Annotated in this window: 257 protein-coding genes and 1 pseudogene (2 of these 258 only partly in view); 83 read left to right on the top strand and 175 right to left on the bottom strand. The window is 42.7% G+C overall.

What is annotated here, in order from left to right; all coding sequences use genetic code 11:
• The 6 genes from thiD to AAA970_RS17320 all read right to left on the bottom strand — a co-directional run.
• Nucleotides 1-505: the 5' portion of a bifunctional hydroxymethylpyrimidine kinase/phosphomethylpyrimidine kinase gene (gene thiD / locus AAA970_RS17295; RefSeq protein ID WP_338238145.1), read on the bottom strand. Its footprint begins 299 nt before the window's first position; only the first 505 of its 804 coding nucleotides appear in the window; its start codon is at nt 503-505; its stop codon lies beyond the left edge, outside the window.
• Nucleotides 502-1,155, bottom strand: a complete 654-nt coding sequence (gene tenA / locus AAA970_RS17300) for a thiaminase II (protein ID WP_338238146.1) — start codon at nt 1,153-1,155, stop codon at nt 502-504. Before tenA ends, thiD begins: the two co-directional genes overlap by 4 nt.
• Complete coding sequence (gene thiE, locus AAA970_RS17305; protein WP_338238147.1) at nt 1,131-1,775, bottom strand: thiamine phosphate synthase; 645 nt, start codon at nt 1,773-1,775, stop codon at nt 1,131-1,133. The genes tenA and thiE overlap by 25 nt, the downstream gene beginning before the upstream one ends.
• Nucleotides 1,772-2,545: a hydroxyethylthiazole kinase gene (gene thiM / locus AAA970_RS17310; RefSeq protein ID WP_338238148.1), complete on the bottom strand. Its 774-nt coding sequence runs from the start codon at nt 2,543-2,545 to the stop codon at nt 1,772-1,774. Before thiM ends, thiE begins: the two co-directional genes overlap by 4 nt.
• Before the next feature lie 1,031 nt (nt 2,546-3,576).
• Nucleotides 3,577-5,778 carry a catalase/peroxidase HPI gene (katG, locus tag AAA970_RS17315; RefSeq protein ID WP_338238149.1) on the bottom strand — a complete coding sequence of 734 codons (2,202 nt, stop codon included), beginning with the start codon at nt 5,776-5,778 and terminating at the stop codon, nt 3,577-3,579.
• 716 nt (nt 5,779-6,494) lie between these two features.
• Complete coding sequence (locus AAA970_RS17320) at nt 6,495-7,001, bottom strand: hypothetical protein (protein WP_338238150.1); 507 nt, start codon at nt 6,999-7,001, stop codon at nt 6,495-6,497.
• Between the two features lie 332 nt (nt 7,002-7,333).
• Here AAA970_RS17320 and AAA970_RS17325 point away from each other — a divergent pair, with 332 nt between their 5' ends.
• Nucleotides 7,334-9,490: a prolyl oligopeptidase family serine peptidase gene (locus AAA970_RS17325; RefSeq protein ID WP_338238151.1), complete on the top strand. Its 2,157-nt coding sequence runs from the start codon at nt 7,334-7,336 to the stop codon at nt 9,488-9,490.
• A 691-nt stretch (nt 9,491-10,181) separates the two neighbouring features.
• Here AAA970_RS17325 and AAA970_RS17330 read toward each other — a convergent pair.
• From AAA970_RS17330 to AAA970_RS17385, 12 genes are all read right to left on the bottom strand, one after another.
• On the bottom strand, nt 10,182-11,267 hold the full coding sequence (locus AAA970_RS17330; RefSeq protein ID WP_338238152.1) for a potassium channel family protein: 1,086 nt from the start codon (nt 11,265-11,267) through the stop codon (nt 10,182-10,184).
• A gap of 697 nt (nt 11,268-11,964) precedes the next feature.
• Nucleotides 11,965-12,531 (bottom strand): hypothetical protein, encoded by a 567-nt coding sequence (locus AAA970_RS17335; protein ID WP_338238153.1) that lies wholly within the window; start codon nt 12,529-12,531, stop codon nt 11,965-11,967.
• A gap of 161 nt (nt 12,532-12,692) precedes the next feature.
• Entirely contained in the window at nt 12,693-14,129 is a 1,437-nt protein-coding gene (locus AAA970_RS17340) for an efflux transporter outer membrane subunit (RefSeq protein ID WP_060688575.1), read from the bottom strand.
• Nucleotides 14,129-17,299, bottom strand: coding sequence for an efflux RND transporter permease subunit (locus AAA970_RS17345; RefSeq protein ID WP_338238154.1), 3,171 nt, complete (start codon nt 17,297-17,299; stop codon nt 14,129-14,131). The genes AAA970_RS17340 and AAA970_RS17345 overlap by 1 nt, the downstream gene beginning before the upstream one ends.
• Nucleotides 17,300-17,307: 8 nt before the next feature.
• The gene (locus tag AAA970_RS17350) at nt 17,308-18,483 is read right to left on the bottom strand and encodes an efflux RND transporter periplasmic adaptor subunit (RefSeq protein WP_338238155.1); all 1,176 of its coding nucleotides are present in this window, start codon (nt 18,481-18,483) and stop codon (nt 17,308-17,310) included.
• Nucleotides 18,484-19,804: 1,321 nt separating this feature from the next.
• A complete protein-coding gene (locus AAA970_RS17355) occupies nt 19,805-21,346 on the bottom strand; it encodes a SulP family inorganic anion transporter (protein ID WP_338238594.1) in 1,542 nt (513 codons plus the stop codon).
• An 823-nt stretch (nt 21,347-22,169) separates the two neighbouring features.
• Nucleotides 22,170-23,540, bottom strand: coding sequence for a cytochrome-c peroxidase (locus AAA970_RS17360; protein ID WP_338238156.1), 1,371 nt, complete (start codon nt 23,538-23,540; stop codon nt 22,170-22,172).
• A 198-nt stretch (nt 23,541-23,738) separates the two neighbouring features.
• Entirely contained in the window at nt 23,739-25,574 is a 1,836-nt protein-coding gene (locus AAA970_RS17365; RefSeq protein ID WP_338238157.1) for a peptidase U32 family protein, read from the bottom strand.
• 32 nt (nt 25,575-25,606) lie between these two features.
• Nucleotides 25,607-26,389, bottom strand: coding sequence for a tRNA pseudouridine(38-40) synthase TruA (gene truA / locus AAA970_RS17370; protein WP_338238158.1), 783 nt, complete (start codon nt 26,387-26,389; stop codon nt 25,607-25,609).
• Nucleotides 26,390-26,769: 380 nt separating this feature from the next.
• Nucleotides 26,770-28,371 carry an ATP-binding protein gene (locus AAA970_RS17375; RefSeq protein WP_338238159.1) on the bottom strand — a complete coding sequence of 534 codons (1,602 nt, stop codon included), beginning with the start codon at nt 28,369-28,371 and terminating at the stop codon, nt 26,770-26,772.
• A gap of 223 nt (nt 28,372-28,594) precedes the next feature.
• A complete protein-coding gene (locus tag AAA970_RS17380) occupies nt 28,595-29,989 on the bottom strand; it encodes a S41 family peptidase (protein WP_338238160.1) in 1,395 nt (464 codons plus the stop codon).
• A gap of 260 nt (nt 29,990-30,249) precedes the next feature.
• Nucleotides 30,250-31,581 carry an ammonium transporter gene (locus AAA970_RS17385; RefSeq protein ID WP_338238161.1) on the bottom strand — a complete coding sequence of 444 codons (1,332 nt, stop codon included), beginning with the start codon at nt 31,579-31,581 and terminating at the stop codon, nt 30,250-30,252.
• 882 nt (nt 31,582-32,463) lie between these two features.
• On the opposite strand from AAA970_RS17385, the gene AAA970_RS17390 reads away from it, so the two are divergent.
• From AAA970_RS17390 to AAA970_RS17400, 3 genes are read left to right on the top strand one after another with little or no spacing between them, the layout of a single operon-like run.
• Nucleotides 32,464-32,757: an ArsR/SmtB family transcription factor gene (locus AAA970_RS17390; protein ID WP_338238162.1), complete on the top strand. Its 294-nt coding sequence runs from the start codon at nt 32,464-32,466 to the stop codon at nt 32,755-32,757.
• 47 nt (nt 32,758-32,804) lie between these two features.
• Entirely contained in the window at nt 32,805-34,049 is a 1,245-nt protein-coding gene (locus tag AAA970_RS17395; RefSeq protein ID WP_338238163.1) for a peptidogalycan biosysnthesis protein, read from the top strand.
• 5 nt (nt 34,050-34,054) lie between these two features.
• Nucleotides 34,055-35,263 carry a metallophosphoesterase gene (locus AAA970_RS17400; protein ID WP_338238164.1) on the top strand — a complete coding sequence of 403 codons (1,209 nt, stop codon included), beginning with the start codon at nt 34,055-34,057 and terminating at the stop codon, nt 35,261-35,263.
• Nucleotides 35,264-35,575: 312 nt separating this feature from the next.
• Here the strand turns inward: AAA970_RS17400 and AAA970_RS17405 are convergent, their stop codons facing one another.
• From AAA970_RS17405 to AAA970_RS17430, 6 genes are all read right to left on the bottom strand, one after another.
• Entirely contained in the window at nt 35,576-37,867 is a 2,292-nt protein-coding gene (locus AAA970_RS17405; protein ID WP_338238165.1) for a TonB-dependent receptor, read from the bottom strand.
• Nucleotides 37,868-38,598: 731 nt separating this feature from the next.
• Nucleotides 38,599-39,564, bottom strand: coding sequence for an NAD-dependent epimerase/dehydratase family protein (locus AAA970_RS17410; RefSeq protein WP_338238166.1), 966 nt, complete (start codon nt 39,562-39,564; stop codon nt 38,599-38,601).
• A 127-nt stretch (nt 39,565-39,691) separates the two neighbouring features.
• A complete protein-coding gene (locus AAA970_RS17415) occupies nt 39,692-40,828 on the bottom strand; it encodes a helix-turn-helix domain-containing protein (protein WP_338238167.1) in 1,137 nt (378 codons plus the stop codon).
• Between the two features lie 113 nt (nt 40,829-40,941).
• Nucleotides 40,942-44,337: an efflux RND transporter permease subunit gene (locus AAA970_RS17420; protein WP_338238168.1), complete on the bottom strand. Its 3,396-nt coding sequence runs from the start codon at nt 44,335-44,337 to the stop codon at nt 40,942-40,944.
• A gap of 31 nt (nt 44,338-44,368) precedes the next feature.
• Entirely contained in the window at nt 44,369-45,508 is a 1,140-nt protein-coding gene (locus AAA970_RS17425) for an efflux RND transporter periplasmic adaptor subunit (RefSeq protein WP_338238169.1), read from the bottom strand.
• 21 nt (nt 45,509-45,529) lie between these two features.
• Entirely contained in the window at nt 45,530-46,873 is a 1,344-nt protein-coding gene (locus AAA970_RS17430) for a TolC family protein (protein ID WP_338238170.1), read from the bottom strand.
• Nucleotides 46,874-47,643: 770 nt separating this feature from the next.
• On the opposite strand from AAA970_RS17430, the gene AAA970_RS17435 reads away from it, so the two are divergent.
• The 4 genes from AAA970_RS17435 to AAA970_RS17450 are packed head-to-tail and all read left to right on the top strand — an operon-like array spanning nt 47,644 to nt 57,665.
• Nucleotides 47,644-52,902 (top strand): beta strand repeat-containing protein, encoded by a 5,259-nt coding sequence (locus AAA970_RS17435; protein ID WP_338238171.1) that lies wholly within the window; start codon nt 47,644-47,646, stop codon nt 52,900-52,902.
• Nucleotides 52,903-52,904: 2 nt separating this feature from the next.
• Nucleotides 52,905-54,146, top strand: coding sequence for a hypothetical protein (locus tag AAA970_RS17440; protein WP_338238172.1), 1,242 nt, complete (start codon nt 52,905-52,907; stop codon nt 54,144-54,146).
• A 20-nt stretch (nt 54,147-54,166) separates the two neighbouring features.
• The gene (locus AAA970_RS17445; protein ID WP_338238173.1) at nt 54,167-55,219 is read left to right on the top strand and encodes a PorP/SprF family type IX secretion system membrane protein; all 1,053 of its coding nucleotides are present in this window, start codon (nt 54,167-54,169) and stop codon (nt 55,217-55,219) included.
• A 4-nt stretch (nt 55,220-55,223) separates the two neighbouring features.
• Entirely contained in the window at nt 55,224-57,665 is a 2,442-nt protein-coding gene (locus AAA970_RS17450; RefSeq protein ID WP_338238174.1) for a tetratricopeptide repeat protein, read from the top strand.
• 321 nt (nt 57,666-57,986) lie between these two features.
• Here AAA970_RS17450 and AAA970_RS17455 read toward each other — a convergent pair whose 3' ends face one another.
• The gene (locus tag AAA970_RS17455) at nt 57,987-58,163 is read right to left on the bottom strand and encodes a hypothetical protein (protein WP_338238175.1); all 177 of its coding nucleotides are present in this window, start codon (nt 58,161-58,163) and stop codon (nt 57,987-57,989) included.
• A gap of 602 nt (nt 58,164-58,765) precedes the next feature.
• Entirely contained in the window at nt 58,766-59,257 is a 492-nt protein-coding gene (locus tag AAA970_RS17460; protein WP_338238176.1) for a hypothetical protein, read from the bottom strand.
• A gap of 1,370 nt (nt 59,258-60,627) precedes the next feature.
• On the opposite strand from AAA970_RS17460, the gene AAA970_RS17465 reads away from it, so the two are divergent.
• Both AAA970_RS17465 and AAA970_RS17470 read left to right on the top strand, forming a co-directional pair.
• Complete coding sequence (locus tag AAA970_RS17465; RefSeq protein WP_338238177.1) at nt 60,628-63,783, top strand: SusC/RagA family TonB-linked outer membrane protein; 3,156 nt, start codon at nt 60,628-60,630, stop codon at nt 63,781-63,783.
• 63 nt (nt 63,784-63,846) lie between these two features.
• Nucleotides 63,847-65,478 carry a SusD/RagB family nutrient-binding outer membrane lipoprotein gene (locus AAA970_RS17470; protein ID WP_338238178.1) on the top strand — a complete coding sequence of 544 codons (1,632 nt, stop codon included), beginning with the start codon at nt 63,847-63,849 and terminating at the stop codon, nt 65,476-65,478.
• Nucleotides 65,479-66,229: 751 nt separating this feature from the next.
• On the opposite strand, the gene AAA970_RS17475 is transcribed toward AAA970_RS17470, so the two are convergent.
• On the bottom strand, nt 66,230-66,607 hold the full coding sequence (locus AAA970_RS17475; RefSeq protein WP_338238179.1) for a hypothetical protein: 378 nt from the start codon (nt 66,605-66,607) through the stop codon (nt 66,230-66,232).
• Between the two features lie 22 nt (nt 66,608-66,629).
• Nucleotides 66,630-67,814, bottom strand: coding sequence for a hypothetical protein (locus AAA970_RS17480; RefSeq protein WP_338238180.1), 1,185 nt, complete (start codon nt 67,812-67,814; stop codon nt 66,630-66,632).
• Nucleotides 67,815-68,161: 347 nt separating this feature from the next.
• Here AAA970_RS17480 and AAA970_RS17485 point away from each other — a divergent pair, with 347 nt between their 5' ends.
• From AAA970_RS17485 to AAA970_RS17540, 12 genes are all read left to right on the top strand, one after another.
• Nucleotides 68,162-71,017 carry a glycoside hydrolase family 2 protein gene (locus AAA970_RS17485; protein WP_338238181.1) on the top strand — a complete coding sequence of 952 codons (2,856 nt, stop codon included), beginning with the start codon at nt 68,162-68,164 and terminating at the stop codon, nt 71,015-71,017.
• A gap of 9 nt (nt 71,018-71,026) precedes the next feature.
• Nucleotides 71,027-72,439 carry a glycoside hydrolase family 30 protein gene (locus AAA970_RS17490; protein WP_338238182.1) on the top strand — a complete coding sequence of 471 codons (1,413 nt, stop codon included), beginning with the start codon at nt 71,027-71,029 and terminating at the stop codon, nt 72,437-72,439.
• A 203-nt stretch (nt 72,440-72,642) separates the two neighbouring features.
• The gene (locus AAA970_RS17495; RefSeq protein ID WP_338238183.1) at nt 72,643-73,695 is read left to right on the top strand and encodes an AAA family ATPase; all 1,053 of its coding nucleotides are present in this window, start codon (nt 72,643-72,645) and stop codon (nt 73,693-73,695) included.
• On the top strand, nt 73,646-74,314 hold the full coding sequence (locus tag AAA970_RS17500) for a PD-(D/E)XK nuclease domain-containing protein (protein WP_338238184.1): 669 nt from the start codon (nt 73,646-73,648) through the stop codon (nt 74,312-74,314). The genes AAA970_RS17495 and AAA970_RS17500 overlap by 50 nt, the downstream gene beginning before the upstream one ends.
• Before the next feature lie 178 nt (nt 74,315-74,492).
• A complete protein-coding gene (locus AAA970_RS17505; protein WP_338238185.1) occupies nt 74,493-75,545 on the top strand; it encodes an AAA family ATPase in 1,053 nt (350 codons plus the stop codon).
• Entirely contained in the window at nt 75,496-76,164 is a 669-nt protein-coding gene (locus AAA970_RS17510; RefSeq protein ID WP_338238186.1) for a PD-(D/E)XK nuclease domain-containing protein, read from the top strand. The genes AAA970_RS17505 and AAA970_RS17510 overlap by 50 nt, the downstream gene beginning before the upstream one ends.
• 207 nt (nt 76,165-76,371) lie before the next feature.
• Nucleotides 76,372-76,779: a hypothetical protein gene (locus AAA970_RS17515; protein ID WP_338238187.1), complete on the top strand. Its 408-nt coding sequence runs from the start codon at nt 76,372-76,374 to the stop codon at nt 76,777-76,779.
• An 811-nt stretch (nt 76,780-77,590) separates the two neighbouring features.
• Nucleotides 77,591-78,823, top strand: coding sequence for an IS256 family transposase (locus AAA970_RS17520; protein ID WP_338238188.1), 1,233 nt, complete (start codon nt 77,591-77,593; stop codon nt 78,821-78,823).
• 76 nt (nt 78,824-78,899) lie between these two features.
• Nucleotides 78,900-79,475: a hypothetical protein gene (locus AAA970_RS17525; protein ID WP_338238189.1), complete on the top strand. Its 576-nt coding sequence runs from the start codon at nt 78,900-78,902 to the stop codon at nt 79,473-79,475.
• Nucleotides 79,476-80,231: 756 nt separating this feature from the next.
• Nucleotides 80,232-80,669 carry a hypothetical protein gene (locus AAA970_RS17530; protein WP_338238190.1) on the top strand — a complete coding sequence of 146 codons (438 nt, stop codon included), beginning with the start codon at nt 80,232-80,234 and terminating at the stop codon, nt 80,667-80,669.
• A 294-nt stretch (nt 80,670-80,963) separates the two neighbouring features.
• Nucleotides 80,964-81,179, top strand: a complete 216-nt coding sequence (locus tag AAA970_RS17535; RefSeq protein ID WP_338238191.1) for a hypothetical protein — start codon at nt 80,964-80,966, stop codon at nt 81,177-81,179.
• Between the two features lie 242 nt (nt 81,180-81,421).
• Nucleotides 81,422-81,865, top strand: coding sequence for a cupin domain-containing protein (locus AAA970_RS17540; RefSeq protein WP_338238192.1), 444 nt, complete (start codon nt 81,422-81,424; stop codon nt 81,863-81,865).
• Nucleotides 81,866-82,067: 202 nt separating this feature from the next.
• Here AAA970_RS17540 and AAA970_RS17545 read toward each other — a convergent pair whose 3' ends face one another.
• A complete protein-coding gene (locus AAA970_RS17545; RefSeq protein WP_338238193.1) occupies nt 82,068-82,451 on the bottom strand; it encodes a winged helix-turn-helix transcriptional regulator in 384 nt (127 codons plus the stop codon).
• A gap of 35 nt (nt 82,452-82,486) precedes the next feature.
• On the opposite strand from AAA970_RS17545, the gene AAA970_RS17550 reads away from it, so the two are divergent.
• Nucleotides 82,487-83,026: a nuclear transport factor 2 family protein gene (locus tag AAA970_RS17550; protein WP_338238194.1), complete on the top strand. Its 540-nt coding sequence runs from the start codon at nt 82,487-82,489 to the stop codon at nt 83,024-83,026.
• A 261-nt stretch (nt 83,027-83,287) separates the two neighbouring features.
• Here the strand turns inward: AAA970_RS17550 and AAA970_RS17555 are convergent, their stop codons facing one another.
• The 15 genes from AAA970_RS17555 to AAA970_RS17625 form a co-directional block, all read right to left on the bottom strand.
• Nucleotides 83,288-84,505: an MBL fold metallo-hydrolase gene (locus AAA970_RS17555; RefSeq protein WP_338238195.1), complete on the bottom strand. Its 1,218-nt coding sequence runs from the start codon at nt 84,503-84,505 to the stop codon at nt 83,288-83,290.
• A gap of 527 nt (nt 84,506-85,032) precedes the next feature.
• Nucleotides 85,033-86,391, bottom strand: a complete 1,359-nt coding sequence (gene ltrA / locus AAA970_RS17560) for a group II intron reverse transcriptase/maturase (protein WP_338238196.1) — start codon at nt 86,389-86,391, stop codon at nt 85,033-85,035.
• 141 nt (nt 86,392-86,532) lie between these two features.
• Nucleotides 86,533-86,727 carry a hypothetical protein gene (locus AAA970_RS17565; RefSeq protein ID WP_338238197.1) on the bottom strand — a complete coding sequence of 65 codons (195 nt, stop codon included), beginning with the start codon at nt 86,725-86,727 and terminating at the stop codon, nt 86,533-86,535.
• A 318-nt stretch (nt 86,728-87,045) separates the two neighbouring features.
• Nucleotides 87,046-87,924: an MBL fold metallo-hydrolase gene (locus AAA970_RS17570; protein WP_338238198.1), complete on the bottom strand. Its 879-nt coding sequence runs from the start codon at nt 87,922-87,924 to the stop codon at nt 87,046-87,048.
• A 358-nt stretch (nt 87,925-88,282) separates the two neighbouring features.
• Nucleotides 88,283-88,621: a hypothetical protein gene (locus tag AAA970_RS17575; RefSeq protein ID WP_338238199.1), complete on the bottom strand. Its 339-nt coding sequence runs from the start codon at nt 88,619-88,621 to the stop codon at nt 88,283-88,285.
• Nucleotides 88,622-88,625: 4 nt separating this feature from the next.
• Nucleotides 88,626-89,726 (bottom strand): transposase, encoded by a 1,101-nt coding sequence (locus AAA970_RS17580; RefSeq protein ID WP_338238200.1) that lies wholly within the window; start codon nt 89,724-89,726, stop codon nt 88,626-88,628.
• A gap of 299 nt (nt 89,727-90,025) precedes the next feature.
• Entirely contained in the window at nt 90,026-90,427 is a 402-nt protein-coding gene (locus AAA970_RS17585) for a VOC family protein (protein WP_338238201.1), read from the bottom strand.
• A 747-nt stretch (nt 90,428-91,174) separates the two neighbouring features.
• On the bottom strand, nt 91,175-91,993 hold the full coding sequence (locus AAA970_RS17590; RefSeq protein WP_338238202.1) for a glycoside hydrolase family 16 protein: 819 nt from the start codon (nt 91,991-91,993) through the stop codon (nt 91,175-91,177).
• A 48-nt stretch (nt 91,994-92,041) separates the two neighbouring features.
• On the bottom strand, nt 92,042-92,329 hold the full coding sequence (locus AAA970_RS17595) for a hypothetical protein (RefSeq protein WP_338238203.1): 288 nt from the start codon (nt 92,327-92,329) through the stop codon (nt 92,042-92,044).
• On the bottom strand, nt 92,326-94,554 hold the full coding sequence (locus AAA970_RS17600) for an Ig-like domain-containing protein (protein WP_338238204.1): 2,229 nt from the start codon (nt 94,552-94,554) through the stop codon (nt 92,326-92,328). The genes AAA970_RS17595 and AAA970_RS17600 overlap by 4 nt, the downstream gene beginning before the upstream one ends.
• Nucleotides 94,554-97,682 (bottom strand): glycoside hydrolase 5 family protein, encoded by a 3,129-nt coding sequence (locus AAA970_RS17605; RefSeq protein WP_338238205.1) that lies wholly within the window; start codon nt 97,680-97,682, stop codon nt 94,554-94,556. The genes AAA970_RS17600 and AAA970_RS17605 overlap by 1 nt, the downstream gene beginning before the upstream one ends.
• Before the next feature lie 798 nt (nt 97,683-98,480).
• Nucleotides 98,481-99,407 carry a hypothetical protein gene (locus tag AAA970_RS17610; protein ID WP_338238206.1) on the bottom strand — a complete coding sequence of 309 codons (927 nt, stop codon included), beginning with the start codon at nt 99,405-99,407 and terminating at the stop codon, nt 98,481-98,483.
• Between the two features lie 432 nt (nt 99,408-99,839).
• On the bottom strand, nt 99,840-100,793 hold the full coding sequence (locus AAA970_RS17615; RefSeq protein ID WP_338238207.1) for a CorA family divalent cation transporter: 954 nt from the start codon (nt 100,791-100,793) through the stop codon (nt 99,840-99,842).
• A gap of 69 nt (nt 100,794-100,862) precedes the next feature.
• Nucleotides 100,863-101,735, bottom strand: a complete 873-nt coding sequence (locus AAA970_RS17620; RefSeq protein ID WP_338238208.1) for a carbohydrate kinase family protein — start codon at nt 101,733-101,735, stop codon at nt 100,863-100,865.
• Nucleotides 101,736-101,933: 198 nt separating this feature from the next.
• The gene (locus AAA970_RS17625; protein WP_338238209.1) at nt 101,934-102,560 is read right to left on the bottom strand and encodes a hypothetical protein; all 627 of its coding nucleotides are present in this window, start codon (nt 102,558-102,560) and stop codon (nt 101,934-101,936) included.
• Nucleotides 102,561-102,768: 208 nt separating this feature from the next.
• Between AAA970_RS17625 and AAA970_RS17630 the strand changes: the two genes are divergently transcribed.
• The 4 genes from AAA970_RS17630 (at nt 102,769) to AAA970_RS17645 (ending at nt 109,597) form a co-directional block, all read left to right on the top strand.
• Nucleotides 102,769-104,253: a TIGR00341 family protein gene (locus AAA970_RS17630; RefSeq protein ID WP_338238210.1), complete on the top strand. Its 1,485-nt coding sequence runs from the start codon at nt 102,769-102,771 to the stop codon at nt 104,251-104,253.
• An 827-nt stretch (nt 104,254-105,080) separates the two neighbouring features.
• Complete coding sequence (locus AAA970_RS17635; protein WP_338238211.1) at nt 105,081-107,285, top strand: hypothetical protein; 2,205 nt, start codon at nt 105,081-105,083, stop codon at nt 107,283-107,285.
• Between the two features lie 565 nt (nt 107,286-107,850).
• Nucleotides 107,851-108,282 (top strand): hypothetical protein, encoded by a 432-nt coding sequence (locus AAA970_RS17640; RefSeq protein ID WP_338238212.1) that lies wholly within the window; start codon nt 107,851-107,853, stop codon nt 108,280-108,282.
• 4 nt (nt 108,283-108,286) lie between these two features.
• On the top strand, nt 108,287-109,597 hold the full coding sequence (locus tag AAA970_RS17645) for a glycoside hydrolase family 30 protein (protein WP_338238213.1): 1,311 nt from the start codon (nt 108,287-108,289) through the stop codon (nt 109,595-109,597).
• A 492-nt stretch (nt 109,598-110,089) separates the two neighbouring features.
• On the opposite strand, the gene AAA970_RS17650 is transcribed toward AAA970_RS17645, so the two are convergent.
• Nucleotides 110,090-110,983: a helix-turn-helix domain-containing protein gene (locus AAA970_RS17650; protein WP_338238214.1), complete on the bottom strand. Its 894-nt coding sequence runs from the start codon at nt 110,981-110,983 to the stop codon at nt 110,090-110,092.
• An 800-nt stretch (nt 110,984-111,783) separates the two neighbouring features.
• Between AAA970_RS17650 and ttcA the strand changes: the two genes are divergently transcribed.
• Entirely contained in the window at nt 111,784-112,596 is an 813-nt protein-coding gene (gene ttcA / locus AAA970_RS17655) for a tRNA 2-thiocytidine(32) synthetase TtcA (protein ID WP_338238215.1), read from the top strand.
• Nucleotides 112,597-113,654: 1,058 nt separating this feature from the next.
• On the opposite strand, the gene AAA970_RS17660 is transcribed toward ttcA, so the two are convergent.
• Together AAA970_RS17660 and AAA970_RS17665 are read right to left on the bottom strand one after the other, a co-directional pair.
• Nucleotides 113,655-114,389, bottom strand: coding sequence for a peptide deformylase (locus tag AAA970_RS17660; RefSeq protein ID WP_338238216.1), 735 nt, complete (start codon nt 114,387-114,389; stop codon nt 113,655-113,657).
• A 594-nt stretch (nt 114,390-114,983) separates the two neighbouring features.
• Nucleotides 114,984-115,418: a hypothetical protein gene (locus AAA970_RS17665; protein ID WP_338238217.1), complete on the bottom strand. Its 435-nt coding sequence runs from the start codon at nt 115,416-115,418 to the stop codon at nt 114,984-114,986.
• A 494-nt stretch (nt 115,419-115,912) separates the two neighbouring features.
• On the opposite strand from AAA970_RS17665, the gene AAA970_RS17670 reads away from it, so the two are divergent.
• Nucleotides 115,913-117,025, top strand: coding sequence for a lactonase family protein (locus AAA970_RS17670; RefSeq protein ID WP_338238218.1), 1,113 nt, complete (start codon nt 115,913-115,915; stop codon nt 117,023-117,025).
• A 132-nt stretch (nt 117,026-117,157) separates the two neighbouring features.
• A complete protein-coding gene (locus tag AAA970_RS17675; protein WP_338238219.1) occupies nt 117,158-118,285 on the top strand; it encodes a transposase in 1,128 nt (375 codons plus the stop codon).
• A gap of 1,045 nt (nt 118,286-119,330) precedes the next feature.
• On the opposite strand, the gene AAA970_RS17680 is transcribed toward AAA970_RS17675, so the two are convergent.
• The 4 genes from AAA970_RS17680 to AAA970_RS17695 form a co-directional block, all read right to left on the bottom strand.
• Nucleotides 119,331-120,314, bottom strand: a complete 984-nt coding sequence (locus AAA970_RS17680) for a hypothetical protein (RefSeq protein WP_338238220.1) — start codon at nt 120,312-120,314, stop codon at nt 119,331-119,333.
• Nucleotides 120,315-120,778: 464 nt separating this feature from the next.
• Nucleotides 120,779-122,044, bottom strand: a complete 1,266-nt coding sequence (ltrA, locus tag AAA970_RS17685; protein WP_338236943.1) for a group II intron reverse transcriptase/maturase — start codon at nt 122,042-122,044, stop codon at nt 120,779-120,781.
• Between the two features lie 1,229 nt (nt 122,045-123,273).
• Complete coding sequence (locus AAA970_RS17690; protein ID WP_060688505.1) at nt 123,274-124,245, bottom strand: glycoside hydrolase family 130 protein; 972 nt, start codon at nt 124,243-124,245, stop codon at nt 123,274-123,276.
• A gap of 11 nt (nt 124,246-124,256) precedes the next feature.
• Nucleotides 124,257-126,152 (bottom strand): sodium:solute symporter family protein, encoded by a 1,896-nt coding sequence (locus AAA970_RS17695; protein ID WP_338238221.1) that lies wholly within the window; start codon nt 126,150-126,152, stop codon nt 124,257-124,259.
• 440 nt (nt 126,153-126,592) lie between these two features.
• Between AAA970_RS17695 and AAA970_RS17700 the strand changes: the two genes are divergently transcribed.
• A complete protein-coding gene (locus AAA970_RS17700) occupies nt 126,593-127,075 on the top strand; it encodes a TonB-dependent receptor plug domain-containing protein (protein WP_338238222.1) in 483 nt (160 codons plus the stop codon).
• Between the two features lie 303 nt (nt 127,076-127,378).
• Here the strand turns inward: AAA970_RS17700 and AAA970_RS17705 are convergent, their stop codons facing one another.
• Nucleotides 127,379-127,927: a hypothetical protein gene (locus tag AAA970_RS17705; protein ID WP_338238223.1), complete on the bottom strand. Its 549-nt coding sequence runs from the start codon at nt 127,925-127,927 to the stop codon at nt 127,379-127,381.
• 677 nt (nt 127,928-128,604) lie between these two features.
• Here AAA970_RS17705 and AAA970_RS17710 point away from each other — a divergent pair.
• From AAA970_RS17710 to AAA970_RS17720, 3 genes are all read left to right on the top strand, one after another.
• Entirely contained in the window at nt 128,605-129,027 is a 423-nt protein-coding gene (locus AAA970_RS17710) for a hypothetical protein (protein ID WP_338238224.1), read from the top strand.
• Between the two features lie 531 nt (nt 129,028-129,558).
• Nucleotides 129,559-130,680, top strand: a complete 1,122-nt coding sequence (locus AAA970_RS17715) for a DEAD/DEAH box helicase (RefSeq protein ID WP_338238225.1) — start codon at nt 129,559-129,561, stop codon at nt 130,678-130,680.
• A gap of 287 nt (nt 130,681-130,967) precedes the next feature.
• Nucleotides 130,968-131,099 carry a hypothetical protein gene (locus tag AAA970_RS17720; RefSeq protein ID WP_338238226.1) on the top strand — a complete coding sequence of 44 codons (132 nt, stop codon included), beginning with the start codon at nt 130,968-130,970 and terminating at the stop codon, nt 131,097-131,099.
• A gap of 1,110 nt (nt 131,100-132,209) precedes the next feature.
• Here AAA970_RS17720 and AAA970_RS17725 read toward each other — a convergent pair.
• The 5 genes from AAA970_RS17725 to AAA970_RS17745 all read right to left on the bottom strand — a co-directional run bounded on the left by AAA970_RS17725 (nt 132,210) and on the right by AAA970_RS17745 (nt 150,292).
• Entirely contained in the window at nt 132,210-136,139 is a 3,930-nt protein-coding gene (locus AAA970_RS17725) for an InlB B-repeat-containing protein (protein ID WP_338238227.1), read from the bottom strand.
• Nucleotides 136,140-136,241: 102 nt separating this feature from the next.
• Nucleotides 136,242-137,762 (bottom strand): RagB/SusD family nutrient uptake outer membrane protein, encoded by a 1,521-nt coding sequence (locus AAA970_RS17730; RefSeq protein WP_338238228.1) that lies wholly within the window; start codon nt 137,760-137,762, stop codon nt 136,242-136,244.
• 4 nt (nt 137,763-137,766) lie between these two features.
• Nucleotides 137,767-140,898 (bottom strand): SusC/RagA family TonB-linked outer membrane protein, encoded by a 3,132-nt coding sequence (locus tag AAA970_RS17735; RefSeq protein ID WP_338238229.1) that lies wholly within the window; start codon nt 140,896-140,898, stop codon nt 137,767-137,769.
• Nucleotides 140,899-140,961: 63 nt separating this feature from the next.
• The gene (locus tag AAA970_RS17740; RefSeq protein ID WP_338238230.1) at nt 140,962-148,392 is read right to left on the bottom strand and encodes a S8 family peptidase; all 7,431 of its coding nucleotides are present in this window, start codon (nt 148,390-148,392) and stop codon (nt 140,962-140,964) included.
• A gap of 1,741 nt (nt 148,393-150,133) precedes the next feature.
• Nucleotides 150,134-150,292: a hypothetical protein gene (locus AAA970_RS17745; RefSeq protein WP_338238231.1), complete on the bottom strand. Its 159-nt coding sequence runs from the start codon at nt 150,290-150,292 to the stop codon at nt 150,134-150,136.
• A gap of 387 nt (nt 150,293-150,679) precedes the next feature.
• On the opposite strand from AAA970_RS17745, the gene AAA970_RS17750 reads away from it, so the two are divergent.
• Entirely contained in the window at nt 150,680-152,332 is a 1,653-nt protein-coding gene (locus AAA970_RS17750) for a tetratricopeptide repeat protein (protein ID WP_338238232.1), read from the top strand.
• On the opposite strand, the gene AAA970_RS17755 is transcribed toward AAA970_RS17750, so the two are convergent.
• The 17 genes from AAA970_RS17755 to AAA970_RS17835 form a co-directional block, all read right to left on the bottom strand.
• Nucleotides 152,323-153,240 carry a helix-turn-helix transcriptional regulator gene (locus AAA970_RS17755; protein WP_338238233.1) on the bottom strand — a complete coding sequence of 306 codons (918 nt, stop codon included), beginning with the start codon at nt 153,238-153,240 and terminating at the stop codon, nt 152,323-152,325. The genes AAA970_RS17750 and AAA970_RS17755 overlap by 10 nt on opposite strands.
• 378 nt (nt 153,241-153,618) lie before the next feature.
• Nucleotides 153,619-155,091, bottom strand: coding sequence for a RagB/SusD family nutrient uptake outer membrane protein (locus AAA970_RS17760; RefSeq protein ID WP_338238234.1), 1,473 nt, complete (start codon nt 155,089-155,091; stop codon nt 153,619-153,621).
• 6 nt (nt 155,092-155,097) lie between these two features.
• Nucleotides 155,098-158,226, bottom strand: coding sequence for a SusC/RagA family TonB-linked outer membrane protein (locus tag AAA970_RS17765; RefSeq protein WP_338238235.1), 3,129 nt, complete (start codon nt 158,224-158,226; stop codon nt 155,098-155,100).
• Nucleotides 158,227-158,284: 58 nt separating this feature from the next.
• A complete protein-coding gene (locus AAA970_RS17770) occupies nt 158,285-165,598 on the bottom strand; it encodes a S8 family serine peptidase (protein ID WP_338238236.1) in 7,314 nt (2,437 codons plus the stop codon).
• 597 nt (nt 165,599-166,195) lie between these two features.
• Nucleotides 166,196-167,164 (bottom strand): helix-turn-helix transcriptional regulator, encoded by a 969-nt coding sequence (locus tag AAA970_RS17775; RefSeq protein WP_338238237.1) that lies wholly within the window; start codon nt 167,162-167,164, stop codon nt 166,196-166,198.
• A 443-nt stretch (nt 167,165-167,607) separates the two neighbouring features.
• Complete coding sequence (locus AAA970_RS17780; protein ID WP_338238238.1) at nt 167,608-168,243, bottom strand: helix-turn-helix transcriptional regulator; 636 nt, start codon at nt 168,241-168,243, stop codon at nt 167,608-167,610.
• 130 nt (nt 168,244-168,373) lie between these two features.
• On the bottom strand, nt 168,374-168,550 hold the full coding sequence (locus AAA970_RS17785) for a hypothetical protein (RefSeq protein ID WP_338238239.1): 177 nt from the start codon (nt 168,548-168,550) through the stop codon (nt 168,374-168,376).
• 220 nt (nt 168,551-168,770) lie between these two features.
• Nucleotides 168,771-169,673, bottom strand: coding sequence for a metallophosphoesterase family protein (locus AAA970_RS17790; protein WP_338238240.1), 903 nt, complete (start codon nt 169,671-169,673; stop codon nt 168,771-168,773).
• 233 nt (nt 169,674-169,906) lie between these two features.
• Complete coding sequence (locus AAA970_RS17795) at nt 169,907-171,805, bottom strand: hypothetical protein (RefSeq protein ID WP_338238241.1); 1,899 nt, start codon at nt 171,803-171,805, stop codon at nt 169,907-169,909.
• 250 nt (nt 171,806-172,055) lie between these two features.
• Nucleotides 172,056-173,627, bottom strand: a complete 1,572-nt coding sequence (locus tag AAA970_RS17800) for a RagB/SusD family nutrient uptake outer membrane protein (protein ID WP_338238242.1) — start codon at nt 173,625-173,627, stop codon at nt 172,056-172,058.
• Nucleotides 173,628-173,654: 27 nt separating this feature from the next.
• Nucleotides 173,655-176,993, bottom strand: coding sequence for a SusC/RagA family TonB-linked outer membrane protein (locus AAA970_RS17805; protein ID WP_338238243.1), 3,339 nt, complete (start codon nt 176,991-176,993; stop codon nt 173,655-173,657).
• Nucleotides 176,994-177,059: 66 nt separating this feature from the next.
• Nucleotides 177,060-178,049 (bottom strand): FecR family protein, encoded by a 990-nt coding sequence (locus AAA970_RS17810; protein WP_338238244.1) that lies wholly within the window; start codon nt 178,047-178,049, stop codon nt 177,060-177,062.
• 387 nt (nt 178,050-178,436) lie between these two features.
• Entirely contained in the window at nt 178,437-178,979 is a 543-nt protein-coding gene (locus tag AAA970_RS17815; RefSeq protein WP_338238245.1) for a sigma-70 family RNA polymerase sigma factor, read from the bottom strand.
• A gap of 429 nt (nt 178,980-179,408) precedes the next feature.
• A complete protein-coding gene (locus tag AAA970_RS17820) occupies nt 179,409-179,609 on the bottom strand; it encodes a hypothetical protein (RefSeq protein ID WP_338238246.1) in 201 nt (66 codons plus the stop codon).
• 22 nt (nt 179,610-179,631) lie between these two features.
• Entirely contained in the window at nt 179,632-179,778 is a 147-nt protein-coding gene (locus tag AAA970_RS17825; protein WP_338238247.1) for a hypothetical protein, read from the bottom strand.
• A 566-nt stretch (nt 179,779-180,344) separates the two neighbouring features.
• A complete protein-coding gene (locus tag AAA970_RS17830) occupies nt 180,345-181,868 on the bottom strand; it encodes an IS5 family transposase (RefSeq protein ID WP_338236349.1) in 1,524 nt (507 codons plus the stop codon).
• Nucleotides 181,869-182,508: 640 nt separating this feature from the next.
• Entirely contained in the window at nt 182,509-183,477 is a 969-nt protein-coding gene (locus tag AAA970_RS17835; RefSeq protein WP_338238248.1) for a helix-turn-helix transcriptional regulator, read from the bottom strand.
• Nucleotides 183,478-184,348: 871 nt separating this feature from the next.
• On the opposite strand from AAA970_RS17835, the gene AAA970_RS17840 reads away from it, so the two are divergent.
• On the top strand, nt 184,349-185,212 hold the full coding sequence (locus AAA970_RS17840; protein ID WP_338238249.1) for an alpha/beta hydrolase: 864 nt from the start codon (nt 184,349-184,351) through the stop codon (nt 185,210-185,212).
• A gap of 612 nt (nt 185,213-185,824) precedes the next feature.
• Here the strand turns inward: AAA970_RS17840 and AAA970_RS17845 are convergent.
• Nucleotides 185,825-186,952, bottom strand: a complete 1,128-nt coding sequence (locus AAA970_RS17845) for a transposase (protein WP_338238250.1) — start codon at nt 186,950-186,952, stop codon at nt 185,825-185,827.
• 899 nt (nt 186,953-187,851) lie between these two features.
• On the opposite strand from AAA970_RS17845, the gene AAA970_RS17850 reads away from it, so the two are divergent.
• The 3 genes from AAA970_RS17850 (at nt 187,852) to AAA970_RS17860 (ending at nt 191,113) form a co-directional block, all read left to right on the top strand.
• Nucleotides 187,852-189,162: an HTTM domain-containing protein gene (locus AAA970_RS17850; protein ID WP_338238251.1), complete on the top strand. Its 1,311-nt coding sequence runs from the start codon at nt 187,852-187,854 to the stop codon at nt 189,160-189,162.
• A gap of 260 nt (nt 189,163-189,422) precedes the next feature.
• Nucleotides 189,423-190,343 carry a DUF697 domain-containing protein gene (locus tag AAA970_RS17855; protein ID WP_338238252.1) on the top strand — a complete coding sequence of 307 codons (921 nt, stop codon included), beginning with the start codon at nt 189,423-189,425 and terminating at the stop codon, nt 190,341-190,343.
• Between the two features lie 248 nt (nt 190,344-190,591).
• The gene (locus AAA970_RS17860) at nt 190,592-191,113 is read left to right on the top strand and encodes a GNAT family N-acetyltransferase (protein ID WP_420916732.1); all 522 of its coding nucleotides are present in this window, start codon (nt 190,592-190,594) and stop codon (nt 191,111-191,113) included.
• 816 nt (nt 191,114-191,929) lie between these two features.
• Here AAA970_RS17860 and AAA970_RS17865 read toward each other — a convergent pair.
• From AAA970_RS17865 to pafA, 5 genes are all read right to left on the bottom strand, one after another.
• Complete coding sequence (locus AAA970_RS17865; protein WP_338238254.1) at nt 191,930-193,057, bottom strand: hypothetical protein; 1,128 nt, start codon at nt 193,055-193,057, stop codon at nt 191,930-191,932.
• A gap of 24 nt (nt 193,058-193,081) precedes the next feature.
• Entirely contained in the window at nt 193,082-194,611 is a 1,530-nt protein-coding gene (locus tag AAA970_RS17870; RefSeq protein WP_338238255.1) for a SusD/RagB family nutrient-binding outer membrane lipoprotein, read from the bottom strand.
• 30 nt (nt 194,612-194,641) lie between these two features.
• Nucleotides 194,642-197,824, bottom strand: a complete 3,183-nt coding sequence (locus tag AAA970_RS17875) for a SusC/RagA family TonB-linked outer membrane protein (RefSeq protein WP_338238256.1) — start codon at nt 197,822-197,824, stop codon at nt 194,642-194,644.
• A gap of 1,139 nt (nt 197,825-198,963) precedes the next feature.
• A complete protein-coding gene (locus tag AAA970_RS17880; RefSeq protein WP_338238257.1) occupies nt 198,964-200,817 on the bottom strand; it encodes a glycoside hydrolase family 13 protein in 1,854 nt (617 codons plus the stop codon).
• Nucleotides 200,818-201,532: 715 nt separating this feature from the next.
• The gene (gene pafA, locus AAA970_RS17885; protein ID WP_338238258.1) at nt 201,533-203,194 is read right to left on the bottom strand and encodes an alkaline phosphatase PafA; all 1,662 of its coding nucleotides are present in this window, start codon (nt 203,192-203,194) and stop codon (nt 201,533-201,535) included.
• Nucleotides 203,195-204,266: 1,072 nt separating this feature from the next.
• Here pafA and AAA970_RS17890 point away from each other — a divergent pair.
• Nucleotides 204,267-205,976 (top strand): glutamine--tRNA ligase/YqeY domain fusion protein, encoded by a 1,710-nt coding sequence (locus tag AAA970_RS17890; RefSeq protein WP_338238259.1) that lies wholly within the window; start codon nt 204,267-204,269, stop codon nt 205,974-205,976.
• 878 nt (nt 205,977-206,854) lie between these two features.
• Here the strand turns inward: AAA970_RS17890 and AAA970_RS17895 are convergent.
• Entirely contained in the window at nt 206,855-209,581 is a 2,727-nt protein-coding gene (locus AAA970_RS17895) for a BspA family leucine-rich repeat surface protein (protein ID WP_338238260.1), read from the bottom strand.
• A gap of 440 nt (nt 209,582-210,021) precedes the next feature.
• On the opposite strand from AAA970_RS17895, the gene AAA970_RS17900 reads away from it, so the two are divergent.
• From AAA970_RS17900 to AAA970_RS17910, 3 genes are all read left to right on the top strand, one after another.
• A complete protein-coding gene (locus AAA970_RS17900) occupies nt 210,022-210,861 on the top strand; it encodes a hypothetical protein (protein WP_338238261.1) in 840 nt (279 codons plus the stop codon).
• A 15-nt stretch (nt 210,862-210,876) separates the two neighbouring features.
• A complete protein-coding gene (locus AAA970_RS17905; RefSeq protein ID WP_338238262.1) occupies nt 210,877-211,707 on the top strand; it encodes a hypothetical protein in 831 nt (276 codons plus the stop codon).
• Between the two features lie 1,242 nt (nt 211,708-212,949).
• Nucleotides 212,950-214,053 (top strand): alkene reductase, encoded by a 1,104-nt coding sequence (locus AAA970_RS17910; protein WP_338238263.1) that lies wholly within the window; start codon nt 212,950-212,952, stop codon nt 214,051-214,053.
• A gap of 282 nt (nt 214,054-214,335) precedes the next feature.
• Here the strand turns inward: AAA970_RS17910 and AAA970_RS17915 are convergent, their stop codons facing one another.
• The 5 genes from AAA970_RS17915 to AAA970_RS17935 form a co-directional block, all read right to left on the bottom strand.
• Nucleotides 214,336-215,544 (bottom strand): transglutaminase-like domain-containing protein, encoded by a 1,209-nt coding sequence (locus AAA970_RS17915; protein WP_338238264.1) that lies wholly within the window; start codon nt 215,542-215,544, stop codon nt 214,336-214,338.
• Nucleotides 215,545-216,213: 669 nt separating this feature from the next.
• On the bottom strand, nt 216,214-217,443 hold the full coding sequence (locus tag AAA970_RS17920; RefSeq protein WP_338238265.1) for a PNGase F N-terminal domain-containing protein: 1,230 nt from the start codon (nt 217,441-217,443) through the stop codon (nt 216,214-216,216).
• Nucleotides 217,444-217,456: 13 nt separating this feature from the next.
• Entirely contained in the window at nt 217,457-218,203 is a 747-nt protein-coding gene (locus AAA970_RS17925; RefSeq protein ID WP_338238266.1) for a copper homeostasis protein CutC, read from the bottom strand.
• A gap of 278 nt (nt 218,204-218,481) precedes the next feature.
• Nucleotides 218,482-220,410: a SusD/RagB family nutrient-binding outer membrane lipoprotein gene (locus tag AAA970_RS17930; protein WP_338238267.1), complete on the bottom strand. Its 1,929-nt coding sequence runs from the start codon at nt 220,408-220,410 to the stop codon at nt 218,482-218,484.
• An 11-nt stretch (nt 220,411-220,421) separates the two neighbouring features.
• The gene (locus AAA970_RS17935; RefSeq protein ID WP_338238268.1) at nt 220,422-223,547 is read right to left on the bottom strand and encodes a SusC/RagA family TonB-linked outer membrane protein; all 3,126 of its coding nucleotides are present in this window, start codon (nt 223,545-223,547) and stop codon (nt 220,422-220,424) included.
• 1,212 nt (nt 223,548-224,759) lie between these two features.
• On the opposite strand from AAA970_RS17935, the gene AAA970_RS17940 reads away from it, so the two are divergent.
• From AAA970_RS17940 to AAA970_RS17950, 3 genes are all read left to right on the top strand, one after another.
• The gene (locus AAA970_RS17940) at nt 224,760-227,381 is read left to right on the top strand and encodes an AfsR/SARP family transcriptional regulator (protein ID WP_338238269.1); all 2,622 of its coding nucleotides are present in this window, start codon (nt 224,760-224,762) and stop codon (nt 227,379-227,381) included.
• A 57-nt stretch (nt 227,382-227,438) separates the two neighbouring features.
• A complete protein-coding gene (locus AAA970_RS17945) occupies nt 227,439-228,863 on the top strand; it encodes a glycoside hydrolase family 125 protein (RefSeq protein ID WP_338238270.1) in 1,425 nt (474 codons plus the stop codon).
• Nucleotides 228,864-230,210: 1,347 nt separating this feature from the next.
• Nucleotides 230,211-232,493: a family 16 glycosylhydrolase gene (locus AAA970_RS17950; RefSeq protein ID WP_338238271.1), complete on the top strand. Its 2,283-nt coding sequence runs from the start codon at nt 230,211-230,213 to the stop codon at nt 232,491-232,493.
• A gap of 312 nt (nt 232,494-232,805) precedes the next feature.
• Here the strand turns inward: AAA970_RS17950 and AAA970_RS17955 are convergent, their stop codons facing one another.
• From AAA970_RS17955 to AAA970_RS18080, 26 genes are all read right to left on the bottom strand, one after another.
• Complete coding sequence (locus AAA970_RS17955) at nt 232,806-232,991, bottom strand: hypothetical protein (protein WP_338238272.1); 186 nt, start codon at nt 232,989-232,991, stop codon at nt 232,806-232,808.
• A gap of 1,845 nt (nt 232,992-234,836) precedes the next feature.
• Nucleotides 234,837-235,541 (bottom strand): hypothetical protein, encoded by a 705-nt coding sequence (locus tag AAA970_RS17960; protein WP_338238273.1) that lies wholly within the window; start codon nt 235,539-235,541, stop codon nt 234,837-234,839.
• Nucleotides 235,538-240,847: a polymorphic toxin-type HINT domain-containing protein gene (locus AAA970_RS17965; protein WP_338238274.1), complete on the bottom strand. Its 5,310-nt coding sequence runs from the start codon at nt 240,845-240,847 to the stop codon at nt 235,538-235,540. The genes AAA970_RS17960 and AAA970_RS17965 overlap by 4 nt, the downstream gene beginning before the upstream one ends.
• Before the next feature lie 593 nt (nt 240,848-241,440).
• Complete coding sequence (locus AAA970_RS17970; protein ID WP_338238275.1) at nt 241,441-241,743, bottom strand: hypothetical protein; 303 nt, start codon at nt 241,741-241,743, stop codon at nt 241,441-241,443.
• A gap of 110 nt (nt 241,744-241,853) precedes the next feature.
• A complete protein-coding gene (locus AAA970_RS17975; RefSeq protein WP_338238276.1) occupies nt 241,854-242,777 on the bottom strand; it encodes a hypothetical protein in 924 nt (307 codons plus the stop codon).
• Between the two features lie 8 nt (nt 242,778-242,785).
• Nucleotides 242,786-245,551: a hypothetical protein gene (locus tag AAA970_RS17980; RefSeq protein ID WP_338238277.1), complete on the bottom strand. Its 2,766-nt coding sequence runs from the start codon at nt 245,549-245,551 to the stop codon at nt 242,786-242,788.
• The gene (locus tag AAA970_RS17985; RefSeq protein ID WP_338238278.1) at nt 245,548-246,417 is read right to left on the bottom strand and encodes a hypothetical protein; all 870 of its coding nucleotides are present in this window, start codon (nt 246,415-246,417) and stop codon (nt 245,548-245,550) included. The genes AAA970_RS17980 and AAA970_RS17985 overlap by 4 nt, the downstream gene beginning before the upstream one ends.
• Before the next feature lie 74 nt (nt 246,418-246,491).
• On the bottom strand, nt 246,492-247,478 hold the full coding sequence (locus tag AAA970_RS17990) for a hypothetical protein (RefSeq protein WP_338238279.1): 987 nt from the start codon (nt 247,476-247,478) through the stop codon (nt 246,492-246,494).
• Entirely contained in the window at nt 247,475-250,630 is a 3,156-nt protein-coding gene (locus AAA970_RS17995; RefSeq protein WP_338238280.1) for a zinc metalloprotease, read from the bottom strand. The genes AAA970_RS17990 and AAA970_RS17995 overlap by 4 nt, the downstream gene beginning before the upstream one ends.
• A complete protein-coding gene (locus AAA970_RS18000) occupies nt 250,606-250,812 on the bottom strand; it encodes a hypothetical protein (RefSeq protein ID WP_338238281.1) in 207 nt (68 codons plus the stop codon). Before AAA970_RS18000 ends, AAA970_RS17995 begins: the two co-directional genes overlap by 25 nt.
• Nucleotides 250,802-251,593 carry a fibronectin type III domain-containing protein gene (locus tag AAA970_RS18005; RefSeq protein WP_338238282.1) on the bottom strand — a complete coding sequence of 264 codons (792 nt, stop codon included), beginning with the start codon at nt 251,591-251,593 and terminating at the stop codon, nt 250,802-250,804. The genes AAA970_RS18000 and AAA970_RS18005 overlap by 11 nt, the downstream gene beginning before the upstream one ends.
• A gap of 425 nt (nt 251,594-252,018) precedes the next feature.
• Complete coding sequence (locus tag AAA970_RS18010; RefSeq protein WP_338238283.1) at nt 252,019-252,891, bottom strand: Imm49 family immunity protein; 873 nt, start codon at nt 252,889-252,891, stop codon at nt 252,019-252,021.
• A gap of 48 nt (nt 252,892-252,939) precedes the next feature.
• Nucleotides 252,940-258,570, bottom strand: a complete 5,631-nt coding sequence (locus tag AAA970_RS18015) for a hypothetical protein (protein WP_338238284.1) — start codon at nt 258,568-258,570, stop codon at nt 252,940-252,942.
• Nucleotides 258,571-258,602: 32 nt separating this feature from the next.
• Nucleotides 258,603-259,043, bottom strand: coding sequence for a hypothetical protein (locus AAA970_RS18020; protein WP_338238285.1), 441 nt, complete (start codon nt 259,041-259,043; stop codon nt 258,603-258,605).
• 2 nt (nt 259,044-259,045) lie between these two features.
• Entirely contained in the window at nt 259,046-259,498 is a 453-nt protein-coding gene (locus tag AAA970_RS18025; protein WP_338238286.1) for a hypothetical protein, read from the bottom strand.
• Nucleotides 259,495-261,564, bottom strand: coding sequence for a fibronectin type III domain-containing protein (locus AAA970_RS18030; RefSeq protein WP_338238287.1), 2,070 nt, complete (start codon nt 261,562-261,564; stop codon nt 259,495-259,497). The genes AAA970_RS18025 and AAA970_RS18030 overlap by 4 nt, the downstream gene beginning before the upstream one ends.
• The gene (locus AAA970_RS18035; protein WP_338238288.1) at nt 261,564-266,243 is read right to left on the bottom strand and encodes a hypothetical protein; all 4,680 of its coding nucleotides are present in this window, start codon (nt 266,241-266,243) and stop codon (nt 261,564-261,566) included. Before AAA970_RS18035 ends, AAA970_RS18030 begins: the two co-directional genes overlap by 1 nt.
• 7 nt (nt 266,244-266,250) lie before the next feature.
• Nucleotides 266,251-267,996: a hypothetical protein gene (locus tag AAA970_RS18040; protein WP_338238289.1), complete on the bottom strand. Its 1,746-nt coding sequence runs from the start codon at nt 267,994-267,996 to the stop codon at nt 266,251-266,253.
• Nucleotides 267,997-268,081: 85 nt separating this feature from the next.
• Nucleotides 268,082-269,563: an OmpA family protein gene (locus AAA970_RS18045; RefSeq protein ID WP_338238290.1), complete on the bottom strand. Its 1,482-nt coding sequence runs from the start codon at nt 269,561-269,563 to the stop codon at nt 268,082-268,084.
• Nucleotides 269,563-271,587, bottom strand: coding sequence for a hypothetical protein (locus tag AAA970_RS18050; protein ID WP_338238291.1), 2,025 nt, complete (start codon nt 271,585-271,587; stop codon nt 269,563-269,565). The genes AAA970_RS18045 and AAA970_RS18050 overlap by 1 nt, the downstream gene beginning before the upstream one ends.
• Nucleotides 271,584-277,262: an FG-GAP-like repeat-containing protein gene (locus AAA970_RS18055; RefSeq protein WP_338238292.1), complete on the bottom strand. Its 5,679-nt coding sequence runs from the start codon at nt 277,260-277,262 to the stop codon at nt 271,584-271,586. The genes AAA970_RS18050 and AAA970_RS18055 overlap by 4 nt, the downstream gene beginning before the upstream one ends.
• Nucleotides 277,263-277,266: 4 nt before the next feature.
• Nucleotides 277,267-285,996 carry a hypothetical protein gene (locus tag AAA970_RS18060; protein WP_338238293.1) on the bottom strand — a complete coding sequence of 2,910 codons (8,730 nt, stop codon included), beginning with the start codon at nt 285,994-285,996 and terminating at the stop codon, nt 277,267-277,269.
• A gap of 850 nt (nt 285,997-286,846) precedes the next feature.
• Nucleotides 286,847-288,778, bottom strand: a complete 1,932-nt coding sequence (locus AAA970_RS18065; protein WP_338238294.1) for a hypothetical protein — start codon at nt 288,776-288,778, stop codon at nt 286,847-286,849.
• Between the two features lie 1,404 nt (nt 288,779-290,182).
• A complete protein-coding gene (locus AAA970_RS18070) occupies nt 290,183-292,099 on the bottom strand; it encodes a hypothetical protein (RefSeq protein WP_338238295.1) in 1,917 nt (638 codons plus the stop codon).
• Between the two features lie 1,371 nt (nt 292,100-293,470).
• Nucleotides 293,471-295,312, bottom strand: coding sequence for a hypothetical protein (locus AAA970_RS18075; protein WP_338238296.1), 1,842 nt, complete (start codon nt 295,310-295,312; stop codon nt 293,471-293,473).
• Nucleotides 295,313-297,017: 1,705 nt separating this feature from the next.
• A complete protein-coding gene (locus tag AAA970_RS18080) occupies nt 297,018-297,740 on the bottom strand; it encodes a hypothetical protein (RefSeq protein WP_338238297.1) in 723 nt (240 codons plus the stop codon).
• 751 nt (nt 297,741-298,491) lie between these two features.
• Between AAA970_RS18080 and AAA970_RS18085 the strand changes: the two genes are divergently transcribed.
• A complete protein-coding gene (locus tag AAA970_RS18085; protein ID WP_338238298.1) occupies nt 298,492-299,862 on the top strand; it encodes an alpha-amylase in 1,371 nt (456 codons plus the stop codon).
• A 521-nt stretch (nt 299,863-300,383) separates the two neighbouring features.
• Here AAA970_RS18085 and AAA970_RS18090 read toward each other — a convergent pair.
• Nucleotides 300,384-300,614, bottom strand: coding sequence for a hypothetical protein (locus AAA970_RS18090; protein ID WP_338238299.1), 231 nt, complete (start codon nt 300,612-300,614; stop codon nt 300,384-300,386).
• Between the two features lie 580 nt (nt 300,615-301,194).
• Between AAA970_RS18090 and AAA970_RS18095 the strand changes: the two genes are divergently transcribed.
• Nucleotides 301,195-302,007, top strand: coding sequence for a cyclase family protein (locus AAA970_RS18095; protein ID WP_338238300.1), 813 nt, complete (start codon nt 301,195-301,197; stop codon nt 302,005-302,007).
• Nucleotides 302,008-302,104: 97 nt separating this feature from the next.
• Here AAA970_RS18095 and AAA970_RS18100 read toward each other — a convergent pair whose 3' ends face one another.
• From AAA970_RS18100 to AAA970_RS18140, 9 genes are all read right to left on the bottom strand, one after another.
• Complete coding sequence (locus tag AAA970_RS18100) at nt 302,105-303,823, bottom strand: glycoside hydrolase family 2 protein (RefSeq protein WP_338238301.1); 1,719 nt, start codon at nt 303,821-303,823, stop codon at nt 302,105-302,107.
• A gap of 26 nt (nt 303,824-303,849) precedes the next feature.
• On the bottom strand, nt 303,850-305,289 hold the full coding sequence (locus tag AAA970_RS18105; RefSeq protein ID WP_338238302.1) for a sulfatase family protein: 1,440 nt from the start codon (nt 305,287-305,289) through the stop codon (nt 303,850-303,852).
• Between the two features lie 3 nt (nt 305,290-305,292).
• Entirely contained in the window at nt 305,293-306,387 is a 1,095-nt protein-coding gene (locus tag AAA970_RS18110; RefSeq protein WP_338238303.1) for a glycoside hydrolase family protein, read from the bottom strand.
• Between the two features lie 21 nt (nt 306,388-306,408).
• Nucleotides 306,409-309,435, bottom strand: coding sequence for a glycoside hydrolase family 2 TIM barrel-domain containing protein (locus AAA970_RS18115; RefSeq protein ID WP_338238304.1), 3,027 nt, complete (start codon nt 309,433-309,435; stop codon nt 306,409-306,411).
• Nucleotides 309,436-310,244: 809 nt separating this feature from the next.
• Nucleotides 310,245-311,732: an arylsulfatase gene (locus AAA970_RS18120; protein ID WP_338238305.1), complete on the bottom strand. Its 1,488-nt coding sequence runs from the start codon at nt 311,730-311,732 to the stop codon at nt 310,245-310,247.
• An 83-nt stretch (nt 311,733-311,815) separates the two neighbouring features.
• A complete protein-coding gene (locus tag AAA970_RS18125) occupies nt 311,816-312,841 on the bottom strand; it encodes a helix-turn-helix domain-containing protein (RefSeq protein ID WP_338238306.1) in 1,026 nt (341 codons plus the stop codon).
• Nucleotides 312,842-312,961: 120 nt separating this feature from the next.
• Nucleotides 312,962-313,837 (bottom strand): metallophosphoesterase, encoded by an 876-nt coding sequence (locus tag AAA970_RS18130; protein WP_338238307.1) that lies wholly within the window; start codon nt 313,835-313,837, stop codon nt 312,962-312,964.
• An 868-nt stretch (nt 313,838-314,705) separates the two neighbouring features.
• Complete coding sequence (locus AAA970_RS18135) at nt 314,706-317,483, bottom strand: phosphoenolpyruvate carboxylase (RefSeq protein WP_338238308.1); 2,778 nt, start codon at nt 317,481-317,483, stop codon at nt 314,706-314,708.
• A 380-nt stretch (nt 317,484-317,863) separates the two neighbouring features.
• On the bottom strand, nt 317,864-318,388 hold the full coding sequence (locus AAA970_RS18140) for a hypothetical protein (RefSeq protein WP_338238309.1): 525 nt from the start codon (nt 318,386-318,388) through the stop codon (nt 317,864-317,866).
• 253 nt (nt 318,389-318,641) lie between these two features.
• Between AAA970_RS18140 and AAA970_RS18145 the strand changes: the two genes are divergently transcribed.
• Nucleotides 318,642-319,580 carry a S1/P1 nuclease gene (locus tag AAA970_RS18145; protein ID WP_338238310.1) on the top strand — a complete coding sequence of 313 codons (939 nt, stop codon included), beginning with the start codon at nt 318,642-318,644 and terminating at the stop codon, nt 319,578-319,580.
• A 1,511-nt stretch (nt 319,581-321,091) separates the two neighbouring features.
• Here the strand turns inward: AAA970_RS18145 and AAA970_RS18150 are convergent.
• Complete coding sequence (locus tag AAA970_RS18150) at nt 321,092-323,443, bottom strand: S9 family peptidase (RefSeq protein WP_338238311.1); 2,352 nt, start codon at nt 323,441-323,443, stop codon at nt 321,092-321,094.
• A 115-nt stretch (nt 323,444-323,558) separates the two neighbouring features.
• On the opposite strand from AAA970_RS18150, the gene AAA970_RS18155 reads away from it, so the two are divergent.
• The 4 genes from AAA970_RS18155 to AAA970_RS18170 all read left to right on the top strand — a co-directional run bounded on the left by AAA970_RS18155 (nt 323,559) and on the right by AAA970_RS18170 (nt 331,780).
• On the top strand, nt 323,559-325,172 hold the full coding sequence (locus tag AAA970_RS18155; RefSeq protein WP_338238312.1) for an AsmA family protein: 1,614 nt from the start codon (nt 323,559-323,561) through the stop codon (nt 325,170-325,172).
• 423 nt (nt 325,173-325,595) lie between these two features.
• A complete protein-coding gene (locus AAA970_RS18160; RefSeq protein ID WP_338238313.1) occupies nt 325,596-328,859 on the top strand; it encodes an amidohydrolase family protein in 3,264 nt (1,087 codons plus the stop codon).
• A 933-nt stretch (nt 328,860-329,792) separates the two neighbouring features.
• On the top strand, nt 329,793-330,770 hold the full coding sequence (locus AAA970_RS18165) for a glycosyltransferase (protein ID WP_338238314.1): 978 nt from the start codon (nt 329,793-329,795) through the stop codon (nt 330,768-330,770).
• Nucleotides 330,771-330,883: 113 nt separating this feature from the next.
• On the top strand, nt 330,884-331,780 hold the full coding sequence (locus AAA970_RS18170) for a hypothetical protein (RefSeq protein WP_338238315.1): 897 nt from the start codon (nt 330,884-330,886) through the stop codon (nt 331,778-331,780).
• Nucleotides 331,781-332,826: 1,046 nt separating this feature from the next.
• Here the strand turns inward: AAA970_RS18170 and AAA970_RS18175 are convergent.
• The 3 genes from AAA970_RS18175 to nfsB form a co-directional block, all read right to left on the bottom strand.
• Nucleotides 332,827-334,146: an SPFH domain-containing protein gene (locus tag AAA970_RS18175; RefSeq protein WP_338238316.1), complete on the bottom strand. Its 1,320-nt coding sequence runs from the start codon at nt 334,144-334,146 to the stop codon at nt 332,827-332,829.
• Nucleotides 334,147-334,562: 416 nt separating this feature from the next.
• Nucleotides 334,563-335,213 (bottom strand): YdeI/OmpD-associated family protein, encoded by a 651-nt coding sequence (locus AAA970_RS18180; RefSeq protein ID WP_338238317.1) that lies wholly within the window; start codon nt 335,211-335,213, stop codon nt 334,563-334,565.
• A gap of 38 nt (nt 335,214-335,251) precedes the next feature.
• On the bottom strand, nt 335,252-335,917 hold the full coding sequence (gene nfsB / locus AAA970_RS18185) for an oxygen-insensitive NAD(P)H nitroreductase (protein ID WP_338238318.1): 666 nt from the start codon (nt 335,915-335,917) through the stop codon (nt 335,252-335,254).
• Between the two features lie 266 nt (nt 335,918-336,183).
• Here nfsB and AAA970_RS18190 point away from each other — a divergent pair, with 266 nt between their 5' ends.
• Nucleotides 336,184-336,534 (top strand): winged helix-turn-helix transcriptional regulator, encoded by a 351-nt coding sequence (locus AAA970_RS18190; RefSeq protein ID WP_338238319.1) that lies wholly within the window; start codon nt 336,184-336,186, stop codon nt 336,532-336,534.
• Between the two features lie 635 nt (nt 336,535-337,169).
• Here AAA970_RS18190 and AAA970_RS18195 read toward each other — a convergent pair.
• From AAA970_RS18195 to AAA970_RS18250, 12 genes are all read right to left on the bottom strand, one after another.
• Nucleotides 337,170-339,347 (bottom strand): GH92 family glycosyl hydrolase, encoded by a 2,178-nt coding sequence (locus AAA970_RS18195; RefSeq protein WP_338238320.1) that lies wholly within the window; start codon nt 339,345-339,347, stop codon nt 337,170-337,172.
• Nucleotides 339,348-339,870: 523 nt separating this feature from the next.
• Nucleotides 339,871-341,808, bottom strand: coding sequence for an endonuclease (locus AAA970_RS18200; protein ID WP_338238321.1), 1,938 nt, complete (start codon nt 341,806-341,808; stop codon nt 339,871-339,873).
• A 501-nt stretch (nt 341,809-342,309) separates the two neighbouring features.
• Entirely contained in the window at nt 342,310-344,097 is a 1,788-nt protein-coding gene (locus AAA970_RS18205) for a S41 family peptidase (protein ID WP_338238322.1), read from the bottom strand.
• 720 nt (nt 344,098-344,817) lie between these two features.
• Complete coding sequence (locus AAA970_RS18210; RefSeq protein WP_338238323.1) at nt 344,818-346,089, bottom strand: hypothetical protein; 1,272 nt, start codon at nt 346,087-346,089, stop codon at nt 344,818-344,820.
• 58 nt (nt 346,090-346,147) lie between these two features.
• Nucleotides 346,148-346,522, bottom strand: a complete 375-nt coding sequence (locus AAA970_RS18215) for a hypothetical protein (protein ID WP_338238324.1) — start codon at nt 346,520-346,522, stop codon at nt 346,148-346,150.
• Between the two features lie 575 nt (nt 346,523-347,097).
• Nucleotides 347,098-349,413: an ATP-binding protein gene (locus AAA970_RS18220; protein WP_338238325.1), complete on the bottom strand. Its 2,316-nt coding sequence runs from the start codon at nt 349,411-349,413 to the stop codon at nt 347,098-347,100.
• A 2-nt stretch (nt 349,414-349,415) separates the two neighbouring features.
• On the bottom strand, nt 349,416-349,853 hold the full coding sequence (locus AAA970_RS18225) for a hypothetical protein (protein ID WP_338238326.1): 438 nt from the start codon (nt 349,851-349,853) through the stop codon (nt 349,416-349,418).
• A 512-nt stretch (nt 349,854-350,365) separates the two neighbouring features.
• The gene (locus tag AAA970_RS18230) at nt 350,366-354,304 is read right to left on the bottom strand and encodes an InlB B-repeat-containing protein (protein ID WP_338238327.1); all 3,939 of its coding nucleotides are present in this window, start codon (nt 354,302-354,304) and stop codon (nt 350,366-350,368) included.
• A 102-nt stretch (nt 354,305-354,406) separates the two neighbouring features.
• Nucleotides 354,407-355,927 carry a RagB/SusD family nutrient uptake outer membrane protein gene (locus AAA970_RS18235; RefSeq protein WP_338238328.1) on the bottom strand — a complete coding sequence of 507 codons (1,521 nt, stop codon included), beginning with the start codon at nt 355,925-355,927 and terminating at the stop codon, nt 354,407-354,409.
• 4 nt (nt 355,928-355,931) lie between these two features.
• Complete coding sequence (locus AAA970_RS18240; protein ID WP_338238329.1) at nt 355,932-359,060, bottom strand: SusC/RagA family TonB-linked outer membrane protein; 3,129 nt, start codon at nt 359,058-359,060, stop codon at nt 355,932-355,934.
• Nucleotides 359,061-359,122: 62 nt separating this feature from the next.
• Nucleotides 359,123-366,547 carry a S8 family serine peptidase gene (locus tag AAA970_RS18245; RefSeq protein ID WP_338238330.1) on the bottom strand — a complete coding sequence of 2,475 codons (7,425 nt, stop codon included), beginning with the start codon at nt 366,545-366,547 and terminating at the stop codon, nt 359,123-359,125.
• A 45-nt stretch (nt 366,548-366,592) separates the two neighbouring features.
• The gene (locus tag AAA970_RS18250; RefSeq protein WP_338238331.1) at nt 366,593-366,745 is read right to left on the bottom strand and encodes a hypothetical protein; all 153 of its coding nucleotides are present in this window, start codon (nt 366,743-366,745) and stop codon (nt 366,593-366,595) included.
• Between the two features lie 851 nt (nt 366,746-367,596).
• Here AAA970_RS18250 and AAA970_RS18255 point away from each other — a divergent pair.
• Nucleotides 367,597-369,237, top strand: a complete 1,641-nt coding sequence (locus AAA970_RS18255) for a tetratricopeptide repeat protein (RefSeq protein ID WP_338238332.1) — start codon at nt 367,597-367,599, stop codon at nt 369,235-369,237.
• 646 nt (nt 369,238-369,883) lie between these two features.
• On the opposite strand, the gene AAA970_RS18260 is transcribed toward AAA970_RS18255, so the two are convergent.
• The 3 genes from AAA970_RS18260 to AAA970_RS18270 all read right to left on the bottom strand — a co-directional run bounded on the left by AAA970_RS18260 (nt 369,884) and on the right by AAA970_RS18270 (nt 374,900).
• Nucleotides 369,884-370,666, bottom strand: coding sequence for a DUF4249 family protein (locus tag AAA970_RS18260; RefSeq protein WP_338238333.1), 783 nt, complete (start codon nt 370,664-370,666; stop codon nt 369,884-369,886).
• Between the two features lie 13 nt (nt 370,667-370,679).
• On the bottom strand, nt 370,680-373,007 hold the full coding sequence (locus tag AAA970_RS18265) for a TonB-dependent receptor (protein WP_338238334.1): 2,328 nt from the start codon (nt 373,005-373,007) through the stop codon (nt 370,680-370,682).
• A 609-nt stretch (nt 373,008-373,616) separates the two neighbouring features.
• Nucleotides 373,617-374,900, bottom strand: coding sequence for a transposase (locus AAA970_RS18270; RefSeq protein WP_338238335.1), 1,284 nt, complete (start codon nt 374,898-374,900; stop codon nt 373,617-373,619).
• Nucleotides 374,901-375,064: 164 nt separating this feature from the next.
• Between AAA970_RS18270 and AAA970_RS18275 the strand changes: the two genes are divergently transcribed.
• Nucleotides 375,065-375,568, top strand: coding sequence for a DUF1648 domain-containing protein (locus AAA970_RS18275; protein ID WP_338238336.1), 504 nt, complete (start codon nt 375,065-375,067; stop codon nt 375,566-375,568).
• A 75-nt stretch (nt 375,569-375,643) separates the two neighbouring features.
• Entirely contained in the window at nt 375,644-376,183 is a 540-nt protein-coding gene (locus AAA970_RS18280) for a YfiT family bacillithiol transferase (RefSeq protein ID WP_338238337.1), read from the top strand.
• A gap of 1,698 nt (nt 376,184-377,881) precedes the next feature.
• On the opposite strand, the gene AAA970_RS18285 is transcribed toward AAA970_RS18280, so the two are convergent.
• The 12 genes from AAA970_RS18285 to AAA970_RS18340 form a co-directional block, all read right to left on the bottom strand.
• Nucleotides 377,882-378,841, bottom strand: a complete 960-nt coding sequence (locus tag AAA970_RS18285) for a sulfatase-like hydrolase/transferase (RefSeq protein WP_338238338.1) — start codon at nt 378,839-378,841, stop codon at nt 377,882-377,884.
• Nucleotides 378,831-379,514, bottom strand: coding sequence for a sulfatase-like hydrolase/transferase (locus AAA970_RS18290; RefSeq protein WP_338238339.1), 684 nt, complete (start codon nt 379,512-379,514; stop codon nt 378,831-378,833). Before AAA970_RS18290 ends, AAA970_RS18285 begins: the two co-directional genes overlap by 11 nt.
• 348 nt (nt 379,515-379,862) lie before the next feature.
• Entirely contained in the window at nt 379,863-380,990 is a 1,128-nt protein-coding gene (locus tag AAA970_RS18295; RefSeq protein ID WP_338238340.1) for a discoidin domain-containing protein, read from the bottom strand.
• Nucleotides 380,917-381,624 carry a family 43 glycosylhydrolase gene (locus AAA970_RS18300; RefSeq protein ID WP_338238341.1) on the bottom strand — a complete coding sequence of 236 codons (708 nt, stop codon included), beginning with the start codon at nt 381,622-381,624 and terminating at the stop codon, nt 380,917-380,919. The genes AAA970_RS18295 and AAA970_RS18300 overlap by 74 nt, the downstream gene beginning before the upstream one ends.
• A gap of 1,040 nt (nt 381,625-382,664) precedes the next feature.
• Nucleotides 382,665-384,467 (bottom strand): family 43 glycosylhydrolase, encoded by a 1,803-nt coding sequence (locus AAA970_RS18305; RefSeq protein WP_338238342.1) that lies wholly within the window; start codon nt 384,465-384,467, stop codon nt 382,665-382,667.
• Nucleotides 384,468-384,469: 2 nt separating this feature from the next.
• Nucleotides 384,470-385,261, bottom strand: a complete 792-nt coding sequence (locus AAA970_RS18310; protein WP_338238343.1) for a carboxylesterase family protein — start codon at nt 385,259-385,261, stop codon at nt 384,470-384,472.
• Nucleotides 385,249-386,859 (bottom strand): glucoamylase family protein, encoded by a 1,611-nt coding sequence (locus AAA970_RS18315; protein WP_338238344.1) that lies wholly within the window; start codon nt 386,857-386,859, stop codon nt 385,249-385,251. The genes AAA970_RS18310 and AAA970_RS18315 overlap by 13 nt, the downstream gene beginning before the upstream one ends.
• Complete coding sequence (locus tag AAA970_RS18320; protein ID WP_338238345.1) at nt 386,856-388,436, bottom strand: sulfatase family protein; 1,581 nt, start codon at nt 388,434-388,436, stop codon at nt 386,856-386,858. Before AAA970_RS18320 ends, AAA970_RS18315 begins: the two co-directional genes overlap by 4 nt.
• Nucleotides 388,437-388,983: 547 nt before the next feature.
• Nucleotides 388,984-391,329: a beta-glucosidase BglX gene (gene bglX, locus AAA970_RS18325; RefSeq protein ID WP_338238346.1), complete on the bottom strand. Its 2,346-nt coding sequence runs from the start codon at nt 391,327-391,329 to the stop codon at nt 388,984-388,986.
• 283 nt (nt 391,330-391,612) lie between these two features.
• Nucleotides 391,613-393,100 carry a RagB/SusD family nutrient uptake outer membrane protein gene (locus tag AAA970_RS18330; protein ID WP_338238347.1) on the bottom strand — a complete coding sequence of 496 codons (1,488 nt, stop codon included), beginning with the start codon at nt 393,098-393,100 and terminating at the stop codon, nt 391,613-391,615.
• A 25-nt stretch (nt 393,101-393,125) separates the two neighbouring features.
• Nucleotides 393,126-396,119, bottom strand: a complete 2,994-nt coding sequence (locus AAA970_RS18335) for a SusC/RagA family TonB-linked outer membrane protein (protein ID WP_338238348.1) — start codon at nt 396,117-396,119, stop codon at nt 393,126-393,128.
• A 351-nt stretch (nt 396,120-396,470) separates the two neighbouring features.
• Entirely contained in the window at nt 396,471-398,963 is a 2,493-nt protein-coding gene (locus tag AAA970_RS18340; RefSeq protein ID WP_338238349.1) for a glycoside hydrolase family 2 TIM barrel-domain containing protein, read from the bottom strand.
• Between the two features lie 453 nt (nt 398,964-399,416).
• Here AAA970_RS18340 and AAA970_RS18345 point away from each other — a divergent pair, with 453 nt between their 5' ends.
• Entirely contained in the window at nt 399,417-402,203 is a 2,787-nt protein-coding gene (locus tag AAA970_RS18345) for a triple tyrosine motif-containing protein (protein ID WP_338238350.1), read from the top strand.
• A gap of 380 nt (nt 402,204-402,583) precedes the next feature.
• Here AAA970_RS18345 and AAA970_RS18350 read toward each other — a convergent pair whose 3' ends face one another.
• Nucleotides 402,584-403,072: a GNAT family N-acetyltransferase gene (locus tag AAA970_RS18350; RefSeq protein ID WP_338238351.1), complete on the bottom strand. Its 489-nt coding sequence runs from the start codon at nt 403,070-403,072 to the stop codon at nt 402,584-402,586.
• Between the two features lie 214 nt (nt 403,073-403,286).
• Between AAA970_RS18350 and AAA970_RS18355 the strand changes: the two genes are divergently transcribed.
• On the top strand, nt 403,287-404,171 hold the full coding sequence (locus AAA970_RS18355) for an aldose 1-epimerase family protein (RefSeq protein ID WP_338238352.1): 885 nt from the start codon (nt 403,287-403,289) through the stop codon (nt 404,169-404,171).
• A 23-nt stretch (nt 404,172-404,194) separates the two neighbouring features.
• On the opposite strand, the gene AAA970_RS18360 is transcribed toward AAA970_RS18355, so the two are convergent.
• Entirely contained in the window at nt 404,195-404,404 is a 210-nt protein-coding gene (locus AAA970_RS18360; RefSeq protein WP_338238353.1) for a hypothetical protein, read from the bottom strand.
• A 232-nt stretch (nt 404,405-404,636) separates the two neighbouring features.
• On the opposite strand from AAA970_RS18360, the gene AAA970_RS18365 reads away from it, so the two are divergent.
• On the top strand, nt 404,637-404,942 hold the full coding sequence (locus AAA970_RS18365; RefSeq protein ID WP_338238354.1) for a hypothetical protein: 306 nt from the start codon (nt 404,637-404,639) through the stop codon (nt 404,940-404,942).
• A 232-nt stretch (nt 404,943-405,174) separates the two neighbouring features.
• On the opposite strand, the gene AAA970_RS18370 is transcribed toward AAA970_RS18365, so the two are convergent.
• The 5 genes from AAA970_RS18370 to galK form a co-directional block, all read right to left on the bottom strand.
• A complete protein-coding gene (locus AAA970_RS18370; protein ID WP_338238355.1) occupies nt 405,175-406,026 on the bottom strand; it encodes a sulfurtransferase in 852 nt (283 codons plus the stop codon).
• A 907-nt stretch (nt 406,027-406,933) separates the two neighbouring features.
• Nucleotides 406,934-407,461: a hypothetical protein gene (locus AAA970_RS18375; RefSeq protein WP_338238356.1), complete on the bottom strand. Its 528-nt coding sequence runs from the start codon at nt 407,459-407,461 to the stop codon at nt 406,934-406,936.
• A gap of 291 nt (nt 407,462-407,752) precedes the next feature.
• On the bottom strand, nt 407,753-408,796 hold the full coding sequence (galE, locus tag AAA970_RS18380; protein ID WP_338238357.1) for a UDP-glucose 4-epimerase GalE: 1,044 nt from the start codon (nt 408,794-408,796) through the stop codon (nt 407,753-407,755).
• Nucleotides 408,797-408,882: 86 nt separating this feature from the next.
• Nucleotides 408,883-409,926, bottom strand: coding sequence for a UDP-glucose--hexose-1-phosphate uridylyltransferase (locus tag AAA970_RS18385; RefSeq protein ID WP_338238358.1), 1,044 nt, complete (start codon nt 409,924-409,926; stop codon nt 408,883-408,885).
• 171 nt (nt 409,927-410,097) lie between these two features.
• Nucleotides 410,098-411,261 (bottom strand): galactokinase, encoded by a 1,164-nt coding sequence (galK, locus tag AAA970_RS18390; RefSeq protein WP_338238359.1) that lies wholly within the window; start codon nt 411,259-411,261, stop codon nt 410,098-410,100.
• A 446-nt stretch (nt 411,262-411,707) separates the two neighbouring features.
• Here galK and AAA970_RS18395 point away from each other — a divergent pair, with 446 nt between their 5' ends.
• Nucleotides 411,708-412,331 carry a porin family protein gene (locus AAA970_RS18395; RefSeq protein ID WP_338238360.1) on the top strand — a complete coding sequence of 208 codons (624 nt, stop codon included), beginning with the start codon at nt 411,708-411,710 and terminating at the stop codon, nt 412,329-412,331.
• A 212-nt stretch (nt 412,332-412,543) separates the two neighbouring features.
• Here the strand turns inward: AAA970_RS18395 and AAA970_RS18400 are convergent, their stop codons facing one another.
• On the bottom strand, nt 412,544-413,377 hold the full coding sequence (locus AAA970_RS18400; RefSeq protein WP_338238361.1) for an aldo/keto reductase: 834 nt from the start codon (nt 413,375-413,377) through the stop codon (nt 412,544-412,546).
• 225 nt (nt 413,378-413,602) lie between these two features.
• Between AAA970_RS18400 and AAA970_RS18405 the strand changes: the two genes are divergently transcribed.
• The 7 genes and pseudogenes from AAA970_RS18405 (at nt 413,603) to AAA970_RS18430 (ending at nt 418,898) form a co-directional block, all read left to right on the top strand.
• Nucleotides 413,603-414,325, top strand: a complete 723-nt coding sequence (locus AAA970_RS18405; RefSeq protein ID WP_338238362.1) for a hypothetical protein — start codon at nt 413,603-413,605, stop codon at nt 414,323-414,325.
• 4 nt (nt 414,326-414,329) lie between these two features.
• Nucleotides 414,330-415,340 (top strand): FtsH protease activity modulator HflK, encoded by a 1,011-nt coding sequence (gene hflK / locus AAA970_RS18410; protein ID WP_338238363.1) that lies wholly within the window; start codon nt 414,330-414,332, stop codon nt 415,338-415,340.
• A 1-nt stretch (nt 415,341) separates the two neighbouring features.
• Nucleotides 415,342-416,277, top strand: coding sequence for a protease modulator HflC (gene hflC, locus AAA970_RS18415; protein ID WP_060688374.1), 936 nt, complete (start codon nt 415,342-415,344; stop codon nt 416,275-416,277).
• Between the two features lie 1,032 nt (nt 416,278-417,309).
• Nucleotides 417,310-417,615, top strand: a complete 306-nt coding sequence (locus tag AAA970_RS18420; protein WP_338238364.1) for a YcxB family protein — start codon at nt 417,310-417,312, stop codon at nt 417,613-417,615.
• A gap of 57 nt (nt 417,616-417,672) precedes the next feature.
• The gene (locus AAA970_RS18425) at nt 417,673-418,323 is read left to right on the top strand and encodes a SanA/YdcF family protein (RefSeq protein ID WP_338238365.1); all 651 of its coding nucleotides are present in this window, start codon (nt 417,673-417,675) and stop codon (nt 418,321-418,323) included.
• Nucleotides 418,324-418,331: 8 nt separating this feature from the next.
• Nucleotides 418,332-418,448: pseudogene (locus AAA970_RS27835) on the top strand (hypothetical protein); the annotation flags it as partial.
• Nucleotides 418,449-418,547: 99 nt separating this feature from the next.
• A complete protein-coding gene (locus AAA970_RS18430; protein WP_338238366.1) occupies nt 418,548-418,898 on the top strand; it encodes a pentapeptide repeat-containing protein in 351 nt (116 codons plus the stop codon).
• A gap of 196 nt (nt 418,899-419,094) precedes the next feature.
• Here AAA970_RS18430 and AAA970_RS18435 read toward each other — a convergent pair whose 3' ends face one another.
• The 5 genes from AAA970_RS18435 to AAA970_RS18455 all read right to left on the bottom strand — a co-directional run bounded on the left by AAA970_RS18435 (nt 419,095) and on the right by AAA970_RS18455 (nt 428,362).
• Nucleotides 419,095-419,367, bottom strand: coding sequence for a hypothetical protein (locus tag AAA970_RS18435; RefSeq protein ID WP_338238367.1), 273 nt, complete (start codon nt 419,365-419,367; stop codon nt 419,095-419,097).
• A gap of 342 nt (nt 419,368-419,709) precedes the next feature.
• On the bottom strand, nt 419,710-420,990 hold the full coding sequence (locus AAA970_RS18440; protein WP_338238368.1) for a DEAD/DEAH box helicase: 1,281 nt from the start codon (nt 420,988-420,990) through the stop codon (nt 419,710-419,712).
• A gap of 1,603 nt (nt 420,991-422,593) precedes the next feature.
• A complete protein-coding gene (locus AAA970_RS18445; RefSeq protein ID WP_338238369.1) occupies nt 422,594-424,018 on the bottom strand; it encodes an efflux transporter outer membrane subunit in 1,425 nt (474 codons plus the stop codon).
• Nucleotides 424,011-427,157, bottom strand: coding sequence for an efflux RND transporter permease subunit (locus AAA970_RS18450; protein ID WP_338238370.1), 3,147 nt, complete (start codon nt 427,155-427,157; stop codon nt 424,011-424,013). The genes AAA970_RS18445 and AAA970_RS18450 overlap by 8 nt, the downstream gene beginning before the upstream one ends.
• Entirely contained in the window at nt 427,157-428,362 is a 1,206-nt protein-coding gene (locus AAA970_RS18455) for an efflux RND transporter periplasmic adaptor subunit (protein ID WP_338238371.1), read from the bottom strand. Before AAA970_RS18455 ends, AAA970_RS18450 begins: the two co-directional genes overlap by 1 nt.
• Before the next feature lie 336 nt (nt 428,363-428,698).
• Between AAA970_RS18455 and AAA970_RS18460 the strand changes: the two genes are divergently transcribed.
• The 4 genes from AAA970_RS18460 to AAA970_RS18475 all read left to right on the top strand — a co-directional run bounded on the left by AAA970_RS18460 (nt 428,699) and on the right by AAA970_RS18475 (nt 433,343).
• Complete coding sequence (locus AAA970_RS18460) at nt 428,699-429,286, top strand: RNA polymerase sigma-70 factor (RefSeq protein ID WP_338238372.1); 588 nt, start codon at nt 428,699-428,701, stop codon at nt 429,284-429,286.
• 66 nt (nt 429,287-429,352) lie between these two features.
• Entirely contained in the window at nt 429,353-430,366 is a 1,014-nt protein-coding gene (locus AAA970_RS18465) for a FecR family protein (RefSeq protein ID WP_338238373.1), read from the top strand.
• Between the two features lie 8 nt (nt 430,367-430,374).
• Complete coding sequence (locus AAA970_RS18470) at nt 430,375-432,384, top strand: hypothetical protein (RefSeq protein ID WP_338238374.1); 2,010 nt, start codon at nt 430,375-430,377, stop codon at nt 432,382-432,384.
• Between the two features lie 389 nt (nt 432,385-432,773).
• Nucleotides 432,774-433,343 (top strand): hypothetical protein, encoded by a 570-nt coding sequence (locus AAA970_RS18475; protein WP_338238375.1) that lies wholly within the window; start codon nt 432,774-432,776, stop codon nt 433,341-433,343.
• A 393-nt stretch (nt 433,344-433,736) separates the two neighbouring features.
• On the opposite strand, the gene AAA970_RS18480 is transcribed toward AAA970_RS18475, so the two are convergent.
• Nucleotides 433,737-434,186, bottom strand: coding sequence for a PaaI family thioesterase (locus AAA970_RS18480; protein WP_338238376.1), 450 nt, complete (start codon nt 434,184-434,186; stop codon nt 433,737-433,739).
• An 84-nt stretch (nt 434,187-434,270) separates the two neighbouring features.
• Nucleotides 434,271-435,296 (bottom strand): aldose epimerase family protein, encoded by a 1,026-nt coding sequence (locus tag AAA970_RS18485; RefSeq protein ID WP_338238377.1) that lies wholly within the window; start codon nt 435,294-435,296, stop codon nt 434,271-434,273.
• A 269-nt stretch (nt 435,297-435,565) separates the two neighbouring features.
• On the opposite strand from AAA970_RS18485, the gene AAA970_RS18490 reads away from it, so the two are divergent.
• Nucleotides 435,566-436,138 (top strand): hypothetical protein, encoded by a 573-nt coding sequence (locus AAA970_RS18490; protein WP_338238378.1) that lies wholly within the window; start codon nt 435,566-435,568, stop codon nt 436,136-436,138.
• A 739-nt stretch (nt 436,139-436,877) separates the two neighbouring features.
• Here the strand turns inward: AAA970_RS18490 and tamL are convergent.
• Nucleotides 436,878-439,160 carry a translocation and assembly module lipoprotein TamL gene (gene tamL / locus AAA970_RS18495; RefSeq protein ID WP_338238379.1) on the bottom strand — a complete coding sequence of 761 codons (2,283 nt, stop codon included), beginning with the start codon at nt 439,158-439,160 and terminating at the stop codon, nt 436,878-436,880.
• Nucleotides 439,153-443,505: a translocation/assembly module TamB domain-containing protein gene (locus AAA970_RS18500; RefSeq protein ID WP_338238380.1), complete on the bottom strand. Its 4,353-nt coding sequence runs from the start codon at nt 443,503-443,505 to the stop codon at nt 439,153-439,155. Before AAA970_RS18500 ends, tamL begins: the two co-directional genes overlap by 8 nt.
• Before the next feature lie 478 nt (nt 443,506-443,983).
• Between AAA970_RS18500 and AAA970_RS18505 the strand changes: the two genes are divergently transcribed.
• The 4 genes from AAA970_RS18505 (at nt 443,984) to AAA970_RS18520 (ending at nt 452,782) form a co-directional block, all read left to right on the top strand.
• Nucleotides 443,984-444,994 carry a ParA family protein gene (locus tag AAA970_RS18505; protein ID WP_338238381.1) on the top strand — a complete coding sequence of 337 codons (1,011 nt, stop codon included), beginning with the start codon at nt 443,984-443,986 and terminating at the stop codon, nt 444,992-444,994.
• Nucleotide 444,995: 1 nt separating this feature from the next.
• The gene (locus tag AAA970_RS18510) at nt 444,996-445,931 is read left to right on the top strand and encodes a ParB N-terminal domain-containing protein (RefSeq protein ID WP_338238382.1); all 936 of its coding nucleotides are present in this window, start codon (nt 444,996-444,998) and stop codon (nt 445,929-445,931) included.
• 1,250 nt (nt 445,932-447,181) lie between these two features.
• Nucleotides 447,182-449,215 carry a replication initiation protein gene (locus AAA970_RS18515; protein WP_338238383.1) on the top strand — a complete coding sequence of 678 codons (2,034 nt, stop codon included), beginning with the start codon at nt 447,182-447,184 and terminating at the stop codon, nt 449,213-449,215.
• 63 nt (nt 449,216-449,278) lie between these two features.
• On the top strand, nt 449,279-452,782 hold the full coding sequence (locus tag AAA970_RS18520) for an SNF2-related protein (protein WP_338238384.1): 3,504 nt from the start codon (nt 449,279-449,281) through the stop codon (nt 452,780-452,782).
• 557 nt (nt 452,783-453,339) lie between these two features.
• Here the strand turns inward: AAA970_RS18520 and AAA970_RS18525 are convergent.
• Entirely contained in the window at nt 453,340-454,005 is a 666-nt protein-coding gene (locus AAA970_RS18525) for a murein L,D-transpeptidase catalytic domain family protein (RefSeq protein ID WP_338238385.1), read from the bottom strand.
• Between the two features lie 95 nt (nt 454,006-454,100).
• On the opposite strand from AAA970_RS18525, the gene AAA970_RS18530 reads away from it, so the two are divergent.
• Both AAA970_RS18530 and AAA970_RS18535 read left to right on the top strand, forming a co-directional pair.
• On the top strand, nt 454,101-454,520 hold the full coding sequence (locus AAA970_RS18530; protein WP_338238386.1) for a GNAT family N-acetyltransferase: 420 nt from the start codon (nt 454,101-454,103) through the stop codon (nt 454,518-454,520).
• 50 nt (nt 454,521-454,570) lie between these two features.
• Nucleotides 454,571-454,750 carry a hypothetical protein gene (locus AAA970_RS18535; RefSeq protein ID WP_338238387.1) on the top strand — a complete coding sequence of 60 codons (180 nt, stop codon included), beginning with the start codon at nt 454,571-454,573 and terminating at the stop codon, nt 454,748-454,750.
• A gap of 576 nt (nt 454,751-455,326) precedes the next feature.
• Here the strand turns inward: AAA970_RS18535 and AAA970_RS18540 are convergent.
• Nucleotides 455,327-455,986 carry a methyltransferase domain-containing protein gene (locus tag AAA970_RS18540; RefSeq protein WP_338238388.1) on the bottom strand — a complete coding sequence of 220 codons (660 nt, stop codon included), beginning with the start codon at nt 455,984-455,986 and terminating at the stop codon, nt 455,327-455,329.
• Nucleotides 455,987-456,148: 162 nt separating this feature from the next.
• On the opposite strand from AAA970_RS18540, the gene AAA970_RS18545 reads away from it, so the two are divergent.
• Nucleotides 456,149-456,910 carry an SdiA-regulated domain-containing protein gene (locus tag AAA970_RS18545; RefSeq protein WP_338238389.1) on the top strand — a complete coding sequence of 254 codons (762 nt, stop codon included), beginning with the start codon at nt 456,149-456,151 and terminating at the stop codon, nt 456,908-456,910.
• 26 nt (nt 456,911-456,936) lie between these two features.
• Here the strand turns inward: AAA970_RS18545 and AAA970_RS18550 are convergent, their stop codons facing one another.
• Nucleotides 456,937-457,461, bottom strand: a complete 525-nt coding sequence (locus tag AAA970_RS18550; RefSeq protein WP_338238390.1) for a DUF4251 domain-containing protein — start codon at nt 457,459-457,461, stop codon at nt 456,937-456,939.
• A 158-nt stretch (nt 457,462-457,619) separates the two neighbouring features.
• Between AAA970_RS18550 and AAA970_RS18555 the strand changes: the two genes are divergently transcribed.
• On the top strand, nt 457,620-458,153 hold the full coding sequence (locus AAA970_RS18555) for a DinB family protein (protein WP_338238391.1): 534 nt from the start codon (nt 457,620-457,622) through the stop codon (nt 458,151-458,153).
• Nucleotides 458,154-458,274: 121 nt separating this feature from the next.
• Entirely contained in the window at nt 458,275-458,448 is a 174-nt protein-coding gene (locus AAA970_RS18560; RefSeq protein ID WP_060688344.1) for a hypothetical protein, read from the top strand.
• 56 nt (nt 458,449-458,504) lie between these two features.
• Here AAA970_RS18560 and AAA970_RS18565 read toward each other — a convergent pair whose 3' ends face one another.
• The gene (locus AAA970_RS18565; RefSeq protein ID WP_338238392.1) at nt 458,505-459,368 is read right to left on the bottom strand and encodes a hypothetical protein; all 864 of its coding nucleotides are present in this window, start codon (nt 459,366-459,368) and stop codon (nt 458,505-458,507) included.
• 778 nt (nt 459,369-460,146) lie between these two features.
• On the opposite strand from AAA970_RS18565, the gene AAA970_RS18570 reads away from it, so the two are divergent.
• Nucleotides 460,147-461,112, top strand: coding sequence for a helix-turn-helix transcriptional regulator (locus AAA970_RS18570; protein WP_338238393.1), 966 nt, complete (start codon nt 460,147-460,149; stop codon nt 461,110-461,112).
• Here AAA970_RS18570 and AAA970_RS18575 read toward each other — a convergent pair whose 3' ends face one another.
• Nucleotides 461,113-461,373 carry the 3' portion of a cupin domain-containing protein gene (locus tag AAA970_RS18575; protein WP_338238394.1) on the bottom strand. 228 nt of this gene lie beyond the right edge of the window, so the window shows 261 of its 489 coding nt (coding positions 229-489); the start codon falls outside the window, past its right edge — the gene reads right to left on this strand; its stop codon occupies nt 461,113-461,115.

Consider the following 461,373-nt stretch of genomic DNA (forward strand, 5'->3'; position numbering starts at 1 on the left):
GATATTGCTGTCCAATTTCAATGGCCGTAGCCTCGAAATTTTGCTGGTCAATATCATGACCGATCAACAGGGCGGCTTCCTGAATATTTGGGGTGATTAGACTCGCTTTTGGCAAATAGTTTTTCAAACAGGCTATGGCCTCATTGGTGATGAGCTGATCTCCGGAGGTCGCTACCATCACGGGGTCCAGTACAATATTTCGCAAGCCATAGCGCTCCAATTTTTCAAAAACGGTTTTGATGACCTCACAAGAATGTAACATCCCGATTTTAATGGCGCCAAATTCAATATCACTTAAAACTGCCTCCAATTGCATTTCTAAATGCGCGATAGGAATAGCATGTATATCGCTTACTCCAACCGTATTTTGGGCTGTGGTGGCGGTAATCACACTGGCTGCATAAGCCCCGCAGGCACTGATGCTTTTAATATCCGCCTGTATGCCTGCGCCCCCGCCGGAGTCACTGCCGGCTATCGTCAGCACGCTTTTATAGGTACTTTTCATATTTTCCAGGCTTCTTTTTGGTAAGCACTATCCCAGAACATCCACTCCAATTTGGAAGCCTTTTCGAAAGCCATATCCATTCGGCGGACTACTTCTTCTGAAGCAGCAGCAGCATATCTATCGGTAATGGCGACCGCCTTGCGCACCGATTCCGCAAAAGCTTCCCCTCCATAGGTGTTGATCCAATTTTGATAAGGGTTGTCTTCTGTATTGGTCTGATGGGCTAAAATATAATCGCCAATCAACTTATAGATGGTGAAGCAAGGCAAAACTGCAGCAAGTCCCTCCTCTACTGAGCTTGTATTGACCATGCGAGCAAGATAACTTGTATACAGTTCACAGGTAGGAGAAGGTTCTTTGGTGAGCGGCTTGTCCTTGAGGAATAATTGATGTAAGGCATCTTCCACATGGATGATTCCCGTGGCGGCATCGAGGAAAAACTGGGTCTCGTCCTCTTCCGCGCATTTCACGCCTATAGTGGCCAATACCTTCTTATACTCCGATAAATACAAGGCATCCTGATTAATATAAAATAAAAAAACTTCCTCCGAGAGGGTGCCAGCCATCAGCTCCTTAATGAAAGGATGCTGTTTGATCTGCTCTAAGATATAATCAGTCTTTTTTGCTATCGTTGCGTTCCAACCTGACATATGATATTTTTTAATGCTTTTGATTCATTTTCGGGATCCCGGGATTTGGAGATGGCAGAGATTACCGCTATCCCCTGGGATCCATTGCGGATTATTTCCGTGGTATTGGTTTTATCCACCCCGCCGATGCAGACTATCGGCTTATTACTTACTTTTCGAATTTCCTTTAAACCATCAATTCTTAAAGGCGGTTCTAAATCCCTTGTTTTGGTATTGGTGCTGAATATGGGAGAAAGGCCGATGTAATCGATGTTCATGGCATTGGCATCCGCGGCTTGCTGTACATTGCTCACCGATAATCCAATAATCTTTTCCGCTCCCAACAATTTTCGCGCTTCCATAACGGGCATATCTTTTTGGCCAAGGTGAACACCATCAGCCTCCACCGCCAGGGCGATATCCAGACGGTCATTAATAATAAGCGGTACACCAAATAAGGAGCAAAGTGACTTGCAGGCTTTGGCGCGTGTCAAAAATGCCGCGGTATCCAATTGCTTTTCTCTTAACTGCACTATGGTGACGCCCCCTTTTAGTGCGGCTTCTAAAATGGATAAAAAGGTGGCATCATCCGTAATGCGATCATCGGTCACAAACATCAGGGCATAATCTACCATTCTCATGCTTTATCCTGTAGCTGAAACAGTTGGTCTAAGAAATTCATTTGAAAGCTGCCTGGCCCCAAGGATAATTCGGCTGCTGCCTGACCGGTCAGGCCCATGATCTGCATAGCAGCACAAGCCGCCATATGTGCGTCGGCTTCCACTCCCAAACATGCTCCGATGATCGCGGTGGCCGTACAGCCCATACCGGTAACTTTGGCCATCATGGGGCTGCCCTCACTCACTTCCGAGATTTGTGCTCCACTAATAATATAATCCGTCGCACCGCTAATCACAATAGTATTCGCCAATGTGTTGGACAGCTGCTGTGCTGCCGCAATAGCATCCTGTGATGCATGGGCACTATCAACCCCTTTGGTGCTATTGGCCATTTGCGCCAGGGCCATGATCTCGGAGGCATTGCCCCGAATTACTGTTGGTGTGGCCGCCTGAATAATTTTCTGAGCGGTTTCAGTTCGAAATTGAGAAGCCCCCACCCCTACCGGGTCGAAAACAATGGGTTTGCCTAAGGCTTTTGCTCTTTTGGCGGCCAACAGCATCGCATCCACCCATTTTTCACTCAAGGTACCCATATTGATTACCAAAGCAGCGGCAATAGATACCATATCCTCCACTTCTTCCAGCGCATGGGCCATTACGGGAGAAGCGCCGATGGCCAAAAGGGCGTTGGCGGTATTGTTCATGACCACGTAATTGGTAATATTATGAACTAATGGGGATTGCTCCTTGATGTTAAGGAGCGTCTTATTTAATGGATGTTTTTCACACATACTGTATCTTGTTTTGATGATGGGCAAATCCGGAGTAAAGGCTATGGAAAGGACTTAAAAATAAATTGGTCGGCGATCCTATACCATTGGCATCATTCATTAAAATCGAAAGCTCCTTTACCCATAGCTTATAAATATAGTATCGAATCTTAAATATTCCCAAAGTCGGTTGATAACCAATCAGGATAAATGGGAACAGGAATTTTTAGGGTTAAATAATGGCCGGAAAAAAGGCTATGGAATTGAGCTCCATTTGTAAACTTCCAATAAGACCGCGGGCGCAAAGCCCGCCCGGGCCAGGGATGAAGGCAGCGGCAGCGCCGGTTGTTTGAGCTCCTTTGGGGCAGGCAACGCATAAACGATAAACCTATTGCCAGCCCCAAAGAGCGAGTGCCGCCAGCCCGGTGAGCAGTTGCGAAGGCCCCAAAATACTGTACTTTTATACGAGCAAAATAAGTATAGCATTAGGGGCTAATAAACTAAAAAAAGCTGAGCCAATTAATTCACCGCAGGGCATAGTAAACCTCCTAAAGCGTTTAACCTGAATTGCCTACCTCTGATTTAAGCGACTTATTTTCAGATCAATCGGGGCGTAATTGCCAACTTATTAATAGCTCAAAATAAGGTGGACTGTCTTTCTCCTCCACCCCTTCTTTCTGGAAAAAAATCGGATTAGTAAAAATTCCGTTATTTTCCCGCCTTGCACCTGGACGAGGATTGTAGCTGGAATAATCCGGTTTAAGTCAGATTATACACTCCCAAATCCAAAATCCCAGAACAAACTCCACTTACACCTTCCACAAGAGCCTTTGATTTTTTAATAGGCCAAATGGAACACAACTTACTTTTTTCCTCCGGTATCAGCATTCTTGAAAAAACCAAATTGAGAGATAATTTCTTCCTTATACCCGCATTACAGTCCACCCATGAGGCATGCAAAATTCGGCTTGGTCGGAAATATGTTTTCAACATCATCAGCATAAAAAAACCGGAGGCTATTACCTCCGGCTTTCAAGTGTTCCCTTTATAATTTATCTATGAAGATCGAAACGATCATTTTCCATCACCTTCACCCAGGCATTGACAAAGTCCTCAATGAATTTATCCTGTGCATCATCGCAGGCATAAACTTCTGCCACTGCCCGTAATTGGGAATTGGATCCGATGGTCAGGTCCACAGCTGTGGCGGTCCATTTCTTTTCACCACTATCTCTGTCCAGCCCATCATAAAGCTGATGCCCACCTCCCTGGGGCTTCCATTCGGTTGCCATATCGAGCAGGTTGGTGAAGAAATCTGTGGTCAGCTGATCGGTTTTATCGGTTAAAACACCGTGTTTGCTTTGTCCATAATTGGCATTCAATACACGTAAACCTCCAATCAGCACGGTCATTTCTGGAGCTGAAAGGTTCAGGAAATGAGCCCGATCCACCAACATGTCCCCCGGCGATCGTTGCTCCCCTTCCCCATAATAATTTCGGAAGCCATCTGCCTTTGGCTCCAGAGGAGCAAAGGAATCCGCATCTGTCATTTCATCTGTGGCATCCGTACGACCGGGATGGAAAGGTACCTTAATGTCTTTACCTGCATTTTTGGCGGCTTGCTCTATGGCTGCTCCTCCGGCCAATACGATCAAATCGGCCATCGAGACTTTACTACCATCTGTCTGTGCACTATTAAAGGCCGCCTGGATGGTTTCCAGACTTTCCAATACCGTCTTCAAATTTTGAGGATCATTCACAGCCCAGTCTTTTTGAGGTGCCAAACGAATACGAGCACCATTGGCTCCTCCACGTTTATCTGTAATTCGATAAGGAGCAGCGGAAGACCAGGCAACATTCACCAGCTGCCCGATAGACAAGCCTGATGCGAGCACCCGCGCTTTCAGATCAGCAATGCCAGCCTCGGAAATCATGGCATAATCTGCCACTGGCACCGGATCCTGCCATATTTGGGGGCTATCCGGCAACAGACTCCCCAAACCTCTTTCATAAGGTCCCATATCCCGGTGCGTTAGTTTATACCAGGCGCGTGCAAAGGCATCAGCAAACTCCTCGGGGTTTTCGTGGAATCGTTTGGAAATTTTAGCATATGCAGGATCTTCCCTTAGCGAAAGGTCGGTGGTCAACATCATCGGTGGATGCTTCAGGTCTTTTATATGCGCATCGGGCACGGTATCAGCAGCCTCATTATTCGCAGGCTTCCATTGCCAGGCACCTCCCGGTCCCTTTTCCAATTCCCATTCGTAACCAAAAAGGATATCAAAATAATCATTATTCCATTTGGTTGGCTCATAAGTCCAGGCACCTTCCAGACCACTGGAAATAGCATGCTCGGCTTTTCCACTGTGGAACCTACTTTTCCAACCAAAGCCTTGTTCTTCCAAACTGGCCCCTTCCGGCTCAGGCCCCAAAAACTCACCATCATTGGCTGCCCCATGAGTTTTACCAAAGGTATGCCCTCCCGCAATCAACGCCACGGTCTCCTCATCATTCATGGCCATTCGGCCGAAAGTTTCCCGAATGTCAACCGCCGCCGCCACGGGATCCGGCTTACCATTGGGCCCCTCCGGGTTTACATAAATCAAGCCCATTTGTACTGCCCCAAGCGGCTCTTCCAAATTGCGCTCTCCACTGTAACGTTGATCCGCTAACCACTCTCCTTCTTTACCCCAGTATATATCCTCTTCCGGTTCCCAAATATCTTCCCGGCCACCAGCAAAGCCAAAGGTCTTAAAACCCATGGACTCCAGCGCACAATTCCCTGCCAGCACTAATAAATCCGCCCAAGACAATTGCTTGCCATATTTTTGCTTAATAGGCCAAAGTAATCGGCGAGCCTTATCCAGATTGGCATTGTCGGGCCAACTGTTTAGCGGAGCAAACCGCTGTGTTCCCGTACCTGCACCTCCACGACCATCGGCAATACGATAGGTCCCGGCGGCGTGCCAGGACATGCGGATAAATAATGGCCCATAATGCCCATAATCAGCAGGCCACCAGTCTTGGGAATCTGTCATCAGCGCATATAAATCTTTCCTAACAGACTCAATGTCCAGTTTTTTAAATTCTTCCGCATAATCAAAATCATCTCCATAGGGATTCGCTTTGGGAGGATTTTGATGCAGCATTTTCAGGTTCAATTGTTCCGGCCACCAATCGCGATTTTGTGTTCCGCCCCCTGATTTATGGGTGGGAGTACCTCCGGAGAAAGGGCATTTGCTTGGTTCAGACATTTTAAAAATTGTTTAGCTTAATAATATGTACTCCCGCCTGTAAAATTTTAATTGCAGCCGGGAACTACTCATAAGGTTTACCTATAATTTAAGACATTGATTTTCAATCCGCAAGCCCTAAAATAAATGCAAAACTGCCTTTGTAATTTCAGCGGTCATTAGAGCGGTATTTTCTCAACCAATGGCTATGAAAAATCAATATTTCAGGAGAAAGGTGGATGAAAAACTAATCAAAAAAAAGAATTTATATCACCATTTGACTAAGATGAGGTGGTTTGCGAGAGGGTTTAAGTAAAAGAGGAAAATCAGGATTGAAAAATAAAATCCCCGTATCATTGAAAAGAATAATCAACAACTCAAAAAATAAAATTAAACTGCAGTCGTAAACACTTCTGTCAGTGACCATCTATTGATTTTACCAACCACCTATTTGACAGAAGCTTAGCGTAATTCTAAAGGTGATTTTAGAGACAAAATATTTAGCGTACCATCGTAGCATAAAGTATTTTTCCGAAACCCGATTTCCCTCAGGCAAGTTTAAAAACCAAAAATCGGAAGAAGAAAATGAAATATAGTAGCCCGGTTGTCAGATTTATTTTAAAAAAAAAATGTTCTTACCGGTAAAAAATCATCCTGCCACACTTCGTAACCATCGAATTTACAGTCGGCAAAATGTTGTAAAAGCGTGTAATTCAAAAGGAGATTTTGAATTACAATTAGTCTATTTTTTCAGCAAGATCCGCATTATTCGATTTCAGGAGAATAATGCCATCCATGGCGCTACTCCCGTAAATCGCCTTCCAACGGACATGCTCATCAATCTCAATCGTATCAATATTGGAGGGCGTCAATAACTCCAGAACGGCTTTGGTTTTAGGTTTCTCCTGCCAATCCAGCATCACCATACTTCCCGGCAAAGCCAGCATAAAAACCACTCCTTGTTTTGGGGGGCGTCTTACATTTTTATTCCTTTCCAGGAACTGGCTCGTTTGTTCTCTGCCTACCCCGGCACAAGTGGGAAATGTATTTGAACAAAGGGAATCCTGCATCACCTTTAATTTGATAGCTTCCAATTGCGCTTGTTTGGTGGTCAGCTCCGTAAAGGATTTTAGCCAGGTGATATTCTCATTTTCATCAGCCAGACATGGTTTTTTAGCCAATGTCCAAAAGGAAGCAAACATGATAGCGGTCAGCAGAAGGATGGAAGATAAAAGGTTTTTCATAAGTCGGTTTTATAGGAAATAGTCATCGTTAATTTAATCACAACACCCAAAGTCAAAATTAAAGCTTCATTAAATTAGAGACTAACCTCTATCCCATTTTCATTAGAGGCTCGACAATCCCCTTTCGTAGGAAAATCTATATATATTCTGCGGCAGTGGGCCTGTTTGTCTACTACCAATTTCAATTTCCACAATACCATTTCGTTTTCCTTATGCGTATGACCAGAATATAACCATTGACAAATCATTTGCTGTTTTTCGTTTAAAAAAAGCAAATGAATTTGTTGAAAATTTTTCCTTATATTATCACATATTTTCACCTATTAACCTTTATGAAATACCAGAAATTAGGAAACTTAACCCTGGCGACAGCCTGTGCCCTTGGTGCTTGTCAGTCCCCACCGCAAAGTGAATCATTGAGCATGTTGCCTTATCCACAAACCTTCAGAGACACCTCAGTGGTTGATGACTACTTTGGGGTAAAAGTAGCCGACCCCTATCGGTGGTTGGAAGATGATACCTCCGCAGCAACTGCTGCCTGGGTAAAAGAGGAAAATGCTGTCACCGCATCATTTTTAGAGCAAATCCCCTATCGCCAACAACTGGTGGATCGCCTGACGGAATTATGGAACTACGAAAAGTATTCCTCCCCATTTAAGCGCGGAGCTTATACGTACTTCTACAAAAATGATGGATTACAGGCCCAATATGTGGTTTACCGAAGTAAAGGAGCCGAAAGCCCGGAGGTTTTCCTGGATCCCAATCAATTTTCTAAAGACGGCACCTCTTCATTAGCCGGTCTGTCCTTCAGCCCTGATGGAAGTCTGTGTGCTTACCAAATATCTGAGGGGGGGTCCGACTGGAGAAAAGTGGTGATAATGGACACCGAGAATAAGGTAATCCAAGGCGATACCCTAAGAGATGTCAAATTTTCCGGCTTAAGCTGGAAGGGCCAGGAAGGATTTTATTACAGCAGCTATGATAAGCCCAAAGAAGGTAGTGACCTTTCCGGCAAAACCCAATTTCACAAATTATACTATCATGAGCTGGGCAAAAAGCAGGCAGAGGATCAATTGATTTTTGGAGGAGAAGCAACACCAAGACGCTATATCTCCGGCCAGGTAACCGAAGACCAAAACTTCCTGATCATCAGTGCGGCCAAAAGTACCACCGGTAATGAATTATATATTCAGGATTTAAGACGACCGGGGCAAGCGATCCAAACCATTGTTGATAATTTTGATCATGAGCACCAGCTAGTCCACAACGAAGGAGAAAAACTCTTTATCACAACCACATTGGATGCCCCCAATAGCCGGGTGGTCACCACTTCCTTCAAAAATTTAGGCCCGGAAAATTGGAAGGATTTTATTCCTGAGACAGAAAATGTATTATCAGTTTCTACGGGCGCGGGTTACTTTTTTGCCGAATACTTAGCGCATGCCACCAGCAAGGTGCTGCAGTATGATTTGAAAGGAAAAGTAGTGAGAAATATTGAATTACCGGGAGTGGGTACCGCCTCCGGTTTCAGTGGCAAATTTACAGATGAAAAAGTATATTACACTTTTACTTCTTATATCGATCCAGCCACTATATTTTCTTTTGATCCGAAAGATGGCACTTCCGCTCTATATAAAAAATCAGAAGTAAAATTTAATAGTGGCGACTTTGAATCAAAGCAAATATTTTATACTTCCAAGGATGGCACCAAGGTTCCGATGATCATCACCCACAAAAAAGGGTTGCAATTAAATGGGCATAATCCAACCATTTTGTACGGTTATGGCGGATTTGGCATTAGCTTAACCCCAAGATTTTCCACTGCCATGGTCGCCTGGTTAGAACAAGGCGGCGTTTATGCCGTTCCAAACCTTAGAGGAGGAGGCGAATATGGGGAGTCCTGGCATAAAGCAGGCACCAAAATGCAAAAGCAAAATGTATTCGATGACTTTATTGCTGCAGGGGAATATTTAATTGAAAATAAATATACATCATCGGAGCGATTAGCAATTCGCGGTGGATCCAATGGTGGATTATTGGTGGGAGCTTGCATGAATCAGCGCCCGGAATTATTCAAAGTTGCGCTTCCTGCAGTAGGCGTTATGGACATGTTACGTTACCATCAGTTCACCGCAGGTGCAGGTTGGGCCTACGATTATGGCACAGCGGACGATAGTCCGGAAATGTTTGAATACCTGAAAGCATATTCTCCGCTACACTCTTTGAAGGCAGGCACTTCCTACCCGGCAACGATGGTCACCACTGCCGATCATGATGATCGCGTAGTACCGGCACATTCCTTCAAATTTGCCGCAGAGTTGCAGCATTGCCATGCAGGAGATAATCCGGTATTAATCCGCATAGAATCCAATGCAGGTCATGGTGCCGGAAAACCTACCGATATGGTAATCGCTGAATATGCAGATATTTATGCCTTTACACTTTGGAATATGGGCATTAAAAACTTAATAAGTGCCGCAAATTCCTAAGGAAAATCTAAGCTTTTGTCAAAGTGGTAATGGGTTATTTTGAATAAACAGCAAAGTATTAGTTTGAAAAATAACCTATTATCACTTTCAATCATACCAATAGGCTAAAACAAAAATAGAGCGTATTAAAAAGCCAAAAATTTGTAACAAAAATTGGTTTATTCCAGAAGCGATACCCAATTATTTTGAGAAAATAGCAGCGCTATTGTTGAGAAATTATCCAAAACCACTTCCAATAAATCGAATTTGCAGTCGGAAGATGCGGATTAAACCACGCACTTATTCAATGCCGGTTTTAGCAAGGGACGCTAAAGCAATCTCTATCCTTCCATTGAGGTTAATTTTACTGATCTCCCAAAAGCCAAAAGTTGGGTAGGCTGGTTTTGACCTCCTTTATTTGCTTGCCTGGAAAAAACTAAATATAGGCAACCATCCCCTCATTTAGGCCATCTTGCAGGTAAACAGGAATTAAAGCAAGAAAAATTCGTGGAAAATACTTTCCTATAATTTACGTGCAGGATGGAAGCTTGTTGAAGATCAGCCAGTATCCGGAAAACAAAAATCCCCTTTGCCGATAGCAAAGGGGATTTTTAATATATAATTACCTAACAATAAATATTAGCACCTATTTAATCCCTTTAGAAAAGACCAGAAATTTGAATATACCCCTGATTTTTAAGGCTTAATCCGGTTATTCAGCATCTTTCACCAACAAAGATTCGAATTCCTCCCAATGCAAGGAGTTCTCAGCAATCATAGAAATTTGACTGTTATCGGAAATGATTCGATCTCCATCCGGGCAATTACGAATGGCCTTTTCATCAACCAAACCAAACAAGCTACAATTGATCTTATGCTTTTGTTTCACCTTCAAAACCGCCATTTCTAATTTGGCCCAATCCCAGCCCACGATCTGTTTAGGCTGATAAGTTTTGGGGCTAATTCCATTTTCATTACTCAATAATTGTTCTACCAATCGCGCAGAATATGGATCCTGACACTCTTGCACCAAAGCTAAAATTTCTAAATCAGAATAGATATGAGTCGATTGGCAAGCATCAAACATCCAGGCATTCGCCGGGTCAACCAAAAGGTGCATAATGCGAATGTTCTTTCCTTCGATAAATCTATACACTAAATCTACAAGCGTCTTGGTCGCCCCGTCAGAGGATGCCGATGACATATCCCCGGGAAACACAATGACCGTTTTATTCTGAGTAATATTGGCATGCGCAAAGGTTTGCTGATCCAATACGCTTCCTTTAATAAAATGTAAAGCCGGATCTTTATGATATATTTCCGGCAATTGTTCCAGTCGATCATCCACCACACAGAGGCCCACCCCTGCTTCTACTTTTCTCAATTCCACCAACAAGCGATTAAACATCGCATCTCCCGGATAGTTGAACAATACATATCCATTTTTGATCGGGTTATTCATAAGACCTAATCTTTTTAAACTTCTATAATAATCTCTATAATCAAAAGCGGTGGAGAACAACACGCCCAAAAAGGCAATCCCCATGGTGCTGATCACCATTGAAACCACGCGTCCCCCGGTAGTTTCAGCGGGTTGATTCCCATAACCTACCGTGGTGAATGTTTGCCAGCCCTGCCAAATGGATTCCTCCCAACCGACGCCTTCATAATACTCAAAAAGGCTCACAAAAAGCACAAACAGCAATACCACCATCACTGATGTATAAACCAAACGGCCCAGAGGTGATTCATTGAATAGCCGATTGTATTGTCGAAAAAAACGAATAAAATTAAACATACCTTCTTAAGTTAAAAAAAGAGCGTATTTAAAAGCCAAAATTCATAATGAAAATTTGAAGGATTGCAGAGGCGACACCTGATTATTTTGACAGAACAGCATCACTATTGTTGAGAAATTATCCAAAATCACTTCCCATCAGTCGAGTTTTCAGTCCGATGATTCGCTATTAAAAAGCTCCAAAAGCCGGAAGAAACCAGCCCCCTATTCTTAAGCCGGATTATTCACCGATAAATTTATTGACTTAACACAATTGCGTTATGGTCAACTCATTTGGAGTGATTTCCCTGAATTTTAATAGCTTAAATTTGGGTAGCATTGCTTTCTCCTCATTCGTCTGTTTCATTGAAAAAACATCGACATAGGAAAAATTTCTTCCTTTTTCCCGCCGTACTCCAAAATTAGGATTTAGGCTTGCCTCATTCGGCTTCAATCGAAAAGGCATGCCAATACCTGCCCATTCGATTTGGAATTAGACTTTAAGAGCGTGTTTAAAAGCCAAAATTCGCAGCGAAAATTTAAAGAATTACAGAAGCGATACCCGATTATTTGAAGAGAATAGCATCGCTATTGTTGAGAAATTATCTAAAATCGCTTCCAATAATTCGAATTTGCAGCCGGATAGTGTGCTTATAAACATGCTCTTTAACATGCATAAGCGTCAGGCAGGGATGCCCGTCCTCAAATGCAAAAATTCTTAATTGAAATAATAGGCGGTACGCAACTGCTTATCCGGAACCCCAAAAATATTATTCAGATAATCCTTCTTAGGCTGTAGATCTCCTTTTTTAATATATCCTTTGGCCATAGGCATGCAAGCTCCCCAGGCGCCGGATGCCTGGCATTCTTCTACATTTTCAAAAGTAGCGATGGTGTGCTTTCCTGTCACTACTACGGTTTTTTTATATTCCTTGGATTTTGCTAATACTTCTGCAATATTCCCCTTAGTAATGGTCATCGAAAAGGCGGCTGAAGTTTTGGCTTCCTCTTCAAATTTCACAATGGGGTTGCCACTTTCAACTTTCTCTAAGGCACTAAAGTCAGCTAAAACAGCAGAAACCAATTCTAATTTAGTGGCTGGCGTTAATGGCGTAGTCGGCACTATTTCTTTATTTTCTGTAATAGCCACTTTTTCCACCGTTTCGGTTTTTACGGTCTGTTCATTGGTTGCCACCTGTTCAACAGTCGCTTGTTTTTTTTCTGTCTTCTCTGTGCCACAAGCCACCAAAGCAGCAAAGGCCAATATGTAAGTCAGTTTTTTCATATGATTGATATGGATTAAAATTGTAAAGATGCAAAACTGCACAAAAATAAACTATTTCAAGAAAATTTTTACCCTCACAAACTACTCCATATCGATATAAAAAAAAAGCTGTGTCCAGGAAAAAGACACAGCTCAAAAGGTTATTGCTTGGTGTTTGTAATCTAATTCTGTTCAGCTTCCGCCTGTTCGGCAGCTTGTTGCTCCTCAGGCGTAATCCAACCACCGCCTAAAACTTTATATAATTGGACATAACTGGAAAGCAATTGTTGCCCGGTTTCCGCATATTCCAGCTGGGCATTAAAATATTGCCGCTGCTGTTCCAAATATTCCAAATAAGAAGTAATCCCTTTGTCATAACGCTCTCTGGAAAGATATTCCGCACTTCCTGCTGCCACCACATTATCTCTACGAGCCGTAATCTCCTCTTTCAAAGTTTCAATGGTGATCAACGCATCCTCTACTTCCTGAAAGGCCTGAAGGATAGTCACTTCATAATTATAAACCGCTTCTTCCGCCTTCAACTTCTCTATTTTGGCGGCATTTTTTAACTGGCCCCATTGAAATAATGGTCCCACCAGACCGCCGCCAATGCTCCATGCGGGGCCTCCTGCGGTGAATTGAGACAGCTCGGTACTCACTCCCCCAATTACGCCGGTCAAACTAATCGCCGGAAGTCGATTGGCATTCGCCACGCCTACCTGCGCATGTTGGGCAATCACTTGCTGCTCCACGGCCAAAAGGTCAGGTCTTCTCATCAGGATCTCAGAAGGCAAACCCGGCGGAATATCCAGTTGATATTCAATATCCTGTAACTGAAGTCCAGTTTCTACTGCTCCCGGGGATTGCCCTAGCAATACACTAAGTAAGTGTTCCTGTTGGGCGATGGTTCTTTTAAAAATAGGCACTGAAGTGGCCGCAATGGCGCGTTGAATTTGCGCCTGGTTCAGATCAATTTCAGGAATGAGCCCACGATCAAACCGCTGTGTCAGTAAGTCTAATGAACTATCTCTGGATTCCAATGTAGCCGTTGCAATATTCAGCCTAGTTTTTTCCTGAAGCAATAGGAAATAATTCTGTGCCACCGAAGCAATTAACTGTAACTGAACATTTCGAAGATTATATTCATTGGCTAAATACTCTGCTTTGGCCGCCTCTGACAAGCTCCGGAATTTTCCCCAAAAGTCCAGTTCCCAGCTAGCCGTCCCAAAACCTGTCCATAGGTTAGTAGCGCCGGGTAATTTCTGTCCCTGCAGGGTATTGCCCCGGCTAAAATCGCCCTGAACACCAAATTGTGGCAACCAGTTTTTATTCTGAATTTTCACGGTAGTTTGCGCCTGCTCCAGACGCTTGATGGCAATACGCACATCATAATTATTGCGCAGGGCAGTCATAATGATGGTATCCAACTGAGGATCATTGAACATTTCCCACCAGGAAATATTCACCGCAGAGTCCAGTGCTTCTTCTTCCGAAGCAAAGCGGAAGGATTCAGGCATTGGCATCTCCGTACCATCAAAAGATTTACGGAGTTTACAGCCCATCGCGAGCCCCACCATAATGCCGAAAAATATAAATTGTTTTATCGTTTTCATCATCATCAGGATTCGGAAGTAGATGGATTATTTTGCTCAGCGTCACGTTTCTCCTCATATTTGGCCAGTTTACCAATCAGGATAAACAACATGGGGTAGAAAAATACCCCCAACAGAGTAGCGAAGGTCATCCCTCCCAACAGGGTCATTCCCATCACCTTACGGGATTCCGCTCCGGAACCGGAGGCGAAAATCAATGGCAAAATTCCCAGGATGAAGGAGAAAGCCGTCATCAGGATTGGACGGAAACGCAGTTTAGCTGACTCCATGGCCGCATCAAATAAGTTCAGTCCTTCATCAAATTTCATTTTGGCAAATTCCACAATCAGAATAGCATTTTTCGCCGCCATGGCGATCAACATCACCAGGGAAATCTGAGCAAAAACATTGTTTTCATAGGAAGGAGAAAACAAGCGTGCAGCCCACAACATGAACAAGGCACCGAAAACCGCAAAAGGTGTGCCCAGCAAAATACTCATTGGCAGCGACCAGCTTTCATACTGGGCGGCCAGAATCAGGAATACGAACAAAAGCGAAAAGGCAAACACGCCAAAAATAGAACCGGAAGCTTGTTTTTCCTGATAGGACATCCCGTTCCAGGCGACCTGCATATCACTTCCCAGCATTTCAGCGGCTACTTCTTCAATTACCTGCAGGGCCTGTGCGGAAGTATAGCCCGGCGCAGGCTGGCCTGTAATTTCTACCGATCTGAACAAATTAAAACGATAGGTAAACTCCGGACCGGTAATCTCTTTCACATTCACCAGGGTAGAAAGCGGCACATTATCGCCTTTATTATTTTTGACATAGAACATATCCAGGCCGGCTTCATTCTGACGATACTCCGGCTCAGCCTGAATATACGCTTTATATAACCTACCGAAACGGTTAAAGTCATTTACATAAGCGCCTCCGAGGAAGGCCCCGAAAGTAGAATAAACATCATTCAGACTCACCCCTGTTTTCAGAATCTTATCCGTATCGATGTCCATAAATTTCTGAGGCACCGTTGCCTGATAGGTAGTAAAAGCAGAAGAAATTTCCGGCCGGCTATTCAACGCCTGAATAAACTGACCCGATTGTTGTGCCAGGAATTCCGGCGTATTTCCTCCCCGGTCCTGCAGCATAAAGGAAAATCCGGAACCATTTCCCAGACCCGGAATGGCCGGAGGGCCAAAGGCAAATACCTGCCCCTCTATGACCTGGGTATATAAAATTCCATTCACCTGCTGCACAATTTCTTTTACCGTCCGGCTTCGTTGATCCCATGGCTTCAGATTGATAAACATAAAGCCGGCATTGGAAGACATGGAACCGGAAAGCAAGGAGAAACCGGTCGCATTGGTGACCATTTCTACCTCAGGAATCTGAGCGATCATGGCTTCCACTTTTTTGGCTACTTCATCGGAACGTTGCAAGGATGCCGCATCCGGCAACTGCATATTGATAAAGAAATAACCCATATCCTCCTCAGGAATAAATCCACCCGGAACCATTTTCCCAAAAACTCCGGCAGCACCAATCGCAATTAAAATAAAGATTACCCCTCGTTTTAATTTACGACCTACAATATGCGTGAAGGAGGAATAGGAAGCGGTCGACCGGTCAAATGCCAAATTAAATTTATCGAAGAAAAGCCCCAGCGGCCCTCCAATTTTTTCCGGTTTTTTCAGTAATACTGAACAAAGTGCCGGACTCAGGGTAAGGGCATTTACGGAAGAAAAACATACCGAAACCGCTACGGTAATGGCAAACTGCTGATACAATCTCCCCGTAATCCCCGCCATACCGGCCACCGGAATAAATACGGCTACCAATACCAGCGTAGTGGCAATTACCGGGGCGGTTACCTCAGCCATCGCCTGGGAAGTGGCCTGTTTTGCATTCATTCCCTTTTCCATATTCACCTGAACAGCCTCCACCACCACAATGGCATCATCCACCACAATACCAATGGCCAGCACCAGTCCCAGTAAAGACAATACATTGATACTAAAACCTAGCAATGGGAATAATATAAAAGCACCTACCAATGATACCGGAATGGCAATGGTTGGAATCAAAGTGGCTCTCCAGTCCTGAATGAAAATGAACACCACAAAAACCACCAGCAATAGGGCGATGATCAGGGTTTCCACAATCTCCTCAATACCTGCGGTGATCGGCAAAGTAGTATCCAGAGAAATGGTATACTCCATTGCGGTAGGGAATCGTTTCTCCAAATCACTCATAGCGGCCTTTACTTCCTCCGCCAGGGCAACGGCATTGGATCCCGGAGCCTGATAAAGGGCAATCATACCACAGGGTGCACTATTTAATCTGGTAAAGGCCGTATAGGTCTCCACCCCAAGCTCCACGCGTGCGATATCATTGATTTTTACCTCACTACCATCAGGATTGGTACGGACAACAATTTCTCCAAATTCCTCTTCGGTTTGTAAACGATCCGGCAGGCGGACGGTGTAGGTAAATTCCGTTCCGGGAGGAGCGGGCTCAGCCCCAAACTTACCCCCGGGCACAATCACGTTTTGCGCCTGAATAGCACTGGTAATCTCCGGAATGGTGATCCCCATTTTCGCTAAGCGATCCGGCTTCACCCAAATACGCATGGAATAATCCGAGGCGCCAATCACGTTCACCCGTCCGATTCCTTTAATCCGCGCCAACTCGTCCTTAATGTTGATCAGGGCATAGTTTCCAAGAAAGTTCTGATCGTATCGGTTATCCGAAGAGGTAATGGCGATTAACATCAAAATATTGGGTAGGGACTTCTCGGTCGTAACCCCATATCGCTTTACATCTTCAGGGAGTTTGGCGGTTGCGGCCGAAACCCGGTTCTGGGTGAATACCGTGTTCAAATCCGGATCCGTTCCCACATCAAAAGAAACGTCAATGGACATGGTACCATCATTGGAGTTGGTGGACTTCATATAAATCATATTGTCCACCCCATTGATTTGTTGCTCCAAAGGCGAGGCTACGGAATTTTCCACACTCAGGGCATTGGCCCCGGTATAAGTCGCTCTCACCTGAACAATAGGAGGCGTAAGGTCAGGATACTGCTCAATAGGCAATCCCTGCATCGAAACCATACCCACCACAACCGTAATAATGGCAATCACCATGGCCATGATCGGTCGTTTTACGAAGAAATTCTGATTCTCCAAATTATTCATATTGGCTCCTATTCAGCTTTAGACTTAAATTCAACTAGTTCAGGAGCGACCGTCATCCCCTCACGTACTTTTTGCAATCCTTCAAAAATAATCTGATCGCCTTCTTCTAATCCTTCAAGCAGGGTGTATAAATCTTTATAGGCAAAACCAAGTTTTACTTTCTGCTGCTTGACCTTATTGTCCTTATCCACTACATATACCATTTTCTGTCCCTGAAAATCGATGACCGATCGCTGCGGAATGACCATACTCGCTTTTTCGGATTTCATCGTGGTTTTTACCCTGGCGAATTGCCCGGGACGTAGGAACAAATCAGGATTAGGGAAAGAAGCCTGCACCAACATGGCACCGGTATTGGGATCTACCTCACGATCCAGGAAATCATATTGACCTTTATATTCAAAAGTAGAATTATCTGCCAAAATCAATTCAAATTCCACACTATCACGTTCTTCAGGAACACCCTCCTTCATCTTTTTCTTCTTAAAAAAGCGATGACGGAAAGCTTCCAGATACTCTTTTTCATCCAAAAAGAATTGTACAAGGATAGTATCTGTCCGAGACACTTTATTCAAAATTACCGGGTTTGGATCCCGACCAACATACTCCCCTACCTTGGCCTCCGTACGGCCAATAATACCCGTGATGGGGGAAGAAATTTTAGCATATCCTAAATCCAACTGGCTGATTTTCAAATTTGCTTTGGCAGCCGAAACAGCGGCGATTGCAGCATCATACTCTGCCTTGGCGGCATCATAATCTGACTGAGAAACTGCTTTTATTTTCACCAGGGGCGCCATCCGATCCAGGTCTTTTTTTGCTCTGGCCGCATTCACTTCCGCCTCTGCTACTGCAGACCTTTTCGCTGCTTCTGAAGCCTGAAAAGGCTGGGGGTCTATGGTATAAAGGAGCTTACCCTTCTTCACCAAGGTACCTTCTTTGAAATGCACCCCTTCCAGATAACCATCCACACGGGCACGAATCGGAATATCCCGGACGCCATAAAGCTGCCCCACGTGAATTTTCACATAGGGCACATGTTTATTCGTCACTTTTACGGTTTGTACTTTCTGTGTAGGCATTTGCTGGGCCTTTTTCTCCTGACAGCCCATAAGGGAAATACTAAGGAGAGAAAACAGCGCCAGGAAGGAGCAAATTGATAATTGGGTAAATTTCGTTTGCATTATCTTTTTTGAAAGTGATTGGCTGGTGAAAAACAGGTCAAAATATATCAATATCGTCTTAGATTTGGATTAAATCGCCCGAATATTACATCCTATTTAGCAGAAAAAAAAATCCTTCTTTATTGAAATATCACACTCCTGTTTACGAAAAAGGACAAATCAAAGATCATGAAAAATAAAACCTCCTTAACAATACATATCTTAACCCTCTCATTTTCAGCAGCTTTTTGGTATTGAGTGAAAATGAAAATGCCTAAGAAAAAATTAAAAGGCTGTAATTCATAGAAAAAAGCACTATTCAAATCGATCACATGACCACCTCATATTTTTTTAAGAAAAATCACGATCTATAAACATCTTATTAATGAATGGTATTGATCGGAGGCTATGAAACCAATTTTTCGGGAAAGTCGGAATCATGATGGGCACTCAAAATAAGCGCGTGCTTAAACCGCATCATCCAGGACAAATTCGAGTGATTGAAAGGGATCTTGGATAATTTACGCCTAACAGCGATGCTATTTTCCCCAAATATATCGGGTATTGCTTTTACCAAACCTATAAAAACTCTTCAACCATTGTCAAATTGACCAATCCTCAGAGGAATCAAATACAAATAACAGGCTCGTTATCCGACCGAAAATTGCATTTATGGAGACGATTGGAGTTGACCTCAAAGCCTTGGCACTGCCAAACCGCTCAATTAACCCAAATCATTCTCTGGCAGGCCCAATATAAAGTGGAACGCGGATGGCTTCACTGTTTTTTATACAACCCAAATTTTACTAAGCGTTCTTTCCCCTCCTCTGTCGCCTTCGAAGTAAAAAAATATAAAATAGGGAACTATTCCTGCATTGTCTCACCTTGCTGCTAATGGAGCATTTCAACATGCATCATTAGCTTTAAAAAGCCAAAATTTGGTTAAATCATCCGGCAAACAGGCTTAGCCCGGATTATTCCTGCTCAAATCCTCGTTTAGCTGTAAGGCGGAAAAAATGAAGGACTAGTTTCCGATTTCGAGTTTTTTTCCAACGAAACTGATGAATGAGGAGAAAGCAAGCATGCCCAAATTTAGGCTATTGTAATTCAAAGAATATAAGCTTTAAATACCTAAAATTAAACCACTTGCGCTTTATCAATAAATTTAGCGGTGAATACTTCGGGTTAGAAAACAGAATTCGACCCTCTTCCCGACAGCATATCCCAAGAATAAACAAATGAAAGGAAGAAATTATTCCCAAAAAAAAGCACTGACCATTCATTGGCCAGTGCAACAATAGGAGTTCACTTGGTAGGGCTGATTATTCATCAGCAAATATTTTTAAAGCGGTGGATTGTCCATGGCCACGCCATATTCCGGATCCTCCATCACATTAACATCAACAATAAAATTCGCCTTCTTTAATAAGGTCTGACAATCCGGAGAAAGGTGTCGCAAATGTAACTCCTTCCCTTCCCGTTGATAACGCTCTGCGATTTTATTAATCGCCTCAATTCCGGAATGGTCAGTCACTCTGGATTCCATAAAATCGATAATCACGACCTGTGGATCTGCTTTTGGATCAAATTTCTCGTTGAAGGCTTTAACCGAACCAAAAAATAAAGGGCCATAAATTTCATAATGTTTAACGCCCTTATCGTCGACATATTTACGTGCACGAATTCGTACGGCGCTTTCCCAGGCAAAAACCAAAGCAGATACAATAATCCCTGCTGCCACGGCAATGGCTAAATCAAAGATGACCGTTAAACCGGACACCAAAACCAAAACGAAGGCATCTGACTTGGGAATCTTACGGATAATTCTGAAGCTGGACCAGGCAAAAGTACCAATTACAACCATAAACATTACACCCGTGAGGGCGGCAATTGGAATCATCTCGATTAAAGAAGAACCAAACAAAATGAAGATCAACAAGAAGATGGCCGCCGACAAGCCCGAAATTCTGCTACGCCCGCCGGAATTTACATTGATCATAGACTGCCCGATCATCGCACAGCCACCCATTCCACCGAAAAAGCCAGTTACAATATTGGCCGTACCTTGTGCTACACACTCGCGATTACTGTGGCCATGGGTTTCGGTCACCTCATCCACTAATTGTAGCGTCATCAGGGATTCAATCAATCCAATGGAGGCCAGGATCAGGGCATAGGGAAAAATCACCTGCAAAGTCTCGAAATTCAACGGCACCGTAGGAATATGGAATTGCGGTAAGCCTCCGGCCACAGAGGCCATATCGCCAACCGTTTTGGTCTCCAAACCAAAACCAATCGCAATCAAAGAAACGGTCAAAATAGCCGCCAATGGCGCTGGAAAAGCCTTCGTCAATTTTGGGGTAAAGTAAATAATGGCCATCGTTAAGGCAACCAAACCTATCATAAGGTAGAGATCTGCGCCTTGCATCCAGACTGCCGCCTCTTCAGCGGTAGCCACTGTTTTAAATTGTGGTAGTTGTGCCAAAAAGATCACAATTGCCAGACCGTTTACAAAGCCTAACATCACCGGGTGGGGAATCATTCTGACAAATTTACCTAACCTCAATAAACCGGCCCCGATTTGCAAAATACCCATCAACACCACAGTGGCAAATAAATATGCTACCCCATGAGAGGCCACCAAACTCACCATCACTACTGCTAAGGCCCCGGTAGCACCGGAAATCATGCCGGGTCTTCCGCCTATAGCGCTGGTAATCAGCCCCACAATAAAGGCGGCATACAGCCCCACCAAAGGATCCACTCCCGCTACGAATGCAAAGGCAACAGCCTCAGGCACCAAGGCCAAAGCCACGGTTAAACCGGAGAGGATTTCATTTTTGTAATTTATTTTTCCATTTGCGGACTGCGCTAGGGCCGCCATTTGATCTGAAGATACCTGCAAGGATAGAACTGTTTGATTGACAAAATTTTTCAGCACGCAAAGATAAGAGAAGCTTTAACATTAGATAAGAATTAAGTCAAAATAAAACGCGCAGACAGCGATTATTGGGAAACCCCTAAAATCTTTCTCTTTTTTAGGCTAATAATTGGAAAATCTGCAAGCGATTTCATGCCCCTCATGCAAGTATTATGCGATTTCCAACAAATAAAAACAGGCAGTCAACAACCAAACAGACAAGTAGTTACGATACTTCATCATTAAAACCTCATTTATTCCCATTTTAATCTCAATACGTTTTGCATGCCAGCTGCACAATTACGAACGCTTTTCGAGCGTAATCCCAAAAATCATTTTGGTGACTTAGAGCATCTTTAATAGCCAAAATTCGTGACGGAAATTTGAAATACTGCAGAAGCGATGACCGACTATTTTAAAAGAATAGCAGCGCTAATGTTGAGAAATTATCCAAAATTGCTTCCAATAATTCGAACTTGCTTCGGATGGTGCAGTTTTTAATCCGCATTGTTCATCCTTTAATCCTCGTTTAGCTGCTAGGCGGGAAAAATGAAGGAATAGTTTCCTATTTCGAGTTTTTCCCAACGAAGCAGATGAATGAGGAGAAAGTAAACATACCCCAATTTGAGTTATTGATAATTCCAAAAAACTAACCAGAAGACACTGAAATATAGGGTTTTATAGTAACACACTGAATTTAGCGCTGAATGATTCGGGTTAATACGCTCTTACCCCTGAACGAATATTTTTTTCGCAAAAAAAAGACCCCAATTCGGGGTCTCTCAACTTAAAGGTTGTTTAAACTAAGTGGTTTACCACCGTATTCTCCATTCAATGTTCTCAGGAAGTTGGCGATCAATTTCACTTCTTCTTCGGAAGCATTTACACCAGATTGGTACTTTAACATTAGGCGGGTAGCCTCTTCCAAAGTCTCTACAGAACCATCATGCATATAAGGGGCAGTCAGCTCCACATTACGCAAAGTGGGGGTTTTGAAACGGTGGATATCTTTTTCTAAGCCAGTGGCATTCATACGACCATAATCCGGCGTAATCATCTCTCCACGGTCAGCAAAATAGTTCGCTTTTAAGCCCATCTTCTCAAAAGACTGGCCGCCCATTGCTTCTCCTACGTGACAGGTGGCGCAGTTATATTGCTTAAATAGATTATAACCTTCCACTTCTGCTGAAGTAAGTGCAGTTTTATCTCCTTTCAAATAACGATCGAACGGGCTGTTCGGCGTCGCCAAAGTTTTCTCGAATTCCGCAATCGCATCCGTAATCGTTTCGCCAGAGAAACCTTGTGGATAAACCTTCAGGAACTCCCTGGTCAATTCCACATCTTCATTCAACTTACCGGTAATTTCTTCCCAATTTGTAGATCCCATTTCAATTGGATTCATAGGAGGCCCACCAGCCTGCGCCTGTAAGTCTTCCGCTCTTCCATCCCAGAATTGCAAGTGATTGTAACGTGCATTGAAAACGGTTGGCGCATTGATATCCCCTACCTGTCCATTAATCCCTTTGGAAAATTTCAAGCGATCCACCCCACCGGTATTTAGGTCATGGCAACTTGCACAAGAAACCGTATTATCTCCTGAAAGGCGGGTGTCATGATATAATTTATTACCTAAAGCCACTTTCTCTTCATTGTAATCCTGTCGTGCCTTGATCGGCTGTACAGGCTCATTAGCAAACTCAGCAGCAGCAGTTCCATTCGCATAGAAAGTTGCTCGACTCACTTTTGCCCAATCCGCAATCACTGCCTTATCATCCGCGCTCAATGAACTCCCCCAATGCACCATTGCATATTGCGTTGGCGGCATCGTGTTATCTGCCGTGCTCTTTTCGATTTTAGCTAAATCCACCTCATTCACCTGCTGCCCTTTTTCCAGCTGATTCATCACCTCGGAAAGGTTGAAGTGATTCTGAGCATTTTCCATATCTTCCTTCACCATATTCCCGATCACCGGCAATTCTCCATAAAAAGGAAGCTCGGCATCGGAAGCATGACAATCCATACATCCACGATTATTAAAAATCGTCTTCACCTGCTTAGAGAGTTTCAATACTCCTTCAGAATCCTGACTTGCATTAACCACTGGGCATATCACCATGCCGGCGGCAACTAAACCCAATACTAGTATTTGCTTTCGCATTGTCTATTATTTAAATATTGCTGATACAAAATTACAGAATAGACAAATTGGCAAGATGAGAAAAGTCATGAACTAATTTAACGAAAATCAAATCTAAAAAACACAACACACAAACATCTAATTACCAATAACTTACACTCAGGATGTCGCTAATTAGTAAAATTTATACACTTATTCGAAATGTATATATCCACTATATTATGCTTTCTCAATTTTCATTACGCAATTTTTACAGTCAAACCTTAGGCGGAAACGATTTTCTCCCTGCTCCAGAAACAGCGGAAACTTCACCCCTTCCGGTGCTTTTGTAAAGTTTTCATGAATATGACACATCCCGATTTGATATTGTAAACAATGACGGGTAGTCATCAAACGCAGGTTTTCTTTATCCGCTCTTACCTCAAAGCCCTCTTCGATATTTTGAACGCCATGACGTTCATAAAACTGTCGCGCCAATTGATTGGTCACATTGCCATGATGATCCAATTTTTTTGAAGGAAAGGGCGTTTCATTCGGACTAAACTCCACCACTGGACGCTGGTGGGCCTGAACTCTTGCCTCCGTTAGCGCCTCCAAAAGGTCGCGACGCCAGGCGTTCACCTGACCGTTAGGTAAAAATGGAATCTCCTCAGGTAAAATTACTTGCTGAATATCGAAAATAGAATCCCCGGATTTTTTCAAGGACTTCTCCAGGTTCGCTTTGGCTCTTTGTACATTCTTGGCTGCTTCCCATTCAAATGCATGGCGGGCAGTCACTTGATACCCATAATCATCTTTCAAACATAAATTAATAGCACCATTACTAAAGGAAACCTGCAGCTCTGCTCCAATTTTTCGTTGGGTTTTATCTCCATTCAATTGCTTGGTGAATTCCTGATCGTGGTTTCGGAAAATCTCCATTCCGACTTGCAGATCATGCGTATTGGAGAGTGTCAACCAACCATCGCCCTCCACAACTTCCACTTTCATACCACCCAACTGGCCTTTTTCCGAAATAAAACACAAACCATCACCATTATGGAAAGGCAAGTCTGAGGTAATTTTCACGCGCTTCTTTCGGATTTCCGATACCTTACCCATCTTTTTCCCCATCGCTTTTGGAGTCGCCTCATTGATGATGGATTCTTGTTTACGCCCTTCGAAAAAGTAAGTGGAATATCCGCGATTAAAAGTACGCTCCGGATCCGGCTCAAAGGAAGTGCTGACTTTTCCATGGGAAAGTGGATCCAGATCACCATGCTTATCCAATACGGCATCCAGCTTTTTGCGGAAGTTCCCCACCACATTTTTCACATAGGTTTCGTCCTTGAGACGGCCTTCAATTTTCAGCGAATCCACCCCGGCCAAAACCAAGTCCTCCACATGATCGGAAAGATTCAAGTCTTTCAGGGAAAGTAAATGTTTTTGCTCTGCGATGCGCATTCCATTGGCATCCACCAAATCATAAGGCAAACGGCAAGGCTGTCCGCAAGCACCACGGTTGGCCGAACGCTTCCCGATCGCATTACTCATATAGCACTGCCCGGACAAGCAAACACACAATGCCCCTGCCACGAAGTATTCAAGCTCCACATTGGTGTTTTTGCGGATTTCCTCCATCTGCATCAGGGATAATTCCCGTGCCAAAACCACTCGTTGCAAGCCTACCTGCTCCAAAAACTGAATTTTCGAAAGCTCATAATTATGGGTTTGGGTACTGGCATGCAAAGGCAATGGTGGCAAGTCCATTTCCAACATGCCCATATCCTGAATGATCAGCGCATCGACACCAGCTTCATATAATCGCCAGGCCTGCTGTCTTGCAGCCTCCAATTCCTCATCATACAGGATGGTATTCATGGTGACAAAAATCTGCGCATGATACTGATGAGCGTATTTGACCAGCTGCTCGATATCTGCTACGCTATTCCCTACGGCGGCACGTGCCCCGAATTGATCGGCGCCAATATACACCGCATCCGCCCCATGACGGATCGCTGCTTTTCCTACTTCAATATTTTTGGCGGGTGCCAGTAATTCCACTTTTCGTCCCATGACCGCTATACCTTAAAAATCGTGCCTTTATCTTAATCAAACTGAATGGACTGCAACATCAGTCCAGAAGCTGGAGCGATATAGGAAATCGGCTGATTATCGCCTCCCTCCAACGCCTTTTCCAATTGCTCCAAAGTAATTTTCCCTTTGCCCAAAGCAAACAAAGCCCCCATCATCAGGCGAATCTGATGACGTGCAAAGCCCTTTCCTACCGCCCGAAACAAGAAGCTTTTCTCTGGAAAAAAATTCGCGGTATATACATCATTCTCCACCACTTCACTTTTTTCCACGGTACGCACAAAAACGGTATCGGCAGAAGGCTTATAACAGAACTTCTGAAAATTATGCTCCCCCTGAAAAAGTTTCGCCCCGGCTTTCATCGCTTCGATATTCAGCTCCTCCGGAACATTCACCATATAGGGAGCAGCAAAAGGATGGTTCTTGGCGCCATAAGAAAACAGATAAATGTACTCTTTCCATTTGGAGCCCTGAATCACATTGAACTTTTCATCCACCTGCTCCACGCTCAACGCCCGAATGTCCTGTGGCAAATTTTCATTCAGCACCGCTAAAAACTCCTCCTCTTCCAGCGTTTCCCATACAAAAAGTTCTACCGCGGCATGATTAGCCGACACCATCGCATCGGTTCTACCAGCAGCCAGAATTTTAAAATCATCATGCTGAAAAATATAACGCAAGGTGCGCTCCACCATGCCCTGCACCGTTTTTACCCCCGGCTGCTTTTGCCAACCATGATACCGAAAACCCAAATACTGCAATTCCAGCAGATAGTAATACCGCTTGTTTTTAAACATAGCCGCAAAAGTACGGAATCATAAATTAAGGGACAAAGGAGAGGGATAAAGAGGTGCTGAAAACGTCATTTCCGGTTAGGCAAGCACCCAGGTCCACAAATAGTAGACTTTAATTTAATAACACCTCTCGACTCGACCGGAGTCCATATGCCCGTTTTGCGAAATATTTCATCACTTCTGCCAACCCAAAAGGAAGACACTTATTTGCGAGGTGCGTAAAACCATCATTAAGCATTGCGTGTATAGCCTAAACCCAAAAGGATTGAACAGGAGAAGATTAATATCGGTGAGTTTTGTTTTTGAATTGGGATAAACCCTTACAGGATTTTGATTGGTGGGCTTATTATTTTCGATGTGTTTTTAACTCCACAACTGCAGATTCAAGAAACAGCCAATATTTCCGCCTTAAACCAATCCAGATTCCGCTCCTGCTCATTGAAATGCATGCCGATCAGGACGATCTCCCGACCATCATTTAAATAGGGTTCGTAATATCGTTTTTCATGAATCTGCTCCAGCGCTTCACCTCTTTCATCCCCTTTCGGCAGGGGCGCATTTACCTTGAATTCCACTATATAAATATGGGTAGGTGTTTCCATGACCATGTCAATGCGTCCTTTGGAGTTGGATGCTTCCGCCTGACATTTTAAGCCGAGACCAGCCAGAAAACTGAACATCACCGAGGCGTAATAACCTTCATATTTATGGAGGTTATTCTGGACATAATTATTATAGGGAATGGCCGCAAACATCGCACGCACATTACTTTCGAAACCCGACAGATCATTTTTAAATAAATTCCTCACCGCCTCAGTCCGCTTCAGGAGTCTGTTCGATTCCAGAGAGGTCAAACTGATCAAAAAAAGCATATTCAGGCTCATCCGGATCTCGCGGTTGGGCGTAGAAAGCACATAGCTTTTCCCTCCAAAGGGCTCCTGAATCACTTCTTTGATCGTGAGGTATCCTGCCTGCCACAACAAGGAAGGTAGGTTTAAATTTTTCAGGGTGAACTGTTTGAGTTCCTGAGAGGAAAGCTCAATATTTTCCAAATCGAAGGTTTCATAGCCTCCTTTCTCGAACATTTTAGTGAGAAAAGCGGGTTGACCCGAATCCCACCAATAATTATCGAAACTCGCTCTTTTTTTAAGAAATAGCATAATACCATATGGATTATAGACCTTATCTCCCAGGTAATTATATCCATTGTACCAGGCCTGCACCTCCTCCATATCTACACCATCGAAATAATCGCCAAAACAGTTATTTAACTCCTGCTGAGTAAACCCACATACAGAGGCATATTGACTGTCCAGAGTAATATCTTCAAAATTATTCGCCCCACTGAACAAGCCAACGCCGGTAAATTTGGTAATACCAGTCATAAAGCAAAAGCGGATATACTGATCCGAGGCCTTGATAGCAGAATAAAAACCACGTAAAACATCCATGGAATCCGAGGCTAAATTATCATCATTCGACAGCGTGTCTTGTATCGGTTTATCGTATTCATCGATCAGAATCACGACTTTTTGTTCATATTTCTGATGGATCTTTAGAATCAGCTCTTCAAGCGCCCCACCTAAGCTATTTTTAATTTTCAAACTAATGTTATGAAAATCAGCATTCAGGTTAAGGTTAATCCAAACCCTGTTTTCAACAGCCTCCAGTTCCTTATAATTGGCCGCACTCAAATCAATACGAATTACCGGAAATTGCTCCGACCAATCCCATTTATCATGAATATACAATCCTTCGAATAGCGCTTGCTTACCTTCGAACAAGGCTTGCATAGTGGAACATAACATCGACTTACCGAAACGACGAGGACGAGAAAGGAAATAATAACCAATACTTAGTTTGGTCATTTCGTAAATCAGTTCTGTCTTATCTATGTACAAAAAATCATCCTTAGAACTCCTAAGGGTTTCAAAAGTCTGTATGCCGATCGGTAATGCTTGTCTTTGGCTCACGTGAAATTCCATTATTTGGTAGGACGCCTAAAGATACAGATTTTTAAGGAAATCTAACTAAATTGAATGTGATGCTAAAGGTGTCAATTACCAACGGCATGAGCCAAGCGGTTCATCCCCCCAAACGCCAACAGTAGGAGTACATCCAACCCCACGTTATCGTGAAGATGGAAATAAGCTGGTCATTGAAAAATACTGCCAGCCACATTTGGAGGCCGCATACCCCTATTGGCAATCAGAGTGCCCCTTGCTCCTTCAAAAACGCAATGGCCCGATCCAGTACCGGATCCTCATCTTTCAAAAAACTATCCAAATTCTTGCGCACGACAATATCCGGTGCAATACCCACTCCTACAAATTCACGACCATCCGGATAAGTATCCTTCTTGGTGCATACTCTCGCACTTCCTCCACCAGGTAAATCAAATAGGATGGGCTGCCCCGTACTGCCAAAGGAGCGATCCCCCATAGTTGTCATATGATTTTGATTATCTGCAGAAATCAGGAAATCTTCCGCCGCCGAGGCCGTATAGTTCCCCATCAAAATAACGGTAGGCACCACTAAACGATCTGTTTTTTTGGTTTCCAGCTTCATTGGACTGCTGGGGAATTTATGAAAATAATCATCCCTGCCAGAGAAATAGGCTTGTTTCCCCCAAGCATCCAAGGTATCCTTAGCTTCTACCCATTGCCCCCAGGCCTTAAAAGCAGGAATATGCAACCTACTTTCGCTTACCGCAGAATGTAATTCCTTATCATGAGTAAAGTATCCGAGAATTTCCATCCCGATATTCGAACTTCCTCCCCCATTATACCTTAAGTCGATAATTAGCTTATTGGCTTTCCGAATTTCCGGCAAGGCATCCTTGAACAATTTCACAATCTCCGGATCCGAAAAACTATTCAAGGCGATGTATAAAACATCCGGAGAGGGCCATTTCAGCTCCAACAATCCACGATCAATAAAGTCAGGGAACACCGCCTTTTCTTCACATTCCTCATGCGTTAAGGAGAGTGAGAATTCTTCCCCATCGGGCTTCTTTAATAGTAAGTCAAATTTGGTACCGGCCGGCGCCCGAAGCAACTGTTTCATCTTCCAATTTTCCAAAATATAATCAGTAGAAGAGGCGATATAGGGTTTCACATATTGATTGGCATATTCGTCCGCGGACAGTCCATTTACTTTGAGGATCTCCGTACCAATAGGAATTTCGTCTTTCTTACTTGCGTTCACCCGATAGATGATGGCCTTCCCTTCACAGGCAGTAACAAAAAGTCGATATGGCCCGAAATTGGAAATATAAATCAGCTCATTAATTTTCTTTGGAAAATAAACATTCGTATGACCATCCTTCAGGCTAGCGCAAAATTTTTGAAGTAACCGATAATATTCATAGTCATTCTCCGTTTTTTGCACCTCCATTATCAGGGATTTGTAATCTTCCTCCCACTGATCCCGATCTATTTTATTGAGATAAACAAAATTATAATTTACCTCTTGCCAAAATTTTGACAGACCATAAATCTTGTCCGTCTTGGACAGCTGGTTAGGCATCTTTATTTGTGCCTGGAGGCGAAAATCGGGGCACACCCAAACCATCAACACTAAAAAGCAGGCTAATTTATTCATTTCGATTGATATAATTTTTTATCAACAACAAGTCATGTATAAAAATAATAAAATATAAACAAAAAAAATTACCATGCCGGTTTTAATACAAAAAAAGTGGCGAGCCCTTTAACAGAACCCGCCCGATGCAGTCATTATTTCATCTCAACTTAGCTATGAGTAACACTAAAAATTTATAATGGTCATAAGGTTAAATAATATTAGGTTAAGAGTAAGGTTAAAAGGTTAAGTATTGGATGCTCAAATTGCGTTTTGTCCTATTAATTTTCTGTTGAGACGGCTGCTAAGGTTGGTTCCATATCAAAACTGGTTTCTCCGTGGTATACTTCATCGATCCCCACATCCTCAGTCTCACGATCCACTCGGGCACCTCTTGTAATCCATTTACTAATGATAAATAATAAGGCAGATGCTGCTCCGGAGTAAAGAATCACCACCACCACGGCTTTCAGCTGTACAAGCACCTGTCCGGGATTTCCATACAACAAGCCCGCTGCTCCGTTTACTTCCGGATTCGCAAAAATCCCTGTTGCGATAGCGCCAAATATACCCACTAAACCGTGAATACCGAATACATCCAAAGTGTCATCATATCCTAACCAGGACTTCAGTTTCACTACAGACAAGAATCCGATGATACCGGACAGGGCGCCGATGACCAAGGCTGCGGTTACATCCACATATCCGGAAGCAGGAGTAATACCTACCAAGCCTGAAATTACACCAGAGGCAGAACCGATCAGGGTTGGCTTACGCTCTGAGGTAGTCCACTCAATGAATACCCAGGCCAAACCGCCGGCACATGCCGCTATATTAGTTACTAATAAAGTATTTGCAGCTACGAAATCCGCTGCCAACTGAGAACCACCGTTGAATCCAAACCAGCCAAACCATAATAAGGCTGAACCCAGAATCATCAATTTCACAGAAGAAGGTTTATGCGGATGCTTTAATTTATGCGTTTCTCTTTTTCCTAATAATAAAGACAATACCAAACCTGCAATACCGGCATTGATGTGAATCACGGTACCTCCGGCAAAATCCAACTCACCGGAATTGGACAAAAATCCGCCGCCCCAAATCCAGTGGGCTTCCGGTGCATATACCAACAATACCCAAAGGATAGAAAAAACCATCCAGGTAGAATATTTCACACGTTCAATGATGGACCCGCTCACCAAAGCGGTGGCAATGGCAGCGAAAGTGCCCTGAAACATGATGAACAACATTTTCGGGATGGTGCCTTCCAAATCAGTAATCTTAGTACCGATTAACATAAAGTTTCCTAATCCGCCGGACAAGCCATTGCCATCTCCGAAAGCGATGGAATATCCCAAAACCACCCAAGCAATAGTGGCGGTACAAAAGGCCAGATAACTCATACCAATGGTATTCAATACGGATTTTCTTTGTGCCAAACCTCCATAAAATAAGGTTAAGCCGGCTGGGGTCATCAACATCACCAATGCGGTGGCGATCAAAACCCAGGCAGTATCACCGGATGAAAGTCCGGCCGTTTCAGTGTGTGCAAAAGCAGGAATCGCGCTCCCTCCCAAAAATAGGAGCAGTAGGGTAAAAAATCTTGACTTCATTTCGAATAGGGTGTTTTTCTTACTTATTTTCTTTAGTCTGATGTAAAATTTGTGATTTAAAGATTCAAAATCAACCACCCCTATTAATTTTTACATTATTTTTAATCCAATAGGTGTTTTTCCACCCCAAAACCTAAACATTTTCATTTTTATATCGTTTACGGGACCATTTTCACCCTAAGACCATTATAAATTTCACTAAAATCGATTACGACAGTATTAATATCAACCTCCTTTACAATTTACGCAAATTTTATTTCCCTGAAGACCAAAAACCAACCCCATTAAAACAACAAGGAAAACTTGTTCGACCAATTGCAATTGGTAGAGAATATTAAATCTCCAACCTCAAATTAGCCGAAGAAAAAATGAAAGGATCCTTCAGAGGGTATTTAAAGTTTTTTTTCACCTTACAATACCTAAGGAGAAAAGCCGTAAACCAATACCCGTAATCCTTTATCGAAGGCATTAAAGAAGAGAAGAATTTCTTACAGGAATAAATGCCCATGACAAAATAGCTCATTCCGATCGGACCAAGAATAAAAAAAGCGGACCCCGGCATGCCTCAGCAGAAATATTCACCGCTTAATTAAGTAATTCGACTTAGCTGCGTATTTTCAATTCAACAAGCACATGATTACTGATTTATCATTAGCCCTATTTGAGTAAGCATGCCCCTTCCTTCCTCTGCTTCATAAGAAAAAAGCGAGATCGGGAACAGTTCCTTCTTTTTTTGCTAATGGAGCTAAAGATGGATTTGAGCAGGAATAATTGGGCTTAGGCTTCCTACTATTAAAAATTCTGCTCTGCCTCCGCTTTGATTTCCAAAAATCAGGCATTATGTTTGTAAAACATTTCGAAAGTTGTCGAATTATTAAAACTATGAAGGTTAAGCAAACCGCCAAAATTTTCAAAGCCTTGTCCAACGAAAACCGACTGGAGCTTTTTTTACAAATTGCGCAGGCAGAACAAGCCTCCTTTGAAGAACCCACTTGCGATGGTTGTTTTGTTCAGCATATTGCCGCCAAACTAAATTTGGGAGCCCCGACCATTTCCCACCATCTTAAGGAGTTGGTCAATGCAGAACTTATTCATACCGAAAAAGCAGGTAAAAATGTGGTCGCTCGAGTGAATCGGGAAACATTGCAGTTGGTTATTGCGCTATTAAAGCTTTAAAAAAATTTGGCTATACACTTCGAAGGTTGTCGAATTATCAAAACAAAATGCAAGCAGTCCTAAAATATCCCCTGGAAGAAAGCCGGTGCCTAAGCACTAAAAAGGGAGTGACGAATTTCTCCTGGCAATATTTTTCCAGTATATCACAAATTTCAGAAGACACCCTATCCATTCTTAATCCATCAGACAGTCATTATTTAAGCGCTGAATATTGGAAAGCCATGGAAAAACATGATTCCAAGTATCGCTTTCACTATCTGATATTGGAAAAACAAGGTAAGGCAGTGGCTTTTGTACCGATAGCGTGTGTGCCGGTGAAAATTTCCAAGCCCCTACCGTCCTCGGGCAAGAACTCTTATTGGAAACAGGTCGAAAGTACCTTTCTTCGATTGAATGAGACCTGTCCTGCTAAAATGCTGATCTGCGGGAACCCTCTGGCGAATGGACCGGGGCAAATCGGCATTCATCCTTATGAAGCCGCAGGGGAGTTATATCCCAGAATTGCTCAGGCAGTTCAACAACTCTTAGGCAGACATCGATTGGATGAGGCCCGTATTCAAGGAATCGTTTTCAAAGATTTTGATGCTTATACCAATGAGCAAGCAGAAACTTTGGCAGGGCAAGCTTATGAACAAGTACAGACCGACGACAATATGGTCCTGCATGTTGACGAATCCTGGCAGCTGTTTGAAGATTATCTGGCAGCGATGAAAACCAAATTTCGGACCAAAGCCAAGCGTGCCCAAAAGCTCAGCCAGGAGATTGAGTGTCGCCCCATGAGTGCTAATGAGATTGATGACCAACGGGAGCAACTGAATAAATTATTAGAGGCGGTAAAATCCCAATCGCAATTTGATGCGATTCCGATTGACCTGAAACACTATGCCGCCCTCCAGGAAAAATTCCCCAAAGACTTTTCTTTTGACGGCTACTGGCTCAATGATCAGCTCATTGGTTTCAAAACTGCAATGCACAATGGCCAGCAACTCGATGCTCATTATATCGGGATGAACTATGAATACACTCGTTCCCATGCCCTTTATCAACGGATACTATACGATTATATCCAAATGGGAATCGATAAGCGGGTTTCCACCATCAACTTTGGACGAACGGCGGAAGAAATAAAAAGTACGATTGGAGCCACGCCCCAACCGCTGAACATTTATATGCGGCATAACAATCGGCTGATTCAACAACTGATCAGGCCCTTTCTGCGGCGAATTACTCCCAACCGCTATCCGCTTCGTCAACCATTTAAAAGTGAAACTAAACTGCAATTAATAAAATGAAAAATATGATCATTCTCGTTTTCCTTCTAATATTGACCGGCTTCGATATTTATCTATACAACGGAATACGCCCCCTTTTTTCGGCTCAAGCCAGCGTATTTACAGGTCTCTATTTCCTCATTTCTGCAGCATCCGTAATTGGGCTGATCCTTTATGGGTCTACCATACAACAAGCGGCGGATCCCCCCCCCTTTATTGATCAAATTTTCGCCTTTGGGATGGTAGTGATTTTAGCCAAAGCACTGGCCATTGCCCCTTTGCTTCTTCAGGATGTATACCGAAGTGGACAATGGTTGCTAAGCTCCCTGAGTCAATTTAGCATCGATAGTTTCCCAAAGTCAAGCACATTCTTTAGCTATTGGGCTGCCGGACAATGGTCCATCATGTTTCTGGTTTTGATGTATGGAGTAGCCATAGGCAAATACGATTTTCAGGTACAGCATCACAGCCTGACTTTTGAAAATTTACCTCAAGCCTTTGATGGCTTTAAAGTCCTTCAGATTTCTGATGCGCACCTTGGAGCCTTTAAAGATCCTGCAAAAGTAGACAAGGCCATCGCACTTATTCAGGAGCAAAAAGCAGACGCCATTGTTTTTACCGGGGATATGGTGAATAATCTGGCGACAGAAGCATCTCCTTTTGTGGAGAAATTCGCTTCTCTTCAGGCCCCATACGGCAAATACACCATACTGGGCAATCATGATTATGCGGAGTATGTTCCCTGGCCTTCCGAGAAGGCTCGGCAACAGAACCTCCAACACCTCATTCAACTGGAAAAAACCATGGGCTTCCAGGTACTAATGAATGAGAGCGCAAGTATAGAAAAAGACGGTGAATCCATTAATATTGTGGGAGTGGAAAACTGGGGCATCCCTCCTTTCCCGCAATATGGTGATCTGAAGCGGGCCATGCAGGACAATGATCCTAATGACTTCAACATATTACTATCTCATGACCCCTCACACTGGGAGCAAGAAGTTTGGGGAGAAAATATCGCCCTTACGCTTAGCGGGCACACCCACGGCATGCAGTTCGGAATTAAGATAGGAAATTGGGAGTGGAGTCCGGTGAAATGGAAATACGAACGATGGGGCGGACTATATCAGAAGGCCGAACAATACCTTTACGTCAATCGCGGATTTGGTAGTCATGGTTACCCGGGACGTGTGGGAATGGCACCGGAGATTACCGTCTTGGAATTGAAAAGAGGGTAAGCACAACAATATTCCATAAGCAAATGGACATTAAACCCGGATAATTCATGCTTAAATCCTCGTTTAGCTGCAAGGCGGAAAAAGATGAAGGAATAGTTTCCTATTTCGGGTTTTTTCCAACGAAGCAGATGAATGAGGAGAAAGCAAGCTTGCCCAAATTTGGGCTATTAAAAAATCAGTCGACACGACCAAATCGCCCTAACTGTAAGTCAATTAAAGCGACCACCTGAATCTGGCGGTGAATAACTCGGGTTGAAAAAGAGGAAGCCCGATCGCTTCCTCTTTTTCATTTTCCAAAATCTTAGTCAGGCTTTAGATTTTTATTTTCAAACCTGCAAAATATGTTCTTGGCAACATCGGCCCATATACATAATCTGAATCGCGATCCATGCCGGAATCCACATCCTGCTGATAGGCATTAGTGATGTTTTTCACGCCAATGCTCCATTGTAAGGTATTACTGTTGCGGATTTTCATATCGTAGGACAACTTCACATTCATTTCCAAAAAGTCCGGCGTATGTACCAGGCGGTCTTCTGCATTATTCTCCGATTCGAAATGTGTCACATACATTCTACCGGTATAATTACCAGAAAAATCAACGGCAAAGTTTTTTATGGGGCGCACCGTCATGGCGAAAAATCCATACAAATCAGGCGTTCGCAAATACTGTCGAACCGGATCCCGATCTCCCTGCTCCTCGTCTGCCCACCAATCCTGAGCTTCATTATGGGTACTTTTTTGGAACGTCATGCCCGCCTGTAAAGTCATATAAGCATTGGCAATGGAAGGGGTAATCGAAATTCCACGTACCTGTGAGCCTTCTCCATTTCGCTTTTCTCGGACCAAAACCCCATTCTCCTCCCCAATCGGAATATTGACGAAAGTATTGGTGATTTTGGTATAAAAGGCATCAATGGTCAAATTGAAATCAAAAGTCCCCCACTCACGATCAAAATCCAATGAACCCGTAAAGCTATCAGAATATTCCGGTTTCAGATCATCGGCCAGATAGGTGACCATCGGCATGCCATTGACCAATTCTACATGCAAATCCTCATCGAAAGCTTGTGGCGCACGGAAACCCCTTGCATATCCTGCGCGAAGGCGCATACCCTCACCCATATCATACTTCACATTCACGCGAGGGACAAATACCGGCAGATCAATCAAGTTCAGTTGCTCAATACGAAAACCAGCCAATACCTTCAAACGATCATTTACCTGCCAATCTGACTGTGCATAATAGCCTACTTGGCTCACCCTCTGATCCAATACACGTTCGTAGGCCTGGGAGGTATCTCGAATATATTCATTTTTATATTCCACACCGGCAGTTAAAGCCGTACTTCCACCTAAAAATGGTTGGTTAGTCGTGTAGCGCAGACCGGTTACCAGGTTATTATTTTCCGTTTTACCATAGCCCTCCGGATCCTGACCTGCTCCGGAATAATTATCCCGCTGTGTATTTTGATTGCTCAGATAGAAGGAAAATTTATGCTGCATATCATGCGTGAACTGATCAAAAGTTAGTCCCCCGCTGAAAACATCACTCTCAAACTGCTCTGCCAGATCCGCCTCATGCGGTGGACGATCGAAATCACTCCCTCCCCGACGGCTTTCTTTTATTGCTGAACCTTCCAGGCTGATTTTAGAGTAATCGCTTGGCTTGAGAAAACCTTTGAATCCTAATGTATAATTCTTAATCTGTGGCAATTCTGAAAAACCGTCACCATCCAAATCCCATTGTTCTCGCTTTCGATGAAAGCCATACAGGGAAATCCCTCTTTTCAGATCATCACTGACCAGATTCCCACCGAAACTATAGGTTTGATCTAAACTACTTCCGCCAATCAAACCCATATTTGTCCCGATCTCGAACTCATTAAAATTAGGTTCTTTGGTAATGACATTAATGGTGCCGGCTATGGCATTTCCCCCATAGAGGGAGGAACCTCCTCCACGGATGACCTCAACGCGCTCAATCATGGTGGTGGGCATTTGCTCCAAACCGTGAATACCATTCAGCGCACTAAACACCGGACGACCATCAATCAGTACCTGTGAATAGCCTCCTTCCAAACCATTCATGCGCACCTGTGAAAAACCACAACTCTGACAATTACTTTCTACCCGGATACCAGGTTGATATTTCAGACCATCTAGAAGCGTTACCGATTGAGTGGATTCAAACATTTTTACACCCACTACTTGTACCGGAACAGCAGCCTCACGACGATTAATCGCTTCCCGATTGGCTGAAACAACCACTTGCTCCAAGCCTAATACATCTTCTTTCAGGACAATATCCAACTCCAACTGCGTTCCTGCCTGAATCTGAATTAATTGCCTGCTGGGCTTATACCCCAGGCCCCTTACCTCAATTTCTGCACTTCCCACAGGAACATGATGTAAATGAAACCGTCCTGCTATATCTGTCGCTCCACCCAGAGAAGTTCCTTTAATCGACAAGGCGATCCCAACTAAAGGCTCTCCTTTTTCATTTTTAACTACTCCATGAATATCACCAAAATCAGCAGCAACTATTAGAGAAGACACGGAAAAGCTTAACAGAAGTGTCAATATTAATTTAAGGCAACTCATTCTGATTACATTAGATTATTTAATAAAAATTTTTAGACTTATCTAAATTTTAATTCAAAGATAAAAAATACTGTCTGACAAAAACAAGCCAAACAGAATCTTTATTCTTCTAAAAATAACATTCGATTTTAAAGCGTGTAAAAAAACACACCATCCAGCTGCAAATTCGAATTATTGGAAGCGATTTTTGATAATTTCTCAACAATATCGAGGCTATTCTCTCAACTTAATCAGGTATCGCATCTGCCATAATCAAATTTCCGCCGCGAATTTTGAGATTTAAGCATGTAATTATTAACCGAAAGGTGTATGCTCAAATTCAACTTAAGCTTAAGCTGCAGGGCGAGAAAAGGAGGAATTAGGCCGTAATTCCTCCTTTTCCCAACGAGCATTTGAATAAATCGAAAGTATACTACCCCAAAAAGGGTATTTTGAAAATGAAACGACACCACTAACAGCCTAATTCCCAGTCTTTATTAAACCGAATTATTCACCGCTAAATTCATTAACTAATCATAAGTGGCTTATTTTCAACTTTTAATAAATTGTTTTCTTTGAGTAATAATAGCCCAAATTTGGGCAAGCTCGCTTTCTCCTCATTCATCTGTTTCGTTGGGAAAACTCGAAATTGGAGACTATTCCTTCACTTTTTCCGCTTTACAGCTAAAGGAGGATTTAAGCGTGAATTATCCGGCTTAAGAGTTATAATCAGGCCGCGCAAATAATTCGGATCAATATTTCCTCGCCCGGCTAAGTTCCGCCTTACGTTCCAGCAAGGAAAATATCTGTTTCGCCTCCTCTTTAAAATGTGGCTGAGAGAAAAAGGGAATTATTCTTCTCAATTTTTGACTACTGACAAAAAGGGAATTGTCATAAACGGAATGATCTTCCACATTGGGTTGTATTGGAATGAGCTCTCCATAAACCTCTTCGAAGGCCATTTGTACAAAACGGGCCACTTGAATCATCTGAAAATTTTCCTGTGCAGAAAGATTATAAATATCATTAAGAGGTTGGGGATGTTCACAAATTGCCTGTACCGTCTTCACCACATCCCCCATCCAGATAAAATCCCGAATTGCGCCTCCATTTGATTTTAGTGTAATTCGTTTATGTTCAAAGGCCATTCTGGACAAATCATTCAAAATCAAATACCATTTTGAAGAGGCAAAATCCTTCGGGCAGCCATAACTATTCGTCAACCGAATAATGGTAAAATCCATGGCTTGTGTATGATGAAATTGCAAGACAGATTGTTCCGCCTGTAAGTGACTCGTGGCGTAATCATGTTTAGGAGAAGTGGCAGAATTTTCGTCCAAAAAGCCTGAGGATCTTCCATAAACATGAAATGTGGAGAAATAAATAAAATTCCTCGGCGGGTTCATCTTCACTACTTCCAATAAATTCCGGGTACCCAAAACATTCACCTGAATGGCCTTTTGAAAATAGTGGACCTCATTTCCTTCATTCACACTCGCCGTATGTAAAATAAAATAAAAGTACCTGGCTTTCAGCGCATTGTACACTGCCTGATAATCCGCTATATCAACTAAAAGCAGTTCAAAATCCCCTTCAATAAATACCTCTCTTCTATGCTTTGCCAAAACGGTCACTTCATAACCTGCTTTAACAAAATGCTGCGTCAACCAGGAGCCCAGGTTTCCCAAACCTCCTGTAATTAATATACTTTTTCCCATCAATTCGCTATCCTTAATTTTCCAGTTCTAGGGTCTTTGCTATAACCCCGGGCAGAAAAAAAGATCTGTCAGGTGGGATAAACATGTGATATTTCAGACGAAACCGAATTATTTTATCGCCTCATACTTAAATATCCTGCATTTGATGCTTTCGGTAGTCTGAGGGCGTCTGTCCGGTATATTGCTTAAAAATGGCATTAAAGCTTGATTTTGACTTAAAACCACTATCGTGAGCCAAGGCAATCACTGTCAAATGATTATTTTTAGGATTCATCAATTGTTTTTTCACCTCTTCCAGGCGAAACTCATTGATGTAAGTATAGAAATTTTTTCCAAGGTGTTGATTCAATACTTCCGTCAATTCGGCTTTAGAAATTTCCATATTATTAGCCAACTGCTGTACGGAAAGCTCCGGATTCAAATACAATCCTTTTTCAGTCATCAACTGATCCAAACGGTGAATTAATCCTGTTGCCTTTTCAGCGGGGACCTTCAACTTTTCTTGCTTTTCTTCTACAGCCTCTTGCTCCTCTGGGGGCATTTTTAAATAATCTGCATAAATCAAAGGCTGCTTTAAGCCGAAATAGGAAAAGGAATAGGCAAAAATCACCACACCCACATCATGAATATAATGTGTAACGCTTGGTTTTAGGCTCTCCTCAGAAAACAAACGGATGAGCATCGATAAAAAGGGGGGAGTCAAATAGGAGAAGACAAACACGGAAATCACCCACTTTAACCAACCCAGGGTGAGGTAATCATTTTTATAAGAAAAGGAATCATCCAGCTGCCTGTTATGTTGAAGGAGTTGCCTGATCACCTTGGCGCCATAAAAATAAAAAGAAGCGATAAAGGAAAAAAGCACCACAAAACGTAGCCAGAGGAAACCATCCTGATCCATAAAAGTCTCCGGTCGGTAAATCGGCTCAAGGTACAGGGTATTAAAAATAAATTCGATTATTATTGGTGCAATAAAATGCCTTAAATCTCGTAGCTCCAGTTTTTGATGCGCTCGCATCATATTTTTGGAATAGAGATAAAAGAGGGGACCTATTAAAAAAGGGAAAAAGACAAACCAATTTCCGGTGGAAAATACATCCAGAACACCATTTAACCGCAAAATATCAAGCAGAACACCACTGCCGAGAAACAACAACCAGCAAGACGCCAGATAATCGCTCAGATATTTATCTTTTTTAAAAATAAAAGCCAATGCTCCCACCAAACATTGAAAACCTCCTACGTGAAGTAAAAATTCCCTCATTTCCGCAATTTTAGCGGAAGCCCCCATTAATTACAAGTCAAAGTTGAAAAATCAGGCAACAAAAAAGGGAAGGCCCTGAAATGACCCTCCCTGATATTTATCAACAATAAATTTTAATGCTTATTAAAAGCCGACTTGGCCTGATCTATCAGCAATACCATTACCGGTACGATGATCAGGGTTAAGAAAGTGGCGAAGGTAAGTCCGAAAATTACCGTCCAGGCCAAAGGTGCCCAGAAAGCAGCCGAATCTCCCCCTACATAAAAATTAAAATTATAATCCTGGAAGAACTGCACAAAGTCAATGTTCATCCCCAGGGCCATGGGCACCAAGGAAAGTACGGTAGTGATCGCCGTTAATAATACGGGAACCAAACGTGTTTTTCCGGCCTCTTCAATCGCCTGCCGAACGTGGTCAATGGTCATTTTTTGCTCTTTACCCAGGCGCAATCGCATTTCTTCCTTCTTCACATTACAGAAGTCAATCAATACAATCGCATTGTTCACCACCACCCCGGCCAGGGAAATAATCCCCATCATGGTCATCATGATCACAAAATCCATCTGGAAAATTACCTCTCCCATAAATACCCCGATAGTGGACAGCACCACGGAGGAAAGGATGATCAGCGGAGCGGTGATCTGGTTAAACTGGAATACGATAATCCCAAAAATCAATACAATGGCCAGTATAAGCGCTTCCAACAGGAAGGACATTTCCTCTGCCTGCTTTTCCTGCTCTCCCCCCAGGGCCACATGGTAACCATTGGGCACATCCAAAGTAGCAATGACTTTCAGAATTTCATTATTGACCTGCGTTGGGTTATAGCCTGGCAAGACGTTGGAAGAAATATTCAGAATACGCTGCTGGTTCTGACGGTTAATCATCCCGAAGGTAGAACTCAGCTCAAAGTCTGCTACGGCAGAAATTGGAATCTGAATGAGTTTCCCCTTATCGTTTTTCATCGAGATCATCTTATTCTTCAGGGCATCGGCATTTCCACGGTAATCCTCAGTGAAACGCACCTTGATGTCCCAGTCATCCACACGATCTTTATAACGGCCCACGATTTTACCGAAAATCGCCGAACGAATTTCATCCCCGATTTGTGCGGTAGACAGTCCGTAATAAGCGGCTTTCTCCCGGTCAATTTGCACGTCATATTCCGGCTTGGTTAATTCCAAATCGGAAGCCAGGGTCTCTACCCCTTGAATATTGGCCTTTTTGATACCGGAGATAATGTGATCGCCCACGGCCATCAATCCGTCAAACTCATAACCCGAAACCTCAATCTGAATCGGCTTTCCTACCGGAGGACCCACGCGGTTTTTATCAACCTTGATGATTACCCCGGGTTGATCAGCAATCGCATCGCGCAATTCCTTCAGAATTAATTCCGTATCTACTCCCTGCCGATCTTCATAATCCACAAAGTCAATGGTGATACGGCCTTCATGATAAGAACCCGCGCCCTTGGCTTTAATCCCCTCATTCGGATCTGAAGAACCGGAACCACAGGTGGTCACCACAGACTCAACCACATTCATATAAGGATCCAATACTTTAAAAGCCGTTTTTTCCAATTCAACCGTGGTCGCTATAGTGGAATTAATATCTGTTCCAATCGGATATTGCACCAGGACATATACCTGAGAAGGGATGTTATTCGGGAAGAATAATACATTTGGAGTGAAGGTATTGAAAAGCCCCAAAGCAGCCACTAAACCAATTACCGTACTCGCCAACAATATACCAGGACGATACCCCTTTAAGGCAAAGTGAATCGTTTTTTCATACTGCGCCTCCAGCTTCGGGATAAAATTGGTCTGAAATCGTTTCGCCATTGGTGACAGCGCATAAGTATCTAACAGCCCTAAAATCCCGAACAGCCCGACCAAATTGCCAAAAGTGTTCTTGCCCAATAACAATAATACAATACCAAAGACAATCATTCCCCCGGTAATCATAAGCACACGGCTATGATTCACCACTGTTTCTTCTTCGTCCTCCACTTTCATGAAGAAGGCAATGAAAGTAGGGTTGATCACCAACGCCACAAACAAGGAAGAACACAATACAATCGCAATGGTGATCGGCAACATGCGGAAAAATTCCCCCATAATTCCCGGCCATAAAGCCAGCGGCAGGAAGGCGGCTACCGTCGTCGCAGTAGAAGCGATAATCGGCCAGGCAATTTCTCCTGCCCCATAAATCGTTGCCTTCAGATTATTATAACCTTCTTTCCGCAGACGCACCACATTTTCCACCAGTACAATACCGTTATCCACCAGCATTCCCAGCGCCATTACAAGGCCAAACAATACCATGGTGTTGATCGTCATACCCGCCATGCGGATAATGGCAAAAGACATCAGCATGGACATTGGAATGGCCAAACCTACGAACATGGCATTTCGGGTGTTCAGGAAGAACAATAAAACCACGATTACCAGCACCATCCCCATAATGATGTTATTCTCCAAGTTACGCAGAGAATTTTTGGTATCCGTAGACTGATCACCGGTAATGGTAATTTTCAAGTCATTCGGATAAACGGAAGCCTGCATTTCTTCCACTACCTCACGTACTTCTTCCGTGGTTTCGATGATATTATAGCCGGAACGCTTAATCACATCCAAGGTCACAGTCTCCATACCGTTGATACGGGAATAAGACTCCTGATCAATAAAGCCGAAAGTGGTATGACCGATATCCCGGATATAAACGGGTTTACCGTCCACTACTTTCACCAGGATGTCGTCCATTTTAGTTGGGTCCTGAAACTCTCCAACAATACGAACTGATCGACGCAAACCGTCTTTGATAATATCCCCACCAGAAATATTCCGGTGCTCATTTCTTACTGCTTTGGCGATATCTTCAAAGGAAATGTGACGGGAGTCCATCTCAAAAGGATCAATCTCGATATGCACTTCGCGATCATCCACCCCTTTGATTTGCCCTTCCGAAATGGCCGCAAAGCGCTCCACTTCTTCTTTCAAATCCTCCGCATAGCCACGTAACTCCGTAATGGTGTAGGGCCCGGAGAAAGAAACGTTCAGTACCGGGAATTCGGCCAGATCAATCTCCTTTACCATAGGGTCCTCCGGTATATCCGTCGGCAGGAAAGAACGGGCACGGTCCACGGCATTTTTCACCCGGAAGACGGCATCATTAGGATCCACATCCATTTCAAACTCCACGGTGATAGAGGAGAAACCATCCACAGAAGCAGACGTCATTTTCTTCACGCCCTCTTCCCGCTTCAGCTCCTTTTCCAGCACACGAGAAATCAGCTGTTCCACCTCTACCGGAGAGTTCCCCGGATAAGGCGTTCCAATAAATACGGTGGGAATGCTGACCTCAGGAAAGTTTTCTTTTGGGAGTTTCTGGTACCCCAAAAAACCAAATACTGCGATAAGACCCGTCAACACATATACCGTAATGCGGTTATTCACCGCAAAGGTAGAGGCCCCGAAGGTCTTCTGAATTTTATTTTGTTGCTCCATTTTGATCTACAAAAAATAGGGAAAACCGTTATCAGGAAAGGCGTACATTATTACCATCCACCAATTTAAATTGACCTTTGGTCACCACTTGCTGACCAAACTCCAAACCTGACTTCACCCAGGTCAATCCGCCGTATTCATTCCCCACTTCAACGTAAGTTTTCGTCGCTGTCTGCTTTTCTCCTTTTCCTTCCACCAAAAACACATACCAACCCTGGTGGTCACGCATGATGGCCTCAGTAGGCACTACCATGGCTTCCTCTTTGGTAAAATCGACCAATTTTGCCTTCACCATCATGTTAGGCTTTACCTTAGCCGCCTGAGCAGCATTAAGCCTGGCCTCCACAGTAAAGGTTCTGGTGCCTTCATCAATCACATTGGACACCGCCGCGATAGGGGCCGTTAAATATTCCTTAGTATGGGGCAACTCAAACTCCATCTGTGAACCGGTCTGAATCGTTCCCAAATACTTCTCACTTAAAGCAACCCGTACCAGTTTATCATCATCGCTCACCAATCGGAACAATGGCGTATTCATGCCAATAAACTCCCCCGCATTCACGGCCAAATAATCCAGCGTACCGGTAAATGGCGCCTTCACATAAGCATAGCTTAATTGGGTCTTCAAAGTATTCAGCTTGTTCTGAAGCGATTCAAACTCTGTTTTGGATTGTAAATAATCTACCTCTGTACCAATATTCTCTTTCCACAGATCCGCTCTTTTCTCATACATCTGCTCCGCCAAAGCCAAATTAGTCTTCACTTCCTCAATCTGGTCACGGGTGGATTGGGCATCAATCTCCATGATGACCTGCCCTTTTTTCACCCGCTTACCTTCCAGAACATTAATTTTTAATAATCGACCCGCAGCCTCGGCAGACACCATCACGTTTTTACGGGATTCAATGCTGCCACGTACTTCCAGTTTATGGACGAAAGTGGCCGGTGCCGTTTGCGTTGCAGAAATCAAAACGGGATTCACCTGCTCGCCGTACTCCGGATCGACCGATTTAATCTTTGCCTGAAGCTCATTAATCTCCGTTTCCAGTTCGGTGATCTTGTCCCGGTTTTCATTAATGCTTTTTTTCCAGCTATCTACATCATCAGTCTTACAGGACACCAGTGTTCCTGCCGCTGCCAAAAGAAGGGTGTATTTATATATGTTTTTCATTGTAGTCTTGATATCAAAGGATTAATTAAGGGCGCCAATGGCTTTTTGAAGTTCAACTTTGGCAACCAGCGCACTATACAAGGCTTGGTAGTAATTGTTCTGGGCTTGTTTTAAATCTCCATCCGCCTCTATCACTTCCAAATTGGAACCGATACCACGCTGGTATTTCGCCACCGCATGACGATACACTTCCTGTGCTAATTCCATATTGTCTTTCTGGATTTCGACCGTACGAACGTTAGTCACCAATTTGTTTTGAGACTGTTTTACCTCAATGGTGATATTGTCTTTCAATGCCAACTGTTGAACCATCAACTGCTGACGCTCCAACTTCATTTTTTGGTGAGTGCGATGCTTGTATAGTCCGTCAAAAACAGGAACTGTCATTTTCAATCCAATAGCGCCCTGAGCACTCCATTTGGAAACATCAAAAGAAGAACGGAAATCTTCCCCAAAGTTGAGGTATCCATAGGAGGCAATCAAATCGATTTTTGGAAAATATCGGGAGTTATTCTCTTTGATTTCCAAATGCTTCAATCGTTCCTGCGTACTCATAATACTGTATTCAATGCGATTTTGATAGGAAAACTCATTCATCGATTCCGCCAAAACCTCTTGATAGCCCTGGCTATCCAAATCCTCAGAAAGCCGCATCTCATATTCTAAGGGGAAGCCCATTTGGAATTTCAGCATCATCCGGCTCACTTCCGTCTCCTGTTTATTCTGATTAAGCTCTACCTCGGCATTATTCAACTGCACCTTGATACGGTCCACATCCATTTTTTCCGCGAATCCATTCTGAAACATTTTATCGGTTTCTTCCAATAGTTGCGCTAATCGTTCATGATTTCGCTGAATGGCCTGTCGGGATTCTTCATTGACCAACACCAAAAAGTAAGCTTTGGTCACCAATTCCACCACGTCAATCTCGGTTTGGGTTTCCTGCTTTACAGATAGCTCCTGAAAGGTTCTGGCAGCTTTTAGCCCCACAAAAAAAGAACCGTCAAAAAGCATTTGACTTAATTGTACCGTAGAATTTCCCGAATAGGGCTGACCCATGGTAATGTGTTGCGGCCCTTCAGGCGTATTCATTACCATCACTCCCAGCTTATAATTATAATCCTGGGCGAATTGTGCATTTATCTGTGGTAATCCTGTGGCCACATACTCCTGTGTCTGTCGTCTGGCAATTTGCTGTGCCAGGTCCGCCACCGTGACGTCACGGTTGTGTTGTTTTGCATAAATAATTGCTTCCTCCAAGGTGAAGCTCACACTATCTTCCACCTCTACATCAGCGGCTTTTACGACTGAAGCAAAACATGAAATAATGCAAATTAATACTAAACCAAATCGTTTTCTAATCATTTCCTTTAAAAGGTATTTTTACGCTTAGGCATTGCCCGAAGTCGTCAAGGTTATTTTATTTTCCTAGACAAAAGAGCGTAAAAAACCGCGGATACGCGTCCTTTTACTAAATTAATATCAATAAGTACGTCCGAATAAAAAATCAGACTGATAATCGGTATTTTTTTAATATAAATGGCAATCCCCTTGGACTTAAAAAAGAAAATGTAACCCAAATAAAATTAATCCTATTTTAATGTTTTGATTACATTACAAAATATTACTGATCATTATCAATGATTTTCCTTACAATTACTTTATTGATGCATTGGCCGAAGGTAAAGTATGAACTTAAACATAGATTAGAGCCTACCGCAGCCCCATTCGCTTTACACAAAAGCGACAATTCCCTCACAATGACATAATCCAATTTAAAGCATCTAAAATCAGCGGAAATTGTTCATGGATTATGCACCAAAAAATATACGTAAAAGGCGCCTGTTGTTTTTATCCATATGACCAATTTCCCAAGGAACGCAAACATAGATTTCCCAAATTGAAACCCTTCTAATCCTTCTCTATTGACTTCCCTCCCAATTTGACTCTTAATCTCCTCTACATTTCTTCATAATCTTTCCTCCTCATATGGGATCTGAAGATTACGTTTTTCATCAATTTATTACAAAGCCAAACTACTGCCCCTCAAATTGATTGTTATATGATGAAAGTCGTGATCAAATGACGAAAACTAAAAACCATCGACAAACTCCCATAACAAACCCCAACTCAATATGCCGCAATACACTACCCTTTTCAAATATCGGGCGATAGGCGCAGTATTTTTCTTTGTTTGTTTACTATCCCCGCCTGCTCTTGCCCAAAACTCGGTAGGGATAGGAACCAACACCCCTAACCAACGCGCCATTCTTCACTTGAATGCCCCCAATGGGGATCAGGGAATCCTAATTCCTCAAATGACCACCTCCCAAAGGATGCAAGCCAATTTTTCTGACAATGAAAATGGGATGTTAGTTTATGACTTCGAAGAAGGGCAATTTTTCTTTTGGCATGGCGGTAATTGGTACCCCTTATTAAAGGAATTCAAAGCTGATGCCGGCGGTGATTTGGAAGGAATTTTCCCTAATCCGATCATAAAAAATGATGCCGTTACGAACGCTAAAATCATTGACAATGCCATTACTACTGCTAAACTTACCGATGGCGCGGTGATTAACAGCAAGTTGGCCGATGATGCGATTGACAATGCAAAAATTCAGTCCGATGCCATTGCAACAGAAAACATTCAGGATTTCGCTATTACGATCGATAAAATTACCGATGGCGCTGTGCAAACCACTAAAATTGCCGATGCCGCGATTTCCACTGCCAAGCTAAATGATCAGGCGGTCAGTTCGATCAAAATAGCAAACAATAGCATTCTCAACGAAGACATTAGTACCAGCGCAGCCATTACCGATAACAAATTGGCCACCATCAGCACCGCAGGAAAAGTCGCCAATACCGCTACTACCGCAACCTCCGCCAACACCCCTTCTGCCATTGTCAGCAGGGACACCAATGGGGACTTTATAGCCAACAACATTTCGGCCAATACTTTTTCAGGGAATTTAACAGGTGATGTAAGCGGCGATATCCTCGGAAATGCAAGCACTGCGAGTGCTTTGGAGAGTCCGGTAAATGTGAATTTCACAGGAGAGGTCAACGGTATCCTGTCCACTTTCGATGGATCCACCGACGCGATTGTTCCGGTGACCATCAACAATGACGCCATCACCAATGCTAAAATTCTGAATGATGCCATTACTACCAACAAAATTTCCGATGGTGGCGTGATGACGAGCGACATTGCAGATGTGGCCGTTACCACCATTAAAATTCAAAACGCCGCGGTTACAAATACTAAAATAGCTGGTGATGCGGTAGAATCTTCTCATATCCTGGATGGCACCATCATCGCCGGTGATATCGCCGGAAATGCCATTAACTCTGCCCACATCACTGATGGAACGGTACAGGCATCCGACATTGGCACTGGGGAAATCAATAATACCCTTATTGCGAATGACGCAGTGACCACTGCCAAAATGATCGATGGAAGTGTAACGACCGAGAAAATTGCCGATGGCACCATCATGCCCGCTGACCTGAACCCACAGGGAAACGATAAGGTTTTAGCAACTGATAACCTGGGAAATGTAAGTTGGATCGATAAGGTTTCTCTGGTGACTTTTGGTGCCGGGGACGGGCTTACTTTTGATAATGCGGCCAATACCATGAATATTTCGGCTGAGGTCTCTCAATTTCAGATCAATGGAAGTAACCGACTTCAGCTACAGCCCAATGCTATCCAAAACAATGAATTGGCCAATGATGCCGTGACCACCGCTGAAATTCTGAATGCCACCATTGAGGATGCCGATATCAGTGGCACAGCCGCCATCACCGGAACGAAAATCAATCCGGATTTCGGAGGGCAAAACATCAGCACCACAGCAGGCGTCAATGCAGCAACAGTCAACACCACCGGAACCGCCACGCTCGCCACAGTGGATATTAATAATGGAACTATCGACGGCACTACCCTTGGAGCAAGCAATCCCGCCGCCGCAACGGTAACCAATTTGATCGCTTCCGGGACCGTCGCTTTACCTAATGACGCTATTCAAACGGCGGAAATTCAGGATGCCAACATCACAGAGGCAAAATTGGACAAGGCTAACATCCCATTGAGTGGCTTTGGAAATCCTACCGCAGCCGTAAATATGGGAAGCCAAAAAATAACCAATTTGGCGGATCCTACCACCCCTCAGGATGCCGCCACCCAAAATTATGTAGATAATCAGCTGACCTCTTCCAACGCCCTGACCGACGCACATATTTTTATAGGAAATGCCGGCAACGTAAAAGCGGAACAAAGCATGAGTGGGGATGCCACCATGGCCAACAATGGCCTTGTAACCATTTCCAATAATGCGATTGGTAGTGCGGAAATTACCGATGGCAGCATTGCCGATGCAGATATTAATGCGGGCGCTGCTATTGCAGGATCCAAAATCAATCCGGATTTTGTGGGGCAAACCATCGCCACCACCGGAAATACTTCCACTAATACCCTGTCTGCTACGGGAACCGCAACATTGGCGGACGTCGACATCGCCGCCGGAGAAATAGACGGGACTACCATTGGTGCCAATAGTGCCGCCCCTGCGACTTTCACCAATTTGAGTACTACCGGTGTGGTTGACCTTGGTACCAATGCCATACAAACTGCCGAGATTCAGGACAACCAAATTACGACGGCAAAAGTAGCAGACAACAACATCACCAATGCCAAATTGGATAAAGCCAACATTCCTTTAAGTGGCTTTGGCGCAGCGGCTGCAGATGTAAGCGTAGGGAATAACAAATTAATCGATATCGCTGATCCCACTGCCACGCAGGATGCCGCCACAAAGCATTACGTCGACACTCAAATTACCAGCAGTGAAAACCTGACGGATGCTACCCTATGGATTGGAGATGGGACCAACCAACGCGCTGAACAAAGCATCAGCGGAGACGCTACTTTAGCTAATGATGGAACAATGACCATCACCGCAGATGCCATTTCTAATGTAGAGATTGCAGATGGGACCATTTTAAATGCCGATATTAATGGCTTAGCGGCCATTGCCGGAACCAAGGTCGATCCGGATTTCGGGGCCCAGCTGATTTCCACCACGGGAACCGCCAATCTGGCCACCGTAGACGTAGGCGGCGGGAATATTGACGGCACCACTATTGGCGCCACCGCCGCCGCTCCTGCCACCGTTACCAATTTAACCGCCAGCGGGACCGTAACCCTTGGAACCGATGCTATTCAGACGGCTGAAATTCAGGATGCACAGATTACCACCGCTAAGGTCGCGGATGCCAATATTACTGAGGCTAAGCTCGATAAAGCGAATATTCCCTTGAGTGGGTTCGGCGCAGCGGCGGCAGATGTGAGTATGGGCACCAACACCATTACCAATCTGGCAGACCCGACCAATGCACAGGATGCGGCCACCATGAATTTCGTCACCACTCAACTTGCATTATCCGAAGACCTGAGTAATGGTAGCATATGGATTGGGGATGCCACAGGCGATCGGGCCGAACAAACCATGGGAGGAGATGCGACCATCGCCACGGATGGTACGGTGACAATTGCCAACAATGCCATCGGTAGTGCAGAAATTACCGACGGTACGATCATCAATGATGACATTGCCAATACCACTATTACCGATGCGAAATTGGCCACCATCTCCACCGCTGGAAAAGTGGCCAACTCCGCCACCACTGCTACCGATGCCAATACCGCCAATGCCATCGTAGCAAGAGATGCGGCTGGGGATTTTGCTGCAAATGACATCACCGCGAACGCCTTCATTGGACCTATAACCGGAAATGCCTCTACCGCTACAGCCCTGGAAACCGCAAGAGACCTCAGCTTCACAGGTGATGTCACCGGATCGATCACCGGTTTTGACGGATCAGGCAACGGCACAACGGCACTGACCATAGCAGCAGGATCTATTGTTGATGCGGATATTAATGCCGCAGCCGCCATTGTGGACTCCAAATTAGCGACCATCTCCACCGCCGGAAAAGTGGCCAACTCCGCCACCACTGCTACCGATGCCAATACCGCCAATGCCATAGTAGCAAGAGATGCTGCAGGGGATTTTGCTGCAAATGACATCACCGCGAATGCCTTCATTGGACCTATTACCGGAAATGCCTCCACCGCTACAGCTTTGGAAACCGCAAGAGACCTCAGCTTCACTGGTGATGTCACAGGATCGATCACCGGTTTTGACGGCACAGGAAATGGCACAACGGCGCTGACCATAGCGGCGGGAACCATCGTGGATGCGGATATTAATGCCGCAGCCGCCATTGTGGACTCCAAATTAGCGACCATCTCCACCGCTGGAAAAGTGGCCAATTCCGCCACTTCCGCCACCGATGCCAATACCGCCAATGCCATCGTAGCAAGGGATGCGGCAGGGGATTTTGCTGCAAATGACATCACCGCGAACGCATTCATTGGGCCTATTACAGGAAATGCCTCCACCGCCACAGCCCTGGAAACCGCAAGAGACCTCAGCTTCACCGGTGATGTCACCGGATCGATCACCGGTTTTGACGGGACAGGAAACGGTACCACGGCACTGACCATAGCAGCAGGATCCATCGTGGATGCGGATATTAATGCCGCAGCCGCCATTGCAGACTCCAAATTAGCGACCATCTCCACCGCTGGGAAAGTGGCCAATTCCGCCACTACCGCTACCGACGCCAATACGGCCAATGCCATTGTAGCCAGAGATGCGGCGGGGGATTTTACTGCAAATGATATCACAGCGAACGCCTTCATTGGAACTGTTACCGGAAATGCCTCCACCGCTACAGCCCTGGAAACCGCCAGAGACCTCAGCTTCACCGGTGATGTCACCGGATCGATCACAGGTTTTGACGGGACAGGAAACGGAACAACGGCACTGACCATAGCGGCAGGATCCATCGTGGATGCGGATATTAATGCATCTGCCGCCATTGCGGACTCCAAATTAGCGACCATCTCCACCGCCGGAAAAGTGGCCAATACCGCCACCACCGCTACCGATGCCAATACGGCCAATGCCATCGTAGCCAGAGATGCGGCTGGGGACTTTACCACTGGCAAGATCACCAGCACAGGACTAAAACTAGATCCTACCAATGGCTCATTTGTCTCTCAAATTCAAAGATTTCAGGGAGCAGGTTCAGCCACTACCATTTCAGGTGGAGGATCGTTTGGAACTTTTACCATATCAGGCTTTAGTGGAAGTATCGCCACCACTGCCAATGTCATTGTTAATCCTACCTCTGGAATGGGGAACGTAATCATCACCTATTGTGGTGTTACCGGTGCCAACACAATAGAAGTCGGGGTTTATAATCTAGGTGGGTCTAATTTTGATGCTAGTACAATAACTTTTAATGTCTGCGTAATCCAGTAAGTATGAAAAATCTACTCCTACTTTCAGGGCTACTCCTCTCCCCTATCTTGCTCAGAGCCCAAACCGTCCTGCTCAATCACCCCATGGTTACGGTGGAAGAAAATGTGACCGTTCATATCATCGGAAATGTTGAGGCACAGGGAAATCTGGACTTAAATGGACAAATAGAGGTGGAAGGCAGTTGGTTGCATTCGGGCACTGCTGCTTTCAATGGACAGCTGGTGCTTTCCGGAGATTATACCGACACCGGCACAAGTCAATGGTCTGCCGATAGTCAATTAACCTTGGATGGTTCACTTCAAAACATCAGTGGTATCTCCCAAACGATGGGCATTCTAAAATTGGCAGGCGAGGGAGACAAACGCTTTGATCAAACATTGACCATTGGTCAAAACCTGATAATGGAAAACGGCTGGTTACTCGCCGACACTGTCACCCTCTTAGATGGCGCCCATATTGGTCAAGGCCATGATAACAGCTATATCATTGGCTGGCTCAGTCTAAAAGGCAATGAAAAAATCTACTATCCTATTGGTAATGAAAACAACTATACCCCCTTGATTATTAAAAATTTGGGAGGTGGTGAGCTACGCCTAGCTATTAAAGGGACATTGACTTCCAGATCCTCAGACTTTATTGCCGGAACAAACCTTCAACAACTCTCCGGCACTCATCACTGGCAGGTTTCTTGGGAAGAAGGCTCCTCCCAAAACACTTACCTCCAGTTACCTTTCTTCGATAGTGAATTTAATGAAAGTCCGGAAGATTTAAATTATTTGGTCGTGGCGGAAGCCTCCGCAAACCAAAGGGCCTTCCGCTCTCTGGGACAATCGGAACGAATAATCATTGATGGCTATGAAGGCATTGGAAGCGCATTGAGCATGTCTGACACTTTAGGCATGAGCTTATACACCTTAGGAGTCTCCACTTCATTCGAGGAACAAACTTCTTTTTTCATTCCCAATGCCCTGATTTATCAGGCTGCACTGGAAGATGACCGCCTTATCAAAATTTATTCACAAGACATCTCCGGAGATGAATTCCTTTTCCGCATTTACAATACTGCAGGAGAAATTGTACACGAAAGCTTCTCCTTTTCACAAATGTCGACTCAAGGCTGGAATGGCATTAATATCCGCAATGGAAATATGGTTCCTCCCGGAGTATACAATTATCTGATGACAGGAAGATTTAATAATGGTAAAATCATCAATCATTCAGGAAGTGTAATGGTCATTCATTAATCCCACAAACGATCAAAATTATGAATAAAATATTACACATTATTTACCTCCTATTTTTACCAGGTATTCTTTGTGCTCAAATAGGAAATTTCTCCCAATTCTATAGCACCAGCCAATTGCTGAATCCGGCCATGACCGGATTAGAAATTGACTATTACTTCGGGCTTAACTACCGCTCCCAATGGCGAGGACAAGGAGAACCCACCAACGCGCAACACTTCGCCTGTTCCCTGCCTATTTTTTTTACACAGGGCAATTTCGAGCAACATAAAGGGGGCCTGGGCCTATCCGTTTTTAACCAGCAAGCTGGCATGGATCGGGTTTATAAGTCTACCGCCATTCAGGTTAGTGCCGCTTATAATCTGAATCTGGATAAATTTTCCACCCAGATGATCTCATTTGGAATGCAAGCAGGCTGGCACCAAAACCGAATGGATTATGGCAATATCATCACCGGCAGCATGTATGACCCATTTACCGGTCAGGTAAACCCCAATGCCAGTCCCTCCATCGATATGGCGGACTTAAACAATCAGGTAAATGTCCCCCTTGTCAATCTGGGCATAATGTATTACCTCAACCCAAAAAGCACAGGGAGAAGACACCGATATAGCATGTTTGGGGGCTTTGCCGCTTCTACCCTTAACCGACCCAATGCGACGCTTTATAAAGAAACGGATGGCTACCGATTGCCCATTACCTATAAAGTACATGGAGGCATTGACCTGCGCTCCCGGGATGCCGATATGTTTTTTAGCCCCAACTTTCTGATCAGGCATGAAGATGGGTTAACCCAATATAATTTGGGAGCCTATTATACCTATCAAATTGAAAGAAATCATAGAGAGAAAACCTTCTTCCACGCCACGCTGGGCATGTGGTACCGCCTGGGAGACTCCTTCATTTTCTCCGCCGGATTTATTCGCAACGCCTTATCGGTAGCTTTTAGTTATGATCTTAATATCAATAATATTCGATACAACACTTCCGGAGGCGGTGCGGCGGAAATATCCATCGCCTATCGCATCCTTAAAGAACGAAAAGTGAAACGATTTTCCACTCCCTTAATGTAAGTTCATGAACCTTATCTCCCTACTCCTGTTTTTTTTCCTTCTAATCCCCGATAAAGGCAATTTTAAAAAAATACAAAAGGAAGCCGACAAAGCCTTTGAGGCGGGAAATTATACCCTTGCTATCCCTTTGTACCAACAACTGGCATCCGAATATCCGGAGTCCGCTTATGCCATATACCGACTCGCGCATGCTCATGATGCACTACTTCATTATCAGGAGGCCTTACCCCTATACCGGGAGCTCAAGGAAGATTTTGTGGAAGAATACCCCTTAGAAGGATTTTATTATGCGCGTTCCCTAAAATTAAATAATCGCTTAAGGGAAAGCGTCTATGCTTTTCAGGATTTTGAACACAACCTCAAAATCGAGGAATTACCCAAAGGGGATCAAAAAAAAGCCAGCATCCTTTTGGAACAGGCCCGTATTGAAAGAGGAGGTTGTTACCTGGCATTATCGGAGCGAAAGGAAGACTACCGAACCGTTATATTTTCTCGTATGGAAAATGGCATTAACAGTCCGTCCAACGATTATGCCCCTGTTCTTTTTCAAAATGGAGACACCCTGGCCATAGCCTCCAGCAGGAAAACGCCCGGCACCAAACTCAATGCGTTGGGGGAGAGCAATGAAGAAATTTACCTCTACACTTATGAAACCAATATGTGGGATGAATATGTGCCAAAGGATCGATTCAATCAATTTAATACCACAGACTCTGAGGCCCCGGGTTGTTTTAGCCCTGATGGATTAGAGTTTTATTTCGTGAGGTGTGAGGAAAAATCAGGCTGTAAAATACTCATGAGCAAAAAGGAAAATGGACAATGGCTAAAGCCCAAATTACTGGGAAAAGAGGTGAATTTCCCAAAATACAACAGCAAGCAACCGGCCTTAAGCTACAGCGGAGACACGCTCTATTTCGTCTCTGACCGGCCAAAGGGAAAGGGTGGGGATGATATTTATTATGCTATCAGAAATAAAAAAGATAAATGGGTGAGCGCGACCAATGTGGAAGCCATCAATTCGCCAGGGAGGGAAATGGCACCACATATGGTGGCTCAAACTGGAAAAATAATTTTCTCCAGTGATGGGCACCATGGCTATGGCGGGCAGGATTTATTTATTTGGGATTCGCATCACAAAGATCAAATCATCAATTTGGGCACGCCCTACAACACTCCGTATGACGAAACTTGTATGGTGACGGGTGCAGAAATGGGCTACCTTTCCTCCAATCGAAGACAAGAAAGTAGATTTGATATTTATGAAATGATGTGGTACGATTTAGACGGCGTATTAGACGATATAAGTACCATTTCGATGGAGGCCAACCGGACGATCAATTGGGATAAATTTGAAGCGTCGTACCCAAATGGAGTTGAAAAACAGTGGTTAAAAAAGAACAAAACACGACTGATGGCCGAGCTTTATTATAAGACCCCAATCCCGGTTCCTGTTGAGGAAGCCTCTGATGAATTAAAACGAATTGGGAATCGTTTGGCCATTCAGGAATTATTGGAATATCCTCAGGAGGCACAGGAGGATTGGAAAATTGAAGATAAAAATCGTTGGGAGACCCTGAACCGTGTTCAACAGGAAAAATTAAAAACATGGGCTGAAAATTCCGGAAAGGAAAATAAATCTTCCGCTCCCGCATTGGAAAAAGGAGATTCCTATGATTCATTTGAAGATAAGAGACTGCTTGCCTACTGTATTAAAAAATTTGCTTCAGGACCAGACGGGGACCATAGCTCCAATCCGGCGCCTTTGGTAAAAAACAATGCGGATAGTATATATATGCATCAGGAAATGAAGCAGGCAGACTCCCCAGTGGCCGCTACGGCCCCACCAACCGCAGGAGGGTTTCAAGCATTAAAAAAGGAATTTAATCATTCCGATAAGCATGAAAATCCATCCAATAACGCCTTTAGAGAAGTAACAAGGACTGCTTCCCCTCCGGCAACAGTTGATAACGCCTTGGCTTTTTACCGAAACTTGTCAGAAAAGGATCAATTAAGGGTGGACCGGATCATTGCGCAACGATGGGCCAACCGCATATATTTACTTCAGCCTCATTTATTAGCAGAGGATCTAAAAACCCTTCAACAATTAGAGCCGGAAGAAAAAAAGCTATTGGAGCAAAGCAAGCAGAGCTTTTGGTATATTGGTAAGGCCAGAGCGATTGAAGACTTTTACACCTTTACCAGCACGCAAAAGGAACACAACTCCAAAGACTGGAAACGATTAAGCATCCTATTCAGCCTGAAAACAGATCAGGATGGTTTTGTCCGAATGCGCTCGTCGGATTGGGAATTTTTAAAATCCCTTTCAGAGCCCGATATAGATCGCCTGAAGATATTGTCTTTACGAATCGAAGAGACTCCTTTACTTTCCTGCAACGGTATTTTAGAGCCGGTCCCCACTTTAGCTGAAGAAACGGAGGAGGAGTGATTTTAATGAATACTAGGAGCCTGTCGGATTATAATTGACTTCACAAAATTCACAAAATATTATTTTGGCCATTAATTGTGCGTGAAAGTCAAACTAGCTCTAAAGGCTATATTTCGGGAATTGGAAATATATTTTCTTCAATTGAAAATAGAGAAACCAAATAATATTTCGACTAATAGAATAAAATGGTATAAATCCGACAGGCTCCTAGATGATTTTCAGACTTATTGACTACGATACAATTTATGCCAGGAATTTTCTTGATTTTGGTTCTTTCTGATAATAATTCTAAGGCATTTCCAATAGCACCGAGAACATAATTTAGGTTTCTTGGTGGTTTGGTATTCCCAACTCCTCCGCTAAATCCGAGTAAAATATTGGTTCTCCAGCAATAGCTTGACGAACAATTATTGGAAATACTTTCCTTGCTATTTCTACATATAACTTATCAACCTCTAATAAGTCGGCTTTTGATTTATGTCCAGTTGGTTTATTCATGTGTGGGGAATTAAATGTGCGCTAACGACCCGGCTAGCAGATGTAGCTAGGCCGTGTGAGGCCTTTAGCGAAAGCCATGCGGTAAACTTTGCGAGGCTATGGCTACTCCCCATTATTAATCTCGTTTTTCTTAATGATCCTTGCAATTGGCATTTCAGGTAATTCATAAGAGTTACCTTTTTTGTATAAACAGATCTGTAATTGCAGATCCATTGTGTCGGCTATTTGATCTACTTTTTGATTAATCTTTATCGTCCTTTCATAATCGGGTATTATGCTAATAAACTCCTTTTTCAAAATACGGAATTGTTTCAGTCTTTTTCCTCGACCTGGTTAACATAGAATAAGAAATATTCAATTGAATCTATCTTATTGTAATCAGAAGTTGGTATGCCAATCCATAGGTCAAATTCTAGATTTCCGTCAACCAAAATTATTGGATCGAGAATCACTTGTACAGATGAATTTACCAGATATTTCGCCCATTTATTGCAAGACATACTGGAAGAGAGTATGCTCAAGTGAATTAGAAATATAATAGTCTTCATATTCATGCCCAAATGAAAGGTAACATTTACAGTAAAATGGGTTTTTATGTATTATCACATAATGTGTTGCCTATTATTTTTCCATTCAATATCCAAAACATGTCGTAATCTGTTGAGGCTTGATTTGCTTATAGATCTAAATGATAATTCAATGAAACCGAATCTGATGAATAAAAGCTGAGCAAATACAATCAAAAGGAAAACAGGAGAGAAGTCTTCAGCCCTATTTAGGTATTCTACGGCCAACCCCAGTATGGGCAGTAGAAGAAGTACGCTCGAAAGGACTTTAAATATCTTATGAATTTCAACTTTCACAATCCCTCTATTAGAAGAAATTTCCCCCGTCAAGACGCAGAAAGCCCCTTTCCCAATAGCAGATGATATAATTTTAAATTTATTCTCATTGACTTCCCCACGGAAAGATTTATCAGTTTTCTGGGAGGTCAAATTTTTAGAGTAATCTGTTCTTCTTTTTAGTCTGTCTAATGTTTTTTCTTGATTATCGGTCAAGACAAATTCTTTTTCTATTGTTGGAAATACTTTCATTTTTCTAAATTAAGTGCAACTAAGTGTGTATGGAGCGTAGCCAGCAGGGCGTGAAATACCCCTTATTGAACTAAATCATGTCGGCATAGCTCATCACTAAAGATACAGATCATACCGATTTTTATAAATTAATCCTTTTATATTTTTCACTTCACTTAAAAAAAGGCCGGGGAAAAAGCGGGTTTACCATCATAGCGCAGGCCATCATTGGGGTTCCAGTGTACGCAGAGACATATCGTAAAATGGTGACTCAGGCTAACATAGGAGGTAAAAGTGGAACACACCGAATTTCTGGCATTCTCTTAAAAATGTGTAAACTGCACCATCAGTGTAATCTATTTCAATAAGGCGTTTGTGCGTTTACTTTTGCCAGAAGGCATGTTGGAGTTTTTTGATTTTGTCAATTTTGCAGACCAGAATGGAAGCACCATCAATCACTTGGATAAAAAAGCGATAATACCAATGGAGTATGAGGAACTTGACCTCCAAGCCAGAGCTATTCCAATACTACCATTTCAGGTTTTTACCCTAAATAGCATAATAAGCTTATTGCTATGATACAAGGATCTAGGCCGAGACAGACCTTCTTAACTTTGACAAAGCACATGGTAGACTCAAATCTCCTCCCATTATTAATAAAGATTCGGTTACCCATATTTTAATGTAAAACTCCAAAACCAAAGGATTCATTAACCCCCACCATCACATACAGCAAAAATTGCCCGGCACTCTTCTTTCCGCTCTATTCAAATTTTATAAGATTGTTCAGGGCACAAAAAATAGATCATCATTAGGCTCATAAAAAATCAACCCAATCATTGAGGTTTTCACAAAAAACACCTCTTTAGAATGAAATATGACTCAAAAAAGGAGGTCCACCTAGTTATTTCAAAAAACCACAATTTTTTTTATAAAAAATCTACCTACAAATAATACAATAAAAACCGCTACATTAAAAAAAGATAAAGCGCAACAATGCACCAACCTGTCTCAAAAGACTCCATAGCGACATTTGCAAATGAAAACCGCAATTGTAGTATACATTTTGAACTATTTCCAACTCAAGCCGCCCAACCCCCTAATAATTCAAAATAAACTATATTTATAAAAATAATAAACTAATCTTTTCTTAATTCAAACCAAACCTTTCTTCAATTTCCAGAGAAATACAAACCTTTTCCACTACCCTGAATTATTCAATCTCAGCGCAAGCTACTTTATTTTGATTCTGCGTTTCCATTTTTTTATGAAATATTATTTCGCAAGATTTGCACTCAACCTACAAAAACAAATGACCTGAAAATGAAGATTTGAATTCCTCCTTTTGCCGGAGATTAAAATAGAATTCAACAACCATTCAATCTTTCAGGATGAGAAAACAATTACTTATGATGCTAGCCCTGATCTTTTTCGGGATCTCGGCCTATGCACAGGTAACCGTAAGCGGTACGGTTACTGAAGCCGACACTGGCGAAGCAATCCCTGGTGTGAACGTTATTATTAAAGGAACTGATCAGGGAACCATCACCGATTTTGACGGTGTATATTCTTTGGAAGCACAGGCAACCGATGTCCTGGTTTATTCTTTTATCGGCCTTGCCCCACAAGAAATTGAGGTAGGCAGCCAAACAACAATTGATGTTGCCCTTGGAGCTGATGTAAAACAATTGACGGAAGTAGTCGTGACTGCCCTGGGTATTTCCCGTGAAAAAGCGTCTTTAGGATACTCGGTGCAAGAAGTGGGCGGGTCTGACCTGGCCGTTGCACAAACTCCAAATGCCATGAGTGCACTTTCAGGTAAAGTGGCCGGTGTACAGATCTCCGGAGGTTCTACCATGGGCGGTTCTTCCCGCGTATTGATCCGTGGCGCAGCTTCCATTTCCGGTAACAACCAACCGTTATACATCGTGGACGGTGTGCCTTTGGATAATTCTGATTTCAATGACCCAAACACGGCGCGTGGTGCCGGTGGATATGATTACGGTAATATGGCACAGGACATCAACCCGGATGATATTGAGAGCATGTCCGTATTGAAAGGTCCTTCTGCTGCTGCTCTTTATGGTGCACGTGCTGCCAACGGGGTAATTTTGATTACCACTAAGAAAGGGGATAAAGACCAAAAAGGAATCGGTGTAGACTTTAAGTCTTCCGTTACTTTTGAGAAGGTGAACTGGTTAGCCAAAATGCAAAACAGCTATGGTGGTGGATCTTCTTCCAGCTTTGATGATCATGATGGGAAATATGGTGACTATGAGTTTGTTTCTTATAAAACAGATGAATCCTGGGGTCCAAAATTCAACGGACAGCAGGTAGTACACTGGGATGGCATTAATGGTGACGGTACCTTCACTACGCGCCCATGGGTAGCAACACCAAATGATATTGAAACCATGTTTGACCTGGGCGTTCAATTCCAGAATTCTGTAGCCTTAAGCGGTGCTAATGAGAAAGGCTCCTTCCGCATGGGTTATACTAATTTGACTTCCTCCGGCTATATGCCGAATTCAGAATTGGACCGTAACACCTTTAACTTCTCCGGTTCTTACAAACTAACGGACAAGTTAACGGCCAATGCGAATATGAACTACATCCGTACGACTGCTTTGGGCCGTCCGGGAACCGGGTATGACAATGGCAACATTGTACAGTCGGGTATGCAGTGGTCTCAGCGTCAGTTGGACTACAATAGGATGAGAGATTATAAAAATCCGGACGGATCACAACGTACCTGGAACCGTCAGTCGGTAGAAACTGCTGCTCCACAATATACGGATAACCCATTCTGGACGCGTCATGAAAACTACCAGAACGATGAGCGTGACCGTTATTACGGATCCATGGGCTTGAACTACGAAATTATGGAAGGCTTAAACGTTAGTGGAAAAGCCTACTATGATGGTTATACTTTCAATGTTTATGAGCGTATCGCTGTAGGATCTGCCGCTCAGTCTTACTATGGGGAAGATGTTCACCAAAACCGTGAAATTAACCTGGAGGCCATGGTTTCTTACCAGAAACAATTGAACCAGGACTGGAACCTGAGTGCTTTCGTGGGAACGAACCGTCGTGAAAATCATTACAAAATGACTTCCGCTTCTACTGTGGGTGGCTTGGTAATCCCCAATCTGTACAACCTGACCAACGGTCGTGGCTTGGTGACCTATACCAGATTCAATGAGCGCGTGGTAAACTCCGTATTCGGATCTGCTTCTTTGGGTTGGAAAAATATGGTGTATTTGGATGCGACCATGCGTAATGACTGGTCTTCTACGCTGCCGGAAGCCAATAACTCCTTCCTTTACCCATCGATCACGACTTCCTTCGTGTTCACAGAGTTGGAGCAATTGCAAAACAACAAATGGCTGAACTTCGGTAAAGTTCGTTTCGGTTGGGCACAGGTAGGTAACGACACCGATCCTTACTCTTTGGCCACTACTTATTACAATGTGGATGATACAGGAGCTGATTACGCACTCCCAAAGACTCGTCCAAATGCTAATTTGAAGCCGGAAACTACCAATTCCTGGGAATTCGGTCTGGAATTGTCCATGTTCGATAACCGGCTTACTTTAGACGCGACTTACTACGATATGTCGACTTACGATCAGATCCTGGCTGTGCCGGTTTCCGCCACCACAGGATACAACTTTGATTTGATGAATGCCGGAACGATGCGCAACTACGGTATGGAGATTGCCTTAGGAGTGGACATCATCCGCCAACAAGATTTTGACTGGCACGCGGATTTCAACTTTTCAAGAAACCGCAACCAGGTAATAGAACTGGCTGAAGGTATTGACAATTACCGTTTGGCAAACGCACCTTTCAATGCCACGGTAAATGCCTTCCCGGGTTCTACTTATGGCGCTATCATGGGTACCAACTATGTGTATGATGATAACGGCAACAAGGTTTTAGTAGAGAAAAACGGCCAGATGGTTTATGCTGCTACGGACAATCCTGAGGTATTAGGCTCCGTATTGCCAGACTTCAATATGGGTCTTCGTAACAGCTTCCGTTACAAAAACATTGATGCTTCGGTATTGATCGACATCCAAAAAGGTGGAAGCTACTTCTCTACCACCCATATGTTCGGTATGTATTCCGGTATGTTCGAGGAGACTGCCATTGTAGACGGGGTAGACATTCGTGAAAATGGAATTGTATTGGAAGGTGTTTATATGAACGATAACGGTGAATACGTTCAGAATGACCGACCAACCAGCGCCTACGCCTATGGTAAGGAACACTTTTCCGGCCCACAGGCACAGAATGTTTTCGATGCCTCTTATGTAAAATTACGTGAGGTGAGCATTGGTTACACCTTCCCGCAGGCCATCCTTGGTCCGTTCCAAAATATCCGTATCGGAGCTTATGGTCGTAACCTGGCCATCTGGGGATTAGACAACCCGAACTTCGATCCTGAAACTGCGGTAACCTCTTCCGGTAACGTACAGGGAATCGAAGGAGGAGCTTTACCTCCGACTGCAACTTTCGGATTTGATGTATCCGTGAAATTCTAAATAAAAACGGGAGCCTAAGCCGCTCCCCTTTTCAAGATTTTCAAACCATAAGAAGAATTAAATATGAAATCATATAAAAATATTGCTTTTGGTATTGGGCTGTCTGCCCTTTCGCTGATGGGATGTACCAAGAACTTTGACGAAATCAACACCGATCCGAATGAGCCGGACATGGTACCTACTTACTCTTTGTTTTACAATGGTACCCGTGTGATCATGGATGAGTCGCGTGGACAATGGTACGGGCTAAGAGGTTCTGACATTTGGATGCAGTACATTGGTCAGCGTAACTATTTGGACGAGGATCGTTACTTCTATCGGGAGTCTTCTGTGAATGGCGGTTGGAGAGAGCTTTACCTGGCCCTTAACAACCTGAACGAGGTAATCAAAATTGCGGAAGATGAAGAGCATGGTTATGACTTTGCCGAAGTGTATGGAAATGCACACAATCAGGTGCAGGCGGCTCGTATTTTCAAAGCCTATACCTTCCAGACTTTGACAGAAAATCATGGAGATATTCCTTACCAGTCTTACTCCGGTGAAAATCCGGACTTCCAGGCTTTGGGAGAACACATGTTTCCGGTATATGCCGAAAGTGCGGACATCTATGCGGACATGCTGGAAGAACTGAAAGATGCCGCAGCACAAATTGATGAAAGCAAGCCGGTATTCACTGACTTCGATTTAATTTACTTTGGCAACGCAAGCAACTGGAAAAAATTAGCCAATTCCCTACGTCTTCGTTTGGCGGTACGCGTAAAAGATTCTCAGGAATTAGGTGCTATTGCACAGCAGCACATCGCAGAACTGAAAGCCAATCCGGCAGCCCTAATCGCTGACAACAGTGAAAATGCCGCCTACCACTTTGAAGGCAATGACATCAAAGGCGCACCAGTATACAAAGCATATTACACCGGAACTCAGCGAACGGACTTCATGCTTTCCCAGCACCTGGTAGACGTTTTGAAAGGAAAAGCACAGAAGCCAAATGGGGATGATTACCAAAACCCATTCGCAGGAATTTTGGATCCTCGTTTATTTAAATTTGGTGCTCCGGGTACTACTTCTAAAATTACAGAGGCAGACATGAAAGCGGCCATCAAAGCCAATGAACACATCACTGCTGCCCCGGAAACTTATATCGGTATTCCGGTAGGTGTAGCGGATTCTGTTGGCCAGAATCTGGCACAGGTAGCTTCCCTACCAGGAACGATTCGCATGCAGGCAGACTTCGCAGAACCCATCATGTCCTATGCTGAAGTTTGTTTCTTGTTATCAGAAGTAAATGACTGGGATGATAGCTGGTATGCAAAAGGAGTCGCAGCTTCTTTGGAACAATGGCATGTTAATGCAGAAGATGCGCAAACTTATATCGATCAATTACCCGCAGCTACAGAAGCGAGCGTTTTGACACAGAAATATATCGCCTTTTATGGTCAGCCAAATGAAGCCTGGGCAGAATACCGTCGTACAGGTTTCCCAAAAACGGTTTACCTGCCTGGTGAGGTCGCATATGTGGATGACAACGGATTTGAACACACCTTCCAACCACAGGTTGTGGGTCAAACCAACATCCCATCCCGTTTCCGTTATCCATTAGATGAGTTCGATTTGAATGGAACTAACTACCTTAACGCTATCGAAAAACGTGGTGGTAATGATATGATGATCCCACATTTCTGGGCGAAAAAATAATCCCAATTACCGTTTTCTATAACGAACCGTTGACAGCCTTCCCCTTTGGGAAGGCTTTTTTTTGCTCAAGAGCAGGTTTAAAAGCCAAAATTTGAATTTGTAGCCGGATGGCGCACTTTTGAACACGCTTTAAAAGAAAAATGAATTTTAGAAGTAATCGTGCACGCTGACCAGGACCTTTCACATGGAAATGATCCAAGAACATTAGTGAAACTCCCCTGCCTTTATACCATATTAAAATCAGAGGCACGTATTTATTCCCGATATTTTTCCCATGCTCAGGAACAAGGACCTAAGCCGGATTATTGATGCTTCAATCCTCCTTAAGCTGCAAGGCGGAAAAAATGTAGGAATTTTTCCTATTTCTAGTTTTTTCCAACGAAGCAGTTGAATGAGGAGAAAGCAAGCTTGGCCAAATTTGAGCTATAAAAAAATCTACAGGAATGAATTTAATAAATTGACTACGAGTCAGTTAAATCGAATCACTAAATATAGCGGTGAATCATTCGGGCTAAATCTACGTTTAGCAGCTAGGCGGGAGAGGTAAAGGAGTAGTTTCTTCCCTCACTTTTTTCCAGGGCAGCGGATGATTGAGAAGAGAGAAAGCTTATCCAGATTGGGGCTATTAAAAAACCCATAAATTAGTCGGAACACCCTACCGGAGAGAACTTTAAGGCGACTACCTGAAGCTAATATTGAATAATTTGAATTAAAGAAATTTCATCCACAAATACCTAAAAAAAATCTCCGACTATAATTCCTCATAACTCACCAGTTGTTCGGCCAGAAATGGTGCCTCCCCCTCCCCGGCCTGATAAAACCGACCGACCTGCCAATGCACGATCATAGTTTTGTTTACATCAGATGGGGCTAACTTTTCATTTTCAAAAATAATAAGTTTCACCCCTGATTTACTTTCAAAATAGCCATAGAAATAATCGTAGTCGCCTACAAATTCTAACAGCTTGAGGGTGTCAGTATGAACTTCATTAAACTGCCAATCAGTTTTCCCCGGCCGCAAATCTGAAGCGAAAGCCTTTAACAAGGCTACCTCCTGCTGGGAAGCATTTGGGGTTTGGGGAGAAAAAGGTAAAGTGCAAATCCCCAATAGGAAGAATAAATTATACATCGATATATAAAAACAAATAATACTATAAACCAATAACTTCCAACTCAACCAACTCACAACTGAAATCGGTGCGTTGTAAGCCACTTACACGAAATAAAGCGTTAAAATAGGGACTCCCCTCAGGTAAATCCTGACAGAAAGCTTTTAACCAATTCTCATCAGTAAAATTCCGAAGGGTGGCCGTTACCCCAATATCATTATTTGAGACAAAGAATAAGGCATCCTGATCGGCGCTTAAGGCATTATAGGAGACCATCGCATATTCAACACGCCCATTTTTCCGGTGTTGGGTATTGTAAATTTTGGTGGTTGCTCCATCCTGAAATTTAAAACCATCCTTAAAGGTAGAAAAAACCTTACTCTTATTTAAAAATAAGGATTTTGATAAGTTCATGGTCTTGAACTGTCCTACAAATATCAAATTCCGATCTTTAACATCACTATAATTCAACTTGCTTTCAAACTGCAAACTATAATCGCTTCCATACTGTAGCATCCAGGAGGAAATGTTCTTTATCGCCAATGGAGCCATTTTTGACATTACCGTATAATCCGTCATTTTCATATCAACTTCAGGATGTTCCTTCAAGTGAGTTAAAAAATCCGTTGAATTATTAATATCATTATACAGCACAGCATGATACAGACTGTCTTCCAGCTTTTGATTCACCACAAAATTATCTGAAATCACCACAAGATTTTGGGCACCCGCTTCCATGAATTTTTCCCACAGAAAAGCGGGCTTGGGCGAATACAGCAAAGCAAATGAAAGTCCCCCAAAAAGAAGAAAGAGAACGAAAACCATAGCCAGATAAGGTGGCTCTTTTTTCCTTTCCTCAGTAACAACCGGCACGGGCTCCTGCCTCTTGGGCTGGGGTAATATAGTCGAAAAAGTAAGGTTATACTGTCCCTTAGGGATGATAAAATAGAGCTCAATATCTGCACGATCTTCTGCATAATAAGCGGCTAATTTTTGCCTCAATTTATAGACATAAGAACGTACGGTGCCATTACTTTTATCATCTCCGTAATTTATCCCAAATAATTCGGACCCAATCGTAAATTCCTTGAGCTGTTCCTGAGCAAGTGATTTATCGATCAAATACCTGAGTAATCGTACATATGTTGGAGAATTGACAAATAACTTGTGTTGACAAATCTCTCTGAACTCTTCTTCTATTAATTCTTGCTTGACCTCTACACTCATAAATTCAAAAATAATTGATCTTTATTATTTTCCTAAAATATATGAATGCGCAATTATTAAAATCCCCCCTTTCAATTTTACATTTTTTAACCCCAAATACACCTGGCTCAGCCACTACCACCAAAAACAATTAAAAAACAAGCAGTTAATCACGCAGGAAAAACATTAAAAACTCAAATGAAATATCTTCACAATTAACGCTAAAAATTTGTGGTAACCGCTTTAACGGTTAAATCACCGTCACGCCACCGTTTTGACACCGCAATCCTGTGATTTTTTTTGCAATTAATTAAACCTGTTATGACATATTGAACTAAAATTTTTTAAGCATTTAAACACCATTTTTCATGAAGCAGAAATTGCTGTATTGGCTTTGTCTATTTTTATATAGCGCAGTCAGCTTCGCCCAATTACCGGAGGGATATCCCGACACCCACCGGACTAAAGAAAATATCAACCTCGGATGGAAGTTCTCCAAAATGGAACAAGGTCAACAACCCGTCGCCATTGATTTTGATGACACGCAATGGGAGGCCGTAAGTCTGCCACACAACCCGGATCCAATGTCGCTCTTGCTGGACAGTGCCACCGAAGTATGGACGCAGGAAATCTTCATTCGCGACCTGAGCTGGTATCGCAAACAAATGAAAATCGATTTGGCCTCCGATGAAAAAGCCTTTTTGGTTTTTGAGGGAGTTCACAATGCGACCGAGCTATGGGTCAACGGTAAAAAAGTGGGACGCTATGCCGTCAATGGTTACATACCGCATCATTTTGACATTACCGATTTTATAAATGCCGGAGCGGTTAATACCATTGCGGTACTGGCCGACAATACTTTCAATCCCGCCATTGCGCCGGATCCTGACCAGTCGGATTACCTGAAGTGGGGAGGCATTTATCGCGATGTTTATTTAGTCAAAACCCATCAGTTACATGTGAACTTTAACTGGGAAGATTTTGAAGCAGGTGTTCACATCACCACTCCTACGGTGAAGAAAAATAACGGAACCGTTTCCATCAAAACCACCGTGGTCAATGAGGCCGACCGGCCGGCCAACTGTCGCATTGAAACCAAAATCATCAATGCGGAAGGGCTGGTTATTCAAAAACTTCAGGCAGATCAAACGATTGGCAAAGGCTTATCTCATACCTTCCGCCAGAGCACGGCCATCACGGAAGATTACCATCTGTGGTCGCCGGATCATCCTTATTTGTACCGGGTGATTTCCACCATTTATTCCGGAGATCAGCCTGTGGATTTTGTGGAAAACCGTTTTGGCTTCCGCTCCTTGGAACTTGTAGACGGGCAAGGATTCTTGCTCAACGGCGAGCCCTTCTTCATGATCGGAGTGAACCGACATCAAAGTTTTCCGCACATCGGTGATGCGGTTCCAAATTCCATGCACTATGAAGCCGCCTTACGCTATAAGGAAGCGGGCATCAACACCATCCGTTTGTCGCATTATCCGCAAGACGATTCCTTCATTGAAGCTTGCGACGAACTGGGCATTTTATTGTATGAGGAACCCTCCACCTGGCTGTTATGGCGACAAGGCGATTGGATGAATACCCTGGAGCAGTCACTCAGAGTGATGGTTCGTCATCACCGCAACCACCCTTCCATCGTCATTTGGGGAGCAGGCATCAACCACCGAGGTCCTGTTCCGCAACTCAACAGCGCAGCAAAAGAGGAAGATCCTTTCCGACTGACTGCCAGTGCTTCCAGCCCCTGGTGTGGCATTGTCAATGCAGGAGTAACGGACATCTACGCAACGATGGATTACAGAAAAACGGACTGGCCCGAGCGTGACTTCTGCATGGTGATGGAGCACGGCTACTCCCATAATGGGCTGGCGGAGCAACACCATATTTCCAGATATAAAAAACGTAAGAATAATATCGGCGCCCTGCTATGGGTGGGTGCTGACTACAACAGGCTACAACCCAAAACGGATCCGGAAAACCTGATCACCTACTACGGTCTGATGACGGGTTATCGTGTCCCTCGCCCTGCCTATTTCTGGTATCAGTCGGAAAATGTGGCACAAGCTTTCGTGCATATTGCCGATGCCTCCGTCTATAAAAATCAAAAGGTGCATGTGTACAGCAATGCCCCGAAGGTTGCCTTCTATGCCGATGGCGAACTGGTAGCCATTCAAAGTGCAGATAATGATCCGCTTCGTAATAATAATGAACACCCTTCCTTCACCTTCCGCTACATGTGGACGGATCAGCAATTGACCGCCAAGGCCCTGATACGGGAAACAGTGGTGGCGGAGCATTCCCGCCATAAGGAAGGCGCTCCCTATGCCATCAAACTGATGGTGGACTACCCGCAAATTCCTTTGATCGCCGGTGGTTCTGACCTCAAGATGATCCGTGCTGTGATAGTGGATAAAAATGGAGAAACGGTAACGGCCTCCACTGATAAAGTTCACTTTGAGGTGAAAGGTGCCGGAGAAATCGTTTATGCGGATAAGGAATATGTCGATCAAATGCAGGTACAGCACGGCGTAGCCACCATCTATCTTAAAGGAACTGGGGAAGCAGGAGAGATTGAGCTGAAAGCCACGGCTGGAAAATTGAAGGCTGGTAAATTGAAGCTACAAAGCACCGCCTTTGTAAGTGACGAGCTGGCGGGAGCGACACCGGTCTATGATTTTCCAAATCATAAAATCGACCTGCAAACGGCAGGACAGCTGGAGCAATTTGGCTGGGAAATCGTCGAAGGTGAAGAAGGGACTCCCCTAAGTTTTGAGCGCGCAGGAGCTACATTCCAGTTCTCTGCTGATCAACCGGTGAAATGGCGTAAGGGCACCTATGCCATTAAAGGAGACTTACCTTTCATGGCTTGTGACGGTTTCTATACAGAAGAAGGCACGGTAAACCTAAAAATTGAAGGATTAGCGGCAGGCACTTATGTATTGAAAACCTACCATCATTCCTTCCAGAATTTAGCTAAGTTATATCCTTTTAATATCAAAGTAGAACAGCAAGATGCCAATGGCGCCTTTGTATTCGAATCCGATGATGAAGCCGTGGGCGTTCAGGATTCTAAAAATACAGGCGAAAGAAAGCCGGCATCGGTTAGCTGCTATATTGAAAGCGATGACCAAAACCCCATCAGCATATCCTATAAAATCAATAAGGAAAATGCTCATACGTGGATAAACGGATTAGAATTTAAAAGAATTAAATAGTAACTCAATATGAACTTAAAAAACAGATTATCAGCACTTATGCTACTGCTTGGAACCAGCAGTGCATTTGCGCAACATCAGCCACAGGTACAATTATCTGCGGTGCAGCTGGAAACAGGTAAAGCGCAGCCGGTTTATGAACTTTCTCCGGAAGTGACCACTAAAAAAAGCCACTGGAACAATTACATTTATATTCAGCCGGACGTTACCTTCCAAGCCATCGAAGGAATCGGTGGCGCCTTCAATGAAATCGGTGGGGAGGCTTTACTAAGCCTGAAAAAGAAGGAGCAAAAAGCGGTCATGGAAAACCTCTTTGCCAAAGATCAGGCGGGCTTCACCTTCTGTCGTACCGCAATTGGCGCCAGTGATTTCGGTATTGATGCCTATAGTTATTCCATGACGCCGGAAGACTATGACCAGAAGCACTTCTCTATCAAAAGAGATAAAAAATATGTATTGCCTTATATCAAAAGTGCATTCGACATTAATCCGGAACTCACCCTTTTCGCCTCCCCATGGAGTCCTCCGGGCTGGATGAAAGTATCCGGAAAAATGGAAGGATTGCAAAAGGAAGGCAATGCCCTAAGAGACACACCTGCTATCTATAAGGCTTATGCCAAATACTTTGTAAAATATATTCAGGCCTATGAGAAAGAAGGCGTTCGGGTTGACCGTATCTGTATACAAAATGAAAATGACGCCGATACCAAATACCCCAGCTGTCAGTTTCCGGCAAAGGACATGGTAAAATTTGCCCATGATTACCTCGCGCCAGCCTTTAAACAAAATAAAATTGATAGTAAGATCTATGCCGGAACCTTCCGCGCCGCCAATCAAATGGATTTGATGGACTTCACCCAAAGCAAGTATTTAAAAGCAGTGGAAGGTGTGGGTATTCAGTACACGGAATCGAAGATCATTTCTGATGCACGTGCTGTCCTTCCGGGCTTAAAGATTTTCCATACCGAAGGACATTGTTATAATGGTAAAAACTCTTCAGAGCAGGCCAAGCATCGTTTGGAGGAAGTAGCTAGCTACCTAAACAGCGGGAGTACCACTTTTACTTATTGGAATATGATTCTGAATGAAACCACCAAAAGTGGCTGGGACTGGAATCAGAATTCCCTGATCAATATCAATCGTACCACCGGAGAAGTGCAATACAATCCGGATTACAATGCGATGTACATCATCAGTAAGTATATCAAGCCGGGAGATGTGCGCGTCGCTTCTGTGAACCGTGCCAATCAGCACCCGCTGATCACCGTAAAATCACCTGAGGGACAAGTGAAAGTCCTTATTCAAAACACGCATGAGCAGGAAGAAGTATTCACTTTCGTAATGGGTGATCAGGAAATTAAAGCCCAATTGCCGGCACAAGCTATCAGTGCCATTGTGATCAATCCTGCGAAGAACCTGTAGGTCTTTCTTCTTCGGAAAACCGGGGCAGTGAGGTGTAAAAACTGCCCTGCCCGAAACATAAAATGATCAAATGTCATCAGCTGCTTTTCCTGGACGTGTTCAGGAAAAGCAGCTTTTTTTGTTCTGGTAAGTGGTGGATTCATACCCGCATTCGCCACCATCAAAAAATCCTTATATTGCAGTGGGAAAACCTTAAGAGCAGCATGAAAGCATTAGCCATCGGTACTTCGGACTTTAAAGAGATCATTCAAACAGATGCCTATTATATCGATAAATCTTTGTTTATCGAAGAGTTGATGATCAGTAATAAGGCTAAAGCCATGTTATTCCCACGTCCGCGCCGATTTGGTAAAACCCTCAACATGAGCATGCTGAAGTATTTCTTTGACATTGACCATGCCGAAGAGAACCGCAAGTTGTTCAAGGGATTAGCGATTGAAAACTCTCCTGCATGGGCGCATCAAGGTAAATATCCGGTGATTTTTCTGACTTTTAAGGAATTGAAGTTGCCGACTTTTGAGCAGACAATTATTCGCTTAGAAGGAATGTTAGCCGATCTTTTGGATCAAAATTTCCCTTATTTATTAGATTTTGAAGGTCTTACACCACGAGAAAAAAAATATTTCAATAAAATTTATAATGAAGAGGCTGACGATGCATCATTACCCACTTTTTTGAAACATGCTGCCGGTGCACTAAAAAAATATCACGGCATCGCTCCTATTTTGCTGATCGACGAATACGACGCCCCTATTCATGCAGCGCACACCCACGGTTATTTACAAGGAATGCTGGATTTCATGCGTAATTTCCTGTCTGCAGGTTTTAAGGACAATGAGCATTTAACAAAAGGAGTAATCACCGGGATATTACGTGTGGCGAAGGAGAATATTTTTTCGGGCTTGAATAATATCACCACTTACTCAATTTTGGACGAGGACTTTGCGGATAAGTTCGGGATTACAGAACCGGAGGTCGATCAATTATTACTCGATGCGGGCTTGTCTGCCAACCGTGAAACGGTAAGGGATTGGTATAATGGCTATCGATTCGGGGATACGGAAAAAATTTACAATCCCTGGTCGATACTGAGTTTTGTCAATAAAAAGAGAAAATTAGTTCCCTATTGGGTCAATACTTCTTCCAATGATTTAATTAAGGAGGTTTTGCCCAAAGCGGATAAAAGTACCCAGGATATTCGATTTGATGAAAGGGGAAAAGGTCGAGGCAAAAATCAACGAGTTTACCGTTTTTGATGATTTATATGCGGGCAAGAGTAAGACGGTATTAGGCTTATTGCTTTTCAGTGGATATCTGACAGGTGAAAAACAAATTGCATTGAATACTTATCGCCTGCGGATTCCGAATCAGGAAATCGGGAGCATGTTTCAGGAAATGCTGGAAGATTATTTGGCTGATGGCACCACCCAGGCGCAAGATACCGAACTGATGCAATCACTTTTGGAACAACGCGCCAATACTTTTGCGGAAGCCTTAGGTCGATATGTAAAAACTTCCTTCAGTTATTTTGACATTGGTAATGAAGGGAATACAGAAAAAATTTATCATGCCTTTATGCTGGGAATACTGGCCCATTTAGATAAAGATTATCATATCCGCTCCAACAGAGAAGTGGGATACGGTCGTGCCGACTTGTATTTCTACCCTAAGGACAATAACAATCCAAAAGCCTGGATTCTGGAGTTTAAGAAAAAAGATGCCGATGCCAAAGGTGATCTGAAAGCTTTGGCTGAAGATGCGCTAAAGCAAATCCATAGCCGTGAATATGAGGATGAAATTCGCCAACACGGACATACTCAGATCATGCGGATTGGGATTGCCTTTAATGGGAAAGAGGTGGTTTGTGCTTTTTAGGTTATTTGTACCAAAAACTAACGGTTGAAGTTTTTCATTGCTCGGTTTGACGGGTATTCCTAGAAGCCAGCAGATGAGCAATGGCATATAGCATACAACGCTTGCCTTCCTCCGGTGGTGTGTGGATTTACCCAACCAAAAAATCCTTATATTGCAGTGGGAAAACCTTAAGAGAAGCATGAAAGCATTAGCCATCGGTACTTCGGACTTTAAAGAGATCATCCAAATAGATGCCTATTATATCGATAAATCCTTGTTTATCGAAGAGTTAATCGTGGGCAACAAAACCAAAGCCCTCTTATTTCCACGTCCCCGCCGATTTGGCAAAACCCTCAACATGAGCATGCTGAAGTATTTTTTCGACATTGATCATGCCGAAGAAAACCGCAGATTATTCAAAAATTTAGCGATTGAAAACTCTCCCGCGTGGGCGCATCAGGGGAAATATCCGGTAATTTTTCTGACTTTTAAGGAATTGAAGTGTGCTTCGATGAAGGAATTTAATAAGAAGTTTCTTAAATATTTAGCAAAGTATGTCGAAGAAAGTTTCCTTTATTTAGAAGAAACGACCGGTTTATTCCGCAGTGAAAAACGATTTTTGAAAGACTTGCTTGATCTTGAGTCGGAACAATCAGATTTAGAAGACGCCTTAAAAACTTTGGGAGGAATACTAAAAAAATATCACGGTGTTGCTCCTATCCTGCTGATTGATGAATACGACGCCCCTATTCACGCAGCGCACACCAACGGTTATTTACAAGAAATGCTGGGTTTCATGCGCAATTTCCTTTCCGCTGGTTTTAAGGACAATGAGCATTTGATCAAAGGAGTAATCACGGGGATATTGCGCGTGGCAAAAGAGAATATTTTTTCTGGCTTGAATAATATCACCACTTACTCAATTTTGGACGAGGACTTTGCGGATAAGTTCGGGATTACAGAACCGGAGGTCGATCAATTATTACTCGATGCGGGCTTGTCTGCCAACCGTGAAACGGTAAGGGATTGGTATAATGGCTATCGATTCGGGGATACGGAGAAAATTTACAACCCCTGGTCGATACTCAGTTTTGTCAATAAAAAGGGAAAATTAGTCCCTTATTGGGTCAATACTTCTTCCAATGATTTAATTAAGGAGGTTTTGCCCAAAGCGGATAAAAGTACCCAGGATATTCGATTTGATGAAAGGGGAAAAGGTCGGGGCAAAAATCAACGAGTTTACCGTTTTTGATGATTTATATGCGGGCAAGAGTAAGACGGTATTAGGCTTATTGCTTTTCAGTGGATATCTGACAGGTGAAAAACAAATTGCATTGAATACTTATCGCCTGCGGATTCCGAATCAGGAAATCGGGAGCATGTTTCAGGAAATGCTGGAAGATTATTTGGCTGATGGCACCACTCAGGCGCAAGATACCGAACTGATGCAATCGCTTTTGGAACAACGCGCCAATACTTTTGCGGAAGCCTTAAGTCGATATGTAAAAACTTCCTTCAGTTATTTTGACATTGGTAATGAAGGGAATACAGAAAAAATTTATCATGCCTTTATGCTGGGAATACTGGCACATTTAGATAAAGATTATCACATCCGCTCCAACAGAGAAGTGGGATACGGTCGTGCCGACTTGTATTTCTACCCTAAAGACAATAACAACCCAAAAGCCTGGATTCTGGAGTTTAAGAAAAAAGATGCCGATGACAAAGGTGATCTGAAAGCTTTGGCTGAAGATGCACTAAAGCAAATCCATAGCCGTGACTATGAGGCTGAAATTCGCCAACACGGACATACTCAGATCATGCGGATTGGGATTGCCTTTAAGGGGAAAGAGGTGGTTTGTGCTTTTTAAAAATTTGCTGTTTTTATAAATCATCTATAAGCTACGATCGAATGAGCCGCCATTAAAGCCAAACAGATTACCATGCCTATATATGATAAAATCATCTGCATAAATATAAAACAGGGAAGGAAAAAGATAGACGCTAATTCTGAATTAAATAAAAGGATTAACAAGCGGGAAAAAGAATCCAATAAATCTGCTAAAGACAACTAGAATATGATTTTTTTATATATTGTAATTTTTCTTAGTTTGGGGCAAGTTCATGAAATAAAGTGGAAGAATTCAGTTTATGAAATGAAAATGCCTACTAAAATTCACAAAACCGATAAATTTATCTATAAAGAAGGTGTCTACTTTGATTATTTTTTTGAGGATTCATCAAAAATAACAATTCATTTAGGTGGCATGATAGAAATACCCATTTTAAACGATGTTGAATATATTGTATTAAATGAGGAAAACAAGGAGGATTTAGTTTTTAGAAAAGGAGTTTATCTGGGAGATAAAAAAATGTATTGGGCTGAGATTAACACTAAAAATTATAATATATACTTTGAAAATGTTGATGAGCAATCAGTTAATATTTATGTCAATTCTATTTTTTCTTTTCGTAAAGTAAAATAGGTCATTAGAGAAAAGGGAGCCCATCAGGTCCAAAAGTTTTGCTTTGAACAAATAACCTTTCAGCCAGATAAAACAAATAATCCACAATATCAAAAAAGCAATTCCCTGCATACACCTGTCGGGTATTCGCAGAAGCCAGCAGATGAGCAATGGCATAGCCGATACAATGCTTGTCTTCCTCCTGCAGGGCGTTAATTTGCTGCAGGCGTTATGGCGTAATAACACTCCAATCACCCCAAAGGGGTGAAACTAATCAGCGATGGGTGGCAACCCATCGTTAGAGATCCCCCGACCAACTATAAGCCTGAAGGGCTTGAACCAGAAAAGGTTAATTTAAAAAAATTGAATGTTACGAGAGAAACGATTTTAGTTTAACCCTTTCAGGGTTTGGGTTCCCCCGGGTAATTTCCGATGGGTTTTCACCCATCGCTTTTTAGTTTAATCCCTTCGGGATAGAGGCACCAGTTTCCGAATAATCCTGCAATAAACCGATTATTAGATGGTGGTTTAATGAAAATCACTAACTTTAGAAGACAATTTCAAAAAAATCAAATGATCAGCTCCATCCATTTAACCAGTTATACTCTATTAGATTGGTGGCCCGTGTGGGAGCGATTAGGAGGTTTCATACGCATGTCCCTTTAGCTGAAGAATATTATAGTTTTCCCACTTTTGGTTTAATACAGAGGGCTCGTAAACTGCATGTCTATTCAAAGGAGATATGCCCGAAAGTGGTGTTTGAGGGTTGAAAAATAGCGGCAAAATTGGTTGATTTAAACGCCAATAAAAAACAAGCCAAAAATTTGCCACCATGAGCGAAATTAATCAAATCCCACCGATTGCGGAAGCAACTCACGATCTATTAACAGAGACGATTCGGGCAGGAGCCAAAGAAATCATACGCCTTGCGGTTGAGGCGGAGTTGGAGGAGTATTTAAAGCAATTCCGCGACCTTAAAACTGCTGATGGAAAAGCCGCAGTAGTCCGAAATGGTCATTTGCCGGAACGAGAAGTTCAGACAGGTATTGGCCCGGTAACGGTCAGAGTTCCAAAGATTCGTTCCAAAACAGGAGCCCCGGTTTCTTTCCAATCGGTTCTGGTTCCGCCATATGTTCGAAAATCGAAATCACTGGAGGCTGCGATACCCTGGCTTTATCTCAAGGGTATTTCAACGGGGGAAATGAATGATGCTTTAGAAGCGCTCTTAGGCCCCGGAGCCAGCGGTTTGTCTTCCAGCACTATTTCCCGTTTAAAAACAGAATGGGGAAAGGAATACGATGTCTGGCGAAAAGCCTCTTTAGCGGACAAGAAGTGGGCTTACATTTGGGTTGATGGAATCTACAGTGGTCTAAGGAAGGAAGATGATAAACTTTGTGCACTGGTCGTTATTGGAGTTGACAGTCAGGGAAGGAAGCATTTTTTAGCGATTGAAGATGGGGTCAGAGAGTCAAAACAAAGCTGGAAAGAGGTATTACTCGAACTGAAACACCGCGGTATGAATGCGCCTAAATTAGCGATTGGTGATGGGGCGCTGGGCTTTTGGGCAGCATTGGAAGAAGAATTCCCTAAAACAAAGGCGCAACGCTGCTGGATGCATAAAACTGGCAATGTTTTGAATTGCTTACCCAAATCGGCTCAACAAAAGGCTAAGGACAAAATCCATCAAATATGGATGGCCGAAACCAAAGAAGAAGCAGATAAAGCATTTGACTTATTCATAGATACTTATGAGGCAAAGTATCCAAAAGCTGCAATTTGTTTACAAAAAGACCGTGATGAATTGCTAAATTTTTACGACTTTCCCGCTGAACATTGGCAAAGCATCCGAACCACCAATCCGATAGAGTCCTCTTTTGGGACGATCAGACATCGTACGAAGCGATCAAAGGGTTGTCTGGATCGGGACGGAATGCTCCATATGATATTCAAACTCGGCATGTGTGCGGAGAAAAACTGGAATCGAATACGGGGCTATAAAACCATTGAAAAAGTAATCAGAGAAGTTAAATTTAAAGACGGCGAAGAGATCAAACAGGCCGCTTAACTTCGACCTCCTGAACACCACTTTTGGGCATAGCTCTATTCAAAGCAATACAAACCAAGATTTTAAGAAGAGAATTATGAAATACATTAAGTCACTGTCCTTGGTTATCATATTTTGCAATTTACCCTTTCTATCAATCAAAGCACAGCAAAAATATACCAAGTTACAAAAATTGGAAATAAATAACCCAGATTTTAAACAGATAATTAATGACATTTATAACTATAGCATTGAACATTCAATAAGTGACACTTTGTACTATGTTAAAATATTACCGATTCAGAGTTTATTTTTCGTAGGAGGGGTTAATATTACCAAAATAGATTCTTTAAATGCTTCTCAAATTATTAGAAAAAAGGCTAAAGGGTACTTTTCCTATAAAGATAAGTTTTTCCTTGTTTCAGTCTACGAAGGAGGTGAACTCTATGATGATCATTGGCTTTTTATTATGACAGGGGAAGAGAATAATATTCTTTTACCCAAGCCATCCGATCAATTTGAAATTGATGATAATCCGGTAAATAATCATTTAACTTGGTGGTACAGGTATTATATTACTGACAACAGATTTGAATTATCTTTTTCAATTGACCATCAAGGAAATGCGTATTATCATATTGATTCAATTAGTGTCCCAACGAGTTTGCATTGATTTGAGGGGAAGCCTCACTTTCACCAAATCTACCAGACGGATTAAATCAATAATTCAAAATACTCAAAAAAGATCCCCCACTGCATGGCATCTTTTTCCTTTTACCCAAGCACAGCTTTCCCCACCCACTCTACCAATAATCAAAGTATCTCTCTTTGACCAAGACAACCCTAAACTACGAATCTGAAGCCCTCGAACCACCCCAAGTGCCCAGCACATCCAAAAATTTACCGATAGACTGTTTCCGACGGGTTTTCACCCATCATTGTTTATTGACAATGGGTTACACCCACCACTATAATCTCTAATCCCTTCAGGAAAGAGGGACCACTTTCCGGAGAATCCTACAATATACCGATCAGTAGGAGGTGGATTAATGAAAATCACTATCTTTAGATTGTTAATTTCAAAACATCAAATGATCAGTTCCATTTACTTAACCGAATATATCAACAGCATTCATTATCAGAATTGAAATTATGATTTCCTTCCGGAGGATAAAGACGGTAATACTCAGTCTTCTACCAATTATTCCTAAATTAGGTCGGTGGCCAACGTGGGAAAGAACGGGAGGCTTCATACGCAAACCCCTTAAGCTGAAGAATTTAATTCTTGAATTTGCTTTGGAATTTTAGAGCCAAATCTGGAAAGTTCATTGATCTAAATTCGGGTATTATTTATACCAATGTTCTGTAGTGAGAGACCGCAACTATGATAATGAAATACCAATATGAAAACCTTAAAAAACTTTTTTAGATGAAATTACTATTTCGTATTACTCTGATAATGGGCATTGGATTTTGGGGTGTACTGTTTTCGATTCATTTCGCTACATTTTTTCTTTTAAATGGTATCGGGGATATATTTAACTACCAAAATCCTGAAATTATTTCAATGGAGGTATCCACCAATTCATCATACACAAAAATAAATTATAGTTTTTATAGTGATTCTACCATAATCAACGAAGAGTATAAAATGGTTAACGAATACTTTTATACTAATAATTTAGATACTATTATTGTAAAGCAAAATTTGGAATTTCCTGATGTAAGCTATATTGAAGGATTACCATTAAAACAACGTCAAGCCAAGATTGGCATGATAATATCTTGTATTTTCATAGTATTTTTCCTGATTTTAGGATACGCAAATGGAATAAAAAACTTATACAAAAAATACAAGAACATATGACACCCATTTTTGACCTAAAATATCCGAAAAGGGCTCTCTTCATATGATATCCACTCATATCATTTACACTTTTCCAAAAAAAGTTATATTATAGTTATGCTTAAAAATATATTGAAAATAAGTTTTTTACTTCTCGTGATTTCATGCACGCCACCAACTAAACACTCTAACAACCGGATTATAAAAGACTTATACCCAGTGTTTAAAAAATATAATTTACCTTTAAAAGGTTGGAAAATCAATACCAGGCTAGCAAATCACCCATATAATCCGGATTTCCAAAATTATGAATGGATGGAATTGGAGAGTGTCTGTGGGGATACCACTTTTGGCTTACTCCTTATTTCAATTCCTGAAAAGTCTATCTTTCTGGTAGAAGAATACGGAAAGGTGGTGAGTAATGAAAACACTTATTTTAGATTACACTGTGATGAAAACCAAGATACGCTGGAGTGTAAATACATTAAGCAAGGAAAAAAAGTAATTAACTATGTAAGAGAAGATGAATGATAGAATTGTTTAGTAAAAACAATGGAGTAATGTTCAGAGCCAACCGAATAATCTGAAAATTCTAACAAAAAAATGATTCCACTCACCTCAACATCTTTTCTTATAGCTAAACTCCTACTTCCCCACCCTCATATCCCTACACAGCCCACCACTACCACCGAAAACAACCCACTACATACCAGCGTTCCACTTCCAAAGGTCATTCCTATTAATAGGAATGGTCATGTAACAAGGAATAGATTATGGAAGCAAAACTGATTAAAAAACAGGAAGGCAGAAAGCTCAATGTTATCGGTGATCAGCAGACGATCAAACTGACCGGCAAGGATACTAACGGCCAATTTGCGCTGGTGGAACAATTTAATGTGCCCGGAGCGGGCATTCCGCTACATGTACATGAGAATGAAGATGAAGTTTTTCACGTACTCAGTGGGCAGGTGGAAATAACGATTAATGGTGAAACACAAATCATGGAAGCAGGTGACATGGTCTTTTGTCCTCGGGGGGCAGCCCATGCTTTTGTAATTGTTGGCGAGGAAAAGGCCAGGGTAATGTTAAGCATATTCCCAGCGGGATTGGAAAATATGTTTGAGGAATTAGCTCAACTACCTGAGGGCCCGCCTGACTTTGCCAAAGTAACCGAAATTTGTGGGCGATATCAAATCACATTTCTTCCTCCGGAATGAGAGCGTGTTTAAAAACACACCATCCACCAGCAAATTCAAATTTTTGAAAGCGATTGAGATAATTTCTCAACAATAGCGATGCTATTCTTTCAATATACAGGTATCGCTTCTGCACATTATTTCGCTATGAATTTGGGCTTTTAACCCGCCTTAGCCCTGAAAGAAAACTTACTGGCAAATCCAAAGCGGGTTTGATCTCGGATCACAAACCCGCTTTGATTTCGGTAATCAACGCCTGCCGATCCTGCTGTTCCCGTTCGACCAAACCTTCGGGAACATCCAGTCCCTCCTGATATTTATCCGACCAGAGGATCATATCAATAATGATGGGAATCAGGTCTTTGCCCTTTTCGGTCAGGGAATATTCCTTTTTTGTGCGAAGCTCTTCACAAACTTTGGATACCACAATCCCATTCGCCTCCAATTTTTTCAGGCGGTCAGACAGGATGTTGGTGGCAATTCCCTCTTTAGAAGCGGAGAATTCCTTGTAAAATTTCTTTCCCTGTAACAAATCACGGATGACTAAAAAGCTCCATTTATCGCCAAACAAATCAAGCAGAAAACTTATCGGACAGTCTGATCTCATATTTTTGATTTTTATTACTTGTTATTTGCAAGTAAATGATTATCTTTAATTACTTGCTTTTCGCAAGTTATACTTTTGACCTGAAAAAAAGAAATATGGAAAGCCTGAAAATCAACTACGACAAACTTCAAAAAGACCATTGGTCACCACAGGAAAAAGCGAACACCAAACTCCTTGCGGATTTTGTACAAACCCTTATGAACGATCACCGGTTTGAGGAAGTGCTGCAACGTTTTGACAACGAAAAATACCGTCAGCATAACCGGGGCATTGCAGATGGTATGCCCGCTTTAGTGGAATATGTGAAAGGATTTACCAAACGCTTTCCGGACTATACCTATGATGTTAAGCGTATCCATGCGGATGGAGACATGGTGATTTTTCACTCTCAAATCACGACCAACAAAAAAGACAGAGGGAATGAACACAAAGGCATCAATTTGACCGATACCTGGCGGGTGGAGAACAATCAGATTGTGGAACACTGGGACAGCCTGCAACCCATGAATGGCTTCATGAGGTTTTTCTTTTGGCTTACCGGTGGCAAAGTGGCCAATTCAAATGGGGTTTATTAGCTTATCGAAGCCTAATATCTAAAATTCGATTATTAGAAAAAGAGTGGCATTCTTCCTAACCCCAAAATATCGAAATGGCTTGGCGAAGGGATGAAGGCAGAGGCAGCGCCGGTTGTGGAGCTCTTTATTTGCGGGCAGGGCCATGGGCAAAACTCCCCATTGCCCGCAAATAAAAGCGACTGCCGCCAGCCCGCCGAGCGGATGCGAGGGCCCCTAAAATAATGTCAAATAATAATGATCTGTTGATCGCTTCCCCTCCCTTCACAATGTCGCTTCAGATTCCGTCCACCAGTGCTCATGAGTGGGGCCGGACATCTGAGGAAGGATGATCACTTCCCCGATACGTGGGGTGGCGAGGGGTAGATTCACCAGTTCCGCAGCGGTGGTCACGCGCTCCACAGGATCTGTCCAGCTATGTGTAGCCAAGGCGAAGGAGCCCCAGTGAATGGGGATGATAAACTTCGCCCCTACTTCTATACTAGCCTGCACCGTTTCTTCGGGCATCATGTGCACATCCCGCCAAAGTTCATTATACTGTCCACATTCCATGAGGGCCACATCAAAAGGACCGTACTTTTCTCCGATGGCTTTAAAATGACGGCCATAGCCGCCATCTCCGCTAAAATAGAGTTTGGCGTATGGATTATTGATGATCCAGGATCCCCAAAGCGTAGCAGACTGATCAGTGAGCCCCCTGCCCGACATATGGCGGGATGGAGTAAAAATAATATTCAGATTTTTAAAAGGCTGCTCCTGCCACCAATCCATTTCGGTGATTTTTTCGGCCGGAATTTCCCATCTTTTCAAATGGCTGCCCACGCCCAGAGGCACAAAGAAGTGGTCCGTTTTTGCCTTTAATTCCATGATGGATTCGTAATCTAGGTGGTCGTAATGATCATGGGAAATGATGACGGCATCAATCTTGGGCAGCTGCTCAATGGTGACGGGCATCTCCGCATTGAAGCGCTTCCGGCCCAGCATAGGGTGTGGCGAAGCATATTGTCCGAAGACGGGATCCAGCAAAATGACCATGCCCGCGGTCTCAATGATGAAAGAAGAATGCCCCAGCCAAATAATTTGCGTCAGGGAGTCCGGCAGGCTCCCGATGGTTTCCGGCGATACTTTTTCCACCTCAATATTATGATCCGGCACAACCGCAGGATCGGGCCGGAAGGTTTCCCTGATCATTTGCTGCAGACTGTGACAGTTCAGTTCCATCACAATTTCTTCCTCATTCAGGAATATACCATCCTTATAATGACCGGAATTTCTGTACAATGCCTTTTCTGCCTCACTGATCATTCCTCCGAATTGCGGACTGAAATTCATAAATGCCGTTCCTGAAATAAGCACCACCAACACCAGGGCCAATGCCGAAAGAAAAATACGTTTAATAATCACTTTCATATTGAAATAGAATTTCGGAATAAAGCGCCCCCTCCCGTGACCGGTTGTAAAGGCCGCCTGCTTTTGTTCCATCCGGATGTGGCCGTTTACCCACTAACATGATGGACTTTAATAATTTAACGATTTCATTGAAAGAAGTACCTCTAAAAGGAGAAAATGATCATGTGCTTCTCTCTGACCGCCACAAAGATCGGCGAAAAGCAGACAGGTCATATAAACATTTTCGCTGAAGGCTTATACTTTTTGGTGATGGCCTTTCACAAGTTTCTGGTGAAGCGGCCCTTAATAACCCCATAAATTCACTGTTTCTCTCTTCCCCTTGCTTAACCCTAATTATTCACCGCTAGATTTAGTGATTCATTATAAATTTCTTTAAATCAGGTTGTTATGGTTGATTTTGTCGAATTATCAATAGCTCAAATTTGGATATGCTTGCTTTCTCCTCATTCATCTGCTTCGTTGGGAAAAACTCGAAATAGGAAAAATTCCATCATTTTTCCCGCCTAGCAGCTAAACGAGGATTTTCCGAGTAGAGCGGGTTGTTACCTCCCCGCTCCCTCACAGACCCGTACGAGCGGATTTCCCGCATACGGTTCCTCCTAAATTGGTTTCGCTTTCAGAAAGCTGTGATAGATTTTTGGTTTAAGTAGTGGCCTCCATTCTGTAATTAAGCGATTGTACCGCTCCCAATTCCATGCAGGACGTCCACCTCTGCGATTTAGCCATTTATGGAGCATACGCCTGACATGGTGATAATAAGCATGCAGACTTCTGCTATTAAAGGTGATTCCATAGTAATTATAGTATCCGCGTAATTTCAAATTCAATTCATTGATGATTTCATCGAGTTTACGATGCCGGTTTGACTTTATCCAGTCTTGCATTTTAACGAGTGAAAGGTTCAGCTTTTTACTCGCTGTTTTTCTTTTCAATATCATTTTTCCGTTGCGACTTTCGCTTAGAAAATGTGTAAATCCCAGAAAATCAAAACCTCTTTCGCCTTCGCCTCTTTTGCTCTTTAGATTAATGATCTTTGTCTTGTCAGGATGTAATTCAAGATTAAATTTCTCAAATCGCTTTTGCAAAACATTCATTACCCGATCGGCGTCCGAAGCATTATCAAAACCCAATACAAAATCATCGGCATAACGGACTATAGTACTTTTTCCCTTTAATAATGGCTGTATTTGCTCGGAAAACCATTCATCCAGTACATAATGCAAATAAATATTACTCAGCAAGGGAGATACTATCCCTCCTTGAGGGGTACCCTCTGTTGGATATTGCAACTGCTCATCCTCCAGTATACCTGCTTTTAACCATTTATTTAGCGTTCTGCGTATCACGCCATCTTTGACCCGTAAGTCAAGAAATTCACGTAGTTGTGCATGATTGATGCTACCAAAGTAATTCTTTATGTCAGCATCAATGATGTAATGCAGTCCGTTAAAGCTTACTTCCCTAAACATATATTCCACAGCTTGATGTGCAGAATATCCATTCCTGAATCCGAATGAAAAGGCCTTAAATTCCTCTTCATAAATGGGGTTCAGGGTGCGGCGAACACTTTCCTGAAGTATCTTATCTTCAATGGTCGGGATGCCCAATGGGCGTTTCCCTGATTTTCCCTTGTCGATATAAACCCTGCGTATAGAAGGAGCTCGATACTTCCCCGTTTTAAATTCGGTTAATAGTGCTGGTATGCGAGTTTCAGATTCAAGATTGTAATGATACCAACATTTGCCATCCACGCCCGGACTACTATTCTTGTTCAGGCTGTGAAAACAATCTGTTAGCATATTTTCGTCTATGAACTGGCTTACATTCGTCAATGCAGTGTTCTTGTGTTTTCTTGCTCGTGCTGCTATCTCTAATTCTACTGTTGACATCTTTTTAGTTGCATCCGGTGCTTGTTTTAATGTTTCTAAATTATCGACCCAATTTAAGGCATCCCCCAAGCCGATCAGGCTCAGGTTTTCCCTTCCCTACTTACTGGCTTTCTTGGGTAAAGATTTCCCAGCTTTCAAACGGTACTATGGAGATGCTAAGACTGCCTTTGCCCATCTCATTCCCTGCGGTTTCCCTCGGTACTGATACCACTACGATATGCTCTCATCCTTAGCATCAGACATGGTGAACATATAGACCATGCTGATTTGGAAATTTTTCGGTAGGGCATTTCCATATTGACCCTTGCTTCGTGTGGAGGCAGGAGGCTCTCCCGTGTTTCCATGCGTGCCTATTGTACCTTTGACGTAAACCAAGACCCCGGTCGAATCAATGCTACTTGTCATTACTGCTACATTGATGTTGCACCAACTATGCTTAAGGTTAATGCTTCAACAATGAATTATATTTCGAGGCTAACAATACGCCTTCGGCACTCGCTGTATACGCTTCATGCTGGCATTTCTACCAACTATGCAAACTCGCTTACGGTGGCTGACCAACCTTTCCGTGCAGGATTAAATACCTGCAGGCACACTAAAAGGTGTTTCATTTTATTTATTTTTTTATACGCTTTCAAATCCCCACCTTATGGACTTGCACGGCGCAAAAGCATGAATAATCCGGCTTAACAGACAAAAGCGACCAGCAGATGCCTCGGGAAACTACTCATTAATGGCTTTGGACGACAATACATCCATTTTCAATTCCCCCGGCAATACCAGATGCACTGGCACCTGAATGTTGAATTTTTTCAATCCGGCAAGGGTACAATCGATGATTTCTTCCCGGGAATAGCGGGTGGAAAAATGAGAAAGCACCAGCTTTCCGATATTGATCTCGCTGACCATCCGAAGGACGTCTTCCAGTTGGGAGTGCTTTTCATTCCAGGACACCCCCGCCCTGTTTTTTTCCGGTCTTAGAAAAGTGCATTCGTGAAGGAGCACTTCTGAATGGTCCCATTTGGCGTAATCATCCACTGGGGTATCCCCAGAAAAGCTGATCACCTTTCTTTTCACAATTTCCGTTAATTCACCTTTTCCATGCTCCTGAGCAATTCCGGCAATCTCCGATGAAGACAAATGACCGTATTTAGCCTTCAGCTTTTCCTTCACCTCATACAATTTGTAGCTCAGGCTTTTGTGCACCCCAAGTGGCGCCTTTACATGTTCATTTCTCAGGGCCTGAATTTCATAATTTTTGGCAATGGGAACCTGTTGTTGATCTTCTATTCCAATCCATTTAACCTCCTGCACATGAGGATCAAACTGATCCAAAAAACCTTTCATGGCCGGAAAAGAACCGGAATCCTTCGGGAAATGGATAATTGGGAAATCTTCCCTGGCATTTAACTGGACAAACTGCGGCAAACCGTCCATATGGTCCCGGTCTGGATGCGTCACAAATACATATTTGATCTTCCGTGACTTCTGCATCAGACCAGCAGACAAACCATCACCGCAATCAATCAGCAGATTAAGGTCCTCCACATTTATCCAGGTGGAAAATAAAGCGGTGGAAAATATATTGATTTTATGATCCATAAGATTTAGTTCTTAACCTGAAGGATGCATGCTTAAATCCTCCTTGAGCCGCAAGGCTGGAAAAATGAAGGAATAGTACCCTATTTCGAGTTTTTTCCAAGGAAGCAGGTAAATGTGGAACAAGCAAGCTTATCCAAATTTGGGCTAATAAAAAGCAAAGCAAAACAGCTGTATTTTTTTTGACAATGAGCGCATTATAAAGGGAAAATGAATTCATCGGTGAATAATTCGAATTTGCAGCCGGATGATGGGCTTTTAAACATGCTCTTTCGTTCCGATAAAATAAATATCGTAAACCCAAAGGGAGGCCAGTAATTTTTCCCAGCCTTTATCCATTATTCCTATACGAACAGCGTGACTACTCATTCTTATCGATTCTATGATGATCAAAAATTTCTATCGCGGTTTTTAGATAGCCAAACATTCCAATTCCAAAAACCATCACCCCTATAAAAATATCTTTTGTCGCGACATCCTTTTTAAAGTAATATCCAAACAAACCGAAGGAAAGTAGAAATAAAATCTGAATACAAATGATGGCAATCAGTATTTTGCCTTTTATGGGATGCCGCCAAATCCTTTTCAAAAATTTATTTTGAACTCTGGCACTATCCTGTAGGGATGAAAAACTTACGGCTAAGCCCATGAAGATCAAGAGGGAATTCAAATTTTGCAGACTTAAATCCGGATTTTCCATACAACTAGACATTTATTGATTTGGGGCAAATTTTCCGATCATGACTCAAGAAGTGATTCAGGATATACTCGCCCCAATTTTCTATTCTGTAACCAGCTTCTGCGATGCATTCGACTCCTTTTCGAAAAACGGAAATGGATCTGTACCTTTTACCATTGGCATAAGTTTTCAGACGAACATTTTTGTACTTTTTTAACCCATGAGCTATGGATACCGAATATGCAAAAACGACAATAGCCATCATTAACCGGCATCTATCTGCTCCCTGAACATTCATTTTTTCAAGGTCAAAACCATTGGTCTTCAAATGTCTGAAACATGTCTCAATTTGCCATCGCTTCCGATAGTCCTCAGCCACTTTATATGCGTTTTTAGACAGGTTTGTCAAAAGGAAAATCACAGGTTCCTTTTCCGCATCTTCACTTTTCTTGATGACCATCCGGCAATTGTCTCCAGCTTCAAACTTCATTTTAGCGGACATCGTTTTACCTTTCACCTTACTATTGGTGACTTTTGAAATCATTTGCGCTTTCGTCATAGATTTTTCATTCCACTGAGTCTTAAAGTTGCATTCTTTTACCCGAAGCACATATTTAAAGCCGTTATCTTCAAGGTATTTGATGAATTTCTGTCCTGCATATTCACGATCAGCCAAGAGAATTTTACCTTCAAGATTGAATAACTTTGACGCCTCTTCAAGCAACTGAATTCTTTCTTCCTGATTACTGATGCCCTTCTTTTCCAGATTCATGAAATAGATCGGCACCGCTACTCCATTATACAAAATGGCCAAGGTCATGAAATGAAAAGTACGATCCCCTTGCGTCCAGCTGGTGCCATCGACCATCAAAAAATCCCCACCTTTGTGCATATGCATGGCGGATAATTGCAATAGATCACTCCATAAATTGGTGTCAGAATATTCCGTAAATATGCGGGTTAAGCGTTTGTAATGGCCAGAGGCGGAAGTACGCTGATTATCTAAAATGCTACCGATGGAATCTTTCACTTTATTAAGACAAACGGTTCCTTTTCGGATGATGCCTAAACTTAGGGCGAGTACATTTTTCCAGCAAGCTTTACCCCATTTTGGAAATTCTTGCATAAGTTTGCTGTGAAGCGAATTGAACATAGATCTTTGTTGGCGTTGGAACCCAAAGTTACTATTGTTGATTCGCTTTTTACGTTTTTAGGCAAAAATGTCTAGCTGTATGCGGATTTTCCTTAAAATGCCCAATTCCAATAATAAATGGTTGGAAAGCAAAATACAGTCCGATCAAAAGGAGAGGATACTGTAAATAGCTGATATAGTGAAAAAATGATTTCATACTCAATAATAATTTAGGTTTGATTGTTGGATTTTATTTTTGCCTTTACAAATAATATAGGATACAAAGTACATTTTCAATGTGAGGAATCCATTGCTTTACCCCCAATTCTCCATGGCGGGTTAAGCCGATTTTCTCCGCCGTAGAACAAAATGATTTGATTACCGTCTAAATCCTTCAATCTCGCCTCTCTCCATAACCAAATTTGGTCGGTAGGCTCTTCATCAAATCTAATCCCCTTCTGCTTTATTTCCGCTACCCGGGCATCAAGATCTTCACATTCAAAATATACATAAATCCCCTCTCCTTGGGGAAGTTCGTTCACCTGATGAATTGAAAAAGTAGCATTCCCAACGGGACATTCAAATCGGGCATAATGGGGCAAGGATCTGACAATCAATTTTAATCCCAATTTTTCATAAAAAGGAATGGATTGGTTTAAATCTAAGGATGGAATGGTTACTTGGTTCAGGTTCATCAGGCGGTTACATTTTTCTCAAATCAAAATACTATACGCCCTTTTGCCTCATTTTCAAACTTTAGGAATTAACCTGAATCAGGCATGCTAAGGACATGTTTAAAAACACACCATCTGAAGCAAATTCGAATTATTAGAAACGATTTAGGATAATTTCTCAACAATACCGATGGTATTTGCTCATAATAATCGGGTATCGCTTCTGCATTAATCAAATTTTCGCTACGTATTTTATCTTTTAAACACGATCTCAGGGCTTTTTCATAAAAAACTAGATCAGCCATTCAATACCTAATATTAATAATTAATCGTTTCTTTTTCATTTTTTCTTGATAAAAAACGAAACAAAAAAATCAAGGCTGTGATCAATGTCGGCGGGACAAAGATCCTGCTGACGGAATCCATCAAGGCGACATTTGCAGATGACGCGAAACTGGTAAAGTATTGCAGAAATGTCGCGGTGATGTCTTCTGGTCGCCAGCAGAAACTTTGTCTATCCGCCCATTGATCAAGGCCGGAATGTTGATGTGGAAGATTACCATAATGTCAATACTGTAGAAGATAGTAAACTAACTCATTAACAAGCGCTCAAAACAAATAGCCGCCCATTGGGAACTAGATCATTCCTATAATTTGCCTATTTGTAGTTTTATGAAAAAGCCGTGAACAAGCTCTTAAGCGGACTTCCTTAATCAGCGGTGAATAATTCGGATTAAGCCCTCCGTCATTTTAACTTTTATAAGTCTATCATTCATACTCATACACCCGCACATAATCCACCAGCATGGTTTGGGGGAATTGGGTGGTATTGGCGGGCGGTCCTACAAATGATCCTCCCACTGCAACATTTAACAAAATATAAAAGGGTTGATTATACACCCACTCGCCGCTGACATCTTCAGGGGTTATCTGGTTGTATAACACATCATCTACATAATAATTGATATAAGAAGGTCCCCATTCAATTCCGAAAATATGAAAGCCATTGTCGAAGCGATCATTGGGGATTTCATAACTTTTGGTAATGGCATTTCCTCCGGAATAACCGGGGCCGTGTACGCTTCCATGCGTAATGGTGGGCTGCTGTCCGCGGTATTCCATAACATCAATTTCCCCGCATAGTGGCCAATCCACTTCGTCGCAATTACCCCCTAACAACCAAAAGGCGGGCCAGATCCCCCTGCCCCAGGGCAACTGAATATGTGCCTCAAAACGGCCGTAAGTTTTTTCAAATTTAGCCCTTGTCACTATCCGGGAGGAGGTATAAGCAGCACCTTTGAAAGCCTCCCGGCGGGCAATGATTTTCAGCACCCCATCTTCCACGATCACATTTTCCGGCCGGTCGGTATAATACTGCAATTCATTATTTCCCCAGCCATTCTCTCCTGTACCGATGTCGAAGGTCCACAATTCGGGATCCGGACTACCGGGAGTGTCAAATTCATCAGCGATGACCAAATTGTTAAACCGGGTAACTTCCTGGGTATCATCCACAGAGCAGGCTGTGCCCATTAAAAATAATGCACAGAAAAGGGAGAGGTACAACGTATTTGGCAAATTCTTCATCACAATTTAATTTTTACCGAAAGAGAATGAGTCTCGAAGCACTCATGGTTATTTGTAGAAATAAATATTATCGATATAGGCATCCGGACTGGTCAGCAGATCTATAACAATCTGTTGAATATTGCTGCTCCCGCCCAGGCCGCTGTTTTCCAGCTCGCTAATGGGAATATCCACCTGTAACCAGCTTCCCTGCCCGATCGCAGGATCAGATACTGCATTGATATTGATAATCCCTTCAGAGAGCCCTTCCGGAGGAATATTGACCACCTTCATCAGGAAGGCGGAAGTTTCCTGGATTGGATCAGGAAACCATATATCAAAGCGGAAATGCGTCATGCCTGCGCATCAATCTGATTCTCGCCCAGTTCGATTACCTGAAAATTACCACCATCCCCCTCGACACGGGTATACCTTAGCGCAGCATTCCCCATGATCTGAACCTCCTCAAAAGCGGCAGCTCCGTAGAGGTTAAATCCTGCATTGGGTACATTAGTGTAGGCATCACTGTAGATGGAGATCACATTTTCCGCCGGCTGTGATGGCGCAGGGGCTGACATCGTTGGCGGCAAGGGACCGCTGTTATCCTGTTCCTTGTAAAAATAAATATTGTCAATATACACTTCCCCGGAACTAAGCAAATCAATCACAAATTGCTGTATATTGCTCAGGCCACCGAGACCATTGGCCTGCAAATCAGCCAGTGGAATATCGAACTGCAACCAACTTCCCTGAGTAATGGCCGGCATGGTAGTGGCGTTGATATTTATACTGCCCTCCGTCAGGCCGGTCTCCGGTATATCCACCACCTTCATCAGAAAGGCGGAATTCTCATTCACGGGATTGGGAAACCAAATGTCAAAGCGGAAATTGGTCATGCCGGCGGAAAGGGCATCAATCTGATTCCCCCCCAACTCAATGACCTGGAAATTCCCTCCATCCGTCTCGGCTTGTGTATATTTCAAACTGGCATTCCCCATCAATTGTACCTCCTCAAAAGTGGCTGCCCCATAAAGGTTGAACCCCAGGTTTGGCACATCCTGATAAGCATCACTGTAAACAGATATCACATTTTCTGCCAATTCTGTAGGGTCAGGCGCAGGGGCTACCGGGGGTATAGGCAACTCCACCATCCCCTCTTCCTGATAGAAATACATATTATCCACCAAAATGGCGGAAATGGTGGCATCGCTGACAAAGAGAATTTGTGCAAGATTCATGGTGCTGGTTAGTCCGGCAAAATCTTCCAATGGAATATCGAGCCCTGCCCATTCGCCGGTGGTCAGTGGCGGACTATTAAAGGTTATGGAACCGCTGGAATCGTCTCCTCCACCAAAAGCACCATCGGGTCCGAAATCCACCAGCTCTATACGAATGAAATCCCCTTCCTCTATGGGTTCAATCACCTGCAGGTCCACATGCAGATGTGTCATGTCCGCCGCATTGATGGTGGGTTGGGTAAATTGGGTTGCAACAAAATTCAATTGCGTATAGCGAATGATATTGTCTCCGTTAATCACCAAATCGGCTCCGCCCTGTGTGGTTTGGAAAGGTTCGAAGAAGCCGTTATAGAAATCCACCGGAACATTGGTATAAGCATCGCTAAAAACCGAAATCACCTGATCTTCCGACCGATCCGGCACCGGCGCGGGGCTAAACTCTCCGGAGGAAATCACCGTTAGCGAGCCTGCCGCTTCCACGCCCTTCAGGCTGGCAGTAATGACCGCCGTTCCTTCCCCGATCACCGATACCAGTCCGGCTTCATTCACCATGGCGACCGTGGAATCAGAAGAAGTAAAGCTGAAAAAGGCAGCGGTAGTATTGACGGTCTGATCGCCCCCATTGGGCAAATTAACCGTATAACTTAAATCGGTGATGGGGGTGGTCAGGCCGACGAAGGTACGGGTTTCCACATCCTCCCCATCCAGAATGGCCGGACGCTCCTGCGCCAGTGTGCCTAATTTTTCAAACTGCACCACATCAATCCATACGGTATAGCCATCACCATCATCAGGCCCATCGGAAAAAATGAATAAACCACTTTCCTCTGTGAGTTTACTTGCATCTGGAATGGGGATGATGTATTTGGTCCAGTTGGTGGAAAGGCGCAGGCTGGTTGTGGTAAAATATTCATTGTCTCCGAAATCATTACCAAAGCCGATTAAATCCACAGTAGCAGCCTGTGTGGCCTGTGCATAAAAGGTAAGGGCATTATATCCGCTGAGATCCCGCCCACCAGGGTCTAAAAATACGCCTCCGGCAAAAGGGCCTTCGGGATCCCCAAAATTGGGGACATCAAAACGCATGGAGCTGTTGCCAATGTTTCCCTCAAAACTTACTTGTTCATCCACCGTGAAAGCGGTCAGTTTCGACTCTCCAAAAGCGGCATATTCCAGACCGGGGCTGAAAGTATCAATAAACACCTCTGCCGTATTGGGAAAAGTAGCCGGCTGTAAGTCCTCTTCCTCCCTGACACAACCAACGGTAAAAAGCAGGCTCAGGCTAAGCACCATTAGCGAAAAACGATATTTCGAAAGCGTCTGTATTCCTCTGTTCCTGCTCATTACTTCCCGATATTAAAGTGGACATATGTTCTCAATTCCCATTCGTTTCCGTTATCAAATCCCACCGGACTGATGATGGGCGTATTGGAAGGCGGGATGCTGGCATTGGGCAAATACCTGGGTGAATTTTCATCCAAAGAACGCCAGGTAAAGCGAATGCCCAACTGTGTACTTGGCAGAATATACCAATCCTGCTTCCCCACGGAGGTTGAAATATCCGCCATCAACTGTAAGGGGAAAGTTAGGTTAAAGTCACGATGATAATCATAAGGCCCCCAATCATTCACCTTGACATGGGAATTCAGTTTCATGTTTTTATAGAGGATGCGTAAGTCTCCTCCTCCTCTTTCAATCGGCCTTGGGTCAGAACCTCGGGCCTGCCCGTTACCCCCGTACCAATTGACGATTATGCCCAGATCGGCATCCACCTTGGAGACAATACGTCCGTAAACTTCCCAGATATCCAGGGCCGGCGGCGCACCATCCGCCGCTGTTGGCACCCGTCCGGTACCCGGAAAGACGATATTGGCATCATGAGAAGTAGGGTGATGGCGATAGGCAAAACCTACACTGGTCGCAAATTTGGCGTCCTCCTTCCGGTCGTTATCCCATTCATACATCCAGGTGCCAGGCGTTGGATCGAAGGTAAGCAGCAATTCCCCTCCCACCGTCTCCCGGTTATTGATCACTACAAAAGGATCATCCAGTATATTTCTCAAACGGCCGGGGCTACTGACATCGTTGGGCATAGGATCCACCAAAGGCTTTTGCCACAGAAAATTCGGTGCCACCTGTAATTTCCCCATCGTGACCGTCAGTCCGGTCAGTACATTATTCTGATTCCCACTGCCGCTGTCTTTTAAGCGCCAGCCGGTGAACGTTTGCGTCGGATCCGGACTACCATTGGCGACCAGGCCCATGCTGGCCGCGGAGGCATACCAATTCAGGCGTCCGGAGGAATAGGTCAGTTTCAGCTTCCCCCCCCAGGTGTCGGAATCTTTTACTTCATCGGTGAAAATCTGATAGTTGCCTTCCGATCCTTTCGATAGCTGAAACGATCTGCCCACCAAAGGCTGGCCACCCCAAATGCCGCCCAGCTCCGCCTTAAACTTCCCGATCTGCCGGTCAACATGCAGGGTAACTCTGCGGGTACGCGGCTGCGGAACGGCAATGGAAGTCACAATCTGCCGGGGCTCATCCAAATCCTCATGGTAGATCCCAGTCAGGCCAAATCCCCCGACCTCACGGCTGTATTTTAACAGCAGCGCCGGGTTCCCTCCCCACCACAATTCGGGGCCGAAGGCCAATTTAAACCCTTTCAATTCCTTCTTACCAGCTATTTCAACCCCATTCGGAGCATTGCCATTATAAATATCTAAATTCGGACCGTAATTGGCCTCCGGATACAGACCGAAAAAATCACCCTCATATCCCCAGTGGTAATGCCCGGTCCGGAAAAATCCGTCCAGACTGAAATACTCATGCTCCCAGCTATAATCAGCCTGATATACCTGCACCCGATTCAGGGCCGTCTGCACGCTATTCCCACTGACATTAGGAATAGCAGTAGGGCGGCCCCGGTTTTCATAGAAAATTTCATTGATGGGATTGGTGGCCACATTGCCTAAAACGTTAAAGGTAACATTTGCCCGAACATTTTCAGTCGGGCGGGCTTCCACACCAACAAAAAAAGACTGCATATAATCAAAGCCCTGCCGATCGGGGAAAGTGGTGCTATTCGGGTCCGGATCCTCCGGAGTGATGGTCAATTCCCCTCCCGTAATAAAAGTAGTAAGTTCGGCCCGCATTTCACTTAGCCGGATCATCTTACTTTCCTGCGCCTGCAAAGCGGCCTGATCTCCTCGTGCTTTCAATACCGCATCCATCACCAGGATACTGTTAAAATGTTCCTGTACCGAGGCCAGCGTCACCCCCTCTGCATAAGGATTGATTTGATGCGCTTTTTGTAAAGCATAATAGGCCGCCCGGGGATAAAGGTCATAGAGACCTCTGGGGTTGGTGGGGCCTTTGGCGCAAATGCCAAACCACTCTTCATTCATATTATTTTCTCCCTCCTGAAAATCGAAGGTGTAACCTCCATTCGCCCAGGAGGCATTGGCATCATGAACATCCAGATTTTTAGTCTGCCAGAATTTCCACCAGCCATCACTGAACTGAAAGGTAAAACCCCCAAGAGAATTGCCGGCTTTCCCAAAACCTTCAGCGTTCTCATAAATCTCCTTCCAGTTATTCAACAGATATTTGGCCTGGGCCTCCTGATCTTCTACACCTGAAACCGCGTTAAATGCATCGGACCCAAATTCCGTGAACAAAATAGGTTTGTTCAGCTCTACCCGAACCCTTTGAAAGGCATCACTAAAAGACATTCCCCGATACATATTGGTGCCGAAAATATCGATATCCTTACAGGCTTCCTGAATGATTTCAATAAACAACAGGTCGCCATTACAGATGGCTATCGGATGGTTGGTATCGATAGCTTTCATAGCCAGTGTTCCCTCATTGAACAATTGATACATGGCTAAAGCGCGTTGGGTGGATTTCCGATCCTCTACCGGAATATCTTCGGTCTCGGCTCCATCCCAAAAAAGCCCGTAATTATTTTCATTTCCTAAAAGGTAGAGCAGCAAGCCCGGCGTGTTTTTATAAGTATCGGCCAGTTCGCGGACCTCTTTCAGGAGGAGTTCACGCGTGCGGGCATCACTGTAATCAGTATTGACCACGAAGGCACCATTAATCTCCAGCCCGTATCGCCCGAAAGCATGATTGAGCATAGTGTAAATGCCATAATTTTCATAAATGTATTTGATCCAGCGGGGAGGAATTCCGGTATATACCCGGATGGTATTGACGCCCATGTTTTTCAAAAGCGACATTTCGGTATCCAGAGCGGCCTGAATAATATCATCCGGTTGATTCCAGAGACTATAGGAGTAATTAGTCCCGATGGGAAAATAATCCCAGTTCATCCCGTTGACCATAAAATCCTTTCCGTCCACCTGTAGTTTCATCCCGGATTCCAGCTGTTGTACCCGAACCTGGTTTCCCTGAGAAAAAGCTGCGAACGAAATAATTATGAAAACGAATACAATGTAGATTTTCCGCATATTCGTGGCATTAGTTTAATGGATTCAGTTCATAAAACAGGTTGATTTAAACAGAGAATTTCATGTATAATCATTTGGTTACTAGACTATCATCACAAAATGATATAACTGAGAGCAACCGCACTACCGTTAAAAAATTCTTGCCTGACCTAAATTATTACAATGGCGCGTAAGATTTTGTTTAAAAATCAACCTTTCTGAGGGTTGATCCTCCTATTTTTAAATACATCCTCTGATGTGGAGATGAATGATGGTAATTATTGATGAATATTTTTCAGGCAGCGTGTGGGATATGAAGATAAAATACGATACCTGGAGGTGAACCTAAGCTGAATTATTCACCACAAGATTAGGGTTCCTTCAAGGGGTTTTCTACCTGCGCATTGTGATTGATTTCGCTGATTTTCTGATAGCCCGATTGGGGTAGGCTTACTTTTCGCTTCATTCATCTGCCCGATGATAAAAACGTGAAATAGGAAAAATTTCTTCATTTTTCCGCAGCAAGCAACTAAAGCTGGGTTTTCGGATAAAAAAATAGGACGGAGGGAAACTACCAATACGCGTTGGAAGAAAACCTCCATCCTTTTTTTAAGATTAGAAATATATATTTAAACAGCTTCTTACAGATTACTACTCCCAAAGAAAAGGTCCCTTTTAATTACTTCCAAAGCCATAACCTATACTCATTGTCCAATTCTGGAAATGGTCTCCTCCTAACCGAAATAAGTATTCATAGCCAACCCGAACCAATAAATAATTCACTCCAATGTTGTACTTAGCTCCGGTTGAAAGTTGAAGTCAGCAGGTCTTAGAGGGAAACAAATCAAGATACCTAGGCCTCATATTGTTTTCATAGGCCACGTGACCTTTCTGATGCTGCCAGGATTGGGGTGTCAACCCTAAAGAGAAAAAAGGCTGAACAGCCTTTTGAGGAAGCTCATACCTCAGGCCAAATTGGTATTTAAAAACAGCATACTGTGCATCCATATTTAAATAACCAAAAGTACTAATCCAGCTATAATGTTGATAATGCAATTGGGTATAATCCAAACCTAACTCCACGTTCCATGCCCTGAAAGCTTTCAGCGGCTTAAACAGGAGAAGGATCCCCATAGAAACATTTCGATCGGCAGCGATGGATAAATCATGCTTTTTCATATAATAGGATCCAGCATTAAGCCCCAACATAAGCTCTACGGAAGATATATTAATCAAATTTTTGGTGTAATCAATACAGGCATAATCACTACATACCGCTTTATGATAATCCTTGGTAATACGAATGAGGTCTTTATACGGAAAATAGGTATCATCTACCCTTTCCTGCACAGAGGGCGCATCATTAAAGTAATAATTCATAATCCGTTTGTATTGATTTGAATCCTTTCGTAATACGGTACCATCTTCATCGATAATCTCCACCTCATCATTCGTTAGAGGCTGAAGCTCTTCCCCTTTTTCCAAAAAATAATAATCCAATCGCCCTAAATTCAAATAATACAAATTAGCGAAACCCTTCACTAAATACTCTAAAAAATACTGACCAGTTTGACCTTTCACCTCAACCGTTTTACTGACGTATTGCTTCCCCTTTAAAAAACCATAGGCTAAAATATCCGATGGTTCATATTTGAGATTTCCTGCCAGAGATTTGAACCAACAAAATTTTGCGCTATTAATATTATTCCGATAATCAATTTCTCCAAAAAGAGTATCCCCCTTCATTCTTGACAATAAAACCTGCCTGAAAGTCTCTTTGGGCCATCAATGTACTGGGTGAAAAGCACCATAAAAAATAAAGCAATAGGCCCACTCTAAAAAATAACAAATCCATAAGAGGTTAAATATTAAACTATATACTTAAAAACCAACCTATAATAGATATTATTATGAAGAAAAACAGAAAACAATAATGGAAATAAAATATATTTAGACAACACCCCCTTCAATTAGGCCAATAATTAGGAGCACATTTCCCACATCCAAAATAAAAAATTTAAATAGGAATAGGAATAGGAATAGTACAGAGAACTAGAGGGGCATAAAAAATATCCAGATATATTAACGCGAATTAATTTAGTTGAAATGTATTGTCGCTCCCTCACAACAAGTAATCAGTAAAAAAACTCACCCTCAAAAACAAATCTGATAGATACCTCACAACCACTTCTTCCATTTGGCAATCATAAAAGGAACAATCCCCAATAGCACCATAGAGATCAACGTTAACGGATATCCCCAAGTGGCTTTTAATTCCGGCATATGGACAAAGTTCATCCCATAAACACCGGCCACCAAGGTAGGTAGCGAGATACAAACCGTCACCACGGTCAGCATTTTAAAAATATAATTCTGCTCCAAATCTACCCGGTTTGCGACATAATCCTGCAAATCATCCAGCCGCTCAAAATTAAATTGAATATAATCCGACACCACTGATAAATCCTTTAGATCACTTTCAATGGTTTCCCACACCTCTAATTTACTTCCCCAGGCAGATTTTTTAAAAAGACTAATGACCCTGGTGGACTCAATTAAAGCCTCTTTAATCAGTAAATTATTAAAGCTATACTTTGTAATGCGATCCATAATATCATCCTTGAACTTCTTCTCCAGCAATACTTTATTCGCTAAAACTTTAATCTTATGCACCTCCGTTTCGGTGATGTCAGCAAAATAATCAGAGATAAACTCCACCTGATACTTTAAAATTGCTTCCACCCCATTGGACTTTTGCAATTTCTGAAATCCTTTAGAATAGCTTTTGTTGAAAAGACTGTTTTCATTGGGACCGGAAAAAAAGAACAGGGCACTGGAAGTAAGGATGAAAAATATAGGAGTCTCCGAAAGGTTCTCTTCCTGAATTCCGTAGGGAATGGAAATGTGCATGGAAATTTGATTTTCCTGTTCAATCAAATGAGAACTAATCTCTATGTCCTCATAACGCTGCATAATGGAAAAATCCAGACCAAAAGTTTGTTGCGCCCATTCCACCTCCTGATGACTATAATCGATAAACTTAATGACATCAAAACGAAGCAGGTGTCCTTTTATCTCGTCCGTATGCTGAAGCTTAACCGTCTCTCGGTTTTTTAACAGTAATTCGATCATAGGCATTGTATTGGAATTTTCCCTTTGGAAAGTCAAAGTTCATAGCGACAATATGACTATAAACCAATTTTAAAGGATAGCCTTCAATGCGGGCATTGCTCCTTTTTGAGTACAAACAAAAGCGGCAATTTTAACCGCTTGCGCATGCAGGTCTTTTAGCGGTTGCCCCTTCAAAATACCCATGACCAAAGCTGCCGTAAAGGCGTCTCCGGCACCCACGGTATCGCTTACCACCACTTTTGGGCTGGAAAGCTCAGAGACTTCTCCCCTGGCATCCATCAGTATGCTTCCCTCTGCTCCTTTGGTCAGGGCAATCCATTTCAGTTGATACTGACCAATTAGACTTTTTAAAGCCGCTATTTCCTCTGAGGGAAGATGGTAAAACTCCTGCAGCACCATAAGCTCTTCCTTATTGATTTTAAGCACGTTACATAACCGCAAAGAATCCTCTATGATTACTTTGGAATAAAAATGTTGTCGTAAATTAATATCAAATACTTTCAAACAATCCTCGGGTGCTGATTTCAGTAAACGGCGAATCGTCGAAGCAGAAACGGCACTCCTTTGCGCCAAAGAGCCAAAACAAATTGCATGCGCTGCTTCCGCCAAGACCTGAATTTCCGGACTAAATGGAATATAGTCCCAGGCAACATCCTCATGTATTGTATATTGGGGAATACCGTTTGAAGAGAGTTCCACCTCCACGGTACCTGTAGGTTGAGCAGGAAGCACTGTGATATAGCGCCCTAAATGTTGAGCATTTAGCTGTTGTTGGATTTCATCACCAAGTCCATCCTTCCCTACAGCACTAAGCAGATAGGATTGAGCACCTAATTGCTGACAATGAAAAGCGAAATTTCCGGGAGCCCCGCCAAGCTGCTTTCCGCCGGGCAAAAGGTCCCATAAAATTTCACCTATCCCAATAATTTTATATTGCTTCATGTATTATCCAATATATGACGAAAACTAAGCGCGAGTTTAAAGCCAAAATTCGCCGTAAAAATTTAATTATTGCAGAAGCAATACCTGATTAATTTAAGAGAATAGCATCGCTATTGTTGATAAAATACGCGGGTACGCTTCCAGTAATTCGAATTTGCAGCCGGAGGGTGTGCTTATAAACACGCGCTCAATAGGCGATTATTCAATCCAACCCAAAAATATTTCCACATCATCGGACATCCGGCGTACTCTTTTTATTTGATTCACTACCGGTGTATCATAGGGCTTAAACAATCTGTAAAAATCGATAAAAGAATCCGCAACCAAATGATTACTTTTATGCCTAAAAAGCATGATCACCCGATTACAATTTTCCGCTCTGGCTGTATATAACAATGCAGCCAGTTGTTGGAAGTACATGGTAGAATATTCCTCATAATGCATCTCATTTGATAATTCCATCCATTGGAGGTAATCTGAAAACTGCGCCGAAAAATTGGGCACTTCCATATTGTTCCCTACTTTCTGTTCGACAGTATCAGCGTCTATTTCTTTAAGATGTAACAATGCCAAGCCTCCCTCAAAGCGACCCATCGCACTGAGATCCACCGCAATGGAAAAGGTAGAAGCGGGTAATTTTTTAATAAAATCCGAACAACTTTTAAGATGTTGAAATTCAATATTTTCTTCAATCAACACATATTCAATGGAAGAAAAACGGGAATCAACAGAAGAAGACCATTGGGGTAATGGATCCTGCACTATTGATTTGTCAGACGTGGGGGCATCCGACACCAATCGATTACTAAAGGCTTTATATTTCATTGTGGGGAAAAAAATTTAAAATTTGCCTGAAGGAATATAAGAATTATCGGCGGTATTTCTAAAATATACCTGCTAAATTCCACTCCAAGGACATTTCGCAATGTAAGCAAAGCGTAATACCCAAAAAATATCAGCGGTTCATGAAATAAAGTTATTCCAATTATCCTACATTTGTCCATTAAAAACATGGTATATTCCTCGTCAACTTATGGCTCTAAAGGATAAAAGATTTGTAAAGCTGATACGTTTGGTCCTACGGGATTTTATCAATTATAATCGATTGGTCTTTCACCGTATTGCTAATCTTGCGGCGGACACCGATTATATTGGCACTATTAAGGGCATTAAAGAAGGGGTTGTTCTAATGGGCTCCAACCTATGGATCCTGATATGTTCCAATATCATTGCCTGCATAGGTTTGGATGTCAATTCTCCCGCTGTCATTATTGGCGCCATGTTAATTTCTCCTTTGATGTCTCCCATTTTAGGGATTGGTTTGTCTGTAGGCATTAATGACCGGGAATATCTGATTAAATCTTTACGAAATTTCATGGTGGCCGTTGGCCTGAGTCTGACGGTATCCATCATATATTTCAAAATTTCGCCATTTGGTGAACTGACCGAAGAAATGAAAGCCCGGACAGCCCCTACCATTCTGGATGCTTTTGTGGCTTTTTTTGGCGGACTGGCCGGCATTATTGCAGGCTCCCGTACTGACAAAACCAATGCGATTCCGGGGGTAGCGATCGCGACCGCCTTAATGCCGCCACTATGTACCGCAGGTTTTGGCATCGCCAGTGGGGAGTTGAAAATTTTTGGAGGTGCATTTTATCTGTTCTTCATCAATGCGGTCCTGATCAGTCTTTCGACCTATGTGATTGTTCGACTATTACGATTCCCACAGGTGGAAACCCCTGATGCCCAAGTGGCCGCCAAAACTCATCGATGGGGCTTGTTCATCGTGACTTTATTACTGATTCCCAGCTTTGTCTACTTATTTGGTGCCGTAAAAAATATCACCGAACGAAAGTTGATTGAAAACTTTATTTCACAAAATATTCATGAGGATTTACTTCAGGGCGTCCAGTGGTCGGCAAAACGAGACTCACTAAAACAACTTAATTTAAAGGTTTACTATTTCGGTACTTATATTGAACCGGATTCCGTTACGCTTTTGGAACAAAAGTTAAATAGTGCCTATCAAAGTACCTTGTTGTTAAAATGGGATTTGCCCAAGGCCACCAATATAGACTTAATCCCGACAGATTCTCCCCCTGATCAGGAGCAGAAGCAATTGAAACAACAATTGATTATTTATAACTCTAAACTGAACATCTTACAACAAAGATTTGATCAGGAATTAAAAAAATCAAATATGGCATTGGTTGATCAGTTAGCTACTACTGATAGTCTGCAAAAAAGCCTGCTCTACCTCCAAAATGACAGTATTCCGTTTAATGACATTACCAATATTGCGAGGGTAATTTTTCCGGAACTCAAGTCCCTCACGATGGGAAAAATCAGCACCACCCAGTTTAAAGGAGAAGACGCAGAGCACCAGGTAATTGCCACTTTTCAATGGGACTTGAGCAAACCTCAATACATCAAAGAACGCAAACGAAATGAGGCGCGCCTGTTGCGCTTCCTGGAGGCCAGAACCAAAAGAGGAGTGAAAATTATTGAAGAAAAATAAGCTATAGCACGTTCAACCGAATTCTGCTTTCACAAATTCAGTAAACCACCATAAAAGCTCATCACAAGTGCATTTTGGGTGGTTTTTCCGGTTTTCAGCCATCCAAATTAGTATCCTTAAGCCGGATTATTCCTGCTTAGCTTAAATCCTCGCTTCGTTGAAAGGCGGAAAAATGACCGAATTTTTCCTATTTCGAGTTTTTCCCAAGGAAGCAGATGAAGAAGGAGAAAGCAAGCTTGCCCAAATCTGGGCTATAACAAAATCAGCAAGCACAAATATAGTGGATTGACAATTAGTTAGTTAAGACATTTCACAAAATCTGACGGTGAATAATTTGGGTTAAAACAGCCGTAAGGATATACCAGGCAGCCATGGCATTTTTTGAGCGGGATAATTCCATCTGGCAAAAGCAAAGTGCTGCTCTGATGACAAAAAATGGGCAATAATCTTAACCCGACTATTCCTGCTTAGCTTAAATCCTCGCTTCGTTAAAGGGCGGAAAAATGACCGAATTTTTCCTATTTCGAGTTTTTCCCAAGGAAGCAGATGAAGAAGGAGAAAGCAAGCTTCCCCAAAATTGGGCGATGATATATTAATAAATCTCGCCGCAATGCATTAATAATAAATTGTTTATGTTGATCCGTTGAATCTAGCGGTGAATTATTCAGTTTAATATTAGTATTGAAATTCTACACAAATCCTTCTTAATCGGGTTGAACACATGAAGGAAGTACCAAAATTACAAGAAGTCTTGTATCATGAAGGGATCACCAATAAGAAAAGTGACCCGGGCTATTTCCCTCACTGGAACAAACCGGAATTCCCAAATGATGCAAAAACTTTGTATTTCCATTATTATCAGTACTCTTTTTTTTCTCCCCGCCTGCCAGCAAGAAACGGACACTTCTTCCAGGCATTCCCCCTTAACGTCCAAAAATGCACTGGCCTATGAGGTCGATTTCCCCGCAGGAAGTAATCCCAAATTTTTATTATCTAACGCCTTTGGCGGTTATTTTTTTAATCAGGCGGCAAAAGGAAAGCAGGATGCTTTTGCGGCCTATCGGGGATGGCATTGGCAAGGCAAAGTAGTATTGGGAGATTATCGCCTTTACCTGAATGACAGCTTAGTTCAAAACACCAACATTCCCTTCCGAAGCGGCAGCAGTTATTTTTTACGAGCCCATCCCAAAGGAAGGGAATATACCTTTTTTCTGGCTCAACATCCGGCACTGGTCATTTACCTGCCCGAACAGGACCATCGTCAATTAGGGATTAAACTTATTGGCTTAGCGACAGGCGACCCTATTTTTGAATCAAATGCCTTATGGTATCCGACAAAAAAAACCGAAGGATATATCCTCATGGCTCCTATTGAAAAAACCAATGCCCTTTTCAAGGACGGACACCTGGAAGTAAGTGGGAAGGCAAAGGGCTTTGTGGCGATTTTCTGTCAAGAGAAATCAGAGGGAATAACTTTATTAAAAACAGCGCGTCAGGAGCTCGAAAACCAACTCCCTCCCATTTCCATGCATACTTATCCCTATTTCAAATCCTCCTCCTGTGAAATGGTTCCTTTTTTAAATCTACTCTCACAAAGTTTGGAAATCCTGCATCAAGACGCGGCTAACATGCCCTATTCATTAGGTTTCCCGCCCTCGCCGGGCGATATTTCCAGTCACCACCTTCAAAGTATCACAGGAGCCATGTTGATCAGGGGCCAAATGCAGCAAGCCCAACAATTGCTGCAGCATTACAGCCAGTTGCAAAACCGGGATACGGCCAGCAGCCAATATGGCTTTTTGCCCGAAAGCGTTAAACGGTCGCAGCTTCAATACAATGGTTTTCTACCTCTAAGCCATTTTTGCCAAGCCTTATTCAGTTACCTTAAATACTTCAAAAATCCGGAATTTATTGAAAAGGTATACCCTTCCTTAGCCATGGGGATCAAAAGCTGTATCAGTCTACGGCTTGATGAGCATTTTCTCATTAAAAGTAAGGATGGAAAAGTGCCATTGGATCAGCAGATATTATGGTTAGAAAGTTTACAAATGACCAAAGAGATAGCCGCTTATTTAGGTAATTTTGAGGACGAAGAATTATTTCAGGCCACCTGGGCCAAAGCCAGCTGGCATTTTAATAAGCTGTATCTTGACCAACCGATAAAAATCTCCAGTGCCGGCATTTCATTGGGTGGACAGGAATTCCAAACCAATTTGCGTTTATTCTGCTTATCAGACTATATTCATGAGCCCTATAAGAAAGTTAACTTTTTGGCACAACAGTACGCCCGGCATCAAGCTCCGGTAGGATTACTGGACGAAATAGAAATGCCGAAAGACTGGTTGATGGATAGTCTGGGGGAAGAAAATAATCCGGAAGAACGATACTATGCGCCTGCATTTGAAAGCTTAACCGCTTTCATTCCCTTGCTTGAAATCTACCAAAAAGAGCTGGTATGGCAGAAGTTTCAGGATATTGCTCAACATAATACCACCGATGAACTTCTGGGAAGCATTCCTTCTGGCTTCCGGCTTACCAACAAAATACCTTATGCTGTAGGCCACTTATTAGACCTTCGGGCAACTTCTATGGCCCTGCAATTAATACAGGAAAACTTTCTGGGAATCCGACCGGCACTCTGGAAAAACGAACTGACACTTGCCCCTCGAATCCCCCAGGCACTGGAACATTTAGATTACTCATTTTTCCTGAATGGGAAAAAATCTCTTTTCCAATGTCGAAAGACGAAAGACAAAAGCAGTTATTTTTATGATGTAGAAGGCTTTTCCGGAGAAGTTATTTTCGATGAAGAATCCTATCCGGACCAACGATTTACTTTAGATGGCAGGCAACACCAACTTATCATTGAGGTGACCACTGAACAAATGAGCGTTTCCTACTTAACTGAACAGGGGGATAAAATTAATCTTTTAGGTGTATCCCGAAAGCATGGTCTTGCCAAAGAAATCCTGAAAAACACGGCCGATCGTCAATTTGAAAAATTTCATAGAAAACAAAATATCCCTTTCTAATCATCGCTATTAAATCAGGCCGTCAGTCATGTTTGACCAAGGGATGGTTGCTCTTACGAAAACATATCCAGCGCATGCATAACGCAAGCATTCCTTTCTGGAAACACTTAGTCAACAGGTGACAGTAAAACTCCAACCAACTGCCTCCTCATTTTAATGAAGGAGGCGGATTTGGACCACTAAACAACAATGCTGCCCTTCCACACAATACTGTAATTCCTGTACATAATTCGAATTTTCGCCTAGAAGGGGACTTCAACCAATGCCGACATTTACCTTAAGCCGGATTATCTATGCTAAATCCTCCTTTAGTTGCATGGCGAGAAAAGGAAGGGATTTTTCCTATTATGAATTTTTTCCTGGGAAAAAGATGAAGGAGGAGCAAGCAAGCTTACCCACATTTGGGCGATTAAAAAACACCATAACCGGCCATTGCGAAATGATAACAAATCAGTTACATCAAATCAATAAATATAGGGTTAAAAAATCAGGCTTAAGGCTAATCAGTGAAATCACCTTTCCAAAGAAAAGAGAAGGATAGTATTTTTCGCTGAACTAACCTAAAGTGAGCAAAAGCGTGTTTGAAAGTCAAAATTCGCAGCGAAAAACCGATAATAGAAGCGATACCCAATTATTTTATGAGAATAGCATCACTATTATTAAGAAAGCATCCAAAATCGCTTCCAATAATTCGAATTTGCAGCCGGATGGTGTGCTTTTAAAACAGGCTCTATACTCTCAAGAGCCTTGGAGAATTCCGGAAACCCATTCTAACTTACCGATATTTCGAAAGCAACATTCAACCCTACTCAAAAGTGTAATCGAAAAAATATATGTGCTAAATAATAATTCTGTGATTATGCTTTTTTTTCTACCCCATTTTCTAGGCCATACCTCTCAAAACCTTCCCAAAAAAACGGGAATATTTGATTACTTATCATTTTTTAAATCTCCATTTCCGCTTGGACTGGAAGCATTTTCTATTATTATTTTTTAAAATTATGAGAATTTCGATTATCATCCTTAGCCTGCTATTACTTTTCACCCCACCTCTTCAGGCACCAACCACCCAATGGCTATCCTATGCGGAAAAACAGTGGGAGACCAAAGCCATTACCTGGCAAAAAGGAAATAAAAAAATCATTGCGGATATCGAGTTAGAAGAAAACCTGGTTTACCAACAAATTGAGGGCTGGGGAGGCTGCTTTAATGAAAAAGGGTGGAAAGCGTTACAGTACCTCGAAGATGCCGAGCGAGAGGAAATCATGAAGCTTCTATTTTCCACGGAGGCCTGTAATTTTGATTACTGCCGGATGCCTATTGGCGCAAGTGACTATGCCCTGGATTACTATTCCCTAAACGATCATGCTGGAGATTATAAAATGGAAAATTTCAGTTTGGATCGGGACCGGAAATACCTCATCCCTTACCTCAAAGCGGCCATGGACGTTAAGCCCTCCCTAAAAATTTGGGGCTCACCATGGACGCCTCCCTTTTGGATGAAGGAGAACAATCATTACGCCAGAGGAAGTATAAAAACAGATGCCAAAACATTGGCTGCCTATGCCCTTTATTTTAGAAAATATATCAAAAATTACAGAAAAGAGGGGATCAATATCGTTGCAGTGCACCCACAAAATGAGCCGCTGCACCTGCCCGCCTTTCCCTCCTGTGGCTGGACTGGTGAACAGCTCAAAACCTTTATTGGAACGTATTTGGGCCCGGAGCTCAAATCTAATATTTCGGATTGTGAAATATGGTTAGGGACTATCAATGGCAACGACCAGACGGACGAGTTTCAGGAATACGTCCAAACCGTACTCAGCGCGCCGGAGAGCAAACAATACCTTACCGGGGTCGGCTACCAATGGGATGGTGATGCGGCAGTGGAGCAAACCATCCACCAATTTCCGGAAATGAAAATCATGCAGACTGAAACCAAATGCGGATGGGGCCAAAATGACTGGGCATATGCCTTTCAAACTTTTGATCAAATGTATTGGTACCTTCAGCGAAAAGCCTCTTACTACTTACAATGGAATATGGTATTAGATGAAACGGGCATGAGCTCCTGGGGCTGGAAGCAGAATGCCATGATCACCGTAGACACTTTTCAAAAAAATTATCGCATTAACCCTCAATACTGGGTGGTGCGACATTTTACTCAATTTATTAAAGCCGGAGCTTACAGAATTGGGTGTCATACCAAAAACAATATTCAGGCTTTAGCCTTCAAAAACTCCGGTGGTCAATTGGTATTAATCTGTCGAAATCCAACTAGTACCGAACAAAGTTACCAATTACAAAAATGAAAAAATATTTGTAAACTCAAGCTACCGGCCAATAGTATTTGTTCCATTTTAATTTAACCCGGATTATTCATGCTTACCTCCTCGTTTATAGCGTGTTTAAAAGCCAAAATTCGTAGCGAAAATTTGAAGTATTGCAGAAGGGATACCCGATTATTTTGAGAGAATAGCATCGCTATTGTTGAGAAATAATCCTAAATCGCTTCCAATAATTTGAATTTTCGCCTAGAAGGGGACTTCAACAAATGCCGTCATTTACCTTAGCCGGATTATCTATGCTAAATCCTCGTTTAGTTGCATGGCGGTCATATGAAGGGATTTTTTCTATTTCGAGTTTTTTCCTGGGAAACAGATGAAGGAGGAGCAAGCATGCATCCTCCCGTTAATGAATTGACCGAAGCCTGGCAATTAAGAAAAATATGGAACGTATCTATGCAACCTAGGAAACAAATCCAATGGCGTTATTTCCTACACGCTATTTAGTGGTATTACCTGTCAAAGAGCCTTTTCCGCGCCACTGGTATAACGAATATGATCACGATACTCCGTGGGCCATATCCCCATTTTAGTTTTAAAAAATTTACTAAAATGCGAAGGTTCATTAAACCCCAACTCATAGGCCAATTGCTTTACATTTAAATCACTATAAATAAGCAAATGCTTCGCCTCCATTAATACCTTCTGATGAATGACCTGTAAAGGGGACATATCCACCACTTTACGACAAGAACGGCTCAATTGCTTTTCGTGAATTCCCAATAGCCGGCTATAATCCGTTACCAAATGCCATTTTTTGTAATGCTCATCCAAAACTTTTAGAAAAGCGCGGTAGTAAACGTGCATCCTACTGCTCTCTTCCCACCGATTTTGCTGAGCCTTTTTATTAATAAAGGTAAAAAGCGGATCAAAAAAGGCTACGAACAGGTCCAAATGAGGAACTGCTTTCCGCCCACCCAGTTGTTGCTCCTGAATATTGTCCAATATTTCCCTGATGAACTTCCCCTCTTTCTCTTTTAATTTATAATAAGCATTTATACTTTCATTTTGGAAAAAAAACTGATGGTGCTTAAGATCCATTGAAATCGAAAATAAATCCTTGGAATAGCTTAATATCCTTGCATTTACACTTGCATTTTCTGGAAAACTGAAATCCGGGGCATCATGAGGGCCTAAAATAATTAACAGAGGGCAATCTACCATCGGCCTTTCATTTCCCATTCGGATAGGCTGGCTACAAGCCTCCAGAAAAATTATGTGGTAATTTCTTTTTAAATCAGGCGTCAGGAGAAAGTCATCCTCTTCTCCCGCCCATTCCCTCACCTCAAAAAAAGAGTTGGTTGCTCTGAAAATATCATTTGCTGAAATTACAGCACCTAATGACTCCGTCATACTATTTTATTTTCGCTATTGCCTTCAAAATTATAGTCAGGAATTTACCCTAGCGGCGAATGCGGAATAACTTCCTCTGACCGATGTGCAAACACTAAACCTTTTCCCTCGGCTTGAACGCTTTCTTTGGAAAAAGGTAGACCAAGCGCTTTTCGCCTTTATTCCTCTTTACTTCATCTGCCATGTTTGACATCAGTTTTTAAAAAGCAGCAAGACATCCCGTTTTAGGATATATATCCCCAACTATCACTTCACGAAAGCGCAATTTTATTCTAATGTCCGCAGTCAGGATTTAAAAATTTCAAAAAATTAAGGCGCATCGTTAGCTTTGAGGCTGTTAAAAAATGCCCCATCCCGCAGCATATTCGAATAATTGGATGCGATTTTTGATTATTTTTCAACATTAGCGAGGATATGCGCTCGAAATAAAGGGGGATCGGCTCTAAAAAGAGTATTTTCATCACGAATTTTGCACTTTAAACACTCTGAACCCGAATTATTCAACACCTGATTTAGACGGCCTAAAAATTCATTATCAACATGTTCGGCTTACTTTTATCAATTTCCCTACAGCTAAAATCTGTAATATACCCACTTTTCCTCCTTCATCGGCTTCTTTGGAAAACAACAAGGTGACCGCTATTTTTTTCACTTATACCAGCTCGCAGCTAAACGAGGATTACAGTAGGAGTTATCTGGCTGGAGTAATGTGGCTTTGAACAGGCGATAAGTTGAAATCAACGTTTTAATCGCATCCCAAATTTTGAATTTACAGCCGATACGGAGATATTTGCGGCCACATGGAAAATTTGGGTACGGAAAAGAAAGCAGCAGCAAAAGTTAAAAAGAAACTCACTTCGAATACTTCCAAAGCAATGATGGATTTTGGAATGGTAGAGGCAGGAGATAAAATCATGGTTTGTCTGTCAGGGGGAAAGGATAGCTACACCCTTCTGGACATGATGCTGCACACTCAAAAAGTGGTGCCATTTCATTTTGACATCGTCGCGGTCAATTTGGACCAGAAACAACCAGGCTTCCCGGAGCATATACTGCCGGACTACCTGAAAAATCTGGGCGTCGATTTTCAAATCATTGAAAAAGACACCTATTCCATAGTGAAGGAAAAAGTGCCGGAGGGAAAAACCACTTGTAGTTTGTGTTCCCGTTTGCGTCGCGGTAATTTATACGATACGGCGAAAAAATTGGGCGCCAATAAATTAGCATTGGGGCACCATCAGGATGATATCATCGAAACCTTTTTTCTCAACCTGCTATTTTCCGGAAAAATGGAAGCTATGCCGGCCAAATACCTGACCGATGATGGTAGCCTTACCGTCTTGCGTCCGATGGCCTATTGTCGTGAACGGGATATTGCCACCTATGCAGAAATTCGTGAATTTCCGATAATCCCTTGTAATCTTTGTGGATCTCAGCCTAAGCTTCAGAGACAAACCATCAAAGCCATGCTAAATACCTGGGAGCAGGCCTATCCTGATCGAATTGAAATTATTTTCAATGCCCTACAGAATGTGAGTCCCTCTCACCTGCTAGATCCCAAGCTTTTTGATTTTTTCAATATGCATGGCAAGGATCTTAGCGAGTATAAATAATGCTGACAAATAAATTTTGGTAACAGTAGTGGTAAAGCTGAATGGGTTGAAATCAGATCAACCTAATATAGCTTGCATCCCCCTCATTGACCTACTTCCTTGGAAAAAACTCGAAACAAGGAATTAGTACCTTGTTTCCTGATATATAGCTATGCTGGATTTATACAGGCATAATTTGGGTGTATTTATTTCTGCTGTGCTAAAAATAATGCGAACTGTCTAAATTGAAAATTAATGTCACCCCATGGTTCCGCATAAACTCGAAACCTTTTTTTCACAATAGCCTTCCATGGCTTTCCTTTCAGAGAATTGCCCATAACCTGCTTATACCACAACTCTACTTCATTTGCCCCCACATAGTAAACATTAACTACATCCTCCACTTGAATAGAAAAAGTCCTTCTACCGGCTATTAATGAATAAGTTGTAAGCTTTAGCGTCGTATCCAATATTTTTAAATCCAATAATACCACTTGCTTTGATTTTACTATTAGCAATATCAGAAAAGTGATCCCAACGCCCACCAAGACCAACTCATTAACGCTCAGTAAATTCTCAGCACTTGAAATATAGAACCAGTAAAGCAGCACCTGCCAATCATCAAACCAACCATCGTTTTTAAAAATGATATTCGCTGCTTTTTTATTAAACCTGTTTGCATTAATTAAAATCTATACTAAAAAAAACTTTGCATAAATACTCTTGGCCAAATCTGACAACCTCATCGAAATGGCGACCACCCATTCAAGCAATCTCCCATTTTATAAGGAAGATTATGAGCATTTTTAAAAGCCAACATTCGCAGCGAAAATTTGAGGTATCGCTTCCAATAATTCGAATTTGCAGCCGGCTGGGGTGCTTTTAAATTAGGCTGTCGAAAATCCTTTAATGTAAGAAAATCAACCCCTGTTATGATCACGCCAGCGCCATTCGTCAGGAAGAAACCCGCTATCTGGCCAAAATATTCGATAGTCTACTTTTAAATATGCTCTAACTACTATCACAATCGCCTCTTCTATAAGCATTTTCGATATGAATTTTGGCTTCAATACTCACTTTTAATAATCGTCCAAATATTTATCTAATTGATAGCCCTCAATCAATAAGGGTAAACGATCATCCGCCAAATCAAAAAACGGCAACGCTCCGGATTCAAGCTTTTGATCCAACTCATCCTTGGCTAAAAATTGTTGAGCATGATCCATATAAGTGCCCTTCATCAAATGACGGTATTCGTGCTGGAAAATTACAGCCGCAAAACCTTCTAATCGGCCGGACTGAATTTGTCCCTGCGCGTTTCGACATTCATATTCTACCCATTTAAAGGTGGCGACATTCCCTCTTTTTTCCCCCTTGGCGCTCAGGCAGCCATGCCAAAAATTCATTCGCGCCTTGGATACCTTGGTGATTTTCGGATTAATAAAAATCTGTTTTTCCACAGGGCCCAGCACCTGATACCTTGGGTTGTTGACCTGGGCTTCAATGATGAATATCTGAAGTCGCTTACCCAACTGATTTGCTGCAATCCCTACTCCAGCCGTTCTCCGCATTACGGTATACATACTGTCGATAAAAATATGGAGCGCCGGACTATTAAACTCTTTCTCCTTTATCCTCCGTGGGTTTAAATACAAAGCATTCTGAGCTCTTCCTTCTTCGCCTGCCGGAATATGCTGCACTACCTCAAAGCCTTCCTCCGGAATACTCAAGTTAAGGGCCTCATCTGATGAACAGGAAGACTGTAAACATGCAACCATAATGATAAGCGTATAAATAAGATAACTTTTGAACATCGAAATATTGATATTTAAAGTCCCCGGATGATGATCCTGAAAAAGCCCTCCGAAGAAACATTAAAACAAAACCTGGCTATCTCGGAAAGCCTTGAACCTGCCTTCTTCTCTTGACAGTTTGACGAACACAATATGGAATAATTTACGCATAAATTATGCTGATTTTTTTAAAAAGCTTATGAAAAAAATCAGACTTGTCTAAACCGAATGATGCAGGCTTAATCTGAATTATTCCTGCTAAAATCCTGTTTTAGTTATAAGGCAAATAAAATGACGGAATTTTCCTGTTTGGTTAATTCCAAAAAGCAGATGAATAAGGAGAAGGTGAGCTTGCCCGGATTTGGAATATTAGAAAACCTGCATTATCAATCTTAATAATCTGACAACGAATCCCTTAGCAAACCCCAATGAATCAAGCAGTGAATAAAATGGCTGAAATAGGAAAAAGCCAGCTTAATCCAGCATCTATCATGTAAAAACGGTCATAAAAAAAACCGCACAAGGCGGCTTTCAAAATTGGACTAATTGGAAAACAGATTACCCGCCTTATAAGGCAAGCAAAATTACTATCCTCCAATTATCTATAATTTTTAATTAGTTCTCTGGGTTTGGTACCAAAGGAACAATATGCAAGTTAGTTGGAAGTGGAGTTTCCTTATCATCAGCAGGAGATACTTCCAAAACTTCATTCACCTGGTAATAATTTAAATCTTCAGTACTGAATACCCCTTTAGTGATCGTGTAACCAATAGCTTCTTCCTCCCTTGGTTGCTTACCGTTGATTTCCATTTCACCTTCGAAAGTAGTTTCATTAATCACAGCAGTGATTGTAATTTTGGTAGGAACTACCGTATCAATCAATTCGTAGTCTGTTCCTTTTACTGCACGCAATTCAGAATCAGTATACAAATAAATCTCGCTCAATTGCTTCTGAGCATCTTCGATTGGGTTGTTTACAACAGTGTCATCAGATTTGTTACAAGCCATCGCTCCGATCGCTAGTGCGAAAAAGAAGAAAAGTTTTTTCATGATAATAATATTTAAAATTAGTCCTTAATCAATCTGATAAGTGCAAATATCGGGCAGAACCACAGTCATAAAATCATTCAGAAATGAGCGACTGATTAGAAATATATTGGCTAATAAACACAAATCCGCTTCACAGCTCCTGTTGGTATTTTACCATCAGGAATCTTTAAAAAAATTCTAATAAAAAAATACATCCGATCACAAAAAAAAATCACCGATAATTACAAAATATCCGTAAACGATTGATTTTATCCCATTTACAAAAGAGAGGTATGACGTTTTTTTGAAAGAAAGCCAAACTTTAGCCTTTATTACAGGGCATCTGTGCATGGTCAAAAGCTGAAATTATTCAAGAAAAGGTAAAGTGTCGCCAGGGAGCTTGCCGGTTAATGGGATAAATAACCAGACTATTAATGAATAATCTCTATCCCTTTCAATAACTAATTGGTGTCCCAATAGGGTTTGCGGAATATTATTGAAAACACCCCTATATATTGACACGAAAATTCTCCTATGAGAGCTCCTTTGATTACTACTTTAGTCCCTATATGAAGCAATTGACTATTTTTACCGGCGCTTACACCGAAACGGTATCCGGAGATTTAAAAGGTCATGGAGGTGGCCTGACTATTTTTTCGCTTTCCCAAAAAGCTGGATTACTCCGTGAGTTACACCAAAGTTATGTGCGTAATGCAGCATATTTATGTATTAGCACGGACAGACGTTTTCTCTTTACTTTTGAGGAGGTATTGAAAACCAAGGCTCCACAGTTAAGATCTTATAAAATCACGGATGAAGGACTACACCCGATAAATGCCGTTCCTATTTGCGGGGGGCTACCTTGTCATATTCAGTTTTTGGAACAGGAGCAAAAAGTGGCGATAGCCTGTTATGAGACCGGCAATGTTTTATTTTTCCCGGTGAATGAGCAGGGGGCTGTACAACAGGCCAGTGAAGAAGCCTGCCTTATCGGGACGGGTTCTAATCCTTTCCGGCAGGAAGGGCCCCACGCACATATGTGTATTCCTGAGCCTGGAGCGCATAAAATCTTCGTTCCAAATTTAGGAGCGGATGAAATCTCTGTACTTTCTCCGAATAAAAAGTATCAGGAAACGACCAAAATAAAGATGCCTGCTGGTAGCGGACCAAGACACCTTTGCTTCCACCCTGAACTACCCTATGCCTTCGTGTCAGAAGAATTAAAGGGACGCCTGACGATGCTAAAGAGAACAAAGGGAGCATGGCATTGGATCGGGGCTTGCGTCACAATAAAAGATCTACCAACAAATGGAGATGCATCGGCCTCTGCCCTGAAAATATCCCCTGAGGGGAAACATTTATATATGGGAATCAGAAGTAATCATACCATCGCTCATTTTTCTTTTGATGCTCATCAGGAAAAACTACATTTAAATGCAATGGTCCCAACGATGGGAAAAACACCGCGAGATTTTGACCTTTCATCTGATGGAAAATGGTTGGTGGTAGCCAACCAGGACAGTGATGATTTGGTGTTATTTGAAAGAGATCAGGAAAACGGTAAACTTGAATTCATAAAACAATTTGCAGGTCCGAAATCCATAAGTTGTGTGAAAATTGTGGATTAAACCAGGCTTTAGCGTTGGGATAATCATCACAAAAAAATAAGCTCCTTTACCATACAGCTAGACATTTTTGCCTAAAAACGTAAAAAGCGAATCAACAATAGTAACTTTGGGTTCCAACGCCAACAAAGATCTATGTTCGATTCGCTTCACGACAAACTTACGCAACAATTTCCAAAATGGGGCAAAGCTTGCTGGAAAAATGTACTCGCTTTAAGTTTAGGCATCATCCAAAAAGGAACCGTGTGTCTTAATAAAGTGAAAGATTGCATAGGTAGTATTTTAGAAAATCAGAGTACTTCCGCCTTTGGTCATTACAAACGCTTAACCCGGATATTTACGGAATATTCTGACACCCATTTATGGAGAGATCTATTGCAATTATCCGCCATGCATATGCATAAAGGTGGGGATTTTTTGATGGTGGATGGCACCAGTTGGAAGCAAGGGGATCGCACTTTTCATTTCATGACCTTGGCCATTTTGTATAATGGAGTAGCTGTGCCGATCTATTTCATGAATCTGGAAAAGAAGGGCATCAGTAATCAGGAAGAAAGAATTCAGTTGCTTGAAGAGGCGTCAAAGTTATTCAATCTTGAAGGCAAAATTCTCTTGGCTGATCGTGAATACGCAGGACAGAAATTCATCAAATACCTTGAGGATAACGGCTTTAAATATGTGCTTCGGGTAAAAGAATGCAACTTTAAGAATCAGTGGAATGAAAAATCTATGACGAAAGCGCAAATGATTTCAAAAGTCATAAATAGTAAGGTGAAGGGCAAAACGATGTCCGCTAAGATGAAGTTTGAAGCCGGAGACAATTGCCGGATGGTCATCAAGAAAAGTGAAGATGCGGAAAAGGAACCTGTGATTTTCCTTCTGACAAATCTATCTAAAAACGCATATAAAGTAGCTGAGGACTATCGGAAGCGATGGCAAATTGAGACATGTTTCAGACATTTGAAGACCAATGGTTTTGACCTTGAAAAAATGAATGTTCAGGGAGCAGATAGATGCCGGTTAATGATGGCTATTGTCGTTTTTGCATATTCGGTATCCATAGCTCATGGGTTGAAAAAGTACAAAAGTGTTAGTCTGAAAACTTATGCCAATGGTAAAAGGTACAGATCCATTTCCGTTTTTCGAAAAGGAGTCGAATGCATCGCAGAAGCTGATTACAGAATAGAAAATTGGGGCGAGTATATCCTGATTCACTTCTTAAGCCATGATCGGAAAATTTGCCCCAAATCAATAAATGTCTAGCTATATGGCAAATCAGCTAATAAAGAGGTGGACAGATTGTATAGGACCACCATTACCGTCATACCAATAAGTATTTTCGTTAAGGGGAAATAAAGGATTTTGAATCCAAAACTGTTAGATCGAGTTGGCATAATACTATAAATAATGATGGGTGATAAGAAAATTATGAGCCTTCCCCTCCTTTCATTTTTCCTTCAATAATCGATTATTTCATAAAAGAATGTCTTTAATTAAATTATTTAATCACAATTTTCCTAATGATTAATTTTAAACAAAAAAAATTAAGCTATCTATTTAGACTAAAAAAACCGATCAGAACTTCTATGAGCGTTCATAAACACCTCTACCCAACTTCGACATTTTATTAAACATGTTCTAAAAACCTACATTTAAGTGCCCGGTAAAATTAAAATCCAGCAAACCGAAAGCACTAAAAAAAAAAAGCTGATGCCCGATAGCATCAGCTAGAGCTAGGCTGTCGAAAATGCTCATTTTCATGAAATAACACCCTTCACAGAAAGTTCTTATGGGTGTTTTCAGAAGGGTAAAGGCCCCATTTTTTAATATATTCAATAGGCTAAGCAAGAGTATAATTAAAAGCGCACCATTCGACTGAAAATTAAAATTATTGGAAGCGACTTTGGATAATTCCTCAACAATATCGATGCTATGCTCGAAAAATAATCGGGTATCGCGTCTGCAATACTGTAAATTTATTTTACGAATTTTTGACCATTAAGCACGCTCCTTATCAGACTTATTCACTTCGAAATTTATAGATCTAACGTTAATAAATTTCCTTCGTCCATTACAGATACTTTCGTTGACTTTTAATAACCCCAATTTTTCTAAGCATACACTCCCCCTCTTTTAGATACTTCGTCGGATAAAAATCGAAATCAGAAATTATTCCATCATTTTTCGCGTTTTTAAGCTTAAGAGGATTTATGCCTGAATATTCTAGCTTAGATGATGGTTTTTGAAGACAAATCTACGCGCTATGGTAAAAATATTTTTCTACATTCCACTACAACTGGCCTGGTTTTTAACAAGGTGCGATTTCCTCTCTGAGCTGTAAAAAACCTTCAAGAACTTGTTCCATATCCCGGACAAGTACTCTCCGTCTCATATCCATTTCCATTTCGTAAGGGGTCCACTGCTTCTCATGGTATTCATGCCCAAATTGTGGCTTATTTAATAGCTGAATTTCTTCCTGAAGGATTTCAAACAATAGCTGCCTTTCAATACTATTGGCTTCCTGCAGGCACCACTGTTTTCTTAATTCAGATGCTGTGGGGTATGGCCATCTTTGTGCATTACTCCTACTAAAATCCAACTCAGGGAAATTCAGATTATGAATTAGAATTTTCTGTATCACCAACCAATCCAGCGTAATAGCTTTGGAACTTTGAAAATCAGATTTTAATTTTCGCACCATATGAACAGTCCGTTCCGAATATTTCTTTCTCAATATGATACGCGTGCTATCTGAAAACAAAACACCTTTATCAGTCGCCTTTTCTATTTCTTGGTTGATATAATCAAATCGATTTTGGAGTCCGGAAAAATAATAGTTATTGACAATATTACGATCAATGGCGGTGGTCTTGTTAATGAAAAAAGAAATAAATCCTATTAAAATGACAGAAAGAAAAAAGGCATACTTAGTCTTATAAAGAAATCGTATCGAACTCCAGAAATTCAGAAAAACATAAATAATGAGAAGCACACCTAAACTACTAAATTCGGCCAATAGATCTAAATGCCCATCATAGCCCCTGGAGATAAACAGGCTAAAATTCAAAATATAACCGAAACGACTGAGGCAAAATAAAAGGAGTAGCAGCAAGAATAAACCATTGGTTACTACAAATCGGCTTCTATACCTCCCTCTTCGACTCCTCTTACCGCTAAACCATATCAGGACTGTCAATCCAAAGCCAAGGAGGGTTGCTAAAGTAGAGAAGAAAAAATCACTCCAATAATATTCCTCCTCCGACAAAACCAACAGATCTCCAAATTGAGTCATTAGTCTTAAAATTTCTCGGGAATAATTAAAAAAATAACTCAAAACCAAGGCCCCAATAATACCCGTTACGACAGCAAACCAAAAACGCCCTTTACCGATGTGGGATATGGAGATCGATTGCTTTAAAAAATTTCGTTCCATCTTAGTATAACTCCAATCAAAATAAGGCGATAATCGCCTCCCTTTCAATAATAAATATAGGAAATTAAATCATAGATATTTAAATCAATATTTTAACTGTAGCTCAATATATTTTGAAAACATAGCTTCCCTATTGTTGAAAAAAGACCCATCCTGAATTATTCCCCGAAAAAATTAAAAACACATTTTAAAACACTAACCTCCTAATCAATAAGGGGTTATTTACTGATTTAATAATAGCCAAAAGTCGAGTAAGCCAGGGGACTTTCACCCCTGACTTCTCACAGAACCGTACGTGAACCTCTCAATTCATACGGCTCTTGTCATACAGAGCGCCACAAGAAACTATAGCCCAGAGGCCAGTGATAGAATAAGTTAGGATAATCATTCGCTATTCTTTTGAGCAAATTGGCCGCTTTTCGACGGCTGCCCTTTAGACTTTTGAATTTATTCATTGCCCAACTCATCAATCGCTGATGCAGATAATAGAAAACTGGGGATAAACCTTTCAATCGTACTTCCCCATAATAATTCACCCATCCTCGGATGGTATCATTTAGAGATTGTGCGATTTGCTGGATAGTCCCGCCTGTTTTGCGTCGAATGCGTAGTGCTCGGATTTGGTTAATCATTCGAAGTTTAGCTTTTCTGCTCACGGTACAGTCAAATTGCAGAAAATGCCCTCCTCGCTTCAATTTCTTTGACATCGGTCTGAAGCTAAAGCTCAGAAAATCGAACTGAACCTTATTATAATTCAGCCCTCTGCCGTCCTTCTTGCAGTAAACTATCTTTGTTTTCTCTGGATGTAACTTCAATCCACAGGCCTTGAATCGTTCACGAATTTCAGACAGTAGAAATTCTGCTTGCCGCTGTGAATGGCAATGAATGATCATATCATCAGCATATCGTACCAACTTTACCGCTGGGTGGTGGATTTGCATCCATTTATCCATCGTGTAATGTAAATACAAATTTGCCAAAAGAGGACTGATTACCCCTCCTTGAGGAGTACCTTTTCCCTCTTTCAAAATGATACTACCATCATTCAATTGGATGGGTGTTTCCAACCACCGTTTGATGTAAAGCATCACCCATTTTTCCTGAACGTGCTTTTCCAATGCCCTGTATAGCAGCGCGTGATCTACATCTTCAAAGAATGATTGTACATCTAGGTCGATCACCCACGCATTCCTGAGAACATGTTTTCTCACTTCTTGAATTGCTTGATGAGCACTTCGAGCAGGCCGATATCCATACGAACAATCCAAAAACTGCTGCTCCAGTCTTGGCTCCAAGTAATTCTTGACTACTTGTTGCGCAATCCTATCGCTAACTGCCGGGATCCCCAAGGGTCTGGTTTTACCATCTCCTTTGGGAATTTCCACTCGTCTTACATGCTGCGGAAAATAAGCGCCTGAGGCTAACCTATTCCAAAGCTTGTAAAGTAGTTTGGACCTGTCCTGATCAAAGGCCTCCAAACTCACCGCGTCTACACCTGCAGCCCCTTTATTTCGCTTTACTTGCTTGTACGCCTCCCACACCATCATTTTAGTAATGGGAATACTCTTTGTTTCTTCCTTAAAAATCATCCTCTTTTGGAGTTGTAATTAATGATTAAACAGTATGACTGAACCCCTTCGCTCCACTGCCATTACAGCTGCTTCTACACTAATACGAGTTCATCCGCCACCTGATCAAACATTGGTAATCGCCTTATAGAAACTGTCTACTTGTGCTTTCCCTTTAGTATTTTGATCAGGCTTCCTGCGTTCCGAAAATACGCCTGAATAAAGTTCATGCCCCCTTTATGACGACTGCCATGTAGCCTGTAATCAGGTTGCTGCTACACTCATCCCTACAGCCCCAAAAATCCATAGGTTTTGACAGTAACTTAGCTTTTCGCCACTTCATCGGTAGGTTCGCTTACGCTCATCTCCTTTATTCATACCTGACTGCTTTATACAGCCTTTTCTACTAACGCTTCATCCATAGAAATTGCTTTCCATAAATCCTAGCAGTGGTTTGATTTGTGCTCCTGAAAGCTCCAAACCGGATGGTCTGCATCCATCATATTTTCAGTTACGTTGCCAATCAGCAACTCACAGCACACTTTGGGCAGGCTTGCTTTTTCCTCATTCCTCTGCTTCGCTGGGAAAAAACCGAAATAAAGTACTATTCCATCATTTTTCCCGCCTCGCAGCAAAATGGGAACTTAAGGATAAATAATCCGGCCTAAGAAAAAGGCTAGATGGAGAAAGGTGGGGAGAAAAGAGACTGGAGCAACTTTTGGTAAACAAAAAAAATAATTTGGTAAATATTAAAGAGCATGTTTAAAAGCCAAAATTCGCAGCGAAAATTTGATTATTGCAGAGGCGATACCCGATTATTTTTGAGAGAATAGCAGGGCTATTATTTAGAAATTATCCAAAATCGTTTCCAATAATTCGAATTTGCAGCCGGATGGAGCGCTTTTAAACCTACTCTAAAGCAAGAGCGGCTTTTGAAATACTGGGAATGCCATGCAAAAACAATTAACCCGAATTATTCACCGCTAAATTAATCGAATAATCGTAATTAACTTATATTTAGTTCGTTACAATTTATTTTCTTTGATTTATAATAGCCCAAATTTGGGCAAGCTTGCTTTCTCCTCATTCATCTGTTTCGTTGGAAAAAACTCGAAATAGGAAACTATTCCGTCATTTTTTCCGCCTTACAGCTAAACGAGGATTTAAGCCTGAATAATCCGGGTTAATCTGCCAGCTAATGAAAAAGGGCTGACACATCAGCATCAACCCCTTAATTCATTGAACGTTTATTACAAACTATTTGCTTTTAACCAATCCAATAATTCCGGAACATAGGCAAAGGCTAAACCAGTTACAGTATCTGCCGCACCATAATAAACCGCTAACTTTCCGCTTTCTTCCTCATATAAAGCCGCACACGGGAAAACTACATTCGGCACATCTCCCATACACTCATACGGCGTCTGAGGAGATAATAAATAGGGCTGTGAGCGATACAACACTTTCCATGGCTCCTCCAAATCCAAAAGAGCTGCTCCCATCGCATACACGTATCCATTGCAGGAACGCAATACGCCATGATAAATCAGCAACCACCCTTCTTCCGTTTTGATCGGCGCCGGACCAGCACCAATCTTCATACATTGCCAGGCAGAATCTTCGAATGGTGCCGGAGACATAACATGACGGTGTTCGCCCCAGTATTTCATATCCGGTGACTGAGAAAGGAAGATATCGCCAAAAGGCGTATGTCCCGTATCACTCGGGCGGGAAAGCATCAAATATTTACCATTGATCTTTTCCGGAAACAAAACGCCATTTCTATTATATGGTAAAAAAGCATTTTCACACTGATGGAAGGTTTTGAAATCAAAGGTATAGGCAATCCCGATCGTTGGACCGTGATAACCATTACACCACTGTACCCAATAGCGGTCCTCAATCCAGACAACACGCGGATCATAAGCATATTCCGAATGCAGCAAAGGCGTATTGCCCTCCACAAAAGTGATCGGCTCATGGTTGATGTCCCAATTCACACCGTCTTTGGAGAATCCGGCATGGATTTTCATCTGACGAGAAGTGTTATCACAACGGAAAACACCAGCAAAACCATCTTCAAAAGGCACCACCGCTGAATTAAAAATGCTATTGGAATCCGGCAAAAGATCCCTGGGGATTACCGGGTTCTGGCTGAATCGCCACATTACCGCCTTTGAACCTTCCGGACGATCTTCCCAAGGAATTTGAACACTATTCATCACTTTATCTATTATATATTATTAACTGTATTTTTTTCTTCTTTCCGGGCTTCCATGATCGCTTTGGTCGTTTCCCAGTCAGCAGGATAGTCTTCCAGCTTGTCCCACCAAAATTTCTTTAGAAAGCCCATGGTCAATAGGAGCACGCCAACACCCATTGCCACCAATTTGTACTCACCGATGATAATGTAAATAGGAATGAGGTGCAGGGATAATTGCCAAACAATTCCCACCACCGAATTGATCATATCACGACCAAATTCTTTATTCCCCTGGAATTCAGGATTAATTTCTTTTAAAGCCTTCTTCACCGGCCCCCAAAAACCCCATGGGCGAATCGAACCATAAAAGTTCATCAAAACATCCATTTCTTCTGCTGGCGTGGCCAAAGAAGCGACAATAGAAACGGTGAAAGAAATGGCAAAAATGATCGGGAAGCCCAGCATCAGACCTGCCGAGGGAAACAATACCGGCACCAACAAAGAAGAAAGCAATCCTGCCAACATTCCCCAGAAGTAACCGTAGGCATTAAATCTCCACCATACCCATTTCAAAATATTGGAAGCGGTATAACCCCCAAACAAGGCTCCCACAATCCACTTCAAAGCGCCATCAATGGAATCTACAAACAACCCAAAACTGATTCCGACAATCACTACCAAAAGAGAAGCGGCATAACTCATCTTCACTAAAGTGGCATCAGAAGCATCCGGCTTTATATATTTTTTATACAGGTCATTCACAATATAGGCCGGGCCCGCATTCACATTAGCAGCAAAGGTAGACATAAAGGCAGAAATTAATCCGGCCATGAAAAGCCCCTTAAAACCCACCGGAATAAACTCTTTTACGGCCATTGGCAAAATCAGCTCAAAATCAATGGCGTCCCCCATTTGAGCCAGATCAGACTGCAGAAACACCAAAGCCAAAGCGGCCAATCCGAAAATCATTAGATAACGCGGGATCAATAGCACCAGGGAAACAATCCCACTCATTTTAGCCGCTTCCTTAGGTGTGGAAGTGGCCAAAATTCTTTGCATATCATAACTTGGCACAGGACCGGCCACACTCACCAAAAAACCTTTGAATAACATCATCATAAACAATGGCCCAAAGATTTGATAACCATCAGCGCTGATTTTATCATTAATGGCCGGAATACGATCACTCCAATCAATGCCCATTTCCCATCCAAAACGCCAGTCGGTCCATCCTGTAGGCACCATGGATTTCAACAATTCGGCATCTACTAAATAAAGTGCCACCCCACCAATGGCCAAACAGGCAATAGACATAATGATGAACTGCAAAAGTTCGGTCATCACCACCGAGTACATTCCACCTTTAATGACATAAATGGTGGTCAAGCCCATCACCACCATAGCATATACCTTCTCGGAAGGCAACTGAAAACTTCCAATGCTCATACTTAAATCCCATGGCAGGAAAGTGGCCGTAAATTTTCCAATCCCTTCAAAGCCATAGGCAATAAAACCGATCACTGCGATTACGGCAAAAATGACCACGACGATATGTGACATCTCCGTCCCGCGTCCATTTCCAAATCTGGTTTTGAGCCATTCGGCTCCCGTCATCACATTGGATCGCCGCAGCCAAACGGCCAGAAAGATCATCAGGAAAATCTGATTCCATACCGGCCAGAGCCAGGGAATCCAGACACTCTTCACCCCATAAATAAAGGCCAGAGAGACCATCCACATCGTCCCGGTAATATCAAACATACCCGATGCATTGGAGACGCCAAGAATGTACCAGGGAATTGTCTTCCCTCCTAAAAAATAATTATCTAAATTCTGCGATGCACGCTTCGAGATAAAATAACCGATTAAAACGGTAACCAAAATATACAGGACTATAATCAATAGGTCCCACTGAGATAAATTCATAGCAACAGATTTGCGATCAAGAATAGGCCTCTAATATCTCCGAAAACGCTTAGCTGCCCACATATATGCAGGCTTACATGCAGATTACATCCCCGAAAAATGGGAATTAAATTCATAATTCAGCAAAAAACGCCAAAAAACCAGGGAGTAAAATACGACTTCTCAATTCCGGATAACCCTGCTTCAAAAACGCTATGATTATTTACGATTCCCTTTTTCATCCTCGAAGCCGCTAGACCATGCAAAAACCAGGATCTAAAAAAAACTATATTTTAAAAATTTATTGACTTTAGAGATAAAAAACATAATTCAGAAAAAACACCAACAACCCTATAAATTCAAACTTGACAATTATTTTTGCCCCTATAAAATTCCCTCAATTTTTTTTCTCAACTTTACAAAATAATGGACATCTTAAACAGTCTACCAACCCCACCCTTATGAAACGCTTCCTATTTCTCTTTTTGATGTTAGTATCGCCATTGTTCTGCTGGGCCCAACAAAAAACGTTCATGGATGAAATTTTGGCGCGTTACCATGAACTCATCCAGCAGCCCGTAAATATTGGCTATGGCAGCACTGAGGAAAAACTAATTTCCGGAGCAATAGAGGTGGTAGATGGGGAAAATTTGACGCAATTAGGTACTGCGGACTTAGCCACCGCTTTGCAGGGGCAGGTTGCAGGTGTCAGTATACAACAACAAGGCATGCCGGGCATGAACAGTGACATGAGCATTCGGGGGGTAGGATCTGTTTATGGTGATGGCAGCCCCCTCTTTGTAGTGGATGGGATTCCTCAAAGTCAAAATCCAAATTTATCGCCCAATGAAATTAAAAAAATAACCATTTTAAAAGATGCTGCTTCCACTTCTATTTATGGGGTGAGAGGAGCCAATGGCGTGATTTTAATTGAGACTAAATAATGGAGCTACCCGGCCTATAATTTGCTAGAATAAAGACAAAACTGCTGGAAGTGTCTGGGGATGGAAACATTGTTCAAAAGGGAGTACATCTCATTTAATCCGAATTATTCACCAAACAAACGCAGGTGACTTTTGCCCAGTTTGTTATGAGAAATTCTTCGATTTATAATAGCCCAAATTGAGCCAAGTTTGCTTTCTCCACATTCACCTGCTTCCTTGGAAAAAACTTGAAACAGGGAGCTGTTGCTTCATTTTTCCTGCCTTGCAGCTAAACGAGAATTTAAGCACGCGGTAAGTCGAAAATCAGTTAACCAACCGAATAAAATTAGTCGAATCTGAGAAAAGTTCCTTGGTTGGATACTTCCGAATGAACTTTTGCAACTCAGCCGGAGAAGCGGTCAACAAAAGTTGCCCTTCCGGAAGAAAAGTATGTGCCAGGCCTCTTCCTTTTGCTTGTTGCATGTATAGCCGCCATTGGGTTTCATCCGGAGCAAATACTTTTAAATTTAATTCTCCAATTTCTACTTTATAAAAAGAATGCATGGGCAAAAAAAGTAGGCCCGCAGTCCCTATTTGCTCTTCACTGGGAAAAATATCCAGAAACCACTCACCTGCAATTTTCAAAAGATGTCCCTTAAGTACCATGGGGCTGGAATCGTCCAAACAATACAGGAGGTAAGAATTTTTCCCTTCCTCCCGCACTTCCCATTGCTCACTAAAATCGGTGGTACTCCATAACCCTAAAAATTGATCATTAGTCTCCAAATCTTGCTCATTGAATAATGGCTGAACCGAAGGCATGCAGGACAACATTAAAAAAAGGCTTAGAAAAAAGATGGCATAAATTTTCATATGGAAATCACTTTTAAAAAAAATCCTCCGGGAATTTGAACCAACTAATTATCCGCTTTTTAGACACCACTCCTGCGGATATCAATTTTGATAGACCCAAAAACCTTATAATGGGAATTTAATAAACAGCGCGTCCTTTATCGCATCAAAAAAATTGATTTTCTTCCAGAAAAGTACATCCGTATCGGTAGATGTAATATTTTTCGATAATACAGTTCCCCAAGAAAAAAAAGGCAGAAGTTACACTTCAAATAAATTGTAAAACATCCCTCCCTGATCTAAGCTATATATCCAAAAATGATCCCCTAAAGCCAAAAAACGACCATTACCCCTCCTTTAGTACGATTATGTGAATATTATTATTTTTGCCATTTAATCAAATTCCCAACATTTATCATGGTTAGTTTTATGATATTTGTATACCTTTACAGAAAATAAAGGAAAATAAACTTGCATTCACAACACGCAAGGTCGAATTCTTTTATAAAAAACACAATCAAGATTACATGCGCAAATATTTGAAACAATGCGCTAAAGATAAACACATCCAACCAACCTATAAGAGGCCTGTCTTTTTCAGTCAGGTCTTTTTTTTGCTCAAATTTTAACAAAATTTCGCTCAGGATTAAAAATTGGTAAAGTTTTGGTAAGTAATGAATTATCAAATAGTTACTACCATGAAAAAGATCGCATTCTTCCTCATCATTTTGTTTTATTCCATCGGTATCTCTGTAGCATCAGCAGATAATAAAGGAACTTTTGAAGTAAATGGGCCCAGCAAATTAACCCATGGCGTTCCTCTGCCCTCCGGGATGGAACTCATCGGGACAGAAATAAATGAAAAACAGGGTGCGTGGGAATTTTCCTTTGAGGGAAATGCCAAGTCAGGCATTGAAGAATATGCCAGAGCATTACGAGCTAAGGGCTGGAACATTGAATATGTTGCCGGCAATCAGGATTTATGGGGAGGAGCGGCCCAGTTGGAAGCTAATGATGGCCAAAGGTATTTGCAAATGGTGATAGAAGGAGCCGAGGACCACCACCGGGCACAAATGAAAATTTTTGAAAATAGACCGGAGGATATCAAAATCCAATATTAACCCGGATAATTCATGCTTCAATCCGCTTTTAGCTGCAAGGCGGGAAAAATGAAGGAATAGTTTCCTATTTCGAGTTTTTTCCAACGAAGCAGATGAATGAGGAGAAAGCAAGCTTACCCAAATTTGGGCTATACAAAAATCAGCAGAAACAAATGTAGCGCATTGACAATAAGTTAGCTAAAGTAATTCACTAAATCTAGCAGTGAATAATTCGGGTTAAATAATGTTCGGTGCCTGCTATAGTTTAACCATCATCATTAAGGCCTTAGAGCGGTTTTAAAAGCATACCATCCAGCTACAAATTTTGACTTTTAAACACCCTCTAAATCAAGAAAATACGCTCTTTGGAATGGTAAAATGCCAGAGCATTTCAATCAGCAGCTACAGGTCTTCATTAGAAGGCCTTTTTTATTTCCCCTTTACAGGAGCTCAGGACATGATTTCCCTATAAGATTAAATATACTCCGGACAAGCCAAGAATTGGGCATAATTTTGGTTATCTTTGCGGCGAACTATTAAAAGGATAGAACATTGAGCACATTCGCCGAATTAGGAATTAAAGAAGACCTGGTCAAGGGTCTGGCAGATATTAATATTAAACGCCCCACCCCTATTCAGGAGCAGACCATTCCTTTGCTGATGGAGTCTGGGCATGACTTTGTAGGACTTGCCCAAACCGGAACCGGTAAAACGGCCGCTTTCGGATTACCACTTCTACAGCGCATACAGCCAAAAATGAAAAAGCCACAGGGCTTAATTTTGGCGCCTACCCGTGAACTTTGTCAGCAGATTGCCAAGCAGCTTTTCAAATTCACAAAATATACAGACAAGATTTTTACTGAATCAGTATATGGTGGTTTTCCAATTGTGAAACAAATGGAAAACCTAAAACGCCAGACGCATATCATCGTGGCGACTCCCGGACGCTTGAAAGATTTAATTGACCGCAGTGCAGTGGATTTGCGTCAGGTAAAAACCGTTATTCTGGATGAAGCAGATGAAATGCTGAGCATGGGATTCAAAAAAGAGATCGATGAGATCCTGGAATTCGTGCCTAAGAATACGGATACCTGGTTATTTTCGGCTACAATGCCACAGGAAATCGAGGTACTGATCAAGAAAAATATGGATCCTTCGGTAAGAAGAGTAGAAATTGACTCTAAAAACCGGGTAAACAAGGACATTAACCATAAATACAAGCTGTACAGTAAGCATGCCGATAAGTTCCGCATGTTGACCGACTTCATGGGCCGCCAGGGCCAGGACAGAGGGGTGATCTTCTGCAAAACCAAAATGGCGGTAAGAGAACTGGCAGAAAAGCTGAATGAATTCGGTTATCTGACCGGTGCCATTGAGGGAGATCTGGATCAACAGGAAAGAGACAAGGTGATGCGCGCCTTCCGCAAGCAGCGCCTTCAAATCCTGGTGGCTACTGATATTTTTGCACGTGGAATAGACGTACATGATATCGCCTATGTGGTGCATTACCAGTTACCGGAAAAAATGGAGTATTATACTCACCGTTCCGGAAGAACAGGCCGTGCCGGTAAGAAAGGACTTTCCCTAAGTTTGATCCTTCCGAATGAATTGAGAAGACTCGAACATATTGCGGACAAGTTGAAAATCAAAATCAGCGAATCCAAAGGAAAATAATAGACTGATCCTCAACCCTAAGGTTGGGGATTTTTTTTGCTCATTTTGCGGTTCAGATAAACCAAGACCTCCCAAAGCTTGGGCTTCCCCGGCATATCCCTTTCCCACGGCAACAACATTATCTAAATTTCAAAGGCACGGCGGCAGGTTAAAACAGTTTTAGCTCGAAAAAATAATTCGGGAAAATTTGCGAAATCTGTGGCTAAAAAATCCCACCGCCCCTTCAAGCTTCACGAAATTCCTTTTCATTTTTTCTTGATAAAAAACGAAACAAAAAAATCAAGGCTGTGATCAATGTTGGCGGGACATGGAACCTGCTGACGGAATCCATCAAGGCCTTATTTGAAAATGATGCGAACGGAAAAGGATTTCATGGAAATAAGGCTGTGATGCCTTCTTATCGTCAGCAGAACCCATGACTTTCCGCCCATTGATCAAGGCCGACTTGTTGGTGTGAAAAAAAACATCCTATTGTATTTCCAAATCCATGCTCAAAATAATTCGTCTAATTTTGTGAAATTTGTGGCAAAAAATTCTCTCCAAAATCCCCAAGGGTCCCTTGCCCCAAGATTAAAATCAGGGGCAAGAGATTGTTCCAATCATAAAGTCCGGCTTATTTATCAAAACCTATGGCATTGGTTGAGTATGCTGCCTGCGATCTAAAACCCTTCAGCAAAGAAAAATTAGTGTTAATTTCGTGTTCATTCGTGGTTTCAATTTCACGAATCCATCGCATTTGGAAGCGAGTACTCTACCCTACCGGACTTTACAATTTAGTAGTGGGTCTTAGTGATGCTCGCACGGCTCGCTGTAACACGAAGACCAGGGAAGCTGCGAAAGACCGGACCCAAAAATTCATATAAAATCATTCGGGAAAATTCGGGTCATTCGTGGCAAAAAACTCTCTCCAAAGTCCCCCATGGTTCCTTGCCCCAAGATTAAAATCAGGGGCAAGAAATTGTTCCAATCATAAAGTCCGGCTCATGTATCAAACCTGTGTCATTGGTCATGTGTACTGTCTGCGATCTAAAACCGCTGGAAAGCCTCTTCTACTAGAAAAAAAATCACCCCTAATATCTGAAAGGAATAGCAGCGCTAGGAATCAAAAAATTTCATTAAAACACCCAAAATAATTCCAATTGAATCCTGTTGCGGTGAGGAGCAAACACACTCTAAGCTAAATTATTCACCCCTAGATTCAGCAACTCACCAAAAACACCTTACCTCCAGACTAATAAAGCTGAATTTGATAATTTATTCATAGCCCAAATTTGGGCAAAATTACTTTTTCAGCATTCATCTGTTTCGTTGGAAAAACCCTTAAATAGAAAAAATCCCTTCATTCTACCGCCTTTCAGTTAAACGAGGATTTAGGCAGAAATAACCCGGTTTAAATCAGATTGCTTCCTAATCCTGACTACTTATTATTGCAACCCGATAAGCCTTATTTAATCAAAATGCTCCTCCAAAAAAAGGCTGCCGGAAAACCGACAGCCTATAAGGGTTACCCTTACTCTTAACCTTATACTTTAATCTTTAATTACTTTAAAGCTTCCTTTGCCTTCTACTACCACATGGTACAAACCATTCGGATAATGGGCTAAAGAAAGTTTCATTTCCTCTGCAGTAGCAATAGTGCTGAATACCAACTGACCGGAAGCATTCAATACTTTCACTTCAGCTCCGGCTGTTAAGCTCGTGATATTCAATTGCCCTTTCGTCGGGTTTGGATAAACTACCGGAGCTACCTCAACACCTGCTGAAAGCATGCGGTCAAATACTACTTTGAAAGACGAAGCTTCAATGAAAGCAGGGGTTGTCCAGGAATAAACGCCACCGGAGATATCGAATTCATCCTGATCAATTTCAACCTCATTAAACATTACGGCTCCCAGGCTGTATCCCGCCTCAGGCTTAAATTCTAAATAAACCTTAGTCCCATGATTTACTGAAATATCCCCCGATACTTCAACATCATCTATTTTAATAAAACCTTCTCCCTCTTGAACAATATTGAAAGCATATTCATTTATCTCAAAAGTAGCTGCTATAGTGTGAGAAGTAGTGACATTCGTAAATGTATAAGTATCCACAACATCTATCTCCACACCGTCAACTGAAAGCGTTGCAATGTGATAGCCATCACTAGGAATAATAGTAAAAGTTTGATCCTCTCCATTTGGAACAGAAACATTTACCGGACTAATAGATCCATTTGCTCCCGCATCAACAGTGATTGCATGGAAAGCAAAAGCTTTCAAATAAGGACGAGGATTGGAATCAATGGAAGTGAGAGTGGTAATTTCCCAGGTATTATCAAAATCCCACCCTATAAAGCTGGCCTCAGCTCCAAATTCGGACGTAAACAAAGCGGAAGAATCACCCCCTAGTGGAGTCACTTTAGTTGTTTCCCTGTCAAAATAAGAATTTCCTGGAGCTCCTAATCCGGCTAAACCTTTAAGCGCATCGTTTACAGGGGGCAGACCGGAAATTTCACCTGTGGCATAAACATTGGCCGCAAATGTCCAAGACCATGGGGTTCCGTCACCAATTGCCCCGGCAAAAGCACCCGTCGGCGTATTTTCAATAATAGTGGAACCCTGTACTTTACCAGTTGCAAAAGCATTTAACACTTGTCCTTGACCATCCAGCTGGCCAATAAACCCTCCTACAAATGCATATCCATCCACCACATCCATATTCGAATAACATATTTCGATAGTACCTACAGCATGCCCTACGAATCCACCCAAATAAGTTTGTCCCCTGAGAATACCTGCTGTAAAAGATTTGGTCACAAATGCTTCTCCACTTTTCCCTATCAGTCCACCAGCATAATTTTTGGCTTCAATACTTCCGGAAAAGCTAACATTTTCTATCGTACCTGCATCCGTAATCCCTACTAAACCACCTACATAATCCCAACCCTTGATTTCAGCATCTACGATATGTAAATTTTTCAAAAACACCTCTACTCCTTCACCAATGAAACCAACTTTACTTTCAGCTGGTCTGTTGATCACTAACCCGCTGATCTGATTTCCTCCGCCATCGATCTGGCCAGCAACATTTCGAATGGGCAGGAATCCATCGCCGCTGTGCCAATCAGCGGTCTCACTAGCGTCGATATCATTCATGATAATAAAATTATCAGCTTTAATAGACTCTACATAACTTAGATAAGCCAACTGCTCCAATGTGGTGATTTGATAAGGACTATTGAAAGAACCATCTCCTCCTGAAAAAGTAAAATCCTCTTCCAGAACCAATTCAATAACAGGACTCATTCCTGCCTGAAAAGTAAAAGTATGATTCACCTCTGAAACGGCCGCACCATCTACAATCCATTCCACAAAACGATAACCAAACTGGGGTTCTACAGATAGAGTTACCTCGGCTCCCTCGGCTATTCCTCCTTCTCCACTCAGGCTTTTCACACCCAATGCAAAATTGGATTGAACCGTAATAAAGCTATCATAAAGCTGCCATTGCAAATATGGGCGTTGATTTGAATCAATATCCTCAATAGTGGCCATTTCCCAATTTGCATTGAAATTAAAATTAATGAAATTAGCCTGATCTGCCATCTCTACAGTGGTTAGCCCGTGGTCATCCATTGAGCCTGAAGAGGTCGTCTGATTGGTCAGTTCCTTATCCCAGAACACATCCAGTACTACACCCTGATCGTTCATTGCGACAACTCCTCCCGTATTAGCACCAGAAACTTCTCCAAAAGCGATTAACTCATCAGCTACAGCCAATTTTATCGTACCTATTACTCCGCCTACATAGTTAGCTCCAGAAACATTTGCCCCGCTATAACATGACTTTACACTTCCCACTTCTACCAGTCCAATCAATCCACCAGTATTCTCTTCTCCATCAACAGATCCAAGTGTATAGCAAAATGAAACCTCTGCAGCACCTTCAATCTTACCCACCAAAATTCCTACATTATTTGCTCCATTAACCTTGTTGGCCTTAACCGCCAATTGTGTAATTTGAGCCTGTTTTTTTACCAAGCCGAATAATCCCACATTATCTTCCCCTGGACGATCAATATATAATCCTGAAATAGTATGACCATTCCCATTAAATGTGCCTTCAAAAGGGGCGTGTTCATTTCCAATAGGCGTAAAACCTTCGCCCATATATCCGCCTGGAACATTAATATCCAAATCATTCATCAGAATAAAATGCTGATCTCTTAAGGCCGGAATATTAGATAAAAATTCCAACTCCCTCGCTGAGGTGATTTGATAAGGGTTCTGTGCTGTTCCGTCCCCATTCTCGTAAGCCCAATCTTCTTCGAAGTGTGCTACATAATTTTGTGGCATGTCTTTACTAACACTACCAAAAAGCATTGGGGCTGTATTTTCATAGGTAGGATCATCATCTGCAGTAAATTTGACAAATTTATAACCAGTTGCCGGGCCTACTCCGGGCGCCCCCGTCATAGGATTGAAGGAATCTCCTTCATTATAACCGCCGAATCCACCAACATAATCCATGGCCCATTCCGGCACTGCTCTTACCGTCAACACGACATCATAAATACCCCACAAAAACTGAGGGCGGCCGTTTGCCATTTCCCAAACCATATCAAAATCAAAGCCGATGAAATTTCCATGAGAAGCAAATTCAGCCGTAGTCAATCCATACGCATCATCCAAGCCTCTGGAAGTAGTTACTCCACTGGTTTCTTTATCCCAATAACATTGAGAAATAGATCCATCCCAACTATAAGAAAAACCATGAGCCGTCTCTGTCGCTGTTACTGAACCAATAGAATAGGAAGTGGTGACTTCTCCCCAGGATTGTGTTCCAATAAAACCAGCACAATTTTTACCTGTTACCGCCACATCAGCGAAACAATCCTCTACAATACCACCGGCCAGAGCACCAATCATACCACCTACCGCTACAGTAGGATTGCTATCGGTAGTCACCTGGCTAACCGTTCCGGTAACATAAACCTCAGATACATGCCCTGAACCCATTCGTCCTATTAGGGCCGCACAGGTTTTCGCTCCACTTACACTGACATCAATAAGACCAAGCTTTTTAATGACGGTATTACTGGACGTCCCGGTAAAAAACGAATTGTAGGTTGCAGACTCTTTAGAAATAAGAAGATTAGAAATCGTGTGCGCGTTACCATTAAAAGTTCCACTAAAAACACCTGTTCCACCGATGGCCTCAAATTCATCCCAGCCACTACAATCAATATCCTCCATCAGAATATAGTGGGCGGAGAAACGATTGTCACTTGCCTCGGAAGTAAGTACTGGCTCAAATCCGATGCTTACATCTCCCAGGGATAACCACTTCAAATGGTCAAGTTCAGAAATCTGATAAGGATCTTCCAAGGTACCGGCCCCTGGAGGCTGCGTACGTGCAAAGGCCTGACCACTCCAGAAAAGAGTAATCAATAAAAATAAATAATAATTAAATTTCATAAGCATAAAGGTTATAAGGTTTAAAAATTATAGCATAAAAGTTTTAGCATTGATATAAGTAGAAGACAAAGCCTGATTAACAGACTTTGTCTTTGCTTCATTTTATTTCAAAGGATTCTGATCTGCTCCGCTAATAGCAGGGTTAGCATCCAGTTCGGACTGTGGAAGTTGCATGATCCACTGTGGGTCCCCTGCTGGCAATTCCATGATACGGGCCATTCCCGGATCATGTGTTTTGTCACGTGAAAGATCTTCCTTGTTACGCATCATATCAAAATAGCGATGGCCTTCTCCCCAAAGCTCTATTCTTCTCTGGGTCAGGATTTCTTCCATCAACTGGTCTCCGGAAAGCGTACGGTCCTGATAGTTCACCACGCGGTTTCTCAAAAGAAAATTGACGTCATTACGCGCGGTGCTTTCATCCCCGATATGAACGGCAGCCTCGGCGCGGTTCAAATAAAGCTCCGCCATTCTCAACATGATATAATCACCTTCCCAGGCAGAATTTTTTAATCTGAACTTACTGGTCGCTAAAGTGGGCCAGATATAGTTCCCCGCTGCATCCAGTTCATAATCCCGATCGGCATATACATTTCTTCGGATATCATTGCCAGACATTTTTCCATAAAGCTCATTGGAGATTTTCTTCATGGAGCCCAATGTGGCATAACCACCAGCGAAGGGATCAATATGCGAAAAGAAAGAAGCATAAACCGTACTTTGAGCGCTATTAATGGTCAATCCCCACAACCAACCGGCGCTATAGGAATCGTTAAAACCACTGGAGTAGGAACCTCCCGGCGTTAAATAATAGCCTTTTTCGGTCGCCTTTTCAATCGCCAGATCAGCATATTCAAAAGCGGCATCCCATTCATTCTTCACCATATACATGCGGGACAACAAACCGGCCACCGCTTCATAGCCCAGGTGAGAAGGGTGCTTTCTTCTGACCGAAATCACTTCTTCATCATCTTCGCCTTCGTTTTCATATTTCTCTTCCAAAAGGTCAAGAGCCTCCAGATAATCTTCCTCAATTTGGGTATAAACTTCAGAAAGAGGAGAACGAGGCAAATTTTGGATTTCAGCAGTCAATTTAATAGGAATCCCCGCTGCGCTTTCATTGCCAACATAAGTCTGTTGAAATACTTGCACCAAACGGTGATGTGCATAAGCGCGAATGGCCAGGGCCTGCCCTTTCACATAGTTCTTCTCATGCTCATCAGCCTCTACGCCATCAATGGTGTTGATGATTTGATTCGCCTGGAAAATTAACTGGTAGTAATAACCCCAAATATTGGCCGGGCGGCTGTGGGTTTCAGCACGAGAAAACTCTATCCCATAATCATTGGCAAACCAATTATGCCCCAAAGCATGCAGTGCCATATCATCACAGCGAAGATCCAGTGCCAAATTGATCGCCATCTCCCCAAAAGAATCATGACCTCCGGCCAGATACATATAGCGAAACAAGCCATTCAGCGCAATTTCCTGACCTTCCACTGTGGAAAGTAACTCCTCTTCCTGAACGGTGTCTGATGGCGTACGGTCCAGATAATCTTTAGAACAACCCATAGAGAACATCATCAGGGCTGCGATATATAATTTTATACTTATTCTTTTCATTTCCTTAAAATTTAACATCCAAACCTAAAGACATCGTGCGAATAGGATAGTAGCCGTTGCTCAAATAGCCATCAGAAGAAGCCGTCCCCGGGAAGTATCCCTGCATAGAGGAGAAAGTGTATAAATTATCCACCGCAAAGCTTACTCTTAAATAATCCAGGTAAAGGTTCTTGGCAATGGTTGATGGCAAGGTATAGCCAAAGGTGATATTGCGAATGGTGGCGTAGCTGGCATCCGAAAGGAATCGGCTAGAGGAGGTTACAAGATTTCCGTTATCAATCTCAATTCGGGGTACGTCCGTAATCTGTCCGGGCTCCTTCCAGGCATTATGCATATCATTGTGCATGGCCACTCCAAAGCTTGGATTCATCAGCTGCTGATATCCGGAATTATACACCTGTCCACCAAGCTGATAATTCACCATCAGGGAGAAATCAAAATTTTTCCAGTTCAGGCGCTGGTTGATAAATCCGGTCAGATCAGCCAGGGCAGTGCCGGCATAATAGCGGTCAGCATCGTTAGGATCATTGGTCACTCCGCGGCCACGACCTTCTCCCAAATCTTTATAATACAAGGCATCGCCATTATTAGGATCTACCCCTGCATATTCGAACAGATAAAAATCATAGAAAGAGCTTCCCACCGTCAGGCGTTTAGAACTGGACAAGGCTACTTCTTCCTGAGGAAGATCTGTGATTTCGTTTTTCATATGAGTAGCAGAGAAATCCACCTCCCAGCTAAAGCCTTTGCGTCTCAATACATCTGCGGTGATATTAAATTCCAGCCCGTAATTCTTCATGGCGCCAATATTGGCAGACTGCCCGCCCCAACCATTGGAAGGAGCTATTGGAAGGGTGAAAATCAAATCTTTAGAAGCATTATTGAAAAATTCTACGCTACCGGAAATCTTATTTTGCAATACACTGAAGTCCAAGCCCAGGTTGGTGGCCTGACGCTTCTCCCAGGTCAGATTACGGTTGGCCAAATAAGTCATACGGCCGCCGTATTCAGAATTATTAGGATAAGTCAGGCTGTAGTTGTCCTGATAGATATAGTAATTCGATCCCAGGTTCTCATTACCCTGCTCACCAAAAGATCCTCTTAGTTTCAGGCTATTCAACCAGCCGATGCCCTTTAGAAAATTCTCTCTATGCATGGCCCAGGAACCGCCAAGCGCCCAGAAGTTACCCCAGCGAGACTCCGGTGCCATACGGGAAGTTCCATCCAGTCGGTAGCTGAAAGAAGCATAATACTTTTCATTATAGTTATACTCCAGGCGAGAGAAATAAGACTCAATGGCATGCTCATCCAACCAGGAACTGGCATTAGTCGGCATAGATCCCACTCCCAGCTCGGGTAAACCGTTTACCGGAAAGCCCTGAGCGGTACCGGTCAGCCCCTTTTGCTGATAAAAGTAGCTCTCATGTCCTACCAGAGCATTGACATTATTCAAACCGAAGCTATTCTGGTAGGAGATCAGCTGGTTCATCGTCAGGGTCATATATTCATTGGTAGTTCTGGTGGAACGACCGTCTACATTGTCTGCGTCTCCATAAAGACTATTTTGGTGCGATAAGGAATTTCTGTTCACATAATCCAAAGTCACATTGGTTCTTGCACTCAGGTGGTCGTCAATTTTCAGGTTCAAATAGGTACGACCAGAGACCGCATTGTTGGAATAACGGTTGACATCCAGATTATTCGTCCCTAAGGCATTGGCATTCCCTAAATACGGACGTGAAGGCGCATATTCATAAACTTTCTGCCCCGCATCGTCCAATTTATAATTACCGTCTTCTTCACGCTGATACACCGGATAAATCGGGGCAATCGTATTCGCAAAAAAGAAAGGATTGGCAGCGGTGGTATTGCCGGAATTAGTACCCTGTGACTCGGTATAGGTATAGGAAATATTAGCTCCTGCATTCAGCCATTTTTTGATATCGGCATTTACATTTACACGAGCAGAAAAACGATCAAAACCCGTATTCTTCGCTACACCATCTTCGCTCAAATAACCTAAAGAAACAAAGTAATCAGCGGTTTCAGCAGCACCACTTAAGGATACTGAATATTCCTGACGCAAAGCCGCTGCGAATAATTCATCCTCCCAATTGTTGCCATAAAGCGAAGTAGCCGCAGGATTCATTCTCCCCGTCAGCGGATCGATTAACAAACTGTCCGATACACTGAAGGAATTGAAGCCTCCCAGGCGTTGCACCACATTTTGATATTTATTATCATACATTGGATGAGAATAACGTGGATGCTGACCCGAAGCGATCAAGCGTGCATCTTCCTCTTCAATATCAGCGGCGATCAGGTTGTTTTTATATCCTTCCCACTGCAACTCATAGTACTCTTTCTGATCTACCCGATCATATCCTCTCATGGCACGCTGAGCAATACCCGTTCTGGCTTTAAAAGCCACCGTTCCCTGTCCCTGCTTACCTTTTTTGGTGGTAATCATCACTACACCATTGGCCGCACGAGAACCGTAAAGTGCCGTTGCTGCGGCATCCTTCAAAACGGTCATCGACTCAATATCCGAAGGGTTCAGGTTGTTCAGCGCCCCACCGAAAGGTACTCCATCCACCACATACAAGGGTGCCGAAGAAGCATTTACGGAACCAATACCCCGAATACGGATCGTAGTACCGGAGCCTGGCTGTCCGCTTACGCCGGAAACTTGTACACCCGGAACGGCTCCTTCAATCGCATTCTGTACGTTTGATACCTGTAGTTTTTCAATATGATCTTTCTTGATAGTCGCTGCAGAGCCAGTGAAAGAGGATTTCTTCTGCTCTCCGTAGGCCACCACCATTACTTCTTCCAATTCCGTGGCATCCACATCCAATGCCACTTCCAGATGAGACTGGTTACCCACCGTTACCGATTGTTCCTGGTAGCCAATGAATGAAAAAAGCAATACTGTTTCTGCTGACGGCACCTCTAGAGAAAAATCTCCATTAAAGTCCGTGACCGTACCGGTTGTTGTTCCGCGAACCACTACATTGGCACCCAGAATCCCTTCTCCGGTCTCCTTATCTTTTACATGGCCGGTGACTTTGACCTGCGCCATCAGTTGCGTTAGCCCGATCAGACTAAACAACATTATTAAATATATTTTTTTCATAAGGTTGAATCTTCCAACGTTTTAATGAAGGAGGAGCGGTTGAGACTCCTCCTTCCAAAAAAATTATTGCTTAATCATATTGGCCTGGCCAATAACCGCTTGATCAGTGGAAACGCGGATAATATAAAGACCAGCTGGCAGTGCGCTCACCGGCAACTGAATTTGGTTGAGTCCTACATGCAGCAGCTCAGTCGCTACTTGCATTTTTTGTCCTGTCGTGCTGTAGATTTCAATGGTGCCTTCTCCGGAGAATTCAGAAGTAAAAGAAACCGTCACGAAATCCGCCGCCGGATTCGGATACAATCCTAACTTCACTTCTTCCTCAGCATTCAATGGATCTACCACATCAATCATTACCTCCGTGTGGTAAGGACGCTTCCATACCGGATCATTGGTTCTGAAAGTAATTTCTGCTGACAGATAATCATCGACATCTTTGGAGGCATCTACCCGGAAGTTGATACTTCCATTCTCTTCAATGCCAATCTCTCCTTCATTCCCTCTGGGGAAAGTCAACCAGGCTTCAGTTCCTTCTTCTTTAGAAGCGGCTTTGATCTGCCAGGAAGCACCACCCATTCCGGCGAAGTTATTGTCTACCCAGAAGCCCTGAGAGATGATATAATCTCTGCCATATTCCCGCTTATTAACACCATTGTAAGCCTGAGGCAAGGCAATAGAACGCGGGTAAGTGATTTGAATATAGAAATGCTCATAAGGAAGAATTTCCAACTCCTCCTCCAGGTCAATGGCAAACCAGTGTGCATCTTCCTCTTCTCCTTCCCAGGTCTTCACAGCGATCTGCTCATGGATCAGATGCGTATCATCCGGGCTTGAACCACCACGGTAAATAGAAACTTTGATATCCACTATCTCCGTTTTCTCAATTCTACACATCGTCCAGACTCTGGACAATTTAGTACCTGCTTCCGGCGCTTGGTATTTGGTCGCAACCGAGAATGGAACCCCTTCTCCAAAACCTAAAACACTGTGTGCGTCATTAGATAATAAATTAGCAAAGAAATGCTCATAATCTCCCTTAGCAGGGATGTCTCCTTCCATGTCTCCAGCTTCATTGAAAGCATTCATACTGGTAGAAAGAGGTGCGTATGGCAATGCCTCTGCTTCAATGATTTCCGGCTGGAAATATCTGGCAAACGGCTCGTACTGACGATAGTACTCCACAGCTGCCTTATAAGCCAATGGTGATTTACCTTCTTCATTGGACAAAGCAATGTTGAAGGTCTTACGATCCCCTCTCATGATTTCATCGCGGATGATCTCATCATGACCACCATAAATCGGAGCACTACCTAAGGCCGCTTTCCATGGCATATTTATAATGTGTACCGTTGGGTCTTGAGAGTTGCCACCGTCTTTCCAGCTAAACTTTAAATTGGTATTTAAATCAACAAAGTCATCGTTTGCCAAGATTCCCTGGCTAGGATTCGAAGGGTCAGCAATGTATTCAGGTTTGATTTCGACCACAAAATCGAAAAAATCACCTGGCTCAATTACTTTAGGTATTTCAAAATCATATCCCTCAAACGGAACAAAATTATAAATACTACCACCATCATGAATACGCTCTCCTAGCACCTGTCTCGGAGATGATTTTTCAAAACCAGCACCCAATACTTCAATTGGTAAAGTACCAGTGTTGGTCATTCTAACCCTTTGCGTGAATCCTTCTTTTTGTTTCTCATTAAAAGATTCATAAAACAAGATACCCAAATCGATATATTCATGCTCCATGGCCACTTCACCAAATCCATTTAGTTGTACTGATACAGGATATTTGAAGGACTCTTCAGTCTCAGGAACATTGGTGATTGCATGTACATCGCCTTCAACTTCCCAGCCAGAAATTTCATGCGAATCCACCATCAGTTTATAATCTCCTTGCTGACCTGGTTGCAATACAAATTTTTGTTGAGGCTTAAATACAATCGCCATTTCATCAGTCAGGAATCCCTCCATAAATGAAAGCTGATATCCTTGTTGTTTATCTTCACTCTGAATACCGATAGAACCAAAGGTATCTAGGAAATATGGAGTATTTTCCTCTTCCCATTCTGATTCCGGCATTTGGTACTGGAACTTGAATTTTCCGGTTGCATAAAGAATCAACTGAAAGTTCATCGAATAACCCATGCCAAACATATCGCTATATCGATGATACTGAATGGTCACTTTGTCCTCTTCTGCTAAATAATATACCCCTGCATCATCCGGATACTCATAGAAATTCGGTGCAGTAGGGTGATACAATGGCGCAATAACAGTCTTCCATCTGCTTTGACCATGTGGAATATATGGGATAATTCCCGGCTCACTCCACTGTTTATTCTCTACCTCATTGAAAGTCACAAAGCCAAAAGAAGCAATGTTTACTTCATTATATTGTTTTCCGTAAAATTCAAAGGCAAAAGGTAATTGCTTATTTTTAAATGGCTTATCTGTCCAGAAGTTTAAGTCTGGCATATAGTCTGCATTTGGATGAGTAGAAAGATCAACCCAATCGAAAACTGGCCCTCTTCTACCGCAAACCTCTATTAGTTCAAAACCATCAGACTGCTCCCACCAGCACTCTTCTTTACCAATTTCAAAATGGTAGTCCACTTCTGCTACCTCATCTTCAGCCCCTAATTGGTACACATTAAGCCAACTATCGGTATTGAAGAAAAATTTCAAATCAGAATTACCATCATTTTTTACCGTAAATGGCACATTAGCTACCTCACCACGATTCATCACCAAATTAGTAGCCTCTTCATCCCAATTCCAGCTAAATACCGGGGTATGTATCACTTCAGAGGTTAGATCAAAAAGCAATGGTTCAATACCTGAAAGTTCAACATTCACCACAGCCTCAAAAGTAGCTACCTCATCGGTGTGAGCTGATACTTCAATATATGCCGTCTCTTTCGGTACAATCCTACTGCCAACCAGAGATTCATTGACAATCGAAAATCCATCACCTAAAAGCTCAATACGATTAATAGTAAAGGCTGAAGTACCTGTATTTGAAATTGGGATATATTTCGAATTTAAATTTTGATTTAAAACAGCATCAAAATGCAATTCTTTCACAGCAGACTCAACGCTAGGTACACCTCCTGAAACAATATCCATTGACAAATGTACCCCTTGAGAAGTATTGTTAGGATCATTAGAAACAATGGCAATATTTTGCTCAAACTCGCCTTCAAACCAATCTGAAGGATCAACATCAAAGGTAATAACATGCTCCTCATTTTTGATAAGTGTCCCGCTGGTTTTATTGAAATTCTTAGCCAACGAAACTCCTGGATTTTGAAACTGCACGTAATATCCCAACGCCGTTTTTTGCATCACTTCTTTATCATCAGTGTCTAAATACGCATAACCCGTGGCCGGAAAACTATTCCAGGCTTTGAACAACATTCCATCCTTCTGCTTAGGTTCTTCTATAGCGACATACACTTCTCTGCGAAGCTGATATCCATCTTGATCTCCTGCTGCGGGGAAGCTTTCATCATATACAATATCAATATCTCCATTACTATAAATCACATACTGAAAACTAAAAGGCTTATTATATATGCCAGATAAGGCCGAGCGAACTTCATGATACTGTACTGTCAACTTTCCTTGCTCTTTCAAAAACAAAAGCTTACCTCCATCATTAAAAGATAGATTATGGAACATACCGGAAATATACCCCTCAGGCATATATATATCTAAAAAGCTTGGCGTAGCATTAAAAATGTGATCACTAAAAGAGAGAATACCATATTTACTCAAATAGATATGTCCATAATAGTCTCCAAAGAAAGGAAATGCAAAGCCTATGTCTATCCGGTGATTCAAGTTAGTACTAATACGGATTTCATCTGTTACGTCCTGGGTAGAAGGATCCCCAGAAATATCCCTAAAAACCGGTGGGTTTTCTGCTTTCTCCTCCTCATGAAAACTATACTGAAAATCTGTGGTATAAGTGTAACCAAATAAATTACTCCTTTGATAATCTGGAATTTCTTTATCGGTATAGTTCGCTATTATATATTCTAATGGAGCTTCTCCTTCATTTTTGATTATAAATGAATTACCTACAATGGTTTCATTATTCAAATCCTGAGGATCTAAAACAATACTTGCAGGCTTAAGCACCATCTTACTTGGAGCAATACCACTTCCAGAGATAATCACGCGAATCTGTATATCTTTTCCTTCTACCCGTCCGATAGCTGTTGCGTAATACTCCTTTGCCTCTGTAGGGAAAAAGCTTACTTTAAGACGATCTTGATACCTTGCCTTCAAACTTGTTAATCCTTCCAGTTTAAATGCTTCAGCATCTTCTCCCTCAATTGTCCAATTAATGGAGGCATCCGTATATCCTACATTGGTAATGTACAAATTCTCTCGCTTACTACCGCCATTAAATACTCGTCCAAAATCCAGTAATTCACGGAAAGAGAAGACAGGATCTACATTCTCAAGAGTGAAATTAACCCCAAGATTATGAAATGTTTCATCATTTTCATTGGTTAAAAATGAATGAACTAATTGATGGTTTACTGAGGAGCTACTCAAAACACTATCCAACTTCAGATCCAACTGTATCATTTGCTCTTCACCAGCAGCTAACATTCCACTACTAACCCTAGGATTTATAATCTTTTGGGTGGATTGTTTATATGGCAGCACAGCAAGGTCAAAAACAGAACCATGCCACTGAGGCATGTGAGTCATTAACGACTCATTGAGATCTTCCCAAGAGTTCCCTCCATCAAAAGACATCATTGAAGTTTTATCCATATGCGAACCTGCCCAGGTTCCAATATACATTGGTGTAATATTATATTTTCCAGCAGGATAATGCACCACTACCCAAAAAATCTCTCCTTCCTGAAAAACTAATTTATTCGGAAGATCAGCATATCTGGTCAAGGTAATCGATTGATTCAATTCTGCTAAAACATCATTGCCTTCAAATTTATCCACCTTAAAAGCCATTACTCGCTTGGCAGATTCCAAACTTGCCCCAACTAGGATTTCTACGGTTTCACTACCGTAAAAATCTGGTCTACTATGAGTTCTAAATGCGATCTTATCAACAATATAATCTTCACCATCCATGTCCGGAACGGTAAATCTCTGGGCAAGAGAATTGGTTACATACCTACTTCCATCCCCAATAATCGTAAAAATAGCAGAGGAAGAAGTTGACAGGCCGTGCAAGTTTGGTATAGTATTATCAGAACCATCAATTCCTCCCACAAAATTCATCCCATCTACATTAGAGTTGGCCTCATAAGCTCTCACCGCATACAAGTCCTCTCTCTCTAGCATTTTGGTAGCCAAATGCGGATTTACTCCCCCGTCAGCAGAAGAGATGGTGGCTAAAGCCGGGCCTGCATCAAAAGCTGAAGCGACTTCCGGTGCCTCAGAGGCCTCTATAGCTCCTCTGCCAAAATCTTCTAAACTGGAGGAAAGACTCCAAATCAGCATTCCTCCCTCACCAGGCTCAGTGTCATTTTTAATTTTTATCCAAGGTGTGTGTTGGTTTTTATAATCTGCCTCAATCAAATGCTTCCCATCTCCATCAACCTGATCAAATTCAACAGCTAATACCGGTGTTTTTAAAATATCTGCCACCTGAACCGCTGTTTCCGCATTGCTATTTCCCCAACGGTCAAAAGCTTGTAGTTTAGCATAGATCTTGGTACCAAAAGGCAGATGAGAGAGTTTCGTCAATTCAAAGCCAAAAGTATTTCCCGCATTACTGCCCCTGTTTTTAATTTGAATTTCCATCTTATCTGCAAAATCCGAAGAGGTTGCCCAAGTGAAGAGGTAGTATTCCGGGGTCATGTCCACCACATCCGATGGAACAGTCCAGTTATAGGCTACCCTATCAAAGGAACTTCCAAGCACCTGAAAATCCGTAATATTCTCTGGCCCCTGACCATCATCGATTCTTAAAGCCAATTCAGTATCAATATACCCACTTCCCAATTGCCCTTCGTAGGCGGAAGAGTTATACTGATAAATATCCCGTACAGAGGTTAATAAAACATTTTCCAATTCAGCAGCTGTAATCTTGCCAAAATACTCAGGATGAGACACCACCAAAGCAGCAATACCGGATACATGAGGACAAGCCATAGAGGTACCTGCCATATAACCATAGCCATTATAAGGCGCCAAACTCAATACCTCAGTCGGTCCAAAACCATCCCCTCCAGGAGCAAATACATCAAAAAATTCCCCAAAATTGGAATAGGAAGCTTTAGTATAATCCGGAGCAATCGCCCCTACGGCAATAACTTCGTCGTATGCTCCTGGATAAAATTTCAAATTAACATTGGAATTACCCGGAGCAAACAATACTACTCCACCTTTCATCGGGCTACCCTCATAATCCCCCGCCTCTGCAATAAAATACTTAATCGCATCATGAATCACCTTCTCCTCAAAATCAGGAGATGTATAGCCCCAGGAGTTTTGAGAGATCACGGCTCCATTATCAGCAGCATAAATATAAGATTCTGCTATACGTTCAGCAGTAGCGCCGGCCGTCAAGATCTGACAAACCATCACACGTGCCCCATCGCCATTACCGGATCCCCCGGCAACACCGGATACTCCGATTCCATTATTATTTGTTGCAGCTACCGTTCCGGCTACATGCGTTCCGTGAGGATCTGGAGTGATTTCGTTTGTATCATCCCCAAAGTTAAAACCATGAATATCATCCACATAACCATTTCCATCAGTATCTTTACCAGCATTACTGCCATCGGCAGACTCTCCGGGATTCACCCAAAGGTTGTCCACCAAGTCTTCATGCTTAATATCTACCCCCTCATCATGAACAGAAACGATCACACGAGCGTCACCATATACGCCATGACGCGCCCAGGCATCAAACAGATTGATATCCGCACCTGCCTTAGCGTCCTTATGAAACTCACCGTCGTTATGATAGTGCCACTGGTCAGGTAGAGAAGGGTCATTCATTGGAAAATCACCATCATTCATCATGCGTGCAGCATTGATATCAACATTGATCATTTTCCCTTGCTCATAATGCTTCTCATAATTAGGCTCAGCAATTTCAACTGCTCCCAAATTCTGATAAGTTTCCAAAATTTCTGAAATATCCTGGCTTGGATCACCGATCACTTCATACCATAAATGAAGTCCGTGTTTTTTAAGTTTGGCTTCATTGCCTCCCTTTGGTTCAAAAATTCTGCGAATCTGAGTAGCACCAAAGCCGACACTGATCTGGTCAAAGGCTGGAATGCCTATGCTAATCTCATCACCAGTCGTTCTAGCATTCGAAAAATTTTCGGGCTGTTGGCCCTCGTAGAATTTCACACGAACCACACCGGACCGCATGCCATTCATAAAATGATCGGAGTTAACCTGAGCAATGCTATTAATTGCACCAAAAAAGGACAATAAGAAAAATGTCAGGATAAAATAACAACTCCTATTAGTAGTGTTTACCATAGGTGATAGGTTAAATAAGGATTAAACATTCATCAAAAAAAACAGCTCGCATTACAAAAAAATAGTAAGCTGATTAATTCGATTGTCTAAATATGAAATCAATATTGCGTTATTCTTAAATTACGACCTTACAATAGCCTGCACCCTTGCATTTCCGAACTACACAAAGATGGCACAACCAACCTCAAACCCCTCTTTTCCTGACACTTAAAAAGAAAAAAGAATCCTAAGAAATAATAACAATACCGACTAGCAAGAAAAGCTAAACAGGCCACTCCATAATCATTAAACACCTCTAAGCCCAAGAGCTAAAACCATCATAATAGGTAAAAAAGGAATCCAAAAGAAGCAGAAAAATGAATCATACTTTCCTTTGAAAATGCCTACTGTTTCTATCGTCTCCGAATATACCAATTTTAACTATGCAGAAATGATCCAAGATGAAGCTTAGCGCATAAGAAGATAGTTGCAGAATAAATCATTAATTCTGGTTTTAAAAAACCAAATTTGCTTTGGATGCACCAACATTAAACAACGCTTTACCACACCACAAATCTTTGGGTGAAAAAAAATAAACGCACAACTAAATCAAGAAGAAGGCGGAAAAATCAAAGCTAATAGGAAAAATGAGTTCACAACTAAAACGGAGAAGCTTTAACCCGGATTATTAATGCATAAATCCTCGTTTAGCCGTAAGGCGGAAAAAATGAAGGAATAGTTTCTTATTTCAAGTTTTTTCCAACGAAACAGATGAATGAGGAGAAAGCAAGCTTTCGCAAATTTGGGCTATTATAATTCAAAGAAAATAAATTACAATTAACTGAAAACAACCTCCTTGCGCTTAGTTAATCAATTTAACGGTGAATAATTCGGGTTAATTTTAATGAAAACTCATTAAAAGAGGACCTGCCCCCTAGCCAAGATTAAAAAAAAGAATTTGAATACCATTAAGGCAGATGGATAATACTTAAATCCACGGTTAACAGCAAGGTGGAAAAAATGAGGAAATAGTTTCCTGTTCAAGAGTTTTCCAACGAAGCAGATGAATGAGGAGAAAGCAAGCTTGCCCAAATTTGGGCTTTAACAAATCAACGAAAAGAATTTCAACGAACTAAAATTAAGACACTAACGACCAACCAATAAATAAAACGGTGAATAATTCAGATTAAGGCTGTAAGATGAAGAGGGCAATCCGCCTAAAAGGGACCACAAAACAACCCTATTTTATCTCTCATTTTGAAGGAGATTTTCCATTGCGCTTTAATAAAAAAATCCACGAACTTGACAGAAGAAAAGAATACAAAAAGTAAAACAATAACGAGCCGAACCCGAAAACACTAACCTACACATCAGGGTCTTATTAGCCCATAATCTCCAAGGGCTCCTAAAAAAAGTATTCAGGAAAAATTAGCAGACTAAGATAAATACGGGCACTCCATAAACATAATAAAGTGACACACTTTGCAGGGTCTGCATTTCACTCAGACCTCCTACAAAAAGATCGAAAATAAAGCTGCCCCTTGCCAATCCAATAGGGTAAAAAAACGCTTGGCTTGAGGAGTCTATTGATAAATTATAGTTCAAAAAACTAAAGCCTGGAAGATGCACTGAAAATAAAATTAAAAAGCCAACAGTTATACAAAACATATGATATAGCAACAAATGGTAGCCATACCCCTCAAAAAGGAAACCAACCACTTAGGGTTAGGACAAAAAGCCGCCTCCCCAAATACTAATAAGTCTACTTCTTTTTACGTTCTGATTCCTGATTATCTCCCGCTTCATAGAATGCGGATATTTTCTTTAAAGCGCTAATAAGATTTTCACGCTCTTCTATTTTCTTCTGAATCTCAACATCCTTATCTACCTCTGAAGGTTTTCTCTCAAATTTTCTTCTCATAATATATTAACATAGTATCTCAAAAAGGAAGAATCAATATTAAGTTAAATATCCACAAACAAATAAAGCTACCGCAAAACAACACTACTACAGCAAATAAATTAACGCTCAACTTTCATTGCACAAAACCACTTAAACTCCTCAAGTTCTAGATTTTAAGAAGAAAAAATAAATTCTAAGGAATAAACCCAAAGGCCTTATTAAACACATAAATTTACTTTTACACCTTAGTATTTGAACAGCTATTCAGAATACTTACTCAAACCAATCTAAGCACAATAAACTTACTTAAACTATCTAATCTTTTTTCAATAAAATGTTTAACCAATAAAACATTTACCAAATACAAAAACTCGCTGTTACTTGGAGCAACATAGTATAATTCCTATGATCAAATCAAGATTCCTGTTAATTTCTCTTATTCTCTTCCCTTTCTTCAGCAAAGCAAGCCAATTGCCTATCGATAGTCTGAAACAGCTATTTAAGCAACAGTCCACACAAAATGGACGGAAAGAGGTGATCCATTTGCTCAATGAAGCCATAGAAGAATATGGCTGGACTCCTACCAATCCCTATTTAGACTTAATTGCTGATTTAATTAATTCCAACAATAATCCTGAAGAAAGAGCAGAATTATTGCTTTTTTATAGTCACCAACAAATTAATCAAGGTGCTTTAAGTTCCGGAACCTCTTTAATCTTCCAGGCCATCCCTACTTATGAGCAATTAGGAAATTGGGAAAAAGTAGCGGTATTATACAATAATCTGGGTGCTATATTTGAAAAATTAGAAGACCATAGGAGCTCTATTCAATACACCAAAAAGTCTCTGCAGATCTATGAACAAAAGGTGAAAGTCAAAAAAATGAACTTATTCATCTCCTCATACATAAATATGGGCTCTGCATATCATAAACTGGACAGTATAAAATTAGCAAAAATATACTTATCAAAAGCTTTACAAGCTGGAGCAGAATTACCAAAACAAAAAGCAATGGCACTCCATAACCTGGGAGAAATAGCCATGGATGAAAACGATCTGGAAAAGGCCAAAAATTATTTTGAGCAATCCCTATCATTAAAATTACAAACAGGTGACCAACATTTAGCTTTTAGTGACTATATCGGAATGGCGCGCTACTATTTAATAAAAGAGGAGTATGCGCAAAGTGAACAATTTTACACTATGGCTGACAGCCTGAACAAAATAAACCCTAATCCGGCTCAACTTTCTTCTTTACACTTTTTCTTATACCATTTCTATCTTCAAAAATCAGACTATAAGAAAGCTTTGCGAAACCTGGAAGCCTACAATTTAAACCAGGAATTATATGGAGGGAACAAAATGCGGAAAGAAATCCTGAACTTAGTGAGTAAATACGAAAAAACGATACTGGCCAGAGAACAGGAACGTATTATTCGTCAAAGAGAAAATCAAATTCAATATTACACCTACCTTTCAATCGTCAGCATACTATTTTCCATTCTTCTACTTGCGCTAATATATCTTTGGAAAAAGAATAAATCAGCAGAATTGAAGATTCTAAAGATTGAGAATCAGGGGATCAAAACCCGAATGGAATATATCAATAATGAACTCAGGAGAAACATGACGTTCCTGATCCAACTGAATGAGATCTCCATCTCAGCAACAAAAAAATTATTAAAACTCAAGTTATCGTTGAAAAATGAATACCGAAAGGAATTAAGTAATATTATAGCAGACCTTCAAAATATGCATCATGAAGATGCATGGAAAAATTTTAACATCAAATTTGATGTACTAAATCAAAATTTCTTTTTCCTACTCGAGCAAAAGTATGGAACCTTTACTCCCAATGAAAAAAAACTAGCTGCCTTATTGAAAATGAATATGAACTCTAAGGAAATCTCCTCGGTCACAGGCCAAAGCATTCGGGCCATTGAGGTCGCCAGAAGCAGATTAAGAAAAAAATTAAATATTGACAATACCGATATTCCTCTTAACAACTTCTTACAAAAATTTGAAGCAAACACCCCTGTAGAAGAGGCTTACAGCTGATCCGTTTTCAGCCAGCTTTCTCTATAGTTACGAGGGGAAATATGATAAGCCTTTTTAAAAGAAATAGAAAACTGCCCCACACTTTTATACCCTACCATTTGCACAATATCAGAAACAGAAAAAGAAGTTTCCTGTAATAAATTCTTCGCAATTTGCAGGCGGTAACTTCTTAAATAAGCTGCAAAATTCAACTGGGAAAACTCCCGAAACATTTTTCGTATACTGGAGGGGCTTTTACCAAAATAGCCGGACAAATCCTGTATAGTCAATTGGCGGAAATAATTACGCTGAATGTATTGTTGCATTTCCCTTACTAACTGCTCCTCTGAAGGACTTTGTCTTTTAGTAGCTTCAAGCTCTTTCTTTAATTGTGGAATAAGAAGATACAATAATTCATAAACTTTGGCTTTAATCAAATATCGCCCATTCTTTAATTTCCAACTCTGTTGAATCTGCTGTAAAAGCAGCACCAAATTTGGAGACAAATCCTGACAGAAGCAAAAGTTCCCTGCAGTACTAATAGTCCCGTTAATATCCATTTCCATTTGATGAAGGAGTTCCTTTTTTACTAAAACATTGATTTCCTTCAACTCCTGTCCTTTTTCCAAATGCAGCTTAATTGACTTTCCTGAGCAAATATACATGGGAGCCTCCTTCGAAAACTCAGGTGCTAATATACCCAAAACCCCATAGCTTAAATAAAATTTAAACTCGACAAAATCCTCATTCAATGCCCCTAAACGCTCAATAGAAAATGTGGATTTGGCCTCTGCAGAAAAAATATTAACCTCAAAATTATGATAAACTAAATAGTCAAAATTCCACTGAAGGTCTTGCTTCGTGACTCCTCCCCATTCAAAACCTTCCTTCAATTTTTCTAACTGCTCTTCCAACAGAACAGACCTCATTAATTTTAAATTTATCTTTTTGGATTGTATTGAAGGTTCCATTTTCCTGTATACGTCATTACATTTCATCAAATCCCTGGACACACTTAAGCCAAAAAATACCCCGACACCATTTTGCCGGGGCATTCCCTATTTGGTTATTTTTATTCCTTAAAGCGTGTTTAAACCCGCGCCATCTGACTACAAATTCAAATTATTGGAAGCGATTTTGGATAATTCCAAAACATGCGCTGCTATTCTCTCAAACCAATCAGGTATTGCTTCTGTATTACTTCAAATTTTCGCTTTTAAACACCCTCTAATAAACGCTAAACACAGCCGGCAATGTTTTATTCTCTACACAAGGCCAGATCATTCAGCCTGTCTGCTTTTAAATCATTAAAGAGGATTCTGATCTCCTGCGTTAATCCAATCATTGGCATCCAATTCCCCCTGGGGAATTTGCATCAGCCAGGCATTCGCTCCAGCTTCCAGCTCAGTAATCTGGGCCAAGCCCGGATCATGTGATTTGCTTCTGATCAGATCTTCTTTGTTCCGCATCATATCGAAATAACGATGGCCTTCGCCCCAGAACTCAATCCGGCGTTGCTTCAACACTTCATCGACCAATTCCTGACCACTCAAGCTAATATCACGGAAATTTTCAATTCGGGTTCTCAAGAGTGTATTTATAGCGGAACGCGCTCGGGAATCATCGCCAGTGTGGGCATAACCTTCGGCCTGAATCAGGTATAGCTCTGCCAGGCGCATCAACAGGTAATCTCCTTCCCAGCTACCATCATAAGCCTTGAGGCGGAATTTCTGTGAAGTATTTTCCGGAATCGTGATATTCCCCCAGGCGGTATTTTCCTTAAAGAAAACTGACTTACGATAATCATTATTGGACATCAGGCTCAGGAATTCCGGTGTTCCTTTTTTAAAGGATCCGATAGTGGCATAACCTCCTGCAAAAGGATCCATATGCGAGAAGAAGGAAGCGTAGAAAGTAGTTTGCTGTCCGTTAATCGCCAGCGCCCAAAGCACTTCCGGATGATTAGCATTACTATAACCTCCCTGTAACTCCGGCCCTTCCATTAAGCGAAAACCGAAATCCTCCGCAGCACTGATCGCCTCTCGGGCTAAGTCCGCCGCTTCTTTCCATTCATTCTTTACTAAATGCACACGGGCTTTTAGGCCCATCACAGACGCCAGAGATAAGTGCGAAGGATGATAGCGTGCCGTTTCTTCTAACAATTCAATCGCCTCGGTATAATCTTCTTCAATCTGCTCATATACCTCCGCTACACTAGATCTTGGAAGGTTTTCGAAAGTAGGCGTCACCCGAATCGGAACACCAGGCGCATTTTCATTGCCCACATAAGTGTGCTGAAAAACCTGAATCAATCGGTGGTGACTGTAAGCACGAAGGGCCAGAGCTTGTCCTTTTACCTCTTTGCGCAATTCTTGATCTCCTTCAGCCGCGTCGATGTACTTCAATACCTGGTTCACCTGGAAAATGATGTGGTAATAAAAACCCCAGATATCATTCGGGCGACCATCAATCTCCCGGCGACTGAACTGAATTCCGTAATCACGGGTAAACCAGCCATTACCAAAAGAGTGCATCACGATGTCCTCCCCTCTCAGATCCAACGCCAGGTTTATGGCCATCTCTCCGAAAGTTTCGTGAGAACCGGACAAATACATATAACGGTACACCCCATTCAGGGCCAGATCGCAGCCTTCTACTGAACCCAGCAATTCTTCCTCATCCACCGAGTTAGACGGCCCCTGATCCAAAAAGTCACCGGTACAAGCTGCCGTGGAGATCATCCACAACAGTCCGAAGAAATATATTAAATGCTTTTTCATGATTGCTTAAAATTTAACATCTACCCCTAAAGACATGGTTCGGATAGGTTGGTAAGAGTTGTCCATATAGCCATCTGGCGTGGCAGTCCCAGGGAAGTAGCCCTGCATACCACTGAAGGTATAAAGGTTATCAACAGCGGCGCTTATACGCACATTTTCCATCTTCACACGTTGTGCCCAGGCTTTTGGTAAATTGTAACCGAAGGTAATATTACGAATGGTTAAATAGGAGGCATCCTGTAACCAACGGCTAGAACCCGCATATAAATTCTGGTTCAGCGTTTCGATTCTTGGCACATCCGTGATATCGCCCGGCTGGCTCCATGCCTGGCGCTGATCCACATGCATGGCATGGCCGTACTTTGGACTCATCAATGCAGCATAGTTGGAATTATATACTTTTCCACCAATCTGATAATTCAACATGATACCGAAATCAAAGCTTTTATAAGTGAAGCGCTGATTGATAAAACCATTTAAATCTGCCAAAGCCGATCCCACATGGTAGCGATCCGCACTGCTGACATCGCTGGTGACTCCTCGTCCCATTCCTTCACCCATATCGAAATAGTAAAGGGCATCACCCGTGGCCGGATCTACTCCTGCATAATCAAACAGATAGAAATCATAATAAGAACGACCCACTTCCAGACGCTTGGATCCCGTTCCCACAAATTCCTGTGGCAGGGCAGTCATTTTATTTTTCATATGGGTAGCAGAGAAATCTATCGCCCAGGTGAAATCCTTACGGTTCATCACATTGGCAGTCAGGTTCAGTTCCACCCCATAGTTTTTCATTGCTCCGACATTATCTGTACGGCCTCCCCATCCGGTAGATGGTGCCAATGGCAGGGTGAATAATAAATCACGGGAAGCATTATTAAAATACTCAATGCTACCGGTCACAATATTATCAAACAGCCCGAAATCTACTCCAATATTTAATGCCTGACGCTTTTCCCATTTCAAATGCGGGTTCTCCAAATAGTTTTTCAAAGCACCCATCATGGAGTTGTTGGGATAGGTCAGCGAGTACAATGAGCGGAAAGCATAGAAGTTACCGATATTCTCATTACCCTGCTCACCGAAGGAAGCGCGTAGTTTCAGACTGGAAATCCATTTTTGACTGCGGATGAAATCTTCCTTATCCACGGCCCAACTACCACCGATAGACCAGAAATGTCCCCAACGGTTGTCCGGATGGAAACGGGAAGAACCATCTACACGGTAAGAAACCGAGCCAAAGAAGCGCTCATCGTAATTGTACTCAAAGCGGGACAGGAAGGACTCAATCGCATGACGGTCAATAAATGAACTGGCTGCTGTGGCATTCGCCCCTGAGCCCATCTCCGGCATACCGTCCCAGGCAAAACCGGTAACGGTGGCGGAAATACCATTTGTAATCGAGAAATAACTCTCATGACCAAATAAGGCATTCACACTGTGCTTGCCGAATTGATTTCTGTAAGAAAACAACTGGTTGGCCGTCATATTCATGTTTTCCTGCGTAGCGCGGGAGGTACGTCCGCCCACATTGGCGGCATCCCCATAATTGCGGTTCTGGTGGTTCAGCGTCACACGGTTGTAATAGTCCATGGTCGTGTTCATACGGAAAGACCAGTTATCCGAAAGCGTAGCATCCAGATAAGTTCTGGCCGAAACCGCATTATGCTTATAACCACTCGGATCGAGATTTAAAGTTCCCAAAGCATTCCCCAGCGTCAGGTGCGGACGGTTATCGCCATAATCATAAATGCGCTGTCCGGCATCATTGGTCACATAACCACCTTCTTCGAAATCCCACTGATAGATCGGGTAGATTGGCGCAATGGTCTGTGAGAAGAAAAATGGGTTGGAAGTATAAGTACCACCATCCATGGTGTTGGTGGTTTCGGTATGCACATAGGACATATTCAGACCGGCTTTCAACCAGGGCTTGATGTCTGCATTGGTATTCAAACGAGCGGTGAAACGCTCAAAACCCGTATTGCGTACCACTCCGTCTTCATTCAGGTAACCCAAGGAAAGGAAGTAATCGCTTTTCTCTCCGGCTCCGGACATGGACACCGAATACTCCTGACGCAAAGCCGCCTGATACAAGGCATCTTCCCAGTCCGGATTATACACCATAGAAGCATCCGGATTAATTTTTCCACTTACCGGATCAATCAAATCTCTGGCCTCTACACTAAAGGCATTATAACCACCCTGCATGTCTACCACGTTTGGAATACCCCCTACATAACCCGGACGGGAATAGATGGGGTGCTGACCAGAAGCGATCAGACCAGCATCGGCCATAGTGAAATCATTACTGTTGTAATACAGGTTATTACGGTAACCTGTCCATTGCATTTCCATATACTCCTCAGCACCTACGCGCTCATAATCACTCATTGCGCGTTGGGCAAGCCCTACACGGGCTTTCAGGTGAATCTGTCCGTCACCACTTTTTCCTTTTTTGGTAGTGACCATCACCACACCGTTGGCTGCACGCGAGCCGTAAAGGGCGGTAGCCGAAGCATCCTTCAATACGGTCATCGAGGCGATATCATCCGGATTCAGGTTATTCAAATCACCGGTGAAAGGCACTCCATCCACCACATATAAAGGCGCTGAGGAAGCGTTTACAGAGCCAATACCGCGAATACGGATGGTAGAACCGGAACCCGGCTGGCCGGAAGTACCGGAAATCTGTACACCGGGAACGGCACCTTCCAAAGCATTCTGCACATTGGAAACCTGCAGTTTTTCGATATGGTCTTTCTTGATCGTTGCGGCAGATCCGGTGAAAGAAGATTTCTTCTGTTCCCCATAAGCCACGACCATCACTTCTTCCAACTCGGTAGCATCCGTACCCAAAGTCACATCAATTTTCGTCTGGGAACCAACGGTTACTTCTTGCGGTGCATAACCAATGAAAGAGAACACCAAAACATCATCGGCACTGGCCTCCAAGGTATAAGCTCCCATAAAGTCGGTAATGGTTCCGTTGGTGGTACCCTTGATCACCACATTGGCGCCAATGACTTCCTCCCCGGTTTCGGCATCGGTCACCGTACCGGATATTTGTGCCTGAGCGAACAGCTGCATCGGAAGCAGCATCGCCAGGGCCATCCATAATATTTTTCTCATAATCTATAATTTTTGGAAGGCAGACGGCGGGAAAATCTCACCGCCTGCACCTGACGATTTATTGCTTGATAATGCGTTGGCTTTCGATAGGGGTGCCGTCCAGGGCAACCTTCACGAAATAAACGCCCGTGGTCATTTGCGCTACCGGTACTGCCAACTCCACACGTCCTTCGAAAATTTCTTCGGAATATTCATGCACCTTTTGGCCAATGGCATTGATGAATTCCACGGACACCGTTCCGCTGGCATTCGCCTGGAAGTGAACATTCAACACATCCTCTGCAGGTACCGGGAAGATTTGTACGCCATCCAATTCGTCTTCGGTATTGGTTGGGTTCTCCACGGTGATGAACAGGTCAGTGTACCAGGGCTTGGTCGTTACCGGATCATTGGTGCGGATGGTCAATTCTGCCGTAGCAAATTCTTCTTTCAACTTAGCACCATCAACAGTAAAGTTAATTTCGCCCGCTACTTCGCCTGCCGGAATCTCTCCGATATTATCTTCGCCATTGTAATGCAACCAGGCCACATCTCCGGCCTTATTATCGGCACCTGCCATCATCTGGAAGTTGCTAAAAGCAAAACCTGCATCACCTACCAGGTCATAGAAGAAATTATTCATCACCCCGTAATAAAAGCGACCATACTCATTTCGATACATCACTGAAGTAAAGACAGGAAAGCCAATAGTAGATGGGAAAGTGACAAATACGAAGAAATCTTCATAAGGCATCACATGAATTTCCTCCTCCAGCTGAACTGTCATCCAGGTGCCCAGATCATCTTCTTCATCCTCCTCCAGCTCAACAATTCTTCTTAAATCCTGCTCATACACCACATGGGCATTGGCGGGGGTATCCCCGAAACCAACGGACACTTTAATATCTGAAATTTCGACCATTTCATTTCGGGCTTTAAACATCACTTTAGACAGTTTAAAACCTTCCTCCGGAGCGGTATATTTTGTGGCCGCCGTGAATGGCATGCCTATTCCGAAGCCTAAAGCACGGCTGGAATGACGGAAATCCTGATAAGACAATACTTCATAAGCCGACTCAATTTCTTCATCCGGATACAAGTCATCATGCTCTTCCTCCTCACCGTCGGCATTTTTCTGTTTCATGCCACGAGGTGCCGCAATGTACTTCAAGTCCATTGGCTCCGCATCTTCATTGAGCTCCATGCGCTCGAAACCTTCATACTCACGACCATATTCAATAGAGAATTGGTACTCCAGTGGCATGCGCCCTTCCCCATTATCCACGGCGATAGCGATTTGCTTTTGATCTCCACGAACCACCGTCTCATATACTTCCTCCTGCACACTGGCTACTGCCGGCGGGTAACCATAACGGTACTGGGTAGGCAATTCCGCCACTTGCTCTTCCGCATTGTCTCCTTTAGAGATGTCCTTCCAGAAGATGTTCAGAATATCTTCCTCCTCCCGGTGATCGTCCTGAATCAACGTCTCCATCATCTGCGTCTTGAACATGAAGGCACGTGAAGCGCCCGCCTGAATGGTAATTGGAAATTTGGCATCCTGAGGGAAGATGGGTTCGAAACCACCCCATCCTATTAGATCTTCCTGCCCAAAAGCAAACTCCGGATTACCCTGCCAATCGGTTGGATACTCCCCAAATTTATTCAAATAAGCATCTGTAATTTGAATAGGGCCCGTTCCGGTATTATGTACAAAGAATACGCGTTCTTCTCCCTGACTTAATTCCGTAAAGAAACTTGTCCCCAAGGTACCGGAGGTTTCATCCACTTCTAACTGTCCTTCTCCTACCACATTCAAAGTCAGTTGATCATTGATCACTTCAGATCCTGGCGCATTGCTGTAAGCGTTAAATCCCACCACAAAAGGAATAGGATTGCCTTCGTCATCAGATCTTTGGCTCAGGTATCTTGGATTAATGTCCATCACAAATTCCTGCTCGCCATTCGCTGGCACCTCAAAAATCTCCTGTAAAGAGAAATAAACCGCCAGCTCATGAGCAATAAAGTTCTCGTTAAGCGCTACCTGATAACCCTGCTCACCGGTGGCATTCTGGAAACCGATCGAGGCGAACATGTCCATGATATATTCTCCCTGCTCATCGTCTCCCTTGTCTACCGGTGGCATATTGTATTGGTACTGGAAGGAGCCATCACTAAAGAGAATTAATTGCCAGGAACCCGCCTCTCCTACACCAAAGGCATCACGGAACAAATGCCACTGTATGACCACCTGATCTTCAGAAACCTTCACATAGGTGCCTGCATCATCATAAATCTGGCGATCGGCTGCTACAGGGCTCCACAGCGGCGCAATCATGTTCATTACAGGAGCCGTACTGTCCGGGAACACCGTATAGTGCGTTGGATGCCAATCCCCTTTTGCTTCCATATCAAAAGTAACAAAACCGAGATCCGTCACCTGCATTTGCGTATACTCTTCCCCATAGAAGGAGAAGGCAAATGGCAATTCAACCGTTTCGAATGGTTTACTCATCATATAGTGCACATCCAACTCCTTAGCGTCCGGATCAATAGACAAGTCCTGCCAGGTGTAAGCCACACTACTTCCAAGCGTTTTGGTCGTTTGCATCACATAGTCATACTGCTTTTCTTCATCGGCTCCACTACGGGTTTCCACTTTATTGACATCAATCCAGTTACCGGTAGTAAAAGCCACCTGCATATCGGAGGCGCCATCATTTGATACCGTAAAGTGATGATTCACCACCGCACCTCCTGCATCTACCGTCAGGACCGGGTCCACATAATCCCAGGCAAATTCAGGTGCTGGGATTACTGCTCCCACAAGCTGTACTTCAAAAGTCTCCTCTAACTCCTGGAAACTTAAGCTAAAGGTTCCTTCCGTTGAGGAAGCTAAGTCTTCCGTATTAATATGCACACGAATAAACATCGTCTGGCGAGGCATCAACTTCCTGTCTTCACCCTCAATAGGCTCGAAATCAAAAAGCTCCTCGGCGATCGTCACCTCATCGATATGCAGTACGGTCGTGCCCGAATTTTGCACCGGAATCAAAAGCGTCTGCTCTGCGCCCTGGAATACGGACCCAAAGTTCAACACCTCATCCGTCACGACCACATCAGAAGTTCCGCCTGAAACAATGTTCAGGGAGATATCCAAATTGGCTACCGGGGTCGTATGGCTATTCGACAATACCTGCAGTACCTGGTTAAATGCACCTTCATACCACTTTTCCGGATCGATTTCAAATTCGAGTTCTTCCTGAGCGCCCGGCTCAATTGTTCCTGCCGTTTTCCCTTTTGTGAAGGCAGTAATCAACTTTCTTCCCGGGCTGATCAACTTCACATAACCTCCCGGACGAACATCCGGTCTTTCATGCCCCTCATTCAGATAATATTTCTGAAATAATACCCCATCCTGTTGATTGCGGCTCTCCACGGCCACATACAGCCGATCAAAAGCTTCATCCTTTACATCCGGTAGCTTTTCATAAATAATTTCAATATTTCCGTTATCATAAAGCTTAAACTGGTAGGACCACAGGCGATCATAATAAATCGGATGATCCAGGGCAACATCCGTATACTGAACGGTCAATACGCCTTTATCCTGGAAATAATGTACGGTGCCTCCACTGGAAAAAGTCAAACGATCATGCATGGCGGAGATATAACCTCCCATGTTCATCGTGTGTCCCTTAAATTGTGGCGTGGCATTATAAGTAAAAGAATCAAAGCCTAATACCCCATAACGGCTCACATATACGGAATCATGCTCTTCCCCAAAGAAATCGAAGGCGAAACCAATATTCACTGCAAAATCTTTCTGACGCTGCGTACGAATGTGATCCGTGATCTCAGTACCTTCAGCACGAATATCCTTCCATTCCGGTGTGTTCCGGGTTCCATCTGCTTCCGGCACAAAATCTTCCACATTCGTTTCAATGCCGTATCCATAACTGTTGACCAGGTCATGACCAGGGATGGATTGCTCCGAATAGCCCGGAATCATATACTCCAGAGAGGCCGCATCACTATTAGAAATATTTTTAATGATAAAACTTCCCTTCAATGGTTCATCTCCCATATCAACATTATCGAAAATATAGGTCAATTCTTCCCCATTCGGATTGATCACTTCCATTTCACCGGATTCCCTTGCAGAACCGGTCAACTCAAAGTCATATTTTTCTCCGGTATCCTTATCCGAAAAAGACACTTTGGTTCGGTGAAATCCTGAAGTCTGTGGGTGATAATAAAACTCGAAAAAGGTCCGTAACCTTGGTCCAATGGAGCTTTTTCTGGTGCGAACACCAAAGTTCACCGGGTCAGACAGGTCGAATGCACCTCCCCCAGTGGCTACCTGAGCCATATTTAACTGGCCATGGCCTTCATTGATCATCTCAAAATGAATAATCGATTGTTCTCCAACCACCAATTCGCCACCACTACCGGCAAGCTTTGGGAAACTAAGATCAACTGGCTGCCCGGTTAAGCCAACAAACATCGGCTTGGTCAAAAAGTCCTCCTCTGAATTGTTGATATAAAAATTCTGATTTGTCGTAGTGGCCGTAAAATCACGTACCTCCTCTAAATCAAACTCATAAGGAACACGAATACTCTCCTGCGGCATTAACTCCCCTTTTGACGGCACCAAATTAATGATTTTTTTATCCCGGGAGTCATAGTCCGATCGGGTCATCTCCTCGGCTTCTACGGCCAAAATTGCACGCTCCCAGTCGGCCATGCCTGCTTCCGTCATTACCTCGGCAACTGGTTTCCAGCTTTCGCCATAATCCAAACTCATCAAACTACGGGTGGCTACGGCTTCGTTGACTCCTTCATCAATCACCAAAGGAATCGCATTGTCCTTACCTGCCGGAATATGGAAAATGGTCCAGAAAGTTTCCCCCGGACGAATACGCAGACCTGCCCTTGGGCCAGCTGCTGAAATTCGATGAATGTCACGAACCTCTTCCTCCCCAGAAACACTATAGCTATTCTCATAAACTTTTTTAGCGGTACGCAATTGCTCTCCTACATAAATTTCGAATTCAATGTCTCCATGCATTTTATTCACCACCAATTCAATATTGGCTCTGCGGAAGATAAAATCACGATCAGCAGACTCTGATACCGTAAAGGCCTGCGCCACACTATGAGTAGCACGCTTTCCGCCATCACCAATCCAGGTCCATCGGGAACTATTCTGATCTCTGTAGCTAATTTTACGCTCCCATTTATCATCGCCATAATCCAGATCTTCATCCTGATAGTCAGAACGCTCAGAAGCGGTACTTTCCATAATGATTTCTGCATCAGCGATGGCTTTCTTCTCCACCTCATAGGGTGCAGGAGTGGGATTGAGTCCTTCAATATCATCCGGGTCAAGCGCTCCATCATCACTGTCCAAAATATCAGTACCAATAGACCATCTCAATAGCTCATTGGACCCTTCCGGGCTGGTATTTTTTAGCTCAACATATACGTCCGGTAAATCATTTGGATTGATCGTAAATTGCTGCGTACCGGAATTATTCTCATGACTACGTGTAATCTCAAAGGAAGCACCCTGAGCAGAAGTACGCATCTTTTGAACAGCCGAACGATCAGATTTAACCCCAAAACGGTTAACGGCCTGAATAGACACTTCATATTCAGTACTGGCCTCCAATTCACTCAAATCCACTTTCAGTGGAGTACCCGTAGCATATTCATTTTCAATTTCGAATACTTTTTCTTCTCCCCCCGTGACTTTATAATGAACCTCAAAAGCAACAGGTGCCGTACTACCGTCACCATCATGACGCACGGTCCACTCCATGGCGATGAAATCAAAACCAGCCCCGCGAAGATTAAAATTATCGATTTTAGCAGGCAAATTCCCATGATTCACGCGGGTAGCCAATTCTGCATCAATATATCCTTTCCCCAGTAAGCCCTTGTACTCCAAATTAAAGGCATCTACATCTTGCAACGAACTAAACAATAAAGTATTTAGCTCTGCGGCAGTAATTCCTTTGTTTTCCGGCATAGACAACATCAAAGCGGCAATACCGGACACATGTGGACAGGCCATAGAAGTACCCCCGAAATAACCGTATTCATTATTCGGCAAGGTGCTTAAAACCTCCTCAATTCCTCCCATCTCGCCATCTCCACCAGGGGCGGCAATATCCAGCCAACTACCATAGTTAGAATACGAGGCTTTCTCAAAGTTCGGCGCCAATGCACTGACGGCAATTACTGGCTCATAGGCTGCTGGATACCATTTATCCTCTTCGGTATCCAGATTACCCGCTGCAACAATCACCACCCCACCCTTCATCGGGCTGCCTTCGTAATCTCCGGCCTCTGCGATAAAGTAATCAATTGCATCCAATACCACCTGCTCATAAAAGTCAGATTGACTATATCCCCAGGAGTTTTGGGAAATGACCGCTCCATTATCTGCCGCATAAACGAAAGACTCCGCAATTCGGGCATCTGAGGTTCCCATGCCCAAAATTTGCAGGGACATTAACCGTACCCCACCGGAAGCATCACTACCCCCCGCTACACCGGATACCCCAATGCCATTATTATTCACCGCACCTACTGTTCCGCCTACATGGGTACCATGGTCCTGCGCATCAATATCTCCCGTGTATTGTACAAAATTGAAACCGTGAATATCATCCACATAGCCGTTATCATCACTATCTTCTCCATCTTCAGCCTCCCCCGGGTTCACCCACATGGCGGCTTTCAAGTCCTCATGGTTCACATCCATCCCTTCATCGTGGATGGAAACGATCACCTCCTTAGAACCGGTAATGCGCTCCCAGGCTGGGAATAAATTGATATCTGCTCCGGCTACTGCGGTTTCAGATACCGTACCATCATTATGATAATGCCATTGGTCTGCCAAAAGCGGATCGTTCATTGGCATTTGCTTTCTTCTCTTTTTAGAGACCTGCTGCGGGTTGGCCTTTCGGAAGGTTCCCTGCTCACGTACTACTTCCAGAGAAGCTTCCGCCAGTTCTACCATTTCCAAACCTTCAAACTGCTTTATGGCCATGCTCAAATCTGAGCTTTCTTCCATACGCAATTTAAACCAGCGATCCAGCCCATGTTTTTTTAGTTTCTCCGCATTTTTGCGGGTCATCTTAAAAATAGGCTCCAATTGGTATGCACCAAACTGCTGGCTCAGGCCATCAAATTCGGCAGCGCCAATTTCTAATTGCCCTCCCCGGGCAGTGCTAAAGGTCGAATTTCCGGGCGCACTTCCTTCCTTAAACTTAAGGTGAACGACTCCCTGCAAACGGCCATCAACATACTTACTTTTTTGGGCATAGACACTGCTGTTCACCAGCAGCACCAGCACCAATAGCATTCGTAATAATTTAGGCATATCAAGCATTATTAGGTTCTACACCTTGAAAAAATTCAATCACTACCCCAAAAGGACAGCTCTGATCTGATTCTTCAAAATGATAATTCAATGCTTCAAATTTGACAAAAAGTGTACTAATCTTAAAGGCAGACAAAAGGTGATTGTTTTATTTACAACACCTGAGTTGTTTACGTGAATAATTTTAACATTAAATTCCCCTAGTAAAAACTTGAAAAAAGTCAACAACAGGTAGTTAAAACGCCAATAAAATAAATAAAGTACAATTTTTACCGCATCTCAGACAATAAAACCCTAATACTATTATAATGAAACCAGTGTCTGAAAAACAAAATCCCGAGGATAATTCGCTAAATTTTGATCATTTCGTGCTAGTCTTTTGAAATACTGTGACACCTGCATTCAACAAGAAAGCCTTACCTTTGCAAGGTGCAATTAATTGGGATAGAACAGTCTCTTCATTTTCGACTTCTCTAAAACGGTATGCGTACTATCTCCACTTAGCCTGAAAAACGCTAGCAAGGCCAAGCGCCAAAAAACATCCCACAACTAATATTTCAGCCAAAAAAAAGGGGAAATCAATCCCCTCTCTATGCGCTATTGTCTTGCCAAATCCTCCCGGATTTCCGAGGGCAATTTTCCGTAAGTCTGCTTAATTAATTTAGAAAACTGGCCCATATGCGTATATCCTACTCGATGACCTATGAGCTTTACGGGCCAGTCGGTTTCCTTTAGCATTTGATAGGCGAGCTTTAATCGATATTGTTTTATATACTGGTAAATCGATATGCCGAAGCGGGCTTTAAATACTTTACGTAGATTGGAAGGACTCATGCTGCAATGGATACTTAACTCTTCCTGAGAGGGAGGATTAAGATAATTCTCCTCTAAAATCTTTCGGGCCAAATCTGCAACCTCCTCATGATAACTATTATTGCCCGCTTCATTTTTCTCCTGATGCCCCATAACCTGGTTCAACTCTAAAAAATATTTGGACAGCACTTCAAATGCAAGTCCAATGGTTTCAAACTTCGATAGAGGAGAGCCCCAGGCCCGAAACATTTTTTCCAGACTATTGCCCAGTTCCGGACTGTATTCAAAATGATAAGAAAAGGCCTCATCATTATTGATTTTTTGAAGCAGGGGGTGATGTGCCCCCAGGATTTCCTCTAATAGTCTAGGCCCAATTCTAAAACCTACCTGACGGAACCACTTGCTCTCCTCCACCCCAAGCACTACATTCCCATTACCAATAAAACAACTGTTTGGCTGCTGATATACCTCCCCTTGTGCTGATTTATAATATTGTTCCCCGCCCAAATTAAAACTAATCCCCAAACTTTTAAAGGAAGGGCCAAAATCCCGGATATGCTCCACTGCAAAGCTAGAATAAACCGTCAATTTGTAAACTTCTAACTGATCATATTCCACAAAACGGGACTCCCCCACTCCCTCTTTATTCCAGCTCCCTTGATGATTTCGCCCACCAAACAGTTGTAAGAGTGCTTCCCCTGCTATTTTTACAGGCATTTTAGGGTCCGTTATTTTAATTATTTTTTTATCCATCCTTCAATAATTTTGAGAAAAAAAGCAAGTTTTAATCCAAGACGTTACTTCAAAAATAATATAAGAAGTTTGAGATATCAACGCATCAGAATGCGATACTTAATTTGAGCGGAAAACCATAACGAAATCTCCTTCATAAACCGAATTAGTCATGCTTAAATCCTCGTTTAGCTGCAAGGCAGGAAAAGTGAAGGAATAGTTCCCTATTGCAATTTTTTCCATAGAAGCCAAGGAATGGAAAGCCTACTCCTCTCAATGCTGGTAATTTAAATATCCACATCCCAATTACAACGATTAAATTGAAAGCGGCTAAGTCCGGCACACTATATGCTGAGAGGAATTATTCAAGTGAAGAGACGGTGTTTAAAAATGATGATCATCTTCCCTAAAACCTGCGACAGGCCTCGTATTATAAAAAAGCTTTTCGAATACACTTGCTTAACTTATTGCTCCTCCCGAATTGCTGAGGGCAATTTTCCGTAAGTCTGTTTGATTAATTTGGAAAACTGCCCCATATGCGTATACCCTACCCGGTGGCCGATGAGCTTCACGGGCCAATCCGTATTTATCAACATTTCTTTGGCGACTTCTAACCGATGGGCCTTCACATAAGCATAAAGCGACGTCCCATAATATTCTTTAAAGATCTTCCGCACATTGGATTCACTCATTCCCATACTCCGCGCTATCTCTGTTGAGGTCGGTGGTTCCTGATAATTCTCTTCCAGCATGGTTTTGATATTTTCTGCCTTTTCCATCAGATATCTTTCCCTCACATTTTGACAAGGAGCGGCTTCAGCGATCAAATCATTACGATCATTAAAATCTGAAAAGAATGTAGCCAATAAATCATAGGTTTTGCTGATGGCTTCAATTTTAGCCATCTTAGTTCCCCAAACCGTAAATAAACTATCCAATCGAACCCCTACCTCCCGACTGTAAGATATACTATAACTGAAAGGCTCCTTATTCACAAATTGCTGAAATAAAGGGTGGTGCTCGCCTAAAATCTCCAACAATAATGGTCGATAAATTCGAATCCCGATATGCTTGGTCCAGCTGTTCTTTTTTAAATGCAAATGGCAAGGTTTATTGGAGACAAAAACCCACTTGTTCCCTTCGGTTTTTAACCCATCCAAATCCTCCATTTCCTGACTCCCCTCCAGATTAAAATATAAAATGAGCCCATCAAATTCTTGCGCATCCTCACTAAAAAAAAACCATCAACTTGAAAGCCTCCACGCTTTCAAATGAAAAATAACGGTTAAAACCAAGGGCTTCTTTCTCCCAGGTCCCCTTAAACTCAATCCCGCCAAATAAATGCTTATATAACTCTGCCTGCTTTTTTAGTGGGTAATTCTGAGGGGAAAATTTGATGCTTTTCATTATCTGGGTGCTTTTTTTCCTTCAGCGAAGGATCCTCGCCTATGAAATTGGTTTTGAATTTTGAATCAGTTTTAACGAACCAATATGATTGTTCTTTAATATTAACCCAACCTTTTGCAAATACCAAGCATCGAATCACACTTTTGCGATACCCTGTGAGAATTTAAATCCAACAAACCCCTAAAATAACCCTATGTTAAATAAAGAGCCTTGTGCAACATTAAATCCCAATGTCCAGCACCCTTGCCTGTTGATGCCCCACTCCTTCTATTACAATTTTGTCATCGGTTAGCTCAACTAATGCATAGCTTGTTTTTTCTTTCCCGCATTCATCCACCATGCCCGGCAAGGTCAAATAATGAATCCCATTAATCTGTTGATACACATTTTGATGCAAATGCCCCTGAAAAACCGCTTTTACATTCCCAAACTTTTCCAGAAGATGGCGTACTTCAGCAGCGTTATTTAAATGGTACTGATATTGGTGCTGTACCTCATGTAGCAGATGATGTGAAAAGATAATGGTAGGAAGATGATTTTCCTTCAAATCATTCATCAACCAAACAAATTCCGGCGCTGGCAAATTGACATCCTGCCAGTCAAAATCACCTTTATGATGATCTTTCCCTTCCCGATCATAATTGCCATCCAATACAATAAAATGCCAGCCGCCACTATCAAAAGAGTAATAGGATTTGTATTTCGGAATCCCTGTGTTTTCTACCGCAGCCAAAAACTGGGCTTTGGAAATACTATCCACATCATGATTTCCAACGGCATGATAGCGAGGCCCATGAAACTTCCCGTAAGCAGCCTCCAGGGTTCTTAAATAATTCAAAGTGCTGGCCACAGTAGGTTCCGGAGCTTCATCTTTGAAATCTCCCAAGTGCATGACAAAATTCACTTCTTCCTGATTCATGCTTTGCACAAAGTCCTCCATCCTCTGAAGAGAAGCCCTGTAACACCTGTTACCTACCGCCTCGCGATCAGCATAGTGAGTATCTGTCAATAAGCCAAAGCGAAAGCCACGAGCCTTAGATTTACCGGCTTTTAAAAAATTTGGTTCTATAAATCCCAAAGCCATCAATAAGGATAATCTCCTAATAAAAAGTCTTCTATTCATATTTTAAAAAATGAGAAGAGGAGAGTTGAATCAAAACTACACTATAGGATATACAATCTCCTACTTCTCTCAAAATTTACACAGAGTCCCGTTAAGTTTAACTAATTAAACAACAGTTGCGTCCCTAAAGACCCAATTGTTACATCACACATAACTGGCTGCAAGATATATTTTAGTTAGTTTAAGTTCTAATAGTTGATGTTGTCAGACATCAATAAATCAATATTAGACATCTATTCTTTCAGGATCTGGAAGCGCTTCTGAATTAACTCTCCCTGACTGCTCCAATATTCCACCGCGCCTAACATTACCTGAGGCAAATGAATCGAAAGATCCAACTGAACCTCAGCACATTCTCCTGGAAATGAAAAATACTTATTCTCCAAAATACTTCCCTGTGCATCCATAATAGAAACGGTTTTAATCCCCTGAGCTGATTTGGGGAGCTCAATGTTTAATATTGACTTAACCGGGTTGGGGTAAATCACCACATTTTCAGCCTCATTATCCACCATCTTTGGACCAGTCGGAACATCCTGATCTGGCCTCCTTTGACCTATAATATCAAAAATCATCACATGATCCCCCTTCTGTGGCTCTATTTCCATTTTTATAGCATACACATCAGTTCCGGTAAATCCGTTCACCTTATAAGTATAATAGGTGAGGGCCTTACATTTATCAGCATGATCTGAGGCTTTTTCCGGGGTAATCAAGCTGGTAGGCTGAAAGCTTCCTCCCTTGGTTTTTGCAATAAACCACTTAATATTTTGAGGCGCAACCCCATCCCAGCAAATCGCAAAATTCATTAAACGTACCGGTTGATTAAATCCAAACGTAAAATCAGCCTCCCCTTTATCTTTTGGCTGCCACTTCATACAAAGGTCTCCATTAATGGCACTATTCGGGCTGCGATAAGCCGTATTATCATCCTTAGTTGAGGAAGCAAAAGTAGGTTTTATGGGGCTTTCATCCCTATAAGTTCCCGTACCCACATAGGGGTGAATATCCCAATGAGAACCAACCAGGTTCCGAAGAGTCCAGCTTGACTCTCCAAATTCCCTTACCCAGTTCATCCTGTTGACTGCTCCAATCTCCCTTACTTTTCTACTATACAGCCCAACATAATCTAACTGAATAACATTCACTACTTTTTGCGAATTTAGATTTTGCTGAATTAATGCCTCATAATTTTGTGCTATTTTATATAACCGATGAGCTGAGTTGGCAGATCTTGTGGTGGATTTATTCCCAGCAAAATTGTGATTTGGATAAACGTTCACATTCATCATGGTATAGCTTTTTGAAGATTGTAAATCCAAACCCACTCTGGCGACCAATCGTTCTTTAGCATAATCATCCAGATGCTGAACGCCTGAACCTACCTTTTCCTCCCCATTTTCCCACTTCTTTACATATAAATCCTCCCAGTCACTTTCATATTCGGCTTTAAAAGGCAACATATAAAATACTCGCTTTCCTGAACACAAAAGCTCTTGCAATGTGGGATACCTTCTTTGGGCGGTGTACCGCATCAATTTCTCTTCCCAAAGATAATCAGGCTCGTACACATAATTCAGCAATCCACTATCATGAAATTTATCATCCCTAAATTTTTCATATATTTTTTTATACCCATGACAGCCTCCTGCCTCCTTAATATCTGCCGTATTCACAATCATAAAACGGTAAGGATCCGCCTCTAACCAGGGACGAAGGTCATAATTCATAATTTCCCAGGATTTGGTATAACCATGAATCGGGTTCCCATGAGCAAAAGTTACATTCAATCCAAAACACCAGGCCGGATCTTTGGGAATTAAATCCCACTCCAAAAACCGAACTCCCTGCTCCAATTGCTTACGCATGGACAATTCATGATTTTGAGAAAAGGTCTCAGAAAACTTAGTACCCATATACCTCTCATCATTATTTGCATAAGCGTTATGAGACCCTAAAAAGGTTAATTTATTAATAGGCGTACGCATCATTTTACAAGTGATTACGAAACCATCTATTCGAGTGACAATATAATTGTCTGGTTTGCCATCACAATCCGTACACGGGCTATTTTGTGCGTAAACCCATTGTGATACTAATAAAAAAAGGAATACTAATAAACAATTTTTCATTATTGAAAATTTATAATATGAATTGATAAACCCCACATACCAACTCCATGAATTAAACTGTTAATTAGATTACAAGCATTGAAATATGGGGAGGAACAACCTCCTCCCCCATTCTTACAGTTAAAAAAATAAGTGAGAAACAATCAAAACCGAAGGGGTGATAACTCCTCTACCCCCAATTTTTTAATAGCGCTTGTTCAAAACCACAGCATCCGACTGCCTATTCGAATTTTGGCTTTTAAACAGGCTTTTAATATCCAATATTTTGTTTCAATAAACCTCCGGAACGCGCAACCTCTGCCTGAGGGAATGGGAAAAGCACCACTTTATCTGTCCACTTTTCGCCATAAACCTGAGCCCCTATTCCCCAACGCACCACATCGAAAAAACGCTGGCCCTCAAAAGCCAATTCCATATGTTTCTCATGGTGTAAGGCTGCAGTAGCATTCAGCGTACTTTCTCCCAAACCTGCACGCGCACGAATACGGTTAATCTGCACAAGGGCTTCCGCCTCTCTGCCCTGCTCAATCAGTGCTTCGGCATACAAGAGGATCATCTCGGCATAGCGATAAAAGCGCTCATTATTGATCACTGTTCGGCCATCAAAGGGACCGTCCGGAGTTACAGACCTTCTTCCATTATATTTTTTGATATGGTGGCCGGTTTGGGAAATGGTATAGTCCGTTCTAAACGGTTCATACAACACCTCTGCACCATCCAGATTATAGTAGACATCCCCATCAAAATAAACAGAAACCTCTTTACGCAAGTCTCCCGCCTCAAATTTGGCAACAAAAGCCGGACTCGCCTCAAAAATTCCGATAGACTGAATGCTGGCCTCATTGCCCTGGGAATCCTGTAAAATACGATTTGGAGGAACACGACGACAGATCCCATTGAAATAAGCACGCTGATTACCTTCCCCATGACCACTCCCCTCGTCTTCCCCTATCCAGGGATTATTCTCTCCGGGAATCACCCCTGCCTGAATTTCAAAAATAGATTCTGCATTATTTTGATTATCCGCCGCAAAAACATCTTCATAATCCACCATCAACTGATATGCACCCGCTTTTTCAATCGCCTCGAAATCAGCTATGGCCGCAGGCCAATCCTTTTTCCAAACATTTACTTTTCCCATAAATGCTTTCGCGGTCCACTTGCTTGCACGCCCTAAATTATTACTGTCCCAGCTCTCCGGCAGGTTGGTATAGGCTTCTTCAAAATCTGCCAGAATACTTTTGTACAAATCTTCCTGGCTGGCATTCGGCTGCGAGGCCTCATTCACATCCGTGATCCGCTTCAAAACCAAAGGAGGCGTCCCCCAAAGCTTCAAGGCCTGGAAGTGAAGAAAACCACGGATAAATTTTGCTTCTGCCCGGAAGGCCTTCTTTTCAGCATCTGTCAGCTCATTTTCCTCCTCTACCTTTTCGATAATCGTATTGGCACGCATAATTCCCTCGTAGACATAGGCATAAATGGCCTGGATTGATTGGAAAGTAGGACGAAAATCCAATTCATCCAACTCCCGAACATCTTCCCGCATACCCTGCTGGGTTTCAAACAACACCCCTTCCACCGCATCATCAACCAGATTGGACAAACGGATCCACTCCGAAAAATTCACATTAGGCATAGCCTGACGAATCTGATATAATTTTTGCCAAGAAGAATAAGCCGCAAAGGTAGCCCCATCAAAATCTTCTCTGGTTTTAAAATAACTGGCTTCCGTAACTTTATCTAAGGGATCAAGATCAAGATTGAAACACGCCTGCAGTGTAAAAATCATAAGACCGCAGAAAATGTATGATAACTTTTTCATACTATTTATATCAAGAATATTTTAATACTAGAATTTAATTTGAAGTCCGGTTTGTACCACAATCGGCATTGGGGTGGTACCATCATCCTGACCGGTATCTAAACGCACACCGGAAAGATCATTGTCCCAGGCTGCCACCCCAATGGTTGCCTCCGGATCCAGACCGGAATACTTTGTAAAGGTTAAAGCATTTTGAACTCCTGCAAACAAGCGCAAATAGCTGATCTTACCCTTGGTTAAATGAGAGAGCTTTTCTGCATTCAACTGATAACCAATTTGAATATTTCGTAAACGCAGGAAGCTGGCGTCTTCTATCCAACGATCTGAAAGCAAGGAATTGCCATTTTCATCAGTCGCGGTAGCTCTAGGCAGGCTTCCATTGGGATTTTCAGGGCTCCAGCGATCCAAAACCGTGCGGAGTTGATTGGAGGTAGACTTCATACTTTCCAATTCCATACGTGCTGCATTCAGCATTTGAACACCCTGAACCCCTTGCCAAACCATGGAAAAATCCCAGTTTTTATATTTGGCGTCAATATTAAATCCATAATACATATTCGGGATGGCGCTACCAATTCCGGTCCTGTCTGAGGCATCAATCTGTCCATCACCATTCGTATCCAAAAAACGAACATCTCCGGCCTGTGCATCGGGCTGTAACATATTTCCATGACGATCCACATGCGCTTCCACTTCTGCTTGAGAGCGGAAAATCCCATCTGTTTTATAGCCATAAAACTCTCCCACTCTTCCTCCAACCTGGGTGATGTAAGCATCGGAAAGATGAGGAACAAAACCGTCGATAATCTTTGTATTTTCCTGATCCAGCGCCATGACTTCATTTTTCACCGTGGTCAGATTACCCCCGAAATTCCATTCCCAGTCCCCAATGCGTTTGTTGAAATGGGCAGAAAATTCAAAACCATTATTGCGAACCTCTCCGGCATTAATAGTGGTTCCCCCTACATATCCGGCGCTTCCGGGCAGGGTCACATCCAGCAAGATATCACTAGTCAGTCGATCATAATATTCTGCCGTGATGGAAAGTGCGCCATTAAAAAACACCCCATCAATACCGAAATCCAATTGATTAGAAGTTTCCCAACGTAAATCCGGATTAGGCATAATCAGGCTGGCCGCCCCTTGTCTTCCGCTACCGTCAGGCCCCAGGATATAATAGACATTCATGTCCATGGCTGGCAAAAAGGCAAAGTTGTTACCCGTAAACTGATTACCGGATTGCCCCCAGCCCCCACGAATTTTCAAAAAGTCAATTTGAGGAACATTGAAGAAATCTTCCTCTGTCAACACCCAACCCGCAGAAAAAGAAGGGAAAATACCCGTGCGGTTTTCCTTACTGAATCTAGAAGAGCGGTCATTACGAATAGTCGCGGTGAAAAGATATTTATTATTATAATCATAGTTGATTCTCCCAAAGAATCCATCCAGTGTAAAATGATCCATCTGCTGGTGCACCGCATAGGTTTTAGCTGTCTGAATCAGTTTAATATCCCAGTTTGGAATTCCGAAACCACGTGAGCGAATATGCTGACTTTTGTTGTACATGCCTTCATAACCACCCATCATGCTCAGATTATGCTTTCCCAATTGCAAATCATAGGTCAGCACATGATTCAAATTTAAAGAAGTATTGAAGGCATCCACCATCCCGATAGTATGCTCATCTCCTCCCACACGATGGCCAAGCACACCATTCAAGCCTTTATTATACATATTATTCTTCCGCATAAAGTGATCCACCCCGAAAGAAGCGCGATAGCTTAAACCCTTTGCCAATTCCAGCTCCGCAAAAATATTCCCCAACACGCGTGTGTTGTCCCAAACATTATTATGAATTTCCTCATTGCTCTGCGCCAGAATATTGGCCGTAGTGGTAGCGGCTACACCGGCCGTCTGCTCATTAACCAATCCATAGCCAAGCGGGCCATCGCCATAAATAGGAGTATAAGGGGCATTTCTGGCTGCTGCGGTTCTCAAACCATGCAACTCGTTATTAAAACGACGCATCCCGGTTTGCTCATAACTTAATTGAAGACTTTCCCCTACTTTTAAACGATCCAATAATTGCAGTTCGGTATTGGTTCTGAATACAAACCGCTCATAATCGGATGCTTCAGAAATGGATTGTCCGTTGTAATAATCCAAAGAATTATAATATTTTAAACGATCAGAACCTCCACTCATAGAGATATTATGACTCTGCAGCATCGCCCCATTTCTAGTAATGGCTCTCTGCCAGTCCACAAAATCATCCCCTCTGAACCTGCTTAAATCATTCCCCAAGTCAGACTGAAGATCAATATAATCGTCGACCCCTAAAACCTCATAACTTTTAGGATTGAACTGAAATCCCAATGTCGTATTATAAGACAGGGTCATCTTTCCCTGATCTCCCTTTTTGGTAGTTAACAAAATCACCCCATTGGCCGCTCTGGCGCCATAAATGGCCGTAGCAGAAGCACCCTTCAATACATCTATTGAAGCAATATCATTATTAGAAATGGAGGAAGTAGGGTTACCTATCACTGGAAAACCGTCCACAATCCATAAGGGCTCATTATAACCGATCGTTCCGGTACCACGTACCCGAATATTGGCCGGCGCTCCGGGTTCCCCGCTTTCTGCCGTTACCTGAACACCGGAAACTTTACCGGCCATCATTTGATCCACACTGGAAAACACCCCTGGTAAATCTTCCTTGATCTTAATGGAGCTGATCGAACCAGTGACCGTTCCCTTCTTTTGAGTACCATAAGCGACCACGACCACCTCCTCCAACTCTTGGGTATCTTCCTTCAATATCACCTGAAAATGAGTCTGATTGCCCACCCGCAAAATTTCATCGGAATAACCAATGAAACTAATACGCAACTGATCCTCAGCACTGGCCTGCAGCTGAAAGTTACCGGAAATATCGGTCAGCCCCCCCCCCTGTCCTTCGTTAATGGAAATTGTGGCGCCAATCACCGGCTCTCCCTGCTCATCGGCCACCGTTCCGCTAATGCGTCTTTTCTGCTGTTTGTCCGCTTCCGTTTCCGGCTTCCGGCTGATTACAATATTTTCTTCAATTTGCTGAAAACGGTACGCAGGATGAGTCTCCAACAGCCTCAAAATTTCCGACAGCGACTTGCCCCGGGCTTGAAAAGCCACCGTTTCATTCCGATCGACATCTGACTCTGAAAAGATAAAATTCATCTTATACTCCGCTTCCACATATTGAACCAATTGCCCAATCGTGAACTTCTCCTGCGCAAAAGCATACTGCTGTTGCAAAAGGGAAAGGCACAGCAATCCCATGACCAAAAAAAATCCGGCCCTTTTCCTTAACAGATAAGGATTTTTCATAAATTTACATTTAAGAGTTATAATTCAGCCTCTGCGCACCGCCAAGCTTGCTGAGGCTGTTTTTTTTTATTCTAATAAGTATCTCTGCTGCTGTTTCTTTATTTTGCCAGCAGACAAAACCTCCAGTGTTTGCAGCATACCACTTAAACTACCAGTTTTAAATTTACCGGATATACGTTTATTTTTTAATTGATCACTTACCTCAATATCAATCCCATACCAATCTGTAATATCAGCGACCACCTGCTGTAATGCCGTTTGATGAAAAAGCATACTCCCCTGCTTTCTGGCTTCGACCTCCTGAACATCAAAAGGCTGAACAGAAAAATCTCCCGCCGGCAAATCAAATCGGAAGGATTCACCAGGGCTTAACTTCAAATCCTTTTCATTTCCATCTATCCGCATATTCACCACGCCCTCGATCAGGGAAACCCGCTCCTCAAGACCACCGACAGGCGCCTTCACTTCAAATACCGTTCCCAGCACACGGACTTCACTATTAGCCAACACTACCGAAAACGGATGCTCTGGATTAGCCTCCACCTCAAAATGCCCTGTCCCCCTGAACTCAATCTCCCGAATATCCTCATCAAAACGTTCCGGATACCTCACCTCACTATTGGGGTAGAGAATCAGCTGACTACCATCCGGCAAAGTCAGCTCCCGAATTTCTTCATGCTGACTGGCCACTGCGATCATGGGTACTTCATTCCACCAGTGATAGCTCCCCAGTCCGAAAGTCAATAACAAAAGCAAACTGGCCGCCATACCGAAGGCCCACTTTTTGGAAATTTCAGCACTCCCTTTTTGAGGATTCAATGCCGCTTTTTCCTTTTGATGAATGCGTTCATTGATTTGATTAAAGCGGATGTATTGATTAATATTTAGACCAAGCTCTTCTTTTCGGCTATAAATCATTTCTAACACCGCCAGGTCTTCTGCCAGTGAACCGGACTCCTCCCGGGCTTTGGAGAGGAGCTCCTCCTCCGCTTTGGATAACCGGCCTTTTAGGTAATCTATTAATTTTTCCTCGCTATATTGATGTTCTCCTGTCATACATTAATAAGACAACTGAACCCCTATCATACCCTGATGAAAAAATACGGATTAACAAATAGATAATACGCCAATGCCCTAATCCACTAAAAATCAAAATAATATTTTATGAATAAAAACACCCCTTAACAATGGGGTAAAAGGCAAAGCAGCTCTTTTAAAGAGAAATAAAAAATGAACTAGGAGCCTGTCGGATTTATACCAACTTAGTCTATTGGCGAAATATTATTTGGGGATACATTTTACAATTGAAGAAGTCTCGCATCAGACCCTTGACAAATTACATTTGTAACGATGTCGACCTCACGGTGTAATAAGTTGTCAAAAAAATATTTTGTAATTTTAATGAAATCACTGATAACCCAACAGGCTTCTATACTGAATACCTTATCTGTATGCCCGGGCCACCTTTCTCAGCGCCTTCAGCACCTCACTCATATGAGATTCAACGGTTTTAATGGAGATCCCCATTACCTCTGCTATTTCCTTATAACTCATTTCCTCGTCCCGGCTGAGCCGGAAAATCTGTTGCTTGTTGTTTGAGAAAGACTGAAGTTCTTGTTGGAATAAAAATTGCAATTCATCTGCCTGCTGCTGATCTGCCATTTGATCATGTGCCACTTCAAAGGCCTCTTCCACTCCAACCTGCCGGGACACCCCATGCTGTTCTTTATAATTCAAAGCCTTATTGCGCATCGCCGAGAAAAGGTAGGCTTTCAAAGAACTCTTCACCTGCAAATCCTCCTTTTGCTCCCACAGTTTACAAAAAACATCCGCTACCAAATCCTCCGACTCCTGCGCTCCTAAACCAAAACGCATTCCGAATATTCGTAATGGCTCAAACAAATCGAAAAATATGCGTTCAAAAGATTTCTTAGTCAGAGGGGGTTCAAAAGGATACTTTGAGACGCTGGAATTAAACTTTAACATGGAAACTTAAATTTGCCATAAGTTAGGAGTTTAATATGAACTACATATTACCATTTTTAACCATACTCAAATCAGGCCAGAGTGAAAAATAATAAATATAACTTATAGCAAAATGAGGTAGAAAAATTTCTTTCCCGATAAACATCCGTTGTTTTCCTCCTAAAAATTCATTCCTCTAAATTTTGTAGCTGATTTCAATGCTCAAAGCTCTCAACAAATCATTTGTGAAACCACGCTTATAAATGCTCACAAAAAAAACCGACCATTTCGGCCGGGGCGATATGCTTTTTGTAAGCTCCTCAGAAATTCTCTAATTAAAGCGAATTCTAATCACTACTGTTAATCAGGTTATTAGCATCCAGATCGGCCTGTGGGATCTGCATGACCCAACGGTCATCCAGTGCCGGCACCTCCATTACCAATGCCATACTAGTGGGTATTGTCACGGTTCAGCGCTTCACCATTACGTTTCATATCACCGAACTGGTTACGGTAAGAGAACAATTGGTTAGCGGTCATATTTGTCCCGTCAAACTGGGTCTTGGACGTACGGCCATTTACCGGTTGTGCATCTCCGTACAAGCGGTTCTGGTGAGACATCTCCGTACGGGTATAATAATCCAAAGACATATTGTAACTACTCAGCCCTCAATTATAATGAGTAAGCCATCATTAACGCCATTCTAAGCTTGTCAAACACCTCAAATCCCTGTTTGGCAAAGGTATCAATCGCAGATCGGATAACAGCATAGCAATCTGCCCCGGATATGGAACGGAATCCACCGGATACTTTTAGCATGGTTTTAATGTTTCGGATAGCTCTATCCGAAAGAATATTATCAAATGGAACTTCTTCGAAATATAAAAATGTAAATACTGCGTCAGGTCACTTATTGAGCCTTGCCCGAATGTTTCTTACTTCATCAATTTCATCGTAAGAAGTATCCCTCAATAGTTCTTCTAATCTTGATTCGAAATCTGGTAATTTAAGGCGCTACAACAATAAACCCAGCGTACATTATGTTAAATTCATTGAGTGAGTCCTCAGCGAGCAACAGCCAGATAACTAAGCATGATTTCAAAACTGCACCTTCCAATGCCAACTGGAATTATTAGAAAAGATCTTGGATCACTCCCCCACAACAGGGAAGATTTCCAGTCCATATAATCAGGTATTGCCACAGCCATGATCAAATTATCAGTGAAAATTAGATTCCAGGAAACTTCAAATTTTTATCACAAATTCCGGCTTTTAATCACGCCCTATAAAAATCTAATAGGATTATAATCAAAAAGCTGATCTTTGCCGGGAGAGATATACGTTTTTATTCAAACACCAACTTTTTTCAACTATGAAATATTTACTTAGGGTCTGCTTAAAAAGGTCTCTTTATTTTTCTTGAAATTTGGTTGACCAATTCCAGCTTCGATTATTGATGTTACTAATGCCCATAAATCATATTCATAAATAATGAAAAAAAGGTCAAAAAAGATTCCTTTCATGAATCTTTCAAGGTTAGCAATAAAGAAGATGGCACCAATCCAAGAATTTGTGGTGTCTGATCTTCGTGCCTTAATATTATTCAATCCATACCCTCTTTTAGTTTGTCCAAATTTTCCTTCTACATGACTCCTCAATTTTTGATGGATAACCTTATTCTCTTCCCGCTCTTTAATTTTTTCAGGATCTTTAGGAGGAGCTCCAAGAGGTGAGCCGACGAAAGTTATATCATTTTGATCATAAACTTCTCTAGCATTTCGATTTCCATAAATTTTGTCTCCAACAATTCCATTTAGCTTAGTGTGAGGGTGCCGTAGTTTATGTGCTTCAATATGCTTTTTGATAATCTCCTCTTCCCCTTCATAGTATGCTTCAAAATCATGATGGTCAATATAAGAATAGCCTTGGTCAATAGATATTGATATTTTAGCTCCAAATTCAACATTCGCTCCAGACTTCCCTCTTATGATGGGGCGAATATGTGGTTGATATAAGTTTACAATACGGAAACCAACCGTATTTTTCTTCTCTTCAATCATTTCCATTTGTTGGCGATACACTTCTTGAATAACATACAATAGCTTCAAAAAACGCTTATTCAAAGGAATACCTACCTTAATTTGGTCTAATAGACGATGAATATGCCCTATATTTCGATGAAGATACTGTAGTTGTTTTCGATTTGCAGCCCTCCAAAAATCGGCGCCTTTCTTCTTTTTTCTTGTCAACGCTAGAAATTCTTTTTGGGCTTTTTGTCGATAGCTTCTAGGTTTCTTAGCATCTGTTTTAACAAATTCCCATAATATATCGATGATTTTTTCTGATTCAATGCGAGCCTTATTGATCAAAGCCAGGTCGGTCGGATAAGGAATTTCTTGCACCGCTACAGTAGCATCAACTGAAATCGAGTTTTCAATTTCAGGCTTCTTATATTTTGTATCACTTTCTACATTTTTTTCATCACGAAGTTCGCTTTGCTCATCAATACTAACGTCATGACTCTGGAGTAAGTGACTTAAATCATTAAAGTCTTTTATGGTCAAACGCTTTCTAATTGTCGGAAATAATGAAGAATCGAATACCTGATCATGTTGAAATTTATGCAATCCAACAAAGTATTGTAGATATGGACTTTCTTTGATTTGTTCAATTGTTTCTCTATCAGACAACTTATATTTGTGTTTGATAATCAAGGCTCCAATCACTAAACGCGCTGGTTTAGGTCTAGCTCCTTTGTCGAAGGACATGTTCCGTTCATAGATCCTTTTTAATTGACTCCAAGGAATTTCTTTGGCCATAATAATCCATCTATTATTGGGATTAAGGCCACCCAAATACGGGTCCATAAAATCAGAAATCTCAAGTTGATCAGGGGAATGCTTAATCATAGTGCAAGCTAAAAAAGTAGGAAAGGAGCCCTGGGGCTATTTAAAGGACAATTTACAAAATTTCCCCTTGCACTAAAAGAGATTTAATGTGATTTAATAAGTTGATCTTCAGTCGTTTTTAGATAATTCGAGCTATTTCAGCAGACCCTACTTATTTTACTCTTGATAGGCGCTCTACAAGCGTGCGCAGTCATCAACAAACACCCACAGGAAACCAACCCCACAGAGTTGAAGGGCATCAATGAATTAGAATAATTTTTTCAAGAAGAATAGACAGAAGGCAGCCCCGGCCGGGGCCAGCCATTTTTTCCCACAAAAAAAGAGGCCGAAGCCTCTCTTAAGTGTCATTATCAATCAAAATTCGTATTATTTTTATTTCTATATAATCCTTTCGTTCAGGAGGTATACCTCACCCCACCAATCCATCATTTCCTTAATTTAGCCTGTAAGCCAGCGAGCTGGAAAATCACCAGAGCATTACACCACACAAAACGTTCCGGACACCATTACAAGCGCCCTTCAAAACTTGCTAAACTAATGAAAACGAGCAGTTCAACCCCTTACTGCTCCATAACATTGTTAATAGCTTCACGACAGCCTCTTATACCCTACACTTTCAGATGCAGGTGCTGCAGCCGTATTATACGGCCATTCCTGCTTTAATTTCTTTCGGCCCAAAACCGAATTTCTTCTTCATCGCCGCGGAAAATTGCCCCATATGTACATAACCAATTCTGTTACCCACCACATTAATTGGCCAATTGGTTTTCTCCAGCATTTCTTTGGCCAGATTGAGGCGATAATCTTTCACGTATTGATACATTGAGATATTGAAAACCTGCTTGAACATTTTTCGCAGCAAGGTTTCACTTACTCCACAATGACGGCTTAACTCCACTTGTGAAGGTGGATTCAGGTAATTTTGCACCAACAGATCACGTGCTTTCATCACCACCTCCATTTTATCCGCAGAAAGGTGAACGGTATTTTCCGAATCTTTTTTAGCCTCAATACTTTCTTCCATATTTAGTAATTTCACAATCATGACAAATAATTCATACGCTCTGGCTTTGGCATGATAAGGACCTAAACTGTTCCCCCACTCACTAAATAAATCCTGAAGCACCACATTAATTTCATCGCTTAATGCTTTATATATGGTAACAGGTTGACCATGTTCAATTTTAAAAGAAATAGGATGACCCGGACCCAAAATCTCCAAAAGTAGATCGCGGTGAATCCTCAGATTGATGTGGTTCACCCAGGTACCCTTCTGATACTCTACAAAACATGGCTGATTCGACAAAAACACCGCCCCGCCCTCACTAATCGCGCGCTGTTCCTCTGCTTCCTGCCATAAACCCTTACCATCTAAACTAAAATAGATTGGGTAATACTCCATGTTTTCTTTATGCTCACGCTCCAGACGGACATCCTCATCAATGAACATGGAAGCCTTACTGATTTCGAGCTTATCAAACTCAAAAAACCGAAAGCTTCCTACATCTTCTTTCTCCCAAATATTACCATTTACACTACCCCCAAAAGTTTGCTGTAAAAACTCAGCTGCTTCTTTTAACCTACAAGGCTGATAACTTACCGTTTTCATTTCTTTCTTTGTTGACCGTTAACCTCAATTGTTTTCTGTAAATAAGTTGTGGAGTCGTGAGCGGTTAAAAAATCCCAATAGTCAAAGCCCTTGAATAAATTGTAATAAATCCATATTACCTTTCCAATGCCCATCCTTAAGCCTCAGCAATACGATTAAATCAATCGAATTACTGACTTGCTCAAAAACAATTTCAAAAGTGCAGCCAAGCCACAAAATATCCCATTTTGAGGTAAATTTTTCGAAAAAAAAACAGAAAGGAGTAGTTGTTTAAAAACAAATAATAAACGCATTGAAAACATCAAAAACAGCCATAAAAATCCCTTATTGATGTTTTTATCATTTTATAATTGTAAAATAAACAACATTCTAGCCCGGAGCAAAAAATCATTTTTAATATAAAAAACACACTTCAGCTTCATTCTTTATCTACTCCTTAAGACACCCACCCCAAAACACTCTATAAATCAACACGCTACCGTCATGGAATGGATTAAAATCAATCTGAAGTGAAAATATCCCAATTTGCGATCTGTAAAAACAATAAAACTATCCGCTTCACCTTAAATCACCTCTTGCTTTCAAAAAAAAACGGATTTGTACTTTTCAAATTACCACTAAAGAAAAACGACTTCTCTAAAAAGGAGTGTATTTTTAACAACATCCCTAATTCCTGTTTTAAAAACAACAAAATTCAGGATTGCAAACCTTTGAGCTTAAAAAGGAAAAAGAATAATCTAAGCTCCTCTTTTGTTTGAACAATCTGCCGTATTTTCCCTCTTTATATAAAATGGTATCAACCACGACTACTGAACTCATGAAAAAATTTTTCTTACTCTTAAGCGTGTGGATCCTGCATGTTCAATTTCTTATGGCACAACCTCAGGTCCAAAGCGGTCAACTAGAATCTCTTGGGATTTTTAAATCGAATTTTGTGCAAGACCGTCAGGTGGATGTATGGTTACCGAATGGTTATTCCAGTGAGCAAAAATATCAGGTACTCTATATGCACGACGGACAAATGCTTTGGGATGCCAATACTACCTGGAACAAACAGGAATGGGAGGTGGATGAAAATATGGGGAAATTACTTGAAGACAAAAAAGTTCCACCATGCATTATTGTTGGCGTTCATAATGTAGAGGCCATTCGCCATGCGGATTATTTCCCCGAAAAACCATTTAAAAGCCTAAAGAAAGCCAGCCAGGATTCGATTTATGCCCTGAAGCGCGGAACTGAGCCCCTTTTTGGAGGGATTCAAATCGATTCGGATGATTATTTAAAATTTCTGGTAAAAGAATTGAAACCCTATATTGACACCCATTATGCTGTTTATACAGATCGGTCGCACACCTTTGTGGCTGGTTCTTCTATGGGGGGCTTAATTTCCATGTATGCCATCTGTGAATACCCGGAAATTTTCGGAGCCGCAGCCTGTATTTCCACCCATTGGCCAGGGATTTTTTCCAATGAAAACAATCCGGTACCTCAAGCTTTCTTCAATTATTTGGAAAAGCACTTACCGGATCCAGCCACCCACAAGATTTATTTTGATTACGGCACGGCAACATTGGATGCCTTATATGAAGTACACCAATTAAAGGTGGATGAAATTATGAGGACCAAAGGTTATACCGCTGAAAATTGGGAAACGAGAAAATTTGAAGGGGAAAACCATTCGGAAGACAGCTGGAAAAAGAGACTGGCTATTCCATTTACCTTTATCATGAATTAAAAAAAGAGAGATATACTGAAAAGGAGGCGGGGGGCTCCTTTTTTTATTTCCGCGCCTTCCACCAAATTATGGTTAGCTCATGGTCTTATGCATAAAAAATAAGTCCGGTCATTCGATGCATTTTATTTAAAATTTAAGCGTGCCGTTTTCATTTTTTCTTGATAAAAAACGAAACAAAAAATCAAGGCTGTGATCAATACTGGCGGACCACGGAACTGCTGACGGAATCCATCAAGGCCTTATTTGAATAATGAGGTGAACGGAATATAATGTATTGGAAATAAGGCGGTGATGCCTTCTGCTCGCCAGCAGAATCCATGGCTTTCCGCCCATTGATCAAGGCTGGCTTGTTGTGATGGAGGGAGCTGAAGTGCTTTTTTAATTGACGAAAAATAGCTTTGTTTTGGATGGAGGCGTCTAGATGCATTCGAGAAAATTCGGGCCATTCGTGGCTAAAAAAATCATTCGAGAAAATTGGTGCAATTTGTGGTTAAAAATACCCGAAACACACCAAAAAAATGCTCCACTGGTCTTAGCGTCCTCGCTAAGACACAATACCGCATGAGCGTCCGCTCATAAATCCACTGCACTTTGTTCTCACCCCCCATACAGCTAGACATTTATTGATTTGGGGCAAATTTTCCGATCATGGCTTAAGAAGTGAATCAGGATATACTCGCCCCAATTTTCTATTCTGTAACCAGCTTCTGCGATGCATTCGACTCCTTTTCGAAAAACGGAAATGGATCTGTACCTTTTACCATTGGCATAAGTTTTCAGACGAACATTTTTGTACTTTTTTAACCCATGAGCTATGGATACCGAATATGCAAAAACGACAATAGCCATCATTAACCGGCATCTATCTGTTCCCTGAACATTCATTTTTTCAAGGTCAAAACCATTGGTCTTCAAATGTCTGAAACATGTCTCAATTTGCCATCGCTTCCGATAGTCCTCAGCCACTTTATATGCGTTTTTAGACAGGTTTGTCAAAAGGAAAATCACAGGTTCCTTTTCCGCATCTTCACTTTTCTTGATGACCATCCGGCAATTGTCTCCAGCTTCAAACTTCATTTTAGCGGACATCGTTTTACCTTTCACCTTACTATTGGTGACTTTTGAAATCATTTGCGCTTTCGTCATAGATTTTTTATCCCACTGATTCTTGAAGTTACATTCTTTTACCCGAAGCACATATTTAAAGCCGTTATCCTCAAGGTATTTGATGAATTTCTGTCCTGCGTATTCACGATCAGCCAAGAGAATTTTGCCTTCAAGATTGAATAACTTTGACGCCTCTTCAAGCAACTGAATTCTTTCTTCCTGATTACTGATGCCCTTCTTTTCCAGATTCATGAAATAGATCGGCACCGCTACTCCATTATACAAAATGGCCAAGGTCATGAAATGAAAAGTGCGATCCCCTTGCTTCCAACTGGTGCCATCCACCATCAAAAAATCCCCACCTTTGTGCATATGCATGGCGGATAATTGCAATAGATCTCTCCATAAATGGGTATCAGAATATTCCGTAAATATCCGGGTTAAGCGTTTGTAATGACCAAAGGCGGAAGTACTCTGATTTTCTAAAATACTACCTATGCAATCTTTCACTTTATTAAGACACACGGTTCCTTTTTGGATGATGCCTAAACTTAAAGCGAGTACATTTTTCCAGCAAGCTTTGCCCCATTTTGGAAATTGTTGCGTAAGTTTGTCGTGAAGCGAATCGAACATAGATCTTTGTTGGCGTTGGAACCCAAAGTTACTATTGTTGATTCGCTTTTTACGTTTTTAGGCAAAAATGTCTAGCTGTATGCTCACCCCCCTAATCTTTTGGTATTCATTTCTGAATTTTTTAATGGATGATTATTACCAGATATAATCAAAATATTTATTAGTAAGGGTTTGGGATTGAAGGGTTTCTTCTTTTACTTCAAAATGCAACGCTTTCTATTTTCATTTTTTCTTGATAAAAAACGAAACAAAAAAATCAAGGCTGTGATCAATACTGGCGGACCATGGAACCTGCTGTCGGAATCCATCAAGGCCTTATTTGAAAAATGAGGTGAACTGAATATAATGTATTGGAAATAAGGCGGTGATGCCTTCTGCTCGCCAGCAGAACCCGTGGCTTTCCGCCATTGATCAAGGCCGGCTTGTTGTGATGGAGGGAGGCGTCTAGATGCATTCGTGAAAATTCGGACCATTCGTGGCTAAAATAACCATTCGAGAAAATTTGCGAAATTTGTGGGCAAAAATACTCCGCATCATCCCTAGCAACTACAAAAATAGTAAAGCATCGCCTATCGTTTTAATATTTAGACACCACAGCAGATTACATCTGCACTATGCAACCATAAAATAACCAATAAAAATTGGTCAAATCTGTGTCAAAAAAATACCCGAAACACACCAAAAAAATGTTCGTTAAATTTCGACACTCCGTGCTCCATCATTCGGCTATATCCTCATTTGAGAGTAGATCTTTCCTATTATTTTTTCACCTATCGCTTAAAAAGGCAGCCGTATTAGTCGCCACAATAGAAAGAAAAGAGGAGCATTCCGCTCTACAAGCGCCTAAAACTCTTGAAAGTCCAAGTATTTATCCGTAAAATGAATATAAATCTTCACATATGCACCGACTCCAAGACCTATTTTTTAAACAGGAAGACAATAGTCCGCTAATCCTATTTCGCATCCTATTTGGCTTTTTAATGGCACTGGAATCCTTTGGTGCTATTGCCACAGGATGGGTGAAAAACAATTTTGTGGACACACAAATGAACTTTCATTTTATAGGCTTTGATTTCCTGCAGGCTTTAAGCGGCACGCATATGTATTACCATTTCCTATTGATGGGTTGCCTGGCCATAATGGTCATGCTGGGATTATGGTACCGGGCTGCTGCCACGGGTTTAGCCCTCTTTTGGACTTGTGCTTATTTGCTACAAAAAACATCCTATAATAATCACTATTACCTGGCCATGCTTTTGTGTTGGGTAATGATTTTTCTGCCAGCAGAAGATGATTACTCCCTGGATGCAATCCGAAAAAAAACAAGAAAAACACACGTGCCTCAGGGGATCCGATGGTTTTTCATGCTGCAATTGTTGATTGTTTTCTCCTTTGGCAGCATTGCCAAATTATACCCCGGCTGGTACCATGGAGATTTCATTGCGCTAGCCTTTAACCATCGTAAACATTTCCCCATTATCGGTCCGCTCTTAGGGAACCACCAATTCCAGATGTTCATCACCTACAGTGGCATACTCTTCGACGGGCTGATCATCCCGATGTTATGGTGGAAGAAAACGCGAAAAATAGCTTTCATAGGCCTTTTGGCTTTCAACCTTTTTAATTCTGTGGTTTTTCATATTGGCATATTCCCCTATATGGTCATTGGCATTACGGTCTTTTTCTTTGAGCCGGAGGTCATTCAACGCCTATTTTTCCCAAAAAAGTACCAGCGCTATGCCCGTGAAATTCCAAGGATTCTCCCAAAATTTACTTTACCTCTTTTTGTGTTGTATTTTCTAATTCAACTCGGTCTGCCGCTGCGCCATCATTTCATCCCGGGGGATGTCACCTGGCGGGAAGAGGGGCATCGCCTAAGCTGGCGAATGATGCTGCGCTCTAAAGCCGGGCAACTCAAACTCAAAGTGGTGGATCCGAAAAGTGCAAAGACATTTCCCATCCGGCATAGCGATTACCTCAGCCCCAAACAGGCCCGAAAGGTGACCTATCAACCGGATTTTATCTGGCAGTACGTTCAATTTCTAAAGCAAGATTTTGCGGCTAAAGGCTACCCTGACGTGGAGATATATGCGGTAAGATCGAAAGTATGGCTCAATAAGGAAGCGCCTCGACCGCTGATCGATTCCACCGTGAATTTAGCAGAAGTGAAATGGAATTATTGGGGACGGAATGAATGGGTGTTGGATTAAGCCAAATTACAAATCAGGGGTAGCAGGAGCGTCTTGCAAGGCACACCATCCGGCTTAGGTATGTTTATATAATCTGGCGAAACATCATTGGGGATAAAGAGCTTTAAAACCTTCACTACAAGCTAAAAATAGAAAATTGGATAAATTTCCAACCAAGCGCTTTAATTCGACAGATTTTTCGTAAAATTAAGTACCCAATGAGGAGTTTTCTCCATTCCGCTTGATCGTTTGCCTACCCTTTAAATTTAATCAGGCTTTCTATGAAAAAGCAATCCCTTATTATTCTTGGGGCTATCGTCGCCCTGCTTTGTTTTTGGATCATTTCCACCTTTATCAATACTGCTTTCAACTTCCATCAGGTCAATCCGATTTTGTCGACTCTTTATTTGATATTGATGGGATTGCTCTTGTTTTTTGCGATAATCTGGCCCATTAGTAAGGTGCTCCAACGCCCGGTCGTTCATCGAAAAGGATTATTGCATCTGGATGAGGAAGTGAATTATTCCAAAGTCAGTCGCCAGCTAATAAAATCCGGAAGACTAAGCGATGCAGAAGAACTCTCCATTTTCGAAGCCCAAAAAGAAGGTAATACAGCGCTGGCTCATTGTATTAAAAATATTTTCCAAAAGCGCTACCAGCAGATGCATGTGATGATCATCGAAAAATCGGCCATGGTTTGCCTGCTAACTGGTGCCTCAAGCAAAAGCCATATCGATTTTTTGGGTTCCTTGGGCATCAATTTACATTTAATCTCCAGTCTGATTCAGCATTGTGGCTACCGCCCCACCCTGTGGCAATTGATCCGAATTTACGGAGACATCGCCATCACCGCCCTTTTTGCCTACAGCCTGGAGGAATTAATGGATGAAATCGGGGAAGCATTAGGTGAGACTGCCGGCGGATGGTTCAGCGGCGTGCCACTATTAGGGAGATTTGTGGGATCGGTCTCCAATGGAGCGATTAATGCCTTACTCACGCTCCGCATTGGTTATGTATGTCGGCATTACTTATTCCACCAGGAAGAAAAAGCCCGACCCAAAACCGTGCGATTGGCCGCCCGGAAATTTGGAAGAAGTCATATTAAAGAGGTTATGGGAGCCATCACCAAAATGGCCAAAGCCAAGGTAAGCCCAAAGGCGAAATCAGAAAAAGCAGATAAATCCGCTGATTTAGCTTCTTAAAAACTTGAATAATCACACACTAACCGGCCGGAAATTCGAAATACCGGAAGCGAATTTGAATAACTCCTCAACAATAGCGGTGCTATTTTCTCAAAATAATCGGTTATCACTTCTGCAATAATTAAATTTTCGCTGCGAATTTTGGCTTATGAACACGTTCCTACTCCCAGCTTCATCGGCTTATTTTCATTTGTACATATCGCGGAGAGAGATCTTTTTTATAAATTAGCCTCACCGAATTAAAAAATATGCCTGTGTCATCTTTTACTACCGATCGACTGCACTTACAACCCACCAGTACTCAGGACGCTGAACTTCTCCTATCCATCCTCAATGCCCCGAAATTCATTGAATTTGTAGGAGACAAAAAAGTCCGGAGTCATCAGGAAGCGGTGCATTATATCAATAATAATATCCTGCCACAACTTGAGATTTTTGGATTTGGTGCCTATACAGTTTCTCTTCGGGAAAATGGCCAGAAAATTGGGGTGTGCGGTTTATACAATCGGAAAGAACTCGCTGGTATTGATATCGGTTATGCTTTTATTCCGCAATTTGAGGGTAAGGGTTATGCTTTTGAAGCCGCGCAATGCATGCAGCGTGCCGCATTTGAACAATTCAAGCTGGAAGAACTACTGGCCATTACCTCACCGAAAAATATCGCTTCCCAGTCACTTCTTCTCAAATTAGGATTTCAAAAGGAGGGCACCACCAAACTAGCCGACGACGAGGAAACACTGATGCTATTCCGCTATAAAAAGAAGGAGTAGACGGCTTTTCAGCCTGGATGCTATTCTTTAAAAAAAATTCGAGCAAGGATAGACATTGAAACCTGAGCGCTAACCTTTTTTTCCTAAGGCCGTAATTAGCCAGCCCCAAAATTGTATTCATGAGTGGCCTTTAGCCGCAATAAACACCTCCAATCTCACGTTTTAATTGTTGATATAAAGGACATTTAACAGATTTTATAATCCCCCGGATTTGGGTGAACTTGCTTTCTCCTCCTTTATTTGCTTCGTTGGGAAAAACTCAAAACCGGAAAAATCCCTTCGTTTTTCCTGCCATGCCACTAAACAAGGATTGATGCAGAAATAATCCGGCTTAGGAATGCCTGATTCTGGCTAAGGCACACTCTTAACCCGAATTATTCACCGCTAAATCCATCAACTAAGCATAAATAACTTTATATCAGCTTATTATAATGTGTTTTCTTTAATTTACAATAGGCCAAAGTTGGGCAAGCTTGCTTTCTCCTCATTCAACTGTTTCGTTGGAAAAAACTCGAAATAGGAAAAATTCCTTCGTTTTTCCTGCCATGCCGCTAAACGAGGATTTAAGCATGAATATTCCGGGTTAAAAGACGCCCTCAGGAGAAATTCAAAAACAGCGAGATTATGAACCGAAAAAAGCGGCCAGATAAAAGCCGCTCCTAAAAATAACCACATATTAAGAAAGGGCCACTCCAAGGAGCGGCCTCAACACTTACTTAAGTAAAAGGCAATTATCCATTCTTCGCCTTATCTTTCGAGGATGTCATGCATCCTCCATTTCATTTTCATAGAGGAATATCCCCTTTTATTTTAGACTTATTCTGAAACCACTACGCCGTCTGAGTGCGCAAAGAAGGACATATCAAAAGTATGATCCGCTCCGTCCACTACTTTATAAGCATCGATTTTAATTATACCGTAATGATAATAGGCTACCTCTACAGGCTCTCCAGTTTCTTCCTCCTTCTCTGTCACCATTCTTAAGCTACGGTAAGCTAAAAGATCACCTGGCTTATCAAAATTTATAGAAGAAACACCAGCGTTCTCAAAGTCCAGGTCTTCCACTAAATACCGGTTCGCCATATCAAAATCACTTGACAAGCTTACAAAAAGAGTGTTTTCTCCTGCCTCAATGCCGCTTTGGGTATAAGCCACATCGTAAACATCCGTTGCTGTAACCAAACTTTTCGATAACAAATCATAGTAAGGTGTAGAGGCAACCATTTCCTGACTACCCGCTTCACTAAAGGTCCATTTGCTAATGATGCTGGATGCTTCAGCTTCAGATGTTCCAAAATCATTGGATGCCGTAATATTTACGTGAACCGTATCCCCAATTTGAGCAACCTGGCTACCTACAAAGCTTACTGACCAACCCAAAAAGTTCCCTTCTTTATCATAAGACTCTTCAATTTCCTCCTCCGGAATTAGTTCTAAATCATCACTATTGATGGCGCCCTTCAAAACATAATCAGCAGCGGTGAAATCCTCATTCACCAAATTGGAAGTAAAGAAAATCTCATATTTCTTATCGTTAAAGGTAATTTCATCAACAGCAACTTCCGCCGCTTGACCGATGGCTACCATTGAATGCTTTACCACGAAAGAAGAACCATCTGCAGCGTAACATTTAAAATCTACCGCAATTGCATCCTTTACTTTCTCCAAACCGAAATCTCCATAGGTACCGGAATAACTTGCTTTACCATCTGCTATTGCCAATTCCTTTGTTGTTCCGCCGTAAACCATTTCTACCTTAGAAGGGGCGCCCTCAAGGTCAATGGAAATATTAACCGGATCCAACTCCGTCACTGTGTAAGCCGAAGCAACATGAAAAGAATCTCCGGGAACTCCAAAATCATAGCTTTCCTCTGCATTATTACAAGAGAACAATACCATTCCAGACAGCGCCAAAACGGAAAGCTTTTTTACTATATTATTCATAATAATAAAAATCAAATATTAAACTTACTTTAATGGCGCAGCAGGATATAAATCCCACCACATTTTAGAAAAAAGCTTATCGCCTTCATCCAGCATAGCTGCTCCGGCATCCATATTCGCTTTATTCAGGTTACCTTCATCAGCAGGGTAAGTCCAGCGAGTAGGTACTGCCGAGTTTGCCAAAGAAGTAAAAGCACCCTGCTCTACCGGAGCATACAAAACGCCCCTGAAATCATACTGACGGTAGGTAGACCAACCTTCCTGCCCTTGCATATATTGCGCTAACCACTTCTGAACACCAATAGACTGTCTCCAGTCAGCAGCATCATAAGCAACGCCATCCTCCGCCAAATAAGCAGAAATAAAAAGGGAATTCACCCCCCAGGCTTCAAGGGAAGCCTCGATACCGGCATAGTAGTGCTCTGCAGCGCTTCCATCTACTGCCCAACCCAATTCTTTAGCGTGCGCCAGATTAAATTCCACCTCATCATATTTCAGGAAAAACCCCGGTGCATCTGCACGCGCCTCTACTTCATCAGAAGGCTGAGAGGTTGCGGAAAGTGGAATTGCGGTTACCGCAGCACGGGTCAAGCCATAAGTCATTCCTTTATATTGCCCCGCAAATTCACCAGTAGTAGCCTTAGTCGCATACATAGGACGGCGAGGATCATTTAAAGTATTCATTACCTCTATCAAGGCCTCTGAAGGAGCAAAGTCATTACGACCACCATTTATTCTATTATCGTACAGTGGATTTTGATTGGGTGCAGCATTAAGGTAAGGGAAAATCGCGCTATCATCATTTGAAGTCATCAGGCCTCCCTTGATTGCCGCTTCCGCATTGGTTTTTGCGGTTGCCGCATCCACATCTGAAATTCGCATCGCCATTCTCAAGCGAAGAGAATTTCCGAATTTTCTCCATTTGGCCATATCACCACCAAACACCAAATCGCCCTGCATTCCCAACTGGTCCTCGTCAATCATCGCTACTGCATCCGCCAACTCCTCTAATAAGGACTTATAGATAAATTCCTGACTATCATATTCCGGAGACTTATTTTCATCTCCTTTCAAAGCCTCTGTATAAGGAACCGGACCCCAGATATCGGTCAAGTTTTGAAAGACCCATACTCTTAAGATGGTCGCTACGGCAATTTGATTTTCCGGAGCTCCGGAAGCAACATAACTTGCCGCTTCCTCTCCTGAAAGCAAATCAATGATTTCTTTAAAATCCCGCAATGGGCGTGCATAATAGCGGTTCCATGTATTATTAAACATGGAAGCACGGCCACCCCAGTCATAATGCGATTCTTCAGGATAATCATTTTGCGCCCAAAACTGGGAAACCAACATGCCCATACGCGCATTTTGCCATTCATCCCAGGTCAGATCCATCATGGTCTTCTGGGCATTTGTCATCAGGTAAGAAGTAGGTACTTCTTCCGGCTCGTAAGGATTCGTATTCGCGTCCTCAAAACCGGCGGTACAAGCTGCCATCATAGAAAGGGCAAAACCTGCAGCCAATGCTTTTATATTTTTTGAAAAAGATTTCATCTTAATAAAAATCAAAGGTTAAGAACTGGATTATAGTTTAAACTTCAGATTGAAGCCCCAGGTACGTGCTGATGGCACCTGCGCACCCTCAAGGCCCTGAACGTTACCAGCATTTACCGCTGCCGCTTCAGGATCAATATGAGGGACATTACTATAAAGCAAAGCGAGATTTCTTCCATTTACTGAAAAGGTTACATCACGGAAAGGTAGTTTACCCATCATACTATTGGGAAGGGTATAACCTAAAGAAACTTCACGTAATTTGATGAAAGAAGCATCATAAGTGGCTGACTCATGAATTCCGTATAGAGAAGCAAATCCACCTTCTGCTGAAACCAATTGATTGTTTTCTCCGGAAGTCACAATGTTACCCTTTTCATCTCTTATTACATCTCCATTGGCATCAAAAGTCGCCATGGCACCACCGAAAACCATTCCATTTTCACGAATACCGTTGGCTGCCGTTTCCTCCATCATACCGGAGTATTTTCCAAAATAATTAGAGATGGAGAATAGAGAACCTCCGAAAGAACCATCTACTAATGCAGAAAGCGTAAATCCTTTATATCGGAAGGTATTACTTAATCCACCGGTCCAGTCGGCCATCGTAGTGCCTAACACCTCATCAGAAGAGGTAGACATATAATATCCATTATTATCTACAACCAAAGCCCCTGAAGCATCTCTTTCAAAAGCACGGCCTTCGATCGAACCATAAGGCTGACCTACACGCGCATTCACAGAACCTCCGAAAATGGAACCCAAACGAATATTATCTAATCCGTCCACTAATTCTACCAGCTTGTTACGGTTACGCGCATAATTCACCGTTACATCCCAGGAGAAATCATTGGTTTGGATTGGAGTACCATGAAGCATAATCTCCACCCCTTTATTCTCCATTTTACCGGCGTTGATATACATTTGCGTATATCCTGAAGCACCGGATACGGCAACCGGAATAATCTGATCAGTCTGTGAGATATGATAATAGGTGAAATCCAAACCAACGCGGTCTTTCAGGAATCTCAAATCCATTCCAATCTCATAGGAAGTCTGGAACTCTGGCTTCAGATCACGGTTATTTTTAATATCCGGAATAGTAAAGGCAGGATCAGAGCCGTAGTTTGGATTAGCAGCATAAGTATCCATTAACTTATAAGGATCAGTATCCGAACCAACCTGCGCCCAACCCGCTCTCAATTTACCAAAGGATAATACTTCACTGTCACTCAATAAAGGTAACTCCGAAAACACGAATGAAGAAGAGATAGAAGGATATAAATAAGAGTTGTTTCCTGCTGGTAAAGTAGAAGACCAGTCATTACGGATCGTCGCATCCACATAAATCATGTCTTTATAGCCCACAGAACCGGAAGCGAAAACAGAATTAATCATTTTCGTTTCACGCTGATCTCTAATGGTTGGACGAGATACGGAGTTCTCTAAAGTATAAAGATTAGGAACAGAAAGTCCCCCTTCGGTTTTACCATAATTCCAGAACATGGATTTTTCCATGCGGTTTCCACCAGCATTGGCATTTACGGAAAATTCCCCATAACGCTTGTTGAAAGTAGCGATCAAATCAAAGTTCGTTTCCTGCACCTGATACGTTTGGTGTTTATATTCAGATAGCTCTACAGAACCTACCGCAATTCTTTCATCTCTTCTGTCTGTATACTGATCCAGCATAGCGCGACCGGTTACCGACAAATAATCTGTGAATTTATAAGTAGCATTCGCATTACCGAAAATACGACGACGAACATCTGTATTGTAATTTTCATGACGGGTCCAATAGGGGTTGTCTGCATATTTCGGACGTCCATCATCCGCCGAACGACGGTTCCAAGTACGCTGAGAACCGTCTGGATTTTTATAATTCGCAAGGCGATCCATATCCAACTGTCGCTGTCCCCACTGGTTAAACTGCTGGAATGGATTACGGCCATCATAACCGGTACCTGTTCTACCCACCGCAGCCTGATCCACATAAGTGGCATTAAAACCGGCCGTGAATTTTTTGGTGAAATCGTAAGAACCTGCAAAAGACAAGGTATTTTTCTTTAAGGAAGAGTTAGGCAACATGCCCTCGGTGTCCACATTTGTATAAGACAAACGCATGGTGCTTTTATCAGTACCGCCACTCAAAGAAATATTGTTATTGAAAGTTACTCCTGTGCGAAGGAAATCTCTTACATTATTTGGATTAGAAGTCCATGGACGCACTTTTCCATAATTTTCAGTATCCCACTCATCATAAGAATCCCAGTGGCGCACCAACTGTCCCTGCATTTTTGGTCCCCAGGATTCATCTACTGCATAGCCTGGCACCAATTGTCCTTCCTCATTCATACCGAAGCCTCCGGCACCACCACCATATTCATTTTGGTAATTTGGTAAAACCAATGGATTTGCAAAGGTTACGCCTGAATTAACGCTAAGACCAATTCGCTGAGATTTTTGACCTTTTTTAGTGGTAATCAAAATAACACCATTGGATGCTCGGGAACCATACAAAGCGGCTGCGGAGGCCCCTTTCAGTACAGACATGGACTCAATATCATCCGGGTTAATATCTGAAGCGGCATTACCATAATCGTAACCTCCACCACCAGAGGCCTGGTTCGTATCACGATAGTTAGAGTTATCAATCGGCACTCCGTCCACTACGAAAAGGGGCTGGTTATTACCGGTTACGGAATTCGCTCCACGAATCAAAATACGGGAAGAACCTCCCATATTACCAGAGCTGGTAATTTGTACACCGGCAATTTTACCGGCCATCGAACTCACAATATTTGATTCTTGGGTTTGCGTTAAAGCCGAGCCGTCCACCTGCTGAATCGCATAACCCAGTGATTTCTCTTCTCTTTCAATTCCTAAGGCCGTCACCACTACTTCTGTCAACTGCTTAATATCTGCAGTCATCGTCATATTGATTACAGATTGGCTTCCAACAATCACTTCCTCCTCTGCCAATCCAATAAATGAAAAGGTCAGAACTGATTTCGGGCCATCTACATTAATGCTAAACTTACCATCAATATCGGTCACGGTTCCAGTGGATGAACCTTTTAACAATACATTGACTCCGGGGATAGGATCCCCTCCTTCTTCGGCAGTAACAGTACCTGTTACCAGCTTACCCTGTGCGAGAGCAGATAAGGTTGCCCAAAACACAGTAATGATCAAGAGTATTCCTCTTTTCATACTAAGTAATAATTAGGTTAAGAATGGATAATACCCCTTTCAGGGAATTATTTTGATATTCCAAATATTGCGGAATAAAATTCTAAAACAAAAAGAATAAACCATACAAAATACCAGTATACTGGTATTGTTTAATTGCATGCATTTAAGTTTCTTAACCTTCTCTTAATCTGATTATTTACCAAAATAAAAAAGTGGCAATCAATCAAGCCTGGTCGGACACAAAAGAAAAAAGATTGCTAATATTATTTTAATTTCAGGGAAATTCACTTACAAATTCAGGGATTTTTAATGTTCAATATTAATCCAAAAAAAATTAACATTTACGTATCTTCAAACAAAATCAGTCTTCAAGTAGGCAAATATCAAAAAATCATCGCTTTTTTTAAATAAATTTAAAACTAAGGCTACAAAAATAAGATACTCACAAATCTCCTTACATTATCGAGGGCGCAAATGACAATTCTTAAACAATCAAAATTCTTATTATCCCGAAAACGATTTTTTATTTAAATTTAACACCATAGCAATCATAAATACAGACGCTGTTCCGGAAAAAAATAATAAGCTTCCCGACCTACGAAATCAAGCTCGTCATCGTCCTCAAAAAAGTATTTCAGCAAACGATAATCCATGTAATACCTGATCGTTTTTCGGTTTAAGTTCACTGATTCCTTTAAAGCATTCAAAGCACACCATACGACTACAAATTCGAATTATGGGAAACGATTTTGAATAATTTCTCAACAATCGCGATGCTATTCTCTCAAAATAATCGGGTATCGCTTCTGTAATACTCAATTTTTCGCTGCAGAATTTGGCTTTTAAACACGCTCTTAACCCCAAGAGGGCTAGGAATGCTTGCTTTTTCCTCATTTATCTGCTTTGTTGGTAACAACTCGAAACCGGAAAATTCCATTCAATTTCCCTTTCTCGCGACTCAGGGAGGATTTAAAAATGAATAATCCGACTTAAAAACAAGAAATATTCAAGACCATTTTTCTATTCATTCAGGTAAAAATATATGTATTTCCACACCGATATCTTTTGGTATATCTAAAAAAATAATTCATTTAACCCACCCACAAAAAAAGCACTGCCTTTCCGGGCAGTGCTCAGTTCATGGGGGATTGGGTATTTTATTGAATATCCACTACCAAATAACCTTTGGCGGGTACTTCAAAATCTCCGGAGAAATTCATATTCTTTCCACTAAACAATTCCTTACCGGTCGCATCCGCCTTTAGTATTTCGGCAAATCGTGCGGAGGATAATGTTTTTGCCTCCGCATTTTTATTCAGCACCACCATTACTTGGGCTTCCTCCGTATAGCGGAAATAAACATATACACCATCCTCTGGAGCGAAATGTTTAATCTTTCCTTTGGCCACGGCTTCGCTGTTTTTTCTCCAGTTTAACAAGGTCTTCATAAAGGCGGTCGCTTCTGCCTGATCCGCTGATAAGCCTTTCCCTTCAAAAGCATTTATTGCATCTCCTTCCCAACCTCCGGGGAAATCCGAACGGATAATACCATGATCCTCTACGCCTTTCATCAACAATTCTGTACCGTAATAGATTTGCGGAATGCCACGAGTGGTCAGAAAGTAAGTGATCCCTAATTTGAAGTGGTCAAAGTTCTCATTGACCTGGGAATAAAAACGACTCATATCATGGTTATCAGGAAAGATGGTCAAATCCTCCGGGTGGGCATATAGGAAATCATGCGCCAACATTTCGTACATATCATTCCAGTAATCCGACCAGTGAAATGATTCCTCTTTATTCAGGGATTTCACCACGGCATCCTGAATTGGAAAATCCATCAGAGAAGGTAAGCAAGAGGAATAACCATTTATATTCACCTTATCACGCTGCCAGAAAGCCACTATTGCCGGACTGATACTCCACTCTTCCCCCACAATATTAAAATTCGGGTATTCGGCCATTACTCGACAAGTCCAGTCTGCCATAAAATCTGCATCAGGATAAGGATAAGTATCCATCCGGATTCCACCTAAATTGGCATATTCCACCCACCAAATGGAATTTTGAATTAAATATTCTGCCAACAAAGGATTACGCTGGTTCAGATCCGGCATAGTTTCCACAAACCAGCCATCCGTCATCCCTTGCAAATCTACCTGCGCCCCGTGTGGATCCTGAATTGAAGTACGTTTATGATTAGTCGGCTTAAAGCCTTCGGCCTGATAATTAATCCAGTCATTCGTTGGAAAATCTCCCATCCACCAGTGGCCGGAACCGCAATGGTTAAACACCATATCCATCACAATTTTAATCCCTTTTTCGGCAGCTTTATCTGAAAACTCTCGGTACAATTCATTAGAACCAAAACGTGGGTCAATATGATAGAAATCCGTAATGGAATAACCATGATACGACATATGCTCCTGATCATTTTCCACTAATGGCTGCGGCCAGATGGCGGTAAAGCCCATATCCTCTACATAATCGAGATGATCAATCATTCCCTGAATATCGCCACCATGACGCCCCATTTTATCTTCCCGGTTCAGGCCATCGGCATAGCCTTCTACCGTATCATTGGAAGGGTCTCCATTGGCAAAGCGATCCGGAGTAATCAGATAAATCACATCAGAAGCATCAAAACCCTGGCGATTCGCGGAATTTGCTTCCCGCTTTTTCAACTCATAAGGATACTTCAACTGCACTTTACCGCCTTTTTTAAATTCAATATTAAAAGTACCGGCTTGTGCCTCTTTTCCGATAGTCAAATCCACAAACAAATAATTCGGATTCTCCACCTTAATCACACGATCCAGGCTTACTCCGGCATAATTAATCGTGGGATTCAAGTCAGCAATATTTTCACCGTGAATCATCAACTGTAAAGCAGGGTTTTTCATGCCTACCCACCAGTTCAGTGGCTCTACCCGGTCCACCTTTACTTTTGCAGCTTCCGCGAATGACACTACCGTCATTGCTACTACCATTAATAAAAATCTTAATCTCATAATTTTACGGGTTCTGTAGTCCTCCAAAGTGACTGTTCGGCTCATTACCGTTCAAACATAAGTAATGACCGACAGCCTCCTTTTCAACCAATTTTAATCAATGACCTTCCTCATTAATTGCCAGCAGAAATGGACTTTATTAATGGAATAGCCCAAAAAAGAAATTGTTTAAGCTTCTTCTATTTATCCACATCCATATTGCAGCTGACCTTCCAAAAGTGTAGAAATGGCTGGAAACAACCTAAATTAGCAGGGGTACATCTGGTGAACAAGAAGAAAAAAATTTCCAGAAGCACAAAAACAGAATAGCCATAAAACACACTGGAGGGAGTTTTTTAAAAAAATTGGTGAACATCAGGTGAACAATCAAGTAAACATCAATAAAGAAAAAAGAAGATTCTATGACACCCTAAAAAAGCAAAGTCCTTCTATTCTCCGGGGATGAGCCCTACAAACATCTGCTCCTGAAGCGCTGTTGAAATTTAATTATTCCGCGAGCGGCTTTCACTTTCGTTAAATTATTTCCGGAAGGACAATGCCAAAATCACCCCAAAAGTTCCGGTATCTGACACTCCGAAAAGGAGTATCAATTGAACAACACTTATCCCCATACCCGATGGCTCCGTTCCTATCCTCTCATAAAAAAAGGCACCGAAGTGCCTATTTATATTTTTCGAAACTCACTCATCTATTTTTTCATGAGCCTGTATTGCTATTAGTCCTTGAAAGGTAATACGGGCTGGAAAGCTGCTGAAGGCGCAGAAATTTTCAACAAATTAGAAATGGTCGGGGCAATCTGTGTGATTTGCACATATTGGTTCACCTGCTCTCCCTTAGGAATACTTGCGCCCATCATCAATAAGGGCACATGCGTATCGTAATTAAAAGTCATAGAATGAGAAGTACCCGTTACGCCTTTTCCAAGTAATACCCCGGAATGGAAAACGATAAATACATCACCGGAACGCTTTGGATGACAACCGCGCTGCAATAGTGCTTTGTAGCTTTCGGTAAATTGTGCGGTCAACAAGGTAGTCGCTGTAACTGCATCCTGAACAGAAGTATTTCTCATAATCAACTGAGCTGCATAGTTTTGCAACTCCACCAAATCCAATCCTTTGTCAGCAATCAAATCACGGTTAAGGTACAACTGCTCCCCAAAAATACCATGCACCCAATCGCCTTCCCCATACTTCTCAGTAAATTTCGCTTTCACTTCCTGAGTGATTGGCTTTAAGTCAACATATTTAGCGGGCTCGAAATTATTGTCGGCCATATAAACCGGGTTATGAGCACCGGCATGGTCTGCTGTCAGGAAAATTACTGTATTTTCCATGCCTACATTGGCATCGACGAACTTGAACAATTCGGCCAACTCTCTATCCAAACGAACATAAACATCCTGCACCTCTTTTGAAGCCGGCGCAAATTGGTGTCCAATTTTATCGGTGGAAGAGTATGAAATGGCTAAAATATCCGGAAAGTCATGCGTACCCAATTGTTCTGCGGTGATCGCTTCCATTGCCATTTCGGTCACCAAAGTATTCCCGAAAGGGGTAGCAGACAACATGCCATAAGGTGCCTTTCCGTTTTTCTTCAAATGTTTGGCAATTTTAGGCAAATCATGTGGGAATGTTGGGCTTTTCTCGCCCGGGAATTTAGCCTCATAGGCGTTATCATCCTCGATGGAGCCTGCATATTCAGATTCCGGCAGGAACAACTCCCATTTCTGCTTCAGGAATTCGTCCGAACGATTTTTATCATTATAGGCCTTCACCCATTCCGGTAAGTTCTCCATATAGAAGGTAGAAGAAATAAAATTCCCGGTTTTAGAATCATACCAAAAAGCCCCGTCTGCCATATGACCCGCCGGAAGAATGGCCGAGCGATCTTTAATACTTAAAGAAACCACTTTTGAGCGCTGATTGGTTACCAATTTCAATTCATCAGGCAAATTGGTCACCAACATGCGGTGCGGGGAGCGCTTACCTTCTCCGTTATCGGACCCTACGGTGTTCACCGACTGATCATCCACACAATAAACGGACTTGCCTAATTCACGATCGTAGAAGCCATTGTTCGCAATTCCTGAATTGGAAGGATATGCTCCGGACCATACGGTGGTGTGTCCGGGTCCGGTAGTCGTTGGGGCATAATTATAATGCATATCATTGTAGACCGTTCCTTCTTTAAAAAAACGCTTGAAACCATCTTCACCATATTGGTCCCAATATCTACTGATGTAATCGTAGCGCATTTGATCCACCACAATTCCCAACACAAACTTCGGACGCTCTAACTCCAGCTTTTCCTGAGCCTGCGCCGCCAAATTCAGGGCCATTGCCAGCCCTAATCCTAATATCGTCTTCTTCATCATTGTTTATTTTGACACAAAGATATCATTCCCGCAAATCAACTTCATCACTTATGCATTAACTTTGCATGATTCAAATGTGACAAGAAGATTAAAATTAAGCTAAGATATCCACCATAAATTCGAAAATAGTATCAAAAAAGACTATTCGTTAAATGAGGAGAAACTCCAATTCAAAACAACAGTCTCTTTTCAGGTCCCGAGGCTGGCCATCCCAGAGCCCGAACAAAAAGCTGATTCGGTTTTAGAGATTTCTAACAAGCGTAAAAATAGGCTTACGTGTCTCCTCCGACACTAACCTGTCAACCGCCCCAGGGGAAAACCATCGGACAGAGGGCATGCTGTTCTATTGGCCCAAGGTCATGGCCAACGCAAACAATTTCCGCCGTGGCATATTTCCCGGGCCAATGATAAAAACATTCCATTCATGTGCATCCGCTTTACCCTCCAATATCTGCAGTCATGAAGTAGTGGTAAAAAAGCTCAAGTCAATTAAGCCGGATTATTTAGGCTTAAATCCTCGTGTAACTGCATGGCGGGAATCATGACGGAATGGTTTCCTATTTCGAATTTTCCCCAAGGAAGCAGATGAATGAAGAGAAAGTAATCATACCTCAATTTGGGCTATTAATAATCAAGGAAAAATACCTACTACAGGTTAAGATTGAGCGCCTTGAGTTGTATAAATGATTTTAGAAGTGAATAATTCGGGTTTAATTGCTCTTCTTCCCATTGCATTTAAGCGCCAAAAAATAGACTACTGATCTTCAAAACCGAAATGCAACCTGCTCCCTTCCTTCTGCAGGATTATAATTGGAGGAGAAAAAGCACCTCCTGCTTTTACGCTTGCAAAGCCTTTGAAATGAACCTCATAAAAGCCTCCTCGAATAAAGATTACCGCCTTGCTACCCTTTCCAAATTCCTGATTTTCAAAAGTCCATTCTAAAAAAAGGAGCGCAAACAAATCGATAGCCCATTTGCAATGGTTCTAATAATCAATTTATTCCAAAACCGGAGCTTGTCTTTTTGTATTATTGCCATAAATTTGCAATTCAAAGCGTTAAATATTTTGCATATGAGCCATAATGAGCCAGATCGTTCAGCGGAGGAAAACAAAGCGTCGCTGAACTTTATAGAGTCGATCATTGAAGAGGAGATCAAAGAAGGAAAACACGGAGGAGAAGTCTATACCCGCTTCCCCCCTGAACCAAACGGATATTTGCACATTGGCCACGCCAAAAGTATCTGTTTAAACTTTGGATTGGCTCAGCAATACCAGGGTAAATGTAATTTAAGATTTGATGACACTAACCCTTCGAAAGAGGACCAGGAATATGTGGATTCCATTCAGGAAGACGTGAAATGGTTGGGATTCGAATGGGAAGGTGAACCAAAATATACTTCTGATTACTTTGACCAGCTATATGATTGGGCGGTTCAATTAATCAAGGAAGGAAAAGCCTATGTAGATGAGCAGTCTGCAGCGACGATTGCCGAACAAAAAGGCACTCCAACCGAGCCAGGGAAGGCCAGTCCTTTCCGTGATCGTCCGGTAGAAGAAAGCCTTGCGCTGTTCGAGCAAATGAAAAATGGGGAGTTAGCCGAAGGTGCAGCTGTTTTGAGAGCCAAAATTGATATGGCCAACCCCAATATGCACTTACGTGACCCGTTGATGTACCGCATTATTAATAAGGCGCATCATCGTACGGGCGACAAATGGCATATCTACCCTATGTATGACTATGCGCACGGGCAGTCAGATTATCTGGAAGGGATTACGAATTCCATTTGTACTTTAGAATTTGAGGTGCATCGCCCACTTTACGAGTGGTTTTTAGGGCAGGTTTATTCTGAAGGTACCAAGCCGGAGCAACGGGAATTCGCCCGATTGAACCTGAGCTATACAGTAATGTCGAAGCGCAAGCTTTTACAATTGGTAGAGGAAAATGTAGTTTCCGGCTGGGATGATCCACGCATGCCTACCATTTCCGGTTTGCGTCGTCGTGGTTACACCCCTGAATCTATCCGTAATTTCTGTAAAACCATTGGAGTTGGTCGTCGTGAGAATGTAATCGATGTCGCACTTTTGGAGTTCGCAGTACGTGAGCATTTGAACAAAATCACAGATCGCGTGATGGCGGTATTGAATCCTGTAAAACTGGTCATTGACAATTACCCAGAGGGTGAAACGGAATGGCTGGAAGCAGAAAACAATCCGGAGGATGAAAATGCAGGCTCCAGAAAACTGCCTTTCGGTAAAGAATTGTACATTGAGCGCGAAGACTTTATGGAAGATGCGCCACGCAAATTCTTCCGTCTGTCTTTAGGCAAGGAAGTTCGTTTGAAAAACGCTTACATTATTAAAGGAGAATCAGTGGAAAAAGATGCGGATGGTAACATCACCACTATTCACTGTACTTATGATGCTGACAGCCGTTCAGGTTCCGGCACCGAAGCTTCTTTAAGAAAAGTAAAAGGAACTTTGCATTGGGTAGCTGCAGAACACGCCCTGGATGCTGAGGTTAGATTGTATGATCGCCTATTCTCTGATGAGGCGCCTGACGGACATAAAGACAAGGATTTCAAAGCATTCCTGAATCCGGGTTCTCTGAAAATCATCACGGCCAAAGTGGAGCCAAGTGTAAGTAAATATAAGCCTTTGGATCACGTACAGTTCCAACGCACAGGTTATTTCAATATTGATCCGGACAGCACTGAAGAGAAAATCGTTTTCAACCGTACAGTAGGATTGAGAGATTCCTGGGGAAAAGCGAATAAGAAATAATATTTATAATTAAATATTGAGGAAAAGCCCCGCCAATTTGGTGGGGCTTTTTTATTCTATATCACAAACTATGAAGATATTGAAAACTTCATTAGCTCAGAAAAAACGAACTAATTGAAGAAGACTTAGCCCGAATTATTTATGCTTCAAGCCTCCTTTAGCTGCAAGGCGGGAAAAATGAAGGGATTTTTCCTATTTCGGTTTTTTTTCCAACGAAGCAGATGAAGGAGGAGAAAGCAGGCTTGCCCAAATTTTGGGCTATGAAAAAAATTAGTAGATATAAATGTAGCGCATTGACAAAAAGCGAGTTAAGACAACTTACTAAATCTGGCGGTGAATAATTCGAGTTAAATCCTCGTTTAGCTGCATGGCAGGAAAATGGAGATTTTTTTTCTACCTCAAGTTTTTTTCAACAAAGCAGATGAATGAAGAAAACACAAGCTTAGCCAAATTGGAGGCATTAACAAATCAGGAAATAGAATCAGAACACCCAAGTAATGAACCCTTTAGATGAACTCAATGGATCTATCGGTGAAAAATTTGGCTAATTCAAAATCGTTGCCCCGTAACACCCAACCTGTCCGGTAGTAAAACTTCCGCCTTCCCTATCTCCTTCTCCTACCCACCACTATAATTATGAGCATGATTAAAAGCACACCAACCGGTTGCCAATTCGATTTATTGGAAACGATTTTGGACAATTCTTCAACAATAACGATACTATTCTCTCAAAATAATCGGGTACCGCTTCTGCACTAATCAAATTTTCGCTGCGAATTTTGGCTTTTAACACGCTCAAAAAAAAAGCTATCCCCATATGGAGATAGCCTCATTGTAATCAGAGAAGCCTGTTTATTCCGCTTCCTATTTTATATTAATTATTCTACTATAAGTTTCTTGGATACACCATCCACTAATACTAAATAGACTCCGGAATGAAGCTGACTCACGTCAATGCTTAACTCCCCGCTTTTTGTGCTGGTTTCATATACTTTCGTTCCCAGCACCGTAAAGATGCTTACCTTTTGTCCGGATAATACCCCCGTCAAACGCACCATCTTTCTGGCTGGATTTGGATACATTTTAAATCCAACTTCGGCTTCAGAAGACAACAAAGATTCATACTGAGCAACAAATAAATAAGGCTTAAAAATGCTGTCCGGAAAATCCTTATCCCAACCCATAAATACATAGCCTGGCTTGGCCGTCACTACCGGAACATCTGGCATATTACCCCCTGCGCTTACTTCAAATTCCAGTTCATCCTCCGAATCTCCGTGTGAAGTCAATTCAAATTTCACCAAATAATCCGCTGCCACCCATTTTGCATATAATGTTAAATCTCCATACTTCCCTAATTCCAACGCAGTCACCGGATTTCCGGAAAATGCCGGATCCAAATACCAGCCTTCAAAGGAATAACCCGCTTTTATGGCACCTGAAAATGAAAATGCATCTTCAATCGTATACTGCGTCGGATTTTCAGGCAGGTTACTTCCCCCATTCAATACATAATTGATATCGTATGAGGTAGGCGTCCATTTGGCATACAAATTATAATTTTGACTTTGACCCACAGGAATTGCTGTTATAGGCGCTCCCCAAAAACTTGAATTGGTGTACCACCCACTAAAATCATAACCGGTCCGGTTAGCATTGTATAAGGTGGCGCCTCCCTCGATATGATAGCTGAAAGGGTTACTCGGATGATTGTTTCCACCGTTAGAGGAATAATAGATGCGATAATACACTAAATCCCATTTTGCATAAAGGGTGGTATCACCTGTTGTGCCCACAGGAAAATCATACACGTATTGGTCTTCAAAGTACTCGTTATAAAACCAACCGTCAAATGAATAACCCGTTCGCCAGGCACTCCCAAAGTTCACCTCCTCCTCAATAGTATAATTAGTGGGATTATAACAATACCCTCCATTCATTTCATAATTAATCTGATAGGGAACGGCTTCCCATTTGGCATATAAATTTAGCGGCTCGGTTAACTCCTCCTCAAAATCCCACTCATATTCCAGGTTTACACCATCATCATAACTCACATACCAGCCCACAAATTCATATGCCGCTCTGGTCGGATCGACACTAGGTTTATAAATTTTATAAAATTCATCCGCTTCCTGAGCCTCATACTCTCCTTCTCCTCCATTAGGTAAAAACATAGCGGTACCCGGGCATTTTCGCCCTGAATCACTAATATTCCATCCTTTCTCCCATTGAAGTTTATTTCTGGCCGCTTGCGCCTCCGAACTACAATAAAAAACACCTCCGAAAGTCTTATAATTCCTGACCGGCAACTCACTCCATGCCACTAGCAAAGCATCATAATTTTTATGGGAAAAGTTAGTTCCATGGAGCATTTGACTAAAATATTCTACTTTACTCACATCCCAATTACTGATATCGGAATTAAAAGACGCTGCTCCTGTAAACATATAATCCATGTCTGTTACATTTCCAACGTCCCACTCGCTCAGGTCCGAATTGAAACTTATTGCGTAACGAAAAGCATTCCGCATATTTGTAACTAGACCCACATCCCATTGACTCAAATCTCCCTGAAAAGCTTCTGCTTGATAAAACATATCACGCATGTTCCGCAAAGATGACACATCCCAAAGCTCAAGACCATTACCCTTAAAGTCATAAGCATATTTAAACATATAGCTCATATTGGTTACATTCCCTACATCCCAGGCACCTAAATTCTGGTTAAAGGAATCGGCATCGTAGAACATATAATCCATTCTTCCAACCTCACTCACGTCCCAATCACTCAAATTTTGGTTGAAAGACCAGGCATAATAAAACATCCGGGACATATTCGAAACCTTACTTACATCCCAATCATTCAAGCTTTGATCGAATGACCAGGCGTTGTAAAACATTCCTGACATGTTTTCTACATTACCTACCTCCCACTGATTGATGGAATTATTAAAAGAAGTGGCATAATAAAAGGTTTCGTACATATTGGTCACCTGACTCACATCCCAGTCATTCAAATTTTCATTGAAGGCCCTAGCGTAATTAAAAAGCCCAGACATATTCGTCACATTGCTCACATCCCAATGCCCAATTCCGTCACGGAACTTACTTGCCCTGAAAAACATACGGCGCATACTGGTCACCGAAGAAAGGTTCGGAGCATCTGTCGCCTTCATGGTAAATTCACTAGCCTGGCTAAACATATTTTCGACGAAATACCATTGGTTATCGCCCCACTCCAGTACCTCTCTCACCTTTTGGGCATTGTTAATTTGTCCTGAATTGGGATTATCTCCAAAGGAACAAAATGTCAAGCCCGAAAATTCACCTTCAATGGTGATGGCATGTCGCCCGGCATCTTGATATTGATGATTAATGACCTGCTCTTGCCCAATCGCCACAGATTGAAAGACCCCATCCCCCCAATAAATGGTTACATTTTCAACTTCATCATCACTATGGGGGGCGTGAAAAGTAATTAAAAATTCCCGGTGCCCCTCCTCAATCTCTACCGAGAAAACAAATGGGTTTTGTGCCTGACCCTCAAGCCCCAAAAAACAACCCAATAAAAATAAAATCAGGATTTGTAATCGATGTTTCATATACTATTTATAATGATCGCTCTATTCCGAACGGATATGATATAAAAATCAAAATTATAGGGCTAATTCAAATATTGCAAAATATCATTAAATTATTTTATAATTTCCACTCTACAATATTAAGGCATAAATTAATACTTAAAAATCACCAAACTAAAAAGGTATTATGAGGTGATAAAAATCAAAAAAACTATTACAAGACTACCTATTTAAAATAATTTATGAGGAGTTAATCAAAAATAATAACTGAATACCCAACTTTATTTCAAATAATTACATCCTTCATAAAATGCTATAAATCTACCAAATAGACATAGAATCAACGATTAATTAGGGCTATATTGCATTATATCTATTAATTTTTTTAACTATCATGTATTGTTATTGCGATTTTACCCCCTATATTTGCGCTCTCAAATTTAATTTTACTCATATTAATCATGAAAAAATTTACTAATCTATTCCTTTTCGGGTTGATTTACTTACTGCTTTGTTCCTGCGCGAGAAGTGTGGATAGCTCAGAGCTTACGATGGATGCACAATTTGACGCAAGTATAAAAATTTATGCAAAGGCAAATTTGGATTTATCTACCCCAAATATGGAAGATGCGCCTGCCGGATGCCGCTTTGTGCTTTCCGCAGATTATTCTGACTTCAATAGCAACGCTTCAGGAAGATGGTATGATACCTTAACATTAAATGAAAATGGATATCTTGAAACTGCTGTAAAAGTTTCAGCAAAAGGCGTCCATTTTGACCTTGAACCCGTTGATTTTGAAGCAAATCAAAAGCAGGGAATTAACAGCAATGTTTCTGAGATCAATAAAATTTTTAAAGCAGATGAGCTGTCTTTCACATTAGTACCTAGCCAGGCTAAAATCGAGACAGTTGAATTCTACGGTGAAACGATTGGTGACGAAATGGATATGGTTGATGTTACCTTCTTCTTCCGCGCATATACGGACGAAGATGAAGGAATGGCCGCACTTCCATCTGATTTTGAGGTAGTTTTCAAATCTAGTAACAGCTCCAACTACTGGACCATTCCGGTAACTTCATTTGAAGTAGTATCAAATGATAACAGCACTTACAGCAAAGCAGTTGTAAGCGTCCCAAAAAGCCACACCATCAAGGTTATGGATTTCTATTATGACCTGACTACTGAGGACGGACCAGAAAGACAAAAATACTACAACAATAGTACATTCTCTTACTCGAGTAACGGTCTGATCCAATACATTGATTTTAACAATTCAGCAGATTCGACTCCAACTAAGTAAGAATAAGATATTAATATGAAAAAACTTTTAAGTTTTGTATTAATGTCTTTATTAGCCATTAATACTTATGCACAAGAGGAGGAAGTTCTAAGCAAAAAAGGACAGCCTGTTTTACCAAAAGCTGGTGATTTTGGAATTGGTTTGGAGGCAAAGCCTTATTTGGAATTTTTGGGCAATATGTTCAATGGAAAAACCAATAACACCATTAGTCCAAGCAGTCAGACGATTCATTTACGTTATTTCCTAACGGATAATTCGGCGGTAAAATTGAATGTGACCATCAATAATTCTACTACAAAAAATCTTTACTATGTACAGGATGATGCCGCTATCGCGGTAGACCCGAACAGTAATGCGCAGGTAGAAGATATGCGAACTCGTTTTTATCGCAGCACGTCATTTAATGCCGGTTACCAACAGTTTCGTGGATATGGCCGTTTGAGAGGATTTTATGGTGCTCAAGCGACCTACACGCATTCGACCAGCCGCTATGCATACGAATATGGAAACCAGATGACGGCTGCTAACCCAAGACCTACCACTTACCAGGGAAGATCCTCAGAGAGAACGCTGGAGACCCGCGATGGCAACTACAATAGTCTGACAGCAGGTTTATACGGTGGTATTGAGTACTACTTTATCCCCAAAGCCTGCTTTGGAGCAGAAGTAAGTGTAAATTACGGATACGGTTGGGAAAGCCAGGGATTTCGAGTTTACGAAACCATGGTGGGTGACCAAAGAGTGGAAATGGACAAACCTACAAGTCCTGGTGATATTAACAGAAGTTTCAAAACTACAGGAGCCTCTTCGACCTATGCAGGCCTGTATGTAATGTTTCACTTCTAAGACAAAAACAAAAATCAGTTTAAAGCCTGTCCTTCAGTGGATAGGCTTTTTTTATGCACCAATGCCGCAATATTCAAATAGTACTATTTTTTACAGAATCCTACTTTTATCACCTAGTTTAATGATTATTATCATCCCGTAAATATACCATACATTAAAGCTTAAAAGGGAACTTTTACCCAATAAAATAAAGGTCAAATTTGCTCTTAGCGTATTTTCGCAAAACACCCGAATTAATTTGTTGGACTTATAAAGCAAAAAAATACAATAAAGTCGATATTACAACTCAAAAACGCTATTGTACAATAATCGATTCAATTTATATAGCATATTTGTAGCACGTCGTTTTTAAGTGATGAATTGATAACTCATCACTGTTTGTTACTTTCGGATAATGGAAATTTATTTTCCGAAATCTGATATTTCCACATCAAAAAGCCGGTCCCAAGCCGGCTTTGGATTTTTTAAGGGTTTTGATCTTCTTTCCCGAAATCAAAAAAACTTACATCTTGTTCTTTTCTCTCCAATCCTGCACTGTTCCAGATCGCCTACCCGTGTCTTATATATAGACATCATTTGATTGCCAGAAAAAGTTCGGATAATTTTAGCGCATGTTTAAAGGCGCACCAACCGGCTGTAAATTCGAATTATTGGAAGCGATTTTGGATAATTTCTCCACAATAGTGATGCTATTCTCTCAAAATAATCGGGCATCGCTTCTGCAATACCTCAAATTTTCGCTACGAATTTTGGCTTTTAAACACGCTCTTCGGAGCAGGCATGAGCCCGAATTTTTCACCGATAAATTAATTGACCAGAAACAAGCGACTTATTGTCAAATCATTATGATTTATTTTCTTTGATTTATAGTAGTCAAATTTGGGCTAACTCGCTTTCTCCCCATCCCTCCGCTTTCTTGTAAAAAACTCGAATTAATAAAAACCCCTTCATTTTTCCCGATTTACCACTAAAAGAGGGTTTGAGCATGAATGATCCGGCTTAGCGCGTTTTCAAAAGCCAAAAGACAGTTCCGGATTAATCGAATCCGGAAAAGCGAATCTATAAAGTCCCCCTATTCAATGCAAACCACTTCCAACGAAAAACACCGGCTGTTCCGACCCTGGATCAATACTCGGCTCATTCCATCATTTAAATAATAGAACGCCATAATATATCTTATTTTTCTGATACTACTATTGGTCTTATGTTTGCATCATCATCAAAAACAAAACATTCAGCAATATGAACACCGAGCAAAGCAAGCTATTTGGACAATACAATTTGAGAGGCAATCATCTTCAGAACCGCATCGCCATGGCGCCCATGACCCGCTCCAGAACCATTGGAGAGGAAGTGGTCACTCCTCTTGCCGCAGAATATTACGGACAAAGGGCCACTGCCGGATTGATTATCACCGAAGGAAGCCCAATTTCGAAAGTGGGAAGAGGATATTCCATGACACCCGGCATTTACACTCCTGAACAAATTGAAGGCTGGAAAAAAGTGACCGATGAAGTTCATGCCAAAGGTGGAAAAATATTTATACAATTATGGCATGTTGGCCGCAGATCTCATAGTCTGATTGCGGGTGAACAACCGCATGCACCCTCATCATTAAAGGTAACAGACAGGGTATACGGACCGCTTCAAGAAGGTGGCTTTGGTATGATTGAAACTGAATTACCTAAAGCCATGACTTTGGAAGACATCAAAAATACGCAGCAAGATTTTGTTCAGGCCGCCAAAAATGCCATAGAGGCAGGTTTTGATGGTGTGGAATTGCATGGCGCACATGGCTATTTAATTGACTCTTTCCTGAGATTGCATGCTAATGAAAGAACAGATCAATACGGAGGCAGTAAAGAAAATCGAATGCGATTCCTTTTGGAAACCATCACAGCGGTGACGGAAGCCATTGGAGGAGAAAAAACTGCCATTCGACTTTCTCCACACGTGGCAGAAGGAGCGGCAGCCCATGATCCGGAAATTATCGATTTGACCTATGAGATCTTAAAAGCCTTGGAACCACTCAATTTGGCTTATATTCATTTCTCGGAAAATATCTCCAATTATCAGGAGGTGCCGGATAGTTTTCGAACAAAAGTAAGAGCTGTTTATAATGGCCCGATCATGGTGGCAGGAAAATTAACCAAAGCAAAAGCGGAAGCAATATTGGCTAAAAAACAAGCTGATCTGGTCGCCTTTGGACAGCCTTTTATTTTCAATCCTGATTTGGTTCAAAGAATGAAAAATAACTGGCCACTGAACGAAGGGCGGGCAGATGCACATAGTACCTTTTATGGTGGTGGAGCAGAAGGCTATACGGATTACCCTTTTTACCAGTAATTATGGCAAAACGCTGGTTAAAAATCCGGCATAAAAAAACCACCAGCACTGCGGGCATGTCGCAGGCGGTGGTTTTCTACTTTTGACCAAATAAAATGGTCGACCCTAAAATTATTCTTTGGAGCGTGTTTACAAGCCAAAATTCGTTGCGAAAATTGGAAGAATTGCAGAAGCGATAATGGATTATATTGAAAGAATAGCATCGCTATTGTAGAGAAATTATCCGAAATCGCTTCCAATCATTCGAATTTGCAGCCGGATATGGTGCTTTAAAACACGCTCTTACTGGTAATAAAGTCGAATAGTCTGACTTTCATTCACCATTTTTGTTTCCTGTTTTGCCAGTTCTGCTTTGGTTGGATAAACCAATTTAATCTCACTTCCTGCTTCTACATAAAAAGTCAGGAAATCATTCATATCCTGCTCCGGAGAGGCAGTTTTCCCTTCTAGCAGCACTTCCCCATCCTTTAAGATTTTTACTTCTGCCGCCACGCGATCATCCCCCATGGAACAAGCCTGATTTTTAAACATGACCAACTGCACTTTTACTTTTCCATCCTGCATGGCCGCTTCCTCTTGCAGGTGCGCCTGATATAAATCTAAATAACGCTGGGTCACATTTTCGGCATGCACATATTTAATATCTTCATCCCACACCAAAGGGAAATGAGCGTCTGCAGGTTTATAGGAGGAAGCATAAATCCAATGCGCTTTACTCGCCGGATTGGCCTGTCCTGCATCCGGCAGGAACCAACCTTTATCCAGCCCATCACTTGGATAATATTCTGTGAAATTCCACTGCCCATCTACGTAAACTTCATTCCAGTTATGATTCCCCTCCTTCGTTGTCCAATTTGGAGTTCCAACGATACGAGCGGGAATTCCTACGGCGCGGAAAGCATCTACCAATAGCACTGAAAGGCCTGTACAAGATGCCAATCCGCAATCCATCGATTCATAAGGGGACTGATCCGGCTTGGGGCGAGCAGTAGAATACTTAACTTTTACCTCCTCCATGATCGCATGGTTAATGGAGTGAATGGCCTCCCGAATATCCCCGGCATCTTTCACCATGGGAGCAAAACGATTGTAAAAATCCTGACGCCAATTATCACGACGCTCATTCAAGGTCGCATAAGGCAATACTTCATTAAAAAAAACTTCCTTAGGAATCGCTTTGGCCCATGCAAATTCCTCTCTTGCCTGATAGGCCAGGGCAGTATTTTCTAATAAGTAATCCGCTTTTAAAGATTTAAGATCCCGCTCCGGCATATAGGCGATCAAATAAGCCATCCCTTCTTTTTGAGCCGCCGGCACCTTTGTCAGGGCGAGCTCGAGTTCGGTGGCATTCTCTCCAGCCAGACTAAGGGCTTGAGAAATTTCTTCTTGATATTTTTGTGGCACTTGCTGATCAACAGATTGACGGCAAGCCACTGAAATCAATAGTAAAAACACCCAGGACCTGAGGGTAGCAGAAAAAAAATCATTCATCGTTGCTGATATTAAATTCATGCTCAATATGCAGTCTGTAGGTATTTTCCCCCGTACTATTTGGGTTACATTTGGATAAAAATAATAGGAAGAGCAAAAAAAGCACCACCTTTTGGCAGTGCTATTTCCATCCTTATGTTTTAACCCGGATTATTCATGCTTCAATCCTCTTTTAGTTGCAAGGCGGGAAAAATGAGGGAATAGTCTCCTATTTCGAGTTTTTTCCAACGAAGCAGATGAATGAGGAGAAAGCAAGCTTACCTAAATTTGGGCTATAAAAAAATCAGCAGAAATGATCCTATTGAGTTGATTTTAATTCAGTTTAGGTGAATTACTTAATTTAGCGGTGAATAATTCGGGTTAATCTTATTATTCCTGCTTAAACCCTCCTTTTGCTGCATGGCGGGAAAATGAAGGAATCTTTACTATTTCGAGTTTCTTCCAAACAAGCAAAGAAACGGACCGAAAGTAGGCATACCCGAATTTGGGCTATTGGAAAACCCACAAAGGTAAATTAAACCACTAGCATTCAACTCTTGAGCGCAAATATTCAAGTCTAAGACTGAATGACTCGACTTAGATAAATTGCTTCTCACCGATTTAAGCTATCGTCAATGATTAAAATAAGGCCACATTTAACTTTCACCTTTTTCTGCACAAGCCCTAAAGTCAGAAACTCCCCGTCAAATAAGCAGAAATCAGCCAGTGATTATGCTCCCCTTCCTTCGTAGGCTGAGATTCCGGCAAGGAAATCTTGAGCTGATGCTTTCCCGCCGAAAGATCGCCCAAATAAATACCTACCGGATCCACCACTGAGCCGGGACACCAATTAGATCTGGAGTAATCCGATGAAGCAACGCGCTCCTGAATGGTTCCGCTCACATATTGGCGTTTTTCCCAATCCAGCCATTGGGCTTCCTTCACCTCCTCCATCCAAATACCTGAGGACGGATTAAATCTTCGGAAAGCGGCGCAGTCAGTCCTCCAGGGAATCCAGTCCCATTTCAATTCCCCATCGACATAAACCTTATTGGGGTTTGGCACAAATTCATCCCCTCCGGAATGCCCGCCATGGCCTGTTATGATATAATGAATTTTAATGTTCTTCAGTCCAGCCGGCACTTCAAAATCAAATTCGGCTTCCTGACGGCTCAAATAATCAAAAGGCTGCTGTGGGCCAAAATAGGCTATCGAATTGAAAATAGGGGCGGCATAAGTTTTCGGCATCACGTCATTAGCCAAATAGGCTTCTTTAATCTCCAGTTCTGCCGACAATTGATACCCTTGTGGTGTCCAGGTATCAATCCAAACGCCCACATAAACTTCTTTCCCCATGAGCGCCGGAAGTCTGTCGGAAATATCCTGTTCCCAAACCACCTCATTTTCCCAATGATCAATATAAGCGGGTTTTCTTCCCACCGTATCCTGCGAGTAATAGCCCACACCAAAAGGCGTCATAAATCGCATTAATTCCATCGCCGGTGCATAACCTTTGGCCGGAAGTAATCCCGGGAAATCTTCTGAAATACCGGCACTTGCGGGAAATACCGCTTTCCCTTCTTTAATAGAAATTAAATTCACCTCCTGATCGGCGGGAAACATGAATAAAGAACCGGATTTATCCCAACGGTCTCCATTGGACTGCAAGGTCACTTTCAATTGGGCTTTCGCCTTTCTTTGATAGGCCGGCAATTGCACCTTTTTTAAAACTATCCGACCATTATCCAGTCGCAAAAGCCCTTCCTCCTGTTTCAGATCGCCCAGCTCGGTATTAAAACAAACCGACTGTTGATCAAATATTTTCAGACTTAAATTCCCAACAGCCGGGTATTCCTTAGGCCCACAAGACTGAGTCAAAAAGAATAAAAAAATATATAGAACGGAAAAATATCTATTCAATAACATCTCTATTTTAAATAAAATCGTTTATAATTTTCCGGACATCAGCCACTTTTTGTCCATTCGCCCGAAACAATGAAAACTCCGGAACACCCCCACTTTTCCCCATGCTAATATGAGGGTTTTGGTATTCCATGGTAGAAGGTCGTTCTTCCATGGCGGAAAGGTGCAATTCATTCACCCCGGCCTGCAATAATTCCAATGCATTTTGAGGCCCCACACCACTTCCGGCCATAATGCTGATACGACCATTGGCTTGTTGTACCAACTGATTTAAAACCGCTATTCCTTCCGGTGCTGTATTAAAACCACCGGAGGTCAATACCCGGCCAAAACCCATGGCTATCAATTGTTCCAGGGTTTCCGGTAAATTAGCACTCATGTCAAAAGCCCGGTGAATGGTCACTTCCATCCCCTCGGCTAGCGCTACCAAACGTTTGCAGGTTTGGTGATCCAAGCTTCCATCCGGCAACAGGGCGCCAATCACAATGCCATTCGCCCCGGCTGCCTTGGCCATTCGCACATCCTCCTCCATTACTTCCACCTCCAGCGGGCTGTAAACAAAATCTCCACCTCTGGGGCGAATGATTACATTTACCCCAATATGCAAGGCCTGGCGCACCTTTTTAATTAATCCATAACTCGGAGTCGTCCCTCCTTCAAACTGCCCCATACACAGCTCCACACGATCTGCCCCATTGTCCTGAGCAATAATAGCAGACTCTAAACTATACACACAGATTTCTAACGCCTTTTTCATTATTTTTTGTTATGGATTATCAATACTAAAATACATCCAATATTACCATTTACCTTGAATCCAAACAAGAAAAGGCAGACCAAAAGATCTGCCCTTTCCGCTGGAACACGTCCAATTAAGAGCATGTTTAAAAGTGCTCCATCCGGCTGCAACTTCGAATGATTGGAAGCGATTTTGAATAATCCCTCAATAATTGCGATACAATTCTCTCAAAAAAATCCTTTATCGCTTCTGCAACAATCAAATTTTCGCTACGAATTTTGGCCTATAAACTTGCGCTAATGCTGACCCCGGAAAGAGTACCACTGACTGGTGGTAATGAAGTCCGTAGAATAAGATTTGTAAGCACTTTTCTGCGCATCAATCGCTTTGTTGGCATTGGCCGAGTTCACCGTCAATTCACGCTCCGGATATGGAAAACGGGTAGGACGATAGCCATCCGTTGCCCCACCAGTGTGCATGGCCTCCTCACGGAACTGATTGGTAGTGGATCCCGGATTCTGAATAGGATCGCTGCTGTACACCGGCAACTGCACCATTCTTTCCTTTCCGGTGAACTGACCATCCACTATGGATGGGAAATGTGTTCTATTCCACAAGGCGTAAGCTTTGTAACCAGATCCCAATTGAGACAACCAATGCTGATACAACACCACATCCAATGGACTCTCAAACATATTATTGGGAGCAGATGCAGGGTTGGAAAAGATTTCTCCCGCCTTACTCACATAAGCCGCCACGGCTGCATTCCAATCGTAATCAGCATTGCCATTGGCCTGATAAGCCATCAATAATTGATCAACAATCCCCTGTCCCGGGTAAAGGCTGGGGTATTTCATAATGGCATCATGAACGCCTGCCTCAAATTCCGCTTTGGCATCTGCACCTACCCATCCACGAAGAGAAGCTTCTGCTACCATGAAATGAACTTCATCAGAACCCATTACGATAGATGGAGATTCCGCACTCAGGATCGTTTCCGGATTAATGCCGGTAAGCACCGCATACTGACCATCGCCATTAAATGGACGACCGTAGTTTGTTTCCGCATTGCCATCCGCATCACGCTGTACCCAAAGCGCAGCGGTTTCCAGTTTAGGCTCCCCGGTATTTGGATCCGGGTATTGGAACAATCCCTGACGACCGAAATCAATATCTCCAGCGCGCAACCCACGGAAGGAAACCGCTTTAAAGTCTTCTCCCACAGCGGCATTCTCTGCCATGGCGAAAGGATCAAAATTGGGAATATTGGTCCAGGCCTTCGCAGAACCCGAAGCCATATCCAATGGCGCTGCCACCCAGAACAAACGAGGATCTTCCAGCGCTTGCATAGATTTCAACGTTACCTCTGACATATAGGTATGAGAGAATCCACCCACACGACCCTGATTAGCGACGCCGGCACCGTTCACATGTTGCCCCCAAGGACCACCTTCTTCACTGTGTTGAACCAAGGCGGTCTCATTTACGGTTGAAATATATCCACCTGCATGGGTATAGGCTTCATTGAAAATCGCCTTGCCCGCATCCGCATCAGCAGCAGACATCATCAGACCAATTCGCATCAGATAAGCATTGGCTAACTTCACCCATTTCACCTGATCGCCCTGAAAATATAGGTCATAGGCAAACAGTTGGTCTGCATTCGCGGCTGCTATCGCCTCCCGAGACGCTTTAATCTCTTCGGCCATGGCTTTCAGTACCGCTTCCTGACTGTCATATTCCGGATAATAAACCTGCTCGGAATAACCCTTACCGGCTTCAAAGAATGGAATATCTCCATAAAGTAAAGTAGCCCGTAACAGGTTCACATTTTTCACAATGTTCAACTGAGCGATTTTACCATCATTTTGCCCTTCGGCATTATCGGCTGCCATTCGATCATTAGCATCGGTCACATTTTTCATCACGTCCCGGTAAATTAACTCCCAGGTACTGTTGGTGAATCCGTCGGATCTTCTAAAACCATTACCGGCGGTATAACGACATCCGGAAATACCCGACATGGGAGAGGACATGATCAGGTTACCACGCCAGCCCTCATGCCCGGAAGCGAACATTTTTAATTGGCTGTAAGTAAACTGATGTTTGACATCGATATCATTTCCCGTCCAGGGGTTTTGGTTCATTTCCTCGAAGCCATTGGTGCAGGAGGAAAGGGAAGCAGCTAAAACCGCTGCACCCATCATATATTTTTTAATTCCCATGATTTTCAATCTTAGAAGTTAGCATTCAATTTGAATCCAAAAGTTCTTGGAATCGCCATGTTAGTAGATTCGATTCCCTGTCCGTTACCAGAGGTGAAAGAAGCCTCCGGATCAATGTTTTCCGTTTTGGTCCACAGATAACCGAGGTTGGTCCCGATAGCAGATACCGACAAGTTTTTAAATGGTGTCTTTTCAATCAGGCGATTAGGCAAACGATAAGTGATCGAAAGCTCACGCAATTTGATAAAAGAAGCATCATACATATGGAATTCAGAAATTCCTGCCATCGAACCATAATATTGCTCAGGATCAACAGATCCATTGAAAGCGGAATAGGTACCATCCCCATTTTCGATCACCAGATTACCCGGATTCCACATGCCCGTATTGTAGTAAGCGTCACGTCCTACCAATGTGGCTTCGTGTTTACCCATGCTATACATGGAGGCATTGGTATTGGAATAAATGTCTCCACCGAATTTAGCATCAATCAATGCAGATACGGAGAAGTTTTTGTAAGTGAAGGTGTTTCTCCAGCCTACCATCCAGGGCTGCACCCCGTTACCAATCACTTCATTTTCATCATTGGCTACCATTCTCACCTCACCATTATCGCCGGCAGTGACTACATAGTTTCCATTAGGATCGCGTTTGGCCGTTTTACCCACAATCGCGCCATATGCCTGACCAGGAATAGCCTGCACCGACACTGAACCGGAAGTTGGCAATAACATATACTGTGGCACACCTTCAGTCAGGGAAATCACCTCATTTTGGTTATAAGAAGCGTTGACCGTGGTCTCCCAGGTAAAGTTTTGGGTCTGAATTGGCGTACCGGATACCATCAATTCCACCCCCTGGTTGGTGATTTCACCCGCATTAATCCAGGCAGAAGCATAACCGGAAGCATCTGATACATCAACGTTCAAAATTTGATCAACAGCAGATTGCTTATAATAAGCCGCATCAATGGTCAGGCGATTATCAAACATTCTTAAATCAAAACCAAATTCATAAGAAGTAGAAATGGCTGGCTTCAGATTCGCATTTCGGATATCACTACCCTGAATTCCACCCACATTGATGAAACCATTTCCATTCGGGTGATTCCAGGCATCCAACTCATACTGCAATGCCAACTGATAAGGATCGGTATCCGAACCCACCTGCGCCCAGGAAGCTCTCAACTTACCGAAAGACAACCAGGAGGGCATGGTCCAGTCCATATCCGAGAATACCCAGGAACCGGATACCGATGGATAGAAGTAAGAATTATTATTCATGGGTAGTGTAGAGGACCAGTCATTTCTGGCGGTCACATCCAGGAACAGGTAGCCTTTATAGCCGATCGATGCCGTACCGAAAACAGAAGAGATGGCACGTTCATAAGTGCTGAAAGCTGCAAATTTCGAAGCTCCGGCTTCCGGATTTTGCAAAATGTCAGATGGGAATTCAGAAGAACCCACGTCCGTATACTCTCTGAATTGGTGCATATAAGAAGTACCAATATTGGAGGTAATGTCAAAGTCACCAAATTGCTTGTGGTAGGTCAGCATCAAATCAAAGTTGTCCTCCAGCTCCAAAGAAGTACGCTCATAAGCACGTCCCTGCTCATAATATGGAGTACCGATGGGTTGTAAAACATTTTGGCGGAAGGCTTTGAAGTCACGACCACCACGCGCCAGTACAGACAGGTCATCCGTAATCTGGTAGGTAGCTGACAACATCCCCATGATGCGGTTAGACTCATCCTCATTCTTCACCTCATTGGTGTACCAGTATGGGTTAATTTCCTTCTCATTGTATCCCATTGGCAAGCCGGTGTTCGGGTTTTTATAATCCTTCATCCAGTCGGTGCTATAGGTATTTGGAATCCCCAGCATCATGCCCATATAGTTATTCACGGAATTACCCATTTCCATCCGGTTATGTGCTTTCTCATTCACATAGGTTACGCGTGAATCCAAAGTCAATTTATCATTGATCATTTTGGTCGTTCCGCGTAAGTTAAAGGAATTACGATCGTAAGCGGAATTTTCCACCATACCATCATTGGTAAAGTTACCATAGGAGAAACGAAGGGAAGAGGTCTCGTTTCCGGTAGTCAGGGCGATGGAGTTATTGAAGGAAACCCCATTGCGGAAGAAGTTGTCATAATTGTCGTAAGTCTGCAAAGTACGCATCTTACCATCATAATAAGCATCGGTAGGCGCATGCCCTGCAATTTTTGGCCCCCACATACTGGTGGTGGATTTCGCATTGGAAGAGGTCGGCAATTCTCCTCTGGTTCCGTGTGCATAGGCTGTTTGCTGATCAGGGGTGATGCCCATCACATCTACAGTCACGGCAGAGTTGAAGTCAATCCCCCATCCTTTGGTGTTGGATCCTTTTTTAGTGGTAATCAATACCACCCCATTGATCGCACGTGAACCATACAAGGCAGTAGCCGCAGGACCTTTCAATACCGACATGGTTGCGATGTCCTCCGGGTTAATGCCCGTCAGGCCATTTCCGGAGTCCGTACCTCCATTGTCTTTATCATCGGCACTTTGCAATTGATTGTTAGACATGGGCACACCATCAATAACGTATAAAGGTTGGTTAGAACCGCCTAAAACGGCATTACCACGAATCACTACGCTGGCCGAAGAACCAGGACCTCCGGTTACCGGAGAAATTTGCACCCCGGCCACCTTACCCTGAAGGGAGTTCATCACCGAAGGGTTGGCGGCCGTAACGCCCATTTCCTCTGCCTTTAACTCGGAAACGGCATAACCCAAAGAACGCTCTTCACGCTCAATACCCAAAGCGGTAACGACCACATCATTTAATTGTGTCACCTCGGGGGATAAGGTGGCATTAATGGTCGTACGATTGCCCACTTTTTCAGCCAGGGTGGAATAACCAATAAAAGAAAATTGTAATTCTGCCTCAGCAGAAGGTACAACAATAGAATAGTCACCATTGAAATCAGTAACCGTTCCGTGAGAGGAGCCTACTACGGTAATGTTTACCCCTGGTAAACCGGAATTGTCCGCAGTATCAGTAACCTGGCCTTTCACTGTAATTCCCTGTGCCAAAGTAGCCATAGGGGAAAGCAGTAAGAGACACCAAAAGAGTAGTCTTATTGGGACCATAAGAAAAACGTTTTGAGTTTAACTAAAACAAAAAATAAAGAATCAATAAGCCGGTACAGTCCCGATGAAATACCTTATACCAACTGCCCAATCATGGACTATTGCTCAGGTAAAAAGGGATTGTCCCGTTCTGAATACATTTGCAAGTAATTAACTATTTCTTAAAACATCCAACTAAATGAGCTTGAATTTTAAGAGATTTTTAAAATTTTACCCATTTGTAATCAATTTTGTCAATAAAGTAATCCCTTTCATTAAGTTAATTTGAAAAATTAATGGGTTTTAATCTTTCGGTTTAATGCCTTTGTCATCCCGGATATCGTTGAAGAACGTCAAATTAGATTAACATTAAGGCTTGTTTCTTTTCTGAGCACAAAAACAATGCAAAACCCTATCAACCAAGCTCTTCACTTACTTATCCCGAATTTTGAATGCTTTTATTTCAGCCCTCCTACCAAAGCCCTAAAAATACCGCCCGGTTACACCTAAGAAAAAAGAGGCAACTCCAAAAGCACTTTAAACCCACCAAAAAAACTCAAACAACGTTTTGGTCACACAAAATATGACTAATAAAATACGGAACGAGCCGGCCACAAAAACCAAGTTTTTCGTCGACTCCTGCATAATGGCAATGAGGCATCAAGGGATTCAACAAGTACAAGTAAGGGCCTTGTTTCCGTTGTAGCAAAGCCGCTACTACAGGTTTTCAAATAGACCAAATGGAGGTGAGCTTGCTTTCTTCACTTTCCTCTGCTTCATGGGAAAAAAATGAAATAGGGAACTATTCCTTCATTTTCCTGCCATACCGTTAAATGAGGATTCAGCGCATGTTTATAAAGCACACCTTTCGGCTGTAAATTCGAACCATAGGAAGGGATTTGTGATAATTCCTCAACCATAGCGCTACTATTCTCTCAAAATAATCTTGTATCACTTCAGCAATAATCAAATTTGCGCCAAGAGTTTTGCCTTTTGAACATGCCTAGCTGGAGTAATCTACCTTAGGCCTTTAAAATCGGTTTAGGCATCCATAAGCCGGGCAAAAAGTAGCTAAGCGGGTTACATTTTAAAAACTTCACACAGGAGCAAGAGCCTCTTACCCACATTGCTAATTCGATCGAGAAAGAAAGGGTCATTTTTGTTAATTTGCAAAATTGCATTCTTCGTCTAATTGGGTAAATTTGTCCTCAATTCACCCAAAAGATTTTGGTCTTGAAAAAAAATTATTATTTCCCCTTCCTTTTTTTGTATTTTTTCCTGCAAAGCTTTTTTGTATTTGCAGAGGACACCATCTCCGCTGGCCTGAAATTCAATAGCCATGAAGTAGCGGTTGAAAATCGCACCGGGATTGCCATCGGTCAGAATGATCCCTTTAAGTTTTCAAAAACCATTGAATTATCCTTTGAGTTCCAATTGGAACCCGCTCCTTTTTTTGGCAATATCGTCAGAATAGTATTTGATAATAAAAAGAAACTAGACTTATCCTACAGCCCACCAGTCATTGAAAATGGACAGCAGAGCTTAAATCTGGTTTTAGGAAAAAGGGACAACTTCTCTATTCCAATTTTTAATCAGGCCCACCATTATGGGAATTGGTTGAACGCTTCCATTAAATTAGACCGCGATCAAAAGAAAGCGGAATTCTGTTTTATGGATACCACCTATCAGCTGAATTTTTCGCCTAAGTCATATGAAGGGATCAATGCAGTGGAACTCTTTTTTGGCAAACAACAGGATGGGAAATTTGTCATTACGGATGTGGCAGAAATGTCGGTGCGCAACATCAAACTTTCTTTAGACGATAAGAAAAGCTATTTCTGGCCTTTAAATGAATTGAATGGCACCATCGCCCAATCAAGCCAATCGCCTAAAGCAGCCTATATCGAAAATCCGGTATGGGCCGGGAAATACCATTATTTGTGGCAGCAGGCAGCCCAGTTCAAGGCTGACTTTAAGCCCGGCATGATCTATAATGAACAAAAACACCAGGTGGAGATCATCAATCAAATCCATGAAATCCATTACGTCCTCCCCTTTAAACAACTATCCGACCTTTATTACGAAAAGCCCTTATCCATCCCGCCCTCCTATATTAATGCATTCGTTAACCCGGTCAATCAGGAAAAAGTCGCTTATGACTTTCGGCATGGCGAACTCACTGCTTTCAACCATAATGACAGCAGCTGGGCGGAGATTCAGGCAAGTGAAAATGAAATGACCCACTGGCACCATAACATCCTGTATGACAGTCTTCGGGATGAATACCTGACCTTTGGTGGCTATGGTTATTTTAAATATAAAAATGATTTTTTAAGATTTGACAAGACACAAAAAGCCTGGGAAAAAGTACCCTTTTCCGGAGACTCCATCCCGCCGCGCTATTTGTCAGCAAAGGGTTATTTAGGGAATAATCAATACCTGATATTCGGGGGAATGGGGAACTATTCCGGCCGACAGGAGATGGGCGTGAACACTTATCAGGATTTATATTTAGTGGATTTAAGTGCCAGAACCATTAAGCTCCTTTGGGAAAAAGAAGAAGAAAGCCAGGATGCTTTTGTGCCGGCCAAATCCATTGTAATCGACCAGGACAAGCAGGTTTTTTATGCGCTGACCTTCTTCCCCTTTAACCAGGAAACGCAGCTTCAATTGCGCAAATTCAATTTGAATTCGGGAGAAGAGGTCATTGTCAGCGATAAGATTCCCTTTGAATTCAAAGATATTCGGGCAGATGTAGATTTATTTTACGATCAGGATTTTAAAAAATTCATTGCGGTTACGCGCTCGACCATAGAAGGCATGGAAGGGATTGTGCAGATTTATACCCTGGATGGCCCTCCATTAGCAGCGAGTATATATGAAGCCTCTCTGCAAAATGAAAAGCAAACATCAGGCTTCAGCCCACTATGGGGGGGCGCAATTGCGATCATTCTTTTAGTACTGCTGATCACCTATTTCTTCCAAAAAAGGCATCGTAAGCCTGAGGAGCCGGCAGCCATTATTACAACACCTTCAGAAACGCTCAAAACCATCCCGGCCAGCCAGGAAAAAGGAGCTCCACAACAAAAACAGGAGAGCATTCCCGAAACCCCTGTTGCGCAAGCATTCAAATTCGACTTCCCGCGAAAAAATGCCATTTACCTTTTTGGCGGACTGGAAGTCTTTGATCGGGAAGGTCAGGATATATCCCATAAAATCACTCCGAAGCTTAAGCAAATTCTGCTATTGATTATCTGCTACCCTTATAATCATGGCAGAGGCATCTCTTCTTCTGAAATGACAGAATTGGTGTGGCCCACTGCCACCAAAAGCAGTGGAAAAAACAACCGATCGATTTCTATTCGTCGTCTGCGATTGATTTTAGAAGAAATTGAAGGCGTAGAAATTGTTCATGATAAGCAGGAGTGGAAACTGGAGCTCACCAAAGAGGCTTTCTGCGACCTCAACCGCCTGCTGCAATTGAAGAAACAACTGAAGCAGGAGGATAACCGTCAGGTGCAGGAAGAGATCATGGCGCTCACCAAAAGAGGACCGCTGCCCTCCACCCTACGGGCAGAATGGCTGGATGACATTAACAACTTCATCGTGAGTGATACGATCAAATTACTCACCGATTTCGCCGTGGACATTGACCGCCCCAACCTCAAACTCCAGATTGCAGATGCAATTCTGCACCTGGACGATCTGGATGAACAAGGGCTGGAAATTAAACTTAAAACCCTGCTCAGCATGAACAAAGTCGGGCAGGCGCAATCCGAACTTAACCGCTTCAAAAAGAGACATCAGAACTTCTTCAATGACGAGTACAAGCTCAACCTGGAGGATTTTCAATAAATACCCCTAATCGCTGTCAGGGGTGGCATGACCCTGATGGCTCATTTTTTTTACAGTATGAACAGAAGGACATTCGTTAAAAATGCCGGGCTAAGCACTGGATTGCTTAGCATTGCCCCCCATTTTGCATGGGCAAAAGAGGAAAAATTTGTTTCCCAACGTCCGAAAGTTGCGGATCGGAAATTTACCAGTAAAGCGGTAGAAAAAGCCATTAAAACATTCAAAAAGGCCTGTAAAGATGAAGAGCTGGCCTGGATGTTTGAAAATTGCTTTCCCAACACCCTGGACACCACAGTCGACTTTTCCATGATTGATGGAAAGCCGGATACTTTTGTGATTACCGGAGACATCAACGCCATGTGGCTGCGGGATTCCACGGCACAGGTATGGCCCTACCTGCCCTTTTGCCAGGAAGACGAGCAACTGAAGTTGATGATTCACGGCCTGATCAATCGCCAAACCAAATGCATTCTGATTGACCCTTATGCGAATGCATTTAATAAAGGTAAAGAAGGCTCCCATTGGGAAAATGATTTCACTGAAATGAAACCGGAATTGCATGAGCGGAAATGGGAAATTGATTCCCTGTGCTACGCCATGCGACTTTCCCACGGTTATTGGAAGGCCACCGGAGACCCGCAGCCTTTCGACGATCAATGGGAAACATCCATTACTTACATTTTAAGAACTTTCCGGGAACAGCAACGCAAGGAAGGAATCGGCCCTTATTCCTTTATGCGCAAGACCCAAAAGCAGGAAGATACGGTCCCCCTTTGGGGAGCAGGCGCGCCGGTAAATCCGGTGGGTTTAATTTGCTCTATATTCCGCCCTTCCGATGATGCCACCGTGTTCCCATTTTTAATTCCTTCGAATTATTTCGCAGTAAACGAATTAAGAAATACCGCCGGCATGTTACGCCACATTCGCAAAAATGAAAGCCTGGCAATTGCCTGTGAGGAATTGGCCGATGAAGTAGCGGAAGCTTTGCGAAAATATGCCCGAACAGACATTCCTGGCGTTGGAGAGGTGATCCCTTTTGAAATTGACGGATTCGTCAACCGCCTCCTTATGGATGACGGCAACATTCCAAGCTGCCTTTCCCTGCCCTATTTAGGGGCCATAGATCAAAAGGATCCTTTGTATTTGCGAACACGAGATTTTCTTCTTTCAGAAAAGAATCCCTATTTCGCTAAAGGGAAAGCCGGAGAAGGGATTACAGGCCCACATGTTGGAAAAGATTATATCTGGCCCATGGCCATTGTGATGCGCGCCATGACCTCCAATTCCGATCAGGAAATTGCTTTTTGTCTGGACATGCTTAAAAACACCCATGCCGGCACTGGATTCATGCATGAAACTTTTCATAAAGACGATGCCCAAAATTTCACCCGCTCCTGGTTTGCCTGGGCAAACACTTTATTTGGCGAGTTGATTTGGGATTTATACCTGGAAAAACCCGCCTTGGTTCATTGTAAAAAATAATGAAAAAGAGGCTGTCTCATAATTTGAGATAGCCTCTTTTTTTTCAAAAATGCAAGTACCCTCCCACAGGAGCGTTTTCAAATATGCGATTCTTCGAGCCTGGGTTTTACTTTTGAGACGGCCTCTTTTTTGCTAAAAGGAAGGAGTCTGCTTAGTCCAGCAAAGTCAGCAGATGTTGTCTTCCAATATTCATCGCCTGATTTAGCCAACTCCACCGAACAGCGCTTTTGCAAGTGGTTTTGATTGGAGTCACTGATTCTTCAAAAGTCAGAATTTGGGTAAGTATACTTTCTCCTCATGCATCAGATTCCTTAGACAAACCCTGAAAAGGACACTATTCCGTCATTCTTACTTCTTGCAGCTAATAGAGGATGAAAACAAAACCGGCTTAGTCAGTCACGACAATTAGTTTTAGAGCATGTTTAATAACCACTACAGGGCTTTTTCATAAAAAGTTAGATCGGCCTTTCGACCCATTATATTTAATAATTTATCGTTTCTTTTTCATTTTATCTTGATAAAAAACGAAACAAAAAAATCAAGGCTGTGATCAATGTCGGCGGGACAACGAACCTGCTGACGGAATCCATCAAGGCGACATTTGGAGAAGGCGGGAGATTGGTGAAATATTGCCAAAATGTCGCTGTGATGCCTTCTAGTCGACAGCAGAACCTTTGTCTATCCGCCCATTGATCAAGGCCGGACTGTTGATGTGGAAGATATTGTACTATAAAGTTAGGCTGTCGAAAATCCTTTAACGTGAGGAAATCAAATAGATCTTCATTGGGAACTGGATCTTTCTTATAATCTGCCCATTGGTAGTTTTATGAAAAAGCCGTGATAACCACTATTCGCAGTGAAAATTTGATTATTGCGAAGCAATGCCCGATTATTTTGAGAAAATAGCACCGCTTTTATGGAGCAATCATCCAAAATCGTTTCCCAAAATTCGAATTTGCAGCCGATGAAGTGCTTTACAACATGCGCTTATGTTAGTTTATTGAAATTTATTTGACTGATTTGCTAATCGCTCATGTTTGGCCCTACTTGCTTTCTCCTCATGCATCAGATTCCTTGGACAAATCCTAATAAAAACACTATTCGGCCATTTTTTTCGCCTCGCTGCTAAAGGAAGATTTCAGCATGAGTAATCCGGATTATTACTCCTGCAGGTCATCCACTTCTTTTATTTCAAAAAAACATCGCCTGAAATAAGTAGCCCATTTACGCAAAATATAGCCTAATTAGGTAAAATCAACTCAGAATATCGTAATAAAGCACCAGCTACCTACATCCTAAAAGCGTACTTTTGAAACGTCTAAATAACTCAGTATCAATTTTTTTATTATGGGAACTCAAAAAAAACAACCCTTAAAGGCGTGTAAGCTTTTTGCACTTTTATGCCTTTTTTCTTTTTGGAACCAATTTGCATTTGCGCAAAAACCTACCAAAACAGAAAACCCCAATGACCAGTGGGATATTAAATGGAGCGCCTCGGATGAATTCAATGGCGATTCCCCTGATTGGAGCAAATGGATGAAGTCTTCCGGACTTCCCAATACCACCGCCTGGAAATGGGACAATAACCAAAATGCCAAAATTAAGGATGGCGTTCTTGAGCTGACCATGCGCCAGAACCCAAACAATACCCCGGATGGAGGTACGTATTTTAAATCCGGCATATTGAAGTCTTATAATACCTTTACCTATGGTTACTTTGAAGCCAAAATCAAAGGAGCAGCTATCGGTGAAGGCGTTTGCCCCTCTTTCTGGTTGTATTCTAATTTTGATTACAGTGTAAAAAACGGAGAAACCGTTTACAGCGAAATCGATGTGGTGGAGCTCCAACAATTTGATTGGATGGATGGGCATCAGGATGACATTTATGATATGGACCATAACCTCCACGCCGTAGTCATGGAAAACGGAAGTGGTGTTTGGAGAAGACCCAAGGCATATCCGGATGAACAACTGAATAAATTCCGTGCGCCCTGGGATCCTACCAAAGGTTTCCACATCTATGGTTGTGAGGTAAATGAAAATGAAATTATTTGGTATGTGGATGGCGCCGAAGTAGCCAGAAAGCCCAATACGCTCTGGCATCGCCCCATGAACGTAACCCTTTCCTTAGGACTTCGAAAACCTTTTGTAGAATTCTATGATAATAGAAACAATGCCATAGATCCGGAATCCAGCCCGGCAGCAAAAGCCAAGCTATCGGAAATGCCTACCTCTATGTATGTGGAATATGTAAGAGTATGGGAGAAAAAAGAGGGAGGATCTGATTTGGAAACGGGAAAAATCTACAATCCGGGCTTTGAAAGTGGAAATCTGAACTACTGGACAGAAGGTAGTGGGCTTGCCGAAATTAATCAGACCCATGTAACAGCAGGAAATTACGCTGTCAAAGTCAATAATGGAAGCGTGGCGCAGCTCATTCAGCTAAAAGCCAACACTACCTACACCATCACTGCCGATGCTAAGGTAACCAATACCACTGCCAGTACTTTTATGGGCATTAATGATGCAGCCACCAACGCTACCCTCAAAAACTTTGCTTTTAACTCCACTGCCTTCAAAAAGGGCAGCCTCACCTTCACCACGGCCAATGCGGTGAAACAATACAAATTATGGTTTTGGTCAGCAGGAGAAGCTTTTGTGGATAATTTCAATATTTCCGAAGGCGGGGACTCCAATGTAGCAGTGGAAAGTGTAAGTCTTTCCTCTTCTTCCGCACAGCTCCAGATTGGCGAAAGTATCAACCTGCAAGCCACCGTCTCTCCCTCCAATGCCACCAACACTAATGTCAGCTGGACCAGCAGCAATAAGCAAGTGGCCTCGGTAAACAACGGCAAAATCGTAGGACTTGCCCAGGGCAACGCCACCATCACCGTCACCACAGCAGATGGGAATAAAACCGCAACTTGTACTATTCAGGTAAAGTCGGATGAGGGAGGAAATGCAGGAGGATTACCACAGGCGGGCCAAATTATCTGGCTGAGCACTCTTGGAGGGGATATCGTATCCCTTAATACCAGTTCCAATACCCTGGAGGCCAACAAAAGTCAGGTAGGAACACTGGAACAATTCCGGCTTTATGAACAGGATGGATATTTCGCTTTGCAGGCCGTTCAGACGGATAAATACGTAACCACTGCGACAGACAATACCATTAAGTGCGGAGCCACGGGGATATACGATCGACAAAAAGTTACTTTCAGCTTAAATGCCAATAAGGAGTTATTAATTAAAGCCAAAATCAACAATCAGTATTTCGCTGTAAATGGCCAATCCAAATTGATTGCGGATGGAACTACAGCAGCACCTTTCCTTTGGGGCGTCGTTTCTGATGGACAAACTTTAAGAGTCTTGAATAATGAGCTGCAGGAAGGATTTAGCCTGTACCCCAACCCCTATTCGAATGGACTATTAAACATCGAATTGGCTCAAATACAATCCGGACAGCTGGCCATTTTCGATGAATCAGGAGTTGTGGTTTACCTCCGGAATTTCCAAAACCAAAAAGCGTTGAAACTTCCTTTATCAAAAGCAGGCTTGACTCCCGGACTATATATCGTAAAAATAAATACCCCAAGCCAAACGATGGTCAATAAACTCTTAATCCAATAAATTAACCATTTACACCAACGACAACTAGTCGACTTTTAACAAATACTTTGGGGCATAACAAATTTACCCGATCCTTATAAAATGGGATATAAATAGGTGAATGAAAAGTGTTGGATCGTTTGATTACTAACAGAAATTTGAATAATAGAAAAGCGAAATGTGGTGGTTTCAAGAGAATATTACTGCTATTGTTGAAAACAACAAAATCGCTTCCAGACATTCAAACTTGCTGTGGATTTATAAAATTTTAAACACTGGATTAGCCTCAAAGTATTTTAACCCAAGTCTATTTTCCCAAAAGTAGCCCCACCTTTAGTCACTCGCCATACAGGCCTCTATCCCTTCCTCAAGCAATTCCACGAGCTCCGGATCCATATATTCATAATCATCCGGAATATGCAAAACTCCCATTTCCGGAAGGTCCAAATGCGCATATACCTTCCGGATTTTTGACCGCTGCTCGCCCTCCATGACCAGCACCAGGTCCGCCCAATGCAAATCCCGCTCTGAAATCTTTCGATTACTAGACGGACTTAGAGCGCGTAAAAAAGCACACCATCCGGCTGCAAATTCGAATTATTGGAAGCGATTTTGGATAATTTCTCAACAATAGCGATGCTATTCTCTCAAAATAATCCTTTATCGCTTCTGCAATACTTCAAATTTTCGCTGCGAATTTTGGCTTTTTAACACGCTTAAACCCACCGATCGAATAAAAAAACGATCATCATTTTTATAAATCGCTTCCGCTGTCAGACTGCGTTTCTTATTACGTCCGCAAACTACCAATATATGAGGTGTATTCATTCCATTTTATTAGATACCACACCAAAATAAACAATTCCGACACAATTCCCTTTTACTACAAACAGAAAGCATCATTTTTGATATCAAAATAAATTCAGCACGCTTTCCCTTTTTAAAAAGCATTTGAGGGGGCCTGCGCCACAGCGCACCGGGCTATCGGCGGTCGCTTTTTTCGGCGGGCAGTAGGGTTGTTTTCCCATTGCCTGCCCGCCGAAAATGAGCTCCACAACCGGCTACGCCTCCGCCTCTATCCCTGGCCCGGGGTGTGGTGGCTGGGGGAAGTACAACTGTAACCGCTACAAATCGTTTGCATCTCACCTGAAACTAATCCTGTAGAAGAGGTGTGGCTTGACAACTAAGGTTTTGCCCACGGAATTTTCAGGAATTTGGCCGTAGTGATGGTTGCTGAGTGCTCGTAACACTGCGACCAAAGGGGATGAATGAGGAGAAAGCAAGCTTGCCCAAATTCAGGCTATCATAAATCAAAAAAACAAATTGTAATGAACTGAAAACAAACCCTATACGCTTGGTTAATAAATTTAGCGGTGAATAATTCGGGTTAAAACCACGAAGAAGCACCAAGTCCAATCCGAAAATCGCTCGTTTTTATGGCCATGAATGGCCCCGATAAAGCTGAATGATATTTATTCTGCCTTATGCCATATCACGCTAGAATCCGGAACAAATTAAAAGCCACGTCTTCAGCCTTTCCAAAAGCTTCCCCACCATTTTCCTGCAATTTCCCTTGAAATCCATCTGGAAAATTTTCTTTTGGCACAGCCTTTGCAATAATTCTTACATAGGTTGATGTTGGGTGAATGGATGCTTGATCAAATCTGGTTAAGCATCCTTCCTTTTTTAAAACGTCCCTATTGAATTTGAATAATCATAGTGGTTCATAAGGTTATAGTTTGGTATTGATAGTCCGGTTGGTTCCCGGACTTTTTTTGTGCCTGGTTTTGAGGGATCGTGAAGGTTAGTGGCCACCCATTCCACAAATTTATTGGATTTGTTAGACGACATATAGAAACCACAAATGCACACGAAGATTAGCACTAATTTTATGATGGTGAAAGCGCTCCAACCCTATGGTCAACTAATGATTTTAGAAATAAAAAAATAACCCCTCAATACTCACCATTATCTTATTTTTTAGGGGGCCTGCGCCACAGCGCACCGGGCTCTCGGCGGTCGCTTTTTTCGGCGGGCAGTATGAAAGTTTCCCAAATGCCTGCCCGCCGAAAAAGAGCTCCGCAACCGGCTAACGCCTCCGCCTCTATCCCTGGCCCGGGGTGTGGGGGGTGGGGTGAAGTTCACTGGAGTAGCGATTAGTCCTGTGAAAAAACAGCCCCTTCCCTAGTCTTCGTGTTACAGCGAGCCGTGCGAGCATCACTAAGACCAAGCACGGTATTTTATATACCCTTGGGTCGTAGTCGCCGCGTAAAATGATTACTAAATTTCTAAGTTCAGCAGGCGAAGACTACGACCAGGGGTGCTTTATCGGGAAGATTAAAGCCATTCCGAGACCTTCATCCCTCAATCTTCATAGAGTTTATTTTCACTTAAATGCTTCCAAACCTTCTTTATTTGATGGATACTCTTCTCTGAGGTAATTTCCATGGGATCCTCAAAATGGATCATTTCAATGCTACCGTCCTCCCATTCTTCTACTTTTACAAATGGGCAGTTCAATAGTTGTTCTTTTGAATGGTATCTCTTATAAAGAGAAGGCTTAGAGACGCAGTGCCAAAAATATAGCTTTTCATTAAATACGTTGGAGTAAAACTTATATTGGAGTAATTCATTGTTTTTAGCAAATAAAAACTGATTCCCCACATCTACCCAACTGACATAGCCCAAACCTTCGGGCATAGATCTATAAAGTTCCAATAAAAAACTATCAATAAATATAAATTTATCACTATCTATTTGGTCTTTTTCATAATAAAGAGATATAGTGAAAACATTTTCCTCATAACGAAAGTGTACGGCTTTATCGACATATTCATAATCTGTATCTCCCTTAATCACATATGAAAAAGAAATCCCTTTTGTAGATTTATTTTTATTAAAAAAAGAAAACAAATCATTATATGATAATGAACTCTTTTCTATAACATCTAATTGTGTTAAATCTTCATTTTTTACTGTTAAATCCCAATCCTCTTTTGTGAAAATATCTTCACATTTCAACAAAAATAAAAAATCATATATTTTAAATTTTAATTTTATCTGAATCATATATCAACACCTTTTATCACTTTAAACATTTTTCTGAATTTATCATCTATAAACCCAGGGGCATTAATTTTACTTTTAATAGCATCAACTGCCTCACCCACTTTATTCTCCAACCCCGGCATCACAATATAGCGCATTTCCACTTCTCCTGCGAAGTTACTCATGTCTATCCCTGCTTTTTCAAAAACACCAATAAGCTTGGGAAAACGATCATCTGAAAAATTGGAAAATATCTCTACCATCTTCGCATAATCCGCCAACTGCTCCAGATCAATCCCGCCGTCAGCATAGCCAGCCTTTACATCATAGATCACCAGCTTGCCATTTTCCATACTGAAAATACCATCCGGTCGTCTGCTGCCTTTTTTGAACACGCCCTCAATGGAGGACAAATCCAAATTGGGTTGAAGGACATTGGTCATAACGCCCAGTTTCTTTGCCACCCAGGCCTCGGCAATAGCTCCTTTGGATCCTGCATTGGCTTTGGTTAAAATTACCGATACCTCTTCATAGCTACAGTTTTTACCTACGGCTTGATTGAAGTCTTTGATCAGCTGTTCTCTCAGACTACTTAAATCCTGCGTTGATAATCTTCTCAGGTAATCAGCCTGCTGATCGGGCGTCAAATATTTAAAATATTTATTCACTATTTCAACATATTCATCCCCATAGTTATAAGTGAGTAATTTCTTCAGCTTATCCGTATCTGATAATCCTTCCAAAATGGAGGAAAAATCAATCTTTCGTTTGGCAATTAAGTCCTCAATCACCTCATCATACTGCTGGAGTGCTTTCCCTTTAAATTCATTGATAAAATCCAGATTGAATTTTTTATGGGTAAAGTTTCTCCTTTTCAGCTCCATAAAAATGGTATACACCTCCGTATTTATTTTATCCAGATTATCGGTTAAATAATTGACGGTTTGTTGTCCTGCCATTTTAGCGGCAGCAGGTGTTTTCCCAATAATCAAATTATAAAAATCATCAACCTTTTCAGTGGTTTCCCTGACGGCTGCATATAAAAATTCCGGTGCACCTCCACAACCTTTATTATGCACCAAATACCCCTCAGCAAAATAGCTGTGCGCCTCTGCGACTTCGAAGTTATAAACAGTCTGTGTGCGTATTTCCCAATCAAAAGCGGAGACGCTTATCCAAGCGCCATCACTACGGAGCAGGCTATCGCCTTCGATCAAATCTCTGGCTCGTCGATAACCGGCCGGCGTGAATATCCGGTGGTTCGGAGTACAAGCCAACAGTCGCTCCTCTCCATGCAGGAGAATAATTAAGCTGTCGGCATAAGATACTGTGGTGCCGGTCACCTGTGCTTTGACGATATTCCCAAAGTGGTCCTGAGCGTCGACATAGTCCCCGGCAACAATGTCTTCGATGACCTTGAAGGGCTGACCATCGGCATAGATCATGGTGCCTGCCGGGAAGCAGAAATGCTTCATTATTTTTCCTACATTCAGCTCATCAATGCCCAATGCTTTCAATAGGGTCTCTATCTTTCCTTTGTCAGCATCTGAAATACCTAACCTTCTGCACAGTTGAAAGAACTTTTGCTGGGTAGCTTCGGATGCCATTAACTTCTTTCGTAAAGCATCAATTTTGCCCCGCATCTTTTCATTACTCAGGGAAAAACTGATGAAACTGCTCACCGCTCCTACCACGCAAGAGAAGGCCCCCTCAGAAAGACTAATATCTTTTAATTCCGGCTTGGTACCATTAAAAGTAACCGCACTTAGCATTCCCTGAAAACAGCCGATACCGGAAGCCGCGCCACCAGCCAACCACACACTTTGATTTCCAGCCAGTTTTCCGCTGGCCTTGTTCACCGGATAAGCCGTAATCACGGAAGTCCAATCCACATTATCCCAGGCAGCGGTCACCAATTTCTCCCCTGTCCAGCTGTCCAATGGTTCCTCACTGAAAACAGGCTCGATGATCATATTCAGCGCCATTTGAACCGTCAGGTCAATCATAGATTCCTTGACTGCTTCTTTGGCAATTCGTTTTCCTTCTTCTTTGGCCAGCCACTCGGCCAGCGTAGTACCTGCTCCCTCCGGTACGGCAGCCACTAATGTTGGCAGAATAACCGCGGTGGTCGCCGCGGCTGTGGCGCCAAGGGTAAGGTCCCCCATTATACCACGGAGCTCCTCCATAAAGGCGGTTTCATAACCGAGCCCCTCCGGCATTCTTTTCATGCCTTGTAACACACAAGGATTGTTTTCTATGGCTGTTTTGAGCACATGACTTTCGAATAGTGGCCCGTAATGAGGATCCGCTTTTACGATGGCCAGGATGTCTTCGCAGCTTAGTTCACAGCCTTCCGAATAGTAGGCATGAATGGATTCTTTCCCACTTAAATTAAATGGATTATATGTTAAGATTTCTTGACTAATGGGAAGGTCATTATTATATAGCGGTAAAGCGTTACTGTTATCTACATGATATACATTAACTTTACAATAATCTACATTTTCAATACCTATAAAAATTGGTGATTCTTTTGATAAAGTAGCTTTATTATGCACCGAATAAGCCTCTTTAGTTTTATAGTTGTGGTACCTAAAACTATGATTCTCACCAGAAGAAATACGATGACCCACATAAATATGCTCTCCTTCCTGAAAACTTAAAATTGCCCCGTTTACAATACGGCTATTAAAATCAGCACTTCCCGACTGTCCTGTAAAACTAACCCATGCGCTTCTATGTACTGGAATTAATTCTTCAGGTTGACGACCAGAAAGGAAAAAAGCATAATCTGCATCTGAACCTATTTTGGCCAATAAATCCTTAACTTTTATGTTTTTGGGATTTAATTGACTCTCACTCTCCCCATCCTCATTCTCAATCCCCAGCACCTTCAGTGGCTGGTGCAGCAAATTCCACTGATAAGCATACAGTGCTTTTGCCGGAGCACTATAGTCCATTAAATTGTCCGTGGCGCCCTTTTCTACCTGGCCCTCAAATCGCTTGAAAGGGTGTTGTAGATTAAACGCCCCATGCCCCAATTCATGCGCCAGGGTATGATAGGTTTGCTCGGAATTATCCGGTGCATATAAAAATCCATAGGCACGGCCCTGCGGGAAGAACCCCGCCAAACCACTCTTGCTGGCGGTCGGTGCCCAGAAGGCGACGAGCTCATCTTTGCCGCGATTGTGCACTTTTTTGAAAGCGGCAATCAGCTTGCTTTGCTCGGAGGTATAGTTGGCCAAGTTGCCGTGTTCTTCATCCCCGGAAGCCAGTTTGCCATCACCGTTTTCATCCCAGTCAAGCCCGCTAACTTTAGGCAGAATTTCAACTTCAAATTTGATGAAATAAGGCCCGTAAACCGATGCCAAATAGCTTTCCACCGCTGCTTTGGAAGGTGGAGTGGTATCATCCACCGGCTTGATATACAGCTTAATCGTCTTTGGCTCAAAAGGCAATACATTCACCTTGCCCAGCACCTGCTCCTGGTTATCGATGGTTTGATAAGCTTCCCAAAGGGTCTTTTTGTTATCCAAAGCATACAGTTCGGTGCCTTGGGGATCGCCCTCTTTGGCTTTGGCCGGGGCATCCACCGGTCGGAAATAAACCGTTTCGGTGGCATCTGTATCATATTTAATTTTTCCGTTTTGTCCCTTTTCAATGGCAATAAAGGGGTAAAGGATCAGCTCTTCCCCACATTTCACGGCATCGAATACGTCATTATCGAAACCTCTGCCACCGGCATCAAATCCGGTGGATTCATGGGCGCTGAAGGTCAGGCTTTGTTCGGTGGCCCAATTTTCACATCCTTCGCGCAGGGCATCATCATCGGCCAGCATATCGTAGCCCAGCCCAAAGATCTGCTGGAAAAGGTAGACGGCAGTACGGGCTTTTTGAATAGTTGCCAAAATTTTAGACCCCTGCAATTGAGTCACCTCAAAAATCCCTTTCACGTCCTCACCCATTTCCATACATCGGATCAAGGCTTCTTCCTCAGAAAGCGCTTCAAATTCACGTAAATCAACATCAAAGTCCACACCAGGCTCAGACTTCTGATCCATTGTGGCCAAAAAGGTCAGCACCTTCTTCCCTGATTCATTAGTCCGCTCCGCCTCCTGTTGACGGATCAGTCCGGGTTCTGCTATAATACACCGGTTCACCCCGGAAATGAAGGACAACAAATCCTTACTCCCACTCCCCATATAATTTACTATAGCATTCAGCACATTATTACTCGCCTGACTCTTAGCATCCTTAGCCTCATCATAATCCTGCTTCGCCTTATCCAGCGCTTCTTGTGCTTCAGCAATGGCTTTTTCCCGCTCCTGCTCATCGTCTATTGCCTCCGCCTCTTTCAATTGCCTCTCGGCTTCCTTTTTTGCCTTTTCAGCTTCTTTTTCTTCTTGCTTCGCCAGATCAAGCGCTTCCTTAGCCTCTTTGGTATCCGGATCGTTGTCTTTTATATTTTCTATAATTTCAAGAATCGCCTGTAATTCAGAAAAAATCTCTCCGAATACCGGATCCAGCACAGTCGCACTACTTCCGGTCACATGTACATCCCCAGCAATTAGCTCAAAATCTGTATTGAGTTCTATCTCTTCAAATTCTACCCAAAATTTCACACTGTTCAGCGCTTGCATCTGAATGACCCCTATTCCGGAATGCTTACTTCCAGCCAGTGAGGCATCGGATACGGTCACCAGAAAATCTGCTGCACGAAAGGTATCACCCACTTTAAGTCTATCCGAATATAATTCCATATTTTCATGTCGGATAATCAACTCCCCCCCCTCACAGATATAAGGCTTTTCTTCCGCTTCCCCCGTAGTGGCAAAGACCGAAGCCGACCATTCCCCCTCCTGGGCGCCGCATTTTCCACGCACCTGAAACTCATATTTCACCGCCGGCGACAAGCGACGGATATTCCCACGCTCCATCAGGAAAGAATCATAAGTCCACTCCAAAACCGCCTGCCCTTCTTCCGCCACCGGACGATGACGCACTTCCCATTCCATGTGTCCCTGCCTGCCCGTCCAGGCCAGCTCCACCCGCGAAGGCGTCACGGTTTCCACCAGCAGATCACCGCATTCCGTACAGGCCACCCCGTATTGAAAAAGGCGCATCTCACTCCAACCCTCATTCTTCAACAAGCCCAGCTCATCTTCATCATAAGCCTGCACCCGCCAGGCATACCAATTCCCCGGCATCAGCGGACTGTCCGCCGGCCCCAACTGATAGGCCGATGCCATGATGTCCCATTCGTCCACAATCGGCTGCGTAGTGGCAAAAGCATCTCCGGCCGTCTGCCCTTCCCGCAAAATCTCCACAATCTGAAAGCGGTAGGTGACATTTTGCGGGCGGTTATAAGATTCCTAAGGAAAAACCGCCATAGAATAAAACCAATAAATCAAGTGAAGATTATTTAGGGGGCCTGCGCCACAGCGCACCGGGCTCTCGGCGGTCGCTTTTTTCGGCGGGCAGTAGTGCTGTTCTCCCAAATGCCTGCCCGCCGAAAAAGAGCTCCACAACCGGCTGCGCCTCCGCCTCCATCCCTGGCCCGAGGTGTGGTGGGTGGGGTGAAGTTCAGTGGGGAGGCGGATAGTCCTTTGAGCATAAACAGCCCCTACCCTGGTCTTCGTGTTACAGCGAGCCATGCAAGCATCACTAAGACCAAACCGGTATTTTACATACCCTTGGGTCGTAGTCGCCGCGTAAAATGATTACTAAATTTCTAAGTTCAGCAGGCGAAGACTACGACCAGGGGGGGGTGGGAGGGGGAAGTGCAACTGTACCCCCCACTAATCGTGTTCATCACACCTGAAACTAATCCTGTAGAAGCGATGTGGCGTGGCGACTATGGTTTTGCTCACGGAATTTTCAGGTATTGGGTCGTAGTGATGTTCGCTTCGCTCTCGTAACACTACGACCAGGGGGGTGGTGCATTATCCATGTCATCAAACTGATCAAAACAGTCAGATAAAACCCTTTCTACACGATGAAAACGTCTTGATGCAGTTGGTCTGGCTAAGTGATATTTTGAAAGGTGTTTTTCATCAAAGTGATTTTTGATAGTCAAATAGATAAAGTCTTTCACTTCATCTGTTTCTTTCTCAAGCCACAAACCATAGCTCTCATCTCTCACTACCCAATTAGCTTGTAATAGATGTCCAATAAACTCTTGAGTTATAACACTCTTAACCTTACTCAACCCAAATATTCCCATTATTTTAATAAAGATTCTAAGCCTGAAAAATTCTATCAACTTCCATCACTCCAAACCTGTACATAAGAAAAAACTAAAGGACACCTGTGCAAGGGTCCTTAATGATGCTTTCAATCCTTCAGTATTACTAGTGACTTTAGTTTCCTTAGTGTTTTCAAAATAGACTTACTTACAAAAGCAACACTGATTTCTTGACCAAAAGGCACATCACTAAAAGCTATAAATTTCTTTCTGGTATGACCTTTATCTATAAGACAATCATTTACAAAATCAATTATTTTTAAATCAACACACCCATTACCCCCCTGTAATTCAGTTGAATAAATTTCTCCATCAATTTCTAGATCGATACTCCTAATTCCCCCCCACTCCCTCAATGATTTAATCATAGGTGTAAATTTTCCTACTGATAGGTTAGAAAATATTTCGATAATGTGTTCGTAGTCTTTTACATCATCAACCGATTCAACATCAATAACTTTATAATCCCCATTTAATATTTCGTTATAGGAAGTCATGGCCTTATCCCCCTTAATAGCAAACTTTGCTTTCCTTGATGACTCTATATATATTTCGTCAAGTATGAAAATATCCGATAACCTTTTCGCTACAAAAACTTTGTCTTCAACGTAATTTAAAGAGTGCGCATAAATCCCTTTTACTGCTCCATCATTATCGAAAACATAAACGAGAGAAGCATCTTTTTCTACTACATCATTACTCCATGCAAAAGCAAAAACTTTATTCTCTGACCAATGTTCTTTAATTGATTTTGACACCTTCTGATTCAATCTTTCAAGGATATTTACACCATCACAAACATAAAAGTCTTTTATAAAAAACTCACCTCTCTCTTTCGTGTTTAGGTCTCCTGGCTTTATTAAAAAATAATCAGCATTCAAGAGCCAATGACCGCCAGCTTTTCGTGTATCGAACACAAAATAATTATCGTTTAACTTCTCATAAATCGCTCTTATCTCCAAGGGCAGTTTAAAACCAATATTTTCTTCTATGTTTTTTAAAACCTGATCCAATTTCTCTATTATTTTACTTGGAAAATTTCAGTAAACCTACTCTCAATTGTTTCTAACAAAGCGTCTTTTGTCTTACTCGCTCCTGGCACTAACTTGTCAATTACTGATTGAGGAATATCAACTTCATCAAGAGCATCAATAAAATCATCTATATTGTTTTGAAGGGAGGGGACTTTCCTGCCATCAAAAATCCATTTTAATTGCCCTAGGTCTGACACATCAGATATTTGCATGTCCTTAACAAACTGTGTCGCAAAGTTTGACGGTGGAATTTCTCCAACTGATTTAAACTCAAAATACTTAGTAATATTACCATCTGGCATTTTAACATCCACTCTCCGAACTGACTCACCCACTTTTTCAACTGACTCGAAAATCAAAGTTTTGCCCGCAAAATCATCTACATTACTTGTTAAGTGTCTTTGTATCCAACCTGCACCTTCGGCAAAATTCCCCCCTTTCTCTAGGTCTGTAAAGAGTTTATCAATATCCTCAAATATTGTTCCTGTTGAAACCAAATCATCAAACCCCTTAGTTAAATCATCAAGTGCGGCTGCAGAACCACCAGCATTTCTATTCCCCTTGATAAGTCTTGACACCCTGTTCTCATCAAGGCCAGCAGCTGCTAATTTCGGATTTTTTAAGAGGGCACTAAGCTTTTCGAGGCTGACTGGATTTTTCTTTAATGCAGCATAACCCGCATCATCTAGCAAGCGCCACGAGTCAACCAACTCAGGCCGATTACCCAAGTACTTTACAAAATCAACATTCTCAGCGCAATCTCCAAGAAATTTTAAAGATAAGCCTGCTTCCGCCTGATCCAGTGCATTTAATTGTTTGAGAAAATCCTCAACCTTTGCAGGAGGAGTTTCCGAAATCAAAGCTAATGCTCCTGATTTCCCCTCGGATGCTTTAAGGTAATGGTCAAATTTTGTAAAAACTGAAGATAACTCTTGCTCTGAAGGATAACCGTTTCTCTTCAACTGTTCGATCTGACTGCGACTAATATTATATGGAGATTTCTCAAATTTTGCCAATAAAGATTCCCCTGCACTAGCCAATATGTCATCAATGTACTTCAACTGTGCCTCAGGATTGGCTTCCAAAGACTTCAGTTTTTGTAGTTGAGGAGTGTCAATCTGATTCTGATCAATTCTACTTATTACCGCTTTAGCCTTCCCATCTGGAATAGTTTCCGAAATATGATGCCTAATTTTGGACGCTTGGTCTGCTGTTACCTCTCTAACTATTTTAGAATCAAAATCAACTTTTAAGATGGCCTTTCTAGATAGTTTAATCTTTTGACCATCAGCTACCGGAATAAATACGGCAACAGTATAATCTCCGGCTTCGACCCAATTACCCCTTAAAATTGAATAAATTAAACCCAAACCATCAGCCCAATGGTCCTGTCCATAATAACTTAGGGCGATGGATGCAATATCCAGAGCGAGATAAAAACTATCATCTACCTTTTCTTTTAACACCTGCTCTCTATTCCAGGTTTCTTCTTTCAAATCGAATGGAAACTCGTTAAAATGAACATTATTTACTTTTGCTAAACGCTCTACATACCCCTTATAAGCACGATTTAAAATATATGGTTTTACAATATTTCGACCAGATAGTTCAGTAAAGTATTGATTTAAGGCATCAAAATCGCCAACGAGAAATTCGTCTTTAAATTCAAATCTATCATCTTTGAATTGATCTGACTCTTCAAACTTCACAAGTTGACTTGGTGTAGATAGTGTATTGATTGTTCTGGTTAAAAAGCCATTTAATACTAAATAATCGACTTGTGCTTTTACCGGCCCTACAAAATTGGTATTCAGATTATTCAGTCTTCTATTTTCCTGAGTTGCTAACCAATCCGCCGTAACAGTTTTAAATGAACTGTCCATGTACAAATCAACATAAGCATTTTGGAGTTTCCCATAAGAATATCCCTCATATAATAAGTAAGTGATAGTAAAATCTGCATTCAAAATACCTTTATGTACAAGTAGTCTTTTATATAAACTCTTAAATACTCCATTAAAATAACCAGACAGAACGCCAGCCTCAGGATCACTTACTTCTACCATCCACTCCGCTGTTCGAATAGTATTTTTGTATGAACTACCAATGAAAGAACTATTATTCTTAATATTTTTTCCAGCACTGTATCCTGGCATTACAAAGATCTCTCCTAAGTCTCTACCTATACCTTCACAATGAACATAGGGAACGGTAATTAAAATATCATCATCGGTTAGCCCTGCCTCTGCAAATACTTTTTGGGACAAAGTCCCCCAACTTGATTCATTTAGTGATAAATGATTGCTTTCTGCAAAAACAATTAAAAAGCGCTTACCATTGAATTTTTCATAAGCTTTAATCCTGTCGGTTAAGCGCTGGCCTAATGCAACTTCAGGAAACTCATAGTTTTTAACTTTTGAGACCAGTTGGGTCACCAATTCCTCATTTTCAGCAAGTTTTTTATCAACCCGAATTGCGTTATTTACTGCAAAATCAACATATTGACTTGCTTTATCATTTTTAAAATAAATACCTTCAAATTTCTTACAATCCTGACAATCAAAATCAAAGCTGTGTTCCTCGAAAGTTAATTTATTTGTTTCGCAGTCTATATGTACCCGGATCCCTTCCTCTTCTGTCAGAATATCTTCTATTTTTATGCTGTCCCTCCTGGATATAGTTTTAAAATTTGTGGTTTCTTCCCCTGAATAGGCCACATAGTATTTCTTCCCTTCATAGAAAAAGGAATTCAATGCACCTTTAGCCTGAGGAGTACTATCTTTGTTGTATAAAAAGATGATGGTATACTAGCGTACGCAAGTTTGGATAAATCAATTGATCTCCCATCCGGCAAGAAAAACTTACTATATGCTTCTAATTTTTTAAGAATTTCAGGGTTACAAATAGAAGCTATGCTCGTACCCGGTTGACCAAATGCCTCACTCCCCCCATCCTCATGCTCAATCCCCAGCACCTTCAACGGCTGGTGCAACAAAGACCACTGATAAGCATACAACTCCTTCGATGCTCCGTTTGCTGTTGCTGAGCTTGTCGAAGGTGTTGCTGAGCTTGTCGAAGGTGTTGCTGAGCTTGTCGAAGCATAGTCCATCAGATTATCCGTGGAGCCCACAGGAGCTTTATCTTCCCCAAAGCGGTCAAAAGTATGTTTCAAATTAAACGCCCCATGCCCCAATTCATGCGCCAGGGTATGATAGGTCTGTTCGGAATTATCCGGTGCATATAAAAATCCATAAGCACGGCCCTGAGGGAAAAATCCGGCCAAACCGCTCTTGCTGGCGGTCGGTGCCCAGAAGGCCACGAGCTCATCTTTGCCCCGATGGTGCACTTTTTTGAAAGCGGCAATCAACTTGCTATGCTCGGAAGTATAATTCGCCAGCTGGCCATGCTCCTCATCCCCGGAACCCAGTTGACCATCGCCGTTTTCATCCCAGTCAAGCCCACTGACTTTAGGCAGAATTTCTACTTCAAATTTGATGAAATAAGGACCGTATACTGATGCCAGATAGCTTTCCACAGCCTCCTTAGAAGGCGGAGTGGTATCATCCACCGGTTTAATATACAGCTTAATCGTCTTGGGTTCAAAAGGCAATACATTCACCTTGCCCAGCAGCTGCTCCTGATTATCGATGGTAGGGTCTCCTAAGTTAGGCCATCAATATTTTCTACTTCCATTTATTCTCTTTCAAAAATATATAGAGTATTACTACCTATAGATCTGAGATGTAATTTCCCGTCGTGATAAACAGGCGTATCAAATTGATCATCCTCAGATAATGGATAACTTTGAATAAAGTCTATTTCAGATTTCTCAATATCAAAAGCACCAAAGTTTACAGTACGTCCCTGCCCACTAACAAACCATAGTCTTCCATCAGCAACCGCTTGTCTATTTACATCAGGAAAAAGATTATCAGGCAAAGCCTCATCTACCTGAATATCAACCAAAAACTCTCCTTTAACAGGGTCGAAAACTTGAAAAAACTTCTTACTCAAACCATAAATCAACTTTTCATAATATGTGGTTGCAATAAAATTCGTTTCGTAAGGAACACTATACTCATAATTCCACTTAACTACGCCAGTGTTTAAATCAACACCGGTGGAAAGCATAAAACTATTCCCCTCCTTATAGCTTGTAAAAAACAAGGTATTATTTTCCGCTTCCATATTTCCAAAAATATTAAAGCCCTCAGGTAATTGAAAGTGGGAAATGATTTCTCCATTTACATGCCTCAGCCAAAACTCTCGTCTATCCAAACGATTGGTAACAACCAGTTTTCCACCAATTACATCTATAAACTTATCATTTACTTCTTCCCACAATACTTCATAAGCAGAATTAATAACAGAATATTTAAATTCCCTCCTAGAAATACGCGTAAAGCAGAAAAATAAATCATCCTCTATCTGGGTTATACTCTCAGAATTTTCAACGAACAAAACCATTTTGGGCTCCTTGGAAAATTTATTTAATTGAAACAATGTAGATTCCAAATTAAAGTGAAGGTCGCCATTATAAAAATCAACCAAATCAACTGCGTTAATCCCCTTTACTCTAACCCCATCTGCAAACAAAATTTTATTGCAAACTATGAGTAATTTACCGAAAAGATTTCTTACTCCTGAGCAATTTTCATAGGATTCAATATGTTTCATCATTTTAAAAATATGTTTTCGAATTGACTCTCAATTAAATCTAATAAATTATCCGCATTAGCTCTAGGTCCTAAAAATTTCCTTGCCAATTCATCTGTTATTGGTAACTTTTCAATCTCCTCTAAAAGCGCTTCTTTAAACTGTTTACCTCCATTTCCTGAGGGATTCTTATTTGGATTAAAAACCCACTTAATTTGATCCAGACTATTTGAATTTGTTAAATCTTTCATAAACTGAATTTGAAAATGCCCAGGGGGCACAATTGAGACTGACTTAAACTCATAAAAGATCTTAAATTTATCATTAGTTACATCACTAACATCTACATACCTTCCACCTAATTCAGTATTAGTAAATTCTTCAAACTTTAACTTCTTACCTGCAAATCCATCTGCATTGTCCCCAATATATTTGGTTATCCAATTCGCCCCGTCAACTTTCCCTCCACCTTCAAGCATTTCTGAAGCTACCTTATGAAAATCTACTAGCTCAATCCCTTTTTCTGAGGCTTTTCTACCCAGGTTATCTAGATTATCCAATATTTCTTTATAGCCTAAGCCTTTGGCGCCATTAATCCTTGAAATAAGATCATCAGATAATCCCATTTTAGTGAAATTAGGGTTGGACTTTAACTTATTGAATGATTTAAGAACATCTACATCTTTAGCCAATTTAGAATGATTCGCCTTAATAATTGCCCACACGTCCACCGCCTCAGGCCTGTCGCCCAAGAATTTCACAAATTCAACATTATCTGCACAATCATCAAGAAATTTCAGTCGAACTTCCGGGCTTAGATTATCCAGATACTTCGTGAGATCATCAAACTTATTGGTTGGCACATGCTGAAGCATTGCCAATGCTCCCGTTTGTCCGTTTGTCCCATCAAAATAGGTCTCCAGTTTTTGCAGACGCAGGTCAAATTGGGTATCGTGTAATTTTTTCAGGTTTGGCCAGTCCACCGCATAAGGAAGATCCCAATTAGGAAATTCAAAATCACCTAAGCCTTTACCCAAACGTTTAGAGATATATTCATACAGCTCCTTAGAAATATCTCCGGTTTGCTTTTTTAGCTTCTGCCGCATTAAACGATAAAGTGCCTGAAATTTTGGGCTGGTAGCAACAAAAGTGGCTGTCGCCGTACAGGCCGCACTTATTCCAGCATTTGCCAATACCGGAACCCAATTCAAATTCCTCAAGACCTCCTGCATGGTCGGCGCTATGCCTTCCCCTTCCAGCTTGGCAACCGCTACATCATATTGTTTCGCCAATTCAGTCGCCATACCTTCCGCCGCACCGGCAAATGCCCCTAATAAAACCCTGATTTTACGTGTATTCTTTGCTGTTGATAATATTGGAACAACCGCTGTTCCGCAAGAAATACTGGCTGAGACTGTGGCTTCTTTCCAGCTGAATTCTTTATAACTGGTTACTGCTGAGAAGTCAGTATAATCGGGTACTTCAGTGATGTCATCATCAAAAAACATACTTACCCAATTAATGCTATAATACAAGGCAAAATCCACCGCAGCGGCGGTGAAACACTGAATTAATTGGGCAACCAGCTCACTATCCTCATCATAATTTTCTATACCCAAAACCTTTAATGGTTCATGGGTCAATGCCCATTGATAAGCATACAAGCTTTTCCGGTTTACCCCCAAATATGCAGCTTCATCAGGCTTTCCATAATCCATCAAATTGTCCGTATCTCCTCGTACTACCTTCCCATCGAAACGATCGAATATATGTTTCAAATTAAATGCCCCATGCCCTAATTCGTGAGCTAAAGTATGAAAAGTAACTTCTGAATTATCCGGTGCATATAAAAATCCATAGGCCCTACCCTGTGGAAAATAACCTAAAGCTCCCTCATTACTGGCAGGCGGGGCCCAAAAAACCACTAAATCTTTGTTTCCGCGGTTGTGCACCTTTTCAAAGGCCTGTATTAATGTTCTTTGTTCAGAGGTATAATTCGCCAGATTCCCGTGTTCACCTTCTCCGGAAGCCAATTTACCATCCCCATCCTCATCCCAATCCAAGCCAGTGACCGCAGGCAATATTTCCACATCAAAATGTAAGAACACACTACCATAAATTAGTGCCAAATAATTCTCCACATCCGCCTTGGTAGGTACTCTTGCCCCATCCACAGGCTTGATATACAGCTTAATCGTCTTCGGCTCAAAAGGCAATACATTCACCTTGCCCAGCACCTGCTCCTGATTATCGATGGTTTGATAAGCTTCCCAGAGGGTCTTTTTGTTATCCAAAGCATACAGTTCGGTGCCTTGGGGATTGCCCTCTTTGGCTCTGGCCGGAGCATCCACCGGACGGAAATAAACCGTTTCGCTGGCATCCGTATCATATTTAATCTTTCCGTTTTGCCCTTTTTCAATGGCAATGAAGGGGTAAAGGATCAGGTCATCGCCACATTGCACGGCATCGAATACATCATTATCGAAACCTCTGCCACCTGCATCAAATCCGGTGGATTCATGGGCACTGAAGGTCAGGCTTTGGGCTGTTGCCCACTGTTCGCAACCTTCGCGCAGGGCATCGTCATCGGCCAGCATATCGTAGCCCAGCCCAAAGATCTGCTGGAAAAGGTAGACCGCAGTACGCGCCTGCTTGATGGCCGTCAGTATCCCGGCTTCTGCGGTTCCATCGGCGGCTCGCCCATCCAGCATGTCCACCACCTGGCTGGCCATTTCCTCACATTTGGCCAGGGCTTCCTCTTCCGACAATCCGGCATAATCACGCAAATTGATATCCGGCGCCTGCTTGCCATCCATTTTTGCCAAAAAGACCAATACCGCCTCAGCAGATGTCAAAGTACGCTCCGCCTCCTGCTGTCGTACCATTCCTGCCTCCGCCTGCATACAACGATTCACACCAGCAGTAAAAGCCAACAGCTCCTTACTGCCCTTGCCCATATAATCCTTGATGGCATCCATCACATTTCCACGCGCCTGACTTTCGGCATCTTTGGCGGCATTGAGCTGATCCTCTGCTGCCTTTTTATCTTCCTCCGCTTTAGCGATGGCCGCATTACGCTCGTCTTCATCTTCTATTTTCTTGGCGTCCTTCAGGGCATCTTCGGCATCCTTCAGTTCCTCTTTGGCTTTATTTACTTCATCTTTGGCGGCCTGCAATTCCTCATCCGCTTTTTTGGTATCCTCATCTTTATCTTTATTTCCGCAATGGCCTCAGCCTCCCGCAGAAAATCATCCAGCGCATCGACCCCCTTCATGATGGCATCCGCCAGCGCAGGATCAATCAAATTGCTGTCCATACCGGTCACCAACACTTCCCCATGGATGAGTTTATAATCCAATATCATTAAAGGCCACCCCGAAGAATACCTTATTCAGGCTCTTGATCTGAATCATCCCCACCCCCGAATGGGTGCTGCCATTAAAACGCGCCTCGGTCACCGTAACCGTGAAATCCGCCGCCGTAAAGGTATCCCCCACCTGCAAGGCCGAAGCAAGCGGCTCACTATTTTCCCAATTGATGATCAGCTCCCCCCCCTCGCAGATATAAGGCTTTTCTTCGGCCTCACCCGTAGTGGCAAAGACCGATGTCGACCATTCCCCCTCCTGGGCACCACATTTTCCACGCACCTGAAACTCATATTTCACCGCCGGCGACAATCGTCGGATATTTCCACGCTCCATCAGGAAGGAATCATAAGTCCACTCCAAAACGGCCTGCCCTTCTTCCGCCACCGGACGATGACGCACTTCCCATTCCATATGTCCCTGCGTGCCCGTCCAGGCCAGCTCCACCCGCGAAGGGGTCACGGTTTCCACCATCAGATCCCCGCATTCCGTACAGGCCACCCCATATTGAAAAAGGCGCATCTCACTCCAGCCCTCATTTTTCAACAGCCCCAACTCATCTTCATCATAAGCCTGCACCCGCCAGGCATACCAATTCCCCGGAATCAGCGGACTGTCCGCCGGCCCCAACTGATAGGCCGATGCCATGATGTCCCATTCATCCACAATCGGCTGCGTAGTCGCAAAAGCATCTCCGGCCGTCTGCCCTTCCCGCAAAATCTCCACAATCTGAAAGCGGTAAGTGACATTTTGCGGGCGGTTGGGCGAAGCCAAAAAGTTCCTACCGAAAAATCCAGGATCAAATTAAAAACCTATAAATTAAGTGGAAGATTATTTTTGGGGCCTGCGCCACAGCGCACCGGGCTCTCGGCGGTCGCTTTTTTCGGCGGGCAGTAGTGCTATTCTCCCAAAGGCCTGCCCACCGAAAAAGAGCTCCACAACCGGCTACGCCTCCGCCTCCATCCCTGGCCCGGGGTGTGGTGGGTGGGGGGAAGTTCAGTAGAGAGGCGGATGGTCCTGTGAAGATAAACAACCCCACCCTAGGCTTCGTATTACAGCGAGCCATGCGAGCATCACTAAGACCAAGCCGGTATTTTACATACCCTTGGGGCGTAGTCGCCGCGCAACATGATTACAATTTTTCTAAGTTCAGCATGCGAAGACTACGACCAGGGGGATCACCAAATAATGGGCGAAATCTATTCCATAGTATCAAAAACAGTAGGAAGACCTTCAAAGTTCCCGTCTACTAACCATTGCGGCAAATATTCAGAAGTAACATGGGTTTTTAAGCCGTTTAATTCTGCAAATCTAATTGCTGCAAGTGCTGCCCAATAGATAAAATAAAAAGCATCAGCATGTCTTGTATCACTAAATTTTGTCGATTCCACATACTTTCTAAGCCCAATTAAACTATCAGCTAAATACTTATTATATAAATCCTCATCTTTTGAAATAATCCCGAAATAAACATCCAGCATAGGAACTCGCAAATGGTAAGCCATTTCTTCAAATTCCGGAGAAATAGGAGGATATTTATCAAAATCGAATAAGGAGTAAACCGTTTTAAATGAACTAGCGATAAAACTAGGATCATTAGTAAATAAACTTTGATAAAATTCCACTTCCTTTACATCAGGAGAATAAGGAGCCAGCCCCTCAACTTCAAAATTTTTCGGGTCATTAACTAATGCCAATAATTTATTTAATCCTGTTTCATCTTTTAAGATTAAGCAAAGTTGGAATGCTTGGACCCAATCATAATATGAACCAAAATACTTAATTTCCTCGCCTATTCCACGACACTCTTTATTACCTAAAATATAAATAAATTCTGATCCGACAGTCCTCGACTTTTTTTCAAAAAGAAACACGCTTACCTCTTTTACGAGGTGTAAATATTTATATAATTCAACAGGCTGCTTGTGCATTTCATTGCCAAATGCAACCTTAGTCATCAATCTCTTTAAAACTAAATCAGAAACAACTCCTCGCCCACCTTTATATAATAAGGAATTAGTAAAATCTAATATGTCTTTATCTGATGGAATTGAAAAAATGAAATCTTTCATTTTATGGAAATTATCAAACAATTTATGCCTTAAAATATTCATAGTTATTTACAATTTAAATTTACTAAACTCGGGCACTCCAAGTTCCCCTGCCTTATCAATCCCCTGCCTTATATATAAGTATTCCAACATCCCTTTTGAATCCCCCGTAACTAGAGCGTCTTGCAAGCTAATGATTTTCTCAAGTTCTTCGAACTTACCATTATCAAAAGCCTTTTTATACATTTTATCCAAAATCTCATCCAAATATTTCCTAGACCCTTGCTGTGCAACACCACTAGCAGTCGAAATAGTCCCCATAGAAGCAGACCCTCCTTTTGCCTCTACAATAATAAACTTTTTCAAACCTTTTTCCTCTACTTCAAATACCAAATCTAAAGTACCTTGCTTCGCTTTATCACCCAGATCAAGCACCAGCTCTTTCGCATTGGGGTAATTTTCTTTAATGATTCTCCTCGAAGACTCTTCCCCTAATTTTTCTGAAGTGCTAACAAAGTCGTTCCAATGTTTAGTTATTTCGGCTTTTTCAGCAGCTGAAGGTGGATCCCCTGCCAGTTTCTTTGCATTTTCCCAGGCTTCCTTCCGTGCCTTTCTGTTATTAATCAATGTCGCCAGCTCCTCTTTTAATGAACTTGGTATTTGTATATTTATTTCCTGTAATGAAGCCGGGAATTCAATTTTTGAAAATTTATTAATGAAATCACGAAGCTTTTGCCCATCAGTAATGGTAGCCATTTGATCCAAAACCATTTGCCTTGAAACCTTTGCGTCCTTTCCAAACAAGCCTTTCAACTTTCCAAGATACTCTGCATCACCCTCCAGCATTCGTCGGGCCAAATAATAAACCTCTAAATTTGATTGAGAAGTTATACTCACATACCCTGCCCGGATTTTGCGATTAAAACTCCCTGTACTTTCAACAATCAATTCCTCCCAAGCCGGAATTAATTCATGACGCTTTTTCAATATATCATAAATCTTAATATTGGAATTAATATCATTAAATAAATGCTTGACATTTAAAGACTTGGTATTAGCCACTATATTTTCCAGACCGGATAAATCATCCCCCAATTTTTGAACCACTTTGGAAAATACCTCCATTTGATTAGCCATCTCCTGTGGTGCCTTTCGCAATTGATAGATATATTGATTGAGATGGGGTTTACTATCTAGCTTTTTAAGAGACGAAACCACTTTTTCAAAGTCCACATTCGCCATTATCCCTGTCACGCCACAGATGAAGGTAGCCACCTGTGTTACCATTTTTGACCCCAAATAAGTTCCATAACTTTCATTTTCCGTAGCCAATCGTAATTCTCTACCAATAGCAGAGGCAACTATATTTCCTAGCCCCTCTTTCTTTACATGGGCTTGCAAAGCTTCTAATTCTTCTGGCTTAGCCACAAATTCCATGACCATCCGCAATGCATCCGGCAGTGCAGTGAACTCTTCGACGCCTCCATCAACAATCCCTGCGGCTAAAGGTCGCCAAACATTCGTCTTTAGTTCAACCAAATGGTACAAATTAGCACCCTCGGAAGCTGGCTTATCCTTCCACCACATGGCGTCTGAAACATTTGACGTCTTGACCAGGCTTTGTAGGTTCAGGTTTGCTATTTGAAGCCAATTAAATGGATTAGAATCACAATCAGCCCCCCCTTTACAAATATTTATTTGGGCCTTCGCTAAATATTTCGACATAAAATCCTCGATTTCATTCAATATTTCATCCGTAAGGGAAGGATTCAGACTTTTTAAATAATTTCTGTAATTGTCAGAAAGTTTAACTACATATTTGCTAGCCGTTGGGTCTGATTCATTAAAATCAATATCAATTGATATTTCCTCTGAAAGACCATCAGCTAAATGTGGGGACTGTAAATATTCTATAGCCTCATCAGCTGTTTTAATAGATACCTTAATAGTCTCTTTGTATTCCCCATTTTCATCTATTAAAGGTGTATTTAAGCTTTCAGCAATCGCATTTCTTAAATCCCCAAGCCCGCTGCTGCCAGAAATAGCATCCAGGTCGCCAAAACAATCATATATCGCATTGAAAATATATGTATATTCTTGTTTTGTAGGATCTTCTTTACAAAAATCCCATTCTGCAATTTGATCAGAAAGATATGCTGTACAATTAAGCCCATCAGCTATTTGCTTATTTTTAAAAACTACCAGTGATTTGGAATTAACATCATTTAGGTCAAGATTACTTAAAACAGGTAAGAGTGATTCCTTAAGCTGGTTACTAGGCATAGGATCATGGGAACTGATTTCAACCCCACCTTCCTTTTGTTGAACTAATAAAAATTTAAGTGTTGGATACTCTGGGGAATACAATTCACTCGCATAAATATCATCTGAATCATCACGTAACTCTCTCCTTAAAACCTTATTTCCTTGGATTACTGGCGGTTGATCACAAAAACCAAAGTATAAAAAAGCTATTGCACCCGTTTTTTCATTTAAGCTAATAAACTCTTTATGAATAAAAGTAAAAATGGATTGATCATCCTCTTGAACTTCTTGCTCACTCTCCCCATCTTCATTCTCAATCCCCAGCACCTTCAGTGGCTGGTGTAGCAAATTCCACTGATAAGCATACAGTGCTTTTGCCGGAGCACTATAGTCCATCAAATTGTCCGTGGTGCCAGCTTCTACCTCGCCCTCAAATCGCTGGAAAGGGTGTTTCAGATTAAACGCCCCATGCCCCAATTCATGGGCCAGGGTATGATAGGTCTGTTCGGAATTGTCCGGTGCATATAAAAATCCATAGGCACGACCCTGGGGGAAAAAGCCGGCCAAACCGCTCTTGCTGGCGGTCGGTGCCCAGAAGGCCACGAGCTCGTCTTTGCCCCGATTGTGCACTTTTTTGAAGGCGGCAATCAGCTTGCTTTGCTCGGAAGTATAGTTCGCCAGGTTGCCGTGTTCTTCATCCCCGGAAGCCAGTTTGCCATCACCGTTTTCATCCCAGTCCAGCCCGCTAACTTTAGGCAGAATTTCAACTTCAAATTTGATGAAATAAGGCCCGTAAACCGATGCCAGATAGCTTTCCACTGCTGCTTTGGAAGGGGGAGTGGTATCATCCACCGGCTTGATATACAGCTTAATCGTCTTCGGCTCAAAAGGTAATACATTCACCTTGCCCAGCACCTGCTCCTGATTATCGATGGTTTGATAAGCTTCCCAGAGGGTCTTTTTGTTGTTCAGGGCGTAGAGTTCGGTGCCTTGGGGATCGCCCTCTTTGGCTCTGGCCGGGGCATCCACCGGTCGGAAATAAACCGTTTCGGTGGCATCTGTATCATATTTAATCTTTCCGTTTTGCCCTTTTTCAATGGCAATGAAGGGGTAAAGGATCAGGTCATCGCCACATTGCACGGCATCGAATACGTCATTATCGAAACCTCTGCCACCAGCATCAAATCCGGTGGATTCATGGGCGCTGAAAGTCAGGCTTTGTTCAGTGGCCCAATTTTCACATCCTTCGCGCAGGGCATCGTCATCGGCCAGCATATCGTAGCCCAGCCCAAAGATCTGCTGGAAGAGGTAGACGGAAGTACGCGCCTGATTGATGGCCGTCAATATACCGGCTTCTGCGGTTCCATCGGCCGCACGCCCATCCAGCATGTCCACCACCTGACTGGCCATTTCCTCACATTTGGCCAGGGCCTCTTCTTCCGATAGTCCGGCATAATCACGCAAATTGATATCCGGTGCCTGCTTGCCATCCATTTTTGCCAAAAAGACCAATACCGCCTCAGCAGCTGTCAAAGTACGCTCCGCCTCCTGCTGTCGTACCATTCCGGCCTCCGCCTGCATACAACGATTCACACCAGCAGTAAAAGCCAATAGCTCCTTACTGCCCTTGCCCATATAATCCTTGATGGCATCCATCACATTTCCCCGCGCCTGGCTTTCGGCATCTTTGGCGGCATTGAGCTTATCTTCCGCTGCCTTTTTATCTTCCTCCGCTTTAGCGATGGCCGCATTACGCTCGTCTTCGTCCTCTATTTTCTTGGCGTCCTTCAGGGCATCTTCGGCATCCTTCAGTTCCTCTTTCGCTTTATTTACTTCATCCTTGGCGGCCTGCAATTCCTCATCCGCTTTATGGGTGGCCTCATCTTTATCTTTGATATTATCTATAATTTCCGCAATGGCCTCAGCCTCCCGCAAAAAATCATCCAGCGCATCGACTCCCTTCATGATGGCATCCGCCAGCGCAGGATCAATCAAATTGCTGTCCATACCGGTCACCAACACTTCCCCATGGATGAGTTTATAATCCGTATTCAGCTCAATATCATTAAAGGCCACCCCGAAGAATACCTTATTCAGGCTCTTGATCTGAATCATTCCCACCCCCGAATGGGTGCTGCCATTAAAACGCGCCTCGGTCACCGTAACCGTGAAATCCGCCGCCGTAAAGGTATCCCCCACCTGCAAGGCCGAAGCAAGCGGCTCACTATTTTCCCAATTGATAATCAGCTCACCCCCCTCACAGATATAAGGCTTTTCTTCCGCTTCCCCCGTAGTGGCAAAGACCGATGCCGACCATTCCCCCTCCTGGGCGCCGCATTTTCCACGCACCTGAAACTCATATTTCACCGCCGGCGACAATCGACGGATATTCCCACGCTCCATCAGGAAGGAATCATAAGTCCACTCCAAAACGGCCTGCCCTTCTTCCGCCACCGGACGATGACGCACTTCCCATTCCATATGTCCCTGCGTGCCCGTCCAGGCCAGCTCCACCCGCGAAGGGGTCACGGTTTCCACCATCAGATCCCCGCATTCCGTACAGGCCACCCCATATTGAAAAAGTCGCATCTCACTCCAGCCCTCATTCTTCAACAGTCCCAGCTCATCTTCATCATAAGCCTGCACCCGCCAGGCATACCAATTCCCCGGCATCAGCGGACTGTCCGCCGGCCCCAACTGATAGGCCGATGCCATGATGTCCCATTCATCCACAATCGGTTGTGTAGTCGCAAATGCATCTCCGGCCGTCTGCCCTTCCCGCAAAATCTCCACGATCTGGAAGCGGTAGGTGACATTTTGCGGGCGGTTAGGCGAAGCCAAATGGCGGGGATTCCAGCTGAAAACCAGGTACTGAGGATCACGCGCCTCCACCAGCATTTGCTCCATCGGCAAAATCAATTGCGGAGGATCAGACTGCGTCAAAAAAGCCTGCTGCATGGGCGTATTGGAAATCAACCGCCCGGTATAATATTCCAACACCTGCAATGAAAAACGATACAATCCGTCCGGCAACTTCCCACCATTGGTCGTAATGCTGTTAATACTTCCGCGGGTAGTGTGTAAATTCGCTAAATCAAAATAAATACCGAGATTACTGCCATCGAGCATTTCCGGCTGTCCACCCATAATGTACAGGGGATCCGGTAAAAACTGCGGTGTGGTTTCCAGGGTGATTTTCCCGCTGAGTTCTTCCACCTTCACCTTAAAGCGTACTGGCAATTCCGGCTGATTCAAATCCTTCAGCCATACCTGTCCCTTGATCATCTGATTCCCCGGAGCGGCATAATCCGATAGCCGAATCCCATAAGGAGGGGTCAACACTAAATTGGCCTGCACCGGATAGTTCTGGGCAAACAACTCCCCAAATGGTGACAGGAGTAAAAAATATAATAAGGTTAAGATTGATTTTTTCATGGTATAGGTTGGTGCGCTGGGCCTAAAAATTGCTAATCTGTTATAGGACTAGGTTGATCCTCCGAAATTAATTCACAAAAATATTTAATATATACGCGGGAGGTCATGGTCCCTCCCTCATGAGATAAACTTTGAAGATTTAATTCTACTGTTTCTGCTGTGGTAGCCTCCAATAAATAATAATCTGTTTTATTTAATACCGTTACGGTTCCTCCACAATCCGTTTTGTCCCTCACCTCTTCATACTTATAGTTAATTCTTGGCGGACTATTATAGACCCCTTTTATAGTAGTGCTTCCATTAGCAAATTTTGCCAGCCGATATGATATATCATGTATACAGGTTATTACCTCTCCATGAGTTTCATCATGGATAGTAACCTCCACCGCATATTTCCCATTCTTTATGACAGCCTGTGCTACTGTTATTCTGGTGCAGGTGACAAACAATAAAAATAAGATTAAATATTTCATGTTCATTTTACAGGAAAAGGTTGTACTCCATCTGTCTTCACACAATAGTACTCCAAATAAATATAACTATCCCGATTCACTCCCAGCTCCGCTTTAGTAATTGTACCAATCTCAATTTTCTTTTCTGAAGAAGTTAATTGCAATGGAATACTTTCACTGGTCGTCACCACAACTCGCTCTAAACAAGTACTCGGATCGTCAATTACATAACAACGATTTTCCTTTACCACATAAGTAATATGTAATACAGGGGAGGAGGGGGAGGTAGCCTTCAGCTGGCTTGAACGATTAGAAAAATAGGCCGTCTCAAACCAAATATCCAGGGATGGGCTCTCACGTTTTCCTTTTTCTACTTTCAAAGTAGCCTTTATAGCGTATCCGCCTTCAACTAATTCTACCTGCCCAAAACAATTCGATGCCCAAAAAAGCATTCCTAACATAGCGATTACTCTCATAACCTCACCTCCTGACTAAATTTAGACACCTGCCCATCTTCATAAGCCAGGCGCACACGATATCTATATTTTTTATTATCCAAAACTTCAGCATCTAAAAACTCCTTCCCACTAATCCTTTTATAAAAACGGATAGGTTCATCCCCCTGCCCGCGGTAAACATCTACTTTAAAGTCACTCCCCAGGGGGCTTTTCCATTCCAAAAGGGCGCCCTCATTGTTGCGCTTGCCCTTAAAATCATGCACCCCTTTTTTGATCTTCTCCTCAAAGCGACTTACCCCCACGGGTCTGGAAGGGACGGACTCCAGCCCGCTGTCATCAATGGCAATCATCAGATAATAATAAGGCTCAAAATCATAAATGGTGCTGTCCAGAAAGAACTGTTCGTCCTCTACCGGCTCCAGGCTGGCGATCCACTCCCAGCGTTCGGTTTCACTAGCGGCTTTGCGGTATACCTGATAGGTGGCCACATCCTCACTGCCGGAGGGCTGCCAGTAAAAGGCAGGTCCGCGGGTATGGGACGCTCCTTTCACCATTACCGGCGGGCTTGGTGGAATCACATCCGGGCGATTAATCTCCAGGAGCTCCGAATAGTCCGAGGGGTTCCCCCGCTTATCCACCGCCAATAATTTATAGTAGACCTTTTTATTCAGTACCTTCACCGGCAGGCTATCGGTAAAATGAGTGGTAAAAATCTCCCTTTTGGTGGCCTGTACCCAGGTGCCATTGGGCTCATTAGCCCGGTATACCCGATAGCCAAACAGGTCTTTTTCTTTATTGGGCGCCCACTGTACCTGCACCAGTCCGGTGGTGTCCATTTTTCCCGTCAGTGCCACTGGCGGAAGCGGCGGAATGCTGTCCATAGGCTGAATAAACTGGGTATAAGACCAGTTCTCCCGACCTGCCTTATCGACTGCGGCCAACTTATAATAATTGGAAGATTCAGGAGCGATATCGCGGAAGGAACCATCATGCACCGGCAGGTCGCCTCTTAATATTTTAAAGGGGCCCTGATCCGTTTCAGCGCGTGCCAGGCGCAGACTTTCCACCGCATAGGCTTCGTCAGGATTAATTTTCCAGGCAATTTCTACGGATCCATTGTCTTCATTTTCCCAAACGGCAATCTCCGGCGTAAAGCTCATCACCGGATAGGCTTCTACCTTCAGTGGATCAGAGTAAGGACCAGCAGCTCCGAAGGCATCCCGTCCGCGTACCCGATAATAAAAAGTTCCCTCATCGGTTCCAAGGGTATCGGGAAAGAGCATAATGCGGGAATGGTGATTTTCTGCCGGCTGTATGAAAGGCGTGTCCGTCAGGTCAAAATAAGCTTTACCGCCATCATCGGATCGCTGCACTTCATAGGCCGTATAAAAGTCTTCCAGACTCTTCCAATCCCAGCTCACCTGTACCTTGCCTTCCAGGTAGGCCGCCCGGGCCTCAAAGGGCTGAGGCAATTCCACCACTTCCTCTGTGAATAATAATTGATAAGCTGCTTTGACCGGCTCCAGGCTGTCCGGCAATAGGGGAATTAATGAATATAAATACCTTTCACCCTGCTGAATTTGCTGGTCTTCATAATACAAGCCCATCAGTTCGGCTACCCGTATGGACTGATCCGCCGCCAAAAGCGCAAAGGCATAACGGTTTTCCTGCTCGCGTTGCTGATTTACAAAATGCGCCAACTGGTTCCCATTACCGGCCTCCAGATAAAAGCTTTCACCATACAGCGCCTGAACAGCCACCGGCAAGTTTTGATCCGTGGAGTCCTGAAGCCAGGCCGCTTCCCAGGCAGCAAGTGGGGCCGGCTTTTGCTGTTCCAGCACCACTTTTCTTTCCGGAATGCCCAATAGCTGCCCGTTTCGAAAGGTGGTGGAGCGCTCCAGGCGATAACCATATTGATTGAGTAACTGCCAGCTGACCGGATCGGTAGGGGCCCAGCGCAACTGAATACTATGGGCATTTACTTTTCCTTTCAGGCGCAAGGCTCCCTGCGGAGGCTTCTGCCCGTACAGCAGGCCCGCCCCCAGCAGCATAATGGCCGAGAATATATTTAAAAATTTATTCATTACTGAATGATATTAGTCAATGGTAAACGATAGGTTGAGCTAGGGCTTGTGCTTCCCGGCAAATGGTAATGCATATTTACATGATATTTACCAATTTTCAAATCCGGTGCCTGTGCCGCAATCCGGATATTATCCGTCAAGGTTTTCGCTGCTCCTGAAAGATTTAGATTTCCCTGATCCGCCAGTCTTTCCAAATTGGTCTGGAAGTTCCGGAAATCCTTGGCAATCACCTGAGAAACATCATAATACAGCCTTCTGCTCTGATGCGGCATTAAATCTCCCTGCTCAATTTCCTCATCGGTCAATGTAATCAAGCCTTCCTCATTACTGCCCAGGAATACCGCATATTTAGGCTTCAGCCAGCCATATTCGCCCTGCTCATCCCGCCAATCAAGTCGGGCACCATGCAAAGGATATTGATGATAGATCAGGTCATTGATATAGGTTTTGAAGAAATCGTCTCCAAAATCCACCTCCATGGTCAGCAAGGGTTCAAAAGCGGCTCCACCGGCAATTTCAAAGGCATCAATACCTTCCTGTGAGGAAGTTGGGATGCGCACATTGATTTGCGAGCGACCACTGCCGGGCAACAATCCGGTATTCCCACTACCAATATTCAAGCCTTCCATCTTCGCCGTAAAAGTACGCCACTTACTGGTTCTGAACTGAGAACGGTAAAGGACCTTCTCTTCTTTGGCTTCCAGGGTCTGCTCTGCCGAGCGGGTGGTGGTGGTAATATAACCTCCCTGCTCACCGGCCGAACCGGCCCGGGCTGAATCCAGCTTCACATTGCTGTCCACATCCAGTGCCTGCTTAGGCATTTTTACCAATTCGAGCATATAAATTTTAGCGGCCTGCATTTCCTTTGGAATGCCCATTTTCACCATGGCCTCTGCATTATGATAGCTTACATCGGCCAAAGCCTCTGCGCCTGCCTGCGTTTTGAATCGCGCTTTCAACAACCAGTTTTGTGGATCATCCAGTTTGAATAAATAGTCCCAACCTTTTATTTTCATTTTCATATATCCCTGCTTACTTTCATCGATGAAGAAATTCATCTGACGCTCAATAGGATAACTGTAGGCTACATGCTGATGATCAATAAAATCCGGTCGTTCTCCGGAGGTAAATTCCACCGTCTTCGATAGTTTTTCTCCCTGAGCGGCATCTACCCACTTCCCATTCTTCTTTTCCTCAAAGGTGATGTCGACTGCAAATTTATAATTGGCCTTATCCTGCAACATGCTTTCGGACTGCAGCACCAGCGTGGTATTGTCTTCATTCCAGATTTCCGTGCAAACTTCCCGTCCCCCTTTAGAAGAGGTCAGCATGGCCTCCTTCAGCCGCACCCGGTAAGTTTTCTTTTGATTATCGGTAGGATCCAGCATGACCATCGGCTCATTGACCGGCACATTAAAGACTACCTGCGCCGGAGCAAATACATCCACGTCTTTGGTTTCAGCAGCAGGCGTCATGGAAGCAATAATCTCCATACCTCCCAGCGGGCTGCCACCTACAATCTGACATTCCTCCCCCAGCTGAAAGCCAAAGCTGCAACGCCCTTTAACAGCGCCTCCGAGTATGCTAAAATAGCCCCCCACTTCCCCATGCGCATAAATTGGATTTGGTCCTTTCAGCGATAAGATCGCCGCAAAACCGGCATCAATAATGGCAAATCGTCCTCGGATGAAGCCCATTTTCACCTGAATACCGATAGCCGCCTTGATATAAGCATAAACCTGTCCCTGCGCATACCAGCCATTCATCCCGATCTGTTTACCGGTATTGGCACAGATCGCATTGGCCCCGTAATTGGCCAGCATCACATCAAAACCGAGACCGGCATAAATTTCAGCAAAAAATGGCCCCATGGAGGCATCTATGCCTACTTTCAGTCCCACGCCAAAAGCCACTCCTTTACCACCGGAAAGGGCATTTTCACTTCTTCCTCCCTCAGCGGAAGTGGGTGCTTCAGGTGTCCTTCCCAAAATTTGAGCGACCTCCCTGGGTGGTTCAAAACCGGAAGGCATATTGTCGCCCAGCATGAAATAGGTGGACGCCCGTGACCCCAGCATGCTCAGGTAAATGGGGTTTCGGGAAGTACCAATATGAATGTACCAGCTACCGGGCTCAAAGTGGATGACGGATACGCCTCCGCCCTGCAAAGGACCCGCGTTAATATTGATCAATAACTTGCCATGATAAGTGGCATTTTCAAAATCCATATCCAAAGACATAGAGGCGAAAATGGGGCTCTTGGCATCTACATAGCCACAATTGGCATCTAATCGCGGGTTAGTCGCATTGGAACCACCACCTACATCTGCAGCAGCCGTTTCCATTTTCCATTTATCCGCTTCCTCCGCCTTTTCGGAAAGCTCGTCCATATTTTTATTCAGGTCTCCCATGGTGCTGGGGGTCAGATTCCCCGCTCCCGCCATGATCCCTGCACAACCATATAAGCCTACTTTTTTCACGCCCCCTCCTTTAAAGAAGGACATTTCATAGGTGGATTCGGCATTAAAAGTATCCCCCTGAGCGTCGGAAATCACCACCATGGCTTTAAAGCCAAAGCCCACCTTAGCATTGGGGATATATAAGCCGCCGGTGGCAGATTTTGACACCCCCGCATATTCGGGACGGAAATCCACCCGCTCCATCCCATAGTAGAGTCCGCCACCAAAACCTTTGAGGGCCAGCACTCCCCCCACTACTATTCCCGGACTGAAAGTGGCCAAAGCATCCGCATACCAGTAGTCCTGCTGATCCTTGGTGCCAAACATCACCGTACAGGCCATGGAAACCCCCGAAGTGGTGGGCCCCAGTTTGGCATCAATCATCCCTTTGAAAACATCTCCATAAATCTCATCTCCTTTGGCGATCATGATTTCGCCCTCCAGCTCAAAGAGCCCCTCCTTTCGGGCCTCCACAAAAATCCGATGGATTTTCATCTCCTTATATTTCCAGCCTTCGGCCTGCTTTTGGCCCAAAATACTGAAAGCTCCCTCTGCCCCAAAGCCATCATTTTCCTTAGAAAAAAGGGCGATCTGGGCATCTACATCCAGCGCTATCTGACTATTGAGCGTTCTTATCCCAATATGATTGATCGACATCCCCTTGCCCGAAATATCTTGCTTCAGTGCCTGGGAACTTACCGAAAAGGCAGCGGCGGAAAGATAAGGTTCCCGGCTCTCAATTTTAAGTCCCTGAAAGGCGATATCGGCCAGATTGGCATCATACTGTTTGACTTTCACATCCATTTTGCCATCCAGGTCAGCCATGGCGTAAAAATTCCCGTCTTTAAGCTCTATCAGCAAATGGGTACGGTCCAGTTGTAATCTACTCTCTCCAAAAGGTTTGAATTGCAGCGTATCTTTCGCTTCAGCGGAGAAAAGGAAATCCCCTCCTATTCCAATTTGAGCTCCATAACCTATCACCCCCAGAGAATCGGAGGTTGGAATTTGAATATCTCCCCACATTTGCGCCTCCACAAATTGGTTTTGCAAAATATCGACCTGCAATCGCTCTAAAGAGATGGCCCAGCCGGCACCTAACTTCCCCTTATCCAGAGAAAGCAGATGTTGCCCGTAAAAGCGGGCCGTCAGTCCCATGCGGTCAATGATTAATCCCTGTACTCCAATGGCCGTACGCTGCTTGCTTAATTTTTTTAATTCTTCTTCGGATAGTCCTCCCTGCTGCCCCTGCGCGACTTTTTCCCTTTCAGCATTAATGGCTTTATCAAAATCACTGGGAAGCATCACCTCTGCCTGCCGAATATAAATCCCCTTCCACAACATTTGATTGCCCTCCAAGAAATCGGGCGATTCATAACCGGAGGGAAAAACTGCTCCCCCATTGGAGATACTGGACTGATCGTATATGGCCTCCCTGACGGTAAAGACAAATCCCCGGTCCTGCTTTTCTCCCATACGGAAGCGGGGCAGATCAATATTGATGACAAATTCATCCCAGGATTCTATGAGCGTCTTCACATTTGCCCGGACTTTTCCCTCCACCAGCTCTCCATTCATATCCGCCGGACGAATAAATTCCGGATTAAATACCAGGTCCAGGTCCAGGCCCATACGCTGATAGCCATCACAGCCGAACTCTACAAAGGTGCCCCCCCCATTGAGGCTACCCTTGAATGCAATATCCATATTTTTGGAAATGGGAATAGCATAATCGGACAAGAGTGCCAGTTTGCCCTGTCCCCCCAAGCCGCGCTCCTGAGAGAAAGGAATGCCATAGCCCCCAAAGATCAATTCCTGCTCAGAATCCGGAAACTGAATGCCCATCCCTACATCTATCTTGGTACCCGAAGGGGTAATGCGTACGCCCATGATCACCAGCTGGAATTCCGTTCCTCCCACGGTTTTGGAGATCCCCACCGGCAGGGAAATCAAATCAGCATCGGTTAATAAAGCCGTAAATAACTGGCTTTCGCGCACTGTTTGTAAGGCCGAACGAACGTTGCTGATCTGCTCTGCCACACTGGCATTAGCAGGGGCATCCACCGGCATAGCCGCAAAGGAATGTAATCCCGCAGGCTTCTCCTTCATGACCGGCAGGTCTACTTCAAAATCCCGAAAACGGTCCCCGGACATTTCATTGGCCATCAGTAAGGCCGGAAGCCCCCAGAGCAGTAAAAGCAATATATATTTAAAATAGGAAGTCATATGCATACTAATTTTCTAGGCTTTTCTCTGATTTTTTATTCCCCGGACTAAAGCGATAACTATAGCCCAAAGTGAAGGTCAATTCTGAAAAGGAAGGTTTATCGTTTTTAAAATCACTTCGGTTAATCAGCGTACTGGTCAGATTGAGACTATGCGATTTTTTGATATTAGTAGAAGCGCCCACTCTCCAGCTCCATACCTGATTCAGAGTCTCTCCATCCTGCTGTGCCTGGTTAAAAGAAAGGCTGGACCGGGTCTTGAGTTTTTTATCCCAAAAGCCTTTGGAAAGGGTGACCGTGGGACCCAGGGTGAGGTTGGAAGGTGTCAGATCATTGGGCACCATCCAGGCGGCATTCATGCTGAAACCGAAACGAAAATCTGCCGGGCGCAAAGCCCAGTTCCAGCCCACGACCCCATTCCAAAATTCACTATCGGCATTGGCCTGAGCCTGCTCGGACTGCTCAGAAGCAGTAGCCTGATAGTTGACGCTAAAATTCAGGGCCTGAGAAGTGGTTTTGGACTGGCCTAAGACCCAATTCACCGAAGCATTGGCCGCATCGGTCAGCTGGGTGAAATTCAGAGTATCGATCTGAAAAATCGGATCGGCCTGATTGATATCTTCGAACTGGGACCGGATTACGGTAAAGGAGCGAAAATTCGAATAGCTGGCCGAGATATTTAATTTTTTGGTAGCCGCCAGGTTCATGCTCAGGGCCCCGTTTAAGGAGGACATATCACTGACTTTCTGCCCGTCCAGATTATCCCGCTGCCCGCCGATATTAGTATTGATATTCAGCTTACCCCCGAACATGGCCCCGGAAATATTGACCGTGGCCGTTTCCAAATCATTATTGGCATAATACATCCCATGGGTTCGGAATTCCGGACCGATACGCTCATAGCCCAAACCAATGTTCCAGGCGGAAATCTGATAAGCCAGGGCGGAATTCATGGCCCAATAAGCCGAGGTTGAGGTCCGTGAAGGGAAGATATGATCAATAAACTGACTTTTTCGCTTTTCCGAGGAGAGGTCATGAGTGAGCACCGACAATGCCCCTTCCACTTGAATGGAGAGCTTGCCGAATCGTTGCCCCAGGTACAGGTTGGTGGCCAGATTTTCCTCCGCCGGCAGGGGCTGTCCCTGCAGACTTTCATTGTTTAGGCTGCTGCCTTCATCCCTGCCCTTAAGAAAGGAAAAGCAGATGTTGCCACCTTTATGTCGGTATTCTGCTTTGGCGCCATAGCCCATTCTTCTGTAAGAAGGCTCCATGCCGGCCTGTGTGCTGTCCGGCGCCACTGCTTTCCGGAGCCGCCCGTACATCACGGCCACCTCCCAGCGGTCAGAAGGGCTTCCCTGCATACCTGCCCCATAAAAAGTATGGCCGGCCAGAGTGTAGGGAGAAAAGGTCATATTCCCATAGCCCAGCTGAAAGTTCATCCACTTATAGGAGGGGCTGAGTGCAAACTGATTAAACGGCTGCTGATAACTGAAATTCTGATTGGAATAAGAAAATGATAGTGGCACTGCCAATCCGTAAATATCGAAATTTAAATTACCATTTAATATATAACGATAGGGATCCCGGCGGCTATCAATCCCCCAAGCCTGATAGGCGGTCTGGTTAAAGGACAGCCCACCACTCACCTTAATGGGCTGATCCTTCCCAATCCGGTCTAATTGCTGGGCACTAATGTTCAGACTTAAAAAAGTCAAAAAAACAAATACAATATATGTCCTGAGACGAAAAGTCATTTTCGGTTGATTAGCAAGATTAAAAATGTTGCGGTGGAAGATAAACGATGATGCTTACCTTCCACCTATTGCGGAGCAAGCCCCGCTATGGTTCAAAGATCAATAATTCTACTCTTCGGTTTTTCGCTTTAGCCTCCGGGCTATCTTCATTGACCAGTGGCTGTTTATCTGATTTTGAAGTAGTGGTCATGCGCTTTTTACTCAAGCCCATTTCCACCAGATAATCGCGAATGGCTTTTGCACGTTCCCAGGCGATTTTGGCTTTTACTTCCTCCGTTCCCATCACATCACTGTGTCCGACAATTCTGATTTGAAGATCCGGGTTGCCTTCTAACAGCTTCACGGTATAATCTAATTGCAATTGAGAGCTGATGGTCAGCGTGGTTTCATTTAACTTATAATTCAGAATGTACTTGATCGGCTTCTGCTTACTCCCTGATTTTACGGGCGCTTTTTCCACCACTACTTCCCGCTGCACCTGAGGCGCACGGCTTTCTCCCCCCCTAAAACTTCGGTAGCTTCCCGATCGGGGAGCAGGGCCGGATTTCTCCTCCACCAGCCATGGTTGATGCGGCTTCCGGCGATTGCCCCGGAAAGCTTTTAGGCGAATGGCCACTTCAAAGGTATTTTGGCCGGGCCGATCCTGCACCTGCGTTACCGGCTGATAGGCATAAAAGGCCAGATCGAAGGCTTTCTGAACGAAGTTCAACCCAAAACCCAACTGCCCAAAATCTGCATAATTGATCCCGGCTTCTACCTTTCCGGTGGTCCAGGGGTCTGTGGGATTTTCATTAAAAAAGTGATAGCCCCCCCAAAGGCCTCCCTGTACGGTATGGCGGCCATCCATAAAATCCACCATCACTTCCGGACGAAGACTCCACTCCCGATCCATCCAAAAATTGAAGGAACCTACTGCGCTCCAGCCCATGGGCAAAACATCCTGCTCATTGAATCCGGTGGGTTCATTCATGCGGTACATATTCACCCCTAAACGGTGAAGCTCCCGGCCTTTCTTATCCAGGGTACTCCACATCAAGCCCCCGTAAAGGCTGAAATAATCTCTGTTTTCACTGGAAAAATCCTCTCCATTGCCCAATTCCGGATTGTACCCATATACAGGATCCCATTGGCTTCCGGTGGTAAATCCATCTCCATTTAAGCGCAAGCCAGTCCAGGCAATCCCCATCCCGAGAGACAAATCATGCCGGGGTGCCAAACGCACCAAATAGGAAAGGGAACCGCCGGCTTCCTGCATTTTAAAACCCATATTGCCCGAAGGCTGGTCATTCAGAAAGTATAGTCCACCTCCTCCTTTGATCAACTGACTATCTTTATCTACCCAGGGCAATACGGCTGTCAAAACCGAACGATTACGGCTCATATCTCCATTAAAAGCCTGGTTGCGGTGCAGCAAACCGATACTCATATCCGTGCTCAGGGCCGTCCAGGCAGGTGCATATCGTATTGGTGCATAATCTCTTAAAGCCCCATAGCCTCCAACCTGAGCAAAAGCCGTCTGCAGGACAGGAAGCGTTAACATTAACAGGAGTATATATTTTTTCATCATTAATAGGTGCTAGATTGTAGTGATTGAGCGGTGGTGGATGGTAAATTCTTAAAAGCAAGGCGTTCTCCACGGTCGTAGTCGCCGCGGAGCCTACCCTGAAAGGCCGGAAAATCTACATTTCGAAGACTACGACCAGTGACTTCGCTGGCAAAAAAAACTTCCCTGGTCTTCGTGTTACAGCGAGCAGTGCGAGCATCACTAAGACCACGATCGGTAGGTTTAGAGCCTGTGCATAACCCTTGGTCGTAGTCGCCGCTGGGTCTATCATGGAAAACCGGAAAATCCATATTGCGAAGACTACGACCAGTTCCTGCGCTGGCATAATAAACTTCCCTGATCTTCGTGTTACAGCGAGCAGTGCGAGCATCACTAAGACCAAGTTCGGTAGGATTAGAGCCTGTGAATAACCCTCGGTCGTAGTCGCCACGGGGTCTATCATGGAAAACCGCAAAATCTGCATTGCGAAGACTACGACCAGTTCCTGCGCAAGCATCAAAAACTTCCCTGGTCTTCGTGTTACAGCGAGCAGTGCGAGCATCACTAAGACCAAGTTCGGTAGGATTAGAACCTGTGCATAACCCTCGGTCGTAGTCGCCGCGGAGCCTATCGTGAAAAGCCGGAAAAGCTACATTGCGAAGACTACGACCAGTTCCCAGCCTATCATGGAAAACCGCAACATCCGCATTGCGAAGACTACGACCAGTTCCTGCGCTGGCATAATAAACTTCCCTGATCTTCGTGTTACAGCGAGCAGTGCGAGCATCACTAAGACCACGATCGGTAGGATGAGATCCTGTGCATATTCCTCGGTCGTAGTCGCCGCGGAGCCTAGAGTGGGAAACCTCAACATCTGCATTGTGAAGACTACGACCATTGGCTGTGCTGGCATAAAAGACTTCTCTGGTCTTCGTGTTACAGCGAGCATCACTAAGACCTACTGCAATACTTTTTGAATTAGCGAATTTTCCTCGGTCGTAGTCGCCGCGGGGTCTATCATGGAAAACCGCAACATCTGCATTGCGAAGACTACGACCAGTTCCTGCCAGAAGGTCGTTACCATTTTCATAATAAACAGGTTGCGAAATTAAGCCCCCACCACTTACGCTGATCTCCCAATTTGCTGCTGGCAATTCTTTTAAATCAAGCTGAAGCCTAGCTCCCTGTGATATCAAAATAAAATCTTGTTCTATCCCACAGGCGGTAAACTGCCATTGATAACTCCCCTCTTGTATAATAAAATTCAATATCTCCGGAGCATCAAGAACCAATTGCCCCTCAGCATTTCCAATAACAGAGGGGCTTAAGGTCGTATTAATCCGATGAAGGTAATAATATATAGTAAAAGCCAAATTGCTTCGCTTGAAATAATTATCAACATTATTTACAGCATACGCACCGGCACCACCTGTGCTCGAAGGACTACAGGCTTTTACACGCTCAGTATAGAAACTAAAGGAGGATACATCATATTTAAAACTCTCAAATTCCTGATCACTCAACAATTTCAAATTACTGTCGGTGACTACTCCCGTCCCTGAGATTTTACTAAAATCTCTCCCCTCAATTTTAACAGTATTATCACTGGTAGAGGTACTGTTATACATTTTAACTGGAAGGCAATTGGTTCCATCAAGTTCCGCCATACTGTAGCAGGTATTATTATTTTCATGACAACCAGTCAGTTTTGCAGTTAGGCCATAGTAAACGGTTTTAGTGATAAGCTTAGGCGAGGACTGTGATAAGACGGCATAATCTCCCGTTGTATGTCCCCAAAGGGTTGTTTGCGCCTGCAAATCTCCTTGCCCTTTAAACATAAAAGCCCAAAATAGGAAGATCCCCATATATGGCGTTTGAAGTAAAGATTCCGCTTCCGACAGGTTATGAAATTCATCCAGCAATTCCCTTAATCCTTGCTGCCCTTCATAAGTGTTCATCCCCCCATTTTTTAAAACGGAAAGTTCCCCATTAATAAAACTGTACCCTAACGGTACAAAAACCTGCTTTTCATCTATTCCCTTCCTCATCTCATCAAATTTAAAGTCCCGCTATTCAATCCCTTAAATTGCACCGGGCTGCCATCGGCATAGGTGCCGGAAATCTTCCAATAATAGGTGCCACTAGGCACCACCGTACCCGATAGGGTGCCGTCCCATCCTTTTTGCATAATGTCCTCCGGATGATCACTCGCATATAACTCCTTACCTTCGGCATCATAGATGGAAAGCTTCAGGCTTTTAATCCCGGTGCCGTAGACCAAAAATTGGTCATTGATCCCGTCATTATTGGGGGTAAAGAGGTTCGGAATAAAAATTTCATTGCCCACATATACCGTGACCTGATCACTATTTTCACAACCCATTGCACTGATCACATTGGCGGTATAAGTGGTGGTCACATTGGGAGAGACGGTAGGTTGGGCGGTATTCGGCTCATTCATTCTATAATCAGGTGACCATAAGTAGAATGCTCCTCCGCCAGCGGTAAGGGTTACGCTTTCTCCAGCCCCGATGGCCACATCTTCGCTGATGGTTACTTCCGGCAAGGGGTTCACTGTTACCAAAACCGTATCCGTCCTTTGCAGACAGGTGCCCATACTGACGGTGACCACATATTCAGTGGATGTCACCGGCTGGGCCATGGGCGCTGAAGATAAGGGATTGGACAATCCGGTTTCCGGCAACCACTGATATTGATAATCATATTGCCCGCCGTCCACTTCGGCTTCCAGTTCAATGGCATCCCCGATACAAATCATCTGATCTGCTCCGGCGGAGACCCCATAAAATTCATTCACCATGACGGTCACTGAATCCGGCAAACTTACACAACCCACTGCATCGGTGACGATTAAAGCAAAGGTGGTCGTGCTTTCCGGAGCGGCGATCGGGCGTTGGATATTATCCGCAGAAAGTCCGATGGCCGGCGACCAGGCATACTGCCAATCGCTTTCGCCTTGGGCCTGCAGTTCCACAGACTGATCCGAGCAAATGGCCAGGTCTTCTCCGGCATTAGCGATAGGCAACGGCAAGCTGTGGAATTGCAGGTCCGCCGTTTGTCGACAACCTTCCCAGGAGATTACCTCCGCCATAATTTGCATATCCGTCGCTGAGGGGAAGCTCCAAAGGGCTCCCTGATGCAGCAAATCATCATGTTGAAACCAATTGACCTGCTGCCAGTCTCCTGCGATGAACAATTCGGCCTGCTGATCAAAACAAACCGCCATCTCCTCCACCAGCTCAAATTCCGGTAAAGCCAAAACCGCCACTTCCAGTGCATCCGAAAATTGACATCCCTTTTCATCGGTAAATAAGGCCGTAATCGATTCGGCTTTTTCGATGGTGTAATGCAGCGACAAATCAGTGCCTAACAGCATACCGCTGGCATCCGTCCATTGCGTACTTCCGTCGTGCTGTGGCAGTTGCAACCTCACTTCTTCCCCGAAACAGATGGCCTGATCTACTCCCAGAGAAAATTCCGGTAAGGCCAATCTTTTTACCTCAACCGTATCCGAAAACAGGCAGGTATTTTGATCTTCCAATACGGCCCAGATCTGCTCATCATTTAATATTTGCTGCTGATACTGTTCTCCTGTGCCCCTGAAACCATCAAAGGCGGTATACCAGCTTACTTTGGCCATCATCGGATGTGAAGCAGTAAGCTGCACTTCCTGCTGCGCACAAATTTCCTGATCAACTCCTAAACTGAAAGCGGGCAGTTCCAATTTTTGAAGCTTTAGGCTATCGGCATTCATGCAACCGAAATCATCGGTCACCACCACCTTCAATTGCTGATCTTTCAGGACTTCAAAATCCAAAAAGCGGGAATTCCCTGCAAAGGCTTCGTCCCGATACCATTCAATCTTCTGATAGACATTAGGCAATTCAAAATTAGCCTCCAGCCCTTCACAAATTTGCTGGTCAGCTCCCAGATCAATGGCCGGCAGCGCCAAAATGCTTAGCGCAAGCGTATCATATCCCACACAACCATATTGGTCCGTCACTTCTGCCCACAATACATCTTCTTCTTCCTGCTTGCGGCTGATGCTCCACTGATCGGCAATATTCCCCTCTTTTTCGGTATACCAATTGACCTGTACGCCTAAGGCCGGATTCAGTTCCAAATCTAAAATTTCTCCAAAACAAGTCGCCGGGTCTTCCCCTAAAGAAAAGTCTGGTAAGGCCCGAGGGTGCATGGCGATTTGCAAACTATTGGCACAACTATTTTCATCCACTACACTAATGGTCAATTCATCTTCCTGCAGAAAAGTATATTCCAGACTGGCTTCCTGCCCTAAATCTCCAAAGTGAAGGGAGCTCCATTGCTGGCTGGTCCAATTTCCGGCTTCCATAACCAGACTGTTCCCTAAACAGGCAAAAGCTTCCGCTTCCAAAGGAATCACCGGCAGGCTATTCACCTTTACCGAAATGGTTTGGCTTTGATGACAGCCTTCCTGATTTTCCACTTCCAGCCGCAGGTTTTGGCTTTCCGTAGGGTACCAACGCAAGAAACGATTCGTCCCAATCAGCTGCTCATTGGCCAGCCAGCGATAAGCCACCAGGCCACCTCCGGCATCCAGCTCCACCATATCTCCTATACAAATGGCCACCTCTTCCGGTAAATTGATCTCCGGCAGAGCATATACATCCACCAAAATATTTTCCTTGGCCTCACAGCCCTGCTGATCCTGCATGCGCAGTTTCAAGGTCTCGGCCTGCATCACCGGAAAGCTCAGCGTCGCATCAAATTCCTGCTGGCCGTCTTCCCGTTCCCAAACCACTGCAGCCCACTGTTCACCAGCATTCAAATGAATGATTTCCTGTTCACAAATATATTGGGTGGACGCTAAACCGGACTCCGGCAAAGCCAATGCCTTTAAAGCGGCACTTACGGATTGCTGACAACCCGCGGCATCGGTCACCGATAAGGTTAATTTTTGATCTACGGATACCTCGGTCGCCCAATGATCCTGACTGCCTCTGTGCGCCAACTGATCATCCAAAAACCAATCGTATTGCGTGAATGCGCCCACATTTTCAAATAAGCCCTCACTGCCTTTACACACCTCATAGCTTTCCGCCAGAACAGGTTGTGGCAATGCCAGGGCCGGGACGGTAATGGATTTGGACATTTCGCAGCCTTCGGCATTCCAAACCCTTAGCTCGAAAATTTCTTCCTGAAAAATCTGAAAACGCAGTTGAGCGGTAGTCGCTACCACCGTTTGGTCTGCCTGACGTACCCATTGATAGCGGGCAAACTGCGCGCCGGCATCTATTTCCAACCATTGCCCAGTACAAATCGGGTACTGATCCTGCAAATGAGACAGATCCGGCAAAGGCAAAGCCCTAAGGGCCATGCTGTTTTCTCCCCAACACCCTTGCTGATCCTGCACTTTCAGCGTCCAGCGGGTGGATTGGTCCACGGTCCAGTTCAACTGCTGGCCGCTGGAATATATTTCTTCCGCACTTCCCTGATACCACTCCCATTTTTGGTATTGAGGGCCACCGTCCAGCTGCAAGTCCGTCTCCAAACATAGCGACTGATCACCGCCCAGCTCCGGTAGCGGTTGGGCCAGACTTTTAATTTTAATTTCCTCTTCGCCCTGGCATCCGGTGGGATCCGTAATGCGCAGGTTCAACTTCATATCCTCGCTGCCGGAAAACTGAAATTCAGGCGCCTCAAACCAATCCCCGAGTTCAGATAATTTCCATTCTACCTTTGCCCAATTACCTTCCGGGCTTAAATCTAAAGTAGTGCCCTGACATACTTCATAATCAACCAAAAGACCAGAGGAAGGACTCTGATAAGGGATGAGGGTGAAAAACAATTCCTGATCGCAGCCTGAAGCATTTTGGGCATACAATCGAATGGTTTCTTGCTGATTGACCACCAGACTCAATCGATGGGTACTACTCAGTAGCTCTTGCTGATTCACCGAGAACCACTCTACCGTCTGGAAATCACCGGCCAGTTCATGGACAAAAGTCTCTCCCTGGCAAATTCGAATTTCTTCGGCTAAATCAAATACGGGACCGGCCGCCATGCTGACTTTCACCGTATCCCGGACGGTGCAAAATAAGTCGGGCTTCTCCACCGTTACCACGATATCCATATCCGCTAATACTTCCTGCCGGAATTCGAAACTATTGGCCACCAATAAATTGCCCTCCAAATCATACCAATTGACTTCTTCCCCACTTTTCCCGGCAGACAATAGCACCTCTTCTCCCTGACAAACCATTTGATCCGGACCCAGATCCGGCTTTTCACAGCTGAATAATCTTTCCTCTGCACTGAAGGCCGTGCCTTTTCCCGCAGCATTAATGGCCTGTACCGACCAGTAGTAAGCGCCCTCGGGCAAGCTTGCCATTTCAAAGGTATTTCCAAAAATCGCCTGCTTCAGCACATTTCTGCTCCCATCCAGCTTACTGGCCGGCGACCATTGATCGCGCCCTCCACTGCTGGTCCCGATTAACAATTCATAGGAAGTAGCGCCGGTGACCGCCTGCCACTCCAACTGCACGGATTGTTCCTGATTGACCGCCTGTAAAGCCTGCGGTACGCTAATGGCAGCGGCCGGGCTTTCCAGATTTTGAAAAATAAATTTTTCCTCTCCAAAATAGGTTTTACCGGAGGCATAAATATCCAAAGCGCCGTCCCCATTCCAGTCAACTGCCGCCAACGCACCCTCCGACAAACCGCTAAAAGTCAGCCCTGATGGCGAAAATCCTGCCCCACTATTCAGGAATAGATCCATTTTCGACTGCCAGCCAGCATCTGCCCCGGAAAGCAATAAATCCATAAAGCCATTGCCGGTAAAATCACCACAAGCCATCGCGCCCCCTGCCCATGCGGGTAGATTCCAGGCTGCTTCCTGCCAGCCCATGGCCTGTTGCAGGAATACTTTGGTCTGCGGGCTGCTACCGGAATAACCACTGAGGAGGATATCCTTTCGGCCGTCAAGGTCCAGGTCGGCCACCAATGCCCGGGCTTCCGACAATGCAGGAAAGCTCACCGCACTTTGTTGAAAACGGCCACTCCCCATATTTTCATATAACTGAATGCGCGGTACCCCGCGAAAATCTTTCCCAACAATTAATAAATCCGTTTTGGCGGCGACCAATGGCAGCAATTGAGCTTGCTGAAAAGCCGGCAAATCCAATAAGGTCAAATCTCCGGACTTCGGCGACCAATAGGCCGACTGCCAGTTGCCCTCACTTTGTTGGCCCATCAATAAAAGGCCTTGTTCCCCCACCGACAAAAAGTCGCCGGAAGCCAGACTCATCGACTTCCATTGGGGTAAAGACAAAGTAGCGGCTTGCCAAAAACCATTGCCCTGATTGAGGAACAGCTCACAACGGGCGCTGCCATCCAGGGCCGCACCAGCGATGACCAGATCCTGCCGGCCATTGCCATTGGCATCCAGCAAAGCATATTGATCCAATTCCCAGGAAGGCAAGCCACTGTCATATTTCACCCATTGACTTCCCTGCTTTTGGTAAATTTCCAGTACGGACTTTCCGCTGGCCTGCCGGCCGGCCAAAAGCACTTCCCACTGCCCGTCGAGATTGATATCCACGGCCTGCAGTTCCCCATCGGTCAGGACAGGGAGGTCCGGGAAACTGAGCGCTTCAAAACGCTGGGCATAGCCCATGACGCTGCACAGCAGACCACTAAAAAAAATAATTACAAGCTTATTCATTCCCTTATTTGATCAATATTTTGATTGCCTTATTGCCCGATGGCGCCATCATGCGCAGCACATAAATTCCGCTGCCCAGCGTTGGCATTTCCAATCGGTAATGGTAGTAATCCTGATTTTTAAAGTTTTCAGACCAGAGGATTTTTCCTTCTCCTACCTGTTGCAGGCTGAGGTAAATATCCTCGATTTGTTCCAGCTGGATGTCAATATCGAATCGGCCATCGCTGGGGTTGGGGGAAACGGTGAAATAGGTGCCATGGAAAATTTCATCCTCCGGTAAACCTTCTCCCGTATCGACGGCATAGCGGCCATTGGTCAGGCGTACTACCTCGACCTCTTTCACCCGGGTGGCCATACAATTTTCCTGTCGCGAAGTGAGGGTAATCACATGCAATCCACTTTCCCTGAATCGGATTTCCTGCTGATGCTCCTCCGCATGGATGATGTCCACCGCCGGCTGAATATCCCAGCTGATTTGAGTGGGCTCCGGATAAGTGATGTCCACCAGCATATAAGTTTGGAAGGCTTCCTCCGGGCTGGATTGCACCAGGAATTCTGCCGCTAAAAGATCATCCACCAATTCCAGCTGAAATTCCTGACTCGCCGGGCAATCCTTTTGATTCGTCACCCTTACCTGATAAGCCCCTGCTTCGGTAAGGCTGATTTGTCGACTGCTGAAATCCAGTCCTCGCTCCTCAGAGATCCAGCGAACCGTCTTCCAGGCCGCTCCCGCATCCAGACGCAAGGTGGTGCCTTCACAAATTTCCATGAAATCACTAAGCCCATCTATGGCCAGTACTACCGCTTCCGGATTCGTCAGTGTCGTCGAGCCTGTGGCCTGACAGCCATGGGCATCGGTGACCAGCAAGTCATAATCCCCAGCTGTAAGACCGCTGATCTGTGCCCCCGCCGGCTGGCCTGCCCATTGGAAATAATAGCCCGGCGTCCCGCCTTCTGCCAGGGCCACGATCTGCCCGTTGGCATCATCATGGCAGGCCGGATTTTGGGTATTGATCACAATCCCCAGCGGTGCGGGCTCTTCCAGGGTGAAGGTATTTTGAAGACGACAACCTTTCAGGGCATCAGCTACCGTCAGCTTATAAGTACCCGCAGACAGATTAACCGCCTCGGCTTCCTGCTGCCCATTCTCCCAGTCAAAAAGATAGGCACCACTGCCTCCGGCCACGCTCACCGCAATGGCGCCATCGGCTCCGCCATGGCAATCCGGCTGCTGATATTGCACCGAAGTAAAGGTCAATGGCGCTGGATCGTATAGTCGATAAGCCGCTGATCGGGCTTCACATTGTTGTGCATCCCGTATTTCCCAATAATATTGCCCGGCCATAAGCCCGCTGATTTCAAAAGCCGCCAGCTGACTATTCCAGACCGCCTCCGCATCAGGAGGTAAATTCACCACCTCATAAGGAGCAGTTCCGCCGGCAGGCTGTAGCAGCATGCGCCCATCTGCCATGGCCGGACAGGAAGGATCTTCTCCTTCCAGCACTTCCGCCGTCAGCAATTCAGGGGCCAACACTTCTACCATCAAATCTGCCCTGCAGCGATTAGCATCCTGCACCAGTGCCTGGTACATCCCTTTTCCTAAGCCGTTAATGCTTGCGCCCCGACGGCCATTGGACCAGCTGACCTGGTAATCGGGAATTCCCCCGGCAATATCCAGCGCAATGGCACCATCCAGCGCAAAGCGACAGCTGGCAGGATCCACACTTTGGGTATTCACCTGCAGGGCGGTGGGCTGCTGGTCGAAAGTAATTTGTTGGCTTAACTGGCAACCATTTTGATCTTCAATATTCACGGTATACTGACCTACAGGAAGTTGCGTCGCCCGGGCTCCTGCCTGTCCAATTTCAGGCCAGAACACTTTATAAGGGGCCTTCCCACCCTGAATGCTGATCAATATGCTACCATCTGCCAGGCCATAACAGCTTGGTATAGTTTTCTCAATTTGAATAATTTCCAATGGCATTGGAGGCAATATCTCAAAGTCTGATGCTACCATACAAGCGCTTTGCTGCTGATCCATCACCCTGAGTTGATAGGCGCCCGCAGGCACGCCTGAAAGTTGAAAATCAGTGCCTACCAATTGTTGATGATCCAGGGCATACCATTCTACGAAATACTGTCCGCTGCCTCCCTGAATCTGGAAGCGCGCGCCTCCGTCAGCAGCCGTAGGGCATTTGGGTGCGGTGGTCGTGATGGAAACTATTTCCATCCCTGCAGCTGACTTCATTTCGAATGCTTGTTGCTGACTACAGCCACTATTTTCAATGATTTCCAGCGCATAGGTTCCATCCGCTAAGCCGTGAATAGCCTCACCGACTGCCAATAGCTGTCCATCATGATCTTTCCATTGAATCGTCCGTATTTCTTCCGGCTGTCGATTCAGGATCACCACGCTGGCTTCTCCGTCCGCAGCCTCCGTACAAGTCGGCATGCTATGGCTCAGGCTGAACTTCAGCTCCGGACGAGCAAACATCTGCACCGGCGCCGCCTCCATCGCACAGCCTGCCGCATCCACCACTTGCAGGTGCACCGTACCAGCCGTTAAGTCCTCCTGCTGAACCGCTCCCGCCTGTCCATTCCAATAATATTCGTAAGGTGCCAGACCACCCTGCACCAGCGCCAATGCTTTTCCATCCGCCACTTCCGGACAGGAAGCCAGAGACAAAACATTAATGCCCACTTCCAGTCCGGGACGATCCTCCAGGCGAATGGCCAGTGGCTCACTGACACAGCCATACTGGTCTTGAGCGATGACGCTATACTGACCGGCAAAGGCCTGCTTTAACACCCCTGAATTTTCCGCTAATTCAAAATTATCCTTGCGCCAGCTATAGGTAAAGCTTTCGCCCCCGCCGCTGGCCCTTACTTCAATCTCACCGCTAGCCTTTCCACAGTCTGCCGGTACTTGCGCCACCCACTGAATGTCCAGCGGACTTCTTTCTCCCACCGTAAACCAATAGGTCGTGTCGCAACCGGTGGGCAGATGTAATAATTGTAAGGCATAGGTGCCGGCGGCTAAGCCTTCCACTTTATTTTCATTACTTTCATTGATAAGCCATAATGGCTGATAAATATTGGTATCTAAGTCTTCCAGCTGAATTGCACCCAATGTCTGACCGCAGGAAGAAGGCGTAATGCTGGTCTGCAGAGGACCGAAAACATGACCGACCTGCTGGGCATTAATGACCACATTGGCGATACCCGGACAATTCCCGCTCTGATCCCTAAACTGCAGGGCATAAGATTTATCAACCTGTAAACCACTGATCTCGAAATAGGCGCTACCGGCATCCTTCAGGCTTAATCCTGCCTCAGGTATCCATTCATATACGCCGGTTCCCCCCTGAAGCTCGACCTTCACACTTCCCACCGGCTGATCACAATAGGGCAGATCGACCACCGACCAGCTGGAGATCTGTGGTGCCTCCTTGGCCGCCAAATAAAATTCCACCCTTTCCACACATTCGGGTCGGCTGTTTTCGATCACTTCAAAAACATAAGCTTTGGCCTCCAGGGCACTGAGGATCCCCATCCCAGGATCAAAGTGCTCCGGCGCATTTAACAGCGTAAAATCATTCCAGCTTAAGGCTTGCCCGTCCCGATCTTTTAATTCCAGGGCCAGGCGGCCATCAGCGCCTTCACAAGCCGGCGCCTGCAAAACCGCCACTTCCACTTCAAAAGCCTGTGGGCTGGCCGCAATTTCTACCGATAAGGCTACAGGACACTGGCCTACGCCCATATCTTCCAAAACGTAATCGTATTTTCCAGCCTCCAGCCCTTGTAGCAGCCACTGGTTTTCAGCAAAGCGGGCTACTTCCCGCTCATCGAGTTTTAGAATAAAAGGCCCCACCCCATGCTCGATATTGATGACGGCTTCCCCACTCGCCTGTTGACAATAATCGGCGGCAATGGCCTGAATATTGGCCTGAGGCGCCTGATAAGGCAGATACAACGGTTGTGCCTGCGCTTGCGAACAGCCAGCGGCATCCTCCAGCAGCAATTGATAGGAATAGCCTACCGGCAAACCACTGATTTCGAAGGGACCTGCTTCGGTCACCTCCAGCTGATGCTGTACTTCTTTTATGTAATATGTTAAAGTAAAGGGTGCCGACCCACCGGTAATGTTACCTATAATTTTACCTAATTCGGCACCCATACAACTGACTACTATTGGAATGTTTTGGTCCTCAACCCTTAATGCTAAAGGCGCTGGCGCACTGACCGTAAATGAAAATTGCTGCCCATAGATAGGACAACCACTCATTTCATACCAGGCCCGCAACTCATACTCATCGGGCAAAAGGCGAAAGGTGCCACTGGTATTCTGGCTGGTAGTGCCATCCGACAACTTTTTCAATTCATAAGTAAAAGCCGCCGAAGCCGGAATATTCGTATGTTCATTCAATACCGGCCCGAAAGTCAATTCCGCCAGCTCCCCGGCACAGGGCAAGTCGAATTGCCCGTTCTTTTTCTCCAACGCGAAGGTATATTCCTCGCTGTTCAGGTCCTTCACTTCAGAAATGACTTCATTACAACCGGCCGCTTTCACATATTTCAATTGATAACGCCCCGGGAAATCGATATGGCACATTTTGCCCTGTGCGGATATTCCCCAGGTACCCAGACTACTCCACTGCACACTATTATCGGACTGAAGATGCCCCAGAAATAATTCTCCCCCGGCCAAATTCACCTGACCATAAATATCAAAGCCTTCACAGCTGTTCCCCCCCACCGAAAGGGAGTCCATAAAAGCTACCGCAGGGCTAATTTCCACCACGGCCTCTATATTCGCATAACGTTCGGAACACCCTTGCTCCTGCAAAAATAACTGATAACGACCGGCGGCCAACGCTTGTACTTCATAGGGGTGGGTGTCTACCGTTAAAGTCTGTTCGCCAAAGCGCTGCCCGTCCTCCCGAATCCATACAAAAGTCGTTGGCTTCACCAATTGGAAATTCGCCAGGCTGATTTGTCCGTCCGTAGCGCCGGTACAGGAAACCGGACTGGTCGCAGGCATGAGACTAAAGTTAGCAGTGCTGGTTTCTTCCACCACATATTCCTCTCGCGCCTCTGATATCGCCTGCCCATTGTCCTCTTTCCATAGACAACCCTGGCGATCCAGAAGCGTCAGCGCAAAATCTCCCGCTTTTAAATTTGTTGGCCCCTGCCAGCTGCTACCTGATAGCAGTTCCTCTTTCAAAATCAAATCCCACTGTTCCCGATTACTATCATTCTTGCGGTCCAACTGAAAATCAAAAGGCGCATGTCCGCCGGCAATGTCGACCACCTGTACCCCTCCGGTCGCTTCTCCGAAGCAAAGGTGATCCGCGAACTGAACCGTTGCAGTAATAGGCGCCGTCGCTAAAACAGCAACCAGCTCGTCATTTCTTTTCAAAGTATCCCCAACTACCCTGTTATCATGACCATCATAAACCTTGCTGATGGTATAATCGGCAGGGCTGGCAGTGTTGCACTGATCAAAGCTCACTTCAAAGGCATAGTTCCCTGCCAGTAGCACATCAGAAATCAAAACATCCGGTGAAAAATCAATCGCCTCAGTCCCTCCGGCAAAATACAATTGATAAGCCGCTCCGCTTCCACCGTATATGGATTTGATTTGAATTTTCCCATCCGCACTGTCATCACAAATGGTCGTGTAAACATCGGCTAGCAACTGAACAGGCGGATGATTCGGCATGATATAGGGCAAGGCGCTTGCTGCGTTTTCATCAAAAGTTTTGACCGCCTTAACCCAGCTGGTTTCCAAATTTTGATAGGAAGTATCGTCCATCGTCCAGGCTGGCCATGGAGATTTATCATCCTCATTCAGCCAGGCAGCCTCATAGGCCGTAAAATCTAGCCCGCCATAAGGGGCGTTATAACGATCCTTAAAGATCAGTGTCGTTTCGCCCTGTCCCATAGTAAAGGATTCCTCATCACTTGTCTTCAAAAAAGCCACCTCACCGGCCACAATGCGATAAGCAGTGGAACCTCCCAGCGCTACCTCATAGTATTTTTTCCCATTTTCAATAAATGGAATTCCCCCCTGAATATGAAAGGCCAATTGCCCGTCCTCATCTCCAATACAGCCCGGCTTTTGAGGCGCCAGATAGCTGATCTCCAAGGCCGGTGGAGCCATTAGTACGAAAGCCGTCTCCACGAAATAGGAATGGCGATCCTCCACTTTAAAGGAAAGCGCGCCCGCAGGGAAGTCTTTCTGATCACTGCTCACCTGAAAACGAGAACTGCTCCCCACCCCATTATCGGTGACCATCAGTTTAAGATTCCGTGAATTATTATCTCCATCCAGTATCGTTAAGGAATAAAACAATTCATTATTATTTTCATCCTTGGTCGGTATGCCGCCACTTATGGTAAAGTTTACCTCCCCTGTTCGCGCTAAGGCGCCCGATGCCGCTTTTACATGATAATTTTCATTCAAATGCGCCCCATAGTTGGTCACCACGAAAGTGTCAATGCTTAAGGGATCCGGTTCCTTCAGGCTGATGGGCTGCATCACCACATCGCCGCGGGTGTATTCATCATCCTGCCAGTATTCAGGATTAGCCACCGAAGGCTTTACAAAAAACTGATCATAAACCACCGCTAAATAGTCTCCGGCGGTTAATGTGCTAAAAGTATATGGGCTCCCGCCATTGTTTACAGCTTCCTGTAACTGCCAGTTCCCCTCGACCATTTGATATAATTCAAAGGTATAATTCGGGATACCATTAGCCGCGGTAATGGAGATGCTGCCATCATCGCCTCCATGTTGGGAAATTTGGTAGGATAAGCCGTAGTCGGAGGTCACGGCCTCAAAAGATAAGGAATCTGGTGCAGTAAGCGTAACCTCAGCCTTCCCCTCTTCTGTCATAAAAGTTTCGCAAGACTGTGCATCAATCACTTTATCCACGCCATAGGTACCATGGGATAAGCCCTGAAAAACAGTCGTCAGACCATCAGCGGTAATATCCTGTGAATTTGTAACACCAGAAATGTGAACAGCATAGGCCGGTACTCCTCCATTCGCTTTTACCTTAACCGCTCCATCAGTTCCATCATAACGAGAAACCTGATAGGCATCAAAAGCACTATTGATCTCAATCGCAGTAGTGATTTGGGCTGGTTGTGAAATATTGAATAATTCATTAGGATCAAGCAATGGGTAACCATAATAAGCCTGATCAAAATCCTCAATATTTTCGGTTAAGTAAATTTGATAATTATCTAAAGCCGGAACCGAAAAATCCAATAATCGAAGTTGCTTGTCCTCTGGAATAAATTCCACCAATCCACTGTAAGGAATACTTTCCGATTCAGGCCGGGCAGTGGAAACAGTCCAGCGAAAATGATCAAAATTCAACCCAAGGCGATCATCCGGCACATTGACAATCGCTGAAATAGCTACCTGCTCTCCATTACAAATGATATCAAAAGGATGGTTGGTGCCTTTATGCACGGTATAATCATCCAGTGCAAAGGGTTCAGGATTAGCAAATCTAAAGACTTTTGCTGCACCATTTTCTGTATAAAAACGAAGGTAACCGGGCATTGTTGAAGGGTCTACCAGCCAATCGCTTAATTTATCACTGCTGATTAAATCAGTATTTATATTGCTTTCCGAAGAGGAATCATACCAATATTGTTCTGCTCGGCGATTAGAGGGGTTTAACGCATCTGTTGGCCCTCGGTCAAAGGCGACTATATAATAATTTTCATCAATTAATAAGTTTGAAAATACCGCCTGCTCGTTTTCTATATGATCATAAGTAACAAAATTAAAAGTACCATCTGATTTGGCATGGATCAATCTGACTTCATGATCACCTAAAATCTTTTTATTTGTTTTTACTTGTATCGAAGTTTGGTAATGGTGGAGATCACTACTATAATAAGTTGGCGTCTCCACTATCACAGTCTCAAATGCAATTTGAGATCTTTTTTTGATATTAATCGTAACATTATTCTTGTAAAAGGAACGGCTAATGATATCATTACAAGCTCCGGCATATTCATTGACAGTCCAGTTAGTATATTCCCCAGGAACTAAATTCATGACCTTCCTTCCCAAAAATTGAAGCGAGTCTTTACCACCATCCCAAGAAAATTGTGAGGGAATATTGCTACCATCGATCAGTCGATCCTGAAATATTATTTCCCCATCACCTGCGCCATAATAACTTTCATCTTGGGTAAAATAGGTGATATCATCCGTTTTATAAAAGGAAATTGTACTTGTAAGGCTCGGTTTATATTCATACTGTAGCTGCTGGGCTTCATCAACAACTATAAATGTGGGTGAATATTCCCCCGGGGATAAATTATCAAATGAAATGGCGTTACCACTAATATTTCCATTTACGGAACATTCGCTAGAATTAACTGTCAACTTTCCACTTAAAGAATGTTCCGTCGAGAAACCCTCCGAGGAACCATCATCTATTGTATAGCTAATAGAACCGGTTGCCTGATCCAAACCAATGTGACTTTCAACCGGATTTTCAGCATAAATAAAAGGCGGATTTTTTGCTGTCAGTTTAATACTTGCCTGAGCTCCGGTGCAGGCTTCATAAGTGATTTCCACATTATTTTGCCAATCAGATTCAGAAGGTACAGCAGTGTATTCTTTCTTTATCTCGGGAGCAGAAAAAGTAACCTTATTGTCAGCATCAATATAAACATCATCACTTTCATTCTGCCAGGATGTCACACTAACATCATTAAGCTTAACCTCAACAACGGTATAAGAGGGAGGGGTTTCTCCGGTATAAGCGGTATAATTACCACCGGATAAGTCTAGGGGGAATTCTACTTTTGAAGCAAAAGTATTAGAAATTAAAGTTGATTTTGGAGTGGTAACAAGAAAGTCTTCAGTCTCTGAAGATGGTGTCTGCAGCTTGATTAAATCAGTACAACGAGTTGATCCTTGAACATTAAATTGAAAAAAAGTAATGGTCTTTGATTCCTCACTTAATTTAGTATACCGAAGCCTTAATCCATCTATTATTAAAGATTCTGGGAATGCTTTAGGATCTGTAAGAGCATCCTTTGTGACTTTAAAAGTTACGGAATGCTTTATTTCTCTATCTTTGTCATATAGATATAGCTGGCCAGTAAACGGCAGATCTATTGCATGATTAAAATCAAATACTGACCCTGAGTAACAATTAGAGGATTCATTATAAAAATTTAAATATTTAGATGATTTGAATGTACTGTCATTATTTGCTAAAACTGCACTTTCCTCTATCACAAAATAACTATAAGGTTGACTTATGAACCCACCCCTTGAAACAGACACTTGGATTTGTTTCCCTGGGTAATCAGTTGCCTTAATGAAATTTGAAGTGCTTTCAGAAGTGTACTGAATATACTTTTCAACCTTACCTGTCCCAATGTCTCTGACTTCAATAATCCATTTAAAATTACCATCAAGAAATGATGATTTTAGAAAGCTTGGTGCCTCAAACTGTACCTGATCACAAAATGGGGTTTGTCCAAATATTTTCCCACTTATAATAAACAAAACCAAGAACATGAAGAATTTCACCCCATTCATATTAATTTCCTTTTGAATAATTCCTAGCAACTAAATGAACATCAGGAATACGTGATAATTCATTCTCATCCAAATTTATAGTGCCTGTTGTTTCTATAAATAGACGCTTCAGGTCAGGGAATTCTTTTAAGTCAACATTCACTTCGACATCCTTACTACTATATTTATTTCTAAAAACAAGATGCTCTGTGCCTAATACCTCTGAAGTACGTGAGTGACCATAATTAAAGTTAATCTTAATAATTTCATCATTAGTAGTATTTGTTATACTATCACAATCTATTTTAAAAGATGAACCTTGATAACCGATATTTATTTCAGCAGACTCTGACACTATAAAATTTTTACTAGCTATATGAAAAACAGGTGTACTTATAGACGAAAAGGAAATTTCATCCGCTTCTATTATTTGAACATAAATACCTTTATAGTAATATCTAAATATAGAAGCACTTGTTGGATAACTCGATCCTGGGAGTAACCCTATTTTACAGGTGGAATTAAAACCACTAAACTCTTTTGTAAATTTAATTCGTTTATTAAAGAATAAAGAATAACTATTTTTCGAACCAATTTCATATCTAGTCACAAAATCCCAAATATCTAAATAATCATCGCCTTGTTCAATATAAAAGTCAATATTGAATGAATTGATGTTGCGAAAATATTCTAAACTAAAAAAAAGATCATATAGTGAATCCGAATCAAAAACTATATTAGGTTGCCACCAAGGCGGTGTACACCCTATAATTACGGGTCCAAATTTTGTAGGTACTAAATCCCATCTTGCGGAAACATAAAATGCTTGTTTATTCCAAAAATCTTCTAATTCCTTTTGCTTCTGAATGTATGAAGCTAATGATTCTTCGAACTTATTATTGTTTTCTATTTTTACTAAAACAGGGAACTCTTCCAAAGCTTCAAAAGAAGGATCAGATACTAAAATCCCATCGGTTTTGAAAGACCGCACCTGATAACTCAGCGCCCCAACCCTTTTGGGATCCATATAGGAATCCAGTCCAAATGAGGAATTACTTAAATCTACAGATTCCACCTCTGCGATCAATAACTGAAAGTCATTGGATGGAACTGCGAGATCAGAAATATTATAGGGAGAAAGGTCAACTGTGGCGATATAGCCCATTGAAGAGCCATTATCTAATGCCTCATCGGCATATTGATTAGAGGCCGTATAAAAGGTCAGTACATTTTTGGCTTCAGCATCCACCTTACTGTGATCTAAATAAGCTTGCATGCGAGCCATTTCCTTTTCAGAAACCTCGTAATATCGGTTCCCCTCCATATTAATATCTATGCTTCCAAAAGCTTGGTCTAGACCATACCAATGATGGAATTGCAAATCGTTCAACGACAAATTCACTTCTTCCAACTGAAATAAACCATAGATAGCAGAATCCAAATCCACTAAGCCCATATCCGACAAATCCAGCCCGGACACATAGCCTTCAGCATTTCTGCTTACCCGATCAGAGTCCCCGCTGATGCCCAGTTTTTCCAGGGTCTCCAGCTCCAAATCTTTTTCATAAGGCGGATTACCGGAAACCAAAACCTCACGTCCCGGGAATTTGGCTTTAACCTCCTGAATAATCTCCATATCCAACTGATTATTCCGCAGGTCAATGGTTTTACTGATATTCACCTCATACAGACGCTTATCCATAGCCGTCAATTCCAGTGCGGAAAAATCTACCGCTGTAATGCGCTGCTCATTAACCGTCACCCGGCTCTCCTTTTCCGGGGAACTTACCCCATAGCTCTCTAAGATGGTGTATAGGATTTCCAAATCCGTCTGCAGCTGTTGCTCCGCAGGAGATAGTTCGTCCTTTTGGCAAGCAGTGAGTATGGGCAAGGCAAAAAGGGCAAGCAACAGCCAACTGATGCCCCGATGGGTGGTGGGTAGATTTGAAGTCATCTTGTATATAGGTTAATTATTTCCGCTAATGCGGGAGAGACACCTATTCCGGCATCCCTATTAGTCAGTTGATTAAGTTTATAGTCAATTTATATTTTCAGATACTTCTCCTTACCAAAGTCAGAACTCAACATTATTAATCTGAATATCAGCCTAATGCTAAGAACGATGGTTTGCAAGAATATCATCCAAAAATTAATTACTGCAATTTAATGTAATAAAAGTATAATTCAGAATAAGGTTCAATAAGTAGCTATGTTTCTTTATTACAAGAATACAACAATAAAAACAAATTAAAATCACATAAAGCACTCACAAAACCCTCCAAACTAGACTTTTACGCAAACCACACCCCACTTTAGACTAAATAAATTGAGTATTTTCCCCTACAGACCTATGTAAGGTTTGATTAGTTTTAAAAGTCAAATTTTGAAACATTTTTCCTCAAAGCCATCTTCCCAAAAATAAAAAGGTGCTTTCAATAAAGAATTGATTAAGTCAAAACTATAATTTAAGATATCATATTGAACGATCGAATTACTCCGTGTTAAGAGGATTTATTTCCAATTTTTAGCCATGAAGGAATAGCCGATTTGTTAATGAAAGGGAGCTGAAGTGAAGGGGGCGCAAGCAGGAATTTCCCGAATTGGACCGAATTATTGGAAGCAATTGGGCGCAAGGTATTAGCCACAAACGGCACTAATTTACGCAAATGACTTGAACATTAAGCCCAAACCGCAAGAGCTCCTCAAAAAACCAACACTTCCTAACCCATGATTTTAATCGTGGGTTTTCAAACTACCCTAATCCTAATGTAAGGCTTGGCTGTATGGCGGCTTCATGCTCTCCAACTACCCTGCCGTATCCTTACAGCGAACCCAACATCCTTCAAACAACCCACCGCCAAATTCCATGGACTCGGTCGTAGTCGCCGCGCAATATTATTACTAAACATCCTCATTCCGCATGCGAAGACTACGACTAGTGTTTAGTTTTTAGCCATGAACAACACTAATTTACGCAAATGACTTGAACATTAAGCCCAAACCGCAAGAGCTCCTCAAAAAACCAACACTTCCTACCCCATGATTTTAATCGTGGGTTTTCAAACTACCCTAATCCTAATGTAAGGCTTGGCTGTATGGCGGCTTCATGCTCTCCAACTACCCTGCCGTATCCTTACAGCGAACCCAACATCCTTCAAACAACCCACCGCCAAATTCCATGGACTCGGTCGTAGTCGCCGCGCAATATATTTACTAAACATCCTCATTCCGCATGCGAAGACTACGAGCAGTGTTGGGCTTTAAACTCCACATTATCACAGAATGTCTGACCATAAGCAGAAGTAAAAATTGATATATATACAAATAAAAATATTTTAAATGCCTTCATAACACATTTCTATGATTCAGAGGAGATAATTGTATATTCCGATATACGATTTAATAACTCAGAATCTAACTTCACTTCTCCCGTGGTTTTAATATATAAAAATTTTAAATCTGGAAATTCTGAAAGTTCAATATTAACATTTACTAATTTATTACTTTCTTCAATACTAAAAATTAAATATTCCGTCCCTATCTCCTCATTTGTTCTAGAGTGACCATAATCAAAATTAATTTCAATCTCATTATTTCCTCCTTCATCAATCAACCTATTTGCATCTAATTTAAAAGAAGTGCCCTGAAAACCAACATTTAAAGTACTAGCATTAATAAATATAGTACCTAAATCAAAGTGAAATATTGGAGTACTAATAGACGAAAGAGCATCTGTATCAATTTCAACCTTCCAAGCATTAACACCTTTATAAAAATCACGGAAAAACGTAGAAGATGAATTATTAAATTCACCGGGGAACAAGCCAAATTGGCAACTCGTATTCAATTGATTAAAACTATCAGGAAAGTAAATATATTCATTCGTGAAAAAGGAAAAGCTCTTCTTGGAAGACAGATTATATGAATTAGAAAAAGTCCACATATCCAAATCATCCTTGTGTGGAGAGGTGCCTATATGGAAACTCTGAATGTTTTTCAAGTACTCTAAATTAAAGAAAATTTCATACAAATCATCTGCTGACATATTATCAAATGCAGTTCTTGCTGAATAGGACGGATATATAAGTGTAATTATTGCCCCATACTGAGACGTGACAACATCCCATCTTCCGGGTACAATCCAGTCTTGGAGCTCAAAAAAAGTTTCTAATTCTTGTTGTTTATTCAGGTAATTAAGGCTCTCATTTTCAAATAAACTATTATTATTCACCAAGCATTTTACAGGAAATTCGTTTAATTCTTCAAATGAAGGGTCTGGGTAAGTTGAATTATCTGCAAGGAGACTTTGCACCTGATAACTCAGTGCCCCTACCCTTTTGGGATCCATGTAGGAATCCAAGCCAAAGGAAGAATTACTCAGGTCCACAGATTCCACCTCTGCGATCAATAACTGAAAGCCATCGGATGGAACTGCAAGATCAGAAATATTATAGGGAGAAAGGTCAACTGTGGCGATATAGCCCATAGAAGAGCCATTTTCTAATGCGTCATCGGCATATTGATTGGAGGCCGTATAAAAGGTCAGTACATTTTTGGCTTCAGCATCCACCTCACTGTGATCTAAATAAGCTTGCATGCGAGCCATTTCCTTTTCAGAAACCTCAAAATATCGGTTTCCCTCCATATTAATTTCTATGCTTCCAAAAGCCTGATCTAAGCCATACCAATGATGAAACTGCAAATCATTCAACGACAAATTCACTTCTTTCAACTGAAATAATCCGTAGATAGCGGAATCCAAATCCACTAAGCCCATATCCGACAAATCCAGCCCCGTCACATAACCATCGGCATTTTTGGTGACCCGATCAGAATCGCCACTGATGCCCAGCTTTTCCAACGTCTCCAGCTCCAAATCTTTTTCGTAAGGAGGATTACCGGAAACCAATACCTCACGTCCCGGGAATTTGGCTTTAACCTCCTGAATAATCTCCATATCCAACTGATTATTCCGCAGGTCAATGGTTTTACTGATATTCACCTCATACAAACGCTTATCCATGGCCGTCAATTCCAGTGCGGAAAAATCTACCGCTGTAATGCGCTGCTCATTAACCGTCACCCGGCTTTCCTTTTCCGGGGAACTTACCCCATAGCTCTCTAAGATGGTATATAGGATTTCCAAATCTGTCTGCAGCTGTTGCTCCGCAGGAGATAGTTCGTCCTTTTGGCAGGCAGTGAGTATGGGCAAGGCAAAAAGGGCAAGCAACAGCCAACTGATGCCCCGATGGGTGGTGGGTAGATTTGAAGTCATCTTGTATATAGGTTAATTAATTCCGCTAATGCGGGAGAGACACCTATTCCGGCATCCCTATTAGTCAGTTGATTAAGTTTATAGTCAATTTATATTTTCAGATACTTCTCCTAGCCAAAATCAGAACTCAACATTATTAATCTGAATATCAGCCTAATGCTAAGAACGATGGTTTGCAGGAATCTCATCCAAAAATTAATTACTGCAATTTAATGTAATAAAAGTATAATTCAGAATAGGGTTCAATAAGAAGACATGTTTATTTATTACAAGAATACAACAATAAAAACAGATTAAAACCACATAAACCACGCACAAAACACTACAGATAAGACTTTTACGCAGCCAGCACTACACTTTAGCCTAAACAAATTGAGTATTTTCCCCTACAGACTTATGTAAGGTTTGATTAGTTTTAAAAGCCAAATTTTGAAACATTTTTCTTCAAAGCCATCTTCCCAAAAATAAAAAGGTGCTTTCAATAAAGAATTGATTAAGTCAAAACTATAATTTAAGATATCATATTGAACGATCGAATTACTCCATGTTAAGAGGATTTATTTCCAATTTTTAGCCATGAAGGAATAGCAGATTTTGTTAATAAAAGGGCACTGAAGCGAAGAGCGCGCAAGTACAAATTCCCCGAATTGGAAGGAATTATTGGAAGTAATTGAGCGCAAGGTTTTAGTCCCAAATGGATTTTTGAATCATCTGCTGTCCTACTTCCCCGGATATTTAATGGATTAGCCTGCTTTAATAAATATCCCGAAGGGATTAAACTGAATAGCGATGGGTGAAACCCATCGAATCAATACCCAGGGCAACAGAACCCTGAAAGGGTTCAACATTAAACACCCATTTTTCAGCCAGCCCCCCTTCCCTTCCACGCCAATAACCGTATCGCGAACCCAACATGCATCAAACAACCCACCGTCAAATCCCCTGAACTCAGTCGTAGTCGCCGCGCAATATTATTACTAAACATCCTCATTCCGCATGCGAAGACTACGACTAGTGTTTAGTTTTTAGCCATGAACAACACTAATTTACGCAAATGACTTGAACATTAAGCCCAAACCGCAAGAGCTCCTCAAAAAACCAACACTTCCTAACCCATGATTTTAATCGTGGGTTTTCAAACTACCCTAATCCTAATGTAAGGCTTGGCTGTATGGCGGCTTCATGCTCTCCAACTACCCTGCCGTATCCTTACAGCGAACCCAACATCCTTCAAACAACCCACCGCCAAATTCCATGGACTCGGTCGTAGTCGCCGCGCAATATTTTTACTAAACATCCTCATTCCGCATGCGAAGACTACGACCAGTGTTGGGGTAAAAAAAATAAAATATTTTTCATTTAAATCATTAATTAAATGAATATAATTTCCCTGGCAGTGATAACTGTTTCGTTTATTTGATCAAGATCGGACTGAGAGCCGTAAACATATAATGCACCGGTAATATTTAACTCAAAATATTCCAAATCTTTAAATTGAGTAATTTGAAAGTAAACATCTACATCTGGTTTTATATGCGGATTTGAACTGCCCTCTTTAGAAAAATCAATAACAATCCTAGCCATCCCTCTTGACTCGCTAGTAAGGCCACTTCCATCAATCAAATTAAGTTTTATATTTTCATTTCGATCCTGCGGTATCCCCCTCAAAAAGAAATTTTCACCAACAATAGAAATATCAAGCTCATTATCTGGGCATTCTAAAATCCCACCCGAAATTGCTAATGAAGGGGTTTGGATATCGAATAAAGCGGTTTTCGAAATTTTAATTGAATTGGCACGAAAACAATTCCATTTATCAACACCTAGTTTCATTTTGGTTTTAAGATTGCGAAACCCTTCATCTAAAACTAACTCATCTAAAAAACGAAGGGCCCAAATTCTATTTTCTGAACCTGTCGCTAAATTACCAACGTATTGAGTCAAATTAATGGAAGTTCCTCTTATCCTTTCTTGCCCCGGAACAAAAATCATTAAATAATCTAAGTCAAAAGACAGATCAATAAATCTTGAATAAGAATCAAAATTTCCTAAAAAATAAAGTATCGTCTGCTTGAATATTTTTCCTTCAACAGTGCCTTTGGGCAAATCTACAAATGATGCGAATGGAGAAGGAGCATAATCCTGAATAATCCCAATATCCCAACTCAATCCCTCATAAAAATCAACCATTGAGGTTTGCTTTTCTAAATAAGCCGCTGCGGTTTCATCTAGCTTAGCATTGTTCTCCACCACCGTCGGATAAATCGCACCTACTCTGGTATCATCCATTATGGCATCTAAACCAAAGGAAGAATTACTTAAATCAATTTCCTGTACTTTTACCCTTAACACCTGAAAAACGGGCAATGGTAAAGCCAAGTCAACAATATTGTGTGCAGAAAGATCGATAGCGCTGATAAAACCAGTAGTCTGATCTTCCAAAATTCTATCATAAATAGCATTCTCCTCCGTATAGAAAGTCAGCACTTCTTCCGCTTTTGCTTCGACATTATTGAAATCCAGATACTGCTGAAAGCGGTTGATTTCTTCCAAACTGATTTCATAAAAGGTATTGCCGCTGAAATCAATACTCACATTTTCCAACGCTTCGCTTAATGCCTTAAATTGATAATACTGCAGTTCATTCAAGCTCAAATTTAAATCTTCTAAATAGGGGAATTCATAAACCACTGGATTCACTTCCGTCCACCCCATATCCGACAAATCCAGCCCCGTTACATAGCCATCAGCATTTCTGCTTACCCTATCCGAGTCCCCGCTTATGCCGAGTTTTTCCAGGGTCTCCAGCTCCACATCTTTTTCATAGGGCGGATTACCGGAAACCAACACCTCACGGCCCGGGAATTTGGCTTTGACCTCCTGAATAATCTCCATATCCAACTGATTATTCCGCAGGTCAATGGTTTTACTGATATTCACCTCATACAGACGCTTATCCATGGCCGTCAATTCCAGTGCGGAAAAATCTACCGCTGTAATGCGCTGCTCATTAACCGTCACCCGGCTTTCCTTTTCCGGGGAACTTACCCCATAGCTCTCTAAGATGGTATATAGGATTTCCAAATCCGACTGTAGCTGTTGCTCCGCAGGAGATAGTTCATCCTTTTGGCAGGCAGTGAATATCGGCAAGGCAAAAAGGGCAAGCAACAGCCAACTGATGCCCCGATGAGTGGTGGGTAGATTTGAAGTCATCTTGTATATAGGTTAATAATTCCGCTTAGGCGGAAGAGACACCTATTCCGGCATCCCTATTAGTCAGTTGATTAAGTTTATAGTCAATTTATATTTTCAGATACTTCTCCTAGCCAAAATCAGAACTCAACATTATTAATCTGAATATCAGCTTAATGCTAAGAACGATGGTTTGCAGGAATCTCATCCAAAAATTAATTACTGCAATTTAATGTAATAAAAGTATAATTCAGAACAAGGTTCAATAAGAAGACATGTTTCTTTATTACAAGAATACAACAATAAAAACAAATTAAAATCACATAAAACACTCACAAAACCCTCCAAACTAGACTTTTACGCAAACAACGCTCCACTTTAGACTTAATTAATTGAGTATTTCCCCCTACAGACTTATGTAAGGTTTGATTAGTTTTAAAAGCCAAATTTTGAAACATTTTTCTCCAAAGCCATTCTCTCAAAAATAACAAGTTGCTTTCAATAAATAATTTATTAAGTCAAAACTATAATTTAAGATATCATATTGAACGATCGAATTATTCCGTATTAACAGGATTTATTTCTAATTTTCAGCCATGAAGGAATAGCAGATTTTGTTAATAAAAGGGCACTGAAGCGAAGAGCGCGCAAGTACAAATTCCCCGAATTGGAAGGAATTATTGGAAGCAATTGGGTGCAAGGTATTAGCCACAAATGACACTAATTAACCCAAATGACTTGAGCATTAAGCCCAAACCGCAAGAGCTCCTCAAAAAACCAACACTTCCTAACCCATGATTTTAATCGTGGGTTTTCAAACTACCCTAATCCTAATGTAAGTCTTGGCTGTATGGCGGCTTCATGCTCTCCAACTACCCTGCCGCATCCTTACAGCGAACCCAACATCCCTCAAACAACCCACCGCCAAATTCCATGGACTCGGTCGTAGTCGCCGCGCAATATTATTACTAAACATCTTCATTCCGCATGCGAAGACTACGAACAGTGTTTAGCAAGGTATTAGCCACAAATGGCACTAATTTACGCAAATGGATTTTTAAATCATCTGCTACCCTAGTTCTCCGGGTATTTAATTGATTAGCCTGCTTTAATAAATATCCCGAAGGGATTGAACTAAATAGCGATGGGTAAAAACCATCGAATCAATACCCGAGGCAACAGAACCCTGAAAGGGTTCAACATTAAACACCCATTTTTCAGCCAGCTCCCCTTCCCCGCCAAAAATAAAATCACGAACCCAACATCCCTCAAACCACCCACCACCAAATTCCATGGACTCGGTCGTAGTCGCCGCGCAATATTATTACTAAACATCCTCATTCCGCATGCGAAGACTACGACCAGTGTTTAGTTTTTAGCCATGAACAACACTAATTTACGCAAATGACTTGAACATTAAGCCCAAACCGCAAGAGCTCCTCAAAAAACCAACACTTCCTAACCCATGATTTTAATCGTGGGTTTTCAAACTACCCTAATCCTAATGTAAGGCTTGGCTGTATGGCGGCTTCATGCTCTCCAACTACCCTGCCGTATCCTTACAGCGAACCCAACATCCTTCAAACAACCCACCGCCAAATTCCATGGACTCGGTCGTAGTCGCCGCACAACATCATTAAAAACCCCGAAATTCCGCATCTGCAGCGGCAAAACCAGGTTTCATCACTTAGAAAGAAAGTTCCGGGCGATGCGTCTTTAAGTAGTGCTACTCTATTAGGTGAGCCTTTTTGATCGATTTACCCGCCGGATTCCAGAGCCTGTAACTCAGCTTCAGGCCAAAAGTAACCGATGGATTCAGGTAGCCTCCTTTGGTTCTGTTTTGCATGAAAAACCACCAGGGATAACCTCCACTAACCTCATCATCCGTGTACTGTACATTTCGGAAATAGACATTTTTATAAGCCATGCCAAGGCCTACCCAGGCTTCAAAGGCAAAATTTCCGGCGAAATTCGTTCGTATACCAGCCTTCAGGTGCCCGCCAAAACGGTTTCTCATATAATCGGCCTGCTCAAAATAATGCTTGCCTTTCTCATTTTTAATATAATAATAGCTATCCGTTTTAGTATGGCTATTTTGTTCATAAAACAGCTCCCCGCCGGCATAGAAATCCAGTACCTGATTGCGGGCAAAAATATACTGCACTTCCGGACGTAATTCCCAATATTGGTAATCTGCTCCCAAAGCCTTTGAATTATCCTTCCAAATTTGATGGTTCATTCCGGCTGTGCCCAGTCCACCATCCAGGGAATAGCGCCAGTCCCCCTGCTGAAAAGCCAGCCCCATTCTCCAATGTGGTGCCCCAACATTAATATTGGAAAGCGGCGCCCATTGTATGGATAGCCCCTCTTGTGTATTTTCCTGCGCCCTAGCTGGTTTGGAAAATGCCAACAAACAAAACAACATTATGATCTGGTAAATATCTCTCATCTAATTGAAACTCAATGAACTTGCAATTTATCGATTTTCCGTAGCTCGGAAATTGAAAGTAAATTAGATTGTGGTAAAAAGTCCGGCCATAAAAAAGCAGCAATCGTAATGATCACCCCCTAAAATTGTTTCAATGCCTTAAAGTAATCACTCTGGTGTTTTAATAGCCTCAATTTGAGCAAGATTACTCTGCTCCCTTTCCACTACTTCCTCGGAAATAACTTGGAATAGGAACAATTCCATCATTTTTCGCAGCTTGCAGCAAAACCCGCATTTAAACATCATATTTCGGCTTAAGCATCCTATTTCGGGAAACGCTCCCCGATTACCATTCAGCAGTCAGCTGTTCCAAGGTATTGTACTTATGAGCTACCTTCACGGAGGGTGAATTGCGCTCTACGGAACGGATGAAAAATATCGGCGCCCAAAAAAACTCCTCATACCTTATTCATGGATCGAAGGAAATAATAGTGATGCGCTGTGCCAGGCCCTTTGCTCAATAGTGTGAATCTTCATCAAACAAAAAAATATAAAAAATGATCACATCAAAAATACACAAAGCGCAATAAACACAACATCAGAGACTTATGCATTTAACAATTAAAGAGGGTGTTTATTGAAAATTCATTAAAATCGAAATCGTTACCATTAGAAATATTACAATACCGAAACATAAGTTGTTGATTTTAAAAGGATTGTATTTAATTTCTTATTGCTGTCGATTGCAGCGATTAACCCAAAATTTAACACTATGATTTTATTTTCAAACAGAAATGCCTGGTTATACCTGACATTTCTATTCATTGGCCTAAATGCTTGTAGCTCGGAAATGCCCCTTGAGGAGCCTCAAGCCACGGAAGTGGCCAATCAGCGCCTAAGTCCTGTTCCAGCCAGCGGAACGGTAATGATGCAAGCTTTTTATTGGGATGTTCCCGCAGGGGGAAACTGGTGGGAGGAAGTTTCCACTAAAATTCCCTCCTGGAATCACGCCGGAATTAGTTCGATTTGGCTGCCCCCATTTTCTAAAGCCCAAAATGGCCCCTACTCTATGGGCTATGATCCTATGGATTATTTTGACTTAGGTGAATTTAATCAAATGGGTAGCGTGGAAACTCGATTTGGTTCTAAAAATGAACTCTTAAACCTCATCAACACGGCACACACTTACAATATTGAGGTGATAGCGGATATTGTGATCAACCACAATAGCGGTGGAAATTTGGAACAAAACATTTTCACAGGCACCAATACCTGGACCAACTTTACACCGGCCTCCGGAAAATTTAATCGAACCATGTATGATTTTCATCCTAACGATCAGCATACTCATGACTGGGGGGTATTCGGTGGGTATCCGGATTTATGCCACCATAAAACCTATGTACAGGACTGGCTTTGGAAAACGGATTATTCTGTGGCTAACTTTTACAAAACAATTGGGGTAGATGGCTGGCGTTTCGATTATGTCAAAGGGTTTGAACCATGGGTGGTGAAAGACTGGATCCATCATAACGGTGGTTTTGCGGTGGGCGAAAATTGGGACGGGAATGCCGAAACATTAGAATGGTGGGCCAATGAAGCCAATGCCTCCGCCTTTGACTTTGCCTGTTACTATGCCATGAACGATGCTTTTGATGGTAACGACTTGAATAAACTGAACAGTGATATGCTTTGGAAAAGGAACGCTTACAAGGCGGTAACTTTCGTCACTAATCATGATACTGATGAAATTTGGAATAAAAATTTGGCCTATGCCTATATCCTCACTCATGAGGGATATCCCTGTATCTTTTATAGTGATTATGAAGAATGGTTAGATAAAAACAAGCTGAATAATCTGATTTGGATTCACAACAATTTGGCTACAGGCAATACCAGTATCCTATATACTGATAATGATGAATATGTGGCCAGAAGAAATGGATATGGTAGCGCTCCTGGCTTGGTGGTTTATCTCAACAATGCGGATTTCTGGCAAGAAAGGTGGATTGAAACCAATTGGTCAAATACCGCTATCAAAGATTATTCCGGCCACTCTGCTTGGATGCCTACCACTCAAAGTGGAAAATGGGTCAAAATTCAGGCACCACCAAAGAGTTATTCTATTTGGTCCATAAAATAAAAATTTGAAAAATGATAAGTGTTAGATAGTATTTTAACGCTTATCATTTTTTTGACTTGTGCTCTGAAGTAGTTTTTATTTCTAAAGCCAAACGTTCGAAAGCCTGCTGGACGAACCTTGGCCCCCAAAAATTCACTCCTATTCCCCTGAATTCCTGATGAATAATCAAGCGCGTTTTCTCATTAACCGCCTGTAATTGGTACTGATGTTCAAAAGAAAAGATCAAGGGGATTCCACCTCCTTGTTGTAATAATCGCTCCGGAGATATCTTTCGAACCTGAACTTTGATTGTGCTCTTCTTCCCGGAACCATTCCAATATTCGTACTTAACCCGGATTATTCAGGCTTAAATCCTCGTTTAGCTGTAAGGCGGAAAAAATGAAGGAATAGTTTCCTATTTCGAGTTTTTTCCAACGAAACAGATGAATGAGGAGAAAGCAAGCTTGCCCAAATTTGGGCTATTATAAACTAAAGAAAATAAATTATAATAAACTAAAAACAAACCACTTACGCTTAGTCAATTAATTTAGCGGTGAATAATTCGGGTTAAGTTTTTGACCTTCCATTACCGTCCCGCTTAATGGCTTTATTACGGTGTTCCAATCAGCATAAGCTTCGGTATTGATCAAAACTTTCCACACCTCTTTGGGAGAGGCCGCTATATCCTTTTCTATATGGACTGATTTCTCCCCTCGGTAATACAGGCCGGCCAAGGCCATTAACAGCACCACAATGATTACAAATATCTTCATATCTATATTTTTTTAATCAAACCTTCCGCTTTTAGGAAAGCTTCCTCATTATATACGAATTCTTCTCAAAGTAGAGGAGTAGTCTGAAAAAATCATTGCTTAAAAACGTGTTAATAGATGCACCATCCGGCTACAAATTCGAATTATTGAAGGAAATGTTGAATAATTTCTAATCAATAGCGATGCTATTCTCTCTAAATAATCGGGTATCGTTTCTGCAATCATCAAATTGTCGCTGCGAATTTTGGTTTTAAAATACGCTCTAAAGTGCCATTCAATCAAAACTTCGCCTCCAATCAGCAGTAGTACGCCCCTATGCAGTATTTAGGTAAATATTATATAAAAATAATCTTACACAGCTTCTACCTTTCTTTAAATTATTATTACGAATTTTGACTAAAAACACGCGCTATGTAAAAATTAATGGTGGTCGTTGGCACCAAAAACATTAGTCCCACACTAAAATAATAACTGAAAAACCCCTAAATATCAGCATACATTTTTGAGGAGAATCACCCCTTCTCCGCCTTTCCATATCCTCGATAATTTCTTATATTATAATACCAAAACCAAACCACATATGAAAACTCCCCTACTCCTGTTCCTGCTATGCTGCCTCCTCCTTTCTTGTCAAGTTGAGGAGGAAGAAACCATTCAAAAGCCATCTCCCTCCAAAGAGAAGCTGGTGGACCTCTCTCATGATTTCTCCAAAGAAACTGTTTACTGGGTTACAGAACCTGACTTTCAATTGGATTCCGGTTTTCACGGAGAGACAGAAAAAGGATATTACTATGCGGCCAACAGCTTTTGTGCCGCAGAACATGGGGGCACCCATATCGATGCGCCTATTCATTTTTCCAAAACAGGACAAACAGTAGATCAGCTTCCGCTGGAAAAACTCGCCGGTCCAGCGATTAAAATTGACATCAAAGAACGCGCCCTGCAATCCCCTGACTACCTCATCAGCATTGAGGATTTGATGCAATGGGAAAGTCAACAAGGTCACCCCATCCCGGATCAGGCCATTATCCTGTTGGAAACCGGCTATGCAAAATATTACGGGGATAAAAAGAAATACCTGGGAACCATCAATAAAGGGCCGGAAGCGGTAAAAGAATTGCATTTCCCAGGCCTGGCGCCGGAGGCGGCACAATGGCTGGTGGATGAGCGCAATATCAACGCCGTTGGGATTGACACCCCAAGCATTGATTACGGACAATCGACTCATTTTCAGAGTCATGTCATCTTGCTGGGACAACAAATTCCGGTCTTTGAAAATGTCAACCTTTCCATGAAGTTGCCGGCAGAAGGCTTTGACATCATGGCTTTCCCGATGAAAATTAAAGGGGGAAGTGGTGCCCCTTTACGGATAGTGGCGAGGATCAGGGAATAAAAAAGGCAATAAGATCAGAGGGGCTATCCCAATGATCTTATTGCTTGTGCCATAAGCCTTAAATTATTACTATTGGAACAGAAAAAACATAAGGACTTTATTCTTCCCCACCCCAAAAGTCATTTATCTGTTTAATTTGAGCAAAAGCTTTCTTCGGCTGACGATAAGCATCTACCACCCCCCACTCTCTGAATCCGGATTTCGGCGTACCCTTATAACCACTTCGATAATCATTATAACTCCATAAAGCATAGCCTACCAAATAAGGATATTCCCTTAAAATGTTCAGATCATTCACCAGTTGTTCCGACAATTCAGATTCCGGCTTCCCGCCTATTTGCTTACGGCCAATTTCAGATAGAAAAATCGGTTTGCCCGGAAATTTCTCATGTGTTTTTTCCACTAAGCCCACGGCATTTCCATAACTGTTGATACAGATCAAGTCCAGCTTCTCATAGGGTTCATTGGTCTGATCGGTATATTTTCCATAAGCCGTAATGGACACGTAAGTTTTCAATCGACTGGAATCCTGTGACGTTAAAAAGTCCAGCATACTGTCTACATAAGCATATTGATCCTTGGTCAGACTTTTTTCTCCCCAAGGCGCAACAGGGTCACGCAGCTCATTGCCCACACTCCAACCTATCACACAGGGGTGATTGTAATCACGCTGAATCATCTCCCGCATCCATTGTTCCGTTTGAGGATTATGGGCGAAGGTCTGCGGATCATCATCTCCCCAAACCGGAATTTCCTGAATCACCAAATAACCAATACTATCACAATAGTTCAATAAATTTTTGGAAAGTGGGGCATGCATCAATCGGGAAAAATGTCCCCCTAAAGCCTTAATACCATCCATATCCATTTTTATCAACTTATCCGGCTCTGTATTCCCAAAATTCGGGTGATCGTGCACCCGGTTCATGCCGTTCAGCCGTATGGGTTTATTATTGAGGAATAACTGTTCCCCTATTGCTTCAATTTTCCTCACCCCAAAGTGATCCTGTTTTACATCCCAAACACAATCCTCTCCGATTAATTTAGTTTCCAAATGGTATAAATTCGGATGATGCATATCCCATAATTCAAAATCTGTTAAGGGAGCGGTGTATTCGAACTTAATCGTCTGATGAGCACCGGCTGCCAGCTCCACCTTTTTTTGTAAGGCCTTACTGGCGATCATGGTTTGCAATTGCATTTGAATACTCGTATTAGCATTATTTTCCAATACTATATTTACCATAAAATCCACCGATTTTCGTTCAAAATCAGGTGTAGCAGTAATATGCTGATATGCTATTCTCACCGACTCATTGCAAAGCAAACTCACCGAACGACTTATCCCTCCCCACGGCCACCAGGCACCGCGGCTATAGGTATTATCTGCCTGCACCACCAAACTATTCTCACCATTATAGTGTGCTATCTCAGAAATATTAAACTCAAAAGGTGTATAACCACCCACATGAGTACCCAATAACTGACCATTGAGCCACACTTTGGCGCTCTGGTAAACAGCATCAAATTTTATTCGCACCTGCTTGCCTTTCCAATCTGCGGGAATGTTAAAATTACGCTGATAGTATCCTTTTCCTGTATAAGTGGAATAATCTTCCTGCGTATCCCAGTTTCCGGGAACGGGCAAGTGGGTCCATTGTGTAAAATCCGAAGTCAATACCTGTGGTTCGGTAATGTCATTATCCGCTAAAAAGTTCCAGCTTCCATTCAGGCTCATCTCTTTCGGACCATGGGATTGACAGGAAATCAATAAAAAAAACAGGCTGACCCAAAAAAATCGATTCAATAAATTCATCAGTATATTATTAAATTTTCCCCAAACTACTGTGCCTTCAATAAAGTACTTTCCCAATAATCTAAAAGCTGAGGATCGGAAGGTTCCGCAGTCAAGCCCCGCTTGATCATGCCTTTTTCACAATACTTCATCGAGCCCGACTTGGCCCGCTGAATTTCTGCTGCCGATTCCAGAATCAGATTTTTCTCGGCGGAAGCTAGCTCCTGCTGCAACACCTTCCAAAGCCGTTTCCTTACTTTCTGATAAGATTTCTGTTCCGCCAGATTCGCATACTCCGCCGGGTCCTTTTGTAAATCATACAACTCCACCTCAGGACGCGATTGAGCCATAAACTGATTGTAAGGTGCTGGTAATTGATTCGTCCTGTATAATTCTTTATATAAAGTAAAAGCAGGATACTGCAATTTTTTATAGGAAGTTAACTGCATATAAGGCAAGTCAATCCTCTTGTTCCAAATCAACTTATACCGTCCATCTGTAACCGACCGAATATCGTCATCCGCATCACCACAGCGTCCGCGAAATCCAAATGCATATTCTCGCTGATCACCACCCAGAACATCCTTCCCCTGCATATAATCCGGAATGGGGATACCCGCCAAAGCCAAAGAACTTGCCGTAACATCGATCAGACTAATCAGGTCCGAACGTTCCTGCCCGGCCTTCCCTTTTTCGGGTAAATACACCAGCAATGGAATTTGCAAGCCTCCCTCATATAGCCATTGTTTATCCCTTAGGTGAGGGCGACCGTGGTCCCCGAAAACAAAGACGGCGGTATTTTCCAATTCTCCCTCCTGTTCGAGGCGCTCCAAAATTTTCCCAATGCGTTTATCCGCCACCTGTACACTTTCCAGGTACATGGCCCAATCGGCACGGATCAGTGGCTCATCCGGATATTCTTCCGGCAATTGAACTTTGGCAGGATCCACCGGACGATCCGGATCATGAACAAAGGTCCGGTGTGGTTCATGAATTTGCACTTGTGCGAAAAACGGCTGACCTTTTTTACGCTTTTGCCAATCCGTTCCGTCAAAGAAATCCGTCCCCTGAAAATTGTAATCTTCTTTGCCGGGCTTATCTAAATTATGCGCCCAGCCATTGGTACAGAAATATCCGTTCTGGCGAAAGAGCTCCATCACCGGTACGATTCCCTCCGGCAAGGCATGTTTGGTTACCGCCCGGTGACTCAGGCAATTCACCGATGAAGGATACATGCCAGTGATTTGAGAGGAACGACTGGCAGAACATACCGGCGCATTGGCATAAGCATTTAAAAAACGGATACCCTCTTTGGCCAAACGGTCCATATGGGGCGTATAGACATCCTGATTTCCGTAACATCCTACTTCCCTTCCCAGGTCATCGCAATTGATCCACAATATATTGAGCGGCTTACCGGCCATAGCCAGCCCGGCAGCCCCCATCATCAGCAGGGCAAGAAGGCTGCTTTTTAACAAGCTGAACATAACTTAATTCTTTGTGATTTTCAATGGAATCTGAACATTAAAGCACTGCCTTACACCCGCTTCATCCAGGGTATCGGCAGCACACATCAGGGCTACGGGCTCACCATTTTCGATATAAACCTGCGGACGCTCCAAATGGGTGAATTGTTGTGTACGGCCATTCTCCCAGGTGAAGATTCGATCGGAAATGTGAAAATCTTTTGCTTTATGCCAGTCAATTCCATCCGGTGATTCATAATGCACCAAAGAGAAGTTCCGCTTTTTACCCTCATGTTCAATATATTTTACAATTGCCCGGTACTTGCCTTCCTGATACCAGATATAAGGATCCTCTGCCGGAAAGCGCACCCCTTCTTCCAAAAAGACAGGCTTGGGATACTTTTTGAAAGGACCTGTCGGGCTATCCGCTATCGCCACCATATGCACTACGGGGCCACCTGAAGGCAACTTGTATTGCTTTCCTACCGCTTTATAAACCATCAGAATTTTACCATCAGCCATCTGGCAGACGGAAGGATTGGAAGTCATCAGGGCATCCGGTGCACTTTCATCTTCATGATTGATGTCCAACACCGGCTGATCAAATCTTTTCCAGGGACCATTCGGGGAATCCGCCACTGCCACTCCAATCCGCTGATTGTTCCGGTGCAACCAGTTCAACTTTGGTTTTCCGGGAACACTGACAATTTTCTTATCGCCGGTATTGCCCATATAATATAAATAATACTTACCGTTGAAATAATGTACCGTGGGATTATGCGTACACAAGCCATCCCAGTATGCTTCCCCGCGATCCGGCAAAGCCACATCCTTAAATTCCCAGGGACCAAAGGGCGACTCCGAGACCGCATGAGCAATTTCAGAATAGGTGAGCCATTCCCAACCAATATTTTTAGGCCAGCGTGCATAGAGCATATGGTAAAGGCCATCCTCCCCTTTGACGACAGAACCACCCCAGATACTCATGGTATCCGATATAAAAACCGACTGTTCACTCACCGGGCCGAACTCAATTTTGAAATCCGGACTTTCCAATTTCGTTTTGCTGCAGCCTGCGATAAAAAACAACAAGCCAAACAGTTGAAAAAATACTTTCATCTTGCTCAATAAAAAATTACACTAAATACCTGCATCAAACTGAAGCGCATTGGCCTCCCAGATTTCCGACCAGTCACTTTCTTCCTCTTTCGTCTGACGCTTAATTTGGAAAAACACCGCAGCCTCTTTTTCCCATGGAATGGTCATCATCCCCCGGGTATTGCTGCGCATCTTCCTATTCAAATTATCCGGAGAATCACCATAACGCACGACATAAAATTGATCCTCTTTTTCGCCGGAATACCCTACCACAAGGCGGTTATCCCTTACAAAGCCCTCCCAAACGATTGGAGGGAGCAGCCCGCTGCCGATGGTTGAAGTTTGTTTCAGGGAAGGAATACTTTCCCCGTAATTATTCCGGGCAATCAATTGCAATTCCACTACTTGCGTGCCCTTCGATAATGGGACATCAATAAAATTCCCGATGGTCGCGCTGCTTTCCTGCTGAATTCCGTCCACCTCATATCGCAGGAAGTACTCTTCCGCATCATAAGTATTTTCGAAATAAATCCGCGCACTGTTTGCTGCTGTTACAAAATGGCGGATCACCGGCTGCTCCGGACTGGCAAAAGCTTTAATCTTTTCAAAGCGAGTGTAGCCATTGGCCGATATTAAACGCAGGCGGATATCAAAGGCCTGTTCCTTATGCATGGGCCATTTAATCATGCCAGTCCATTCCTGCTGATCTGGATTCAGATCCGGTAGTGCTTTGCTGGTTTGGGAAATTACCTTTCCGCTGGCATTGTGTACCACCAATTCCATTCGATAGCCTTTCATGGCATAAGAAGGGAAATCTTCTCTCCCACGAATGGGCATGGTCACCTGTACCGTTCTCTTTTTTATGTCCACCTGTTCGATCAGTATATCCTTCACCGGACTATTCGTTTGCTGGTAGGTTGCATAAGCCCTACGTTTGGTTCTCCATGCATTGACAATCCCCCAGGCACGGTTTTCTGATTCCAGGGTCTGACTGTAGCCACTTCGATAATCATTGAATGTCCAAATGGAAGCTCCGCTGGTGTAAGGGCGTTGATCTTGCATATAAGCATACCATGGGATAATGCCGGGAATATCATTGTCCAGATCCGGAGTGGTAAATCGCTCCACGCCGAATTCCGAAAAGAAAATGACCTTTTCAGGCCAGCGGGCATGAAGGCTGTCCATTACCTTAGCCGGATCTTTCTGGTAAATATTCTGCATGATGATATCACTGAAAGCCAGTGGATCGTTATTTCGATTATCATATTTACGATAACCTGTATTGCTCACACAGGTCACCAGACGATAAGGATCCAGATTTTTCTTCACCCAGGGAATCATATTTTTCACATAGTCATAATGACCACTCAACTCATTGCCGATACTCCAGCCGACAATGGAGGGGTGGTTGATGTCCCTTTCAATCATCTCGGTAAGCCATTGTTTGATCAGGGGGTAATCCGGGGCCTGAAACTCCGGGTTCTGAATTTCCCGGACGTTCACCTCTTCAAATAAAAGAATCCCCTCCCGATCACAGGCCTCAATTAATCGCTTATTTTGGGTACCGTGCATAATACGCATGAAGTTTGCGCCGGCATCCTTCATCAGTTTAATGTCGAGGTCAATCAGTTCCTGTGGTTCCGAACTTCCCCAATAACGATGATCACTCACCCGGTTAAAACCGGACAATCTCACCGGTTCTCCGTTCAACAACATCTCCTGCCCCTTCACTTCAAATTTACGGATACCAAATACTTCTTCCTTATAATGTAAATTTTTATCCTTTGACCCAATAGTAGTTTGAATCTGATACAATTCCGGATGATCAAAATGCCACAGCTTCACCTCTTTGGCTTTCAAAGAGGTCGTTAACTCAAAAACGTTTTGTTCTCCGGCCCCAATACGAAATTCCTTTTTCAGCTTCCGCAGGCTTTTACCCTTCCGGATATCAGATTCCAACACCAGCTGCTGCGCCTTTTTCCCATTATTCTCCACCCTATATTTCACCTTCACCTTCGCTTCTCCCGTCCGCAAGTCGGGTTCCACATGCACATACTGATTATGTAATCGAACAGGAGTGTTCCGCAGCACTTTCACTTCCCGGATGATGCCCCCCCAATTCCAGGTGGCGCCAATGATGACACTGTTGTCGGCTTCGACCACGACTACGTTTCGACCATCGTAATCTATTGCCTCTGAAACGTCCAGCTCAAAAGGGGTAAAGCCACCCCGATGTTCCCCCACAAACTTCCCATTCCAATACACTTTTGCCACATGATAAACGCCTTCAAAACGAATGCGGTAATCATCTCCTTTTTTCCAGCTGTCCGGTAAGGTCACTTCTTTTCGGTAAATCCCTTTACCGGTATAATTGGCATATTGGTTCAGCATACCCCAATGCCCGGGCACTTGCAATTCATCCCAATGGGTATCCTGGTAAGCCCTTTGTAAGGCGGCCGCTTTTTCTTCCTTTTCCTTTAGAAAAACTTCCTCACTTACCGGACGCAACATGATCGCATCCGCCACTACTCCGCCGGGATTAATGGCGGTAACGGTCAGCGAGGCAGGTGCCTCCTTTTCCTGTTGAAAAACACCCAGACTGATCCACTTATTGCATAAATTTCTAAAACTACGATACTGAAATTCCGGGCCATCACCCGTATCAATACCGATTTGCGCTGTTAAATGATGACCAAAAGGATAATAAATGAAATACTCATAATAGCCGGCTTTTGACTGAGTGGTTTTATAACGCACATAAGAAGACGTATCCCCTTTTGTAAACCAACGCGAGAGGTAATCCGCGCCCCAGCATTCCGATTCGCGGGTGGCCTCGGTATCGATTTTCCAGTTACCGCTGATCTCTACCAAATCACTTTGATGATTATCAATGATGATATCCCCCGACTGCGGGTGAATGTCCAAATAATTGGAGCCATCTCCCAAGAAAGTATGGAATTTCCAGAAGCCATCCAGGCTGATTTCCTCTTGCCCGTGCTTATCAAACGTCTGTGCCAACAGGTTTCCCGAAAGACCCCAACAGGCCAACAAAAGCCAAAAGTATTTCATATAAAAGACCTTAAAAAAAAGAATAGTGGAAAGAATGAAAGTGCTTACCTCCAATCCCTGTAAAAAAATTTGAACCTAAATTATGAGCTTAGTTTCCGGATAGGGGAAAATAATACTTCCTATAGAAGGGGTATTTAGTCTAGGTCTCTTTAGGCCTGCTATATTTATACTATATAAAAGCCTAGAAGCTTGGGAGAGGGGAAAGAAGGCTTTCCCTGCAACAAAATAATCAGCACAGAATAGTGTGATTTTGTGGAAATCAAAGAAATGAAAAATAGTTTAGTAAGATGTTGTAGGATGTAAAAAACACATCATTCGATAACAAATTCTGATATTAACGCTTAAACACGTTCTTCTAAAAAGGTGGGAATGTAAGGGGAGGGGGAATATCAGTTTTTTTGCTCAGCAACTTTTAGGAAATAAGAAAAAGTAAATCGGCTTAGGGCATAAATTTAAAACAGTAGGCAGAAAAAATTAAGCCGAAGAACGCTCGGTCGAGCTTTTTCAATCAGAAATAAATTGAAAATCATTAAGAGCAAAAATTTAACCCGAATTATTCACCACTAAATTCGCCAACCAATCGCAACCGGCTCACCATCAGCCTTTAAACCCCACTTTCTTTGATTTATTATAGCCCAAACTTGGGCAAGCTTGCTTTCTCCTCATTCATCTGTTTCGTTGGAAAAAACTCGAAATAGGAAACTATTCCTTCATTTTTCCCACCAGGCAGCTAAACAAGGATTTTGCATGAATAATTCGGGTTAAACCAATTTTTTGATTATTTCAATGGATTTATTCCTTTTCTCGTTTTAAAAGGTAAAAGTCCCGGGCTTTTGTCTTCTTGGAAATTCCTCGAAAGTACTGAAGAATTGCATTACTCCAGCAGATGCTTCATAAACGCGAGGAATATTTTGATGGAACCACTCGGTGTACATACCGGCAGCATCCACATCTGCAGCCTCGAAAGGATCTTCTCTTAGGTTATAAATCAATGGTCCGTTTAAGGTTACCCACTCATTTCTCCAAATGTCCATCCCCACACCCTTCTGAATTTTGAAGTGAGATTTCCAGTCACCTAAACGAATGGCGGTTACCTCTCCATTGTCGTTGGAATATACAATTTCCTTTCTTGGTCCTTCTGTCGCTTTACCGGTCAGGTAAGGCAAGAAGTTATAGCCATCCAAATGCACTTTATAGGATTTACCATTCAATTGCGTGCCTTTTTTCAAGTCAGCGGCTACGGTCTCATTACCAGCAGCGGCCAAAAGTGTTGGGAACCAATCTTGTTGAGAGATAATCTCGTTGGATACCGTGCCGGCCTCAATGCTGCCTGGCCAACGCACCAACATCGGTACACGAACACCACCTTCCCAGGTAGTGGCTTTCTCACTGCGGAAAGGAGAGGCACCGGCATGTGGCCAAACCGCTTTCATCGCCCCGTTATCTGTGGAATACAATACGATGGTATTTTCATCGATCTTTAGCTCTTCCAGGTAGTTCAATACTTCCCCCACCAATGCATCATGCTCTTCTAAACCATCATGATATACAAAGCCTGATTTCTGAGAACTTTCTTTCAAACGCGTCCAGTTGTGCATACGGGAGGAGTTCAACCAGCAGAAGAATGGTTTTCCCTCTTCCACGGATTTATTCATGAAGGCTTTCGCTCCCTCAGCGAATTCTTCATCAATCGTCTCCATGCGTTTTTTGGTCAATGGACCGGTATCCCGAATAGCACCGTCGGCGGAGCTTTTGATTACTCCTCTCGGGCCAAAACGTTTCTTAAATGCAGGATCTTTTGGATAGGTCGGCTCTTCCGGCTCTTCCTCTGCATTCAAATGGTAAAGGTTCCCATAGAACTCGTCAAAACCATGATTGGTCGGAAGGTGCTCATCTCGGTCTCCCAGGTGATTTTTCCCAAACTGGCCAGTGTTATAGCCTAGGTCTTTAAGTGCCGCAGCGATGGTAGGATCCAATTCGCTGATGCCTTGCGGTGCCCCTGGCATCCCGACTTTTGAAAGCCCTGTTCTTACCGGATGTTGCCCCAAAATAAAGGCAGAACGTCCCGCAGTACACGATTGCTCGCCATAAGCATCGGTAAACAACATACCTTCTTTGGCCAAACGGTCGATGTTCGGAGTGCGTGCCCCCATCACGCCATTGTGATAAGCACTTAAGCTGAACCATCCAATATCGTCACCCCAAATCACCAGGATGTTGGGCTGCTTAGGCTTAGCCGCCAATGCCGCAGATAACGACAGGCTAAGCAAGATTGCTAGTGAAAATAACTTCTTCATATCTCTAAATTTGTCCGGATCAAGCGGTGATTCACCCTGACCTCTAATACCTTACAAATTTAGGGTGGAGATTTGGGATGTTGTTATGGGAATTCCGACGCGCCTTTTGCTTTTTTCGACAATTCCTTTATGTCCTCCTCTTGTAAGTCAGAAGGGGGATAACCGAAAAGATTTTTGAAGCTTCTGGAGAAATGGCTCAGATTGGTGTAGCCTACCTTATAGCAGATTTCCGAAATGGAGTATTGGTTTTGAATCAGCATGTTGCGCGCCTGCTCCAATCGCATTTCTTTTCTATAAGTGGCCATCGATACCCCATGGTAAGCCTTGAACAGTCGCTGGAGCGTACGTTCGCCCACCGCCAGTTGGTCTGCAATCCCAGCCACACTTTCCTGATTTTGCATATCACCCATTAATAGCCGGGTGGCTTCCATTACCTTTTGCATATCATCAGCATGCATTCCCCGACCTTTATCATCGGCCTTCAGCAAGCGGGATTTGAAAATCTGTTCGAGCGTCAAAAGCAAAAGCTCCTCGCATTTATTGACAAAGTAGCCTCTGGAGAATTCATCCTCTACTTTATAATTGGTGAGCTGATCCAGCACCTTTTGGGTTTGCAAGGAAAAGGGGGCGTGCAAGCAATAAGGGTCTGTCACCGTTAGTTTCTCCATCAGGGAGAGGGGAAGCAAATGGTGCTGAAAGAATTCCCTGAACCGCTCTACTTTTATAAAAAGGTGTAAATGAGTGGATTCTGTATAGGCCGGCAGATAAGTTTTATAATGATATTGAGGATTAAAAAACAGAAAATGATTCTTTTGCACCTCAGCATGTTTTTCCTCAGAAAGCATCATGGTGGACTCAATTTGATAAATCAAAGAAAGGTAATTATTATCCTCCCTGACCGGCTTGAGTTCTCTGGAAAGCAGAAAATCCTGAAAGTGAAATAATTTCTCATATTGAAGAATCAGGCCATCCCCAAAATTCCATCGCTGCATATGGCCTTTTCCCTGGTCCTTCGGAATATCAAAGCGGTCTTGTCCCATCGGAATATCTAATTGAGCCGTAATGTCTTCCAGCTGTGTCTCCGCTCCGTATATCCGCAATTGTTCCATTCCCTGATTGATGTTTTGATGAAAAAAATCCCCTCCAATCCTCGCCTGCTTCGCAAGATATAAAAATCCCTCTCATGAAATCAAAAAAGGAGCAACCTGATAACCGCTCCCTTTGAAATTCTAATCAAAATATCCGACCCGTTTAATATCAAATGGCATGCTGGTGTTTTCCCGAACAGCCACCTGAATGACCTGTTCTGCCAGCAAATCTTCATCGATTACCAACCGATAAAAATTATCCAGGCCTCCGTAAGGATGCTTCACCGCATGGCGGTGCGTGTCGCCCTGCAGGTACATGACTGGTTTGCCAAAAGCTTCCACTTCTTTGCGTAAAGGCAACCAAAGGGCTTCCTCTCCGACTTCCTCTATCCTTTGATCCGGGCTCGCATGCGCAAAGATGATGGCCGCTTTGGCTTGGGACCCAAATTGCTCGAAATTTTCCTTTATCCATTGTGCATTTCTTTCCGCTCTGGCTCTCCACTCCTCTGCGGATCTCATTTTGCCGGAAACCTGATGCACACTCATAAACAAAACTTCTCCATGCAGAAAGGCCATATTGGTAGGCACTGTGGCCTGGGTTCTTGCCTGAAATTTCTTCACGAAGGCTCCATTAAGGGAATCAAAGGTATGGTGCCATAGGGAAAGTGCCGCATCCTGATCTTCACAATCATTCCATTCATTATCTCCAATAATCATATAAGGAGAAATTTTGGAGTCGGCCAATAAACCTATGGCATCCTCAAAATAAGCCGTATCACAGGGATAAGCACCCCGCTTGATATCGCCCACATGAATTAAAAAATCCGCCTGACTCTTTTGGTTGTTCTCCAAAAGGTGGGCTTTCATCCGATTATAAGCCAGACGCTTGCCGGGTTCATCATAGGGGCAATCTCCCATTACCGCAAAATTCGCTATATACTTTTCAGCTTGCTGGTCAGGCTGTGAATTACAGGAGGCAATGTAAATCATTGCCCAAATAAAGATATAGTGTTTCATTAATCCCATTGCTTAAAAAAACAGAATATACCCATTTTCAATAAAATAATCTGCCTTTTAGTCCTCTTCATTGAATAAAGAAAGCATAAGCCGAAGTATGCATGCTTAAGTTCTCGTTTAGCTACAAGCCGAATAAAATGAAGAAATATTCCCCGATTTCTGGTATTCCCCAAGGGAGCCGAGGAATCAGACGAAGGCAAGCTCACTCACAATTGGACAATTATTACCCAGATTATGGATGCTTAAGCCCGGATTATTCATACTTCAATCCTCCTTTAGCTGCAAGGCGGGAAAAATGAAGGAATTTTTCCTATTTCGAGTTTTTTTCCAACGAAGCAGATGAAGGAGGATAAAGCAAGCATGCCCAAATTTGGGCTATAAAAAATCAGTAGATACAAATGCATCGAATTGATAATAAGCGAGTTAGGGTAATGCACTAAATCTGGCGGTGAATAATTCGGGTTAAATGCACTTTTAGCTACAAGGCGGGAAAAATGAAGAAAATGGTCCCTATTTCAAGATTTTCCAATCGAAGCAGATAAATGAGAAGGGAGGGAGCAAGCCTGCCCAAATCTGGGCTATTAATAAATTAGCAAACACAATCTTTTTGAACTGAAAGTAAATCATTTTAATGAACTATGAGGTCTAGCGGTGAATAGTTCGGGATAAGACAAAATCGCCCCTACCCCAAATTATGCATATACCCATTGTATAGAATAACTAAGACTAGCGAGGTATAATCCAGAGTAAAACGGCTTCCAAAAGAATGAGAAGAGTAAAGCATTGCCCACTAACATTAAGTAAAAAAGGACATAAAAAAACCACCCCGAAATGAGGTGGTTTTTGATGAATAATTATGATCAGGGTATCAACCAGTGTTACGGTTAGCACCCGCAATAGCGTTAATGGTCAACAATAAGCTTTCCAGCATATCGTTGGCTTTTTCTTCTTCGCCATCAGCCTTATAACCTCTCCATTCTTCCAATAGAGCGATTTGCTTGTAGTTCAAATCGTTCATGATAGAAGCGCGAAGCTGGTTGGAGTAGAAATGCGCCTTACGACGATCCTGAACCGGCATTTCCAACAAGTCTGCCAAGATCGCCTTGGTTTTCTCGTACTCATTCACAAACTTCTTCAAGAATGCATCACGCACTTTCTCGTCTTTACAAAGACCAGCATAAGCGTTCATCATTTCTTTATCAGCTGCTGCCAATGAGGTATCCACGTTGGTCAATACGTAACGCAAGAAAGGATCTGTAGCAATAGCTTTCTTGAATTTATCGTATTCTTTAGGCTCTTTCTTCTTCAAACCATCCAAAGTAGAACCGATACCGTACCAGGAAGTCATTTGGTAACGCGCCTGTGCCCAGGAGAATACCCATGGAATAGCACGCAAATCATTCAAAGTTTTTGCTCCTGTACGACGAGAAGGACGAGAACCGATTTTAGAGCTCTCAATAACGTCAATAGGAGTGGCAGTACGGAAGTACTCAATGAATCCTTCGCTATGCAACAAACCGGTATAAGGCTTTTTGGAATCTTTCGCCAGGCGAGTCAACAAACCTTCTAATGGATGCGCTTCCTTCTTGCTGAAACGATCCATGATGGTTTTGCTCATGGTAGAAGCCAATAGCAATTCCATATTGAAGGATGCGTTCATCTTGTTCGCATACTTCAATTCAATGGTTTCTCCTTGCTCCGTCAAACGCAAGTGGCCGTCTACAGCCGTGTGCGGCAATGCATCTACAAAGTAATGCGTTGGTCCGGCACCACGAGAGATCGATCCACCTTTACCGTGGAAGAACTCTACCTGTACGCCCAAATCGTTACCTGCAGTAGATAATTTATGTTGCGCTTCGTACACGTTCCACTGAGAAGCCAGGATACCGCCATCCTTATTAGAATCAGAGTACCCTACCATCACCATTTGCAACGGACGATTCGCCTTAGTGATTTTCTGGTGGTAAGCTAAAGTACGCTTAGTAAATTCGTGGCTTAGGAAACCGTTCAAAATTTCCGGTCCTGCCTCCAAATCTTCAATAGTCTCCAACAACGGCACTACCGGTACTTCACATACTACTTCGCCATCCGCATTTTTGCGCGTTAATCCTGCCTCACGAGCCAACACGAACACGGTCAACAAGTCAGATACAGAACGCGTCATCGATACGATGAAAGAACCGATTCCTTTGTGACCATACTTACAGATGTGATCCGCTACTACATGGTAACAATCGATTACTGCACGTGCATGAGGACCTAATTCCGCATTATCAGTTGCAAACGGACGGTTGTTTTTCAATTCCTCATTCAGGAATTTCATACGGCCTTTTTCGTCTGCCTCCAAATAAGACTTTGGATCCATCCCTGCTGCTTCCATCAATTCAGCCAAAGCTTTCTCGTGGAATTCAGAGTTCTGACGAACATCGATACGTGCCAAGTGGAATCCGAAAGTTCCAACCACACGGATCACTTCAAATACTTCCGTGTAGGCAATGGCTTTCGCGCCAAACTCTACCAAAGACTTCTGAAGAATCTCCAAATCCTCCAATAGCTCATCTGCCATGCGGTATGATCCCGGCAACTCATGATACGCTACTGCGTGACCACGACGAAGGTCTACCGGCAATTTCGCCAAACACAAGTTCACATACTGACGGAAAGCTTCTCCTTTATTACGGTTGAAAGCTTCTTCACCAGTAGCTCCCAATTCCATAATCATTTCCTGGATACGCTTACGCAATTCCCAGTTAGCTTTCTCAAAATCCAAAGCAAAAGACAAGTGCTTGATCATCTCCATCAATCGACGACGGATCACGACAAAAGCATGAAGTCTTAATTGCTCCAAAGTATAAGCGGTAACATCAGCAGTTACTAATGGGTGTCCGTCACGGTCACCACCCACCCAGTTACCGAATTTGATCTGAGGCCAAACCTTGTGATCATTCAATAACTCAGCATCAAAACCAGCGTGCTTCCATGCCTGACGCATTCTGCCATCCATTATTGGCAATACTTCAGGGAAGACATTGGTCATATAATATAGAATATTACGAAGCTCGGACTGAACATCAGGCTTCTCACGATAGATCTCTCCCGTTTTCCACAGACGGTAAAGCGCTAACTTAATTTCGTTACGAATCTCCTCCTGCTCCAATTTGGAGAACATTTGGTTTTCGCGCTTCACCAAAAGCAAGTACAATTCACGGTGATGCTCCAATACTGTATGGCGTTTTGCCTCAGTAGGGTGAGCAGTCAATACCGGCTCTACACAAATATCGGACAAATGCTCAATAATGTCCTCTTGTGAGATTTTCGCCTTCTTCAGTTTTTCAAAATTACTTGCCCAAAGACCGTTTACAGCTGACAAGTCTTTATCCTCTACCTGGCGACGGTTTTGTACCGCCCCGTTCACTTCCACCATATTGGTAAGGTGAAATACAATAGAATAAAGCTGCACCTGCTGATCGGTGAACTTTTTACCTTGGTTGGGCTGGATGTCGTTTATCCAAGGAATCTGATTGGCAATCTCAGACTCTCCATTCTCGATCAAGACTTCTTTAAGAGCCTCAAGCAAAAACGCCAAATCACCATATGGCTTGCCAAGCTTTTGCTTGACATCATCTAACACACTAACCGCTTTCATTCGCAGAATTCTGATTAATTTTTGATAATTGACATATCAAATATACAACAATCCCGAACTTATCATCATGATTTAGACAATAGTCTAAATTCCCAAACAATGATGCAGCTGTATGTCACATATCAAAACCAATAAACATGAGCTGGGAACTTGACAAAAATCACTCTACTACTTCCCCTTGTAAACCAGGTATTTAATACGACTAAAACGTTTGAAAAATGAATGGAATAGCCCATAACGGAAATATACACCTTAAAAAGACCGGCTTTAAAAAATTATTTTTTTATGATTCAAATCATGGAAAGAATTTGAGCTCCAACAAAAAAAGTCCAAAATTTAAAAATACTGAAGCAGCATAAATTAACAGAAAGATAATACTGCTATAGTTCGCAATTACAACCATTATAGCTTTGAAAGTGATCGATAAACTTCTTGATCACTTCATCAATAATAAAAGGTTCCTCTTCCGGCTTAACCTGTACATTTCCTATTAATGCGCACAAATACAATTCAAAGACGGTAAAGACCAAAATTTCTGCCTTTTCCTTTAACATTTCTTCCGTTTTGGAACTGTAAACGATGCTTTTCACCTTCGCCTGGGACAGTACTCTTAGCGAAATAATTAAGGCTTCTTCAAGCTCTTCTGAGGGAGTTTCCCTCAAAACCGGATTCACCTGTTCTAAAAATCGATCAACGATGACATGAAAAAGCTCCGCTGATAAGTGCCCTTTTAAAAATTGATTCTGAATGCTTTTCCTAATAGCAATGCAATGCGCTTTAGCCTCCTCTTCGAAAGCCCTTTTCAGTTGCACCTGAAATAATTCCCAGGCCCTTGATAACGCCTGATCTATTATCTGAAACTGCCCCCCTAATTCCTGTTCTTCCCTATTCCCAAAATTTCCCACTGGATGCCTTTACCGTTAATAATCAATTCATATTCAATATTTCAGAAGTTTAGGTAGGCGTAGTTTTCCGTTTTTTTTGAGATTTGCAACAAACAGACCAAAGTCCGAAATCACGCCGCAAAATTACAGAAAAGGAGGTGATTTTCACTTTTATCCTTTACTTTCTTATGAAAAAGAAAATAGATTGCGTTTTAATATGGATTAGAAATCCAGCAAATAGTCATAATCTTAGTTTTCATTTAAATTTTTCACATTGTATCAACGCATTCTAAAAATCACCGTCGGAATTTTCTTGTTCTTTCACACCAGTTTCCATGCCGCCGCCTGGAGCATGCAGGGGCATATGGTGATCGCCAGTATTAGCTGGCAGGCCCTGAATGAAAACAGCCGGGCGAGGCTTTCCATCATCCTGGCAGAACACCCTAATCGCAAAACCTGGGAACAATGGTATCAGAAATATGGCGATGGTATTAATGAGCAAGCTTTTTACCTGATGTGTGCTTCCAAATGGCCGGATGATATCAAGTCCAACTCCTTCCCTTATGAGGGACCCAAAAATGGATTTTGGCATTATACCAATGGCCGGGTGGACTTTGAAGATCAGCATGATGCCTGTTACCGCCCCGCCAAAGGGAAAGATATTTTCAATGGGCTGGAGCATGCGCAAAACCATATGAAAAAAAGTGAATTAGCTGAAAAAGCAATCGCCATTTGTTGGATGTCACACCTTTTGCAAGACCTCCACCAACCTCTACATGCTGCAAGTCTTTATAGCGGACCTTATAAAAATAATAGTTCCGGTGATAAAGGGGGGAATGATTTCTTCATCAAAACGAAAGCAGAAAACAAAACCGCCTATCGGCTACACAGCTATTGGGATCAGCTTCTGGGCAGAAGCCAGAACCAAAAGAAAGCCTGGCAAAAAGGATTGAGCATCTATTCGAAATTCAAAGGGCAAAAGGTAAACACGGAATATTTACCGGGCCAGTGGCAGAAAGAAAGTTTTCAATTGGCTAAAGAGGAAGTTTATCTGAGCGGAAAGCTAAAACCTGCTGCCTCAAAGGAAAAGGCGACTGTTCTGCCAAAGGATTATAGTAAAAATGCCAAGCAAATTGCAGAAGTGCAGGCATATACTGCTGCCATGAGACTGGTTCAATGGATAGAACAATCTCTGGAACCAACCAGCCTTTAATCCGAATTAAGCATAATAAGCCGAGTTATTCCCGCTGTAATCCTCCTTTAGCGGCAAGGAAGGAATAGTTCCCTATTTCGAGTTTTTCCGAGAAAACGCCAAGGAAGACGGAAAAGCAGGATTGCCCAAATTGAGATTATTAAAAATCCCAAAAGCATCTCCATCAAGCCGGAAATATGCGCGTGTTTAAAAGCCAAAATTCGCAGCGAAAATTTGATTATTGCAGAAGCGATACCGGATGATTTTAAAAGCATAGCAATGCTATTGTTGCGCCATTATCCTGAAACGTTTTCAAAAATTCAAATCTGCTGCCGGATAGTGGGCTTTTAAACATGCTTTAAGCCGAATAATTCCCCGCTAGCTTTAGGGTTCACCACAAAGACTTACTTTCAGGTTATTGCAATTGTATTTGCTGAATTTTTGATAGCCCCAATTTAGGTAGGCTTGCTTTCTCCTCATTCATCTGCTTGGTTGGAAAAAACTCGAAATAGGAAAAATTCCCTCATTTTTCCGCCTGGCAGCTGAACGAGGATTTAAGAATGAATAATCCGGGTTAAGACTTTTGGATATACTCATTAGGCCTGACGCTTCATCACCCGGGCTGAATTTCCATTATCTGTTTGCATTTTTCTGCTCAGATAGTGTTTATTACCATGCCACCCAATGGAAATTATAATTTTGATAAGAAATTTAGCCCTTAAATATGCCTTTGAAAAAAGGGGACAAAAGTCCCCCCAAGCATAACCAATAAGGTCAATTGACCTTCCTAAATACTAAAAACCAAAGCAGAACACCTCGGGAACCCCTTCCCGGTATTCTATAGTGTAAATTTAATTAGATTAATTCTAAATAAAAATCAAATGAAGGAAAATCTACGGGAATCTGTTTAAAAGCCACGGTTCAACAAAATTGGAAACCAGGATTATACATAAATTCTTCTTTACAGGCTGTTTAAAAGCCTGAATTCGTAACAAAATTTGATTATGGTAGAAACGATACCCGACTATTTTAGGAGAATAGCAGCGCTAATGTTGAGAAATTACCCAATATCGCTTCCAATAATTCGAATTTGTTGCCGGATGGTGGGTTTCTAAACACGCTCTCCATTCAAAAAAATTGGAAAGCCGGATTATGTATGCTTAAATTCTTTTTTAGCGGCAAGGCGGGAAAAATGAAGGAATAGTCCCCTAATTCATTTTTTCCCAATGAAGCTGATGAATGAGGAGAAAGCAAGCTTGCCCAAATTTTGGCTATTAAAACCCCGATTTTAAATGGGTTGTATGTCATATGCCTTGTGCCAATAAATTCAGCAGTGCATAATTCGGGTTAATAATTGCAGGGGGAAGAAAAAGTGGTCCTGCGCCTCCTTAGAGGTTTGGAATTGCTGTCGCTATTTCGCTTTTCAAGCTCCCTGATCAAAAAAGGCTGCCCCGAATGGAACAGTCTTTTTGATTATGGTGAATCCGCTCCAACAAAGCACAGGAAAATTCCGGCCACCGGGAGAGGGGCTTTTAAAGGTTTTCCTCAAACAACTTAAATATCCGCTTATACTCATCAGTCCAGCTGGCGGCCTCGCGAAAACCATGTGGCTCCACAGGGTAAAGCGCCATCTGCCAGTTTTCTTTGCCCAACTCGATCAGCTTCTGATTCAGACGGACCACATCCTGAAACTGCACATTATCATCCTCCATTCCGTGGAGAATAAGTAAGGGACCCTGCAAACCCTCCGCGAAGTAAATTGGGGAGCTTTTTTTAAAGGCTTGCGGATCTTCCACCGGGGTATTTAGAATATTGGAAGTATAGGCATGGTTATAATGTGCCCAATCGGTTACGGAACGAATAGCCGCTCCGGCAGAGAATAATTCCGGCGCATTGAACATGGCCATCAGTGTCATAAAACCACCATACGATCCTCCATAGATCCCTATCTTATTGGAGGCAATTCCATAATTTTCCATTAAAAACTTCGCGGCATCCTCATGGTCGGTGAGATCTTTCCCGCCCATATGCCGGTAAATGCCCGTCCGCCAATCGCGACCATAACCCGCACTACCACGGTAATCAATATGGTAGACGGTATAGCCCCGATCCACCAAAAAATTATGGAACATATATTCCCGGAAGTAGGTACTCCACCAAAGATGTACATTTTGCAAATATCCGGCGCCATGCACAAAAATCACCGCCTTATCACTACCACCTTCCGGCTGATACATCCGGCCATAAACCTTCTCCCCGTCACGGGCATCAAAAGTCACAATCTCCGGTATACGCCATTCATATTTTTGAAATGCATCTGTGGTGGACTGGGTAACCTGCTGCATTTCCGCCCCCGCTTTATTCTCCATATAATAGACTTCCCAGGGTTTATTAGCGAAAGAATATCTTAAAGCGAGGGATTTTTCATCCGCTGACAAATCGAACTCATAGGCTCCCGGGGCAGTAGTAAGCTGCTGCATTTTCCCGCCTTTCACCGCCAATTTATAAACGTGCTTCTCCATCGGGCTTTTCTTGTTGGACACCAGATAGAAATAATTTTTGGCCTTATCCAGCCGGGCAGACTGAATTTCAAATGCCCCGCTGGTCAAAGCCTTCTTCCGGCCTTTCTTCAAATCATAGGTGTACAGATGAGAGTAACCAGTTTCCTCCGACTGGAACCAGATGCTTTCGGCATTCAAAAAATCCACCGTCCCGGAGTACATATTCCATCCGTTGATATTCGGTCCGCCCACCCAAGCTTCATCATGCTGGCGATCCACCAATTTCAGGGCGGCCGTTTTCATCTCCAACTGCATGATCCACCGGTCTTTGTTATCCAGTGAACGGACATCCACCACCGCATATTTTCCATCCGGAGAAAACACCGGCGGATGCATCACCACTTCCCGCTCTTTTTCATATTCCGCAGTCCATTCTTCGCCCTCCTTCAGATAATCTTTCAGAAATTCCGGCTTTTGTCGGATGCCCGGTATAGCTGCCGTACTAATTTCCATCAGGCTGTCCGCCGCCAAATCGAATACAAAACTTTTGAAAGTATCTCCGGCATCTCCCACTTTCGGGCGGTATTGCCCGTATTCCACATAGCCGGTTGCAGTCACCCACTTGGGCATTTTCGTCTTGGTGCTTTTGCCATGCTGTCTTGTGGTAAAAAATAACTGTTGCCCATCCGGACTCAGACGCATGCGGTAAAGGCTTCCCGCTCCGGTATAAATCTTTGCCGGTTGAAAAGGAAGTTGCGCTTCCCGATAGGCCTTACGGGCGGCCTTGCGATCAGACCAGTCCCTTACAATTTCAAAAGTCTCCAGCTGATCTTCCTTCAGCCATTCCTGCATTGGACTACCCGCTTCTGAAGGCTTATGGCCTGGCTGAAAGTCCGTCAGTTGACGTAAACTCATCGGCTCCAGGGACAATAAATATAGATTCCCATTTTGAACAAAACTCAAACCCGCTTCCACCCAGGCCAATTGGCTCACGGCCGCATTCATCATCATGATGGCCTGCGTTTTTTTACTTTTAGCATCAAATAGATAGAGCCCTCCACGCCAGGAATAGGCCGCAGTGGAATAATCGGCATTCCATATCATCCCGGATTTGGGCAAATCTGCTATTTGATCCGCCTCCACTTTTACCGGAGCATTGGCTCCCGGCTCCCATTTGTACAATTCCTCAAAAGCTTTTCCCTCCGGATTCCAGTAAAAATAAAAATGATCACTATTGCCTGCCCAAAAAGGAGCTTCCGGCAAATGCCCGACATAGTCATGTCCGCCCATAAAATCCTTTATGGCAAGGGACTGCGCCATGGATATGGCCCCATGGGTGATCAAAAATATAATTTGGAGGAAACAAAGAGAAAGGCTACGCATAAATAGTATTTTTATTTTTCAATCCTAAAATTAGGATAAAATTAATAATACCATAGCCATAAACTCAATTAAAGGGTTTCCTCTAATAAAGGACTATTCTTTGAAGCAAAACCAAATGAGATTCAAATACAAAATACTGATATTTTTCCTGCTGTCGATTTTCGCCCTCTGGGGCATCGGCTCGATGATTAAACGACAGATTGATGAAGAAATCAGACAACAACTCAAAAAAATCACCATAGGAGAAAATGCGGCCACCTATAAAATTGAAATTGATGATATACAATTCCACTGGTGGCAGCTCGCCACAGAGGTGCAGCAAATTTCCATTTTCCCCACGGCCACCAGCACCGGCAGCGCCTTGTATGCAAAGATCGATAGGGCCAGAGTAGCCCTTGGCATAGACATCTGGAAAACACTGATCGGCGAAATCCAGTTACACGCCATTCAAATTGATCAACCTCAACTGACCTTTTACCATCAATTGCCGGATCAGAAGCGAAAGGCCATAAGTGCAAACTGGCTAAGTAGTGTGGAAGATAATGTGAAAAGCATTGGCTTGGAAGATTTTTATATGCGGGAAGGAAAAATCAGGATATACAAAATTCAGGAGAATGATACCAGCCTGAGTATTGCCAGTAATTTTGAAATGAACCTGGATGACCTCAATACAGAAATGACGCCCGACGACCTCAAAGTGCAATATCAAAAAGTCGCTCTGGCCTATGATTCCATGTTCTTTCTACTGGATAAGCATCATTATGCGGTATATGTCAAAAAAATGACGATCCAAAGTCAGCAGCCCAACCTCGCAATAGACTCCCTGGTTATTACCTCCACCACGGATTTACAAAGCCGGTCGGCGGAATTAGGACACCAGACAGATCAGCTCGATATCGTCATTCCCAAAATCAGAGGGAAAGGCTTCAACTTTTATAAATTTCTGGAAGAAGAAAATATTCACCTGGATTCCCTGTTTGTAAACGCTCCTCAAATTAAGGTCAGCCGTGATAAAAATTTCCCGGCCAGCACCAGTATAAAACCACTTCCCAATGACCTGCTGCTGGCCTTGCCCTTCCCTTTCCTTATTGGCGCTTTAGAAATTGCGCAAGGAAAGGTGACTTATCTGGAAATGGGAAAAAAACATGATCTCTACGGCAAAATCACCGTGGATCAAATTCAATTATCCGGGAAAAATCTGGCCAATGACAGCAGCACACAGGCGCTGGAACTGTACTGCGAAGCGCTGCTTCAGCATTCGGCGCCCATTAAAACCACTATAAAAATGCCCCTATTCGACCCAAACACCATCATGAGCATGGATACGCAAATCGGTGCTTTTAACCTTTCGGTTTTGAATGATTTCAGCTACCCCACCATGGGCGTCAAAATTGAAAGCGGCAGATCATGGCCCTCCTCCGTACACATGAACCTGAGCAGGACGGAAGGCACCGGGGAAATGTCCTTCTTTTATCAGGATTTTTCCGTGAGTATTGAACAACCCAAAAAGAAAAAGAAAGGAATTTTCAGATCCGCAGCCTCCTGGATTACCAATACCGTAGCCCTCAAAAAGCAAAACCATCCAGTGGAAAAACCACGTATTGCCCAATTGCATTTTGAACGTGACTCTACCAAATCCATTATCAATTTTGCCATAAAAACCGCCCTTTCCGGTGGTGCTGCCACTTTTGTGGGAGTGGGCAAGAAAAAACATACCAAAAAACATTGATCTCCCCGCCGGGCCAATGCTTTTGCTTCCTACGCCTTTCTTACCAAACTGCATATCCTCTGTTAAAACCGCTAAACAAGAATTTAATCCAAATGATTGATGCTTACTGCAAGGCGGGATTATGGAAGGGATTTTCCAGTGAAACAGATGAAGGAAGAGAAAGCAAGCTCATTAAAATTTGGACTATTATAAATCAAAAAAATTAGATTATAAAGATCTAAAAATGAAATAATTATGATTAGTTGATGAATTTAGTGATGCATCATTCGGCTTAAGCCTGGAGCACTGTTCAATACGCAGGACAACCTTATCGAAACAATCAATTTCACAAGGCGCAATTGCCGAAAAAGCCACGGCTTATCCACTTTCGGTTTACTTTTGGGATAATTATTTAGGATATTCGCCCAAAACCAATTTACTACGATGCGAATAGCCTGTATTTTTTTCTTAACCTTTATACTTTCCCTGCCGGGCTTTAGCCAGTCCACCGGGGAAGAAAACTGGTCGGTGGAAGATCCACAACGACCTTTAAAAACCATTGAATACACTACGGACGAAGGTACCTGGATGAGTGTGGATGTCTCTCCTGACGGACAGAGCCTGGTCTTCGACATGATGGGAGACATTTACAAAATGCCCATCAGCGGAGGCAAGGCCGAAGTTTTGAGAAGCGGAATGGCCTGGGAATGCCAACCACGATTTTCTCCGGACGGCAAATACATTTCCTTTACTTCTGACATCGCCGGCGGTGATAATATCTGGCTAATGAAGGCAGACGGAACAGCGGCCCGTCAGGTCACTAAAGAAGATTTCCGATTGATCAACAATGCCAACTGGACCCCGGACGGACAATACCTGGTGGCCAGAAAACACTATACCCATACCCGCTCCCTGGGCGCCGGTGCCATCTGGTTATTCCATATTGGGGGCGGTACGGGCACGGAGCTGGTCCCGGCTAAAAATGAACAGCAGGACATCAACGAACCCATGGTTTCTCCGGACGGCCGTTATGTCTATTATGTAGAAGACATGTACGAAGGGGGTTACTTCCAGTACAATAAGGATCCGAATAAGGTGATCTATGCCATAAAGCGTTTCGATCGCCAAAGCGGGAAGTCAGAAAATGTCATTTACGCCCCCGGCGGAGCCATGCGGCCGCAACTGAACCGCAAAGGAGATCAGCTGGCCTACATCAAGCGGGTGCGCAACAAAACAGTGTTGTATCTTTATGATATGGCCACCGGCATCCATCGCCCCCTGTTTGATGGACTGACCAAAGACCAGTCCGAAGCATGGGCTATTTTCGGCCCTTTCACCGGCTACAACTGGACGCCGGATGACCAGCACATCATCATTTACGGAGAAGGAAAATTACATCAAGTAACCGTGGCAGACGGCAGCAGTACGGTGATCCCTTTTGAGGCGGATGTCAAACATCAGATCGCACCGGCCCTGCGTTTTCAGCATGCGGTAGCACCTGAGGAATTTGAGGTCAAAGCCATCCGGCACCTGACCACCTCCCCGGACGGTAAAAAACGCTATTTCCATGCCGTGGGAAAACTTTATGTGCAAGAAGTGGAAAGCGGCCAGGTAAAGCGCATGTTCAGGGAAGAAAACCGTTTTGAGTACGAACCTCAGATTTCCCCGGACGGCCAAACCATGGTTTTTGTCAGCTGGAATGATCAGGAAAAAGGAAAAATATGGCTGCATGACCTGAAAAAGAAAAAAAGCCGTGCCTTGCCGCTGGCAAAGGGCATTTATCGGGAACCGCATTTCAATCCGGATGGGCAGCTGCTGGTATTCCGTAAAGAAAAAGGCAATGACCAGCAAGGAAATGCTTATGGCACGGAATCGGGAATTTACACGATCCAGACCGATGGTAAAAATCTAAAAAAAGTCACCGATAAAGGGGAATTCCCAAGATTCAATGCCGGGGGAGACCGTATTTTTTATCAGACCGGAGGCTATTTCTTTGGGGCCCTGAAAAAGGCTTATTGGTCCGTTAACCTGAACGGGCAGGAGGAACAAAAGCACTTTACCTCCAAATATACCAACACCTTTGTCCCCAGCCCCGACAATGAATACATTGCATTCAGTGAGTTGTATAAAGTTTACATCGCCCCATTCCCGAAAACCGGCAAGCCTTTCGAGCTTTCAGCAGACACCAAAGCCGTACCGGTCAGACAGGTCGCCAAAGAAGCGGGTTATAATCTACACTGGACTCCTGACGGACAAGGCCTGAAATGGAACCTGGGCAATACCGTTTACGAGACCAGCCTGAAAGACTGTTTCACCTTTGTGGAAGGCGCACCGGACTCCCTGCCAGAACCTGTGAAAAGCGGTAGCAAAATTGATCTGAAAGTGAAATCTGACGCGCCGGAAGGCATCATTGCCCTGACCAACGCCCGCATCATTACAGTGAATCAGGAGAATGAAGTTATTGAAAAGGGCAGCATAGTGGTGGAGAACAATCGCATCAAAGCCATTGGCGCCAATATCGAAATTCCTGCCACAGCCAAAGTTATGGACATGCAGGGCAAAACCATCATGCCCGGCATGGTGGATGCACATGCCCATTTGGGTTCATTCCGACTGGGTCTGAGTGCACAGCAAAACTGGCCTTATTATACCAACCTGGCCTTTGGCGTAACCACAGCGCATGACCCCTCCGCAAACTCGGAAATGATTTTCAACCAGTCGGAAATGCTGCGCGCCGGTGAAATGACAGGCCCAAGGGTATACTCCACCGGTAATATTCTGTATGGGGCAGATGGCGATTTCAAAGCCAAAATCAACAGCCTGGACGATGCCCGTTTTGCCATTCGTAGATCAAAAGCCTGGGGAGCAATTTCTGTAAAAAGCTATAATCAGCCACGACGTGAGCAACGCCAGCAAGTGCTGAAAGCTGCTGCTGAGGAGGAAATTATGGTGGTACCGGAGGGAGGCTCTACCTTCTTCCACAATATGACCATGGTAATGGACGGCCACACCGGCATTGAACACAACATTCCGGTGGCCCCGCTGTATAAGGATGTGATCGATTTCTGGAAACAAACAGCCGTGGGCTATACCCCAACCCTGATTGTGAACTATGGCGGGCTCAATGGAGAATTTTATTGGTATCAGGAAAGTGAAGTCTGGAAGAATGAACACCTGATGCATTTCACCCCGAGAAGCGTAATTGACCCACGGGCCATCCACCGGACCATGGCACCACAGGAAGATTATGATCATGGGTATATCCTTACTTCACAGTCCGCGAAAAAATTACAGGATGCCGGCGTGAAGGTGAATATGGGGGCTCACGGACAAATTCAGGGAATAGGCGCCCACTGGGAAATGTGGATGCTGCAGCAGGGCGGCATGAGCAATATGGAAGCCATCCGCTCCTCCACCCTGCATCCGGCACATTACCTAGGACTGGACGGAGACATCGGCTCCCTGGAAGCCGGCAAGCTGGCTGACCTTATGATTATGGAAGAGAACCCGCTGGAAAATATCCGTAATTCGGAAAGCATCAGCCATGTGATGATTAACGGCCGCCTGTACGATGCCCACAGCATGAATGAAATTGGTTTACGTGAAAAAAGCAGAGCACCGTTTTATTGGGAGACCGAAGGCTATCAGGAAAACTTTCCCTGGCATGAGGAATCCCTCACCCACGGGAATTGCTCCTGCGGACTTTAAGCTGAAATTTTACATCCCGGATTTGACTAAGCTGGCTTGCTCCTCCTTCCTTTGTCTCGCTGGAAAAATACCGAAGCAGGAAAAATCCCTTCATTTTTCCCGCTTTACAACTAAAGGAGGACAAGCATAAAGCATTCGGCTAAAGGGCCTTCAAAACCATTTGCAGCCGGCAGAGCATAGCTTTGCCGGCTGTTTTTACTATAAGTCCGGCTCTTTTCACTTCGCACGGCTTTTTCAAAAAACTACAAATGGGCAAATTTTAGGAATGATCTAATTTCCAATGAAGGTCTTTTTGATTTGAGCGCTTGTTTATGAGTTAAACCGGATTATTCGTGCTTAAATCTTCGTTTAGCTGCCAGGCGGAAAAAATGAAGGAATTTTTCCTATTTCAAGTTTTTTCCAACGAAGCAGATGAATGAAGAGAAAGCAAGCCTACCCAAATTTGGGCTATCAGAAATTCAGCACACCCAATAATAGCTAATTGATAAACAAGTTCTTGTGATGAATTTTAAAACTAGCGGTGAATAATTCGGCTTAACTTACTATCTTTCACAGCATTGACTTTATTGTATAAAATCTTCTACATCAACAGTCGGGCCTTGATCAATGGGCGGATAGACAAAGGTTCCGCTGGCGTCAAGAAGGCATCACAGCGACATTGTAGCAATATTTCACCAGTCTCCTACCTTCTCCAAATGTCACCTTGATGGATTCCGTCAGCAGGTTCTTTGTCCTGCCGACATTGATCTCAGCCTTGATTTTTTTGTTTCCTTTTTTATCAAAAAAAATGAAAAAGAAACGATTGATTATCAAATATAAGGTGTGGAATGGCTGATCTAACCTGATATAAAAAAGCCCTGTTTCACTTCCTTATTTGCATTCGCCAAAAAATTAATAACTTTGACTCCGGTATAATCATCAGCAGCACCTAATATGAAAATCCTTCTCGTCCTTCACTCAGTACTTCCCTGCAAAACCTATGGTGGCACGCAACGGGTAGTCTGGTACCTCGCTAAAGGGTTGGCCACATTGGGACATGAAGTGGGATTGCTGGCCGGCAAAGGAACCCAATGTCCCTTTGCAAAAGTGCATGAGATTAATCCTGAACTGGATTTAGATCGTCAGATTCCGGAGGAATACGATGTGGTGCATTTCAATATCCCCTATGAAATTGACCGTCCACATCTCAATACCTTTCATGGAGACCGAAACAATACAGCCCCTTTCCCTAAAAATACCGTTTTCATTTCTGCCTACCATGCAGGGCAATTCGACTCTGATACTTATGTATATAACGGATTGGACTTCGAAGACTATGGACCAGTATCTTTAAATGAAAAGAAAAACTACTTTCATTTTTTGGGAAAAGCTGCCTGGCGCAAGAAAAATGTGAAAGGCGCCATCTCCCTGATCAACAGCATTCCCGGTGCCCGTTTGAAAGTACTTGGTGGCAGCCGGCTGAATTTTAAAATGGGTTTCCGTCTGACATTAAGCCCCAAAATTCACTTCCACGGCATGGTGGGAGGAGAAGAAAAAAATCAATTGCTGCGCTATTCTAAAGGGCTGGTATTTCCCGTCCGCTGGCATGAGCCTTTTGGTCTGGCCATCACCGAGAGCCTGTATTTTGGTGCCCCGGTATTTGGGACCCCTTACGGTTCCCTGCCTGAACTGGTGAAGGAGGAAGTCGGATTTTTATCCGCAAATCCAATCGAAGTAAAAGCCGCCATTCAAAATGCCGATGCTTATAACCGACAGCTTTGTCATGAGTACGCTCAGGATTGCTTCAACCATATTAGCATGGCCAGAGGCTATCTAAAATTATATGAAAAGGTCCTGGCTGGAGAAAATTTACATGGACATAACCCAAAAAGAGCAAGTATTCTAAAGGAAAAATTCCTACCCTGGGAGTAATATCCATTATTACTTCCCCTCCCGCGCTTTGGGTCTTTTTTCTTTGCAAAAGAAATTGTATTTTAAAATTGAGGAATCATTTCCCCCGATTTTTTTAATATAATTCCTTTTCTATGAAATACTTATCTACCTTTCGCGTATTGCGTGCTGCAATGTGGCAAGTTCACCTTCCCTTTTTGGCCTCTCTGGTGATCTTTCCCGCTATATGCATCTATTTCTTCCTCAACGAACCGCAAACCCCTCAGGTATTTAAATTACTGTTATTACTTATGGCAGTGGGACTTCCTTTTCTCATCCGCTTCCAACTTGTCCTCATGTGGAGGGCCTGGGCGCTGCGCAAAGTAAATGATGTCAATGAATTTTTATATGAACAGGGCCCTAATTGGCAAATTCATGACAATCTCCCCGGTTTAGGCTTTTTAGGTAAAGGCAAACGAGCGTACATCCGTGAAATCCTCCAGTTCAGAAAACGAAATAATCTTTGGCATGTGCCACTCAAGACTCCAAAACTAAAAGAAGAATATCATATCCGATTTTCTATCCGATTCTTTGGCGGCTTTTTTCTATTGGGGGTAGCCTGTAGCCTGATGGCCTGGTGGAACCCCCAGGGTATTTTACAGGATAGCCTGTTACAATTTGTATTCATTTTCATTGGACTAGGCATCATGGCCTGGAGTAGTCCTTACCTGATCGACCGCTCACCTGTGATCACCCTCAGTAAAAAAGGTTTTTACAGTCGAAGGACCGGCTGGATAGATTGGGACCGAATTGACCAGTATCGTGTGATCCATCGTCATAACCGGGAGGACGATCAGCCCGATCAACTGCACTCCAATATGATGAACTCCCTCTTCATTTATTTCAAGGAAGAAGGAGAAATTAAATCCGACCGATTCGGCATCAGCAGACTGAGCATCAGCTACGTCCGAATGGATGAGTATCTGCAGCACTATTCCAACGGGAAAAACCGCTCCCCACTTTACCAACTACCGGCCACCATGCTGATCTGATACCGAAAATATCCTTTTTTTTGGGCCTGCGCTATGCGCACCGGGCTTTCGGCGGTCGCTTTTTCCGGCGGGCAGTAAGGATTTGCCCTGAATGCCTTCCCGCCGGAAAAGAGCTCCACAACCGGCTACGCCTCCGCCTCTATCCCTGGCCCGGGGCACCGTGCATGAAAGAACATGGTATTCAGAGGGGGCAGACCTGCAATCTCTGACTTTCTTTGAAAAATATGATTAACCTATAAAAGGGGCTCCCCAAAAATAAGACAAAGAAAAGCCCTCCCTGCTTTTATTGACCGCAATGGAGGGCTTTTTTTATTATATTTTTTCCTGGAATGCGCCCAAACCACCACCACGGCTCTTCAATCCTAAAATTCAGGATTCAAGGCGGATGATTCATGCTTTTATCCACATTTAACTGCAAGGGAAAAAATGGGTGAATAGTTTCCTATTAAAGTTTTTTCCAAGGTTGCAGATGAAGAAATAAAAAGCAGGCTTTCCCCAATTTGGGCAATTTGAACATCAGCATAACCGATCTTATCGAACTGGAATAAACCCCTTAAGCCGGATTACTCATGCTTTAATCCTCGTTTAGCTGTAAGGCGGAAAAAATAAAGGAATAGTTTCCTATTTCGAGTTTTTTCCAACGAGACAGATGAATGAGGAGAAAGCAAGCTTGCCCAAATTCGGGCTATTATAACCCAAAGAAAACAAACCTTAAGGAGTTGGAAATAAGGTACTTACGACTTACTGGTGAATAATTCGGGTTAAGCGTGGCTTACTAAAACTTGCGAAGCAGTGAATAATTCGGCTTAATCGAGGATTATTTTTCAATCATCAGCCGACTGCTGATCCAAAAAATAATCCCCTACTTCTGAAGTATTTTCATAGAACCGGACATTCATCCGCTCAGAGCGTGTAAAAAAAGCCAAAATTCGCAGCGAAAATTTGATTATTGCGGAAAGAATAGCATCGCTATTGTTGAGAAACTATTCAAAATCGCTTCCAATAATTCTAATTTGCAGTCGGATGATGTCCTTTTAAAAATGCTCTTATTGAGATTTCAATTGCTTGGCCATGGCTGCTCCAATCAGACTTTCTAATGGTGTAGTCCCATTTTTACCGCCATTTCCGCCGATAATCATAGTTTCCGGAAATTTAATTTTGGCCAATTCCGCAGCAACTTTGATGTCTCGATTAAGCTCCATCTGCAGTTTAACTTCCGGCGTAATACCCGCACTTACTTTTTTGGAAATTTCATAAGCCTCCGCATCGGCTGTCACCTTCTGCTTTTGCGCATTCAATTTTTCTGTTTCCAGGGCAATGGCAGCCAATTTTTTATTGGTCTCCTCCTGCTTCAATTTTGTTTCAATAGCAATCAAAGCTTTCACCTGCTCCTTTTCCTGTGTAACCCGCTCGGCAGCCTTATCACGCTCTCCCTGTGCTACAATCCGTTGCTGCTCAGCCTTTGCCGTCTCAATTTTTTGCTGCTCCAGCTGGCGCTTGGCAGATTCATCCCGCTGTGCTTCCAGTCGCTGTTTAAAGGTCGCTTCCAGATCAATTTTATCGACAATCACCTGAGAAACCACGATGTTATTCTCAGACAATTCATGCGGAATACGTTTAGGAATACCATTCTCGAGGATTTTCTCCACATGGTAACTCGTCTGTATTTCTTTTATAGTCCGCTGCTTTTCCGTCATGTCAATATCATTAAAAACGGTATCCCTTACTTCAATTTTATTGACCGCATAAGTACCGTGCTTAAGCTGCTCCTCAAAAGTTTGACGGAAAGATTGTGCCTCCCCGGAAATATAGTTCTGCGCAGCGAACATATAACCCGTATTAATCAATTGCTCTCGCACGGTCGGGATTATCGTATTATTCACCAGATTGCTCATGGTGCGGTACTTAACAGCCAACTGTATAAAGCTCACTTCATCGTTTGGAAGCTGAAATCGCAAAGAAACATGTCCATTTGCCGTAACCTGATCAATAAATCGAACTGGAATAGGCGCCATCTTACCTTCCAATTCCTTTTCGTCGGATTCGGTATCTTTACTGACCACTTTCACATCAATATACTTCTGCCATTTATCAATTTTAGCGAAGCCTCTCCATTTAATCCCTTGTTCCATTACAGCACTCATATGCCCCGTAGGAGAGACCAACAAATAATTAAACCCTCTATCAGCAAAGAAGAAAAGTGACTTAAAAATCATCAATAATACCCCAATACTAAGCAGGGCATAGGCAGGTACAGCCGATATCCCTCTTAACAATAAGGGTAATCGATCACCGGAGTCTAATTTGTGTAGCGCATAGGCTACAATCGCAAAAAAAATGGCTAAAATGCCAAAGAAGGTTGTCATGTGTGATGAAAAATTAATTAATTATAATAACTATATATTAGTGAGCAAATCACATATCTAATCAGTAAACTTGAGCAAAATTAGTTAATTTTTAATCTCATATATAACTATTGAAAATATTTTCACCATATTTAATATAAGTTTAATGAGAGTGAGTCACGCTAATATCTATTTATTGAGCAATTTGGAACCATTTTCCATCCCATTAGCATCTTAAGCCGAATTATTCACCACTAGATTTCGAAAAATCTAAGCAAGACTCTTATTGCCCACGAAAATCAATTGTTATTAAAGAATTTATAATTGCTCAAAATTGGGGTAAATCTGCTTCCTTGAAAAAAACGAAATAGAGAAAATTCCTACATTTTTCCATCCTTGAAGCTAAACAAGAATTTAAAAATACTGCATTTGGCTTATTAATATTTCTCAATCCCGCCGAAGCCTTTAATTTGTTTATTCACTTTGGTTTTATTTATGAAATGATGTAATCTTTTATTAAACTCTTCAGGCCTTTTCCTTGCGCTGTCACTATAAGCTATTCTGATTCGTTTGTATGGCTCGCTGAAGTTCTCATAATTCTGCCAAACTTCTACATCCTCCTTTAAACGGGTTAAAATATCTTCGGGAAAAGTGAAATTTTGCTGAACAATTTCCGAAACTTCCTCCCTGATAGCGCTATGAACTAAGTTTCGTTCAAAAAGCCATTTCAGCCTTTCAATATTTGGCTGAGAGTAAGCGGAATTTTTCCTTCTTCTGCAAAATCTCTGAATGGAAGTCGTTTCATTTAAGGACCGCAGGGTACTATCAATCCAGCCAAAACACAGCGCTTCCTCCACCGCATCATTGTATAGTATTCTTTTCTTATTTGTTTTCTTTAAGGGATACTCCAACCAAATATCAGCTTCCTTATCAAAATTAGCCTCTAACCATGTTCTCCATGCCTTTCTGTCACTGAAATACTTTGAGCGTTGTTCATTCATTTCCTGAGTTCTAATTTTAAGGGCAATTTTTTTAATACAAAAAAAGGAATCACTTGAGCAGACACCTGCCCAAAGTAATTCCTTCAAATTAACAGAAACAAATTATATTTAGAAAACGCTAAATCCTACTCCCCCAATACCGAGAAAACCTCCGATTCCGGTAAACGGGATTTTGGGGTTTTATCGGTGGTGTTAAAATCAGTGGCGGTACGGTAGCCGACTGACACCACGCCTACAGCAGTAAAGCCTTTCTCGCGCAAATCAAATTCTTCATCAATGGCGCGCAAATCTACACCTTCCATCTGAAGAGCATCAATACCCAACATCGCAACTCCTAATAGGAAATTCCCCATATTCAAATACACCTGTTTCTCCATCCAGTGCTGTAAATCCTTGAAATCATAACGGTGCATATCCGTAAATGCATTGCGTCCGCCATGCATCATTTGCTTGATCTCTTCATTCGGATAGCGGCCATCCTGCTCCTCTACGGCTAAAAGATGCTGCATATAGTCCTCATCTGCACTGGTACGGGCGGCAAAAACAATTACGTGCGAAGCATCAGTGATTTTCTGTGCATTAAACTGATAAAATCCCTGCGTCCCTTTGGCGATTCGGGCTTTTCCGGCCTCATCATTGGCGATCAAAAAGTGCCATGGCTGAAGGTTGGTACTGGAAGGACTCATGCGCAACAAGTCTTTTACCTGTTGAAAATTCTCTTCGGAGATTTTTTTTGATGGATCAAACTCTTTTGTAGAATAACGCCAGTTTAAAATTTCCTGCAGTTTCATGTCTTTATTGTTTATTGTTTATTGTTACTATCAAAATTATAGTTGCAAACCTAAGTATAGTTGATTAACTTTGCAATAACGGTCAAAAAGGATAGTTTAAACTTTTCGGGATATTTTAAAATAAGGGCTGGCCTTTAAGATTTTCGCAAAGGAAGTGCCTGCATTGAGGGAGAAAAACAGAATATTTCAGAAACAATAACCGTCTGAGGGCCAAATTCCAAGACAAAAGCTTCAGGCTTAAAGAAGATTACAAATTATTATAGAAAATGTATAAGGTTAAAGGAAAAGATTACCCCTGTTGTACCAGCGTAACGATGGGAATAATCGGAGGGAAGTGGAAAACGGTAATTTTGGTTTACCTGATGGACGGACCCCTCCGCTATAATGAACTGCGAAAAAAAATGGATACGGTGACAGAGCGTACACTGAGCTTGCAGCTTAAGCAGCTGGAAGAAGATGGCGTGGTGAACCGGACGGTATATACCAGCAAGCCTCCCCTAAAGGTAGAGTATGAACTAACTGACTTTGGCAAAAGTCTGATTCCTTTGTTGAAATCTATAGCGGAATGGGGTGAATTTGTGATAGCGGAACATGCAGAATTAAGCGAAGAAGGATAAGATTGTCGGTAGGACGAAACAAAAGGAACTGCTGTAATATACATTATGATCCTACATTTTGCCGAACTATTCCGCAAAAGCAAACCCGGTTAGCTCAAAAGTAGTGGATCAGCTCCAGGCGGCACTGAAAATTTCAGGATTAAGCCGAATTAAGCATCGATAGACTTAGTAAATAGGATAAGGGACTTATTATCAATTTATTGCAATTAGCTTTGCTGATTTATTAATCAGCCAAATTTGGGCATTCTTGCTTTCTCCTCATTTACCTGCTTCATTAGAAAAAAACGAAATAGGAAAAATCCCGTGATTTTTTCCGTCTGGTAGCTTAGATCGTGTTTAAGAGCCAAAATTCGCAGCCAAAATTTGAAGTATGGCAGAAGAGATACCCGATTATTTTGAGAAAATAGCAACGCTATGATTGAGCAATTATCCTAAATCGCTTTCAATAATTCAGACTGTCAGCCGGATAATGTGCTTTTAAATACGCTCTAAAAGGGGGGGATGCAACAATAATATGGCTTAAATCTGCATCAGACTTGTTGAAAAATATCTGATGGCTAATTTGAATTATCTACCTTTTGCCTTAGTTGTGTAATTCCAGCCTAACCTTTTTTCTTTTAAACACGCTAACGGTCTCATTCAAATACCAACTCGCCGCCCTTCATCAAATCCTGATATCTGATTTCAGGGCCTTCCACCTTTTGGCCATTAAAAAACACGGCTTTTACCTCGCTTCCATCTTGCAGGTGATTGTTCCTAATAAGTAATTGTTTGCCTTTGGGTAATTTCACCGTAGCCCGCGCTACCTGCGGAACTCCCAGCACAAAAGTACCATTGGCCGGGTTTACCGGATAAAAGCCCAGGGTCGTAAAAATATACCAGGCACTCATTTGTCCGCAATCTTCATTGCCGGTGATGCCCGAGGGAGTGGAAGAATAAAAGTCCCTGCAAATAGTTCGCAGCAGATCCTGTCCTTTTTCCGGACTGTCGCTGTAGGCGTAAAGATAAGGAATATGATGACCGGGTTCATTGCCGTGCGCATATTGCCCGATCATCCCTTCCTGTCCCAAATGCTTGTTTTCTTCCCCTTTCAGGGAGAAAAAAGTATTCAGTTGGCGGGTGAAAGCTGCCTTTCCACCCATTAATTTTATCAAGCCCGCAACATCATACTGGGCGGATGCCCAGGAATATTGCCAGGCATTCGCTTCGGTATAATCCCCGGGATTGTTCATGGGAGAAGTAGAAGTAATCGGATCAAAAGGGCTTCTGAAATTCCCTTCAGAATCCTTTCCCCGCATTAATTTCGTTTCCGGATCAAAGAGATTTTTATAGTACTCTGAGCGCTTAAAATAGCTTCGGGCAATACTTTCTTCTTCCATTTCTTGGGCAAATATAGCCACACAATAGTCATCAAGTCCGCTTTCCAGCGTACGGGAAACGGATTCATTATCCAACAGGTCAAAAGGATAGTAACCATACTGATTGTAGATCTCCCAATCGGAATTCAGGTGGTTTTCCCGGGTAGATCGTAACATGGCCTCCAGGGCTTTGTCTTCATCAAAACCACTAAAACCTTTCATATAAGCATCCGTGATCACCGGTATGGCGTGGTTTCCTATCATACAATGGTTTTCCTGTCCCCAGGCAGTCCAAATGGGCAGGTAGCCCTGTGCATCCGCATGCAGGAGCATGGAATTGATAAAGCCATTTACCAAATCGGGACTGAGCAGGGTGTAAAGCGGATGAGCCGCCCGATAGGTGTCCCATAGGGAAAGCGTGGAATAATATTTTCCGGCCGGGGCCTTGCGTACCTTATGATCTGCACCCCGGTACTGCCCATTGGCATCGGCTATATTTGCAGGCTGAAGGTAAAGATGATAGAGCGCGGTATAGAATATGGTTTTTTGATCATCATCCGCTTCAATTTCTATTTTTGATAAAAGTTTATTCCACCTTTTCTTCGCCTGCAGCACATAAGATTCAAACTGCCAGTCTGGGGCTTCCGTTTTCATATTGGCCTTTGCCCCTTTCACACTAACTCCCGAGAGCGCTACTTTGGCCATCAATTTCCCATCACCCAATTTAAAATGAATCAGATATTTTGGAGCCACTTCTTTTGGTTCCTTTTGCTTTTGTTCGATCTGTTGCCATTTTTGGTCAAATTCTATATAAAAAAAATATCTGCGCTCTACCCAGTTCTTAGTTCGGGCATAACCGGAAATCGCATGATTCCCTTCCAGCTTCACCTGGCTTTCCAACACCAGAGAATCGGTTAAAAAGCGTAGACCATGCTGCAGATTAACGTAAACCGTAGCCTCTTCTGAAGGAAATTCATAACGATGAATACCAACCCGTGGGGTGGAAGTCAGGCTTACATTTACCCCATTGTCCAGCCGCACCTCATACAGTCCCACCTCAGCCGACTCTTCTTCTTTTTTTGATTTATGTTTAGTTTTATCCTCTCCCAGTGGCAGTAACAAAACATCTCCAAATTCATTGATGCCTGTTCCGCTGGCCCGGCTGTGAGAAAATCCGAGAATTTGACGATCCTGAAACTGATATCCGGAAGTATAATCCCAACCAATATCGCGGTTGTCGGGGCCGGGCTGCACCAGGGCCATTGGCCAGGAAGGACCCGGAAAAGTGTGACCGGTTCCATCGGTGCCAATGAAGGGATCTACCCATTGCGTATAGTCTTTTCCTTCCAATTTTCCCACTGCCTTACTTTTTCTCGGGGGATGATCTTTAAACTCCTGGCAGGCCATCAACTGCTGTATGATTATTAGATAAACGAGATATGGAAGGAGTTTCATAAAAGGTGTACGCTTTAAGCCAAATAATGCACCGCTACATTTATTAACTTCATAGAAGCCATTTGTTTTCGGTTCCAATAAGATGTTTTCCGGCATTTTAGCGCATATTTTTAAACGCATCCTCCGAAGCAAATTCGAATTATAGGAAGCGATTTTGGATAATTTCTCCACGATATCGCTGCGATTCTCTCAAAATAATCGGGTATCTCTTCTGCAATCATCAGATTTTCATTACGTATTTTGCTTTTAAAAAACGCTCCTAATCACCGCGATTTGGAAAGCCTGCTTTCTGCTCCTTCATCTTCCTTCTTGGTAAAAAGTCGAAACAGGGAAAATTCCCTCTTTCTCCGGACTTGCAGCTAATTGAGGATTTCAGCAATTATAATTCAGCTTAAAGCTGGCTGGCAACTGCTCAAACCTACTCCGTCAGCCCGGAGGCGTATCTGCGAGGAGCTCCTTCCGATCTTCTTAAAAAAAGAAAGCCCTCTCGGGCCTCCTTTTGTTGTATTGAATGAAATCATTATTATCTTTTCACAAATAATTTGGAACGTCTATTACCCTTCCATTGCTGAATCATCAACAGATAAACCCCTGTCGGCAGGTGGCTGATCTCTATTTCCGGCTTAAAGTCACCCTGCATCACTACTTGGCCTGACGGATCAAGGATTTGAAAGCACCGGGCATTCTCAGCTGAAATATGGATAAGAGAAGTGGCGGGTGAGGGATAAATACTGAAGGTACCGGCTTGCTCCACTTCCTTTACCAAAACTCTTTGCTGATCAAATGCGGTCCATTCGATATTGTCGATCGTCACTTGCCCGGCGGAGGAATTTGCCTGGACGAAGGCTAAAGTAAAATCTCCCGCTACATTGACTTCAATTTCGCCCGAAGAGTAAACACTATTTTGCTGACTCTCCTGCAGGTTAGTGACTAACTGATTATTGACATAAACTTCCAAATTCACACCGGTACTAAAGGCTTGCATATAATCCAGCTTTAATCGACCGCAGCCTCCGGAAATAGTACCGCTCTGAACATAAGCCAAAGGGCTTTTTCCCTTACCCAAGGTGGGAGAAGAACCCTCAATACTAATATCTCCACGTGCTCCGCTATAGCTCCATTGGCTTCCGTCCTGACCGGAAAAGCTGCCTGTCTGATATGCACCACCTTGGGAAAATCCATTGAAAGACTCCTTTCCGGAAAAGTTGGCATTTCCTCCACTGGAATCTCCTCCCGAAGAGGCCTCACCATAGGAGCTCCATTCAATATTATCAATAGTGACCTGACCTGCGGAGGTATTGGCCTGAACAATTTCTAAAACAAAATCGCCTGCTATGTTTAAGCTAATATCTCCGGAATTAACAAATTGATTCTGACTTCCTCCATTCAGACTGGCCACCAACTGACCGTTCACCCATACTTCCAAATTCACGCCGGTACTGAAAGCCTGCATATAATCAAATTTTAATATGCCACAACCACCGCTAATGGTGCCGGAAGTGATGCCGGCCAGCGGGGACTTCCCTTTCCCCAGCGTAGGAGCTGAGCCACTGAGGGCGATATCGCCTCTGGCACTGTTGTAGGTCCAGACACTGCCGTCTTGTCCGGTAAATGTGCCGCTTTGATAGGATCCTCCTTCAGAGAAATTATCAAAGGTTTCCAGCATCGTCTCCGGGCTGGGGGTCGGGGGTGTCGTTCCTCCCCCATCATTGCCTTCGCCGGTGCAGCTGCCACCCCAAATTTCACAAGCCCATTCCGGGAAATCAATAAAAGGGTTCCGGTTGCCCTGGTAACTGAAAATCACTTCATTTCGGTTACGCTCAAAATCATCTACCGGATCCTGATTATGCCAGGCCAACAGGGTGGAGAGTTTGGCATGAATTGGAGCTGATGTAAAATCATCCGCAGGAATATAGTCTACCAATTCCAAATCCGGCTCTCCACTATTGCCTTCATAGCGAACGGCCATATAAAAAAGCATACGGGCAACATCACCCTTTACGGCCTCTCGCGGCTCCCACACCCATGAAGAAGCACTGGTATAGTTGCCAGTGGCTCCATCAGGATCTATGTACTCATAATCAGCCTCATCAAACCAGCGACTATTCCTTTCCGCATTCACGCTAATATCGGTGGGACGTAAATGATGGGCATCTGTTCCCGCCCCCTGACTGGTTCCGAAATTACCATGTGATTTAGCCCAGACATGCTCCCGATTCCAGCCAGCGCCACTATTAAATTCCTGAGCGGCATTCACGGACCATCCGGTATAAAAAAGAAGGAGATTATCAGGGTTGGCAGGATCCTTATCCGTTTCTTTCAGGATGTCCCAGACATCGGTTGAACTGGAGGAATAAGGAAAAGTGATATGATCTTTGATAATGGCATTCAAACTGCTTTTGAGCTCATCACCGGTTTTTCCCACTGCGGAATTATAATAACCACTAGGAATTTGGGCCATGCTTTTCCCTATTAGAATAAACATGAACAAAAAATGCAATAAAGTCTTCATTTTCAGATAAAAAGGTTAATGTATATCCAAAAGTAAAGAACATTATGAGAATTCAAACTAATGTAATGTTAAGATCTTTTTAATATTTATCGATAAGCGGAGTAATTTAGGCTTTATTTCAAATCCGTTTCATCGGAGACAAATCATAATCAGGAGAATTGATATTAACGCACTCTTTACAAACACTGGCGCTATGCCCTGAGCCCAATTATGCTCCGCGAGATCAAGAAACCCCTCAAAAGTATTATTTCAAGGCATTCCTGTTGGCATAACTAAATTTTTTTTGGGCCCCAATTTGGATAAAATGCTCTCGTCGCCTTCATCTGCTTCCGTGGAAAAAATTCAAAACAGGAAAAATTCCTTCATTTTTCCCGCCTTGCTGACAAGCGGATGTTTAAAAGCACACCATTCGGGTTAAGACCAATTGAGGTTTACAGGCTTTGCGATTCCTCATTTTCCAATCATTTTGATCACGTGCTCTAAAACTTCGTCCCTACCTTCGGAAATGCCTTCGGGAGAAACCTCCACCACAACATCAGGCATTACCCCCGCATCCGGCTGAGGACTTTTGGCAAAACTCCCCGCTACCGGAAAATCCACCTCAATACCACTACCAGGCAGATTCATGAAAAGGATCTGTCCTCCATTAAGTCCCTGAAGATTTCCCCCGCTTTGCCCTCCCACTAATAATCCCAACTGCTTTTCTTTCAAAAAAAGATCGGCATAAAAAGCCCCTGACATATTCCTACTTCCAATTAACACGAATAAATTACCCCGGAAGGCATTTTTGCGGGGACTTATGGTTTCCTCCTCCGAGCCAGCCGGAAACACATAATAGGCGCCTTTCTGAACAGGATTTTGACTGTTCAAATCAAAATACCAGGGATCGCCCCAGGAGCCGACAAAGGGCTTCAAAGCTTCCGGGAATTGCAGGTACCGGCTCCTGAATTCATAAAAATCCCAGGTTTCTTTTTGGTGTACCAGGTATTGCGCCAACAACTCCCGTGGCGCATCTAAACCACCACTGTTTTCTCTTAGGTCCAGGATTAGGTTTTCCGTACCATTTGAAGCCATCTGAGCAAAGACATTTTCATAAAATGCCTGATAATCCAACTGTAAACCCATCGGACCGAAAGTCACGAAGGAGCCCAACTGCAAATAAGCCGTTTTGGGAGATAGTTGTTCGAAACTCCAAAGGTCATCCCGGGTCTGAGGAAAATCAGGATACCGCTGTATTAGTTTTTCATTTCGTTCCTCTGCAGTCATCAAAGGAACTTCCAGCTGACTGATTTTTGCATTTTTTGCCGAACGGAGGGTCAGCAGGCGGGAAGCGTCCTCTGCCGGAAAGGCTAGGGGAAAGAAAATATCGAAGGAGCTTTTGCGAAAGAGGTAGCCTTCCACCTCCAGCCTTTTCAGGCGACTGGCTTCATTATTTCCGTCCGCACGAACGTATTTTTTCAGGTCTTTTAAAATCACCGACACTTCGATGCCATCAATGGCCACAATTTCATCACCCGCCTGCAATCCTTTCAGGTCGGTGGCTATGGCTTTCACGTACATTTTCCCCTGAATCAATGCAAAAGTAAAGGGAAGCCGGTCTTTAGCGGAGGAGATCATACCGTTCACCAGGCCTTTTTGATTATAAAAGGAGACATAGGTATGATCACATTTGAGGGTAGCCAAAAGTTTGGAAATGGCCAAAAAAACCTCCGGAAGGGATTGATTCGTCTGACAAAAACGATAAAAGCCCGACAAGGCCTGTTTGATTTCCTCCTTTGAGTTGTATCGGTAAGTGCCCGGATGAACTTCCAGAATCATTTTAGACAATAAGGCATAGTCCTGATTAAGCTGTGTGGCAGAGATGATCGGTAGCTCATCTTGGGCTACCTTATTAGGTTTATTCCAGGCATGAGTAATTCGCTGCCCGCTGTTGTTCAGCGCCAGATATCGATTCCCGATGCTTTCCCAGCTTACTTCTTCATCGGCTTTATCAAATAAAACAAATTTGTACTCCAGACTTTGAAGGGAATCGGGAAAGCTTAGCATGGCCACCAACTGATCGCCCTTCACCTTCATCGGGAGGCTTTTGTACCAGGAAAGGGGTGCTTCACTTCCACGAATACCCACCGACCGTCCTGAAAAAAGCGGATAATCTTCCAGCACAAAGGTAACGCTTTGCTGTCCCAATAGCAGGTTGGCCATCCAACAACAACAAAAAATAAGACCGACTCGCTTCATAATCCCGACCATTTAATGATTTATATGTTTCGCCTTTACAAGGAGGAACTTTTTATAATTGAAATTGTCGGGCCAACCAGCAGATAATTTCCCCGGGAGGTATAAGCAATTTAAAGCGTGTTTTATAGGCCAAAATCCGTGGCGAAAATTTGAAGAATGGCAGAAGCGATACCCGAATATATGGAGAGAATAACAGCGCTATTGTTGGAGAATTATTCAAGATTGTCTCCATTATTTCGAATTGGCAGCCGGATGGTGCGGTTTTAATCGAACTCATAACCTCTAATAAGCATCGATAGAAATAAGCCGAATTATTCACCGCTAAATTCAGCGATTCACCTTGAATGATTTCAAATCAATATGGAGGTGTCTATTAATTTAATAATAGCCCGAATTTGGGGAAATCATACTTATTTCTCCTTTCCCAGCCTCTTTAAAAAAAAATAAAATAGGGCACTATTCCTTCCTTTCTTCCGCCTTACAGCTAACTAAAGGAGGATTTGAACATGAATTATCCGGGCTAATTCAAAAAATCCAGGGAAGAAAAAAATAGCTACCCTCCAAGCGGGTAGCTACTCAACAATCTACTATGAAAAATTTGTCTAAGCCAAAACTTCCATCATTGGAAGCGGATAATGTTTTATGCGAATATATTTCAAGCCTTTCGATGCTATGCTCGCTGTATCATCGGACATCGCTTTTACAATAGTGAAATTGTCCTTAGAAAATAAACCCGACCCCAAACTCCATTTGGTTCGGCTCATCCATGCCGCCTTCGAACTTATTGGAGCGGAACTGATAGTTCGCTTTGAAGGTCCAGTTCTTTTTCGGGCGGAAATTCAAACCGACAGTAATAATCTCCAGGTCTTTAAAATCGGCACGCACTTCGGACCAGTCCTCCAGGGCATCCAATTTCTCCTGCAGTTTTCCGTCAATGTGCTTATGAGTATTCAGGCGTTCATACCGAACGAATAAAGGCAGTTTCCAGTCCTTATTCGGGAGGATATGCGGCATGATATTGTAACGACCTTCCAGGTAATATCCTTCCGTCCGGCTTCCCAATACTTCCTGACCGATATCAAAAATCTGGTCGGTACCTGATAACCAACCTGCCGAATACAATCCAAACAAGGTAAAGTTGCCGATATTATGCGCTCCGACCACCGTCATCAAACCTAATTGCGAATTCAGATGACTGCCATCCTCAAAGCGATGTCCCCGAGATGCGTCCCCATAATAACCCGCCAGGGAAATCAAACTACGATCTTCATGCCCGTAAGCCAGTTTACCATTCATAGCAGCACCTGATGGGATTTCATTCCAAACTGTATAACGTCCATCACGGATCCAGGTGCCTGAGGTAAACTGCGTTCCGTCCAGTCCCTTGGTGACCCCAAACTGATATTCTGCCTCTTCAAAAGGTGATCCATAAATCAGGAAACCCTGCTCCAACCACTGGGAAGGGATAATGGTTCTTTCCACTTCCGGACGGTTCACCGAATAAAAACCAATCGGCTCTTCATTCACGTTTACCCAACCCAAACTTAATGGATAGTTACCTACTCTAAGATTAAATAGTGGGTGCAAAAGGAAGTCAAAAGAGAACTCAATATTGTACTCGAAATGATCATTTCCTTCAAAAAAACCATCCTGTAAATACTCCAGCTGAATCTCCGACATGAAGATGATTTTATCACTAAAACGGTAGCCAAAGTAAGTACCAAAACGATAAAGGTTGGTATAAAACTGTTCTATTTCCTTATCCTCCTTATTGGGGACATCATACTGATAGCCCACAAAGTTCATTTCCCCAAAACCACTAATGGTAAAGCGTTGATCTGCAGTAAAAACTTTTGACGAGGCATTGGCAAAACCTGCCTGCTTGATGTATTTCAATTCCGAGATGGCCCCTTTTTTCTCTTCTTCCTCTTCCACCTGAGCATAGGCGTGACCTGCCAGCAGCAATAGTGCCGCTAGAATAAAATTTTTCATTTTTTGTATTCCTTAATTTTTCAAACATAAAAACATGCTTCCATAAGCATGGCGGTATTTATGATTGAAATGGAGGTGGGGGCGTCAAAGGTCTTATTTTGTGTGCCTTATAAAGCATGGGTTTTTCTGCAGATTCATGCTCAATAAACAGTGTACTGGTGTGGATTTCCAAAAGACTCTCTTTAAGGCAATAAAACAACTTTGCCGACCTTGATGAAGATTGTCCCTCATCCTGCCCATCAGGGGCATCAGGGAGGGTCCAGCTGTTATTATTACTCCAAAGTAATAATTCCACTAATGATTCAATTTCATTCTCCATATAAACCACGGATCCCCCGTAAAGGGCATCATTGACATTCACGCTGCTATTTAGCAACAACAGCAATAGCAAATGCTGCAGCCAATGGGCAATATGTTTCCTAAAAAATCTCATCCAGTTTTTGAAAGCGACAAAATTGATGCAAAAAATTAGATTTTTCAACCCTTTACCAACAGCGCAATAAAACTTTAACGACCATTTAATTGCTTCCAAATATATTTTACCTTTTCTACCCCTAGTTCTCAGGTAAAAGCAAAAAAATCACTAAAAACCGACCTCCATTTATCCTCACAAAACCGCTTGAGGATGAAATGAAGCGGAATGATGCCGCGCTGAAATTTTCCATTTCACTCAAGCGCTGCGTTTTTGACGCGCTCCTCTGCGTCCTTGAAAAAAGTTCGGAATAGGGCCTTCTCTTTCATTTTCCCAGCATTCTAGCTCTAGGAGGATTTAACCCGAATTATTCACCGCTTAACTCATTGAATAAACAAAGTGACCTATAATCAGATAGAAACGAATCATTATCTCAGGTTTAAAATAGCTCGAATTTTGGCAAGCTTGCTTTCTCCTCATTCATCTGTTTCGCTGGAAAAAACTCAAAATAGGAAACTATTCCTTCATTTTTCCCGCCTTACTGCTAAACGAGGATTTAAGGATGAATAATTGGGGATAGGTTTCCATAATCCGACTTAGACTTTATATGCAGGATGAAAACGCACCAAAGCGGCGAATAAATCCTCAGGGACAAATGGCTTGGTCACAAAGCCATTCATTCCCACTTCCCGAACCGCTTTTTGTGTTTCTTCCACTACATTTGCTGTCAATGCAATGACCGGCACCTCTGCCTGAAAATGTCCCTGCCTAATCTTTCGGCAAGCCTCAAAACCATCCATATCGGGCATTTGCAAATCCATCAGAATGGCATCCACCTTCAGTCCATTTTCAAAATGCTTCAATACATCCAGTCCATCGGAGGCTTCAAAAACATTAACTTCCCATTTTTCCAAAAAGCGTTTGGCCACCAGAATATTAATCGGATTATCATCGGCGAGAATCACCCGCATTCCGCGTAATTTTTTTTCATTCATCTTCTGCTGCTCCTTCTGCTCTACTTTACTGTTGCCTGTCTCCTCCAGCTCAAACTCCAAATCAAAATAAAAAGTAGAGCCGGTTCCTAATTGACTTTGTAATTGCAACTGTCCACCAAAAATTTCCACCAACTTTTTACTAATGGAGAGGCCTAAACCTGTTCCTCCAAATTTCCGGGTGGTATCCATGCCGGCTTGAGAAAAGTTCTCGAAAATTAAATCCGTTTTATCTGCGGGAATTCCGATACCGGTATCTGTTACAGCGAAATGCACTGAAAGGTGACCTGATCTTCTTATAAGACCTTTGCAAATCAATTGTACCGTTCCCTCTTCGGTAAATTTAATGGCATTGCCGATCAGGTTAGTAAGGATTTGATTCAGGCGCGTAGGGTCTGACAATACCGGAGCGGAATTCTCCACTTCAAAGGCCAATTTCAAATCTATTCCTTTCTCCTTAGACTTGGCAATGAAGGTTTTGATTACATTATTGCACAGCTCATTGAGATGGATTGGGATTTTTTCAAAAGTCACCTTTCCGCTTTCGAGTTTATTGAAATCCAAAATATCATTAATGATGCCCAACAAATTATTCGCTGAAAATTTCAGAGTATTGAGGTTTTCCAACTGATCCTCCCGTGGGGAATCCAGGATTAAAATATTGGTCAACCCCACCACCGCATTTAAAGGTGTCCGGATTTCGTGAGACATGGTCGACAAAAAATTAGTCTTGGCCTTTGCGGAATCCTCGGCTTGCAGCTTGGCTTCCTGAAGCTTTTTTTCATAGGCCAGGCGATCCCGGATATCCTCCAAAAACAAGCAATAGCACTGCTCGCCTTCCAAGTCCAGGGCAGAAATGGAAATTTCTACCGGGCAATCCTCTCCATTGGACATCACCACAAAGCCCTCTTTGAATTTACCGGAGACCGACAACTTGCTGACCAGGGTATCTTCAATATATCGGGTGGTTAAATTTTCTTTGAAACAATACTGTTTGTAAATGACGCCTTTGATTACTTCCGGTTCCCAACCAAATTTTTCTAACATCCGGGCGGTGGAATAACGTACAATCCCAAATTGATCAATGATGATCACAGCCTTTGGCGAACTCTCCAATACCCTGAAAAACTGCTCCAACTGCTCCTCCTGAGAAGCCCGAATTTGTTTATTTTCGGCCGTTTTCAGATTCAATTCCTGAATTAACTCTTGCTGGCGGTTCAATTGCGCCACCAACATTTCCTCAATTTGTTTTTTATTGTATTGGTGAATTTGGGTTTCATCCAGCACCTTCACCGGTAAAAAAGAAAGCAGGAAAGAAAAGGAGGGTAAATACTGATAAACTTTACTCAAAACGGCATATTCCTCCTGAAACAGCCGATAAGTGGTCTCATTACCTAATCGTTCTTCCAGTTGCCCAAATAAGCCCTTAGAGTAATCCCCCATAGTGGAAAGGGAGGTCGTCTGGTAATTCACCAAAGCCAGTTGATGCTCAAATGATTTTTGCCATTCGGCATTCAACCTGCCAAAGGAGGCAGTGGTGCGCTTTAATATGCAATTGAGGTAAAGGGTGGCCAGACTGATTTTTTGTTCTTCAAAAGGCAGAAAAACGATGGAAAAATAAGGATGTTCCAGTAGTTGTGGAAAGCGGTCTAAAAGGGCATTTTTCTCCTCGGCTATGGAAGTTTGATGACTCAACAAGCCCTGCTCAAAAAGTAAATATAGATTGACTACTCCGCTTTGTTTTTCCGTTTCGCTGCTTTTTTTCCACTCTCTGACTTTGGACTGGAATATCGGTAAGGATAATTGCCGTTCCTGCAGTTGAGATTGCAAATAAAATAAAACAGCAGACTCCAGAGACGCTTTTTTACTTCCTCCGGAACCTGCATAAAACCATTGACCTAATACCGATTTCCAGCTCATTCTTAAACCTTACTTGCGTGGTAAATTTTATAAAATCCAAAGCCGGATAAGCCCCAAGTGACCATCAAGGCTAAAAACCAGGCAATCTGACCGCCTACAGCTCCAAATAAGGTATTGAATAAATTAAATCCATAAAAATGATCTACCTGCATATGCAGGTGCCCGATGGCCATCACCAAAAATCCCCAGGCCATTAATTGCATACCCGCCCCAAAACGACCGCCCTTAAGCCGGTTGGCGGTGAGGAAACTAAAAATTAACGCAATCCCTAAAAATGGCAATTCCATTCCTCCCAGAAAACCTTCCAAGCCAGTGACTACGGCCGCATTATTGGTTGCCGCCTTACAAATGGTGATCGCTTCCTGGGTTTGCGGCAAGAAACTCAACAAAACAGATATGGCCAAAATGATGGCTGAAAACAGAAAAAACTTTCTTTTCATGAGAAATATTAATTAGTGTACCTTTCCAACTGAGAAAAGAGGGCTTGGTTAATGCGAGACATGTAAGGGAAGTGATAAAAATCAATATTTATTAACACTACTCTGTAAACTACTTTAGGCAGAAGGAGGGAAAAGGAAGCCACAGACAGTCTTCTGGGGCATTGGAGAAGTTTCGAAAGAATTTTACACGTTGATCAGAAAAACGATCAACTGCTCCGGAATAGATTGAATTTCACAGAAAAAAGATAAAAATAAGCTGCCCATGCCAATTTAAATTCCCACCAAAACTCCTTGATCACCATCTAAAAAGCTATAAAAGGCAATAGTTTCTGATGAGCTTGGCCACCATCACTCTCCGGGGAGCTCCAGTCGGATTTGGGCCAATAAGCCCCAGCATTTTGCTAATAGCCCTACCGCTGATTTTGAGGAGGTAAATAAGCTAAAAAACAAAAAAAGACTGCCGAAAAAATCCGACAGCCTCTAAAGGTTACCCTTACTCTTAACCTTATTACTTAATCTTTAATGATCTTAAAGCTTCCCTTGCCTTCTACCACGACATGGTACAAGCCATTCGGATAGTGGGCTAAAGAAAGTTTCATCTCTTCTGCAGTAGCAATGGTGCTGAATACCAACTGACCGGCCGCATTCAGGATTTTTACTTTAGCTCCCTGCGTTAAGCTGGTGATGTTCAACTGTCCTTTCGTCGGGTTTGGATAAACTACCGGTGCTACCTCTACCTCGGACGAAAGCAGACGGTCAAATACTACTTTGAAAGAAGAAGCCTCCATTATCTGAGGGGTTGTCCAGGAATAAACGCCGCCAGTAATATTTAATTGACTCTCTGGAATTTCCTCCTCATTGAAAGTAACCATACCCAGACGGTATCCTGCAGCTGCAGCGAATTCAAAAGTATGGGTGGATTTAATCTCCACTTCCATTTCTGAGGCTGCGTCTTGCCCATCAATCGTTAGAGAACCTTCCCCTTCTTTCATCACAGATAACATGAAAGTGATTTTCTCGAAAGTCGCCGCAATAGTATGTGGCGCGGTTACATTTTCGAAAGTATAAGTCTCTGCTACTTCTACTGCTGTACCATCGATGGTAAGAGAGGCGATTTTATAATCCCTGTTCGGATAAATGCTGAATGTGGCATCATTGCCATTCGACACCATTGTCGTGCCAGGAGTTATCATTCCATTTGCACCGGCTTCTACGGTAATTTCATGGGTGGCAAATGCTCTTAAATAGGGACGTGGGTTATTATCAATTTCATTAATGATTTTGATCTCCCAAATATTGTCAAAATCCCAACCGTCGAAATTGCTGGCCACCGCGAAATCCGCGGTGTTGATTCCTCTGATATCCTCATTTAAAGCAGGAGCACCAGTCGTTTGGACATCCCAATAAGAATTGATCGCCACAACACCTAATTCATTCCCTACTAAACCTTTATGATCCACATTGGCTGGCAAAGTACCACTAATCGCACCCGTTGCATAGATGTTAGCAATGGTAAACATACCCATTCCTGGTGCCCGCCCCATTACACCACCGACATTACTAACTTCCATTTCCGTGGATCCTTCAATCGCTCCTGCTGAGAAACAATTCATCAGGGATCCCATAGAGGTATTGTAATCTCCTACAATACCACCTATAACAGAGTATCCGCCAATGATGCGCACATTGGCATAGCTTTCTTCAATATCCCCAGCACAAGCTCCTACCAATCCACCAGCATATGTCTCTGCATACAATTCACCTGTAGCAGAAGATTGGTAAATACGGCCTGTACCACCCATGATAGCACCCACAATACCTCCAACATAGTTGGTACCACGTACTTTACCTGAAACGATCACAGAAGAAACATTAGCATCTCCTACACTTCCGGCAATAGCACCTACATAATCAGCACCTTCAATATTTACATTTTTAAAGTCAATATTCTTGAAATAAGGCATACCAAACTCTGTACTATTGGCTACCAAACCTACAAAGTTTTGAGTAGGGCGGTTAATGTAAAGCCCCTCAATGCTGTAGCCCTGTCCGTCAATTCCACCGTCAAAATTCATGATCGGCTGGAAACCCTGACCATCATGCCAGCCCATAGTAGCAGAAGCATCGATATCATTATTTAAAATATAATAGTGATTACCTAATCCTTCAATATAACTCAAATAAGCCAATTGCTCTAAAGTCTCAATTTGGTAAGGATCTGAGTCAGTACCAGTACCACCTGCAAAGGCATAGTCTTCCACAAAAGATACCTGAATCATTTGGTCCATATCAGAGGTAAAGGTGAAGGTATAAGGATTCTCTGTGACCACTTCTCCATTGACCACCCACTCATTAAAAGCGTAACCAATTTGAGGGACTGCTTCAATGCTAACTGAAGCACCATCGGCCACTCCTCCTACGCCAGTAACAGAAGCCATTGCATTCCAATTGTCAGTCATCACTGTTAAAAAGTAATCATATAACTGCCACTGAAGATAAGGACGTGGATTATCATCAATAGCTGCAATAGTCGTTACTTCCCAATTGGCATCAAAATCAAATTTCGGCAAATTATTGGCATCCCCCATCTCCAAAGTGGTCAAACCATTTTCTGCAGCAGAACCTTCAGAAGAAGTTTGTGCGGTAGTCTCTTTGTCCCAATATACATCCTGAACCAAACCAGTATTCATCGCGACCACACCACCGGTAATATCTCCTGATACTGTACCAAAAGCAATCACCTCATCGATAACCCCTTCTACAACATTCGCCACAGCTCCTGCTACATAATCCGAACCGGATACCATAGCTCCACTATAGGAATTCATCAAGTTTCCGTTTAACGCTCCAACTAATCCACCTACATAATTAGTCCCTTCAGCCTCACCAGTAGTATAACAATAGGTAATGCTGGTATTTTTTTGTGCATCACCCACCAAAATAGCCGTATTCATGCCTCCTTTTACCATTGCACCTTCAACCGCTAATTGTGATATTACAGCACCTTCGGTAATCCCGAATAATCCGACATTATTTTCAGCAGATCGATTGATGTACAAACCAGAGATCTTGTGTTTGTTTCCATTAAAGGTTCCTGTAAAAGGTGTCTCTTCATTACCGATCGGCACAAATCCAGGACCTTGATACCCCTGATCCACTGGATATAAATGGACTTTACTAAAATCCAAGTCAGCCATCAAAATAAAGTGCTTATCTCTCAAATCAGGTACATTACTAATAAATTGCAACTGATTCTCAGAAGTAATTAGATAAGGATCTTCAGCGGTACCACTTCCACCCTCACCTCCAAAAGTCCAGTTTTCTTCGAAATGAGCGACATAGTCCTTTGGCATATCCAGACTAACCGTTCCCTGTAAAAAAGGACTATCACTTTCAAAAGTAGGGTCATCTGTAGCAGTGTATTTCGAGAATACGTAACCCGGCAACGCAGCCACGCTTGGTGCTCCTCCCCAAGGGGAAAACTCTTCTCCCTCGTCATATCCACCAAAACCTTGTACAGGCCCTAAAGCCCAAGCTGGCTCACCTCTGACCGTCAAAACAACATCAAAAATACTCCAAAGGAAACTAGGACGACCGTCTTCCATACCCCATACCATATCGAAATCAAAACCAACTAAATTATCCGCATTAGCAAACTGAGCAGTGGTAAGACCAAAAGATTCATCAACGCCTGTAGATTCGGTTTGTCCTGTGGTCTCTATATCCCAATAACTGTTTTCAACATTAGTACCATAAGCGTTGATCAAGCCCGATCCACTTTCTACTGCACCAGCGGCATAACAATTTATTAAATTCCCTCCATAAGAACTACCCACCAAACCGGAGCCTGGTCCAATGATATCACAGGTAGAAAAAGAATTAATGATAGTACCATTAGAAAAACTTCCCACTAAACCGCCTGTTGAGCTCCCAGTACCCGAAAACTGACCAGTTACAAAACACTGATCCACAAGAGCATTACCGCCCATCCATCCAACTAAACCTCCAGAAGAGGAGCTTCCCATCATGTTGATATCAACTAAACCAAGTCTTGAGATTACTGCATCTTGATCAATTGCTGCAAAGAATCCTTGATTACTCGCCTCATTGGTGCTGGTAACATTGGAAATATTATGCCCATTTCCATTGAAAGTTCCTGTAAACTTCTGGCTGCTTGATGCAATTGGTTGGAAGTCTAACCATTCATTACAATCAATATCTGCCATCAGGATATAATGCGCAGAGAAACGGTTATCGCTAGCTTCGGAAGCAAGCAACGGTCCCCAACCAGGAGTCACTTCCCCCAAAGACAACCACTTCAAATGATCCAGATTTTCTATTTGATAAGGATTTCCCTCGGAGCCATCTCCAACCGCGGGCATTATCTGCGCGATACTCTGACCACTCCAAAAAAGTAAAATCAGAAAAAATAAATAATAATTAAATTTCATAAGCATAAAGGTTATAAGTTTTAAAAATTATATAGTAAAAGTTTTAGCATTGATATAAGTAGAAGACAAAGTCTAAATAACAGACTTTGTCTTCGGTTCATTTTATTTCAAGGGATTCTGATCTGCTCCGCTAATCGCGGGGTTGGCATCCAGTTCGGACTGTGGAAGCTGCATGATCCACTGCGGGTCTCCGGCAGGCAATTCCATGATCCGGGCCATTCCGGGATCGTGGGTTTTGTCGCGGGTCAGGTCTACTTTGTTACGCATCATATCAAAATAGCGGTGGCCTTCTCCCCAAAGCTCAATTCTTCTTTGGGTATATATTTCCTCCAGTAATTGATCACCGGAAAGGATTCTATCCTGATAATAATAGACACGATTTCTCAAAAGGAAATTGATATCCGCCCGAGCGGTAGCTTCATCACCGATATGGAAAGCAGCTTCGGCACGATTCAGGTAAAGCTCGGCCATCCGCATCATTACATAATCCCCTTCCCAGGCCTGGTTTCTTCTCAAGAACTTACGGGTGGCTAAGGTCGGCCAGATGTAATTTCCTTCCGGATCCAATTCGTAATCGCGGTCGGCATATACATTTCTTCGGATATCATTGGCGGACATTTTTCCATAAAGCTCGTTGGAGATTTTCTTCATGGAGCCCAATGTGGCATAACCACCGGCAAAAGGGTCGATATGCGAAAAGAAGGAAGCATAAATGGTACTTTGTGCCCCATTGATGGCAAGTCCCCACAACCAGCCTGCGCTATAGGCATTATTAAAGCCCTCCGCATAAGATTGCCCGGGCGTTAAATAATGGCCTTTTTCAGTTGCTTTTTCAATGGCCAAGTCAGCATATTCGAATGCGGCATCCCATTCGTTTTTCACCATATACATGCGAGAAAGCAAACCGGCAACGGCTTCATAGCCCAGGTGAGAAGGGTGCTTTCTTCGTACCGAAATCACTTCTTCATCATCCTCTCCCTCGTTTTCCAGTTTTTCTTCCAAAAGGTCGAGGGCTTCCAGATAATCTTCTTCAATCTGTGCATATACTTCTGAAAGTGGCGCACGACTTAAGTTTTCAATCTCTTGGTTAAGCTTAATCGGAATCCCGGCAGCATTTTCGTTCCCTACATAAGTCTGCTGAAACACTTGCACCAAACGGTGGTGTGCATAAGCACGAATGGCCAGGGCCTGCCCTTTCAAATAGTTTTTCTCATGCTCATCGGCCTCCACACCATCAATGGTATTGATGATTTTATTGGCCTGGAAAACCAATTGGTAATAATAACCCCAAATATTGGCCGGACGACTGTGCGTTTCGGCGCGGGAAAACTCAATGCCATAATCATTGGCAAACCAGTTATGGCCCAAAGCATGCAGCGCCATATCATCACAACGCAGATCCAGTGCCAAATTAATCGCCATCTCCCCAAAGGAATCATGCCCTCCGGCCATATACATATAACGATACAGCCCATTGAGTGCAATTTCCTGCCCCTCCACGGAGGAAAGTAATTCCTCTTCCGGCACGGTGTCAGAGGCGGTGCGGTCCAGATAATCTTTGGAACAGCCCATTGAAAAAATCATCAGGGCTGCGATATATAATTTTATACTTAGTCTTTTCATTTCCTTAAAATTTAACATCCAAACCTAAAGACATCGTGCGAATAGGGTAATAGCCATTATTCAGATAGCCATCGGAAGAAGCCGTCCCGGGGAAGTAGCCCTGCATAGAGGAGAAAGTGTATAGATTATCTACCGTGAAGCTTACTCTCATGTAATCCATATAAATGCTTTTTGCTACTCTTGAAGGCAAGGTATAACCGAAGGTAATGTTACGGATGGTGGCATAGCTGGCATCCGAAAGGAAGCGGCTGGAGCTCAACACCTGATCTGCATTATCGATTTCAATTCTTGGTACATCAGTAATATCTCCGGGAGCTTTCCAGGCGTTATGCATATCAGTGTGCATGGCCACCCCATAGCTTGGTCTCATCAACTGGTGATATCCGGAATTATAAACCTGCCCACCAATCTGATAATTCAACATCATGGAGAAATCGAATTGCTTCCAGTTCAGGCGCTGGTTAAGGAAGCCCGTCACATCCGCCAATGCTGTTCCTACATAGTAACGATCTTCATTCTCAGGATTAGTGGTAACCCCGCGACCTTTGCCTTCACCCATGTTTTTATAATACAAAGCATCACCTGTGGCAGGGTCTACTCCGGCGTAATCAAACAAATAGAAATCATAATAAGATCTACCTACTTCCAGACGCTTAGAGCCCGTCCCTACCGATTCCTGTGGGAGGGAAGTGATTTTGTTTTTCATATGCGTAGCAGAGAAATCGATCTCCCAGCCGAAATCTTTACGCTTCAATACATCCGCCGTGATGTTAATTTCCACCCCGTAGTTCTTCATGCCTCCAATATTGGCCGTCTGACCGGACCAACCATTAGATGGCGCAATGGGAAGGGTGAAGATCAAATCCTTAGAGGCATTGTTGAAGTATTCCACACTACCAGAAATTTTATTTTGAAGCACACTGAAATCCAATCCCAGGTTAGTGGCCTGACGCTTTTCCCAGGTCAAATCACGGTTGGCCAGATAGGTCATACGGCCACCGTATTGGGAATTATTCGGATAGGTGAGGCTGTAGTTATCCTGATAGATGTAGTAATTACTTCCCAGGTTTTCATTCCCCTGCTCTCCGAAGGAACCTCTTAATTTCAGGCTATTCAACCAGCTGAAACCCTTTAGAAAATCCTCTTTATGCATGGCCCAGGATCCACCAATGGCCCAGAAGTTACCCCAGCGGGACTCCGGTGCCATTCGAGAAGTACCGTCCAGACGATAGCTGAAAGAAGCATAATACTTTTCATTATAATTATACTCCAGACGAGAGAAATAAGACTCAATTGCGTGCTCATCCAACCAGGAACTGGCATATGTCGGCATGGAGCCTACGCCCAATTCCGGAAGGCCCGGCAATGGGAAACCTGTAGTCGTACCGGTTAATCCTTTTTGCTGATAGAAATAGCTTTCGTGTCCTAACAGAGCGTTTACATTGTGTAAACCAAAGCTATTCTGGTAAGAAATCAGCTGGTTCATGGTCAGGGTCAAATATTCCATGGTCGTTCTGGTGGAGCGACCGTCTACATTGTCTGCATCGCCATAAAGGCTATTTTGATAAGACAGGGAATTACGATTCACATAATCCAGGGTCACATTGGCACGTGCACTCAAATGATCGTCAAACTTCACATTCAGATAAGTACGACCCGAAACCGCATTATTGGAATACCCGTTCGCATCCAGATTATTAGTTCCCACCGCATTGGCATTTCCTAAATACGGACGAGATGGGGCATATTCATAAACCTTTTGACCGGCATCATCCAATTTATAATTACCGTCTTCTTCACGCTGATATACCGGATAAATCGGGGCAATCGTATTGGCAAAAAAGAAAGGATTTGAAGCAGTAGTATTTCCGGTATTAGTTCCCTGAGACTCAGTATAAGTATAGGAAATATTGGCGCCAGTATTCAACCATTTTTTGATGTCTGAATTTACATTTACACGTGCAGAAAAACGGTCGAAACCGGTATTCTTCGCTACCCCATCTTCGCTTAAATAACCTAAAGAAACAAAGTAATCTGCCGTTTCTGCTGCCCCACTCAAGGATACGGAGTACTCCTGACGCAAAGCGGCACCGAAAAGTTCGTCTTCCCAATTGTTTCCATAAAGCGAACTAGCGCCCGGGTTCATTCTTCCTGTCATCGGATCAATCAGCAAACTGTCCGAAACACCAAAAGCGTTGAATCCGCCTAATTGCTCTACTACATTTCGGCGGTAATCTGCGTACTTCGGGTGAGAATATCTCGAATGCTGACCGGAAGCGATCAAACGAGCATCCTCCTCTTCAATATCAGCAGCAATCAGGTTGTTTTTATAACCTTCCCACATTAATTCGTAATACTCTCCCTGATCTACCCGATCATATCCTCTCATGGCACGCTGTGCGATACCTGTTCTTGCTTTAAAAGATACCGTTCCCTGTCCCTGCTTACCTTTTTTTGTCGTAATCATCACTACACCATTGGCCGCACGAGAACCATAAAGCGCTGTTGCTGCCGCATCCTTCAATACGGTCATCGACTCAATATCCGAAGGATTAAGGTTATTCAAAGCACCCCCGAAAGGTACTCCATCCACCACATACAATGGTGCCGAAGAAGCATTTACGGAACCAATACCCCGAATACGGATTGTTGTTCCTGAACCTGGCTGTCCGCTTACGCCGGATACCTGTACCCCCGGAACGGCACCTTCAATCGCATTCTGCACGTTAGATACCTGTAGTTTTTCAATGTGGTCTTTTTTAATGGTAGCGGCAGAACCTGTAAATGAGGATTTCTTCTGCTCTCCATAAGCCACCACCATGACTTCTTCCAATTCGGTGGCATCCACCTCTAAAGCCACTTCCATACGGGACTGATTCCCTACTGTCACGGCTTGTTCTTCATATCCAATGAATGAAAAAAGCAATACCGTTTCAGCTGAAGGTACTTCCAAGGCAAAGTCTCCATTAAAGTCTGTTACCGTACCGACGGTTGTCCCCTTGACCACCACATTGGCTCCAAGAATCTCTTCGCCGGTCTCCTTGTCTTTTACATGGCCGGTGACTTTGACCTGCGCCATCAGTTGCGTTAGTCCGATCAGACTAAACAACATTATTAAATATATTTTTTTCATAAGGTTGAATCTTCCAACGTTTTAATGAAGGAGGAGCGGTTGAAACTCCTCCTTCCAAAAAATTATTGCTTAATCATATTGGCTTGGCCAATAACCGCTTGATTAGTGGAAACGCGGATTATATACAGACCAGCTGGCAGTGCGCTCACCGGCAACTGAATTTGGTTTAGTCCTATATGTAGCAGCTCATTGACTACCTGCATTTTCTGCCCCGTAGCGCTGTAAATTTCAATGCTTCCCTCTCCGGAGAACTCTGAAGTGAAGGCTACGGTCACGAAATCTGAGGCCGGGTTGGGATATAGTCCTAAGGTTAACCCTTCTTCGGCATCCGTTGGGTTTACCACATCAATCATCACCTCAGTGTGATACGGACGGCTCCATACCGGATCGTTGGTGCGGAAAGTAATCTCCGCCGACAGATAATCATCGATATCTTTTGAAGCATCTACACGGAAGTTGATACTTCCTTTTTCTTCAATACCAATCTCTCCTTCATTTCCGCCCGGGAATAGCAACCATGCCTCCGTACCTTCTTCCTTAGAAGCGGCTTTAATCTGCCATGATGCACCACCCATTCCGGCGAAGTTATTGTCTACCCAGAAGCCCTGAGAGATGATATAATCTCTGCCATATTCTTTCCTGTTCACCCCATTATAAGCTTGTGGTAAAGCGATAGAACGCGGATAAGTAAGCTGGATGTAGAAATACTCATAAGGTAGAATTTCCAATTCCTCATCCAGGTCGATCGCGAACCAATGGGCGTCTTCCTCTTCTCCGTCCCAGGTTTTCACTGCGATTTGCTCGTGGATCAAGTGTGTTTCATCCGGATTGGAACCGCCTCTGTAGATGGAAACTTTGATATCGACAATCTCCGTTTTCTCAATTCTACACATGGTCCAAACTCTTGACAATTTGGTACCTGCTTCCGGTGCCTGGTATTTGGTCGCTACAGAGAAAGGAACGCCTTCTCCAAAACCTAATACATTGTGTGCCTCGTTCGACAGTAAGTGCGCAAAGAAGTGCTCGTAATCGCCTTTTGCCGGCACATCTCCTTCCATATCTCCCTCTTCATTATAGCTTTTCATGCTTCTTGAAAGCGGTGCGAATGGTAAGGCCTCTGCTTCAATAATTTCCGGCTGGAAGTATCTCGCAAACGGCTCGTACTGACGATAGTACTCCACGGCTGCTTTGTATGACAATGGCGATTTTCCTTCCTCATTGGACAAGGCAATATTGAAGGTCTTACGATCACCTCTCATGATTTCATCACGGATTATCTCATCATGACCACCATAAACTGGCGCGCTACCCAAGGCCGCTTTCCACGGAATGGTCACCACTTTTACCGTAGGATCATTACTGATACCGGCATCTCTCCAGCTAAAGTTCAGGATAGTGGACAGGTCGATATACTCATCGCTCAACAACACACCCTGAGAAGGATTCGATGGACGATCGCCGTATTCCGGTGAAACCTCTACCACAAAGTCAAAGAATCTTCCTGGCTCAATGAATTTTGGCTCTTCGAAATCATAACCCTCATATGGCGTGAAGGTGTAAATACTACCGCCATCATATACACGCTCTCCTAATAGTTGTCTTGGCGAAGACTTTTCAAAACCAGCCCCTAATACTTCGATTGGCGCCGTTCCGGTATTGGTCATTCGCATTTGTAACTGATAAGTCTCTCTTAGAAGAGGATTGAAAGATTCATAGAAAAGGATACCCAAATCCACATCATCATGCTCCATGGATACTTCTCCCACGCCATTCAGCTGTACGCTTAATGGATGCTTGAAATCCTCCTCTGTCTCCGGAACATTAGTAATGGCATGTACTTCACCTTCCGCTTCCCAACCTGTAATCTCGCGAGAATCTACCAATAGGTTGTAGTTACCAGAGGTATTCGGCTCCAATAGAAATTTCTGCTGTGGACGGAAAACGATCGACATCTCATCTGCTAGGAATCCTTCCATAAAAGAAACCTGATAGCCTTGCAATTTATCTTCACTCTGAATACCAATGGAACCGAAAGCATCTAAGAAATAAGGCGTATTCTCTTCTTCCCATTCGGACTCCGGCATATGATACTGGAACTTGAAATTACCGGTAGAATACAAGATCAATTGGAAACTCATCGAATAACCCATACCGAACATATCATTGTATCGGTGGTACTGAATCGTCACCTTATCCTCTTCCTCCAAGTAGTATACCCCGGCATCATCCGGATATTCGTAAAAATTAGGTGCAGTAGGATGATACAATGGTGCAATCACCGTCTGCCAACGGCTACGGTCATGTGGAATATAAGGAATGATGCCCGGCTCATCCCACTGTTTGTTTTCTACCTCATTGAAGGTCACGAAACCAAAGGAGGCAATATTCATTTCGGTATACTGCTTCCCGTAGAACTCAAATGGGAACGGCAACTGCTTATTGGCAAATGGCTTATCTGTCCAGAAGTTCAGATCCGGCATATACTCTGCTTGCGGGTGTTCTGCCAAATCTACCCAGTCATAAGTTGGGCCTGTTCTTCCGCACACCTCGATGATTTCCCAACCACCGGATTGCTCCCACCAACATTCTTCTTTACCAATTTCAAAATGGTAATCTACTTCAGCCACTTCATCTCCAGCACCTATCTGATTCACATTGAACCAGCTTTCGGTATCGAAGAAGAATTCCAAATCAGAGCGCCCTTCGTTTTTAACGGTGAATGGCACATTTTCCAATTCACCACGATTCATCACTAAATCGGTAGACTCATTCTCCCACTGCCAAGTAAAGATCGGCACCTCCACGATTTCAGAAGTCAAATCAAAGGATAGTGGATCTACTCCTGAAAGTTCCACATTCAACTGCGCTTCATAAGTTCCTACTTGCGTAGTGTTGGCCACCACTTCCACATAAGCCGTCTCTTTTGGTGCAATACGGTTCCCTACTAGAGATTCGTTGACAATTTCAAAACCATTTCCAGTGATCTCCAGACTTTTAATTTCAAATAAAGAAGTACCGGTATTACTTAGCGGAATGTATTTAGAATTCAGATTCTGATTCAATACCGCATCAAAATGCAAGTCTTCAACGATAGATTCCACACCCGGAACACCACCAGAGATGATATTCATGCTCACATGGACTCCCTGAGAGGTATTATTCGGATCATTGGATACGATTGCGATATACTGCTCAAACTCACCCTCAAACCAATCCGATGGATCTACATCGAAAGTGATGACATCTTCCTCACCCGATAAAAGCGTACCATGCGTCTTGTTGAAATTCTTCGCCATGGAAACCCCAGGGTTGTGGAACTGTAAGTAATAACCCAATGCCGTCTTTTTCAACATTTCGCTATCTTCCATGTCAATCAAAGCATAACCTGTCGCTGGGAAGCTATTCCATCCCTTGAAGAACATTCCATCCTCCTGATTCGGCTCCTCAATCGCCACAAAAGTCTCTCTTCTCAACTGGTAACCCTCCTCTGCACCTTCAGCAGGGAAGGAATCATCATATAAGATTTCAATGTCTCCATTACTGTAAATCACATATTGGAAACTGAAAGCCTTATTGTAAACACCAGAAGTAGCAATTTTCACATCCTGATACTGTACGGTCAATTTCCCTTGTTCTTTCAGGAACAATAACTTACCGCCGTCATTGAAAGACAGGTTCTGGAACATTCCGGAGATATAACCTTCCGGCATATAGATATCCAAAAAGCTTGGTGTTGCATTAAAGTTGTGATCATTAAAGGCTAGGATACCATACTTACTCAGATAAATATGACCAAAATACTGACCGAAAAATGGGAAGGCAAAACCGATATCAATACGGTGGTTAACCTTCGATCCTACACGAATTTCTTCCGTTACATCCACTACCGAAACATGACCGGAAATATCGGAAAAGGATGGAGGATTTTCTGCCTCAGCTTCCTCTAAAAAGCTGTATTGGAAATCAGTATTATAAGTATATCCATATAAGTTACTACGCTCATAATCCGGAATGTCCTTATCGGTATAGTTGGCAATCACATATTCCAATGCCGCTTTACCTTCATTTCGAACAGTGAAGGTGTTTCCGGTAATGGTCGGATCATTCAAATCTGAATCAGGCAAGTCGATTTCATTAGGCTCCAGCACCAACACACTTGGCGCAATTCCACTACCGGACAATACCAATCTGATTTCCACATCGGTATTTTCCATTCTACCATAAGCCGTCGCATAGTACTCACGCTCCTCTTCCGGTGAGAAGGTCACGCGAATTCTATCACGGTATCGTGCATTCAATTGTCCCAAACCTTCTACGGAGAAGGCATCTGCATCCTCTCCCTCAACCGTCCACTGAATGTTTTCCGCATTCGCGTAGCCTTGATTGGTGATGTAAATCTCCTGACGATTGCTTCCGCCCTGGAACACACGACCGAAATCCGACAACTCACGGTATTCAAATTCCGGATCTACATTTTCCAGATTGAAGTTGACGTCATAGTTATAGTAAGTCTCCTGATTTTCATTGGTCAAAAAGGTATGGGCCAATTCATGCTCCCCTGCCATTACGCTATCCAGCTGCATCTCCAATTGAATCGTCAATTCCTCACCAGCAGCCAAAACTCCACTGTTCACAGAAGGATGAAGAATATTTCTGGACTGATCTCTCACCGGGTGAACAGCAATGTCAAATACTGCTCCATGCCATTGTGGGAGATTGTTCATCAACGATTCATTCAAATCTTCCCAGGTATTTCCACCATCAAAAGACATCATGGATGTTTTATCCCAAGAGGCTCCAGCCCAGTTTCCAATATACATCGGAGTGGTATTGAATTTACCTGAAGGATGATGAACCACCACCCAGAAAATTTCCCCCTCTTCAAATACTAACTTATTGGGTAAATAAGCCCAACGGTTTAGGGATAAAGGTTGCTCCAATTCAGAGATATAGTCATTCGCATTAAAATCTCTTGCCTGAACAGCCGCTACACGCTTGGCGCTTTCCAACTTGCTTCCCAAGAAAATTTCCACGGTTTCATTTCCATAAAAATCCGGTCTGCCATAAGTAGCGAAAGAAATGTAATCCATCACATACTTTTCGCCATCAATATCCGGAATGGTGAAACGCTGTGCCATGGAGTTGGTCGTATAACGACTTCCATCCCCAATTACGGTTCTGTAAGTCTGGTAAGGATCTCCAAAGCCATCCAATACCGGAATAGTACGGTCTGTTGGATCAAGGCTACCTACATAATTTGAAGCCGAAGGATCAGAAGAGTTTCTAGCCGCAGCGATGGCATACAAATCATCACGTTCCAACATCTTGGTCACCAATGGAGTGTCTGCATTGACTCCAACATCGGAGCCAGAAGACATCCGCGCAGCAACTGGTGCGAAAGTAGAAGCTACCTCAGGCGCCTCAGCGGCCGCAATAGCACTTCTGCCGAAATCCTCCATGCTGGAAGACAAATTCCAAATCAACATACCACCTTCACCTGGCTCTGTATCATTTTTGATTTTGATCCATGGGGTATGTGGGTTTTTAAAATCCGCAGTGATCAGGTGATTATCTTCCTCATCCAACGCATCGAATTCTACCACCAATTTTGGTGATCTCAATATATCAGCTACGATCGCCGCTGTAACGGTATTGCTATTGCCCCAACGATCGAAAGCCTGCAATTTAGCGTAGACTTTTGTACCAAAATCAAGGTGATCAAGTTTGTTCAACTCATATTGAAAAACATTTCCCGCTTTCACCCCTCTATTTTTAATGGTCACCACTGTCTGATCCGCAAAATCACTTGAGGTGGCCCAGGTTAATTCATAATAATCCGGGTTCATATCCACTACGTCAGAAGGAACCGTCCACTGGTAAGCTACTAAATCAAAAGAGCTCCCCATTACTTCAAAATCCGTGATGTTTTCCGGACCTTGCCCATCATCAATTCTCAATGCCAATTCCGTATCAATATACCCACTCCCTAACTGCCCGGCGTAGGCTGGCGAGTTGTGCTCGTATATATCGTGTACAGAGGTCACCAAAATGTTTTCCAATTCTTCAGCGGTAATCTTTCCGAAATATTCCGGATGAGAAACAATTAATGCCGCGATACCGGAAACATGCGGACAAGCCATAGAAGTACCTGCCATATAGGCATAACGGTCATATGGACCGGTACTTAATACTTCTGTGATCCCGTAACCATCACCTCCAGGTGCAAATAAGTCGAAAAAATCTCCAAAGTTTGAATACGATGCTTTGGTAAAATCAGGAGCCATAGCCCCTACTGAAATCACCTCTGGATAAGCACCGGGATAAAATTTTAAATTCAAATTATAATTTCCGGGAGCAAACATTACCACACCACCTTTCATCGGACTGCCCTCGTAATCACCGGCCTCCGCGATAAAATATTTGATCGCATCATAAATCACTTTCTCTTCATAATCCGGGGCGGTATAACCCCAGGAATTTTGAGAAATAACGGCGCCATTATCGGCAGCATATATATAAGACTCCGCAATGCGTTCAGCAGTAGCCTGAGCGGTTAGAATCTGACAAACCATCACGCGGGCACCATCTCCATTACCGGATCCACCTGCTACACCGGATACACCAATTCCATTGTTATTAGTTGCAGCTACCGTTCCGGCTACATGCGTTCCGTGTGGATCAGGGGTAATTTCAGGGGAATTATCACCAAAATTAAACCCATGGATATCATCCACATACCCATTATCATCACTATCTTTTCCTGCATTGGACCCTGAATTCGACTCCCCCGGATTCACCCATAAGTTATCTACTAAGTCTTCATGCCTGATATCTACCCCTTCATCGTGAATGGATACAATCACTCGTGGATCTCCATATACGCTATGTCGTGCCCAGGCCTCAAATAAATTAATATCTGCTCCGGCTTTGGCTTTAGGGTGAAATTCCCCATCATTATGATAATGCCACTGATCGGGCAAAGAAGGGTCATCCATCGGAAAGTCTCCTTCATTCATCATGCGAAGCGCATTTAAATCTACTTCGATGAGTTCCCCTTTTTCATAATTTTTCTCATAATTCGGCTCGGCGATTTCAACCGACCCCAATTGCTGATAATTAGTCAGGAATTCAGAAATATTCTGACCAGGATCACCAATGACTTCATACCATAGGTGAAGTCCGTGTTTTCTTAGTTTGGCTTCATTGCCTCCTTTGGGCTCGAATATTCTGCGAACCTCTGTGGCACCGAAACCTACACTAATCTGGTCAAATGCTGGTATCCCGGTCGTAATTTCATCTCCAGACGTTCTGGCATTCGAAAAATTCTCCGGTTGTTGGCCCTCGTAAAATTTTATGCGAATGACACCGGACCGCATGCCATCCACAAATTGAGCATTACTATAATTTGCCAATACACTTACCGTGAGGATAAACACCCCAAGATAGGCTACAAGCGCCTTATAATATCTTTTGAAAAAATTTACCATTGATATTAAAGGTTAAGATTGGTAATTAGGTTATAAGATTACAGATTACTTTTGATGACTATCCTTTTCCAGGGCTTTCACCATTTTTTTAAGAGCTGAATTCAAAACTGAACGATGCCGTATCTGCTGTTTAAGATGCTCATCGTTTTTTTGATCCTCAACCCCCTCTTTATTCTCTTTATTTTCTTCTTTTTTCATATCAAATTCACGCCTTCCACACACAATCTTAAGGCGTTTCTTTACCATTCTCTAATCAGCCACCCAAACTTGAACACTACCGTCCTTTTCATTCAGCACTACACCTACTTTCATTCACCACTCATTCTCGCCTAAACGACTGACTCCCAATCTTTGTAACCCTCTAATTTTGTCTTAAAAAAAATAAGTTTTCGCTTATAAAAAAGCGAGCAAACACGATTTAGCAAGGCCGGATTTACGGAATTTTCAATGGCTTTCCTTCAAAAAATCAGAATATGGTTCCGTAGCACTCCCATTTACCCAAAGCAGTAATAATGATTAAAATACATCCATAGCGCCGGTTCCACATTAAGAGCGTGTTGAAAAACGCACCATCCGGCTACCAATTCGAATCATTCTCCGCAAGATTTAGAAATCCCATTCAAAGACCTCACTTTCTTTACCTTACCATTATTTTAACAAACTTTTTAATCGCCCTAATTTGGAGTGGACTGCTTTCACCTCCTTTATCTGCTTCCATGGAAAAAACTTAGCATAGAGCTCTATTCCTTCATTTTTCCAGCCTTGCTGGTAAAAGAGGATTGGAGTATGAAAATTTCGCCAAAGAAGATTGTAAAGACATAAGAAATATACACGCATATTAAAACAACATTATTTAATCATTTGATTAAATATACAGTGCGTATTTTACTTATGTAACAATAGCAAAATCAATATTTTCTAATAAAAGAGAGGTGAGAATATCCTAAAACACTTTAATTTCCAACAAGCACAACTAAGGAGACCGTGACTTCATTAAAATTCCTTATATTAGTAAATTAACGAAATAATATGTCCCATATTCATATAGTATGAATATTAAATCTATATTTTTAGCCTTACTATTATTTTATTCTTTGCCATTTTATGGTAAGGAAAATATTGACAGCCTAGTCGTTGTGGCTAATACCGCTGCCTCCCCGATTGACAAAAGCCTTTCCCTGCTGGAACTGGCCAATTTCTATGCTTTCAGCAGTCCGGAGAGATCCTTCGAATACACTGAAAACCTGGAAGCGGTCATTGAAAGCATCGATGATCCCCTTGAAAGAGCAAAAGTTTTCTCCAAGTATGGCTATGTCCTTTTCAGTAGAAACCAATTTGTAAAAGCTACGGAGAAATACCTCCTTAGCCGAAAAATCTATGAAGATTATGGGGTGGAAAAAGAACTTGTGTTACTGGACAATAATTTAGGGCTGGTTTATGAAAGAAAAGGAGAATATCCCCGAGCCATTGCCTTATTTAAACGCGCTTATAAAGGCCTCGATAATTTTAGCCATCATCGAAAACACCAACTGAGGGCCTCGGTATGTTTGAATCTGGGTTCAGCCATGCAGGGATTGGATAGTTTGGAAAAAGCCCGGGCATACTATCTGGAAGCTATCCGATCAGCCGAAATCTCACAAATGCTGCTGCCCAAGGCAAAAGCTTTGCATAATTTAGGGAATTTAAGTTTTGCTCATCAGGAATACCCGGAGGCCAAAAATTACTTTGAGCAAGCTCTTTTTCTAAAAGATAGCCTGAGGCAGAATAAAAGTATGTTCAGTGATTTGGTGGGCATGGCGCGTTATTATATTGCCATTGACAGCCCCTACTACGCGCTGCCCTATATTGAAAAAGCAACGCTAATTACCCTTGAAAATGATCACCCTTATTACCAACAGGACATTCATCTGCTTAAACATAGCTTCTATGAAAAAACGAATCAGGTGGATTCTGCACTACTGGAATATAAAGCATATAAGCAATACTCAGATGAACTGATTCGTTCAGAACAAACCGGTGTGGTCAGCAATCTGATGTATCAATATGAACTGGATAAAAAGGCGGATCGAGAAAGAGAAGCGAATGAAAGATGGCGAATGCTGCTATATGGAGGTATTTTCTTTTTAATCGGCTTAATTCTATTTCTCATTCTCCTTGGCTTATTACAAAGACAGAAAACTAAGAAAGTACAGGAAGAAAAACAGCGGATTCAGGCCGAAAAAGAGCTGGTGGAACAACAACTGGATTTCAAGAATAAAGAACTGGTCAGCAACGTGACGCATTTGGTCCAAAAAAACGAACTGATCAATGTGGTCTCCCAACAACTTTTTGATTTCAAATCAGGGCTGAGAATGGATCAGAGACGAAAACTAGCCTCCATCATCGAAAACCTCCAAGATATTAACAATGATGAAGCCTGGGAAGAATTCAGTCTTCGTTTTAATGCGGTACATTCCAATTTTTATCAATCATTAGAAGACCGGCACGGCAAACTTACCTCCAATGAACGTAAGCTATCTGCCCTTTTAAGGATGGATATGAATACAAAGGAGATTTCGGCGATTACCGGCCAAAGCCCCAAAGCGATTGAAGTGGCCAGAACCCGCTTAAGGAAAAAGCTTGAAATTGATAATACAGAAATCAACCTGACCTCCTATTTGCAGGCGTTTGGGCAGGAGACGACAGTATAAATCCTCGGCTCCCCGAACCTATCACTTCCCGCGCCTTCGGGGAACCGGTAAGACTACATTGCCCAAAAATAAACCAGAAAGTACTGAAGCACAGGGAGCACTTTTCCAAAACAGTCTGCTTTTTTATTGGGCTTGGGCTGCAGAAAGGGTTTTCAGCTTACTTGATTAACCCGGATTATCCATACTTTAATCCTCGTTTAGCTGCCAGGCAGAAAAAATGAAGGAAAAGTTTCCTAATTCGAGTTTTTTCCAACGTAGCGGATGAATGAGAAGAAAGCAAGACTACCCAAATTTGGGCTTTCAAAATTTTAGCAGACCAAATCATAAAAAATTGACTAACGGCCCCTTGTAATAGATTCTAAAACTAGCGGTGAATAATTCGGGTTAAAAAGAGTTTTTTGCATTATGTTAAACAAAGCTCAAAATCAACTCCATGGCCCTTTATTTATTCTACTCAAAGCATATTCCCCGAAACCTTTGATTATCAGCGCGGGATTCAAAATGCCCCCATCTCCGGCCATTGCCAATATCAGGAAGTAATTTCAGAAAATTGATTTCCAGGGCGACCCTATTTTCTCAAAAAAACCGGAGATCACCCGCACAATAATCAAATATTCGGGAATAATTTGGACTAGCAAACCCGCAGTTAAAGTTTGGCCTGAATAATGGTTTCGACAGTATCTGTTGCAGTCGCGGCAAAGTAGCCCAGAATATCGCTTCGATTCCAATTAGAACTTGGATTGGCCGGAACGCCAATATTTGAAGCTCCACTTAAATCAGACAGATTTTTATAATACTGATACATGGCGCGGTCAATGGTTTCTACTACAATGGTGGCGGTATCTCCCTCAAAGTAAATCCCATATAAAGGAATGCCATTTTCCTTACTTAAATAAAAGCCCTCCTCCAATTCGTGATTATTGTAAGGATGGATCCTTGCATTAGCATCCGCATCAATCATATAATACACTATGCCTTGATAGTCGCCAAATTTCACCGAATCCGGTACATGATCGGGCAAATCGATCGGCTTATAAAAGTATTCAAACACCGTTTGCTCACTTGGTGGATAAAGATAGGAGCTCGCCTGAAAGCTTTTCCCTACCAAATCAAACGATATTTGATATAACCTTCCTACCTGCCCCTCGAAGTCCGCATGGCTGTAGTGCCCAATACTATCCTCGTTCAACAGCACCTCCTTGCCTCCATCATCGGACAGTCTGATTTCCAGATCCGAAATGTACTCCCGTTTTCCTGCTTCATAGTAGGGAGATGTCCAGCTTACTTTCACCAAAGGAGCCTGTCCTTCCCGGACATTCGCCTCCACTACGGGCATTTTTTTATAATTTAAATCCAGCTTAATATCTTTCTCGCATGAGGTCAACAGTATCACCACTGCAAGAAGCTTCAACAAAATGATTTTTTTCATGATGATATATCGATTAAAAATTAATAGCATAAGAGATACTAGGCACCAAGGAAAACATGGCAATGATTTTACTATTCACTACAGCCGGATTCTCCTGATCTTGTTCGAAAATTAACATATAGGGATTATAACGGGCATAAGCATTATAGATAGAAAAACTCAACATATGCTCATAGTGCTTGGTCCTTTTCAATTTTAAATTGGCTCCGATATCTAATCGATGCGTAGCCGGCATTCTATCCTGATTCCGATCCCCGTAAACCGGATAGTATTTGTCTTCTATCCAATAGCCGCCAGAGGGAAAAGTAACCGCATTACCGGTCATATAGACCCATGAGGCTGAAATATCCCATTTCTTATTTAGCTTATACATTCCCACCAGGCTGAAGTCATGCGGACGATCATAAAAAGTAGGAAACCAGCTACCCGCATTTATTTCATCAAATTGCTTTTCCGTCCTGGACCAGGTATAGGAGGCCCAACCCGTGAACCTTCCCTTATTTTTCCGGAATAACAATTCCAGCCCATAAGCCCGGCCTTCCCCAAAGGCGATTCCCGCTTCAAAATAAGGATTGCCCATAATGTCTGCCCCGTCTTTGAACTCGGTTACATTATGTAATTTTTTATAATATAACTCCGCAGAAAATTCGTAATCATAATCGTTAATGCCTTTAAAATAACCGAGAGAAAATTGGTCACCATATTGCGCCGGAATATAGTCAGTAGCCGGAAACCAAACATCCACCGGCGAACCGGAAGCATTATAAGCCACCATATGTACGTATTGCATATTACGGGAATATCCTCCTTTAATGGCATTATTCTTCCCAAACTGGTAATTAAAAGATAATCGTGGTTCCCATCCTGAATGCGTGGCCACAGACTCCCGATCCCCATACATACGCTTTTCTACAGGGTCACCAAAATCATTAAAAGTATAAAAAGGACCCGGACCACGGACATCAAATACGGAGTAGCGAAGGCCGGATTGTAAAGTGAAATTGGGCGTAAAATTATAGAGAAAGGAAACAAAAGCCCCTCCTTCCAAAGCATTCCGGCGGATCATTTGGGACTCCCCCGGAACATCCTCTGCCACATCAAAATCATTGGGTTTATAATGATGTTGAATAAGCTCTCCTCCGGCTTTAAGACTATATTTATCCGTAAACTTTTCCAATTGATAGCGAGCCGTCACATCCTCAATATTGGAATAAATATTGGTCCCCATAAAATCCGAACCCGCTACATAATCAAATTTATTATAATGAACTGAAAATTTCGAGGCAAAATCATCCTTGAATAAATGAGACCATTCCAAAGTGGTAGTGGTATTTCCCCAGTCAAAACCAAATAAATCTCCATATCCCATTTTATCTCTTCCGTAATAAGCTGAGAGAGATATTCGATCTTTCTCCGTCACATTATAGGCCGCCTTCATGGTTAAATCATAAAAAAACATATCAGAGTTTCGAAAGGATTCATCTACCATCCCATATAATAAATCCGCATATGTTCTTCGACCGGAAATAATAAGTGATCCTTTGTCCGTGACTATGGGTGTTTCTATGGATGCCTTGGAAGAGATCAGTCCAATACTTGCTGAACCGGCAGTTTTCTTCCGATCACCCTCTCTCATTTCAATATCCAAAACCGCTGAAAGTCGCCCCCCATATTCAGCCGGAGGAGCTCCTTTATACAACTCCATTCCTTCCAGTACATCATTATTAAAAACGGAAAAGAAACCCATCAAATGAGAGGCGTTATAAACCGTGGCGCCATCGAGCAAAACCAAATTTTGATCCATGGCTCCTCCACGGACATAAAAACCCGTACTCCCCTCCCCTCCGGTTTTCACTCCTGGTAGATACTGCAGGGTTTTAATCACATCCTTTTCTCCAAAAAGCACCGGTATATTGTCAATTTCCTCAATCGATACAGATTCCAGACCTACCACCGGCGTCTTTAACCGATCATCCAATCGCCGGGCACTGACAATCACCTCCTCCAGCTCCTCGGTTTCCTCCACCAAGACAATTTTCAAAGGCTTTTTAAGTGGCAGCTTTACTTTGACTTTTTGATCCTGATATCCAATATAAGAAAATATCAATTCCACAACCGGCGCTTTCACCTGTAAAGTGAATTTTCCCTGTAGGTCTGAAATATTCCCTGTTGGAGTTCCGGCAACCCGAATATTGACGCCTACTAAAGCAGACTTACTTTCCGCATCCATAACCTTACCTTCCAGGGAATATAGGGCCGATTGCGCACTCAAAGTAATCGGAATCAAGCACAGAAAAACGGGCAATATTACGCCCACTAATATAAATTTAAAAGATGTCATCAAAGGATAAATTTAGTCCCCGCAAATTTCGGTCAATTATTATTCCTGAACAAAAGGTAAGGATATATTATTCCCAAAAATGAAGAAAATTATTTAGCATTCTTAACATAAATGGTAGTATCCCATTATGTTTTCATTTGTATCAGTATAGTTAATACCCATATTTCCGAATAAAACTATTTCATAAAAAAAGAGTCATTTCCATTAATTTTATAATCCAGATACACATACCCACTCGATTTACAGGATCTGTTTTTTTCAACCCTCAATGCGGTAAGCCTATATTAAAACCCTTTCCCTCTTTCCTCAGAGATTCTCCTCATTAGCAATCCTTCTACCGGGAGCATTAAGAGAAGCAAACAGCAAGCGAAAAAACAGCACCAGAACACCCTCACTAACAGCTCCTTGAACTTAAACGAACACTTCCCTAGGAGCCTGTCGGATTACCCCAAATCGTCACCCGACTGTTCCCGCAAAAATTTGAAAATCTGCGGTTTTTCTATTTTGAGGCGAAATTTGCCTTAAAAATCGATACCTCACTTCTTATATTTCGAAATTCATCTCTACTGATGAATAATAAAGTCCATTTTAGGCTATTTGATTGCCTTTTCAGGCTAGTTTTAGCTTAAGTAACCGTCTTATATTATAGCATAGGCACACCAATCCCCATTCCTGGCTAACCTTCTTTTCTCCTCTGAATGAAAATCTCCTGAACCCAAGTGCTTCTTTAATAATGCCAAATATTGGTTCAATTTTGTACTTTCGTTTCCGATACATCTCCTCCTCTGTTGTTGTTCGGTTGTTTAATCTTTCTTCAAGTTCTAATCGTGTTTCCGCCTTTGATTTTGGTACTATGGGCTTTATCCCCTCTGGACAACCTTTAATATTATCTTCTGAATAGTACCCGCAATCAGCGGCAATTACCTCTATTTCTTCCTTCAATGGTTCTGGCACACTATCAATGGCTGGTAAAAACTCCTTTTTATCGTTGGCGTGATTATTACAATGTTGCCCCACAATTACCATGTCTTCATTAGCAACCGCCTGAGCATTATAGCATTGTTCAAAACCATTTTTGGATTTCATTATGCGAGACTCCTTATCAGTAAAATTGACTTGGTCTTTATCCTGGGGAGTTTCTGAAGGCTTTTGGGGCGATCGGCCTCTTGGTTTTTGGCCAGTTTTACTGGCTTTTTCTTCTCTCTTCTTTACCTTCTTTTCGTAATCCTTAAGTTCGTCTTCATAAGCTTCTTTTCTTCTGGATTCTATAGTGGCTTTGGCCTCCTGAATTGTCTTTAACCTTTCCTCACGTCGCGCTATTTCCTCCGGAATGTTAACCATTACCTCTTCTTTGTCCTGTTCAGCAGCCTTTTCTAATAGCGTTGCTATTTCCGCTTTTAGTTTCTTTTCAAGCTCTAAAGCACGTTTATAGCTCATTGCCTTGTGCTTAGATGCATTTGCCTGAATCTTAGTACCATCAACAAATACATTCCCCATCTTCACTAATCCCATTTGGGAGCCAATCATCAAAATCTCAACAAACCAATTCTCAATTTTATCAAGATGAGTCTTCCTAAAATTTGCAATCGTGTCATGATCAGGATGAAGATTGCCTGCAATAAATCGAAAAGCAACTGAGTCGTAAGTGGCTGCTTCAATTTTGCGAGAGCTGAAAATACCTGTACAATAGCCATAAAAGATCAATCCAAGCAGTAGTCTTGGGTCGTATGGGTCTTTTCCATAACCTTTATAGCTAGCATAAACAGATGAAAGATTGAGCTGATCTATAATTTCGACGACAAATCTTGCCAAATGATTTTCAGGTAACCATTCATTGACATCGTGCGGCATCAAATTGTATTGCTTTCTATCTCCTCCTCGAAAATTTATCATGCTTCAATTTACAACTTTTTTAGGAGTTAGTTAAATCCGACAGGCTCCTAGACAGGAATTAATCAATCGATTATTTTTTTTTAATCGTTCATCATTTTTTTGAAACAATTTCGCACCTCCTTAGATGGCTGCCGTAAACGATGATAACTATACGCTGATATTGAATGAATAGCCTTAAACCACATATAAAAGTCCCTTTAGATAATAAAGACCGGGCAATGGAAGTACTTAGTCTGCTCGCCTTAGGCGTGTTGATCGCACTTCCCATCCACTACTTTGAACATTTGCCTAACGAAATACCCTCTCATTTTAATTTATTCGGCCAACCTGATCAATATGCCTCCAAAAATCTTATTTGGGTTTTGCCCACCATCGGTTTAGTAATTTATTTAAGCCTCAACATCCTGAACCGACACCCCCACATATTCAATTACCCCACCATAGTAACTCCTCAAAATGCGGCTAGGCTTTATACGATTGCCACCAAAATGCTGCGCACCCTTAATTGCCTGACCAGTATTTTGCTTAGTTACATTATGTATTCCAAAATTCAGATAGGCCTAGGTTTACAGCAGAATATGAACCCTTTCTTGCTTCTTGTTATTTTGTCATTTTTCTGCCTGTCCACTTTTTATTACTTATTTGCCTTTATGCGTTATGATCCCTAAAAAAGTCTAAGGATAATGTTCCGAAGCATTTTAATCTGCTATTTTTGATATCATTCATCAATCAACAGCGCAAACATGATTCGGCAAGACCTTCAATATCCAATCGGGGAATTTCAAACTCCAAATCAAATTCACACCGAACTGCTTGAAACCTGGATAACAGAAATAAGGCAGTTCCCTGTTCAATTAGAGGAACTGATAAGCCATTCTCCTCCTTTATCGGAAGAGTGGAAATACCGCCCGAATGGCTGGAACATTCGACAACTGGTCCACCACTGTGCGGACAGCCATATGAACAGCTTCATTCGCTTTAAATTGGCGCTAACGGAAGAAAACCCCTCCATCCTGCCTTATCAGGAAGCACTTTGGGCTAATGTACCGGATACCCAAAACGCCCCTATCCAAAGTAGTTTAACACTGCTGCACGGGCTTCATCAAAGATGGGTTATCCTGCTTCAGAATCTCTCAAAGGAACAACTCAACCGCACTTTTTACCATCCTGAAAGTAAAAAAAGCATCACTCTGCGTGAAAATACTGGAATTTACGCTTGGCATTGCCGTCATCACCTGGCTCATGTGAAACTAGCGCTTGATGCAAAAGGAAAGTGGAATTAAAAAATTACACGAATATTCTCCATTTTGGCACCGCAGGGGGGAGAATGAAGTGAAACCACAAATTAACACCAATTTTCACGAATTATTCTGAATGGAATAAGCTGAACAAGCTGTATGATCAACAGGCGAAATTTCGCTACCAGATTTTGATTCTTCCTAAAAAAAATTCAATTACCAAAATCACTTTGGCATAGCCTTTGCAAATTACCAAACATAGGTTGATGTTGGGTGAATGGATGCTTGATCAACCCTGGTTAAGCATCCTTCCTTTTTAAAACGTCCCTCTTGAATAAGAATAATCATAGTGGTTCATAAGGTTATAGTTTGGTATTAGTATTGTAAGTCCGGTTGGTTCCCGGACTTTTTTTTGTGCTAATATTTTGTTGGAGCGTGAGCTTTTGGCAACAGATTTTACAAATTTTTTGAATGAATGGGCGCGCTAGTTTTGCCACGAATGGCGCGAATAATCCCGAATGATTTAAATCATAGTACTTGATAAAAGAAACCATTAAATATTCAGCAAAGCAAATACACTACAACAAAGATGGCCTTGATTTTTTTGTTTCGTTTTTTATCAAGAAAAAATGAAAAGAGAGAGAAAATTGAATGGCTCGCTACAAACTTTTTGAATTTAGGGTGCGCCAGGTTTTTGTCCCAAATGGTACGAATAATCCGATTGGAAGGGTGTTGAAGTATATTGGAGTGAGGAGGTATGAAACCACGAATGAAAACCAATTTTCACGAATTACTCTGAAGGGAATAAGCTGAACAAGTTTTAAGATCAACATGCGAAATTTCGCTACCAGGTTTTGATTCGTCCTAAAAAAAATTTAATTACCAAAATCACTTTGGCATAGCCTTTGCAAATTACCAAACATAGGTTGATGTTGGGTGAATGGATGCTTGATCAACCCTGGTTAAGCATCCTTCCTTTTTAAAACGTCCCTCTTGAATAAGAATAATCATAGTGGTTCATAAGGTTATAGTTTGGTATTAGTATTGTAAGTCCGGTTGGTTCCCGGACTTTTTTTTGTGCTAATATTTTGTTGGAGCGTGAGCTTTTGGCAACAGATTTTACAAATTTTTTGAATGAATGGGCGCGCTAGTTTTGCCACGAATGGCGCGAATAATCCCGAATGATTTAAATCATAGTACTTGATAAAAGAAACCATTAAATATTCAGCAAAGCAAATACACTACAACAAAGATGGCCTTGATTTTTTTGTTTCGTTTTTTATCAAGAAAAAATGAAAAGAGAGAGAAAATTGAATGGCTAGCTACAAACTTTTTGAATTTAGGGTGCGCCAGGTTTTTGTCCCAAATGGTACGAATAATCCGATTGGAAGGGGTTTGAAGTATATTGGAGTGATGAGGTATAAAACCACAAATGAACACCAATTTTCACGAATTATTCTGAATGGAATAAGCTGAACAAGTTTTAAGATCAACAGCCGAAATTTCGCTACCAGGTTTTGATTTGTCCTAAAAAAAATTCAATTACCAAAATCACTTTGGCATAGCCTTTGCAAATTACCAAACATAGGTTGATGTTGGGTGAACGGATGCTTGATCAACCCTGATTAAGCATCCTTCCTTTTTAAAACGTCCCTCTTGAGTAAGAATAATCATAGTGGTTCATAAGGTTATAGTTTGGTATTGAAGTCCGGTTGGTTCCCGGACTTTTTTTTGTGCTATTGATTAGGGAGCGGTATAGTTCACCCTTTCGCTTTGTTCAAAACCAGCTCTGGCTGCAATAACCTTTAATCGATCTCCCTTTCGGATTTTAAATGGTCCGGTATAATACTTCCAATGAGATCGTTTGCTTCCATCCCCATTTATTTGATACACTATGGAAGCGGCCGGAGTGCTGGCATTTAGGGTAATCAGATTTCGATGTTGAGAAATTGATGGTCTGGAGACTTGCACATTTCCAGTATTTCCGATTTCTTTTATCAACTCCTTTTCAGTGAAATTCTTGTAGGGCCAATATTGCGCTTCCACTTTATCGGCTAATGCCCTAAGCCTCTCCAGGGTCAGTTGATATTCAGGTATATCAGCCAAATTATTCAATTCATGAATATCTTTCTCAGTGAAGTAAAGCTCCTCTTTTGGACGCGGGTGGGTAAACCAAGAGGCTTGTTCAGGCGTCAGTTCTTCTTTTTTCCTCAACAATTCCAACATGGAGGGAATATTGTAACGAAACTTAACATCCAAGTATTCTGCCTGATGGGGGTAATAATTTCTGACATAACGAAAGTTCGAATCTCTCACACTAAGCTGCTTTCCATATTGGTCATCCATCCGCTCGCGAATGGAAAATACATAGTCTCTTCCCTGGTTTTCTTCGAACTCCCCAAGAAAAGCCTTCCCATCCATATAAAAGGGAGGGGTAATGCCTGCCAGCGATAAAATGGTAGCTGGAATATCCGCCATATTTAGCATACGATTGTCAACACTTCCAGCTTGGGTACCATCAGGAAACACCACTATAAACGGAATATGAGTTCCGCGCTCATATATGGAACGCTTTTGCCTTGGCCCTGGCCCTCCGTTATCTGAGGCGAAAATAATAATGGTATTGTCCAATTTTTTTGCTTTTTCCAATCTATGCAGTTCCTGAGCCACCCGCTGATCCATCCGATAAATATTACTGTACATGATTGCCCAATCCCTCCGGCCGACGGAATCCGCTAACAAATATGGTGGGGGGGGTAACTTCCGATGGTTTTACCCAAAGGGTATCATTTTTACTTTCCCAAATTTTTTGTTCGTGAGACTCCAAATAGGTAAATATCGAAAAAAATGGCTGATCCTCCGGAGCATGTTCCCAGGTAGCCTCTCCATGACACTCATCCCAAAAAGTTAACTGATTTTTGAACTGATAATCTGTCTTCCGATTATTGGTACAAAAATATCCCTCCGCCCTTAAATATTCTGTATAAGCCTTTATCTCTTCTGGTAAAATCACTTGATAGGAGGGTAATTGATAGGGCCTTGCTTTGGGACCTCCCCCTGTCCGCATATGATTCGCTCCGATAGAAGTGGGGAACATCCCCGTCATTAAGGAGGAGCGACAGGGCGCACAAACGCCCACTGGGGCGTACATTTCGGTAAAGCGAATTCCCTTCGTGGCAAGCGCATCAATGGTAGGACTCATGGCGACTGAATCACCATAACACCCCAAATAGGGATTGATATCCTCGGCCAGAAAAAAAAGGATATTTGGCTTTTGTTTTTCCTTTCCCAAGAGGGAAGTCCAACAGCCTATAAACAGCAGTAGCAAAAGGTAGGTTCTTGACCGATTTATGGGATTAAGGAATAAAAGATTCATGGGTACGGCATTTCCTGTGGTATAAAAGATAAAAACAATGGAATACGTTATTTAAAAAAGTGAATAAAGGAGTGCCTACTATCCAAAATATATGGAAACAAACACTCCTACACAATAATTATAATAAGGGAGATAGGTTATTTCATTAACCTGTATAAGGATATAATTATTTGAAAAAACCTATTTAAAACGCACCTAACCTACATTAATATAAGTTTTAAATTACGCAATTTAACATTCAAATTAGCAAAGGTAATCAGGCATTTATTTAACAATAGTACCGTTATACTCTCAAAACCATTGAATGCTGGGCTCCCGGTTTTTCACGTTTTGGCTTTAAGCACCGGTTTATTGAAGTTCAATAATTTGAGACTTTTTTGATATTCCATTCTCATTAAAGGCTTCCACCTGTAAATAATACTTTTGGTTCACATTCAATGCCCGCAATGCATATTCATTTTTATCATAAATCATTACGTTATTATTCAGTTTATCGGGTGAAATCCCCCAATAGAGCGTATACCCCATAGCCCCCTTTACTGCTTTCCATGAAACATCTGCATTTCGTTCATCAGGCTGGCGCTGTGCTTTAAAAGCACCGGGGGATGCAGGCTTTTTACCATTTCCGTTTCCAAAAACCCGGAACTCTCCCAGGGCTAGATACTGATTAGGAAAATCTATATTTTGGTATTTGATATACCGGGCTTGTACAGGATTTTTCAATTCAATATAAGCATGTGGACGGTCCTCGTGGTTATCCGAAAAATCTACCGCAATGTCCCATTCCTTTCCATCCTCGGAAGTCTTAATCACAAACTGCTGACGCAAATCATCTGGTCTTCCAAAGATTTCAGCATTAAAATCCTGAAAATTTAATTGCAGGGCATTTATCGTCATGGTTCGGCCTAAATCCATTTCAAACCAAATATCGGAACCGTTTCCTTCCGCCACCCAAAGCGTTCTGATATTTTCATCATTAATCATGGAAATATCATAATTGGCAGCCTCCTGTTCGAGCATATAGCCTTTGTCATGCTCGTCAACCACCTTACGCTTTACGCCTTTCAGTACGGAATTAGTCGTTACTTTTTTATCCTTTGAGAGTAGCATCCAACCTGTAAAGCGATATTTATGCGATTCAGTATCTGTATCCGGAAGGTAATGCGGGTAATCTCCATAAGCCGTATTCACATACATCTGTCCATTGTCTTCAAAACCTGCAGGATACATTCCAATACGACGCTCAAATTTGTAATTTACCGAGATTGCCATGGTAGAATAATGCCAATAGTTTCCCCTGTTATCTTTTACGGTACTTCCATGGCCGGAGCCCTTTAAAAAACCACTGGGCTTATAAGAAATCGGATTATAAGGTGCATATTCAAATGGCCCCATAGGACTTTTACTGGTATACCCCATCCGCATAAACATTCCATTGTGTCCTTGGAGCACCGTATTCCAGATAATAGGTATCATTATGTTTGACCATCCAGGGGCCTTCAATATAAGGCGCCAATGCTGAATCATGATCCTGCCCGAAACGTTCCCATCCGTGATTTTCCGGATCAAGATTAAATAAATCCTTTTGTTCTCCAATGGGGACATAATAATTATCCGGGTCTAGTTCCACTGCTCTAATCGGCCATTTATTGGAGGACTCCTCATATAAATATACCCGGCCATCATCATCCACAAATAAATCCGGATCCTGAATTCCCCCTTTTGGATTCAGCACCGCATAATTGGTTTGCCAGTTACCTAATTCCGGATTATCCGTTTCCAGAATAGGTCCTCTGCCGCTAGGATCACCATATAGGATTATTTTGCCATCTTTTACCGCTGCTGCGGGTGCATTGCATCCCCCGAAATACCAATTTTGAGGACTTATAAATTTCCAATTACGCATATCATCAGAGGACCAATAACCATGAGAGCGGGTGACAAACATATAATACCGTCCTTTATAGTTAATAACCGCTGGGTCTGCGCCGGACCGATAGGAAACATCCGTTTTCGCACGATAATGGGACATATAACTATAATCAATATCGACGGGATTACAATAAGTCTTATCCTGCGCAATAGCAGTACCGGATAGCATTGTAAACATTCCGAGGGCAAAGCCCGATTTAAGTAAAAAATTCAGATTATTATCATTAAGAGAGTACTTAAGCGGGTAATTTTTTTAGAGCGCATTTAAATCCAAAATTCGTAAGGAAAATTTGAAGTATAGTAGAAGCGATTTAAGATTATTTGGAGGATATAGCAGCGCTATGGTTGAGAGATTAACCATAGCGCTTCCAATCATTCTAATTTGCGGTCGGATGGTAAGGTTTTAAACATGCTCTTAGAAAATAATTGACAACTTTTTCTATTACCACTCAAAAAAATTTAAGGATTAACGTATTTATATTTAGATATAAATCATTTAAAACATCACCATAAACCAAATCAATAATATACAAAGCTTGAGGAAAAACAATAAAATTCGAACCTTCATAAACAGGTATTCAATACGTTTTTTAAAAGCCAAAATTCATAACGAAAAATTGATTATTGCAGTAGCTATAATGAATTATTTTTATAAAATAGTAGCATTATTTTATAGAAATTATCCAAATTCACTTGCAATCAATCGAATTTTCTTTCGGATGGAAGGGGTTTAAACACCCTCTTAATCATCCTTTCAAATTTCAACCCAATTACCTTTCATAAGTTCAAGGAATTCACCCAAGTAGCACCCACCAAATCATTTACTGATAAAATTAGTAACACTAAAAATCCCTTATCAACTCGAATTATTCACTATTACATATATTAACTCGACTTAAATAGCTTGCTTTTCATTCATCCGCCTTGTTAGAAAAAAATCGAAATAAAAAACTACATCCTCATTTCCCCCTCCTATCAGCTAATCGAGGATTAATAGCGTATTTAAAAGCCAAAATTCGTAACGAAAATTTGATGATTACAGCAACGATACCGAATTATTTTAAGAAAAAAGCAGTGCTATTGTTGAGCAATTATCCAAAGTCGCTTCCAATCATTCGAATTTACAGTGGGATGGTGCGCTTTTAATCACGCTCTAAAGCCTTTATACATAAAAGCATGATGGAGTATTGTATAATCCCCACCATGCCGGTTTATTTTTTATTTCATCATTACGGGAGCCGTAGGCTGAGAAATTCCATTTTCATTGAATGCCTCAATCGATAGATAATAGGTGGTTGGAACATCAAAGGAAGGAATCTTTATTTCATTTTTGTCATACACTAACCAGGAGTGATATAATTTATCCGGCGCAATACCCCAACGAATATTATAGCCTTGTGCTCCCTTGACCTTATCCCAGCTTAATTGGGCATCTCGGCGATCCTGCTGACGCTCTACTTTAAAATTCCTAACTTTGGCCGGTAGTTTACCCTCTCCTAAACCAAAAACTCTGAATTCAGACATGGCGAAGTTTGGTGTTGGGACTTCAATATTGTTATATCGAACAAATCTTGCCTTTTCGGGTAGGCGCAGCTGCACATAATCATTGGGCACATCTTTCCAGTTATTAGATTTATCTACGATGACCTTCCAGTGCTTACCATCAACAGAGGCTTCTACGGTATAGCGATGGCGGGCGTCTTTTTGACGGCTGTATAAGTCTGATTCATGATCATGGAAATTGATTTGCAAGGCATATACGGAAGCCACTTTCCCCAGATCAATTTCAACAAACTCCTGATCATTATTGGCGTCGGCCACCCAGTAAGACTTGGAATTTTCATCCGTCAATACGCTGGTCTGCCAATCCCCTTTAGCATTTTGACTAGAGGCCAAAGTATCCACTACGTAGTCACCATCATGCGCGGTACTCTTGTTGACTTCCAGAAAAGAAGAGGCCACTTTCGCCGGCTTGTTATATGACAAGAGCATCCAGCCGGTGTGCTGGCCTGCTTTGGTGGGATGTTCAGATCCATATCGAGGGTAATCCCCATAGGCCGTATTGCTGTACATCAAGCCATCCTGATCAAAATATGTTGGAAACAAGCATAATCTACGTTCCCAGTGGGAGTTGGAGGCCAAAGCCATAGAAGCAAAATGCCAATATTGGTCATGACGATCTTTCATCGTCGTGCCGTGGCCTGCGCCATTAATAAAACCACCCGGCTTCAAGCACATCGGATTATTGGGCGCATATTCCCAAGGCCCCATCGGACTTTCCCCCACATAATAACCATCGGCATAAACATTAAACTGGGTGCCGGGTGCGGCATATTGCAAATAATATTTGCCATTATGCTTGGTCATGGCCGGCCCTTCAATATAGCCTTCTTTTAAGGTTGGATGATAGTTATTCTCCCCAAAACGCTCCCAACCATGTTGCGCTTCGTCCAGGTTAAAGAGTTCGTGAATTTCTCTTTCATAAACGAATCGCTTATCCTTATTCAGTTTTTTCACCCGGATGGGATGCACGTTAGAGGAACCCCAATACATATAGGCTGCCCCATCATCATCAATGAATAATTCGGGATCCTGTAAATTATTCTGAATAGTCGTTGAAGGCTCCCATTTTCCTGCCTTTGGATTATCGGTCGCCAGGATCACCATTCTGCCCGAAGGGTTTCCGGTAACATACAAAACAGAGTCTTTGTAATTAAAGGCTGTTGGTGCATTGGAGCCCTGAAAATACCAATTTTCCGGTTTAATAAAATCCCAATTGACCAAATCCCTGGAATGCCAGTAGCCCATGGATCGGGTAACGAACATATAATATTCTCCGCGAAATTCCACTGCGGCAGGATCTGCTCCTGAACGGTAAGAAATATCACGATGAGAATTGTAAATCATATAGGTATAATCAATATTCAGGGGATTGCAATAGGTCTGCTCCTGAGCCCAAAGCTTGCTGACATTCCCCCAAAGCAAAGCCGCGAGGAATAAAGCTGTTTTTATAATATTCATTTTTATAAATGCTTAAATTGAAATAACCAGTTTAATAATTGGGGCTCTGCCAGCGCATCGTCCCATGAATTATGATTAGCCTCCGGATAAAGGGTATACCGGCTCGCCTTATTTTTTCTTTTTATCCTTTTGAAAACCGCTTTGGAGAAAGCTGGTGGAACAACATCATCTTTGCCACCATGAAAAAACCAAATAGGAACCTGATGATAATTACCCGTAAGCTGCGGATTATGCCCTCCACAAATCACCGCCGCTGCGGCATATTTCTCTGGCCATCGGTGTAGAAATTCCAGCGTACCTATGCCGCCCATGGATATTCCCATGATATATACCCGGGAGGGATCCACCTGCGTGCCGCTACGTAAACTGTCGACTAATGCATTGACCATTTCGGAAGGCTTCGGAGGATGTTCCGGCACGGGAAAATTAAACCTCCAGTCTCCTTTCCGGTCTTTTTGTTTTTGTCGGGCGGTCCACATGGTTCCCTCAGGGCATTGGGGGAACACGATAATGGCAGGATAATCCTGCTGCACGGAGTCCGACTCAAAAAGACTTCCACCAAGTTTTAACTGTTTTTCATTATCATCGCCTCTTTCCCCGGCACCATGCAAAAATAAAATCAGGGGATACTTCTTCCCTTCCTGAAAATCGTTTGGAAGTAATATTTGATATAACAGACTATCACCCTGAGCATAGTAAACTTGTTTCTCAAAGGCCCCCTTCTGAGCCCAAGCCCATTGCGCCCCCAGCCAAAATGCGAAACATAATATAGCCGACCTCATTAATTCACCCATTCCTTAATTTCGATTTCCTGTCCGTGACGCTGGAACCCCAATTTATTCAAGCCCTTTAAAACATCCGGATCTTGCATAAAATATCTCCAGAGCAGTCCCGAACGGTGATTTTCGATCATTAACAGGATGGGACCCTGGTCAATTCCAATATAATTTTGTCTGACCCACACCCCTTCCTTTTCTTTCAAGGAGGGATTCACCGCATCGTAAAAACCATAAGGGCCAAAAGTATCCCGACCAAAATTCCTATATAGATTTTTCAATACCTGCATAGATTCTGCAGGGGTATAAGGCATAGAAGAAAGGGCGGCAGTGGGCGCTATGGTTCCATTGTCTCTAAGGAATCCCGGTGCGTGAGCATTATAACCTTTGGGTACTTTATCACTGGCGGTCAATCCCCATAAATCCGCACCATAGCCCTTATAGCCATAGGGATTATCCATGCAGTACGCCCGGTTGATGAGCGTATGACGACGGTTTTGTTCCCAATAATTGGCATATTTGTCTGCCAATCCCCGGGGATCCAGGCCCAAATAGGAGTAATGCGCAAAGAATAGCGGACCACCTTTCCAGCGCTTGGTCCCCAAGGGCAAGGTCATTCCATAATATTCTTCATAATTGGCAAAAGTCTCATTATCCCAACCTGCCCAGCTCTTGTGATAATAGGCTGCCGGAATCGCATGGGTCGGAGAACATGCTGCCAGGATGTAAGTGATCAAACACTCATTGTACCCGCGGATGACATGATTTTTTGTAAAACCATGTTCCGGCGACCAATGCCAGATCAAGCCCTCGGTATCATTGGTATAAAATTCCCAATCCATTTCCTCCCATAGCTTCGTAATCCTAGCACGGAGTTGGGTTTCCCTGGTATTATTTTGATTAAAATACTGACGGGCCGTTAAAAGGCCTTGCGCCATGAAAGAAGACTCCACGATGTCGCCTCCATTGTCCATTTTGCCAAATTCACATACCTGCCCGGTTTCCGCCATATACCAGTGCGCCCACATGCCCTTGAAGCGGGGGCAATCTTCTAAGAATTCGGTGGCCTGCAGCAATCGGTCCACGGCCTGTTCCCGACTTATCCAGCCGCGTTCGGCACCGACGATCACCGCCATCACGCCAAAACCACTGCCTCCAATGGTGACGGTTTTATTTTCACTATTATTGGAGCGCTCATAGCTCAGACCGGTATTGGGATCAGCAAAATCCCAAAAATATCGAAAAGTATATTGCTGGACCATTTCCAGCAATTCCTCCTCTGTAAAATCCCGGATTTTCGCCGAAACTATTGGGGAGGATTTTCGGGTCTTTTTCCCCTGAACAGCGACCACCTGGTAGTCGACTGCTATATTCCTCCCCCAATCGGTTAAAAAATCCAAATAAAACTGCTCCTCCGTAGTGCCCCGCAACTCAAAGGATGCCGATCCTTGCTTGCGGGCGAAAATTTGATAGGAAAGTCCCTCTTTTTCTGATGCTTCCCATCGCAATTCGACATGACTATCGTACCCTTTGGCCTGCAATATTAACTCCCCGCCCTTGGCGAAAAGCTGACTAAAGGAAAAAACTAAAAGTCCAATCAGGATGATATTTCTCATGACTTTGAGGACTTGTTTTTAGATTGTGCCTCCTCGGGTACCTGATACTCTTTTTTCAACTTCTCAAATTCCTGATGCATCATTTGCTGTACCTCTGCAAAAGCTGGATCGCCATAGATATTGTGGATTTCCTCCGGATCTTGCTCAAGGTCAAACATCTCCCATCGGTCCTCCACTTTGAAATGCATCAATTTGTAGCGATCTGTTCTTACCCCATGGTGTGCGCGTACGCTGTGGAAGCCCGGAAATTCATAAAAATGGTAATAAAGCGACTTTCTCCAATCCTGACTTGTGCCATCCAAAAGTCCCAGGAAGGATTTGCCCTGCATTTCATCCGGAATATCTACTCCCGTCATTTCCAAAAGGGTCGGCGCAAAATCAATATTTTGGGTCAATTGATCCACCACCATGCCTTGTTTCTTATCAAAAGGGCTTTTCATCAATAGCGGCATACGAAAAGACTCCTCATACATCCATCTTTTATCAAACCAACCATGTTCGCCCAGGAAAAATCCCTGATCAGAAGTGTAAATCACAATAGTATTCTCCATTAAACCTTCCGCCTCCAGGTAATTTAAAACTTCCCCAACGCTTTCATCAACAGACTTCACACAGGCCAAATAATCCTGCAAATAACGTTGAAGCTTCCATTCTGCTTTTTCTTTCTCTGTTCGTGGTGTAGTATAGAAATCATCATTTCTTTCCCGGTATGCGGCCAAGAACTTTTCCTGTTCCTCCGGGGTCATGCGCTCCATAAAAACATGAGGCCATGGATCATATAATAAACTATCACTCCCTACGCCAGCCACCATTTTCAGGTCATGGCCTTCATAGGCGTCCCGGTAAATATTCATTTTTTGCTGGCCTGCGGCTTCCCGTCCCTCATAAGCATCGAAATAGGTGGAAGGCACCGGGAAGGTCGTCTGTTCGAAGGTACGATAATGTCGCTCTGCGGGCACCCAGTTTCGGTGGGGTGCTTTGTGATTCATCATCAAAAAGAAAGGTTTTTTCTCTTCCCGATCACCCAGCCACTTTTTGGTAAGGGAAGTGATGATATCCGTGACATAGCCCATTCTTTGGATGGTGGTGTCCTTGGTCATAAAGTCCGGATTATTATATTCTCCCTGATCATTCAATATTTCATAATGATCGAATCCCACGGGAAGGGTATTTAAATGCCATTTTCCAATTACGGCCGTTTGGTAGCCTTCCTCTTGTAAAATATTGGCAATGGTGGGCTGGTGCCCATTAAATTTTGTTCGATCGTTTTTTACAAAGCCATTCATATGGCTATGCTTACCGGTCAGGATAGTAGCTCTGCTGGGTCCACAGATGGAATTCGCACAAAAATTTTGGGTAAACAACACCCCTTCCTCGGCCAGGCGGTCAATATTAGGAGTCGGGGCCAATTTTGAGATAGGACGACCGTAAGCACTGATCGCCTGCACGGCGTGGTCATCGGAAATCATCAATAAAATATTGGGACGTTGAGGAGTAGAGGAAAGCTTACCTTTACCACAGGAAAACAAACTCAACCCTAAGGCTAAAAAGCAAAAATGTCGAAAGTTAAATACCATTTTTTATCGAATAAGGATTAGGAATGGACATTGAATAAAAAGCATCACCATTAGAGGCTCAGCTCAAAAAAAAAGATTAATCCGCACTATGCATACTTCAAAATTCACTTACTGCATGGCGGGAAAAGGAGCGCATGTTTAAAAATCAAAAGAACACCTACCATCACGATAAAAAAACCATTGAACGGCATTCGCTCAGCTGGTGGTGCAGAATTTGGAATGAATAAGCTAGCGGTGTATTCATGGGAGAAGTCCGCTCTTCCTCCTCATAAAAGCACTTATCGCTTCCCTATTCCAGACCAGGGCACCGCTATCGGGTAATTCAAGGGAGGAGGGCGGTAGTTTTGGGGGATAACAACCGGCCCATCCTCCAGAGAATTTGCATTTGTAGATTATTTCTTTTGCATGTGTTTGGCTCACAGCATCCGGCTACAAATTTAATTTATGAAAAGCGATGTGGGATTGTTTTTCAAAGTAGCCCACCATCGGAGACCACCGCTCCTCTATGCTGATCGTTTATAGCGAATGCTGCTTTATAAAAACTAGCTTAGAGATATTGGAAGTCCGCCTTTAGGCTTTCATCGGCCGCACTTTTGGCAACCCATAACTCAAAATCTCCCGGCTCTACCGTTTTTTGCAGATCCAAGCCAACAAAGGCGATGGTCGATTCATCAATCGTAAATTGAACCGTTTTACTTTCCCCTTTTTTCAGGAAGATTTTCTCAAAGCCTTTAAGCTCTTTTACCGGACGGGTAACGGAAGCCACTTTGTCATGGATATACAACTGAACGATTTCCTCACCATCATAATTGCCGGTGTTTTTCACCTCAACACTCAACTCAATTTTGCCCCCCTTGGAGAAGGATGACTTATTCAGTTTCAAATTGCTGTATTCAAATTGAGTATAAGAAAGACCGTGTCCAAAGGTGAAAAGTGGCGTATTTTCTACGTCAATATAATTGGAGCGGTAATCCGCCGGCGCTTGATCATTGAATGGACGGCCGGTATTTTTTTGATTGTAAAAAACTGGCACCTGCCCTACATTTCGGGGAAAGGACATCACCAACTTCGCAGATGGATTATAATCCCCGGCAATAATATTCGCCAGGGCATGTCCTGACTTCAAGCCCGGGTACCAGGCCTCCACGATGGCATCCACATTTTCGGCTTCCCAGGATAAATCCAATGGCCGACCATTAAACAACACCAAAATTATGGGTTTACCCGTTTTTTTCAGCGCTTTCAACAACTCCCTTTGATTACCGGGCAAAGTGATATCCGAACGGCTGGCCGCCTCTCCGGACCAATGGTAATTTTCGCCCATGGCCACCAATACCACATCACTGTTTTTGGCAGTTCGGATGGCTTCGGCAAAGCCTTTACTGGAAGGCTTTTGGGTGGTTACTTTCTGTGTTTTACGATCAATCAAAGGTAAGTCGGTCCCTTTGGCATAGGTGAATTTCACCTTAGAGCCGGCATATTTTTGCATCAGACCTTCCTCCAGGGTAACCGATTTATTGCGGTCCCCTTTAATCGCCCACTCCCCATTCAGGCTTTTGCGCTCCTGAACGAAAGGACCAATGAGCGCCACGCGTTTAGCCTTTTCCGGTTTTAGGGGCAATACGTTATCGTCATTTTTCAACAGGACAATAGAGGACTGGGCCGCCTCCAGGGCCAAATGTTGATATTCCTCCTTCATGACCACTTGTTGCTCACGCTCCGCATCACAGTAACGATAAGGATCCTCAAATAAACCAAGCAAGAATTTCATCTCAAGAATTCTCGCCACGGCTACATCAATTTGAGCCATAGAAATACTCCCTTCTTCTACCAAAGCCTTCAGGTGGGTCACGAAGGCTTCACTGATCATGTCCATGTCAATACCCGCATCCAAACTTAATTGAGCAGCATGCTTCAAGTCTTTAGCATATCCATGAGGAATCAGCTCCATAATGGCGGTATAATCTGTTACCACCAAACCATTAAATCCGAATTGGTCGCGCAAGATGTCCTTAAACAAATATTTATTTCCGGTTGCCGGCACGCCATTCAGATCATTAAAAGAGGTCATGAAAGATCCAACCCCCTCTTCTACCGCTGCCTGAAATGGAGGGAAATAAGTTTCATGTAGCTTGTGTTCTGAAATATTGGTGGTATGGTAATCTCTTCCGCCCTGCGCAGCCCCATAGCCGACAAAGTGCTTGGCGGTAGCAATCAAGGTATTGGATTTACTCAAATCGCGGTAATCCTGAATTCCCTGAAAACCCTTTACTCGTGCGCGCGCCACCAGGCTGCCTAAGTAAACATCCTCTCCGGCACCTTCCATTACGCGGCCCCAACGAGGGTCTGCCGACATGTCTACCATAGGTGCAAAGTTCCAGGCAATGCCCGAGGCCGTTGCCTCCTCTGCAGCTGCTCTGGCCGTTTTTTGCATCAGGTCCAGGTCCCAGGAACAGGCTTCAGCCAAAGGAATAGGGAAAGTAGTTTCCAAGCCATGAATAACATCAGCGGCAAAAAGCATTGGAATTTTAAGGCGAGAATATTTCAGGTTTTGCTCTTGTAACATGCGTACTTTCTCTGCCCCAAAGGCATTGAAGGTACTGCCAATCATTCCCTTTTTCAGATAAGCCCCTGATTGGTTATCCACCACTTCTCCGGTAGCCGCAAAATTGGCAGAGTACTGGTTCATCTGCCCGATTTTTTCCTCCAGACTCATCAACAAAAGCAGGGAGTCTACTTTATTTTCAATTTGTGGATCTCCGCTATAGCTTTGCCATTCCGTTACGCTTTTCTTTGAATTCCCACTATTGCATGATGAAAGGGCGATAGTGGTGGCTAACAAGGTTGCGGCATATTTACCATGTCCCAACCAATTCTTCAATCTATTCCTCATTTTCTGTTTACTGATCCTCGATTCGAAAAAAATCAGGGGAGGAACGGGCCTCCCCTATACCCGAATTATTCATCGCTTAACTTACAACCTCACCTTAAATGACTTACTAATAACTCCATAAGGTAATGTTCACCAATTAATATATAGCCCCAATTTGGACAAGCTTGCTTTCTCCTCATTCCTCTGCTTCCTTGGCAAAAACTCGAAATAGGAAAAATCCCTTCATTTTTCCTGCCTTGCAGCTAAAGGAGGATTAAAGGATGAATAATCCGGTTTAATATTATTATCTAGCTGGTTCTAATAATCTTGGGTTCAAATCCTCCTGACGCACCGGAATCGGCAGGTATTCTGATTCTCCTTTCACAAAGCCCTCCAGCAATTCGCTGGCTTTCCCTGTTCTGACTAAATCATTGAATCTGTCGCCCCACTCGCAAGAAAGTTCTGCACGGCGCTCGTCCAAAATTTGATCCAAGGTTGGGTTGTTAATAGGCTCCAGGCCAACACGCGTTCTGACTGCATTCAGCGGACTGGCCGCATCTCCTCCGATTCTTACCTTCGCCTCAGCATTCATCAATAAAACATCCACATATCTCAATAGTCGGATATTATTATTGGCCCCGTAGTTCGGGCGGCCGGGGGTCAGCTGATTTGAAGGAGTATAAGCTTTCCCGTTATAATGTGCTTTCACTGGAAGGAAAGACGGTTCGAAAAGGCCAATTTCATCCCCTGCCTTGGTGGTAACACCGGATTCCAACACGGCTAAGTCCCAACGTTCCTGATCTCTTTCCCCATTGTTGCCATGCTGATTTAAGAAATCCAGATACCCTTTTTGCAACATCATAAAGCCCCATCCATTTACCGGTGCAGGTGTATTTCGTGGCCCCTGATGCTGAAACCATGCTCCGCCATAAATCTGTTGTCCGTCCCCATTTCCAAAATCGGTGAACTGAAACTCATAAATGGATTCAGAAGATAGTTTTCCAGGAATTTTGAACAAATCGTAATATTCATCCTGTGCGACCAATTGGTATTGATTCGCATTGATGATTTCATCGGTCAGGGATTTCACCGTAGCGAAATCTCCCAAACGCAAGGCCAGCTTGGCCTTCAAAGTCATGGCGGTATATTTGGTCACGGCGCCAGTGTGCACCGGCTGTGTTGCCGGAAGCTGATCAATACAGTAATCCAATTGCTCGATGATATGGTCGATCAATTTCTCATTGGTCGCACGATAAAGGAAGACATCATTGACATTTTCAGGGTTTACGATCGGCGCTTCGCCCCACAGCTGTTCGATGAAGTAATACGCTAATGCCCGGTGAAAAATGATCTCCGCGCGGTATTGTTCCGCCAAAGCCAAATCAGATTCATTGGAAAGGTTGACCACAAAACGATTCAATAAATCTTCATTGTAGTAAGTGGTATAGACCACCTTATAAAAAGCTTCCCAACTGTTATTCAGTGCCCAAAAACCTTTGGCCGCAGCATAATTAAAGGTCTCTATATTGAGATAATCCCCCTGGTCAGCTGCGGAACCTCCACCTTTGGTCACCTCATCACCCCGAACATTCAATAATGGCCAAATTTCCCATTGGGTCATTTTTCGTCGGGCATCTGCATAAACACCGGATACAGGCGCATACATTTGGCCAGGATCTGTAAAATCGATATCATCGGTAGGGACTTCCCCTTCCTGCACAATATTCAAAAAGTCACCACAGGAAGAAAGGGTCAACAAGGCTAATAGAATAGCCACGAAGTTATAACTCATTTTCATGATTTTCTCCAATTAAAAATTAAAAAGTCAGATTAGCACCAAGCGAGAATACGGCCGGAATCGGATACACCGATTGGTCTACGCCCTGATACACTTCCGGCGTGAATCCGTTGGTATTGAACCAGGTGTAAGGACGGTCTGCATTCACAAAAATAGTGGCATTGGTCATCTTCAATTTCTCCAGTACCGACTGAGGCAGGCTATAGGAAATTCTCACGTTTTGTAAGCGGAAAAAGGAGGCATCTTCCAGGAAGAAATCATTCAGGCGTCCATTGTTCCAGGTATTAAACATGCCTTCTGCTGAAGGGTAGGCATTGGTACTTCCTTCACCGGTCCAGAAGTTATTGGCCAGATTTGCATCAATATTATTTCGTGGGTGTTTGTTGATATCTGCTCTTTTTCTATTGAAAATGGTGGCACCCTGACTCCCCATAAAAGCCGCGGATAAGCTCCATCCTTTATAACCCACATTAAGGTTCAAACCGTATACCCAGTCCGGATTAGGGTCACCCAAAATTTGACGATCCTTTTCATCTATTACCCCGTCATCATTCACATCCTGATATTTAAAATCACCCGGTTTCAGGTTATTGGCTTGTGCAATGGGGCAATCGTCAATCTCCGCCTGATTTTGATAAATGCCCTCAATTTTATAACCGTAAAAAGCGTAAATAGACTCACCCGGCATTAACATCTGTGGATACTCTGCAGAACCTTCCTGAATATAAGGAGCGCCGTTCAGATCAGTCATTTGATTTTTAATATAGGTCGCATTACCACCAATGCTATAATGGAAATCACCGATTTTGTCGGACCAATTGATCGCCAATTCTATTCCCCGGTTTTGCATCGTCCCGGCATTTTGCAAAGTAGGTTGTAATCCATTCGGAGGAGTAGGTCTGATGATCATGTCGCGGGTGTTACGGATAAAGTAATCCCCTTCCACATTTAATCGGTAGTCCAGCAATTTGGTATCAAAACCAATGTTAAATTCTTCGGTCATTTCCCAGGTCAAATAGGAATATACGCCATTCTGGATCATTCCCGGTAACATATTACCTGGTCCAAAAACACCGGACTCATTCAAGCCACCATTATTAATTGAAGCAAAACCATTGTTGGAAGGGCCATTATCATTTCCCAGTAATCCGTAAGAAGAACGAATTTTGAAAAAGTCAATTGTACTTTGGTTCAGGTTCTGGAAGAATTGCTCCTCGGATACTACCCATCCTAAACCTACAGATGGAAAATAACCCCATTTGTCCTGATATTTGGAAGATCCATCAGCACGCATGGTGGCAGAAACCAAATAGCGATCTGCATAATTATAAGAAACCCGGCTAAAGCCTGACAAACCACGATAACGTGTGCCATTATCCGTTGCTGTACGGGTGGACTCATCACCAGTATTGATATAATTAGGATCCGCCACACCCTGAGCGGTAGCAGTTAAAATGCGCCAGTTTTCTTCCCTTACGGAGAAACCTGCCAATACGGTAATATTGTGGTTGCCATAATTTTTCAGCCAGGTGGCCGTATTATCCCAAATCATATTGGTATTATAAATATGATCCTTCTTCAGGGTATTGATCTGTTGCAGGTTATCTCCCACCTGATATTCCGGGGTGAAATATCGTCCCTGCTCTCTGCGATAATCCAAATTTAAGGAAGTACGGAAAGTAATATCTTCCCCGGCAAAAGGTTTTAATTCCGCAAAAATATTAGGTAAAACCCGAACGGTATTTTGGCTATTATCAGATTGGTAATAGGCTACTGCTGCCGGGTTATTATAATAAGTGTTATATCCCAAATCCTGCGCGTTGGCAAATTTTACCGGATAAGCTCTGGAGTCATCCAAATCAGCATCCATTACCGGGTACATCGGATTATTGGTATAAGCCTGAAACCAGGCCATATTTTCATCCAGATTTTTCTTTTCGGTGGATAGCATCATATTGAATCCTATTTTCAAATGATCGGAGACATCCGTGTCTACCCTTGTGCGTAAGGATAAACGCTCATAATTTCCCTGACCATAATCCATGATACCGCCCTGATCAAAATAACTCAGCCCAAAAGAGTAGCTGCTTTTATCGGTACCACCATTTAGGGAAACACTGTGGTTCTGAATGGGCGCTGATTTGATCAATTCATTATACCAGTCCGTAGATACGGAAGGAACTCCATTAGCGCCCCCATACATGGCAATGGCATTGTCCACATGTCCGATCAAATCTGGATCACCAGAAGCCCGCATAAAGCCTGCGTATTGGGCAGAATTGGCCATTTGCAAACGCTGCGTCACTTCCTGTACCCCATAGTAACCATCATATGAAACACTCATTTTTTGGTTTTTAGTTCCGCTCTTGGTGGTAATTAATATGACCCCATTGGCTGCTTTTACCCCGTAAATAGCGGAAGCAGAAGCATCCTTCAGTACGGTCATGGTTTCAATATCTGCAGGATTGACAAAGTTAATGTTGTCCACAAACATACCGTCGACCACATACAATGGCTGCGCATCATCATTGATAGAGGCCGCACCACGGATGTTGACTTTTGGAGCTTCTCCCGGCGCTCCATTATTGACAATATTCACCCCGGCAACTTTACCCTGAATAGAGGCTACTGCAGAGGCATTACTCATGGATTTTAGCTCCTCAGTTCCCACAGAGGCGATTGGCGCTGTCAAATCCTTGGATTTAGAAACCCCATAACCGACGATTACCACCTCTTCCAGGCTCTCAACATCGTTCATCAGGCTTACCTCAAAGTGGGTTTGATTGCCCACCAAATACTCCTGTGGTTTCATTCCAATGAAGGAAAAAATCAGGGTATTTTCCGCCACCACATCATTTAATTTAAAAGTACCGTCAAAGCCTGTAGATACTCCTCTGGAGGTTCCTTTGACAATCACACTCACGCCAGGAAGAGTTTCTCCGTCCTCTCCCATCACGACGCCGGATACCGAGAAAGTATTTTGGGCCTGAGCAGCCATACTTCCTAGTATCATAAAAAACAGTAATAGTTTTTTGATCATAAGAAAAAAATGTAAAATCTAAAAATGTTTATTTTGGAGTTAAGGCAACGCCTTTTTCAAGGCGTCCCTTCTATTAGGTTCAGATTCCAGCAGCAAGCCTGGCTTGCCGGCTGTATGTTAAAAATATTTTTTGCGCCAGTTTAAACCCGAATTATTTACTGCCAGACATAATGAGTCTGCTATAAATATTTAAATTTCAGGGCTTTATAATTAATTGTATCGAATTATCAATAGCTCAAATTGGGGTATGCTTGCTTTCTTCCCCTTATTTTGCTGTTAACGAGAGAAATGACAGGCTTCGTTAATGACCCGAGCTAATGGCGTTTATTTTGGATATAGCTGTAGGGCATTCACAAATGCACTACCTTTATTCGGTTTAAATTCCAGCAGCAAGCCTGGCTCACCAATCTGCACATTAAAAATCTTTTCCAGGGCAAAATTACCGCCTACTTGTGCTGAAGGAGAAAAATCCTGCAGCAAAGGTTCCCCATTCAGCAGCACATTCATATTCCCCACCTTCCCACTGCTATCCTTTTGGGCATGAAGATCATAAGCCAATGGAGGACCATGAAATTGCAGGTCGGCAAATAACAAACGCAGCTCGTATTGGCCCGCCGGCAAGTCAAAATAATAGCTAAATTCACCGATTCGCTTGGTTTGGTATAAAGGATCATGAATCGTTCCCTTGATAGCGGCAGTGGTTCCCTTTCGACGGCCTCTTTTGTAGGGTTCTCCTCCCTGGTGCCCCATTCCCTCCTGCTCCGGATAGTCGGCTAACCAGGCAAAGTCATCCTCTGAAGAATGATAATAAGCCGTGCTGCCTGCATTAATGCCAATACCATTCCAGGGCAATTTTCCTGAGTCACATTTAACGTATCGGATATTCAATTCTGCTTTTTTCGAGATCGATTTTTGCTCAGCCCTCACCTCTAATTGCTGTGGACCTTCGGCAAGCGGCAACTGCCATTTGGCCACGCCTCCCTGCACTTTTTGGCTACCGACAAATTCCTGATTCAAATACAGATCGACCTCCGGCAAATTGGAAAATACCTTAATTTCCTGCACACTGTCCTGCGGCCAAATGACCCTATTGGACCAGTCGTGCACGGCCAAATGCAATACCGGCTCTTTGGACATTAAGGCCTGTGCCAGATAATACACATCCTTCGGCGAACGGTCGGCATAACAAAGGCCTTTATTATTAATATGAGGCATAGACTCCTGACGCAGGGCGGAGGAAAAATCGAACTGATTCCATATAGCCCCTCCCATCAAATAATCCTTTTCCTGAATGATCGGTAAATAATAGGCTAATAATTCCTGTTGGTATTCGATGGAAAAATCGAAGGCTTCGGCCTGCGTACTGTGTAATCGACGGTCGCCACCAGCTCCAAACTCGGAAATGATCATCGGGCGATCAGGGTATTTTTGGTTTTCCTTTTCAATAAACTGCTCAAAGTCTTCCATATGCTCTCCATACCAACCCTGATATAAGTTCCATCCCACGATATCCGGCACCTCTGCTATGCCAATTTCATTATAAAGCTGACTTCCATGGAAAGCCATAGCTGTAAATCTGCTCGCATCCAGCCCCTTGCAAATCTGTTGAAGCTCTTCCCCAAATTCCTTGGTTGCCCGGTAATGTGCCTGCTGGGCTTCTTTTCCCTTAATCCGGTAAGGCACCTGAATAATGGGTTCGTTCATTAACCCCCAAATAATAATGGAAGGGTGGTGACGGTGCTGAGCGACCATTTCTTTCAATGCTTGACGGGTGTTTTCTTTAAAAATTTCATTGTTCCCCAAAATATCCACCATCGGGATTTCCTCCCAAACCAACAGCCCCAGTGCATCACAGGCTTCCAAAACAGCGGAGGATTGTGGATAATGGCCCAATCGAACAAAATTGGCGCCCATCTCCTTCATGATTTTAATATCCTGCTGATGTTGTTTGGCGGAAAGCGCAATACCCGCTCGTCCTCTATCCTGATGGCGACTAGCCCCCATCAATTTCAATGGTTTTCCATTCAATATCAATTCATTGGAAGGGCCGATGGCGATCGTGCGAAAGCCTGTTTTCGTTTCAAAACTATCGTACACCTCTCCCTTTGCATCCAGCAGCCGAACTTTTACCGTATACCGTTTGGGCTGCTCCGGAGACCAGAGAGTAATTCCATTAATGGTGGGTAAATCCCAATTACGATCTATGATGCCCTGATGGGCTTTAAAGGAATAGTTGCGGGAAAATATCATTTGTCCTTCATCCAGTAACTCGAATGCCAAACGCATTTTTCCGGATTTCATTTTTGAGGCCACCTTCACATTCAATTGTGCCTCTAAGCTTCCTCCCTCCAAATGAGTGGTCACCAATTGAACACCTTTTCCGCCATAGGTATCATGCAAGAAATGAACAGGCGCAAGCTCATGTAACCAAACCGATCGGTAAATCCCACCAAAAATGGAAAAGTCCCCATTCAAAGGCGGAATATCTTTATTGGTATTTTCTACTACTACTTTTAACTGATTCTCTCCCTGAAAATTCAATGCTTTATTCAAGGGAACAAAGAAAGAAGTATAGCCTCCCTGATGACTTCCCACCAACACCTCATTCAGATACACTTCTGCCTGAGAGTTTACGCCTTCAAATTCCAGTTCATAATCTTTCCCTGCTTTAAGCTGAAAGGTAAGGTTTTTGGAGTAGACCGCCCGTCCCCTAAAATATTTTGAGGTGGTATAGGCATCCTCATTATAGTGATGTGGTAAATTCACCAATTCGGCAGCTTCCTGATCTGCGCGCTGGAAATACCATCCACTATTCATACTCTGTCTACCAATTTGAGCCGATAATATAGCGGGCCATGAGAGTAGGAAAAAAATAAAAAGGTAAACCTTCTTCTCCATAAAAATTAGCTGGTTAATGAATTTTTAACAAATATGACAGCTTTACCCTGGGTGAGAGACATTTTACGCCACATCAAAAATACATCAATCGTTTTCAGAAGGATTACATCCGTTGATTACCAGCAACTTAACCTCTATTAAAACAAGCTAAAAAAATAGTAAAGTACCCTCCTGATGTAGGCAAAACTCATCTTTTACGGCGGGCTTAAATTCCGAAAAACAAAAAAACGAAGTGCTAAATCCGCTTCTTTTTTCAATACTGTCAAATAAATGGCGGCAGAATAAGAATACCATAATCAATTTTTCAGTCTTTCATTAGTGAATAAATGAGAGATTTATTTCATTCGCATTTTTAGTGCTAGGATACAACGGATGAAAAACAGCTTACTCATATTTTTCTTACTATTCATTATTCAGAATTACCCCCCATTATATGGGCAGGTAACCGGGGTGCGGAGACCTGACCTAAGGGTGTTTCATAAAGAAGACTACGGAGCAGAAAATAAAAACTGGGACATCCATCAGTCCGACAAGGGCCTGCTATTGGTTGCAAATACCTTAGGCCTCCTGAGTTTTGATGGAGAGGAATGGCAACTTTTTAAAACCGAGCTTCCAATTCGATGTGTTTATGCCCAAAACGACACCATCTATGTTGGAGGAGATAATACGCTCGGCTATTTTCTGGAAGAGGATCTCAAATCCGGCTTTCATTCTCTGGCCAAAATCAAATCGGATATTTGGAAGATTTTCCCTTTCAACGACCGAATCGTTTTCCAGTCTTTTGATCGCTTTTACTTTCTAGACCAAGGCAGTCATATTGGCTATGAAAGAATTAATGTGGGGAATACGACCTATGCCTATGAGCAACAAAACCGGATCTATTATCAGATTACCTATGGCCGGTTATACTATACCAATTTAGGCGGAGAATTACGGGAGGTCGCCCTAAAGCAGCCCTCAGAAATAGCCGCTCATCAAATGATGTTCATACAAGAGCTCAATGAGGAAGAGTTGCTGTTGGGCAGTCTGAATCAGGGCATGTTTCTTTTAAAGGAAGGGAAAATGCTGCCTTTGCCTTCCCGTGTTAACGAACTTTTAAAAAAATACCGTATCAATCATATACTGCCACTACCAGAAAATCGATACGCTTTTGGCACAATGGATGGCGGGCTCATCATTGGAGATTTGAAAGGCAATATTGATTATCACCTGAATACGCAAAGTGGCTTACCGAACAACCGGATTCACTCCCTTTACCGTAAAGATCATCTGCTATGGATTGGGACGGACAATGGTCTGGCCATGCTGGACTTAAGTGCGCCCTTATCTTTTATTGCCGACCCCTACCTACAATTGGGAAGTGTATATGACATTGCCGCATGGGACAACACCTTCCTATTAGCGACCAATCAGGGCTTATTTCAAACGGAGAAACATCCGCAGCAATTCCCGAATGTCGTCAGATTAAATAAAATTAACGGTTCAGAAGGGCAAAACTGGAACATTGAAATTATTGAAGGAAAAGTCTTTTTGGGTCATAATGGTGGAACTTTTATTTTTAACCAAGGCCAACTGGAAAAAATATCGCATGTCGCCGGCGGCTACAAATTGTTGAAAAGCCGAAAGCATCCCCACCTCTATTATCAAACAGCCTATTTTGGTCTGGCCGTTTATGAACAAAACGAAAATGGTATTCGGTACCTGAGTACCCTACGGGAAATTGCCACCCAAACCCGTGACTTGATCGAACTTCCTGACGGGAAATTAATGGTCACTACTATTGATGATAATGGATATCTATTAGAAATGACCGGAGATGGGAAAAGCATTCAGTCTTTGGAGGTATTTCCATTTTTTGAAGGGGAAAAGCAAATCCGGGCTTTTTCACTAAAGGACAGGGCGATCGTGACTTCCTCCGGAAAAACTATGTGCTATTCCGATGGCGAATGGACGGAAGCTCCAAAAGGATTACGAGGCATACAATACCTCTCCGAGCCACTAGGTGATTACTATTTGGTCAAAAAAGATAATAAGCTGGTATTATACCATGAGGCGGAAAATAAAATGATCCCCTTGCCTCAAAAAATCGCGGCGCTGGCGAAAAAGATGATTTATCGGTATGAGCATATTGGCATTTTATCAGAGCATGAGTTTGCGGTTTCCCTGGCGGAGGGAATAGCCATTTTTGATTTAACGGCTTTTCACCAGCAAGCCACCAGCACGGATCGCCCTAAAATTCTGGAGGTGGCCTTTTATCAGGACCAAAATGGAAACCACCTTCCGGAATTTGACCCTATGGCAATACCTTATCGTTATAATTCAGTAAATTTCAAATTGAGTGATTTTAATTTCAAACACCCCTCCACCTACCATTACTTCTTAAGAGGTTACCACGACCATTGGCAGCCTCCTACTACGGGCAATCATATTTCGTTTCAAAACTTACCTCATGGTCATTACACCCTGCACTTAAAGTCTGATACGGCACAGCAGGAAGTCACTTATTCATTTGTAATAAAGCCTCCACTACTGCTCTCGGCATGGGCTTTGGCAGGCTATTGCCTGCTTCTTTTGGCTTTGATTTATGGATTTTTTATGGGCTTGAAAATTCATCATAAAAAGCAAAAGCTCAGCTTATTGAAAAAAGAAAGAGAGCGGCTGAATAAAATCCGACTGATCAATCACGAAAAACTGTTGGAAATGGAAGCAAATCAATTGAAAAATGAAATCGAATATAAGACCGAAGAGCTTTCCAAATTACTGTTGCAGAATAATAAGAAGAAAGAAATCATTGATCAGATCAAAGAGGAAATCGTTCAAATTCGACATCAAAAAAGATATGTACAGCCTCAGGATATTTCTAAACTCAATCGAATAATCGATCGGAATTTTGATGAGAAAAAGGATTGGGCCATTTTTGAATCTGCCTTTACGGAAACGCATGCCTATTTCTTTAAGAAACTTAAAAAAACGCATCCGGAACTTTCCGAGGAAGATTTACGTCTTTGTGCCTACCTAAAGGTAAACCTCACCTCAAAAGAAATTGCCCCAATTTTCAATATTACCCCCAGAAGCGTGGAGCTCAAACGGTATCGTCTGAAAAAGAAAATGGGCTTGGAAAAAGACGTTCACCTGAAGCAGTACATTCAGGGGTTCTAAGCCGGACTATGCTTAAATCCTCGTTTAGCTACAAGGCGGAAAAAGGAGGGCGTTTTTCCTATATCGAATTTTTCCCAAAGAAGCAGATGAATGAGGAGAAAGCAAGCCTACCCAAATTTGGGCTATCGGAAATTTGGTAGGACAAATGACAACTGAATGATTAGCAGCCTCTTCAGGTAGATCCTAAAACTAGCGGTGAATAATTCGGGTTTAGCAACTTGAACGAAGGCACTAAAACTTGTGAAGTACAATTTGGCTTAGGATAATTTTCCCATAGGAGTGCTGCAGTACCGAACCGAATAATCGTGTAAGGCCTTAACAGCTATCGAATTTATTCCCCCATTTTGCCTCATAAAAATCCTTCCACTTATGCACCACGATTAGCTCAAAACCTTCTCCATTATAAAATCATCCATGATATAGCCCTTTCCGATCTCCGCCACCGTGGGGCCCATATTTTCAAAGCCCATTTTATCATAGGCCGCAATACTGCCGGCATTAAATTTATTCACGGTCAGACTGATGGCGGTCAGGCCTTTTTCCCTCGCCAGGGCTTCAATAAAAGTCATCATGCTTTTGCCCATACCCTTTCCACGAAAATCATCCAATAGGTAAAACTTGCTAAGAAATAATTTCCCCTCACGCGGCTGAACGGCAAAGTAACCTACTAATTTATCTTCCACAAACTGACCGAAATACAGATAGCCTTCCCTTAACTGAGCGGCCACTGCCGAGGCTGACTGGAACTTTTCCAACATATAAGTCACTTGCTCAGAACCGATAATAGGAGTATAGTGCTGTTGCCATATTCTGCGCCCTAGAGGCACAAGTAAATCAATATCAGCGGGGGTTTTCAGAGGTTTAATCATAAATCTGTTTCAATATAAGCTTTAAAGTCATGGCCATAAATCCGGTACCAAAAGGTGCAAGGGTGACCCAGCGCAGTGAAATGGATTAAAAAATTACTTATTTTTCCTGCTGATTGGAAAAAAACAAAGGACATTTTGCCCTGAAGTTGCATTTTTTTTCTGTCAGCATCTCTTATATATCACAAATAGCACTGATTACCAAAAGCCAAACAGTATGAAAACAGTCATTGGCAATGAATTCCTAGAGGCCACCATTAAGCATGATGGCGCGGAACTTTGTTCCCTGATCAATAAAACCACCGGCAAAGAACTGCTTTGGCAGGCCGATCCCGAAGTATGGGGTCGACATGCGCCCATTCTTTTCCCTTTTGTGGGTCGGTTGAAAAATGACCAGTACACCCATGAGGGAAAAACCTATAAGATGGGACAACACGGTTTTGCCCGTGATCGTGAGTTTATCTTAAAAGCTTCCGATGCCACCTCTGCTCTTTTCGTTTTAACCTCTGATGAGCGGTCCTTGGCGATTTATCCATTCCGCTTTGAACTAAGGGTACAATACAAAATTGAAGCAAAAAAGCTGACCATTGGCTATCAGGTGGTCAATACCGACGATAAGACGATCCTTTTCTCCATTGGCGCGCATCCGGGCTTCAATGTGGTTTTGAACGAAGGAGAAGCTTTTGCGGACCACAGCCTGTGTTTTGAAAAAGAGGAACAGCTGGACCGCATGATGCTGGGAGAGGGCGGTTTGTTTGATGGCCGTATCGACATGGGCTATCAGGCGGGACGTCGTCATCTGGAACTGACTTATGAGAAATTCGATGAGGATGCCATTGTGTTCGAAGGCTATACCTCCCGCCATTTGGATCTGGTCAACCTCAAAGCCGGAACGGCCACGTTAAGGTTCCACTTCGAAGGATTTCCCTACCTGGGCATCTGGACCAAGCCTAAAGCTCAGTCTCCCTACATTTGTATTGAACCCTGGTTCGGGATAGCGGACCATCAGGATGCCAGTGGAGAACTGTCTGAAAAAGAAGGCATGCAGGTACTTCCGGAAGGCCATTCCTTTGGCTGCCACTATGGCGTAGAAATTCCGTAGGATCAATCAATAAAACAGTCCTCTCAGGCTTCATCTTCACTAAGGAAAAAGGATGGAGCCCTTTTCTGTGCTCCTTTGCGGCCCTGAACACCTATCTTTCTAAGGTATTCAGGGCCGTAATAAGCAAGTGGCGAGCGCACTAACACTTCGCTGGAGAACAGCGGAAAAAAGAGCACTTTTCTCCCAATTTTAGGGAAACGACCATCAGAATTACCAATTTCGTTCGGGCGCATCTTGCTTGCGTTTTCTGAACTGGAGAACTAATCTACCTATTATTTGAAGCCAATCACTTCACATCTTACACATTTCCCCAAAACCTGCCAGAATTTCCCCCCTTACCTCTGAAAAAATAATCAACCAAAAATTTCCGGAAAATCGGTGAATTTCCTGACTTGAAAAAGGGGATGATCGTACAAATCATTATACGTCAACCATTTCCAAAACCAAATTTCCCGTAACCATTCCATGGATTATCTTCAAAGTAAAATTCTTGAGGACTATACCGATCAGATCCGGCAGGTAGAGGCTGAACTTTGCGATGTGCAAAGCCGGATCAGTATACTGTCCAGCCATGCCCTTTTTAGTCGTTCCGCACTTCAGGCGCTCAATCGCTACAGTGAATTAAAAGAACGCTTTCAAAATGAATTAATGGAATTACAAGCGGTCGTGGATCAGCTCCGGACACTGAAATATTACCGCATGTTTAGCCTTGGCAGCAGCCGGAAAGACCTCAATATTTTGCTCAAAAAAATTATGTCTGATTATATATAATCCCCGATTCAATAACACAAAAAAAGCCCGAAGCATAGTGCACGGGCTTTTTTTTCAGCGTGTTAAAAAACGAAAATTTGATCATTGCAGAAGCGATACCCGAATATTTTGAGAAAATAGCATCGCTATTGTTAAGAAATGATCCAAAATCGTTTCCAATCATTGGAATTTGCGGCCGGATGATGTGCTTTTTAAAAACGCTCTTAATATCAATAAATCGAAATATACCAGATTATAAAACTTCCGCTCCCTGATAAATCGGCAGCTCCGGATTCGCGCCCCATTCGCTCCAGGATCCGTCATAAACCGCCCAATGTTCATAGCCCAATAAGCTTGCACCAAAAGCCAGAATACAGGCCGTTATACCTGAACCGCAACTGAAAGTGACCTGCTCATGTCCCATTCGTGGATCGAAATAGGCTTTTAATACGTCCATGTTCCGATTCAAGACTGCCTGAATTACCGGTGCGTAATGAATATTCAGCGCCCCAGGCATATGCCCGGCACGCATTCCGGCTCTGGGCTCAGGCTCAATCCCTTCATATCGTACCGCCGAGCGGGCATCAATCACCACCTGCTTTTTATCCACCAAGCCGGCCAAAACATCCGCCTGACTTTTATATAGTTTTCTATTAAACTCCGAAACAAAATTACCCGCAAAAACCGGTTTCCCATAAGCTTCCTCTACCGGATAGCCCTCCATTTCCCAGCGGGGAAAGCCTCCGTTCAAAATGCATACCTGCTCATGTCCCATCAACTTAAACAGCCACCAGGCACGCGGAGCGGAATAAAACCCATGGCGGTCATAAATCACCAATTGATGCTGATTGTTTATCCCCAACTCCCTGCAGGCTTCCTGAAAAGCTTCCGGCGTCGGGATGGTATTGGGCAAGCCGCTATCTTTATTAACAAATACATTTTGAAGGTCCATCCTCCTGGCACCGGGAATATTGCCCTGATGCGGCACGTCGGCCAGCGTCTGGCCTACTTTGGGCAAAGTGGCATCCAGTATAATTACATTTTCATCTTTTAATCGCTGATGCAGCCAGTGTGGCGGTACCAGTAAGGGTTTTTCATTAGTCATGGTGTCAAAGGTTGTATACTATAAAATACAACGAAAAAGAGGAAATATACAAGTATTGCCGCTGCAAATTTCCATCCCGTTTTCATGATTCATCCAGTTTCTTGCTTTTGGAGCGCCCCCTCAAAAGCTTAAGGATGACGGTGGGCAATCGCCTTAAAGTTGGTCGTGCTAGGCAGGTAGGCCATCCAGAAGAGTTCCGGCAACCGGTTTACTACCTTCCCGCTGCTCAAGCCGAATTATGCTGGATAAAACCCTGGTTTAGCCGCTAGGCAGGAAAAATGAAGGAATAGTTTCCTATTTCGAAAATTTGCTAAGGATGCTAAGGAAGGAAAGAAAGCGTGTTCTGTTAAACTCGGTCAGGCTTCTAAAAAATCACTGATAAAGCATAAATTAGTAGGAAATTACTTCTTTTATCAACCCTTCTTTTTACCGACTCGGGAGCATTTCATTTTATGCTCTATAATGTCTTTTCATTTTTTCTTGATAAAAAACGAAACAAAAAAATCAAGGCTGTGATCAATTCTGGCGGGCCATGGAACCTGCTGACGGAATCCATCAAGGCCTTATTTGAATAATGAGGTGAACTGAAAATAATATTATGGAAATAAGGCTGTGATGCCTTCTGGTCGCCAGCAGAACCCAGGGCTTTCCGCCCATTGATCAAGGCCGGTTTATTGGAGTGAAAAAACAACCGACTGCATTATCCAATCCATCCCTCAAAAAACATTCGTGTAAATTCGGGCAATTCGTGGCTAAAAAAATCTCAACAACACCCTTATCCTTAATGGTTAATGAAAATCGAGCAAAGCCATGTTGTTTTAATGGAAAGCAGCACTCCTACTAACATCCCAAAAAGCAAACAAAAAAATAATTCGTGTAAATTCTGGTAATTCGTGATTAAAAAGTCTCAGTACAAGTCCAGCCCCATAAAAACCCTTTCATTTTTTCTTGATAAAAAACGAAACAAAAAAATCAAGGCTGTGATCAATTCTGGCGGGCCATGGAACCTGCTGACGGAATCCATCAAGGCCTTATTTGAATAATGAGGTGAACTGAAAATAATATTATGGAAATAAGGCTGTGATGACTTCTGGTCGCCAGCAGAACCCAGGGCTTTCCGCCCATTGATCAAGGCCGGTTTATTGGAGTGAAAAAAACAACCGACTGCCTCACCCCATCCCCCCTCAAAAACCATTCGTGTAAATTCGGGCAATTCGTGGTTAAAAATTCTCACTACAAGTCCAGCACCATAAAATACCTTTTCATTTTTTCTTGATAAAAAACGAAACAAAAAAATCAAGGCTGTGATCAATGTTGGCGGGCCATGGAACCTGCTGACGGAATCCATCAAGGCCTTATTTGAATAATGAGGTGAACTGAAAATAATATTATGGAAATAAGGCTGTGATGCCTTCTGGTCGCCAGCAGAACCCATGGCTTTCCGCCCATTGATCAAGGCCGATTTATTGGAGTGGAAAGTACCCTGCCAGACGGCATCACCCAACCCACTCTCAAAAATCATTCGTGTAAATTCGGGCAATTCGTGGCTAAAAAAATCTCAACAACATTCCAGCCTCACACCCACACCCTAAGCGGCCATAAAAAAGAATCGAGTTAAGCATAAAACCCCGGAAGAGCCCATCGCCAAAAGCAGCCATAAAGAATTCCGAACAAAAAAAACACCTCCCGGAAAGAGAGGTGCTCTAAGAAGGTATGAGATAGAGGCTTAAGCCTCCGAAATTGATGGTTTTAATACTTCATTGTAATATTTTTCCCACTTCCATGCGGAATCGGTCATTTCATCCAGGCCAAGCTCAGACTTCCAGCCCAACTCTTCATTGGCAATGGTGGTATCTGCCCAGATTTGCTCAATATCTCCCTCACGACGATCTACAATCTCGTAAGCAAGCTGCTTTCCGGACATTTTTTCGAAAGATTTGATCACTTCCAATACCGAAGAACCAGTGCCTGTTCCCAGGTTAAACCACTCAAATCCTTTTTTATTGTTGCCTTTCATATAACGCTCCAAAGCAATCAGGTGCGCCTTGGCCAAGTCCACCACATGGATGTAGTCGCGAATACAGGTTCCATCAGGTGTGCTATAATCTCCACCAAATACTTTTAAGCCCTGGCGCAGACCAATACCGGTCTGGGTAATAAAGGGCATCAGGTTTTGCGGAACGCCGATAGGTAATTCTCCAATCAAAGCAGAAGGGTGCGCTCCTACCGGATTGAAGTAACGCAATGCCACGCCCTGCAATTCAGGATGTGCATAGATGCTGTCACGCAAAATTTCCTCGCAGATCTGCTTCGTATTGCCATAAGGAGAAAGCGCCACCTGGATTGGAGCGTTCTCGGTTACCGGCAAATACTCCTCCGATGGCTGGCCATAAACCGTACAGGAGGAGCTGAACACAATGTTCTTCACCTCATACTTTTTCATGGCATCCAACAGGTTCATTAACGACTGCAGGTTGTTTCTATAATACAACAGTGGCTTTTGTACAGACTCCCCTACCGCTTTAGAAGCTGCAAAGTGAATAATGCCTTCGATGGAATATTTTGCAAATAAGGCATCTACCTTTGCAGCATCCACCAAATCCATTTCCTCGAAAACCGGACGCTTACCGGTGATCTTCTCAATGCGATCCATCACGCCGGCATCAGAATTGGATAAATTATCCACTACTAATACCTCATATCCTGCTTCTTGTAATACTACGGTTGTATGGGAACCAATGTAGCCAGCTCCACCTGTTACTAAAATCATATCTATAGAAAGTTAATGATGTCTAATTATCGGTCAATTTCATCATTCCTTCCCCCAGAAGCAAAGGAATGAAAGAAATCCCTGTATTATCCTTTATAATGCGTCTCTGAAAGGGCACGTAATCTGTTGGCGGCTCCCTCAGCAGTGATGTCACGCTGCGCATTGGCCAAAAGCTCATAACCCACCATAAATTTCTTTACCGTTGCTGAACGCAATAAAGGAGGTAAGAAAGTCATGTGTAATTGCCACTCCGGATGATCTTTACCGTCTGTTGGTGCCTGGTGAATACCGGCAGAGTAGGGGAAAGAACACTCAAACAGGTTATCATAACGAACGGTCATGCGCTTATAAGCATCTGCGAAGGCCACACGCTCAGCCGCCGTCATTTCTGTGATATTGGAAATCTGACGCTTCGGCAGGATCATTGCCTCAAATGGCCAGATAGCCCAGAAAGGAACCAATGCCACAAAGTGCTCATTTTCAAAGATGATACGCTCCTGCATGTCCAGCTCCATGCGCACATAGTCTACCAACAAATTGCTATTTTTCGACTCGAAATACTTCAGCTGATTCTCCTGCTTCTTGGCCGGAAGATCAGGTAAAGTTTCCTGTGCCCAGATTTGCCCGTGTGGATGCGGGTTCGAACAACCCATTACCGAACCTTTATTTTCAAAAATCTGTACGTGGTTGATAAAATCCTTAGCGCCCAGCTCTTCATATTCCTTGGCCCATAGGTCCACCACCTTGCTAATTTCATTCACTTCCATCTCCGGAATCGTCAAATCGTGACGTGGAGAGAAAACGATCACCTTACAAATTCCGCGCTCGCTCTCGGCTTTCAACAAACCGCCTTTTTCATAACTTCCGGTGGGAATATCTTCCAATAAAGCGGCGAAGTCATTATCAAATGACCACACATCCTGATAATCCGGATTCACCTCTCCGTTCGCACGGGTGTTTCTTGCACATAAATAGCAAGATTCATCATGCTCCGGGCGTTTTACTTCCTCAATCTTCTCTACCTGTCCCTGCCATGGACGCTTTGCACGATGCGGGGAAACCTGCACCCATTCGCCGGTTAACGGATTGTATCTACGGTGTGGATGATCTTCAAAATTGAAATTAGCCATTTTAGTCTATATTTTGGTCTTCTAAATTATTCCTATAAGTCTCAGGAGGGTTTTCTTATCCCTCTTTAATGAACTATTGCGCTACATGTAAACTCCCGATTAAAACAGGAAAGAAAAAGGGGGACCGAATAGTCCCCTCTACCAACCAACTATTTTAATCCTACATGAGAATTATTTTGAAAGCACTTCCGCCTCTACGCGTGCACCGTCTCCGGTAACTACCACATAAGCGGCCATGTCTTTATTCAAATCTTTTTTGTAAGCAGCAGTCATGTCTGCAATAAACTGGTCTACCGCTTCCGCTTTTACCAGGTTGATGGTACAACCACCAAAACCACCACCCATCATACGGGCACCCAACACATCCTCACGATCACGGGTCTGCTCTACCAAGAAATCTAATTCCGGGCAGGATACTTCGTACATTTTACTCAAACCGTCATGCGATCCGTAAATCTCTTTACCCAATCCTACCAAATCTCCGGACGCCATGCAATCACACGCACGCATCAAACGGTCATTCTCCTCCACTACGTACAGACAACGGTCATATACTTTCTCTTCCAGCTGATCTTTCACGGACTTTACCATCTCTGGGGTACAATCACGTAGATTAGTGATCTCAGGGTAAGTCTTTTTCAACACTTCCACCCCGGCTTCACACTGCTCACGACGCGTATTGTACTCTGAAGAAGCCAAAGAGTGAGAAACTTTGGTATCACATAATACCAATTTATAGCCATCCATTTTCAATGGTACCAATTCCATTTCACGGCTGCGGCAATCCAAACGAATCACATGGTTCTCCTTACCGAAAGTAGAGGCAAACTGATCCATAATACCACACTTCACGCCTACATAGTGGTGCTCAGAAGCCTGCCCCACCAATGCAATTTCTTCCTGACTTAGGTTACCCTCGAACATGGTGTTCAAACCGGTTCCTAAAGCACATTCTAATGCCGCAGAAGAAGACATTCCCGCCCCGATCGGCACATCTGAAGAAAATACTAAATCATAACCTTTTACCTCCACGCCTTTTTTCACCAACTCTGCTGTTACTCCGATGATGAAGTTAATCCAACCTTCTCTTGGCTGTGCATCACCAATTTCGAAGGTTGCCTCTTCATTTAAATCGATAGAGTAAGCACGAACAACTCCCTGGTTATTCTCCGCAATGGCGAAAACCATCTCTTTATCCACTGCTGCCGGTAATACAAAACCGTCATTATAATCAGTATGCTCACCAATAATATTGACACGACCAGGAGCACGTGCAATCATTGGTTCTGCTTTAAATAACTCAACAAACTTATCTCTTACCTTATTAGCATCCATAGCTCAAAAATTATGGGTTATGATTTTAAAAATAAAAACGTTCAGCATTATTAATATTGCAATAACAATAAGGAAACAATGCCCTTTCCTTACAATATCAAAGGTAAAGGATCGATTATCGGACAACAATACATTAATAAGGCAAAAAGATGGACTATTTTATTTTGCGCTTGAAATCAGTTGCGGACTTCTATTCCTGATTTTTTTTATTTTTTTTTCAATAGAGACTTTCGTTCCTGCACCCACATCAACCCTCAGAAAAAGAAACACTTAACTGGAAACTCATTCCATAAACATGGTTTCTTTACGGCTTTCAGCAAATCCAAAACACAGCCAAACAATTGATTTAAAAAGAAAAAGCATACATTTGTCACCGAAATTATGGAAACTAAGCCGGAAACCAATAAGTCACTTTTAGTGTAGTTTCGGCCAACGCAAAATAAACTATGAAAAAATTATTACTCATTGCAGCGCTTGTAATGACCACAGCGCTTAGTGCTTCCGCACAATTGGTTAACATTGGATTTCGTGGCGGCGTAAATATCGCTGGATACAACTCAAATCACCCTTCTGACGGGAAATCAGCTCGTGTAGGTGGTGTTTTCGGTGTTGCCGCAGAAGCAAACCTTGGCCTTTTTGGCGTTCATGGAGAGGTGAACTATGCAATGGCAGGTTTAAAGTTTGATAATGCACCAATAGCAGAGGGGGTAACCGTATCCGGTAAACAAATCAGAAATTATCTTCAGATTCCGGTAATGGGAGCATTGAACCTTCCATTAGGATTTAAAATCATGGCAGGTCCTCAATTAAATGTGCTTCTATCTGCTCAGGATGATCTTAAAGCAAGTGTTGGTGGGGTAGAATTACCGGGCCAGGAAAAGGTAGATGTTAATGATGAGGTTAATGACTATGACTGGGGATTTGTTGCTGGTGTTCAATGGAAAAAAGGACATTGGGCGATTGATGCGCGTTATAACCACTCTTTTACCAATATGTACAAAGAGGATGACGGAGGAAAGACAAGAAACATGGCTTATTCATTTGGCCTTACATACTACTTGTTTGACTAAGTCATCTTTAATCATATAAAAAAGGACTTATCCAATTTGCGGATAAGTCCTTTTTTGTTTGTGTTCAATTTTAGAGCGTATTTTAAAAGCTAATATTCGCAGCGACACCCGATTATTTTGAGAAATTAGCGTCGCTTTTTGTTAAGAAATTACCCAAACTCGCTTCCAATAATTCGAAATTACGGCTGTATGGTTTGCTTTTAAGCACGCACTTAAAAATCAAAATCATCAGGATCCGGGCCAATCCGCTCATGTTTATTAAGCGCATTGATCGTGGCCATATCCTCTTCCGAAAGCTGGAAATCAAAGATATCTGCATTCCCTTCAATTCTATCTTTGTGAACCGACTTGGGAATGGTCACAACTCCTCGTTGCAAATTCCAACGGAGCACAATTTGTGCGATATTTTTCCGATACTTCTCTCCAATCCCTTTTAATACCTCTATTTGAAAGACGCCGCCCTGCATTAATGGCGCCCAGGCCTCTAACTGAATATCCTTTGATTTACAAAAGGCCTGCAGACTATCTAAGGATAAATAGGGATGATATTCCATTTGATTGACCGCAGGTATTACTTTAGCCACTTCTAAAATGGCTTCCAGATGATGTTGATGACAATTACTTACGCCAATCGCTAAAGCCTGCCCTTTCAGATAAAGATGCTCCATTTGTAGATAGGCTTCCACAAAATGCTGTTTTACCGGCCAATGCAAAAGATACAAATCCACATAATCCAACCCTAATCGTTCTAATGAAGCTTCCAGGGCTTCTTCCACTTTGCCACTTCTGATATCATCATTCCATAATTTAGTGGTGACAAAAAACTCTTCCCTACTCAGCTCACTGTCGGCAATGGCTCGCCCAACATCCTCTTCATTATTATAGATCATGGCGGTATCAATATGTCGATATCCCGCCTCCAAAGCCCAGCGAACTGCCTGGTACACTTCATCACCTGCCTTGGCTTTGAAAACCCCTAAGCCTAAATAAGGCATTACGATCCCATTATTCAATTTTACAGTTCCCTGAAGATTGGTGAGTTCCATATGGTCATGTTTTAAGAAAAATTCCCCTATCCCATTCAAAGAGGGAAAAGCGTCCTTCGCCTTTCATTTACTTAAGTTATTATTTTAAATCTTAAAAGATTCAAAACGAACATAATTAATTATTAATAAGCTATAAAAAAAGGGAGAATAAGCCATTGTTTTCAACTCAATTCCTATCCTTTTCCATTAAAAGGTATAAATTTATACCTATAAGCTATTGAACCCATGACTTATCTGAAATACTTCCTTCTAATTTTTAGTTGTGTCGCCTGCCTTTCTTTGGAGGAGTCGGACCGCCTGCACCAGGTTTCCGTGTCCTTTGATTTTCATACCAACCATCACCGTTGGATCAACCGCATAGTCAATGTTTATCCGGAAGAACTCCTTCAAATGGAGTTGGACTGGAAATTAAGCGAGGATAGCCTAGGGAGTATATTGCGCTTTCAATCCACAGATAGAGGCTTAAGTGATGTTCATTTATTCTATGCCCTCACGGAATGGGAAGCCATTAGTGGGTTTAACTGGGATGAAGCTCACGAAATAGAGGCGATAATGAAGATGAAGGTTAAACTTCAATATCCGGATAGTTTAGCCTCGACAAAAACGCCCGATATTAAAGTAAAATTCAGTATAAGGAACCGTTTACCCCAATATTTGGTTAATGAGGATCAGTTAATCATTCTGGATGAAGATCTTGGCTCCCTGCAATATGATACCGAGGAAGTACGTTGCTTATCCGGCAGCATCCCCTTGGAGCAATTGAAGGAGGGGATGATTTTTCAGGAAATTGAGTTCACCACCTCCAGCCCGCTACGTCCTGTTCAGCCCATTCTGGGGGAGGATGCCCTATATATCGGAATTCATTTTTTCTCTGATAGTCCTTATCTTATTCAGGAATACCAACTTAATGAATTAAATATTCACCTCCACAATAACTTATCAGATTAAGCCTATGAAAAGCGATGATTTCCTGGACTTTACCAAAAATGAAGGAGGCCCCATTCTTCAGTTTTTAAAGAGCTTTAGCCGGCTTATTATTATTGGAATATTAGTGTTCATCACCTTTTATTCGGCCGCTTTTAAAGTGGGGCCGGAAGAAGTCGGCGTGATCACCCGCTTTGGTAAGTACCAAAAAACGGTGGAATCAGGCCTAAATTTCAAATTACCTTATATCGAATCGGTCTATAAGGTAGCAGTAGAAAGACAACAAAAACTGGAATTTGGATTTCGAACCCGCCGACCGGATGTCCGCTCTGAATATCAGGAAGGATCCTCCAAAACCAAAGATGAATCCCTGATGCTCACCGGTGACCTTAACCTGGCCGATGTAGAGTGGGTGGTACAATACCGTATCGCTGATGCGTACAAGTATTTATTTAAAGTACGAAACCCGGAAAATTCGCTCAGAGATCTCAGTGAGGCCGCCATGCGCGAAATCGTGGGGGACCGTACCGTCAATGAAGTACTTACCGTGGGCCGGTCCGAAATTGCAGCCGAGCTCCAGAGTCTGGCCCAAAGCTTATGCAATGAATATCAGCTGGGCATTAAAATTGAGCAGGTGGTACTGCAGGATGTCAACCCACCGGAATCGGTCAAGGGGGCCTTTAATGCTGTAAATGAAGCCCAGCAGCAAAAAGAAACGCTCATCAACCAGGCCAAGTCGGAGTACAATAAAATTATCCCCAAGGCCAGTGGAGAAGCCAAAGAGACCATTCAAAAAGCGGAGGGCTATGCCACTGAGCGGATCAATAACGCTTTGGGAGAAGCGAGTAGATTCAATGATTTGTATGCCGAATATGTAAAAGCTCCGGAGATTACCCGACAAAGAATCTATTTGGAAACCATGCAGGAAGTCCTTCCAAAGCTCGGTAAAAAAATCATTACGGACGAAAATGGAGCAAATGTTTTACCGCTGCTCCAAATGAATTTAGATAAGTCCATCACCCCTGCCAAAAAGCCCTGATATGAATATTAAAATCATCATTCTTTCTGTTATTTTCATTTTCGTAGGGCTCTTCATTTCCCAGTCCTTATTCATCGTCGATGAAACCGAACAAGTGGTCATCACCCAGTTTGGCCGACCGGTGCGTAGTGCCATTACCAGTCCGGGCATTAATTTTAAAGTCCCCTTCATTCAAACCACTCACTTCTTTGATAAAAGATTTTTGGAATGGGATGGCGACCCGAACCAGGTTCCGACAAAAGACAAAAAATACATTTTCGTCGACACCTACGCCCGCTGGCAAATATCTGATCCGCTGCAATTTTTCAAAAGATTGAAAAATGAGCGAAATGCCCAATCCCGACTGGATGATATTCTGGATGGGGAAACCCGGGATTTTATAGCTAACCATGAGCTGGAGGAAGCGGTACGCAGTACAAACCGGACCCCTATTGTAGCGGATACCCTGATCGATACCAAGGAGGAATTACATAAAATTTCCACCGGTCGTGAAAAAATTCAGGAAATGATCCAGGAGAGTGCCAACGAACAAGCTAAGGATCTTGGCATTGAGATTCTTGATTTTCGTTTTAAACGCATCAATTATATCAGTGAGGTGAGAAAACAGGTATATGAACGCATGAAATCGGAACGCTTCAGGATTGCCGATAAGTTTAAGTCTGAAGGCTTTGGTGAGGCTTCACGCATCAATGGAGAGAAGGAAAAAGAATTGAAAAAAATTCAGTCTGAAGCTTTCCGAATGGCGGAGGAAATCAAAGGTAAAGCCGATGCCAAAGCTGCTGCGATTTATACCCAGGCTTATAATCAGAGTAAATCTTCTCGGGAATTATATCAATTCATGAAGTCCATGGAAACATTCCAGGAGACTTTTGATCAGGAAACATCCGTGATTCTTTCCACTGAAAGTGAGTTATACCAATATTTGAATCGTTATTAAGCCTGCTTTGACTGGCCCGGCTTTGGGATGAATTTGGGAGAGTAGCCCGAATGATTCATGTTTAAACCCGGATTATTCATACTCCGATCCTCTTTTTAGCTGCAAGGCGGGAAAAATGAAGGAATTTTTCCTATTTCGAGTTTTTTCCAAGGAAGCAGATGAATGAGGAGCAAGCAAGCTTGCCCAAATTTGAGCTATAAAAAAATCAGCAGTAATGAATGTAGTGAAATGATCATAAATCAGTAAAAGTAAATCCCTAAATCTAGCGGTGAATAATTCGGGCTAAACCCCTGATTAGAGCATATTTAAGAACCAAAATTCGCAGCGAAAATTTGATTATTGCAGAAGCGATACCCGATTATTTTGAGAGAATAGCAGCGCTATTGTGGTGAAATTATCCCAAATCGCTTCCAATCTTTCGAATTCGCTGCCGGATGGTATGCTCTTAAACATGCTCTTCGCTGTAAGTCGGGAAAATGAAAGGGGGGTTCCTATTTCGAGTATTTGCCAACGAGGCAGATGAATCGGGAGAAAGCTCACTCCCCCTAATGTGGGCGATTTAAAAACCAGCGATATTAAGCCCAAAGCAATGATATGCTTCCCCTATACCTTCGCTTCTAAAGCTGGCGGAACATCATTCGGCTTAGAATTTCAACCATACCGGCATATACTCTTGCTTTTAGAAAACGAACCTTCGTCCTTGACATCGCACGGAAAATCAATTCCAATACGTCGAGTTCCCCTGAAATAAAGCGGATATTATTTGCCCGCTAAAATTCCGTTCAGCCACACTATTCTCACTAATTTTTTCTTATTCATTCGTAAAACAATTATTAGACTCTATATTTGGGATAGGAATAAATAAAAATCATGCTTGCAGTATACAGCAGAAAAGAACGCATTCGTAATCATTTTTTCGAATATTATTTTGGTCATGGCCGCATTCTTGGCCTTTTGAGATTAGCCGGAGGGCCCCTAATGATCTTTTTTAGCCTCAAGCTATCAATGATAGACCTCCGAAATTATGAAACTATGTCTGTCATCCTTGGCGCTCTGGGGATGTATACCCTCATCAGGCCACTCACCAGTATGATGATGGAGTGGAAAAAACTAAAGTCTATTGAGCTAAAAGCCGCTATCAAAAAGGAGACCCTTTTCGTGGAAGAAGATGGAATGGAAATCAAAATTCCCTTATCTTCTTTACGAAACATTAAAAAGAAATCCCATTATATCCGATTCAATATGAATCGCTTTCAGGGCTTTTCTATTCCGGACCGATTTTTCAATAGTGAAGACTTTCGCCAACTCCAGCAGTTTCTTCAGAAAAAAAAGGCTTAGCACTTTTAATCCCCACTGAAGCTGAGCAAATTGAATGGCAAAACAGTATCCCCACTAATGTATAAAGCCCTCCAACTTATCAAAAAAATTATAGTAGTTTCCTTTTTTGCCATTCTCCTATTTATTGCTTTCTGCGAATATCAGGTCAATCAAAAAGGGCAGGCTTGCTATGATGATTTGCAGGCCATTCCTGCCAATAAGATCGGTTTGGTGCTGGGTACGGCCAAATATCATAAATCCGGCATCAACCTTTATTATAAATCCAGAATTAACGCCACTGTGGCTTTATATAAGGCAGGGAAAATCCAGCAAATCATTATCAGCGGAGATAATGGGAGCAAATACTATAATGAACCTAAAACTTTTTATCAGGATTTAACCAAAGCCGGCATTCCCAAGGAGAAGATCTTTCTGGATTTTGCCGGATTCAGAACCCTGGATTCCGTGGTGAGATGCAAAAATGTGTTTGGCCAGGAAAAAGTCACCATTATCTCTCAGGAGTTTCACAATGAAAGAGCACTCTTTTTGGCGGACCATTTTGGGCTGGAGGCCATTGCGTTCAATGCCAGTGATGTTCCCTTTTCCTATGGCATAAAAGGTTATTTTCGAGAACGACTGGCCCGCTGCAAGGCCGTACTGGACGTTTACCTTCTCAATACTCAGCCTAAATTTTTAGGCGAACCGGTCATTATCCCACAAACTTCCTGATGAGCACCATGCACAAAACTTTCATTGAAAATAAAACCATCACTGCTGATTTTCACTTTCAACAAAATCAGGTTTTTGAAGAATGCCTTTTTCAACAACTTTCCCTTCAAAATCAAGTTTTTGAGCATTCTGATTTTGTAAATACCACATTTCAAAATTGTGATCTAAGCTTAGCCTCCTTCAAAAATTGTAAATGGCAGCATGTCAAATTCCAAAACTGTAAGATGCTTGGAATCAAACAAGCAGAGATTTCCCCCTTGCTATTGGAAGTCTCTTTCGAAGGCTGTCTTTTAAATATGATACAATTTGAACAGCTTCCTTTGCGAAAAACCAGCTTTAATAATTGTCAGATTCAGGAAGCTATTTTTTTAAATTGTAACCTGCAGGAAAGTATTTTTGATGACTGCGACCTCAGAGATACTTTGTTTCAAAACTGTGATCTGCGAAAAGCAGATTTCCGCTGGGCACAGCACTATATCATCCATCCGATGGAGAACAATATCAAAGGTGCAAAATTCCGCTCTGAAGGCCTCCATGGCTTATTACAACATCTGGATATTCAGATAGAGCATTAAAGCCATACAAACGGCCTCCATAATTGACAGGCGTTTTGAATACCTATCTCAAATATTGCTCTTGATTGTTGTAGCCTAAAATCCCTCTATACTCATAAAAGAATGATGAAGGCAAAGTGCTTCAACAGAAAATAAGCTACACAAAAAAGGCCGCTTCCATAGAGGAAACGGCCTTTTAAATTTTGTTCACCTTGAATTAGGCGATCAAATCCTGCATATAAGCGATCTTCGCTTTGCAGATCTTATCAATCGCTACTAACAACTCACGGATTTCATTGATCTTCATCGAATGAGGATCTTTCATTTTCTTTAGAATATTTTGATAAGTAGTGCCCATTTCTGTACCGATTTCAGCATACGAAATGTTAAGCCCTTTAATTAACTCGTCAATTTGGGTCAAAGTAATGTCAATATTATCAAGACTTTGATTGATCTCTTTCAAAGAGATTTTGCCACCTTTCTTAGCCATAACAACTAATATAAAATTTAATGATAGTTTCTAATAATAAAGATATTTAAAAAAAATTGATCACAAAACATTTGCTTAATATTATTAAGACGAACGCATAAATAATTTTAAAGGTTTTAATATCCATACTTTATTTTATGCAATGGCATTCTAGGGATTTGATTTTAAAATATGGGAAAGCCAAGGCTATAAAAAGAGCGTAATGAACTATATGGATTGTTAATAAAAACTTCAACAATAAAGGGTAGATAAAAGCGGCTAATCCATCATTATGGGCGGATCAGACTAAAAAAAAAGTGAATCGATGGGATTCACTTTCAAATTATATCTAATCTCAATAGTCTATTTTTTCTTTTTCTTTTTAGACCATCCACTAACTTTAGGGGCTTTTTTCTCCTTTTTTATGGGAGCACCCATATCTTCAAAATTAGCTGATTTCAACAGGGATTGCCAATTATTATCATGATCATCAGTAAATTCCAATGTTTCACTGTAATCAGAAATATCTATTTCCAGCACTTTAATTGGCTTGGAAAGGTACTTTTCAATTTGTTGTAACACCGGTTTTTCTTCTTGACTGCAAAATGAAACGGCGCGTCCTTTTTCTTTTCCCCGGCCCGTTCGACCTACCCGGTGAACATAATTTTCTGAAACTTCCGGCAAATCATAATTCACGACATACTGTACGCCCGGAATATCAATTCCCCTTGCGGTAACGTCAGTTGCAATCAATATTTTTACCTCCCCTTTTCGATAAGCATTCAGGGCCTGCTCACGGTCTTTTTGTTCCTTCCCTCCATGAATGGTCAGGGCTTTTATACCGACGCGCTCCATGGCTTTTGCTACACGCTCAGCACGTACTTTGGTTCGAACAAAGACCAACACCTTTTCCTCCGGATTTTCTTTCACCAAACGCTCCAAAAAGAAACGCTTATCATCCATTTCCACATAAGCCACCGAATGCTGGACATTTTTGGAGACCGGATCCTTGGGAGAAATTTGAATTCTTACCGGCTTATTCACTAAGGAATAGGCTAATTCTTTGATCTTATCATTAATGGTAGCAGAGAAGAATAAAGTTTGTCGGCGCTTGGGAATACGCTTTATCACATCACGGATGTCATTAATAAAGCCCAGATCCAACATATGATCGGCTTCATCCAATACCAACAATTCCACCCTTCTTAAATCCAGGTGATGCTGCGCCTGCAAATCAAAGAAGCGTCCTGGTGTCGCCACCACTACATCCACCCCTTTGGCCAATTGGGCAATCTGCTGCTCCTGATCTACCCCACCAAACAGGGAGATGGTATTCACCCGGGTATGCTTCCCGATCTGAATAAAAACATCCGCCACCTGTTGCGCTAATTCACGTGTGGGTACCATTACCACACAACGTACGCCATCAGGACGACCTTTAATTTTTCTTTCCTGCAGGAGATTCAAAATTGGGATAACAAAGGCGGCAGTTTTACCGGTACCCGTTTGGGCAATTGCCAAAACATCCTCTCCTTTCAAAATGGGAGGAATAGATTTATATTGAATATCCGTAGGGCGAATGAACCCCAGTTTACTTAAGCTTTTCTTAAGGAGCGGGGAAATATAATAATTCTCGAATTTCATAGAATCGTATTTTTTCTTCAGTCCATTTGACTGGAATTTTTCCGCAATTTAATAGCAAATACCGAACCGATCGCCACCAAGACTCAATAAATATAAAAATTGGATTTAAAAAGGGACAACTGCATGCCTTATTTTTCAGGCAACAATTAAAAGCATTCCCTTCTTTCTAGAAAAACCAGTCCATATCCTGCGCACCCAAAACCGGATATACCAACTTAATCCGAAAGAGGCTTGCTTAAATCCTCCATTAACTGCAAGAGGGTAGAAAAGACAGAATTTTCCTGTTTTCGAGTTTTCATTTACGAAACAGATGGAAAGGAAGAAAACAAATTAGCCTGATTAGAAGCTAATAATAAATCAGCAAAATCGACCTCAACAAGCTGAAAGAAAGGCCATTAAGCCAGATTTTACAAACTTAAATCCTCGTTCAGCTGTTAGGCGGAAAAAATGAAAGAATAGTTTCCTATTTCACGTTTTTTCCAACGAAACAGATGAATGAGGAGAAAGCAAACTTGCCCAAATTGGGGCTATAATAAATCAAAGAAAATAAATTTTAACGAACTGAAAATAACCCACTTGTGATGAGTTAATAAATTCAGCGGTGAATAATTCGGGCTCAAACACTTTCTCCGCAACAGGAAACTAAGCAAGATTTAGTAAAAAGAAATTTTTCTCAGGATATCCTGATTTTTTGGGAAAACGGAGGAAGTGGCTTGGTATTTGAAATTGAATGTTCAAAAGGATCTTGGGTGCTTTTGGGACTCAGATCATCAGTGGTCCTTAGATATGGAAATTTAAATTTAAAAAAATGATTGTCTTATTGGCTATTTCGCTTATTCTGACCACCCTCTTCCTCCTATACACCGTTTACCAACAATGGAGTGACGAAAAAACCATGGGCGTCACTGTCCGACAATCTTCCTCCGATCAAGCTGTAAATTCAAAAAAACATTCATAAATAAAAAAAGGCCGGTGCATTTATCCACTGGCCTTTTTTTTACTGCAAGGTTCCTTTTGGGAACCTATTTTTTTGTACCACATTCGATTGAGCACACTTGCTGCTAATTCCGTAGTCTCCTTGAACAAGACTCAAAACAGGAAACTATTCCTTCATTTTACACCCCTAGCAGCTAAACGAGGGCTTAAGTATGAATCATCCCGTTTATTGGAAACGATATTGGATAATTTCTTAAAAATCGTGATGCTATTTGCTCAAAATAATCGGGTATCGTTTCTGGAATAATCAAATTTTCGTTTCAAATTCAGCCATATAAAGCCGTATTTAAGGAGGATTTAAGCATAAATCATCGGAATTAAAGGGCTACGGAAAGGCACACCTTATGTATGCGTGCAAGCGGCCATTTAGGGAAAAAATGCTAAGCGCGTGTTTAAAAGCACATCATCCGGCTGCAAATTCGAATGATTGGAAGTAATCTTGGATAATTTCTCACCAATAGCGATGCTATTTGCTCAAAATAATCCTTTATCGCTTCTCCAATATTTTAAATTTTCGCCGCCAATTTTGGCATTTAAACGCGCGCTAAATCCAGCTCCTGACTTTTTAAGGCTGGGAATTAGATTTTTTCCCCATGCGACACTTCATTTATTGCTCCTGCATTTCCTTAGGGACAATTTCCGGTTGCATGCTTTCAGGATCCCATCCGCCGCCAAGGGCTTTGTACAAGAAAACCATGCTGACCAACTGATCTCGGATGGCAGCACTTTCACTAATTTCGGCATCAAACAAACGGCGTTGGGCATCCAACACATCCAGGTAATTTACGATCCCATTGAGGTATTGTAATTGAGCCAATCGGAAATATTCCTCAGAGGCTTTGACCAATTCCGCCTGTGCCTGTCGCTGTTCTCTTGCCTTTTGAAAGGATATTAAGCCATCAGAAACTTCCTGAAGTCCTGTTAAAACCACAGACTGATAATCATAAAGTCTTTGTTCATAGCGTGCTCGGGTAGCCTCCAGATTCGCTTTATTTCGGCCTGCGGTAAAAATAGGCGTAATTAAATCCCCAAGGTAATCCCAGTAGTTAAAGCCATTGCCAACAAAATTACTCAGGGAGGAGGATTGATAACCGAGCTCCCCCGTAATCACGAAGGAAGGATAGAAATTAGCCTTGGCAATCCCTATCTCTGCATTTGCCGCTACTAAATTCTGTTCTACCAACCGAATGTCAGGTCGTCTTTCCAACAACAGAGAAGACAGCCCAAGGGGAATTGACGGAATCACCGGCTGGTTCTCCAGGGCAATGCCCATCTCCAGTTCTGCAGGTGGGCGGCCCAATAATACACTTAATTCATTCATCGACAAGCGCACCCTCCGTTCCAAGCCTGGCAAAAGCGCTTTCGTTTGGGCTAATTCAACACTGGCCTGTTGAAACTCAATTTCAGAGACCAAGCCACCTTTAAAACGCAATTCGGCAATGCGTAATGCTTCCTGACGGGCAACCAGGGTTCTACGGGTAATCCGCAATCGATTTTGTACATCCTGCAGATTAAAGTAAACCGTTGCGACCTCTGCCACTGTGGATAACATCAGCGCACGATAGGCTTCATAACTGGCGATATAATCCGCATTGGCGGCCTCTACTCCTCTTCGTAATTTTCCCCAAAGATCGACTTCCCAGGCCAATTGCGCCGAAACCTGATATTCCTCATCCAGCTTATTGGGACTTGCCCCTGAGGCCTCCCCTTCAGCATAAGCATTCCCATTAATTGTGGGGTATAAATTGGAGGATTCTATCCGACGAAAGGCCTTTACCTCTTTCAGGCGGGCAACCGACTTCCGGACATCAAAATTATCGGTCAATGCTTGCTTAATATAATTCCCCAGAATGGTATCCTGATACAAATCCCACCACTTCAAATCTGAAAGCAAGTCCTCTTCTACCGCTAAAGAATCCCAGTCCACCTGCACATCTACTTCGGGCCTACTGTAATTCGGCCCCATTTTACAGGATTGAACCAATAAAACCACCAAAAATGGCATCCACCAAAAGTGTTGCTTACTATTCATTACGGCCTCCCTTCTGCTGTTGGTGGCCTCCAAAAAATTTGGCCATAAATGATTGCTGATATTCCACTATGCTTTTGAAAAATAAAGGAATGAATACAATTCCGACCGTAGTGGCCAGGATCATCCCGGTGAATACTCCCGTACCGATAGAATGTCGGGCAGCAGCCCCTGCGCCTGATGCAATTACCAGCGGAATCATCCCCAACACAAAGGAAAGGGAGGTCATCAGAATCGGGCGAAAACGCTGAGAGGCTGCCTGCAAGGCTGCTTCACCGGCACTCAAGCCCTCTTTATCCATTTTTTCTTTGGCAAATTCCACGATCAGAATGGCATTCTTAGCCGATAAACCGATAAGAGAAATCATCCCAATCTGGAAATATACATCATTTTGTAAGCCTCGAACCCAAACCCCAATAAAGGCACCAAAAATGGCGATGGGCAGGGTAATCAAAACCACCACCGGAATCACCCAACTTTCGTACTGGGCAGATAAAAATAAGAATACGAACAAGATAACCACCGCGACTATCGGTCCAAGCTGCCCTTCGGCCTCTTTTTCCTCATAAGACATCCCCGACCACTGATAGCCCATTCCTTCAGGCAATACTTTTGCGGCCTCTTCTTCAATAGCGGCCATGGCTTGCCCGGAAGAGTAACCCGGTGCTGCTATTCCCTGAATGGTGGTCGACAGGAACATATTAAAACGGTTGACACTTCCCGGCCCGGTAATTTGTTCCACAGAGCCCAGCGCACTCACCGGTACCATGCTCCCGTTTGCCGTGCGAACAAAGAACAAGTTCAGATTATTGATATTCCGACGATACTCCTCCTCTGCCATCAGGTTCACCCGGTAAACCCGGTTAAATTTATTAAAATCATTCACATAGAGGTTACCCAGAAAGGCGCGCATGGCCGAAAATACATCCGCCAGCGGAATGCCCAGAAATTTGGTGCGATCACGGTCAAGGTTAAAAAACAACTGGGGAATTTCCGGTTGAATGTTGACATTGACTTCCGCCAGTTCTTTTCTACTTCTTGCCGCATTTAATAGGGTATCTGCCGCTGAAAGTAGTTTTTCCATTGAATTCCCGGAACGATCCTGCAATTGAAATTCAAAACCGCCCCCATCACCCAAACCGGGAATTACCGGCGGCTTTGTAATGGCGGAGGTGGCTTCGGGATATTTATAGAATTCCTCCCGCAGGTCCTGAATAATCTGATCAATCTGTAATTCTTCCGTCGTCCGTTCATCCCATGGTTTCAAAATCACGGTCATCATCCCGCGGGATTCCGTGCCCCCAACCCGGTTACTGCGTCCTTTTACCGTTTGTACATAGGCAACCGCCGGGTGAGACATGATAAAAGCCTCCGCACGATCCACCACTCTGGAGGTTCGGTCTAAGGAGGCGCCATCGGGTAAGGCAATTTCTACGGTGAAATAACCCTGATCTTCCTCGGGAATGAAAGAGGTTGGGGTAGTATAGCCCAACAAGGCGATAAAAACGATAAACATTCCAAAGGCGGCAAACATGCGCTTTCGGTGGTCAAATCCCCATCGAACATATTGGGTGTATTTCCCGTTTCCGCTATCGATCCATTGGTCTATTTTCTCAAAAATGACCGATTTTTTCCCGGTCCTCGGTTTTAACAAAATGGCACACAGGGCAGGAGAAAGGGTTAGTGCCACCACAGTGGATAACAATACCGAAACTGCGATGGTAATGGAAAACTGTTGAAAAAGCGTACCCGTAATCCCACCTAAAAAACTTACCGGAACAAAAACAGCCGCAAGCACCAAAGAGGTGGTAATCAATGCCCCTACCAGCTCTTTCATCGCCTTATGGGTGGCTGCCCGGGCATCAAGACCTTCTTCTTCCATGATCCGCTCCACGTTTTCCACCACCACAATGGCATCATCTACCACAATACCGATCGCTAAAATTAATCCCAACAGGGTCAGGGTGTTCAGCGAAAACCCAAATGCCAGCATGACCGCAAAAGTACCTATCAGAGAAATCGGTACGGCTATGGTCGGGACTAAAGTAGAGCGCCAGGATTGCAAAGAGAGGTAAACCACAAGCACTACCAAAATGATCGCTTCCAGCAGGGTGATGTAAACTTCCTTGATCGAAGCCGTAATAAACTCTGTGGCATCAAAAGAAAAAGTATAATCTATTCCTTCCGGAAAATTCTTTTTCAGCTGCTCCATTTCCTTTTCAATATTGCTGGCCACTTCCAGGGCATTGGCACCCTGTAGCAGGAAGATGTCCAGCATGGCAGCATTTTGTCCGCTCAGGCCTGAACTTTCCCGATAATTAGAGGCGGCCAGTTCCACCCTGGCGACATCCCTGATTCGGATAAAAGATCCATCCAGGTTAGCCCGGACAATGATGTTTTCAAACTCCTCAACGGTCGATAATCGTCCTTTGGCTGTAATGGGTAAGGTAATGTCAATATGCTCCGCGGGCTGAATACCGAGTTCTCCACCAGCTGATTCCCGGTTCTGGTCCTTAATGGCATCAGAAAGATCATTGGTCGTCAGGCTATAAGCCGCCAGGCGATCCGGTTGCACCCAAATCCGCATGGAATAATAGCGTGAGCCCACATTGCTGATACGCCCCACTCCGGCTACCCGACGCAGGGGATCTAAAACATTAATGGTGGCAAAGTTGGAGAGGTAGATTTCATCAAATTTCGGGTCATCTGAAGTCAGACTGACGGTCAAAATTTTGGCAGCAGCTTGTTTTTCCACCTGTACCCCATTTTGAACCACTTCTGCGGGCAGCTTGGCTTCGGCTCGCTTCACTCTATTTTGCACTTCTACCGCTGCAAGGTCAGGGTCAGTGCCTACCTTAAAAGTCAAATTAATGGTCAACCCACCCGTATTGGTACTTTTGGAACTCATGAAAATCATGTTGGGCGTTCCGTTAAGCTGTTGCTCCAGTTCGGTCCCCACGGCTTCATTCACCACCTTTGCATTCGCTCCGGGATAGTTGGTCGAAACGGTCACCACCGGCGGTGTAATGTCCGGATATTGGGCAATAGGTAACTGGGTAATGGCAATAACCCCCAGCAGTACAATCAAAATTGAAATAACGGCCGAGAATATTGGTCGGTCAATAAAAAAAGAAGGTCCCATTATTGATCACCCCCTTCCGCTATACTGTCCTGCTCATTCTGAAGGGCCTCTTCAAAAGCTTCAAAACTATGGACCGCCTTTACCTTTTGGCCCGGAACAACTTTATGAATGCCTTCTTTTATATAGACTTCATGCTCCCACAATCCACGTGTGATCAATACCTCCTGATCCAATTCAGTACCCGTTTCTACCATACGGCGCTCCACCGTATTATCCTTGCGCACAATAAAGACATAGGCACCCCCATCCTCTATCAAAAGCGCCTTCCGGGGAATGACCACCACATCTTCATACACCTGTAGCAGTAAGGAAACTTTGGTGAATTGGCCCGGCAAAATGATCCGGTCCGGATTAGGCACCAGGGCCTGGACCTCAAAGGTTCCCGTTTTAGGGTTTACCTTGGGCTCGACAAAATTCAAACGACCATCGTAATTGTATTCCGAGTTATCCGGCAGGGTAATCTTGACTTTAGGCGTCCACCCACGGGTACTGTCCGATATCTGGGACAGGGAACTGGTCGCTTTTTTCCTTTGGGCGTTGAGGTAATCAATAACGGAAATATTGAAATTCACCCGCACAGGATCCAACTGCAAAACCGAGGCCAGCAGCGAATTACTTCCGGGCCCGACCAGGGTTCCGATATCTACATTCGATTTGGAGATATACCCATCGAGAGGGGATTGAATTTTTGTATATTCTAACTCTAATTGTGATTGTTTCAGCTGTGCCTCGTTCATCATATACCGCGCTTCGGCAGACTCTAAGGCGGATTGTGCATTGTCTAAATCCAATTGAGAGGCGGCATTTTGCTCATACAGTGGCTTGAGTCGCGCAACATCCCTGCGTGCTTTTTGTTTTTCTACTTCAGACTGATTCAGACTCGCCTTAAACTGATTCACACTTGCCAGATAGGGCCGCTGATCGATTACATATAAAACCTGTCCTTTCCTAACATAAGATCCTTCCTGAAATAACCTTTCCTCCAAAAAGCCATCCACACGGGCGCGGATTTCAACATTGAGTGAGGCCTCGGTTCTCCCAACATAATCACCAAAAATCTCAACATCACGTGTGGCTACGGAATCTACGGCTACGACAGGAGGTGGTGGTGTTTGTTTTTTCTCTCCACAAGCCACTTGAAAGAATAAAATTATTAAAAAAAATAAATAGTGCTGTTCTTTGGCTCGACAAATGAGTGTTTGCATGTGTTATGGTTTTTAATCTGAGCGATAGGATTGACATTCAAGCTCAGTGTTTTTCTATCTAAAGTATTCATTTGGAGTGCTTTACAAAAAAATAGGCAGCTTGGTCATTTCATCCCTTTTAAAGTCAAAAATGGACAGTTAATTGTATTTTCAAAAACTACACCAAAAGAAGCCATCACCCATCTTTTCCCCCCCTGAGCAATATAATCAATTGAATGAAAAGTCACCGAATTTATTAAAATAATCTAAAAACAGACCCCGCTCATCCTCAAGTTTTCACTAAATTTGTTCTCATTAAGGTAAGGCTACTTTCCATCAATTGCTAAACACATAAAATTGGATATATCATTAGACGATAAAGAAGTTTTTCGAAACTTTCAAAATGGGGAAGTGAATGCGTATGAGCAATTATTCAATACCTATTACGAAGCGTTGAGCCATTTTGCCATGCGCTACCTCGGAGACCCGGATCAGGCAGAAGAAGTGGTGCAGGAGCTTTTCGTGAACCTTTGGGAAAAACGTTCACAGCTCCAGATCAATTCCTCTATCAAAAGCTATCTTTTCGGTGCAATCCGCAACAATTGCCTGCAATGGCTAAAAAAACAAAAGGTGCGTGACCATTATCAGGAAGAGGTGCTGGCGACCCGAAAAGACCCGCATTTTGAAGACTTGGACGTAATGGTAGAATTAGAATTGAGTGAAAAGATCAATGCCATCATCAGTAGCCTTCCTGAACAAAGGCAACGGATTTTTAAGATGAGTCGCTTTGAGGATAAGAAATACCAGGAGATTGCAGATGAATTATCCCTTTCCATAAAGACGGTGGAAAACCAAATGGGTAAAGCCCTGAAAACACTCCGATCCGAACTACAGGAATATTTACCGCTGTTAATGCTCATTTTATGGGAATGGACAAAAAAATAGAGGGCCGATAGGGGTAAAATCATCTTCAAGCATCATTAATAAGAATGGCGGTAAGCGCTCAACACTATGACACAAGAAACAATAGATCAATATATTTTCAGATTTCTGGATGGTTCAGCCAGCCGAGAGGAAGAGCAGGCTTTGAGGAACTGGCGGGGACTGAAAGAAGAAAATGAAACCTACTTTAAACATTTCAGGCAAATCTGGCAGCTTTCCCGCCTGGAACATATCCAAAAACAAAAACCTCAATTCGATAAAAAGAAAGCCTGGGAAAAGATAAAACCACAGGAAAAGACCATCGCAAGCCCCGGCTTCCGAATAGGGCATTACCTTAATCGTACTACGGCCGCAATTGCGGCCATGCTGGTGGCTGGACTGGTGATTTTTTTCCAGTTTTTTTACCATCCATCCCCGGAAAATATTCACTTTGTTGCTCAATCCATTGAAGAGCTAAGCCTTCCTGATGGTAGTATCATCACGCTGAATGAAGGAGCAGTGATTGATTACCCGGAAGCATTCACAGGAGAACAAAGAGCCATTAAATTTCAGGGAGAAGCTTTTTTTGATATCGCCAAAAACCCGGACAAGCGCTTTATTATTCAAATGAAAAACACCCGGGTGGAAGTATTGGGAACCTCATTCAATATCCTTGAAAAACCCAATGAGGAGGTGGAAGTATCTGTCCAAAGCGGAAAGGTCGCCTTTTATGCTGCAGAGATTCAGAACGAACATGCTGAAGAGGAAGATAAAATCATCATGACCCAGGGAGATGCGGCGGTTTACCGCCCTGCGGTGGACAAAATTGAGCCCATCAAAATACCTTCCCTCAACAGTACTTCCTGGAAAACCAAAATATTCACCTTCAATGAAACGCCCTTACCGATTGTGATCGCAGACCTGAGTAAAGGTTATAAAGTGAAGTTTATCATTGATGATCCTGCACTGAATACCTGTTCTCTTTCGATGTATAACCGCAAGGCGCAAAGTCTGGATCAGGTACTCCAAACCATTGAATTGAGCCTGGGCATCAGCATTGAGAAAAAACAGGATGGCTATCATCTCAAAGGCAGCTGTGAATAATTTTTAAAATGAATCCTTTACGCTTGAAGCAGTTATATAGCCTGATAATTTGTGTAATGTGGGGCATTTCCCCGCTATTTGCCCAAAATATCCTTCAGAAAAAAATAGAATTGGCTCCTACTTCGGATCACTTTTCGGCCATTATGCACCAGTTAAGCCAGCAGGCGGGTTTTGACTTTGCCTATAATGCGGCACTTTTTGCGGCAGATGAAAAATACCAAATCGAAGCAAACAATGAACCCCTGAGCCAAGTGCTGGATTCCTTTTTGAGCCCAATGGAGATGTCCTATAAAGTGATTGGGGAACAGATCATTATTTACCCGGACAAAAAGGTTAAAGAGCGTAAAGCCAGCCGTACTATTTCCGGCTTAATTATGGATCAGCAAAGCGGTGAAGGCTTGGCTGGAATTGAGATTCATGATGAATATTGGGGCATGATCGCCTATACCGATGCCAATGGGCGCTTTGAAAGAACTTTTAAGCAACCTACCGTAAATTTAAACCTGTGGCTTAGAGGCGGAAATTACCAGGAAAAGCACCTCAAAATTCGCCTGACACAGGACCGCTCCATCAATATCATGATGGAAAAAGAAGCCGCGTTGGAACGTAAAAGCCAAACGCCGGCCAATTTCCTGGTCACTACCAGCCCGAAAATAGCGCCATTGGATGAACTGAAAATGGTACAGATTTTCGTTTCGGAGGACAAAACAGAGGCTTTAGCGGCATCCGATACCCTTATTTACAGTCCCTTTCAGGTGGGCCTCCTTCCAGCCTTAAGCAGTAATTTCCTTAAAAATGCTCAATCCATAAATGGCGCCTCTTTTAACTTGCTGGCAGGATATGCCGCCGGGGTACAAGGCATTGAAATGGGTGGCATCGCTAATATTGACCGATTTGATATGCGTGGGGCACAGCTGGCCGGGGTAACCAATATCATCGGCGGGTCAGTGGAAGGGATACAAATGGCGGGTATCTTTAATCACAGTAAGGGCTATATCTCTGGTGCGCAGATGGCTGGCGTAACCAATATCGCGCATAAAGAAATGGCCGGTATTCAGATGGCCGGGATAAATAATGTGCATCAGGGACGCATTACAGGCCTTCAAATGGCCGGGGTATCCAATGTGTTGACTTCCGGCGGAAAAGGGCTTCAGGTAGCGGGTATCAGCAACATGACCAAAGGAGAATACCTGGGTGTACAGCTAAGCGCAGTCCTTAACCGAAGTAAAGATAAAATGAAAGGCTGGCAGGTAGCCGGATTGATCAATGTGGTAGCGGACAGCCTGGAGGGGTTTCAGCTTGCGGCGCTAAGTAATATCAATAAGAAATACCTGAATGGCAGCCAGGTTTCCGCACTGAATAACACCAACCGTGGCAACATGATGGGTTTTCAGTTTAGCCTCTCCAATAATTCTCAGCAAAAACTTCATGGTTTGCAGGTGGGGCTGATCAATGTAGCCGATACCATCAGGGGGAGTCAGTTAGGGCTGATCAACCACGCCCGAAGATTTGAAGGAGGGGTTCCTTTCGGGCTATTCAGCTTTGTCAGCACCGGGGCCAATAATTTAGAACTCCTGTATGAAGATGAAAATTTCCTTTCGCTGAATTATAAAACAGGCCACCGACATTTATACAATATCCTTACATATGCCATCAGCATGAATGATTTTGAAACCATGACGATGGGCTATGGGCTGGGAAGCGCACCAAAAATTTACCGAAGCCTGAGTCTCAGTGCAGATGTTACTTTCAATTACGTTCAACAAGAGACTAAATTTTTTGATCACCTCAATTTCCTGGCCAAGGCCGGCTTACAACTTAACTGGAGTATTACGCCTGGCTTTGGGATTTTTGCCGGAGGCCGGTACAATATTCAGTGGGTCGATATTAATGGACTGGAAGGCCGACCGAGTTCTCTTCGCACCCATCCGCTATGGACCAACCAACAAGATAACATCATTTCCAGTGGCTGGATGAGTTTTCATGCCGGCATACGAATTGGTCGACTGGGGCACTAAGGCGAATTATTCAACCTTAATATTAAACTGACCACAAAAAGCTTTAAGCCGAATTATTCACCGCTTAATTTAGCAACTCACCTTAAACAACTCACTTTCAATCCAATAATACGGTATTTAATTTAATAACGACCCAAATTGAGGTGCGCTTGCATTGTCCTTAACCCTCTACTTCCCTGGCAAAACACGAAACAGCAATCGTTCTTTCATTGTCTCACCATACAACTGAGTGATGATTTAATCGTTAATATTCCGGCTTAAGCAAAAAAAAACCGGCCAGATGATCTTTCCAGAATTTACCATATTCATTTCGGACATTTTGTATTTTCAAATTCATTTCAAGCTTAATTTGCCACACCAAACTTAACCTTTCTAATAAGTAATTTTAAATGAAAGGATATCTATTGATGTTGGCTTTTGCCTGTTCAGTAACAGGTTTAAAAGCACAAATGACAGCAGATGACAAAACCGGCTATGCGCTCAGTCAACATTCCGGTCAACAAAAGTCAATCGCAGAGGAAGAACATCATCATAACCGATTTGAATTAGAGGTTTCATTAAACAATGATGCCCTTGCGGAATTTACCGGTTCAGTCTACTTCTATAAGGCCAATAAGGTACAAATGACCGTTGACCAAACCGGAGATCACCTGGCAGGGGTGTTAGTCCATGAAATACCAATTCACAACTCCCATTGGGGAACCTTTTTCGGCTTTGGAATGACTTCCGCCCATCACGAGGCAGAAATTGGAAATCCGGAAATTCAAGTCTTTTCTCCCCGGGAGAGCTCGCTGGATAATCCTGATGATTATTGGGCACATTCTTTTATCCTTCAGACAGGCCTGGCCTATGCCATCGACAGTCATTGGAGTACTGGTTTTACCCTTTCTCCCGGCTATGATTTTACCGATGACCATCTGAATATGGGGGCAACAGTTGATATCGTATTCGGCTTTTAAAAAAAATCACCGATGGCCGGGCAGCATCTGACCTGCCGGAAAAGCCAGTAGAAATTGAAAAGCGCATAAAGGGTGGAATGGAAATCGGACAATTTCCTGAAGCCCAATTATTCACCGCTAGATTCATTGAACCGCCGCATACCGCTCGTTATCGAATTATTAAGGTTAGTTTTAGTGGATTTTAAATAGGTCTAATTTGGGTATACTTACTTTCTCCTCATTTATCTGCTTCCTTGGGAAAAAATCGAAATTGGAAAAATCACCTCATTTTTCCCACCTAGCCGCTAACCGAGGATTTAAACATGAATAATCGGGCTTAAGACAGTATCTGTGGTGATTCTAAAAGCGGATCAGTCCCAAAGCTGATCCGCTTTTTTTCAGGAAATTTATAAGCTACTCTATCGGATGGTCGATTTTTGCAAAATTACTGGTCCCCTTCGCAAGCAATTTCCCTGACTCATTGAAAAGTCGTCCTTCAATATGGATAATATGCTTTCCCTGGCGAATCACCTCAGAGCGAACAATTACCGTCTCCCCCTCCTTCGCTGAGGATAGAAAATCCACATTAATATTAACCGTTGGGTAAAAATTCTTTATGTCCAGCGTATAAATAGTTAGTCCCATCACCTCATCCAAAATAGTGCAAATCGCTCCACCATGTAACATACCTGCCAAATTGGTGATTTCGTTTCTCACCAAATATTCACCCGTTAATCGGCCACCTTCCACTTCCAAAATCTTTCCTTTAAAAAGATTTCCAAATGGAGAGGGTGACTTAATATCTTCTTTACCGATAAGCTTTCTTAAACGGGCAATTCTTTCTTCAGAAAATTTCATTTTCATATACGTTCATCTCTTTGTTCAAAGATCCCCTTTTCTGACAGAGGCCACAAAAAAAGGCATCTTTAGATGCCTTTATATCAAGTATTATGCCGTGATAAATTCAAATATCGTCTGTTGTTCATAACGCTCCCCTTTCTTCAATACCGGTGAAGGGAATTGTGGCTGATTAATCGCATCCGGATAATTCTGAGTCTCAATACAAAAACCCTGACGCTCCTCAAATTGTCCTGACAGATAATTTCCAGTATAAAACTGGAAGCCTGGCAGAGTAGAATAAACCTTCATGCTTACATTGGATGCTGCAGTTTTTGCCTCCGCAATCAAACGTGGCTTTTTCTCAAAACCGCCTACAATATGGTGGTGATCATAACCTTTACCCCATTGAATTTGCTGATGATCACTTTCGATGTCTTTACCAATAGATTTAAATTCCGCAAAATCAAATGGTCCATCTGCTACTTCTACCTCCTCTCCGGTTGGAATGGCAGTTTCGTCGGTCGGTGCAAATTTCTTGGAGGCAAATTTCAATTCATGCGCAAGACAAGACTTGCTCTCCTCTCCCTCTAAATTAAAATAAGAATGGTTGGTCAAATTAATGATCGTATCCGCAGATGCAATCGCATTATATTCAATGACTAACTGATTATTATCTTTAATTTCAAAAGTAACATCTACAATGAGATCACCGGGATAGCCTTCCTCTCCGGCCTTAGACAGAAGACTCAGCTTGATTGCACTTTCTCCAGCATGAGAAGTTTCCCAAATACGGGAATTATAGCCCTTAATGCCTCCGTGAAGGTGATTAGGACCATTGTTTACCGCCAAATCATATGTTTTACCATTCAAGCTAAATTGTCCTTTGGCAATACGGTTTGCTACCCGGCCCACCGTGGCGCCTATATAAAGATCATCAGATTCATAACCCGCTACATCGGGGTACGAAAGCACCACATTGCGCTTTCCGCCCTTGCCGTCCGGCACATGAATCCCCGCAATGATCCCACCATAATTCAGAATATCTACCTGAATGCCATTCTTATTTTCTAATGAAAATATTTTAACCTCTTCACCAGTAGACAGCTTCCCAAAAACTTTTGATATCACACTCATATAAAAAAAATATTATTTTTGATCAGAAATTATCAAGATCCTTAATTTAATGATTTTTCGCCCCTATACCTTATTTTGAGCAAATAGTCCATCAATCTGTCTAATCCTCCATTTTCCTCTCAAAAGTATTCCCTTAATAACTTCCTATTCCATAACTCGTACATATCTTTAAACATACTTATTTTCAGCTAATTATCATTATTTTATTGCATGATAAATGAATATGGATTTGAAAATAAACTACCTTGTTAATCTTCGGTTTTACCGATATGAGTGAAGTAAATTTCTTAACGAAAGTTGAAAATTTCGTAAAAAACGAAATTGTGAATCCAGCCCCTCAAAAAGTGAGCTTCGAATCCATCAAAATGGATGACCGGGTATATGTCATTTTAGATAATGGGCCTAAACCTTTATCTGATATTCTGAACGAAGAAGAATGTGCCTATCGATTTTTCCAAATGGGAATTTCTCTGGCATTCGACGTCAATGTCCCGAATCGGAAGCAATTGTCAGCCAAATATAACACCATGGTCTTTCGATTATTATCCGACTATACCTACATTTGGAATAACGATATCATTGATCATCGTGAATTTTGGGACATCACTTCGCTCTCTTTTGAAACTTTCGCTCTATTCTCCCAAAAAGAACTCACGAAGGCGCTACCGCATATGTCCAGGTTAGATATCCTTAACTTTTTGCAATGGCATACGCCGCATGGACAATTTTCGGATTGGATCCGCTACTCCTCTGACGAATTTGCCCATCCCCTCTCCCGGGCAGAAGCCGAAAAGTTATTGATCTCCATTTTAATTCATCGCAAAGAACCTATCGAATATTAATCTGATTTCGCACCTTCTAATGCTATTCCTTTAACCAAGGAAATTATTGGAAACGTATGGAGGGCAATATTCCTGAATTTTAAATAGGCACAATCAGGAGTAAGTCCGATTTCTACTCCTTCATCTGTTTATTCGAGAAAAATTCGAAATAAGATATTTTCCTCCCTTTTTCTGGCATGAAATAAAAAAAGAAAATAAGCATGCCTCTTCCCGCTTAGTTCAGCAAATTTATTTTTATCTCGGTTATTATGTTAAATTGACTATCGCTATTCAATTCCAGCTGCATCAATGTCTAGAATTAGCGACTATCCGAATAATCCTAGTTTAATAGAAATAGTACAAATTGTATTTTAAGCAACAATGGTTTCACAAAGAAAAAAATAAAGGGACATTTTGTCCCTTATTTCGTTCTTTAGCAAAATTTGACTTTTCATGTTTTAACAAAGGAAGATGAAATCCGATTCCTGCTAAGCCGGATTATGAATGCTTCAATCCTCGTTTAGCTGCAAAGCGAAAAAATAAAGGATTTTTCCATATTTCATTTTTTTTCAATGAAACATGAGACAACAAACTTGCCCACATTTGCTCGATTAATAAATCAATAAACACCATCTTATTGAAGTGCAAAAAACCATTCAAGGCGAGTTCCTAAAATTGGCGGCGCACAATTCAGCTTAAATCATAACGCAACCATAGCGCCCTTCATTTTCAAAAGAAGTAGTCGCTTAAGCACCTATCATTAGAAAGGATAACCGATTGCGAAGTTGAACAACAAATAGTTTTTTCGCCAATCTCGATTCAGCGGATTAAATTGGTTCAAAACCCACTCCGTTCCCTCTTCCTTTGGGGAGAATACTGTAGTACCAAAATCTAAGCGAAGGACAAATAAGCCCTGAATATCCACTCTAAAACCAAAGCCGGTACTCATGGCAATTTGTCTGTAAAACTGATTGAGGCGAAACTCCCCAAAGGGAAATTCCTCTTGTTCATTCAACGTCCAGATGTTACCGGTGTCCAAAAACCATGCTCCTTTCAAAAAGGATATGATGGGGAAACGATATTCGGCATTAGCTCCCAGCTTTATTTCGCCGGTTCTGTCCAGACTAACGGAGTTATTTTCATCCGGGCGAAAGCCTCCGGGCCCCACTCCCCAGGATCTGAAAGACCTTAAATCATTAGGCCCTCCAGCGTAAAACTGTTTTAAAAAAGGAACCGAAGAAGCATTCCCATAAGGTTGTGCCAAACCACCAAACAACCTCAACACCCATTGTCCGCCATTAAAAGTATCCATATAGAGCCTGAAATCCGGGGCTATTTTGATGTATTGGGAATGGGGAACAGAGAATATTTTAAAGGGATCTTCAGAGGTATCTTTCGTTATTGAACCCGTATTAATCAATTGTAAAACATTACCCACCGTCTCCAGATTGATGGACATATACATTTGTATCCATTTCTTTTGGGCTTTTAAAAGCTCATTATAAGTATAGGTAAAGCGCGTTCCGAGTAATAACTGATCCTGTAAAGAGCGCTGCAGCCTTAAATTATTTTCCAGTATCTCGTCAAATTCCGGTGAGCTTCTTAGTTTATGGATATAGTTAATAAAAATAGGGTCCCACTGAAATCCTTTATGTGCTTTTTTCCGCCACTGAAAACCATAAAATGCTTCCGCTGAAAAAAGGATCACCTGACTCTGAATACTTTTGGCTTTAAAATCAGTACCTACCTTGGTTTTGGGTAAAAACTGGCTCTTATAACGGATATTAAATGGGGTCCACAAATCCGGTAATTCCAGTGAAGTTTCGATCTGAAAATCGTAGGAGTAGGTGGTACTATCACCTCCGAACTGGGTTTCAAAACTCACTTTAGGCCGAATTTTCAACAATTCAGCTCCGCCAAAAGCATTTCTGTTTATATAATTAATATTCAATCCGGGCCCGGCAAAGTTATTACTTTTACTCACCGCCTCAAGTTCAATCTGAAAGGACTTCTTAAACCTTGGAGTTAGATAAATATGCGCATCCAGGCCCCCTTTTTCATCAGGCGTTGGGAAATATCTGATATTGACAAAACGATAAATCCCTAATCCCAACAAACGCTTTTGGGAAAAAACACTGGCCTCTGCCTGGTACAGCAATCCGGGACGGATTAGAATTCCAAGTTCCAGGACCGAAGGCTTAACGTATCTCTTAAAATCAACATATTTGAATGGTCCGATTTCGGTTATTTCAGAGGTTTCTACTTTCTGTTTTCCATCATAATAATCATAGACATAAACATTTTTCACCTCGTATTTATGCAGGGCTTCCTCTGGTGTTTTTTCATCCAGTCGGAGATCCAGATCCATGGTTTTAGTTTGTCGAAGGGTATCCGCTTTATAATAAAAATAGTCAGGTGTGAAATAGTAAAATCCCCTATTCTTAAGCGAGTCAGCCAAGCGATTACGCTCATTTTCCAGATTTCGGAACTGATAAACGTCTCCACTATCCAGAAAGGACTTACCTTTTACAGACTGTAAATATTGGTGAATTTCCTCTTTTTCTTCCAGCTCAGAAAGCTTTCCCAGCCTTGTTGCCCGGTCTAAGCTGATCTGATAATTCATGGTGGCCGTTTTCTTTTTGCTCACCGAATCCCGTTGAATAGAATAGCGAAAAAAACCATTGTCCTGTAGATGGTAAGCCAGTCTTTTATCAAATAACTCCCAATCAATATCGGACATATAGACCGGCTTTTCTCCAATTTTATATTTGAAGAAATTACGCAATCCTTTATCTTTCTTTGGCTCCTTTGTGACATAATAGAACCAAAGACTAGGCCGGGAAGCCACTATTTTAGTATTCGGATTCAGGGGCAAAAGCCCCAAAAGTTCGCCATTGAGTCGCTTATTCACATCTTCTTTTTGGGAATATTGAATATCAAAAGTAGTTCCCTGATAAAGATGTTTGCCTTCCGGCACATGTCTTAAACCGGAACAAGAAGCGAATAATAGTAGGCTACAGATAAAAAGTAAAAGTTTATTCATTGATCAGGGAGTCCTCCTGAGCTCTTTTTTTCTCGAAAAATTTCAGGATATCATTATAGTCCTTGGAGAACAAAATGGATATCCCCTGGGTCATCACATCCTGAGTAAGCAAATCTTCCGTATCCTGATATCGGAAACCTTTCAGGCGATATCGCCGATCCTGCGTCAGGGCATATTCCACTTCAATATCCTCACTAATTTGGCTGGCACCGGATTGCTGATCATCTTCCAACATCATATTTCCTCCCACCGAAACATTTAATCGGTCATCCAATAGTGACTTGGAGACATTCATTCCTACCTCTGTAGAACCCGCAGAATTTTCCCCATCATAATTGTCAATGGCAAAATTAATATCAACCCCTTTGACAAGACTATTGGACAACTTATTTAGCGAGCTCTCCACCAATTGTGAAACAGAAGAACGAGCCGTATTCCCGACGGCATTTCCTCCGCCGGACTCCTCTTCGGGAATGAAACTACTGGTTAACAAAACGGAAACGGCCTGCTTATTTCGCTGCGCTTCGTCCTGATTAATCTCCGAAATTCGAGCGTATACATCCCCACCAAAATCCTCACGACCGCGCGGGGGCATTCCAAGATAAAAGTTAATGCGAGGATCGGAAATTTCATTACTAATGTTGATATCAATGTAAAAATCCTTTTTCTTTTTGTAGGCTTTCTCCAGGCCGGTGGCACCCAAATCGATCGACTGCACCATAATCGGATAAGGGGGAACCGCCACCTCATAGCGGGCCGTAAGGTTTAAGATGCCGCGATCCGGAGCTCCGGTAAAAATAATTTTACTGCCTTGCACAAAATCAAATCTACGGCCGACCAAGCCATAAAAAGACAGCTTGTAAAATCCCTGTTTAACTTCATAATTTCCCTCCAGGCCGGTGGTGCCATCCGGTTTATAATGGAGATTAAGGTCAGCCAAACCCTGAATTTCCATTCGGTCCCCGGAGTATTCATCCACCAAAACGGTAAATTTACTATCATCATCCACCGTAATTTTCATTTTGATTTCAGGCGCCGTTACAGAAAGCTGAATGCTGTCTTTAGGGCTTGCTGTTTCAATTTGCTTGAAGCGAATCACCTGATCATGGCCTGCGGCCGCACCCTGGCTATCGGGTAGCCGGAGATATAAATCCGTATCATTCAAAACACCAAAGGCACCCGTCACCAAAGGCCTGCTCACATCGCCTTTAATCGTCAGATCACCATAGGCCAGTCCCTTTCTACTTTTGGGCGCATTCATGGCCAAAAACGGCTTCCCTTTAATGGTTAAATCCAAAGGCTGCTTTCCGGCAAGCCCAAGGGTTCCCTGAATGTCTATTCGTTTTCCATTGGGATCTGTGAGGCCAAATTTTTCAAACTCCAGGAAATCTTTCTCCAATAAAATCTTTTCATCCTTCAGATAGAGTACTACCGGATATTCCATTGGTCGGGCATAAACCTCCCGAAATTTGATAGCACCCTCCGCTTTTGGCTCTTCATTCTGATATTCGAAATCCAGTCTTCCGGTAATCAATCCGGAAAGCGAATCAACGGACGCTTCCAGCAAAGGCGCATAGGCGTAGAGTTCCAAAGTATCCAATTGCAAAAAGCCTTTAGCTTCCGGACTTTCCCCCTGCAAATTGACTTTGGCTTCCCCGTGAATCTTCTGCCTTCCGGAAAGGTCCAGCAGCAAATCAAAAACTTTAGCCTCCTGAGAGATGGCGGTCAGCATCAAATCCCCATATTGGCGATCATTAAAGAACAAATTCCGAACATATAGCCCGACTTCTTTATGTTGGTCGGAATTCAGATCCCGATAAAAAAATAAATCGGACTGAAGGGAATCTTCATTCATCACCAGTGCTAGTGTAGAAGCGAGAGAATCCGTCAGGATTTCCCCTTTCCAGTGCGCCTGAATTAAGCCATCTGCACCGGCAAAAAGGCTATCCAAATCCAAATGAAAGGCAGCCTCTTCTTTGCCCTCTTGTTGTCCGATCATGACATCTACCCCATAAACATCCAGACTGTCCATCCTCAACCGGGGCAATTGAAATCCCAAATCGAAAATATCATTACGATCATCCCAGTGGAAAGTTAACTCCCCTGACGCCAATTGACGCACGCCCGGGATAATCCCGGAAGTATATAAATCATGCTCTTTCCACTTTAAATCAAAGCTGAACCAGGGAATATCCAGGCTATCGCTGGTTGCTTGATTTCCTTCTCCGATATTCGATAATTCAGTAAAATAAGCTTTCCATTTCTCCACATTGGCAATGCCCATCGCTTCCAGCTCAAATAAATCCCCGGTCATATTGGCCTGTAGGGAATCGCCATCGAAAAATGCTTCCACGCTCAAAGAATCAAAGCCAACATCAACCTGTTCCTGGCGAATTCGGAACCCTTCAATTCCAGCCAAAATCGAAACCACATCTGCCCGCATCTTTGCCTTCCCTTTTGATGCCAGTGACAGTTCCAGCGATTCTTCCCATAAACCAAGGGGCATTAAGTCAACAGGCTCCAGTGTCAAGTCCCAGTCTACCTCCAGGCTATCTTTATAAAAGCCATCTGCCAATAGTTTAAAAGGAAAAACCGGAGAGTCCTGCCCTAAAGCAAAGTGAAAGTCCCCGTATTTCCAGTATCCGTCCCCATCTACCGGGCCATATTCTTCTGACAGGTAATCAAAGGAAAGTGAATCAATGGAAAAATTCACTGCCAAATCCGGGAATGAAGTCCCCTCTCCGGCCACTTTTATTCCCCCGTGAATATGATTGGGTAGGCTGTCCCCAAATATTTGCTGCACGCGGAAATCATCTAATCCAGCGGATATCTGATATTTTAAATTCACCAGATCTTCTATGTTTTCCGCATCTGCCACTAATATTGCATTTCCCCAGTCCGAATTAATCCCGCCACTAATGTCTACTTTTTCCGGATTCAACAAACCCGACAAATGCAAACTAACCGAATCCGGATGAGGATTCCCCAACCAACTTGCACTGTCCAGCACCCATAAAGCTTCTTCCAAATAAGAATTAAGTCCCAGACTATCCACTTCCATTTGCACCAAATTCCCTTTTAATACCCGCATCTTTCCGGACAAATAAGCCGTGGAATTTCGGGAGGTTTTTAACTGAAAGTCTACCGGCCCTTTTCCTTGTTGAATGTCCGCCTCCAAATTTCCGCCAATCCAGTCTGCTGTACTTAAATTCAAGCCCGCTGTTTTTGCCCCCAGATAGTTAATATCCTCCGCAGAAAAATAAAGCGTATCCATCACGGCCTTCACTTCGCCCTTCCGGATTCCTTTAAAATCATAGGTCGGCAGATTAATATTTGCCGCCGCATTCAACAGGGAACTGCTGGTTTTAAACTCTAATGCCTGCAACAAAATAGCGGAGCCTTCCATCGAAAAATCTCCTTTGAGCTTCCGCACCCGCAAGCCATTCTGCTCTTTCAGCTTCGCCTGTTTCAATTGCGCTGATATTTTATCCGCACTATAATGCAGGCTATCCAACACCAGTGATAGGTCTTTGATGCCCATATCTTCCGGATTGAGCTGTCCTTCATAACGAAAGTTTGCTTTTTTGGTGTGATACCGCAAGGCATATTGGTCCACCTCCAAATGATTCAGGAAAAAGGAAAGATTTGAAATCGTAGTATCCTCCGGACTCGTCTGTTTCGGTTGTGAAGCATCCTGATCGCCTCCGGGCGTTGTGGCTGGCATTAACACATCGGCAATCAAACCGGTGGTCTGCACCTGATCGATCCCGTAAGCCTCTTTTTCTAAATCCACCGAAAGCGTATATAAAGTCAACGAATCCAAATCCGCCGTAGCTTCCAGCCCATCCATTTTGAAGTCGACCGATAATTGTCGTACCATAATGGAATCCAAACCAATGAACAAAGGTGGCGGAGGACTATTGGTGGTATCCGGAGCAGATTCCTGCACCCCAAAGGCATCCAAGATATATTGATAATTGGGCTTTTCAGAACGCATGTCCACCCGGGCGCGCGCGTTTTGTATTAAAAAGGAAGACATCAGGAGATCTCCATTCAGAAGATTTGACAATTCCCATCTCAATGAGGCTTCCTGAATATAAGCCAGCGTATCGGCCTCCGGTGTTTGCAATAACACCTCTTCCAAAAATATCCCCTGAAAAGGCTTTAATCTAAACAGACCGATTTGGGTGGGAGCTTCACTTTTAGTCTCAATATAGTTCGACAATTGATCTGCAATTTTCTGTTGAACGGCCGGCACAAATAATACCGTCCCTAACAGGATAAATACCAACAGTAAAAGTCCAACTAAAAGAGCGCCTAAAATTAACAGCAGCTTTTTTAGCATTTATAAAATTCTCTAAGAAGGTTAAGTTTTTCCGAAATGTGCGGATTGCTTAATATTTATACCAAAATTAAAATATAGAAGTTCCTAAAATATTACTTTTCCACAAACAATCTTACAAGAATACGAAAAGTATGGATTTGATCCATTCACAGCACCTTAACATATTCGATTGATCAATTTCAATGATAACATCATTAAATTTTAGCTGCTTAATTCGTTTTTTGTTTCCGGCCTTACATCTACTGCTCCTCCTTAAAAAATTGCTCCCCACAAGCGATGTAAGGACCGCCCCCTTGTTTTGGAGGGAAAACTATAGGCGATCGCCTATATGCAATTACAGGGCCTTTAAGGGGCTTCCCTTCAAAGGACAAATTGTCCCTTATTGCATCATTTTAAGTACAATTCATCGATTATTTAAGCAAAAACGAGCAATAAATAGTAGAATAATAAGTATATTGCATCAAATAAGATACAAATCATGACTCAAGAATTAATCGTTAAATTTTTATCCAGCCGTCCGGGCCTCAATGTCAAGAGCTTGGAAGAGGAGGCTGGTCTTTCACGACAAACGTTGGCGAAGGTATTAAGGGGAGAAAATGGCCGCCGGCTAAATGATTTGCACATCAATAAATTGATTCCAACCCTGAATAATTATGGTTTTGGACAATTTATTCAAAGTCTGCAAACAAAGGAAAAGGCGGAAATCATTGCCGTATTTAATCACAAAGGAGGGGTGGGCAAAACCACCACGACCATCAATCTTGCACGAGGCTTACATAAAAACGGTTATCGCGTACTGATGATAGATTTGGATGCCCAGGCCAACCTTTCGACCTGTTTTTTCACCACCGAGGAATTTCCGGACAAAAATGAGCTATTACTTTCTGCCCTGAATGATGAGGTAGATCCTAATGAAGCCATTTACCAGGCCCTGGAGGATGAAAGTTTTGACATCATCGCCACAGATGAGAACCTTATCGAGAGCAAATTAAAAGCGGTAGAAGGAGTAAAAGATGTATTGTTGAAAAAACGAGTGCTGGATAAGGTTTCCGGCAATTACGATTTCATCTTGCTGGATTGTCCGCCTTCATTGGGATTTTTCACCAACTGTGCTTTAAATTCGGCAGACTCAGTGGTAATCCCGGTTATTCCGGAAGAAATGAGTATTCAGGGGCTCGCCAAAATGATTGGCGCTATTTCCGAAATTCGGGAATTGAAAGACCATGAAATTGATATTGACGGGGTATTAATCACCATGAAAGATGCCCGCTATGCCACCCATGAAGAGTATGAAGGAGCCATACGTGATTTCCTCTCTCGTGCAGGAATTCGGGTATTTAATAAAATCATCCGAAAAAATGCGCAGGTAGCCGAAGCCCCGGCACACAAAATGCCCGTACTGGATTATCGTCCAAATTCTAACGGAAGTAAGGACTATAACGAATTTATTCAGGAGTATTTACAAATAAAGGAAACCGCTCAGGTATAATATGGCGAAGAAAAAAGCATCAAACAGGGCCAATCTGGATACACTGAACAACCTTAGTGTTAACGCCCAAAAGTTTTCTCAAACCAAGGTAGTGAGTGATGGCACCCTTGCGGATGAGATCAAGAAAAACATTACCATTCATCCGGAACTACAAAAATATATTCGACCACTTTCGGAATCGGAATACCAGATTCTGGAGCAGAATATTATGGCCAATAACAGGATTTTTGATCCGTTGATTGTCTGGAAATCTGCAGATAAATACTATCTGGTGGATGGCCACCACCGCTATAGCATTGCGCAAAAGCATAAGGTGGATTTCAATATTGCCCTTTTGGACAATCATCCGGATATGGAAGCGGTTAAAGTTTTCATGGATGAGAAGCAGCTGGGCCAGCGGAACATGACCGGAGAGGAAATTGCCTTTTTGCGTGGAGCAACCTATGAGCACCGCAAAATCAAAGATCCGTCGCAAAAAAGGGCCGGAGGAGGAGATACCGCCGAAGAGCTGAGCCAGGTATTCCATGTAAACCCAAAAACCATCAAGCGGGACGCCCTTTTTTACAAAGGGGCCATCAAACTGCCGGATGAAACACGACAAATGTTGATACAGGGGGCACTTCCCTACACTAAGCGACAAATTGAAGATTTGGGTCGTAGTGAAATGGATGGAGCAGCTTTTCTGGAACAGATGGAAAGTAAAAAAGAAAAAACGGCAACGAATGTCGCAAATCCGTTGGTAAAGCCTAATTTGACGCCGATACAGAAGCAGGAAAATTTCATTCGCAACAACATCTCCAAGCTGATGAAAGAGCGCAATAGAAAGACTTTCTACAGCAACCTAAGTAAATCCTCGGAACAGGATAAACAAGCGCTTAAAAGCACGCTGGAAGAGCTTAAACAAGAGGTTCAGGAATACCTGAATATCCTGGGTTAAAAAAACACAAATACTTGAGTCATTGGGCCTGATTATGCGACTAACGTTGCTAATCGGGCTTTTTTTTTTACTTTTTACGACACCATCACCAAATCCCCGCTCTACAGATTAGATTTTACACTTTGCCTGAGAGAGTATTCACTTATGAAATAAGTCGAATTAAAGCCCGCAAGACCTGTAATCCAAAGCAAAGTGCTTATTTTCAATACATGGAAAGGATATTTAAGTACTTCAATTAGCCCCAATTGGAGCAAATTTACTTATTCCGCTACTCTAGTAGAAAAAATAAAATCGGGAACTATTGCTTCATTTTACTGTGCCCTCAGTGCCTGAGGAGGAATTAAACCTTCAGAATCCGGCCTTATGTCGTAATAAATCTAAATGAATATTATATGCGACAAGTGTTGCTCATAATAATACCACAAATGTTGGGCACCTCTTTAACTAATAAGAATAATATATTTATAAATAGATAGATTAGTTATTATTATTAATTAGGCGGTTGGATGTAAACATTTGTCTTTCTTAAGGTAAGTCACTTTAAATCAGGATTTTAAACCACTTATTTTGCGCAACATTTGTCTTTATAAATAATTTGCCTCCTAACGTTTGTCTTATTATTGGAATTGGATGTGCTTATCCTTTAACTGCATTCCATCTTTAGAGACTCTGTATCAGCTTTTTATTGTACTACAAATGTTGCGATGCCATTGTGAAATTTTTTAAAGGACAAATATTGCTGAGGTAAATCTTTATTGAGACAAACGTTGTAGCATTTTTCGGTCTGTAGGCGCTAATTTTCAGTTGATCATTTTGTTTTCTTCCTTTTAAAGGATTTTCCGTCCTTTTTTACTACAAACGTTTGTCGTGCTTTTGGTCCTCTTTCCAACATTTGTAGTAATATTATTACTTTCAGACAAATGTTGGTGAGTTATACTGTAAACGTTTGTCTTAATAAGTATTTAAATTTACTTTTTACTACAAACGTTTGTCGTTTAATATTATTTGACTACAAATGTTGGACGAATTCAACAACATTTGTCTTCAAAAGAAAAAAGTGGGCGTAATTTTGGCAATATTTTTTAAAACGACTATTGTTGCAGGCTCTGATTCAGGCTATTTTGCAACGTTTGTCTTTTAATCCTTTATTACGACAAACGTTGACAAATTTTTATACCGCAATGCTTGTTGTTTTCTGTGCGGAATCCCCTATCTTTGACTAATCTTCAATCAGTAATTTTCATTTTTGGATGTCAGTAAAGGGATCACAAGGGACGCTTGATATATTTTCAAGAGAGATTACTCATTCTGTTCAGGAAATTGAGAAAAGTGGTGGCCTGATGGGCGATAATAAGCGCAATAAGCGGGGCGATAGTCTGGTGTTGCGCAATAAGGCCATTCAGATTATCTATTTTGCAGTCACCGAGGCGCAGGATGAGATTTTTAAACATTTCGATCGGATAAAGGGCCAGTTGGACCTTTTACCTATGGAAGATGATAAGCACGCCCTGATCAACCGTGAAATCTGGCAAAGAGCCTATACGGTACGTCTGAGACGAAAAGACTTCCTGAATGAATACGATAGCTTCAAGACGCAAAAGCAGCGCTACGATCAGGCAATTTTTGATTTGTACCAGGCAAAAATTCAGCGTTGGGAATACAGCTATGAAGAGCAAAAAATGACGCCCCGTTTTATCAATGCAATCACCGAGATAGAGCCGGTGAAATTTGACATTGTAGATGTAGACGGTCGGGAAATGCCGGTGAATATCGAGGAGGTCAAAATCCACTTTTCCGGTGCCTTTTTACGAACTTTCTATGGCTTTAATAAAGACGAAAAAGTCATTAAATATAAGTATGAGACGATTTTCCGTCTGAAACAGACTTATTCAGTATTCTATTACACGCTTTTTCGCTCTTTCATTTCTTCTGCAGAGGAGACCTTTAATCAGGGAGAACTGATTGAAGTGGAGATGGACATTGAGCAATTGAAGAAAAAAGTGGGGGTGGCTTTCGAGGTGGATTTGAAATCTGAACATGATTACGAGCGCATTACATCTGATATTTCTAAAAATAAAATTGGGAAATGTGTGCCGGATGACGCCTATCCCTGCCGCCTGACGATAGACGATTACCCCAGATTCAATGATTTCAAAAAGCGGTCGCTGGATCCGGCCATCAAGGATATCGTCAATAATACCAATATTGAAATTGATTATGATTTGCTGAGGGCAGGGCGAGGAAACCGTGTTTATGCGGTAAACTTCAAGATTAAGCATCAGGCCAATTTATTGTATATAGAACAAGGGGGAACGGAGGAGCAGGAAGTTCAGGTGGTTTCGGCCTCCTATGATGAGTACTCTCCTACCGAGGTAAATTTGATTCTTCAGGAGCTCAACCTGTTGGGATCCAATAAAAAACAACTCGGCAAGTGGACTGCGCAACTGATTGAGGCTTTGAAAAAGTTTGGAATGGACAGCATCAAAAACTTCCTTCCGGCTACCATGAACAGTCGCTCCAGAGATAAAGTCTCCTTTTTGTTGAAGGCTTTGGAGATGAATAAGGTGAAGGAAGACGCTTTTGAAGCCAAACCGGCTACAGCCTCTATCTATAAAGCGAGCAATTTCCGCCCCAGGACAAAGGCCAATTTCTCCACCATTTTCCAGAAATTGGAGACCCTGATCATGAGTTATGAGCAGCTCCTGACCCATGAACAGATGGAAGCGGTGGCTCAGCGTATGGGAAGCTTTGCCACCCGACCTTCGGTGGAATATCTTCAAACTTGTTTTGATAATGAGTTGAAGGAAATTGCAAAGGCACCCGCTCCGATACCTGAGGTGCCCAATTCGCGACCAGCGAATGCCTCAAAGCCGGCGCCTATGGCTTCCAATGAGCAAAGTTTTTGGGACAATAATATGAAGCGCAAGGCGGAGCAGGAGCAAAAAGTGGCGAATTCCGAATTGAAAGCGAAGATTTCGTTTGAGTATCAGGGCGTTTGGGATGAACTTCGTTCTAAATATCTGATGTTCTTTGGTCCTACCAAGGTGGAAGATTTCAAAAACTATTTAGTAAATGAAGCGCCGACTTTGGAGCGTAAGGATGTTGGAAATCTGGAAGAAATGGCTTTCGAAAAGATGAATGAAAATACACTGAAATGGTATGGCCGATTCCTGATCCGGAAGTTTTATTTAACTGAAGAAGAAAAGGACTATGCGGAAAATGGAGTTTTGGCTTATGCGGAACGGAAGTACAATATTCCCCGAGATGACTTTAAAAGAATGTAGTCCCTCTCAAAAATATTACAGATCTTTAGCCCCAATTTTGGGGCTTTTTTTGTTTTTGGAGGAATGGATTACACGAAGAATCAATGGGGAGATGCTTGGATTGCTGATTTAGAGGCAATTGATCACCAGGAAAGATTGGCCAAGGGAGCTGATTGGGCAGGAAAAGGAGCGGTCAAACAATGGCTTATTCGGGGGCATACCCTTTGGGCGCAAGTGGGCGGGCAATTTAACCACTTTTATCGGGTGGGCTTTCAGTATCCGGAAATGTCTGCAGATCAGAAAAAGAAGATTTGGGCATATTTACTGGAAGATACCTATCGGATGGTGCATTTGTTTTATGGTGTGGTGCCGGAGGGTTTTGGTCAATTCCTTAATGAGCAAATAGTGTTTTTTAAGCCACAGCATTGGACTGAAATGCGGATGCAATGTCAATGTACTGCTGATGCGCAGCCTTGTGTACATACTGCTGCAGCGCTTTATCACTTTGCGCAACAGGTCAATAAGGATCCCCTTTTGCTTTATAAACTACAAACGTTTGATTTGAAGACAAACGTTGCCAGGTATTTTCAAAAAGAGGGACAAACGTTGGAGCATAGCAGTTTTCAGTGGAGTTCTGTCGTCGATGTCGATTTTATTCCTGAAAATCAACAAATTCAAATGGTTGACTTTGGAACACTGCCCAAGTTTACCGAGCAACGCTTGTCGTTTATAGAGGAAAATCCACCTTTATACCACAAGTGTTGCAAACAATTGCTGTTAAACGCCTTTAAAAAACTCAAAAAACTTCCCGATTTTTTACCTGAAGTCGAAGAAGACTTTCAGCAGTCCCTTTTAGCACATTTAAAATTATCCGATGATTTCTTTTTGCTCTTTAATGAGAGTGGATGTCTTTTAAAAATTCTTCATACTCATGCAGAGGGGTTTGTCGAATTGATTCCCGCTGGGCAATTTAATCTTTTTTGTGAGGTTATTCGGGCTATTCCGCTTTCAGAAATCAATTGGTATGGCCCGAAAGTACAGTTATTACGACAAACGTTGTTATTGTGCCACCTGGCTATTGAACGACAAATGTTGCAACCTTTTGTGGTACAAAGTGGGCAGAAAATGATTGTTTCATGGACAATAGCTCATTTTGATGCTAATATACGACAAATGTTGGAGGCCTTATCCCGTCAACTTTCCGATCATCTTTGTTTTTTGCAGACAAACGTTGGTGTCAAACCGATTACTGCTGTGCCACAATTATTGCTTTTTGCCGGAGGATTGATACAGCCGATGCTTTCTGAGTGCTTGTTGCCACTCCATGCTGCTTCTGCTGAGAACAGTATTCCGGCAATTTTATTTGGTGACGGTTATTTAGATTTAGCTAAAGAGGAAGAAAGTGCACAGGCAATTGCTTTGGAAAACTGGTTACGGGCTTTCAGCCTGGAAAAAGCAGAAGAGCGGATTTTATTACAAATTGATGAAGCTGAGAATGAGGGACAATTTGTCCTTAGATTATTGGCGGATCAGACGGAAAACGTACAGGGAGAAGAACTATCTTTCCGTGCCTTTTTGAAATCTGCGCCTTTAAAGGTTCAAATGCGCCTGTTTAACCGTATTCAGCCGCTTTGGAATCGCCTTCCGGTATTAAAGCAACTAATGGAGGCGGATTATCAGGCCGTCACTTTTAATCAACAGGAATTGGCCAATTTGCTGATTTATTTGCTACCCCAATTAGAGGCTATGGGTTTACAGATTCGGTTGACCAAGGCTCTCCGGAATCTGGTGCAACCAAAATTGACCATTTCGATTAGTTCAGAAGAGCAGGAGCGCAATAAGGGACAATTGGATTTGAAGTCCTTATTTAAATATGACTGGAAAGTCGCATTGGGGGATGATGTATTATCGGCCGAAGAGTTTGAAGCTTTACTGGATGATATTGAAGGAGTGGTAAAGCTTAAAGGGCAGTATGTGCATTTAGTAGCAACAGATGTCGCGAAATTGATGGCACAATTGCAGAAAGGAGGTCCGAAAATACAATTTGCCGGATTACTAGAGGCTGCTTTGGAAGAACACTACCAAGGCCAAACCATAGAATTGGATCAAAAAGTTAGGCAACATTTGTCGCAAATAAAAGAAGTACGACAAGTGTTGCCGCCGAATAGTTTACAGGCACAGCTCAGACCCTACCAACAAATTGGTTATGAATGGCTTTTGAAGAATGCTTATTTGGGCTTAGGCGCTATTATGGCCGATGATATGGGCTTAGGTAAAACGCTGCAAACACTGGCCTTTTTGCTGAAGCTTAAAGAGGAGAAACGTTTGTCGCATAATAAGCCCGCGCTGATTGTTGTTCCGACCTCTCTATTAACCAACTGGCAATCAGAAATTAAGAAGTTCACCCCTCTTTTAACGACAAAGGTTTACCACGGACAACAAACAGAGCTGAATCGGGAGTTTGATCTTTTATTGACTACTTATGGTAAATTCAGAATGGCCCATGAGCGATTGTCTGAAATACCATTCTCTTTGATGGTGATTGATGAGGCGCAAAATATTAAGAATGCCCAAACCCGTCAGAGTCAGTTGATTCGCGCGTTTAAAGTTCCTATAAAAATTGCACTGAGTGGTACACCCGTTGAGAACAGATTGATGGAATACTGGTCGTTAATGGATTTTGTAAACCCTTCCCTACTGGGAACCGCGACCTATTTCAAAAAGCATTTTGTTAAGCCCATTGAAGAAGAACAGGATTTGGAAAGATTACAAATCTTTCACAACATTTGTCGTCCTTTCCTGATGCGTCGTTTAAAATCAGATAAATCCATCATCTCCGATTTGCCTGAAAAGATCGAAAACAATCACTTTTGTGCGATATCTCCTATGCAGGCCAGCCTTTATCAGGCTACGATGGAGCAATATATGATGAAAATGGATGCTGCTGAAGCGAAAGACCGTTCTGCACTGATTCTTCAACTCATCACCGCATTAAAGCAAATATGTAATCACCCTTACCAACATTTGTCGCATGGAGAGCAGTCGCCGGAACATTCCGGTAAGGCCACTGCCCTAATGGAATTAATGTCCAAAGTGGGAGAAGCGGGTGAAAAAATGCTCATTTTTACCCAATATCGCCAAATGGGTAATCTTATTTGCGACTGGATTCGAACTTATTTTAATAAAGAACCACTCTTTTTACATGGGGCATGTAGCCGTGATCAGCGCGACGAAATGGTTCAAAAGTTTAAGAAAAGTGCGGCTCATCCCTTCTTTGTATTGTCTCTGAAGGCCGCGGGAACAGGCTTGAATTTGGTAGAGGCCAACCATGTGGTGCATTACGATTTGTGGTGGAATCCGGCTGTGGAATCACAGGCGACGGATCGTGCCTACCGTATAGGGCAGCAAAATAATGTCATGGTGCATCGTCTCATCAGTAAAGGAACTTTTGAATCTCAAATCAATGATTTGATTCAGAAAAAGAAAGTTTTAGCAGAGGAAGTCGTGGAATCCGGGGGACAATTTTTGGGTGATATGTCGGATCGTGAGCTGGCCGATTTCTTTAAACTGAAAAATGCTGAGCAGTAAATAGTTTTTTACCCGCTTCATACGTTTTTGAACCCTTGTTTTAGCTATAAGGCCGGAAAAAAGAAAATATTTGCTCTGGTTTGCCTTTATCCCAAAAAGCAGTTGAATGAGGAGATAGCAAGTTTACCCATTTTGGGTGATTTAAATATCAGGAGTTCTGCCAGTATCGTTTAAGAAATAGGCTCATAATATGGAGTTTTTGAATTTAGGGATATGTAATTCTGCTTAACATAGCTTTTTCCTGCTTAAATCCTCAATAAGCTGCAAGGTGGGAATTATGAAGGAATAATCCCCTATTTTTAGTTTTTCCAAGGAAGCAGACAAATGAGGAGAAAGCAAACTTGCCCAATTTAGAATATTATGAAATCAGTAAATACAATATGTTGGAGTTGAAAATAAGTTGCTTAAGAGGCGTCATTTCTAAATTTAGCGGTGAATAATTTAGTTTAATTTTCCCCATCTTCTTATTGAAATCAAAAAGGCCTTGATTGAACATTTACTTCAACCAAGGCCTTTTCGCTTTTCGGTGGTATCAGAATCATCCTGATGTCTGATCTTTATTTTTTACCGTAACTGGGATGATAAATAAAGAGTAAACTACCTTCCTCCAAAGATTTTATAAACTCCTGATAGCCTTCCTGCGGAACGGCAGGACAGCCAAAGCTTCTACCCAACCTTCCATGCTGCTCCACAAAAGAAGGAGAAGCATAGTCTGCTGCATGGATCACAATCGCTCTTTCTCTTGCTTTATCGTTAATTTTTCTTTCCAATCCATCCAGCCTTCGGGAAGGTCCGTGTTTGCCGATATAATGCTCCCCTACCCGGTATAAACCCAATGAACTTTGATGTGAATTGGGAATGTTGGAGAACTTTATTGCTTCCAAATCCCCGGAGCCTTTTCCATGGCTTACCAGATTATGATAGATCAATTGTTGTTTTTCAAGATCAATCAATACCATTCTTTCCTTGCTAGAAGGTTTGGAAAAGTCGATAATGGCGATCAGTTTCGAAGTAGATGTAGGAGCTTGTCCGTTTATTTTTTCAAAAGCTCTGGAATAAGCATCTTTACTGATATAATGATTAAGGGACAAAATGTCCCATAATTCGAATATATTTGCTTCGTTATTATCATTCGCTTCCTCCTCGGAATTAGCAAAGGAGGATGGAATTGATATCACACAAAACAATAAACCTGTCAATAAGGAAGTAAAAAGCTGTTTCATTATTCTGGGGTTATGGAAGTCGATCGGCAAATATATAGCCAAAAGCCTGAACTTCAATAATTAATATCGTGATATGAAAGTAATTGGTTTAGAAAATGATGGAAAAAAGAAAAATTGAACAAATTCATCCGGTGCTTTGCCACCGAATCCGACAACAGGTGATGTGGCCGGATCAGCCCCTGTCCTTTGTTCAGTTGGATCAGGATGAGGAAGGTATTCATCATGGCTATTATACAGAGGACAAATTGGTCGGAGTCCTTTCCTGGTTTTTTGAGGACGGGAAAGCGCAGTTTCGAAAATTTGCTGTCTTGCCCGAATTTCAAAGTAAAGGCATTGGGACGGAATTGTTGACTTATGGTTTGGACGAAATGCGTCGTTTGTCAGTTAAACAGGTGTGGTGTAATGCGCGTATTGAAAAAAGTGATTTTTATACCAGATTTGGACTGGAAAGAACCACCGAACGATTCCAAAGGAAGGGAAAGGAATATGTAATAATGAGAATGAATTTAACATAATGTTTTAGCTGCGATTTCAACATCAACATAAAAATGCCTTTGACGAAAAAGTGGTTGCCGAATTTTTAGAGGGGCGCGGTTTGACGCTTGCTTCTTTAATGGGAATACAATATGTAATTAAAGGCGGATTGCTGGAGCCAGAAGGAAAGCAGGAACTGGCAAATTTGCTTCAGAGGGAAGGTTGGCGATTGGAATGGCTGGATGTCCATACTTTTGTCATCAGTCATTAAAAATACACCTCATGAATTAACCCGAATTATTTCAGCTCAAAAGCCGATTAGCTTCAAGGGAAAATTGAAGGAATTGTTTAAAATTTTCTTTTTCCAATGAAGCAGTCAAATGGGCTTAGAACAAGCTCAGCCAATATTGGTCGATTAAAAAATTGGGAAATCAGACTGAAACACGCTAATAATAATGTGTTTATTGCAGTATTTTGAGTCAGTTGGCCAATCTTTCGGCTTAAGGAAGACGGTAAAATATATAGAAAAAGAGAATTGAAATTTTACTGAAGGCATTTATAAAACCTTAACCCGAATTATTCACCGCCAAATGCAGGGATTTGTTTTAATTAGCTAATTATCAGTATGGAACATTCGTGTCGACTGATTTTTTTATAGCCCAAATTTGGGCAAGCTTGCTTTTTCCTTATTCATCTGCTTCGTTGGAAAAAACTCCAAATAGAAAACTATTCCTTCATTTTTCCCGCCTTGCAGCTAAACGAAGATTGAAGCATGAATAATCCGGGTTAAATGCCTCGCAATACTTCAATTCTGCTGCCGAGGGCATGGATTTAGCCTATTTTACCATTATTGGGGGAAATTATGAGCTACAATGGATTTGTTCAGCCCCATTATTTTGTCCAGATATATGTCAGATTGTGGGAATAAATTTTTCATTTGCCCGATACTTAAAAGCTGTATTTCATTGATGATGGATTCCGCAGCTGCTTTATCTTTTGCTTTTTTGATATGGCCTAAATCAAATCGCTGAGTAAGATTAACACGCATGGATTTGGGCAAATATTGAAAAAAAGGAAACACGAAATGAGGCTCTAGAGGAAACCAATAATTAGGAGTTTGAATAAAGTGATATCGCCCCACTCTTTGTATTTCATGTGCCATTTTTTGCTGGTTTTCCCAGGAGAATAAATGTTCGATGACGGAGTTACTGAATACCACATCGAAGAAATTATTCTCAAATTCTGATAAATCGGTGGCATCACCTTTCAGTGACTTGAAATTGGCCAGACTTACCTGTTGGTGTTCCAGATTCAAAAGGTATATTTCAATATCTTCGGAACCCGTGAAATTCATGGCCTTCCAAAATTTTTCTGTCCCGCCCACATCGAGAATTTTGACAGGTTTTCCCAAGCCATTAAGTTTGGATAAAAAAAAGTCGAAGCGTTTTCGCCGGGATTTCGACGCCATGGACTGAGGATTGGAGTTATCAGCTACTTTTGAAAACATAGGTTAATTTTTTTGGTGAATGAGTAATGTAAGGTCCTAAAAGGATTTTATTACAATTAACTTTATTCGCGACAGGCGGTTTTTTTTGAAAAGCATTAAATTGATATAGACTCTTGTACGCTGTTCAACGATTTATCCCAGGGATCAATGCTAATTTTATTGATGATGATGATATCCTCTTTTCCTTTTAACCTCAAGCAGCCTAATGTGGTTTGGAGCCTTCCTCCTGAATTGGAGGAGATTTCAGGCCTTTGTTACGTGAATAGCAATAATTTGGCAATGGTCAATGATGAAAGTGGGGTAATCTACATTTTTAATGCCCAAGAGGGAGCTTTGATACGCTCTTTAGAATTTAAAGAAAAGGGGGATTTTGAGGGGATTACTTACCATAAAAGCCAATTTTATGTCCTCCGAAGTGATGGGAAATTATATGTGGTACCGGAAGATGGAAAGGGCCATAAATCGTATCAATTACCCTTTAAGCTTAAAAATGATTTGGAAGGATTGACCACTGACGGAAAATATCTTTTTATTGCGCCCAAGGGCCGATCAGGCATGGAAGGGGAAAAGGAAAAGCATAAGATTATCTGGAGGCTTTCGATAGATGATTTGAAGCAGGAGCCACAAAAAGCCCTCAAACTGAAGAAAAGTGATTTTGAGGAAAAGGAAGGGAATGGTTATAAGGGGGTCGCTTTTTCAGGACTCGCCATACACCCTATTACTAGTGATTTTTACGTCCTATCTCATCGGTCCAAGCACTTAGTAGTATTTAGTCAGGAAGGAGCTTTAAAACAGCTTCTGAAGCTGGATAAGGAAGTGTTTCCGCAACCGGAGGCCATTTGTTTTGATCACATGGGGAATCTTTTTATCGCCACTGAGGCCGTGGGGAAACAAACAGCAAAATTATACCGTTTCAGCGGGTAATAAAAAAGCCGCACAAGGCGGCTGGCTTATTTTTGCTTTTCAGGAAGCGGAGCAATTTTTCCAGTGTAGCTGATGGCATCTTTGTTTTGCGGCTTTATCCTTAATGCCCCACTGCCATTACTGAAAATTTCCAGATAACATTGGTATTGCTCATTTCCTTCATTTATATCGAATGAGATGGTTTTTCGATCTTTCTTCTCATCGATTTCCATCTTTTCATTTTGTTTTTTCTGATTGAATTTAATTCCCCCTTCTGAGCTGCCGTAAGAGGCAGAGAATGCACGGCCAAAATAAGGCAGATAAGCAATCGCTTCCGGGCCATTGAATGTTAGGGTATAATTATCTGTCACCACATTGAGGGTACGGCCTCTGAGTGGGCTTACCTGCTCCACATTAAACACAAATTTTCCAGACATCACCAGGGAATGTGTTTGTTGTGCCAATTTTTCCTTTTCCATTTTCTTACGTTCCTTTCTGCTTAATTTTTCCTGAGCAGTGGCGGGTAGAAAATTCAGGGATATTAAACTTAAAATAATAAGCAGATATTTCATGGCGTTATCATTTTTGGTGGATATTATGATAGCGTTTTTATTTCAGATAATCCGCAAAATCCAGAGGAGTCATCATTGTCTAAATTCGGATTATCTTGGATTTCGAGTCGTTTATTTACGCGTTTTATTAAGTTGCAAAAAGAATTAATCTTAAAAAAATGAAATTTATAGAAATAGTTAGTTTTTTGTTTTTAACAGTGGCTTGGCCCTTCAGCCTTCAGGCACAGGTTTATACAGAGGATTTTGTGAGCCAGTGGGAAAGATCCAGGAAATATACCCTGGCTACCTTGGAAGTATTCGATCAGGAAGGATTGGATTACCGACCAACTGAAGCGGTGATGACCGTGAGGCAGGAATTCTTACATATGCTTCAAAACTTCGGAAAGCTGCAATTCTATGCTACTGGCAAGCGGGAATCTCCCCTTCTGAGCAAACTAAAAGGGACTGAAGACTGTTCCAAGGAAGAACTATCGGAATTGATTAATTTTGGATTTACGCATACCCTTGAATTATTCGAACAATTTAGTGATGAAGAATTGGCGGAGCCGGTAGAATTTTTCCGCTCCGGGGTGGAAATGCACCGGATGGGAATCTTTCTTTTGATGCGCAATCATGTTACGCATCATCGTGGTAGACTAACCTTAATGTGCCGGTTACAGGGCTTGGAACCCCCAAAATATGTGGGCTGGTAGCCCTGAAACGCCTAAATCCCCCTTTTTTTTACTAAAAAAGAAGATTTTCGAAGAATATTAGGTTTTAAACCTTTGATAATTGAAGAACTTTTATGATTATTAAGTGTAAACTTTTAAGGATATGGATATTTACAATAAGATTAAAGAAATCATTGAAGAAGGCGAGAAGGATGCTTCAGACTTCTACAACAAAGGAAACAAAGCTGCAGGTACTCGTACCCGTAAGCGTATGATGGACATTAAGAACCTTGCTCAGGATTTGAGAAAGGATGTTTTGGACAAGTCCAAAGCCTAATTTCCATCGAGAAGAAAAAAACCACATCATTAGATGTGGTTTTTTTTTGTCATTTATTATCGAGAACGCTTATTTTTTTTCTGAGGATAATAGTTTATTTCTCTTTCAATTATTAATAAGATTTCTCCTCCCTCATATATTATTTGCTTTGTCCAATTTTGGTAACGGTCATATTCATACTCATATCTGAAGGTCGACATAAGGTTTCCATAGGCGGAATAACTTGTTTTTTCTAAATATCCCATTGTATTATATTCATGGGTTTGTTGTCCGATTATTTCTCTTTCCGCAGTAAGAAAGTTAGTTTGGTGTCGTTGCTTTTTTTTATTGTATTGGTATTGTTCAATATTTAAAGTTCCCTCTGCTGTCAGCCATTTCTCTTTCTCAAAGAGCTGACCTTTTTTATTGTACTGATAGTTTGAATAAAAATTGATAACATCAGAAGCATTTCGGTCTTCGAAACGGCTGAGGAGTCCTTTTTTATTGTATTCGAACAGATAAAACCCTTTTAAATGCCCGTTTTTCTCCCAGCGGTAGTATTTAGGAGCAGTAGATTTTCCTTCATAAGCATACCGATATTGATCCGCAACGGAAGCTTCTTCCAGAAAAACCAGTCTCTGGATTAGGCGGTTATCATCATCATATTGAAATTCCGTTTTTTTCATGATAAATCGGTCCGAATTCTTGGAGAGCATTAAAGTATAATCTCCCTTTGTGTTGAAATAGTACTCCTGAATCCCGTCAGAATAAACCATTTCTCCTTTTTCTTTAGGAGAGGAATTTTTTGGATTGAACTGTTTTTCGATCACAGATTTAACTTTTCCCTTCAGCTGTAGTTGTTCAGCATCTGTAAGTGATTTTTTTTGTCCAAAGCTTATCAGGCTTGAAAATGACAATAGGATAAGGATGTATTGCTTCATGTTTTAACCCGAATTATTCACCGATAAATTTATTAATTGAGTGCAAGTAGTTTAAATTCAGTTTATTACAATTTATTTTTTTTGAATTATAATCGCCCAAATTTGGGCAGGCTTGCTTTCTCCTCATTCATCTGTTTCGTTGGAAAAAACTCGAAATAGGCAACTATTCCTTCATTTTTTCCGCCTTACCGCTAAACGAGGATTTAAGGGTTCATTTTTTTCTTTTCAACCATAGATTGCCCTATGTAATGCTCCGCCAGAATTGATTCCCCTTTCCGAAGGATGGATGATCAGTCAACGGAAAGGATTTTTTGGGCCTTATAATAATCCCCTATTTTTGGGGAGCTTACGCTCTCCTTTCCTTCATAGGAAAAAAGTGGAAATCGAGAAGAATTCCATTGTTTTTCCCCTGTTACAGCAATAGGATGTATATTTAGAGCATTTTAAAAACCGCACCATCCGGCTGCAAATTCGAATTATTGGAAGCGATTTTGGATAATTTCTCAATAATAGCGCTGCTATTCTCTCAATATAGTCGGGTATCGCTTCTGCAATAATCAAATTCTCGTTACGAATTTTGGCTTTTAAATCTGCTTTCAGCCACTGGTATACATACAGATTAGTGCAATTTTCGTGGAAATATGTCTGTTGTATCAGGGGTTTTTAGGGTTAATTTGTTATTTTTTCATCCCTTTTTGTCTAGGTTGGTCTTTTCGTAGTTTTCCTCAACTTATTTGGAGAGATTTTAGAAAATAAACCGCAGCTAATCACAGAGGACATGTCAAATTTGTATCAATATGAAATTTCCGACTTAAAAGAACAGTTGGAAAAATGGGAACAGCTACTTGATGGCAGGCTTGAAGGACATACTTTGTATGTTAATAATGGCAATTGTCGGGGGCAGGTGGAAGGTTATATGCTGGAGGAGGTAGAGTTGATTGTCATCCAGATGGATGTCTTTAAAAGCTTTATAATGGAGCGCAGTGGCATGCGTACGACGGGTTGGTTGCCCATTTTGGTTTATCAAAACTCGGCAGTTGAAGTACTGACGGAGGAAGGCGAAATCTTTGATTTAGGCCTGAACGAAGGTATTTTCTTTACCAATATGCCTTCCGGAATTCATTTAAAAGCGGGAAAGGATATTTTGGTAGTGGTGATCCGATTTAAGAAAGCCTTGTTGGAAAAATGGCTAGGATCAGCATCTCTTTATTTGGGCTTTGATGTGGATAAATCATTCCTGTATTTTGAGCCCTTAGTTCCACAATTTCGGGATACCCTGAACCAAATCAGAAAGCCGGAAGTGGAGAAAGAGCTGAGGGAGTATTTTTTTAATATCAAATGCCACGAGATGATCATGCAGTCCGTAGATGCCCTACTGAAGCGGGACAGTTTGGGGCAACAAAGCCAGGCACAGGATATGATTCCTATCTTTAATGCCAGAAATCTACTGACGCAGGATTTGTCCAAGCCCCTTACGATTCAGCAGTTGTCGGAAAAATGCGGCATGAGCAGTACGCGCCTCCGGATTTTGTTTAAACAGGTTTTTGGAAAAACCGTTCACCAATATCTGGATGATTATCGCTTTAACGAAGCGAAAAAGCGTTTTGAGCAGGGGGCTAACAATGTGACCGAGGTCGCTTATAGTATTGGCTATGCGCATCTGGGACACTTCACGGCGAAGTTTAAGAAGTATTTCGGCCTTACTCCCAAACAATACGCCAAGTATGTCAATAAAAATAAATAATTAACGGCAGAGCCTTTGTATGATTTCCTCATGTTCAGGAAATTGTTCTAAAAGCGAAGTTTTATTGGCCAGTTCAAAATCCTGAAAATCGAATCCGGGAGCTACCGTACAGCCCACCAAAGCAAATTGATTTTCCGATTGATTTTCCAGACAGGAGGCAAACCAGGATCCCGCCTGAATAACCGAAAAGAATTGATCTTTTTCCAAATTTTGACCCATCCGATGAATTTTCAGCGTTCCTTCTGTTGTAATTTCATAAAC

It is taken from the genome of Persicobacter diffluens, from assembly GCF_036244895.1.
In the GTDB taxonomy this organism is placed as follows: domain Bacteria; phylum Bacteroidota; class Bacteroidia; order Cytophagales; family Cyclobacteriaceae; genus Persicobacter; species Persicobacter diffluens.

Excerpts from the sequence above, each read along its gene's own strand:
- AAA970_RS17410 (WP_338238166.1), bottom strand. The coding sequence starts at position 39,564 with ATGGGAAAAAGTATATTAATTACAGGAGGTTTGGGAAACCTGGGCTCC.
- AAA970_RS18370 (WP_338238355.1), bottom strand. The coding sequence starts at position 406,026 with ATGACTAATGAAAAACCCTTACTGGTACCGCCACACTGGCTGCATCAG.
- AAA970_RS17795 (WP_338238241.1), bottom strand. The coding sequence starts at position 171,805 with ATGAAAAATTGTTTATTAGTATTCCTTTTTTTATTAGTATCACAATGG.
- AAA970_RS17825 (WP_338238247.1), bottom strand. The coding sequence starts at position 179,778 with ATGCTAAAAGTATCCGGTGGATTCCGTTCCATATCCGGGGCAGATTGC.
- AAA970_RS17460 (WP_338238176.1), bottom strand. The coding sequence starts at position 59,257 with ATGAAAGTATTTCCAACAATAGAAAAAGAATTTGTCTTGACCGATAAT.
- AAA970_RS17355 (WP_338238594.1), bottom strand. The coding sequence starts at position 21,346 with ATGGCGGCCCTAGCGCAGTCCGCAAATGGAAAAATAAATTACAAAAAT.
- AAA970_RS18520 (WP_338238384.1), top strand. The coding sequence starts at position 449,279 with ATGGATTACACGAAGAATCAATGGGGAGATGCTTGGATTGCTGATTTA.
- AAA970_RS18550 (WP_338238390.1), bottom strand. The coding sequence starts at position 457,461 with ATGAAATATCTGCTTATTATTTTAAGTTTAATATCCCTGAATTTTCTA.
- AAA970_RS17735 (WP_338238229.1), bottom strand. The coding sequence starts at position 140,898 with ATGAAAAAAATATATTTAATAATGTTGTTTAGTCTGATCGGGCTAACG.
- AAA970_RS18565 (WP_338238392.1), bottom strand. The coding sequence starts at position 459,368 with ATGAAGCAATACATCCTTATCCTATTGTCATTTTCAAGCCTGATAAGC.
- AAA970_RS18045 (WP_338238290.1), bottom strand. The coding sequence starts at position 269,563 with ATGATGAAAAAATATATACTCCTGTTAATGTTAACGCTTCCTGTCCTG.
- galK (WP_338238359.1), bottom strand. The coding sequence starts at position 411,261 with ATGGATGCTAATAAGGTAAGAGATAAGTTTGTTGAGTTATTTAAAGCA.
- AAA970_RS18500 (WP_338238380.1), bottom strand. The coding sequence starts at position 443,505 with ATGCTAAAAAAGCTGCTGTTAATTTTAGGCGCTCTTTTAGTTGGACTT.
- AAA970_RS17845 (WP_338238250.1), bottom strand. The coding sequence starts at position 186,952 with ATGTTCGATTCGCTTCACGACAAACTTACGCAACAATTTCCAAAATGG.
- AAA970_RS18115 (WP_338238304.1), bottom strand. The coding sequence starts at position 309,435 with ATGAAATACTTTTGGCTTTTGTTGGCCTGTTGGGGTCTTTCGGGAAAC.
- AAA970_RS18445 (WP_338238369.1), bottom strand. The coding sequence starts at position 424,018 with ATGAATAGTAAGCAACACTTTTGGTGGATGCCATTTTTGGTGGTTTTA.
- AAA970_RS17420 (WP_338238168.1), bottom strand. The coding sequence starts at position 44,337 with ATGGAGCAACAAAATAAAATTCAGAAGACCTTCGGGGCCTCTACCTTT.
- AAA970_RS17455 (WP_338238175.1), bottom strand. The coding sequence starts at position 58,163 with ATGAATAAACCAACTGGACATAAATCAAAAGCCGACTTATTAGAGGTT.
- AAA970_RS17475 (WP_338238179.1), bottom strand. The coding sequence starts at position 66,607 with ATGTATAATTTATTCTTCCTATTGGGGATTTGCACTTTACCTTTTTCT.
- AAA970_RS17635 (WP_338238211.1), top strand. The coding sequence starts at position 105,081 with ATGATGCAAAAACTTTGTATTTCCATTATTATCAGTACTCTTTTTTTT.
- AAA970_RS17900 (WP_338238261.1), top strand. The coding sequence starts at position 210,022 with ATGAAAAAATTTACTAATCTATTCCTTTTCGGGTTGATTTACTTACTG.
- AAA970_RS18345 (WP_338238350.1), top strand. The coding sequence starts at position 399,417 with ATGAAAAACAGCTTACTCATATTTTTCTTACTATTCATTATTCAGAAT.
- AAA970_RS18090 (WP_338238299.1), bottom strand. The coding sequence starts at position 300,614 with ATGAAGATATTTGTAATCATTGTGGTGCTGTTAATGGCCTTGGCCGGC.
- AAA970_RS17650 (WP_338238214.1), bottom strand. The coding sequence starts at position 110,983 with ATGACGGAGTCATTAGGTGCTGTAATTTCAGCAAATGATATTTTCAGA.
- ltrA (WP_338236943.1), bottom strand. The coding sequence starts at position 122,044 with ATGATTTTTAAGGAAGAAACAAAGAGTATTCCCATTACTAAAATGATG.
- AAA970_RS17630 (WP_338238210.1), top strand. The coding sequence starts at position 102,769 with ATGGCTCTAAAGGATAAAAGATTTGTAAAGCTGATACGTTTGGTCCTA.
- AAA970_RS18470 (WP_338238374.1), top strand. The coding sequence starts at position 430,375 with ATGAATCCTTTACGCTTGAAGCAGTTATATAGCCTGATAATTTGTGTA.
- AAA970_RS17915 (WP_338238264.1), bottom strand. The coding sequence starts at position 215,544 with ATGAATGATTTTTTTTCTGCTACCCTCAGGTCCTGGGTGTTTTTACTA.
- AAA970_RS18290 (WP_338238339.1), bottom strand. The coding sequence starts at position 379,514 with ATGAATCTTTTATTCCTTAATCCCATAAATCGGTCAAGAACCTACCTT.
- AAA970_RS17590 (WP_338238202.1), bottom strand. The coding sequence starts at position 91,993 with ATGAAGAATTTGCCAAATACGTTGTACCTCTCCCTTTTCTGTGCATTA.
- AAA970_RS18230 (WP_338238327.1), bottom strand. The coding sequence starts at position 354,304 with ATGAAATTTAATTATTATTTATTTTTTCTGATTTTACTTTTTTGGAGT.
- AAA970_RS18110 (WP_338238303.1), bottom strand. The coding sequence starts at position 306,387 with ATGAAAGTATTTTTTCAACTGTTTGGCTTGTTGTTTTTTATCGCAGGC.
- AAA970_RS17870 (WP_338238255.1), bottom strand. The coding sequence starts at position 194,611 with ATGAAATCTTTTTCAAAAAATATAAAAGCATTGGCTGCAGGTTTTGCC.
- AAA970_RS18485 (WP_338238377.1), bottom strand. The coding sequence starts at position 435,296 with ATGAGTGTGATATCAAAAGTTTTTGGGAAGCTGTCTACTGGTGAAGAG.
- AAA970_RS18120 (WP_338238305.1), bottom strand. The coding sequence starts at position 311,732 with ATGAAGAAGTTATTTTCACTAGCAATCTTGCTTAGCCTGTCGTTATCT.
- AAA970_RS17945 (WP_338238270.1), top strand. The coding sequence starts at position 227,439 with ATGAACAGAAGGACATTCGTTAAAAATGCCGGGCTAAGCACTGGATTG.
- AAA970_RS18375 (WP_338238356.1), bottom strand. The coding sequence starts at position 407,461 with ATGGGTTCTGCTGGCGACCAGAAGGCATCACAGCCTTATTTCCATAAT.
- AAA970_RS17380 (WP_338238160.1), bottom strand. The coding sequence starts at position 29,989 with ATGAATAAATTAGCCTGCTTTTTAGTGTTGATGGTTTGGGTGTGCCCC.
- AAA970_RS17600 (WP_338238204.1), bottom strand. The coding sequence starts at position 94,554 with ATGAGCAGGAACAGAGGAATACAGACGCTTTCGAAATATCGTTTTTCG.
- AAA970_RS18125 (WP_338238306.1), bottom strand. The coding sequence starts at position 312,841 with ATGGAACAATTGCGGATATACGGAGCGGAGACACAGCTGGAAGACATT.
- AAA970_RS18315 (WP_338238344.1), bottom strand. The coding sequence starts at position 386,859 with ATGAGAAATATCATCCTGATTGGACTTTTAGTTTTTTCCTTTAGTCAG.
- AAA970_RS18405 (WP_338238362.1), top strand. The coding sequence starts at position 413,603 with ATGACTTATCTGAAATACTTCCTTCTAATTTTTAGTTGTGTCGCCTGC.
- AAA970_RS18270 (WP_338238335.1), bottom strand. The coding sequence starts at position 374,900 with ATGATAAATTTTCGAGGAGGAGATAGAAAGCAATACAATTTGATGCCG.
- AAA970_RS18225 (WP_338238326.1), bottom strand. The coding sequence starts at position 349,853 with ATGAAAAGAAAGTTTTTTCTGTTTTCAGCCATCATTTTGGCCATATCT.
- AAA970_RS17815 (WP_338238245.1), bottom strand. The coding sequence starts at position 178,979 with ATGTTAAAGTTTAATTCCAGCGTCTCAAAGTATCCTTTTGAACCCCCT.
- AAA970_RS18360 (WP_338238353.1), bottom strand. The coding sequence starts at position 404,404 with ATGCGCCCGAACGAAATTGGTAATTCTGATGGTCGTTTCCCTAAAATT.
- AAA970_RS18050 (WP_338238291.1), bottom strand. The coding sequence starts at position 271,587 with ATGAGGAAGGGAATAGATGAAAAGCAGGTTTTTGTACCGTTAGGGTAC.
- AAA970_RS17675 (WP_338238219.1), top strand. The coding sequence starts at position 117,158 with ATGTTCGATTCGCTTCACGACAAACTTACGCAACAATTTCCAAAATGG.
- AAA970_RS17550 (WP_338238194.1), top strand. The coding sequence starts at position 82,487 with ATGATTATCTTTAATTACTTGCTTTTCGCAAGTTATACTTTTGACCTG.
- AAA970_RS17745 (WP_338238231.1), bottom strand. The coding sequence starts at position 150,292 with ATGAGAAGAAAATTTGAGAGAAAACCTTCAGAGGTAGATAAGGATGTT.
- AAA970_RS18490 (WP_338238378.1), top strand. The coding sequence starts at position 435,566 with ATGAGTGAAGTAAATTTCTTAACGAAAGTTGAAAATTTCGTAAAAAAC.
- AAA970_RS17540 (WP_338238192.1), top strand. The coding sequence starts at position 81,422 with ATGGAAGCAAAACTGATTAAAAAACAGGAAGGCAGAAAGCTCAATGTT.
- AAA970_RS17750 (WP_338238232.1), top strand. The coding sequence starts at position 150,680 with ATGATCAAATCAAGATTCCTGTTAATTTCTCTTATTCTCTTCCCTTTC.
- AAA970_RS17610 (WP_338238206.1), bottom strand. The coding sequence starts at position 99,407 with ATGAAGGGGGATACTCTTTTTGGAGAAATTGATTATCGGAATAATATT.
- bglX (WP_338238346.1), bottom strand. The coding sequence starts at position 391,329 with ATGAGGAATAGATTGAAGAATTGGTTGGGACATGGTAAATATGCCGCA.
- AAA970_RS18525 (WP_338238385.1), bottom strand. The coding sequence starts at position 454,005 with ATGAAACAGCTTTTTACTTCCTTATTGACAGGTTTATTGTTTTGTGTG.
- AAA970_RS17660 (WP_338238216.1), bottom strand. The coding sequence starts at position 114,389 with ATGTTCAAAAGTTATCTTATTTATACGCTTATCATTATGGTTGCATGT.
- AAA970_RS18515 (WP_338238383.1), top strand. The coding sequence starts at position 447,182 with ATGTCAGTAAAGGGATCACAAGGGACGCTTGATATATTTTCAAGAGAG.
- AAA970_RS18155 (WP_338238312.1), top strand. The coding sequence starts at position 323,559 with ATGAGATTCAAATACAAAATACTGATATTTTTCCTGCTGTCGATTTTC.
- AAA970_RS17330 (WP_338238152.1), bottom strand. The coding sequence starts at position 11,267 with ATGTTTAATTTTATTCGTTTTTTTCGACAATACAATCGGCTATTCAAT.
- AAA970_RS18430 (WP_338238366.1), top strand. The coding sequence starts at position 418,548 with ATGCTTGGAATCAAACAAGCAGAGATTTCCCCCTTGCTATTGGAAGTC.
- AAA970_RS18475 (WP_338238375.1), top strand. The coding sequence starts at position 432,774 with ATGAAAGGATATCTATTGATGTTGGCTTTTGCCTGTTCAGTAACAGGT.
- AAA970_RS18195 (WP_338238320.1), bottom strand. The coding sequence starts at position 339,347 with ATGAAACTCCTTCCATATCTCGTTTATCTAATAATCATACAGCAGTTG.
- AAA970_RS17435 (WP_338238171.1), top strand. The coding sequence starts at position 47,644 with ATGCCGCAATACACTACCCTTTTCAAATATCGGGCGATAGGCGCAGTA.
- AAA970_RS18200 (WP_338238321.1), bottom strand. The coding sequence starts at position 341,808 with ATGGCCCAAATTCCTAGTGGTTATTATAATTCCGCAGTGGGAAAAACC.
- AAA970_RS18085 (WP_338238298.1), top strand. The coding sequence starts at position 298,492 with ATGATTTTATTTTCAAACAGAAATGCCTGGTTATACCTGACATTTCTA.
- AAA970_RS17925 (WP_338238266.1), bottom strand. The coding sequence starts at position 218,203 with ATGAAAAAGGCGTTAGAAATCTGTGTGTATAGTTTAGAGTCTGCTATT.
- pafA (WP_338238258.1), bottom strand. The coding sequence starts at position 203,194 with ATGATGAAGAAGACGATATTAGGATTAGGGCTGGCAATGGCCCTGAAT.
- AAA970_RS17705 (WP_338238223.1), bottom strand. The coding sequence starts at position 127,927 with ATGAAAATTTATGCCATCTTTTTTCTAAGCCTTTTTTTAATGTTGTCC.
- AAA970_RS17860 (WP_420916732.1), top strand. The coding sequence starts at position 190,592 with ATGCCTGTGTCATCTTTTACTACCGATCGACTGCACTTACAACCCACC.
- AAA970_RS17570 (WP_338238198.1), bottom strand. The coding sequence starts at position 87,924 with ATGGATCATAAAATCAATATATTTTCCACCGCTTTATTTTCCACCTGG.
- AAA970_RS17375 (WP_338238159.1), bottom strand. The coding sequence starts at position 28,371 with ATGGAATTTCACGTGAGCCAAAGACAAGCATTACCGATCGGCATACAG.
- AAA970_RS17545 (WP_338238193.1), bottom strand. The coding sequence starts at position 82,451 with ATGAGATCAGACTGTCCGATAAGTTTTCTGCTTGATTTGTTTGGCGAT.
- AAA970_RS18455 (WP_338238371.1), bottom strand. The coding sequence starts at position 428,362 with ATGCAAACACTCATTTGTCGAGCCAAAGAACAGCACTATTTATTTTTT.
- AAA970_RS17880 (WP_338238257.1), bottom strand. The coding sequence starts at position 200,817 with ATGAGATTAAGATTTTTATTAATGGTAGTAGCAATGACGGTAGTGTCA.
- AAA970_RS17365 (WP_338238157.1), bottom strand. The coding sequence starts at position 25,574 with ATGGGACGAAAAGTGGAATTACTGGCACCCGCCAAAAATATTGAAGTA.
- AAA970_RS17395 (WP_338238163.1), top strand. The coding sequence starts at position 32,805 with ATGCAAGCAGTCCTAAAATATCCCCTGGAAGAAAGCCGGTGCCTAAGC.
- AAA970_RS18255 (WP_338238332.1), top strand. The coding sequence starts at position 367,597 with ATGAATATTAAATCTATATTTTTAGCCTTACTATTATTTTATTCTTTG.
- AAA970_RS17990 (WP_338238279.1), bottom strand. The coding sequence starts at position 247,478 with ATGATGAAACATATTGAATCCTATGAAAATTGCTCAGGAGTAAGAAAT.
- AAA970_RS17580 (WP_338238200.1), bottom strand. The coding sequence starts at position 89,726 with ATGCAAGAATTTCCAAAATGGGGTAAAGCTTGCTGGAAAAATGTACTC.
- AAA970_RS17325 (WP_338238151.1), top strand. The coding sequence starts at position 7,334 with ATGAAATACCAGAAATTAGGAAACTTAACCCTGGCGACAGCCTGTGCC.
- AAA970_RS17895 (WP_338238260.1), bottom strand. The coding sequence starts at position 209,581 with ATGAAACATCGATTACAAATCCTGATTTTATTTTTATTGGGTTGTTTT.
- AAA970_RS18570 (WP_338238393.1), top strand. The coding sequence starts at position 460,147 with ATGTCAAATTTGTATCAATATGAAATTTCCGACTTAAAAGAACAGTTG.
- AAA970_RS17555 (WP_338238195.1), bottom strand. The coding sequence starts at position 84,505 with ATGGAACAAAAGCAGGCGGCCTTTACAACCGGTCACGGGAGGGGGCGC.
- AAA970_RS17665 (WP_338238217.1), bottom strand. The coding sequence starts at position 115,418 with ATGAAAAAACTTTTCTTCTTTTTCGCACTAGCGATCGGAGCGATGGCT.
- AAA970_RS17765 (WP_338238235.1), bottom strand. The coding sequence starts at position 158,226 with ATGAGAAAAATATTATGGATGGCCCTGGCGATGCTGCTTCCGATGCAG.
- AAA970_RS17490 (WP_338238182.1), top strand. The coding sequence starts at position 71,027 with ATGAACTTAAAAAACAGATTATCAGCACTTATGCTACTGCTTGGAACC.
- AAA970_RS17690 (WP_060688505.1), bottom strand. The coding sequence starts at position 124,245 with ATGAATAGTGTTCAAATTCCTTGGGAAGATCGTCCGGAAGGTTCAAAG.
- AAA970_RS18280 (WP_338238337.1), top strand. The coding sequence starts at position 375,644 with ATGATTCGGCAAGACCTTCAATATCCAATCGGGGAATTTCAAACTCCA.
- AAA970_RS17730 (WP_338238228.1), bottom strand. The coding sequence starts at position 137,762 with ATGAAAAGAATAAGTATAAAATTATATATCGCAGCCCTGATGATGTTC.
- AAA970_RS18530 (WP_338238386.1), top strand. The coding sequence starts at position 454,101 with ATGATGGAAAAAAGAAAAATTGAACAAATTCATCCGGTGCTTTGCCAC.
- AAA970_RS17700 (WP_338238222.1), top strand. The coding sequence starts at position 126,593 with ATGAAACGCTTCCTATTTCTCTTTTTGATGTTAGTATCGCCATTGTTC.
- AAA970_RS17415 (WP_338238167.1), bottom strand. The coding sequence starts at position 40,828 with ATGAGGGAATTTTTACTTCACGTAGGAGGTTTTCAATGTTTGGTGGGA.
- AAA970_RS17385 (WP_338238161.1), bottom strand. The coding sequence starts at position 31,581 with ATGAAGTCAAGATTTTTTACCCTACTGCTCCTATTTTTGGGAGGGAGC.
- AAA970_RS18170 (WP_338238315.1), top strand. The coding sequence starts at position 330,884 with ATGAAATACTTATCTACCTTTCGCGTATTGCGTGCTGCAATGTGGCAA.
- AAA970_RS18560 (WP_060688344.1), top strand. The coding sequence starts at position 458,275 with ATGGATATTTACAATAAGATTAAAGAAATCATTGAAGAAGGCGAGAAG.
- AAA970_RS17405 (WP_338238165.1), bottom strand. The coding sequence starts at position 37,867 with ATGAGTTGCCTTAAATTAATATTGACACTTCTGTTAAGCTTTTCCGTG.
- AAA970_RS17840 (WP_338238249.1), top strand. The coding sequence starts at position 184,349 with ATGGCACAACCTCAGGTCCAAAGCGGTCAACTAGAATCTCTTGGGATT.
- AAA970_RS18235 (WP_338238328.1), bottom strand. The coding sequence starts at position 355,927 with ATGAAAAGACTAAGTATAAAATTATATATCGCAGCCCTGATGATTTTT.
- AAA970_RS17340 (WP_060688575.1), bottom strand. The coding sequence starts at position 14,129 with ATGATGATGAAAACGATAAAACAATTTATATTTTTCGGCATTATGGTG.
- AAA970_RS18450 (WP_338238370.1), bottom strand. The coding sequence starts at position 427,157 with ATGGGACCTTCTTTTTTTATTGACCGACCAATATTCTCGGCCGTTATT.
- nfsB (WP_338238318.1), bottom strand. The coding sequence starts at position 335,917 with ATGAAACTGCAGGAAATTTTAAACTGGCGTTATTCTACAAAAGAGTTT.
- AAA970_RS18260 (WP_338238333.1), bottom strand. The coding sequence starts at position 370,666 with ATGAAAAAAATCATTTTGTTGAAGCTTCTTGCAGTGGTGATACTGTTG.
- AAA970_RS18350 (WP_338238351.1), bottom strand. The coding sequence starts at position 403,072 with ATGATTAAACCTCTGAAAACCCCCGCTGATATTGATTTACTTGTGCCT.
- AAA970_RS18340 (WP_338238349.1), bottom strand. The coding sequence starts at position 398,963 with ATGAATAGTGGATGGTATTTCCAGCGCGCAGATCAGGAAGCTGCCGAA.
- AAA970_RS18510 (WP_338238382.1), top strand. The coding sequence starts at position 444,996 with ATGGCGAAGAAAAAAGCATCAAACAGGGCCAATCTGGATACACTGAAC.
- tenA (WP_338238146.1), bottom strand. The coding sequence starts at position 1,155 with ATGTCAGGTTGGAACGCAACGATAGCAAAAAAGACTGATTATATCTTA.
- AAA970_RS17950 (WP_338238271.1), top strand. The coding sequence starts at position 230,211 with ATGGGAACTCAAAAAAAACAACCCTTAAAGGCGTGTAAGCTTTTTGCA.
- AAA970_RS17820 (WP_338238246.1), bottom strand. The coding sequence starts at position 179,609 with ATGTCTTTGGATTATTATACCCGTACGGAGATGTCTCACCAGAACCGC.
- thiE (WP_338238147.1), bottom strand. The coding sequence starts at position 1,775 with ATGAGAATGGTAGATTATGCCCTGATGTTTGTGACCGATGATCGCATT.
- AAA970_RS18025 (WP_338238286.1), bottom strand. The coding sequence starts at position 259,498 with ATGAGAGTAATCGCTATGTTAGGAATGCTTTTTTGGGCATCGAATTGT.
- AAA970_RS17445 (WP_338238173.1), top strand. The coding sequence starts at position 54,167 with ATGAATAAAATATTACACATTATTTACCTCCTATTTTTACCAGGTATT.
- AAA970_RS18295 (WP_338238340.1), bottom strand. The coding sequence starts at position 380,990 with ATGATACCTATTATCTGGAATACGGTGCTCCAAGGACACAATGGAATG.
- AAA970_RS17605 (WP_338238205.1), bottom strand. The coding sequence starts at position 97,682 with ATGCGGAAAATCTACATTGTATTCGTTTTCATAATTATTTCGTTCGCA.
- AAA970_RS18065 (WP_338238294.1), bottom strand. The coding sequence starts at position 288,778 with ATGACTTCAAATCTACCCACCACCCATCGGGGCATCAGTTGGCTGTTG.
- AAA970_RS17680 (WP_338238220.1), bottom strand. The coding sequence starts at position 120,314 with ATGACTCAATTTGGAGATCTGTTGGTTTTGTCGGAGGAGGAATATTAT.
- AAA970_RS17360 (WP_338238156.1), bottom strand. The coding sequence starts at position 23,540 with ATGCGAAAGCAAATACTAGTATTGGGTTTAGTTGCCGCCGGCATGGTG.
- AAA970_RS18245 (WP_338238330.1), bottom strand. The coding sequence starts at position 366,547 with ATGGTAAATTTTTTCAAAAGATATTATAAGGCGCTTGTAGCCTATCTT.
- galE (WP_338238357.1), bottom strand. The coding sequence starts at position 408,796 with ATGATTTTAGTAACAGGTGGAGCTGGCTACATTGGTTCCCATACAACC.
- AAA970_RS17335 (WP_338238153.1), bottom strand. The coding sequence starts at position 12,531 with ATGAAAAAACTGACTTACATATTGGCCTTTGCTGCTTTGGTGGCTTGT.
- AAA970_RS18540 (WP_338238388.1), bottom strand. The coding sequence starts at position 455,986 with ATGTTTTCAAAAGTAGCTGATAACTCCAATCCTCAGTCCATGGCGTCG.
- AAA970_RS18160 (WP_338238313.1), top strand. The coding sequence starts at position 325,596 with ATGCGAATAGCCTGTATTTTTTTCTTAACCTTTATACTTTCCCTGCCG.
- AAA970_RS18480 (WP_338238376.1), bottom strand. The coding sequence starts at position 434,186 with ATGAAAATGAAATTTTCTGAAGAAAGAATTGCCCGTTTAAGAAAGCTT.
- AAA970_RS17865 (WP_338238254.1), bottom strand. The coding sequence starts at position 193,057 with ATGAATAATATAGTAAAAAAGCTTTCCGTTTTGGCGCTGTCTGGAATG.
- katG (WP_338238149.1), bottom strand. The coding sequence starts at position 5,778 with ATGTCTGAACCAAGCAAATGCCCTTTCTCCGGAGGTACTCCCACCCAT.
- AAA970_RS17480 (WP_338238180.1), bottom strand. The coding sequence starts at position 67,814 with ATGAGTGTAGAGGTCAAGCAAGAATTAATAGAAGAAGAGTTCAGAGAG.
- AAA970_RS17625 (WP_338238209.1), bottom strand. The coding sequence starts at position 102,560 with ATGAAATATAAAGCCTTTAGTAATCGATTGGTGTCGGATGCCCCCACG.
- AAA970_RS17515 (WP_338238187.1), top strand. The coding sequence starts at position 76,372 with ATGATTTTTTTATATATTGTAATTTTTCTTAGTTTGGGGCAAGTTCAT.
- AAA970_RS18075 (WP_338238296.1), bottom strand. The coding sequence starts at position 295,312 with ATGACTTCAAATCTACCCACCACTCATCGGGGCATCAGTTGGCTGTTG.
- AAA970_RS18385 (WP_338238358.1), bottom strand. The coding sequence starts at position 409,926 with ATGGCTAATTTCAATTTTGAAGATCATCCACACCGTAGATACAATCCG.
- AAA970_RS17785 (WP_338238239.1), bottom strand. The coding sequence starts at position 168,550 with ATGAAAAGCATCAAATTTTCCCCTCAGAATTACCCACTAAAAAAGCAG.
- AAA970_RS18215 (WP_338238324.1), bottom strand. The coding sequence starts at position 346,522 with ATGAGATTTTTTAGGAAACATATTGCCCATTGGCTGCAGCATTTGCTA.
- AAA970_RS17510 (WP_338238186.1), top strand. The coding sequence starts at position 75,496 with ATGAAAGGGGAAAAGGTCGGGGCAAAAATCAACGAGTTTACCGTTTTT.
- AAA970_RS17740 (WP_338238230.1), bottom strand. The coding sequence starts at position 148,392 with ATGGTAAACACTACTAATAGGAGTTGTTATTTTATCCTGACATTTTTC.
- AAA970_RS18100 (WP_338238301.1), bottom strand. The coding sequence starts at position 303,823 with ATGAATTTATTGAATCGATTTTTTTGGGTCAGCCTGTTTTTTTTATTG.
- AAA970_RS18355 (WP_338238352.1), top strand. The coding sequence starts at position 403,287 with ATGAAAACAGTCATTGGCAATGAATTCCTAGAGGCCACCATTAAGCAT.
- AAA970_RS18505 (WP_338238381.1), top strand. The coding sequence starts at position 443,984 with ATGACTCAAGAATTAATCGTTAAATTTTTATCCAGCCGTCCGGGCCTC.
- AAA970_RS18330 (WP_338238347.1), bottom strand. The coding sequence starts at position 393,100 with ATGAGTTATAACTTCGTGGCTATTCTATTAGCCTTGTTGACCCTTTCT.
- AAA970_RS17905 (WP_338238262.1), top strand. The coding sequence starts at position 210,877 with ATGAAAAAACTTTTAAGTTTTGTATTAATGTCTTTATTAGCCATTAAT.
- AAA970_RS18035 (WP_338238288.1), bottom strand. The coding sequence starts at position 266,243 with ATGACTTCCTATTTTAAATATATATTGCTTTTACTGCTCTGGGGGCTT.
- AAA970_RS17320 (WP_338238150.1), bottom strand. The coding sequence starts at position 7,001 with ATGAAAAACCTTTTATCTTCCATCCTTCTGCTGACCGCTATCATGTTT.
- AAA970_RS17850 (WP_338238251.1), top strand. The coding sequence starts at position 187,852 with ATGCACCGACTCCAAGACCTATTTTTTAAACAGGAAGACAATAGTCCG.
- AAA970_RS18305 (WP_338238342.1), bottom strand. The coding sequence starts at position 384,467 with ATGAATATTATAAAAACAGCTTTATTCCTCGCGGCTTTGCTTTGGGGG.
- AAA970_RS17930 (WP_338238267.1), bottom strand. The coding sequence starts at position 220,410 with ATGGGAATTAAAAAATATATGATGGGTGCAGCGGTTTTAGCTGCTTCC.
- AAA970_RS18020 (WP_338238285.1), bottom strand. The coding sequence starts at position 259,043 with ATGAAATATTTAATCTTATTTTTATTGTTTGTCACCTGCACCAGAATA.
- AAA970_RS17525 (WP_338238189.1), top strand. The coding sequence starts at position 78,900 with ATGAAATACATTAAGTCACTGTCCTTGGTTATCATATTTTGCAATTTA.
- AAA970_RS18250 (WP_338238331.1), bottom strand. The coding sequence starts at position 366,745 with ATGAAAAAAGAAGAAAATAAAGAGAATAAAGAGGGGGTTGAGGATCAA.
- AAA970_RS17500 (WP_338238184.1), top strand. The coding sequence starts at position 73,646 with ATGAAAGGGGAAAAGGTCGAGGCAAAAATCAACGAGTTTACCGTTTTT.
- AAA970_RS18425 (WP_338238365.1), top strand. The coding sequence starts at position 417,673 with ATGTATAAAGCCCTCCAACTTATCAAAAAAATTATAGTAGTTTCCTTT.
- AAA970_RS17645 (WP_338238213.1), top strand. The coding sequence starts at position 108,287 with ATGAGAATTTCGATTATCATCCTTAGCCTGCTATTACTTTTCACCCCA.
- AAA970_RS17505 (WP_338238185.1), top strand. The coding sequence starts at position 74,493 with ATGAAAGCATTAGCCATCGGTACTTCGGACTTTAAAGAGATCATCCAA.
- AAA970_RS17485 (WP_338238181.1), top strand. The coding sequence starts at position 68,162 with ATGAAGCAGAAATTGCTGTATTGGCTTTGTCTATTTTTATATAGCGCA.
- AAA970_RS18545 (WP_338238389.1), top strand. The coding sequence starts at position 456,149 with ATGATGATGATATCCTCTTTTCCTTTTAACCTCAAGCAGCCTAATGTG.
- AAA970_RS18190 (WP_338238319.1), top strand. The coding sequence starts at position 336,184 with ATGTATAAGGTTAAAGGAAAAGATTACCCCTGTTGTACCAGCGTAACG.
- AAA970_RS18150 (WP_338238311.1), bottom strand. The coding sequence starts at position 323,443 with ATGCGTAGCCTTTCTCTTTGTTTCCTCCAAATTATATTTTTGATCACC.
- AAA970_RS17830 (WP_338236349.1), bottom strand. The coding sequence starts at position 181,868 with ATGATTAAGCATTCCCCTGATCAACTTGAGATTTCTGATTTTATGGAC.
- AAA970_RS18175 (WP_338238316.1), bottom strand. The coding sequence starts at position 334,146 with ATGACAACCTTCTTTGGCATTTTAGCCATTTTTTTTGCGATTGTAGCC.
- AAA970_RS18015 (WP_338238284.1), bottom strand. The coding sequence starts at position 258,570 with ATGAAAAAATCAATCTTAACCTTATTATATTTTTTACTCCTGTCACCA.
- AAA970_RS17400 (WP_338238164.1), top strand. The coding sequence starts at position 34,055 with ATGATCATTCTCGTTTTCCTTCTAATATTGACCGGCTTCGATATTTAT.
- AAA970_RS17770 (WP_338238236.1), bottom strand. The coding sequence starts at position 165,598 with ATGCCTAAATTATTACGAATGCTATTGGTGCTGGTGCTGCTGGTGAAC.
- thiM (WP_338238148.1), bottom strand. The coding sequence starts at position 2,545 with ATGTGTGAAAAACATCCATTAAATAAGACGCTCCTTAACATCAAGGAG.
- AAA970_RS18210 (WP_338238323.1), bottom strand. The coding sequence starts at position 346,089 with ATGAAAAATTTTATTCTAGCGGCACTATTGCTGCTGGCAGGTCACGCC.
- AAA970_RS17350 (WP_338238155.1), bottom strand. The coding sequence starts at position 18,483 with ATGCAAACGAAATTTACCCAATTATCAATTTGCTCCTTCCTGGCGCTG.
- AAA970_RS18555 (WP_338238391.1), top strand. The coding sequence starts at position 457,620 with ATGAAATTTATAGAAATAGTTAGTTTTTTGTTTTTAACAGTGGCTTGG.
- AAA970_RS17710 (WP_338238224.1), top strand. The coding sequence starts at position 128,605 with ATGAAAAAGATCGCATTCTTCCTCATCATTTTGTTTTATTCCATCGGT.
- AAA970_RS18275 (WP_338238336.1), top strand. The coding sequence starts at position 375,065 with ATGAATAGCCTTAAACCACATATAAAAGTCCCTTTAGATAATAAAGAC.
- AAA970_RS18220 (WP_338238325.1), bottom strand. The coding sequence starts at position 349,413 with ATGAGCTGGAAATCGGTATTAGGTCAATGGTTTTATGCAGGTTCCGGA.
- AAA970_RS18130 (WP_338238307.1), bottom strand. The coding sequence starts at position 313,837 with ATGAAACACTATATCTTTATTTGGGCAATGATTTACATTGCCTCCTGT.
- AAA970_RS17800 (WP_338238242.1), bottom strand. The coding sequence starts at position 173,627 with ATGAAAAAGTTATCATACATTTTCTGCGGTCTTATGATTTTTACACTG.
- AAA970_RS17890 (WP_338238259.1), top strand. The coding sequence starts at position 204,267 with ATGAGCCATAATGAGCCAGATCGTTCAGCGGAGGAAAACAAAGCGTCG.
- AAA970_RS17855 (WP_338238252.1), top strand. The coding sequence starts at position 189,423 with ATGAAAAAGCAATCCCTTATTATTCTTGGGGCTATCGTCGCCCTGCTT.
- AAA970_RS17775 (WP_338238237.1), bottom strand. The coding sequence starts at position 167,164 with ATGGATAAAAAAATAATTAAAATAACGGACCCTAAAATGCCTGTAAAA.
- AAA970_RS18365 (WP_338238354.1), top strand. The coding sequence starts at position 404,637 with ATGGATTATCTTCAAAGTAAAATTCTTGAGGACTATACCGATCAGATC.
- AAA970_RS18240 (WP_338238329.1), bottom strand. The coding sequence starts at position 359,060 with ATGAAAAAAATATATTTAATAATGTTGTTTAGTCTGATCGGACTAACG.
- AAA970_RS17575 (WP_338238199.1), bottom strand. The coding sequence starts at position 88,621 with ATGGAAAATCCGGATTTAAGTCTGCAAAATTTGAATTCCCTCTTGATC.
- AAA970_RS18040 (WP_338238289.1), bottom strand. The coding sequence starts at position 267,996 with ATGACTTTTCGTCTCAGGACATATATTGTATTTGTTTTTTTGACTTTT.
- AAA970_RS17450 (WP_338238174.1), top strand. The coding sequence starts at position 55,224 with ATGAACCTTATCTCCCTACTCCTGTTTTTTTTCCTTCTAATCCCCGAT.
- AAA970_RS17875 (WP_338238256.1), bottom strand. The coding sequence starts at position 197,824 with ATGAAAAGAGGAATACTCTTGATCATTACTGTGTTTTGGGCAACCTTA.
- AAA970_RS17440 (WP_338238172.1), top strand. The coding sequence starts at position 52,905 with ATGAAAAATCTACTCCTACTTTCAGGGCTACTCCTCTCCCCTATCTTG.
- AAA970_RS17585 (WP_338238201.1), bottom strand. The coding sequence starts at position 90,427 with ATGAACCTGAACCAAGTAACCATTCCATCCTTAGATTTAAACCAATCC.
- AAA970_RS18165 (WP_338238314.1), top strand. The coding sequence starts at position 329,793 with ATGAAAATCCTTCTCGTCCTTCACTCAGTACTTCCCTGCAAAACCTAT.
- AAA970_RS17425 (WP_338238169.1), bottom strand. The coding sequence starts at position 45,508 with ATGAAAAACATATATAAATACACCCTTCTTTTGGCAGCGGCAGGAACA.
- tamL (WP_338238379.1), bottom strand. The coding sequence starts at position 439,160 with ATGAATAAACTTTTACTTTTTATCTGTAGCCTACTATTATTCGCTTCT.
- AAA970_RS18070 (WP_338238295.1), bottom strand. The coding sequence starts at position 292,099 with ATGACTTCAAATCTACCCACCACCCATCGGGGCATCAGTTGGCTGTTG.
- AAA970_RS17910 (WP_338238263.1), top strand. The coding sequence starts at position 212,950 with ATGAACACCGAGCAAAGCAAGCTATTTGGACAATACAATTTGAGAGGC.
- AAA970_RS17495 (WP_338238183.1), top strand. The coding sequence starts at position 72,643 with ATGAAAGCATTAGCCATCGGTACTTCGGACTTTAAAGAGATCATTCAA.
- AAA970_RS17595 (WP_338238203.1), bottom strand. The coding sequence starts at position 92,329 with ATGACGCATTTCCGCTTTGATATATGGTTTCCTGATCCAATCCAGGAA.
- AAA970_RS17520 (WP_338238188.1), top strand. The coding sequence starts at position 77,591 with ATGAGCGAAATTAATCAAATCCCACCGATTGCGGAAGCAACTCACGAT.
- AAA970_RS17835 (WP_338238248.1), bottom strand. The coding sequence starts at position 183,477 with ATGAAAACGGTAAGTTATCAGCCTTGTAGGTTAAAAGAAGCAGCTGAG.
- AAA970_RS17345 (WP_338238154.1), bottom strand. The coding sequence starts at position 17,299 with ATGAATAATTTGGAGAATCAGAATTTCTTCGTAAAACGACCGATCATG.
- AAA970_RS18135 (WP_338238308.1), bottom strand. The coding sequence starts at position 317,483 with ATGAAAGCGGTTAGTGTGTTAGATGATGTCAAGCAAAAGCTTGGCAAG.
- AAA970_RS18030 (WP_338238287.1), bottom strand. The coding sequence starts at position 261,564 with ATGAATAAATTTTTAAATATATTCTCGGCCATTATGCTGCTGGGGGCG.
- hflK (WP_338238363.1), top strand. The coding sequence starts at position 414,330 with ATGAAAAGCGATGATTTCCTGGACTTTACCAAAAATGAAGGAGGCCCC.
- AAA970_RS18010 (WP_338238283.1), bottom strand. The coding sequence starts at position 252,891 with ATGAAAGATTTCATTTTTTCAATTCCATCAGATAAAGACATATTAGAT.
- AAA970_RS18105 (WP_338238302.1), bottom strand. The coding sequence starts at position 305,289 with ATGTTCAGCTTGTTAAAAAGCAGCCTTCTTGCCCTGCTGATGATGGGG.
- AAA970_RS18300 (WP_338238341.1), bottom strand. The coding sequence starts at position 381,624 with ATGTTTACAATGCTATCCGGTACTGCTATTGCGCAGGATAAGACTTAT.
- AAA970_RS17790 (WP_338238240.1), bottom strand. The coding sequence starts at position 169,673 with ATGAATAGAAGACTTTTTATTAGGAGATTATCCTTATTGATGGCTTTG.
- AAA970_RS17805 (WP_338238243.1), bottom strand. The coding sequence starts at position 176,993 with ATGAAAAATCCTTATCTGTTAAGGAAAAGGGCCGGATTTTTTTTGGTC.
- AAA970_RS18080 (WP_338238297.1), bottom strand. The coding sequence starts at position 297,740 with ATGAGAGATATTTACCAGATCATAATGTTGTTTTGTTTGTTGGCATTT.
- AAA970_RS17760 (WP_338238234.1), bottom strand. The coding sequence starts at position 155,091 with ATGAAAAAGCATTTAATATATTTCTTCGGACTGTTGTGGATGATCTCC.
- AAA970_RS17620 (WP_338238208.1), bottom strand. The coding sequence starts at position 101,735 with ATGAAGCAATATAAAATTATTGGGATAGGTGAAATTTTATGGGACCTT.
- AAA970_RS17810 (WP_338238244.1), bottom strand. The coding sequence starts at position 178,049 with ATGACAGGAGAACATCAATATAGCGAGGAAAAATTAATAGATTACCTA.
- AAA970_RS17725 (WP_338238227.1), bottom strand. The coding sequence starts at position 136,139 with ATGAAATTTAATTATTATTTATTTTTATTGATTACTCTTTTCTGGAGT.
- AAA970_RS18435 (WP_338238367.1), bottom strand. The coding sequence starts at position 419,367 with ATGGCTAAGAAAGGTGGCAAAATCTCTTTGAAAGAGATCAATCAAAGT.
- AAA970_RS17695 (WP_338238221.1), bottom strand. The coding sequence starts at position 126,152 with ATGAATTTATCTCAGTGGGACCTATTGATTATAGTCCTGTATATTTTG.
- hflC (WP_060688374.1), top strand. The coding sequence starts at position 415,342 with ATGAATATTAAAATCATCATTCTTTCTGTTATTTTCATTTTCGTAGGG.
- AAA970_RS17615 (WP_338238207.1), bottom strand. The coding sequence starts at position 100,793 with ATGATCGAATTACTGTTAAAAAACCGAGAGACGGTTAAGCTTCAGCAT.
- AAA970_RS18420 (WP_338238364.1), top strand. The coding sequence starts at position 417,310 with ATGTCTGTCATCCTTGGCGCTCTGGGGATGTATACCCTCATCAGGCCA.
- AAA970_RS18055 (WP_338238292.1), bottom strand. The coding sequence starts at position 277,262 with ATGAATAAGCTTGTAATTATTTTTTTTAGTGGTCTGCTGTGCAGCGTC.
- AAA970_RS17430 (WP_338238170.1), bottom strand. The coding sequence starts at position 46,873 with ATGATTAGAAAACGATTTGGTTTAGTATTAATTTGCATTATTTCATGT.
- AAA970_RS17530 (WP_338238190.1), top strand. The coding sequence starts at position 80,232 with ATGAAATTACTATTTCGTATTACTCTGATAATGGGCATTGGATTTTGG.
- AAA970_RS18440 (WP_338238368.1), bottom strand. The coding sequence starts at position 420,990 with ATGAAATTCGAGAATTATTATATTTCCCCGCTCCTTAAGAAAAGCTTA.
- AAA970_RS18205 (WP_338238322.1), bottom strand. The coding sequence starts at position 344,097 with ATGAAGCGAGTCGGTCTTATTTTTTGTTGTTGTTGGATGGCCAACCTG.
- AAA970_RS17755 (WP_338238233.1), bottom strand. The coding sequence starts at position 153,240 with ATGAGGTCTGTTCTGTTGGAAGAGCAGTTAGAAAAATTGAAGGAAGGT.
- AAA970_RS18395 (WP_338238360.1), top strand. The coding sequence starts at position 411,708 with ATGAAAAAATTATTACTCATTGCAGCGCTTGTAATGACCACAGCGCTT.
- ttcA (WP_338238215.1), top strand. The coding sequence starts at position 111,784 with ATGGAAAATTTGGGTACGGAAAAGAAAGCAGCAGCAAAAGTTAAAAAG.
- AAA970_RS17535 (WP_338238191.1), top strand. The coding sequence starts at position 80,964 with ATGGAATTGGAGAGTGTCTGTGGGGATACCACTTTTGGCTTACTCCTT.
- AAA970_RS18285 (WP_338238338.1), bottom strand. The coding sequence starts at position 378,841 with ATGTACAGTAATATTTATCGGATGGATCAGCGGGTGGCTCAGGAACTG.
- AAA970_RS17565 (WP_338238197.1), bottom strand. The coding sequence starts at position 86,727 with ATGACAAGTAGCATTGATTCGACCGGGGTCTTGGTTTACGTCAAAGGT.
- AAA970_RS18400 (WP_338238361.1), bottom strand. The coding sequence starts at position 413,377 with ATGGAACTCACCAATCTTCAGGGAACTGTAAAATTGAATAATGGGATC.
- AAA970_RS17935 (WP_338238268.1), bottom strand. The coding sequence starts at position 223,547 with ATGGTCCCAATAAGACTACTCTTTTGGTGTCTCTTACTGCTTTCCCCT.
- AAA970_RS18265 (WP_338238334.1), bottom strand. The coding sequence starts at position 373,007 with ATGACATCTTTTAAATTTATATTAGTGGGCGTAATATTGCCCGTTTTT.
- AAA970_RS17390 (WP_338238162.1), top strand. The coding sequence starts at position 32,464 with ATGAAGGTTAAGCAAACCGCCAAAATTTTCAAAGCCTTGTCCAACGAA.
- AAA970_RS18320 (WP_338238345.1), bottom strand. The coding sequence starts at position 388,436 with ATGGTATTTAACTTTCGACATTTTTGCTTTTTAGCCTTAGGGTTGAGT.
- AAA970_RS18310 (WP_338238343.1), bottom strand. The coding sequence starts at position 385,261 with ATGGGTGAATTAATGAGGTCGGCTATATTATGTTTCGCATTTTGGCTG.
- truA (WP_338238158.1), bottom strand. The coding sequence starts at position 26,389 with ATGTTTAAAAACAAGCGGTATTACTATCTGCTGGAATTGCAGTATTTG.
- AAA970_RS17960 (WP_338238273.1), bottom strand. The coding sequence starts at position 235,541 with ATGATTCAGATAAAATTAAAATTTAAAATATATGATTTTTTATTTTTG.
- AAA970_RS18095 (WP_338238300.1), top strand. The coding sequence starts at position 301,195 with ATGAAAACTCCCCTACTCCTGTTCCTGCTATGCTGCCTCCTCCTTTCT.
- AAA970_RS17465 (WP_338238177.1), top strand. The coding sequence starts at position 60,628 with ATGAGAAAACAATTACTTATGATGCTAGCCCTGATCTTTTTCGGGATC.
- AAA970_RS18465 (WP_338238373.1), top strand. The coding sequence starts at position 429,353 with ATGACACAAGAAACAATAGATCAATATATTTTCAGATTTCTGGATGGT.
- AAA970_RS18335 (WP_338238348.1), bottom strand. The coding sequence starts at position 396,119 with ATGATACTAGGAAGTATGGCTGCTCAGGCCCAAAATACTTTCTCGGTA.
- AAA970_RS17970 (WP_338238275.1), bottom strand. The coding sequence starts at position 241,743 with ATGGGAATATTTGGGTTGAGTAAGGTTAAGAGTGTTATAACTCAAGAG.
- AAA970_RS17470 (WP_338238178.1), top strand. The coding sequence starts at position 63,847 with ATGAAATCATATAAAAATATTGCTTTTGGTATTGGGCTGTCTGCCCTT.